Raw genomic sequence first — 449,476 nt, forward strand, 5'->3', positions numbered from 1 at the left:
CTCGCAGCCATCTCCGACGCCGATCCCACGCGCGCCGCAGCGCTCGCCGAGCGTTTCGCCGTGCCGGCGGTCTCGCTCGAGGCGCTCCTTGCCGACACGGCGATCGACGCGCTGGTGCTCGCGCTGCCGCCCTCGCTGCACGGGCCGACCGCGCGTCGCGCCTTCGCGGCCGGAAAGGATGTCCTGATCGAGAAGCCGATCGGGCTCGACGCGGTGGATGCGGCGGCCACCGCGAAGGCCGCGGCGGATGCCGGCCGTATCCTGATGGTGGGCCATGTCCTGCGCTTCCACCCCGTCTTCGAGCGTTTGGAGGCCGCGGTCGCCGAAGGCCGCATTGGCACGCTCCGGCACATCATCTCGACGCGCCTCGGCCTCGGTCGCTTCCTCGGCATGGACGCGGTGTGGGACCTCGCCCCGCACGACCTGTCGCTGGTGCTGCGGATCGCGGGCGAACATCCCGCCTCGATCGAGACGCTGCGGCGCACCGTGCTCAGCGACGAGACCGACGTCGCCGACATCGCCCTCAGCTTTCCATCGGGCGTCGGAGCGGAAATCCACGTCTCGCGTGTCTCGCCCTTCCGCGACCGTCGCTTCACGGCGATCGGAACCGAAGGCATGCTGTGCTTCGACGATCTCGCTCCCGAGGGACAGAAGCTCGCCTTCTACGGTCACCGCGTCTGGCGCAACGGCCGGGCCTTCGCCTTCCAGTCCGCCGACCCGGAATACATCGAGACCGAGCCCGGCCTGCCGCTCGACCGGGAACTGCGTCACTTCCTTGAATGCGTCACCACGCGCCAGCCGCCGCGTACCGGCGCGGACGAGGCGGTGGAGACGGTGCGCATCCTGGAAACGGCCTCGCCGCGCTCGGCCGCCTGATGCGTCAGGCGACGAGGCTCTGCGAGCCGTCGTCCGACAGCGCAGCCCGCTCGGTGCGCGCGATCACGCCGCCGCCGAGCACCTGCGCGCCCTCCCCTTCGCCGGCATAGAAGACGCAGGCCTGACCGGGCGAGACGCCGTCTTCCCCGGCCAGCAGTTCGACCACCGGCGCCCCGTCGGCGCCGCGCGAAAGCCGCGCGGGCGCTGGCGGGCGGGTCGAGCGGATGCGCACGAAGAGGTCCATGCCCCCCTCATCGCCCGCCGGCATCGGCGCCGTGCCGAGCCAGTTGACCGAGCGCAGCGTCAGCCGCCGGGTCTCGAGCGCAGAGCGGGGCCCGACGACCACGCGCGCCGCGCGCGCATCGATGCCGACGACGTAGAGCGGCTCACCCGACGCGATGCCGAGGCCGCGCCGCTGGCCGATCGTGAAATGGACGATGCCCTGGTGCCGTCCGAGCGGCCGACCGTCGATGTGCACGATCTCGCCCGGCTCGCCGGCATCCGGACGCAGGCGCGAGATCACGTCGCTGTAGCGACCATTGGCGACGAAGCAGATGTCCTGGCTGTCGGGCTTCGAGGCGACGCCGAGCCCGAAGCGCGCCGCGATCTCCCGCGTCTCGGGCTTCGTCAGGTGTCCGAGCGGAAAGCGCAGGAAATCCACCTGCTCCTGCGTCGTGCCGTAGAGGAAGTAGCTCTGGTCGCGGTCGAGATCGGCCGGCCGATAGAGGCTGCGATGATCGCCGTTCGGACGCGACAGGATGTAGTGCCCGGTGGCCAGCGCGTCGGCGCCGAGGTCGCGCGCGGTGGCCAGGAGATCGCGGAACTTGACCGTCTGGTTGCACGCGACGCAGGGAATCGGCGTCTCGCCCGCGAGATAACTCGCGGCGAAGGGATCGATCACCGCCTCGCGGAACCGCTGCTCATAGTCGAGGACGTAGTGCGGGATGCCGAGGATCTCGGAGGTCCGGCGCGCGTCGGCGATGTCCTGGCCCGCGCAGCAGGCGCCGGCGCGCTTGGGCGTCGCGCCGCCGTCGTAGAGCTGCAGGGTGATTCCGACGACGTCGTAGCCCTCCTCCTTGAGAATCGCAGCGGTGACCGACGAATCGACGCCGCCCGACATGGCGACCACGACGCGCGTCTCGGCGGGCGCCTTCGGCAGGTCGAGACTGTTCAGCATGGCAGGCAAACTCTCATGCGCCGGCCGGGCCGGCAGGTAAGCGCTTCTTTTACTCAGCCTGCCGGAACGTGCCAACCATCGGATCGCATTCGCGTTCTCGGCACCGCGAGACCACAATTCCATCTGGGTGGGCCTGAAGCTTGATTCAACCTGTTATCGAATTGCTAATAAGGGCTTAGCGGAATGTTTAGAGCCGCCGGTCTAGCTTGAACGTGGCGATTAGGTCTTTGCGTAGTGTAGAGAGTTCAATGACCGATCAGGTTAGACCAAGAGTGAAATACGTCATTGGCCCCGATGGGAGTCCGCTGACGATCGCCGACCTCCCGCCCTCCAATACGAGGCGCTGGGTGATCCGCCGCAAGGCGGAAGTGGTCGCGGCGGTGCGCGGTGGGCTCCTCAGCCTCGACGAGGCTTGCTCGCGCTACACGCTGACCGTGGAAGAATTCCTGTCGTGGCAGGCGTCGATCGACAGCCACGGCCTGGCCGGGCTGCGCACGACGCAGATCCAGGAATATCGCAAGAAGATCGATCTGCACTGATCGATCGGCACGCGAGGGAATCGAAGGGCCGGGCCGTGAGGCGCCGGCCCTTTCTCGTATCTTGGCTCCAACGCGCCGGGCGCAGGACAAAGAAAAAGGCCCGGGTGCCGCAGCGCCCGGGCCTTTCGTATGGATCGTGACCGGCGGGGATCGTCAGGCGACGGCGGTGCGCCGGTCCTCCCCGGCATCGCGCTGCTCGAGCTTCTCGGCGTTGACGAGTTCCGCCTCGGCCTCCTCGAGCGCGATGCGCGCGGCGTTCATCTGGATGCGCAGGTCGCCGGCCGAGTTCGTCAGGTTGTCGCGGCGGGTGCGCGCAGCCTTGGCGAAGGTCGGGTAAGCGAAATGGTTGAGGTCCGTGATGCCGGACTTCTTCTCCTCGCTCGCGATCTGGGCGTCGAGCTCGCCGGCCATCCGCTCGAACTCGTTCAGCATCATCTGCAGCTGGTCTGCCTGACGGCGCTTCTCGGCCACCTTGAAGCGCGCCAGCCGAACCAGGTTGTCACGTTTGGCCATGACGCCCTCATCTCCTGTGTTCCATAGGGGTTCTCGACATGAACCCCCGTTTCGCGACGCTCGTGCGGCTTCAGGCAAGCCTCGGCGGCTACACCTTAACCGTCTGTTTACGCGCGCCGTTAATCATAGCCATGGATCATTTAAGGCAGGGTAAACCGATCAGGTTCAAGTCGAAGCGAGGATGCGACGTGCTTTCCAAATGGGATCCCACACATCTTCGCCGCGATACGGACACAGATCGAAAGACTCGGTTGAACAAAGGATTCGAGCGGAAGGCATTGTTAACCATTCACTGGCACGATGGCTTTCAGCTCTAAGACGAACTCCAACCTTGTCGGTCCCCCCGCCCCGGCCGGGCTGATGCAGAGGATTTAACTGATGCGCGTTCTTTTGATTGAGGATGACAGCGCGATCGCGCAAAGCATCGAACTCATGCTGAAGTCCGAGAGCTTCAACGTCTACACGACGGATCTCGGCGAAGAGGGTGTCGATCTCGGCAAGCTCTACGACTACGACATCATCCTTCTCGACCTGAACCTGCCCGACATGTCGGGCTACGAGGTGCTGCGCACGCTGCGTCTCGCCAAGGTCAAGACGCCGATCCTGATTCTGTCGGGCATGGCGGGCATCGAGGACAAGGTGCGCGGCCTCGGCTTCGGCGCCGACGACTACATGACCAAGCCCTTCCACAAGGACGAGCTGGTCGCCCGCATCCACGCCATCGTGCGCCGCTCCAAGGGCCACGCCCAGTCGGTCATCGTGACCGGCGACCTCACCGTGAACCTCGACGCCAAGACGGTCGAGGTGAACAGCCAGCGCGTGCACCTGACAGGCAAGGAATACGCCATGCTGGAGCTGCTCTCGCTCCGCAAGGGCACGACGCTCACGAAGGAAATGTTCCTGAACCACCTCTACGGCGGCATGGACGAGCCCGAGTTGAAGATCATCGACGTCTTCATCTGCAAGCTGCGCAAGAAGCTGGCGACCGCCACCGAGGGCAAGAACTACATCGAGACCGTCTGGGGCCGCGGCTACGTCCTGCGCGAGCCGGAATCCGACACCCGCGCCGCCTGAACCAACGGCCTTCATTGACCAGAGCCCGCCCTTCCCTTCGGAACGGCGGGCTTTTTCATGCTCAGGCCGCAGCCGGCTCGGCAACCGCGACGAAGGGCGCGACCCAGTCGAGAAGCGAGGCGCGGTCGAAGGGTCGGAAGATGAAGCCGTCGGCCCCCGCCCGCTTGGCGCGTGTCATGGTGCCGAGGTTCGATTCCACCAGCGAAACGAGAATCTTGGCCTTGGCCGTCTTCGGATCGGCCCGGAGCGCGCGTACCGACGCGTCTACCGTCGTGTTGGGAAGCGAGGCCGAGACCAGCACGAGGACCGGCGCAGTCGCGCTTGGCTCGGCCAGCAGGCGGGCACCGGCGGCCATGCTCTCGGCGCCGATCGTCTTGAGATCGACGCCCGTCAGGATGCGCGCGGCGACCTTGGCGACGATGCTGGATTCGTCTATGACGAGGCAGACGGACATGCGATCGGCTCCGGCTTGCCGCCGGCGAAGACCGGCGTTCGGGACGGACCTTAGCAGCCGATCTTTTCGGACGGGTTCACGAGAACGGCCAACGGATCGTCAACGCGATCCGTCGAATGCAACCGTTTCGTCCGCGTCGGCGGGCTCGGCGGCCTCAGCGATCGGCGCCACGCGGAACACCGCTTCCTCTTCGGTCTGCTCCAAGGTGACGGCAAGCTTCGCCTCGCGCGCCAGAAGCAGCGCATAGTAGGGCTGGATGCCGTGGGCATCGATCGAATCGGGCGTCGCCTCGCCGGCCAGTAGCTCGCGGAACTTCGCCGGCACGCGCAGCGGCTTGCCGCGCGAGGTGATCGTGAAGCGCGCCACCGGCTCGAGCTGCTCGATCACCACCTCGACCTCGCGCCCGCGCGGCACAGATGCGTTGGCGACGACGAGAAGGTTGAGCACCAGCTTGGCGATGTTCTTCGGCACGTAGGCGCGCTCGCCCGACCATTGCAGGTTGGCCTTCTCGAACGCCATCCAGCCCTCGGCGACGGTCCTGGCGTCGCCCATGTCGATCTGCGCTGTCGAGGAGCCCGACGCGCCGTAGGCGATCCGCGCGAACTGGAGCTTGGACACCGCGCTCTTGGTGGAGGAGCGCACCAGCGCCATCGATTCCGGATCGTCCGGCATGTCGTCGAGAAGCTCGAGCCCGCTCTGGATCGCCCCGACCGGGGAGATGATGTCGTGGCAGAGGCGGCTGGCCAGAAGGGCCGCCAGATCCGGCGCGGACAATGCGGGCAGGTTCGTCATCGGCGTTCCGTCTTGGTTAACATTCGATGAAAATCGGACACAATCGCCCTATCACGCGGTCGCCCGTGCGGCGAGGCAAAGCCGGGCCGCCGGCACCCTTTCCGCCGCCTGTGGCATCCCGACGACACCTGCCCGTGCGGCAGCCACCGGCGTTAGGGAAGCGGAAACCATGCATCGCGCAAGCTGTGGACGAGACCTTCGTCCGGCCGCCGCCCCAGGCGCCCGGACCGTCACAGCCTTCGGAAGGATTTCCGCGATGAACCGCACGACCCGGCTGGTCCGCCGCCTCGCCCTCGCCGCCATGGCCGCCGTGGCGCTGCCGGCGTCGATCGGCCTCTCCACCCTGCCCGCGAGCGCCCAAGCGCAGAGCGGCGGCTACACGATGGAAGAGATCGTCGGCGAGGGGCACCGCTTCTTCGGCGCCACGGCCGGCGGCCTCGCCACGGTGATCGAGCGCGCCTTCCAGGAGCGAGGCCTGCCCAACGGCTACATCCTCGGCGAGGAAGGCTCCGGCGCCTTCATCGGCGGCCTGCGCTTTGGCGAAGGAACACTCTTCACCAAGAACGCCGGCGAGCACCGCATCTTCTGGCAGGGCCCGTCGATCGGCTTCGACGCCGGCGGCGACGGGGCGCGCACCATGATGCTCGTCTACAACCTGCCCTCGGTGGAAGGCGTCTACGGCCGCTTCGTCGGCATGAGCGGCAGCGCCTATCTGGTCGGCGGCGTCGGCATGACATTCCTGCAGCGCGACGCGATCACGCTGGTGCCGATCCGCACCGGCGTCGGCGCCCGCCTCGGCGTCAATGTCGGCTATCTCAAGCTGACCCCGAGCGCGACCTGGAACCCGTTCTGACCGGGAACGCCGCGCTAGGCAGGCCGGGGCGGATTGACGTATGACAGTTCGATGCGGCCGTCGTCCGGTCGCCTTTCTGGCCTATGTCGACCTACGGCATCCGCCAGGCACGAGGTCGAACGTTTCATGATCGCAACCGCGCTCGTCTTCGCGCTCGGCGCCCTGGTCGCCAGCTTCCTGGCCCTCGTCTTCGCGCCGATCCTGTGGAGCAACGCCCAGCGCCTCGCGCGGCGCGAATTCGAGGCCAATATCCCGGCGTCCGTCCGCGAAATGCGCGCCGAGATCGACGCTGCGCGCGCCAGGGCGGCCTTCGATCTCGGCCAGGAGGCGATACGGCATCGCGCCGCGCAGGAGACGGTGGTACGCGAGCGCGCCGAGGCCGGCCGCGCCATCCTCGAAAACGGCCAGCTTCTTTCGCGGCAGGCGGAACTCGACCGCGAGATCGCCACGAGCAGCGGCCGCATCCGCCATCTCGAAGACCAGATCGGCATGCTGACGCAGGAGCGCGACGCGCTTCTGGCGACGCGCCAGGATCTGCGGGCACGCCTCGAACGCCGCGAGGGCGAACTGGCCGGCCTTTCCGCCAAGCACGCAAGCCTCAGCGAGCGCTTCGACGCGCAACGGTTCCAGCTGGCGACCGCCGAAGCGCGGGTTGCCGAGCTCGCTGCCGCTCTTGCCTCGCCGCCAACGGCTGCCGCAAGCCCTCCCGCCGCGACGGCGCCCGCGCTGCGGCCGACGCTGCAGCCGCTCGCGGCAGGAAAGCCCGAGGGCGCCCCTGCCCCCCTCGCTCCGGCTCCGCCGGCGGCCACGGGCCCGACCGGAAGCAGCCGACTTCGGGCTGCGATCGCGCGCACGGGAGCCGCAAGACCCGCAGCCGCGGCGGCTGACCACGCGGAAATCCGCGAGCGCATCGGCGACATCGCCGCGCGCGTCATTCACGAGCGGATCAAGGTCGAAGGGTCCGATTCGCAGCTTGCGCGCTTCATCGCCGAGGCGCCACAGCCACAGGGCGGCGGCGAGCCGTTCCTCGCCGACCGCGTGCGCAGCCTTCAGGCTAGTGAAGCCGCCTCCGCGCCGGCACCCGGCGTCGCGGTGACGCCGGACGTGACGGTTACGACCGCGCCGGGGGCGACGGTCACGGCCGCGCCGGGAAAGCCAAATGGTGCAGGACGAGCGCGGCGGAAGTCGCGACGTTGAGGCTGTCGAGGCCGGGTGCCATCTCGATGCGCACCGGGCGGCAGCGTCTGATTACCGCATCGTCCAGCCCATCCCCTTCCGCGCCGAGAAACAGGGCGCGGGGCCGAATGTCACGGATGTCGCGCAGCGCATCCGCAGCGTTCGGCGTCAGGGCAAGACACTCGTAGCCCATCGACGACAGGCGTTCCGCGATCTCGGCCGCGCTGCCCCAGCGCACGAACGGCACGGTGAAGACGGTTCCGACCGAAACCCGGATCGCCTTGCGGTAAAGCGGGTCGCAGGCTCGCTCGTCGAGAATCACGGCGCCCGCACCGAATGCTGCGGCGTTGCGGAAGATCGCGCCCATGTTGTCGTGGTTCGACAGACCGCAGGCGACGACGATATTGCCTCGCGCCTCCAGCGTGGCTTCGAGGGCCGCCTCGACGTCCGCCTCGCCCGACGCCAGCACGGGCTCTGCGAGCGCCATAACCCCGCGATGGACGGGAAAGCCCGCGATCCGGTCGAACACCTCCCGCTCCGCCCGATAGATCGGTACATCCGCCGGCAACGCGGAAAGCCGCGCGGACAGCCCATCGAGCCTCTCACGCAGCACCAGCAGGCTGACGGGCCGGAACCGGCACGAAGCGAGGATCTGGTCGAGGACCACCGCCCCTTCGGCGATGAACTGCCCGCTGCGCGTCAGGTCGCGCTCGCGCACGTCGCGAAACGCGGCGATACGCGGGTCGGCGGGATCGCGGATGGCGATAACACTCGGCCGTTCCGGTGCCTGCCGCCCTTTATCCATCGCTATCTCCCGCGTCCCGCCCCCGACGTACGGCCGATGATGGGCCACTCACGCCAAGTCAGCGAGATGAAGCAAAACGGATTGTGAAAGAGAAGATGACTGGTACGCCCAAGGGGAATCGAACCCCTGTTTGCGCCGTGAGAGGGCGCCGTCCTAACCGCTAGACGATGGGCGCGAACCAGTGATCGGGGATATAGCCAGCCCGTTCCGGCTTGGCAAGCGCTTTCTGCGGATCACCGCGCGGTTTGCGCGGGAGGCTCGACGGCCGACAGCGGATAGCGCGCCGCGAGCGTGCCGGAGCCGAGGTCGATGAGGACGAGCGACTGCGTGCCGTCGGCGGCTTCCACGGTCAAAAGCGCATTCTCGCCGTTGAGGGCGGTCGCGACGACGCGCGCGCCCGCGCCGATCGCCACAGGCGGCAGCGTGCCGGCGGCGCGCTGCGCGCCCTCGCCGTCCTTGGTGCGATAGACAACGGCGCTCAGAACCGCGATAAGCCCGACGAACAGGACGGCGATCGAGATCGCGAGCAGGCGGACCATCTTGCGCCGCACCTTCTCGAAGGCCGGATCATTCGGCGCGCCGGCCGTTTCATTGTTTCCCGTCACGTTCTTCCCGCGCCGCTGGAGTGTCAGATGTCGATCGTTGGTACAGGGGGAGACGAAACGGACGCAAGCGCGTTCGTCGTGGGCGAGGCGGACGCCGGACGCCGGCTCGACCAGTTCCTCGCCTCGGCGCTCGGCGGCGAGTTGTCGCGCTCGCGGCTTCAGTCCCTGATCGAGGACGGGCAGGTCCGCATCGACGACGAGACCGTCACCGTCCCAAAGCGCAAGGTCGCGGCGGGCGAGACCGTGCAGCTCGACATGCCGGAGGCGGCCGCCCCGGAGCCGACCGGCGAGGACATCACGCTCGATATCCTCTACGAGGACGACCACCTCGTCGTCCTCGACAAGCCGGCGGGGCTCGTGGTGCATCCCGGCCCCGGCAACTGGACCGGCACGCTCGTCAATGCCCTCCTCTTCCATTGCGGCGACACGCTGTCGGGCATCGGCGGCGTGAAGCGTCCCGGCATCGTGCACCGGCTCGACAAGGACACGAGCGGCGTCATGGTCGTCGCCAAGTCCGACACCGCGCACCGCTCGCTGGCCAAGCAATTCGCCGCCCACGGGCAGGACGGCCGGATGGAACGCGCCTATCAGGCCGTGGTCTGGGGCGTGCCGTCGCGGCCCGTCGGCACGGTCGAGGCCGCGCTCGGCCGCTCCAACTCCGACCGCACCAAGCGGCAGGTCGTGCCGGAAGGCCGACCGGACGCGCGCCACGCCGTCACCCATTTCGAGGTGCTGGAGCGCTTCGGCACGGAGGGCGCCAACGCCTCGCTGATCGCCTGCGTCCTCGAGACGGGACGCACGCACCAGATCCGCGTCCACATGAGCCATATCGGCCACCCGCTGATCGGCGACGAGGTCTACGGCGCACACTTCCGCACGAAGGCGAAGAAACTGGGCGACGTCGGCGAGGTGGTCTCGGCGTTTCCCCGTCAGGCTCTCCACGCCTTCCGCCTCGCCTTCGAGCATCCGGTCACCGGCGAGGCGATGGAGTTCGAGACGGAACTGCCGGACGACATGCAGGAACTTCTCGAAGCGCTGGCCCGTTTGGACGCCTGACACGCCCGCGATGACGGCAGGGCGACACGGGTCCGGCGTCTCTCCCGAGTGAACGAAATGTAACCTTCGTTCGCCCTCTTCAGGTCGTGTAATCGGGGCACAGAGTCACCATATCGAAGCTCGGCGAGGTGCGCCTTCAGGGCGCCTCGCAGCCGATCGGCTCGGGCAACGAGCGATCCAGGCAGAAGGAGGGTTCCATATGGCGAGAGCCAATCTTCCCAGCATCGCGTCCGGCGAGGGCGGCCTCAGCCGCTACCTCGACGAGATCCGGCGTTTTCCGATGCTGGAGCCGAACGAAGAATACATGCTGGCCAAGCGCTACGCCGAACACGACGATCGCGGCGCGGCCCACAAGCTGGTCACCAGCCATCTGCGCCTCGTGGCGAAGATCGCGATGGGCTATCGCGGCTATGGGCTGCCGATCGGCGAGGTCGTGTCCGAGGGCAATGTCGGCCTGATGCAGGCGGTCAAGCGCTTCGACGCCGACCGCGGCTTCCGTCTGGCCACCTATGCGATGTGGTGGATCAAGGCCTCGATCCAGGAATACATCCTGCGGTCGTGGAGCCTCGTAAAGATGGGCACGACGGCCAACCAGAAGCGCCTGTTCTTCAACCTGCGCAAGATGAAGAGCCGCATCCAGGCGCTCGACGAGGGCGATCTGCGCCCCGAGCAGGTCCAGCAGATCGCGACCTCGCTCGGCGTGTCCGAGGAGGAGGTCGTCTCGATGAACCGCCGCCTGTCGGGCGACGCGTCCTTGAACGCACCGATCCGCGCGACGGAAGGCGAGTCGGGCGAGTGGCAGGACTGGCTGGTCGATCAGTCCGAGAGCCAGGAGGATATCCTGGTCGAGCAGGACGAGCTCGAACAGCGCCGCGGCATGCTGCACCGGGCGATGGACGTCCTGAACGATCGCGAGCGCCGCATTTTCGAGGCGCGGCGACTGGCCGAGGATCCGCTGACGCTGGAAGCGCTGTCGGGCGAGTTCGACATCAGCCGCGAGCGCGTGCGCCAGATCGAGGTGCGCGCCTTCGAGAAGGTGCAGAAGGCGGTGCAGGACACGGCGGAAGCCGCGCGCCGCTCGCTGCGGGTCGTCGAGGACGCCCACGCCTGACGCGGCCGACTACCAAAACATGAAAAAGGGCCGGTCTCCCGCGAGACCGGCCCTTTCCTTTGGCTCCGACCCGGCCGATGTCAGGTCCGACTGTTCCAGGCGTCGATCGCCTCGCGGAACACGCGCTCGCCGGGAATGCCCTTCTCGATCGACATCAGCGCCCGCTGACCCGACGTGTAGGCAATCGGAATGTCGATCCACTCCTGGCTGCGCAGCAGCGCGAGATTGCTCTGGATCGCCTGCGGCAGGTCGTTCAACGCGATGATGAAGAACCCGTCGGAGATCTTGCCGGCGACACCGATCAGCGGCTCGCCGCGCGCCTGCTCCGTCGGCTTTAGCGCCAACCGTTGTACGTTCTCGATCTGGCCGCCGGGGAAGTTGGCGGGCGTGTCGAAAAGGATCTCGATCACATGGCTCGCCGGCAGCGTCGTGTCGGCGTTGCGGCGGATGGTCATCGTCATCTTGAGGCTGCTATCGGGCACATCGACCACGGCCCGGATCACCGGCTCGGCCGGCCGTCCCTCGGCGGGGGGCTCGTTGTCGAGGCTCCAAACGACGTTGCCGCTTTGCTGCGTGCCCTCGCGATCGGCCGAACGCTCCTCGTAGAACACCGCACGCTGGCCGACCGGCACGGTACCGGCCGCCACCTGCGGCGTCGACGCGGGTGCCTGGGGCGCGGGCGTCGCGCTCGGCTCCGGCGTTGCGGGCGTCGTGGTTGGCGCCGTCTCCGGGGCGGGCGTCGGCGCGATCGTCGCGGCGGCGACGTTGGTCCCCTCCTCGAAGGCGTTCGGCGCGCTCGTGCCCGGTCCCTCGTCCACCTCGGTCCCGTCCGGCAGGAGGCGCTGGGTAAACTGTCGCCCGCCCGGCGCGGGGGGCGTGGTCGTCGGCGTCGCCGGGGCGACGTCGGTCACGGTGCCGCTCGGCGGCGCGGCGGTCTCGGGCGTCGTACCGGCCTCCGGAGCCGAGGCCTCGCCGCTGTCGGTGGTCTGGCCGGGCGCGGTCCCGGCGGGAACCGATGCCGTCTGCGGCGTGCCGAGGACGACGGAGCGGATATCGTCGAGATAGAGATAGCCGAGGGCACCGAGACCGACGAGCGCCAGCACGGCGACCCCGGGCCAGAGCGGCGAGCGGCCTCGGCTCGCGGCCCGGCGCGGCGCATAGCGGGGGGCACCGAGATCCGCCTCGGGAATGCCCGACAGCATCGCGCCCGGCGACGGCGCCGCCGACTGAGCGGGAACGGGGCTCGCGGGTCGAAGGGCGCCGCGCGCGGCGGAGCGCGGCTCCGGCCTGTCGCCCGTCTCGTCTTTCGCGCGTCGCTCGCGCGTCGACGGCGCGAGACGCGCGGACGATTCATCCGTGTCCGGCGCCGGTCCCACGACGCCGACCTGCGGCACCTCGTCGGCGGACGCGCGCTCCGGCATAATCGGTGCCGACGGGCGCTCGGCGCGGGGCTGCGGCGGGCGCTCGAAGGCAGGCGCCGTGCGCTCCACCGGACGCGGCTCCGCAGCCGCGGGCGAGTTGTACGCGGGGGGCGCGGGGGGCTGAGGGCGTGTCGGCGCAGAGGGAGCGGCGTCCCCGGGCCGCATGGTCGGGGTGGCGCGCGGAAACGCCGGGGTCGGCGCGCGCGGCGGAGCACGCTCCGGCTCGGGCGCCGCGTAGGACGGAGCGGGCTCGGGAGCCGGAGAGACCGGCTCAGGCTGCGGCAAAACCGGCGCTGGGGATGGGGCTGCGAACGGAGGGGCAGCGGCCGGCGCCTCGACCGGCGCCGCGGGACCCTCGAGGCTCTGGTAATGGGCTTCCGATTCGGCGATCGCGTCTTCCAGCACCCGATAGCGCTGCTCCGCGACTTCGGCCGCCAGCGGCGGATCGGCAGACTGGATCTGCCGCGTGATGGCGGCCCGCGCCTTCTCGTAGACCTTGGCCCGCAACTGCGGCGTGGCATTCGGCAAGCCGTCGATGGTCTTGCGGAGGACGGCGGTCAGATTCGCCATGAAGCGCTGCACTCACTCGAGGTCGGTACCGGGAACGGACCGAGCCTCGCGGCGATCCAGCACCCGTCCGGCCCCGCCGTGCCGGTCGATCCCGCCTGCCAGGGAATCGCGACGGGAGGGGCCGATGGAAGGAAGGCGGATCGCCTCCCCTCCCGGTTGTGGACGATCCCCGCCTTCGAGAAAGCGGGGGCCGCGCGGCGCAGCCGAAAGCTCGAACGAACCTAGAAACCTTTTATCAAGGTTTCATTAATCTTGAAACGGATCGCGGACAAGGATCGTGTCGTCACGCTCCGGAGAGGTGGACAGGAGCGTCACGGGGGCGCCCACGAGTTCCTCGATCTGGCGCACGTACTTGACCGCCTGCGCGGGAAGATCGCCCCATGACCGGGCACCGGCCGTCGTGCCCTTCCAGCCCTCGAAGCTCTCGTAGACGGGCTTCACGCGCTTCTGTGCGGCAAGGCTCGCGGGGAAGTAGTCGATCCGCTCCCCGTCCAGCTCGTAGGCCGTGCAGATGCGGATCTCGTCCATCCCGTCGAGGACGTCGAGCTTGGTCAGCGCCAGCCCGTGGATGCCGTTGATCGCGACCGCCTGTCGCACCAGCACCGCGTCGAACCAGCCGCAGCGGCGCTTGCGGCCCGTGACCGTACCGAACTCGTGGCCCTTGGTGCCGAGGAACTCGCCGACCTCGTTGTCCTGCTCGGTCGGGAACGGGCCCTCGCCGACGCGCGTCGTGTAGGCCTTGGTGATGCCGAGGACGAAACCGAGGCTGGACGGCCCGAGGCCGGAGCCCGCGGCGGCCTGGCCCGCAACGGTATTGGACGAGGTGACGAACGGATAGGTGCCGTGGTCGATGTCGAGGAGCGTGCCCTGCGCGCCCTCGAAGAGGATGCGGTCGCCCGCCTTGCGGCGCTCGTCGAGAAGACGCCAGACCCGGTCGATATAGGGCGTGATCTCGTCGGCAACCGAGGTCAGCTCCTCGAGGATCGCCGAGGCTTCGACCTCCGGCTGGCCGAGGCCACGCCGAAGCGGGTTGTGATGGGCGAGCAGGCGCTCGATGCGCTCAGGCAGCGCCTCCGGCTCGGCGAGGTCCATCACCCGAATGGCGCGACGGCCGACCTTGTCCTCGTAGGCCGGGCCGATGCCGCGGCCCGTGGTGCCGATCTTGGTGCCGGCTGCGGCCGCCTCGCGCGCGGCGTCGAGCTCGCGATGCAGCGACAGGATCAGCGAGGCGTTGTCGGCGATGCGAAGGGTGTCCGGCGAGATCGAGACGCCCTGGCCCTCGAGGCGCTTCTTCTCGGTGACGAAGTGATGCGGGTCGAACACGACCCCGTTGCCGATCACCGACAGCTTGCCCTTCCGCACCACGCCCGACGGCATGAGCGAGAGCTTGTAGGAGACGCCGGAGACGACCAGCGTGTGCCCGGCATTGTGGCCGCCCTGGAATCGCACGACGACATCGGCTCGCTCCGAGAGCCAGTCGACGATCTTGCCCTTCCCTTCGTCTCCCCACTGGGAACCGACGACGACGACGTTAGCCATGCAGTCTCCTCGAAGGCGTCCCGCCCTCACGATGCTGATCTTCGGGCGCGCGAAAGACCCGTCGGGGGTCCGCCGGCGCAAACGCGGCGGACTATAGTCAAGGCTTTGCCGCAGCGCGAGGTCGCGAGCCGCCTTTTTCACACGATCGGATCGAGAATTAAGCCATGCGAACGATTGCCTGTGACGCGGCGATCCGCGAAAGCTTCAGCATGCTGAAGCGACTCGCCCACCCCGCCGTTCTCCTCCTCCTCACCGCGTTCATCTGGGGCGCCAACGCGGTGGCGGGGAAGCTGTCCGTCGGCCACATCTCGCCGATGAGCTTGACGCTCTTGCGCTGGGTCGGAGCGCTGATCCTCCTGTTCCCCTTCGCGCGCCCGCACCTCGAGCGCGACCGGCCGACCATCCGCCGCCACTGGCTCTACTTCGTCGGCCTCGGTCTCCTCGGCTTCACCTCGTTCAACGCGCTGTTCTACGTCGCGATGGGCTACACCAGCGCGATCAACGCGATGATCATCCAGGCCGCGATGCCGCTCGTCGTCTTCGTCGGCATGTTCCTGTTCTTCCACATCCGGGTGTCGGTGCTTCAGGTCGTCGGCTTCGCGCTGACGCTGGTCGGCGTCCTCCTCGTCGCCTCGCACGGCCATCCGGAGACGATCCTCGCGCTCGACCTCAATATCGGCGACGCGATGATCCTCGCCTCGACGACGATCTTCGGCGTCTACACGATCCTTCTGTCGCGCAAGCCGCGCGTCCATTGGCTGAGCTCGATCTTTCTCCTCAGCCTCGGCGGCGCGCTCGGAGCGGTGCCGCTGCTCGCCTGGGAGGTCGCGGCGGGCCTGACCTTCGCACCGGATGCGCAAGGTCTCCTGATCCTCGCCTTCACGATCGTCTTCCCGTCGATCCTCAGCCAGGCGCTCTACATCAAGGGTGTCGAGATGATCGGCGCCAACCGGGCGAACATCTTCGTCAACACGGTGCCGGTGTTCGGCGCGATCCTCGCCGTGCTGATCCTCGCCGAACCCTTCCACGCCTATCATCTGGCAGCGCTGTCGCTGGTGCTCGGCGGCATCGCGATTGCCGAGCGCGGCAAGCGCACGGTCCAGCCCGCGGCGGAATGAGAAAGGGCAGAGCGGTTTCCCGCTCCGCCCCTTTCCGATCGCCTTCCGGTCGATCAAACGTCGAAGGTCAGCATCTTCGCCTGGCCGATCGCGTTGAGGCCGCGCAGTTCGTCGAGGAATTCCTCGCTCAGCGGCCCGTCGAGATAGATGATGGCGATCGCGCTGCCGCCCTGCTCGTCGCGGCCGAGGTGGAAGTTGGCGATGTTGATCCCGGCCTTGCCGAAGGCGGTGCCGATCTGGCCGATGACGCCCGGCACGTCCTTGTTGGCCGTGTAGAGCATGTAGCGGCCGACATCGGCCTCCATGTTGATGCCCTTGATCTGGATGAATCGCGGCTTGCCGTCCGAGAAGGTCGTGCCCGCGACCGAGCGCGTCTGCTTCTTGGTCTTCACGGTGACCATGATGTAGCCGTCGAAGACGCCGGTCTTGTCGCGGCGCACCTCGGAGACGGCGATGCCGCGCTCCTTCGCCATCAGCGGCGCCGAAACCATGTTGACCGTCTGCACCTGCGCCTTGAGAAGGCCGGCGATCGCGGCCGCCGAAAGGGCGCGCGTGTTCATCGTGCCCGGCGCGCCGTCGTAGAGGATCTCGACCGCGTCGATCGGCTCTTCCGTCAGCTGGCCCGCGAAGGAGCCGAGGATTTCGGCAAGCTTCACGTACGGGGTGAGGATCGGCGCCTCTTCGGCGGTGATCGAGGGCATGTTCAAGGCGTTGGAGACCGCGCCCTTCACGAGATAGTCGGCCATCTGCTCGGCGACCTGCAGCGCGACGTTCTCCTGCGCTTCCGTCGTCGAGGCCCCGAGATGCGGGGTGCAGACCACGTTGTCGAGGCCGAAGAGCGGGCTCTCCGTCGCCGGCTCCACCTCGAACACGTCGATGCCCGCGCCCGCCACGTGGCCGGACTTGATGGCTTCGGCGAGGTCCTTCTCGACGATCAGACCGCCGCGCGCGCAGTTGATGATGCGCACGCCCTTCTTCATCGTGGCGATCGCCTTGGCGTCGATGATGTTGCGGGTCTTGTCGGTGAGCGGCGTGTGCAGCGTGATGAAGTCGGCGCGCTTGAAGAGGTCCTCGAGCTCCACCTTCTCGATGCCGAGCTGGGCCGCGCGCTCCTCCGAGAGGAACGGGTCGAAGCCGATCACCTTCATCTTCAGGCCGACGCCGCGGCTTGCCACGATCGAGCCGATGTTGCCGCAGCCGACGACGCCGAGCACCTTGCCGGTGATCTCGACGCCCATGAAGCGGTTCTTCTCCCACTTGCCGGCCTGCGTCGAGGCGTCGGCGGCGGGCATCTGGCGGGCCACCGCGAACATCATCGCGATGGCATGCTCGGCCGTCGTGATCGAGTTGCCGAAGGGCGTGTTCATCACGATGATGCCCTTCCGCGAGGCGGCCGGGATGTCGACGTTGTCGACGCCAATGCCGGCGCGGCCGATGACGCGCAGGTTCGGCGCCGCATCGATCACCTTCTCCGTCACCTTGGTCGCGGAGCGGATGGCGAGGCCGTCATACTGGCCGATCACCTCGAGGAGCTTGTCCTTGTCCTTGCCGAGATCGGGGAGGTAATCGACCTCGACGCCCTTGTCCTTGAAGATCTGGACGGCGGTCGGGGACAGCTTGTCGGAAACGAGAACGCGCGGAGCCATCAGGCTTCTCCTGCAGCTTTCGGCATCGAACGATGCCTGGAAACGGAAAATGAATGAGGGAGCCTGCCCCTGTCGTCGGGGCAGGCTCGAGCCGTCAGGCCGCCTGCGCCAGCGTCGCCTTTTGCGCCTCGTAGGCGTAGGCGATCCAGGGCATCAGGGCCTCGAGATCGGAGGCCTCGACCGTCGCGCCGGCCCAGATGCGCAGGCCTGGAGGGGCGTCGCGATAGGCACCGATGTCGAGGGCGACGCCCTCCTTCTCCAGCTTCGACGCCACGCCCTTGGCAAAGGCGTCCTGCTCGTCCTTGGACAGGCCCGTGATTTCGGGCGCCGTGAACTGGAGGCAGACCGAGGTGTTGGAGCGGATCTCGGGCGTCTTGGCGAGGAAGCCGATCCAGTCGTTGGCCGAAACGAACCGGTCGATCACGCCGAGGTTCTTGTCGGCTCGCGCCTTCAGGGCTTCGAGACCGCCGATCGACTTCGCCCATTGGAGCGCGTCGAGATAGTCCTCGACGCAAAGCATCGACGGCGTGTTGATCGTCTCGCCCTTGAAGATGCCCTCGATCAGCTTGCCACCCGAGGTGAGGCGGAAGATCTTCGGCAGCGGCCAGGCCGGCTTGTAGGTGGTGAGACGCTCGACAGCGCGGGGGCTGAGGATCAGGACGCCGTGCGCGCCCTCGCCGCCCAGCACCTTCTGCCAGGAGAAGGTGACCACATCGAGCTTGTCGTAGGGCAGGTCCTGCGCGAAGGCGGCCGAGGTGGCGTCGCAGATCGTGAGGCCCTGGCGGGTCGCTGGGATGGCATCGCCGTTCGGCACGCGCACGCCCGAAGTCGTGCCGTTCCAGGTGAACACCACGTCGTGGTCGAAATCGATCTCGGCAAAATCCACGATCTCGCCGTAGGGCGCCTCGAGGACGCGCGCGTCGGCGAGCTTCAGCTGCTTCACCGCATCCGTCACCCAGCCGGAGCCGAAGCTTTCCCAGGCGACCATGTCGACCGGACGCGCGCCGAGCAGCGACCACATGGCCATCTCGACCGCGCCGGTGTCGGACGCCGGCACGATGCCGATGCGGTAATCGTCGGGAACGCCGAGCACGGCGCGGGTGTCGTCGATCGCCTGGGCGAGCTTGGTCTTGCCGATCTTGGCACGGTGCGACCGGCCGAGCGGCGCATCGCCTAAGCCGTCCAGCGTCCAGCCGGGACGCTTGGCACAAGGACCAGAGGAAAAGCGGGGATTGGCCGGACGAGCGGCCGGCGGTGCGATGTTCGCCATCAAAAGCTATCCTTACAGATAGAAGCGCCTCGTTGGGGAGGCGTGTCCCAAGTCTGCGGATATGCCCGTCCTCGCCGACGGTCAAGTGACAATCGGACGACGTTCACGCGAAGCTCACGCCTATCTTATGAAACGCGAGCCTTTCCGAACCGATTCCCCTCTCGTCGAAACGCGGAACGGAGAATCACCATGGCAGCAGGACGAAGCCTGGAGCGTCGGGTTCTGGACAAGGACGAACTCGATCTCGTGGCACAGACTCATCACCCGGCCATCCGCGATCTCGAACGAGGCGACCTCGACGCCCTCACCCGGCGGCTACGCGAGAGACGCGACCGTGCGCAGGCGATCGCCAATCGCCGGCGGGGCGCCGCCCGGCGAGGCCAGGGATCGCAGGAACCCGAGAACTCCGGCATGCGTCAGAAGGCCGGCGTGCTGGCCGAGGCCCTTGCCCGATTGAACAAGGAGCGCACGCGGCGCGAGCATGAAGGAGCGGCGGATGCCCTTCAGGCCAGCGCCCGCCGGGCCCTCAAGCTGAAGCGGGCCAACGCTTGGCGCAGCGCCCGCCGGCCCGGCGCCGGTCGCACGGCACGCGACGGCATGACGCTTGCGGAAAACGAGAAGGCAGGTCGGATCGGCAGCCCGATGGAAGCCGGCCGCGTGTCCCAGTTCGTGCGCGACGCGCAAGCGGCGCGCGACAACCGGGCCTGATCGAACGGCGTCCTACCAGAGCTTGAAGCGGAGACCGGCGCGGATCGTGTGCCGGTCGAAGCCCTCGTCCTTCGCCAGCAGCACAGCGCCCGATGCCGTGTCGAGACGATAGGCATCGCCGTCGTCGACATTGACGTACCGATAGCCGGTGTCGATCGAGAGGTTGTCGGTAAGGTCGTAGGAGACGCCGGCCGACACCGCATAGGCAAAGCGCCAGGAGGCATCGCCGCCATAGCCCGCGGTGGGCCCGCCGGCCGGGCAAAGCACCGTGCCGTTGCAGGTCGCCGTGCCGAAAACGTCGCCGTACTCGACGTGAACCGCGCCGAGGCCTGCGCCGATGTATGGCGTGAAGCCCGCCACTGTCCCGAGGTCGATATAGGCGTTGCCCATGAGCTCGACCGCCTCGACCTCTCCCCGCTCGCGCGAGGCGCAAGACGCGTCGAAGCCGCAGAACCAGCCGGCTCCGTTGCCGCCTGCCACGTCCTGCTTCCAGTAATCCACCGTCGCGTCGAAGCGGAGCCAGTCGCTCGCCTTGTAGCCGATGCCGCCACCGACCCCGAACCCGTCGTCGAGGCGCCAGTCGGCCATGCGGTTCGACGTCGTACCGCCCGGTCCTGCGAGAGTCTGCGTGCCACCGAACGTCGTGTCGAACGCGTAGGTCGCGTCGGCGCGAAGATAGAGGCCGGTTTCCGCGACGGGGATCGAGATCTCGGGAGCGGCGAGAATGTCGATATCGGCCGCGAATGCGGGGTTTGCGAGCGTCAGGAGGCTTGCGGCAAGGAGGTGACGGGCGACGGGCATGGCGAGGCTTCCTGCTGGGCGGACCGGCAAGCCCCTCGGCGGCACGCGCCCCGGAGCTTCCGAGCGCACCATCGCCGCCAAAGCGTTAATCCGCGGTTAACCATGCCGCTTAACCTTTGCCGAACCTTTCGCCCTGTCCCCGCCTGCCCCGAACGCGAAAAGAGCCGCCCCGGAGGGCAGCCCTTTTCGTCATGTCGATGGCGCGTTGGCTCAGAAGAAGCTGTAGCGTAGACCAGCGCGGATCGTGTGGATGTCGAAGCCGTCGTCGCGGGTCTGGACGCCCTTCGCACCATACTGCTTGTCGGCGTTGTCGAACGACCAGGCGTCGCCTTCCCAGACCTTGGTGAAGCGGTAGCCGATGTCGAGCGCGAGTTGGCTGGTCAGGTCGACGCTGGCGCCGGCCATGAGCGCGGTCGCGAAGCGCCAGTCGTCCAGACCCTCATGGGTGCCGGAATAGGGCGTGTAGCTCGGGCTGCAGGGCGGGCAGACCTCGTTCGACTTGACGTCGTCGTACTTCACGTAGGCCGTGCCGACGCCGGCGCCGAGGTAAGGGGTGACGACGCCGAAGCTCGGCAGGTCGACATAGGCGTTCGCCATGATCGTCCAGACGTCGGCTTCCGACTTGTCGTTGTAGTTGCACTCCTCGAAGGGCCCGAGGCCATGCGCCGGATCGGTGATGATCATCAGCGGGCACTTGGTCTTGCCGTTCACGTCGGAGCGGAAGTAGTCGACCGTCGCGTCCATGCGGAACGTGTCGGTGAAGCGGTAGCCGGCGCCGACGCCGAAGGTCGCGGCGTCCGACAGGCGCAGGTCGTCGTAGCGGTAGTGGTCGTCGATGCCCTCGACGCCCGGGAATATGTTATAGAAGGCCCACTTGCCTTCGGTCTTCGACTTGAAGTTGTAGCCGACGTCGCCGCGGATGTACCAGCCGCTGAACGGAACTTCCTCGATGACCGGGATCGGCTCGATGATATCGGCCGCCTGTGCGAGGGTGGGAAGAAGAGCGGCAGAGGCCAGAAGGCCAAGCGCGAGCCGTAGCATCATCATTATCTCCAGATTGAACGACAGTCGCGGCTTGGGTTCCGCAATGATCGCAAATTTAAAGATTAATGATTAATAGAGCGTTTACCGTGCCGGAACCTGACCAGCACGGAAGCATAGTCGCGCAATGACCGCCGTCAGGCGGCTTCCCGCTTCAGCGCGCCGATGATGTCGTCCACCACGTCGTTGACGAGTTGCTGGTCGTCGCCTTCGGCCATGACGCGGATCAGCGGCTCGGTGCCCGAGGGACGAATGACGAGGCGCCCGCCCTCGCCGAGGCGATCGCGACCGGCGTTGATGGCATCCTGCACCCGCTCCTTCTCGAGCGGCGCGCCACCGGCGAAGCGCACGTTCTTCAGCACCTGCGGCACCGGCGTGAACTTGCGGCAGACCTCGGATACGGTGCCGCCCGCCCCGCGCACCACCGCAAGCACCTGAAGCGCCGAGACGAGGCCGTCGCCTGTCGTGCCGAAATCCGACAGGACGATGTGGCCGGACTGCTCGCCGCCGACATTGTAGCCGTGCTCGCGCATGTGCTCGACCACGTAGCGATCGCCGACCTTGGTGCGCGCGAGCTGGATCTGCCGGTCGTTGAGGAAGCGCTCGAGCCCGAGGTTCGACATGATCGTGGCGACCACGCCGCCTGCGGCGAGCCGGCCGTCCTGCGCCCAGGCCTCGCCGATGACGGCCATGATCTGGTCGCCGTCAACGACCTCGCCGTGCTCGTCGACGATCAGCACCCGATCTGCGTCGCCGTCGAGCGCGATGCCGATGTCGGCGCGCACCTCGCGCACTTTCGCCTTCAGCGCGGCGGGGCTGGTCGATCCGCAGTTGAGGTTGATGTTGGTGCCGTTCGGATCGACGCCGATCTTCACGACCTCGGCGCCGAGTTCCCAGAGGACGTCGGGCGCCACGCGATAGGCCGCGCCGTTGGCGCAGTCGATGGCGACCCGCACGCCGTCGAGCGACAGGTCGCGCGGCAGGGTGCGCTTGGCGAACTCGACATAGCGGTCGCGGCCGCCGTCGTCGTAGCGCTTGGCGCGGCCGAGATGGGCGCCGACCGACAGGCGCGGGGTGAGATCCTCGTCGATCAGCCGATTGATCTCGCCTTCGAGCTCGTCCGACAGCTTGTACCCGTCGGGGCCGAAGAGCTTGATGCCGTTGTCCTCGAACGGGTTGTGCGAGGCGGAGATCATCACGCCGATGTCGGCGCGCATCGAGCGCGTCAGCATGGCGACGGCCGGCGTCGGCATCGGGCCGAGCATCAGGACGTCGACGCCGACCGCCGTGAAGCCGGCGCAGAGGGCCGGCTCCAGCATGTAGCCGGACAGGCGCGTGTCCTTGCCGATCACGACGCGGTGCCGGTAGTTGCCGCGCTTGAAGGCGAGACCGGCCGCCATGCCGACCTTCATCGCGATCTCGGGCGTCATCGGATGCCGGTTGGCGAGGCCGCGGATCCCGTCCGTCCCGAAATAGGATTTCGTCATGGCGTCTCGTCTCCGCTGGCAATCGGCTTGGGGCTGTAAGCGCGCAAGCATGAAGCCAAAAGTAAAAAAGAATGTCAGCAGGCAGATGAGAGCGACGCATCCGTCGTGCCAACCCCCACCTCGGAACGAAAAAGGCGGGCTTGAAAGCCCGCCTTCCCTTGATCTGAAGGAGTAGTCGTCAGGCAGTCGGCTGAGGCTCCAGCCCACCTTCCTTGTCGTCGCGCGGGCCGGACGGCTTGATCGAGCCGGCCTTGGGCACTGCCGAGCCGCGCGAGGGCGGCGTGTCGTCACCCATGTCGCGGGCGAGCGTCTTGCCGGCGAGGAGATCGCGGACCTCGTCGCCCGACAGCGTTTCGAACTCGAGAAGGCCGTTGGCGATCGTGTGGAGATCGTCGAGGTGATCGCGCAGCACCTGGCGGGCGCGATTCTCGGCGACCTCGACGATGCCGCGGACCTCGGAGTCGATCAGCTTGGCCGTCTCCTCCGACATGTTCTGCTGCTGCGACACCGAGTGGCCGAGGAAGACCTCTTCCTGGTTCTGCCGGTAGCGTAGGCGGCCGAGCTTGTCGCTCATGCCGTATTCCATGACCATCGCGCGGGCCATATTGGTGGCCTGCTGGATGTCGTTGGAGGCGCCCGTCGTCACGTTGTCGAGGCCGTAGATCAGCTCCTCGGCGGCGCGGCCGCCAAAGATCATCGCGAGACGCGCCTCCATCTCGATCTTGCGCATGCCGTAGCGGTCGCGCTCCGGCAGGTTCATGGTGACGCCGAGCGCGCGACCGCGCGGGATGATCGTCACCTTGTGCAACGGATCGTTGTGCGGAACGTAGAGGCCGACGAGGGCGTGACCGGCTTCATGATAGGCGGTCAGCTTCTTCTCTTCCTCGGTCATGGCCATCGACCGGCGCTCGGCGCCCATCATGACCTTGTCCTTGGCATCCTCGAACTCGAGCATGGTGACGAGGCGCTTGGAGCGGCGAGCCGCCATCAGCGCCGCCTCGTTGACAAGGTTGGCGAGATCGGCGCCCGAGAAGCCCGGCGTGCCGCGCGCGATGGTGCGCAGATCGACGTTAGGGGCCAGCGGCACGTTGCGCACATGGACCTTCAGGATCTTCTCTCGGCCGCCGACATCCGGGTTCGGCACCATGACCTGACGATCGAAGCGGCCGGGACGCAGGAGCGCGGGATCGAGAACGTCCGGACGGTTGGTCGCGGCGATGAGGATGATGCCCTCGTTCGCCTCGAAGCCGTCCATCTCGACGAGGAGTTGGTTCAGCGTCTGCTCGCGCTCGTCGTTGCCGCCGCCGAGGCCCGCACCGCGATGGCGACCGACGGCGTCAATCTCGTCGATGAAGATGATGCAGGGCGCGTTCTTCTTGGCCTGCTCGAACATGTCACGCACGCGGGATGCGCCGACGCCGACGAACATCTCGACGAAGTCCGAACCCGAAATGGTGAAGAAGGGCACATTGGCCTCGCCCGCGACGGCGCGCGCCGTCAGCGTCTTACCGGTGCCCGGAGGGCCGACGAGGAGCACGCCGCGCGGAATCTTGCCGCCGAGGCGTTGGAACTTCTGCGGCTCGCGCAGGAACTCGACGATCTCCTCGAGGTCCTGCTTGGCCTCGTCGACGCCGGCGACGTCCGCGAAGGTCACGCGGCCGTGCGCCTCGGTCAGGAGCTTGGCCTTCGACTTTCCAAAGCCCATCGCCTTGCCGCCGGCTCCGCCCTGCATCTGGCGCATCAGGAAGATCCAGACGCCGAGAATGAGCAGGATCGGGCCGAACGACAGCAGCATCGACCAGATCGGATTGGTGTTGTCCGACGGCGGGCTGGCGTTGATCGTGACGTTCTTGCCCTCGAGACGGGACACGAGCTGGGGGTCGCCGGGCGAATAGGTCTGGAACGGGCTCGACCCGTCCGTATAGCTGCCGGAAATCCGCTGCCCCTGGATCGTCACCGAGCGCACGCGGCCCGAATCGACGTCCGACAGGAACTGGGAATAGGGAACCTCCCGCGTGTTCGCGTTCTGCGAGCCGTTCGAAAACAGCTGGAACAGCGCGATGAGCAGAAGCGCGATGATCGCCCAGAGGGCGAAATTCCGGAAGTTCTGGTTCATTATCCGTCCTGGGATGAGGCCCCGATCCCCGATCCCCGAAGGGTGCGCGAACCTTGACACGTCATCGAAGATAGGTGGCCGCCAAATCCTTGCCAACAGCCTTCGCAGGATTTGCGGCATTTTGGGGATCGGCGGTTAATCGATCCCCCGTCCCGCCCGGCAGATCGGCGGTGATGCGCCATGCGACGCATGGTCTGGGGCGAAGCGTCGGTACATCGGGAAACCGCTCCCCGAGCCGGGGGTGAACGGCGCAAACGCCCCCGTCGCGGTCGATACCGACCGGGAGCGTGCGGGATACGGGACCTCCGAGGCCGAGACGGCCGAGCGGCTCGAGGCGCCCTGCGCCCGACTTCCCCGCACCCGAAATCGTGAACCGGCGATCGAAGAGAAGGCGGCCGCTCGCCGCGACCTCGACGCCCGGCGGACCGGTTCTGCCGTACTCGCGACGAATCGTCAGCCTCTCGCCCGCCCGCTCCACCCGGCTGCCGCCGAGCGTCGCCGCGCGTCCGCCCGAGGCCAAGGCGTCGCGCAGCCGTTCCACCGCGGCGCGCTGCGGAGGATGCGGCGCGCCACCCGCCGCCGTCAGGATGCGAGGCCAGAGTGCCTCGTCGCCGGGCGCGGGCTCGAAGACGACGGCGCCCGCGTCGTCGACGCGAAGCCGCCCCTCCCCTCCGGCCCGCCGGATCGCCGCCGTGATCGCCGCATCCTCCGCGGCACGAAGTCCTGCCGCGCGGGCGATCGCGGACCGAAGCTCGGCGACCTCCTGCGGGTCGCCGGCGAGTTCCGCGCGTATGCGGGCACGCCGATAGTGCATGTCCGCGTTCGTCGGATCCTCGACCGGCGACAGCCCCGCTCGCATCACGGCATCCATGAGCGCGCGCTTCGGCAGGTCGAGAAACGGGCGGACGAGGACGAGACCGGGCTCGAGATCGCGCCAGGCGCGCATGCCGGCCAGCGCTCCCCCGCTGGCGCCGCGCTCGCGCGCCAGACGATGGGTCTCGATCTGGTCGTCGGCGTGGTGCGCCACGAGGATCGCATCGGCGCTCACCCGGATCGCTTCGGCTCCCAGCAGGCGGTATCGCGCTTCGCGCGCCTCGCCCATCAGGTTGCCTCGCACGGCATCGCTCTGGAGCCACGCCAAGGTCCGATGCGAAAGCCCGAGATCGCGGCAGATGCCTGCCACGAACCGCGCTTCCGCCGCTGACTCTTGCCGCAGCCCGTGATCGACCGTCGCGACGCAGACCTCCAGCGGCAGCGCGGCGACGGCCAGGAGCAGCGCGAGCGAATCCGCCCCGCCGGACACTCCGAGAAGCAGGCGCCTCGCTGCGGGCCTTTCCAACGCAAAACGGCCGAGGGCGGTCTTCACCGCCTCGGCCGTCTCGTCGATCACCTGCGATAGGCCCGGATCAGGCGCAGCTGGCGGACTTCGTCTCGCTCTGCAGCTTGCGCTTCACGTTGGCGCTCATGTCGGGATAGCGCTTGCCGACCTCGGCATAGGTGACGCAGGCCGTCTCGCGGTTGTTGAGGCGGGCGAGCGACATGCCGAGCTTCAGCATCATCTCCGGCGCCTTGGCGCTCTTGGGGAATTCCTTCTGCGCGTTCAGGAAGACCTCGGCGGCGTCGCGATACTTGTTCTGCGCGTAGAGCGCCTCGCCCAGCCAGTACTGCGCGTCGGCCGCGTCCTGCGAGCTCGGATAGGCCTGCGTGTACTGGCGGAACGTGTTCTCGGCGAGCTGGTAGTCGCCTGCCAGCATGTAGTTGTAGCCGAGCGAATACATCTCGACCGGGCCGTTGGTGGCGATCGAGGCGACCTTGTTCGAGCCCGTGGTGCTCGGCGGCGGCGTCGGCTCGTTGAGGCTGGTGTCACCGTTGCCGAGAAGGGCGCCGATCTCGTCGGTCTGCGGCGCGGCGGTCGCCGGTGCCGCGCGGCTCGCATCGTTGACGCTCGGCGGCGCGGCGGAGGCCACGCGCTCGTTGCCGACCGGGTTAGGCGCGGCATCGGTGCGGCGCTCGGCCGGCTTGGCGGCGGCGCCCGAGCCCTTGCCTTCGAGGTCCTGGAAGCGGAACTCGTTGTCCTCCTGCGTCTTGCGCAGCTGCTCCTGAAGCTGAAGCACGAGGAAGGAGAGCTCCTCGACCTTGCCGGTCAGGCGCCGCATTTCCTCTTCCATCTGGGAGATGCGGACGCCGCCGTCGCCGACCTGCGCCATCAGGACAGGGGCATGCTCGCGCGCCACCACCGGCGCACGGTCACCGCCGCCGAGGCCGAACGGGAGGTCGAGTGCGGATGCGGGTCCCGCCAGCGCGGCGAGGACGAGAACGGAAACGGTTGCGAGCTTCATCTTGGCCATGCGGGACATCCCCTCGGGATCGCTGGAGGCCCCTCGCCCGCAAGCTGTTCGAAGCCAGTGGGCGACGACCTGTCGACCCGTCAGCTTGGACCGGCGGAAGGCGTCCAAAGTTTGGCCGGTGCTAGCACAGACAAGGACGCCCTCACGCAAAACGGCCCCGGAGGGCCGTTTCGAAACGCTCGATGTTGCAGAAATGCCGCAGATCAGCTGCCGGCGCCGTTCAGCACCGTGACGGCGCGGCGGTTCTGCGACCAGCAGGAGATGTCGTCGCAGACGGCCACCGGGCGCTCCTTGCCGTAGGAGATGGTGCGCATGCGATTCGGCGACACGCCCTGGCTGGCGAGGTAGTCGCGCGTGGCGGCGGCGCGGCGGGCGCCGAGCGCAAGGTTGTACTCGCGCGTGCCGCGCTCGTCGGCGTGGCCTTCGACCGTGATCGAGTAGTTGCGGTACTGGTTCAGCCACTGCGCCTGGCGGGCGAGCGTCTGCTGTGCGTCGGCGCGGATCGAGGTCGAGTCCGTGTCGAAGAAGATGCGGTCGCCGACATTGACCGTGAAGTCCTGGCTGGTGCCCGGCGCCGCCGAACCGCGACCGCCCGCGCCGCCGGCGCCACCGAGGCCGCCCGCACCGCCGAGGCCGAGGCCGGCCGCGTTGTCCGGCAGTCCGTTGTTCTTCTTGGCGCAGGCCGAAAGCGCCAGCGCCGCGACCAGCGCGAGGGCGATACGACCATGGACCCCAGTAGCGATGCGGCGCATGGCCGTCTCCTTAACTCTGTGATTTCCGTATGGGCCCGTTTACCATGATCGCGGTTAACGAGTGGTCAACAGGCGATTGAAAGCGCTGGAGAATCCTACTCCAGCGCCGGCGACCAGGCGGGGTCCGACGCGTAGTTCGGCGTCGCGACCTTCTGCTCGTTCCGGCCGGTCAGGTCGATCGAGTAGAGCTGCGGACCACCGCCCTGGTCGCGGAAGAACATGATCACGCGCCCGTTCGGGGCCCAGGTCGGCCCCTCGGCGTGGAAGGACGAGGTGAGGATGCGCTCGCCCGAGCCGTCGGGCTTCATCACGCCGATCTGGAACTGGCCGCCGGTCTGCTTGGTGAAGGCGATGAGGTCGCCGCGCGGGCTCCAGACCGGGGTGTTGTAGGTGCCCTGCCCGAACGAGATGCGCTGCTGGCCCGCGCCGTCGGCGCCCATCACATAAATCTGCGAGCGGCCGCCGCGGTCGCTCTCGAACACGACCTTCGAGCCATCGGGCGAATAGGAGGGCGAGGTGTCGATCGCGTTGGTCGAGGTCAGGCGCGTCGTCGCGCGCGAGCGCAGGTCCATCGCGTAGATGTTGGAGTTGCCGTCCTGCTGGAGGCTCATGACGACCTTCTGGCCATCCGGCGAGAAGCGGGGCGAGAAGGTCATGCCGGGGAAGTTGCCGACGACCTCGCGTTGCCCGGTCTCAAGCTGCAGGAGATAGACGCGCGGATCACCCTGCCCGAAGGACATGTAGGTGATCTCCTGGCGATTGGGCGAGAAGCGCGGCGTCAGCACGAGGTCGCCGCCCTGGCTGAGGTAGCGCACGTTGGCGCCATCCTGGTCCATGATCGCGAGCCGCTTCTTGCGGTCGGTCTTGGCGCCGCTTTCGTCGACGAAGACGACGCGCGTATCGAAGTAGCCCTTTTCGCCGGTCAAGCGCTCATAGATCGCGTCGGCGATGATGTGGGCGATGCGGCGCCAGTTGTCGGGGCTCGCATAGAACTGCTGCCCGTCAAGCTGCTGGCCGGCATAGGTGTCCCACAGGCGGAACTCGACGCGCAGTCGCCCGTCGGCCTCGGGCGTGACGCGCCCGGTCACGAGGGCCTGCGCGTTGATCACGGTCCAGTCCTGGAAGCGGGGCGTCGCGTCCGGCGTCACGTCCTTCTGGATGAAGGCGGCCGGGTTGATCGGGGCGAAGAGGCCCGAGCGCTTGAGGTCGGCGGCGACCACCTCGATCAGCTTGGCGCCCAGCGCGTCGCGCGACTGGAAGTTCGGCAGGGCGATCGGCAGCGGCTGGACGTTGCCTTGCGTCACGTCGATCTCGACCGCAGCGTGCGCACCAGATGCCAGGGCGAGGCCGGCGGTGGCGGTGGCGAGGGCAAGAGCCAGGGATCGGATGAAGCGCGTCATGTGCGGGACCTTCCCGTTTGGGCATCGGGTTCGAAGCCGTCGATCGGGACGGCGACCCGGACTTCGCATGAGAAAAGGACGAGGCGGCGGCAGCGTGCCGCCGCGGGAGACGAAACGGTCAGAACATCTGGCTCGGGTCGAAATTGACGGTGACCTGAGCCCAGGTGTCGTACTTCTCGGCCGGCAAGTTGTACGGCGCGCAGCGGCGCACGGCGCGCACCGCGGCTTCGCTCGCCACCCGCTCGGCCATCGACGAGCCGCCACCGGACAGGATCTCGGGCAAGCCCTCCAGTTCGCCCGTGGGCCCGAGCTGCATGGAGATCTTCACCCGGAAGTTGCCGGCGTCGACGCTCCCGGCGGGCGGGTTCCAGCAGCGCATGATCTGGCCCCGCAGCGCGTCCATCTCGCTCTGCGACAGCGATCCGCCGGTCTGGCGCGTCGCGCCGAGCGCCGCCTGCTGGGTCGAGCGCTTCGCGCCGCCGCCGGACGAATCCTGCTTGTTGAGGAGCGCGGCGATCTGGTCGGCGTCGAACTGCTTCTCGGTCGAGGTCTGGGTCGCCGGCTTCTTGGTGTCCTTCGGCTTTTCCTTCGACTTCGACGTCTCCTTCGCCGGTTCCTTGGCGGGCTCCTTCACCGGCTCGGCCTTCTTCGCCTCCGCGACCTTCACGGGCTCGGCGGGCTTGGGCTCGGGCGGCTTCGGCTTCACCTGCGGCAGGGGCACGTTGCGCGGCGGCGCAGGCGTCTCGGCCTCCGCCTTCGCGATCTCGGCGGCGAGCGGGTCGATCTCGGGCGCGACCTCGGCCGGCGTCGGCTCGGGCTTCTGTTCCGCGACCTCGGCCGGCGGCTCGGGCGGGGGCGTCGGCTCCGGCGGCGTGGGTTGTGGCGGCTCGGGGCGCGTCTGCGGCGTCACCGCCGGCGGCGGCGGCGGCGGGGGCGCCTCGGCGGTCGAGACGTTCTCGTGCGGCGAGGGCTTTGGCGCCGGCGGCGTCTTGAGGTCCACCTCGTTGTCGCCAACGTTCTCGGCCGGCATCGGCAGCTTCTCGGGCGTCTTCGTCGGCGTCGGCGCGGACTTTTCCGCCTCGGGCGCGCCCTGTTCGCCAAGCGTCGCCTGGCTGACGTCGGTCACCAGCGTCACGGGCAGCGTTTCGCCGCCCATGTCGAGCTTTTCCGGTGTCCCGAAATGCCAAAGCCCCCAGGTGAGGATGGCCGTGTGCAGGATCGTGGAGGTGGCAAAGGGTTTCATCGGCCGCGCGTCAGCTTCCCGCGGTTTCCTGCGTGGTCACGAGACCGATGTTCTTGAAGCCCGCCGCGGAGATGCGCGACATGACCTTCATGACCGTGCCGTAGTCGGCCGAGCCGTCGGCGCGCAGGAAGATGCGCTCCTCGTAGCCGGCCTCGGCGATCGCCTTCAGCTGTTCGACGATGGCTTCGGGCGCGACCGGCGTCTCCTGCAGGAAGATCTCGCCGCCCTTCTGGACCGAGATTGTGATCGGCTGCTTGTCGGCCGACAGCGCCTTGGCGTTGGTCTTGGGCAGTTCGAGCGGCACGCCGACCGTCATCAGCGGCGCGGCCACCATGAAGATGATGAGGAGCACGAGCATGACGTCGACCATCGGCGTCATGTTGATCTCGGCCATGGGCGCCTTGCGCGCGCGACGCCCGCGGCGCGATCCGCCCCCAGACGAAGCTCCCGTCGACATGCCCATGGAAACGACCCCTCAAGTGGATTGGAACGAGACGACCGGCGCTCAGCGCGCAGCCGAACGCTCATCGATCTGGCGCGACAGGATGGAGGAGAATTCGTCGGCGAAGGCCTCGAGCCGCGCGCCGAGCTTGCCGGCGTCGGCCGACAGCTTGTTGTAGGCAACGACCGCCGGAATGGCCGCGACGAGGCCGATCGCGGTGGCGAGCAGCGCCTCGGCGATACCGGGGGCCACGACCGCAAGGCTCGTCTGCTCGGAGGCGGCGATCGACTGGAAGGCCGTCATGATGCCGACCACGGTGCCGAAGAGGCCGACGAACGGCGCAGCCGAGCCGACGGTGGCCAGGAAGCCGAGACGGGACTCGAGCCCCTCCATCTCGCGCGCCATCGTCACGTCCATGGCCTTCTCGATGCGGGTCTGGAGGCCGATCGGCGAGCGGGCCCCCTTCTCGAAGCTCTTCTTCCACTCGCGCATGGCCGCCACGAACAGCGCGCCCATGCCGCTGGTCTTGCGGTCGGACAGCGTGTGGTAGAGCTCTTCGAGCGACTGGCCGGACCAGAAATTGTTCTCGAACTGGTTGAGCTGCCGGCGGAAGCTGGCGTAGCGCGTCCACTTGTCGAAGATGATCGCCCAGGTCCAGACGGACGCGGCGAGCAGGCCGATCATGACGAACTTGACGATGAAGCCCGCCTGCCAGAAAAGACCCAGGAGCGACATGTCGTGGGCCGGCGCGGCCAGCGCAGTCTGAGCGACCTCGTTCATTCCTTTTGCGTCCCTCGAATCCGTCGGATCGTCTTGGTGGCTCTGGAAGCGTCTCGCTTCCGGCGGACCGACCGCCCCTGCCACGACCAGAACCACGCCCGAGCCGGATCGCCGGCGCGGAACGTCGTCCATGGCGCCCTTTGACCGGTTGATTCCGGTGAAAGAATGGCATGGCGGGGGGTGAGCCCTCCGACCCCATCAAGCATCGTTAGGGTTAACAAATCGTTTGCGGACGGTATTTTACCGCGCTGCGGCAAGACGCGAGGCTCGCGCCGCGGGGCGGTTCTATGCCTCCGGCGCGCCCAGCCTCTCGGCCACCGCAGCCGGCATGCGACGCGGTCGCCCGTCCGGCGAGATCACCGCGACCTTGACCCTGGCCTCGATCAGCACTTCGTCTCCGCGCAGGATGCGCTGGTCGAGGACGACGCGCGCCCCGCCGAGCAGCGCGGTGCGCGTCTCGACCGACAGGATGTCGTCGATCCGGGCGGGGCGCAGGAACTCGATCTCCATGCGACGCACGGCGAACGCCATCGGCTCGCCGAAGGCGCCGTCCATCAACTCGCGATGGCCGATCCCGTGCAGGCGCAGGTAGTCCGTGCGGCCCCTCTCCAGAAAGTGAAGGTACCGCGCGTGGTAGACGACGCCCGAAAAGTCGGTGTCCTCGAAATAGACGCGCACGTCGAGGCGGTGTCCGCCATCCACGAGGCGGCCTGCAAGCTGATCGGTCATGCGCCCTCTTAGCGCCCGGCGCGCCCGCGTTCCAGCGCCGCCCGCGACCCGAACCGTCATCGATCCGTCATCGGACCGTCATCGCGCGGTGACGTCCGGCTGATTGGAGGGCGCGTCCGCTCATCTTCCGGAAGGTCCGCCATGCGTTCGATCCGCCTCCCCGCCGCGCTTGCGCTGCTCGCGTCCACCGCCCTGCCCGCCGCGGCGGAACCGGTCTTCAACCGGATCGCCTCCTTCCCGGTCGCGTCGAACCTTCCCGCAGGGACCGACGCCAAGGCGCCGACCTCGGCGGAGATCATCACGGCGTCCGGCGACGGCAACACCCTGGTCTATTCGGACAGCCCGCACGGCGGCATCGGCTTCATCGACATCACCGACGCCCGCGCGCCCAAGAGTGCTGGCTATGTCGCCTTCGAGGGTGGCGAGCCGACGTCAGTGGCAGCGAGCGGCGCCCATGTCTTGGCGGCGGTCAATACGTCGAAGAGCTTCACCGAACCGTCGGGCTTCCTCGCCACCGTCTCGATGGCGGACCGCACGGTCACCGCGCGCTGCGACCTTGGCGGCCAGCCGGACTCCGTCGCCGTGTCCCCGGACGGCACGCTCGCCGCGGTCGCGATTGAAAACGAGCGTGACGAGGACCGCAACGACGGCGCCCTGCCGCAGATGCCGGCGGGCTATGTCGTACTCTTACCGCTGAGGGACGGCGCGCCGGACTGCGCGGGCCTGCGCCGCGTCGAGCTGACGGGCATTCCCGCCATCGCGGGTGAGGATCCCGAGCCCGAGTTCGTATCCTTCAACGCGAACAACGAGTTGGCCGTCACGCTTCAGGAGAACAATCACATCGTCCTGATCGACGGGAAGACGGCCAAGGTCACGGGCCACTTCACCGCAGGAACCGTCGCGCTGGAGGGCGTGGACGCCGAGGACGACGGCAAGATCGCCTTCACCGACACGATCGAGGCGCGCCCGCGCGAGCCGGATGCCGTGAAGTGGCTCGGGACCGACCGTCTCGTCGTCGCCAACGAGGGCGATTGGAAAGGCGGCACGCGCGGCTTTACGATCTTCAACCGCGATGGGTCGGTCGCCTACGAGTCCGGCCCCGCGTTCGAGCGCGAGGTCGCCAAGGCCGGCCACTATCCCGACAAGCGATCCGACGCCAAGGGCGTCGAGCCGGAAGGCCTCGAGGTCGCCGAGTTCGGCGGCGAGCGCTTCATCTTCGTTCTGTCGGAGCGCGGTTCCGTGGTCGGCGTCTATCGCGACACGGGCGCCGAGCCGGAGTTCGTGCAGCTCCTGCCGTCCGGCATCTCGCCGGAGGGCGCCGTCGCCATTCCCGGCCGCAACCTCCTCGCCACCGCCAACGAGGCCGACCTCGTCGAGGACGGCGCGGCGCGCAGCCACGTGATGCTCTACGAGCGCGCCGAGGGAACGCCCGCCTATCCGCAGATGGTGTCGATCGAGCGGGACGGCGTGCCGATCGGCTGGGGTGCGCTCGGCGCGCTGGCCGCCGATGCGAACGAGCCGAAGCGCCTGTTCGCCGCGAGCGACAGCGTCTACGGCAAGGCGCCGACGATCTACACGATCGATGCCATGGCCAAGCCCGCCCGCATCACCGACGCGATGGTCGTCACGAAGAACGGTGAAGCCGCGGGCAAGCTCGACATCGAGGGCCTCGCACTCGACGGCGCCGGCGGCTTCTGGCTGGCGAGCGAGGGCAACCCGGAGAAGGAGGTGCCGCACCAGCTTCTCCATGTCGACGGCATGGGCGCAGTGGTGGAGACGGTGGCCTTCCCGGCCGAGCTTCTGGCGCACCAGACCCGCTTCGGTGCGGAGGGCATCGCCAAGGTCGGCAACAGGCTCTGGGTCGCCGTGCAGCGTCCCTGGAAGGACGACCCGAAGAACACGACCAAGCTCCTCGCCTACGATCTGGACGCGAAGACCTGGGGCGCGGTGCGGTATCCGCTGGAGGCACCGCCGACCGAGGGCGCCTGGGTCGGCCTGTCCGAGATCACGGTCTCGGGCGACGCCGCCTATCTCATCGAGCGCGACAACCTGATCGGCGGTGCCGCGCGACTGAAGCAGATCACCCGCGTCGCGCTCGACCAGCTGAAGTCGGCCCCGCTCGGCGGTGATCTGCCGACCGTCGAGAAGAGCGTGGTGCTCGACCTCCTGCCGGCCCTGAAAGCGCAGACCGCAGGTTACGTCGTCGATAAGGTCGACGGTCTTGCGATCGACAAGGACGGCACCGCCTTCGTTGTGACCGACAACGACGGTGTCGACGACTCGTCCGGCGAGACGCTGTTCTTCGAGATCGGCAAGCTGGACGAGCAGTCGGCGGCGGTTCGCAACTGACGCTCAAGCATCGGATGAAGAAAGGGGCGGCGCCGCAAGGCACCGTCCCTTTTTCGCATGCCTATTCCTCGTCGCCCTCGAACAGGCTCGACTGGATGCCCTGGTAGGTCGAGGGCACGGCGAGGCCAAGGTGCTTGAACGCGTGTTGGGTCAGGAGCCGGCCGCGCGGCGTGCGCTGGATGAACCCCTGCTGGAGAAGATAGGGCTCGACGATGTCCTCGATCGCGTCGCGCGGCTCGGACAGGGCCGCGGCGATGGTCTCGATGCCGACCGGGCCGCCGCCGAAGTTCAGCGCGATGAGGTCGAGATAGCGCCGGTCGAGCTGGTCGAGGCCGAGGCTGTCGACGTCGAGCCGCGTCAGCGCCTCGTCGGCGATGCGCCGGTCCACCGTCTCGGAACCGGCCATGGTCGCGAAGTCGCGCACGCGGCGCAGCAGGCGGCCTGCGATGCGCGGCGTGCCGCGGGCACGGCGGGCGATCTCGCGCGCGCCGTCGTCGCCCATCGGCAGGCTCATCAGCCGCGCCCCGCGCTTCACGATGTGTTCGAGCTCGGCGATCGTGTAGAAATTCAGCCGCACCGGAATGCCGAAGCGATCGCGCAACGGCGTCGTCAGGAGGCCGATGCGCGTCGTCGCGGCGACCAGCGTGAACTTCGCCAGATCGATCTTCACGGAACGCGCCGCCGGCCCCTCGCCGATGATGAGGTCGAGCTGGAAATCCTCCATGGCGGGATAAAGGATCTCCTCCACCGCTGGCGAGAGGCGATGGATCTCGTCGATGAACAGGACGTCCCGCTCTTCGAGATTGGTGAGGAGTGCCGCAAGATCCCCCGCCTTGGCGATCACCGGACCGGAGGTCGAGCGGAAGTTGACGCCGAGTTCCTTCGCCATGATCTGCGCCAGCGTCGTCTTGCCGAGACCCGGCGGGCCGACGAAGAGAACGTGATCAAGGGCTTCGCCGCGCGTCTTGGCAGCCTCGATGAAGATCTTGAGATTGGCGCGCGCCGCCGCCTGACCGACGAAGTCGTCGAGCCGCTGCGGCCGCAGCGACGCGTCGACATCCTCGCCGCGCTTCTCGGGGGTGATGAGGCGTGTGTTGCTCATGGGTCCGTTCGCTTCAGCGGCTCAGCGCCTTGAGACCGAGGCGGATCAGGGTCGTGGACGGCCCATCCTCGCCCGCCTCCTTCACCGCGACGGCAACCGCGCCGGCCGCTTGCTCGCGCGAATAGCCGAGATTGACCAGCGCCGACACGGCGTCGGCGATCGGCGCCGGCGCCACGCCCTCGCCGAGGTCGCGCTTGAGGCCGAAGCTTTCAGCCGCGGCCGCGCCCGAGAAGGCCGGCGCCTTGTCCTTCAATTCCGCGACGATGCGCGCGGCGACCTTCGGCCCGACGCCCGGCGCGCGGGCGACCATGGTGCGGTCCTGCAGCGCGATGGCGTTGGCAAGGTCGCCGGTCGAGAGCGTGCCGACGACCGCCAGCGCCACCTTCGCGCCGACGCCCTGCACGCTCTGGAGCAGGCGAAACCAGTCGCGCTCGGCCGCGGACGCGAAGCCGTAGAGCCGGATCATGTCCTCGCGCACATAGGTCTCGATGAACAGCGAGGCCGCCTCGCCTGCGCCCGGCAGGCCCGCCAGCGTGCGCGCGCCGCAGAAGGCGACGTAGCCGACGCCGTGGACGTCGAGGGTCACACAGTCCTCCTCGACCGTATCAACGGTGCCTTTCAGCTTGCCGATCAAGGATGCGTCTCCGGACAGATGATGTCGAGCTCGGGAAAGTAGTCGCGATAGCGCGAGGCGTCGCGGGTAAGAAGTCGGTGGCCGGCGACCATGGCGTGGGCGCCGATCAGGAAGTCGGGGAGCGTCCGCTCACGGCGCCCGCCCCGCGTCCGGTAGAGGCGGTGGGCCTGACCGGCGGGATAGGCGGCCTCGAAGGGCAAGGCTTCGTAGTGGAGACCGAACGGACGCAGGGCGGACAGGAGCGTCCGCTCGTCTGGATAGGGTTGCGAGATTTCCGCCCAGGACACAGCGCTAAGGCATAGAACGCCGAGATTGGATGCCTCGTCGAGTTGTCGAGACGACCATTCCTGATGTTCGGGTTGCGCGCCCGCGTTGAGGATGTCGATGAAGATGTTGGAATCAACGAGGGTCGAGATCGTCACGCGGTCCTCGGATCATCTCCATGTATTCGTCCGTCGTCATTCCGCCGAGGTCCAGCGTTCCACGGAGTGCCTCCAGCGCCTTGCGGATCTGCTCGCGCCGTCGCTGCTTCGCGTCAGCATCGTCGATCCGGACGACCTCGACGCTCGCGCCCCGATCCACGAACTCGACCTCGCTCCCCGGCCCGATCCCGAGCTTGTCGCGGATCGGTTTCGGGATCGTCACCTGTCCCTTCTCGGTCACCCGCATAGCTCGGCCTCGCCTAGTAATACCTGTTTGGTATTACCTAACGGCCATGCAGGAACAAGTCAAGAACATCAGAGGTTGGCGTAGGCCGCGCGTGCATGCGCCGACTGGCGGTGATGGGTATGGCAGATGGCGATGGCGAGCGCGTCCGCCGCGTCGTCGGTGTCGAAAGTGGCTTTGGGCATCAGCACTTTCACCATCATGTGGATCTGCGCCTTCTCGCCGTGCCCGACGCCGATCACCGCCTTCTTCACCGCGTTCGGGGCATACTCGGCGACCGGCAGCCCGGCGAGCGAGGGCACCAGCATGGCGATGCCGCGCGCCTGGCCGAGCTTCAGCGTCGCGACCGCGTCCTTGTTGACGAAGGTCTGCTCCACCGCCGCCTCGTCCGGGCCGAAGCTGCGCAGGACGTCCGTCAGGCCGTCATGGAGCTGGCGCAGCCGCGTCGCGAGGTCGAGCTTGTTGTCGGAGGTGACGGTGCCGCTCGCCACGAAGCGCAGCGAATTGCCGACCGTCTCCACCACGCCCCAGCCCGTGCGCCGAAGGCCCGGGTCGATGCCAATGATGCGAATGGTGCGCTCCTGAAGCATGCTCGTTCCACTTCCGTTCTTCTAGCGCATCGCTACGCCGGAGTGGTGAACAAAATCGAAACGGGTGGGCACGGACGGGCGGCCATATCGAACCATGAGACCACCCCGCGCAAAATGATATGGCAACATCTTTTATTGTCGTATATAACTTGGGCGATCAAAGGGAGGGGGTAGAGATGGATGAGCTGAAGCCGATGACCGGCCTGATGAACGGCCTGCTTTTCAGCGCGGTCTTCTGGCTCGCGGCCATCGACATGGTGCTCTGGCGGACCTTCTGACGAACCCATCCGCCGGGCGACCAAGGTTTCGTTCTCGCGCCCGGCATCGAAATCTTGGCCTCTCGCGCGCATCCGGTTTGCCTTCAGGGACTGAACGTTGGCCGCACGTTTCAGTGAATCGTATGGAGACGCCGGGTCCCGGCCCCCACTTTCCGGCGCATGACTTATCGCCACATCATTCGGCGCCTCGTCGTCGCAGCAACCCTCTCGCCTCTCCTGATGCCCGCTGTCCCCGCATGGGCGCAGGAGGGCGCCCCTGCCGTTCCCGGCGACGCGCGGACGCCAGCGACCGCCGCCCCCGTCGCGCGGGACGGTTTCGGTGCGGCCATCGAGCGGGCCCGTTCCTTCGCGCCGCTTGAGACGCTGCAGATCGCGCAAGACGGCGAGACGCTGGTGGACGAGGGCTTTCGCGGCAATCGCACGGACCGGGCCGCCAATATCAAGTCCGCCTCGAAATCCGTGGTCTCCGCGCTCGTTGGGATCGCGATCGACAAGGGTCTGATCCGGGGACCGGACCAACCGATCGCGGATTTCCTGCACGCGGACTTTCCGGAGAACCCCGACCCTCGCCTTACCCAAGTGACGGTCGGCCATCTCCTGTCGATGCAGGCCGGGCTGGAGCGCACGTCCGGGGGCAACTACGGCGCGTGGATCTCCTCGCGCAACTGGGTGCGCGACGCGCTCCGCCGCCCCTTCGTGACCGATCCGGGCGGCTCGATGCTCTACTCCACGGGCTCGACGCATCTCCTGTCGGCGATCCTGACGAAGGCGAGCGGCAGGACGACCCTTGCGCTCGCGCGCGACTGGCTGGGGCCCGCCGGGGTGCGCGTCACCGACTGGGAGCGCGATCCGCAGGGCATCTATCTCGGCGGCAACCAGATGGCGATGACGCCTCGCTCGCTGCTCGCCTTCGGCGAACTCTACCGTCGCGGCGGTCTCGGCCCCGACGGCACGCGCATCCTCTCCAAAGACTGGATCGCCCAGTCCTGGACGCCGCGCACGACCTCGCGCTTCCACGACGGACGCTACGGCTACGGCTGGTTCATCGACACCTTCGCCGGCCATGAAGGGCGCTACGGCTGGGGCTATGGCGGACAGATGATCTACGTCATCCCCGATCTCGCCCTCACCGTCGCCATCACCTCGGCCGAGGACCAGCCCTCCGCACGCTCGGGCTACGTGCAGGACCTGCACCGGCTGGTGTCGGAGACGATCATTCCGGCGGCGGAAGCTCGGCGGGCGACTAAGGGCAAGAGCTGACCCCGCTCAACCGAACTGCAGGTCCGCGATCGGTCGGCAGGAGCCTCGAGACATGGAAAGAGGCGCACGGATCGCCTCCGTGCGCCCCTTTCCAGATCCTGCGTTTCCGATCCCCTGTGTCAGGCGGCCGAGAGCTTGGCCATCGTCTCCTCGTCCACCTCGAAGTTGGCGTAGACGTTCTGCACGTCGTCGTCGTCCTCGAGGTTGGCGATGAGGCGCAGCACGCTCTGCGCCTTCTCCTCGTCGACCGGGGTCGTGGTCTGGGGACGCCAGATGATCTTCACGCTCTCGGCCTCGCCGAGGCTCTTCTCCAGCGCGGCGGCGACATCGTTCATGTCGCCGAAGGCGGTGATGATGCGGTGGCCGTCGTCGTCGCTCTGGACGTCGTCGGCCCCCGCCTCGATCGCGGCCTCCATCACCTTGTCGGCGTCGCCGGCCTTGGCGGAATAGACGATCTCGCCGACGCGATCCCAGAGGAACGACACCGAATTGGTCTCACCGAGCGCACCGCCCGACTTGGTGAAGTAGGAGCGCACGTTGGACGCCGTGCGGTTGCGATTGTCGGTGAGCGCCTCGACGATCACGGCGACGCCGCCGGGCCCATAGCCCTCGTAGCGCACCTCATCGTAGTTCTCGGTGTCGGCGCCCGAGCCCTTCGAGATGGCGCGCTGGATGTTGTCCTTGGGCATGGACTGCGCCTTGGCGTTGTTGATCGCCAGGCGCAGGCGCGGGTTCATGTCTGGGTCAGGCGTGCCGCTCTTCGCCGCGACCGTGATCTCGCGCGCGAGCTTGGAGAACATCTTGGAGCGCACGGCGTCCTGCCGGCCCTTGCGATGCATGATGTTCTTAAATTGGGAATGACCGGCCATCGCGGCACCTGTTCTCTTGTCTGACGGGATCGCTTTGCGGGTTCGTATAAATTCCATGCGGGCCCGCGTCCAGACGACGCGCCGCCCGGCGGATGACGCGAGTGTGACTTGGGCACGGGCCGCAACGGGCGCAGGCTCACCTTCCGATCCCGCACGAACCCACGAGGTCCACGCGATGCGACGGCTGACCCTGACCCTTCTCATCGCCCTTGGGGGCACGGCTCACGCACAGGCGCAGGAGGCACCGGTCAGCACCTGCCTTGCGATCGCCGAGCGCCTGCCGGGCGTGCGCTACGCCTCGCTCGACGCGCCCGAAGGCCCGGTGCGGCTGGCGCAGAACGGGCGGGACGAGGTGACGATCACCTACGTCCACCACGCCACCTACATGATCGAGAGCGCCGACGGCGTGCGCATCGCCACCGACTATTCCGGCTATCACGGCGGCGGAGAGCCGCCCGATGTGGTGACCATGAACAAGGCGCACTCCACCCACTACACCGACTTTCCCGACCCCGGCATCTCGACGGTGCTGCGCGGCTGGAATCCGGAGGGCGGGCCGGCGAAACACGCGGTGACGGTCGGCGACGTCCTGATCCGGAACGTGCCGACCGACATCAACCGCTACGGTACGTTCGAGGCGGACGGGAACTCGATCTTCATCGTCGAGGCGTCGGGCCTGTGCATCGGCCATCTCGGCCATCTCCACCATCAGCTGACGGAGGAGGACTACGCCGCGATCGGACGGCTCGACGTCCTCATGGTGCCGGTGGACGGGTCCTGGACGATGAGCCAGGCGGGTATGGGCGACATCGCCCAGCGGCTCCATTCCTCGGTAGTGCTGCCGATGCATCGCTTCCGCACGCCGATCGAGCGCTTCCTCGCGCAGATCCCGGACTTCGCGGTGGAGCGCCGCGAGGACGCGTCGATCACGCTCTCGGCCCGCAGCCTGCCGCGCCAGCCGACCGTGGTGCTGCTCAGCGGGGTCTGATGCTCAAGCGCGACGGCGGCGATCGCTCGTGGTCGCGCCGCCCCCGCCCGCTTCCTCCTCTTCCAGGATCGCGGCCTCGTCGTCGCGGTCGTCATCGTCGTCGTCGAGCTGCACCTGCGCAGGATTGCGCAAGACGTGCCCATGATGGCGAGCCGGCGGTTGCGGCATCGACGTGACCACGCCGATCAGCGCCATCAGGACGCCGAGGAGATGAAGTCGGATGGTCCGCACACGTTCTGGCCCCCTGCCGCACGCTTTGGATGCCGGGACTTGATCGGTCGATTGCGGCGGTTCTCCGGTCTCACCAGAAATTCGGGACGGAGCCTTCCAGCCGCGGACCGATACGCACCGTGCCGACCTTCTCGGCCAGCCCCGTGCGGTCGGAAATCTCCACCGCCAGCCCGCAGATCGTCGCCGGGCCCGAGGCCGCCTCGAAACGGCCGCGCGGCACCTTGGTGACGAAGCGGTTGATCGGCTCCTCCTTGTCCATGCCGAGCGAGGAGTCGTAGTCGCCGCACATGCCGGCGTCCGACTGGTAGGCGGTGCCCTGCGGCAGGATCTGGTGGTCAGCGGTCGGCACGTGCGTGTGGGTGCCGACGACGACCGAGGCGCGACCGTCGAGGAAATGGCCGAAGCACTGCTTCTCGCTCGTCGCCTCGGCGTGGAAATCGAAGATCACGGCATCGGCCTGCTCGCCGAGCGGGCAGGCGGCGAGAATGTCCTCCGCGGCGCGAAACGGATCGTCGAGTTCGGGATGCATGAAGACCCGACCCATGACGTTGGCGACGAGCACCCGCGCGCCGTTTCGCGCCTCGACGAGGCAGGAGCCGCGGCCGGGCGTGCCCTTCGGGTAGTTGGCGGGGCGCAGGAACCGGTCGTGGCGCGAGGCGAAAGTCAGCGCCTCGCGCTGGTCGAAGGCGTGGTTGCCGGTGGTCACGACATCGGCGCCCGCCGCCACCGTCTCCTCGAAGATGTCCTCGGTGATGCCGAAGCCGCCGGCCGCGTTCTCGCCGTTGACGACGACGAAATCGAGCCGCCAGTCCGCGACGAGGCCCGGCAGCCGGTCGCGCACCGCCACACGCCCGGTCCGTCCTACCATGTCGCCGAGGAACAGGAACCTCATGACGTCAGCGCGTCCTTGGCGGCCTTCAGCTTGGCGAGCGCCTTCGCAACCGCCGGACGCTCGTCGACGCGCCGGACCCAGGCAGCGAGCGCCGGAAACTTTTCATGCGCGTTGAGGTCTTTGAGGCCGCTGCGGGCCCAGGAGACGTTCATCACGTCGGCCACCGAGAACTCGCCCGCGAGGTACTCGACCCCGCCGAGCCGCTTGTCGAGAACGCCGAGGAGCCGGTCGGACTCCTTCTCGAAGCGGCGGATGGCGAACTCGCTGCGCTCGTCCGCATTCTTGAAGTAGTGGATCTGGCCGATCATCGGCCCGGTGCCGCCGGCCTGGAAGAACATCCAGCCAAGCGCTTCGGCCCGCGCCGCACCGGTCGGGGCGAGCAGCCGCCCGGTCTTCTCGGCAAGATGGAGGAGGATCGCGCCGGACTCGAAGACGCGCACGCTGTCGTCGGTCAGCGCGGGGATGCGACCGTTCGGGTTGATCGCAAGAAAGTCCGATTCCTTCTGTTTGCCGGTCGAGATGTCGATCAGGCGCAACGCGTAGTCGAGCCCGAGTTCCTCCAGCATGATCACCGGCTTCTCGCCGTTCGGTGTGGTCCAGGTATAGAGCTCGATCACGCGGCGAATCTCCGACAGCCAAGTTTCGAACGACGTAGCGCGGGCAGGCTCGCGTTGCGAGGGTGGTGGCAGGCAGGACGACCGGACGAATGAAGACGAGCATGAAAACGGCAGCCGCGGTCCTCGCGGCCTCGCTGTTGGCAGGATGCGCCTCGACGGGGATGACCCCGTCCTCGGTCGCCGACCTCCGGATCGACCGCGACCGGGGCCTTGCGGCGGTCAACGCGTTCCGCGCCGAGAACGGCCTGAAGCCGCTGACGGTGGACGAGCGGCTGATGGCCGCCGCCGCCGCACAGAGCGAAGCGATGGCGCGGCGCGACAAGATGGACCATGCGGTCGACGGCGCCCTGCCCGGCCGGGTCGAGCGGGTGGGCTACCGCTGGGGCACGACGGCCGAGAACATCGCCCGCGGCTACAAGGACTACGACGAGGCCATGGTCGGCTGGATCCATTCGCCCGGCCACCGGAAGAACCTCCTCAACCCCAACGTCACGCAGATCGGCTTTGCGGGCGCGCAGGTGCCGGGAAACCCCCGCCCCTATTGGGCGCAGGTCCTCGCCAGCCCGTCGAAGTATCCGGCCAAGCCTAGCGCGGAGAAGCCGTTGCGCTGGGGACCCGAACTCCGCTTTCCGTAAGGACGCGGTCGAGGAAGCGGTCGTGCGGCTCGACCGGCACCTCGGCCACCTCCTGCGCGTCGAGGGCGAGGCCGATGGTGACGAGCCCCGGCTTCACCGCGAGAAGACGGGCGATCGCCCGGTCATAGAAGCCACGCCCGTAACCGATCCGCGCGCCGCGCCGGTCGAAGGCAAGGAGCGGCACGAGAAGGATGTCGGGGGCGAGCATCCGAGCCGCCGCGCCCGGCGCGACGGTGCCGTGCCCCTGCGCGACCAGTTCGCCGTCGCGGAGAAGCTCTCGGAACTCGAGATCGCCATTCACGATCGCGGGCGCGGCGAGACGCAGCCGGCGGTCGGCGAGCGCCATCATCGCCGGGCGTGGATCGATTTCGGAACCGATGGGAAGATAGGCGCCGACGACATCGACCGTCTCGAACAAAGTGTCGCGGGCGACGTGCTCGGCCAGTGCGAAGGCCGCCTCGATCCGTGCGCCCGGCGTCAGCGCCTCGCGCCGGGCGCGGGCCATGCGGCGAAGGTCGGCCTTGGCGGCTGCGATGTCGGACATGGCTTCCTCGGTGCGAAACGCGCGAAGCTGCCCATAGCGAATGGCGGGAGGAGTGGCGAGCCACCTCGGCCGATGAGAAGATCGATCCCGGGAACCTACAGAGTAGGTGGGCGCCGTATGCCCCAGCCCACGGGCCGAGGCAGGAACAGCTCCCTTAGGGATGCGTAAGGCCCCGGGGAATAAGTTATCCCTGTCGAACCGCGCAGCCCGCCGAGACGAGATATAGCACTCCCGTCACGGCCTTTCCATGGCCGCGCGGCGCGCTTTTTCGTCAGCGGCGTCCGCTTTCGAGCTTGGCCGCGATGCGCTCGACGATCTCCGACACGCCGAGAAGATGCTCGGTGAGGCGCGCGTCGCCCGCCCGCGCGCCACCGGCGGCCTGCGCCTCGCGTTCCTGCAGCTCGGTGATCTCGGCATGGGCTGCCGCGAGCTTGCCCTTCGCCTCGTCGAGTTCGTCGGCCACCATCAGGGCGGCCATGACCATCAACCGGAGGTCGCCGATCTCGCCAAAGCTGCCGCGCAGCTGCGAGACGCGGGCGTCGAGCCCGGCGCCGAGACCGAGGAGATGCTCCTCCTCGCCCTCGGCACAGGCCATGCGGTAGGTCTTGCCGTCGATGGTGACTGCGATCTGGGGCATGGGGCTCGGCTTCTTCCTGGAGCGCGCGTCAGGCGCGTCGTTCGGCGAGGACGTCGCGGATGGATTCCATCGCGGTGACGAGGCGGCGCGAGACCTCGCGGTTGGCGGTCTCGAGACGTTGGGCCCGCGTCAGTGCGGTGTCGAGCTCGCTGGCCAGCCGCGAGCGGTCGGCGGTCATCCGCTGCACCTCCTCTTCGACCGACAGAACCACGTGATCGCGCGACATGCGCGCGTCCACCGCGTCCTCGAGCCGTTCGAGGGCCTTCTGCAGGCGAAGCGTCGCCTCGCCGAGCGGACTGGCCGCATCCATCATCCTGCCTCCTTCGAAGGAATCGCACCCGCGCCCCGATCCGCCGGGCACTTCGTTCAAGGCTGTCCTGCTTTATCGCGCCCCCGACCGATTTGAAAAGCGAAAGGCGCGCACGGATCGGCCGCGATTGACAGGCGCTCGGGACCTATGATGTGTGCGGGCCGAACGATGTAGCCTCTTCCCGCGGCCCGAATCCCGGAGGAAAGCGGTCCAGATACCGTGCCGGCATGCCCTCTGCGTCCCGCGCGCCCGCCGCGCCCGGCCTGCCGCCCGTCGTCTCCCGTTTCCCGCGCTGCGGCTGACAATGTCCTGCACCGGCCCTATGTCGGGCCGGGCGAGAAGCATTCGCCGTCCCGATCTTGCGGACGGCACTCGACGGGCCATCCCGGCCTCGCCGCCTGAGGAGAAGAATGACCATGGCAGTCCGCGTCGCCATCAACGGTTTCGGTCGCATCGGGCGCAACGTCCTGCGCGCCATCATCGAGTCCGGCCGTACCGACATCGAGGTGGTCGGCATCAACGATCTCGGCCCGGTTGAGACCAACGCCCACCTGATCCGCTACGATTCGGTCCACGGCCGCTTCCCGGGCGAGGTGAAGGTCTCGGGCGACACGATCGACGTCGGCCGCGGCCCGATCAAGGTCAGCGCCGAGCGCGACCCGAAGAACCTTCCCTGGAAGGAACTCAACGTCGACATCGCGTTCGAGTGCACCGGCATCTTCACCGATCCGGCCAAGGCCTCGGCGCATCTGGAAGCGGGCGCCAAGAAGGTGCTGATCTCCGGCCCGCTGACCAACGCGGCCGACGAGAAGACCGTCGTCTTCGGCGTGAACCACGATACCCTGAAGGCGAGCGACAAGATCGTGTCGAACGCCTCCTGCACCACCAACTGCCTCGCGCCGGTCGCCAAGGTGCTCGACGAAGCCATCGGCATCGAGACCGGCTTCATGACCACGATCCACTCCTACACGGGGGATCAGCCGACGCTCGACACGATGCACAAGGATCTCTACCGGGCGCGTGCCGCCGCCCTGTCGATGATCCCGACCTCGACGGGCGCCGCCAAGGCCCTCGGCCTCGTGCTGCCGCAGCTCAAGGGCAAGCTCGACGGCTCGTCGATCCGCGTGCCGACGCCGAACGTCTCGGTGGTGGACTTCAAGTTCACCGCCAAGCGCGCCACTTCGGTGGAGGAAGTGCAGAACGCCATCCGCGCCGCCGCCGAAGGCCCGCTGAAGGGCATCCTCGGCTACACGCTCGACCCGAACGTGTCGGTGGACTTCAACCACGATCCGCACTCCTCCATCTTCGCGATGGATCAGGTGAAGGTCCTGGGTGGCACCTTCGTGCGCATCCTGTCCTGGTACGACAACGAGTGGGGCTTCTCCAACCGCATGTCGGACACCGCGATCGCCATGCACAACGCCGGCTGATCCCAGCCGATGCCGTTCCGGCCCCTGTCCTCACGCGATGTCCGTTGGGCTCCCGCCGAGGGCGAGGGGCTGGAGCACCTCCATCTTGCGACGACGCCCACCGGCGTCGTCGCTCGCTCCTCACTGATCGGCAGTCGGGGCGACCGGCCCTACGGCGTCTTCTACGAGATCGACCTCGACGCCTCGTGGCACGTGACGCGCTTTTGCATCGAGACCGCGCACGGGCAGCGCCTTGCACTGGCGCAGGCGGCCCCCGGCCGCTGGACGGGCGAGGACGGCACGCACCGCACTGACCTCGACGGCTGCATCGACATCGACCTCGCCGGCACGCCCTTCACCAACACCCTGCCCATCCGCCGCCTCGACGGTCGGCTCGCGGCGCCGACCGAACTGCGCATGGTCTACGTCCCCTTCGACACGTTCGAGCCGCTGGTGGACGAACAGCGCTACGCCGAGCGCTCGCCTGGCCTCTACCGTTACGAGGCGGTCGATGGCGGCTTCACGGCCGAGCTGCCGGTGGACGAGGACGGGCTGGTGATTGACTATCCCACCCTTTTCCGGCGCGCCTGAGCGCGACATCCTCACCCCTTTTCCCGACGGAGCCCCAGCGATGACCCTGTTCAAGACGCTCGACGATGCCGCCCTCCAGGGCAAGCGCGTCCTGGTGCGCGTCGATCTCAACGTCCCGATGAAGGACGGCGTCGTGACCGATACGACGCGTATCGAGCGCATCCTGCCGACCATCCGCGAAATCGCCGAGAAGGGCGGCCGCGCGATCCTTCTCGCCCATTTCGGGCGTCCGAAGGGCAAGGTGGACCCGTCGCAGTCGCTCGGCCCTATCGCGCCGGTTCTCGCCGAAAAGCTCGGCCAGCCCGTCGGCTTCGCCGAGGATTGCGTCGGCCCGGTCGCCGACGGCATCGTCGCCAATATGAAGGACGGTGACGTCCTTCTCCTCGAGAACACCCGCTTCCACGACGGCGAGGAGAAGAACGACGAGACCTTCGTCTCCGGTCTGGCCGCGCTCGGCGACATCTACGTCAACGACGCCTTTTCGGCCGCGCACCGCGCCCACGCCTCGACGGAGGGCCTTGCCCACCACCTGCCGTCCTATGCCGGCCGCACCATGCAGGCCGAGCTCGAGGCTTTGGAGAAGGGTCTCGGCCAGCCCGAGAAGCCGGTGATCGCGATCGTCGGCGGCGCCAAGGTCTCGACCAAGATCGACCTCCTGCAGAACCTCGTCACCAAGGTCGATTGCCTCGTGATCGGCGGCGGCATGGCCAACACGTTCCTGGCCGCCCAGGGCAAGGACGTCGGCAAGTCGCTTTGCGAGCACGATCTCGCCGACACCGCCAAGGCGATTCTCGCGGCCGCGCAGACGAGCGGCTGCACCATCCTGCTGCCCGTCGACGCCGTGGTCGCACGCGAGTTCAAGGCGAACGCCGAGAACGAGACCGTGCCGGTCGATCGCGTGCCGTCCGACGCCATGATCCTCGACGTCGGCCCGGCCTCGGTCGGCGCGATCACCGAGTGGATCGACAAGTCGAAGACGCTGGTCTGGAACGGCCCGCTCGGCGCGTTCGAGCTGCAGCCCTTCGACAAGGCGACGATGGCCGCCGCGCGCCATGCCGCGAGCCGCACCGAGGCCGGCCAGCTCGTCTCGGTCGCCGGCGGCGGCGATACGGTCGCCGCGCTGAATCAGGCCGGCGTGTCCGAGCGGTTCTCGTATGTCTCGACGGCGGGCGGTGCCTTCCTCGAATGGATGGAAGGCAAGCCGCTGCCGGGCGTCGACGCGCTGAAGGCCTGAGGCGTCGGCGGATCGGATCGTGCGTCCCGCCCTCATCTCCTGGCTGATGTTCCCCGTCTATATCTGGCAGGGCATCGGCATCCGGCGCTCGATCGAGCGTATGTTGCCGCCGGCCGGGCCGTTCCATGGAACGGCCGGAGCGTCGGATGACGAGGCGCCGATCCGCCTTCTGGTGCTCGGCGATTCGTCGGCCGCCGGTGTCGGCGTCGACCGAGCGGAGGACGGGCTCGCCGCCCGCCTCGCCGAGCGTCTCCACGCGCTGACGGGCAAGGCCGTGCGCTGGCGCGCGATCGGCTCCAACTCCGCCGTCTCCTCCGACGTGCGCGACTACATCGTGCCGAACGTCGCCCCGGAGGGGTTCACGCACATCCTCCTGTCGATCGGCACCAACGACGTGAAGAACTTCCACACTGCGCGCCGGTTCAAGCGCGGCTTCGGGGGTCTTCTCTATGCCCTGCGCGCCCGCTGGCCGGACGCGCGCATCGTCTGGTCGCCGCCGGTGGACATGCTGCGCGTGCCCGCCCTGCCACGCGGTCTCGCCAAGGTGCTGTCGTTGCGCGAGCGCGTTCTCGCACGCCTCGGTGCACGCCTGTGCCTGGAACGCGGGGTCGTGCCCGCAACCACCCTGCCCCGCGTCGAACCGGCCGGCTTCTCTCGCGACGGCTTCCACGCCTCAGCCGACGGCGCCGCCTACACGGCGGGTCATCTTGCGCCTTATCTCCTGGGCGATCAGATGAAAGCGGCCTGAGCCGCGTCCATCTCGCCGCAAGGCTTGCGTGGAAGTCTCGCGTAGCGCAACAAATCCACACTTCAAGGGGCATCTGCCCCAATTCGGACGGAAAAGCGAAGGAAAGGCGCGCGCCGACTTCATCGCATGCGATCCGACGGCCGGTTCGCGCTCTTGGATGCCTCGCCCATGCCCGCCGCTTCCCAATCCTTCCAAGCTTATGCGCGGGCGATCGCGCTCCTTCGCCCGGAAGCCGGCCGCGTCGCCGGCATCGTCCTTGCCGGCATGGCCGTCGCGGGCATCCAGGTGGCCGAACCGGTCCTCTTCGGCCACGCCGTCAACGCGCTTCTGTCGGGCGGCGATGCGCTCCAGCTCGTGCTCCTCTGGGGCGCGGCGAGCTTCGTCTCGTTCCTGTCGGCGATGACGATCTCGCTGCTCGCCGATCGGCTCATGCACCGGCGGCGGCTGGCCGCCATGGCGACCTTCCTCGAGCATGTCCTGGCGCTGCCGGCCTCGTTCCACTCGCGCTCGCAGTCGGGCGGGCTGATGCGGGTGATGATCTCGGGCGTCGACACCCTGTTCTCGTTCTGGCTGCCTCTGTTCCGCGAGCAGATCGGCAATGTCGTGGCGCTCGCCGTGCTGCTACCGGTCGCCTTCTGGATGAACTGGCGCCTTGCTTCGCTCCTCGGCGTCCTCATCGTCGTCTACACGCTGGTGAACCTTGCTGTTGTGCGCCGCACCTCGGGCGGTCAGGCGCAGGTCGAAGGCCACTTCACCCGCGTCTCGGGCACGGTCGGCGAGCTGTTCGGCAACGTGCCGATGCTCCAGAGCTTCCTCGCCGTGCCGCGCGAGATCGGCTCCGTGCGCTCGGCGCTCGACCGGATCCTCGCCGCGCAATATCCGGTCCTCAACTGGTGGGCGGTGATGGCGGTTCTGACGCGCGGCGCCTCGTCCATCTCGATCGTCTCGATCTTCGCCTACGGTGCGTTCCTCGCCTCGCGCGGGCAGACGAGCGTCGGCGAGATCGTGTCCTTCGTCGGTTTTGCGACGCTCCTGATCGGCCGGCTCGATCAGTTGACCGGCTTCCTGATGGGCCTCTTTTCGCGCGCGCCGATGCTGGTGCAGTTCTTCGCCGTCCTTGGCGAGCGGACCGACGTGGTGGAACGTGCGGACGCGCAGCCGCTGAATGTCACCGAAGGGCGCGTGCGCTTCGAGAACGTCACCTTCCGCTACCCGCGAGGGTCCGGCGCCGTGCGCGGCCTCGACTTCGAGGCACGGCCGGGCGAGACGATCGCGATCGTCGGACCGACGGGCTCGGGCAAATCCACCGCCCTGTCGCTCCTCCAGCGCGCCTACGATCCCGAATGCGGACGCATCACCATCGACGGACAGGACATCCGCGACGTGACGCTGACCTCGCTGCGCGGGTCGATCGGCGTGGTCTTCCAGGAGGCGGGTCTCTTCAGCCGCACCATCCGCGAGAACATCGCGATCGGCCGCCCGGAAGCCACGATGGCCGAGATCGAGGAGGCCGCCCGGCTGTCCGGAGCCGTCGACTTCATCGCCCGCAAGGCGGAAGGCTTCGAGGCAATGGTCGGCGAGCGCGGGCTGGGCCTGTCCGGCGGCGAGCGCCAGCGCCTTGCGATCGCCCGCGCGCTCCTGAAGGACGCGCCGATCCTGATCCTTGACGAGGCGACCTCTGCGCTCGACACGGCGACCGAGACACGCCTCCAGGGCGCACTCGAGCGGCTGCGCAAGGGGCGCACGACCTTCGTGATCGCCCACCGCCTGTCGACCATCCGCTCGGCCGACCGCATCATCGTGCTGGATGGGGGCCACATCGCGGAGACCGGCACGTTCGACGAGCTCGTGGCGCAGGGCGGCATCTTCGCCGGGCTGGCGCGCGACGCCGGCGTCTCGTCGCTGCGCAAGCTGCCCGAGCCGCTGGCGCCGACGGCCTTTCTCGAAGCGGCCGAATAGCCTTCAGCCAGCCGGCCGGGGCGCCTTCTCCGGCAGCGGAAAGAAGGTCGTGAAACGGCGGGCGGTCTCGCGATCGCCCTCCACCGCCAGCACGCCGCCGCCTTCCAGCGCCTCGAGGCTCTGGCCGCCGTAGATCGCGGCGGCGATCACCCGCGGCTCGCCGACGAGGACGGCGTCCGCCTCGTCGATCGGGTGCGAGGCGACGTCGATCGCACCATGCTCCACAACCGCGAGCAGCGTTTCCCGCCCGATCTGGAAACCGATCCGCATCCGGCCGTCACCAGCCGGCGACGGATCGAACATCGTGCGCAACGACAGCATCAGCGACGCCGTCGAGAAGCTAGCCGTCGGATCGTGGAAGGGCGAACGCGAACCCCACCGGCCGACGACGCGGAAGATCGGCTCGGCCTCCATCCCCCAGGGGGTCAGCTCGTACACCTTCGCGCCGGATGGTGGCGGCAGTTCGCGGCGCACGACGATGCCAAGGCTCGCCAGCCATTCCAGCCGCTGCGCGAGGACGTTGGCGCTGATGCCGGGCAGGCCGGCGCGCAGGTCGCTGAACCGGCGCGGGCCCGTGATCAACTCCCGCATGACCAGAAGCGTCCAGCGCTCGCCGACGATCTCCAGGGCATGCGCGGCGGCGCAGGCGTCGCGATAGGACCACCGGTCGTCGACGCCGCCCGGCTGCGGACTTTTGGTTACTACTTCTGACTTCATGGTTGCAATTCATAACCGACGGGTCCACGCTTGTCCAATCGGTGCCGCATCCGGCGGCCCATCGGTACCAGGAGGGGTCCGTGTCGAGACTGATCTTCGTCAATCTTCCCGTTCGCGATCTCGAGCGTTCGATCTCCTTCTACGAGGCGCTCGGCCACGCGAAGAACCCTCAGTTCTCCGACGACACGGCCGCGTGCATCGTCGTCTCCGAGGCGATCCACGTGATGCTGCTGACGCATGAGAAATTCATGCAGTTCTCGCCGCGACCGATCGCCGACGCCAAGGCCGGCGCCCAGGTTCTCCTGTGCCTGTCGGCGTCGAGCCGCGAGGCTGTGGACGCCGAGGTCGGCAAGGCGGTCGAGGCCGGTGGGAAGGCCGATCCGACCCCGACACAGGAATACGGCTTCATGTACGGCCGATCCTACGAGGACCCGGACGGCCATATCTGGGAGGTGATGTGGATGGACCCGGCCGCCGTCGCGAACGGCCCGGAAGCTGCCGCGGCCTGAACGGCGCACAAAGCGAGAGGAGGAACTCATGGCCTATGTCGAAGGATTTCTGGTGCCCGTGCCGGAAGCCAACAAGCAAGCCTATCTGGAACTTGCCACCCGAGCCGCGCCGCTGTTTCGCGAATACGGCGCGCTCGAGGTCGTGGAATGCTGGGGCTCGGACCTGCCGGACGGCAAGGTGACGGACTTCCGCATGGCGGTGAAGGCGGAGGACGGCGAGAACGTCGTCTTCTCCTGGATCGTCTACCCGTCGAAGGCGGTGCGCGACGACGCCGTGCAGAAGGTCTTCACCGATCCGCGGATGCAGATGGACGAGACGGAGATGCCGTTCTCGGGCCAGCGCATGGTCTTCGGCGGTTTCGATGTGATCCTGAAGGACGCGGACTGAGGCTCAGTCGCCCTCGTCCTCGTAGCCGACGAGGTGGAGCGGGCGGGCGCGCACGCCCTTGAGGGCGCACCAGCGCACCAGCGCCTCCTCGCGGCCGTGAGTGACCCAGACCTCTTGCGGCGCGATCTCGGCGATGGTCTCGACGAGTTCGTCCCAGTCGCAGTGATCCGACAGGATCAACGGCAGTTCGACGCCGCGCTGGCGCGCTCGGCCCCGCACGCGCATCCAGCCGGATGCGAAGCACGAGACCGGATCGGGAAAGCGCCGAGCCCACTTGTCGGCGAAGGCCGATGGCGGCCCGACGATGATCGCGCCGGCGAACTCGGCCTTCGCCGCGCCCTCGGCATCCTTGCCGCGCGCGATCGTCGCAGGCCGCAACTCGCCGAGGTCGATCCCCTCCTCCTGGTAGAAGTCGCAGAGCCGCTTCAGCGCGCCGTGAATGTAGATCGGCTCGTCGTAGCCCTCTTCGCGCAGCATGCGGATGACGCGCTGCGCCTTGCCGAGCGCGTAGGCGCCGACGAGATGGGCGCGCTCGGGAAACTGCCGCGTCGAGGCGATCAGCTTGCGCATCTCGCCGCGCGATTCCGGGTGGCGGAAGACCGGCAGCGCGAAGGTCGCCTCGGTGATGAAGACATCGCAGGGAACCGGCTCGAAGGGTTCAGCGGTCGGGTCCTCGCGACGCTTGTAGTCGCCGGACGCGACGATCCGCATCCCGCCCCATTCGACAAGAATCTGGGCCGAGCCGAGTACATGGCCGGCGGGATGGAACGAGACGGTGACGCCGTTGATCTCGATCGGCCGGCCCCAGTCGGCCACCTGCCGCGTCGTGCAGAACTCCTCGCCGTAGCGCAGCGCCATGATCGCAAGGGTCCGACGCGTCGCCAGAACCTTTTCGTTGCCGGGGCGCGCGTGGTCGGCATGGCCGTGGGTGACGAGCGCCCGTTCGACCGGCTTCACCGGGTCGATGTAGAAATCGCCGGGCGGGCAGTAGAGGCCCTTGGGGGTCGGTCGGAGGAGGTCTTCGAAGCGCGCCATCGCCCGGTGAGATAGGGCTCGGCTCCCCGCGCGAAAGCCCTTGCGCAGCAGGGGCCCGCCGCCGCATATGCCGGCGATACCTCTCGGAACCCACAGCCCTTGCGCTCCAGCCTTCACCGATCCGGCGACGACCTCGCCGACCGCCGCGCCGAGTATGCCGAGGCCTATGCCAAGGCGGGGGACACGGCAGCCGCCGCCGACCTGATGGCACAGGCCGTGGAGCGCGCGCCGGACTGGCTGCTCGGGCGGGTCCGCTGGGGTGAGTTCCTGGCGGAAGCCGGCGAGACCGAAGCGGCCAGCGCGGTGTTTCGGCAGGCGCTCGCGCAGAACGAGGCCGATCCCTACGGGATCAGCCTGAAGCTCGCGCGGCTCGGGGCCGAGCCCGTGCCCGACGCGCCCTCGCCCTCCTTCGTCGCCGGGCTCTTCGACCAGTATGCGGACGGGTTCGAGGACGCGCTGGTGCGTCGGCTCGAATACCGCGTGCCCGACCTTCTTTTCGATCTCGTCGCCCGCGCCGCGCCGGGCGCGCGCTTTGCCGCGGCGCTCGACCTCGGCTGCGGCACCGGGCTGATGGGCGAGCGGCTGAAACCTCTCTGCGACCGGCTCGACGGCATCGACCTGTCCGCCGGCATGCTGGAGAAGGCGCGTCGCAAGCGGCTTTACGACACGCTTCTGGAAGGCGACATCCTCGCCGCGCCGCGCTTGGGCGACAGCAGCTACGACCTCGTCACGGCCGCCGACGTCCTCACCTATCTCGGCGACCTCCGGCCGGTCTTCGCCCACGCGGCGAGCCTTCAGGACGCAGGCGGCTGGCTGGCCTTCTCGACCGAGCGCGCCGAGGACGACGCGGGCTTCGTCTTGCGCCCGTCGCTGCGCTACGCGCATTCGGTCGACTATCTCGAGGCCGCGCTGCAGGATGCCGGCTACGCCGTCGTGAACCGGAGCGCCGAAACGCTCCGGCGCGACCGGGGCGAGGCGATCGCGGGGACCCTCATTGTCGCCCGGAAGCGCTGACATGGCACCCATGCGCAGTCAGCGCTGGTCGCCGCGCGGGGGCCGGCTACTCTCCCGGCTTCGACGCGAGCGGAGCGGGTCCATGAGCGCTGCAGAACTCTCCGAAGAGCGCATCGAGCGCGAGACCACGCGCCGCGCCCATCGCTTCGGCTCCTGGGCGTCCACCGCCACGCGCCACAGCCCTTGGGAGGATGCGCTCGGCGTCATCGCGGGCGTGACGCTGACGGCCGTCGGCATCTCGATCCTCGGCTCACTCGGCTTTCTCACCGGCGGCATGGCGGGCCTCGCCTTCGTGGTCCACTACCTCACGGGCTGGAACTTCGGCCTCGTCTTCTTCATCGCCAACCTGCCCTTCTATGCGCTGGCGATCGGCCGAATGGGCCGCGCCTTCACCATAAAGACCGCCTTCGCCGTCGCGCTCCTTTCGGTGATGACGGCCTTCAGCCCCGACGTCCTGCGTTTTGCCTATGTGGACCCGCTGCTCGGCGCCTGCCTCGGCGGGCTGATGCTCGGCTTCGGCCTCCTGGCCCTGTTCCGCCATCGCTCCTCGGCGGGCGGCATCGGCATCCTCGCCGTCTACCTGCAGGATCGGTTCGGCTGGCGCGCGGGCCTGACGCAGCTCTGCGTCGATCTCGTGGTGCTGGTCACGGCCTTTGCGGCCGTCTCGCCCGCCGCCGTCGCCTATTCGGTCCTCGGCGCGCTGGTGCTCAACTTCTTCCTCGCGATCAACCACCGCACCGACCGCTATCTCGCGGTCTGACGCCTTGGCGAAAGCCGATGGGGGCCTTACCTCCCGCAGGTGACAGCGCCGCTCTCCACACCGCCCCGCGACCTGCCCGGCTTCGACCTGCCGGAGGCGTTCCTGCGTTGGTTCGCGCAAAAGGGCTGGTCGCCGCGCCCGCACCAGCTCGATCTCCTCCAGCGCGCCGAGAACGGCGCCTCGGTGCTCCTGATCGCGCCGACGGGCGCCGGCAAGACGCTGGCGGGCTTCCTGCCGGCGCTGGTCGATCTCTCGCGGCGGCGCAAGCGCCGGCCGGGCACGCGGCCGCCCGGCATCCACACGCTCTACATCTCGCCGCTGAAGGCGCTCGCCACCGACATTCGACGCAACCTCGAAAAGCCGGTCGACGAGATCGGCCTGTCGATTTCCCTCGAGGCGCGCACCGGCGACACATCACAGGCCAAGCGCCAGCGCCAGAAGCTGAAGCCGCCTGACATCATGCTGACGACGCCCGAGCAGCTGGCGCTGCTGATCTCGGCGCCGGACGCGGACAGCTTCTTCTCCGACCTTCGCTACGTGATATTCGACGAGCTGCATTCGCTCGTCGCCTCCAAGCGCGGCCATCTCCTGGCGCTCGGCCTTGCGCGTCTCAGGCGCCTCCGCCCCGCGATCCAGACGATCGGCCTGTCCGCGACCGTCACCGACCCGGACGAGCTGCGCGAATGGCTGGTCGCGCAGGGGCCGGACGCCGCGCCGATGGCCGATCTCATCGTCGTCGACGGCGGCGCCAAGCCCGAGATCACCATCCTGAAATCGCGCGAGCGCGTGCCCTGGCAGGGGCACATGGCGCGCTACGCGATGCCGGAGATCTACGAGGCGATCAAGCAGCACCGCACGACGCTGCTCTTCGTCAACACGCGCTCCCAGGCCGAACTCCTGTTCCAGGAGCTCTGGCGCATCAACGAGGAGACGCTGCCGATCGCGCTTCACCACGGCTCGCTCGACGTGGCGCAGCGCCGCCGCGTCGAGGCGGCGATGGCGGCCAACGAGCTGCGCGCCGTGGTCGCGACCTCGACGCTCGACCTCGGCATCGACTGGGGCGACGTCGATCTCGTCGTGCATGTCGGCGCGCCGAAGGGCGCCTCCCGCCTTGCCCAGCGGATCGGCCGCGCCAACCATCGGATGGACGAGCCGTCGCGCGCCATCCTCGTGCCGGCCAACCGCTTCGAGGTGATGGAGTGCCAAGCGGCGCTCGATGCCAACTATCTCGGCGCGCAGGACTCGCCGCCGATGCGCGAGGGCTGCCTCGACGTGCTGGCGCAGCACGTCCTCGGCATGGCTTGCGCCGCGCCCTTCCGCTCCGAGGACCTCTATGCCGAGGTCGTCACCGCTTCCCCCTATCGCGATCTCGACCGCGACACGTTCGACCGCATCGTCGATTTCGTCGCGACCGGCGGCTATTCGCTCCGCGTCTACGACCGCTATGCCAAGATCCGCCTGACCGAGGACGGAACGTGGCGCGTGACGCACCCGTCCGTGGTGCAGGGCTATCGGATGAACGCCGGCACGATCATCGAGTCGGAAGCGCTCCTCGTGCGCCTCATCCGCGCCAAGACGAAGAGCGGCATGGCGCGCGGCGGGCCGGTGCTCGGCAAGATCGAGGAGAACTTCCTCGAGACGCTGGCCATCGGGGACACGTTCCTGTTCTCCGGCCAGGTGCTGAAGTTCGAAGGCATTCACGAGATGGAATGCCTCGTCACCAAGACGCGGGACGACGAGGCGAAGGTCCCCTATTACGGCGGCCAGAAGTTTCCGCTGACCACCTTCCTCGCGGCCAAGGTGCGCGAGATGCTGGCCGACCCGACGCAATGGGGCGCCCTGCCCTCCCAGGTCGGCGAGTGGCTGGCGATCCAGAAGCGCAAGTCCGCGATCCCCGGACCGAACGACCTCCTGATCGAGACCTTTCCGAACGGCAACCGCTTCTTCATGGTGGCCTATCCGTTCGAGGGCCGCCTCGCGCACCAGACGCTCGGCATGCTCCTGACGCGCCGGCTCGAGCGCGCGCGCGCCAAGCCGCTCGGCTTCGTCGCCACCGACTACGCCCTCTCGATCTGGGGACGCGCCGACATGGGCGAGATGATAGGATCGGGCAAGCTATCGCTGGAAGACCTCTTCGACGAGGACATGCTGGGCGACGACCTGGAAGCGTGGATGGCCGACAGCTGGCTCCTGAAGCGGACCTTCCGCCAGTGCGCCGTGATCGCGGGCCTCGTGATGAAGCGCCAGCCGGGACGCGAGAAGACCGGGCGGCAGATGACGGTCTCGTCGGACCTCGTCTACGACGTCCTGCGGGCGCACGAGCCCGACCATATCCTCCTGCGGGCAACCTGGGCGGACGCGGCGACCGGCCTTCTCGACGTCAAGCGCGTGTCGGACCTCCTCGCTCGTATCAAGCGCCACATCCTGCACAAGGACCTCGAGGAGATCTCGCCGCTCGCCGTGCCGATCATGCTGGAAGCCGGGCGCGAGCGCATCGAGGGCGAGGCCCGCGACGACCTCCTCGCCGAGGCGATGGAGGAGGAGCTGATCATCAAGGCGCTCGGCGAAGTGAAGGACTTCCGCTCGAACTACCTGCGCTGAGGCGACGCGCCGCCGGCCGTGCCGTCCCGGGTGAACAGCGGTGTCACCAGCATGTGCGGCACGGTGAGCGCTGCAAGGCCGATGAAGATCGAGCCGAGAGCCGGCGCCGGGCTCTGCGACAGCCAGAGGGCCAATCCCGCGAAGAAGACGGCCGCGCCAAGAAGCGTCGGCGCGCAGGCGCGCAGATACGAAGACAAGGTCGGCAGGCCGAGCCGCTGCATTCTCTCACGTGTCTCGCCGTGGCTGTGAATCAAGGCGAAGACGAGAGCGAAGCCGACCAGCGGGGAGAAGACGATCAACGCCATGGCGCCGAGCGCGATCTCCGCCGCGCCTTCGCGATCGCGATGCCGGACCCGAGAGAAAGCGGCACCGACCGCAGCAAGGAGGATCAGCGGCGCGAGCCATCCGGCGAGGCGCGCGAGGGTGATCCCGTCCTGCGGCGTCGACAGCAGTCCGAACAACTGCGCGAGCGCATCCTCGTGCAGGAGCGCCGGCAGTGTGATCGGCATCAGGCCGCGTGCGAACCGTTCCACCACGCGATTCCGCCAGGATCGGGCGTCGACGTCGTCGATCGCGAAATGCGCCGCCGACAGAAGCAGGAAGGCGGCGAGCGCGACACCCGGCGAAGCTTGCCAGAAGGCGAGCATTGCCCCGGCCGCACCGAGATAGGCCGCGAGGAACCACGCCAGACGCCCAAGTTGAGGTCGAAGCGGCTCGCCGCGCAGCGCCAGGAGATGGTCGCTCGCCCCGTGCGGCAGTCCGACGGCTAGGATCAGGACGGCCGCGAAGGCGAGAGGCGCCGAACCTCTCGCCCCGTCGGCTGCTAAGGCGAGGGCGGCAAAGCCTGCCGCAGCGACGAGACGCCCGGACACGGCCGGGCCGGCTGCGGCCCCCACCGGTCCAGATGCGACCGGCTTGTCGGCGACGAGCGTCATCCACCGTCCCCCGGTCGTCAGGCCAGACGCCGCGCCTCGCGGCGCTCCAGCTCCGGCTCGGCCGTCTTCAGCCGCTCGCCCACGAGGAAGCCGTAGCCGACCTTGGCCGCGACATCGAGAACGAGGATCGCCCAGACGCTGGCGGCCGACGAGATCGTGCCGAAGCCCTCGGGTCCGAGCGCGAACACCACCGGGTAGGCCAGCCAGACGACCGAGAGCTGCAGCGCGTTCTGGCGATAGACCTTGTCGAGGTCGCCGCCGTAGTTGGCGGAGCGCTCGCGCAGCGGGCCCCAGAGAAGGTAGTAGACGCCCGCGAACGCCGCACAGGACCACAGGAACCAGATCAGGCGGGTCGTGCCGTCGAGGCTGATGGCCGACAGAAGACCGGCGAGGATCATCAGCGCATCGAGGCCGATGATGGCGGTGAGGTAGCCGCCCTGACGCGGGTGCTCATGCAGGGCCAGCGCCACGAGGCCGGCCAGAAGGAGTGGCGTCGTGAAGATCCAGTCCACGTAGCGCGGCAGGTAGACCAGGGCACCATCGCCGCGATCCCAGACGAAATTGCCGAGATACATCGCGAGATAGGCGGTCGCAGCGATGAACGGGACGAGCGCGTGGATCTGCGTGTGATGGCGGATCGCATTGGACTTCGAGCCCGTCGCGTAGATGGCGAGGGAGCCGACCGACATCGCGACGAAGCCGATCAACAGGGCGGTGCTTTCCATGATCACGAAACCTTGAGGAGCGAAGGTTCTGTGCGAACACGGAGGCGTTACCGAAGTTCCGCCCTTACGGAAGGTTTAGTCGTCGCAGGCATTTCCGGGACCATTCGGAAGCACTGGAAGCGAAGCGACGCGGTGAATTTCCGCGTCGCCTCGTCGTCCTCAGTGGCCCGCCGGCAGCTCCAGTGCGTCGGCCCGGTTCTGGATCGTCAGCTTGTCGACGATCGTCTGCGAGGCCGCGTTGAGGCCGACGACTTCGACGGCAACGCCGGCCTTTCGGAATTTCAGGACCGCCTTGTCCAAGGCACCGACGCCGGTGAGGTCCCAGATATGGGCGCGGCTGACGTCGATCGTGACATGCGACAGCGGCTCTCGGAAATCGAAGCTTTCCAGGAAGCGCCCGGCCGAGGCGAAGAAGACCTGTCCCTCGACGACATAGGTCCGTGCGCGCCCGTCGTTCGACGCGACGCTGGTGACCGCGAAGATCTGGGCGATCTTGGACGCGAAGAAAAGGCCCGACAGGAGCACGCCCGCAAACACGCCGAGCGCGAGATTGTGGGTCCAGACCACGATCACGACCACCGTCAGCATCACGACGGAGGAGCGACGCGGATGCGTGATGAGGCTCTTCAGCGAAGCCCAGTCGAACGTGCCGATCGAGACCATGATCATGATGGCGACGAGCGCCGGCATCGGGATCACGGCGACCCAGTTGCCGAGCACGACGATCAGGAAGAGGAGCGCGACGCCGGCGAAGGCGCAGGACAGACGCCCGCGCCCGCCCGAGCGGATGTTGATGCCGGACTGGCCGATCATCGCGCAGCCCGCCATGCCGCCGAAGAAGCCGGTGACGAAGTTGGCGATGCCCTGCCCGAAGCATTCGCGATTCTTGTCCGAGCCGGTGTCGGTGAGATCGTCGACGACCTGGGCGGTCATCAGCGACTCCAGAAGCCCGACCAGTGCGATCGCCACCGAATAGGGCAGGATGATCTGCAACGTCTCGAGATTGAAGGGCACGTCGGGCAGGAAGAAGCTCGGGAAGCTCGACGGAAGCTGGCCCATGTCGCCGACCGTGCGCACGTCGATGCCGAAGGCGAGGACCACGGCCGTGATCGCGACGATCGCCACCAGCGGTGACGGGATCGCCTTGGTCACATACGGGAAGAGGTAGATGATGGCGAGCGCGGCGGCGACCAGAACGTAGGTCATGTCGGGAACGCCGATCAGCTCGGGCATCTGGGCCAGAAAGATCAGGATCGCCAATGCGTTGACGAAGCCGGTCATCACCGAGCGCGAGACGAAGCGCATGAGGTCGCCGAGCCGGAGAAACCCGGCCGCCATCTGCACGAGGCCCGCCAGCACCGTCGCGGCGAAGAGGTATTGCAGCCCGTGGTCGCGCACCAGCGTGACCATGAGGACGGCGGTCGCCGCGGTGGCGGCCGAGATCATGCCGGGCCGGCCGCCGAAGATGGCGGTCAGGACGGCGATGGAGAACGAGGCGTAGAGCCCCACCTGCGGGTCGACGCCCGCGATGATGGAGAAGGCGATCGCCTCGGGGATCAGCGCGAGCGCCACTACGAGGCCGGACAGGAGATCGCCACGGACATTGCCGAGCCATTCGGCCCGGAGGTTATCAGTCGAAAACATGAGTGGAAACAACGAGGATCTCGGCGACGTCGGAAGCCCTGAAAGGCTCGATCGCGAGGAGTCTGGACGTCGCTGGATTGGCCGAGGGATAGGCGCCCGGCATAGCCACCCGGCGCGCCGGGTCCATTGTGCGATGTCTTAATGTCTTGCACCGGCGCCGGAATCAAGTGCCGATCGTCGCACCGCCTTGCCTTCGCCGCCATTTATCGATTCCAAGAACGCTTCAGGAACATGGACGACCCGGACGCAGAACGCATGAACATGATCCATCGCCGGATGCGGCAGGGCGAAGCGCCGGGGTTCGAGACGGTGCTGAACGGCGGCGACGTCGTGTGCGACCCCTCCGGCGTCCTCTATGCGCCGGCCGAGCGGCTGATGGTCGTCTCCGACCTCCATCTCGAAAAGGGCGCGGCCTTTGCCCGGCGCGGCATGTTCCTGCCGCCCTACGACACACAGGCGACGCTCCTGCTGCTCGAGGCCGCGCTCGACCGCTACCAGCCGCACGTCGTCGTGGCGCTCGGCGATAGCTTCCACGACCGGCACGGCGCGGGCCTGATGCCAGACGAGCCGCGCACCCGCCTTAAGGCCGCGATGGCCGGCCGCGACTGGATCTGGATCGAGGGCAACCATGATCCGGAGCCGCCTGCCGGTCTTGGTGGGTTCTGCGCCGAGGAGGTCTCGATCGGGCCCTGGCATTTCCGACATGAGCCGACGCCGGGGGCACGGGCCGGCGAGGTCGCCGGCCATCTGCATCCGTCCGCGCGCGTCAGCGGCAACGGTCGCAGCGTGCGAGGGCCGTGCTTTGCGAGCGACGGCGCGCGCATGGTGATGCCGTCCTTCGGCGTGACGACGGGCGGGCTGAACGTCCTCAGCGCGCCGTTCGCCGGCCTGTTCCGGCCCGAGACGGCGCGCGCCTACGTGATCGGCGCGGCGCGGATCTATCCGATCCCCTTCGCCTCGCTGAGCCGTGGCTGAGCCTCAGTAGGCCAGCGGCTGCGCCGAGGCATAGGCGGTGATCGCCAGCGCGACGACGGCACCGACGGTGAGCACGATGCGCAGCGGCGCGAACCAAGGCGTCGTGATGCGCCCGGCGCGGATTGCCGCGACGTCCCAGACCCCCTGCACGGCGAAGGCGACCGCCAGCCCGACGAAGGACCACGGCGAGGGAAGCAGCGTGCAGACCCAGGCGAAGATCGCCGGGATGACGGACTGCGCCAGCGTCGTCGGGCTCTGGCGGCCTGGCTCGTTCAGCGCCGCGCCCCAGCGGATGCCGCCGAGGAAGGACAGGATCACCGCGCCGTAGGAGAGGACCACGAAGGGCAGATCGGGAAGTGGGATGACCTCGGACCCCGTCACGATCATCCAGGCGCCGACGAAGAAGGGCACCAAGCCGCCGAGGCCGAGAATCCAGGCCGCGCGGACCATCTGCTCGGCCCGGCTGCGCGGCAGGGCGGAGGAAGCGTCGTCGTGCATTTTCGATCAGTCCCGTTTGAAGACAAGCCGGCCGAACCAGCCGGTGAACACCGCCACCCCGACGGCGAGCAGCCCATAGAAGAAGCCGTTCGTCGCGGCGAAGCGGGATATCTGGCTCTCGACGCCCGTCTTGACCACCCAGAGATCCTCCGATCTCTCTCGCACGAAGATCCCTTCGCGAAACAGGATCGCGCGCGCGACGTGGCGACCGACCGGCAGATCGGCCGGCAGCTGGAGATTGGCGCGAAACAGGGTCGCGCTGACGAACTCGATCCCGCCCGATGTCTGGCCGTAAAGCGCCGACTGCTCGCCGAGCCGCTTCACCGCGTCGGAAAATTCCGCCTTGCGCTCGGGGCGCACGGTGCGAAGGCTTGGCGCGTCGAACTCGAGGTTCTCGACGCCGATATCGAGCTGGCGCAGCGTTACCGCCGGGGCGATGTCGCGCAGCGGCCGCGTCGAGACCAGCGAGTAGGAACTCGGCACGCCGTTGAAGCGCTCGGCCGCGCGGTTGATCCAGAGGCCGAGCGTTCGCTCCTTCTCGCGCACCACGATGTCGCGGCGCGGACCTTCCAGGATCACCACGATGTCGTAGCGCCCCTGGCGCACGAGGCGCTGATCGGCATTGTCCAGCGCGCCGAAGACGACGAGGCGCGAGCCGCCGAAGTTGGTGCCGACGGAGATGGTCTCGGTGGACAGGCCGATCTCGAACGTCTCGGCGAGGGGTGCCGGGTTGTCCTGCGCCAGCGCCGCAGCCGGCAGCAGGAGAACGAGCGCCGCGGCCATGAGGCTCCGCCGCGCCCTCACCCGCTCTCTCCGCTCGGCAGCGTGATGGAATAGGGCTCGGAGGGCGGCACGACGAGTTCGACCAGAAGCCGGCCGGCGACTGCAAGGACGAGGAGCGCGAGGAGCGCCCGCAGTTGCTCGCCGCGAAGCTTGCGGCCAGCCTCGGCGCCGAACTGCGCCCCGACCACGCCACCCAGCATCAGGAGGAAGGCAAGCACCACGTCCACCGTCTCGTTGGTGGCAGCCTGCAACACGGTGGTGGCGGCTGCCGTCACCATGATCTGGACGAGCGAGGTGCCGATCACGACGCTCGTCGGCACGCGCAGGAGATAGATCATCGCCGGCACCATGATGAAGCCGCCGCCGACGCCCATCACCGATCCAAGGAGGCCGATGATGAAGCCGAGGCCGAGCACCGGCACCAGCGAGACGTAGAGCTTCGACCGCTTGAAGCGGGTCTTGAACGGCAGGCGGTGGACCCAGCTGTGGTGGCCGGAGCGCCGCAGCACCTCGCCCGAACCGCCGCTGCGCACCCGGCGCATGGCGCGCAGGCTCTCGTTCATCATCAGGATGCCGACCGTGCCGAGCATCACGACGTAGAGCATGGAGACCGCGAGATCGAGCTGGCCGATCCGGCGCAGGAGCGTGTAGACGCCGACGCCCACCACCGATCCGACGACGCCCCCGCCGATCAGCATGGCGGCGAGCTTCAGGTCGACGGTGCCGCGCTTGTAGTGCGCGAGCGCCCCGGAGAACGACGCGGCGATCACCTGGTTGGCGCCGGTGGCGACGGCGACCGCGGGGGGGATGTTGTAGAAGATGAGGAGCGGCGTGATCAGGAAGCCGCCGCCCACCCCGAACATGCCCGACAGGAAGCCGACGGCCGCGCCCATCCCGACGATGACGAAGACGTTGACGGTGATCTCGGCGATCGGGAGATAGAATGTCACGCGCGCGGTTCCGCCAAGCCGATCCACCGGAACGGAAAAGGGGTCCGGACCTCTTGGCCCGAACCCCTCCCCCAAGTCAAACGCGAAGCGCCGGGTCTCAGGCGTCCTTGCGCTCCAGAAGCGCGCGGATCAGCGGCTCGTCGACCTTGCCGGTCGCCTCGAGGCCGGCCTTGCCCTGGAACTGGCGGATCGCCGCTTCGGTCCGGGCGCCGACCTTGCCGTCCGGCTGGCCGGGATCGTAGCCGAGCTTGATCAGGATCGCCTGGACGTTGCGGATGGCGCGGCTCATGTCGACCGAGGCCGTACGGCCGGCGGTCTCGGACCAGTCGTCCGGGATCTCGACCGTGTTGGCGGTCTCGACGCGCGGCTGCGCGCTCCAGCTGGCGATTTCGGTGTCGAGCGCCTGACGCTGCTCGGGCGACATGGTCTTGCCGACCTCCTGCATCTTGGCGGCGGCGTCCTTGTCGCCCGCCGATGCCACGATGCCGAACCAGCGGTAGGACTTGGCGAGGTCCTGCTCGACGCCGGCGCCGCGGGCAAACAGGATGCCGAGGTTGTACTGGCTGTCGCGCATGCCGTGGTCGGCGGCCTGGATGAACCACTTGGCGGCGTTCGCCGGCTCCGACTTGCCGTCGATCCCGGTGGCATAGAGCACCGCGAGGTTGTGCATGGCGCGCACATTGCCCTGCTCGGCGGCCAGGAGATACCAGTCGCGGGCCGTGGCCGCGTTGCGCTCGACCCCGTTGCCCTTCTCGTAGAGCGTGCCGAGGCTGTACTGCGCAGGCGCGAAGCCACGCGTCGCGGACTGGGCGAACCAGGCGAGCGCCGCTGCGGGATCGCTCGGCGCGTTGCGCCCTTCCATCACGCGCAGGCCGATCTCGAAAAGGGCCTTCGGGTCCTCGGCGCTGACTGCCTTGGCGAGCGCCTCGGACGCGATGCCTTGGGGCAGCGCGGGCATGGCGCCACGGGCCGCTTCGGGAAGCTGCTGGCGCACCGAGGCGAGAAGCGCGCCCGGCTCGACGGCAGCAGGCGACGCCACCGCGGTCTCGACGAGCGGCGCGGGGCTCGGCTCGGCGACCGACGTCTGCGAGGGGACATCGACCATGTCCGGACGAGCCGGCGCGGTTTCCGCGAAGCCCTGCGGGATCGCCGGGGCGGCGGGAGCCTCCGCGACGGCGGGACCGGTTTCCGTCATCGACGGCATCTCGGCAGGCATGGGCTGGCGAGCGAGGGCGGCGACATCCACCGGCTCGGACGATGCCGCGGATGTCTCGGGCACGGCGACCGGTGCGGGTGCGGCGGCAACGGTGGCGGTCTCGCCGAGACCGACAGCGGCCTCCTGCTTCGGCGACAGACGATCGATGCCGAACGGCACGGCCATCAGGGCAAGCAGCACGGCGCCGACGCCCATGAGGATCGGCTTGCGGCGGCTGGCGGCCGGCTTGCCGACCAGATCCTCGCCGCGCTCCTCACGCTCGCGCAGGGCTTCCGCCTCGGCGGCGGCGGCCATGGCTGCCTTGCGGGCGGCGGCGATGAAGTCTGCCTTCGCCATCGGCTCGGGCGCCGGCTCCTCGCCGCGCTGCTGCTGGCGGACGCGCTCGATGAGGGCGGCGATGTCCGGCGCGCCGGAGCCCGGCTCCAGCGGGCGGTTGGCCTCGCGGGAGATCAGGCTGTCGGCCGGATCAAGCTCGGGCGCTTCGAGAACCGCAGCCTTCGGCTCGTCGGCCTCCGACGACGGAGCGTCGACAAGGGACGGCTCCTCGACGATCGGGGTCGGGCGGATGCGCTCGGCAAGGCTCGGCACGGCGCTGGGGTCGGCCTTCGTGCGCGCACTCCGGCGGCCGATATGGCGCTGGAGGGCAGCGCGCAGTCCCTTGGGCTCCTCGTCCGCTGCCGCGTCGGCCGCGCTTGCGCGCTCGGCGAACACCGGGACGTCCGGCGCCGGGGCGATCTCGGCGGCCGGCGGCGTCACCGCCACCGGAGCCTCGACGATGGCCACGGGCTCGATCGTGGCGGGACGCAGCATCGGGGCCGCCGCACGCTCGACCGGGTGGCCGCGCATTTCCTGCTCGATCAGCGTCAGGCGCTCGACGATCTTGAGAAGCGTCGCATGGACCGCATCGAACACGCCGAAGGTGCGCTCGTCGCTCTCGCGGCAGAGGGCCTCGAGGTTGCGCATGTCCTGCGCGAGTTCCTGGACGAAGCCGCTCTCGCGGCGCGCGTCCTCGACCCTCATGCGCCGTACGGCCTCTTCGGCCGCCGCACGGGCCGCGGCGACGACGTTGTCGCGGTTCTCGTCGAGTTGGCGCTCGATCGCATCGAGACGCTGGCTGACGGCGCCGGCATCCTCCACCGACGCACCCGGCACGCCGGCCAGGATCTGCGTCATGCGGGTGATCTGCGTTTCCAGGGCGACGATGACCTCGGGGTCGACGACGCGCGCCGAAGCGGAGTCCTCGAGACGCTGTGCGATCGCCGTCAGGCGCTCTTCGAAGGCCGCCGTGTCGGCACCGCCGGTGCGGCGGAACAGGGTCTCGACGCGCTCGGCCAGCGTGTCGATCCGCTCGCCGAGATCGGACGTGGGCGCGGCCGCGCCGATGTCCTCGACGCGCTCGGCCAGCGCCGCGATCTGCGACGACAGCGCCTCGACGCCGCGCTGGTCGGCCAGCTTGTCGATCCGGCCGGTGAGGTCGGCGACGCGCGCCTCGATGCGCTCCACCGGCGCCATGTCGATCTGCGCGACCGCCGGGGCGGGCTGGCTGGCGAGCGCCGCAGCGATCTCGTCGAGGCGCTCCTCGAGAAGGGCGAAATGCGACAGGTCGGGCTCGCGCACCTCCTGCGTCAGGATCTCGATGCTCTGGGCAAGCGCGGCGACGCGCATTTCGAGCTGGTCGATCTGCAGGATTTCGGGCATGCGCATGAGCGCGTGCTCGATCTCGCGCATCCGCTCGCCGAGACGGCCGACGCCGGCCTCCAGCTCACCGATGTCGAGACGCTCGGCGAGCGCCTCGAAGCGGGCGTCCATCGCCTCCTGGCCGTTCTCGGCGACGATCGCGTCGAGCTTCTCGCGCAGGCCGTCAAGCTCGGTGCGTAGGACGTTGGCGACCGACTCCTCGGCCTGCACGCGGGCGGTATCGAGGTAACGGGCCTCGAACTCCTCCCAGCGCTGCTGGACCGCGAGCACCTGGTCTTCCGTGGCGAGCGAACGCAGCGAGGTGCGCAGGCGCTCCAGTTCGACCTTGAGGTTGCGCTTGGCTTCGGCGTCGAGCGACATGTGCTCGGAGATGCGCGTCTCGAACGCATCCCAGCGGCGCTTGACAGCCTCGAGCGACTCCTCGCGAGCCATCTGCCCGACCATCAGGGCGACCGCGTCGAGATCACCGCGCAGCGCCTCGAGCGACGCCTGGTCGGCGGTGCCGGCGGTCAGCTCGGTCAGCTGCTCCATGATCTCGAAGATCTCGGCGCCGATGCTCTCGGGCGCGTCGCGCTCGGAGATCATGCGCTTCAACTCGGCGAACGAAGTCTGGAGATCGCGGATGCGCTCGTCGGTGTCGGTGCCGATGCGGCTCTGGATGTCGCCGCGCAGAAGGGTCAGCTCGGCCGCCAGATCCTTGATCAGCGCAATCGAGGCATTCTGCATCTGCAGCTGCTCGACCTCGGCGGCGATGGTGCCGATGCGACGGCCGGCGGCAGCCCGGCGATGCGGCTCGTCCGCCTCTGAAGCCAGCACGCTTTCGACAGCGACATTGGAGACGGCGGCGGTGAGCGAGGGACGGCGGGCGCGGCGCGCCTCGGCCGCGACGCGCAGCTTCTCACCGGCCGATCGGGTCGCGGTGGTCTCCGCCGGCTCCTCGGCCGGCGCGGCCGCGGCCGTCTTGGTGGAAGACAGACGACTCAACCGCTGCTCCAGATCTTCCAGCGTCTTGCTGAGCGACGAGAACGACCCGTCCGACGCCGCCGGCGCATCCTCGGGACGCTGCCTCACCTTCGCTTCGTTCTGCCCCATGTCCCGCTCCTTCCGCCGCCCGCCGCCGCCTGCCTGCGGGCACGACCGCTCTGCCTGAGTTCACGACCGCGCGGCTTAACGAAGGGTTAAGCAGTGGTCCTCTGGTTAAGGATTTAAAAACCTAACCGGGAGCGAGGCTGGATTTGGACCCGTCGCGCCTTGTCGATCCGGCGCCTGCACCGATAAATATTTTTCATGCGGCAGGCTTACGAAATCATGGTCGCGATGAAGTACACTCGTGTGTTATGGGCGGGTGATGAGTGAGACATCATGAAACATCCGAAGTCGGACGATCCGAACGACGAGACAGAAGCCGGTCTGAGCATCGAAACCCTTCTGGGCTATGGCTCCGAGGGTTCAAGCGAGGTGGGGGACAGCTTCCGTATCGGCGATCTTGCCCGCGAGTTCGGAGTGTCGCTGCGTACCCTGAGGTTCTATGAGGACCGGGGACTCCTCCAGCCCGAGCGACAGGGCACGACGCGAATCTATTCGCGCCGCGACCGCATGCGCCTGCGGCTCGTGCTGACGGCCAAGCTTCTCGGCTTCTCGCTGACCGAGGCCAAGCAGATCATCGACGTCTACCACCAGCCGAACGGAGCGCGAAAGCAGCTCGAGGTGGCGCTCCAGCGCATGGCCGATCAGAAGGTCGTGCTTCAGGATCAAAGGCAGGAGATCGACCGGTCGCTCGAGGCGATGGAGGTCGCTCTCGACGTGGTCAGCGAACGACTGCAGAAGATGCTGGACGAGAAGTAGCAGCGTCGCGGCCGACCCGGATCAAGCCTTTCGTGAAGGAATGATGAAGATTTTGCACGAATTGCCGTGCAACTTCGACGGGGGACCTATGCGCCGGAAGGGGTAGCTGCTCATATCGCGATGCAGCATATACGTCTCAGGGAGCCCAAGAAAGCAGTCCCGAGAGGTTAGCATGTTGAACGTCCGCACCGAACGTACCGGGTCCTTCCCGACGCAGATCGGCGCCACCGCCCGCCGCCCGGGAGCCGACCGCGCCCGTCCGTCCAGCCGTTTCGCCCATGGCACCGCCCGCCCGATGTATCTGGAATCCGAGCCGACGATCCACATGATCTCGCGCCGCGGCTCGATGTTCGAGGCGAGCGCACCGCAGCGTCCCTGACCGGCGACGCGAGGCTCGCCTCACTCTCCCATGCGAATTTGAAAGGGCTCGGCAGATTGCCGGGCCCTTTGTCGTTCGAAGGCTCGCTGCGGCTTCCCGCCCCTCCCCGTCCGATCAGAGCGCTCCGGCGCGGTTGCGGCAGAGATGCAGCGTGACCCACTCGCCGCGCCGCAGCGTCTGCCGGTGGAACAGGCCCTGAATGCGGTAGGCTGACAGAACCGCATCGCGCTGCCGGTCGAGGATCCCCGACAGGACGATGTCACCGTCGTCGGAAAGATGCCGCGCCATCTGCGGGGCGAGTTGCATCAGCGGCCCGGCGAGGATGTTGGCGATCACCAGATCGAAGGGCGCCGAGCGCCGGAAGGCCGGCGAGCCGAAGCCGGTGGCCGTTGCCGTCTCAACGTAACGCGCGACGCCGTTGGCCCGTACGTTGTCGCGCGCGACGGCGATCGCGACCGGGTCGATGTCGGTCGCCAGCACCGGACGCCGCGCGAGCTTGGCGAAGGCGATCGCCAGCACGGCGCTGCCGGTGCCAAGATCCAGCGCGTTGCGCGGTCGGCGGCGACGCACCACGGTCTCGATCATCGTGAGGCAGCCGGCGGTGGTGCCATGGTGGCCGGTGCCGAAAGCCTGTCCCGCCTCGATCTCGATCGCCAGGTCGTTGGGCAGCACCTTGTGTCGATCGTGCGCCCCATGCACCAGGAAGCGCCCCGCGCGAACTGGCTTGAGCCCGGCCAGCACCTCGGCCATCCAGTCGATCTCCGGCAGGTCCTCGCGCTCCGGCTCGAAGTCGGCGAACGCTTCCCGGACGGCGTCGAGGTCCACAGTCTCGGCATCCTCGAAATAGACGGACACCTCGAAGATTTGGGCGGCCTCGTCGATCTCGGTCAGCGCGACGGGCGAGCCCTCCTCGCCGAACCGCTGGTCGAGCCGGTCGTAGAGCGCCTCGGCGGGCGCGCGCTCCGAGCGCGCATGGAAACGAACCTGACCCAACACGACCTCACTTCCCGAAATTGAACCGGCGGCCGGACCGCCCAACCCGTCACAGCGTGACGAGCCGCTCCAGCTTGCCCCGCGCGGTGTCGGGGTTCTCGCCGTAGGCGATGGTGCCGACGAAGCGCCCCGCCTTGTCGAGAAGGATCACGGATGCGGTGTGATCCATCGTGTAGTCGTCGCCCTGCGGCACCTTCTTGGAATAGGCGCCGTAGCCCTTCAGCATCGCCGCGACGTCCTCCGGCTTGCCAGTGACGGCGGTGATGTCCGGCGACAGGGCGCCGACATAGGTCTTCAGGATCTCCGGCGTGTCGCGCTCGGGATCGACCGTCACGAACACGATGCCGAGATCCTTGCCCTTCTCCTTCAGCGCCTTCTGATAGCCGCTCAGTTCATAGAGCGTCGTCGGGCAGACGTCGGGGCAATGGGTGAAGCCGAAGAACAGGGCGGTCGGGCGGCTGTGCAGCGCCGCCTCGGTGACCGGCGCACCGTTCTGGTCGACCAGCGAAAAGCTGGTGCCGAAGGGCGCGGCATCCGACACCTCCTGCATCTCGGCCCGGCCGAAGGCCCAGACGAGAACCAAAAGCGCCAGCACCGCCGCCACAAGGAACCACAGCGCGTAGCGCAGCACCGGCAGTCGGCGTCGGCTGGGGCCAGGGGTCGGATCGGTCATCGCATTGCTCCTTCGATGCGGTCTCGGATACAGGATTGATCCGCCGCATCCAAGGCCGCGGCAGAACACGGACCGAGGGCGGAATGAAGGACGGCGAGCCGGCGAGCGACGATCTGCGGTTCCGGCCCGACGAGCCGCGCATTCATCCGAGCGCCGAACTGAAGCAGACGCGTCTTGGCCGCCATTGCGACATCGGTCCGCGCGTCGTGCTGCGCGACGTCGCGATCGGCGACTACACCTATTTCGAGCGCGGCGGCGAAGCGACGCACGCCGTGATCGGCAAGTTCTGCTCGATCGCCGCGCACGTGCGCATCAACGCGCTGGAACACCCCGTCGAGCGCGTGACCACCCACAAGATCAGCTACCGGCCGAACGAGTATTTCCGCTGGCAGGGCGTCGACGAGCAGTTCCGCGAGCGTCGCCTCGCACGCCGCGTCGAGATCGGCCACGATGTCTGGATCGGCCACGGGGCGGTGATCCTGCCCGGCGTCTCGATCGGGACCGGGGCCGTGATCGGCGCGTCCGCGGTGGTCAGCCGAGACGTCGAACCCTACACGATCGTCGCCGGCGTTCCCGCCCGCGTGCTGCGAGCGCGCTTTTCGCCCGAGGTCGCGGCAGGCTTCCAAAGGCTCGCCTGGTGGGACTGGCCGAAGGAAAAGCTGTTCGAGGCTGTGGCCGACATGCAGACGCTGTCGCCCGAGGCTTTCCTAGATCGGTGGTACTCCACCGAAAGTTGAGCAAGGCCGACGAATTGCACTTGCCAACGCAACCCTCGGAATGACAAGGACACGGCATTACGCAACCTATGGTTGGTGTCGCGCGTGCCGAAGGACAGCAACGAGACCTATTGGGCGTCGCGGATCGACGAGGACGAACCTCAAGCTCCGCTCGTCTCGCTCGTGGTTCCCTGCTTCAACGAGGAGGAGGTGCTGCCGCTTTTCATCGAGCGCATGCAACCGATCCTTCGGGCCTTGCCAAGGCTGCGGCACGAGATCGTCTTCGTCAACGACGGCAGCACGGATGGAACGCTTGCCTTCCTGATCGGGCAGACGATGCGCGATCCGTCGATCCGCGTCGTCGACCTGTCGCGCAACTTCGGCAAGGAAGCGGCGCTGTCGGCGGGCCTGGCCGAGGCGCGCGGCGACGCAGTCGTTCCGTTCGACGCCGACCTGCAAGACCCGCCCGAAGTGATCCCGCGCCTCGTCGAGCGGTGGCGCGAGGGGTTCGAGGTGGTGATCGCGCGGCGCATCGACCGGTCCTGCGACGGTTTCCTGAAGCGCGAGACCGCGAACGCCTTCTATCGCCTCCACGGCCGGATGACCGACATCGACCTGCCGGAGAATGCCGGCGACTTCCGCCTGATGGACCGCCGCGTCGTCGACGCGCTGAACGCGATGCCGGAAAGCTGCCGCTTCATGAAGGGCCTGTTCGCCTGGGCCGGCTTCCGCACTGCCTGCGTCGATTATGTCCGGCAGCCAAGGGCGGCGGGCCGCAGCAAGTTCTCCGGCTGGAAGCTCTGGAACTTCGCGCTCGAAGGCATCACCAGCTTCTCGACCCTGCCGCTGCGGATCTGGACCTATGCCGGCTTCATCGTGGCGGCCGGCGCGCTGATCTACGCGATCGCCGTCGCCGTTCGTACGCTGGTCCTCGGCGTCGACGTGCCGGGCTACGCGTCGCTCACCGTCCTGATCCTCCTGTTCGGCGGCCTGCAGATGATCGGCATGGGCATGATCGGCGAGTATATCGGTCGCATCTACATGGAGTCGAAGCGCCGCCCCCTCTACTTCGTGCGCGCTCGCTTCGGCGGCGAGCCTTCGAGCGAGCGCTCGTGACGGCGATGGACCGGTCGCTTCAGCGCTTCTTCGCCTACGCGCTGGTCGGCGGCGCCGGCACGACCGCGCATTACGGCCTCTTCCTCGGCCTCCTGTCGCTCATGGCCCCGGTGCTTCTTGCTTCCTGCGCCGGATATGTTCTTGGGGCCGTCGTGAACTACTGGCTGAACCGCTCCGTCACCTTCGCCTCGCAGCGTCCGCATCGCGAGGCGGCCCCCCGATTCCTCGCCGTTGCGGCGTTCGGCCTCGTCCTCAACCTGTCGATCGTCACGCTGCTAGTCGGCTGGGCGCGCTGGCAGCCACTGTCCGCCCAGATCGCTGCGACCGCCTTCTGCCTCTTTGCCACCTACGCGCTCAACGCCCGCTGGTCTTTCGCGACGGCGATCGGCCAGTCCAAGACCTGAAGGCTCATCGTGTCTGCCCTCTCCGACTTACGCGTGCGCGGTCAGCGACTTGCAGCAAGCCATCCGCAAAGCGCGGCTGTCCTTCTGCTGGCCATGGCTCTTCCCATCGTCCTCGTTCTGGCGATGCTTGCGCTCACGCCGCTCGGCCACTGGCAGATGGACGAGCTTCTGATGATGAGGGCCTTTCGCGACAGGGGATTGTCTGCACTTTTCGGTCGGATCACGAGTTGGAGCCCCCGCCCGCTCTCGGAGACGCTGCTCTACGTCTATTCCTCCGTCGTCCACACGACCGGGCGGCAATTAACGGGCACGTTTCTCCTCTGCCTCTGGAACCTTCTGATCCTCGCCTGTCTCGTGCCGGCGGCGCTGGTCCGGACGAATGATCTCGTCGCACGCCGTGCGGCCCTGTTGGTTGCCTTGACGGTTCTCGCACTTTTCGTATGCGGGCACCCGGTGGCGGAAGTGTTCTATTGGTCGCAGGCGGCTGCGGCCTACATCCCGTCCATCGCCCTGATCGCGGCTCCCCTGCTGTGCCTCGTTTTGGCCGGGCATCGAACCGGTCGCCTCGATGGGCTGGTCGCAGGCTGCGTCTCGCTGGCGGCGATGGCCTCGGAGGTCGGCGCCTTCTTCGCGGTCGCCTTCGGCGCGGCAGGCCTTCTGCTTTCCGTCGGCGGACGCTGGCGCGACACGGGCGCACTTGCGGTGCGCCGGCGGGACGCGATGTTTCTCGCCCCGCTGCTTGCCGGCCTGACCATCCTGTTCATGCTGGCGAACGCGAGGTTCGGAAGCGAGGCCGAGATCTTCGACGCGACCATTGCGCGCCACCTCCTGCCCAGCATCGGATGGTCGCTGTCGACCTTCCCCGCCGACGCGCTGGCAATCGACCTCGGACCATCCACACCGCAAGGGTTCGCGCTCGGTCTCGTATCCCGCGCAGCGCTTCTCGTCCTTTGCGTCTTCGCCTTTTCACGCATCCCTGGCACCGAGCAATCTGGCCTGCGCCTCGTCGTCGCCTGCTTCGCGCTCGCGGCTTTGGCGAGCGCCCTGTTCTCGCTCTTCGCTGCCTATTACCAGTTCGGCGTGAACTGCTGCGAGCGTCACCAGACCATCCGTTCGCAACTGGTCGTCGTCGCGCTGGTCGCTGTCGGCTGGTTGCTCGCATGGTCTCCTTGGGCCGTGCCGCTTCGGCACCGGGGCGTTGCCTGGATGGCCGTCGCATCGGTCGTCGCGGTGGCGAGCAGTGCCGCCCATATGCCGGCCGCGATCGCCCATGACATTGCTCGATACGGCGAGATCCTGCAGGCGCGCGCAGCCAACTGGCAAGACGCGCTGTCGCCCGATCCCGAGATGAAACTGCGCCTGTCGCATCGCGGCGAAATCATCGGGAGTATTTACGCCCCCGCAGGCGATTTTCGTGACGAAGACGCAACGCCCCGGCCTCTACGGGCCATGATGCAATATTTCGGCAAGTCCCGGATCATCGCCGAATAAGCTGAACAGCTCTGCAGCTTTCGAAGTTGTGATCGTCCCGCGCCCTCATCGCTGGGGCGAATCCTTTCCAGCCCTCGACCCGGCCTCCTATATGAGACCGCAGGATAGACGGCAGACCGGAAGGAAACGACCCGATGGGCACCTCGGCCAAGACGCGCGGCCTCGCTCTCATGAGCGTACTGGCGCTGACCTTCTCGCTGGCGGCAGTCGACTATGCCGAGGCACGGCGCGGCGGCAGCTTCGGCAGCCGGGGCGCGCGCACCTATCAGTCCGCACCGGCCACCAACACCGCGCCTGCGACGGCTCCGGTCCAGCGTTCGATGACCTCGCCGAGCGCGGCCGCTCCGGCTGCCGGCGCGGCTGCGGCGGCGCGTCCGGGCGCGCGCTCGGGCCTGTTCGGCGGCGGCTTCGGTGGCGCGTTGATGCGCGGCCTCGTGATCGGTGGCCTGTTCGGCCTCCTGATGGGCACCGGCTTCGGCGGCCTGGCCGGCATGCTCGGCCTGCTGGTCCAAGCGCTGCTGATCGGTCTCGTGGTCTGGTTCGTGATCCGCCTGTTCCGTCGCCGCTCGGCAGGCCAGACGGCGATGGCCGGCGGGCGCCCGAACGAGATGGGCAATCGCTCGATGTATGAAGGCCTCGGCCAGCGCGCCCCGCAAGGGGGTCAGGCCGCCGGCGCGCGTGGCTATGCCGGCGCGCAGGCCGCCGCCGCGACCGGGGCTTCGGGCGTCGATCAGCTTCGCATCACTGCGGCCGACCTCGATATCTTCGAGAACCGCCTCCAGACGTTGCAGGACGCGTTCAGCCGCGAGGATTACGCCAAGCTGCGCGAGATCACGACGCCGGAGGTCGCCTCCTACCTGTCCGAGGAACTGGCGACCAACGCCTCAAAGGGCATCCGCGTCGAAGCGCGCGACGTGACGCTGCTGCAGGGCGACGTGGCGGAAAGCTGGAAGGAAGGCTCGCGCGAATACGCGACCGTCGCCATGCGATACTCAATGGTCGAGACCGTGCGCGACCGCGAAACGGGTGCGATCCGCGAAGGCGGCGGCGCACCGGTCGAGTCCACCGAAGTCTGGACTTTCCTGCGCGACTTCAAGGACGAGTGGAAGCTTTCGGCCATCCAGGAAGCCTGAGCCCTTCCAACACGTCATCGAACGGGGCCCGTCGGTTCATCGGAACCGGCGGGCTTTTGGTTTGGGTGGGCGTTCGGTCAGGCGGCGCGCATCGGCGAAGAGAGGACGGCCGCCAGCACCCGCTCGATGTCCGGCGTCAGCCCGACCACGGCGGAGAGATCGCCGAGCCGCAATGCGGCGCGGTGCTTGCAGTCGGCGTGAAAGCGCGAGGCCGGACAGGTGCAGGCAAGGCGCAGCTGTCCTCGTGCGTTCGGTATCGCTTCGATCTCGTAAGGGGTGCCGCGGCTTCCGGCGACGCGGAAGCGAAGCTGGCCAGGCGTCGTCACGCCACGTGCCGCCATGGCCCGCGCAGCGACCCCGCCCTTGCGCGGCGCCGCATCGGCCGTCACTGTGCGCGCGAGACCCATCGTGGCGGCAAGGTGTTTCACGTCCACCGCGCCAGCCTCGCGAACGCCCTCCAGCGCGATCGCCGCGCAGGCAAAGGCGTCCTCCCCCGCATCGTGGTGCCGGAACCCGATGCCGAACTTCGTCGCCAGCGCCGAGAGCTTGCGGCTCGGCTCGTCCGGCCAGAGCCGGCGCGCCATCGAGACGGTGCAGAACGAGCGGAATGCCGGCAGGCCAAGCCCGAACCGCGCGGCCGAACGCTTCAGGACGTTCATGTCGAACGAGGCGTTGTGCGCCAGCACCAGCGCGCCGTCGAAGACGTCGGAGATTTCGTCCCACACGTCAGCGAAGCTCGGCGCGTCCATCACGTCCTCCGGCCGGATGCCGTGGACGCGGATGTTGCCCCAGTCGAAGCGCATCTCCGGCGGCCGGATCAGCGTGTGGAACCGCCTCGTGATCCGGTCGCCTTCCACGAAGGCGAGGCCGATCGCGCAGGCGCTGTCGGGGCTCTGGTTGGCGGTCTCGAAATCGAGGGCGACGACGGTCATGGCATTCCGGGCGGATGGGATGCCCGGTTGAATCAGGCTTCCCCGATCAGCGCAAGCCAGTCGTCCTCGGAGATCACCTTGACGCCATGCTTCTGGGCGTCGGTCAGTTTGGAGCCGGCACCGGGTCCGGCGACCACGAGGTCGGTTTTCTTCGACACCGATCCGGACACCTTCGCCCCCAGCGCTTCCGCCCGATCCTTGGCCTCGGAGCGCGTCATCTTCTCCAGGGTGCCGGTGAAGACCACCGTCTTGCCGTTGACGGGCGAGGACGCCGGCGGCGAAGCTGCCCGCTCGTTGGTGGTCGAAACGCTGGCCTTCAGCAGCGCCCCGACCGCCTCGCGGTTGTGCAGCTCGGCGAAGAAGTGGATCAACGACAGCGTCGCGACCGTGCCGATGTCGCTGTCGCGCGTGAGCCGGAGGAACGCCTCGCCCGGACCGCCCGCCTTGGCGCGGCGAAGGGCCTCGACGAACCCGTCGCCCTCCTCGCCGTAGCGCTCGCGCAGGACCACGCGCTGGTTCGCCTTGAGACCCAGATCCGCGTCGCGCAGCGGCTTCCAGTCGGGGTCGGCGAGCTTGGCGTCGTCCACCGCCATCAGGCGTTCGAACGTCGTCCCGCCGATGGTGCGCAGCGCGCTGAGCTCGGCCCAATCCTCGCCCGGTTGCCCATCGCGCGCAGCATCGATGCCCGCGACCAGCGTGGGCACGTCGTCGAAATGCCGTGCCAGCGCCTTGGCGGAGCTTTCCCCGATCTCGGGGATGCCGAGCGCGAAGATGAAGCGGTCGAGCGACACGGTCTTGCGGGCCTCGATGGCCGACAGGAGGTTGTCGATCGCCTTCGAGGTCTCCGCCTTCTTCGCGGGCTTGGCCGGCTCGGCCTTTCCCTCGGCCTGTCGGCGAGCCTCGGACAGCGCCCGTCGCCGCGCCTCGATCGCCTCGCGCAGCGGCTCGAACTCGAGGCGGAAGATGTCGGCCGGCTGGCGCAGGAGGCCGGCGTCGAACAGCTCCTCGACGAAGGTCTCGCCCAGGCCCTCGATGTCGAAGGCGTTGCGCGAGACGAAGTGCTTCAGCCCCTCTTTGGCCTGCGCGGGACACGTCATCGCCGCCGTGCAGCGGCGCACGGAGTCCAGCCGCCCGGTGCGCGGGTTGATCTCGCGCTCGGCCTTCGAGCCACAGACCGGGCAATGGTCGGGATAGCGGAAGGGCTGTGCATCCGCTGGCCGCTTCTCGATCACGACGTCGACCACCTGCGGGATCACGTCGCCCGCGCGCTGGATCACCACCGTGTCGCCGATGCGCACGTCGCGCCCGCCGCGGATCGGCTGGCCGTCGGCATCACGCCCGGCGACGTAATCCTCGTTGTGCAGCGTGACGTTGGAGACGACGACGCCGCCGACCGTCACCGGCGTCAGCTTGGCGAGCGGGGCGAGCTTGCCGGTGCGCCCGACATTGATGACGATCTCCTCGACCGTCGTCGTCGCCTGCTCGGCCGAGAACTTGTGCGCGATGGCCCAGCGCGGCGCGCGCGAGACGAAGCCGAGCTCGCGCTGCTGGTCGAGATCGTCCACCTTGTAGACGACGCCGTCGATGTCGTAGCCGAGCCCTGCGCGCGCCGCTTCGATGCGGCGATAGTGCTCGATGAGGCCGTCCACCGTGTCGAGCCGCCGCATGAGCGGCTCGCTCTGCCCGAACTGCGGCACGGTGTTGGTCTGGAAACCCATGTCCTGCAGCGCCGCGACGACGGCGCTCTGCGTCTCGCCCGGCAGTTCGCTCGTCTCGCCCCACGCATAGGCGAAAAAGCGCAGCGGGCGCGATTTCGTGACCTTGGCGTCCTTCTGGCGCAGCGAACCGGCAGCAGCGTTGCGGGGGTTGGCGAACTGCCGTGCGGCCTTCGCCCCCTCCCCCTCGCCCGCTTCGGCGACGAGCCGGGCGTTGAGGGCGGCAAAGTCGGCATGGGTCATGTAGACCTCGCCCCGCACCTCGAAGACGTCCGGCGCAAAGCCCTTCAGCCGATCCGGAATGTCGTCCAGCGTGCGCGCGTTGGCGGTCACGTCCTCGCCCACCTGCCCGTCGCCGCGCGTTGCGGCCGAAACGAGCCGACCCATCTCGTAGCGCAGCGATAGCGACAGTCCGTCGATCTTCGGCTCGGCCGTGATGGCGAGCCTTGCGTCGTCGCCGAGCCCCAGGAACCGCCGAACGCGCCGCGCGAAATCGGCGACGTCCTCGTCGGAAAAGGCGTTGTCGAGCGAGAGCATCGGCACGGCGTGCCGGATCTTGGCGAACTTCGCCGAGGGCGCGGCGCCGACTTTTTGCGAGGGTGAGTCGCTGCGCACGAGATCGGGGAAACGCGCCTCGAGCGCCGCGTTGCGCTTGCGCAGCGCGTCGTACTCGGCGTCGGTGACGGTCGGTGCGTCGTCCTCGTAGTAGCGCCGGTCGTGCTCGGCCATCTCCAGCGCCAGCCGCTCGAGCTCGGCTGCGGCCTCGTCGGGGGTCATCGCATCGAGGGGGGGATGGTCGGACATGGGCTGGCTCGACTGAAACGGGGACGCTGAGGCGGGTACACCGATTCTGGGGCAGTCCGCGCGAAAATCCCGTATCTGCAGCCGGCTGTCAGCCGGGGTGGCCGATCAGCCGCGCGGCCGCCGCTCGGGCCTCGTCGGTCACGATATCGCCGGCAAGCATCCGCGCGATCTCCTCGCGACGGGCGGATACGTCGATCGTCGCGACACGCGTCGACAGGCGCTCGTCGCCGGGCACGGTCTCCGCCTTCGAGATCAGGAGATGCGTCGTCGCCCGCGCCGCGACCTGGGGCGCATGCGTCACCGACAGGACCTGCACGCGCGAGGCCAGGCGCGCGAGGCGCCGACCGATCGCATCCGCCACCGCGCCGCCGACGCCGGTGTCGATCTCGTCGAAGACGAGCGTGGGTGCCGAGCCGCGATCGGCGAGCACGACCTTCAGGGCGAGAAGGAAGCGCGACAGCTCGCCGCCGGAGGCGACCTTCATCATGGGACCGGCACGTGTGCCCGGGTTCGTACGCACCCAGAACTCGGCCGTGTCGATACCGGCGCCGGTGCGGGCCGAGGGGTCGGTCGCGATCTCGACGATGAAGGCGGCGCGTTCCAGCTTCATGTCTGGCAACTCGCCCATCACGGCCTCTTCCAGATGCCGCTTGGTCTCGTGCCGCTTCACCGAAAGATCGGCCGCGAGGCGGTCGAAGGTGTCGCGACGGGCGACGACGTCGGCTTCCAGATGGCCGAGCCGCTCTTCGCCGGCATCGAGCTCGGCAAGGTCGCCCACCATCTTCGCCGTCAGGTCGGCGAGATCGTCCACCGGCACGTTGTACTTGCGGCCTGCCGCGCGCAGCGCGAACAGGCGCTCCTCGCATTTCTCCAGCGCGCGCGGATCAAACTCCAGGGTGCGCAGCGCCCCCTGCAGGCTCATCTGCGCATCCGACAGTGCGTCGAGCCCGGCCTCCAGCCGCTCGATCGCCTCGTCGAGCAGGCCCGGCAGTTCGTCCTTCTTGCGATCGAGCCGCCGCAGGAGGCTGCCAAGGCCCGGGATCGGCGACGCAGGACCCGACAGTTCCTCGTGCGCGTCGTTGACGTCGGTCGCGATCTTCTCGGAGCGCATCATTCGCTGGCGCTCCTCGGCCAGCTGCTCCTCCTCGCCGGCGATCGGCGCCAGTTCGGACAGTTCCTCGACCGAAGCGCGGAGGTAGTCGGCCTCGCGAGCCGCCGCCTCGACGCGGGCGCGATGGCGGTTGAGTTCGCCTTCGGCCTTGCGCCAGTCGTCGAAGGCGCGCGCCACCGCCATCGCCTCCAGCGTGAGGCCGCCGTATTCGTCGAGGAGCAGCCGGTGCGCCTCGGGGTCGACCAGCGCGCGGTCGTCGTGCTGGCCGTGGATCTCGACCAGCGTCGCGCCCACCTCCTTCATCAGCCCGACGCTCGACGGACGGTCGTTGATGAAGACGCGCGTACGACCGTCGGCGCTCTGGACACGGCGCAGAATCAGGTCGCCGTCGTCGTCGAAGCCGTTGTCGGTGAGAAGCCGCCGTGCCGGATGGGCCGCCGGCAGGTCGAAGACGGCCGAGACCTCACCCTGTTTCGAGCCGTGGCGCACCAGCCCGCCGTCGCCGCGCCCGCCGAGCGCGAGCGACAGGGCGTCGAGCAGGATCGACTTGCCGGCGCCGGTCTCGCCGGTGAGCACCGACAGACCGTCGTTCAACGCGAGGTCGAGCCGGTCGATGAGGACGATGTCGCGGATCGAAAGGTGAACAAGCATGCGCGAGAAGGGCTAGACCGGCTGAGGAAGAATGGCAATCGGCAGCGCCGAAGATATGGATGCGAGCCGGTGAAGAGAAGGGCGGGCGACCCACGTGGCAGGCGTCGGAAACGAAGAAAGGCCGGGCAAAGCCGGCCTTTTCCTATGTCTTTCGTCCTGCGATCAGCCGCGTGCGGGCGGCGCCAGCACCGTGGCATCGGCCTGCGCCCGCGTCGCCGTCGGCGATCGGTCCGCGCCGGTGATAAGCCGTGTGGCATTCGAGAACCAGGACGTTCCGCTGCCGCTGCGGGGCTGCAGGCCGTTGCTCTGAAGGAGCGCGTAGGAGTCGCGATACCACTCCGACTCCGGGAAGTTCTGGCCGAGCACTGACGCGGAAGCCTGCGCTTCCTGGGTGAGGCCCATCGCGTAGTAGGTTTCGGTGAGGCGCGCGAGCGCTTCCTCGACGTGACGCGTGCCCGGATAGGTGTCCACGACGTTCTTGAAGCGGTTGATCGCGGCGATGTACTCGCGGCGCTCCTGATAGTACCGCCCAACCTGCATTTCCTTGCCGGCGAGCTGGTCACGCGCGATGCGCAGCTTGGTGCGGGCGTCCTCGGCATATTCGGAGTCGGGATAGCGGTCGACGACCTCCTGCATCGCCTGCACGGCGCGCGCGGTGTCGGTCTGGTCGCGCGTCACGTCCGGCATCTGGCGATAGTAGGACAGGCCGATGATGTACTGCGCGTAGGCCGCGTCCTCCGAACCCGGATAGAGCGACAGGTAGCGGCGCGCCGAGGCGACCGCCTCGTCATAGTCGCCAGTGCGGTAGCTGGCGAAGGCGCGCATCACGAGCGCCTTACGGGCGAATTCGGAATAGGGATGCTGGCGGTCGATCGCCTCGAACTTCGCAGCGGCTTCCTTCAGCCGGCCGTTCTCGAGATTGGCGAGGCCCTGGTTGTAGAGTGCGTCGGCCGGCTCGGTCTGCGAGGCGAGCGCGAGGGCGTCGATATCGGTGTCCTTCGAGGACATGCACCCCGAGAGAAGAAGGCCCGACGCGGCGACGGCCAGTGCCATCGGCACGACCGGAAAGCGGCCGGACAGCGGCATCTTGATTCCCATCGAACTGGTTCCCCCTGGCTTCCCCGGACCGGCATGAACGGACCGGGCGGGACATCTTCCTAGCCAACGTCCCGCATCGCGACAACGCTTCACGACAGGCCAAGGCGCCTTTTTTAAGACTTTCGGGATGTTTGGGACGTTTCGGCCGTCCATTCGGGCTGGGCTCGCGATGGAGCCGCCCTCACCCGGCGGCCGCCACGGGCCGCACGGGTCGAAACCGCCCCGATCAGAGAACCTGTGGACCCATCGCCGGCACGGCGATCGCCGCCATGCCCGCCTGACGCAGCGGCTCGGCGCGGCGTCCACTGCCCTCGACGAAGGCATGGGCCGAAGGATCGGCCAGAAGCGCCTGGAGCGCCATGGCGTTGAGGCGGTGGCCGCCCTTGTATGAGCGGTAGCAGCCGAGGACGCGTGCTCCGGCCAGCGCCTGATCGCCCACGGCGTCGAGCGTCTTGTGACGGACGAACTCGTCGGGGTAGCGCAGACCGGCCGGGTTGATCACCCGGTCGTCGTCGCCGATCACGACGGAGTTCTCGAGCGAGGAGCCGAGCGCGTGGCCCGACGCCCAGAGACGCTCGACGTCCTTCATGAAGCCGAAGGTGCGGGCGCGGGCGAGTTCGTCGCGGAAGAGGCTCGGGCTGAGGTCGGCGCAGAAACGCTGACGTCCGATCGCGGCGGTGGCGAAGTCGATCTCGACCTCGAACCGCGTACCTTCGTGCGGGTGGTATTCGGCAAAGCCACCGTTCAGCTCGACGCGGACGGACTTCAGGACCTTGATGAAGCGGCGCGGCGTGCGCTGGGCGACCAGCCCGGCCGCCTCGATGGCGCGCACGAACATGTCCGAGCCGCCGTCCATGATCGGGATCTCGTTGCCGTCGATCTGGACCACGACATTGTCGACGTCCATGGCGTAGAGCGCGGCCATGATGTGTTCGATCGTCGCCACATGCGCGCCACGACGATCGCCCACGATCGTCGAAAGGTCGGTGGAGGTCACATTGCCGGAGACGGCGCGGATTTCGTGAACGAGGCCGGACGCCTCGAAGACGTGGAACACGATGCCGGTGTCGGGCTCGGCCGGGTGCAGGGACAGTTCAACCAGCGTACCGCTGTGAACGCCCACGCCCTCGAAACCGATGCGCGCTCCGATCGTGTGCTGACTGACCACGTGTTACTCTTCCTTATGCCGGCCTGCCGCGCGCCAGATGATCGCGTCGGCGGCAGGAAAACTCTTCCCGGCTTCCGGAAGATCCCGCATGGGAACCCGTAGGCGAACGCGAAGTGTCTGAAACTGTCACAAAATTTAGGTCTGGGACGAATTGAGGCCAAATCACGCTTTCTTACCCGATGTTACCGGAAAGCGTCTTAAAGTTTCATTTAGCATAGCGAAATCAGGGCGTTAACGGAAACGGCCCGCCTTCTTGCGAAGGCGGGCCGCACCAAACCGCGGTGAGTTTGTGACCGTCAGTTCGACTGGCGGCGCAGGAACGCCGGGATTTCCAGCTGGTCTTCCTCGCTCGGCTGGCGAACCTGGCTCTGCGGACGGGCTGCAGAGTCGGCCGCCTGGCGGCGCGGCGCATAGGGGCTGGCCTCGGCCGGACGGCGCGGCGCGACGGGGCGGACGGGGTCGGCAAGCACCGCCTCGTCTTCCTCGCGGCGCGACAGTCCGGTCGTCAGGCGACGCAGGAGGCCCATGGGGCCGCGCTCGTCGCCCGAGACGTCCACAGCGCCGGCACGACGCTCGATCTCCGCCTGCACCACCGGCGGGAAGTCCTCGACGCGGGGCATGCGGGCCTGCGCGGGCTGCTGCACGGGCTGGCGCGGCGCCGGGGCGCGCGGGGCGACCTGGGCGATCTCGGCCTCGAGAGCGGCGGTGAAGTCGTCCTCGATGTCGGCCATCGCCGGGGCCGGCTGGTAGGCGACGGGCGCCGCGACCGGCGCCTGAGCGACCGGCGCGGGGGCCTGCACCATCGGGGCGGGCTGGGCGACCTGCACCGGAGCCGGGGCCGGCTGGAAGGCCGGGCGGGCGGCGAGCGCGGCGGCGGCGCGTGCCTCGGCGGCGTGGCCGTAGACCTCCATCGCAGCCTTGTCGATGCCGGTGGCGACGACCGACACGCGGATCACACCTTCCAGGCTCTCGTCGAAGGTCGCGCCGAGGATGATGTTGGCATCCTGGTCGACTTCCTCGCGGATGCGGGTCGCAGCCTCGTCCACCTCGAAGAGCGTGAGGTCACGCCCGCCGGTGATGGAGATGAGGAGGCCCTTGGCGCCCTTCATCGAGGTCTCGTCGAGGAGCGGATTGGCGATCGCGGCCTCGGCGGCGGCCATCGCACGGCCCTCGCCGGACGCCTCGCCGGTGCCCATCATCGCCTTGCCCATCTCGCGCATCACCGAACGCACGTCGGCGAAGTCGAGGTTGATCAGGCCTTCCTTGACCATCAGGTCGGTGATGCAGGCGACGCCCGAGTAGAGCACCTGGTCGGCCATGCCGAAGGCATCGGCGAAGGTGGTCTTGTCGTTGGCGATACGGAAGAGGTTCTGGTTCGGAATTACGATCAGCGTATCGACGTTCTTCTGCAGCTCCTCGATGCCCTGCTCGGCAATGCGCAGGCGGCGCTGCCCCTCGAAGTGGAACGGCTTGGTGACGACGCCGACCGTCAGGATGCCCTTCTCGCGCGCCGCACGGGCGACGACCGGGGCCGCGCCGGTGCCGGTGCCGCCGCCCATGCCGGCGGTGACGAAGCACATGTGCGAACCGAGGAGGTGATCGCAGATCTCGTCGAGCGACTCTTCGGCGGCCGCGCGGCCGACCTCGGGCTGCGAACCGGCGCCCAGACCCTCGGTGACGGCGACGCCCATCTGGATCACCCGCTCGGCGCGCGAGGAGCGGAGCGCCTGCGCATCGGTGTTGGCGATCACGAACTCGACGCCCTCAAGACCGGCGTTGATCATGTTGTTGACGGCGTTGCAGCCGCCGCCGCCCACACCGAACACGGTGATCCGCGGCTTCAGCTCGGTGATGTCCGGCTTCTGAAGGGTGATGCTCATCGTGGTTTCCCTTTGTGTCTGGGCCGGTTCGCCGCGCGGCCTGGGGTCTCAAGAACCAGTGCGCGGCGCGCACCGATGGGGTATTCGGATGGACGAGCTTCGCACGCGAAGCTTGTCAGAAACTCTGCCGGAGCCACGAACCGAAACGGCCGACGCGCGTGCGCGGGTCGAGCGCGAAGTCGATCATCGACTGCTCGGGCACGTGCTCCATCGCCGCGACCTGCGGGTAGATCAGCAATCCGACCGCCGTCGCGAAGGCCGGGCTCTTGTTGGAGGCCGACAGACCCGCGACGCCGACCGGGCGGCCGAGGCGCACGTTCCGGTTCAGGAGCGTGCGACCGGCTTCCGAGAGGCCCGCAAGCTGCGAGGCGCCGCCCGTCAGCACCACGCGCTTGCCGATGACGTGGCCGAGGTTCGACGCCGCCAGACGGTCGCGGATCAGCTCCAGCGTCTCCTCGACGCGCGGGCGGATGATGCGGGCGATCAGGGAGCGCGAGACCTGAACGGGCTGCTCGTGCGCCTCGTCGCCGAGCGGGGCGACCGACACCGTCTCGCCGTCGGCCATCAGGCTCGGCAGGGCATTGCCGTGCATGACCTTCAGCCGCTCGGCCTGCTCGGGCCGGATCGACAGGCCTCGCGCGAGGTCCATCGTGATGTGGTGTCCACCGAGCGCCACGGCGTCGGCATAGGCGAAGTGGCCGTTCTGGAAGATCGAGATCGTGGTCGAGCCCGCGCCCATGTCGATGCAGGCGGAGCCCATCAGCGCCTCGTCGTCGACCAACGTCGACAGGCCGCTCGCGTAAGGGGTCGCGACGAAGGCCTCGACCACGAGATGCGCGCGGTTGATCGCGGCCTCGAGGTTGCGCAGCGGGGTCTCCTCCGCCGACAGGATGTGCAGATCGGCACCGAGCTCCGTGCCCGTCATGCCGACCGGGTTCTCCAGGCTCCCCTCGCCGTCCAGCGACAGGTCGAACGGCACCCGGTGCAGCGCGACGCGCCCCTCGCGAAGCGGCAGGCGCGCGGCCTGGTTGAGAACACGCTTGAGGTCGAGCTCGCCGACCTCGCCGCTCTCGATCTCGACGCGCGCGGCGCCGCGCAGGCTCTTCTGGCGGCCCGCGCAGACCGACACGATCAGCGACTCGATGGTCAGCCCGGCCATGCGCTCGGCGGCGTCGACGCAGAAGCGGATCGACTTCTCCGCCGCCTCGAGGTCGACCACCACGCCGGACTTCACGCCGCGCGAGCGCTGGTGGCCGATGCCGATGACCTCGACCACGTGCGTGCGGCCCGGCAGGACCTCGCTTTCCGGGCGCGGCTTCAGCTTGGCGATCAGGCAGGTGACCTTGGAGGAGCCGACGTCGAGCACCGAGATGGTGCGGACGCGCTTGTCCGAAGGCTTCTTGATCCGGGGCAGTTCGTCGGTCGTCTTGGAGAAGAAGCTCATACCGGCTTTTCCTTCTGAGCCTGCTTCCAAAGCTTGTCGCGCTCTTTGAGAACCTTGTCCCAGCGCTCCTTGGCGGCGGGGGTGAGCTTGACGACCATCCGGTCGGCCAGCCGCATGTCGACGGAGACGATGTCGCGGGCGAGCAGACCCTCGTTGCGGTCGACGCGCATCACGGTCGCGGCCGCCTCGATCGGATCGAGTTCGGGCAGGCGGATCACGACGCCGTTGTCGAGGCGCAGATCCCAGCGCCGGTCGCCGACGCGCACATAGGCCTTGATTCGCTGGTCGAGCTCGGGGACAAGCGCCATCTTGTCGAGAATGTCGGCCGCCTCGCGCGCCGCGCCCGGACCCACCACGAACGGCAGGTCGGTGAATCGCGTCGTCGCATAGGGCACGATCTCGCGGCCGTCGTGGTCAACGATCCAGAGATCCTTGTCGCGCTGCCAGAGGGCGAAGGGCTTCTTCTCGACCAGCGCGATCTTCACGCGGTTCGGATATTCCTTCTCGATCGTCGCGCTCTCGATCCAGGGCATCGCCTCGATCGCCTCGCGCGCGGCGGTTACGTCAAGCGCCGGAAGCGTCTGCGCGCCGGCCATCCAGAGCGTCTGGAGGACGTCGATCTCGCTTGTCTCCGAGTAGCCCGTCACGTCCACCGTATCGATCGACAGGCCGAGCGGCTCGGCCACGGCATCGATGACGGCCGTCGTATGGCTGCCGAGAACCATGCCGTAGATCGCGGTCGAGCCGAGGAGGCCGGCGGCGATCGTGCGGAAGCGCGGCAGCGGCAGGTCGCGCGCGTTCTTGATCCAGACCACGGTCTTGCGGCCGAGGCGTTGGAGGCGCAGCACGACGGGGCTGACGCGCTGGAACATCGGGGCGTCGTTCAGCGACCGCATGAGGCGTCCCTCACCATCCACGAGAGCAGCTCGCCGAACGAGTGGCCGGCGACCTTCGCGATGTCGGGCACCAGCGAGGTCGGCGTCATGCCGGGCTGGGTGTTGACCTCGAGCCAGACCAGTTCGCCCTTCTCGCCGAAGCGGTCGTCGTAGCGGAAGTCGGAGCGCGACACGCCGCGGCACCCGACGGCGCGGTGGGCGGCGAGCGCCGCCTCCTGCACGCGCTTGGCGATGGCGGGCGGGATCTGTGCCGGGATCACATGCTGCGAGCCGCCGGGCAGATACTTCGAGTCGTAGTCGTAGAAGGCATGGCCTTCCGTCGTGATCTCGCAGACCGGCAGCGCCACGTCGCCCATGACGGCGCAGGTCAGCTCGCGACCGGGCACGAAGCGTTCGACCATGACCTCCTCGCCGAAGGTCCAATCGGCGCCGTGCAACTGCTGAGGCGGATGCTCCTGGTCGGCGCGCACGATGAGGACGCCGAAGGACGAGCCCTCCGCGATCGGCTTCACCACGTAGGGCGGCGCCATGACGTGGGACTTCGCGACCGCACGGCGGTCGAGGATCTTGTGGTCGGCCACCGGGACGCCGGCGGCCTTGGCGATCGTCTTGGCCTTCACCTTGTTCATGGCAAGCGCCGAGGCGAGGACGCCCGAATGCGTGTAGGGGATCTGCAGGAACTCGAGGATGCCCTGGATCGTCCCGTCCTCGCCGAATGGGCCGTGCAGCGCATTGAAGGCGACGTCGGGCGCGAGGTCTTTCAGCACTGCGGCCACGTCGCGGCCGACATCGACGCGCGTGACGCGGAAGCCCTCGGCTTCCAGCGCGTCGGCACAGGCCTTGCCCGACGACAGGCTCACCGGCCTTTCGGACGAGAAGCCACCGAACAGCACTGCGACATGCGAGGTCATCGACCGGGATTCCATGCATTGAAGGTCAGGAACCATTCATCGCCTGCAGATGGTTAAGCGGTGGTTAACCGAGTGCGGCGGAAGCAAGAAAATCGTAAGGCCGTTTGGAGAGGGGTCGTTAAGGGTTGCGTCCGCCATCGGACGGTCGGAAGCGGCGACAGATGCCGCAGCGATATCTTCTATGTTGCGGCGCGAAACATTCCTGTCGAAAACTCACGTCTTCTTCAGAACCCGGCGATAACGTGCGGCCATCCCCCAAGGGAAAGGCCGAATCGTGAACCGCAGAACTCTTCTGACTGGGATGGGCGCGCTTGCGCTCGCAATGCGGTTCGTTCCCGCCTCGGCCGCCGAGCCGATCCTCACGCTTCGTGGCGCGTTCGCCCGTGCGGGGGCCGACGGGACGGCGAGTTTCAGCCTTGCGGATCTCGACGCCCTGCCACAGACGACGTTCCGCACCACGACGCCGTGGCACAGCGGCCCGGTGGAATTCTCCGGCGTCTCCGTCGCCGACTTCCTCGCGGCGATGGGCGTGCCGCCGACCGAAGGCTCGATGCAGCTGATCGCCCTCAACGACTACGTCGTCGATACGAAGGCGAGCGATCTCACCTCGGGCGAAGCCCTACTTGCCACCCGCATGAACGGTCAGCCCATGGCCGTGACGGACAAGGGCCCGGTCTTCGTCGTCTTCCCCTTCGACAGCCGGACGGAACTCCAGCACCAGTCCTACTACAGCCGCGCCGTCTGGCAGCTCGCCGAGATCGACCTCGCCCCATGAGCGCAGTCGGCGGCCCGCGGCCCTTCACGTTGAGCGTCCGCAAGGTCAGCTATGGCCTGACCTGCGTCACGGCGGTGCTGGCGCTGCTCGTCGTCGTGTCGTCGATCCTCGTGGTGCGCTACCAGCGCCAGATCAGCGAGGCGTCGCAATACAACGTCACGTTCGACTACTCGCAGACCGCCGCCGAGATCCTGCGCCTCCAGGTCGCCCTCAAGGATGTGATCGGCGGCGCAGACCCGGCGCAGATCAAGCTTCGGCACGACATTCTGGTGAACCGGCTGGGGATCATCCGCGACAACGCCTTCGCCACGCGCCATCAGCTGACCGAAACCGGGGACCGCCTCGCCGAGGCGCTGCGGCAGCTCGAGCCCCTCCTCGCTGATCCGTCTGATACCGCGCGTCTCGAAATGGCCTACGACCTCCTCGGGCCCCTCACGACGCCCATCCTGCGGCTGGCCTCGCGCGCCCATGGCGAGGCGGGCGACATCGTTCTCGGCAACCAGACGACGCTGCGCCGGATCATGGCGATCGTCACCGCCGTCACGATCGTCCTCGTCCTCGTCGGCATGGTGCTGGTCGGCTTCGTGCTCCACCAGAACCGGCGGCTCGACAGCATCTCGCGCACCGATGGGCTCACGGGCCTCGCCAACCGCCTCGCCTTCGACGCCGACCTGCGCAAGGTCGACGGCAAGCCAGCCGCCGTCGTCCTCGTCGACGTCGATCATTTCAAGACCATCAACGACACGCTCGGCCATAGTGTCGGCGATGGCGTGATCGTCGAACTCGCATCGCGGCTGCGCACTGCGGGAGCCGACGCGGACACGATCGCCCGGATCGGCGGCGACGAGTTCGCCATCGTCTTCTCGGGCGAGGCGGCCGAGGCGCGGAGCCTCACCTGCGCCGACGCGGTGCTCCGCAGCATGGACGAGCCCTGCCGCGTCGCCGGCACCGAGGTGCAGGCCAATGTGACGATCGGCATCGGTGCGCAGGAGGCGAGCCAAGGCGCCGTGCTCCTGAACGACGCCGACATCGCGCTCTACGCCGCCAAGGGCGAAGGCCGTGGTCGCTATCTGCGCTTCCGGCCCGAGATGAAGCAGGCCTTCCTGCGCGAGCAGGCAATCGAGGATGCGCTGCGGCGCGCGCCCTCGGCCGGCGACTTCTCGCTCGTCTACCAGCCGATCGTCGACCTGTCCGACGACCGAACCGTCGGCTTCGAGGCGCTCCTGCGCTGGCAGCATCCTGAACTCGGGTCGATCTCGCCGACGGAGTTCATTCCGATCGCTGAGCGAAGCGGCCAGATCGAGGCGATCGGGCGCTGGGTGATCGAGGAGGCGTGCCGCGAGGCGAGCCGCTGGCCGTCCCACCTCTATGTCGCCGTCAACGTGTCCGCGCGGCAGCTTCTCGACCAGAGCTTCATCGCCCAGTCGCGCGCGGCGCTGGAGGATAACGGTCTCGCGCCTGGCCGTCTCGAGATCGAGATCACGGAAAGCACGCTGATCGTCGACGACGCGACCGTCTTGGAACTCGTGCACCAGTTGCGCGCGCTCGGCTGCCGCGTCTCGCTCGACGACTTCGGCACCGGCTACGCCTCGCTGAGCTATCTCCAGCGTTTTCCCTTCGACAAGATCAAGATCGACCAATGCTTCCTGCGCGGCGAAGGCGTCGGCGTCGGCGGGCACGCGATCATCGCCACCGTCTGCTCGCTCGCGGACGTCCTGAACCTTCGCATCGTCACCGAAGGCATCGAAACGGCGGACGAGTTGGCGACCGTTCGAAGCGCGGGCAGCCATTACGGGCAGGGCTACCACTTCGATCGGCCGCTCCGCCCGGACGACGTCCTGAAACGCATCGCGCGCGAAAGCCTCGACCGGGCTCCCTACGTCGCCGCCAACGCATCGGCCGCCTGAACGTCCGGCGTCAGTCCACCCATTTCGGGTCGGCCGTGAAGGCCACCGTCAGCCAGCGATCGCGCGGATCGCCGCCGATCGCGTGCGCGATCTCCTCGCGCACGCGGTCGAAGTCGGCGAGCGACTGGCGGGGGTGGTCGTGCGGCACCACGAAATGGAACTCCAGCGTGCGCGATCGCCCGACCTTGGCGACATAGGTGCGCACCTCGCGGAAGCCGTGACGCGCGACGATATCGGCGGCGACAGCACGAGCCTTGGCGTCGAGCTCCGGCGGGGCCACGAGGAAGATGTCCTTCAGGGCATCGAACACGGTGCGCAGCGGCACCGGAATGAGGCAGAGCGTCAGGATCGCAAGGACGGCAGGATCGACATACGGGGTCCAGCCCTCGTAGGCGCTGCCCTGCAGGAGCGCGGCGATCACGAAGGCGACGAGAAGCGCTGCCGTGATGAGCCCCGCCATCGCCCAGCCCTTCACGTCAAGAGCCAGAAGCTCGGACTCGATCTCGCGGTTCTGACGACGCCCGATCAGGAACATCGCGAGGCAGATCGCCACGATCACGGCGGCATAGGCGATCGCCCAGCCGAATTCGAGCGGCCGACCGCCGGACATCAGCGTGCCCACGGCGTTGACGAACGCGTAGAGCGACAGGAGCGACAGGAGCCCCCCGTTGAACAGGAGAACGATCGGCTCAAGATGCCAGAAGCCGAGCTGGAACCGGCCGCTCGTCTGCCGGGCGATGAGGCGCGAGACGAGAAGCGCCATGCCGGTCATCGAGGCGTCGACCACCGAGAACATGCCGTCGAAGGCGATCGACAGGGAACCCGACAGGACGCCGAACACGACGCCCGACGCCCCGACCACGAGGGTTGCGGCGATCGATCGCTTCAGGGCGGCTTGTTCTCGCGTCGCGGCTGTCATTGTCACTCTTAAATCACGGATCGGCGGATCACCGCTCCCCTATCGCTTGAACGTCCCCAACAACAGGTCGCGATGCTCTCCCGCCGGAACCTAACGCAGCGTCAGCTGTTCGGCAGCCGGGCGCGATCACGCGTTGGTGAAACGGGAAACGGCAATGATCACCTGGCTTCAGTTCGGCGACCTGCATGTCTGCGAGCAGGACGGCTGGGCAAGCCTCGACGTGTTCCGGCAGCTCGTTGGATCCGCCCGCGACCATCTCGTCGGACAGGTCGATCTGGCGGTGCTGCCGGGCGACAACGCCAACCATGCGACCGACGAGCAGTTCGAGCGGATCGCCGAAGCCGTCGCACCGCTTGGCATTCCGCTGCACGCGATCCCCGGCGATCATGATTTCGAGGCCGGCAACCTCGACGGCTTCTATCGCCATCTCGCGCGCCAACCCCTCCCCTACGCGATCACCGCCGGCGAGACGCGCGTCCTCTTTCTCGACATCGTCTCGGCAGGAAGCGGCGGCCCGGACTTCCGCCTCGGCCCGAAGCAGACCCTCTGGCTGCGCCGCGAACTCGACGCCGCCGACGCGGCAGGACACGCTGCCGTCGTCTTCATGCACGCCTATCCCGGCGACCTGCATGCCGGCACCGAGGAGGTCGCCTCGCTCCTCGCATCCGGGAACGTGCGCTTCGTCGGCACCGGCCACACGCACTACAACGAACTCCTCAACGACGGTCGCGTCGTCTACGCTGCGACGCGGTCCACCGGCGAGATCGAGGAGGCCGGCGGTCCCGGCTTCTCGATCGGGGCGCTGGATGGCGACGCGGTCAGCTGGCGCTTCAAGCCGCTCGACGCACCCTGGCCCTTCGTGCTGGTCACCTCGCCCTCCGATCTTCGGCTGATGACGGATCCGCAGTCCCGCGACCAGGTGCCGGAGGGCGAGTTCACGATCCGCGCCCGCGTGTTCGGCGCCGACATCGCGTCCGTGTCGGCGCGCCTCGGCGATCGGGAGATCACGCTGCGGCGCGAGGGCGCCGCTTGGATCGCGCCGTCAGGCCCGGTCGAGCCGGGGCTGCACCGCCTGAGCGTCACCGCGCGATCTTCGAGCGGCACCGAAGACACCGATCACGTCGCGATCCTGGTCCGCCCGCCGCGCGAGCGACCGCGTCGGGGCGATGCCTTCGCGCTCGGTCGCGACATCCATTCGGTCGGTCCGTGGCCGGGCCGCGGCATTCCTGGCGGCCAGCTCGGGCCCAACAAGAACGGGCTGAAATGGTAGGCTCGGCCTCTACGGGCTAAAGGGCCGAACCTCGGCGCCTTCGGCGAAGCGGCCGAGGCGCTTGATCTCCCATTCGAGGAGAATGCCGCTTGTGGCGTAGACGCGCTCGCGCACCGTCTCGCCGAGAAGCTCGAGATCGTGGCCGGTGGCGTCGCCGACGTTCAGCATGAAGTTGCAGTGGAGCGCCGATATCTCGGCGCCGCCGATGCGAAGGCCGCGACAGCCCGCGCGGTCGACCTCCTTCCAGGCCGAGGTGCCCGGCGGGTTCTTGAAGGTCGAGCCGCCCGTCTTCTCGCGCACCGGCTGCACGGTCTCGCGATGATGCTGCACCTCGTCCATCGCGCGGCGGATTTCGTCCCGGGGGCTCTCTGGCCCCTCGAAGATCGCTGACACGAAGATGAGGTCCTCGGGCGCGTCGGCATGGCGATAGGAGAAGCCCATCTCGGACTTCGTCAGCACATGCACCTGGCCCTGCCGGTCGAGCGCGCGCGCCTCCACGAGCCGGTCGGCCGTCTCGACCCCGTTGGCGCCGCCGTTCATGCGGATCGCGCCACCGACGGAGCCTGGAATGCCGTGCAGGAAGTGGAAGCCGCCGAGCCCCGCTTCGCGCGCCACGGCCGCCACGCGCTTGTCGCTCGCCGCCGCACCCGCCCGGATGCGTCCCTCGCCGATCGCCTCGACCTCGCCGAAGCCCTTGGCCGGCAGGCGCAGCACGACGCCGCCGATACCGCCGTCACGGATCAGGAGGTTGGAGCCGATGCCGACGACGGTCAGCGGCACCACGGCCGGCAGCGCCGCGAGGAACGCCGCGAGATCCGCCTCGTCGGCGGGCTGGAACATCAGGTCCGCCGGTCCGCCGGTGCGGAACCAGGTGATCTTGGAGAGGTCCGCATCGGCCTGCAGCTTGCCGCGCAGGCCGAGGGCGGGATCGGACAACGCAGCGAGAAGCTCGCTCAAGCCCCCCGCCCCAGCGCCTCGAGTTCCTTCGGCAGCGCGTAGGCCCAGGCCGTGATGTTGCCGGCGCCGAGGCACACGACCATGTCGCCGGCCTCCGCCACGCGATGGACGAGCGGCGCAAGTTCCGCCGGACCGTCGATCAGCCGCGCGTCGCGATGGCCGCCGAGGCGCAGGCGCTCGGCCAGCATCACGGAATCGACGCCGTCGATCGGCTCCTCGCCGGCCGAATAGACCGGCGCGAGGATCACCGTGTCGGCGTCGTTGAAGCAGGCGGCGAAATCGGCGAACAGCGACTGGAGGCGGGTGTAGCGGTGCGGCTGCACCACTGCGACGACGCGGCCGGTCGCGGCCGAGCGGGCGGCCGACAGCACGGCGCGAATCTCGACCGGGTGGTGGCCGTAGTCGTCGTAGACGTCGATGCCGAGCGCGGTTCCCGTATGGGTGAAGCGCCGCTTGACGCCGCCGAAGCTGCCGAGCCCCTTGCGGATCGCCTCCTCGCCGATGCCGATGCGATGGGCGACCGCGACGGCCGCCGTCGCGTTCGACACGTTGTGCCGGCCGGGCATCGGCAGAACGAGGTCCTTCATCGCCGTGGTCGCGCCGGTGATGCGATCGCGGATCGTCACGTCGAAGGTCGAGCGCGGCCCTTCGGCGCGCACGTTCTGGAAGCGCGCGTCGGCCTGGAGGTTCTCGCCGTACGTGATGATGCGGCGGTCCTCGATCTCGGAGACCAGCGTCTGCACCTCCGGATGGTCGAGGCACATGACGGCGAAGCCGTAGAAAGGAACGTTCTCGACGAAGGCGCGGAAGGCCGCGCGCACCTTGTCGAAGGTGCCGTAGTGGTCGAGGTGCTCGGGATCGATGTTGGTGACGACCGCGACGTCGGCGGGCAGCTTCAGGAAGGTGCCGTCGCTCTCGTCGGCCTCGACCACCATCCACTCGCCCTCGCCCATGCGGGCGTTGGTGCCGTAGGCGTTGATGATGCCGCCGTTGACGACGGTCGGATCCATGCCGCCGGCATCCAGCAGCGTCGCCACCATCGAAGTCGTCGTGGTCTTGCCGTGCGTGCCGCCGATCGCGATCGCCTGCCGGAAGCGCATGAGCTCGGCCAGCATCTCGGCGCGGCGCACGATCGGAAGCAGTCGCTCGCGCGCGGCCGACAGCTCGGGGTTCGAGCGCTTGATCGCGGTCGAGACGACCACGACCTCGGCAAGCCCGAGGTTCTCGGCGGCGTGGCCGACATGGACCGTGACGCCTTTCTCGCGTAGGCGCTGTACGTTGGCGTTCTCTGAGGCGTCGGAGCCCTGCACGGTGTAGCCGAGGTTGACCAGCACCTCGGCGATGCCGCTCATGCCGATGCCGCCGATGCCGATGAAATGCACCGGGCCGATATTGGGCGGCATCTTCATGGCCGGCTCCTCTGGTCTTTTCGTTGAACGATCAGCGCCTTGCGGCGGCGTCCGGCATAGACGCCACGAGATCGGCAAGCAACCGCGCGGCTTCGGGAATGCCCTCGCCCTTGGCGGCGGCTGCCATGACCTCGGCCTTGTCGGCGTCGTTGGCAATCATCGTGGTGAGGCCGGCAAGGCGCTCGGGCGTGAGGTCGGCCTGCTTCGAGACGATGGTCCCGTGCGCCGACTGGAGACGCGCCGCGTTGGCCGCCTGGTCGTGGTCGAGCGCGTAAGGATACGGCACGAGGATCGAGGGTCGCCCGATCACCGACAGTTCGGAGACCGTCGACGCGCCGGCGCGGCTGACCACGAGATGCGCCTTGGCGATGCGGGCCGCCATGTCCTTGAAGAAGGGCGAGACGTCGGCGGGAACGCCGATCTCGCGGTAGGCGGCAACGACCTTGGCCTCGTCCTCGGCGCGTGCCTGCTGCGTCACGCGCAGCCGGGCGCGAAGACCGGCCGGCATCAGCTTCACGGCAGCCGGCGCCGCATCGGAGAAATAGCTCGCGCCCTGGCTCCCGCCGAAGACGACGAGTTCGAACGGCTCGCCTTCGCGGCTCGGCCGATAGGGCGTCGTCGCCGCGTCGAGCACCGCCGGCCGAACCGGATTGCCGGTGATCGTGATCTTGGCCGCGACCGTAGCATCCGTGTTCGACTGCGGGATGCCGGCCGCGATCCGGCGCACCCGCGTCGACAGGAACTTGTTGGCGCGGCCCATCACGGCGTTCTGCTCGTGGATCGCGGTCGGAAGCCCGAGTTGCACCGCCGCCATCATCGGCGGAATGGTCGGATAGCCGCCGAAGCCGACGACGGCCGCCGGCCGAAGCCGCTTCATCAGCGCAATCGCGCCGCGATAGCCGGTCCAGAGCTTCAGGCCGGAGCGCATGACCGCCACGGGGTTCTTCGAGCCGAAGGTGGCGGAGGGCACGACATGGGTTTCGTCGGCCGGGAAGCTGCCGGCATAGCGTCCGGCGCGCTCGTCGGTCACGAGGTGGACCGTGTGGCCGCGTGCGTGCAGCTCGTGCGCCAGCGCCTCGGCGGGAAATAGGTGGCCGCCGGTCCCGCCGGCGCACAGGAGAATGGGTCGTGTCATCTTGATGATCTAGCGCGCGGGATAAGGCGCCTGGAAGGCAAGCGTGCGCTCCACCAGCCGATCGGTCTGCGAGACGTTCTCGGCGCGCTTGCGCGTCAGCGCCAGCACGAAGCCGGCCGAGATCGCGACCGCCATCATCGACGAGCCGCCGTAGGAGATGAACGGCAGCGTCATGCCTTTGGCGGGCATCAGGTGGAGGTTCACCGCCATGTTGATGATCGACTGGAGTCCGAACAGCATCACGAGGCCGGAGATGGCAAGCCGGTTGAAGGTGTCGCGCTGGTTGAAGGCGATCGACAGGCCGCGCACCACGACGAAGCAGAACACCGCCGAGAGCGCCATGCAGGAGACGATACCGAACTCCTCGGCAATCACCGAATAGGCGAAGTCGGTGTGGCTGTCGGGCAGCATGCGCTTGATCGTGCCCTCACCCGGCCCCTGGCCGAGCCAGCCGCCCGACAGGATCGCCTCGCGCGCCGTGTCGGTCTGGTAGGTGTCGCCCTCGCCGGTGAGGAAGCGATCGATACGCGAGGCGACGTGCGGGAAAACCGTATAGGCGCCGAGGAAGCCGACGACGCCGACGCCGCCGAGCAAAGTGATCCACACCCAGGACAGGCCGGCCATGAAGAACATGCAGCTCCAGGTGGCCGAGGTCAGGATCGTCTGGCCAAGGTCCGGCTGCGCGACCAGCAGCGCGGTGACGACGAGGAGCAGCATGATCGAGAAGAGGTTGCCCGGCACGTCGGGACGACGCGAGCGCTCCGCGAAGAGCCAGGCGCAGGTAACGACGAAGGCTGGCTTCATGAACTCCGACGGCTGGACGCTGAGCGGCCCGAAGTCCATCCAGCGCCGCGCGCCCTTCACTTCCATGCCGAAGAACAGCGCCATGACCATGACGACCAGCGAGCCCGCCAGCATGATGATCGACATGCGGCGCACGCCCCGCGGCGTCAGCAGCGAGGTCGCCAGCATGGCCGCGATCGAGGGGAACAGGAACAGCGCATGCCGCTTCACGAAGTGGAACGGCTCAAGCCCGATCTTCTCGGCCACCGGAGGGCTCGCCGCGAAGGACAGCACCATGCCGCCGATCATTAGGATCAGGAAGGCGGCGAGGAACCAGCGATCGATGGACCACCACCAGTCCGTGATCAGGCCCTTCTTGGCGCGGCTCGACATGGCTCAACCCTTCGAAGACGGTTCGGTCGCGGGCAGCGCGGCCACAAGCTGGCGGAACGTGTCGCCACGCACCTCGAAATTGCGGAACTGGTCGAAGCTGGCGCAGGCCGGCGACAGAAGGACGACCTCGTCCTCGCCCGTCCGCGCGGCGTCGCGCGCCGCATCCTCGACCGCGACCTCCAGGGTACCGGAAATTTCGTAAGGAATTCGTTCACCAAGAGCGGCGGCAAAGGACGGAGCCGCCTCGCCGATGAGATAGGCCTTGGCGACCCGAGAGAAGAGCGGCTCCAGCGAGGCGATGCCGCCCTCCTTGGGCAGCCCGCCGGCGATCCAGTGGATGCGCTCGAAGCTGCCGAGCGCGGGCGCGGCAGCGTCCGCATTGGTCGCCTTGGAGTCGTTGACGAACAGCACCCTCGCCCGCCGACCGACCTCCTCCATCCGGTGGGCGAGCCCCGGGAACGAGCGAAGGCCGTCCATGATCTCGTCGTCGGAAAGGCCGAGCGCCGTCAGTGTCGCGACCGCGGCGGCGGCGTTCTGTCCGTTGTGGCGCCCGCGCAGCGAACCGATCCCGGCGAGCGGAAAGCGCGCCCTGACCGTTCCGCCCTGCGAGACGCGCACCTCGCCGTCCGCGAAATAGACGCCGTCGTCGAGTGCCCGCTCCTTGGAGATGCGCACGACGACGTTGCCTTCGCTCTCATGCCAGGCGGCAATGCCGGCGCAGTAGTCGTCATCGACGCCGATGACGGCGGTGCCCGCTTCCTGCAGGAGGCGCGCCTTGATCGCGGCGTAGTTCTCCATCGTGCCGTGTCGGTCGAGATGGTCGGGCGTCAGATTCAGGAGGATGCCGACCGTCGGCGCAATCGAGGGCGCGAGGTCGATCTGGTAGGACGAGCATTCGACCACGTAGAAGCGGTCGGGACGGGGCGGCTCCAGCGTCAGCACCGCGACGCCGATATTGCCGCCGAGCTGCGTGTCGCGGCCCGACGCCTTGAGGCAATGCGCGATCAGGGCCGTCGTGGTCGATTTGCCGTTGGTGCCGGTGATGGCGACGAAGGGCGCGCGCGGTGTCGAGGTCTGCCGCTCGCGCACGAAGATCTCGATGTCGCCGATGACCGGCACGCCGGCGGCGTTGGCGAGATCGGCGGCCCAGTGGGGCTTGGGGTGCGTCAGCGGCACGCCGGGCGACAGGACCAGCGCCTCCACACTCCCCCAGTCGAGATCGTGCAGGTCGCCGGTCGGAATGCCCTCGGCCCGCGCCGCTTCCACGCTCTTCGGATTGTCGTCGAACGCGGTGAGGCGCGCACCGCCCGCCTGCAGCGAACGGACCGTCGCAAGACCCGATCCGCCAAGACCGAACAGGGCGACGTTGCGATCCTTGAACGTGTGGGCCGCGATCATCCCGAGCCTCAGCGCAGCTTGAGCGTGGACAGGCCGACGAAGGCCAGGAGCAGGGCGATGATCCAGAAGCGGACGACGACCTGGCTCTCGGTCCAGCCGAGCTTCTCGAAATGGTGGTGGATCGGCGCCATCAGGAAGACGCGGCGGCCGGTCATCTTGAACCAGCCGACCTGGATGATGACCGACAAGGCCTCGATCACGAAGAGGCCACCGATCACGCCGAGCACGAGCTCGTGCTTGGTCGCGACCGCGATGGCTCCGACGAGGCCGCCCAGCGCGAGCGACCCGGTGTCGCCCATGAAGATCGCGGCCGGCGGCGCATTGAACCAGAGGAAGCCGAGGCCCGCGCCGATGACCGCACCGCAGACCACGGCGAGTTCGCCGGTGCCCGCGACGTAATGGATCTGCAGGTAGTTGGCGAAGTTGGTGTTGCCCGCAAGATAGGCGATCAGGCCGAAGGCGGCCGCCGCGATCATGATCGGCATGATGGCGAGACCATCGAGCCCGTCCGTCAGGTTGACGGCGTTGCCGGCCCCGACGATCACGAAGGCGGCGAAGGCGGCATAGAACCAGCCGAGATCGATCAAGAGCGACTTGAAGAAGGGGATCGAGAGCGAGCTCGCGAAGGATCCCTGCTGCGCCAGGATCACCATGACGCCCGCGGCAAGCGCGATCAGGAACTCCAGCCCGAGGCGCGACTTGCCCGAGAAGCCCTTGTGGCTCTGCTTCGTCACCTTGAGATAATCGTCGTAGAAGCCGATCGAGCCGAAGCCGATCGTGACCAGCAGCACCATCCAGACATAGAGGTTGGTGAGCTCGGCCCAGAGCAGCGTCGCGACCAGGAAGCCGGAGAGGATCATCAGGCCGCCCATCGTGGGCGTGCCGGCCTTCTTGAAGTGCGTCTGCGGCCCGTCGGCGCGGATCGGCTGTCCCCGCCCCTGGCGCACGCGCAGGTTCGCGATGATCGCCGGCCCGAACAGGAACACCACGATGAACGAGGTGATCATCGCCCCGCCGGTGCGGAAGGTGATGTAGCGGAAGACGTTGAAGAGCTGCGCGTCGTCGGCGAGCGTGGCGAGATAGGACAGCATGGATCAGGCTCCCTGGCCGAGATCGGAAGGGGCGGACATGCCGGACGCCGCCTCGGAGGGCGGGGTGTGGATGCGGATCAGATCGTCCACGATCTTGGAAAAACCGATGCTCTTCGAGGCCTTCGCCATCACGACGTCGCCCTGGCGAAGATGCCGGACGAGGCTTTCGCGAAGCTCGTCGGGCGTCGCGAACCATTCGTGGCGCACGAGGCGCTCCAGCGCGCCGTCCAGCCCCTTCATCTCCGGTCCGCAGAGGAGCACGAGGTCGGGATGGGCGTCGAGGATCGGACCAGCCAGTTCGGCATGGAGATCGCTCGAGAACTCGCCGAGCTCCAGCATGTCGCCGAGAACGGCGATACGCCGGCCGCTCGGACCCGGCGCGCCCTGCGCCAGAAGCGCGAGCGCGGCGCGCATCGAGGCGGGGTTGGCGTTGTAGCTTTCGTCGATGAGCGTCCACTCGCCGCTGCCGCCGAGAAGCGGCAGCACGTGGCGCTCGCCGCGCCCCTTGCCGGCGCGCCAGGAACTGAGGGACTTTGCCGCCTGCTCGACGTCGGCGCCCAGAAGATCGGCCGCGCCGAGCACCGCCAGCGCGTTCTGAACGAGATGACGGCCGCCCGAGCCGAGCTGAACCTCGACCTGCGTCCCGTCGATGCGTGCGACGATGCGCGAGCCGGACGCCGAGGGCCGGAAGCCGGCCAGCCGATAATCGGCGGTCTCCTCTTCGCCGAAGGTCGTGATGCGGGTGACGCCGGCGCCTTGAGCGGCCTGAATGAGATAGGCCGTCATCGGATCGTCGGCGTTGAGGACCGCGGTGCCGCCGGGCACGACGCCTTCGAAGATCTCGGCCTTCGCCTCGGCGATGTGCTCGAGGCTCTTGAAGAAGCCGAGATGGGCCGCGGCGATCAGCGTGATGACCGCGACGTGCGGGCGCACGAGCTTCACCAGCGGCCGGATCTCGTCCGGGTGGTTCATGCCGATCTCGAACACCGCAAAGCGCGCGTCGGCGGGAAGGCGCGCCAGCGTCAGCGGCACGCCCCAGTGGTTGTTGAACGACGCGGCCGAGGCATGCACCGTGCCCTGGTCGCCGAGCACGTGGCGCAGGGCATCCTTGGTCGTAGTCTTGCCGACGCTGCCGGTGACCGCGACGATGCGGGCCGCGGAGCGGTCGCGCGCCGCCGAGCCGAGGCGCTCCAGCGACTTCAACACGTCGTCGACGACGACGATGGGCAAGCCGATCGCGCCGAGCGCCGGCAGCTTCTTCTCGGCCACCACCAGCATCGAGGCGCCGGCCGCCGCGGCCTGGCGCAGGAACGCGTGGCCGTCGAAGGCGTCGCCCTTGATGGCGAAGAACGCCTCGCCCGGCTGGAGCGTACGCGTGTCGATCGACACGCCTGCGACCGCAGCCGGCATCGCGCCGATGGGCCGCCCGCCGGTCGCTGCGGCCAGCGCCTCGCCGGTCCAGAGCGGCGCGGTCATCGGGCCGCTCCCGCGATTGCGGCGCGCACTTCCTCGTGGTCCGAGAAGGGCAGCGTGTCCGCGCCGACCGTCTGGCCGTTTTCGTGGCCCTTGCCGGCGACGATCACCGTGTCCCCTGCCCGCGCCTGCTCCACCGCATGGCGGATCGCGGCGCGGCGGTCGCCGATTTCCTCCGCCTCCGGCACCGCGGAGAGGATCTCGGCGCGGATCGTGGCCGGCACCTCGGAGCGCGGGTTGTCGTCGGTGACGATCACCACGTCGGCGAGCCGCTGGGCGATCTCGCCCATGATCGGGCGCTTGCCGCGATCGCGGTCGCCGCCGCAGCCGAACACGAGGATGACGCGGCCCGTGGTGAACGGGCGGACGGAGGACAGGACGTTCTCCAGCGCCTCGGGCTTGTGGGCGTAGTCGACGAAGACCGGCGCCCCGTCGGCCGTCGTGCCGGCAAGATCGAGGCGACCCGGCGCACCCTTCAGGTGCTCCAGCGCCGGCAGGACGTCGTCGACGTTGCGGCCCGTGGCGATCGCGAGACCCGCCGCAACGAGCGCGTTCGCCATCTGGAACTCGCCGGCAAGCGGCAGCACGATGCGGTAGAGCTTGCCCGCCGCCTCGATCTCGGCGACCTGTCGGTGGCGCTCGTGCTCCAGCCGCTTCAGCTTCAGGAAGCCGCCGTTGCTGCCGACCGTCATCACGGTGGCGCCGGCCCGCTGCGCGGCCTCGGTGGCCGCACCGGACCAGCGGTCGTCGGCATAGATCACGGCCGGCGCGCCCTTCGGCAGCAGCGTGTCGAAGAGGCGCATCTTGGCGCGGAAGTAGTCGTCCACCGTCGGGTGGTAGTCCATGTGGTCGCGGCCGAGATTGCTGAAGCCGGCAGCCCTCAGCTCGACGCCGTCGAGCCGGCGCTGGTCGAGGCCATGGCTCGACGCCTCCATCGACGCATGGGTCACACCCTCGTCGGCAAGTTCCGCCATAAGCCGGGCGAGCGCGACCGGCTCGGGCGTCGTCAGCGAGCCGTATTCGTCGCGCGTCGGCGAGACGACGCCGGTCGTGCCGATCGAGGCGGCCTTGAGGCCGCACATCGTCCAGATCTGGCGCGTGAAGGCGGCGATCGAGGTCTTGCCGCTGGTGCCGGTGACGGCCACGACATGGTCGGGCTGGCGTCCGTAGAAGCGGGCGGCCATTCGGGCGAGCGCGCGGCGTGCGTCGCCGCTGCGAAGAACGGGAACGGACGGCGAGGCTTCCACGCCGACCGGCAGGAGAACGGCCGCCGCGCCACGCGAGACCGCATCCTCGACGAAGGCCGCGCCGTCGCCCTTGGTGCCGGCGAGCGCGGCGAACAGCATGCCGGGCCGCACCTGCCGCGAGTCCGAGGTCAGGCCAGTGATGTCGACCGTTTCATCGCTAGGCCCCGTGGCGAGGTCCTCGGCCAGATCGCAAAGCTTCATTCACCATCTTCCGCATCGCATGGAAAAGCCGGCGGATGGCCCGCCGGCTTGTCCGGGTTCGTCTCGTGGGCTCGTCCTGTAGAACACGGGGCGAGCCTGTTGAAGCATTTTGACGTCAGTACGACACGAGGAGCGACTTGCCCGTTTCCCCGAAGTCCGGCTTCACGTCGAGGAAGGTGGCGGCGCGGCGCACGATGTTGCCGACCATCGGCGCGGCGTTGTAGCCGGCGGTCGCCGCGTACTTGCCCTCTTCCTTCTTGGGCTCGTCGATGATCGAGAGCACCAGATAGCGCGGCTTCTCGATCGGGAAGGCGCCGACATAGGCGTTGAAGCGCATGTCCTTGGAGTAGCGCCCGGCGACGACCTTTTCCGCCGTGCCCGTCTTGCCGCCGACGTGGTAGCCCGGCGGGTTGGCGCTCTTGCCCGAGCCCGACACGCCATTGATCTTGAAGATCTCGCGCATCTCGGCCGAGGTCTGGTCCTTGAGGACCTTCACCTTGATCTTGTCCGCCTCTTCCTTGGTGCGCGGCAGGAAGGTCGGCGGCACGTACCAGCCGTCGTTGACGATCGCGGCCGCGGCCACCGCCGTCTGGAGTGGCGTCGTTGAGACGCCGTGCCCGAAGGCGATCGTCATCGAGTTGATCTTCTTCCACTGCTTGGGCTGCGTCGGCATCGCCGTCTCGGGCAGCTCGGTCTTGATGCGCGACAGGAGACCCATGCGCGTCAGGAACTCCTTGTGCCCTTCGATGCCGACGAGATCGGCCTCGCGGGCGGAGCCGACGTTCGAGGAATACTCGAAGATCTCGGGCACCGAGAGCGGGCGGCCCTTGCCGTGGAACTCCTTGATCGTGAAGCCGGCGACGCGGAAGGGCGTCGTCGAGAACACGTCATTGTAGCGCACGAGGCCCGAATCCAGCGCCATCGCGGTCGTGAAGATCTTGAAGGTCGACCCCATCTCGAACGTGCCGGCCGAGATGCGGTTGAGGTTTTCCTTCTTCAGCGCGTCGCCCGGAAAGTTCGGGTCGTAGTCGGGCAGCGAGGCCATGGCGATGATCTCGCCTGTCTGGATGTCCATGACGAGGCCGCCGGCGGCGATCGCCTTGTACTTGGCCATGGCGGCGACGAGCTCGTCGCGCACGATGTGCTGGACGCGCAGGTCGATCGACAGCTTGACCGGCTCCAGCTTGTCGTTGCCGGCAAAACCGAGCTGCTGGAGATCACGGAAGCCCGCGTCGTCGACATACTTCTCCATGCCGGCGATGCCCTGATTGTCGACGTTGGTCACGCCGACGATGTGGGCTGCGGTCGGGCCGCCGGGGTAGAAGCGCTTCTTCTCGGTACGGAAGCCGATGCCGGGAATGCCGAGCGCCATGATCTCCTGCTGCTGGCGCGGCGTCAGCTCGCGCTTCAGCCAGGCAAAGCCCGCCTTGGACGACAGGCGTGCGTGCAGGATCTTCGGATTGAGGTCCGGCAGGACGGTGAGAAGCGACTCCGTCGCCTCGTCTGCGTCGACGATGCGGCGCGGCTCGGCAAACAGCGAGGCGGTCTTAATGTCGGTCGCCAGCACCTCACCGTTGCGGTCGAGGAGGTCGGGGCGCGTCACCGGCCCCTGCCCCGCGGCCGAGCGGTAGGTGTCGTTCGGGTCGGACTGCGTGCCGAGATAGACGAGGCGACCGCCGATCACGAGGTAGATCGCGCAGAACAGGCCCGTCGCGATGACGAAGCGCGGCTTGTTGCGCGGCGCCTCGACGCGGCGGCGGCGAAGACCCGTCGTGGACGTCGCGGGCGCGGCGGCGGCGGTCAGCCCGAGCCCGGACAGTAGCTTGCGCAGAGCTTTCATCGAATGCGGCCCTGGCTGGCGGATGCGATCTTGGAGCTGTGCGCGGCCTCCTCGGGAGCCGGAGGCACGGGCACGGCGGGAAGCTGGTTGGGCTCGACGATCTGCTGCGGCTCGACCGGCTTCAGCTGCAGCACGGCGTCGAAGTTGCGCGCCAGCGCCTCGAGGCGGAACGGCTGGTTGAGGAGGCTCCAGTCGGCTTCGAGCAGCTGCATCGTCTCGCGCTCCTGCGCGATCTTGCGGTCGAGCAGCATCACCTCGTGCTCGAGCGATTCGGCCTGATACTTCTGGCCGAAGGTCCACGTCGCGACGACGAGGACGATGGCGACGAGAAGGACGTCGAGCGTCTTCAGCATGGGTCAGGCAGCTCCGGACGGCGGCAGGTCCGCAAGGGATGGCAGGTCGACGAAGGCCGTCGCCTCTGCGTCCCGCCGGGGCGGAAGCGCGGTTCGGACGGCGGATCGCAACTTGGCCGATCGTGCGCGAGGGTTGAGAGCGATCTCCCGCTCGTCGCCGGTCACGGCCTTGTTGCGAGCCTCGAATGTGACGTCCTTATGCTGAACATCCGGTAAATGGCGCGAACCTGACGCCGCCTCCGAGCGATCGCGCAGAAAGCGCTTCACGATGCGATCCTCCAGCGAATGGAAGGTCACGACCACGAGCCGGCCGCCCGGCTTGAGGACATGCTCGGCGGCCACCAGCGCGCGCACGAGCTCGCCGAGCTCGTCGTTCACGAAGATCCGCAGGGCCTGGAAGGTGCGGGTCGCCGGGTCGATGCGGTCCTTGTGCGAGCGTCCGATCACCTTGCCGACGAGACCCGCGAGATCGAGCGTGCGCTCGAACGGGCGCTCGGCGCGGCGTGCCTCGATGGCGCGCGCGATCCGGCCCGCCTGCCGCTCCTCGCCGAGGAAGTTCAGGATGCGCGCGAGATCGCCTACCTTGAACCGATTGACGACGTCGGCGGCGCTCGGGCCGGCGCGGCTCATGCGCATGTCGAGCGGCCCGTCCTTCTGGAAGGAGAAGCCGCGCTCCGCGTCGTCGATCTGCATGGAGGACACGCCGATATCCAGCACCACGCCGTCGAACGGTGCCTCGCCGCGCTCGGCCGCGATCGCCCTGAGGTCGCCGAAGCGACCGGGGTGCAGGGACAGGCGGGAATAGCGCTCGAGAAGCGGCTTGGCGCCCGCGATCGCCGTGGGGTCCCGGTCGATGCCGAGTACGCTCGCGCCCCGGTCGAGGATCGCCACGGAATAACCGCCGGCCCCGAAGGTACCGTCGACGATCCGCTCGCCCGGCTTCGGGTCGAGCGCCTCGAGAACGGGGTCGAGAAGCACCGGAACGTGGCGGACCGGTCCGCCACCGGCCGGCACGAGGGCCGAGCCGTGGTCCGCCATCATTCCGGTGTACTCTCGAACGCGCCTCGGCCCTGGCGGCGCGCGGTCAGCCGCGCCCTCGCTTCGGCCCGATAGGCTTCGAACTGGGAAGGCTCCCAGAGTTGGAAGAAGTGGTTGCGACCGACGAAGGCGACGCGGTCCGTGATGCCCGTGTGCGAGCGGATGAAATCGGTGACCATGATCCTCCCCTCGCCATCGAACTTCAGGAACGCCCCGTCGCCATAGGCGAAGAGCGACATGTCGGCGTAGTCCTCGCCGAAGGGATCCTCGGCGGCCATGCGGGCTTCGTAGCGCTCCAGGAGATCGACGCCGCCGACGTCGATCGCCGGATGCCCGATCGCCTGGAGGGCATAGAGTTCCCGAACTCCACGCCCCGCGAGGACCTGGCGGAAGTGGGCCGGAACCGACACGCGACCCTTGGCGTCGATGTTGTTGATCGCATTGGAAAGAAACCGCTCCACCAACTGCGAACCCCACACCCCGCCCGGCACCGACCCTTCCACCACACCCGCCCCACCGAAACCGGCACAACGGGACCCATCCAAGCAACCTAGGGTTGCACGGTTGATCCGATCTCAATCGATCGAACGAGGTCTTGGTATGCTCGGAATCGGCCCTGAACGGGCCTTCGAATGTGAATTTTGGGATAACATGGGCGTACATGGGGGTCAATGGGATCAGATCGCCCAGCTCCGGCCAAGGACCCCCAGCGCGCCGGGGCGCTCGTATAAATAATCGAGCAATAACAAGTGTTTGAAAAATTGCGTACGCGCGCAACACAGCATGCCGCGTTGCAGCAAAGTCGCGCTCGAAATGTTTGCAAAAGCGGCGCTTGCCGGGTCAGGGCACGACGCTAAAGACCGTCCGCGTCGGCCGCATACGGATGCGCGCTCGCCAGCATGCCGAGGCGTCGTCGGCATCCAGCGGTTGCGGTGGGGGCTCATCCCATGAGCCGGTGGTTGAGGAGCCAGCCGGCCTGTAAGCCGGGTTCTGTGCGACGGCAAAATGCCGTGCGGCGACCATTCCTCTGGGACGCCGCTCGCGCGGCGCCTCGTGCAACCTACCCGGACGACTGGCCCGGAGCGGGCCGGCGGTTGCCCGCCGCGTCGTCCCTATTCGGTCTTGCTCCCGGTGAGGTTTACCATGCCGCGACCGTTGCCGGCCGCGCGGTGGGCTCTTACCCCACCCTTTCACCCTTACCCCGCGACCCGAAGGCAGCGAGGCGGTCTGCTCTCTGTGGCACTGTCCCTGGGGTCACCCCCGCCGGGCGTTACCCGGCACCGTTCCTCCTTGGAGCCCGGACTTTCCTCCCCCGCGGTCTTTCGACGATTGCGGCAGCGGTCGCCCGGCCGGCTGGCTGCGGGCGGTGTCGCCCGGCGGCCGGGCGCTGTCAAGCACCGACGGCCGTTCGCGGGGACCAATCAGAGCGAGGCGAGGACCGTCTTGACCTTCTGGCAATAGCGCGCCGAGGTCGGGTTCATGCGCTTGGAATAGTGCCCGGCATTGTACTTGAGGATCGTGCCGCAAAGCGTGCCGCCGCCACGCCGTTCGGCGCCCGCCAGATACTTCATGCCGTACTTGATGTTGACCGCGGGATTGTAGAGGTCGCTCGAGTCCCCCTCGAAGCCCATGTCCCGCGCGGTCGCGGGCTTGATCTGCATGAGGCCGATCTCGCCGGCCCGGCCGGTCACCTCGACCTTGTAGTTGCTCTCCACCGAGACGATCGCATGGGCGAGCTCAACGGGGATATCGTTGGCCTTCGCCTCGCGGGCGATGATGTCGGCGAACGGACGCCCGGCCAGGGTGTCGTTCGTGTCCTCGACCGGATCGGTCGGCTTCTGCTCGGAGATGGACGGTTCGGCGACGGGCGCCAGGGACGTGGATGAAGCGGTATCGGCTTGAGCGGCAGAAATCTGGGCAAGCAGAAGCGTCGCGGCGCAGGCCGCGGCAGGCAGTCGGTTCATTTTGGTTCCGTGGATTGTCGGCGCGCGTCGAACGGACGAACGGCCGGCCCCCTCAAAAGCCGCCCGGATACGCGGCGGCGATGACGAGAGAGGTTTTGCCGGAGCAATTCACCGCCAATGTGTCGCGGCGATCACGGAACATTACAAGATGAAACAATTCGAGACGGCCGTAAGCCGGCCATACATTCTCTAAAGGATGGACGGCAGGCTCGTCAGGAGGCGGTGAAGCGTCGTGATGGTCCCCATGTCGGCGATGCCGTCCACACGACTCGGCCTGAAGTGCCGTTGAAAGGCCAATGTGTTGAAACGCGTTGCCTCGTCGAAGGTTCCGCTGATGTCCTGGAAATATCCATAAGCCGCGAGCAGCCCCTGATAGGCTTCGACGGGTTGCCCGCTGTCGCCCATCGCCAGGAAGCGGCCGCCGGTCGCTTTAGCGGGCTCGGTCCAGTGGCCAACCCCCGCCGCGAAAAGTTGATCCCACGGGAAGAGTTCGCCTGGATCCTCCTTGCGTGTGGGCGCAACGTCGGAGTGTGCAAGGACACTTTGTGGCGCGATCGACCAGCGCGCGACGCAATCGCGACACAATTTGATCACCGCCGCCAGCTGCGCGGAGGGGAAGGCCCGGTAACCGTGTTCGTGGCCTGGATTGACGATCTCGATCCCAATCGAGCGCGAATTCACGTCATCTCGCCCGCGCCACCAGGAAACCCCGGCGTGCCAGGCGCGGCGGGCCTCCGGCACGAGCTGGAAGATCCGACCGTCCTCTTCCACGAGATAATGCGAGGAGACCTCCCCTTCCGCCCCCGACAGGCGGCGCAGCGCCGCCTCGCCGCTGACCATGCCGGTGTAGTGTAGGAGGAGGATCTCCGGCGTCGCGCCGTTGCGCCGGGCGTCGTGATGGGGCGAGGCGACGACCCGATCGACGAGCGTGCTGTCCGGCATCATGTCATCGCGACCCGGCCCACGAGCGACCACGCGGCGTTGATCGCCTTCATCCGCTCCGTGGCGATCGCCATAAACTCGTCCGGCACGCCGCGGGCGGCCAGCCGGTCGGGATGGTTCTCCTTCACGAGCTCGAGATAGCGCCGCCGGATCACCTCGGGCGGATCGGTCGGCCGCACGCCGAGGACGGCGAAGGCACCCTCCGGGCCGGACTGCACATGCCGCGCCTTCACGCGCTCGAATTCCGCCTCGGTCATGCCGAAGATCTCGGCGACCCGCGCGAGGAACTCCAGTTCCCGCTCGTGGATCGTGTCGTCGGCGCCGGCGATGTGGAAGAGACCGTCGAGCACGTCGCCGAGCAGCGCACAGTTGCCCGGCCCCCCGTCGCACAGGACGCGCATCTTGGCGGCGTAGATCTCGAAGCCTGCCGTGTCCCGGCGCGCCAGATCGTAGAGCCGGAAGACGTTTCCGACCTCTTCAGGTGGAATCTTGAAGATCTCCTGGAAGGCCCGGATCTCCCGCTGGGTGACGACACCGTCGGCCTTCGCCATCTTCGCCGATAGAGCGATCATCGCGACCGAGAAGGCGACGCGCCGGCGCGTCTCGCGGTCGCCGGCATAGGCGGTGCGCACGCGCTCGACGATGGCTTCGATCGCCTCCGCACCGGTGGCGGCGAGGTCACGGAAAAGTTGTGCGAGCGTCGAGAAGATGGACATGGGAGCCGGGTCCTGCCGCCGGTTGGGCGAGTCCCCGCCGTTCTATCCGATCGCGGCGGGCGGCTCAAAGGTCTTGCCGCCACCCGCCGGGCGACCATGAGAAAAGGCCCGCGCTTCGTGGCGCGGGCCCTCCCGGTTGCGCGGGTTTGTCGCGAATTACTGCGTGGTCGTGGTGCCCGTAGTGCCGGTCGCAGGCGTCGTCGCGGTGCCGGTCGCGGGCGCCATCGAGCTGCCCGTGGCGGGCGTCGTGGTCGTCGTGCCCGTGGCGGGCGTCGTCGTCGTGGTCGTTGCGGCCGGGGTCGTGGACGAGCTGTTGTTGTCCGAGCACGCGCCCAGCGCAAGCATGGAGAGGGCGCCGATGGCGAGGGTCAGGGAACGCATGGATCGTCTCCGTTGGTGAACACTGCCCTCACAACGACCGGGACCCGGATGGGTTCAATTTCATCAGTTCACGCCGCAAGACGTGATGTAACACCGCTTGCGATCACTCGGTCCCGATGGTCGGTGACAGGCTGGCGCAAGGCTTCGACGGGAAGGTCCCGGCGGGCTCCGGCCGCTTCGACGCCAACGGGAAGACGCATGCGCGCGATACAACGCCTCCTGTCGCGGGCCGCCTTCGGCTCGCGCGTCCTCGTCGTCCTCGGCGCGGCGCTCGTCATTGCTGGATGCCGGAGCGCGTCGCTCGACCCCGTCGATCTCGGCTTGACCGGCGTTTCCGGGACGCAGCCCCACCACTATCCCGTCCACGGCATCGACGTGTCGAAGTACCAAGGCAAGATCGCCTGGGACACGGTGCGCGCGGGCGGCGTCGCCTTCGCCTACATCAAGTCGACCGAGGGCGGCGACCGGGTGGACTCCGCCTTCCGCCGCAACTGGGACGCGGCGGGCGCGGCGGGCGTGCCGCGCGGCGCCTATCACTTCTTCTACTGGTGCCGGCCGGGTATCGAGCAGGCCCGCTGGTTCATCGAGAACGTGCCGCGCGATCCGGCCGCCCTCCCCCCGGTCCTCGACGTCGAATGGACGCCGGACTCGCCGACCTGCACCCGCCGTCCGCCGCGCGAGGAGATGGTTCGCGAGATGACCGCCTTCATGGACGCGCTCGAGAAGCACTACGGCGTGCGCCCGATCATCTACGCGCCGATCGACATCCACCGCGACCGCCTCGTCGGCACCTTTCCGAACCATCAGTTCTGGCTGCGCGGTGTGAAGGACCATCCGAGCGTCAACTATGCCGGCCGCGAGGACTGGCGGTTCTGGCAATGGACGGCGACCAGCACGGTGCCCGGCGTCTCCGGCGAGGTGGACCGCAACGCCTTCTCCGGCACCAAGGCCGATTGGGAGACTTGGCTGCGGGCGCATCGCCCGGCCGCCTGACTTCCTCAAACCGCCCCATTTGGCCCGTCAAAGGCGGCGAACCCGAACCGCTCAGGAGCAACCGAACCGCCATGGCCCCTTCCTTCAAATCGCTGGCGCTCGCCTCGACCCTCCTCGTCGCGGGCGTTTCGGGTGCGGCCGCGCAGGGCGCGCAGTGCGGCGGCAACTGGAACCAGTTCATGGAGGGCGTCCGGGCGGAGGCGCTGGCCAAGGGCCTGTCGCCGGCCGGCGTAGACCGGGCGCTCGCCAATGTGCGCCAGGACGAGAAGGTGCTCTCGCGCGACCGCGGCCAGGCCGTGTTCCAGCAGGAATGGAGCCGCTTCCAGGGGCGCATGGTCAACAAGGACCGGCTGGCGCGCGGACAGGCGCAGCTGAAGAAATACGCCTCGACCTTCCGCGAGGTGGAGGCCGCGACCGGCGTGCCCGGTCCGGTGATCGCGAGCTTCTGGGGTCTCGAGACCGACTTCGGCGCCGTCCTCGGCGACTTCGACACCCTGTCGGCGCTCGCCACCCTCGCGCACGACTGCCGACGGCCCGAGATCTTCCGCCCGCACCTGATCTCGGCGATCGAGCTCGTGGACAAGGGGTATCTCCGCCCCGACCAGATGCGCGGCGCCTGGGCGGGCGAACTCGGCCAGACGCAGATGCTGCCCGAGGACTACATCGCCTTCGGCACCGACCAGGACGGCAACGGCCAGATCAACCTCCTGACCGACGTGCCGGACGTCCTCATGACGACGGGCAAGTTCATCCAGTCGATGGGCTGGCAGCGCGGCCAGCCGTGGCTCGAGGCAATCCGCGTGCCGGCCGACTTCCCGTTCGACCGCGCCGCCCTCGTCAACAAGGAACCGCGCCGCGCATTCGCCGCGCTCGGCGTCACCAAGTCGGACGGCTCGCCGCTGGAGCGCGACGACGTGCCCGCCTCGATCATCCTGCCGCAGGGCAAGGGCGGGCCGGCCTTCCTCGCCTTCCCGAACTTCGACATCTACCTTCAGTGGAACAATTCGCTGACCTACTCGCTCACCGCCGCCTATTTCGGCACACGGCTGGCCGGCGAGCCCGTGGTCGACATGGGCAACCCGCAGCCCGGCCTCGACGGCGACCAGATGAAGGTACTGCAGAACAAGCTCGTCGCGCTCGGCTACGACGTCGGCAAGGTGGACGGCATCCTCGGGGCCAATACGCGCGCGGCGGTGGCAACCGAGCAGGGCAAGCGCGGCTTCGCGCCGGACGGGTGGCCGACCGCCCCGTTCCTCGCTGCCCTCAACTGACCCTCGGACGGGCGGGCCGCGTTGGCCCGCCCGCGCTGACTTAAGGCTTCACCAGCACCTTGCCGACCTTGCCGGGTGCGAGCGAGGCCTCGACCGCGCGGCCGATCTCGGCAAGCGGAACAATCTCCTCGGCCACGAGCTTCAATTCGCCCTTGGCGACGCGCGTCACCAGCTCGCCCATCAGACGCCTGCGATCGTCCGGCGACACGGCGGGGCCAACCTTGGCGCCCCAGAACCCCTTCACCGTCAGCTGCTTGAAGATCACCGCGCCGGACGGGATTTGCATCGGCTCGCCGGTCATCGAGCCGAAGCAGACGAGCGTGCCGTTCTCGCCGATCACGTCGGCAAGGTCCGCCGCCGCCCGGCCGCCGACGGATTCGACGCCGGCCTTGATCGGCGCGCCGCCGGTCAGCTCGCGCACCCGATCCTTCCAGCCCTCGCCCGACGTTGACACGGCGTTGCGGATGCCGGCGGCCTCCAGCTCCGTGACGCCCTCGTCGCGGCGCACGAGGCTGACGACGTGGATGCCGCGCGCCTCGGCGAGCTTCGCCAGCATCCGCCCGACGGCACCGTTGGCGGCGTTCTGGACGATCCAGTCGCCCGAATTGGCGCCGAGCGATTCCAGAAGCGTGATGGCGCTGAAGGGCATGGCGACCAGCTGCGCGGCCGCCTCGTCCGAAATCTCGTCCGGCACCGGCATGACGCCCGCCGCCTTGGCGATGAAGCTCTCGGCCCAGGTGCCGTGAACGCCAGCCGCGCTGACGCGTCGGCCGACCATCGCGGCATCGACGCCCTCGCCTACCGCCTCGATCGTGCCGACGGCCTCGGAGCCGCCGATCGCGGGCAACGGCGGCTTGTAGCCGTAGGTGCCGCGCACGGTCCAGAGATCGTGGTTGTGGATCGGCGAGAGAAGCGTGCGGACGCGCACCTCGCCGGGGCCGGGCTCGGGTGTCGGGCTGTCGCCCGGATGCAGGACGGCGGCGGGATCGCCGAAGGTGTCGTGAACAGCGATTTTCATGTCTCTGCTTCCATTCGCTTCCGATGGGCGAAGGCGACAGATGGATCGGCAGCGGGTGGCGCCAAGAGCGACATGGACGCGCGAAAGCGCCCGTCCCGCGTCATCGCGGTCGGGGTGCTGCGCTGTCTCGTCATGTGCCGCCGGCTGGAAGCAGGCGACAGGCCGTCATCCATCCGACTGGGGACATCATCCATGGGAGTTCAGGGCTAGGTTGGGGTCAGCGCACCCTCGGCTACCGCCAGAACAGGCAGACCGGTCGTCCATCGATCCGCTCGACCGCGAGGGGGATGCCGTAGATGTCCTGGAGCACCGACTCGCTCACGATCTCGTCCGGCGTCCCCTGCCGACAGACGCGGCCCGCGCGCATCGCGACGATGTGGTCCGAGTGCCAGGAGGCGACATTGATATCGTGGAGGACGACGACCACGGTGCGCCCGAGTTCGTCGGCTGCCCGGCGCAAGATGCGCATCATCGCCGCCGAATGGCGCATGTCGAGATTGTTGAGCGGCTCGTCGAGCAGGATGTAGTCGGTGTCCTGACACAGGACCATGGCGACGAAGGCCCGCTGCCGCTGGCCGCCGGACAACTCGTCGAGAAACCGATCCGCCAGATCGGTGAGATCGAGGTAGCCAAGCGCCCGTGCGACATGCTCCTCGTCGCCTGCGGCCGGGCGACCGCGCGAATGGGGGTAGCGCCCGAAGGCGACGAGGTCCCGTACCGTCAGGCGGGCCGTCATGTGATTGTCCTGCCGCAGCACGGCGAGCCGGCGCGCCAGAACCGGTCCTGCCGTGGTGACGACGTCCAGTCCGTCGATTGCGATGGTGCCGCCGTCGAGCCCCACGAGGCGCGCGATCATGGACAACAGGGTCGACTTGCCGGCACCGTTCGGCCCGATGATCGACGTCACGCCCCGCGCCGGAATACGCAGGCTGACGTCGTCGACGACGAGCGCCCCGCGATAACGCTTGCTGACCCCTTGGATCTCGATCAACGCGCCGCTCCCCGCAGGACGAGGGCGATGAAGACGGCGCCCCCCAGAAACTCGACGATCACCGACAGCGCGGTATCGAAGTGGAAGACGCGCTCGAGCACCGTCTGCCCGCCGACCAGCGCTATGACCCCCAGGAGGGCAGCTGCCGGCAGGACGTCGCGATGGCGCGAATGCCCGACCAGCGCATGCGCGAGGCTGGCGACGAGGAGACCGAAGAAGGTGACCGGCCCGACAAGCGCGGTGGAGACAGCGACGAGGACCGAGATGATGCCGAGGATCGCCAGGACGGTCCTCGCGTATTCGACGCCGAGATTGATCGCTTGGTCGCGGCCGAGCGCGAGGACATCGAGCACTCGGCCGAGCCGCCACAGGACCAGCGTCGCGGCGGCGGCAAGCGTGTAGGATAGGCCGAGAAGGGTCGTGTCTACCGAGCCGAAGCTTGCGAACAGCGTATCCTGCAGCACCTGGAAGGCATTGGGATCGAGCAGCCGCTGCATGAAGGTCGAGAGCGAGCGGAAGAGAATGCCGAACACGATGCCAACCAGAACGAGCAGGTGAACGCTGCGCTCCTCTCCGAGGAACAGCCAGCGAAACAGGAGCGCCGAGAAGCCGACCATGATCGCCACCTCGCCGAGAAACCGAAGATGAGGATCGACGAGAGCCAGCATGTGGATGCCGATGAAGAAGGCGATCGCGGTCTGCACGAGAACGTAGAGCGCGTCGAACCCCATGATCGCCGGGGTCAGAATGCGGTTGCGCGTCACGGTCTGGAACAGGACGGTCGAGATCGAGATGCAGTAGGCGACCAGGACCAGCGCCAACAGCCGCTGGCCGCGAAACGCGAGGACGAACCCCCAGGACCCACGCGCCCCGATCGTGAGAAAGGCGAGCGCCGACAGGAGGGCGAGCACGCCGAGGAGGATGAGCACGAGCGTTGCACGCTTCGGCCATGGGCGTCGCCGAAGGCGGGCCGCCGTCGGACTAATGCCCGCCGCACTCCCGAACTCACGCGACACGTCGCCTCGCGCGCAGAAGAAGGTGGAGGAAGATGAGGCTGCCGAGCACGCCCATGACGACGCCGATCGGGATCTCGTAGGGGTAGCGCACCAGGCGCCCGATGAGGTCGCAGACCAGAACGAGGCCCGCGCCGCCCAGCGCGACCAGTGGGACCGAGCGGCGCATGTTGTCGCCCACCGCCAGGCTGACGATGTTGGGCACGACGAGGCCCAGAAACGGGATCGCGCCGACGGATACGAGGCACACGGCCGCGATCACGGAGACGAGGACGAGGCCGAGCGTCATCGACGCCTCGTGGCTGAGCCCGAGGCCGACGGAAACGTCGCGCCCCATTCCGGCCAGAGTGAACCGATCCGCCGCCCAGTAGGCGAGGCCGGTCGCGGCGAGACCCAGCCAGAGTAGCTCGTAGCGTCCGCGAAGGACGCCCGAGAAGTCGCCGGTCGTCCAGGCGAGAAGCGACGGGAGAAGGTTGAAGCGGTAGGCAAGGAAGGTGGCGAGCGCGCCCGTGACCCCGCCCAACATGATTCCGACCAGCGGCACCAGCATCGCGTCGCGCAGCGGCACCGCGCGCAGGATACGAAGAAAGAGCGCGGTGCCGGCGAGGGCGAAGGCGGCCGAGACCAGCATCTTGCCCATGATCGAAGCGCCCGGCGCCAGGATCGTCGCGACGAGGAAACCGAGCGAGGCGGCCTCGGTGGTGCCGGTGGTCGAGGGTTCCACGAAGCGGTTCCGGACGATCATCTGCATGACAAGTCCGGCGATCGCGAGCGACGAGCCGGCAAGGAGGATGGCAAGCGTGCGCGGAATGCGGCTGACGACCAGCAGCCGCATGGCGTGATCGTCCGCGGAGCCGCCGAACAGCAGGCCCGGCGACACGCTGCCGGCACCGACGAAGAGGCTGATCGACGCGAGGAGGCTTATCGCAAGGAACGCGGGAAGAAGGACCTTCAAGCGACGCGGCTCCGGCCGGCTGCGACCCGTCAGGCCCCGCCGCGATATCCCTCGATCACCTGGTCGAGAAGCCGCATCAATCCGGTCACGCCGTGCATCGTCACATAGGCGGCGGCCGGGTCGAGATAGACGATCTGGTTCTTCCGCCAGAACGTCGTGCCATGGATGAGTTCGTTGTCGAGCGTCGCGCGCGCCGATCCTTCCTGTCCGATCCCCGCGTCGCGATCGACCACGAAGAGCCAGTCAGGGTTCTTCTCCGACAGGTACTCGGCGGAAATGGCATCCCCGCCGTGGTCGCCATCGTCGACCCCCGCGAATACGGAGGGAACGGCCAGCGCGTCGTAGATCCAGGCGACCCGCGAGCCCGGCCCGTAGACGCCGAGGCGGCCACCATTGGTGACGACCACGAGGCCGGTGCCCCTGCCGGCGGCCGCTTCGCGCGCCTCCTTCACCTTGGCATCCAGCGCAGCGGTCAGGGTGGCCGCGCGTGCCTGCCGGCCGAAGATGGCGCCGTACTGCGCGAGGCTTGCCTTCACGCCGCCGACGATGTCGGCATTGTCGACCGTCATGTCGAGCGTGGGTGCCAGTTGCTGCAGCGTCTTATAGGCGTGGCGCGAGCGGTTGGCGACGATCACGAGGTCGGGCTCCGCGGCCGCAATGCCTTCGATGTCGGGCTCCTGCAGCGAGCCGACACGAGGAGTCCCCTCCGGCACGAGGGGAGCGAGATAGGACGGCGTCGCTGAAGCGGGCACGCCCGCGGCCGGAACGCCCAGTGCATGCAGATTGTCGAAGGCGGCCCAATCGGTCACGACGACCGTCTGCGGGGACGCATCCAGTGTCATTTCCCCCTGGGCGTGCCGAACGGTGACCGGCTCCGCGAGGGCCGGCGACGCAACGCCGGCAGACGCAACCGAGACGAGCAGGACGGCAATTTGCAGGCAGATCGTCAGCACGTCGACACCCCATCCTCACGTCGGTTTCGCGGGATGGTTTCCTATACTGGAGCCGATTTGTCCAGTTTATCGACTGGAAACAGACGGCGGTTCCGAAGCGGCGTTGCGGCCGTTTCGATCGACCGCATCTCTCACCGTCTCGTGATTTGCTGTTGCAGATTTGCAATCATGACTTGATTCGTCATGTTTTAGAGTCGTTCTTCGTTGAGGCAGCGCACCCCCCCTCCCTAAACGGAGATCACAACACTCGCGTCCAACCCTGACCGATCTTCCGGAGACCTCCTCATGCGACCGCATCGCTGCGCAGCATCCCTTCGCCCGGCCCTGTTCGGCGTTTCGCTGATGGCCCTGGGCTGCGCATCGGCATCGGCGCAGGATCAGCAGCGGTCTCGCCCTGCCGGTCAGGCCGCATCGGAACCGGTCGTTCTCGACGTGGTGGTAGTGGACGGTGCGGCGGGCGCACCGCCGGCGACGGGCACGGTCGGGCAGCCGCCGGCGCCCTTTGCCGGGGGCCAGGTCGCGACCGGCGCGCGGCTGGGGGCGCTCGGCAATCGTTCCATCCTGGAGACGCCGTTCAACGTCGTCAGCTTCACCGAGCAGTTGTTCCGCAACCAGCAGGCGCGCTCGCTGTCGGACGTGGTTCTGAACGACCCGTCGGTGCGCAACGATGCGCCGGCCTTTTCCGAACGCGATGCCTTCTTCATTCGCGGCTTCTCGGTCACCAATCTCGATACGGCCTATGACGGCCTCTTCTACATCGCCAATCCGCGTCGCCAGTTCCTGGAGGGGGTCGAACGGGTCGAAATCCTGAAGGGGCCGACCGCGCTCCTTAACGGCGGCGTCGGACGCGTCGGCGGCACGATCAATCTCGTCCCGAAGCGTGCGCCGGACGAACCGCTCAACCGCCTCACGACGACCTATCTCAGCGACTCGCAGCTCTGGCCGCATTTCGATGTCGCCCGACGCTACGGCGAAACCGGCGAATGGGGCATCCGTGCCAACGGTTCCTATCGCGCCGGCGACACGCCGCTCGACCGCAACGAGAACGAAGTCGTCGTCGGCTCCCTAGGGCTCGACTACCGGGGCGAGCGACTGCGCGCCTCGCTCGACCTCAACCGTTCCGAGCAGAAGATCGACGCCCCGACGTCGCTCTTCAACGCTGCGGCGCCCGGCATTCCGATCCCGCGCGCGCCCGACGGCCGCATCAACACCGCCAACTCGTTCGAATACATCGACAGCGCCTACGAGATGGCGGCGGGACGCGTCGAGTTCGATCTCCTCGACAACACGACGGTCTACGCTGCCGGCGGCGCCAGTCGCTACCGCGAGGATTTCCTGACCTCGTCCTACCTGATCAACGACGTGGCGGGGAACGCGACGGGGACGCTCGCCATCCAGCCTCAGCAGATCGAAGGTCGCACGGGGGAAGTCGGCGTGCGCACACGCTTCGAGACCGGCGCGGTCAGCCACCAGCTCAACGTTTCCGCCTCGCAAGCCCTCAACGAGAACTATCGCGGCGGCTTTCCGCGCGTCACCCTGCCGAGCTTCCAGACCAACATCTACAATCCGAGCTTCCTGCCGGCGACCCGCATCAGCTCCTTCGACTTTCCCCTGGCGAGCGGCCGTCCGCTCTTTGCCGATCTACTCGTGACCAGCCTTGCCGTGTCCGACACCCTCTCCGTGGCGGAGGAGCGCTTCCAGCTGACGGTGGGCGGCCGCTATCAGGACATCCGCTCGCGCGGTTTCTCGACGGTCGTCGGTCCGACGCTCGGCGATCAGACTTACAACTACGAGGATTCGCGGTTCAGCCCGGCTGTCGGTGCGGTCGTCCGCCTCACCGAGAACTTCTCCGTCTACGGCAACTACATCGAGGCGCTGACCGAGGGGCCGACCGCTCCGTCGACGGCGCTGAACGCGAGCGAGGTCTTCGCGCCGGTCGTCAGCGAGCAGAAGGAGATCGGCGTCAAGTACGACTTCGGCGGCTTCGGCCTTACGACCTCGCTCTTCCAGATCGAGCAGCCGAGCGGCTTCACGGACCCGGTTTCGCGTCTCTTCTCGGTGGACGGCCTCCAGACGAACCGAGGCGCCGAGTTCACCGTCTTCGGCGAAATCATCGAGGGGGTCCGGCTGCTCGGCGGCGTGACCCTTATCGAGGCAGAACTCGAAAAAACGGCGGGTGGTCGGTTCGACGGCAACAGCGTTCCGGGCGTGCCGAAGGTCGCCATCAACCTCTACGGCGAATACGACGTCGACTGGCTCGCACCCGGACTGACCTTGACAGGCCGAATGCTGCACACCGGTGCAACGCGCTACGACCAGGCCAACACGCAGCGCGTGGACGACTGGACTCGCTTCGATGTCGGCGCGCGTTACGGCTTCGTCGGGCCCTACGACAAGCCCGTCGAGGTGAAGTTCAACATCGAGAATGTTTTCGATGAAGCCTACTGGGCCTCGTCGGCACGCGGCTTCCTCGCCGCCGGCGCGCCCCGAACCTTCCTTGTCTCCACGTCGATCGACTTCTGATCGACAAGCGGGCCAGGACTCAAAAGCACTGGCCCGCAAGCGAACTCTTCAGGGGCGGATTGCTGCGCCAGGAGAAGCGCACGCCGTCGCTCAGTGTCCCGGACTCCCGGCGACACCGGCGGACCCGACGTCGTCCCGGGACCACCTGGCGGTACGGCGTCTCCGACGGCGCTACGCGGCCGCCGCGCTCCACCCGGCCCCGCCCGCTTCCGTCAGGAGGAACGCCTCGCCGCAGGCCTTGGCAAGGGTGCGCACGCGCAGGATGTAGCTCTGGCGCTCGGTGACGGAGATGACGCCGCGAGCGTCGAGGAGATTGAAGGCGTGCGAGGCCTTGATCGCCTGGTCGTAGGCCGGCAGCACGCAGCGGTGAAGGGCGCCGGCGGCATCCGGCGCGCCGGCCTTCAGGATCGCGGCGCACTCGGCTTCCGCGTCGTCGAAATGCTGGAGCAGCATCTTCGTGTCGGCGATCTCGAAGTTGAAGCGCGAGTATTCGCGCTCGGCCTGGAGGAAGACGTCGCCGTAGGTGACCTTCTCGGCGCCCTCGCGGCCGTTGAAGTTGAGGTCGTAGACGTTGTCGACGTTCTGGACGTACATCGCCAGACGCTCGAGACCGTAGGTCAGCTCGCCCGCGACCGGCGCGCATTCGATGCCGCAGACCTGCTGGAAGTAGGTGAACTGCGAGACCTCCATCCCGTCGCACCAGCATTCCCAACCGAGACCCCAGGCGCCGAGCGTCGGCGACTCCCAGTCGTCCTCGACGAAGCGGATGTCGTGCAGCGCCATGTCGACGCCGATCGCCTTGAGGGAGCCGAGATAGAGCTCCTGCAGGTTGGGCGGGTTCGGCTTCAGGATGACCTGATACTGGTAGTAGTGCTGGAGGCGGTTCGGGTTCTCGCCGTAGCGCCCGTCCTTGGGGCGACGGGAGGGCTGGACATAGGCCGCGTTCCACGGCCGAGGCCCGAGCGCGCGCAGGGTCGTCGCCGGGTGGAAGGTGCCCGCCCCCACTTCCATGTCGTAGGGCTGGAGCACGACGCAGCCGTAGTCGGCCCAGTAGCGGTGGAGCGCGAGGATCAGCCCCTGGAAGGAGCGTTCGGGCCGCATGTGATCGGCAAGTTCGGACATGGCAGCGGACCCTGGATGTTCTCGACGCGGCGTTCTTGTGACGCGCGAGTTGCCATGCCCGCTTTGCCGGGGTCAAGCCTCGGGCGCGTGGCGCGGGGCTTCAGTCGCGCCGCAGCCGGTAGACGCCGTCGGCGCCGCGCTCCAGCGTGCCGTGCGCACCGGTGCGGTGCTCGGCCTCGGAGCGGCGGTTGCGCTCGATCACCCGCGCGGTTTCCTGCTGAAGCTGGCGATAGCCGAAATAGGCGGCGGCCCCGACGAGGCCGAAGAGGAAGATGGGCATCGGATCGACCATGATTCACACGGGCTCCAGTATTTCGGCGGTTTCGGGCGAAGGCAAGGCGCCGTCCGTTATCAGAGGCCGTAGCGCGCCCAGAGCGCACGCTCCTCGGCGGCCGTGACGGCGGCATCGACCGCAGCGTTCGCCAGCGAGGCGGCGGCGCCCCCGCCGCGACCGATGCCGAAGATCCCGCGCTTCTGCTGGACGACGGCCAGCTTCACCTTCGGCCCATAGGTTTCGCGCAGCACCGTGCGCAGGTCGCCGAGCCGGTCGACGAGGCCGAGCTCAAGGCCGCGCGTGCCCGACCAGAAGAGGCCGGAGAACAGGTCGGGGTGGTCGGCGAGACGGTCGGCGCGGCGCGAGCGCACGAGGTCGATGAAGGTCCGGTGCACGTCGAGCTGGAGGGACTTCAGGTGCTCGACGTCCTCGGGGCGCTCGGGCCGGAAGGGGTCGAGCGTCGCCTTGTTCTGGCCGGCCGTATGGACGCGGCGCTCGATGCCGAGCTTGGCGATGAGGTCGACGAAGCCGAAGCCGCCGGACACGACGCCGATCGACCCGACCACCGACGAGGGATCGGCGACGATCTCGTCGCCCGCGCAGGCGATCATGTAGCCGCCGGACGCGGCAAGGTCCTCGCAGGCGACGACGACGCGCTTGTTCTTTTCTTCCGCCAGATCCCGGATGCGCTGGAACACGAGGCGCGACTGGACCGGCGAGCCGCCCGGCGAGTTCACCGAGATCGCGACGGCGGGCGAATCCTTCCAGGAGAAGGCCCTCTCCAGCAGCGGCGCGACGGAGGCGAGGTTGATCGAGGAGCGCAGCGGCGAGCCGCCGGCCATGATCACGCCGCTCAGCCGCACCACGGGGATGACGGTCTCCGTCTTGCTGAAGCGCTTGGGGATCAGCTTGGCGATCGGGTTCGGCACGGGGCTTGGCTCTCATGAAACGTCGGACGCCCGCCATGTAGGCATCCGACCCGCCCGACGCCAATGCGGCTCACCCCATCGCGACGGTGAACCGCCCCTGCCCCAGCGCCTGCCGCGTGGATGCGTCGAGCACGACCGGCGGCAGAAGGCGCAGCGGCGCGCGCGAGCCGCGGGTCGCCGCGCACAGGATGCGCACGGCCGGGGCGTCCGCCCTGGCATGGACGGGGCGGATGGCGAGACCGCCGAGCCGGTTGCTGCAGGCGCCCGCGATCGTCGCGACCTGGTCGGGCCGGCCGATCATGTGGAAGCGCCCACCATGGCGCAGGAGCGCTGAGGCGACGGCGATCCAGCGCGTGGTGAAGGTATCGTCGGGCTCGGCCTTGGCGGCCGCGCGCGCGGCAACCGGCGAGACTCGGCCGCCCGCGGGATGGAAGGGTGGGTTGGTGAGGACGAGATCGAAGGCGCCGTCGACGAGGCTAGCCGCCTCGCGCACCGGGCGCTGGAGGAGGAGGTCGAGCTCGGCGACGCGCAGGCGACCGGCCAGCCCCGCGTTTTCCGGCAGCGCGAGGGTCTGGCGGGCGAGCTCGGCCACGGTCGGGTCGCGCTCGGCCAGCGTCACGGCGAGGACCGGCGCGCGGAACGCGGCGGCGAGCGCGACGGCGCCCGAGCCGGACCCGAGGTCTGCGGCGGCTCCCGCCTGCTCCGGCTCGACGGTGGCGGCGAGAAGCAGGGCGTCGTCGCCGGCGCGAAGGCCGCTCTTTGCGGGCTGAAGCAGGTAAAATGCGCCGCCGTAGAACGCGTCCTTGGTGACGGCCTCGGCGGCCGGAGATTCAGGCACGGTCGGACAATTCGTGAGCCAGCCCCGCATCGCTGAGAAGACGCCGCGCCTGATCGATCTCCTCGTCGTCCACGAGGAGGCGACGCGGCAGGATGCCGATCGAGCCGTCGAGGACGCTCATGTGGCTGTCGGCGAGGAGATGCCCGATCTCGGCATCGCGCAGAAGCGCCTGCACGAAGGACAGGAGGACGGGATCGTTGGAGCGCAGGAGTTCGATCATGGCCGGGTCCAGTGGCCCGAAAAGCACGCCGGACGCAAGCCGGGACGCATGCCAGGTCGCCCGATGCCGCCAGCGCGCCACTTTACGCACTTGCCGCCTCTCGCCCACCCGGCTATTGCGCGCGCAGCGATACGGAGAAGACCAGTGACCCTTGCCCGCCCCCTGGATCAGACGAGAGCGATCGCCTCGATCGACCCGATCCTCGGCCTGACGCGTGCGGACATGGATCGCGTCAACGCGCTGATCCTCTCCATGGCCGGGTCCAACGTCGAGCTCATCCCCGAAATCGCCGAGCACCTGATCTCGTCGGGCGGCAAGCGGCTGCGGCCGATCCTGACCCTCGCCTCCGCGCTCGCCTTCGGATACCGCGGCGAGAACCACGTGAAGCTCGCCGCCAGCGTCGAGTTCCTGCACACCGCGACGCTCCTCCACGACGACGTGGTGGACGAGAGCGACCTGCGGCGCGGCCGGAAGACCGCGCGCACCATCTGGGGCAACCAGGCGAGCGTGCTCGTCGGCGACTACCTCCTCGGCCAGGCCTTCAAGATGATGGTCGAGGTTGGCTCGATGCGCGCCCTGGCGATCCTCTCCAACGCCTCGGCCGTGATCGCCGAGGGCGAGGTGTGGCAGCTGTCGGCCGCCAAGCAGATGTCGACCACGGAAGCCGACTACATGGCGGTGATCGGCGCCAAGACGGCTGCCCTCTTCGCCGCCGCGGCCGAGGTCGGGCCGGTGATCGCAGGCGCGGGGGCCGACTTCGAGGCGGCGATGCGCGACTACGGCCTGCATCTCGGCCTCGCGTTCCAGCTCGTCGACGACGTCCTCGACTACGGCGGCTCGGCCGACGATCTCGGCAAGAACGTCGGCGACGACTTCCGCGAGGGCAAGATCACCCTGCCCGTCATCTTGTCGTATGCTGCGGGCAATGAGGACGAGCGCGCCTTCTGGCGCGAGGCGATGGAGAACGGGCAGAACGACGATGCGGCGCTGGCGCGCGCGCGCGACCTCTTGGCGCGGCACGGGGCGCTGGAGGCGACCAAGGCGCGGGCGCGCGAACACGGGCGCTTGGCCTCCGAGGCGCTGTCGCTCCTGCCCGCCGGGCCGCACCGTGACGCGCTCGACGCCGTGGTCGCTTTCTCGATCGAGCGAATCCGATAGTCCTCGCAGGCGGCTGGCGTCCTTCGCCGTCGCAAAATAAACATTCTGGAAGCGGACAGGGGTGGACGCACGTCCCGCTGCCGAGGCAGCAGGCGAGCATGAGTGCGGCGGCCGACGCTTTCGCGCCGGCGGGGTCGGGAAAAAGGAAGTTCGACGTGGATAGAACGCGTATCTCGCGGATCGCTTTGGCCGCTGCCCTCGCCGCCGCCGTCGTGGCCGGGCCCGCCATGGCCCAGACCACCGAACCCGCCGCGCAGGATGCGCCCGCCACCGGCACCGAGCGCGCGACCGTCAACGTCCAGTCGCTGTCGGGCGCCTATCTCGCGGCCAAGCTCGCGCGCGAGAACCGCCAGCCCGGCATCGCGGCCGACTACTACGACGAGGCGCTGCGCCTCGATCCGACCTCCGCGGTCCTCCAGCAGGAGGCGATGTTCGCCTATCTCGCGGACGGCCGCTTCAAGGACGGCGTCGACCTCGCGGCCAAGCTCGTCGACGACGACACGGTGGGCAAGGTCGCCCAGATCGCGGTCGCGCTCGATGCGCTGCACGACGGCCGCTTCGACGCGGCGATCGAGTCGCTGAAGCTGCGCGACACGAGCGATCTCGACACGCTCCTCGTCGGCCATCTCTCCGCCTGGGCCGATGTCGGCGCCGGTCGCGGCCAGGACGCCATCCGCCGCGTCGAAGCGCTTCGCGGCGCCTCGTGGTTCGAGGCGTTCAACCAGTACGAGATCGGCCTGATCGCGGGCCTGACCGGCGACGTCGATCGCGCGCGCACCGCGCTCGGGGCGCTGATCTCCGACCAGAGCACGGCCCAGACCTCGGTCGACGCCTATCTCGCGGGCGCCGAAGCCCTGGCGCGCATCGAGGCGCGCGCGGGCCGCAAGCAGCAGGCGCTCGACGCCGTGGCGCGCGGCCTCGAGCTCGCGCCCTCCTACGAGCCGCTGACGCAGCTCGAAGCCGCCATCCGCGACGGTAAGGAGATCGCCCCGCCGATCCGCGACGCGCAAGGGGGTGCCGCCGAGACGCTCTACATCCTCGGGCAGGCGATCAACCGCGGCGACGGCCAGGACGTCGCGCTTCTCTATTTTCAGTTCGCCAAGGCGGTCGCCAACACGGCCGATCCGAAGCTCCTGACCGCGCTCGCCGGCGTCGCCGACCGGTCCAAGCAGATCGACCTTGCGATCTCCTACTACGAGCAGATCCCGGAGGGCTCGCCCTACCGGCGCACCGCGGAACTGCAGATGGGCCTCGACCTCTGGCAGGCCGAGCGCAAGGACGAGGCGAAGGTCCACCTGCGCAAGGCCGTCGAGAGCTACCCGGACGATCTCCAGGCGCATCTGGCGCTGGCCGACGTGCTGGCGGCCGACAAGGACTATGCGGGCGCCGTGACGATGCTCGACAAGGCCCTGTCGCTCGCGCCCGCCGACGCGCCCAACGTCTGGAACATCTACTACCAGCGCGGCATCGCCTACGAGCGGCAGAAGCAGTGGGACAAGGCCGAACCGGACTTCCGCAAGGCGCTGGAACTCGAGCCGAACCAGCCGCAGGTCCTGAACTATCTCGGCTATTCCTGGGTCGACATGAACCGCAATCTCGACGAGGGGCTGAACATGATTCGCACCGCCGTCGAGCTGCGGCCGAACGACGGCTACATCATCGACTCGCTCGGCTGGGCCTACTACCGCCTCGGCCGCTTCGACGAGGCCGTCGAGCAGCTGGAACGCGCGGTCCTGATCATGCCCGCCGACCCGACGCTGAACGACCATCTCGGCGACGCCTACTGGCGGGTCGGGCGCACCCGCGAGGCGCGATTCCAGTGGAACCGTGCGCTGGTCGGTGACCCCGCGCCGGAGGCGGCGGAGGTCGAGAAGATCAAGAAGAAGCTCGCCGAGGGCCTGGCGCCGGTGGCCGATACCGCCACCATCGCGCCGCCGCCCGCTACGGGTGGCGGGACCGAGGCCCCCAAGGTCTCGAACTGACAGTCGCGATGGACGCCTTCGTCCACGTTCCCTGGGTCACGAACGTCACCGCGCGCGCCAAGATCAACCTGGCGCTCCATGTCGTCGGCCGACGCGCCGACGGCTACCACGAGCTGGAAAGCCTCGTCGCCTTCGCCGAGTTCGGCGACCGGCTGGAGATCGCCCCCGGCACGCGCGACGCGCTCAGCGTCGACGGGCCGCTCGGGGCGGGCGTGCCGACCGACGGCGGCAATCTCGTGATGAAGGCGCTGGCGTTGGCGCAGGAACTGGCCCCTGCCAGCGGCGTACGCCTGTCGCCGCTCGCCATCCGCCTGTCCAAGCATCTGCCGCACGCCGCGGGCATCGGTGGCGGCTCGGCGGATGCCGGCGCCCTGCTCGCCTGGTTCGGCGCGCGACATCCAGCGCTTCGGCCCTCGCTTGCCGAGCGCTGCGTCTCGCTCGGCGCCGACGTGTCGATGTGCCTGTCCGGCGAGGCGGCGGTGGTGCGCGGCATCGGCGAGCGCGCCGAGCGGCTGGCCGCCCTACCCGCGATCCCCGTCCTCCTCGTCAATCCCGGCGTGCCGGTCGCGACGCCCGCCGTCTTTGCCGGCCTCATGCGGCGCGACAATGCGCCTCTCGTGGCCCCACCAGCTAAGGGCTTCGCGGACCTCGAGACGCTGGCGCACTACCTTGCGGCCGCGCGCAACGATCTGGAGCCCCCTGCGCTCGGGCTCGCGCCGGCGATCGGCGACGCCTTGGACGCCGTAAACGCGGCTGGCGCGCGCTTCGCCCGCATGTCGGGTTCCGGCGCGACGGTGTTCGGCCTCTTCGCCTCCGATGCGGCCTGCCACGAGGCAGAACGCCGGATCGCGGCATCGCGGCCGGGCTGGTGGGTCAAGGCGACGCAACTGGCGGGACAGGGCTCATGAGCGACCGCGACTTCATTCCCCTGTCGATCGCGGTCCTCACGGTCTCGGACACACGCACGCGCGAGGACGACCGTTCGGGCGATACGCTGATCGAGCGGCTGGAGGGCGCGGGTCATCGGCTCGGCGACCGCCGGATCGTGCGCGACGACGTCGAGGCGATCCGTGAGTGCGTGCTCGGCTGGTCGCGCGATCCCGGCATCGACGTCGTGATCACCACCGGGGGCACGGGCTTTACCGGCCGCGACGTGACGCCGGAAGCGCTGGAGCCGATCTTCGACAAGCGGATGGACGGGTTCTCCATCGTCTTCCACCGGATCTCGTTCGAGAAGATCGGTGTCTCGACCATCCAGTCGCGGGCGACCGCGGGCGTCGTCAACGCGACCTTCGTCTTCGCGCTGCCGGGCTCGCCCGGCGCCTGCCGCGACGGCTGGGACGGCATCCTCGCCGCGCAGCTCGACTATCGCCACCGGCCCTGCAACTTCGTCGAGATCATGCCGCGGCTGGACGAACACCTGCGGCGCGGCGGCCTTTCGGCCTGACGCATCACGCGCCGCGCCGCATCCGGCGGGGTTTCAGCGCCCTCACGAGGCGATCGATCCGCCCGCCGCTGGCGGGGGCCGCCGCCACCAGCGCCGCGCGCGAGGCAAGGACGCCGCCGCGCGAGCGCCCGAACAGGCGATTGAAGATGCCGGGCTCGGGCTCCGGCAACCGGGCCGCGGCGACCGCAGACCGGCCGCCGGCATAGCGAACCACCCGGTCGATCCAGTTCTCCGGCAGGCGCTCGCCCGAGCGCAGGATCAGGACCCATTCGCCCTTCAGGGTCGCCGGGGCTGCCAGCACTTCGCCTGCGGATGCCAGACGGCAGCCCGCGTGATCGGCGACGCGCCGCACATCCTCCCCCATCGTATCAAGAACCACGACGTCGCGCAGGATCCCCTCCACCGCGCCCGAGACAAGCGGCGAGAGTGTCTGGGCGAATGCTGGCGCATCGTCGGCGCCATGGATCAGGACGGTGAGCATCCCCTTCCCGTTATCGCAATGCGAGATCGCCCGCCAGCGTCCGGTTTCGTTCTCTTTTGTTCTTGTATTGTTCTTATTGGATGAATAGGATCAGGGTCTCAACGGGATCGTATCCGAGGGAACCCAATCCCATGTCCGAGATCCGAAGCATCGACCGCGCCGCGATGGGCCCAGGCCGCGGCGTCGACATCGCGAACCATATGCTGAACCAGTCGGGGCTGCGGGTCGGCTTCGACCGGCGACGTGGCCGCGGCGCGGGGCTGAATCCGTCCGGTCGTTTCGAGCCCTTCGCGCGGGCCGCCTTTGACGACGGCTGGGCGACGATCGACGAGCTGCCGCCGTTCCGCACCGAGGTGCAGAACGAGGCGGCGCGCACCATCATCACGCGCAACCAGTCGCCCGACATCTCCTTCGACCGCTCGGTGAACCCCTATCGCGGCTGCGAGCACGGCTGCGTCTACTGCTTCGCGCGGCCGAGCCACGCCTATATGGGCCTGTCGCCGGGTCTCGACTTCGAATCGAAGCTCTTCGCCAAGCCGAACGCCGCGGAGCTTCTGGAAGACGAGCTGTCGAAGCCCGGCTACGAGCCGCGCTCGATCGCCATCGGCACGAACACCGACCCCTATCAGCCGATCGAGAAGACGCGCCGGATCATGCGCGAAATCCTCGAGGTGCTGGAACGGGCGAACCATCCGGTCGGCATCGTGACGAAGTCGGCTCTGGTGACACGCGACATCGACATTCTCCAGCGCATGGCGGCGAAGGGTCTCGCGCGGGTTGCCGTGTCAGTGACGACGATGGACCGCCAGCTGGCGCGCCTGATGGAGCCGCGGGCGGCCACGCCGACGAAGCGCTTCGACGCCGTGCGCCAGCTGACCGAGGCAGGCATCCCGACCATGGTGATGACGGCGCCGATCATTCCGGGCCTGACGGATTCGGAAATCGAGCGCCTTCTGGAAGCGGCCGCGGAAGCCGGCGCGAAGGAGGTCGGCTACGTGCTCCTGCGCCTGCCGCTCGAAGTGTCGCCGCTCTTCAAGGACTGGCTGCTGCGCCACTACCCCAACCGCTATCGCCACGTGATGGCGCTCCTGCGCTCGATGCGAGACGGCAAGGACTACGATCCCGAATGGGGTCAGCGTATGACCGGCAAGGGGCCCTACGCGCAGCAGATCAAGCGCCGTTTCGAACTCGCCGCCAAGCGGCTGGCGCTGAACCTCGAGCGCTCGACGCTGCGCAGCGACCTCTTCCGCGCCCCGAAGGGTGGCGGCGTGCAGCTATCACTGCTTTGACACTGAAGGGCCATCCGGTCGCTCGACCGGGCCCTGAAGATACCGGGAGGCTTGCGAGCCTTCCCATCGATCGTCCGGGGCCGCATCCGGACGACGGACGTCGGCGGTCTTCCCGTTCCGCCGCCGTCACAGACGAGCCCGGCGGTCCGCCAACCCGCCGCCGGGCTTGAGAAGGATCGGAGAATGCGCGAGATTCGCCGCACGATGACTCGCCGTTCCTCCGATCCTTCGCTCCCCACCCTGTTCGCACCCGGCCTCGTGCTGCCCCGCTCGGATGAGCCGGGACCGAACGACGCGATCGAGCGGCATCTCCTGACGCTCGGACATCAGCGGATCGCCGGCGTCGACGAGGCGGGACGCGGACCGCTGGCCGGCCCGGTGGTCGCCGCAGCGGTGATTCTGGATTTTGAGCGTCTGCCAGAGGGGCTCGACGATTCCAAGAAGCTGAAAGCTCACGAGCGCGAGCGCCTCTACGACGAAATCCTCCTCTGTGCCGAGGTCGGCGTCGGGACGGCCGGTGCTCTCGAGATCGATCGCATCAATATCCGGCAGGCGACGCTCAACGCCATGCGGCGGGCTCTGGCGGGCCTTGCGACCGCGCCGGGCCATGCGCTCGTCGACGGTCGAGACGTGCCGTCACGCCTCGCCTGCCCCGCGACGGCCGTCATCGGCGGAGACGCACGCTCGCTCTCGATCGCCGCTGCCTCGATCGTCGCCAAGGTGACGCGCGACCGGATGATGGCGACGCTTTGCGGCACCCATCCCGCCTACGGCTTCGGCCGGCATATGGGCTACGGGACGGCTGCGCATCTAGAGGCGATCGAGGCGGTCGGCCCTTGCGTCCATCACCGCCGCAGCTTCGCCCCGGTCGCGGCCCGTCTGGCGCGCGCCGACTGAGGTCGGCGTCGCGCGGATCGCTTGCTCGGTTTTCAGGCTATCGGAGTGGACTTGCCGGCGGCGCCAGCATTCGCGCAGCGCCGTGGTTCCGATACTCCCGCCCGACCGCATCCGCTATCACTCTTTAGGAGGGTGCTTCGCAACACGACGCGTGGACTGGTCGTGTAGATCCTGCGTGCGACGGCGGCCGATGCATCGAAGCCCTACTAAGCCAGCCCGGACGGTGGCTCGTTCCATCCGGGCTGCCGGTCCCCTGTCGTGTCGGCTTGCAAACCGACCGACCCCTCAAAACGCAAAAAGCCGCCCCGGGGGGCGGCTCGCTTCAATGGGTTCTGTGCGACGCTCAGTTGAGGCGGCGGCGGACTTCCTCGATGGAACGCTCGGTCATCTGGCCGTCGGTGCCGAGATTGCGCTCGGTGATGACGCGGGTCGCGGCGTCGATGGCGATGTTGACGGCGGAGGCGCGAACCTCGGCGATCGCGTCGGCTTCAGCCTGGGAGATCTTCTGCTCGGCGACCTGCGTACGGCGAGCGACGTATTCCTCGCTCTTGATGCGGGCTTCCTCGACGAGACCGGCAGCCTCGCGCTGGGCGCTGGCGACGATCTCGCGTGCCTCGGCCTCGGCCTCGCGGCGGCGGCGCTGGTAGTCGGCCAGCTGGCGCTTGGCCTCTTCCTTCAGCTCGCGGGCCTCCTCCATCTCGTTCTCGATCCGCTTGGCGCGGCTGTCGAGCGAGCGGGCCGCCATCGCCGGCGCCTTGAAGTACATCACGACGGCGAGGAAGAGGATGAGGCCGATCAGCGCCCAGAATGTTGCGTCGAATGCCATGGTTCAGCTCCTCAGGCGCGAACGGCGCGAACGGCGTTGGCAACCTCGTCGTGCGAGACGCTGGCACCGGTCAGTTCGGTCAGGATGGCCTCGGCGGCATCGGTCGCGATCGTGTCGACGTCGGCGAGCGCGCGGGCCTTGATTTCTGCGATGCGGGCCTGCGCCGCCTCGAGCTTGGCGTCGAGTTCGCCCTCGATGCGCTTGCGCTCGGTGTCGGCGCTGGAGCGGGCCGAATCGCGCGCCTCGCCGGCGATCTTCTGCGAGTTGGCGCGGGCGCTGGCGAGTTCCTGCTCGTAGGCGGCCTGGGCCTCGTCGGCATCGGCGCGCATGCGCTCGGCCGCCTCGAGGTCGGCGGCGATGCGCTCGCGGCGATTCTCGAGGACCGAGGCGATGCGCGGGATGATCGTCTTCGACAGGACGTAGTAGAAGACGCCGAAGCTGATCGCCAGCCACAGGATCTGCGAGGCGAAAAATTCGGGGTTCAGCGGCGGGAAGGTACCGCCCGCTTCGTGCGCGCCCTCAGGCACGCCGATGGCTTCAGACGTCGCAGGAGTGGGAGCGGAGGTCAACGGCGTTCCATGCCCATCAGGCGCACCCTCTGTCTGCGCGAAAGCTTCGGTGACGAACATGTCCTACTCCGATGATACGGGTCCGGCCGCCCCGTCCGGGGCGGCCGGCTGCACAATCCCAAGAACCTGAGATTAGACGAAGAGCAGCAGCAGCGCGATGAGCAGCGAGAAGATGCCCAGAGCTTCCGTGACGGCGAAGCCGAAGATCAGGCGGCCGAACTGGCCGTCGGCAGCCGACGGGTTGCGCAGTGCGCCGGTGAGGAAGCTCGAGAAGATGTTGCCGAGCGCGAGGGCCGTGCCGGCCATGCCGAAGCAAGCCAGACCAGCGCCGATGTAACGTGCAGCTTCCGCGTCCATGAGAAACTCCTTTAGTGGATCGTGCGGGGGATTGAGGCCCGCGACCGAGACGGCCGCGTGACGAGGGGAAGCGGTCAGTGGTGAACGTGGACCGCGTCGTTGAGGTACATGCAGGTCAGGACCGCGAAGACGTAGGCCTGCAGGAACGCCACGAGGAATTCGAGCGCCGTGATGCCGACGGTCATGAGCAGCGGCAGGATCGCGCCGCCCACACCCACCGCGCCGAGCGCGCCGAGCGAGGTCACGAAGCCCGCGAAGACCTTGAGCGTGATGTGGCCCGCCAGCATGTTGGCGAAGAGACGAACCGAGAGCGAAACCGGGCGCGACAGGAACGAGATGACCTCGATCAGCACCACGAAGGGCACCACGGCCGCCGGAACGCCGGAGGGAACGAAGACCTTGAACCAACCGAGGCCATGGCCCTTGATGCCAGCGACCACCACGGTGCCGATCACGAGCAGGGCCAGCGCGAAGGTGACGATCAGGTGGCTGGTGACGGTGAAGAAGTACGGGAACATCCCGAGGAGGTTCGCCACCAAGATGAACATGAAGAGCGAGAACACGAGAGGGAAGAACTTCATCCCCTTCGATCCCGCCGCGTCGCGCAGCATGCTGGCGATGAATTCGTAGGAGAGTTCCGAGACCGACTGCGAGCGGCTCGGCACCAGTCCACGGCCGCGGGTCGACCAATACAGGAAGCCCGTGGCGACCGCGACAGTCGCGACCATGAACAACGAAGAATTGGTGAACGAGAAATCGACCCCGCCGATTTCGATCGGAACCAGCCGAGAAATCTGAAACTGATGAAGGGGATCGTTCGCCAAACGCTTGGTCCTCTTATGCTCGCCCTCTCGGAGCGAGACTGCCATAGCGTCCTGAACCGCGCTTCGCAACACCCTCCGGGGCGAAATGCCTGCTCTGTCCCCGTGCGATCCACTTATCGTGAAGGGGGATCGCTCGGCGGGGTCGGCTGGCTGGCCGAACGGATCACGTTGAGGACGCCCGCGGCGAAGCCGAGGAGCAGGAAGACGATCAATCCGAAGGGCGTCGTGCCGAAAAGCTGGTCGATGCCGTAGCCGATCACCGCGCCGACGACGACGCCGGCGATGAACTCGCTGGCGATCTTCAGGCCCTGCGCCATGCCCTGCATCGAACCGGGCTTCCCGTCCATCTCCGGAAGGAGCGTCTTCTGGGTCGCCTTGAAGTGATCGAGGCGCGCCTGCAGGGCGGCGCGATCGGCAGCGCGTTCGGCGTCGGTCTTCTCGTGGTCCTGGGTCATCCGTCGCCGCCCTGCCGATGGTGGCGGGCCGCAGGCCGCCCCATCCTTCACTTCACCGTGTCCGGCTCCAGGCCGGCGCTCCCTTCCATCTATGGCAGAAGGGCGGCGGGCGACAGGGCGTCAGCGCCAGCCGCCGCCGAAGGTGCGATAGAAGACGTGGAGGCCGATCTTGTCGACCTTCTGCATGGTCTTTGCCCAGCGGGGACGGACATAGGTCGCGTGATAGTGGGTCGCCGAGCCGACCTCGGGGAGCCACGTCTTTCCGCGCGTCACCTCGTCGGCGATCCGCTTGGCGGTGCCGTAGGCGCGCTTGTTCCAGATCACGTCCTTGATGCCATCGCAGGCGAACGAGAACTGGCAGCGATTCTTCCAGTCCTGGTTCTGGTAGACGACACCGCAGATGGTCTTCGGGTAGGCCGGATTGCGCACGCGGTTGAGGATGACCTGCGCCACCGCCGCCTGACCCTTCTCGGTTTCGCCGCGCGCCTCGAAGTAGATGCCGTTGGCGAGGCAGGTCTGCTCCTTCTCGGTAAAGGACGAGGTCGGCAGGATCGAGGCGGCCCAAGCATGATCCTTCGGCGAGATCGGCGGGATGAAGTCCTGGCCCTGCGGATGGAGCACGGCATCGAAGAGGCTGGACTGACCCGGTTGGGATTCGGGTGCATAGGCTGCGAGCGTCTGCAAGGCGTCGACCTTGCCGGCGGGGATGGCGTCCGGCGCGGGCGCGTCGTGGCGGGCGGCGACCTGGACCGGATCGGGCGTCGACTTCACGCCTGCCTCCGCCCCGTTTCGTCGGAAGGCCGCGACGCGGGTCGGCCCGCCGAACGGCATGGGGCCGGCCAGCGCGGTGCGCATCTCGTCGTCGCCCATCGCAAGACCCGGACGCAGAAGATTGGTCGCGGCGAAGATGGCGCCGGCCGCGAACTTCGGCTGGACGGCGGCGAGCGGACGAGGCCCGACGCGCCCTCCCCGCTCGGCGGGAACGCGAGCCGAGCCGTCGCGCACGAAGACCGAGCCGTCGGCCGGCGGCTGGGCGAGATCGGCGTCGCCCTCGTCGAAGCCCGGATTGCCGGCGAAGGCGGAGAGCGTGAGGAGCGGGCCGGCCAGATCGTCCGGCGCTCCGACCGCCGAAAGGTCCGCGTTGGGCAGCGAAGTCGGCAGGGCGGAGAGAATCAGAAGTGCGGCACCGATCGACAGGATCGTGCGGCGAAACGCGGCGTGGCGTGCGGCGGATCTGCGGTCCGCCCTGCGGGCGCCGTGCTTCGCGTTTGTCATGACCGGCTTCCGCATGCGTTCCATCGGAAGACGATCATCGCTCATTAACCTTATCGGAGAGTTAATGAGCCGGATGGGCGGCCGGCGTCGCCCCGCCCGTCAGAACTTCTTGGCCTTGTGGGCGTAGGGGTTGTCGGACTTGCGCATCGTCATGCGGATCGGGATGCCGGTGAGCCCGAACTGCTCGCGCAGCCCGTTGACGAGGTAGCGGGTATAGGCCGTGCCCACGGCTTCGGGCCGGGACGTGTGGAGGATGAAGGTCGGCGGGCGCGTCTTGATCTGCGTCATGTACTTGATGTTGACGCGCCGCCCCGAGACCGCCGGGGGCGGGTGGTGCGAGACCATGCGCTCCAGCCACTGGTTGAGCTTGGCGGTGGAGATGCGTCGGTTCCAAGTCTCGTGGGTCTCGGTGATCGCCTTCATCAGGCGGTCGAGCCCCTCGCCCGTCGCGCCCGCGACCGTGACGGCCTTGACGCCACGCACCTGCGGCAGGAGGCGTTCGGTCTTCTCGCGCAGGTCCGCCAGCACCGCCTGGCGGTCCTCGACGAGGTCCCATTTGTTGAAGGCGAGCACGGGCGCGCGGCCCTCGCGCGCGATGAGATCGACCAGCGTTAGGTCCTGCTTCTCGAACGGGATCGTCACGTCGAAGACGATCACGACGACCTCGGCAAAGCGGATGGCGCGCAGCGCGTCGGCAACCGACAGCTTTTCCAGCTTCTCCTGCACGCGCGCCCGGCGGCGCATGCCGGCCGTATCGAACATCTTCACGCGGCGGCCGCGCCATTCCCATTCGACCGAGATCGAATCGCGGGTGATGCCGGCTTCCGGGCCCGTCAGCAAACGGTCCTCGCCGAGGAAGCGGTTGACCAGCGTCGACTTGCCGGCGTTCGGTCGGCCGACGATCGCGATGTTGAGCGGCTTCGTCGCGTCGTAGCGCTCGATCGGCTCGCCGTCCTCGTCGAACTCGATCTCGGCTTCCGGATCGGCGTCAGCCGCATCGGGGTCCTCGAAGGCTTCGATGCCGAGCGCCTCGACGATCGCGTCGCGCAGGTCGCCCATCCCCTCGCCGTGCTCGGCCGAGATGGCGCAGGGCTGGCCGAGGCCGAGCGAGAAGGCGTCGTAGTAGCCGGTATCGGAGCCGCGCGCCTCGGACTTGTTGGCGACGAGGATCACCGGCTTGCCCCGGCGGCGCAGGAGATCGCCGAACGTCTCGTCCTGCGGCGTGACGCCGGCCTTGGCATCCACCACGAAGAGCGACAGGTCGGCATCCTGGATCGCCAGTTCGGTCTGGGCGCGCATGCGCCCTTCCAGTGTGTCGGCGCCTGCCTCCTCGAGGCCGGCCGTGTCGATCACGCGGAAGTCGAGGTCGAGGAGGCGCGCCTCGCCCTCGCGCCGGTCGCGCGTGACGCCCGGCCGGTCGTCGACCAGCGCGAGCTTGCGCCCGACCAGCCGGTTGAACAGGGTGGACTTGCCGACGTTCGGCCGACCGATGATGGCGATGGTGACCATGGTTGTCCTCGTGGCTCCCGTCAGGCCGGGGGCTGGGCAGGCGTCGTCGGCGCGGGCGTCTCGGCCGGCGCGGCGGGGGCCGGCGTCGCGGGAGCGGCGGGCGCGGTCGGAGCCGCTGCGGGTGTTTCGGTGACGGGCGCGGCCGGCGCAGCCTTGGGCGCGGCCGGCGTCGAGGCGGCGATCAGCTCCTGCATCAGGCCGGCGCGGCGGCGGATGCCGTTCGGGGCGCTGAGGTCTTCCTGCAGCTGGTCGAACATCGTGCGGGCGGTCTCGATGTCGCCGGCCTTCCAGGCGGCCAGGCCGAGCGCCTCGCGCGCGGGGAAGCGCAGCGGCTCGGCGTCGCCGGTCAGCCGTTCGACGCGGGCGCGAACGTCCGCCAGCGAGCCGTGGTCGACGAGGATGTAGGCGGCGCGCACGGCAGCCATGTCGCGCAGGCCCTGCGGGGCGCCATTGGTGTTGGCCACCTCGTCGAACGCGGCGACGGCTGCCGCCGGATCGTCCGCCTCGCGCGCTTCGGCCAGCCGCATGCGGGCGAGCGCCGGATAGGCGTTGACGCCGTTCTGCGCGAGGCCGTCGAGAACGGCGTCCGCCTCCTGCGTCTTGCCCTCGGAATAAAGTGCGGTCGCCTGGAGCAGGCGGTCGCCGTCGGCGGCCGCGACGCCCGCCTGGTAACGCTGCCAGAGGACATAGCCGGCAACGCCGAGCACGATCAGGACCGAGACGATCACGGCGGCGGTGCCGTAGCGGATCCACAACGCGCGGACACGCTCCTGACGAAGCTCCTCGTTCACCTCGCGAACGAATGTGTCATTGCTCATGGACGCTCAACCTTGGCGCTGGATCGGGTGGCCGGCACGGCTGGGCCGGATAGGCCTGCGCTTTTGAACGATTTTTCCCCGCGAAGGAAGCCATGGGCATGGCGCGGACCGTTTTCCGCCATTCGCCGCGCTCAGGCGAGGCATACGACAAGGCGTCGGGTTGGCGGTGTCAGGTCGCGCCGCATACGCAAAAGAGCGCGAGGCTCAAGGCTCCGCGCTCTTTTCTCGGTCCGGCGTCGGCGGCAAGGCCGCCCGCGATCAGAACTCTTCCCAGTCGTCAGCCGAGGCTGAGGCCGCATGCGCGGCCGCAGCGCCGCCCCGTCCCTGGCTGCGCATCTGGACGACCGGGTGGGCGGCGGTGGCCGGCGCGGCGCGCGGCGCCTCGCGGCGGACCGCGCGCTGGAGCTGCGTGGCATGGCCCTGCGAGGAGAACAGCTTGAACTCGCCGATGAGACGGGCGAGCTCGTCGGTCTCGGTGGCGAGCGTCTGCGCAGCGGCGGTCGCCTGCTCGACCATCGCGGCGTTCTGCTGGGTTACCTTGTCCATCTGGTCGGCGGCGGTCTTCACTTCCTTGAGGGAGATGGCCTGCTCGCGCGTGCGCGTCGCGATCTCCGCGACCGTGCGGCTGACCTCGCCGACCTCGGCGATGATCTCGTCGAGACTGCGGCCCGACGCCGTCACGAGCTCGACGCCCGCTTCGACCTGCGCGCCCGACGCCGAGATCAGGTCCTTGATCTCCTTCGCCGCTTCCGCCGAACGCTGGGCAAGACCGCGAACCTCCTGTGCGACGACGGCGAAGCCGCGGCCGGCCTCGCCGGCACGCGCGGCTTCGACGCCGGCGTTGAGCGCGAGAAGGTTCGTCTGGAAGGCGATCTCGTCGATGACGCCGATGATGCGGCCGATCTTCTCCGACGATTCCTCGATCGCGCGCATCGCGGTGATCGCGCGTCCCACGATCTCACCGCCCTTGGCGGCATTGCGGTTGGCGCTTTCCGCCGAGGTCAGCGCGCGGCCGGCCCCTTGCGCCGTCTCGTCCACGGCGCGCGTCACCTCGGCGAGCGCGGCGACGGTCTCCTCGAGGCTGGCCGCCTGCTGCTCGGTGCGCTGCGACAGGTCGTTGGAGGCGGCGTTGATCTCGCCGAGGCCCGTGCGCAGCGAACCGATCGCGTTGACGACCGAGCCCATCGTGCCTTCGAGGCGTTCCACCGAGGTGTTGAACTGATCGCGGATCGGCTGGTAGCGTTCGGCGACCGGCTGGTCGAGGCGCACCGTCAGGTCGCCGTCCGACAGGCGCGAGAAGCCGCCCTGCACGCTGTCGACGAAGGCCTGAAGCTCGGCCTTCGAGACGCGCTCGGCCGCGGCGACGCGCTCGCGCTCGGCCGCCTGCGAGGCGCGAAGGGCCGACGCCTCGGCTTCCAGGCGAGCCTGCTCGACGGCGGCTTGGCGGAAGGTCTCCACCGTGCCGGCCATCTGGCCGATCTCGTCGCCGCGGTCGAGCGAGGGGACGGCGACGTCGCTCTGGCCCTTGGCGAGTTCGCCCATGACCTTGCGCAGACGCGCGACGGGCGTGGCGATCGTGCGGATCAGCATCCATCCCAGAAGGCATGCGGCGCCCAGCAGCAGGCCGATGGCCACGAGGATCTGGACGATCCCCTGCCCGTAGGCATTCTGCTGCACGTCGGCGAGCGAGGCCGCCTGCGTCCTCAAGGTGTCGACAGCCGCATCGATATTGGTTTCGATCGGGTCGATCAGCGCGTCGGCCTTGTCGGAGCGCATGAACGGCCCGGCCTGTGCGATCGTCGCCGGGTCCGAGGCGAGCTTCAGGGCGACCTGTGCGATCTCCTTCTGCCAGACATCCATGCCGGTCGAGGCATCACGAAGCTTCTGCTTGACGGCCGGATCGAGCGCCGTCGCATCGAGTTCGGCCGCGGTCTTCTTGAAGTTCGCGTAGTGCTTGGCGACCTTCTGGGCCATCTCGTCGGACGGCAGCAGGATATAGCCGCGCGCCGAGTTCTCCTGTCGGGTGACGAGGAAGCGCATGAGCATCGCGTCGTTGATGCTGTCCGCCACGAGGAGGCGCGACTGACGCGCGTCCTCGATCGAGGTCATGGTGCCGTAGACCACGGTGCCCATGATGGCGGACCCGACGACCATGGCAGCGAAGCTCGCCATGATCTTCTTGCCGATCGAAATGTTGGACAGCTTCATGGGGCTCGACTCGATACGAGGAAACGACACCCCGGAGCGATCCATCGATGCCGCCGTCCGGGTCAGGTTGCCCAGAAGATAAGCACGCCAATCGATAGCAAATTCTGAAGACGCCGGAGGACCAACAGCTGGATGACAGGATTCATCGTTCGGTGCGGTCCTGACACTGGCGACGCGCGCACGCGACGCGACGACGCCGCCGGTGGGAGCCGGCGGCGTCGCGTGGGTGGGGTCGTCCCGTCTTATGACGCCGGCTATTCGGCGGCCATCGCGGCGATGCCGTTCTCGAAGCGGGTCGAGGCGGCCACGGCGTCGATGTCGAGGATAAGCGCCACGCGGCCGTCGCCGAGGATCGTCGCGGCGGCGATGCCGGCGACGCGGCCGTAGTTCGCCTCAAGGCTCTTGATGACGACCTGGCGCTGGCCCTGGATGCTGTCGACGAGGAGAGCCGAGCGCTGGCCGTTCTCGGCCTCGACGAGGATCGCGACGCCCGCCATCGCGTCGGTCGCGTCGCGGCGGTAGCCGAGCTGGCGCGACACGTCGATCAGCGGCAGGAAGCTGTCGCGCACGTTGATGACGCGCTGGTCGCCGCCGAAGGGCTTCACCTCGTTCTGCTTCGGACGCAGCGTCTCGATGATCGCGGTCATCGGCACGACGAGCGTGTGCTCGCCGCACGAGACGATCATGCCGTCGAGGACCGCCAGGGTAAGCGGCAGGCTCATGGAGAAGAGCGAGCCCTTGCCGGGGCGCGAGGTGATCGACACGCGGCCGCCGAGCGCCTGGATGGAGCGCTTGACGACATCCATGCCGACGCCGCGGCCGGACAGTTCGGAGACTTCCTTCTTGGTCGAGAAGCCCGGCAGGAAGACGAGGTTGTCCAGCTCGTCGTCCGAGAGCTGCGCGTCGGCCGGCACGAGGCCCTTGGCGACGGCGATGTCGAAGACGGCCTTGCGGTTGATGCCCGCGCCGTCGTCGGAGATCTCGATCACGATGCGGCCGGAGCGATGCATCGCGGCGACGCGCACGACGCCCTCGGTCGGCTTGCCGGCCGCGATGCGGCCCTCGGGCGTTTCCAGCCCGTGGTCGATCGCGTTGCGGATCATGTGGGTGAGCGGGTCGGACAGGCGCTCGATGACGGTCTTGTCGACCTCGGTGTACTCGCCTTCCGTCACCAGCCGGACGCTCTTGCCGGTGCGCTCGGCCACCTCGCGCACGAGGCGCGGCAGCTTCTGGAACACCGACTTCACGGGCTGTGCGCGGATCGCCATGACGCTGTCCTGCATCTCGCGGGTCAGCTGCTCGAGCTCGTCGAGGCCGATCGCGATGTCGGACGCGCGGGTCAGGCCCGCCTGCATCACGCGCTGCGAGAGCATCACCTGATGGATCACGAGCTCGCCGACGAGATCGATCAGGCGATCGACGCGTTCGAGGTCGACGCGGATGGTCGGGACCGGGCCGGCGGGCGTGCCCTTGTCGGCACCCGCATCGGCGCTCGCGGCCGGCGCGGGGGCGGCGGCGGCAGGCGCGGCTACGGGCGGCGCGGACGGGGCCGGAGGCGTCAGCGCGACGACGTTGGGGCGAGCCTGCTCGAGCGTTTCCGCCTCGGCAGGCTCATCGGCGAAAGGGACGGAGGCCCCTCCCCCGATCGAGCCGAGAAGCGCAGCCATCTGGGCGTCGAGATCCTCGGCGCTGAGCTGGGGGGCCTCGTCGTCGACGCGCTCGACGGTGATGTCGCAGTCGCCCTCGACGAACTCGTAGATCTCGTGGATCGCGGACTCGCCGGCGGCGGTCGTGATCTCGAGCGTCCAGGACAGGGCAGCGCCCTCCGGCTCGAGCTCGGCAAGGTCGGGCAGTTCGTCGGAATGACAGGTGACCGAGCCGGTGCCGAGCGCCATCGTCTCGCGGATGAGACGCGCGGCGTCGTTGGCGTGCTCGTAGAGCGAGGGCTTCGGCTGGATGCGGACGCGGAAGGTCACGTCCTGACCGGCCGCCGCGAACATGTCGCTGAAGTCGACGGCGACGGGAACGAAGTCGACCTCTTCCTCGACGGGCATGGCGACCGCGACCGGCGCCTGCTGCGCGGGTGCCGCCGCATGGCCGCCGCCGCCGGCGAGAACCGAAAGTTCGGCCATCAGCGCCTGCGGACGGGCAGGGTCCACCGTTCCGCCGTCGCGGGCGGCGGTGACGAGGTCGGTCAGGACGTCGGCCGAGCGCAGGAGCACCCGGACCACGCCTTGGTCGGCCTCGAGCCGCTCGGAGCGCACGAGGTCGAGCACCGTCTCGAAGGCATGGGCGAACTGCACCAGCGCATCAAGGTTGAAGGCACCGGCGCCGCCCTTGATCGAATGCACGGCGCGGAAGACGGCATTGACCGTTTCGGAGTCCGTCTGGCCGCCTTCCATGGCGAGAAGGCCCGCCTCCAGTTCCTGGAGCTGCTCGGCGCACTCCTCGAAGAAGGTGGCGCGAATGGCGGCCATCGTGTCCATGGACGGGTCCCTTGACTGCGGCTTCGAACGGGGTGCGGCGGGCGGTTGGAACTTAAGGGGCGACGCGATTGATGGCGTCGACGAGCTTCTTCGGATCGAACGGCTTGACGATCCAGCCGGTGGCGCCGGCGGCCTTGGCGCGAGCCTTCTTCTGGGCGTCGTTCTCGGTGGTCAGCACGAGCACCGGGATCGCCCGCTTGTCGGCGTTGGCGCGCAGCTGCTCGATGAAGGTGAGGCCGTCCATGCGGGGCATGTTGACGTCGGTCACGATCACATCGGGATCGCAGCCGGCCAGAACCTCCAGGCCGTGGACGCCATCTTCTGCCTGCACCACGTCGAAGCCGGCGCCCGCGAGCGCCGCCCGCAGCATGTCGCGCATCGTCCTCGAGTCGTCTACGGTCAAGATCGTCTTCACGACCGGTTCCTTTCTGAAATCGGTATCCTAGGTTTACTGTAGTCTGCAGAAATTTCTTCTTCGTGAACAAGTCCGACGTTGACACGGTGGACTTGGGACTTCGTTTCTGCCGGGGGCTAGAAGAGGTCGAGGTCGCCCGACTGCGCCTCGGCTTCCGTCAGACCGCAGAGGCGCGTGGCGAGCGCCGAGAGGCGGATCGCCGAGAGCGGACCCTGAAGCTCGCAGTCCGGGCCGCCTGCGAAGGCCGGCGCGCTGTTGCGCACGAAGCCCTCGAGTTCAGCGATCGTCTGGCTGAGAAGATCGTGGCTCTGCGCCAGGATCATCGCTTCGGGACCGAAGGCGCTTGGCGCGATCAGCCCTTCGAGGCGCGTCGCGGCGGCGGTGAGCCGGGCCAGTTCGTCCGCGAGGCGGTCCAGAAGGAGGTGGGCGGACATCGCACTTCCGGTCATGCCGGCCAGGTCCTCAGAAGAGTTCGAGATCGCCGCCGGAGGCGGGCGCCGCGACGGGCGGGGGCGCCATGATCTTCGGCATGGCCTTGTCGCTCGGCTCCATCAGGATCTGCCTCGCACGGCCGCTGACCGGCCAGAACTCGATGCGCCGCCCCTGCGTGCCGCCGAGGCTGCCGCCGACATAGGAGATGCCCTCGAGCTCCAGGAAGCGCTTGGCGAAGCTCGCGTTCTTGGCGCCGATATCGGAAAGGCCGACCATCGTGCGCGCGCCGCCGAAGAGCTTGGCCTCGAGCGCATGCTTGCGCGCGCCCTTCTTGAGGAGACCGTTGACGAGAAGCTCCATCAGGTAGAGCCCGTAGGACTGCATGCTCGTCGACGACGACCCCATGCCGTCGCCCGGGAGGAGGAAGTGGTTCATGCCCCCGACCCCGGCGCCGGGGTCGCGGATGCAGGCGGCGATGCACGAGCCCAGAAGCGTGGTGAACACGACGTTGGGCCGGTCGTCGACCTGGGCCTCCCCCTGGATCAGGTTGATACGCAGGCGATCCGACGGTGCGGACGCGGGGGAGAGCGACGTCAAGCTCATTGCAGGGGACCGAGCACCGCTTCGAGGGTCTTGCGCAGCACGGGGACCGTGATGGGCTTGGCGAGGATGTTGTTGGCGCCGGCCGCGGCCGCCTGCTGCACCAGCGCGCGGTCGCCCTTGCCGGTGAGGATGAAGAACGGCGTCTTCTTCGTCGGCCCGTAGGAGCGCAGCGCCTTGAGGAGCTGGATACCGTCGAGCTTGGGCATGTTGAAGTCGGAGATGACGATATGGCAGGGCGTCGCCATCATCTGCTTCAGCGCCTGCTCGCCGTCCACGGCGTAGACGACCTGCGTGATGCCGAGTTGCGTCAACGCCTCGTAGATCAGGAGGCGGCTGGTCCGATGGTCGTCAACGATCATCACTTTGAGATGCTGTACGAAACTCATGGCACGCCGTTCCCTGTTCGAAAATTCCGAGATTGATCATCTCGTAGAAAACTGAAGGATTCATTCAAAGCGAAGCCTAGCTTGCTTCAGTGGAAGATCGCCTTGGCCATGCCGCCGATCGGCACGCGCTTCTCGGCGGCCCCGATCTCCCATGCGACGCGCGGCATGCCGTAGACGAGCGAGGTCGCCTCGTCCTGGGCGAGCGTGCGGAAGCCCCTCCGGCGCATGGCGAGAAGCCCGTCCGCCCCGTCGCGGCCCATGCCGGTCAGGATCGCACCCGTCACCCGGCCCTCGCAGACCTTGGCGATCGAATGGAACAGGACGTCGACGGACGGCCGGTGCCCCTGCACCGGGTCCTCGTCGCTCAGCGCCGTGATCAGCTTCGCGCCGCTGCGCCGGACGCTGAGATGGCGACCGCCGGGCGCGAGATAGACATGCCCCGGCAGGATCGGCTCGCCCGAGCGCGCTTCCACCACATGGGCCGGCGAGGCGCGGTCGAGACGGGCCGCGAACGACGCCGTGAAGGTCGCCGGCAGGTGCTGGACGATGAGGACCGGCGGCGTGTCTGCGGGAAACTGCGCGAGCAGCGCGATCAGCACCTCGACGCCGCCCGTCGACGAGCCGATGCCGATGAGGTCGGGCCAGTCGTGATGGGCGGTCTGGGGCGCCGAAATCTGCCGGTCGCGACTCCCCGCGATCTGCGTCTTGGCGCGCTTGGCCTCGTGCACCAGCGCCGGAAGCTGCGCCAGCGTATCGCGCCCGCCCATGCCGTTCGGCTTGGCGACGCATTCGAAGGCGCCGAGGCGCAGCGCCTCGATCGTCGCCGCCTGCCCCGGCTGCGTCAGGGTCGAGACCATGATCACCGGGGTCGGCCGCAGCCGCATGATCTTGTCGAGGAACTCGAGCCCGTTCATGCCCGGCATCTCGATGTCGAGCGTGACGACGTCGGGGTCGAGCGCCTTGATCGCCTGGCGCGCCTGCATCGGATCGGCCGCCTCGCCGACGATCTCGATCTGCGGGTCCGCGGCCAGCGAATGCCGGATCAGGGCGCGCATGGTGGCGGAATCGTCGACGACGAGAACTCGCGTGGTGGACATGGAACTGTGCTCGCAGCCTGAAAGCGTGAGCGGACCGACGAAACGCGTGTCAGGTCCGGCGGTACGTGGTCGTTCCCACGAGGGAGAGCTGGTCGGACGCCGATCCCGTGAGGCGCTCGGAATGGCCGATGTAGAGGACGCCGGAGGGCTCCAGGTACTTCATGAACCGGCTCCAGATCTTCTGGCGCGTCGGCTCGTCGAAATAGATCGTCACGTTGCGGCAGAAGATCGCCTGGAAGCCGTTCTTCATCGGCCATTCGCCGATGAGGTTGAGCTCCCGGAAGGATACCAGCGTGCGCATCTCCTCGCTGACCGAGTGACCGTTGCCGCTGCGCTGGAACCAGCGGCGGCGCAGCTCCATCGGCACCGGCTGGACGGCGCCATCGTCGTAGATGCCGGCGCGCCCGAAGGCGACGACGTTGGGATCGATGTCGGAGGCGAGGATGCGGATGTCGTAGTTCGCCGCGTCCGGCATCATCCCGAGGATGGTGAGCGCGATCGAATAGGGCTCATGCCCGTTGGAACAGCCGGCCGACCAGATGCGAACCCGCCCGCCCCGCTTTGCCGCTTCGAGCAGCGGCGGCAGGAGGTCGGTCCGCAAGTGGTCGAAATGGTGCATCTCGCGGAAGAAATGCGTGACGTTGGTGGTGAGCGCCGCCAGCATCGTCATGCGCTCGCCGACGCCCTCCGAGCCCGAGACGTGCTCGCAGTACTGGCGGAAGCTCTGCATGCCGAGCGCGCGCAGGCGCTTGGCGAGGCGCGAATAGACCAGCGCCATCTTGCTGTCGGGAAGCGCGATGCCGGAATCCTCGTAGAGGATCTTGGCGATGCGCAGGAAGTCCTTCTGCGTCAGCTCGAACTCGCCGGTCGGCTGGACCGTCCCGGACTGCGCGGCGGTGCCCGGCAGGAATCGCGACATGGATGGCCTCCCGAGCCCTGTTCCGCGCGCCTCAGGCCGCGAGGTTCTCTGCCGACGGCGGCAGGACGCTCTCCGGGCTGATGAGCGAGATCATGCGGCCTTCCAGCGCGATGACGCCGCGCACGAAGCTGCGGGCGATCTCGGACGCGAGGTCCGGCGTCGGCTGCAGGTTCTCGTCCACCACGGTCAGAATGTCCGACACCGCATCGACGAGGAGGCCGACGAGCTGGTTGCCGACCATGACGACGATGATGACCGAGCGGGCCGTCGGCTCCGTCGGGCCGAAGCCGAGGCGCAGCGACAGATCAACGATCGGCAGCACCGCGCCGCGCAGGTTGATGACGCCGGTCACGAAGCCCGGCGTGTGCGGCAGCGGCGTCGCCGCCGCAAAGCCGCGGATCTCGCGCACCGACGTGATGTCGACGCAGAACTCCTGGTCGGCGACGCGAAAGGCGATCAGTTCGCGTGCGCGCTCCGCCTCGTGCGACTTGCTCATGTTGGTCTGTTCCCTGGCTCGAAGATGCGTTGCGTCCGCTGGGCGGGCCGGTCGGAAGGCGGTGGCGTCAGACCTCGATGTCGCCGAAGTCCGGGGCGATGCCGCCGACCTCGTGGAGCCCGATGCCGAGAAGTTCGAGACCGCGGCTGAGAGCGTCCGAAGGGTTGACCAGGCTGAATTCCTGGCCGTCGGATTCCCAGCTGCGCGCGGCCGAGAGAAGGATGGCGGCGCACTGCGCACCGATGCGCTCGACCTGCGAGCCGTCGACGATGATCGTATCGCCGCGCAGGCGCAGAAGTTCGGCGTGGAGCGGCTTGGCCGCCCGCAGGTCGAGAACCGGCGCCAGCGTCACCTCGCCATGCGCCGCGGCCGACGGCATCGCGAACGCGTCGGCGTCGATCTCGGTAGCAAGTTCTTGCGGCATCATGGCTCTCTCACGTCCCCTGCACAGGCTGCATGCCGATCGAGGCGTTCAGGGTCGCGGGACCCGACATCCTCCCGTTCCTCAAAGTTGTATCCTGCAAAGATTGACGAACATTTGAGCCCTGCGGGTCGCCAAGTGTTTCGTGCGGCCAAGAGAAAGGGGCCGCCGCCCTTCGGCAACGACCCCTCGTCTCATGCTCAGCATGTCCCGCGCGGCGGGATCATTCCCATTCGATCGTGCCCGGCGGCTTCGAGGTGATGTCGTAGACCACGCGGTTGATGCCGCGCACCTCGTTGATGATGCGCGTCGCGGCGTTGCCGAGGAATTCCATGTCGTAGGGGTAGAAATCGGCCGTCATGCCGTCGACCGAGGTCACGGCGCGCAGCGCGCAGACGAACTCGTAGGTGCGCCCGTCACCCATCACGCCGACCGTCTGGACCGGCAGGAGCACGGCGAAAGCCTGCCAGATCGCGTCGTAGAGCCCCGCCTTGCGGATCTCGTCGAGATAGATCGCGTCGGCCTGGCGCAGGATGTCGAGCTTCTCGCGCGTCACGCCGCCGGGGCAGCGGATGGCAAGGCCCGGCCCCGGGAACGGGTGCCGGCCGACGAAGCGGTCGGGCAGGCCGAGCTCGCGGCCGAGCTCGCGCACCTCGTCCTTGAAGAGCTCGCGCAGCGGCTCCACCAGCTTCATGTTCATGCGCTCGGGGAGACCGCCCACATTGTGGTGCGACTTGATCGTCACCGACGGGCCGCCGGTAAAGGACACGCTCTCGATCACGTCGGGATAGAGCGTCCCTTGGGCCAGGAACTCGGCGCCGCCGACCTTGGCGGCCTCCGCCTCGAAGGTCTCGATGAACAGGCGCCCGATGGTCTTGCGCTTCACCTCCGGGTCCATCTCGCCTTCCAGCGCGCCGATGAAGAGGTCCTGCGCCTGCACGTGGACGAGGGGGATGTTGTAGTGGTCGCGGAACATGCCGACGACCTCTTCCGCCTCGCCCATGCGCAGGAGGCCGTGGTCGACGAAGATGCAGGTCAGCTGGTCGCCGATCGCCTCGTGGATCAGGAGAGCCGCGACCGAGGAATCGACGCCGCCCGACAGGCCGCAGATGACCTTGGCGCTGTCGACCTTGGCGCGGATCTCCTCGACCGCCTGGCTGCGGAAGGCCGCCATGGTCCAGTCGCCGGGCAGGCCCGCGATGCGGTGGACGAAGTTCGAGATCAGCTTGGCGCCGTCCGGCGTGTGAACGACCTCGGGGTGGAACTGCACGCCGTAGAAGCGACGCGCTTCGTCGGCGATGGCGGCGAACGGCGCGCCCGGCGAGGTCGCGACGATCTCGAAGCCCTTGGGCAGCGCGGTCACGCGGTCGCCGTGGCTCATCCAGACCTGATGGCGCGTACCCTCGGCCCAGATGCCGTCGAAGAGCGGGGAGCCCTTCTGCACCTCGAGGAAAGCGCGGCCGAACTCGCGGTGCAGCCCGCCTTCGATCTTGCCGCCGAGCTGCGCGCACATCGTCTGCTGGCCGTAACAAATGCCGAGCACCGGCACGCCCGCATCGAAGATGACCTGCGGCGCGCGCGGGCTGTTCTCCTCCGTGGTCGAGGCCGGCGAGCCGGACAGGATCACGGCGCGCGGCTTCAGCCGCCGGAAGCCCTCTTCCGCCGACTGGAACGGCACGATCTCGGAATAGACGCCGGCCTCGCGCACGCGACGCGCAATGAGCTGCGTCACCTGGGAGCCGAAATCGACGATGAGGATATTGTCGGGGTGCTGGGTCATGGCGGACTTCTAGTCAGGCAGCGTTGGAAATCAAGAGGCCGGGGTCTGCAACGCGTCCGCCAGCCGGTCGAGCGTGGCTGCCAGACGCTCATCGATCATCGGCAGGAGGGCGGTCCAGTCGTCGAAGCGGTGAAGTTCGGCCGCGCCGTCGGAGATGCCGCGCAGGCCGACGAGCGGGATCGCATGCCTCTGGCAGGCGCGCAGGATCGCGAACGTCTCCATGTCGACCATGTCGGCGTCGATCCCGCGATAGGCCGCGCCGCTGACGACGTCGGCGCCGGTGGAGAGACGTGCGGTCGGCACGCCGGGAATGGGCGTCTCCAACGGCATCTCCGCCGGCATGTCGAGATGCGGCGTCGCGCCCTTGGGAAAACCGAGCGCGCTGGCGTCGATGTCGCGCCAGGAGACGTGCGACGCCTGATAGATCGCGCCCTGCTCAAGCCTTGCCGATCCAGCCGAGCCGAGCGAGACCACAAGGTCCGGCAACTCGCTGCGAAGCTCGAGCGTCGCCAGCGTCGAGGCGACGGCGACGGCCGCCTCGATCGGCCCGATGCCGGTCATCAGAGGCCGGATGCGGGCGCGCAGCGCCGGGCCGTATTCGGCGGGCGCAGCCATCACGAAGAGGACGCGCCGGCCGCCGAAGGTTTCGATCCCCGCCTCTTCCGTCACCCGTTCAGCCTCCAGATCGCGGCGTTCAGCAGCGTCGCGTAGGAGACCCAGACCGCGTAGGGCACGAAGCACCAGAAGGCGACGCGGTCGCGCGTGCCGGTGCGCGCGAGAAACGTCAGGATCGCCGCGAGCATCCCGAGGATGACCACCAGCGCCGGCAGGATCGCATGGGCGCTGAAGAAGAGCGGCGACCAGAGGAAGTTCAGCGCCATCTGGACGACCCAGGCGACCAGCGCCCGCCGGTTGCCGGCCTGATAGGCGCGCCAGCCCGCGACCGCGATCAGGACGTAAAGCACCGTCCAGACCGGCCCGAAGACCCAGTTGGGCGGATTGAACCAGGGCTTGGCGAGATGGCGATACCAGTCGTCCGGCATGTTGCTCGTGCCGACGAGGAGGCCGCCGCCGAGCGAGATCGCGAGAAAGACAAGAAGGCTCACCCAGCGCATTACGAGACCCGCTCCAGAAGCGCGAAGAAGAAACCGTCGGTGCCGGAGCGCCGCGGCGTCAGCGTCAGGACCGATCCTGCGCCGATCCACTCGATGAGGTAGGCGGACGGCGCGCCCGGCAGGCGCTCCGACCAGACCGCCGCGGCATCCGCCAGCCGCCAGCCGGGCGTGCGCTCCAGAAACGCCTCGATGCGGCCCGCATTCTCCGGCCGCAGGACGGAACAGGTGATGTAGGCGAGCCGGGCGCCGGGCCGGGCGAAGCGCGCGGCGGCATCCAGCACCTTGTCCTGCTCGGCGGTCCGCTTGGCGAGCTGCGCCTCGGTGAGCCGCCATTTCGCGTCCGGCCGGCGGCGCCAGGTGCCCGCTCCCGTACAGGGCGCGTCGACCACCACGAGGTCCATCGTGCCTTCCAGCAACGAGAGATCGTCGCGCGGGGCGTGGACCGTCACCGCGTCGGCGCCGGCCCGCGCGAGACGATCCCAGATCGGCGCGAGGCGCTGACGGTCGGCATCGAAGGCGTGGATCTCCGCCTGATTGTCCGAGGCGGCAGCGAGCGCCAGCGTCTTGCCGCCCGCCCCGGCGCAATAGTCCAGAACGCGCTCGCCCGGCCGCACGCCGCACAGGAGCGCCGCGATCTGCGAGCCTTCGTCCTGGATCTCGAAGGCGCCCTGCTGGAATCCGCGCTCCACCTGGACGTTGGGATGCCGCCCCTCCCCCTCGATCGGCGGAATGCGCAGGCCGACCGGCGAGATCGGCGTCGGTTCGGCCGCAAAGGGCGCGAGTTCGGCCTCGACCTCGGCACGCGACGCCTTCAGCGTGTTGACGCGCATGTCGAGCGGCGGACGGTCTGACAGCGCCCGCGCCTCGGCGACCCAGTCAGGCCCCAGCGCGGCCTCGAGCGGTCCTGCCAGCCAGTCCGGCACGTCGGCGGCCGCCGCGGGTTCGGCGTCCTCGAGCCCCTTCCCGCGGAAGCGCTCCAGCACCTCGTCGTCGGGCAGCGGCGGCGCGAAGCGGTCGCCCTCGAGCGTTGCGCGAAGGTCGGCAACGGCCATGCCCGACGAATCGAGAAAGGCGCCGAAGACGAGCGGCGCTGTCGCCTTCGTGCCCATGCGGAATTCGAGCGAGCGGCGGCGGCGCAGGACGTCGTATACGAGGTTGCCAATCGCCGAGCGGTCGCCGGAGCCCGCGAAGCGGTGGGACAGGCCCCAGTCCTTCAGCGCGTCGGCCACCGGGCGACGGCGCGCGGCCATGTCGTCCAACACCTCGACCGCCGCCGCGATCCGCCCGCCAAGCCGCATGACACCTCGTCTCCGTTTCGAAGCGTTTGGTAGTGGCGACCGTCGGCGACGACAAGCGCAATCAACGAAGAACGGCCCGGATCTCTCTGGGCCGCTCACGAAATCGCTGCGTTGAAACGTCCGCTAATCCTTGTGCCGTCATACGTGTTTTTTGCCACCTTTGCGGCGAAGCAGAGACGGCATCGCCATCAGGAAGGCGGGTACTCCAGTCATCACGAGCACGTCCCAAACGTACACCATGAAGTACGGTGATGGCCCGGGATACCAAGTGTCGCCCACCATTTGCCCGCCGACCTTGGCTTGCAAGAAGAAGAGCAGCGGAACCGGCATCAAGAGATACGAGCCGACGACGGCGAGACACCTTCGCCACATGGGAATCGACCGCCCGAACAGGAGGACGACGAGGATCGGAACGATCACGAAACAGGAGAGGTAGATAACCTCCCATCGCCATAGTGAATCGCTCCACATCTCGCCGTCCATCAAGCGTGCTGCCGGCCGCGTCTAGTTTACCTTACTCGGCCGCTTCCGCCGAGTGGCTGGTGGTCAGGCTCGCCTGTGCGTCGTCACGCTGCTGCGCGGCGAGCGCCCGTCGGATGCCGGCGCCGTAGTCGGCATGCACCTTGTCGAAGTGGCCGAGCTGGCGGTCCACGATGAACTGCGGCACGCCCTGCATCGCGCCGGCGATCGTCTTGAACAGGCGCTCCTTGTGAGCATCGTCGAACATTTCGAACAGCGCGCGGGGCTGCGAGTAGTGATCCGCCTCGCCGCGATACTCGTAGCGGCCGACCTGGCCGGAGTAGCGGTGCGGCGGCTCCTCGACGCTCGGATCCTCGACCGGGCCGCCGAACGAGTTGGGCTCGTAGTAGGCGTCCGGGTTGGTGCGCAGGCCGAAGGGCATCGAGCCGTCGCGGTTGTAGTGGTTCACCGGCGAGCGCGGCTTGTTGACCTCCAGCGACTCGTAGTGGACGCCGATGCGGTAGCGGTGCGCGTCCGGATACGAGAACAGGCGGCCCTGCAGCATCTTGTCCGGCGAGAAGCCGATACCCGGCACCACGTTGGACGGGTTGAAGGCCGACTGCTCGATGTCGGTGAAGTAGTTGTCCGGGTTGCGGTTCAGCTCGAACTCGCCGACCTTGATCAGCGGGTACATGCCGTGTGGCCAGACCTTGGTCAGGTCGAACGCGCTCCAGCCGGTCTTCTTCTCGAAGTCCTCGGCTTCCATCTCCGGCATGACCTGCACGAAGAAGTCCCACTTCGGGAAATGACCGGCCTCGATCATGCCGTAGAGCGCTTCCTGATAGCTCTCGCGCGACTTGGCGATGACCTTCTCGGCTTCTTCGTTGGTGAAGGTCTTGTGGCCCTGCTTCGTCTTGAAGTGGAACTTCACCCAGAAGCGCTCGCCGCCGTCGTTCCAGAACGAGAACGTGTGCGAGCCGTAGCCGTTCATGCGAGACGGGTCGACCGGAATGCCGCGGTCGGACATCAGGATCGTGATCTGATGCAGCGACTCCGGGCAGAGCGACCAGAAGTCCCACATGGCGGTCGCCGAGCGCAGGTTGGTGCGCGGGTGGCGCTTCTGCGTGTGGATGAAGTCGGGGAACTTGTAGGGGTCGGCGACGAAGAACACCGGCGTGTTGTTGCCGACGACGTCCCAGTTGCCTTCCTCGGTGTAGAACTTCAGCGAGAAGCCGCGCACGTCGCGCTCGGCATCCGCCGCGCCCTGCTCGCCGGCCACCGTCGAGAAGCGCGCCAGCATCTCGGTCTTGCCGCCGACCTTGCCGAACACCTTGGCCCGGCTGTAGCGGGTGATGTCCTCGGTCACGGTCAGCGTGCCGAAGGCGCCCCAGCCCTTGGCATGGACGACGCGCTCGGGAACCCGCTCGCGGTTCTGGTGCGCCAGCTTCTCGATCAGCTGGTAGTCCTCGAGCAGCACCGGTCCATTGCGGCCGACGGTCTTGGAGTTCTGGTTCGAAGAGAGCGGAGCGCCCGCCGTCGTCGTGAGCCGCGGTCTGTCGGTCATGGAAACCTCCGTGATCTGAAGTTGGAGCCATTCCAATCCGATTCCCGCGATAGTTTCCAATCGTATTTACCCGTCCTCCCGATCAGTTTATCCGATCGCGATGTTCACGTTCCGCCAGTTCCGCTATTTCGAGGCCCTCGCCGAGACGCTGCATTTCGGGCGGGCGGCCAAGCGCCTCAACATTTCGCAGCCGGCGCTGTCCGCGCAGATCGCGCAGATGGAAGCGGACTTCGGCGCGACCCTCTTCGAGCGACGGCCGAGCGGAGTTTCGCTGACGCCGGAGGGCGATACGGTGGCGCGCCGCGTGCGGCGGATCCTCGCCGAGGTTCGCGATCTCGAGGCGCTCGCGCGGGCCGGCGACGAGCTTCTCGTCGGGCAGCTTCGGCTCGGCATCATCGCCTCGCTCGCTCCCTATCTCCTGCCGGGGCTGCTGGCCGAACTGACACGATCGTTTCCGCGCCTTGCGGTCGGCGTTCGCGAAAACGTCACGGCGCAGCTCGCCGACGAGTTGTCGCGCGGCGAGCTCGACTGCATGGTCCAAGCGCTGCCGGTGGAGCGGAAGGGGGTCGAGACGATCCGTCTTGGTGAGGAGCCGTTCCTCTTGGCGGTGCCGGAAACCGCCGCCGCGCGCATTCCCTCGCCCGTGTCGCCCGACGCGCTCGGCGGCGAGCGGCTGATCCTTTTGGAAGAGGGGCATTGCCTGCGCGACCAGGCGCTCGACGTCTGCCGCATCGCCGAGGCGCGCGATCTGGCGAGCCTCGGCGCGACCAGCCTCAACACGTTGATGCGCATGGTCGCGGGCGGGCTCGGCGTCACGCTCGCGCCGGCCTCCGCCGTGGAAGCGGAAGGGCGGGCCGGCGGCATCGCCTTCCTGCCGTTCCGGGAGCCCGCGCCCTCGCGGACCCTCGTTCTCGCCTATCGTTCGTCGTCAGGCCGCCGCTCGGACTTCGAGCGGCTGGCCGAGATCATCCGCGCCTGCCTCTTCGAGGCTCAGGCGCCGAAGCCCGGATAGTTCGGGCTCTCGCGGGTGATCGTGACGTCGTGGGCATGGCTCTCGCGAAGCCCTGCGTTGGAGATGCGCACGAAGGTCGCCTTGTCGCGGAACTCCTCGAGCGTCGCCGCGCCCGTATAGCCCATGGCGGCGCGAAGGCCGCCGGTCAGCTGGTGAAGGACCGCGCCGACGGCCCCCTTGTAAGCGACCTGCCCCTCGATGCCCTCCGGCACGAGCTTCAGCGTGTCGCGCACCTCGGCCTGGAAGTAGCGGTCGGCCGAGCCGCGGGCCATCGCCCCGACCGAACCCATGCCGCGATAGGCTTTGAAGGAGCGGCCCTGATGGAGATACACCTCGCCGGGGCTTTCCTCGGTGCCGGCGAGAAGCGAGCCGACCATCACCGCCGACGCGCCGGCCGCCAGGGCCTTCGCGAGGTCGCCGGAATACTTGATGCCGCCGTCGGCGATCACCGGCACGCCGGACTTCTCGGCCACGGCGACGGAGTCCATCACGGCCGACAGCTGCGGCACGCCGACGCCCGCCACGATGCGCGTCGTGCAGATCGAGCCCGGCCCGATGCCGACCTTGATGCCGTCGGCGCCCGCATCGATCAGCGCCTGCGCGCCGCCCGGCGTTGCCACGTTGCCGGCGATGACCTGGACCTCGTTGGACAGCTTCTTGACGCGCGTCACGGCGTCGAGGACGCGCTGCGAATGACCGTGCGCAGTGTCCACCACGATAAGGTCGATGCCCGCTTCGATCAGGCGCTCGGCGCGCTCGAACCCGTCGTCGCCGACGCTGATCGCGGCGGCCGCCAGAAGACGTCCCTGCGCGTCCTTCGCGGCGTTAGGGTTCAGCTGCGACTTCTCGATGTCCTTGACGGTGATGAGGCCGATGCAGTGGCCCTCGCCGTCCACGACGAGGAGCTTCTCGATGCGGTGCTTGTGAAGGAGGCGCTTGGCCTCGCTCTGATCGACGTTCTCACGCACGGTGACAAGGTTCTCGCGCGTCATCAGCTCGAAGATCTTCTGGCGGTCGTCGGAGGCGAAGCGCACGTCGCGGTTGGTCAGGATGCCGACGAGGCGCCCCTTCGTCTGGCCGCCGCGCCCGGCGTTCTCGACCACGGGGATGCCGGAGATGCGATGCGCCTGCATCAGGGCCCGCGCGTCGCCGAGCGTCGCGTCGGGGCCGATCGTGACCGGGTTTACGACCATGCCGGACTCGAACTTCTTGACCTGCCGCACCTCCTCGGCCTGCTCGGCCGGGGTGAGGTTGCGGTGGATCACGCCGATGCCGCCCGCCTGCGCCATCGCGATCGCGAGACGCGACTCGGTGACCGTGTCCATCGCCGCCGAAAGGATCGGGATGTTAAGATGGAGGCTGCGCGTGATGCGCGTCTTCACGTCGACCTGGCCCGGCATGACCTCGGAATGGCCGGGTTGCAGCAGCACGTCGTCGAAGGTCAGTGCGAGCGTGCCGGTCGCGGTCTCGATGATGCGGGCCATGGCCAGTCCTTAAAATGAATGCAGGCGCCCCTTGGGGGCGCCGGCGTTATGAGGATTGGCACGGGCTCGTAGCACGAGGCCCCGTCAAAGAAAAGCCGAAGCCCCCCGCGGCTCAGCCGCCCGCCAGAAGCTGGTAGGTCTCCGGCACGAAGCGGAAGGCGTCGCCGTCCTTTTCGACATAGCCGAGGCCCGGGAACGGCAGGTGGTAGCCGAGGAACGGCAGCTTCTGGTCGGCCAGCATCGCGGCGTACTGCCGGCGCGTCTGCGCGGCGGCCGTCTTGTCCTGGTCGAAGCGGACCTGCCAGTCCGGCTTCTGAAAGGAGACGACGAACTGGCTGAACGTGTCCGCCATCAGGAAAAGACGCGCGCCGGCCGACGACAGCTCGAACGCCATCATGCCCGGCGTATGGCCGAAGGCCGCGCGGGCGGTGAGGCCCGGCACGACCTGATCGCCGTCGCCCAGCAGCGTCGTCTTGTCCTTCAGCGGCACGACCATCGCCTCGACGGCCTTGGCGTTGTCGGCGCGCGAGCCGTTCTTGGCCTCGTCCGAGGTCCAGAACTCCATTTCGGTGCGGCCGATCGCATAGCGCGCGTTGGCGAAGACCGGCGCGCCGTTCTCCATCAGGCCGCCGATGTGGTCGCCGTGAAGATGGGTCAGCACCACCAGCGTGACATCGCCCGGCGACAGGCCGGCCTGTCCCATGCGCTGGGTGAGGAGGCCCATGCCGTTGGCGCGCCCGTTGGCGCCCATGCCGGTGTCGACCAGCACCAGCTCGTCGCCGAGGCGGATCACCACCGGCTGGAAGAAATTGACGAAGCGCTGCGGCGGCAGCAGGTTTTCCTGCATCAGAGCGCCGACCGCCTCCTGGCTCTGGTCCTCGCCGAAGGTCGGGAACGGCCCCTCGCCCGGCCGGATGCCGTCGAGGATCACCGTGACCTCGGCATCGCCGATCTTGAAGCGCCGCCAGCCGGGCGCCAGCGGATGGGTGTCGCTCGTGATTTCCATGGTCGATCCTTGCGCGGCGGCCGGACGGGCGCCCAGCGTTCCGGCGACGCCGCCGGCAGCGAGGAGCAGCGCGTTGCGGCGATTGACTTCGAAGACGTCGGGCATCGGATGAACCTCACGTTCGATCTTGGGGTGCGGGACAAACGTGAACATGGGTGCCAAGGCCTTCTCCACAAGGCTGGAACGGCGCCGAAGCGGCGAACCGCCGCCCTCGGCAGCTGGCCCCGTCTCTAAGTTCGCCTTATATCCCGCGCGATCCGTCCCACCTCCGACGTCCGGGGCTTCTCGTGAAGCGCATCGTTCCCCTTGTTCTCGCCGTCGCGCTGTTCATGGAGAACATTGATTCGACGGTGATCGCGACCTCGCTTGCCACGATCGCCCGCGACATCGGCACGAGCCCGATTGCGCTGAAGCTCGCGCTCACCAGCTACTACGTGGCGCTCGCGGTCTTCATTCCGATCTCGGGACGCATGGCCGACCGGTTCGGCGCCAAGCCCGTGTTCCAGACCGCGATCGGCGTCTTCCTCGCGGGCTCGCTCGCCTGCGGCTTCGCCTCGTCGCTTGAAGGCTTCGTGTTCGCGCGCTTCGTGCAGGGGATGGGCGGGGCGATGATGACGCCGGTCGGGCGCCTGCTCCTCGTGCGGGCCGTGCCGCGATCCGATCTCGTCAGCGCCATGGCCTGGTTCACGATGCCGGCCCTCGTCGGCCCGCTGATCGGCCCGCCGCTTGGCGGCTTCATCTCCACCTATGCCGACTGGCGCTGGATCTTCTTCATCAACATCCCGGTCGGCTTCGTCGGCATGGCGCTCGCGCAACGCTTCCTGCCGCGGGTCGAGCCGATGCGCGACGTCACCTTCGACTGGATCGGCTTCGCACTGTCGGGCCTTGCCTGCGCCGGCGTCGTGTTCGGCTTGTCGGTTGTGTCGCTGCCCGCCCTGCCCCCGGCGGTCGGGCTGGCGACGACCGTGATCGGCGCCGTCTTCGCCGTGCTCTACTTCCGGCATTCGCGCCGGACCGAGCACCCGGTCGTGCGGCTCGACCTTCTGCGGATCGCGACGCTGCGTGCCTCGGTGATCGGCGGCTCGCTGTTCCGGATCGGCGCCGGCGCGACGCCCTTCCTGTTTCCGCTGATGCTGCAGCTCGGCTTCGGCTACTCGGCCTTCCAGTCGGGCCTCGTCAGCGCCGTCTCGATCGGCGGCGCGATGACCACCAAAGCCTTGATCAAGCCGATCCTCAAGCGCTTCGGCTTCCGCCCGACCCTCGTTCTATCGGCGCTGGTCGGCGGCGCGCTGATCGGCGCGATCGCCTTCTACCGGCCCGTCGTTCCGATTGCCGTCCTGATCGCGCTGATGCTGGTCGGCGGCTTCTTCCGCTCGATGTTCTTCACCGGCACCAACACGATCGCCTTCGCCGACGTGCCGCAGAACCGCTCCGGGGATGCCACGTCGATGCTCGCCGCCTTCCAGCAGGTCGCCATCGCGGGCGGCGTCGCGACCGCCGGTGGCATCCTCGAGGCCGGCATCATCCTCAACGGGACGGGCCATGCGACGCTCAAAGACTTCTCGGTTGCGTTTCTGGCGGTCGGCCTCGTGACGATGCTCGCCGCGATCCCCTTCATGCGCCTGTCGCGCGAGGCCGGGGCGGAGCTTGCCGGCCGGCGGGTGCCGGCCGAATAACGCGTCAGCCAAGCGGGCCGGCCTCGCTGTCGTCCTCGACCGCCTCGGCCTGCCCGTCCGTCTCGGCGCGTCGGCCCTTGAAGCCCTTGGCCAGAAGGTAGAGCTCGACCGACCCTTCGCGCGAGGCCGGCGGCTTCACGTGATGGACCGTGCGGAAGTTCTTCTTCAGCATGGCGAGGAGCTCGCCCTCGGTGCCACCCTGGAAGGTCTTGGTCAGGAAATGGCCGCCGGGCTTCAAGGTGCGCACCGCGAAGTCCGCCGCGACCTCGCACAGGTGCATCGTGCGCAAGTGGTCGGTGCGCCGATGGCCGGTCGTCGGCGCGGCCATGTCGGACATGACGATGTCCGGGTCGCCGCCGAGCGCCTCGATCAGTCGGCCGGGCGCCGTCTCGTCGAGGAAGTCGAGCTCGAGGATCGTCGCGCCCTGGATCGGATCGACCGGCAGGTAGTCGATGCCGACGACATGCGCCTCCTCCGGCGTGTTGGCGGTGCGCTCCACCGCGATCTGGCACCAGCCGCCGGGGGCGGCCCCGAGGTCCACGATCCGCATGCCCTTCTGGAGGAGCTTGTAGCGGTCGTCGATCTCGGTGAGCTTGTAGGCCGCGCGCGAGCGGTAGCCGTCGATCTTGGATCGGCGGACATACGGGTCGTTCAGCTGACGCTGCAGCCACTCTCGCGAGGAAGCCTTGAGGCCGCGCTTCTTCTTGACCCGAACCGCCAGGCCCCGGTCGTCACCCCGTCCCGAACTCGCCATCAGACCGTCTGCCTTGCATTCGTCGGTGCCGGGCGCCGCCAGACGCCGTCGGCCACCATCATTTCCGTCAGAAGACCCTCGCGCAGTCCGCGGTCGGCGACGCGAAGGGTGCGGGCCGGCCAAACCCGGCGGATCGCCTCGAGGATCGCACAGCCCGCCAGCACGAGGTCGGCGCGCTCCGAGCCGATGCAGGGATTGGCGACGCGCTCCTCGAAGCTCCAGCCGGCGATCTTGCCGACAAGCCTGTCGATGTCGGCGGACGCCAGCCAGAGCCCGTCCACCTGGCGGCGATCATAGCGCTCCAGCTCGAGCTGCACGCCGGCCAGCGTCGTGACCGTGCCGGACGTGCCGAGAAGGTGAAACCCCTCGCCGCCCACGAGATCGCCGAGCTTCCCCGCGCCGGGGAACTTCGAGATCATCTCCTCGACCTCGCGGATCATCCGCTCGAAGACCTCGGGCGGCACGTCGCGTCCGCCATGGCGCTCGGCGAGCGTCACAACGCCGACCGGCAGCGAGGTCCAGGCGACGATGTGGTTCGACAGCCGCCGGCTGGCGCCACGCCGAAGATCGAGAAGCGCGATCTCGGTGGAGCCGCCGCCGATGTCGAAGAGCACCGCGCCCTTGGCCGAGCGGTCGACCAGCGAGCCGCAGCCGGACACGGCGAGCCGCGCCTCGGTCTCGCGCGAGACGATCTCCAGCGCGAGGCCGGTATCGCGCTGGACACGCTCGATGAACTCCGCCCCGTTGGCCGCCGAGCGGCAGGCTTCCGTCGCGATCAGCCGCGCGCCGGAAATCTCGCGCGCGGACAGCTTCTGGCTGCAGATCTCAAGCGCCGCGACCGCGCGGTCCATCGCGCCGGCCGCAAGGCTCCCCGTGCGCCCGAGCCCTTCGCCGAGCCGGACGATCCGCGAGAACGCATCGATCACCCGGAACTGCCCGGGACGCGTCGGCGTCGCGATCAGGAGGCGGCAGTTGTTGGTGCCGAGATCCAGCGCGGCATAGGCGGGCATGCGGGCAGGATCGGCGTCCACGCGGTCGGGACGGCGCTGCAGAGCGGGACGCGGCCCGTCTGGCGAGATCGCCGGTGCATGCGCAGGTGCGGCGACCGTTGGGGTCGCGCCGCCCCGCCCGCGCCCGCGGCGACGCCGACGCGACTTGGCGACGGGCGGCGCGGGCTCCGCTCCGCTTCGCGCGGCGAGCGCCCGCTCGGCCTCGGTCAGCTTGGCGCTGAGGTTCGGCGGCAAGTCATGCAGCGCGCGCGCCGCGTGGTCGACGCCCGACACCGACGGCCCCTTGCGCCGACGGCGGCGCTGACGCTTCGAGAGCTTCTGCCCGTCCTTCGGATCGTTCTCCTTGCGCGCGCCCGGCTCCGCGCGCCGGGCCGGCGGCGCAACGGCCTCCTTCTTCGGGCTGTCGCCCGCGGGCTGACCGAGAACGGCCGAAAGATCGCTGTCTAGATGCCTTGCGGGTGTTCGGCCTTGATGCTGGTCATGGATCACAAGTTGTCTCCGGAGCCGGCCACGAAGGCGCTCCAAGGCCCGAAGAGGGCCAATGTCGTTGCCCGGAGTGTAGCCGACCGGCCACAATGCACAAGGCGCAACCCTGTTCATCCCACGAAACCCGCGCACCCACCATGCTTTCGCCTCAAAGGGAGCGGGCGTCACGCCAGCTTCGCAAAGCGGTTGACGCCCGGTCGCAAATCGCCTATCTGACCGCTCACGGAACGAGGGTCACCGAGACCACCGCTTCCGCCGCGCAAGCGGCCCATGCTGGGGAATAGTTTAAGGGTAGAACAGCGGACTCTGACTCCGCTAGTCTTGGTTCGAATCCAGGTTCCCCAGCCAGCTTCCATCATTCGATAGCCTCCACCCTGCAGACTTGGGCGTTTCCTTACGCTCGCAGACCGTGGGCTCGGCACATTGGTCCTGCGGGTCTTTACGCACGTGGGGACGCGAGTTGCCGGCACAGCCGGAATTTCGCGACCGCTCTTGCCCTGCTGCCTCCCGGCGCAGAAAAGGGAGGAATGCAGAGGGATATTCCAACCGAGCCATGATCCCTTCCTCCCTCGTCCGGCGCGTCGATCTCGTTACCCTCCAGCTTTTCGTGACCGTGTGCGAGGAGGAACACCTGACGCGGGCGGCGGAGCGCGCGGGGATCGCGCCGTCCGCCCTGTCGAAACGCCTTGCTGAACTTGAAGCGACGCTCGGCACCGAACTGTTCCTGCGCCATGCCCGCGGGATGACCCCGACGGCCTCCGGCGACACGCTGCTTCATCATGCGCGCTCGATCCTGCGCTCGGTCGACAAGATGGGTGCGGAACTGGCCGACCACGCCCAGGGGCTCCTCGGGCACGTGCGGATCCTCGCCAACATTTCCTCGATCGTCGAATTCCTGCCCGACGACCTGTCGGACTTCTACCGGGCCAACGGGCGCGTGCGCATCGAACTGGAGGAGCGGACGAGCTACGCCGTGGTGAAGGGGATCGAGGAGGGTGTCGGCGACATCGGGCTCTGCGTTTCCAGCATCGACAGCCGCGATCTCACGGCCGCCCCCTACCGCCGCGATCGGCTGGTGCTGGCCGTGCGGCGTGACCACCCGCTCGCCGAGCGCGAGCGCGTCGGCTTCCTCGATACCCTCGACTACGAGCATATCGGACTTCATCAGGACAGCGCGATCTATCGCCGGTCGGCGGTGGAGGCCGCGCACGCCGCGCGCGACGTGAAGCTGCGCATCCACGTGCCGGGCTTCGACGCGGTGCTGCGCATGGTGGAAAGCGGGCTCGGCGTCGGCCTGATCCCGGACCGGGCCTTCGCGGTCGTCGCACGCGGTATGGACCTCGTCGCGATCCCGCTGACGGATCGCTGGGCGCATCGCGAGCTGAAGCTCGTCTCGCGCGATCCCGCCGGCCTACCGGAGGCGACACGCCTCCTGCGCGAGCATCTCCTCCGCCCCGAAGGTTCGCCACCCGCGAACGAGGGTTGACCGGAGACGACTGGACCCTTGGGCCTGCCTCGCCCTTCAATCGCCGCCGACGACGACTGCACGGCGGGAGGCGGGCATGGACACCTGGAATGAAGCGGCGGCGGCAGCAAGGGCTGCCGAGGGGCCTCTTGCGGGCCTTCGCATCCTCGAGCTCGGACACTTCGTGGCGGCCCCGTTCGCCACGCGCCTCCTTGCCGATCTCGGCGCCGACGTCGTGAAGATCGAGCCGCCCGGCGGCGATCCGGTGCGGCAATGGGGCGAGCAGGCCAACGGCCGGTCGCCCTGGTGGTCCATGCACGCGCGCAACAAGCGCTGCATCGCGCTCGACCTCAAGCATCCCGGCGCGCGCGCCGTGGTGCTGCGGCTGGCAAAGGGTGCCGATGCCCTCGTCGAGAACTTCCGGCCGGGCCAACTCGACAAGCTTGGACTGTCGGAAGCCGCGCTGCGCGAGGCGCGGCCCAGTCTCGTGATCTCGCGCATCTCGGGCTTCGGACAGGACGGGCCCTATCGCGACCGTGCCTCGTTCGGCGTGATCGGCGAGGCGATGGGGGGCTTGCGTTATCTTACCAATCATCCGCCGGAGGAGACCGACCTGCCGCCCTCGCGCGTCGGCATCTCGATCGGCGATTCGATTGCCGGGCTCTATGCCGCGTTCGGCGTGATGGCGGCGCTCTGGCAGCGCGATCGCTCCGGCGGCACGCCGGGACCGTTCACGCTCGACGTCGCGCTGACCGAGGCAATGCTGTCGATGATGGAGGGCACGCTGCCCGAATACGGCGTCTTCGGCACCATCCGTGAGCCGCAGGGCTCGCGCATCAAGACCGCCGCGCCGACCAACGCCTATCCGACTCGTGACGGGAAGTGGCTCCTGATCGCGGCGAACTCCGACCCGCTGTTCCGCCGCCTTGCCCGCGTGATCGGGCGACCGGAACTGGCCGACGACCCGGACTTCTCCGCCAATCCCGGCCGCCTGCGCAACGTGGCGACGCTCGACGCGATCATCGCGGACTGGTCGCGCGGTTTCGATGCGGCGGAGGCCGACCGCATTCTCACCGAAGCCGACATCCCCTCGACCCTCTGCTTCAATGCCGCCGACATCGCGGCCGACCCGCAGTATCGCGCGCGCGGCATGGTGCGGGAGCTCGACGATCCGCAGATCGGCCGCGTACTCCACGCCGGCATCGTGCCGCACGTGCCGCAAGCGCCGGGCTCGATCCGCTGGACCGGCCCCGCGATCGGCGCCCATACCGACGAGATCCTTGGCGAAGCGGGCTTCGCGGAGGCCGAAATCCGGTCGCTGCGCGAGGAAGGTGTCGTACGATGAGCCCGCTTGATCGCCGCACCGACGTCGAGATCGTCGAGGTCGCCCCGCGCGACGGCTTTCAGCCGATCGGGCCGTTCATCGAGACCGCCACCAAGATCGACTTCGTGCGCCGCCTCCATGCGGCGGGCCTGCGGCGGATCGAGATCGGCTCCTTCGTCAGCGCGTCGGCGGTGCCGCAGATGGCCGACACGCCGGCGGTGCTCCATGGGGTGCGCGGCGAGGGCACCCTCCTGCCGCAGCTCCTCGTTCCCACGGAACGGCGGGGCCATGATGCGCTGGCGGCCGGGGCGCCGATGGTGGCCTACGTCCTGTCGGTGTCGGCGGCGCACAACCGCAACAACGTACGCCGCACGCCCACGGAATCGGCCGCCGACTACGAGCGTTTCGCGTCGAGCGTGCCGGCGGGGACGCCCCTGCGCCTCAGCCTCGCCACAACGTTCGACTGCCCGTTCGACGGCCGCGTCGAGGCGGCGGATGTGATGACCCTTCTGGAACGCCTCGTTCCCGCGCGTCCCGACGCCGAGATCTGCCTGTGCGACACGACGGGCCGGGCGGTGCCCGATCAGGTGCGCCGCGTGTTCGGCGAGGCGATGGCCCGGTTTGCCGACGTGCGATATTGGGCGATGCACGGGCACGACACCTACGGGCTCGGCCTTGCCAACATCTTTGCGGCCTACGAGGAGGGCGTGCGGGTGTTCGACGCGGCGGCGGGCGGCCTTGGCGGCTGCCCCTTCGCGCCGGGCGCGACCGGCAACACCGCAAGCGAGGATGTCGCCTGGATGTTCGAGCGGATGGGCGTCTCCACCGGCATCGACATCGAGGCGCTGCGGACGGTCGCGGAAGATGCCGCGCGCCTGCCGGGCGCCCAGGCCGGCGGGCGCGTCCGAGACGCCCTTCGTTCGCGGCCGGAACTCTGCGGGTCTTGAGCGTTCGCGAATGGGAAACACCCGTTGCGGCCTAACGCATGTTACGGGGCCCCGGGCATCATCTAGTCTTGAGGACCAACGACGTCGGGGAGGACGCCGATGACAACGAACGAAGCGCCTGGCGCCGGACGGGGGCGGATGCCGTCTTCGCACCGAGGCAGGCCCTCATGCTGACGGTGGTGCAGCCGGCACAGGCCGCGCCGACGCAGGTTGCGCCCGCAGCCGAGCAGGCGATCGGCCTGTCGGGTGTCGAAATCGCCTTCCGCCTCGCCAATGGCGGCCGCTTCGAGGCCGTGGCCCCGACCGACCTCGTGGTGCGCGAGGGCGAGTTCGTCGCCGTGGTGGGCCCGACGGGCTGCGGCAAGTCCACGCTCCTGAACGCTGCGGCCGGCCTTCTCAAGCCCTCGGCCGGCAGCGTGCGCATCTTCGGCGAGGAGCTGTCCGGCCTCAACGACAAGGCCGGATACCTCTTCCAGCAGGACTCGCTGATGCCGTGGAAGACGGTGCTCGACAACGTGTCGATCCCCTTGACCATCGCCGGCACGCCGAGGCGCGAAGCCGAGGATCGCGCTCGCGAATGGCTGGCGCGCGTCGGCCTCTCGGCCTTCGGCGACCGCTACCCGCACATGCTCTCGGGCGGCCAGCGCAAGCGCGTCGGCCTGGCGCAGGTCCTCATTCGCAACCCGCGGATCCTCCTGATGGACGAGCCCTTCGGGCCGCTCGACGCGCAGACGCGCGTGATCATGGGCGGCCTCCTCCTCGACCTGTGGTCGGCAGAGCGCAAGGCGGTGATGTTCGTCACCCACGATCTCGAAGAGGCGATCGCCCTGTCCGACCGGGTGGTGATCATGTCGGCCGGTCCGCGCGCGCGCATCATCGGCGACTACGTCATCCCGATCGCACGCCCGCGCGAGATCGCCGACGTGCGCCTCGACCCGCTCTTCCACGACATTCATCGCGAGATCTGGAACGCCCTTAAGGAAGAGGTCGTGAAGGGCTATCGCCAGACCAACGGGCTGCCCGCATGACGAGGCCGGTTCTCATCCTTCTCCAGGTTTCCGTCGCGGTGGTCGTGCTGGTGATCTGGCACCTGTTCACGGCGACGAGCCTGTTCGGCAATCCGGCGAACGCGAAGTTCTTCTTCGCCACACCGATCGATGTCGGCGAGCGGATCGTCGAGTGGTTCGTCTCCGGCTCGATCTGGTACCACCTCGGCATCACGCTGGCCGAATCCATGCTGGCCTTCGCGATCGGCTCGCTCGGCGGCGTCGCGATCGGCTTCTGGTTCGCCCGCAAGCCCCTGCTCGCGATGGTCTTCGACCCCTACGTCAAGGCGGCCAACGCCCTGCCCCGCGTGGTGCTGGCGCCGATCTTCGCCTTGTGGCTGGGGCTCGGCATCTGGTCCAAGGTGGCGCTCGGCGTCACGCTCGTCTTCTTCATCGTCTTCTTCAACGTCTACCAAGGCGTGAAGGAGGTGAACCAGACGGTCCTCTCCAACGCGCGCATGCTCGGCATGACCGAACGCCAGCTCTTGCGCCACGTCTACCTGCCCTCCGCCCTCAGCTGGATGTTCTCGTCGCTGCACACGGCCGTCGGCTTTGCGGTCGTCGGAGCGGTGGTCGGCGAGTATCTCGGTTCCTCGGCGGGGCTCGGCTACCTCATCCAGCAGGCGGAGGGCGTCTTCGACGTCACCGGCGTCTTCGCCGGCATGTTCGTTCTCATGGCCTTCGTCCTGGTGATCGACGCCGTGGTCACGTTGGTCGAGGACCGCCTTCTGGTCTGGCGCCCGCAGGCGCAGGTCGCGACCGCCTAACCGAACGACCCATCGAACCACGGCCTTGGGAGGGGCCCTTTCACATGAAACGCAGAGACTTCCTCATGGCTGGCGGCAGCCTTGCCGCCCTCGCCGCCCTGTCCGCCCGCCTGCCCGCTTTCGCGCAAGGTACGGCGGCCGCGATCGAGAAGCCGTCGCTGACGCTCGGCGTCGGCGGCAAGCCGCTCCTCTACTACCTGCCCCTGACCATCGCCGAGCGACAGGGCTTCTTCGAAGAGGAGGGCCTCACCGTCGCGATCAACGACTTCGGCGGCGGGGCGAAGTCGCTCCAGGCGCTGGTCGGCGGGTCGGTCGACGTCGTGACGGGCGCCTACGAGCACACGCTGCGCATGCAGCATCGCGGCCAGGACATCCGAGCCGTCGCCGATCTAGGACGCTTCCCCGGCATCACCATCGCGGTACGCTCGGCCCTGAAGGACGAGATCAAGACGATCGCCGATCTCAAGGGCCGCGCCATGGGCGTCACGGCGCCCGGATCGTCGACGGCGCTGATGCTGCAATACGCGCTGGTGAAGGCGGGCCTGAAGCCGGACGACGTGTCGCTCGTGGGCATCGGTGGCGGCACGAGTGCCGTCGCGGCCGTCAAGCGCGGCGAGATCGCCGGCCTCTCGCACCTCGACCCCGTGACCTCGCGGCTCGAGGTGGACGGCGACATCGTGCCTCTCATCGACACCCGCACCGAGGAAGGCACGCGCGAGCTCTTCGGCGGCACCAACCCGGCCGCCACCGTCTACCTGCGTCACGACTTCGTGGAAGCCAACCCGGTGACGACGCAGCGGATCGTCAACGCGTTCCTCAAGTCGCTCGCCTGGCTGCAGACCGCAACGCCCGATCAGGTTGCGGACTCCGTGCCGGAGGACTACCTTTTCGGCGATCGCGAGTTCTACAAGACCGCCTTCGAGAAGGCGCGGCCGATGTACTCGCCCGACGGCGTCATCACCGAGGACGGCTTCCAGTCGATGCTGTCGATGCTGAAGACGTTGGAGCCGGACGAGTTCGGCAGCGCCGATCTCACCTTCGCGCAGACCTTCGATCCACGCTTCGTCGCGGCGGCCAAGGGCTGACGCCCGGGCGCTCCCCGGTTCCTCCGGGGAGCGCTCACGCAACTCAGACCCGCAGGTCCGCCGCGCCCGTGTCGATGTGGGGGGCCCAGAAGGCGACCGATTCGGCGATCTGCTCGATCACCTGCCGGTCGTTGGGCTCGCGCTCCTTGAACGACAGTTCGAGGCAGATTTCGTTGTCCGTCGCGCCCCCTTCCGCGAAGGCGGCGAGCAGCGGCTCGGGCTGGATGCGCCCGCGCGCGTTGAACTCCGCCGTGAAGGGACGGTGGCCGCCCTTGTCCATCAGGCTCTGCTTGATGTGGATGATCGGCGAGACCTCGGGCACCGCGCGCGCCCAGGCATAGGGGTCGAAGTCGTCGGGGTTCTCGCTCGTCACGTCGCCATGATCGATGTCGGCCATCATCCACATCGGCACAGCCATGTCTGCCGCCTTCAGCCGGTCCTGCAGCTTCATGCATTCGGCGATCGTCTCGCCGAACTCGCGGCCGATGCTCATCGGCTCCCAGAAGACGTAAGCGAGGCCGGCCGCCTTCGCGTGCTCGGCGACCTCCGCCCAGCAGTCCACGGCGATCCGGATCAGCTCCTCACGCCGTGCCGCATCGTCGAAGTCGCGATAGGTGAAGATCGCGAACTGCGTGCCGACCGAAGTGCCGCCGAGATCACCGGTGATGTCGGCGAAGGTCTTGAACCAGTCGACATAGTAGCGCCGCACGTCGCGGTCGGGATGGCCGAAATGGTTGAGCCGGCCGTAGGGGCCTGTCATGCCGCTCGTCACCCGCACGCCGGTGCGCTGGAGGGCGGCCTCCATCTGACGCGTCAGGCGTCGGACCACGGGCGCCGGCCACGACGGATTGATGAACTCGTGCGTCAGCTGGAGGTCGCGGATCTTCAGGTCCCGCGCGACCGCGTCGATCAGGTCGTCGGGATCGGCGAAGCGGTTCACCAGCGGGTTGGTGTTCAGCGAGAGCGTCAAGGGCATGAAACGTTCCTTCAGGCGGCGCGGCGCAGCGCGGCGCTCTCGAACCATTCGGTGAATTCGGCGCGCTCGGCCGGCGTCATGTGCAGGCCCTCCTTGGTGCGGCGCCAGAGGATATCCTGTGGCCGCTCGGCCCACTCGTGGGCGACGAGGTAGCGCACCTCGGCCTCGAAGAGGCGACGCCCGAAGCGGCGTCCGAGCCCCTCGGCCGAGGTCGCCGACCCGACGATCGCCTGCATCCGCGTACCGTAGAGGCGGCCGAAGCGGTGGATCATCTCGCGGCCCATCCACGGATAGCGCGTGCGCATCGTCTCGCAGAACTGAATGAAGTCGGCGTCCTCGATGTCGCCGCCCGGTAGGGTCGAATTGCCGGTCCAGGCCTTGCCCATCGTGGGGAAAAACTTGGCCAGCTTCTCGATCGCGTGCTCGGCGAGCTCGCGGAAGGTGGTGATCTTGCCGCCGTAGATGTTGAGCATCGGCGCGCCGCCGTCCTCGTCGAGGTCGAACGAGTAGTCGCGCGTGACCGCCGACGGGTTGCCCTTGCCGTCGTCGAAGAGCGGGCGCACGCCGGAGAACGTCTCTAAGACGTCCTCGCGCCGCAGCTTCTCCTTGAAGTAGCGGTTCACCGCGGCCAGCAGGTAGGCGATCTCGCTCTCGTCGGCCTTCACGTCCTCGGCGCGCCCCTCGTAGGCGATGTCGGTGGTGCCGATCAGCGCCTTGTCGCCCTCGTAGGGGTTGATGAAGATCACGCGCTTGTCGGTGTTCTGCACGAGATAGGCATGCTCGCCGCGCCAGAACTTCGGCACGATGATGTGGCTGCCCTTCACGAGACGTACGTTGCGCCGCGAGTTGCGGCCCGCGACGCGACCGACCATGTCGTTGACCCATGGGCCGGCGGCGTTGACGATGCAGCGGGCCCGAAGGCGGCGCGTCTCGCCGGTCGTCTCATCACGCAGCTCGACCGCCCAGACGTCGCCCTCGCGCCGGGCGCTGGTGCAGGCGGTGCGCGTCAGCACCTCGGCGCCTCGCTCGGCGGCATCCACGGCATTGAGGGTCACGAGGCGGGCGTCGTCCACCCAGCAGTCGGAATACTCGAAGCCCTTCGGGTACTTGTCGAGGATCGGCGCGCCTTCCGGGTCGCGCAGCATGTCGAGTGTGCGCGTGCCCGGCAGTTTCTTGCGACCGCCGAGATGATCGTAGAGGAAGAGGCCGAGACGCACGAGCCAGGCCGGCCGGTCCTCCGGCGAATGGGGCAGGACGAAGCGCATCGGCCAGATGATGTGGCTGGCGGAGCGAAGCAGCACCTCGCGCTCGATCAGCGCTTCGCGCACCAGACGGAACTCGTAATATTCGAGGTAGCGCAGGCCGCCGTGAACGAGCTTGCCGGAGCGCGAGGACGTGCCCTCCGCCAGATCGTCCTTCTCGCACAGGACGACGGACAGGCCGCGCCCCGCCGCATCGCGCGCGATGCCGACCCCGTTGATGCCGCCACCGACCACCAGCACGTCGACCGTCTTCGTCTCGCTCATCGCGTCAGTTCCCTGTCTCGTTGCCGGCGGCGATCGCCAGTTCGGCGGGCTCGGCACCCGCATCGAGGCGAACGTCGCGCGAGCGCAGCGCCGCCATGTGGTTCCAGACTGGCGCGAGGCCCTGCCGCGCCGTGCGGTAGCCCTCGAAGACGCCGGCATAGCGCTCGGCGAGCCGGGCATCGGGCGCCTCGGCCGGCCCGAGCAGCGGCGTCACCCAGGTCTCGATACAGGCGTCCATCGTCGGAAAGGCCTTGATCGCGACGGCGGCCATCATCGCGGCGCCCGCCGCCCCCGCCTCGTCGCGCGAGGAGGTGCGCACGCTGGCGCCCGTCGTCGCCGCCAGCACCGAGCGCAGCGCGCGCGAACGTGCAGCCCCGCCGGTGAGGCGAAGCTCGCGCGGCATGTCGCCCATCGCGGCGTAGCAGTCGCGCGCGGCCATCGCGATGCCCTCCACCACGGCCCGCACGAGGTCGGGATAGCGGTGGCCGCTCGACAGGCCGATGAAGCCGGCGCGGGCGTCCGGGTCGATGAAGGGGCCGCGCTCGCCGGCCGAGATGTAGGGGTGGTAGAGGATCGCGCCCGGCTCGGAACGGGCGAGCCAGCCCTCGATCCGGCCGACGAGATCGGTTTTGGAAGGGCGCTCGCCGAACTCGGCGACGAGATCGGCGGCGGTTCCGAGCACCCAGTCGATGTTGAGGGTCGCGGCCATGTTGGTCTGGACCTGCGTGACCACGCCCGGGATCGGCAGCGCGATGACGTAGCCCGTCCCTTCCGCGTTCAGGAACACGTCGTCCGAGCGGACCGCGCGCATGTGGACGCCGGTGGAGCCGACCGTCGAGCAGGCGACGCCGGGCTCGCGGGCGTAGACGCCGGCCCCGAGTGCCGTCATCACCATGTCGACATAGCCGAGCGAGACCGGTGTGCCTTCTAGAAGACCCGTCGCCTCGGCTGCCTCGCGCGTCAGCGGATGCGTCGTCATGGTGCCGTCGAGGATCGGCGGCAGGAGATGGCGGCGGCGGGAGAGGCCGAGCGCCTCGATCACCGTGTCGTCGTAGGCGCGGCTGCGGAAGTCGCCGAAAGTGAAGCTCGCCTCAGACGGATCGGTCGCGCGCACGCCGGTAAGGCAGAGGTGCAGCCAGTCTTTGCAATGGAACGCGACCTCGGCCTGCCCGATCAGGTCGGGATGGACGGTTGCCATATGGGCAAGCTGCGCGCCCTGCTGGCAGGTGTTGAGGCCGGTGCCGGTGCGCTCGAAGCGGGTGCGCTCGAGCGGACCGTCCCAGAGGCGCCGCACGGTCGAGGCCGACCGGGCATCGAGCCAGAGCCAGGCGTCGCCGACGGGCCGGTTGCCGGCGCCGACAAGCCACGTTCCGTCGCCTTGGCCCGTGACCGAGACGGCCGCGGTGCAGCGCGCGAGGCCGTCCACGACCTGCCCGAGCTCGCGCAGCGCCTTGGCGCAGTCCGCCCAGGTCCGCTCCATCGACTGGACGGCGGACCCGTCCGGCTCCTCGCGATAGGTGTTGACCACCGCCGCGGTGCCGAGCTGCCGGCCGGCGAGATCGAAGGCCACGGCCTTGATCACCGACGTGCCGGCATCGATGCCGATCAGGACGTCCGCGCCCTCAGCCATCGAGACCGCTCCTGTCGTTCGCTTCCGCCATCGCTTGTCTCCTCATCCGGCGACCCTTTCCCCCTGGTCGCGCATCAGCGCCCGCGCGGTGCGCTCGTCTGTGATCAATCCCGTCAGGACGCCGCTGCGCAGGACCGCGCGGATCGCCGCGACCTTGCCCGGTCCGCCCGCGATCGCCACCGCCCGCCGGCCGCGAATGTCGTCGAGCGCCGGCGAGACGGTGCGCCCCGACAGCGGCGTCTCGACCGGCGCGCCGTCCTCGTCGAGAAAGTGGCCCAGCATCTCGCCGACGCCACCGCTTCGGCGAACCTCGTCGATCTCGTCGGGCAGGATCATGCCGGAGCCGACGAGCTGCGCGTCGAGCTGCGCCGTACCGATGCCCATCAACATCAGGTCGGCGTGGCAGGCGAGCCGGAAGATCTCGCCGACCCCGCGCTGCGACAGGAGGACATCGAGGTCGGCGGGAGAATTGGCGACGAAAGGGATCGGCATGACATAGGCGAGCGCGCCGGTGCGCTCGGCCAGCCGATGGATGACGTCGTGCGGGTTGGCCGCGAAGTTGCGCGTGAGGCCGCCCATCAGCGAAACGAAGCGCATGGCGCCGGATCCCGTCGGCGTCATCGCCGTCACGGCGGCGGCGAGCGTGCGGCCGAAGCCGATGCCGAGCACGCCGCCCTCGGCCGATTCGATCTCGCGCTCCAGAAAGCTCGCCCCGGCGCCGCCAAGCGCGCGCAGCGGCATGCCGTCCTCCTCGTGGAGATCCGGCACGACCTCGCAATGCGCAAGGTCGAACGCGTCGCGAATCGCATCCTCCAGCGCCACGCACTCGGCGACGCCGCCGACCACCGACACCTTCACCGCACCGTTCTGATAGGCCCAGGCGATCAGCCGGTGCGCCTTGGTGGACGACACGCCGAGCTTCTGCGCCACCTCGCCCTGTGTCATTCCGGCTGCGTAATGAAGCCATGCCGCACGGATCGCAAGGCTTTCGTCGGAGTCGCGCTTGGTCGACGTGCGCACCGGCCCTCCCAGGCTCCCCATCTGCACTGCAAAATTTTGCAATGTGAGAAAACTATTGCATTCGTTCGCCGAGTGTCAATAATTTCCCCCATGCCAAGGGTCACCGAAGGGTCGGCCCGGCTTCCGGAGATGGAGACCCGGAGGCGACACGGCGACGGGAGGGTTCACGCATGCGACTGGGGACAAGGTGCCCGCATCGGCTGCCGATCAACGATCGGTCCTTGCCCTTGCGCGCCCCCGTTTCGCATGTGTCACACCCCGCTGCGCCGTCCGAGACAAGGAGCGTTCGATGACCCTGCAGGCTGAACGGGCGCCGCGTCGCCCGACCCGATCGCGCGGCGTCGTGATCGGCACGGTGGTGGCGCTCGTGGTGGTCGCAGCCATGGCCTATGACACACGCATCGTGACTATCGGCGGGGAGCACGACGTCCAGGCCGAGGTGTTCTCGCCCGCGACCTTCGGTGCCAAGGCCTTTCCCGAGATCCGCTCCAGCGTCGAGTCGCGGGCGGTCGATGCCGCGCAGCTCGCCGCCGAGCTCGGCGCGGACAAGGCCGCGGCGACGCAGAAATACGGCATATCCGGCGGAACAGGCCCGGTCTTCCCGGTGAAGTTCACGGGCACCGTCGGCGAGGGCAAGTCCGGTCTCTACAAGATCGCGGTCGCCGGCATGCCGCCTGAGACCACGGTGCGCGTCCAGACCGGCCCGGCGATCAACGGCACCGACCTTCGCGACGCGACGGGCACGATCGCCTTCGGCCAGTTCAAGAACCAGATCGAGTACCAGAACGCCGGCGCGGCCATCAACGACCAGATGAAGAAGGACGTGCTGGCGGGGATCGACAACGCGGCCCTCACCGGCAAGACGGTGACGATCACCGGCGTGTTCCGCCTCATCAATCCAAAGAACTGGCTGGTGACGCCGGTCGCCATGAGCGTCCAATGAGCCTGGCCGGGTCCCGCGACGACGTGGTGCTTTCGGCGCGCAACGTCGCCAAGTCCTACGGCAACGTCCACGCGCTGAAGGGCGTCAACTTCGATGTCCACAAGGGCAAGGTGACGACGCTGTTCGGGGAGAACGGCGCCGGCAAGTCGACGCTGATGAAGATCCTGTCAGGCGTCGTGAAGCCGACCTCGGGCGAGATCGTGCTGGAAGGCGAGCCCGTCACCTTCTCCTCGTCGACCGACGCGCGCGATCGCGGCGGCATCTCGATCATCCACCAGGAACTGTCGCTCGCGCCCAACCTTTCGGTGCGCGACAACATCTTCATGGGCCGCGAGATCGTCGGCCCCGCGGGGGGCGTCGATTTCGCGGAAGAAGAGCGCATCACGCGCCTCCTGATGGAGGAACTCGAGGAGGACATCGATCCCCTCACCCCGGTCGAGGACCTGCGCCTCGGGCAGCAGCAGATCGTCGAGATCGCGCGCGCCCTGTCGGTGAAATCGCGCATCCTCATCATGGACGAGCCGACCTCGGCGCTGAGCGCGACCGAGGTCGAGGTCCTGTTCAAGGTCATCGGCGACCTGAAGAGCCGCGGGGTCTCGATCGTCTACATCTCGCACCATCTCGAGGAAGCGCTGGAGATCACCGACCACGCGGTGGTGCTGCGCGACGGCACGATGACGGCCTATGCGCCGCGCTCCGACATCGACCTCGAATGGATCGTCCGCAACATGGTGGGCGACAACTACGACCTCGGTTCGCCCCCGTCCGGCTACGCGTTCGGCAAGGTCGCGCTCAGCATCGAGGGCCTCAGCGTCCCCGACGCCGCCCGGCCCGACCGCTCGGTGGTCGACAATGTCTCGCTGGAGGTGCGGGCCGGTGAGATCGTCTGCATCTACGGCCTGATGGGTGCGGGTCGCACCGAGATGATGGAGACCGTCGCCGGCCGCCTGCGCCCGAGCGGCGGGCGCGTCCTTCTGGAAGGCGACGACCTGTCCGGGCTCTCGATCGCCCAGCGCATCGCGCGCGGCCTCGTGCTCGTGCCGGAAGACCGCCAGCGCGACGGCCTCGTCCAGACGATGAGCGTCGGCGAAAACCTGTCGCTCGCCTCGATCGGCTCCTTCACGCGGGGTCTCTTCACCTCGAAGCGGCGAGAGCGCGAGATCGTTTCGGAGGCGATCCGGGGCGTCCACATCAAGACCGACGGCGGCGGTGCCCCGATCGGCTCGCTGTCCGGCGGAAACCAGCAGAAGGTCGTCATCGGCAAGATGCTGGCGACCGACCCGACCGTCGTCCTCCTAGACGAACCGAGCCGCGGCATCGACATCGGCGCCAAGTCCGAGGTCTTCAAGCTCCTCGCCGAGGGCGCGCGCAAGGGCCTCGCCGTCGTCTACTCGACGTCCGAGGTCGGCGAATGCCTCGCCGTCGCCCACCGCATCATCGTCATGCACCGCGGCCGGATCTCGGCCGAGTTCGGCGCCGATGCCACCAAGGAAGAGATCATGGCCGCCTCCGGCGAAGCCGTGACGCACTGAACCGGAGCCCCGTCATGAGCACCACCTCCACACTCAAGGCGTCCGGCAGCGGGTTCGATCTCGGCCGCGTGCTTCTGGAAGGGCGCGCCTTCTTCGCGCTGATCGCCATCATCGCGATCTTCTCGTCGCTCTCGCCCTACTACTTCTCGACCGCCAACTTCCTGACGATGGCCTCGCACGTCGCCATCTTCGGTCTCCTGGCGATCGGCATGCTCCTCGTCATCCTCACCGGCGGCATCGACCTGTCGGTCGGCTCGACGCTGGGCCTGTGCGGCGTCATCGCCGGCGCGCTGATGCAGGGCGTGACGCTCGAGCCGCTCGGGGTCATCCTCTACCCGCCGGTCTGGGTGGTCGTGATCCTCACCTGCGTCGTCGGCGCGCTGGTCGGCCTGACGAACGGCATCCTGATCGCCTTCTTCAAGGTGCCGGCCTTCGTGGCGACGCTCGGCCTTCTCTATGTCGCGCGCGGCATCGCGCTCCTGATGACCAACGGCCTCACCTACAACAATCTCGGCGGCCGCCCCGAACTCGGCAACACGGGCTTCGACTGGCTCGGCTTCAACCGCGTCCTCAACGTGCCGATCGGGGTCCTGATCCTTGCCGCCGTCGCGATCCTCGCCAGCGTCCTTCTCAACCGCACGGCCTTCGGCCGCTGGGTCTACTCGACCGGCGGCAACCAGCGCGCGGCCGAGCTTTCCGGCGTGCCGGTGAAGCGGGTGACGATCCTCGTCTACGTCCTGTCGGGCATCTGCGCGGCGATCGCGGGCCTCGTCCTGTCCTCGCAGCTGACCTCCGCCGGCCCGACCGCCGGCACGACCTACGAGCTGACGGCGATCGCGGCCGTCGTGATCGGCGGCGCGGCGCTGACCGGCGGGCGCGGCAACATCCGCGGCACCATGCTCGGCGCCTTCGTGATCGGCTTCCTCGCCGACGGCCTCGTGATCATCGGCGTGTCCGCCTACTGGCAGACCGTCTTCACCGGCGCGGTCATCGTGCTCGCCGTCCTCCTCAACTCGATCCAGTACGGCCGTCGCGGCCCCAAGCCCGCGAAGAAGGCCGACACCTCTTCGCCATCGAAGGCATGACGCCTCCACGACGGCAAGCCTCGCCGGGAACCGGCATATACCAGGGAGTGAGACCAACCATGCGCATGACCCGGACGCTTCTGGCGGCAACCGCCGCCGCTGTGATGACGATCTTCTCCGCGCCCGCCTTCGCCGATGGCGCGATCTCGATCATCGTCAACGACCCGTCGAACCCCTACTGGTTCACGGAAGGCGAGGTCGCCAAGGCCGAGGCCGAGAAGCTCGGCTACACGGCCACCGTGGCCGCCCACAAGGGCGACACCAACGCCGAGTCGCGCCTGATCGACACGGCCATCACCAGCCAGGTCAAGGCGATCATCCTCGACCCCGCCAACGCCGACGGCTCGGTCGGCGCGGTGAAGAAGGCGGTCGATGCCGGCATTCCGGTGATCCTCGTCAACGCCGAGATCAACCAGGAAGGCCTCGCCAAGGCGCAGCTCGTCTCGAACAACGCGCAAGGCGCGGCGCTCGGCGCCCAGGCCTGGGTCGAGGCGGTCGGCGACAGCGGCAAGTATGTCGAGCTCTTCGGCGCGCCGTCCGACAACAACGCCCAGACCCGCTCGAACGGCTTCGAGACGGTGCTGACGCAGTATCCCGACCTCGTGAAGGCCGGCCAGGAAGTCGCCAACTGGGACCGCACCCAGGGCTACAACAAGATGCAGTCGCTCCTGCAGGCGAACCCGGACATCATCGGCGTGATCTCCGGCAACGACGAGATGGCGCTCGGCGCCGTCGCGGCGCTGAAGGAAGCCGGCAAGCTCGCGAACATCAAGGTCGGCGGCTTCGATGGCTCGCCGGACGCGGTGGCCGCGGTCAAGGCCGGCGAGCTCCAGTACACCGTGCTGCAGCCGGTGGCCGTGTTCTCGGCGGAAGCCGTCAAGCAGGCCGACAGCTTCATCAAGACCGGCAAGACCGGCGTCGACCAGGAGAAGCAGCTCTTCGACTGCATCCTGATCAACAAGGACAACGCCGACAAGATGACGGCGCCGTTCACGCTGGCTCCGTAACAGGCGGATCGCATCGAGGGACGCGGCTCGCCCGACGCCCCTCCCCACCGATCGAGGCAGCCGCCATGCGGCTGCCTCTTTCGTTTGGAGCCCTCAGGAGACGAAGCGGCGCATCGTCTCCCGGTTGGTGCGGACGGCGCGGGCGGGATCGCTTGCCGCCTCCTCCGACTCCTCCTCCAGCACCAGCCAGCCGTTGAAGCCCGGCGCCTTCGCAGCTTCCGCGATCACGGCAGGCACGTCGCAGGCACCCCGCCCGAGCATCGCCCAGGTGCCCGTGGCATCGACGTCCTTCAGGTGCAGGTAGCGGATGCGCGCGGCGTGGGTTCGCAGCGTGTCGAGCATGTCCATGCCGCCGCGCAGGATGTGGCCGGTATCGGGCACCCAGCCGACGGACGCAGGATCAAGAAGCTTAAACAGCGCGTCGTAATCGGCGCGGTCGAAGAGCAGCGTGTCGTGGTGCGAACTCGGGTGGACCGCCACCTCGATGCCCGCAACGCGGCCGATCTCGGCGGCCCGGTTGTAGACCTCGGCGGCGATGCGGAACTTCTCGTCGCGTGGCCCGGTCGACATGACGGTCGCCGACCCCATCGACAGGACGGCGCCGGGAAAGCGCGCGGCGAAATCGGCCCAGCGTCGCGCCGCTTCGAGGTCGCGTTCCACCTCGTCGATCTCGGTGAAGCCGCTCGCCGAACTGAAGGTGAAGGCGACGAGGGCGAGCCCCCGTGCGTCCAGCGCCCTCGCGAAGGCCTCGGGCTGGCTGCCGTAGGCGCCGATCATCGTGTCGGTGATCTCGATCCCGCCGTAGCCGCCGGCTGCGATCGCATCGAGGAGGTCATCGGGTCTGCCGTTGAAACCCTCGCCCAGCATTTCCCAGGTGAAGGTCTGACACCCGATCCTGACGTCCGCCATCGCCGTATCCTCTCCGCTTGCCGCCAGACTCCCGCGCGGCATCGGCCCGACTTCTGCCGGCCGTGGCGGCAGGGTCAAGCCGGAAGACGCTGAGGCTGCTGCCGAAAACGCGTGGGCGAGAACCAGTCTTACGCCTGTACGGCCTTGAAGCGCGCGGGGCGGCCCTATCCTCACAGACTCGCCGCCACCCAAGATGAGGACAAAGGCTCATGGAGATCGTCAGGAACGGATCGTCGCCTTCCGGCCGGGGACCGGCGGAGTGGTTCAGCGGGACGGTGCGCGTCGATCCGCTGTTCTCGCCTAACGAGGCCCGGCGCGCAGCGGCCGCCACGGTCACCTTCGAGCCCGGCGCACGCACGGCCTGGCATACCCACCCCCTCGGGCAGACGCTGATCGTCACGGCGGGTGTCGGCCTCGTCCAGCGCGAGGGCGGCCCGATCGAGGAGATCCGGCCGGGCGACGTCGTCTGGTTCGAGCCGGGCGAGAAGCATTGGCACGGGGCCTCGCCGACCAATGCCATGACCCACATCGCCATTCAGGAACAGAAGGACGGCAAGGTCGTCGACTGGATGGAGCACGTCACGGACGCCGCGTACCAATCGGGCTGACGCGCCGGCTCAAGGCCAGCGCACGAGGGCCTCGTGGCCTTGGGACGTCAGCGCGTAGACGCCGTGGCCGGTGCGCTCGAACCAGCCGTAGACGTTCCGCCGCAGCATCGCCGCGGCCGCCGGCACGGCAGCGGCGAGATCGCGCGGGCGCTGCGGTCCGGTCGCCAGCGCGCGGGCGAGCACCAGCGCCTGCTGGCGATAGGCCGTCATGACCGGGGCGCGCGAGCCCCCGCCGGCGACAGGGTCGCCCTGCCGCCGCTTGTGCTCGCTGACGAGGCGCGAGCGCCGCTTCGGGTCGCGACGCGGCATCGGCGCGTCCGGGCTGAGAAGGACGTGCACCACATCGTCGCTGCCGACGCCAAGGAGCCCGAAGCCGAGCCGGCGGCATAGGTTTCGGAAGCGCGCGTCCGCCTCCCGCCCCTTGCCGCGCAGCGACAGGCGCGCCGCGAGCCAGACCTCGTCGCAGGCCGCGGCCCGGTCGACGGCCTGCAGCACGAGTTCGAGATTGAATGTCTGCTTCAGTTCGCAGACCACGACGATCTGGGGCTCCCCCTCCCGCAGCCCCAGGAGGTCGCACCCGCCGACCTCCCCCTTCACCGAGAAGCCGAGCGTTTCGAGAAACGCCTTCACCGGCGCATAGAGCGCGGTCTCGGGCCGAGCGCCGGTCGCGTCGGTCGATGGTTCGGAAGCCATGGTCATCGCGTCAGGAACACCGGCAGCCTTTCGCCGGTCTTTCGCGCCAGCGCATGCAAGGCGTTTGCGAGCCCGTTCGCCCATGCGAAAAGGGCGGACCGGATGAAGCGAAGGTCGAGGATCGAATGGCGTCGGAACGGAACAAGGGCGTCGGTCGGTTCGATCTCACGGGCCGCGTCGTGCTGGTGACGGGCGCGAGCCGCGGAATCGGCGCTGCGCTGGCGACGGCTCTCGCCGAGTCGGGCGCCTCGCTGGTGGTCGGCGCACGCAAGGTCGAGAATCTCCAAACAACGGCGGAAGCCGTTTCGCAAGCCGGATCGCCCGTCCTCACCGTTCCGCTCGACGTCACGCACGTCGCGTCCATCGAGGCGGCGGTCGATGCGGCCACGCAGCGTTTCGGTCGGCTCGACGGGCTCGTCAACAACGCCGGGGTCGAAGACGTCCGTCCGAGCTTCGACGTGGACGAGACGCTGTGGGACCGCATCCTCGACACCAACCTGAAAGGTGCGTTCTTCGCGGCGCAGGCGGCGGGACGCGCGATGCGCATGAACGGCTCGGGCAGCATCGTCAACATCGCCTCCTTGACCTCGATGGTCGGCGTGCCGACCGCGATCCCCTACGGCTCCTCGAAATCCGGGCTTCTCGGCATGACGCGGGCGCTGGCCGCGGAATGGGCGCCAGTCGGCATCCGCGTCAACGCGATCGCGCCCGGCTACTTCCGCACCGCCATGACCGACGTCTTCTACGAGAACGAGGACTGGCGCGAGCGCATGCTCGGGCGCATCCCGATGAACCGGTTCGGGGATCTCGACGATCTGGCGGGCGCCGCGCTGTTCCTGGCGAGCGACGCGTCCCGCTACATGACCGGGCAGTGCATCGCGATCGACGGCGGCTTCCTCGCTTCCATCTGAAACCGCTGGAAGAACAGGCGTCTGCCGCAAGTTTGGGCTTGCGCCGAGCTTGCAGCTGGATCAAGCACACGTCATGCGTTGTGACGAATCCGCCCCGATTTCCCTGGCCGCTGCCGCACTCGCGGGATGGCGCGCATGAGCCTGGCGCGACCAGCCTCCGTTCTCGGCACACCCGCCGTTTCGGTGCGCGACGTCTCGATGGTCTTCTCCGGACAGGCGGCGGTGGCGGATGCCTCGTTCGACCTTGCCGGCGGCCGGTTCCTGACGATCCTCGGGCCCTCCGGCTCGGGCAAGACCACGCTCCTGCGCATGATCGCGGGCTTCCAGAAGCCGACCCGCGGCGAGATCGCGATCAACGGCCGCCCGGTGTCGGCCGAGCCCGCGCACAAGCGGCGGATCGGCATGGTGTTCCAGAAGCTCGCCCTGTTCCCGCACATGACGGCAGCCGAGAACGTCGCCTTCCCGCTCAAGATGCGGCGCTTCGATGCGCGCGAGATTCCTGCCCGCGTCGAACGCTACCTCGATCTCGTGCACCTCGGTGCCTACGGGGACCGACGCATCCATGAGCTGTCCGGCGGTCAGCAGCAGCGCGTGGCGATCGCCCGTGCGCTGGTCTTCGAACCGGAGCTTCTTCTTCTCGACGAGCCGCTCGCCGCGCTCGACCGCAAGCTGCGCGAGGAGATGCAGCTGGAGTTCCGCCGCATCCAGCGCGAACTCGGCATCACGACGATCAACGTGACGCACGACCAGCGCGAGGCGCTCGTCGTATCGGACGAGATCATCGTGATGGACGCGGGCCGGATCCAGCAGATGGCCGAGCCGATCGCCGCCTATCGCGAGCCCGCCAACGCCTTCGTCGCGAGCTTCATCGGCGTCACCAACCGGCTGGAGGGCAAAGTCGCGGGATCGCAGGGCGAGGTGGTGACGCTCGAGACGCCGCTCGGCGCCATCAGCGGCCGCTGGTCGGCACCGGCCGGACGCGCGCCCCGCGTGGGCGAAGCCGCGGCCGGCATGCTGCGCGCCGAACAGATCCGCGTCGAAGGCACGGGCGCGAGCGGCCCGGCGCTCGACACCCATCTCACCGCCGAGATTGCGGACGTGATCTTCGAGGGCGAGCGCGTCGTCTACGAGGCGCGCCCCGCCGGCGCTCTCGGCGTGACCTTGCGCGCCTTCGACCACGATCCGGTCGGCCACGCCGTCCAGCCCGTCGGCGCCCACGTGCGGCTCGGCTGGAATACCCGCGACCTCATCGTCTTTCCGCAAGCCTGAACGCCGCCCCATTCGCGAAAGGAGCCATCGCCATGACCGACAAGCCCTTCCTCAGTGATCTCAACCGCCGCCGCTTCCTGCAGGGCGCGGCCGCCGTGGGCTCGATCGGCGCGGCCTCGGCGCTCGGCCTTCGCGCGGCCGTCGCGCAGGAGCCGGAAAAGCCGGCCGAGATCATCGTGCGCGCCTGGGGCGGGTCCTGGGTCGAGGCGCTGAAGGCGGGCGTCTCCGACCCGTTCACGAAGGCGACCGGCATCGCGGTCCGCCACGACCTCACCGAGGACAACGAGATCCAGCCGAAGGTCTGGGCGGCCGTGGCGCAGAAGCGCGTGCCGCCGATCCACATCAACTGGGACACGACCACCAACGCCACCAAGTCGGCGCTGCGCGGCGTCACCGAAGACCTCTCGGACCTGCCCAACCTCAAGGGCGTCACCGAGCTTGCCAAGCCCGTCGGCCTCGACGGCTATCCGATCGTCGACACCTACGGCTATGTCTACGTCCTCGCCTACCGCCCGGCCGCCTTCCCGGACGGTCCGCCGACCTCGTGGAAGGCGATGCTCGACCCGAAGTTCAAGGGCCGCATCGCCCTCTACAACGACGGCATCGGCTTCCACTTCCCGGCGCAGGTCGCCGGGGGCGGCAAGCTCGAGGACATTCCGGCCAACATGCAGCCGGCCTGGGACTTCATCGCCAAGGTGAAGGAGCAGCAGCCGCTGCTCGGCGAGGACCCGGACTTCACGACCTGGTTCCAGAACGGCGAGATCGACCTCGCCTGCACCATCTCGACCAACGCGCGCGAGGCCAAGAAGAACGGCATCGACGTCGCCTGGGTGGTGCCGGAGGAAGGCGCCAAGTTCGACACGGACGGACTGTGGATCCCAAAGGGTCTGCCCGAGAACGAGCTGTATTGGGCCAAGAAGTACATCGACATGGCGATCGGCAAGGACAGCCAGCAGGTCTGGCTTGACGGCCTCGGCCTGCCGGGCGTCGTGCCGGGCCTCACGCCGCCGGCCGATCTCGCGGGCGATCCGTCCTATCCGACGACGCCCGAAGACTTCCAGAACCTCATCCGCATCTCGTCCAAGGTGCAGGTGGAGAACGAGGCCGAATGGTTCGGCAAGTTCAAGGCCATCATGCAGGGCTGACGCCATCGGGCTTCGGAGGCGGATCGCATCCGTTCCCGAAGCTGCCCTTTCGCAACACCGCATCGCCAGACCCCGACGCCCATGCCGCTCCGCCCCTCACGCTCCGCCTATCCCCTCCGTTGGCGCGTCTTCGACGCGGCCGAGGCGGCGGCGCACGCCGTCTGGCCCGCGCGGGTGGGCAAGGCGATCCCCTGGTTGATGCTGGCGCCCGCGATCCTTCTCGTCGGGCTCCTCGCGATCAGCCTCTTCGACATTCTCGACGCCAGCCTTCGCACGCTCGACACGGCGACCTTCCTGCCGTCCGAGGAGCGCACGCTCGCCAACTACGCCCGCGCCTTTTCCGAGCCGGTCTTCCTCAATGTCGCGCTGCGCAGCCTCGGCGGCGCGCTGATCGTGACGCTCGCGACTCTCGTTCTCGCCTTTCCCTACGCCTACGCGATGGTGCGCACCCGCTCGGCCGCCCGGCGCAAGGCGCTGCTGATCGCGCTGTTCCTGCCGTTCTTCATCGGGCAGGTGGTGCGCGCCTACGGCTGGCTGATCCTCCTCGGCAACCAGGGGCTCGCCAACGAGATCTTCGCGCTGTTCGGGCTCGGTCCCTATCGCCTCCTCTTCAACTACTGGGCGGTCCTCTTCGGCCTCGTCCAGTACATGCTGCCCTTCGCCGTCCTGATGCTGGCGCCCGCCCTCTCGGCGATCCCCGAGGAGGTCGAGGCCGCCGCCGGCTCGCTCGGGGCCAACTGGGGGCGGACCCTCCTCCATGTGGTGTTTCCGATGGCGACGCCCGGCTTCGTCGGCGCCGGGCTCGTGGTGCTGACCCTGACGCTGACCGACTTCGCGATTCCCGCGATCCTCGGCGGCGGGGGGCAGGACTTCATCGCCAATGCGATCTACGACCAGTTCTTCCGCACCTCCGACCAGGGCATGGGCGCCGCGCTGACGCTGCTTCTCGTCGTCGTCGGCTCGACGCTCGTCGGCGCCGTCTTCGCGCTCTTCGGGGCGGGCACGCTGGCGCTGCGGGGGCGCGCGCCATGACCGAGGCGCGCTCCAAGCGCTGGGTGATCGGCGCCCTCGTCGCCCTCTCGCTCGTCATCCTTTCGGCCCCGACGCTTGTGGTGCTGGGCGCCTCGTTCACCGCCGGCAACATCATCGCCTTCCCGCCCGACGGGCTGTCGCTGAAATGGTACGCCAAGGTCGCGGGCGCGGCGGACTTGCGCCAGGCGTTCTGGCGATCGCTTCAGGTGGCGTTGATCTGCACCGCGATCGCGATTCCGGTCGGCACGCTGGCAGGCCTCGCGCTCGCCAAGTACCGCGTGCGCTTCGCCAATCTTCTTCAGGTCTATCTTCTCCTGCCCTTTACGATCCCGCTGATCGGCTCGGGCATCGGGCTGATGCTCCTGTTCGGCGAGGGGGGCGTCCTCGGCTCGCTCTGGCCGGTCGGCGTCGCGGCCTGCGTCATCAACCTGCCCTTCATGATCTGGGCGGTGAGCGCGAGCGCCGGCGCGCTCGATCCCGATCTCGAGCTCGCCGCCTCGATGTGCGGTGCGCCGCCGCTCCAGACGTTCCTCCTCGTCACCGTTCCGGCGGTCGCGCCCGGCATCATCACCGGCTCGCTCCTGATGTTCATCCTAGCGCTGAACGAGTTCCTCGTCAGCCTCCTTCTCGTCGACGCGCGCACGGTGACGCTGCCCGTCCAGATCTACAATTCGATCCGCTCCATCATCACGCCTGATCTCGCCGCCATCTCGGTGGTCTTCATCGCCTGCGCGGCGCTCGCGATCCTCGCGCTCGACCGCCTCGTCGGCCTCGACATCTTCCTGAAATCGAAGTGACGCTTCCCATGTCCTCGCCCCCCTGCTCCTTCCACGACCTCGCCACGCTCGACGACACCGCGCGCGCCCGGCTCCTGCGGCGCTCCGAGACCGACCTCTCGTCCTTCGTCGAGACGGTCCGCCCGATCATCGAGGCGGTGAAATCGGAAGGCGACGCCGCGCTCCTGCGCTTGGCGCGCGATCTCGACGGCGCGAACGTCGCGTGCGGCGCGCTGCAGACGAGCGAGGCCGAGTTCGACGCGGCGTTCAAGGCCGTGGAGCCGGAGGTGATCGACGCCATCCGCTTCGGCATCGACAACATCCGCCGCTTCCACGAGGAGCAGAAGCCCGAACCCATGTGGTTCAAAGAGATGCGTCCGGGGGCGTTTGCCGGCGACCGCTGGACGCCGATCCAGTCCGCCGCGCTCTACGTGCCGCGCGGCAAGGGCGCGTTTCCCTCCGTCACGATGATGACCAGCGTGCCGGCCGTGGTGGCGGGCGTGCCCGATCTCTGCATCCTCACCCCGCCGACGGCGGACGGCTCGGTGGATGCCGCGACGCTCGTCGCCGCGCGGTTGGCGGGCGTCGAGACGGTCTATAAGGTCGGCGGCGCGCAGGCCGTCGCGGCGGCCGCCTACGGTACCGAGACGATCCGACCCAAGATCAAGATCGTCGGCCCCGGCTCGCCCTTCGTCGTGGCGGCCAAAAGCCTCCTGTCGGGCGTCCTCGACACCGGCCTTCCCGCCGGCCCGTCCGAGGCGATGATCTTCGCCGACGAGACGGTGGACGGCGCGCTCGCGGCGCTGGACCTCCTGATCGAGGCCGAGCACGGACCGGATAGCTCGGCCTATCTCGTCACCCACGACCGGCGCGTGGCGGAAGAGGCGATGGCCGCCCTGCCCGGCCACTGGGCGCGCATGAGCGAGCAGCGCACCGCCTTCTCGCGCACCGTGCTCACCGGCCCTTACGGCGGCATCGTGCTGACGCCCTCGCTGGAGGACAGCTACCGCTTCGTCAACGACTACGCGCCCGAGCATCTGGAGCTTCTCTCCACCGAGCCCTTCCGCCATCTCGGCCGGATCACGGAAGCCGCCGAGATCCTGATGGGTCCGCATACGCCGGTGACGCTCGGCAATTTCGTGCTCGGCCCCAACGCCGTTCTGCCGACGAGCCGCTGGGCGCGCACCTACGGGCCGCTGTCGGTGACCGACTTCCTCAAACGCTCGTCGATCGGCTACGTCACCTCGACCGGCTATCCTGAACTCGCGCTGCATGCCCGCCGCCTCGCGCGCTACGAGGGCTTCTCCTCGCACGAGAACGCGGTGTCGGAGATGCGCGACGCCATCCTGTCGAAGACGCGATGATCGCGCGCTTCGTCAATGTCGAGGACGCCCGCCGCATCGCCCGGCGGCGTCTTCCGAAGATCTTCTTCGACTATATCGACGGCGGCTCCTCCGCCGAGGCGACGCTGGCGTCGAGCACGGGCGACTTCGCCGATCTCCGGCTGGAGCAGCGGGTGCTCGCCGGCCTCGGCGCGCGAGATCTATCGAGCGAGTTCCTGGGGCAGCGGAACCGCCTTCCCTTCATGCTGGGTCCCGTCGGCTTTCTCGGCCTGTTTGCCGGGTACGGCGAGATCCTCGCGGCCAAGGCCGCCCATGCGGCCGGCATTCCCACCTGCCTGTCCAATTTCTCGATCGCTTCGCTCGACGACCTTCGTCGCGTCGGCTGCGACGGGCCGCTGCAGGTCCAGCTTTATGTCCTTAAGGACCGCGGGCTGGCGGAAGAGTTCGTCGCGGCCGCTGAGCGGGCCGGCGTCGAGACGCTGCACCTCACCGTCGACACGGCGGTGACCGGCATTCGCGAGCGCGACGCGCGCAACGGCTTCCGGGCCGCCACGCGCATCACGCCGCGCATGGGCTTCGGCATGGCGCTCCGCCCGGCCTGGGCGTTCGACATGCTGCGAACCGGCAAGCCCGGCGTCGGCGCGGTGCGCGGCCGCGCGGAATTCGGCGTCAACATCCTGGCGCAGGCCGCCACCCTCTCGCGCCTCATCGACCCCGCCCTGTCGTGGGACGACGTCGACTGGCTGCGCGGGCGCTGGCGTGGACGCCTGTCGATCAAGGGCATCCTTCATCCCGCCGACGCGCGACGGGCGAAGGCGGCGGGTGCCGATGCGATCGTGGCGTCGAACCACGGCGGGCGACAGCTCGACGGCGCCCGCTCGACGATCAGCGCCCTGCCCAGCATCGTGGACGCGGCCGATGGCCTGGAGGTTCTTCTCGACGGCGGCGTCCGGCGCGGGACCGACATCGTCAAGGCGATCGCGCTCGGCGCATCGGGCGTCCTCCTCGGCCGCGCCTATGTCTGGGGCGTCGCCGCGGGCGGCGAGGCGGGCGCGGCCCGCGTCATCCAGCTCCTCTCCGTCGAGATCGACGTCACCCTCGGCCTGATGGGCCTGTCGTCGATCGACGAGCTGAAGGCGCTCGGGCGCGACGCCCTCGTGCCGCCGTCCGAGGTCGCCGCGTCAGCGCGCGTGGTCCAGCCGGTCGGCCTCTGATTCGGTGCGCGGGCGCATCGCGTCCGACGGCTCCATGACGATCCGCCGGCCGCGGCCGGGCGTCGCGCGGCACACGCCATCCGCGACGACCACCTCGCCCCGCGACAGGACGGTCTCCGGCCAACCCGTCACGCTGGTGCCGGCGAACGGATTGTAGCCGGTGTTGTCGTGGAGGTCGTCGGCTCCGAACGTGACGCGGCGTTCCGGATCCCAGATCGCGATGTCGGCATCGGCGCCGACCGCGATCCGCCCCTTGGCGGGAAGGCCGAAGATCGCCGCCGGCGCGGTCGCCGTCAGTTCCACGAACTTCTCCGCGCCGAGCCGCCCGCGGCTGACCATCGCGTCGAACATCAGCGGCAGGCGCACCTCGAGGCCCGGAAGCCCGTTGGCGATGCGGTTGAAGGGGGCGTCCGCGCCGTTGGCGAACTTGCCGGTCTCGTCCAGCCGATAGGGCGCATGGTCGGAGGAGACGACCCGAAGGGTGCCGTCACTCAAGCCCTCCCAGAGCGCGTCCTGATCGTCGGTGCGGCGCTGCGGCGGGCTGCACATCAGGCCGGCGACGTCGCGTCCCGGCGCATCGAGCTGGTCGACCGTCATGAAGAGGTAATGCGGGCAGGTCTCGGCGACGACCGGAACGCCGCGCGCCTGCCCCGCGCGCACGATCTCGACACCCTCGCGTGTCGAGACGTGGAACAGCATGATCGGCTGGCCGGTGAACTCGGCGAAGACGCACATGCGCGACAGCGCCTCGATCTCCGCCGCGCGCGGATGCGACAGCGGGTGGAAGCGGGGCTCGGTCCGCCCACTCCCGATCAGGCGGCGCGACATCCAGCGGATCAGCCCGTCGTTCTCGGCGTGGAAACAGACCAGCGCCCCGCCGCCGCGGGCCGTCCACAGGACGTCGAGAATATCCTCGTCGCCAAGACGCACCTTGTCGTAGGTGGTGAAGATCTTGATCGACCGATGCCCCTCACTGATGAGTTCCGGCAGGTCGCGAGCGAGATTGTCCCCCGAAACATCCGACACGATCATGTGGAAGGCATGGTCGATCATCGCCCCGTGCGCCGCCAGCGCCGCGTAGTCGTCCACGACCTGGCGGAGCCGCTTGCCAGGGTGCTGGGCGGCGAAGGACACGATGCTCGTGGTGCCGCCATGGAGCGCCGAGCGGGTCGCCGTCTCGAACGTGTCGGCGTTCATCAACCCGGCGCCGGAAATCTGCTCGACATGGCAATGGGTATCAACGCCGCCCGGCATCACGAGGCGCCCACGCGCGTCGATGCGGTGCGTCGCTTCGCCAAGACCCTGCCCGACCGCGACGATGCGCCCGCCGGCGATGCCGACATCCGCCTCGCGCGAGCCCTCGCTCGTCACCACGCGTCCGCCTTCGATCAGAACGTCCAGCACTTCGCCCTCCTGTCGCAGTCCGCCGCCTTGCCAAGGGATACTCAATGTATACACTTGGCCGCAACAGGAAATCGGACGATGACGGCGAACGCGGGTTCATGGCATATGCGGGCGCAACGGCGCGAGGCGAAGGAACGGTCATGAGCCTCAAACCCACGACGGCGCAGACGCTCGGCCAGTCGGTGCACGACCGCCTGAAGGCGATGATCCTCGCCGGCGAACTACCGGCCGGCACGCCGCTTCAGGAAAAGCTCTTCGCCGAGCGTCTCGGCGTCTCGCGGACGCCGGTGCGCGAGGCGGTCGCCAAGCTGACGAGCGAAGGGCTCGTCACACGTAACGGTGGCGGAGTGCCGACCGTCAGCCGGATCTCGGTCACGGAGATTATGGAAATTCTCCATGTCCGTCGGCTGCTCGAAGGCGAAACGGCGCGTCAGGCGGCCAGCGTCAACGCCTCGCCGGAGCCGTTTCTGGCCCTGCGCAGGCGGCTGACGCAGTATCTGGAGGGAGAACGCCCGAGCGTTGCCGAATACGCCCAGTTCGACGAGGACTTCCATACGCTCGTCGCGCGCACGGCGGGTTCGACGCTCCTGACGGATCTCGTGAAGGGGCTGAAGCTGAAGACGCGCATCTTCGACAACGGCTCGATCCCCGAACGATTCGTGCCGGGCTGCCACGAGCACATCGAAATCGTCGACGCGATCCTCGCCCGCGATCCGCCCCGCGCCGAGGCCGCCATGCTGCGCCACATCGACAACGCACGCAACGCCATCCTCGGACATCTCTCGCGCCTGTTCTGAAACTCGTGGTTATGCTGCAAGGCAGCACGGAATCCTCTTGCCATTTTTTGTGTATACCGCTTGGATGGCGTCAGCATACGAAAGGGGACGACATGATCGCAGAGACCGCCGCGCGCCCGGACGGGCCGATCCTCGGCATTACGTTCCTCTACTACCGCGACCTCGATCGCGCCGTGCGCTTCTATGAGACCGTGCTCGGCTTCACGCTCGCGATCGATCAGGGCTGGTCGAAGATCTACCGCATCACCGGCGCCTCGCATGTCGGCCTCGTCGACGAGACGCGCGGTATGCATCGCGCGAGCGACCCGAAGCCCGTCCAGCTCTGCATCCGCGTGCCCGACGTCGACGCCTGGCACCGCTTCGTGCAGGCGCACGGCGTCGCCAATCTCACCGAGCCGCGCGACAGCGCGGCGCTGAAGATCCGCGCCTTCGTCTTCGACGATCCCGAGGGCTACCAGATCGAGGTCCAGTCCGCGCTGGACTGACCTCCGCAACCGACGTCACGGCGAAGGCCGGCAACCGCATTCCTGGAGGAGGACAAGATGACACTGCACCGTTCGATCCGATGCCTGCTGGCGACGGCGGCCCTCGCCGCCACCCTGCCGCTCGGCCCCCTCGCCTTCGCCACCGCGGCCGAGGCCAAGGAGGTGACGATCGGCCTGACGTCGGATCCGACGATCCTCGACCCGCAGGCGGGCGAGGAACTGTCGAGCAACATCATGTTCTATCACCTCTACGACCCGCTCGTCCGGCGCGACAAGGACCTGAAGTTCGGACCGGGCCTGGCCGAAAGCTGGTCGCAGAAGGACGACAGGACCTGGGTCTTCAAGCTGCGCGACGGGGTGAAATTCCATAACGGCGAGACGCTGAAGGCGTCCGACGTCGTGTTCACGATCGACCGCCTCAAGGCGTCGGTCATGTCCAACCTCTCCGCCAACATCGCGAGCGCCAAGGCGGTCGACGACCGCACGGTCGAGATCGCGACGCCCGGCCCCTATGCCGCCCTGCCGAACGACCTCGCCGCGATCCTGATCCTCAACGAGGCCTATACGAAGAAGGTCGGCGACGCCGAACTCGGCCTGAAGCCGATGGGCACAGGTCCCTATCGCCTGAAGGAGTGGGCCAAGGAAGATCGGCTGACGCTGGAGGCCTTCCCCGACTACTATGGCGGCAAGGCGAAGATCGACACCGTGGTGTTCCGCCCGATCACCAACCCAGCGACGCGCACGGCCGCGCTCCTGACCGGCGAACTCGACGTGGTGCAGGATCTCGCCGTACGCGACATCGACCGCGTCAAGGCGGAGAGCGGCGTGACGGTCGAGACGCGCCCGAGCCTTCTCAACATCCTCCTCGCCCTCGACGTGCGCGAGGCCTCGCCCACCATCTCCGGCAAGAACCCGATGACCGACCGGCGCGTGCGCGAGGCGATGGCCCGCGCGATCGACGTCGCCGCGATCGACCGCGTCATCATGAACGGGCTGGCGACGCCGTCCGCGCAGTTCGTGCCGGAATCCCATCTCGGCTATGTCGAGGGTGCCGACTTCCGGCAGATGTATCCGTTCGACCTCGAGCGCGCGAAGGCGCTGATGGCGGAAGCCGGCGTGCCCGACGGCTTCGCCGTGACGCTCGACGCCACCAACAATCGCTACGTCAACGACGCGCAGGTCGCGCAGGCGCTGACCTCGATGCTCGGCAAGATCGGCATTCAGCTGAAGCTCAACCTGATGCCGAAGTCGAACTTCTGGGGCTACATCCGCGTGCCCTCGCCCAATTCCAGCATGATCATGTCGGGCTGGGACGTGCCGTCGGGCGACGCCGGCTCGATGTACAACTCGCTCTACTACAGCCGCGACAAGAAGCCGGGCTACGGCGAGGTGAACCGGACGAGCTACTCGAACCCCGAGGTCGACGCCCTCCTCGACAAGGCGGACTCGACGGCCAACGTCGAGGAGCGCGACGCGCACCTGCAGGAGGCCACCAAGCTTCTTCTGGCCGATATCCCGATGATCCCGATCCACTACGAGCAGGACATCTACGCCTCGCGCGACACCGTCACCTTCGAGCCGCGCGTCGACAAGTTCATCTGGGCCTACGAGATGGACGTCGCCGAGTAGGAAATACCGACGGGCGGGGGCGCGGTCGCGCCCTCGTCTTCTCGGACGAAAGGCATCCCCTCCATGTTCGCATTCACGGTCAGACGGCTGATCCAGACGCTCGTCGTGCTCTGGGCGGTGTCGGTCATCGTCTTCCTGATGACGACCTTCACCGGCGATCCCGTCTTCATGGTCGTCCCGATCGACGCGACGCAGGCCGAGATCGAGCAGGCCCGCCGCATCCTCGGCCTCGACCAGACGCTGCTCGTCCAGTACGGCATCTTCCTGAAGGGGCTGCTTCAGGGCGACCTCGGCCTGTCCTACGTGTTCCGCCAGCCGGCCTTCTCGCTGATCCTGGAGCGCCTGCCGGCGACGATGGAGATCGTGCTGGTCGCCATGGCTATCGCGACCGTGGTGGCGATCCCGCTCGGCGTCTATGCCGGGGCCAATCCCGGCAAGCCGCTGTCGCGGCTCATCATGTCGGGGTCGCTGCTGGGCGTCTCGCTGCCCGGTTTTTGGGTCGGCATGATGCTGATCTGGGTGCTGGCGGTGGAATACCGGATCTTCCCCTCGTCGGGCCGCGGGGCGGTCGGCACGATCTTCGGCATCGAAACCTCGCTCGCCACGTGGTCGGGATGGCAGCACATCGTCCTGCCCGCCGTGACCCTCTCGGTCGGCACGCTCGCCATCCTCCTGCGCATCACGCGCGCCGGAATGATGGAGGTGACGCGGCAGGACTACATGAAGTTCGCGCGCGCCAAGGGCGCCTCGCGGGCCCAGGTTCTCTACGGCCACGGCCTGCGCAACGCGCTGATCCCGGTGGTGACGATCTTCGGCCTGCAGCTCGGCGACCTCATCGCGTTCGCCACGATCACCGAGACCATCTTCGCCTGGCCCGGCATGGGCAAGCTCCTCATCGACAGCATCTACCGCGCCGACCGCCCCGTGATCGTCGTCTACCTGATGCTCGTCGCGCTGATCTTCGTGGTGATCAACTTCGTGATCGACATTCTCTACACGGTCATCGACCCCCGGATCACGGTGCGCTGAGATGGCGACGGGTCTTCTCTCCTCGCAGCTCGCCTACAACTGGCGGCGCAACACCTCCGCCATTCTCGGGTCGGCGATCATCATCGCCTGCGCCATCGTCGTCGTGTTCGGCCCTTCGCTCGTGGCTCAGAACCCCTACGACGTGATGCAGCTCGACCTGATGGACAGCTACCTGCCGCCCGCCTGGATGGACGGCGGCAATCCGAAATATCTTCTCGGCACCGACGGACAGGGGCGCGACGTTCTTGCCGCCGTCGTCTACGGCACGCGCATCTCGGCGCTGATCGGCCTCGCCGCCACGCTGATGTCCTGCGTGATCGGGACCTTCCTCGGGCTGATGGCGGGCTATTTCGGCGGCTGGATCGATGCCGTCATCATGCGCGTCGCCGACATCCAGCTGTCCTTCCCCTCGATGCTGATCGCGCTGTTCCTGATGTCGGCCTTCGGCAACGGCATCGACAAGATCCTGATCTCGCTGACCGCGGTCGGCTGGGTGGTCTACGCCCGCACGGTACGCGGCTCGACGCTCGGCGAGCGCAACCGCGAATACGTGCAGGCGGCGCGCGTCGCGGGCCTTCGCACCGGGCCGATCATCCGCCGCCACATCCTGCCCAACGTCCTGACGCCGCTGATCGTGGTGGCCACCGTGCAGGTCGGCACTTTCATCCTGATCGAGGCGTCCTTGAGCTTCCTCGGCGTCGGCGTGCCGGTGACGCAGCCTTCGCTCGGCCTCCTCATCAAGAACGGCTTCGACGTCCTGTTCTCCGGCCTCTGGTGGACCTCGCTGTTCCCGGGCCTGATGATCATGGCGATGGTGTTCGGCATCAACCTCGTCGGCGACTTCCTGCGCGACGAACTCAATCCCCGGCTGAAATAGGGCTGGTCATGCACTCCCCACCCCAGCCTCTCCTGTCGGTGCGTGACCTGCGTACCTGGTTCCACACGTTCGCCGGCACTGTGAAGGCGGTGAACGGGGTCAGCTTCGACCTCGCCGCCGGCGAGATCATGGGTCTCGTCGGAGAGTCGGGCGGCGGCAAGTCCGTCGTCGGCTTTTCGCTGCTCGGCCTGATCGATCCGCCGGGACGGATCGAGGGCGGCGAGATCCTGTTTGGCGGCGAAGACCTCGCCAAGGCGTCGGAGAAGCGCCTGCGGGAGGTCCGCGGGCGCGAGATCGCGATGATCTTCCAGGACCCGATGACCTCGCTCAACCCGGTCCAGACGATCGGCCGGCAGATGGACGAGATGCTGCGCCTTCACACCGATCTCGACAAGACGGCGCGCCGCGCCCGCTGCATCGAGATGCTGGAGGCCAACGGCATCTCGCGCGCCGCCGAGCGGCTGGACAGCTACCCCCACCAGTTCTCCGGCGGCATGCGCCAGCGCGTCGTCATCGCCATCGCGCTCCTCGCCAAGCCGCGCCTCATCATCGCCGACGAGCCGACCACCGCTCTCGACGTGACCATCCAGGCGCAGATCCTCCGCCTCATGCGCCGGGAAATCCGCGACCAGGGCGCCTCGCTGATCCTCGTCACACACGACCTCGCGGTGGTCGCCGAAATGGTCGACAAGGTGACGGTGCTCTATTGCGGCCGGGTGGTCGAGACCGGTCCGGTCCGCCAGATCCTCGAAGCACCCGCCCACCCTTATACCCGCGGGCTGATCGACTCGATCCCCGATCCCGACCATCGACAGCCGCGATTGCGCCAGATCCCCGGCACCGTGCCCGACGTGCGCCACCTGCCGAAAGGCTGCGCCTTCCGCGCCCGCTGCCCGCGCGCGCAGGCGCTGTGCGCGAGCGTCGAGCCTGAGCTGACACCGCAGCCCGGCGGGGGCCTTGCGGCCTGTCATTTTCCCCTGTCGGCCGGAGGCACGGCATGACGACGATGCTCGACGTCTCCAGCCTGCGCCAGGAGTTCAGCCTCAATCCCGGCCTCCTCGAGCGCATCAGCCTGAAGGGCGGGCGGGTCCGGCTGGAGGACCGGGTCGTCAAGGCCGTCAACGGCGTCAGCTTCCAGATCGCCAAGGGCGAGGTGCTGGCGCTCGTCGGGGAGTCCGGCTGCGGAAAATCGACGCTCGCCAAGGCGGTGGCGCGCATCTACGAGCCGACGGCGGGCGCGATCCGGCTCGACGGCCAGGACATCGCCGCCCTGCCCCAATCGGCGCTGCTGCCGCACCGCTCCAAGATGCAGATGATCTTTCAGGATCCTTTCGCCTCGCTCAATCCGCGGCAGAAGGTGCGCGACATCGTGGCCGAACCGCTGCGCGCCCAAGGTTCGCTGCCGCCACGCGAGGTCACCGAGCGCGTCGCGACGCTCCTGTCCAAGGTCGGGCTCAACGCCGAGCACGCCGGGCGCTACCCGCATCAGTTCTCTGGCGGTCAGCGCCAGCGGATCGGCATCGCGCGGGCGCTCTCGGTCAATCCCGGCCTCATCATTGCCGACGAGCCGGTGTCGGCCCTCGACGTCTCGGTTCAGGCGCAGATCCTCAACCTGATGATGGATCTGCGCGACGAGTTCGCGCTCGCCTACCTCTTCATCAGCCACGATCTCTCCGTGGTGCACCACATCGCCGACCGGATCGGCGTCATGTATCTTGGCTTCCTCGTCGAGTTGGCCCCGCGCGATACGCTGTTCCACAGCCCCCGTCACCCCTACACGCGCGCCCTCCTCTCGGCGGCGCCGAGCATCGATCCGACGCGCGCGAAGGCGGAAATCCCGCTGACGGGCGAAGTGCCGAGCGCCCTGTCCCTTCCCGAGGGCTGCTGCTTCCGCACCCGGTGCCCGCTCGCCTTCGACCGCTGCAGAACCGAGCGCCCCGCCATGCGCGAGGTCGGCGGCCAGTCCGTCGCCTGCCACCTGACCGACGAGCCACAGAGGGACCAAGCATGACGCCGCCCGTCACCATCCTCCAGCGGCGGGCCGATCTCGTCGATCCGCACGACTGCACCGACGCCGCGGACGACCTGTCGATCCTCTCGGCGATCTGCGAGACGCTGGTCCGGCGCGGCGACGACGGCTTCAAACCGGGCTTGGCCGAGCGCTGGTCTGTCGAGCCGGATGCCCGCCGCTGGCGCTTCCGGATCCGCGACGGCGCATCGTTCCACGACGGCAGCCGCTGCGATGCGCAGGCCGTCGCGCAGTCGCTCCAACGGATGGCGCGCGAGGACAAGGGCTACACGCTCGGCGCCCCGGCCGTCTGGCGTCAGTATCTCGGGAATGCGGCCATCACGGGCGACGGGCTCGACCTCTCGATCGATCTCGCCGAGCCGATGGCCGATCTGCTCGACGTCCTCGTCCAGGGCTTTATCGCCTCGCCGGACTGCCTTCCGAAAATGGATGCGGGCGATATCGCAGCCATTGTCGGGACCGGACCCTACCGGGTCGAGGCGGTGTCCAACGGGTCGGTGCGGCTGCGACCGGTGGCAGGTGCGGGTCTGCCGCCGCTCGTGTTTCAGGCGATGCCGGATGCGAGGGCTCGTGCCGCGGCGCTTCGCGAGGGCAAGGCCGACGTCGCGACCAATCTCCCCTACGCCGCCGATCTCGGGACCGAGACGACGCGGGTGGAGACGCTTAATCCCGTTGCGATCATCTTCCTGATGAACGCCGCTCGCGGCCCCCTGCGGGACGCCCGCCTTCGCCGCGCCTTGTCACTCGCACTCGACCGCGACGCGCTGGTACGCGACGTGATGGACGCCGGCGCGACGCCGCTCCAAGGCTTCATCAGTCCCGTCCATTTCGGGGCCGGACACGAAGCGGCACCCGCGCGCGATCCGGCGGCCGCACGGGCGCTCCTCGAGGACGCCGGCCATCCCGACGGGCTGCGGCTCACCGTCTCCTGCCCGACTCGCCTGCCGGACGAGGCGGTCCGGCTGACAGCGGCGCTGGGGCGACAACTGGCTGCGATCGGCGTCGCGCTCGACGTGACCTATCACGAGGACCGCGAAGCCTACGCGCATCAGGTGCGGCGCAAGGAGATCGGCGATCTCGCCGTGTTCGATTCGAGCCCGCTCTCGACCTACCGTGTCCTTGTCGAGAAGCTCGACGCCCGCGTCGAAGGGTCCTGGTGGGAGGGCTACCACAACGCGGAGGTCGAAGACCTGATCGACCGGGGACGCCGCTCGACGGACGACGCGGCGCGCGCGGCGATCTATCGACTGGCCTATCGCGTCCTCCAAGACGATCCCGCCTGGCTGACGCTCTACAACCCGATCCGCGTCACCGGCCTTCGGGGCCATCATCCCGGCTTCGCCCTGCCGAAGGACGCGGTGCTCGACGTCATGCGCCTGCGGCAGGTGGCCCATGGCTGATCTCGTCGTCTCCCGCGCATACGTCATCACGATGGACGGCACACGCCGCGTCATTCCCGACGGCGCCGTGGCCATCGCGGCCGGACGCATCGTCGCCGTCGGGTCCCGCGCCGAAATCGAGGCCACCCATCCCGGCGCCCCGTCGCTCGACGCCGCCGGCAAGGTGATGATGCCGAGCCTCATCGACGTCCACGCCCATGCCGGGCATGGCCTGATCAAGACCATGGGCATGGAGGACGGCGACCACTGGGAGCGGATCTGCGGCGAGGTCTACACGCAGGCCTCGCCGCCGGAATTCTGGTACGCGGAGGCGCGGCTCGCCGCGATGGAGCGGCTGCGCTTCGGCGTCACCTGCGGCGTCTCCCTGCTCGGCGGCGGCGACACGATCATGCGGACGGACGATCCCGCCTACGGCGCGGCCCATTGCGAGGGCGCCAAGGACATCGGCACGCGCTCGGTGGTGGCCGTCGGCCCGACCCGCGCGCCGCATCCCCGAACCTACGCCACCCGCGATGCGCAAGACCGGGCCGCGCCCTACCCCGTCTCCTTCGAGCGGCAGATGGAGACCTGCCGGACCCTGATCCGGGACTGGCACGGACGCGGGACGGTGAACCTCGCACTTCTCTATCCCGTCCTGCGAGACGAGCACGAGACGACGATGCCGGCCGCCGACTATGCGGAGGCCGTGCGACAGGCGAAGATCGTGCGGGCGGCCTCGCGCGAGCACGGCGTCCTCTTCACGCAGGACGGGCACTGGCGCGGCTCGATCCGCCGTGCGGCCGCGCTCGGCCTCCTCGGTCCCGATGCGCTTCTCTCGCACTGCATCGACATCGACCGGGACGAGATCGCACTGTGCGCCGAGACCGCAACGCGGATCGCCCACAATCCGAGCGCCATCGCCTCGATCCTCGGCCGCTGCCCGGCGATCGAGCTGATGGAGGCCGGGACGGTCGTCGCGATCGGCTCGGACGCGACGGCGCCCGACCGCTCCGCCGACATGTTCCGCCACATCCAACAGGCCATGCACTACCATCGCCGGCACTTTTGCGACCCGTCCGTGCTGCCGCCGGGCAAGGCGCTCGAAATGGTGACGATCGACGCCGCGGAGGCGCTCGGGATGGCCGACACGATCGGCTCGCTCGAGGTCGGCAAGGCGGCGGATCTCATCCTGATCGACATGCAGCGCCCGCACCTCTACCCCGTCAACATGGAGCCCTTCCGCGTCGCCTACTTCGCCAACGGCAACGACGTCGACACCGTGCTGGTCGGCGGCGAGATCCTGCTGCGCGACGGCCGGCCGGTGCGGACCGACATGGCCGGCGTCCTGGCCGACGCGCAACGCGAGGCCGAGCGCATGATCGCGCGGATCGGCGCCGAGGACATGCTGGGCCTGCCGGACGGCTTCTGGGGCCGGGCGCGCTATCCCGAAACGCGAGCGGAGGGCGATCGCCCGTGACCATCTTCGTCGTCAACCCGAACTCCAGCGACGTGGTGACGGCCGGCATCGACCGGGCGATGGAGCCGCTGCGAGCCTTTAGCCCCGCGCCGATCGCCGCGATCCAGCTCGACGAGGGGCCGAAAGGCATCGAGACCCAAGCCCATGTCGACAGCGTCGTCGGCCCGCTCCTGAAGCGCGCGGCGGCTTTGGAGAACGAAGCCTCCGCCTTCGTCGTCGCCTGCTTCTCAGATCCCGGCTTAGCCGCGCTGCGTGAGCAGAGCCGTCGTCCGGTGCTTGGCATCGCCGAAAGCGCGATCCTTACCGCGATGTCGGTCGGCCAGCGGTTCGGCGTCCTGTCGATCCTACAGCGATCGGTGCCCCGACACATGCGCATGTTCGGCGCGATGGGCGTCATGGACCGGCTCGCCGCCGACCTGCCCCTCGAACTCGGCGTCGCGGACCTTGCCGACGAGGCGCGGACCTTCGGGCGTCTTCAGGAGGTCGGGCGAACCTTGAGAAACGCGCACGGCGCCGACGTCCTGATCCTCGGCTGCGCCGGGATGACCCGCTTTCGTGCCGCGTTGGAAGACGCGCTCGGGCGACCCGTCATCGAACCCTGCGAGGCCGCGGCCGCCATGGCCATCGGCCGCGTGGCGCTGGCCCGCGCCCAACAGAACCAAGGAGACAACCGGTGATGCGACTGAACGAGAGCGCAAAGGGCGTCTACGTCATTGCCGTGACGCCGTTCCAGAGCGACGGGGCGCTGGACCTCGAGAGCACCGATCGTATGGTGGACTTCTACCTCGATTGCGGCGCCACGGGCCTCACCGTGCTCGGCATGATGGGCGAGGCGCAGAAGCTGACGATCGAGGAATCGCAAACGATCGTCCGGCGCATCCTCGCCCGCGTCGCCGGCCGCGTGCCGGTGGTGGTCGGCGTGTCGGCGGCGGGCTTCGCGCAGATGGCGGCCTTGACGACGATGGTGATGGACGACGGGGCAGCCGGCGTGATGATCGCCCCGCCGGGCGCCCTGCGCACCGACGACCAGATCGTGACCTACTACCATCAGGCCGCCGAGTTCATCGGCGACGTGCCGTTCGTGCTGCAGGACTTCCCCCTCGTCACCAACGTGCAGATGTCGGTGCCGGTGATCCGCCGGATCGTTCGCGACCTGCCGACCTGCGTTTGCCTCAAGCACGAGGATTGGCCGGGGCTCGACAAGATCACGGCGCTGCGGGCCGAGGGCTCGCTCGACCGGCGCATCTCGATCCTGTGCGGCAACGGCGGCATGTTCCTGCCCGAGGAGATGGGGCGCGGGGCGGATGGCGCAATGACGGGTTTCGCCTATCCCGAAATGATGGTCGACGTCGTCCGTCACAGGCAAGCCGGCGAGATCGAGCGTGCGCACGACCTCTTCGACGCCTATCTGCCGCTCGCTCGCTTCGAGCAGCAGCCGGGCGTCGGGCTGGCGGTGCGCAAATACGTGATGGCGCGCCGCGGCATCATCGCGAATGCCGCGCTGCGCCGGCCCGGCGGCACCCTCACACCGCAGACGGTGGCCGACATCGAGCGGCTCATCGCGCGGCAGGACAAGCGACTGAAGGAACTGAACTGATGGATCTCGGAATCAACGGCCGCCGCGCGCTGGTCATGGGCGCGAGCCGGGGCCTCGGCCGTGCGATCGCCGAAGGGCTGCTCGACGAAGGCGTCGCGGTCACCGCGGTCGCCCGCGATGCGGCGGCGATCGAGGCCTGGGGTGGTGGCAGGACGGGCCTGACGGCCGTCTCGGCGGACCTTTCGGACATCGCGGCGATCGACGCGCTCGCCGAGCGGCTGCTGGCCGAGGGTGGCGTCGATATCCTCGTCAACAATTCCGGTGGTCCTCCGCCCGGCCCCGCGGCGGGCATGGCGCGCGGCGACTGGCTCCGCCAGTTCGAAACGATGGCCGCCAACCTCTTTCACCTGACAGGGCGACTGCTGCCGCCGATGCGCGAGCGCGGCTTCGGCCGCATCGTCACGGTCGCCTCGTCGGGCGTCGAACAGCCGATCCCGAACCTTGCCCTGTCCAACGGCATCCGCGCCGCCGTCCTCGGCTGGTCGAAGACGCTGGCGGCCGAGGTGGCGGGCGACGGCGTGACCGTCAATGTGGTGCTGCCGGGCCGGATCGAGACGACGCGGCTCGCCGAACTCGACGCGGCCAACGCCGCCCGCTCCGGATCGAGCGTCGAGGCCGTCCAGAAGGCCTCGATCGCCGCGATCCCCGCCGGGCGCTACGGCCGCCCCGAGGAGTTCGCGGCGGCCGTGGTCTTCCTCGCCTCGAACCAGGCGTCCTACATCACGGGCACCAAGCTGCGTGTCGACGGCGGGGCGACGCGCGCCGTCTGAGGCGGTCTTCAGACCTTGGGCAGGGCGCGGGCGCGGTAGCGTCCGTCGCCCTTGGCTCCGGTCAGCTCGCCATCCTGCACCATGACCTTGCCGCCGAGGACGACCGTCGTCGGCCAGCCCTGGATCTCGATCCCCTCGTAGGGACTGTAGTCGGCCCCGTCGTGGAGATCGGCGTGGCGGATGGTGCGCCGGGCCTCGGGGTCCCAGATCGCGATGTCGGCATCCATGCCGACCGCGATGCGCCCCTTTCGCTCGAGGCCGTAGACCTTGGCATGGTTGGTAGCGGTCAGCGCCACGAAGCGCGAAAGGTCGATCCGCCCCTTCATCACCCCTTCCGAGAAGAGGATCGGCAGGCGCGTCTCGACGCCCGGAATGCCGTTCGGGATGTGCCGGAAGCTCGTCTTGCCCTTCGGGTTCAGCTTGCCGGCGGGGTCGTCGTAGCGGAACGGGCAGTGGTCGGATGAGAAAAGGTCGAAGACGCCTGTCTCCAGCCCGCGCCAGCAATCCTCCTGGCTGGCCGCGTCGCGCGGCGGCGGCGAGCAGACGAATTTCGCGCCCTCCCAGTCCATGCCCTCGAGATCGTCGGCGGTGAGCATGAGATATTGCGGGCAGGTCTCGCCGATCACCTTGCGCCCGCGCGCGCGCGCCGCGCGGATTTCGTCGATCGCCGGGCCGTTGGAGACGTGGACGATGACCACCGGCACGTCGACCACCTCGGCGAGCGACAGGGCGCGGTGCGTCGCCTCGCGCTCCACCACGATCGGCCGCGTCGTGGCGTGCGCGCGCGGCGCGACGTCGCCCTCCGCCTCGTGCCGCCCGATGAGGTAGCGGATCGCGTCCTCGTTCTCGCAGTGGACCATGACGAGCGCCCCGGTGCGCCGGGCGACGTCCAACGTATCCAGGATCTCGGCATCGTTCAGCCGCAGCCCCTCATAGGTCATGAAGACCTTGAACGAGGTGTAGCCGTCGGCGACCAGCGCCGGCAGTTCCTGGCCGAGGATCGACGCGGTCGGGTCCGAGATGATCATGTGGAAGGAGTGGTCGGTGTAGCAGTTGCCCTCTGCCAGCGCGTGGTAGGCCGTCAGCGCCTCGCGCAGCGACTGGCCCTTCTCCTGCAGGCAGAAGGGCAGAACCGTCGTGTTGCCGCCGAACAGCGCCGAGCGCGTGCCGCTCTCGAAGTCGTCGGCCATGACGATCCCCTCGCCCGACGGCTGCGAGAGGTGGACATGGCTGTCAATGCCGCCCGGCAGCACGAAGCGGCCGCGCGCGTCGATCTCCTCTGCTCCGGCCGGCAGCGTCTCGCCGATCTGAACGATCCGCCCGTCGCGGATGCCGACGTCGGCGAGGAAGGTGTCGGAGGCGGTTGCAACGGTGCCCCCCCTGATCACGAGGTCGAAGGCGGCGCTCAAAGGGCCGGCTCCAGCGCCGCGATCAGGCGATCGACCTCGTCCAGCGTGTTGTAGTGGATCATTGAGACGCGAACGACGCCGTCGGTCTTCGTCAGGCCGTGCTCCTCGACGATGCGCTTGGCGTAAAAGTCGCCGTACCGGATGCCGATCCTGGCCTTGTCCACCGCTTCCACAATCTCGCGCGAGCTTTGCTCACCTGCCGTGAAGGAGACGGTCGAAACGCGGTCGGCGATCTCCGACGAGGTCCGGCCGATGATGCGCACCGAGTTGCGGCTGCAGAGAAAGTCCATCAGGCGTTCGGTCACCACCCGTTCCTGCTCGGCGATCGCGGCAAAGCCCGCCTCGATCGCGCCGCGCCCCTCGCCGGCTCCGGCGCGCCGCCCGAGTTCCTCGACATAGTCGACGGCGCCGATCGAGCCCCAGGCGCACTCGTAGTTGATGTTGCCGGGCTCCAGCTTGTGGGGCACGCGGCTCTTGTCGAAGAAGTAGTGGTAGATGTTGTCGAGCGCGAGCAGCTTCTCGCGCTTGCCGAACATCACCGCGTGGTGCGGTCCGAACACCTTGTAGACGCTGAAGATATAGTAGTCGGCGTCGAGCGCCTTCACGTCGATCGCGCGGTGCGGCGCGTAGGCGACGGCATCGACGCAGAGCTCGGCGCCGCCGGCATGCGCAATGTCGGCGATCTCGCGGATCGGGTTGATCGTGCCGAGGATGTTCGAGGCGTGGGTGACGCAGACGAGCTTGGTGCGCTCGTTCATCAGCCCCTTGAGGTCCTCGAGGTCGAGCTCGTAGGTCTCCGGATTGCAACGCCACCAGCGGATCTTGATGCCGCGCGCCTCATGTTTCAGCCAGGGGCCGATATTGGCCTCGTGGTCGGTGTTGGTGAGGATGATCTCGTCGCCGGGCTCGAGGCGGCCCGTCATCGCCTCCGACAAGAAGCGGATCAGGATCGTAGTCGAGGCCCCTTCGACGATCTCGCCCGGATCGCAGTTCATGAAGCGCGCGAAGGCTTCGCGCGACTGCGAGACGCGCGCCGTCGAGATCCGGCTCGGCTCGTAGCTCGCGCCGGTCTGGACGTTGGTCGTCAGGAGGTAGTCGGACACGCGCTCGGCGACGGTGCGCAGCACCTGGCTGCCGCCGGCGTTGTCCATGAAGGTCCACTCGCCCTTGAGCGCCGGAAACTGGGCGCGGACGAAATCGAGATCGAGGGTCATGCTGCCTGGCCTTGCTGGCGCGTCCACCCCGCGCCTGTCTGGTGGAATCAGTGGTTGAGCACCGCGTCGAGGAAGGCGCGGGCGCGTTCGTTGCGGGTCGAGGAGAAGAACACGTCGGGCGTCGAGACCTCCCGGATCTCGCCGTCCTCCATGAAGACGATGCGGTCGGCGACCTGCCGCGCGAAGCCCATCTCGTGGGTCACGAGAACGAGCGTGACGCCGGAATGGGCAAGACCCTTGATGACGTCGAGCACCTCGCCGACCATCTCGGGGTCGAGCGCCGAGGTCGGCTCGTCGAAGAGTAGGATGCGGGGCTCCATGGCGAGCGCGCGCGCGATACCGACGCGCTGCTGCTGGCCGCCGGAGAGCTGTGTCGGGAACTTCTCGGCCTGCGCGCCGATGCCGACGCGGGTCAAAAGCGTCCTCGCCTTGGCGCGGCTCTCGTCCCAGCTCAGCTTCTTCACCCGCACCGGGCCGAGCGCCACGTTGTCGAGCACCGAAAGGTTCGGGAAGAGGTTGAAGGCCTGGAACACCATGCCGGTCTGCTGGCGGACCTTCAGGAGGTTGCGCCCCCGCTCGACGCGCACGCCGCCGACGAACACGTCGCCCGCGTCGTATTCCTCAAGATGATTGATGCAGCGGATCAGCGTCGACTTGCCCGACCCCGAGGGCCCAAGGAGCACCACGACCTCGCCGGCTGCGACATCGAGGTCGACGCCCTTCAAGGCGGTGAAATGGCCGTAGCGCTTCTGGACGCCGCGCATGCGGATGATCGGCTCGGCGGACGGTGTCGGGGCCATGTCAGCGGGCCTCCCGGCTGGAATAGCGGGTCTCGAAGCGGGCGACGAGGCGCACCAGCGGCAGAAGCAGAACGAGATAGAGAAGCGCCGCGCCGATCAGCGGCGTCGGGTTGGCCGCCAGCGCCTGCGCCTGCGTCGCCTGCTTCAGAAGGTCCGGCAGCGCGACCACCGAGGCGAGCGCCGTGTCCTTCATGACGTTGATGGAATTGTTGGTGAGCGGCGGGATCACGATCCGCACGGCCTGCGGCAGGATGACGTCGCGCATCACGTCGAAGGCGTTGAGACCGATCGACTGGGCCGCCTCGAACTGGCCGCGCGGGATCGCCTCGATGCCGGCGCGGTAGATCTCGGCCGTGTAGGCCGCCGAGACCGTCGTCAGCGCGAGGCATGCGGAGGCGAAAGGCGACAGGCGGATGCCGATGAAGGGAAAGGCGTAATAGACGATCACCAGCCACACGAGGACGGGCAGCGCCCGGAACACGTCGATATAGGCGATGGACAGCCAGCGGAGCGGGCGCGGGGCATAGAGGCGCACCAGCGCCAGCGCGAGGCCCCCGACGAGGCCGAGAATGATCGAGAGGCCGCCGAGGAGGATCGTGCGCCAGAGCCCCTGGAGGAGTTGGGGCATCGAGCGCCAGAGGACGTCGACGTTAAAGAAGGTTGTGACGATGTCCATGCCGAGCCCTGCGACGGGGTGGGATGGATGCGGCGCCGGTCGCGCCGCATCCGCAGATCAGTCGGAGGGGCGCGTCAGAGCTTGGGCGCTTCGAGGACCTTGGCCGTCGAGGTCGACGCGTCGGGCTTGGAGCCGAACCACTTCTCGTGGATCTTGGCAAGGAAGCCGTCGTTCTTCATCTCGGTGATCGCCTTGGTGGCCTCGGCGACGAGCGGCGAATCCTTGGCGAACATGACCGAATACTGCTCGCCGGTCGGGATGCGCTCGACGACGGCGTATTGCGGCTTGTCCTTGATGTAGTAGGCGACGGCGGGAATGTCGGAGATGTAGCCGTCGATGCGGCCGGCTGCGAGGTCGAGCATGGCGGGCGCGAGGCCTTCGAAGCGGCGGATCTCGGAGAGGCCGAGGTCCTTCTCGTGCTGCGTGGCGTAGATGTCGCCGGTGGAACCCGTGTCGACGCCGACGACCTTGCCCTTCAGGCCCGACAGGCCGGCAATCCCGGAGTCCTTCAGGACCGAGAGCGACTGGTCGCTGTCGTAGTAGGGCTGTGCGAAGGAGACCATTTCCAGTCGCTTCTTGGTGATGGTGATCGAGGAGATCGCGGCATCGATGCGGCCCGACTGCACGGCGGAGAACAGGCCGTTGAAGGGAATGTTCTCGAAGGTCACGTCGTCGTAGCCCATGCGCTTCGCAGCTTCGCGCACCAGATCGACCTCGAAGCCGACGGTCTCGGACTTCTCGTCCTGAAACTCCCAGGGGACGTTGCCGATGTTGGCGCCGACGGTCAGCGACTTGGCGCTGGCGGGCGCGGCGAAGGCCAGGAGGGCGGCTGCCAGGGCGGCCAGTTTGAAGCGGGTCATGTCGGCTCCTTCGAGACTGGATCAGGGTTGGGGCGTCGGCGCATGGACGCATCGCCGGGCCTTGCGCAAAATTTGTTCAGCGCCCCGCATTGCACTCCATTGGTCAATGGTATGGACTGCATGGAGTTTTGAAAAGAGGAAAAAACGGGATGGATGCGAAATTGCATACAGGTTCTTCGGCAGGGGCTCAGGGCGACGCCGACATGGTGCGCGAGTACCTGGAAGCCTCCATGGTCCCGGATCCGGACCGGGCGGCCACCTTCACGGCGCCGGGCTGCGTCATCACCTTCACTGGCGGACGCGTCTTCGATCACCCGAGCGGGCCGACCGCCGTCAACGCCGGGCGCTATAAGTGGGTGAAGAAGCGGATGGAGCGGTTCGACGTGGCACCGGGCCCGGACGCGACCGTCGTCTATTCGATCGGCAAGCTCTACGGGGAATGGCCCGACGGCACGCCCTTCGACGACAATCGTTACGTCGATCGCTTCGAGGTCGTCGATGGACGGATCACGCGAATGGACGTCTGGAACGACAGCGCCGAGTGGATCCTCGACCCCTCGCTCCGGCGCTGAACGGCTCAGCCGTCAGCGGACTGCTTGCGGCGGCGTCGTGGCGCGGTCGGCTCGAGCTGCGCGTAAGGGGCCAGAATATCCATGAGATCGCCGCGCGCTTCCGGCGCCTTGAGGAGCGCGCGCTGCGCCACCTGGTCGAGGTGGTGCGCCATCAATTCGCCTGCCCTCGCCTCGTTGCCGCTCTCCAGCGCCTTCAGCACCTCGCGATGCTCGGACACAGCGCACTCCGATGAATGCGGGCGGCCGAAGGTCGCGAGCGACAGGCAGGAGCGGTAGGCGGTCTCGCGCACGTAGCGCGATAGGGTCGGCCGCCCCGTCATCTCGGCGAGGCGCACGTGGAACTCGGTGGCCAGCCGCAGCGACGCCGCCTCCGAGCCGCCCTTCGCGCCCTCCTCGGCATCGACATGCGCGGAAAGCTCGGCGATCTGCCGCTGCGTCAGCCGTCCGGCGAGGCGGCGAACCACCAGCCGCTCCAGCTCAATGCGGATGTCGAACTCGTCGCGCGCGTCCTCGAAGGACGGCGTCGCCACCACCGCGATCCGGTTGCGCCGCAACTCCACGAGCCCTTCGGAGGCGAGTTGTCCAAGCGCATGACGCGCCAGCGTGCGGCTGACCCCGAAGCGCTCGCCGAGCTGGTCTTCCGGGAGCTTGTCGCCGGGCGCCAGAGCCCGCTCCAGGATCGCGCGCCGGATGGCGCGACAGATCACCGATGCGCGGTCGCTCGCCGCCCCGTCGTCACTCGCCGGCAATTCCCCTGTCACGCAGCGCTCTCTTTCAAAGTTCCTGGCATCGACCTACCACCGCGCACCGATGCGGAGAAGATCGGCCGCGCCTCAACAGGCGGTGATCCCTCACCTCAACTGCATGCAGGATGATGCATCGACTGCATGCGCATGCGCAAGCCCGTCAGCCGCGCAGCAGGCGGTGAAGCTGCGTTGCCAGCTGGCTTTGGTTGTAGGGCTTGCCGAGGCGCGGCAGATCGAGGCGCTCGTCGGCCGGCATTTCGGCGTTGCCGGTCGCAAGGAGGATCGGCAGGCGGGGGTAGCTGCCGCGTGCGGCCCGGGCAAGCTCGGCCCCGTTCATGCGAGGCATAGCATAGTCGGTGATCATCAGGTCGAAGGGCCCGTCCTGCGCCAGGATCTCCAGCGCTTCGGCGCCGGAGGCGGCTTCCAGCACGTCGTGGCCGAGGTCGCGCAGCATGTCGACCGTGCTCATGGAAACGAGCATGTCGTCGTCGACCACCAGAATACGGGCGGGCGGCAACTCGCCGGGCTCGACGATGATCGGCTCCGCCACGGCAACGACGATGGGCGCCGCGTCCCTGCTCGCTCTGGGCAGCCAGAGTTCGGCGCGCGTGCCCTCCCCCACGACGCTCGACAGTCGCAGCGTTCCCTGCAGCTGGCTTGCCAGTCCGTGGATCATCGACAGACCGAGCCCCGTGCCCTTGCCGACGCCCTTGGTGGAGAAGAACGGCTCGGTCGCCTTCTTCAGCGTCTCGTCGTCCATGCCCTGGCCCGTGTCGGTCATCACCACGCGAACGTAGTCGCCCGGCACCAGATCGCCGTCGCCTGCCGCATGATCAATTTCGAGCATGAGCTGTCCGCCGTTCGGCATGGCGTCGCGTGCGTTGACAGCAAGGTTCAGGATCGCGAGTTCCATCTGGTTGGCGTCGACAAGGGCGATCGGCGCTTCCGCCGGATGCGAGATGGCGAGCTCGATGCCGCTACCGATCGACTGCTCGAGAAGATCGACCATCCCGTTGACGATCTCAGACAGGTCGCGCGGCTCCACCGACAGGTCCTGGCGGCGCGCAAAGGCGAGAAGGCGCTGCGTCAGGGCGGTCCCACGCTGCGCGCCGAGGACGGCACCATCGATCAGCCGGGCGGTACGCGGATCGGCGGGCAGGTGCTTGCGCAGAAGCTCGAGGTTGCCGAGGATTGCCATCAGAAGGTTGTTGAAGTCGTGGGCGACGCCACCGGTCAGCTGGCCGATCGCCTCCAGCTTCTGGCTCTGGCGCAGCGCGCTCTGCGCCTCGACCAGTTCCGCCTCCCGCCGCAGGCGGTCGGTCACGTCGGCGACGAACTGGTAGCAACCGATGAGCGCTCCTTCGGCGTCGTGGAGCGGACGGAAGGTGACCTCGTAGTAGGGCCGTGCTCGTTCCGGATCGCCGAATTCCTCGATGAAGGTCACGGGCTCGCCGCCGAGGCCCCGCGCCCATCCCGCGCGCACCTCGGCCTGCTGTTCCGGACGGTCGGCCAGATGGGCGAGAATGTTATCGCCCGCCTTCGGCCGGATGCCGAACACGCGCTCGAACTCGTCGGCATTGGCGGCGTTGATCGCGAGGATGTTGTAGTCGAGATCAACCGCCATCACCATGACGTCGGTATGCTCGACGATGGCACCCAGAAGATTGCGCTCGGCCGTTCGCTCGGCGACCCGCTCTTCGAGATTTGCGTTCAGCTCGCGCAAGCCCTCTTCGGCGAGCCGTCGGTCGTGGATGTCGACCGATGCGCCGAACCAGCGTGTGACCTCGCCGGTATGTCGGTCGCGGTACGAGTGCGCGCGGTCGAGGAACCACCGATACTCGCCCGCAGCGGACAGGATCCGATGCTCGGAGAAGTGGGCTTCGTCGTTGTCACGCGCCTTCCGGAAGGCCGCCACGACATGCGGCGCGTCGTCGGAATGGATGAAGGCACCGGCGATCTCGCCCGGCGACATCGAGCGAAAGCCCGCGCCGGTGTATTCTGAGAATTGCCGACTGAGGAACTCCATCTGCCCGTTCGCATCCGCGATCCAGATGATCTGCGGAACCGTGTCCACCATTAGGCGGAACTCGGCTTCGCTGTCCTTCAGCACCGTCTCGGCCGCGTCCCGCTGCCGCTCGGCGAGGACACGATCCGTCACGTCCGTCACGACGCAGAGGATACCGGCTGGTGCCTCGTCCTCGCCCGCGACCGGCGAACAGCCGAGGTCCACGAAGACCTGCCGTACCGCACCGCCGCGGCGGAACGTCAGTTCGCGCGCGTGACCGGTCAGCGCCTTGCCGCCGAGCACACCCGCCATCGTTTCGGCGTCGAGCCCGAGCGCGTCGAGCCCGGCATCGCGGACACTCGCGCCGAGAAGATCAGGATGCCGATCCCCGACGAGGATGGAGAAGGCATCGTTGTAGAGGCACAGACCCTCAGGTCCCCAGAGGAGGACCATCGGAACGGGCGAGCGCAGCACGATGGACAGCGAGGTCCGAAGGGCCGGGGTCCATGCCTCGGCGTCGGCCAGTGCCGTGGCCCGCCAGTCGTGCGAAGCGATCAGGGTTCCGCAAGCGCCGCCGGTCTCGGCGAGCTTCTGCAGAGAGGCCTTTTCGACGGCAGCAGGCAAAATCGATCCTCGTCCCGGCACAGAATCGCCTGGGCCTTTCGCTTCCTGTCTAAGACCTGCCGGCCGATCCGTCATGATCAACCTGCATCAGTCACCTGCAAGAGTGCGCAGAAACAGCCCTTCAATGACCAGAAAAGGAGCTTTAATGCTCTCTGCGAACCCATCTGATGTTCGTTGCCGGCGCCAACCGGAGCCTCCGAACCGTTCGCCCCTGCGGCCAAGATCGCTCCAACTGCATCAGCCGGCCTGATGCGGTCGCCTCTAGCGTGGCAACGGCCCGAGTCTACCTGAGGGCCGCGGTCACCGCACGGTGCGCTGATCGTGAGCGACCGGAACGACGCCCGCCCAAGGGCCGAGCGTCCGGCGCCCGGCCGCCCGAAAGCGGATGCCCAGGAGATCGAGGCCCATGACATCCATTCCCTCCCCCGAGCGCAAGCAAGCGGTTTACGCCGGAGCCCAGGCGGCACGGGACGGCATGCATCGAAGCGAGAACCCGCATCCGGTCGAAAGCGAGACCTGGAGCAACTGGATGGACGGCTTCGATCATCAGACCGCTTGGCTCCTGAACGGCCGTGGCACCTACGATCCGTTCGCGGCCGACGCATCCTCGCCGCACGAGACTTCGCACCCCTTCGATTGACGGCGCCTGCGCGCCATCGGGCCCTTGCCCAAGAGGCCCTGTCGCACAACCTTTTCCTGTCGATGCAAAGGCCGACGCGACCCGGCTTCCTGCCCCCCGAGATGGAACCCTTCATGAGTCCCCGCTCCAGCGGACAACGTATCGAACGCCAGCAGCTCCAGCAGATCATCGCCGGCCTGACCGAGGGCGTGATCCTGATCGATCCCGATCAGACGATCGCCTGGGCAAACACCGCAGCCCTGTCGATGCACGGAGCGCGTGAACTGGCCGATCTCGGACGGACCGTGGACGAATATCGCGAGCGGTTCCAGCTGCGCTACCGCAACCATCACGCCCTCGACGACGGCACCTATCCGGCGGACCGCGTGGTCGCGGGCGAACTGTTCACCGACGTCATGGTCGAGGTCGCGCGCCACGGCGAGACGGAGCCCGAATGGGTCCACCGCGTGCGCAGCCTCGTCCTCAACGACGCGAACGGCGACCCGGACTGCCTCGTCCTCATCGTCACCGACGCAACGGACGAGATGCAGGCGATCGAGCGCTTCGAGCGCGCCTTCAACGCCAACCCCGCCCCCGCCCTAATCTGCCGCATCAGCGATCTCCGGTTCATCCGCGTGAACCAGGGCTTCCTCGACATGACGGGCTATACGCGCCAGGCCATTATCGGCCGGTCGGTCTACGACCTCGACGTGATGTCGGGCGCGGATCGGCGCGAACTCGGCAAGGCACGCCTGTCGGAATGGGCGACGGTGCCGCAGATGGAAGCGTCGCTGCCGTTGCCGGAAGGCGAGACCAAGCTCGTCATCGTCGCCGGACAGCCGATCGAGATCGGCGACGAGCGGTGCATGCTGTTCACCTTCGCCGATCTCGAGCCGCGCCGGAAGGCGGAGTCGGCTCTGCGCAACAGCGAGGAGAAGTTCGCCAAGACCTTCCGCCTCGCCCCGGTGCCGATGAAGGTCTCGACGCTCGACGGCTTCCGCATCGTCGACGTCAACGAGGCCTTTCTGAAGGAGACGGGCTGGGCGATCGAGGAGGTCGTCGGGCGCAGCGCGGCCGAGATCGAGCTGTGGGACACGGCGACGACGCGCCGCCGCATGGAGAGCGAGCTCGTCGAGACCGGCGGCTTCCGCGGCTACGAGGCGAAGCTGAAGAAGAAGGACGGCTCGACCGCCGACTGCCTCGTCTCGGCGGAGACGATCCGCATCGGCGGCGAAACCTGCGTCCTCGACGTGTTCCAGGATATCACCGCACGCAAGACATCCGAGCTCGAACTCGTGCGGGCGATCGAGGAGGCGCTCGCCGACACCTCCTGGCTCAGCCGGAGCGTGATGGAGAAGCTCGCCGACATGCGCTCGCCGCAGCGGGAGGGCGCCCGGAAACCAAGCGGCGCGGACCTGACCGAAAAGGAGCGGCAGGTGCTTGGGCTGATCTCGCAGGGGCTCGACGACGGCGAGATTGCCAAGCTGCTCTTCCTGTCGCGCAATACGGTTCGCAACCATGTCCAGCGCATCTATGCCAAGACCGGCGTTCACCGCCGGGGCGAGGCGATCGTCTGGGCCCGCGAGCGCGGGATCGTCGGATCCCAGCCGCCGGCCAAGCGTCCCAAGAAGACCTGATCGTCAAAGATCGTTTCGCACGCCAGAAAGTTAGATTCGCATCAGCTGCACTAGTGCAGATGCGACTTATTTGGGTGGCTAATCCTCTAGCTTCGACGGGGAATGAACGCGGCATCAGTCAGGCATCGGCCTGCCGGCGAAACCAACGCCCCACACTGCCCGAAGGCAGGTCAAAGACAGGATGGCATTCATGTTCAGGAAGCTCGCCGCCGAAGCTTTCGGCACCTTCTGGCTCGTTTTCGGAGGGTGCGGAAGCGCCGTTCTTGCCGCAAGCTTCCCGGAGCTCGGCATCGGCTTTACCGGCGTCGCGCTGGCGTTTGGCCTGACGGTTCTCACGATGGCCTACACCGTCGGCGGCATCTGCGGTGGTCATTTCAACCCGGCCGTTTCGCTGGGCCTTGCGGTGTCCGGCCGCTTCTCCTGGAACCAGCTCGGCCCCTACTGGCTGGCGCAGGTACTTGGCGGCATCCTCGGCGCTATCGTCCTCTATGCGATCGCGACCGGCAAGGCCGACTTCACTGCCGGTGGCTTCGCGTCCAACGGCTATGGCGTGAAGTCGCCGGGCGGCTACGGCCTCGGGTCGGCCTTCCTGATCGAGTTCGTCCTCACCGCCTTCTTCCTCATCATCATCCTCGGATCGACGGCGACCGCCGCGTCCGGCAGCTTCGCGCCGATCGCGATCGGCCTTGGCCTGACGCTGATCCACCTCATCTCGATCCCGGTCACCAACACGTCTGTGAACCCGGCTCGTTCGCTCGCCGTCGCCTTCTTCGCCGATACCGGCACGCTCGGTCAGGTCTGGCTGTTCTGGATCGCACCGCTGGCCGGCGCCGTGGCCGGTGCCCTGATCTGGCGCCATATCCTGTCGCCGGGCGAGTCGACGCGCGGCATCGGCGCGGACGACCAGCGCGCGCCCTGATGCGGGTCACGTAACCGGGAAAGCACTGATGAAGACGGCTATCGGGGTCGCCTGCATCAGCCGACCTGATGCCCGTGACACTTGGGGGCGTCGGGTCTTCCCTCCATGTTGAAACCACGGGCGGCGTCGCAGGGCGATGCCGCCCCCAGCCCGAAGCAGAGGAGTGCGGGATGGAAGAGAAGAACGATCAGGCGGCCAAGAAGGAAGCCCTCGGCTCCGTCAAGGAAGCGCTCGGCAAGGTGATCGGAAACGAACGGGTCGAGGCCGAGGGAGCCGCCGAAAAGGCGGTCGGGAAGGCGGAAGGCCGCAAGAAGGACGCCCCGCCGCGCAAGGGCGAAGCGTCCCGCCGGTCGTGATCCGCCCCCAACCGATGCCCGCCGCAAGCCGTATCCCGCGGAAGGCGTGCCCCCTCCCATGGGCGGACCCATCATGCTGAAGCTCTTCCGCAAGGAGGGTGACATCGTCACCCTCTGCGCCGTTCCGGAAGCCTCCGACCTTCCGGATTTCCTCTCGGGCGACGGATGGGTCTTTGCCGGCCAGAGCGCCGACATCGCGGAGAAGCTGGCCGAGCCCGACCGGGCGACCTATCGCGCGGTGCTGTCGGAGACCGGCTTCTACCTCTTCTCGCCCGCACAGACCGCCGACGCGGAGGACGACAGCCATATCGACCTCGAACCGCTCGTGAAGGAGCGGGCCTATTTCCTGTGGGAAGAGGCCGGCTGCCCATTGGGACGCGAGCACGAGTTCTGGGCCGCCGCCTCGCGCGAGATCGAAGCCGACGTCCGGGCGCGGTTCGAGCGCCGCCACGCCGGGCGGCACATCGCTCGCTGAAACCTTAGCGCTTTGCTTCAGACGCCGACGGCCGCGCGGATGCGTTCGCGCGTCAGCGGCAGGTCATGGATCCGGGTGCCGATGGCGCGGGCGATCCCGTTGGCGAGCGCCGCGCCGCCGGGCCCCTGGCTGCATTCGCCGGCCCCGAGGAACGGATCGCCCGGACGCGGGATGACTTCGACGTCGATCGAGGCGGGCAGCGCGTCGAAACGCAGGATCGGATAGGTCGACCAGTCCACCGAGGTCACGCGGGTCCGGTCGAAGGTTGCGGCCTCGTAGAGCGTCCAGCTCGCCGACTGCACGATGCCGCCCTGCACCTGGTTGGCGATTCCGTCCGGGTTGACGATCTCGCCGGCATCCACCGCCGTCGAGGCGCGCACCATGCGCACGCGTCCGGTGTCGGGCTCGACCATCACCTCCATCGCCACCGCGCAGTAAGCCGCAAGGTTCTTGTAGCGCGCGAAGGCAAAGCCGTAGCCGTGATGTGCGGGAGGCGTCTCACCGGCCTTCCAGCCGAACATCGCGGCGGTTCGCTCGATCACCGCGCGAGCCCTCTCGTCCTGCATGTGGCGCAGGCGATACTCGACCGGGTCCGCGCCCGCATTCAGCGCCAGCTCGTCCATCGCGTTCTCGATGGAGAAGACGTTCATGTAGGCGCCGAGGCCGCGCAGCGCCGAGACCCGGAGCGGCATTTCCTCGATGAAGTGCCAGACGACGTCGCGGTTGGGAAAGGCGTAGAGCGGGTTGGAGTTGCGGTCGCCGTTGCCCTCCGGCGTGATGCGGACGGTCGGGATCGTCGGTGCGAACGGGCGGTCGAGATACTGCGCGGGCAGAAGGGCTCCGGCCCCGCCGGGCCGCGAGTTGTGGGTGTTGCTCCAGACCTCGTAGGTCCAGTCCTGGATCGTGCCCGACGCATCCGTGCCGGCGCGAACGCGCGTGACCATGCCCGGCGAGAACGGCTCCCAGGCATGCTCCTGCTCGCGCATCCACTGGAGGCGCACCGGACGGCCCGGCAGGGCCTGCGCGAGAAGCGCGGCATCGGCCGCCGCGTCGTCCGCGCCGTTGTGGCCGTAGCAGCCCGACCCTTCGACATGGATGCAGCGCACCGCCTCGACGCCGACGCCCAGCATCTCGGAGATCGCCTCCTGATCGGGATAGACGCCCTGGGTGTGCGTCCAGACCGTCGTCACGCCGTCCTGGAGGACGGCCAGCGCGCAGGACGGGCCGATCGAGGCGTGCAGCTGGTAGGGCCGCGTGAAGCGCGCCTCGAACGGCGTGAGGCCCGGCGCGCCCGTCTGCCCTTCCTCGGCGACCTGCCCATCGGTGACGGGTCGGGACAGGAGGTAGTCGGGGAGCTGCGACGCGTCGGGCAGGTCCTCGCGCTCCTCCCAACGGGCGAGCGTCGAGAGCGTCCACATCGCCTTGATCGCATGCCATTCGCGCTCGGCGAGGACGCCGAGGAACGAGCCGTTGCGCACGACCTTGAGGACGCCCGGCATCGCCTCGACCGGCGCGCTGTCGACGGAGACGAGGCGCGCGCGCGGGCTCGGCGGGCGCACGACGCGCCCGTGCACCATGCCGTCGGGTCGCATGTCCTGCACATAGGCGGGCGCGCCGGTGACCTTGCCGGGAATGTCGATCCGCGCTCGCGGACGGCCCATCTCGCGAAACTCGACTGTGGGCTTCAGCACCGCGTCCGGACCGGCGCGGCCCCTGACGAGGTCGCCGGACACGAGCTCGCCATAGGAGACGCGGCGTCCGTCCGCGGCGATCACCGCACCCGCCTCGGCGCGCACGGCGTCGGGCGCCACGCCCCAGCGCCGGGCCGCCTCGCCCTTCAGGATCTCGCGCACCTGCGCGCTGACATGCCGGATCGCCCGACCGCTGTCCTGCACGGAATGGCTGCCGGCGGTGAACCCCTCGTTCGGGCTCTCGCTCGTGTCCGGCCCGACCAGCGCGAGGCTCTCGAACGGCATCTCGAGCTCTTCCGCCGCGATCTGGAGGAGCGCGGTACGGATCCCCTGCCCGAGTTCGGCCTTGCCGGTGAAGACGGTGGCGCGCCCGTCGGCGTCGATCCGCAACCAGGATTCAAGGTTCGGATTGGTCTTGAGGCTGCCCGGCAGGTCCGGCGCCGCCTCCTCCACCTCTTGGAAGTTCTGCGTCTCGCTGCCCGGCGACGTCGTCCCTTGCGCGAAGGCGCCGCGCATCGAGAAGGCCAGCACCAGAGAGCCGGTGCCGAGAAGCACGCTGCGGCGGGTCAGCGCGTGGGGATCGTGACGGGTCATCAGCCGGCCCTCGCGCCGGTGGTTCCGACGCCTGCGGTGCGCATGCTCTCCGCCGCCCTCCGGATCGCGGCGAGGATGCGCATATGCGTGCCGCAGCGGCAGAGGTTCGGCTCCATGTGGGCGCGGATCGCCTCGTCGGAGGCCTCCGGGTCGCGCTCCAGAAGCGCCTGCGCCCGCATCATCATGCCGGGAATGCAGTAGCCGCACTGTGCGGCCTGCTCGGCGATGAAGGCCGCCTGCATCGGCCCCGGCGCCTCGATCGTTCCGAGGCCCTCGACCGTCGTCACCGACTTGCCTTCCATCACGACCAAGGGAGTGACGCAGGACAGGACCGCCTCGCCCCCCACCATCACCGTACAGGCGCCGCATTGGCCAAGGCCGCAGCCGTATTTCGCCCCGTGCAGCCCGAGTTCGTCGCGCAGGACGTAGAGCAACGGCGTGTCGGGATCGGCCTCGATCTGGTGCTGCGTGCCGTTCACGGTGAGGCTTACCATGTGGGCTCTCGCTTGGAAGGATTGGCTGGTGCGGCGGAGCCGGTGTCGAGCGAGCGCTGGCCGTTCTCGGCCCCGCGCGCCCGCGCCTCGGCGATGAGGTCGGCCGGGTCGTCCCACGGCGGCTTGTCGCTGTACGTGCGGCGCATGTAGGCGAGGAGATCGGCGATCTGGCCATCGTCGAGCGCGCCGGCATAACCCGGCATGATCGGGCCGCGCTCGCCCTCCGGCGCCGGGATGCCGTTGAGGACCACGTTGATCGGATTGGCGGGCGTCGGACCGGAGATCGCGGTGGAATGATCGAGGCGCAGCCCGCCGTAGGGCAGCGGGCGCCCGGCATCGTGGCAGGTCGAGCAGGCGGCGGCATAGATCGCGGCGCCCCGGTCAGCCGAATCGTGCGCGACCGGCACGGTCTGGCTGCCGGCCGAGGGAACCACGGCGCCCGGCGGATGGATCGTCGCCTCGGCCGTCAGCGTCTCGGCGCGCTGCCGCCGCTCCGGTGAAGGCTCCCCCATCAGCGAGACGATGTAGGTCGCGATGGCGCGGGACTCGGCCTCGGGCAGCGTGCCGAGATTGGCGTTCACCGGCGCCATCGGCCCGCGCGCGATGCCGTGCCGGGCTTCCCAGCCCTGGTGCAGGTAGTGGGTCAGGCTGTCGACGTCCCACGGGATCGGTGCCGGCGAGGCCGCGTTCAGGGCATAGGCCGTCCAGCCTTCGGATTCGCCGCCGGCCAGATGGTCGTCGCCTCGCTTCTCGGCGCCGAGGAGGTTGCGCGGCGAATGGCAGGCGCTGCAGTGGCCGAGACCCTCGGCGAGATAGGCGCCACGGTTCCACACGTCGTCCTTCGCCGGATCGGCTTCGAACGTGCCCTCGCGAAAGAACAGGAGCTTCCAGCCGGCCAGCACCAGGCGCACGTTGAGCGGAAACGGGAGTTCGTTCGGCGGCGGCTCGGCGACCACCGGCTCGCGCGTCATCAGGTAGGCATAGAGCGCGCGGTTGTCGGCGTCCGAGACCAGCGTGAAATGGTCGTAGGGAAAGGCGGGATAGAGGTGTCGCCCCTCCCGGTCGACGCCCTCGCGCATCGAGCGCGTGAACGCCGCCTCGCTCCAGCGGCCAATCCCGGTCTCGGAGTCCGGGGTGATGTTGGTCGCATAGATCGTGCCGAAGGGCGTCGGCAGCGGCAGTCCGCCCGCGAAGGGCTTGCCGCCCGGCGCGGTGTGGCAGACCACGCAGTTTCCAACCGCCGCAAGGTCCGCGCCCTGTTTCACGAGCGCGGGCTCGAAGCGCTTCGAGGCGGCACGCTCGACGGGAGCGATCTCGCTCTCCCAGGCATAGGCCGTAAAGCCGGCCGCGCCGAAAACGACGATTGCAAGGAGGCCGAGGCCGGCGTGGCGCAGTTTCATCGGCCGCTCGTTTCATGGCGCCGCCAGATTGGAAGCGCTACAAACGATCAGCTAGCGGGATGCCATCCCCCTCCAAGGCTTCGCGGCGACAGACTGCGTATGCGGCCATTCAATAGAAGGCGAGGAACGCCCCGTACGGGCGCCCTGCGCCGGTGCCGGTCATCATTGTGCGACGAGATGTCCCTCGCCGACGTCCGTCAGGACGAGCCGCGCCGGCGGATCGCCCACGCGGCGCACCGCGCTCGGAATGTCGCCGACGAGGCGCGGGAAACCCGCTCGGCGACGGGCGGGATCGGGGACCGGCACGGCCTCGATCAGCCGCCGCGTGTAGGCGTGGCGCGGATCGCCGAACACCTGACGCGCCGTGCCCGTTTCCACGATCTGGCCGAGATACATCACGGCCACCCGGTCGGAGATGTTCTCGACGACGGCCATGTCATGGCTGATGAAGAGATAGGCGATGCCGAACTCGGCCTGCAGTTCCTTCAGGAGTTCGAGCACGCGCCTCTGCACCGACACGTCGAGCGCCGACACGCTCTCGTCGGCGATGATGAGCTTGGGTCGCAGCGCGAGCGCGCGGGCGATGCAGATTCGCTGGCGCTGGCCGCCGGAGAACTGGTGGGGGTAGCGGCGCATCGCGTCCGGCTGGAGGCCGACGCGCTCGAACAGCGCAGCGACCCGCTCCTCGCGTTCGCGCGCCGATCCGATGCCGTGGACCGCGAGGGGCTCGGCCACGAGGTCGCCGGCCCGCCAGCGCGGGTCGAGCGAGGCGAACGGGTCCTGGAAGATCATTTGCACGTCGCGGCGCAGCGCCTTGCGCTCCGACGTCGACAGGTCCTGCCCCGACCGGCCGCCGACCGACAAGTGCCCCTCGTAGGGCACGAGCCCGGCGATCGCCTTGGCAGTGGTGGACTTGCCGCAGCCGCTCTCGCCGACGAGGCTAAGCGTCGCGCCGGCCGGTACGTCGAACGAGACGCCGGCGACCGCGTGGACCTCGGCGACCGTGCGGCCGAAAAGCCCCCCCTTCAAGGGGAAGCGCACCCGAAGGTCCCGGATCTCGGCGACCGGGGCCGGTGTCGCGGCGGTCTCGCGCCTGCTTCCGTCGCCCATGCGCGGCACGGCGGCGAGCAGCGCGCGGGTGTAATCCTCCTTCGGCGCCGCAAAGAGCGGGACGACCGCCCCCGCCTCGACCTCGCGCCCCGCGCGCATGACGACGACCCGGTCTGCCATCTCCGCGACGACGCCCATGTCGTGCGTGATCAGGATCAGCGCGGTGCCGCGAGTCGCCTGGATCTCCTTCAGGAGGCCCAGAACCTGCGCCTGGATCGTCACGTCGAGCGCCGTGGTGGGCTCGTCGGCGATCAGGACGTCGGGCTCGAGCGCGAGCGCCATCGCGATCATCACGCGCTGGCGCATGCCGCCGGACAATTCGTGCGGATACTGCCCCATCCGCCGCTCGGCCTCGGGGATGCGCACCGCCTGCAGCGCGTCGAGCGCAAGCCGCCTCGCTTCCGCTGCCGACACGTCGCGATGCGCGTCGATCGCCTCTACCAGTTGGCGACCGACGGTCAGCACCGGGTTCAGCGAGGTCATCGGCTCCTGGAAGATCATCGCGATCCGGTCGCCGCGCACCCGCCGCATCCGGCTCTCGGACGCCTCGGTCAGGTCCTCCTCGCCAAGACGGATCGAGCCGGCGGCGACCACCGGCCCCGGCTGCGGCAGAAGGCCCATGATCGCGAGCGAGGTCAGCGACTTGCCCGAACCGGACTCGCCCGCGATGCAGAGCGTTTCGCCGCGGGCGAGGTCGAAGGACAGGCCCTCGACCAGCGTCCGGGCGCGCGCGCCCTCCCCGACCGAGATCGTGAGGTCTCGGACCGAGAGCACCGGGGCGGTGGCCGCGGCCATCGCCTCGCGCGGCAGGACCCTGCCCATCATCACTCGAACACGACCCGCGGGAAGTAGAACGAGACGACCCAGTTCGGCATGTCGACGATCTCGGAGATGCGAAGGTCGCCGCAGGTCGAGACGAGCATGTAGGCGTCGACCGGGTTGAGGTTGTAGCGCTGCGCCAGAAGCTCCACCATGTCGGCGACCGCCTGCCGCGCGCCGGTCATCAGGTCCGGACCGACGCCCGTCGTCACCTCGTAGCCCTTGGCGTCGAGATGGCGCGTGACGGGGCCCGGCGTCGTGAACCGGGGCATGGCGAGATTGGCGCCCTTTACGAGATCGAGCGTCAGCACCGCGTTCATCGGGCTTTCGATCGCCGTGCCGCACACCTCGCCGTCCCCTTGCGCGGCGTGCGTGTCGCCGACCGAGAACAGGGCGCCTGCGACTTCGACCGGGAGGTAGAGCGTGGTGCCGGCCGAGAGGTCCCGGATGTCGAGATTGCCGCCGACGCGGCGCGGGGGTACCACCGAATGGTGTCCCGGCTCGGCCAGCGCATTGCCGATCGTGCCGGCGAAGGGCTTCAGCGGCACGCGCCCGTGCCGGCCGAAGGCGGCGGGCTCGAGCGAGTTCGGGTCATATGTCCAGATCGTCAGCGCGGCTTCGGTGAACTGGTCCGCGAGAAGTCCGAAGCCGGGAATGTTGGCGGTCCAGCCGAAGCCGGACGGCTTGAAACCCTCGATCGTCACCTTCAGCGCGTCGCCCGGCTCTGCGCCCTCGACGAAGATCGGACCCGAGACCGGGTTGATCTTGGAGAAGTCGAGAGCGGTGACGCTCTCGACGGTGGAGTCCGGCGTCAGCTGGCCGGCCGATGAATCCCGGCACTCGAACTCGATGGTCGCACCCGGCGCCACGCGCAGCGCCGGTTCGAACGAGTTGTCCCAGCCGAAATGATGCTGCCGGCCGTGGATCGTGTAGTCGCAAGCCTTGCACATCTCACTTGGTCTCGACGTAGCGGTAGTTCATCGGGGTGTTGACCGGATCGATGTAGAGGGCGTCGTCGCCGCCCATCCGGGCCGAGCGCATCGTGTAGCGCTTCTCGTTGAAGACCGGCACCCAGGGCGCATCGGCCATCACCTTCCGGTAGACCTCGCCCCAGGCGGCCGCCCGCTCGGCGGCCTTCGCCGGGTCGACCATCGCGTCGGCGGCGGCGGCCTCCGTGTCCAGCGCCTCGTTGCAGTACTTCGCCCAGTTCCAGCCGCCCTCGGCCGCGCCGGAGCAGCCGAGGATCGGGCCGTAGAAGTTCGACGGGTCCGGGAAGTCGGCGATCCAGGCCATGCCGCCCGACCAGATCATCGGTGCGCCCTCCGCCGAGCCGCCTGCGGCGATGACGTTGGCCTGCGCAAGGCTCTGCAGCGAGGCCTTGATGCCGATGGCCGCGAGATCCTGCTGGATCGCCTGCGCGATGCGCGGCTGCGGATCAACGTTGGCGACGAAGAGCTCGGTCTCGAAACCGCCCTCGTGGCCGGCCTCGGCCAGGAGCTTCTTGGCGGCCTCGACGTCGTACTTGTAGCCCTCGAAGTTCTGGATGTAGCCCGGCATCGTCGGCGGCAGCGGCTGGTTGGCAGGCGTCGCGCGGCCGTTGATGATCTGGACGATGCGGTCCTTGTTGATCGCCATGTTGACGGCCTGGCGAACCTTCAGGTTGTCGAAGGGCGCGGCCTTGGTGTTCATCGTGATGTAGCCGGTGTGGAGCTGCACGCCCTCGACCACCTGCGCGGCCTCGGCCGGGTTGCCCATGACCTCGCGGAACTTGGCCGGCGGGATGCCGTCGCCCGGCACGTCGACCTCGCCGTTCTGCACGCGCAGCAGCGAGACCACCGGCTCCTGGCCGATCTCGAAGGTGATGCCGCCGAGCTTGGGCGCGCCTTCACGGTAGTAGTCCGGGTTCTTCTCGAGGACCAGACGCTGGCCGAGCGTCCATTCGGCGAGCTTGAAGGCGCCGGTGCCGACCGGGTTGCGCCCGAAGTCGGCGCCCGACTTCTCGACCTCCTCCTTCGGCACGATGAAGGAGAAGTTCAGCGCCATGACCGACAGGAAGGTCGCGTCGGGGCGCGACAGCGTCACCTGCACCGTCTTCGGATCGAGGATCTTCACGCCCGACAGTTCGGTGGCCGTGCCGCCCTGCATCGCCTCGAAGCCCTCGATCGAGCCGAGGAAGCTGGCGCCCGGCGACTGGGTGGCCGGGTTCACCGTGCGCTCGAACGAGTATTTCACGTCCTCCGCCGTCATCGCGCGGCCGTTGTGGAATTTCACGCCGTCGCGCAGCTTGAAGGTGAAGACCTTGCCGTCCGGCGAGATCTCGTAGGACTCGGCCAGCCCCGGCCGCAGCTTGGCGGTGCCCGGCTCGTAGTCCATCAGCCCGTCGAAGATCGCCTTGATCATCGAGAAGTTCTGCCAGTCGTAGCCGATCGCGGGATCGAGCGTCGCGATGTCGTCCTTGTAGGTGACGGTGATCGTGTCGCCCTCCTGCGCATGCGCCACCATCGGCGCGGACAGGACGGCGGCGGAGATGGCGAGCGCTGCGGCGCCGCGCTTGAGACGAGCGAGCATGGGCGGGCTTCCTTTCACTGGAGCTTGATGCGGGGATCGACGAAGGGGGCGACGAGATCGGCCACGAGGTTCCCCATCACGATGGCGAGGGCGGACACGAGCGTGACGCCCATGATGATCGGCAGGTCGACGCGCTGGATCGCCTGCCAGGCAAGTTGGCCGATGCCGGGCCAGCCGAAGACGCTCTCCACCACCACGATGCCGCTCATGAAGAGGCCGATGTCGATGCCGATCATCGCGATGATCGGCAGGATGGCGTTGGGCAGCGCGTGGCGCAGGAGAATGGTCCATCGCTTCAGGCCCTTGGCGCGGGCAGTGCGCATGTAGTCTTGGCGCAGGACGTCCACCATCGAGGAGCGCATCATCCGCGCGTACCAGCCGGCACCGAGGATGCCGAGCGTCAGCGCCGGCAGCACGAGGTGGGAGAAGGTGCCGTAGCCGCCGATGGGAAACCAGCCGAGCTTGACGGCGAAGACGTAGAGGAGAAGCAGCCCGACCACGAACTGCGGTGCGGAGACGGTGACGAAGGACGTCACCATCAGCGCGTGGTCGCTCGCCCGTCCGCGCCGCACGGCAGCCAGGATGCCCATCGTCAGGCCGAGCACGAGTTCGCAGACGATCGCGGCCAGCATCAGGAGGAGGCTGGCCGGAAGCCGCGCCCAGATGAGGTCCGCCACCTCCGAGCGCTGGAGGTAGGAGCGCCCGAGGTCGCCCTGCACGAGATGGCCGAGATAGCGCGCGTACTGGACGAAGAACGGCTGGTCGAGCCCGAGCTGGCTGCGGATGTTGGCGACCTGCGCGGCGGTCGCCGTGCGGCCGGCGATCTGCCGCGCCGGGTCGGCCGGCAGGAGATAGAGAAGCACGAAGGTGATGAGGCTGACGCCGATCAGGATGAGGACGGCCTGCACGAGCCGCCGCGCGAGGTAGACCGCCATCAGCCGCGCCCCTCTTCGGTCGGGTCGAGCGCGTCGCGCAGCGCGTCGCCGACGAGGTTGAAGGCGAGCGCGAGCAGGAGGATCGCCGCGCCGGGAAAGAAGACCAGCCAGGGGGCCGCCTGGAAGTAGGTCTGGTTCTCGAAGATGATGTTGCCCCACGAAGCATCCGGCGGCTGCACGCCGACGCCGAGGAAGGACAGCGTCGCCTCGAGGAGAACCGTCGTCGAGATGCCGAGCGTGCCGTAGACGATGACCGTCGAGGTGAGATGTGGCAGGACGTGCCGGAACAGGATGCGCGAGGAGCTGGCGCCGAGCGTCACCTCGGCTTGGATGAACTCGCGCTCGGCGAGCGAGCGCGTCTCCGAATAGACGACGCGCGCCACCTGCACCCAGTTCACCAGCGCGATGACGAGGGCGACGATCCAGAGGCTCGGCCGCAGCACGGCGGCGAGGCAGATTGCCAGAAGCAAGGCCGGAAAGGCCATCATCAGGTCGGTGAAGCGCATCAGCACGGAGCCGACGACCCCGCGATAGTAGCCGGCGACGACGCCCACCAGCGTCCCGATGACGAGCGCCGCCCCATTGGCGACGATGCCGATGACGAGCGAATTGCGGGCGCCGTAGAGAAGGCGGGAGAAGAGGTCGCGGCCGAGAAGATCGGTGCCGAGCCAGTAGGTCACGGAGGGCGGCAGCGGCGAGCCTTCGAGCGACAGGCCGTCGAAGAACTGTTCGTTCGGGTCGAACGGGGCGATCAGCGGCGCGAAGATCGCGGCCAGCACGACCACGGCGATGACGACGAGACCGAGAACGCCGAGCTTGCGCGACAGGAGGCGCTTCAGGACGCCCTCGCCGCCGACCGGCGCGGCAGGAGGGACCGCCGACGTGTCAGGCGAGACGAGGACGCTCATCCGAGGCCTCCGTGGTCTTGAGTTCGACGATGCGGCGGGCGGCGCCCTCGAGGCTGACCTGCCAGCTCATGGCGAGCGCTCGGAGCTGCGCATAGGCCTGTTCCTCGCCGATGCCGGCTCCGGATAGAGCGACGACGGCGCGCACGACGGTCTGGCGTTCGCCGATGCGACGGCGGAGCGAGGCGATCTCCTCGCCGAGCCGCCGCCGCTCGTCGAAGGCGCGCCGCGCGATCAGGAGCGCCGAATAGACGCCGGCATTGCCGACAGGCTTCACGATCTGCGCGTCCGCCTGGAGCGACAGCGCCCATTCGATGCGCCCCGGCGCTTCCGAGCCGATCAAGGCGACGAGCGGCATCGGCGCCTCGCCGGCTTTCCACGGAAACTGCTCGTCGAAGCCGTGGTCGACGTCGAAGAACAGGAAGTCCGCGCCGGCGGCGGTCGCGGGAAGATCGGGCCAAGCCTGCTCGACCTCGAGGCCGATCGCACCGAGCTGGCGGATCAGGACCTCGACGGCGGCGTGCTCGCGGTGGAGGACGACGGCCCTGGCGCCGCCGAGATTGGGGATGCGCGCGCGCCGGGTCATTTCACCAGCCTCAGCGAGGGCCGAAAGGTAGCCGTCGGATCGTAGTGCGACAGGTAGGGATCGGGCTCGACCCGCCCGCGGCTTTCCTCCAGCACCTCGAAGCGGCTTCCGCGAACGCGCGCGATGCGCACGGGCAGCGCCGCATGCTGCGTCAGCGGATCGACGCGGATGGGCCCGAGCGCCGTCTCGCGGATGCCCGCACCCATCGCACGGCGGACCGCCGACGGCTCGTCCGTCCCCGCCGCCTCGATCGCATCGGCGAGCACCGTGACCGCGGCGTGCGCCGCCGCCTCGAACGAGGAGCCCGGTCCCGGCGCGCCGTCGTGGACGAAGGGAAGCGAGGAGAGGTGCCCGTCACCGAAGGGGGCGATGGAGGGGAGTTCCGCCTCGGTCAGGTTGCAGGAGACGATCGGCCGGCGTTCCGGCCGGAAGCGCTCGTCCTCGCGCCCGAGCGCCGCATAGGCCTCGTAGAAGGCATAGGAAGACGGGCCGATTAGGTTGTTGAGGATGAAGTCCGGCGCGGTCGTCCGGATCTCGGCGACGAGCCGGCCGACATCCGTGTCGCCGAGCGCGAGGTAGCGCTCGCCCCTCACCTCGCCGCCGGCATCTGCCACGAGATCGCGGGCGATGCGGTTCATCTCCCATCCCCAGATGTAGTTCGAGCCGACGAGGAAGGCGTCGCGCCCGTATCGCGCGGCGACGTGCGCCACGAGCGGCACGAGGTGCTGGTTGGGCGCGGCGTTCAGGTAGACGACGTGCTCGTTCGCCTCGAACCCCTCGTAAGGAGCCGGATACCACAGAAGTCCGCCGTGCTTCTCGAGCACCGGGATCACGTCCTTCCGGCTCCAGGAGGTGATGCAGCCGACGACGTGGCGCACGCCATCAGTGACGACGAGATCGGCGCAGAGCGGCGCATAGGCTTCGATCCGGCCGGCCGGATCGCGCTCGGCGATACGGAAGCGGATGCGCCGCGCGGGATCGGCGTTGACGGCTTCGATCGCCCCCATCGCGCCCTCGCGGCACGCCTCGCCGAGCCGGTCGTAGCTGCCGGAGCGGGAGAACAGGACGCCGATGTCGATGGGTTGCTTCAAGTCGCAGTTCCCGAAACGAAAAAGCCCCGCAAGCGCGCCGCGATGCCGGGAGGGCGTCGCGTCGGACCGACGGGGCTCGAATGCCGTCCGGCAGACAAGGCCGGTATGTCGGGCGATCCTGCGACAGGATCACAGCGGCGTCAACCACTTTGATGAGAAGAAGGGCTTGCCTAGTTTGTAGGCATATCGATGGGCGATCGTCGCACGGCGGATGCCGCCGGGAGGATGGGTGAGCGTGCCACGGCGCCTTTCGCCATACAACTCGGCTCTCGTAAGCCCGGCGCCCTGATCCACGCCCGTCGCGATCGCAAGGCTTGACCGCCCCTTCCCCGGTTTGCTCTACGAAGAGCCATCATGGGACCTCATCTCGATCTCGTCGCCAGCGACACGCGCGTGCCGGCCAAGGTGGATTTCGTCGTCGTCGGCGGCGGCATCATCGGAGCGGCGGCCGCGCTTCATCTCGTCGAAGCGGGCCATTCCGTCGTCCTCTGCGAAAAGGGACAGGTGGCCGGCGAGCAGTCCAGCCGCAACTGGGGCTGGTGCCGCCAGGCCGGGCGCGACGAGCGCGAGGTGCCGCTGATCGTCGAGAGCCTGCGCCTATGGCGCGGGATGGCCGAGACGGTGGGCGCCGATGTCGGCTTCCGCCAGCACGGCACGCTCTTCGTCGCCGAGACCGCCGAAGAGGAAGCCTCGTTCGAGGCCTGGGCACGGATGGCCCGGCCGCAGGGCGTCGACGCCGAGATCCTGACGGGCGCGCGCCTGCGTGAGGTGACGCGCGATGCGCCGCTGCGCCAGCGCCTCGGCCTTTTCGTCGCGAGCGACGGGCGCGCCGAACCCCAGTTCGCCGTCCCGGCGATCGTGCGCGCCGCCAGGGCCAAGGGCCTGACCGTCCTCGCGCCCTGCGCGGTCAACGGCGTCGAGCGGTCGGCGGGGCGGGTCGACGCCGTTCTCACCGAGCATGGGCGGATCGCGTGCTCCGGAATTCTCGTGGCGGCCGGCGCCTGGTCCAGCGCCTTTTGCCGAAGCCTTGGCCTCCGCCTGCCGCAACTGAAGGTCCTCGGCTCCGTGTTCCGCACGTCGGCGGTCGAGGGTGGTCCCGAGGCCTCGATCTGGATCGACAAGATCGGCGTCCGCAAGCGCCTCGACGGCGGCTACACGATCGCCGACAGCTCGACCTACGACGCGCCGCTGACGCCCGACAGCCTCCGCTTCCTTCGCGAGTTCGCACCGATGCTGCGCCAGCAGGGCCGCGGCATCCGCCCGCACATCGCGCTGCAGTCCTTCCGCGAGACGCTGGCGCCCCGATCCTACACCGGCGCGCGGATGCTCGACCCCCGGCCCCGCGCCGGCGACGGAGAGGCCCTTCTGCGAAAGGCCGCCGGCTTCTTCCCGGCGCTCGGCGGCGCCCGGATCCTCCAGCGCTGGGCCGGCTATATCGACGTCACCCCCGACGCGATCCCCTATATCGACCGGATCGAGACCGATCCCGACGTCGTGGTGGCGACCGGCTTCTCCGGCCACGGCTTCGGCATCGGGCCGGGCGCGGGACGCCTCGCCGCCGAGGTGCTGACCGGCCGCCCGACCATGGTCGGGACCGAGGATTACGCGATCCCCCGCTTCTCCGACCTCAGCCGCATCAAGCTCGGCACCGCGGTCTGAGGCGACGCCGCGTCAGGTGCCCGCCGCGCCGTCCGAGGTCAGCCGTTCGAGATTGTCGATGAGGCGCCGGAGGAGCGCGAGAAACTCAGCGGTCTCGGCCTCGGAGAAGCCCGCCAACGCCTCGCGGTTACCTTGGAACAGCGCTTCGCAAGCGGTGGGAAGCGAAGCCTTCGCAGCGTCGCTGACGTGGATCACGTTGCTGCGGCCGTCGGACGGGTCGGCCGAGCGCCGGATCTGCCCGTCGCGCTCCATTCGCGCCAGCATCTGCGCCATGGATGGCTGCTCGGTGCGGACGAGACGCGCGAGATCGCGCTGCGTGCGCGCTCGCCCGGTCTCCAACGCGACCAGCACGGGAAGATGACCGACCCCGAAGCCCAATGGCTTCAGCCGCGCTTCGCTGAGACGAGCGAAGGCTCGCGCCGCAACGCTCACGAGATGTCCGGGCGTCGCGAGGACATCAGGCTTTTCTAACGACATCTGCATAGGCTCCTATCTTATTTGATAGGATCCTATATAGTTGGCGCATGGACGGCAACGACCTGTCCCCACATGACCCGTCCGCCCTTGCCTGGAGAGTGCCCCATGAACTCGAGCCATGAACTCGTCCGCCGTCTCTATGCGTGCTTCAACAGCCGCGATGTCGACAGCGTCCTCGCGATGTTGACACCCGACATCGCCTGGGCGAACGGCATGGATGGCGGTCATGTCGAGGGGTACGACGGCATCCGGGACTATTGGCGCCGGCAGTGGTCGGTGGTCGATCCGCATGTCGAGCCGATGCGGATCGAGGATTTCGGCGCGGACGCCGTCCTCGTCGAGGTCCGCCAGACCATCCGCGATCTCGACGGGCGACCGGTGGTGGCGAGCGGTCTCAAGGACAAGACCGTCGGCCACGTCTTCCGCTTCCGGGACGGGAAGATCTGCCGGTTCGAGATTCGCGAGACCCCATAGGACGCGGCTGCCCGCCGCGCCGCATCCGTTCTCGTCAGAAGCGATACTTCAAGCCGACCTCGCCGACGTGGCTGGTGTCGATGTCCGAGCTCGTGCCGATCGAATAGCGACCGGTGAGCGACAGGCGGTCGGTGAGGCCCGCATCGACGCCGACGCCCGCCACGAAGCCGCGCGCCGCCAGATCGTCGAGCGCACTGGAGCGTGCGCGGGTGATGCCGCCGGCGATCGCCGCCGAGACGCGCGCGTCGTCTTCTGTGAGGATGTCCTCGTAGCCAATGCGGCCGGTCAGGGCGAGCGGTCGGCCGCCGAGATCGGTGACATAGCCGAGGTGCAGGTTCGCCGAGCCGAGCAGCGCGTTGCGCTGCGTGTCGCCATAGACGATCTCGGCCGCGGCGCCGCTCTCGGCATAGCCGTCGGCATCTGCGTAGAGGTAGTCGAGCCCGAGCGCCGGCGTGATCGTGAAGGCGCCGGCCTGGAAGCCGTAGCCGGCCTCGAGGCCGACATTGGCCGACACGCCGTTGGTGTCGGTGCCGCGATTGACAACGGTCGAAACGAGGGTCCGCCGGTCGAGGTCCTCGTAGTCGTGATGCGCGACGCCGCCCGAGAGGGTCACATAGGCCGGGCCGAACAGCGCCGTGGCGTAGAGGTCGGCGGCGAAGGACAGCGTGTCGTAGGTGAGGCGCGCGTCGTCCACCTCGCCGGCGGCCGCCGACAGCGCACCGCCGATCAGGACCCGGTCGGTCAGGCGGTGGTCGTAGCCGATGCGGACCGAGCCGTTGTCGAAGCGGTAGTCGCGCGCCCCGTCGCGCTCGAAGCGGCTGCCGCCGAGCGAGACGTAGAGATCGGAGAAGGGCACGGCGATCGCCGCGTCCGAGCCGGTGGCCGGCAGCGGCAGGCGCAGCGCGGCGACGCGGGCCCGGTCGCGCACCGCCTCGTTCGCCGTCATGCGGTCGAGCAGCGCGGTCTCCGTCAGCGAGCCGACCGCCGCGGCGGTGGTTCCGACCGACAGGTAGTCCTCGACGAGCTGCGAGAACAGGCGGTGGACGCTGGTCGTCGGGTGGATGCCGTCCCAGTAGAGATAGGTGTTCTGGACGCTGACGGGGGCCGCCGCGCAGGCGGGCGTCGACAGGCAGGCGTCGCGCGTGTTGAGGATGCCGAAGCGTGCCGGATCGCTCGCGACCAGCGCCCCGAGACGCTGGACGTCGACGAGAACGACGTCGGTGTTGGGCAGCGCCGCCGCGACCTGCGTCACGCCGGCCCGCAGCGCGGTGTTGAAGGCGTTGGTGGCGAGCGTTCCGGCGACCGAACCCTGGAGGGTCGCCGAGAAGGCCGGCGTCGCGCCGATGTCGGGCAGGTTGAGGACGGCGACGGTGGGCGCGCCGAGACGGCCGAGGCGGGCGAGCGAGGCGGCGACGTCGCCGGCCGACGCCACGGCCTCGGCACCGACCAGCGCGGCGGTCGCGCCGGGCGTGTTGATCTCCTGGATGATGTTGTTGGCGCCGCCGTAGAGGGTGACGACGTCGCTCGCGCCGAAGCGCCGGTCCTGCAGCTCGAACGCGTCGATCTGCGCGGGGATACCGGGCGGCAGCAGGCCGTCCAGGCGGTCGGTACGGGCGTTGCCGAACGCATAGTTCTGCGACAGTTCGGGATTGATGCGCACGCCCGCGAGGGTCGCCGCGCCCGCCTGCTGCATCGGACCACCGTTGAGGTATTCGGTGAAGACCGGCCCGTTCGAGAAGCGGCCGGCGAAGTAGGGCGGCGATGCCGGCCGGCCGGTGAGGAGGTAGAGGTTGCCGTTGTCGGACAGGGAGTCGCCGAAGCTGATAACGGGTCCGGCGACCTGCGCCAGCGCGGGCAGCGCCGTGCCGGCGACGAGAAGCGCGGTGGTGGCGGCCAGAACGGCCCGGCAATCGATACGGCTCATGCGAAACGTCCCCCTCCGGCAAGCCCCCGCAGCCGGTCCGACGGAAGCATGCAAGACGGCGCGGCGCGGCGACAGCGGATTGTGGACGCGCGCCGAAGCGCAAGGCCGGATTGTGGCGGTGCTGTGGCCGAGCCGCCGCAGGCTTTCCCTGCTGCGGCAGCCCGTCTTCGCTCAGCGACGGCGCAGCACCATGCCGCCATGGTGCAGCGTATCGGCATCGACGAAATCGCCATCCGCCGTGAAGCCGGTGTCGTCCCAGTACTCGATATGGGTGCCGGACACCTCGTATCGGCCGCGATAGGCGCTCTCGCGCGTGCCGCGCGCTTCGTCATAGCGACCGTTCGGGAGAAGCTCGTGGCGCACGTGGCCATCGTCGGTGACCCAAAGGCCGACATAGGGATGGTTCTGGTCCGGCATGACAGCCTCCTCGGCTTGGGACGGAAGGACGGACGCGGCCGCAAGGGTGGCGCCCGCAAGGACGAGCCGGCGCATCAGTGCGCCGAGCGAAGGGGACGCACGACCACCTCGCTGACGTCGACGTCCTCCGGCTGTTCCAGCGCAAAGCGCACGGCGCGACCGATCGCGTCCGGCTTCAGGGCGACCGAGCGAAAGGTCTCCATCAGCGTCGCCGCGTCGCGGTCGGTGATGGTCGAGGCCAGTTCGCTTTCCACGACGCCCGGATGGATGCAGGTCACGCGGATGTCCTGCCGCTCCTGCCGCAGCCCGTCCGAGATGGCGCGGACCGCGAACTTCGTCGCGCAGTAGACGGCGGCGGTCGGCGACACGGCGAGCGCGCCGATCGAGGCGATATTGACGACGTGGCCGGAGCCGCGCGCCGTCATCTCCGGTAGCACGGCCGCAATGCCGTAGAGGACGCCCTTCACGTTGACGTCGATCATCCAGTCCCACTCGTCCACCTTCAGCGCGGCGAGCGGCGACAGCGGCATGACGCCGGCATTGTTGACGATCGCGTCGACCCGTCCGAACGCGGCGCGTCCGGCTTCGGCAAAGGCCGCGACGTCGGCGCGGTCGGTGACGTCGAGGCGGCGGGTCGCCACACGGGCGCCGTTGCGCCGGAGCTCCTCAGCGAGCGCGTCCAACCGGTCCGTGCGGCGGGCTCCGAGCATGAGCGTGGCGCCGGCGCCAGCGAGTTCGCGGGCGATGCCCTCGCCGATGCCGGACGAGGCGCCGGTGATGAGAACGACCTTTTCGAGAGCCATGAGGGCCTCCTTTGCGTGGTTTGCGTTCATCCCGCTCCGGCAATTTCGTCGACCGGGGCGGTTGCCGATGAGATAGACCCGCTCCATTGTCGCCAGAAGCCACCTTCCACTGCACGCCGAGGTAAGCCACGCTAACCAATGCACGACGACCTGAACGCCCTGTCCGTCTTCGCCGTCATCTCCGAGGAGGCGAGCCTACGTGCCGCCGCCGATCGTCTCGGCGTCACCCGCTCCGCGGTCAGCCAGTCGCTGCGGCGTCTCGAGGCCGATCTCGGCGTGTCGCTGGTCCGCCGCACGACGCGCAGCATGAGCCTGACCGAGGAAGGCGAGCGGCTGCGAGGCGAGATCGCCCCGGCCATCGCCGACATGCGGGCAGCGCTGGACGGGGTTCGGGCCCATCGCTCCGCCGTGCGCGGACAGTTGCGGCTGGCCGTGTCCTCGATCGCCGAGAGCGTCCTATCCGGCCCGCTGCTGGCAGGCTTCTGCGATGCCTGCCCCGACGTGCAGCTCGACGTCCTCGTCACCGACGAGGAGTTCGACATCGTGGCGCAGGGCTTCGACGCCGGTGTGCGGCTTGGCGAGGTGATCGAGCAGGACATGATCGCCGTGCCGGTGTCGGGCGACCAGCGCCAGGTCGCAGTGGCCGCGCCTGTCTATCTCGAACGGGCTGGCACGCCCCTGCACCCGCGCGAGTTGGCTGCCCACCGCTGCATCGGATGGCGTCCGGCACCACGCGCCGTGCCCTATCGCTGGGAATTTGCCGAAGACGGACGCGACTTCACGGTCTCGGTCGAACCGGAAGTCACCACCAACGACATGCGCCTGATGGTGCAGCTGGCCCGCGCGGGAGCCGGCATCAGCTTTGGCATGGAGGACACGTTCCACGAGGATCTCGAACGCGGAACCCTCGTGTCGGTGCTGGACGCCTTCTGCCCGCCCTTCCCCGGTTTCTTCCTCTACTATCCCAGCCGCCGCGACATGCCGATGCGCCTGCGCGCCTTCGTGGACCATGTCTTGCGATACCGCCGCGAACGGGCCTGACGAGATGCCCGCAGTCCCCCTTCGGCATCTTTTATACTCATCGGTAAAATACTCCGTTGACATCGAGGAGGGGAGCGCCTAGCTCTTTCCATACCGATCGGTAATCAACATCGGGACGGTGGCACCAAGATCGCCCACCCGATGTCCGAGACCGGACCCGATGCCGACGCACGTTCGTGCTGCGGCAGGGATGGGCGCGCGCTCTCCGCATGCGGCCTCCCGTTCCCAACCTTCCGACCGCTTGTTTCGCGCGCCCCCGGCGTCGCGGCAGCGATCTCTTGCGACCTGTTTTCCGGAGACCAACCCATGTCCCGCATTCTTTTCTCCGCCACCGCCGCCCTCCTGCTCTCTGCCGGCTTCGCCTCCGCCGCGGACCTCGTTCCGGGCTCCGATCTCGGCGTGCGCCAGGCGCAGGCTGCCGCCGACCACTCGGTGGTGACCGGGACTGTGAAGAGCCGCGATCGTTCCGAGACCTCCTACGGCTACCAGTCCGGCCGCACCGTGCGCTCGGAGTCCTTCGTGCCGGCCGAACGGCCTGAGGTGCGCGAGAACGCCCGCAGCCAGTCCTTTGCCCGGGGCGGCGCGATCGTTCCCGGCTCCGACAGCTTCTGAGAAAGCGGCCTGCCGTCAGCGCCCCCGCGCGCCGGCGGGCCTCCCGCCTTTCCCATCCGTCCGCCCCCCGCATCGATCGAGGAAGACCCCATGTCCAAACTCCATTCCGTCCTGAACGGCGTCGCCGCGGTCATGGCAAGTTCCGTCGCGGCGGCCTTTGCCGTCACATTCCTTGGGCTCGGCGTGATCAGCCATGAGCCCCGGCCAGCGGCCGGCGCCGAAACGAGCGAAGCCGCGCCCCCAGCGGCCGTGCCGGCATCGGTCGCCCGGGTCGAGCGGCGTCCGGTCGAGCTCTGGTCGCGCCATTCGGGCCGGCTCGAGGCGGTCGAGCGGGTCGAGATCCGCTCGCGCGTCGCCGGTGCGGTCCTCGCGACGCATTTCGAGGAGGGTGCGCTGGTGGAAAAGGGTGCGCTTCTCGTCACCATCGATCCCGAGCCCTATCGCGCCGCGGTGGAGCGGTCCCGCTCCGACCTGCAGGCTGCGCAGGCGCGCCTCGCGTTTGCCGAAGGCGAACGCGATCGCGGCGCACAGCTTCAGGGGAACCGCACCATCGCAGGCTCCGAATACGAGCGCCGTGTCCAGGCCGCCGCCGAGGCGCAGGCCCAGCTCTCGGCTGCCGCCGCCACTCTGCGCAGCGCCGAGCTCGATCTCTCCTATACCGAGATCCGGGCCCCGGTGTCCGGGCGTATCGGGCGGCTCCTCGTGACGAGCGGCAACCTCGTCTCGGCCGGGGCCGCCTCGCCGGTCCTGGCGCGGATGGTGTCGGTCGATCCCGTCTACGCCACGATCGACGCCGACGAGGGCAGCACGCAGCGCCTGCTGCAGTCCGCCGGCGGCATGGACGGCATCGAGCGCATTCCGGCTCGCCTCGATCTCCAGAACGGTGGCAGCGTCGAAGGCCATGTCCGCTTCGTCGATCCGACCGTCGACCCCGCCAACGGCACCGTCGCCATCCGCGTCGCCTTTCCGAACGCCGAGGGAACGCTGATGCCGGGCCAGTTCGCCAAGGTCCGTCTTGGTGAACCCAAGGCGGAACCGGCCCTTCTCGTGTCCGAGCGGGCGGTCGGCACCGATCAGGACAAGCGCTATGTGCTGGTGGTCGACGAGACCGATACGGTGCAGTACCGCGAAGTGCATCTTGGCGCGGCGTCCGGCGACATGCGTGTCGTCGAAAGCGGCCTCGCCGCCGATGAGCGCGTCGTCGTCAACGGCCTGCAGCGTCTGCGCCCCGGCGCCAAGGTCGCCCCCCAGATGGTCTCGATGGAGACCGGCCGCAGCCTCGACCGACAGGCCAGCGCGGACGCCCCCGCCACGCGCTGAGCCGAGGCCCCCGGCGGAGTCCCTCCCGCTCCGCCGGGGCCGCCCCTCGTCCTTCCCCTTCGAAAGCGTCAGCCCGTGAACATTTCCCGGTTCTTCGTGGACCGTCCCGTCTTTGCGGGCGTCCTGTCCGTCATGATCTTCCTTGGCGGCCTCCTGTCCATCTTCGCGCTGCCGATCTCGGAATATCCCGAGGTCGTGCCGCCCTCCGTCGTCGTGCGCGCCGCCTATCCCGGTGCCAACCCGGCCGTGATCGCCGAGACCGTGGCGACGCCGCTCGAGGAGCAGATCAACGGCGTCGAGGACATGCTCTACATGTCGAGCCAGGCGACGACGGACGGCACGCTGCAGCTGACCGTCACCTTCCGCATCGGCACCGATCCCGACCAGGCGCAACAGCTCGTCCAGAACCGCGTCGCGCAGGCCGAGCCGCGCCTGCCCGAAGAGGTCCGCCGCCTCGGCGTGTCGGTGGTGAAGTCCTCGCCCGACCTGATGCTGGTCGTTCACCTCACCTCGCCCAACGGGCGCTACGACCTCACCTATCTTCGCAACTACGCGCTTCTCAACGTGCGCGACCGCCTCGCGCGCATCGACGGCATGGGCCAGGTCCAGCTCTTCGGCTCGGGCGACTATTCCATGCGCATCTGGCTCGACCCCGAGAAGACCGCCGCCCGCGGCCTCTCGGCAAACGACGTCGTGACCGCGATCCGCGAGCAGAACGTGCAGGCCGCGGCCGGCGTCATCGGCGCCTCGCCGAGCGTCGCCGGCGTCGAGTTCCAGCTATCTGTCAACGCGCAGGGGCGCCTGCGGGACGTCGAGGAATTCGCCGACATCATCGTTCGCACCGATCCCGAGACGGGCGCGATCACGCGCATCCGCGACATCGGCCGCGTCGAGCTCGGCGCCTCGGAATACGCTCTGCGCTCGCTCCTTTCCAACGAGCCGGCGGTCGCCGTCCCCGTCTTCCAGGCGCCCGGCTCCAACGCCATCGCGATCGCCGACGAGGTGCGCCGCACAATGGCCGAGATCAAGCAGACGATGCCGAACGGCGTCGACTACGAGATCGTCTACGACACCACCCAGTTCGTGCGCGCCTCGATCGACGCCGTGGTCCACACCCTTCTCGAAGCCGTGGTGCTGGTCGTGATCGTCGTCGTGGTCTTCCTCCAGACCTGGCGCGCCTCGATCATCCCGCTTCTGGCCGTGCCCGTCTCGATCGTCGGCACCTTCGCGGTTATGCATCTCCTCGGCTTCTCTATCAACGCGCTGTCGCTCTTCGGCCTCGTCCTGGCGATCGGCATCGTGGTGGACGACGCGATCGTGGTCGTCGAGAACGTCGAGCGCAACATCGAGAACGGCCTCTCCCCGCGCGAGGCGACCTATCAGGCGATGCGCGAGGTGTCGGGGCCGATCGTCGCGATCGCGCTGGTGCTCGTCGCCGTGTTCGTGCCGCTCGCCTTCATCTCGGGGCTTACCGGCCAGTTCTACCGGCAGTTCGCGCTGACGCTGGCGATCTCGACCGTCATCTCGGCCTTCAACTCGCTCACCCTGTCGCCGGCGCTCGCCGCCCTCCTCCTGCGGGGCCACGATGCGCCGAAGGATCGTCTGACGCGCATCCTCGACGGCGCGCTCGGCTGGTTCTTCCGCGGCTTCAACCGCTTCTTCGGCGCCTCGTCTCGCCGCTACGGCAACGGGCTGGGACGCCTGATCACCCACAAGGGGATGATGCTCGGCGTCTACATCGTGCTCGTCGCACTGACGGTCGTGCTGTTCCAGAAGGTGCCCGGCGGCTTCGTGCCGGCGCAGGACAAGCAGTACCTCGTCGGCTTCGCGCAGCTGCCCGACGGCGCCTCGCTCGACCGCACCGACGCCGTGGCGAAGCGCATGGGCGAGATCGCCCTGAAGACGCCCGGCGTCGAATCGACGATCGCCTTCCCGGGCCTCTCGATCAACGGCTTCACCAACTCGTCGAACGCCGCGGTCGTCTTCCTGACGCTCGCCCCGTTCGAGGACCGCAAGACGCCGGAGCTTTCGGCCGGCGCCATCGCGCAGTCGCTGAACGGCCAGTTCGCCGGGATCGAGGAGGCCTTCACCGCGATCTTCCCGCCGCCGCCCGTCCAGGGCCTCGGCACCATCGGCGGCTTCAAGCTGCAGATCGAGGACCGCTCCGGCCAGGGCTACAAGGCGCTGGACGACGTGGTGAAGGGCTTCCTCGCGAAGGCCTATCAGGCGCCCGAATTGACCGGCATGTTCACCGGCTACGGCATCGACGTGCCCCAGCTCTTCGCCGACGTCGACCGCGCGCGGGCCCGGCAGCTGAACGTGCCGATCACCGAAATCTTCAACACGCTGCAGATCTATCTCGGCTCGCTCTACGTCAACGACTTCAACGAGTTCGGCCGTACCTACTCGGTGCGCGTCCAGGCCGACGCGCCCTATCGCGCAAGGGCCGAGGATATCGGCCGCCTCAAGGTCCGCTCGACCACGGGCGAGATGATCCCGCTGTCGGCGCTCTTGTCGGTCGACACGGTGGCCGGCCCGGAACGGGCGCTGCGCTACAACGGCTTCCTCGCCGCCGACGTCAACGGCAACGCCGCGCCCGGCTTCTCGTCGGGACAGGCGCAGGCCGCGGTGGAGCGGATCGCCGCCGAGACGCTACCACCGGGCTTCGCCTTCGAGTGGACCGAGCTGACCTATCAGGAGATCATCGCGGGCAATTCCGGCATCGTGATCTTCCCGCTGGCGCTGCTCCTCGTCTTCCTCGTGCTCGCCGCGCAGTACGAGAGCCTGACGCTGCCGATCGCGATCCTCCTGATCGTGCCGGCCGGCCTGTTCTCGGCGCTGGCGGGCATCTGGCTGACGGCGGGCGACAACAACATCTTCACCCAGATCGGCCTGATCGTGCTGGTCGGCCTGTCGGCGAAGAACGCCATCCTGATCGTCGAGTTCGCCCGCGAACTGGAAGCCGAAGGGCGCACTCCGCGCGAGGCGGCGATCGAGGCGGCGCGGCTGCGCCTGCGGCCGATCCTGATGACCTCGCTCGCCTTCATCATGGGCGTCCTGCCGCTCGTCCTGTCGACCGGCGCCGGTGCGGAGATGCGCTCGGCGATGGGCGTCGCGGTCTTCTCCGGCATGCTCGGCGTCACCGTGTTCGGCCTGTTCCTGACGCCCCTGTTCTACGTCCTTGTGCGTCGAGGCGCCGCCAAGCGGACGGCGGCGGACCGGGAGCCGCACGCCGCCCTCCCTCACGCCTCGTAAGGCGCGAGAGCCCGAGCGCTCGCCCGTCAGCCCACGCGGGCGAAGAAGGCGAGCGCCTCGCGGATGCTGCCGGGGATCGACCCCATGTGGTCGCCCGGCACGACGCGGTGTTCGGCCGTCTGCCCGGCGGCTCTGGCGCGCGCGACGGTCAGGTCGATCGCGCCGCTCGACCGCGTCTCGCCGTCGCCGTGCGACATGAGGACGGGACATCGGAAGCCGGAGGCGAAGCACACGGCCGAGCGCATCTCGACCTCGCGCGGGTCGGCGATGTCGAACGGCACCTCGTCGGCGAAACGCCGGAAGAAGATGCGCGTGTCGGGCGACGGCGAGAGGGCGGCCGCCGCGCGAAAATCGCCGGCGAGCGCGCCGAGAAGCGTCAGCGTGCCGCCGATGCTGTGGCCACTGATGTAGACGCGCTCCGGATCGACATCGGGGCGCGCCCGCAGAACGGTCGCAGCGGCGAGCACGTCGTCGGTCTCGTCATAGAAGGCCGAGAAGTCGCCGGGCTGGCCGTTCTCGCCGCGCATGGTCGGCATCAGCGCGTGAAAGCCCGCGGCGATGTAGGGCGCTGCGAGGTCCTGCCAGTGGCCGTGCCAGATCGCGTTGCCGCCGTGGAGAACGAGGACGGCCGGCTTGCGCGCCGAAGCGTCGCTCGGCGGGCTCGCCCAGGCGACGAGCTCGCGCGGGCCCGATGGGTAGCGGAGCGCCACCGCGCCGTCCGGGGCCGTCAGCGGATCGCCCTCGTCGGGTGCGGGTCCGCGCCGAAGGAGCCTGGTCCGGAAGCCGGCGCGGGCCGCCCGGTAGTCGCTGCCGAGAAGCGGCGGGTCGGAGAGAGGCTCCGGCGTCGCGGCGCGGGCGGACGCGAGGCCGAGGGGCGCAAGGGCAAGCGCGGCGAGCAGAGAACGACGATCGAGAACCATGGGTGCACTCCCGAGATCGGAGCGAAGCCTACGCCCGATCGGAGCAGCTGTGTAGCCGTCCGGCCCCGCGGTCAATCGGCGCGCAGGAGGCCCGAGCAGAGCTGCCGGAAGGCGTCGACGGCCTTGCCGAGGACCGCGCGCGGATCTTCCGCAGCTGCGATCCAGAGCGCCGCGTTGAGGGCCGCGCCGTTGATCAGCCGCGCCGCAGCCTCCGGGTCGACGGGCTTCACGACACGCGCGGCGATCAGGTCCTCCAAGGTGCGGATCGTCGTTCGCAGGCAGCTGTCCTGCGAGGGCCAGCGCGAGGGATCGCCGAGCACGGCGGGCCCGTCGAGAAGCACGATCCGCTGGACCTCGGGCTCCAGCGCCAGCTCGATATAGGCGATGCCCTCGGCGAGCAGCGCCTCGAAACCGCCGCCGGCCGCGGCCGCGTCGCGCTTCGCCCGCTCCGCCATCTCGCCGTCGATCTGATCGACCACGGCCTGCAGCAGGCCCTTCTTGTCGCCGAAGTTGTGATAGAGCGCGCCGCGCGTCAGGCCGGCCTGCGCGGTGAGTTCGTCCATCGACGCTGCCGCATAGCCCTTCTCGGCAAAGGCCGCGCGCGCAGCCGCGATCAGCCTGGCGCGCGTCGCCTCCATCTGTTCCGCCCGTCGACCCGCTGCCGCCATCGCGAATGTTCTCCTCCCGCGAGCGCTTGACATACGTCGCGTATGTATGCGACCAATTCACATACGCCGCGTATATCAAATGCGCGGGAGGAAGTGAAGCGCGCGTGACAACGCCTCCACGCCCACCCCTTCCTATCCATTCAGGAACCGACCCATGCTTCAGCGTCAGGCCATCATTCCCGCCAACCGTCACGCCCTCTACGACGCGCACCGCTATTCCGCGGCCATCCGCTCGGGCGACCTCCTGTTCGTGTCGGGTCAGGTCGGCAGCCGCGACGACGGCTCGCCCGAGCCTGATTTCGAGGCGCAGGTGCGGCGAGCCTTCGCCAACCTCGCCAACGTCCTCGCCGCCGCCGGCTGCACTTTCGACGATGTGATCGACGTGACCACCTTCCACACCGACCCGGAAGCCCAGTTCGAGACGATCATGAAGGTGCGCGACGGCGTGATCGGCGCCGCGCCCTATCCGAACTGGACGGCGGTCGGCGTCACCTGGCTGGCGGGCTTCGACTTCGAGATCAAGGTGATCGCACGCGTGCCGGCGAGCGCCTGACAAAGGCCGCCTTGCGGCAAACGCGATCGCAAGGGTTGCGCGCCGGGTCGCAGCCTCGCTAGACCCGGCCCGCAAACGCCAGCCTGCTTCGGCACGAGACCGGAAGGACCCATTCCATGAGCGAGACCGCCGAGGACGCCAAGACCGGGTTTGCAGCGTGGCGCGCCCGGCGGCTTGCCGATCTCGCCCGACCCGACGGGTGGCTCAACATCGTCGGCCGCTATCCGCTGGAGAACGGGCGGTTCCGCATCGGCAGCGGACAGGACAACGACATCGTGCTGCCGACCGGCCCCACCGAGGTCGGCACGCTCACGCAGGACGAGACCGGCGTGCGCTTTCAGCCGGCCGGCGGCGGCGCGGAGCAGCGCCTTGCCCTGTCGAAGTCGGCGCCGCCACGCTTTTCGAGCGGCAACCTCCTGCTCGAAGTCACGACGCTGAACGGCGAGAACGCGCTGCGCGTGCGCGACACGACGCCGCTCGAGGGCGAACGCCTGCCGAAACTGACCGCCTTCTCCTACGATCCGACCTGGCGGATCATCGCCCGCTGGGAGCGGCTGGACACGCCCCACTCGGTCGAGATCGACACTAGCCGAAGCATACGCACTGAGGTGGAGGCGACGCACCGCGCCGTTTTTGAACGGGAAGGCCAGCAATACGAGTTGCTGGCCACCCACGGCACGCCGGAGCGGCCGCAGTTCGTGTTCCGGGACGCGACGGCAAAAACCGGCGAGACCTATCCCGCCGCGCGTTTTCTCTTCGGTGAGGACATCGCGGACGAGACCATCGTTCTCGACTTCAACCACGCCGTCAGCCCGCCCTGCGCCTTCACCGACTTCGCGGTCTGCCCCCTGCCCCCGCCCGGCAACGTGCTGCCGATCCGCGTCGAGGCCGGGGAGCATGCGCCGCCAGCGCATTGAGGGTTGACGGACCGAGCGGACGCGACGGGAGACGACCGATGAAGATCACCTTCTACGCCCATGCCAGCTTTCGCCTGGAGGCGGACGGCCTTGCGGTCGTCACCGACCCTTATACGCCCGGCCCCGGCCAGAGCGGGTTCGACCCGATCGACGAGCCGGCCGATATCGTCCTGATGAGTTCGGCGACCGACCGTTTCCATTCCGATCCGAGCCATGTCCTTGGCGAAGCGGTGGTGGTCAATACGCTGGAACTGCCGAGCGAGGGCACGGTGGTGAAGGGGCTCGCCGTCCGCGCCTTCCCGGCCTACGAGAGCCTGACCTTCGACTTCCGGGCGGCGTCCAACCGCGACCCCGACGCCAATGCGCTCTACCTCTTCGAGCTCGGCGGAATCCGCGTTCTCCACATGGGGGACGTCGGCAACCCGATCGCCGACGACCAGCTCGACGCCCTCGCCGGTCAGGTCGATCTCCTGCTCGCGCTGACCGGCGAGCATGCGACGATCGCGCTCGACGATCTCGATCGCGCGATCGAGCGGATCCGCCCCGGCGCGATCATCCCGATGCACTACTACAGCGCGCGTGGCGTGCTCGCGATCGAACCGGTCGAACGCTTCCTCGACCGGTTCCCTACTGGACGCGTCCACCGTGTCGGAGCGAGCAGCATGAAGCTGACACGCGACATGCTGCGGCCGGAGGCGCCCCCGGTCTTCGTTCTGGAACAGTCGCGCTGAGGAGCATTCCCACGGCGCGGACCGCCCGGGTACGCCGCGCTACCAGCCCATGGTTCCCGGCTCGCCCTTGAACGGCCCGGCGACCTTCGAGGTGATCCAGCCGCCGTAGAAGCCGCCCGGCTGCGGCGAGACCGTCTCGCCGTCGACGAGGCAACGATCGAACGGCCGGGCGTAGAAGGCGACGTGGTCGCGCAGGATCTCGAAGGCCGGCGTCGGCGCCGCGTAGCTCCAGCCGACCGAGGTTAGCACCTCCCCGTCGACGACCACGTCCCAGTAGGTCGCGGCGCCCTTCCATTCGCAGATGGACCGACCGACGCCGCGCCGCAGGATGCCGGGCGCGATGTCCTCGACCGGGATGTAGTAGGTCGGCGGGTGGCTGGTCTCGAGTGTGCGCACGGTGCGGCGGCTGTCGGCGATGCGGCGGCCCTTGTGCTCGATGACGACATGGGCGCTGCACCGTTCCGCGATCGCGGGTCGCGGATAGTCCCAGACGCTTTCCTGACCGTCGCGGACCGGGTCGGGTGTCGGTCTCATGATCTCTCCCATCGCAAGGCCAGTCGCTGGAGGCGCGGGCGCACCCGAAGGAAGCCCCGATACAGCACCTCCAGCACGGCCAGCGCGGGTCGGCTGCGAAACAGGAGGCCGAGCGGACGCAAGGCGGGGATGGCGCGCCACATGGCGGCGAAGGCCGCCGCTCCGCTGAGGATGCGCCCGTCTTCGCGCGCATGGAAACGGGCGAGAAGCTCGGCCCGGTCGATCGGACAGTCAGCCCCCTCGCCGGCCGCGGCGTCCTCGAAGCGGATCGCACCGCGCCGGTCAAGACGCCGCATCAGCGCGATCTCGCGTCGGCAAAGGGGGCACGAGCCATCGTGCCAGACCGTCAGTTCGCTCATGGCACCCCGCAGGTGTCGAGGACGTCGGGGATCGCCGAGCGCAGCCGGGAGTAGCCACGCGTCGCGCGCGGCCAGGCCACTTCGTCCCACGGCCGGCGGACGCGCAGGCAGTCCGACGGCAGCGCGGCGGCGCTCGGTCCGCCGGGCGCCCACGGCGTGACGACCGGCAGGTCCGCGGCCCAGCCGTCTTCCAACGCGACCACCGGGCATCCGAAACGGGCCGCAGCGCGCTTGAGGCCGTCGTCCAGCGCCTCTCGGTCGGCCGCCTTCACCCGGTCGGCCGCGCCCTCGGCATGAACGAGGAGCCCCGCGACCCGTCCGACCCCGTCGAGCGGAAGCGTTTCGACGGTGAGGTCGTCGAGATGAAGAAGCAGCGCGACCTCGCCGCCAGGCGCCTTGTCGGCCGCCGGCAAGGGCACCTCGGCGGGCGTGCGATCCTCTTCGAGCGACGCCGGGTTCTCGTCGAGACCCTTGGGGTCGAAGCGCCCATCCGTATAGCGGCGGATGTTCTCGGCCCGCGCGACATAATGCTTGCCGCGCGTGTGGAGCCCGGCGACCCAGCGCCAGGATAGGGTGTTGCTGGCCGGATCGCCGTCGAGGAGATGGCGCATGAAGAAGTCCGCCCCGAGCGCCCAGGGCAGGCGAAGCGTGAAGATCCAGATCGAAGCGAACCACATGCGCGTATGGTTGTGCAGCCAGTTCGTCTCGACGAGTTCGCGCGCCCAGGCGTCGAAGCAGTTGATGCCCGTACGCCCGTCCGTCGCCGCCGCATAGGCGCGCCGTAGACCGGGCTCGGCATAGAGCCGATCGTGGCCGGCGCGCGCGAGCGCCAGGCAATCGCTCCAGATGCCGGGATGCGTTTCGAGATAACCCTTGAAGTAGGTCCGCCAGAACACCTCGGACACGAACTTCTCTGCACCCCGCTCGCCGAGCTTGGCACGGGCCGCCGCCACGACCTCCCGCTCGTCCAGCAGCCGCCGGCGGAGGAAGGGCGACAGGGTCGAGGTCGTCGGCCGGGCGTCGGGACCGCGGTCGGTGTTGCGCATCGCGACGTAGTCTGCCGCATCCTCGCGCAGGAACGCAGCGAGGCGTTCGAGGCCAGCCTTGCGGGTGAGAGAAGTCCGTTCCGTCATGCCGCCGCTAGATGGCAAAGCATCCGGCATCGTCCATGCGACCGATGCGCCGACGCTGCCCGCCTTCTCATGTCCAGTAGAGGACGCGCATGGCCGGGAGCCTGGCGGCGATCTCGGTCTCGAAGAAGCGCCGCAACGCCGCCATCGTCGACGCGTCGTAGACCTGCTTGACGGCGCCGAACCGCGTCCGCTTCTCGCGACGTTGCGCCCCGGTCATGTCGAGGTCGGACCCCGGATACCAGCTTTCCAGAACCGCCTTCGACCCCGGCGTATAGCGATGGGTGATGAGTTCCACGGTCGGGTCGGCCGAGGTGGGAAGCTCGCCGAGCACGGCGGCGATGTCCGCGATCAGGCCGCCATAGGCGTCCTCCCAGCCGTCCGCGGCGATGATCGGGGCGATGGTCAGCCCGATCGGGTAGCCGGCCTCCGCCATGCGCCGCAGCGCCTGCAGGCGCTCCGCGACGCGGCTGGTCCCGCCCTCGAACCGCGCGAAGGCATCGGGGTTCAGCGAGGCGCGCATGCGCGTGCGCCCGCGATGATCGAGATCGAGCAGCGGATCGACGGATGCGAACTTGGTGGTGAAGCGCAGCTGCACCGGCGCGTCCCAGCGACCGAACCACGAGATCAGGGCGGAGAGCGACCCCGTGACTGGCTCGATGCCCAAGGGATCGGTGTAGCAGGAGGCTTCGAACGTCGTCCCCTCGTCGGCGCGCTCGGCGCTGCGGGACGTCACGACGCCCTGCCCGAGATAGGACGGCAGCGCGCCGGTGATCTCGTCGAGATTGGCGTAGACGCGGGTGATGGGCGGTCCCTTCAGCGAGCCCGCCAGGTAGCAGTAGCTGCAATGGGCCGGGCAGCCCTCCGCCAGATCGACCCGCCAGTCGGCGCTCGGCGCGATGGGCTGGAGGCGGAGCTTCGAAGGCGGCGCGACCACGACCGCGAGCGTCGACTTGGCGCGCGCATAGGCTTTTCGCGGGTCCTCGCCGCGCACGAGCGGAAGCCGGTCGGAGCGCAGGCGCTCTACGACAAGCCCGAGCGCCTCCGCCCGCTCCGCGATCGAGCGACCGTGGGGGTACGCTTGCGCGGAGGCCGTGACGAGGACGCGCTTCGGACGCCAGATCGGTGTGGAGCGAAGGGCGGGGCGCGGGTCGTGAAGCATGTCCGGTAACGCAGGACGGCCCGGCGCGTTCACCCCGCCCGCCGCGGCAGATCGCGCTTTGCCGACGCGCCCGGTCCGAAGGTTCGAGGTTCGACCCACACCGGTCTTGCGCCGGATCGCCGGGCGGCTCAAGGAATGGGGCGGGAGAGGGAACGGCCGGGACCCATGCCGTGGCGTGGCCGGAGCGTGCGGGGGAGGTTCATGGACGATCAAGGGCGGATCGGTGCCCCGACGCTACGCGATGTCGCGCGGCGCGCGGCGGTGAGCCTTGCCACGGCCGATCGGGTCGTGAACCGGCGGCCGGGCGTGCGCGCAGCGACGATCGAGCGCGTCGAGGCGGCGGTGCGCGAACTCGGCTTCGAGCGCCATGCGGGCGCGGCCGCCCTCGCCCGCCGCTCAGGCTTCCACGTCACCGCCATCCTGCCGCGCTTTGCCAATCCGTTCGTCGCCGGACTTGCGGAGGAACTCGCCGAGGCCTGCCGCGCCGAGGGACAGCGCCGCCTGACGCTCGCGCTCGACGAGGTCGACCGATTCTCGCCGGCGATCCTTGTGGATGCGCTCGCCAGGGCTGCGCGCGGGAGCGACGCCGTGATCACGATGGGGCTCGACGATCCGCGCGTCGCCGAAGCCATCGACGCAGCCGTCGCCGATGGGGTGCCGGTGGTCACCTTGGTGTCGGACGTGCCGGGGTCGAAGCGCCACCGCTATGTCGGCATCGACAACCGCGCGGCGGGCCGGGTCGCGGCGACGATCATCGGGCGGTTCGCGGCCGATCCGGCGGGACAGGTGCTGGTGGTCCTCGGCTCGCAAAACCTTCGCGACCATCGCGACCGGCTGGAAGGCTTCCGCGCGGCGCTCGGTGAGAGCTTTCCCGGGATGAGCGTCGCAGCCGTCCTCGAAGGCGCCGACGACATCGACCGGACGCGCGCGGTCGTCCACGACGCGCTCGCGGCGGGGGCAAGGCCCTGTGCGGTCTACAACGCGGGCGCCGGCTCGTCGGGCGTCGCCGCGGCGATCCGGGAGGCGGGACTCGCGCCCGTGGTGATCGGCCACGAACTGACGTCGGAAACGCGGCCGCTTCTCGAGGAGGGCATCCTCGACGCGCTGATCGCGCAGGATCCCGGCCACGAGGCGCGCTCGGCCGTCCGCTGCCTGATGGCGGCCCTGACGGGGACCGTGCTCAACGAGAGCCAGGAGCGCATTCGCATCGAGGTGATCTTCCCCGACAACCTCCCCTGACCCCGGTTGCCACGTCACCCGTGTTGCGATACCCAGATCGAGGAGATTTGAGGTACGTAGCTCAAAGCGACGGGAACGGCAGCGCGGCGCGCAGGCCGAATGCGGGATGACGGCGCGGGCGTCGCCGGATGGAGGTCCGGGCCTTGACGCTTCGCCGTCGCTCGCATCCGGGTTGCCGGGCGGCGCCCTGCCCGGCTTGCCGTCGGCGCCGGACCTCGAGACGACAGGACTTTGTGCCGGGGGAGGACGGGTCGAGGGACCCGGCATCGGCACGCAGACGGGAGACACACGATGAACCGCAGAACCATGCTTCTGGCCGCCACCATGCTCGGGCTCGGCCTTTCAACGCTCGGCGCGTCGGCGCAGGACAAGGGCACGGTCGGCGTCCTGATGCCGACGAAATCCTCGCAGCGCTGGATCCAGGACGGCGACAACATCGTCAAGCAGCTGCAGGAGCGCGGCTACAAGACCGACCTGCAGTATGCCGAGGACGACATCCCGACGCAGATCAGCCAGCTCGAGAACATGGTGGCCGCCGGCGTCCAGTCGCTGGTGATCGCCTCGATCGACGGCACGACGCTGACGGACGTGCTGCAGCAGGCGCACGACAAGGGCATCAAGGTCATCGCCTACGACCGACTGATCCGCAACTCGCCGAACGTCGACTACTACACGACCTTCGACAACTTCAAAGTCGGCGTCCTGCAGGCGACCTCGATCGCCGACAAGCTCGACCTGAAGGGCGGCAAGGGTCCCTATGCCATCGAGCTCTTCGGCGGCTCGCCGGACGACAACAACGCGTTCTTCTTCTACAACGGCGCGATGAGCGTGCTGCAGCCCTATATCGACAGCGGCAAGCTGGTCGTGACGTCGGGCGAGATGGGCATGGACAAGATCGGCACGCTGCGCTGGGATCCGGCGGTCGCCCAGGCCCGGATGGAGAACCTCCTGTCGTCCTACTACGGCAGCAAGCAGATCGACGCCGTCCTGTCGCCCAACGACAGCCTCGCGATCGGCATCATCTCGGCGCTCACTGCCAACGGCTACGGCGGCAGCGGCAAGCCGATGCCGGTGATCTCCGGTCAGGACGCCGACCTTCCGTCGGTGAAGGCGATCCTGGCGGGCGAGCAGTATTCGACCGTCTTCAAGGACACCCGCGATCTCGCCAAGGTCACCGTCGACATGATCGACGCCATCGGCCAAGGCAAGGAGCCGGTCGTCAACGACACCAAGACCTACGAGAACGGGGTGAAGGTGGTGCCCGCCAACCTTCTGACGCCGGTGCTCGTGACCAAGGACGACATCCAGAAGACGATCGTCGAGAGCGGCTACTACACGGCCGACCAGCTGAAGTAAGCCGCACGCACGGAGCAAGCGGACGCCCGTCGATCCTGTCGGCGGGCGTCCTTGCGACCGCCCCCTTTTTTCGGGGCCCTGCGAGCGATTGGCCGCACGGCGCGGGGCGCGACTTTGGCCGAGGCGTCCCCATCTCACCTGCGACGACGGAACCGACGATCCGGCGTGGCCGCAGCGATCGTTCGCCGCGCGGCACACCGGCTTGGTCGGGCAGTGCAGGATGAGGAAGCGATGAGCGGGTGGGACAACGGTTCGAAGGGCCGGTCGGTGCCGAGCGGTCGCCTGTCGCGGCTCGGACAGTTCGGGCGGCTGGCGGGCGGGATCGCCGGCGGCATGCTCGCCGAGGGAGCCCGGCGCCTTGCGGACGGCCAGCGTCCGAGGGTCGGCGACATGCTGCTGACGCCCGGCAATCTCGTGCGCGTCGCCGACCGCCTGTCGCACCTGCGCGGCGCGGCCATGAAGCTCGGCCAGATGATCTCGCTGGATGCCGGCGACACGCTGCCACCGGAGCTTTCCGAGATTATGGCGCGGTTGCGCGCCGAGGCCGACCCGATGCCGCGCGTCCAGCTCGAGCGGGTGCTGACGGCCGAGTGGGGCCGCGAGTGGCGCATTCGCTTCGAGCGCTTCGACGACCGTCCGATCGCAGCCGCCTCGATCGGACAGGTCCATCGCGCCCGGACGCTCGACGGCCGCGAGCTGGCGATCAAGGTCCAGTATCCTGGCGTGCGCGGCAGCATCGATGCGGATGTCGACAACGTCGCGACGCTCCTGCGCGTCTCCGGCCTCCTGCCGCCGCAACTCGACATCACGGCCCTTCTCGCCGAGGCGAAGGCGCAGTTGCACGAGGAAACGGACTACCGCCGGGAGGGCGCCGAGATGGAGGCCTACGGCCGCCTTCTCCAAGGCAACGACGCCTTCGTCGTGCCGACCGTCGCCGCCGACTTCACGACCGACAACGTGCTGGCAATGTCGTTCATCGAGGGCGTCCCGATCGAGACGACCGCGGGACGCTCGCAGGAGGAGCGCGATCGGATCGCCGCCCGCCTCATCGGCCTGACGCTCGACGAACTCTTCCGCTTCGGGCGGATGCAGACCGATCCGAACTTCGCCAATTTCCGCTACCAGCCGGCGACCGCCCGGATCGTGCTTCTCGACTTCGGTGCCGTGCGCGCCGTCACGGCCGAGACGTCCGAGGCCTACCGCCGGCTTCTGGCTGCCGGCCTTTCGGAAGATCGCGAGGCGGTGAAGCGCGCCGCGGTCGAGGCCGGCTTCCTCGGCGAGGCGGCGGTGCGGCGCCATGGAGATCTCGTCGACCGGATCATCGACCTGATCGTGACGGAAGCGTCGCGCGGGGGGCCATTCGACTTCGCGGACCGACGCCTCGTCCCGATCATCCGCGAGCACGCGACCGCGATGGCGAGCGACCGGGCGACCTGGCACATCCCGCCGACCGACACGCTTTTCGTCCAGCGCAAGGTCAGCGGCATGGCGCTGCTGGCGGCTCGCCTCCAGGCCAAAGTCGATGTCCGCTCGATGGTGCCGGCCTATCTTTGACCGGCCGGCAGGCCTGCCCTAGAGCGCCGCCTCGCGCTTGCGCTGCCACTGCGATGGCAGCGCCCACCAGGGCACCCATGGCTGGTCATGGTGCTCGTGGTGGTAGCCGAAATGGAAGCAGGACAGGAGCGAGGCGAGGTAGCCGAACTCGTTGGAGCGCGCATTGTGGCCATCCACGAAGCCGCTTTCCTCGTGGCGGTGCGGGCGGAACGTCCCGAAGTAGAAGAGCTGGATCGACGAAAGGAGCGAGGGCATCCCGTAAAACAGGACGACGTTGGCGACCGATGCCCCGAAGACGACGATGTAGAGCGTCACGACGGTGCTGACGAAGAGGATCGACCGCCGGCCGAAGTAGCGCATGAAGAAGGTGCGGAACCAAGGCCAGAAGCGGTCGGGCTCATCCGCGAAGAAGTCGGGATCGTCGATCGTGCCCGGCGCGTCGTGGTGGGCCATGTGGGCGGCGCGGATGCGCGCCCAGGCGAAGCCCGCATAGATCGTCAGGATGAACGTGCCGATCGCCGCGTTCAGCCGCGGCCATCCGGGCACGAGCGAGCCGTGCATCGCATCATGCGCCACGATGAAGAGGCCGACGGTCAGCCAGCACTGGACGGCCACGAGCAGCGGGACGAACGGCGCGGTCGTCCAATTCAGTTCGAGAAAGAACACCGCCCCGAAATGGATCGTCAGCCAGGACACGAGGATCGCGGCCGCCAGGGTGAGTCCGATCGCGGCCTGGAACGGGCGAAGCGTCGGGCGCGCGGACGCGGCCGGCGCGCGCCGGGCGATCGTGTTCATCTCGGTCAGGGCGGTGTATTCGTGCATCACGCTCAACCTACCTCGATCGCCCCGCCCGAACAGCACCATGCGGCACTATGCCGGTCGATTGCGGCTGTTTGCCGATCTTGCGACATCGGTCCCCTGCGTCCTGCCACCGGTTGGCGCGGGAGGGAAGTCGGCTCGTTGCCGCGCGGGGATCGACGATCACGAAGCGGAGAGGCGCAACCGCAAATCCGCGCCGGACCCGCGTCGCCTCCTGTGGCGATAGGGCGCGATCGGGAAATGCTTGGCAGCGGCGCGGTCCCTTGCCATACCCTAGCCCCGTTCGGCATCGAAACACGTGTGGAACCCATTCAGCGAAGCGGCCATGACCCTCGACTTCCTCCTCTACGCCCTGATCGTTCTGGTGACCGTGGTCGCGATGGAGGGGTTCGCCTGGGGCGCCCACAAATACGTCATGCACGGGCGCAGCGGCTGGGGCTGGCACAAGTCGCATCACGAGGAGACCGAAGGACTATTCGAGAAGAATGACCTCTACGCGGTCGTCTTCAGCGTCTTCGCCGTCGCCCTGTTCTTCGTCGGCCATTACCTTTCGCCGATCCTCCTCGCCATCGGCTGGGGGATCACGATCTACGGTCTTCTCTACTTCGTCGCCCATGACGGGCTGGTGCATCAGCGCTGGCCCTTCCACTACGTGCCGCATCGCGGCTACGCCAAGCGCCTCGTACAGGCGCACCGGCTGCACCACGCTGTGGAAGGACGCGACCACTGCGTCTCGTTCGGCTTCCTCTACGCGCCGCCGATCGACAAGCTGAAGGCGGAACTGCGCCGCTCGGGCGTGCTCGACCGCGAACGCATCGAGCGCTCGGTCGTCGCGCAAGGCGCGGCGCACGCCCCCGTCCGCGACTGAGCGTGACGGGAGCGGCGGTCGGTCGGCTTGACGCCTCTAGAGGGCCGTGAAAGACCGTTCGCTCTCGACCCGACCGTCATACGCCCTGGAGGCTTCATGCAGGACTTCGCGAGCGCCGGACCGGGCGACGATCTGGCGGCGCTGATCGACCATACGATCCTGAAGCCCGAGGCGTCCCGCGCGGACGTCGCGCGGCACTGCGACGAGGCGGTGGCGAACGGGTTCGCGTCGGTGTGCGTCAACGGTGTGCACGTCGCCTTCGTCGCCGAGCGACTGTGTGGCACGCCAGTGAAGACCTGCGCCGTACTCGGGTTCCCGCTCGGCGCGGGCGGCGCCGGGGCCAAGGCGGCGGAAGCCGCCTGGCTGGTCGGCGAGGGCGCCGAGGAACTCGACATGGTGCTGGATATCGGAGCCCTACGCGAGGGGGATCTCGACCGGGTGCGCGCCGACATCGCAGCGGTGCGCGAGGCCTCCAAGGGCCGCGTCCTGAAGGTGATCCTGGAGACGTGCCTGCTGAACGAAGCGCAGATCACGGCGGCATGCCGGATCGCGGCCGAAGCCGGCGCGGACTTCGTGAAGACCTCCACCGGCTTTTCGACCGGGGGCGCAAGCGTCGAGGTGGTGGAGCTCATGCGCCGCACGGTCGGCCCGGACGTCGGCGTCAAGGCATCGGGCGGCATCCGTACCGCAGAGACCGCGCGGGCGATGGTCGCAGCCGGTGCGAACCGCATTGGCGCAAGCGCCAGCGTCGCGATCGTCGGGGCGGCGAAAGAGAGCGCTTCGGGCGGCTACTGAAGCGCCATGTCGAAGGCCCACCCCGATGATGAGGTGAGTCGTCTTGTCGGCCGAAGCTCCTGGCTCACCACCCCGGGGCCCGAACGGGACCCGCTCCCGATCAGAACGAGTAGGCGAGGCCGATGCGGCCGATGAAGCCGTCGTTGTCGAAGCCGTAGGAGATTCGCTGTCCCGGGAAGGCGACCGGATCGGACGCGTAGACGGTCGTGTTCTCGAGATCGTAGTACAGGCCCTCGGCCCGCACGCTGATCGACTGCGTCAGCTTGTGCTCGATGCCGCCGCCCACGACATAGCCGTAGAGCGTGTCGCTGGTGCTCCAGTCCGGCGAGTTGTAGCCGAATTCCGGGATCGCGAGGGCGAAGCGGTTCTTCACGTCGCCGATGGCAAGGCCGCCCGTCGCGTAGACGAGGGTCTGGTCGAACGCCATGCCGAGGCGCGCGCGCACCGTGCCAAGCGCCTCGACCTCGGTCTCGTAGGACGTGATCGTCTGGACGCCGTTGAACTGCGGGTCGGGATTGGGGTCGCGAAGGTTCAGCCCGGCGCGGGGGTTGAGGTCGAGCCAGGAGATGTCCGCCTCGACACCGGCGACGAACTGGCCGAACTGATGATTGTAGCCGACGCTGACGCCGCCGAGGAAGCTGGTGTCGCTGTCGTCGATCGCCTGCGGGAAGAGGCCGTTGCTGACGTCGAGCCGGATCAGCGATCCATCATAGGCGCCGAGATCCGCCTGGCCGTCGGAATAGGCCGCCCCCAGGAACCCGCCGACGGTGAAGCCGGTGAAGTTGATCGGCGCCTCCACAGGAACCGCGACCACGGGCTCGGCCATCGTCAGGTCCGCGGCGGCCGCAGGGCCAGCCATCAGCAGCGAGGCGAGTGCAAGTCTGGTCGTCAGGGTCATGGTCGGTCCCACCGCGTGGATACGTCACTTCACGAACAGGTTTATCGGTCGGATTTGAAGGAATGGTTAACACTGCTGCACGATGGACTCTGCCTCATTAACGCGCAGGCAAGTCGGCATCCGAGAAAGTGAGGCCATCCAAGGGTGCCCGGGATCGAGGCGCCCTCCCCGTTCAGCGGATGCGCCATGCCAAGCCGAGCGTTTTCAGACGCCTATTTCCGCCTGCTCCAGCGCTTCATCCCGCCCGAGATCGCGCAGCATCGCGAAGCGGCCAACTGCGCGCGGATGTTCCTGATCAGCCATACGGTGGGGCCGATCCTCGGCAATTCCGTCCCCCTGGCGCTCTACCTCCTCGATCCGACGCCGGGCTGGGACCTTCTGGCACTGGGCGCGGCGATCAACGCGTTCTGGATTTTCCCCTTCCTCCTCAAGGCGGGGATCTCCTACACACGCCTTGTCTCGGCGTCGGTGCTGAACCTCAATTTCAGCATCCTCCTCAGCCTCTACTATAACGGCGGCGTTTCCTCGCCGACGACGCCCTGGATCCTGATCATCCCGATCCTGTCGCTGTTCTATATCGGCGGCGACCCGAAGGTGCGCATGCGCCTGCTTCTGATTTCGGCCGGCTGCTTCGCGGTCTTCTTCGCGCTCTATCTCATCGGACAGCCGCCCCGCAACGACCTGCCGGAATACGCCCAGCATGGTCTGGGCATCGTCTCGACGCTGGCCGCGCTCTGCTATGTCGCGATGATGGCGATCTATTACGGTCGCATCTTCGATGCGAGCCGCGAGCTGGAGGCGGAAGTCCGCCGCCGGCGCGGTGTATCGGAGGAGCTGCGCGGCGCGGTCATTGCGATCGAGGCGGCGACTGCGGCCCGCTCGGAATTCCTCGCCCGCATGAGCCACGAACTGCGCACGCCCCTCAACGCGGTGATCGGCTACGGCCAGATCCTCAAGGAGGACGCGATCGAGGAGCGCGACGCGATGATGGAGAAGGACGTCGACAAGATCCTCGACGCCGGTCAGTACCTCCTGCGTCTCATCAACATGATCCTCGACCTGTCGAAGATCGAGGCCGGCCGCATGAGCTTCGACAGCCGCCCCCTGGCGATCGAGGCCGTGCTCGCCGCAGTCGCCCAGCGCCATGGCGAGCGCGCCCGCGAGATGGCGACGCGCCTTTCGGTCTCCTGCGCCACCGACCTCGGCCCCCTCGTCGGCGACGAGCAGCGCGTCACGCAGATCCTGGACGCCGTGATCGAGAACGCCGTGACCCACACGAGAGGCGGCACGGTGACGGTGGAAGCGAGGCCGGCGACCGATGCCGCCATGTTCCAGATCGCCGTGCGGGACACCGGGGCCGGCATTCCGCCCGCCGTCCTTTCGACCCTGTTCGAGACCTTCAGCGTCGACCGCGACGCGGCGGAGGGCAGATACGGCGGCACCGGCCTCAACCTCACGCTGGTTCATCGCCTTTGCAAGGCCATGGGCGGCAGCATCGAGGCGACGAGCACCGTGGGCGAAGGCAGCATGTTCACGATCACGCTGCCGCGCGGCCAGACCCATGCGGCAGGCTCGACCACCCGTCCGCAGCGCGAACTGGCCCTTGCGGCCTGAGACGGGACGCCACCGGCGATGTCCGACGTTAACCATTCTTCATCCAATATCTCCTACAGAATAGACGAATCGGCCAGGTGGTGGCGACGCGCCCTGTCGAATCGTCGACTTCCCTTTCCTTCGCAGGATCGCGCCGAGGCCAACGCCATGACGAGGCACTTCCTCTCCCTTCTCCTTCTCCCGGCGCTCTGGCTCGCGCCCGAGGCCCGCGCGGCCGATGTGGCCGGCGCTCCTATCGAGGAGCCGGTCGCTGCCGACACAGGCGTTCCCGATCCGTCGCGCTTCTTCGTGCGCGCCGGTGTTGCCAGCATCATGCCGAGCGAAGGCGCAACCATGCGGGTTGGCGGCGCTGTCGTGCCCGGTGCGACGATCGCGATCGACGACCACGTCACGGGCCTGGTAGAACTCGGCTACCGTCTCAACCCGAACCTCTCCCTCGCCTTCACCGGCGGGTTTCCTCCCGACATCGATATCGACGGCGCGGGCACGGCCGCCCCCTTTGGGCGCGTCGGCGGGATCGTCTATGGCCCCACGGCTTTGACGTTCCAGTACCAGGTGCGCGAATGGGGCTGGTTCCAGCCCTATGTCGGCTTCGGCCCGATGTTCATGTTCGTGTTCGACAACAAGGACGGGGCGATCAACGAGCTCGACGTCGATCCGGCCATCGGGATCGCCGCGCAGGTCGGCGTCGACATGATGGTCAACGACCGGTTCGGCATCTTCCTCGATGCCAAGAAGGCGCGGCTGCGCACGTCGGCCCGCGGAACGCTCGGCGGCGCGCCGATCGAGGCGGACGTCAAGCTCGACCCGCTTGTTCTCTCGGGCGGCATCACCTTCCGCTTCTGACGCCCTTCCCCCAAGAACCTGGATTCTCATGGACCGCTCGCCTCGAAGGAGGCGGGCGGTCTGTTCGTTTCGAGCGATGGCATCCGGCATGTCGCACCGCTGGAAACCGTCGTCGAACGGATCACTTCGCCTGCCTTACTTACCGACCAGACGTTTGCCCGCAGTTTACCATTTCACGCTTTGGTATCCAATACTTGCAAGCTCCCACCTCTTCACTGATCTTTATTGTTCATCCGATAAGGTCGCCCACAAACAACCAATAAGACAATTCAATAGGGGTGTGGACGATGGCGAGCGACAAGGCGCTGACGGGCAGCATGCGGGACTTCCGGGTCATGGAAGACACCGATCTCCTGCAACGGTGCGAACGGTTCTATGACTGGCAGGACGAGCGGCGGCGTCACGGCGTGTGGCCCTTCTCGCGCGCCACGGAGACCGGCCCGGCCTCGAGCTGCGGCGTTCGCGACGACACCGGCAACCTGATGGAAGGCGTGAACTTCGCCTCGCAGGACTACCTCGGTCTTTGCGCCCATCCGGCGGTGCGCGCGAGTGCCCATGCGGCAATCGACGAGATCGGCGTCCATTCCGCCGGCTCGCCCGCTCTCGTCGGCAACACCGCGAGCTCCATCGTCCTCGAGCGCGCGCTCGCCGACTTCCTCAAGATGGACGAGGTCGTCCTCTATCCGACCGGCTGGGCGGCCGGCTTCGGCGTGATCAAGGGGCTCGTGCGTTCGCACGACTACATCGTGATGGATGCGCTCGCCCATGCGTGCCTCCAGACCGGCGCGCAGGCCGCCACCCGCAACGTCGTCCTCTTCCGTCACCTCGACAACGAGCACTGCCGCGAGCGCCTGCGCACGATCCGGGCCCGCGATCCCAAGGCCGGGATCATGATCGTCACCGAGAGCCTGTTCTCGATGGACAGCGACACGCCCGACATCGCCGGCCTGCAGGCTCTGGCGAACGAGTTCGGCGCCACGCTGATGGTCGACGTGGCCCATGACCTCGGATGTCTCGGCGCCGACGGCACCGGTCACATCGGCATGCAGGACATGCTCGGCAAGGTCGACCTCGTGATGGGGTCCTTCTCGAAGACCTTCGCCTCGAACGGCGGTTTCGTCGCCTCGCGCAAGCGTGCGGTGAAGGAGTATCTGCGCTTCTATAGCCCCTCCTGCACCTTCTCGAACGCGCTTTCGCCGGTGCAGGTCGCCATCATCGGACAGGCCCTGTCGATCGTGCGCTCCAATGAGGGCGCGGCGCTTCGCAATCGTCTGCTGGGCAACGTCCTGTCGCTGCGCCGGCAGATTGAGGAGCGGGGCATGGGCGTCTACGGCGATCCGTCGGCGATCGTGTCGGTCAAGACCGGCGACGAGAAGCTCGCGCGCATGACCGCCAAGATCCTGCCGACGCTCGGCCTCGTGTCGAACCTCGTGGAATTCCCGGCCGTCGGCAAGGGGCTTGCCCGTTTCCGCCTGCAGGTGATGGCGACGCATTCCGCCGCCGAGGTGGAACTGGCCGCCCGGCACATGGAGGCCGGCATGCAGGCGGCTCGTGCCGCGCTCGCACACGGCCAGGGACAGCGCTTCGCGATCGCCTCCTGAGGGGCGATCGGCACGCCGAGACGAACGCGGGATCGGGAGGGGACGCCTTGAACGCCTGGATCGAAAGTCTTCTGGCCTGGTTCGCGCCGGGCTCGGCCGGCCGCAGCCGGTCCGAGAACGAGATGATCCGCGTGTTCGTCTTCACGCACCTGTTCGGCCCCATCATCGCGCAGCCGATGGGGCTGTTCCTGTTCTTCACCTCGCCGAGCGTCGACGCGCCGCTCGTGATCATGATCGCGGCGATCTGCTCGTTCTGGACGCTGCCGTTTCTCCTGCGCGCCACGGGCGACATCAAGCTCGCCTCGTTCCTGTCCTTCCAGCTGCTCGCCACGACGGCGCTGTTCGGAACCTTCTTCTACGGGGGGTTCAGCTCACCCTTCCTGCCCTGGCTGATCGTCGCCCTCTTGCTCGGCCTGTTCTACCATGGCGACCGCCAGCGCCTAATCCTGATGGTCTTCGCGCTGGACATCGCGGTCTTCCTTGGAGCGGCTGGATACTGGGGCCTCGTTCCCATCGTGCCGACGGCGGCGCTACGCATCCTCGGATGGCTCTCGATCGCCGCGGCCACCGTCTACATGGGCTGGATGGCGATCTACTACGCCAGCGTCACGGCGCTGCGCGACGAGATGGAAACCGAGGCCGAGCGCTACCGCCTGACCGTGGTGGACCTCGAAAAGGCCCGCAGCGCCGCCGAGCGCAGCAGCCAGGCGCGCCGCCGCTTCTTCTCGAAGATGAGCCACGAGCTTCGCACACCGCTCAACGCCATCATCGGCTTTTCCGAGATCCTGCTGGAAGAGTGCGACATGGACGCGCCGTCGGCCGACACGAAGGCGTCCGACATCCGCAAGATCAACATGGCCGGTCGCCATCTCCTGTCGCTGGTCTCCGACGTCCTCAACCTCGACGGCGAGGCGGCCAACCAGCAGCCCGTGAAGCCCTCGCAGTTCACGCTGCGCGAACTGTGCGACGACGTGGTGGCCAACACGCAGCCCATGGTCGAGAAGAACGGCAACCGTCTCGTCCTGATCTGCCCCAACCCGGCGGCCGACGTGACCACCGACCGGACGGTCGTCCGACAGATGCTCCTCAATCTCCTCAGCAACGCGGCGAAGTTCACCGCGAACGGCACCGTCCAGCTGTCCGTCACCCTCAATGCCGGTGCCGAGAACACACTGACGCTCGCCGTCACCGACACGGGCATCGGCATGCGCAAGGAGGCGCTGTCGCGGATCTTCGCCGACTACGAGCAGGCCGAACTTTCCACCAGCAGCCGATACGGCGGAACGGGGCTCGGCCTCTCCCTCACCAAGCGCCAGGCGATCCTGCTCGGCGGCGACATTTCCGTCACCAGCAAGCATGGCGAAGGGTCCTGCTTCACCATCCGGCTTCCGGCCCATCTCGAGGCCGAGCCGAAATATGCCGATCCGGACACGCCGATTTCTCTGCCGCAGACAGCCGTCGCCGAGATGGCCGCATGAACCGCCCCTTCGTTCCGACCAACCTTCGAGATCCGATCATGTCGTCCCAGACGATTTCCCATTCCGGCGAAGTGTCCTTACCGGTTGCGTCGGCGGCTCCCCGCGTCCTCGTGGTCGACGACGTCCAGGACAATCGCGAAATCCTCACCCGGCGCCTCGTGCGGCGTGGCTTCGAGGTCGTGGAGGCGAGCGGTGGCCTTCCGGCGCTCGAGGCCGTGGAGGCGGAGCGCTTCGACCTCGTCCTTCTCGACATCATGATGCCGGACATGTCGGGCCACGAGGTGCTGCGCCGGATCCGGCAGACGCGATCCCAGGCCGAGCTTCCCATCGTGATGGTGAGCGCGAAGTCCGAGAGCGCGGATGTCGTGGCCTGCCTCGAGGACGGCGCGAACGACTACGTCACCAAGCCGGTGGACTTCGCGATCGCCTTTGCCCGCATCCAGACCCAGATCTCGCGCAAGCAGTCGTTCGACGCCGCGCGCGCCGAGCAGGCGGTGCTGGAGATGCGCGTCGAGGAGCAGCGCGACAGCCTCAACGTCAGCGAGGATCGCCTTCGCTTCCTCGCCTATCACGACGCCCTGACGCAGCTTCCCAACCGCGTCGCCCTGCGCGAGCGCCTCAGCGCCGCGCTGGTTCGCAGCGCGACGGTTTCGGCCGTCCTTCTCTTCATCGACCTCGATCACTTCAAGGCGGTGAACGACGAACGCGGCCACGAGGTCGGCGACATCGTCCTTGCGGGCGTGGCCGAGCGATTGTCCACTTCGCTGCGTGCCCCGTCCTTCGCCGCGCGCCTCGGAGGCGACGAGTTCGCTCTGGTGCTCGAGGGCGAGGACGCCGCCGAGGCTGAGCCGGTCGCCGACGCCATCGTGGCGCGGCTGTGCGAGCCGTTCGATCTCGGCGGCCCGTCCTGCCAGATCGGGGCGTCCTGCGGCCTCGTCCGCCTGTCGCCCGCGTTCGCCGACGTCGACGAAGCCCTGAACGCTGCCGATACCGCGATGTACGCGGCCAAGGCCGACGGCAAGGGAAAGGTGAAGGTGTTCTATCCGGCGATGCTGGAAGAACGCCGGACCCGCCGCATCCTCGAGATGGACCTGCGCCATGCGGTTCAGGACGGCTGCCTCGAACTCAACTTCCAGCCGCTGTTCGACGCCCAGACCGCCAGGCTCAAGTCCTTCGAGGCTCTGGTTCGCTGGCATCACCCGACGCAGGGGACCATCGCTCCTGACCAATTCATCCCGCTGGCCGAGGAAACCGGGCTGATCGTGGCGCTCGGCGACTGGGTCCTTCGTGAAGCGTGCGCGGAGGCCGCCCAATGGCCTGCCGATATCGGCATCGCCGTGAACGTCTCGGCGCTCCAGGTCGGGCACGGCGAGATGCTGCCGGTCCTCGTCAACACGCTGGCGGCGACGGGGCTCGATCCGAGCCGCCTCGAGCTCGAGATCACCGAGAGCTCGCTCCTCGCCCTCAAGCCGGAGACGGTCGGTTTCCTGCGCTCCGTGCAGGAACTGGGGGTGCGCGTGTCGATCGACGACTTCGGCACGGGCTACTCGTCGATGAGTTCGCTGCAGAACTTCCGGTTCGACAAGATCAAGATCGACCGGAGCTTCGTGCAGGCGATCAACGGCGACGCCAAGAGCGTGGCGATCATCAAGTCGATCCTCGAGCTGTCGTCGAAGATCGGCGTGACGACCACGGCCGAAGGCGTCGAGACCTCGGCCCAGCTCGACTACATCACCGCCAACGGCTGCACCGAAGCGCAGGGGTTCCTGTTCGCCAAGCCGATGAGCAAGGAAGCCGCGCGCGAGTTCATCCGCCAGAACGCCTGACGAGGGCTCAACGACGGCGAAGGCTCAAGGCGCTGGCAAGGTCCGACGCGGGCGGCGGACTGGATGTCAGGTCGAGATCGGCCAGAAGCGTCTCGACATGGCGCTTCATCAGCCCGGACGCGTCGTCGCCGGCCCCGCGCACCAGGGCGTCGAGAAGCGCGAGATGGGCGGCGTTGTCGCAAAGCGTCGCCGTCTGCCGCCAGTAGAGCGCGATCACCAGCGAGGAGCGGGACAGGAGCCCATCCACGATCGCGGCGAGGACGCCGTGGCCGGATAGCGCGGCGATCCTGCGATGGAAGTCGGCGGAGTGGTAGACGGCCTCGCGCGGGTTGTCGGCGTGCAGCGCGTCATGCTCGGCGTCGATCGCGGCGCGCAGCCTCGCGACGTCGTCCGGCCCCATGCGCTCGGCCGCAAGGGCGGCGAGCGGCGGCTCGATCACGGCCCGCGCCTCGAAGATCTCGCGCGCCTCGCGCGGTGTCGGATGGGCGATGCGGGCGCCCTTGTTGCGCTGGAGGATGACGACACCGTCCCGTGCCAGCGCCTGCAGGGCGGCCCGCACCACCGTGCGACTGACGCCATAGATTTCGGCGATCTCCTCCTCGACCAGCTTGGCGCCCGGCCCGAGGCGGTGACGCGCGATCGCATGCATGATGCCGTCGCAGATCGGCTCCCATGAGGCCGTGACGTCGCCGGGGGAAGCGGGATCGGGGGGCACGCGTCGTCTCCGTTCTGGGCGGCCGTCGGCTGCCGACGTCTTTCATGCAGGAACCGTGCCACGCCGACCGAGTGACGATCAGCGGATCGGATACACAAATTGTATACGCTTTAGGCAGGAAGCGAGAGGCGGCGCTTCGTCCATGGGCATCGGGCGCCGCCCATGGATGCGTTGCCTTCCATCTCCGCTGCCGAAGCCGCGCGTTTCCGGCCAGCCTCGATGTGGCACGCTTCCTGCATTCGTCTCCTGCGAGAGAAGCGGAGACGGACGCATGGCCCCTGGAGACCTCGAACTCGTCAAACTGACCAAGCGCTACGGCGCGACGACGGCGGTGGACGCGATCGACCTGCGCGTGCCGGCCGGCACCTATTGCTGCTTCCTTGGACCCTCGGGCTGTGGCAAGTCCTCGACCATGCGCATGATCGCCGGCCACGAAAGCGCATCGGGCGGCGACATCATCTTGGGCGCCAACAACGTCACCGATCTGCCGCCAGCCCGGCGCGGCACCGCGATGATGTTCCAGTCCTACGCGCTGTTTCCGCACCACACCGTTCTCGACAACGTCGCCTTCTCCCTGAAGATGAAGGGCGCCTCGAAGGACGAGCGATACCGCAAGGCGCGCGCCGTCATGGAGCTCGTCGACCTCGCGCGCTTCGAGACGCGCATGCCCGCGCAGCTTTCCGGCGGCCAGCAGCAGCGCGTCGCGCTCGCGAGAGCCCTTGTCACCGATCCCGGCATCCTCCTCCTCGACGAGCCGCTGTCGGCGCTCGACCCGTTCCTGCGACTTCGCGTCCGCACCGAGCTGAAGCGCCTGCAGCGCGAACTCGGCATTTCCTTCCTTCATGTCACGCACGGGCAGGACGAGGCGATGGCGCTCGCCGATCTCGTCGTCATCATGCGTGACGGCCGCATCGAGCAGGCGGGCAGCCCCCAGGACGTCTTCCACCGCCCGGCCACCGGCTTTGTCGCCCGCTTCATGGGCGGCCATAACGTCCTGCAGCTCGACGGCCGGCCCGTCTCCGTGCGCGCCGACCGGGTGCGCATCGGCGAAGGCAGCACCGACGCGCGCTCCGTCTCCGGCGAGGTGCGCGGTGTCGAATACGGCGGTGCCACCGTCACCGTCGTCGTCCATGCCGGCGACGCCGGCGAGATTACCGCCGTGATCCCCGAAGAGCAGTTCAACGCGACCCCGGCCGAGCTCGGGCAGACGCGTGCCGTCCATTGGTCGCGCGGCGACGAGTTCGCCCTCGAAGCCGCCTGATCCTTCCGCCCTCCTCCAGCCCCGACCCAAGGAGACCACCTCATGAGCGACACCCCCAAGACCAGCGGGCTCGACCGCCGCGCCTTCCTGAAGTCCGGTGCGGTCTTCGCCGCCGGCGCGGTCGTGACCACCAAGGTCACCGGCTTTCCCTTCGTGTCCGGCGCGCGGGCGCAGGAGGCCAAGACGCTGCGCTATCTCGGCACGGCGGTGAACCAGTCGACCGAGATCGCCGCCAAGGTGAAGGAGGATCTCGGCATCACGATCGAGTACGTGCCTGTCACGACCGACGAGGTGACGAAGCGCATCATCACCCAGCCCAACACGTTCGACATCGTCGACACCGAATACTTCTCGCTGAAGAAGTTCGTGCCGACCGGCAACCTGATGGGCATGGACGCCAAGCGCATCAAGGAATTCGACAACATCACGACGGTGTTCACCAAAGGCGAGATCGACGGCAAGAAGATCGGCGACCAGGGCACCGCGCCGTGGAAGGTGCTCTATCTCGAGGCCAACAAGTCCAAGGCCTTCTCGGCGACGCCGACGGAGTGGATCTCGCTGATCCCGACCACCTACAACGCCGATACGCTCGGCATCCGGCCCGACCTCATCAAGCGCCCGATCGAGAGCTGGGCGGAACTCCTGAACCCCGAGTTCAAGGGTCGCGCCTCGATCCTCAACATCCCCTCGATCGGCATCATGGACGCCGCCATGGCGATCGAGGCGTCGGGCAAGTACAAGTATCCCGACAAGGGCAACATGACCCGCGACGAGATCGACCTGACGATCGACGCGCTGATCGAGGCCAAGCAGGGCGGCCAGTTCCGCGCCCTGTGGTCGGACTTCAACGAGAGCGTCAACCTCATGGCCTCCGGCGAGACCGTGATCCAGTCCATGTGGTCGCCCGCCGTCACCGCCGTGCGCGCCAAGGGCATCGACTGCCGCTTCCAGCCGCTGAAGGAGGGCTACCGCGCCTGGGCCTCGGGCTTCGCCCTGCCCGCGACGCTCGAGGGCCCGAAGCTCGACGCCGCCTACGAGTTCGTCAATTGGTTCCTGTCCGGCTGGGCCGGCGCCTTCCTCAACCGCCAGGGCTACTATTCCGGCGTCCTGTCGACTGCCAAGTCCGCCATGCAGCCCTACGAATGGGCCTACTGGATGGAGGGCAAGCCGGCCGAGAAGGACATTCTCTCCCCGCAGGGCCAGGTCATCGCCAAGACCGGCGACGTGCGCGACGGCGGCTCCTTCAACGAGCGCATGGGCGCCGTCGCCTGCTGGAACGCAGTGATGGACGAGGACGCCTACATGGTCCGCAAATGGAACGAGTTCGTCGCGGCATAAGGCGCGGCGGTTGTCGCACGGGACATGATGTCCCCTGGCCCCTCCTCATTTGATGAGGTGTCCGAAGATCGAGAGGGCCAGCGGCCCTCCCGATCTTCGGAAAGGTCCCAAACGAAAAGAAGGGTTCGGGAACTCCTTCCCGAGCGGGGCTCGGGGCGGCAGCCCCGCCACATCCACGCGGCCCCACGCTGCAACGTTCCCACCCACGGAGGCCGCATGGCTGCGTCCGAACGCACGGGGCTCGCGCCCTATCTCCAGGCGGCGCCGCTGGCGCTGGTGTTCCTCTTGTTTCTGGTGGTGCCGCTCGCCTTCATCGTGATGGTGAGCTTCTGGACCTACGACAACTACCAGATCCAGCCGGCCTTCACGCTGCAGAACTATGCCGACGTCTTCGACCGCTGCATCACGCGGCTACCGGCGCTGTGCACGACGTTCCGCACCTATCTGTCGACGCTCGGCTTCGCGCTCAGGGTCTGGGTGCTGACGCTCGGGATCGGGTTCACGATCGCCTACTTCCTCGCCTTCGAGGTGCGATCGAAGACGGTCCAGTCGATGCTGTTCCTCCTCTGCACGATCCCGTTCTGGACCTCCAACGTGATCCGCATGATCTCGTGGATTCCGCTTCTCGGCCGCGAAGGGCTGGTGAACCGGACGCTGATGAGCCTCGGGGCGATCGACCAGCCGATCGACTGGCTCCTGTATTCCAGCTTCTCGGTGACGCTGACCTTCGTGCACCTGTTCACGTTCTTCATGGTCGTGCCGATCTACAACTCCATGCTGCGCATCGACCGCTCGCTGATCGAGGCGGCACGGGATGCCGGTGCCTCCGGCTGGCAGATCCTGTGGAACGTGATCGTGCCGCTGTCGAAGACCGGCATCGCCATCGGCTCGATCTTCGTCCTCACCATCGTCATGGGCGACTTCGTGACCGTCGGCCTGATGGGCGGCCAGCAGATCGCCTCGGTCGGCAAGACGATCCAGACGGAGATCAGCTACCTCCAGTTCCCGATCGCCGCCGCCAACGCCGTCGTGCTGCTCGCCACCGTCCTCCTCATCGTCTTCGCGCTCCTGCGTGTCGTCGACATCCGCAAGGAACTATAGAGTGCCGGAAAAACGCTCCCGCGCCTTCTGGCCGCTCGCGATCTTCTTCTCGCTCTTCGTCCTGTTCCTCTACGGGCCGACGCTGACCGTCCTCGTCCTCTCCTTCCAGGGGCCGCAGGGCGGGTTGACGTTCCCGATGAACGGGTTCTCGACCCACTGGTTCGGCGTGCTGTGGCAGGGGCTCGGCGTCGTCGACGTCTGGGCCGCGTTCGGACGCTCGTTCCGGCTGGGCCTCGTGGTGACCGTCCTGACGGTCGTCATCTCGGTGCTGGCGGGCCTCGCCTTCCGGCGGCGGTTCCGAGGCTCGACGCTCCTGTTCTACACGGCGATCGCAAGCCTCATCCTGCCGTCGATCGCGGTCTCGCTCGGCATCGCGCTGGAGTTTCGCATCTTCGACGACGTCGTGAAGGCCTACGGCCTCGGCGGCGATGGCTACCAGTCGGCGATGGGCCTCTTCACCTCGGCGCTCGGCGCGCACCTCACCTGGACCCTGCCGTTCGGCATGCTCGTGATGTTCGCCGTCTTCAACCGCTTCGACCCGGCCTACGAGGAGGCCGCTCGCGATCTCGGCGCAACGCCGTGGCAGACCTTCCGCCATGTCGTGTTGCCGATCATCGCGCCCTATCTCGTCGGCGTTGCGCTCTTCGGCTTCACCCTGTCGTGGGACGAGATCGCCCGTACCTCCCAGGCAATCGGCGGCCCGAATACGCTGCCACTGGAACTCCAAGGCCTGACGACGACGGTCACCACCCCGGCGATCTACGCGCTCGGCACGCTGACGACGGCAGTGTCCTTCCTCGTCATTGCCCTCACGCTCGGCACCGGCTTGTTCCTTCGTGCGCGTCGCATGCGCGGCGCCTCCGACGCCGGCAAGGGTACGCTCTGAAAGCCGCCATGCGCATCCTTTTCATCAATCCCAACGCCACCGTCTCGATGACGCACAAGATCGAGGCGGCGGCCCGGGCCGCGGCCTCGCCCGGCACGTTCATCCTCTCCGCCACCAACCATGCCGGTCCGGCGTCGATCCAGGGACCGGCTGATGGCGAGGCGGCCGAGCCCGGCCTCCTCGCGCTGATCGCGGAGCGGGACGCGGACGCCGATGCCTTCGTGATCGCCTGCTTCGACGACACGGGATTGGAGACGGCGAGAACGCTCACGGGCAAGCCGGTCATCGGGATCGGCGAGGCCGCCATGCGGGCCGCCGCCGACGGGGATCGCGCGTTCAGCGTGGTGACGACGCTGTCGGTCTCGATTCCGGTGATCGAGGAGAACGTGCGGGCCTATGGGCTCGGCAGCCTCTGCCGGCGGGTGCGCGCCTCCGAGGTGCCGGTGCTGGCTCTGGAAGAGCCCGGCAGCGCCGCACGCGAGACGGTGGCGGCCGAGATCGCGGCGGCGCTCGGCGAGGACCAGCCCGGTGCCGTCGTCCTCGGCTGCGCCGGCATGGCCGATCTCGCCGAGACGTTCGCCGCCCGGTTCGGCGTGCCCGTGTTCGACGGTGTGGTCTGCGCGGTCAAGGCGCTGGAAGCGCAGTCGCGAGATGCCTGACCTTGGTCCGGAGCCCTCCGGCTGCTGCTGAAGGATGGGTCAGGCGGCGGTTGCGGAGAAGCGGCTCCGACGGCGGGCGCGCGGATCGACGAAGACATCCTCGGAACCCGTTGCCAACGCAGTAACCATGGGTTGCCGCGGTTTTCGGCATCTCCCTCTCGAATTTGTCCATTTGGTCAGTTTTCCCGGCCGCCCTCGGACACCCGGCTATCGCCTCTCCTTACAAGCCATTGCAATCAATTATGAAAATGTCTCTGGCACGCGTCTTGCTGTGCATTCGGTGCGGTGCTGATGCCGCATTGCTGGAGCAAGAGGACGGATGGAAATCGGTGTCTTCATCCCGATCGGGAACAACGGCTGGCTGATCTCGGAAAACGCGCCGCAATACAAGCCGAGCTTCGCCCTGAACAAGGCGGTCGTGCAGAGCGCGGAACGGCATGGCTTCGACTTCGCGCTGTCGATGATCAAGCTGCGCGGCTTCGGCGGCAAGACCGAGTTCTGGGACCACAATCTCGAAAGCTTCACGCTGATGGCGGGCCTTGCCGCCGTCACCACGCGCATCCGCCTCTTCGCGACCGCCGCGACGCTGGTGATGCCGCCCGCGATCGTCGCCCGCATGGCGTCGACCATCGACTCGATCTCGAACGGTCGCTTCGGGCTGAATCTCGTGACCGGCTGGCAGCGGCCGGAATATTCGCAGATGGGTCTCTGGCCCGGCGACGAGTACTTCGCCCGTCGCTACGACTATCTCGCGGAATACGCCACCATCCTGCGCGAGCTCTGGGAGACCGGCCGGTCGGACCTCAAGGGCGAGTTCTTCCTGATGGACGACTGCCGCCTGTCGCCGCAGCCCCAGACGCCGGTGAAGATCATCTGCGCCGGCTCGTCCAACGCCGGCATGGCCTTCTCGGCCCGCCACGTGGACTACAATTTCTGCTTCGGCGTCGGCGTCAACACGCCGAAGGCCTTCGCCGGCAACACCGCCCGGCTGAAGGCGGCGACCGACGAGACGGGCCGCGACGTCTCGACCTTCGTCCTGTTCATGATCATCGCCGACGAGACCGACGAGGCGGCCCGCGCCAAGTGGGAGCACTACAAGGCGGGCGCCGACGCGGAGGCGATCGCCTGGCTGGGCGTCCAGGGCGCGGCCGACACGAAGTCGGGCGCCGACACCAATGTCCGGCAGATGGCCGATCCGGTCTCGGCCGTAAACATCAACATGGGAACGCTCGTCGGCTCCTACGAGACGGTGGCGCGGCTCCTCGACGAGGTCGCGACCGTACCGGGCACCGGCGGCGTGCTCCTCACCTTCGACGACTTCGTGGAAGGCGTGGAGGCCTTCGGCACCCGCATCCAGCCGCAGATGACGTCCCGCCGGCACGTCGCCTTCCAGCGTGAGGCCGCCGAATGAGCGCGCTTCCCGCTGCCGGACACGTGCCCCGGCCGCAGACGCGCGAGAGCGTCACCCTGCCCGCCCGCCCGGAGCCGCTGTCGCTGAAGCTCCACGAGACCGCCGTCGTGGTGGTCGACATGCAGAACGCCTATGCGACGCCCGGCGGCTACGTGGACCTCGCCGGCTTCGACATCTCGGGTGCCGCCGGCACGATCGGAGCGATCGGCAAGGCCCTCTCGGCGGCGCGCGACGCCGGGGTCCTCGTGGTCTACCTCCAGAACGGCTGGGACAAGGACTACCAGGACGCCGGCGGGCCCGGCTCGCCCAACTGGCACAAGTCGAACGCCCTGAAGACCATGCGCCGCCGCCCGGAACTTGCCGGAACGCTGCTGGCCAAGGGAACCTGGGACTACGCGATCGTCGATGCGCTGCAGCCGCGCCCAGGCGACCTCCTGGTGCCGAAGACCCGCTACAGCGGCTTCTTCAATTCGACCCTCGACAGCACGCTACGCGCGCGTGGCATCCGCAACCTCGTCTTCGTCGGCATCGCCACCAATGTCTGCGTCGAGAGCACGCTGCGCGACGCCTTCCACCTCGAATATTTCGCGGTGATGCTGGAGGACGCGACGCACCAGCTCGGTCCCGCCTTCATTCAGGAGGCGGCGGCCTACAACGTCGAGACCTTCTTCGGCTGGATCTCGACGGTCGCCGACTTTTGCGGCGCCGTCTCGCAGGCCGCCTCCTCCCCCTCGATCTGATCCAGGAGCCGTCATGCCGAAATCCATCGTCGTCCCCGCGGGCACGTCGAAGCCGATCGCCCCGTTCTCGCCCGGAACGCTCGCCGACGGGATCCTCTATGTCTCGGGAACGCTCCCCTTCGACGCCAACAACGACGTCGTGCATGTCGGCGACGCCGGGGCCCAGACGCGCCACGTCCTCGAAACCATCAAGTCCGTCATCACAACGGCCGGCGGCACAATGGAGGACGTGACCATGAACCACATCTTCATCACCGACTGGGCGAACTACGCCGCGGTCAACGCGGTCTATGCCGAGTATTTTCCGGGCGACAAGCCGGCGCGCTACTGCATCCTCTGCGGCCTCGTGAAGCCCGACGCGCTGGTGGAGATCGCCACCGTCGCGCATATCGGCCGCCCATGACGCTGCATCACGACGTCTTTGGGCGCACCGACGGCGGCGCGCCGACGCTCATCCTTTCGTCCGGTCTCGGGGGCTCCGGCGGCTACTGGGCCCCGCAGATCGAGGCGCTGGCGCCGCATTTTCGCGTCGTCACCTACGATCATCGTGGCACGAACCGCAGCGGTGGTGCGGGGCAGGACACGATCGCCGCCATGGCCGACGACGTCCTCGAGATCGCCGAGGCGATCGGCGCCGAGCACTTCCACTTCATGGGTCACGCGCTGGGCGGCCTGATCGGCCTCGATCTCGCCCTGCGGCCTGTCTCGCCGACCCGGAGCCTCGTCCTTGTCAACGCCTGGGGTCGCGCTGATCCCCATTCCGGCCGTTGCTTCGATACGCGGATCACGCTTCTGGAAAAGGCAGGGGTCGAGGCCTTCGTCAACGCCCAGCCGCTGTTCCTCTACCCCGCCGCCTGGATGGCCGAGAACGCCGCGCGTCTTGAAGCCGAAGTCGCGCACGGGATCGCCCATTTCCAGGGACGCGAGACCGTCCTGTCCCGCATCAAGGCCTTGCGCGCCTTCGACATGGAAGCCCGGCTCGGCGAGGTCGCGGTGCCGACGCTGGTGGTGGCCGCAAAGGACGATCTCCTCGTGCCCTATACGCGCTCCGTAAATCTCGCGGAACGGATCGGAGGGGCGCGGCTCGCCCTGGCGGACCACGGCGCCCATGCGGTCAACATCACCGAGGCCGCCTGGTTCGATGCGGCCGTCGTCTCGTTCTTTGCGTCGCTGGAAGGGACACGATCGCCATGAGTGCCGCCGCAGCATCGCCTGTTCTCCCGAACGACGCCGAACCTGTCGACCGCTCCGCATTCCGCGACGCGATGGCACGGCTCGGGGCGGCCGTGACCATTGTGACGACCGACGGGCCCGGCGGGCGCACCGGCTTCGCGGCGACCGCGGTTTGCAGTGTCACCGACGACCCGCCGACGCTTCTCGTCTGCATCAACCGGGCGTCCTCCGCCTATCAGCCGGTGCGGCGGAACAGCCGGGTCTGCGTCAACGTCCTCGGCGACGAGCAGGCGGAGGTCAGCCGCTTATTCGGCGGCCGGACGCCGGCCGACGAGCGCTTTGCTGCCGCATCGTGGCGTTCGAACGCTTCCGGCACGCCCGAACTTGAGGGCGCTTTGGTCTCGATCGGCTGCGAGATCGAGACGGTCACGGAGGCGGGAACGCATGATGTCCTCTTCTGCCGCGTCGTCTCGATCCGCTCACGCGAGGACGGCGGCGCGCTCATTTATTTCGATCGGACCTATCACCGCCTGTGATCTCGGCCGGATTGGCTGAAGGCTTTCGCAGGTGAGGCGCTCCCTCTCAGCGAGGCCGTACGCCGTCGAGGATGATCGCGAGGACGGACTGGGTGACCGACGAGCGGAAATCGGGGCTCTCCGCCTTGGGACCGAGGATGGCGCGGATCTGAGCGTCGAAGTCGGCGTAGTGCTGCGTCGTCGCCCAGATCGCGAAGATCAGGTGGACGGGATCGACCGGAGCCAGCCGCCCTTGCGCGATCCACGCCCGGATGACGGCCGTCTTCTTCGACACGAGATCGCGCAGCGTCGTCTCGAGGCTGGGCATCATGACCGGCGCGCCGGCGAGGATTTCGTTGGCGAAGAGCCGGGAGGCTTCCGGCCGCTCGGCCGACAGCGCGAGCTTCGCCGTGATGTAGCGGCGAAGCTCCTCCGCCGGATCACCCTCGACCGTCAGTTCCTCCAGCGGCTGCAGCCATTCGGCCAGCGTGCGCTCGAGGACGGCCTCGTAGAGATCCTGCTTGCGGCGGTAGTAGTAGAGAAGGTTCGCCTTGGACATGCCGGCGCGGGCTGCGATCTCGTCCACCGTCGATCCGCGCAGACCGTGGCGGGAGAAGATGTCCAGCGCGGCGTCGAGGATCAGGGCACGCGTCATCGTCTGGATGCGGGTCGCCGGCACTGCGGGCGCAGGAACCGGTCGATCTGACTCCTTCTCGGCCATCCCCTTCCCCCGACGATTGCGACCCACGCTCCCCGAAACGTCCGTCCCAGTCGTAGAGCGCGTGGCGCCGAAAAGCCAACGGGCGGGCTGTGGATTGTCCCGCGCCTGCCGCAGAAAACGCGAAAGGCGGGCCATGCGCCCGCCTTCTGCATCTTTTCCTAAGCCCGTCGCTCGGCGAAGCGCGTCAGTGCGCCATCATCTCGCTGACGATCTGCGTCGGCGTCAGCGTCGATGGATAATAGGTCGGCCAGTTCGTGACCTCCTCGAGTAGAGCGGCGCGATCGTTGCCCCAGTAGAGGTGATAGTGGTCGGCCTTCGCCGGTGCGATCCCATGGTCGCTGAACTGGATGAACTGCGGGGCATCGGCGTCGCCGTCCGTCTTCCGGAAGATGAAGCGGACGCCGCGGTTGCCCTTCTTGTAGGTCAGGGTCTCACGGCCGTCGGACGCGTATGTCCCCTTCAGCGGCCTGCCGTCCCTATAGAAGGTCACGACATCGCCCTCGATCGTGATCCGTTCGACGTCCGTCCGGTAGCCGGTTTCGTACTCGGCCTTGTACCCAGCCGCATCCATCGGGCCCTTCTCCGCCTTGTGCTGCCAGACGGGATCGAGCGTGCCGTCCTGGAGGTACGGGTAGACCGACTGCCAGTCGCCGGCATAGTCCGACAGCGGCCGGTCCTGGATCTGGCTGTCCTCGAAGTAGCCGGCATAGATCTTCGGGTCGCCGTGGGAATGGCCGTGGCCCGCATGGTCGTGGCCGTCGCCCTCGTGGACGACCCCGCTGCCGCCGACGACGGCGATATTGTAGGGTACCCCCTCGACGGAAACCGTACCAGCCTCTTCCAGCGTGTCCTTGGCGATGCGGCGGACCAGCCCAGCCTTCGGGTCGCTCATGACGACCTCGTCGCCGGCCATCGCGAGTCGGGGACGCGGATCGTTCCAGTGGCCGTCCATCGAGTAGGGCTCGGTGACCCGGGCACTTTGCGCGATCTTGCCATCGAGGACATCGATCCGGTGCAGGGTGCCGTCCTCGGTCAGGACATAGCCGAAGCGGGCGTTGGCAGGGTCGAGCGCGAAGTCGATCCGCCGGAACGGAAGTTCGATATGCTGGATATGCGGCTCGCCCGCAGGATCGACCACGACGAGGCCCTTGGCGCCAAAGTTGCCCAGGAAGACCTGCAGGCTCTTCGAGCCGAGCAGCGTTCCCGTGCTCTCGCCGGCCGGAAGATCGGCGGGGTAAGGCAGCATCCGGAACTCGGGGTCCTCCTTCCCGGCGGTGACCGTCAGGATGCCTTCCTCACATCCCGTCGCGAGATAGGCGCCGGAGAAGGCCTCGCCGTGGATCCCGGTGCAGGGCTGCACCTCGCCGACGGGCATCCCGTCCGCTTCGACCTGCCGAAGGCCGAGGCGCTTGGGAGCAGCACTGCCCTCGACGGATGCGTCGGACGCGACCGTCGTCACCCAGGCCTTTCCGATCGGCGCGGCATAGCCGTGGTGAGCAAGTCCCTGCGCAAGCCGGGTCGCCTCCAACCTGCCCTCTCCGAGCGCATGCGCGTCGAGAACCTCGGCATAGCCCCCTCGATCGAAGTTGATGACGACCTTGCCGCCGTGGTCGATCAGGTGGAACGGGCGGGGTCCGGTGAGCGCCTCGCGCACGGCGGCCGGCTCGGCGATCGATATGTCCGAGTGGTCGCCATGGGAGTGAAGGGAAATGCCGCTGCGGATGATGTCGACCCTGTCGTCTTCGGACTGGACGACAACGACCGCCGAGCCGTTGTCGACGCCGTAGAGTCTAGCTTGACCGGTCGTCTCGAACGACCAGCGCTTGGCTGGATCGCCAAGGTCGAAGGCCGTGACCTTGGGAGCGTCGTGGTCGCCCACGAACACGCGGTAAAGCGTCGTCGCCTCACGTTCCCGTGCGGCGTCTTCCGCCATGGCGCCCGACCACGGAACCAGTATGAGGCCTGTGGCGCAGGCAAGTTGGCGCAGCATCATCGTCTCCATGCAGCGAGGCTTGGAATTGCCTCAGTTTGTAATGTTATTATGTAACACTCTAGTGCTGCGCAAGGGGGGGCTCGCCTATGGGCAATTTCTCGACGCGGCGCACTCCGCTCTTGCGCTGCGGCAAACGGGATGGTTTGAGGCAGCACCCTCCCCCGCCGACGTGGAATTTTTCGCATGATCCGCCTCGAGAGCATCGGCAAGCAGAACGGCAAGCAGATCATCTTCATTGAGGCGTCGGCCGCGCTCCAGCGCGGCGAGAAGATCGGTCTCGTCGGCCCGAACGGTGCGGGCAAGACGACCCTGTTCCGCATGATCACGGGTTCGGAACTGCCCGACGAAGGCCAGGTCTCGGTCGATCGCGGCGTGACGATCGGCTATTTCAGCCAGGACGTCGGCGACATGGCGGGCCGCAGCGCGGTGGTCGAGGTAATGGACGGCGTCGGTCCTGTCAGCGCTCTGGCTGCCGAGATGGCCGAACTCGAAGCCGCCATGGCAGACCCCGACCGTGCCGACGAGATGGACGAGATCATCGCCCGCTACGGCGAGGTGCAGGGCAGCTACGACGAACTCGACGGTTATGCCCTCGACGGCCGCGCCCGCGAGGTGCTCGACGGTCTCGGCTTCACCCAGTCGATGATGGACGGGGATGTCGCCAAGCTCTCGGGCGGCTGGAAGATGCGCGTCGCGCTCGCCAAGATCCTCCTCATGCGCCCCGACATCATGCTCCTCGACGAGCCGTCGAACCATCTCGACATCGAGAGCCTGATCTGGCTCGAAGGCTTCCTCAAGGGGTTCGACGGCGCCGTCCTGATGACCTCGCACGACCGCGAGTTCATGAACCGCATCGTCAACAAGATCATCGAGATCGACGGCGGCGCGCTGACCTCCTATTCCGGCGACTACGAGTTCTATCGCCAGCAGCGCGCCATCGCCGAGGTGCAGCAGCAGGCGCAGTTCGAGCGCCAGCAGGCGATGCTGGCGAAGGAGATCGCCTTCATCGAGCGCTTCAAGGCGCGCGCCAGCCATGCCGCGCAGGTGCAGAGCCGGGTGAAGAAGCTCGACAAGATCGACCGCGTCGAGCCCCCGAAGCGCCAGCAGACGGTGCGCTTCGAATTCCTGCCGGCGCCGCGCTCGGGCGAGGATGTCGCGACGGTCAAGGCAGTCTCCAAGCGCTATGGCACGCGCACGATCTACGACGCGCTCGACTTCCAGGTGCGCCGGCGCGAGCGCTGGTGCGTCATGGGCGTGAACGGCGCGGGCAAGTCGACGCTGCTCAAGCTGATCGCCGGCACGTCGGAACCGGACTCCGGCACGGTGACCCGGGGTCCGAGCGTCAAGATGGGCTATTTCGCCCAGCATTCGATGGAAGTGCTCGACGGCGAGCGCACGGTGCTCCAGTCCCTGGAGGACAGTTTCCCGCAGGCGGGCCAGGCTCCCCTGCGCGCGCTCGCCGGCTGCTTCGGCTTTTCCGGCGACGAGGTCGAGAAGAAGTGCCGGGTTCTGTCGGGCGGCGAGAAGGCGCGTCTCGTGATGGCGCGCATGCTGTTCGACCCGCCGAACTTCCTCGTCCTCGACGAGCCGACCAACCATCTCGACATCGCCACCAAGCAGATGCTGGTCGAGGCGCTCTCCCGCTTCGAGGGCGCGATGCTCTTCGTCAGCCACGACCGCCACTTCCTGGCGGCGCTGTCGAACCGCGTGCTGGAGCTGACGCCGGAAGGCCCGCATCTCTACGGCGGCGGCTACAGCGAATATGTCGAGCGCACAGGCCAGGAAGCGCCGGGGCTTCGCAACTAGCTCGCACGGCACTCCGCCGGGCGGCGGGAATGGCAGGCCCGTCGCGAGCCGTGGCTCGGCTTTCAGGGGTCCGCGCGCATCATCTCGGCGGCCTTCTCCGCGATCATCGCGGCCGGGGCGTGGGTGTTGCCGGAAACGATCGTCGGCATGATCGAGCAATCCGCGACCCGCAGGCCGTCGAGGCCGCGCAGCCGCAGTTGTGGGTCGACCACGGCATCAACGTCGACGCCCATGCGTGCGGTGCCGACGGGATGGAAGATCGTCGTGGCGATGTCGCCGGCCGCTTCCGCCAGTTCCGCGTCGCTCTGCAGGTGGGCGCCCGGCTTGAACTCTTCCGGCCGGTAGCGTTCGAGACGCCTCGTCGCCATCAGCCGGCGTGCGGCCCGGATCGAAGCGGCGGCGACCTCCCGGTCGCCCTCGGTCGACAGGTAGTTCGGCTGGATCGCGGGCGCGGCGAAGGGATCGGCGCTTGCGATCCGGACATGACCGCGAGATTCCGGACGCAGGTTGCAGACCGAGACCGTGATCGCGGGGAAGGAATGCAGCGGCTCTCCGAAGCGGTCGAGCGACAGTGGCTGGACGTGGAACTCGATATTGGCGGTCTCGAACCGCGGATCCGATTTCATGAAGATGCCGAGCTGGCTCGGCGCCATCGCCATCGGCCCCGAGCGCTTCAGCGCATATTGCAGGCCGATCTGCGCCTTACCGAGGAGCGTCGCCTGCCATTCGTTCAAGGTTCGCGCTCCCTCGATGCGGAAGGCGGTGCGGATCTGGAGATGGTCCTGCAGGTTGGCGCCGACGCCCGGCCGGTCGAGCACGACGTCGATACCGTATCGCCGGAGAAGGTCGCCCGGACCGATGCCGGACAGTTGCAGAAGCTGCGGCGTGCCGATCGCGCCGGCGGACAAGACGACGTCGCCGTGCGCCGTGGCGGGCCGGCCGTCGAGACGCAAGTCGAGGCCGACCGCTCGCCCGTTCTCGATGCGGATGCGCTCGGCCTGGGCCTTGGTCAGGATGCGCAGGTTCCTGCGATGCCGGATCGGTCCGAGAAAGGCCCGCACGGCGTTGAAGCGCAGGCCGGACTTCTGCGTCACCTCGAAATAGGACGAGCCGAGATTGTCACCGGCGTTGAAGTCGTCGATCTGCGGCACGCCGAGCTCCTCGGCAGCCTCCCGGATCGCGTCGAGGATCGGCCAGGACAGGCGCTGCTTCTCGACCCGCAACTCGCCGCTCTGGCCGTGGAATGGCCCGTCCTGCTCGTGGTGGTTCTCGGAGCGGCGAAACAGCGGCAGGACGTCGTCCCACCCCCAGCCGACATTGCCGAGCTGGCGCCAGCCGTCGTAGTCGGCCGCCTGCCCGCGCATGTAGATCATGCCGTTGATCGAGGAGCAGCCGCCCATGACCTTGCCGCGGGGATAGGCGAGCCTGCGCCCGTTCAGCCCGGACTCGGCTTCGGTCGAGTAGCCCCAGTCGGTCCGCGGGTTGCCCATGCAGTAGAGGTAGCCGACCGGAATGTGGATCCAGTGGTATCGATCGGAGCCGCCGGCTTCGAGCAGGAGCACCGTGTTCTTCGGATCGGCGCTCAGCCGGTTGGCAAGGACGCAACCGGCCGAGCCCGCGCCGACGACGATATGGCTGTAGCGGCCGAGATCGAGGCGGCCACCGTCGGAAACTCTCCTCATCGTCGTCAAACTGGCGTCGCCTCCCGCCTTGCGTCGCACCGTCGCGGCGGGCGAGCGCCCATGAAACGAGCCCGACGCCCATGCGGCCCGCAACGCGGCTTCGCGCCCCGCATAGATCCGCCCCATCGATCGCGATGGCTCTCCCGGCGGTTCCGAAATGCAGGATGCACGAGCCGGGGCCACCGCGTCGAGCCCCATCGCGCAATCCTGAGTGACCCGTCTCGGACAGCAGGGAGGCGCTGAGCGGAAAACCTTAGAGTGCCCGGACCACAGGCGGCTCGTCGATCGCCAAATCGACGCCGCCGATCAGCGACAGCGCCGTCTCCAAGAGAACGGTTGCGCCCGCGAGCACGTGACGGGGCTCCACATATTCCGCTTCGTTGTGGCTGATCCCGTCTCGGCACGGGCAGAAGATCATCGCGACGGGCGCGCACCGCGCGAGGTAGAGCGCATCATGGAATGCGCCGGAGACGATCCGGCGGGATCGGAGGCTGGCGCGCCGAGCGCTCGCCTCGACCCGCTCCAGCATCGGTTCGGGAAAGGCGGTCGGCGGCATATCGACGAGGCGGCGGATCGAGAGCTGGCAGCCGCCCTCCTTGGCGACGTCCCGCAGCACGTCTTCGATCCGTCCGGCGAGTGAGGCGAGGACGGCCGCATCGGGGTGGCGCAGGTCGATCGTGAAGCGCACGCGCTCGGGAACCGCGTTGACCGAGCCGGGCTCGGACGCGATGCGGCCGATGGTGAAGCGCGCCTCGGGATCCGACGGCATGATGGTTCGATAGAACGCCGCCATGGCGGCGGCCGCCGTGCGCATCGGGTCGCGGCGGAACTCGAGAGGGGTCGTCCCCGCATGAGCCGCCTGCCCCTCGATCTCGACATCCAGCCAGAGCGTCCCCTGAATGCCGGTGACGACGCCGACGGGAATGTCCTCGCGCTCGAGGACCGGCCCCTGCTCGATATGGAGTTCGAGATAGGCGGCGATCGGAAACCCGAGCGGGACGATCGGCACCGGAAGGGCTGCGACTGTCGCCGCAAGTTCGTCACCGAGGCGTGCGCCGTCGGGCGAGCGCGCATCGCGCCATGCCGCCGGAAGCGAGCCGCCGGCAAAGGCCTGCGACCCCATGGCGCCCGGCGCGAAACGGCTGCCCTCCTCGTTGGTCCAGACGACGACCTCCTGCGCCCGTTCGCACACGACGCTCGCGTCCTCCAGCGCCTCCAGCACTTCGAAAGCGGCCAGAACGCCGAGAGCCCCGTCGAAGCGCCCGCCAGTCGGCTGCGTATCGAGATGGCTGCCGAGGAGCAGCGGTGACAAGGCGGTATCGGTGCCGTCGCGGCGCAGGAAGAGGTTGGCCGCTTCATCCTGCCGGACATGGAAGCCGCGCGCCCCGGCAAGCTCGGTCAGGAGGGCGCGGGCCTGCCGGTCGCCTTCGGTAAGGGCCTGGCGGTTGACCCCGCCCCTTGCCGTCGCGCCGATCGCCGCGAAACGATCGAGACGCTCCAGAAGACGCTCGGACCGGATCGCGGGTCGCCCGATCATCGACCGAGCCTGGCCGTGAACGCCTTCACGCGGCCCGGATCGACTTGGTTCCACCAGACGCCGTCGTATTTCAGCGAGCTCGCGACGATCACCCCGTCGGCGACCGAGAGGATGTCGCCGACGTTCTCGGGCGTCACGCCGCTGCCGACCAGCGTCGGCAGGTTCGCCGCCTCCTTGATCATCCGGATGTAGGACAGCTCCGCCACATGTCCGGTGCGCTGGCCGGTTGCGATCACGACGTCGGCGTCGAAGAAGACGAGGTCCTTGACCTGCTCCTCGACCGGCCGGTCGGCGACGATGGCATGCGCGCCGTGCTTCACATGCGCGTCGGCGAAGATGCGGATGCCCTTCGCCCGAAGCTGCGCGCGGTAGCGCATGGCGCGCGCCGCCTCGCCTTCCACGAAGCCCTCGTTGGCGACATAGGCATTGGCCCACTGGTTGACGCGCACGAAGGCGGCACCGGCGGCGCTGGCGATGGCGAGCGCGGGGATCGCGGCATTGGCGAGGACGTTGATGCCGATCGGGCGGCCGAGTTCGCGCCGGATGCGGTCGGCGACCACCGACATGTGCGCGGCGGTCTCGGGGCCGATCGCATCGGGCTTGGAAAAGGGTACGTCGCCATGGTTCTCGACGATCACCCCGTTGCAGCCGCCCTCCAGATAGGCGCGCGCGTCGTCGAGCCCGCGCTGGTAGATCGTCTCGACCGCCTCGCCGTCATGGCGCGGGCTTCCGGGCAGCGGTGCGAGGTGCACGACGCCGATAATGGCGCGGCGGCTGCCGAAGATGTCCTGGAGCGCATCGCCGGATGCCTGTCCGATGGGCTTGGATGGGGTGCTCATGCGCTATCTCTCGTATGCCATGCGTGAAACTCGTCGCGGCTGGGGCCGCAGCCGAAGGTGCCGGTCCGCGTGACGGCCACCGCCGCCGCCCGGGCCGCGAGGTGAAGGGCCGGCTCGAACGCGTCGCCGAGCGACAGCCGGGCGGCCAGCGTGCCGCAGAAGACGTCGCCCGCCCCGCTCGTGTCGAGGGCCTCGGCGGGCGCGGCCGGATGGAATCGGGGTGCCGCGGCGGGGTCCTGCACTGCGACATACCCGTCGGCGCCGAGCGTGACCACCGCCGCGCCGCCGCCCATGCGGGCGAGACGTTCCGCGATCAGGCCGGGCTCGCGCTCGCCGGTCAGCGCCTCGCCCTCGACGCGGTTGACCACGGTGACGGCCGGTGCGCCGGGAAGGCCGTCGGCGCGCTCATCGAGCGGACTGGCGTTCAGCACCGTCAGGAGGCCGAGCGCGCGCCCCGCCTCGAGCGCGGCGCGCGTCGCAGCCGGGGTGAGGTTGCCCTGCAGGACGAGCGCGTCGCCCGGCCGTGCCGCGGCCAGCCAGCCGCTCGCCGCTGGGTCGAAGGCCCGCGCGCAGGCGACGGCGCTCACGATCTGGTTCTCGCCCGTCTCGTCCACCATGATGGCGGAGCGGTCGGTCGGCAGCGGCAGGGCGGTGAGGCCATGATCCGAGAGACCGGCCTCCATGAGCCCCCGGCGGACGAGCGCCGCCTCGCCGTCCGAGCCGACGGCCGACCAGAGCATGACATCGGCGCCCGCGCGCCACGCCGCGAGCGCCTGGTTGGCGCCCTTGCCGCCGAGCGCGACGCTGCAATCGATCGCATTCAGCGTCTCGCCGGGCCCCGGAAAGCGGGCGAGACGGAATGTCGTGTCGAGACAGGCGTTGCCGACGACATGGACGGGCATCCGGCCGGGCTCCCTTACTTCGCGGTCGCCCAGTCGAGCATGGCGGAGAACAGCTTGGCATAGCCGTCCCAACGGATGAACTCGCCCGGCAGCCAGTGCGGGCCGACGTCCGAGGTCCAGACCACCGAGCGGCCTTGCCCATACGTGCCGGTGACGAGGAGCGGCTGCGAGCCGTAGTCGGCCGAGACCGTTGCCAGCACCTCGGCGCCGGGTTTCAATTCCACCTCATTGTAGCCGAGGAGCACCGGCCATTCGGTGCCGAGACCGTTCAGGATCGGATGCGAGGCCTCGCCGGTGACCACGGGCGAGAAGCCCTCGGGCACCTCGACGCGGTCGTCGAAGCGCAGGCACGTGACGGGCAGGACGTCCTCGACCGGCGTGCGGGCGTAGCGCGCGCCGCCGTTGATGCCCTGGAAGGAATAGTAGCCGCCGAACATCAAGAGCGCGCCGCCCCCATCGACGTAGTCGCGCAGGAGCTTCAGGCGGTTCGGCGTCGTCTTGGAGTGGATCCAGGTGTCGGGATGCAGCAGCAGCGTGTTGGCGCCGATGTCGGAGAGGATCACCGCATCGTACTCGCGCAGGGCCTCCATAGTCTGCGGGAAGTCCTTCTGCGCCGCATGGGCGGGCATGAAGGTGATGTCGTAGGCGCTGTCCTTCAGCGCGGCCAGAAGCTCGTCGGCGCCCTGGTGGTAGGTCACGGTCGGGAACTGATCGAAGCCCTTGATGTGGGTCGCGGTCGACACCCAGCTTTCGCCGGCGAGGAGCACCTTCTTGCGGGTCATATCGAATTTCCTTGAGCGAAGGGAAAAGGATCAGGCGGCCGCGAAGACGGCGCGCGGATTGTCGGTCATGATGGCGTCGATCACCGCCTCGGGCACGCCGTGGCGCTTCAGGCGCGGCACGAAATGGCGCAGCACGTGGGCGTAGCCGAAGCCGCCGTAGCGGGTGAGCATCATCTTCAGGAAGACGTCCTGGCTGAGGAGGACGCGGTCGGCGAAACCTTCGTCGACGAGGGTTCGGATCGCGCGCGCGTTCTCCTCGTCGGAGGGGCACTGCGCGTCCTGGTCGGCATAGTAGTAGTCCATGCCGATCATGTCGTATTCCAGAAACGCGCCACGCCGCGCCAAGCTCGTCTGGTAGGCGATGTCGTCGTGGCTCGGATTCATGTGGCAAAGGACGGTGTGCCGGAGGTCCGCGCCCTCGCCTTCCACGACGTCGAGCACCTCGTGCGCCAGGCGCTCCCAACCCGGCAGATGGATCGAGAGCGGCACGCCGGTACGCGCCGAGGCCCGCGCCGCGCCCCGAAGCGACTTGCGCTCCTCGGGCGTGAAGTCCTTGGACACGCCGACCTCGCCGATGATGCCGGCCATGATCTCGGGCCGGTCCTCGGTGCCGCCGACGTCGCGCACGATCAGTTCGGCGACCTCGTCGACGTCCATGCCCTTCAGCCAGTCGGGATGGCTGAACTCGAGATAGAAGCCCGAGCCCATCACGATCTTCAGTCCGCTCATGCGCTGGATGCGCCGAAGCCCTTCCGGGTCCCGCCCGATGCCGAAGTTCGTCGGGTCCACCACCGTGTGGCCGCCGAGCGCCTGGAACATCTTCAGTTCCGACAGCGCGAGGTCGCCGTCGTCGAGCGAAACGTTGTCGCGGTTCATGTAGGGGTTCATGCGCAGCTCGCCGATGATCTCGATGCGCACGGGACCTTCGTGTCGCACCGGATCGGGTGGGTGGCACGGACAGCGCCAGGACTTGGCGCCGTCGAGGAAGACGTGCTCGTGCATCAGCGTGACGCCCATGTCGGCCACGGGGGACGGTCCGTCCACCGTCATCACATGGCCGGAGCGCACGCCGATGCCCGATGGCACCCCGCGCCGGCCTGCCGGATCCCGGAAGTCGAGCGCCATCGGATCAGCGCCCGCGCGAGGCGCCGCGGAACAGGCGGAAGTTCAGCCAGATCGCGACGAGGATGATGCAGCCGGTGATGATCGGCGTCAGGAACGGCGACATGTGGGCGAGGATCAGGCCGTTGGCGATGACGGCGACCGTCAGCGCGCCGAGCACGGTGCCGACCATCGTTCCACGTCCGCCGAAGAGCGATGTGCCGCCGAGCACCACGGCCGCGATGACGTCGAGCTCGAACCCCTGGCCGGAGTTCGACGAGCCGGAGCCGAGCCGCCCGGCGAGGACGACGCCGGCGAGCGCGGCTGCCGTCGACGAGAGCATGTAGACGCTGAGGAGCGTGCGCCGGACGTCGACGCCCGCGCGCCGCACCGCCTCCTTGTTGGCGCCGATGCCCGTCACGTAGCGGCCGAAGCGCGTGCCGTTGAAGGCGAGATAGGCCGCCAGCAGCACGGCGAGCGCGATCCAGGCCGGGATGGGCACGCCGAGGAACCAGCCGCGGCCGAGCGTCACGAACATGCTGTCGGGCTCGATCGGGATCGAGTAGCCGCCCGTGATCAGGAGCGCGACGCCACGGATCACCGAGAGGCCGGCGAGCGTCACGATGAAGGCGGGAATTCCCTCGTAGGCGATGAAGAAGCCCTGCAGCGCGCCGATCAGGGCGCCGAGCGCCAGCATGGCGAGGATCGTCAGCGGCCAGGGCAGGCCCCACTGGAGGAGCGCGGCCGAGAGGGCGCAGACGAGCGCCAGGACGGAGCCGACCGAGAGGTCGATGCCGCCCGTCGTGATGACGAAGGTCATCGAGGCCGCGACGATCAGGAGCGGCGCGGACTGGCGGACGATGTTCAGGAGATTGGGCGCCGACAGGAAGGCGCCGGTCGTCAGGCTGAACAGGAGGCAGACCAGGATGAAGAAGATCGCGATCGAGCCCACCGCGCCGTTGGCGATGAAGCGGTCGCGAAGGGTGGCCTTGCGCACGCGCGGGGGTGCCGCCGCATGGAGATGGGCGCTGCCGCCCGCGATCCCGGAACTCATGCCCGTGCTCCTTGCCCGTCTTCGCCGCGCGCCGAGCGCGCCTGGAACTTGCGGCCGACGATGAGGTTCACGACCTCTTCGATATTGGTGTCCGCGATCCGCCGCTCGGCGACGTTGCGGCCCTCGTACATGACCTGGATGCGGTCGCAGACGAGGAAGAGATCCTGCAGACGGTGGGTGATCAGGATCACCGAGACGCCGCGCGCCGAGACGGTGCGGATGAGCTCGAGCACCGCCTCGACCTCGGCGACGGCGAGTGCGGCCGTCGGCTCGTCCATGATGAGGACCTTCGGCTCGAACGACGCGGCGCGGCCGATGGCGATCGACTGGCGCTGCCCGCCCGACAGGTTCTCGACCATGAGGCGCGTGTCGGCGATGACGATGCCGAGCGTCTCAAGCATGGCCCTCGCCTCGTCGTGCATCCGCCGCTTGTCGAGGAGGTTGAGGCCCGCCAGCCGCCGCCGCGGCTCGCGGCCGAGGAAGATGTTGCCGGCGACATCGACCGTGTCGCAGAGCGAGAGGTCCTGGTAGACCATTTCGACCCTTGCGGCGCGGGCGTCCGCCGGCGAGGCGAAGGCGACCGCCTGCCCGTCGATCTCGATCGTGCCGCTGTCGGGCACGACCGCGCCGGACAGGACCTTGGAGAGGGTCGACTTGCCGGCCCCGTTGTCGCCGACAAGTCCGAGCACCTCGCCCGGCGCCAGATGCAGCGACACGTCGCTGAGCGTCTGGATCGGACCGTAGCGCTTGGAGATGCCGGTCATCCGGACACGGTCGGGGGTGGCTGGCATGACGCCGCTCCGTCTGGAGGAACACGGGAAGCGGACGGGCCGGAGCCCGTCCATCGGGCCGCTTGTGCGGGGGCGCCTTACTTGAACATGCCCCGGAACTGGTCGACGTTCGCCTTGGTCACGATCGTCACCGGGATGTTGATGATCGGCTCGACGCTCTCGCCCTTCTTCAGCTTGGCCAGCGCCTCGACGGCGGCCTTGCCTTCGCCGGCGGGGTCCTGCTGGACGACGGCGGCGACCCAGCCCTCGTCGATGCCCTTGACGGCCTGCGCGGTGAGGTCCCAGCCGAAGACCTTCACGTCGCTCTGGCGGCCCTGGCTCTCGACCGCCGAGACCGAGCCGATCAGCGCCGGCTCGCCGGTCGCGTAGAGCGTCGTCATCGTGGGATTGGCGGTCATCAGGTTCTCGGCGGCGCCGAGCGCCACGTCCTGGACGTTCTGGCCGTCGACCGTGTCGAGGAACTCGACCTTGGCGCCGCTGTCGCCGACCGCCTTCTTGAAGCCGTCGAGGCGCTGATTCTGGATGAAGGAGTTCAGCGCGCCGACGACGCCGACCGTCGCCTCGCCCTTCATCTGCGACTTGACGTAGTCGGCGTAGAACTTGCCGATCTCCTCGCCCGCCTTCATGTTGTCGACGCCGACGAAGGCGACGTTGTCGCCGTTCGGGATCTGCGCATCGATCGCGATCACGGGAATGCCGGCCTTCTTGGCCTCGGAAATGGCGGGCTTCACGCCGTTCACGTCGATGGCGATCAGGATGATGCCGTCGACCTTCTGCGTGATGTAGTTCTCGATCGCCGTGTTCTGCGCGGCCGGCACGTTGTTGGCGTCGAAGATCACGAGTTCGACGCCGGCGGCCTTGGCCGCGGCCTTCGCGCCGTCGTTGATCTGGTTGAAGAACAGGGCCTGCTGGTTGATCGTCACCAGGGCGTAGGTGTCGGCGAGCGCCGCCGAGGCGTTGTTGGCCAGAACCGTCAGGGCGACGGCGGTGCCGGCGAGGAAATGGGAAAGGCGCATTTTCCGATTCTCCATGATCGAGGGCCCAATCCAGGGGGGCCATGCCATCGTCGGCAGCGGGAGAATTCAAGAGACTTGAACGCTTGTCAACAGAATTGCGCAGCCCTTCGCCAATCTTGGAATGTGCATTCGTTTTGTGCAGCGCCGCATCGGATTTGCGCGCCGCAAACGTCAGGCGGATCAGGACGTCGCCCAATGCCCGTTGGACGGAAGCCTCTATCGTGCTCAGAACGTCGGCGGTGTGTTGACCCAGAAGATGCTCGCGCGCTTCGTCCCGTTGTTGCGGTAGTGATGGGGTCGCTCGGATTGGAAGGCGAAGGAATCGCCCTCGCGGAGGTGAAACGAGCGATCGTCGACGATCAGCTCGACCTCGCCCGACACCACATACCCGACCTCTTCGCCCGCGTGCCGGATCGGACCGGCGCTCGCGCCGCCGACGTCGATATGGTGGATGTTGCACTGGAGGAGATGGCCCGCCGAGTAGGGTATGACGCGCTCCAGCGTGATCCCGTCCCCCTGGCGGAGCGGGTCGAGCGTGATGAGCGGTCGTCGGCCGGCGCGGAAGACGATGCCCTCCTCACCATCCACCTCTTCGAACATGCGGCCTATATTGGTTCCGAGCGCCTCGACCAGGCGGTGCAGCATCGGCAGCGAGGGGGACGCCTTGCCGTTCTCGATCTTGGACAGAAGGCTCTCCGAGCAGCCCGCGGATACGGCGAGACCCTTCAGGGTCATCCCCTTGGTCTGCCGTGCGAGCTTCAATCGGACACCGAGCATGCTCGACAGCGCGACGCTGCCGGGTTGAGGATCGGACACCGGAGGGACTGACTTGGGTTCCGAACTCACCAGCGCGCCTCGCTTCGATCCATGCAGCGACAAAAGAGCCGAACCCGTACCGTTTTTCAAGTCTGTTGAATGACCTGCAAGTCGGGGCTTCTCATTGCTACTGATGGATCATGCCGTTTGCCGTGTGCCGACCGAGCCCGCCGGTGCGGTCCGCTTTCCGGTCTGGATCAGCACCACACCCGTGAGGATCAGCGCGAGCGCAAGGAGTTCGATACCGGTGATGCGCTCGCCGATCAGGGCGCCGATCGCAACGGCGACGACGGGCGCGATGTAGGTCGCACCGGCCGCACGGACGGGGCCGAGCGTGCCGATGATGAAGTAATAGATGAGGAACGCCCCGCCTGTCCCGACGATGCCGAGCCCGACGACGGCAGCCAGCAGCGCGAGCGGGTTCGAGACGATCGCGCCGATGCCGTGAAAATCGGTGAGGGCCGCGATCGTCACCACCGCCAGCCCGGTCTGCCACGTGGCGAGCGTCAGGGGCTTGAGGTTCAGCTGCGTGAGGAAGCGTCGGGCGTAGACGAAGGAGCAGCCGACGCTCGAGGTTCCGGCGAGCATCCACAGGACGCCGGCCAGCGGAATGTCCGCGGACGCGTTCCATGGCTGGGCGCTGAGCACGATGCCGACGAAGCCGAGCGCGACGCCGGCCGCCATCTGCCCGGTCGGGCGATCCTCGCGCAGGAAAAGCGCGGCGCCGAGGAACGTGAAGATCGGGATGGAGCCGCTGAGGAGGCCCGCGACGCTCGTCGGCAGGAGGGCCGTGCCGGCGACGAAGCCGTAGTAGTAGAACGTCGTCGCCATCACCGACATGACGGCGAAATGCGGCAAGTGCCGCAGCTGGGCCCGCGTTATCGCGCCCGTTCTCCACGCCATCAGGCCAAGCGGCAGGAAGCCGAAGAGGACGCGCAGGAATACGGTCTGGGCAGGCGAGATGAGCCCTGTCGCCATCTTCATGGAGATGAAGTTCGTGCCCCAGATGAAGCCGAGGGTGACGAGCGCGGCATAGGCGCGGGCCATGGCAATCCCACCTTTTCGAACGGAGAATCGACCGGCATCGACGCGAGGCGCCGCAACCGGTTGTGACGGAGCCGAAAGACGCTCGCCACCCGATGCCTATCGCATCGATGGGGGAACCGGACTAAGGAGAAGTCCTGTCTCGATGCAGTAGGAAATCTACTGGATGAAGTCCTCGTCCCATCGTCTTCCGCCGCTCAATGCCCTTCGCGCCTTCGAGGCGTCGGCGCGACACCTGAACTTCCGGCTCGCCGCCGAGGAGCTTGGGGTGACGCAGGCCGCCGTGGCCCAGCACGTGCGCGGGCTGGAGGCCGATCTCGGCATCCGACTGTTCGAACGGCTGCCGCGCTCCCTCGCGCTGACGGCACCGGGGCGCAGCTATGCGGCGCAGCTGCGCCGGGCGTTCGAGGTGATGAACGAGGCGACAGCGGCGCTACGCCCGGAGCCCGAGCGCCTGACGATCAGCGTGACGCCGACCTTCGCGTCGAAATGGCTCCTGCCGCGACTTCCCGCTTTCGCAGAGGCGCATCCCGGGATCGAGCTGCGCATCCTCGCGACGGAAAGCCTGTCGAATTTCCAGAGCGACGGCGTCGACATCGCCGTTCGCCAGAGCCGCACCGGGTTCGGGCCCGGCCTCGTCGCCGACCTTCTGTTCGAGCAGGAGGTGGTGGCCGTGTGCAGTCCCGCGATGCTGGACGACGGGTCACGTGAAATCCGTGCGTCGAGCCTCGACCGCCTGACCTTCCTCAGCGATGCGCACGACCTCTGGCCGGAGTTCACGGAGCGCGTCCTCGGGCAGGCCTTTCCGGCATCGGCCCGGCAGATGCGGTTCAGCCAGACGTCGCTCGCGATCGATGCCGCGGCCGCCGGTCAGGGTATCGCCGTCGCCAGCCGCTTCCTGGTGACGAGCGACATCGAGGCCGGGCGCCTGGTTCAGGCGTTCCCCGACACGATGGACGGTGTGCTGAACGCCTACGTCGTCACGCTGCGCAGGTCCCGTCGCCCCGTACCCACCGCGGCCGTGCGGGAGTGGCTCCTCGACGCGCGCCGACCATGAATGTGCTCCTCACCGTCTGACCGGCCGGCCGAGGTCGGCAGGTTCCAACCTTGAACTTCGTTCCGAGGCGACGCCTTCCGCCCTTCGCTCCGAAAGGTCGTCCGCTATATCGCTCGAGGCATCGATCGCGGAGGCGCGATTGTCGATCCATCCGGAGCGGCGCGACGGCTGCGGGCAGGCAGTCCGGCGGTGCCCCCCGTGCCCTGTCGAGGACCAGAGCGATCGAGACCTTCATCGCCCAATACGGCCTGCCCGCCATCTTCCTCGGAGCGGGGCTCGAGGGCGAAACCGTCGCCATCCTCGCCGGCGTCATCGCGCATTCGGGAACGCTCGGGTTCTGGCCGGTCGTCCTCGCGGTGGCGCTTGGATCCTTCGTCGCCGATCAGGTCTGGTTCGCCTGCGGCCGCCATTTCCGCAGCTCCCGCTTCGTGCGACGCGTCAGCGCCCGCCCCTTCTTCGCCAAAGCGCTGAAGGCTTTCGAGGAGCGGCCTGTCCTCTTTACCTTCGGCTTTCGCTTCGTCTACGGGTTCCGGACGGTCAGTCCGATCGCGATCGGCACGACCCGGCTTTCGACATCGCGCTTCGTCCTGATCAACGCCGCCGCGGCGGCGACATGGGCGCTCGTCTTCGTATCCGCGGGATACTGGTTCGGGCATGCCATCGAAGCGGCCTTCGGCGCGCTGCGCGCGAACCACCGTCTCCTCCTCGGAGCAGCCGGGGCACTCCTCCTGGTCGGCGCCCTTGCCTTCTGGACGCGACGCAGGTGGATGCCGGAAGGGCTGACCTCCCCTCCGCCGGTCGGCGCGGATCGCGTCAACCCGGACGCATGAAACCCCTCGCGGGTGCGACCCTTGCGCGCTACGAGAAGGGCTTGGAATGCCCCAGCGAGCGCGCCCGATGATCAACCCCTCTCCCCTCGCCCCAACCCCGTGCCGCCGCGCCCCGATCGAAGGGAACCGCCGGTGATCCCCTGGGAAGCGCTCGGCACCGCAGCCATCCCGAACGGCGGCGAACTGCGCCTCATGCGGCGCGGCATGGAATATTCCATCATGATCGGCGGGACGGAGTTGATGAACAGCCGCCTCAGCGGATCGGAGGAAGCGCTGGCGACGATCGCGGCCGAGCGGATCGGCGCGCGGCCGGCCGCGCGCATCCTGATCGGCGGTCTTGGCATGGGGTTCACGCTGCGCGCCGCCCTGGCGAGCCTTGCGCCGGATGCGGCCGTGACGGTCGCCGAGCTGGTGCCGGGCGTCGTCGCGTGGGCAAAAGGACCGATGGCCGAGGTCTTCGGCACCTCGCTGTCCGACCCGCGCGTGACCGTGCTCGTGGAGGACGTGGCCGAGACGATCGGCCGCGCGAGCAACGCCTTTGATGCCATCCTGCTCGATGTCGACAACGGACCCGGCGGCCTGACGCGAAACAGCAACGATCGCCTTTACGGACCGGCGGGCCTCGGCGCGTCTCGCCGGGCACTGACGCCGGGCGGCGTCCTCGGCATCTGGTCGCAAGGAGCAGACCCGGCCTTCACCGCTCGGCTCGGGCGCTCCGGTTTTGAGGTGGAGGAGATGCGCGTCAAGGCCGGACGCGGGCGCGGAACGAAGCACGTGCTCTGGTTCGCCGCGAAGCCGGATCGTTAGGCACCGAGGTCGGCGACGCGGCGCGCGTCGCTCAGTCGATAGGCTCGCCCGCATGTCCCGAAGCATCGGCCTCGCGGAATGCACGCAAGTGCCGCTTCATGTCCGCGACCCGTTCCTTGTGGCTGGGGGCGCGCGTCAACGCGACGCTCGTCGACAGGATGTCGATGACGACCAGTGCGGCGATCCGAGACGTGGTCGGCGTGAAGGCATTGGTGTTGTCGTGGGTGCGCACGACGAGGGCGACATCGCAACACTCGACGAGTGGCGAGACCGCTCCGACCAGCCCGATGATCTTCGCGCCGGCCGCGCGGGCGGTCTCGGCCACGCGCAGGATCGCCTGCGTCCGCCCGGTGTTCGAGATCACGAAGGCCACGTCGTCCGGCCCCATCATGGAAGCGGCGATGAACTGCTGGTGCGGATCGACCTGCGCGCCGCAGGGTACGCCGAACAGCGGAAACTTCTGCTGTGCGTCGCGCGCGACGATGCCGGAGGCGCCGAGGCCGAAGAACTCGATCGATCGCGCGCGGCCGAGCAGCCTGACGCTCTCGTTGAGGGCAGCCCGGTCGAGATGGGTGCGCGCCCAGTCGAGGCTGGTCATCGTATAGTCGAAGATCTTCTCCGCCACCGCCTCCGGCGGATCGCTGTCGAGCAGCACCGAATGCGTCGCGGGCACGCCGAGCGCCAGCGCCTGCGCCAGCCTCAGCTTGAAGTCCGAGAAGCCGTCGCAGCCGACCGCGGCGGAAAAGCGCACCACGGTCGGTTGGCTCACCGAGGCCAGGGCTGAAAGCTCCGCGATCGTCGCGCCGAGGACCGAGCGCGGATCGGACAGGACGGCGTCGGCGACCTTGCGCTCCGACTTGCGCAGATCGGGACGCGCGGCGCGCACGACCTCGATGATGTTGGCGGCCGACACCTCCCGCGTCTCCATGCGATCCTCGCGCTGCATCGCCATCCCACCTGCCGCACCCGATCGCCGGCGCCCGAAAGCCGCCCTCCCGGCGAACAGTCTCGCCCCGCCTTAGGCCTTCGCCGCTCGGATCGCGATATCGGAGATGGCGTCGAAGCCCGCGCCCGACGTCGGGATCGGCGTCTTGAACACTTCGGCGATCACCTGCGTCCAGCCGTGGAGAAAATAGGTCCATCCGTCCTCGACGCGCAGGGCGCGCTCGGCCGCCTGCCGCCGCGCCTGCTCGAGGAAGACGAGGTCGCCGCGATAGTTGAGGTCCCAGGCGATCGCCTCTTGGGGGAAGAGCGCCCGGTCGGTGAGCGGCGAGCCCGGCACGTCCTTGCCAAGACCCGTGGCGTTGACGACGAACGAGCCCGGTTTTAGGCGTCGCAAGATCTCGTCGTTGGTGGTCGACGTGTCGACCAGCACGTACTCGACCGGCATCGCGGGCGCCATCTGCCGGTGAACCGCGCGGATCTCGTCGAGGCGATGGGCACTGCGGTCGGAGACCACGACGCGTGAGGGCACGTCCCGGCCCCGGTCGGCGCGCATCAGGTGCCATGTCATGGCGATCGTGGAGCCCCCTGCCCCCATCGCGAAGAACTCCGCCCCCGTGCGGGCGAAATGGCCGGGCTCGAGAAAGCCGTCGATGGCGAGCCCCGACGAGATCGGATCCTTGACATGGCAGACGAGCTTGCCGTCCCGCTTCGAGATGCAGCTCGTCTCGCCCATCAGGCTCGCATGCGGATCGACGACGTCGAAGAGGTCCCGCGCGGCCTGGAACAGGTCGATCTTGTGCGTCGTGACCAGCGCGCCGAGCGAAAGCGGATCGTCGCGGATGAACTCGACGGCGTCCCGGTAGGCGGATGCCTCGGCATGCGGGGGGAAATCGATGCCCCGGATCGCCGCGTCGCGAAGGCCGAGATGCGCGGCCCAGGCCGGAAACACCTTCATGATCGAGCTCTGGCCCGTCGTGACGCCGATGAAGTGGAGCGTGGGCTGGGTCGCGGGTGCGTAGGTCATGCCGCGGCCCCCATCAGGGCCTGGACGTCTGCCCGCGTCCGCGGTCGATACGCCGCGTTCTCCGCGAGGCGCCAGCCGTGGCCTTCGCCACGCAGCACCCGGTGGCGCATTCCGCCGGATCGCTCGATGATGCCGTAGTCCTGTCCGGCATCTGCGGGATAGGCGAACATCATCACGAATTCCCCCTCGCCCGTATTGATCGAGCGGTGGATCCAGAACGGCGGGACGTAGCAGATCGTCTGGGGTCCGATCTCGACGATGCGCGTCTCGCCCTCCGGCGACTCCAGTTGCATCAGTCCTTGGCCCGCCTGGCCGTAGTAGATTTCGGGACGGTCGGCCTTTGCGTGGATGTGGCCGCGGGTCAGGAAGAATTCCTCGCCGACCAACCCGGGGGACATCCGGGTCAGGCCGAAGATCATGTCGCCGGCCGCGGCGGACGGGCGGAAGTCTGCCACGTCGTAGACCACGGCATCGCCGGTGCGCGTCACGAGGTCATGATGGGCGTCGGCGTCGAGATACAGGCCCGCTAGGTCGCTCAGCCGCTTCCGGTAACGTCCGCTCGCCCCGCCCATCGTCCCGGCAGCGAGGTCGACCTGACAGCTTGCGGGCTCGATCAGCATGGATACGGCTCCTCCTTGTCGGCATCATATGACGTGTAATTTTGCTACATAGACGATGATCAAGGGCATGCGCAACGGGGCAAGACTACAGGCGACGAAGGGTTCCGTAGCCCCTTTGGGCCAACGGGTGGCGGTTGACCGTCCAGTTTTCAGTACCTAAGCTACATTTCTTGGAGGCCGACCATGCACATCAACCTCGCCGCAGCTGTCGCAGGAATGCCTGGCGACGTCTCATGCCTCCGTGCTTCCGGTCGATCCCGCATGACGCGCCGAGACTGAGGCACGCTCATGCGCAGCGACGATCTCATCCTTGCCATCGACGTCGGAACCGGCAGCGTCCGGGCCGCGCTGGTCGACGCCTCGGGTCGCATCGTCTCGATCGTCGCGCGCGAACATGACCAGATCGTGCCGCAGTTCGGCTGGTCGGAGCAGCGGCCCGCCGACTGGTGGGAGGGTGTCGTCACGGCCGTCCGCGGCGTTCTCTCCGCCGTCCCGGACGCCGCCGGTCGCATTGAGGCGATCTGCGCCTGCGGCCAGATGCATGGCACCGTCCTCGTCGATGCCGACGGACAACCGACGCGCGACACCGTCCCCCTGTGGAACGACAAGCGCACGGCCGGTCTCGTCGGCGCATTCGAGGAGGCCAACGCGGCGCAGACCTATCTTGCCCGCACCGGCAACCCGCCGACGCCCGCCTGGCCCGCCTTCAAGCTGCAATGGATCCGGGATGCCGATCCCGACGCCTACCGGCGCGCCGCTGCCGTGATCATGCCGAAGGATTACGTCAACCTCCGCCTGACCGGCGAGATCGCGATGGATCGGACGGAAGCGGCCTGCTCCTTCCTGATGGACCCACGCACCGGCGACTGGTCGCCCGAAATGGTGGATCGGCTCAGCCTCGACCTCCAGAAGCTCGTGCCGATACGCGGGGCGATGGGGGTGCTGGGGCGCGTCACACGCCAAGCCGCCATGCAGACGGGACTGCGCGAGGGGACGCCGGTGCTGGTCGGCGGCGGCGACTATCCCGTGGCCCTCGCCGGATCCGGCGTCCTCGCGCCGGGGCTGGGCTCCGAGATGATCGGCACCTCCTGCATCGTCACGACGATTGCCGACCGGCCGATCCTCGCCCCCGAAATCTCGAATGTCGGGACGGTGGACGGCGCGTGGGGCGCGTTCATGCTGCTGGAAAGCGGCGGCGACGCGATGCGCTGGGCGCGCCGTGCACTGCACGAAGGCACAGTCTCCTACGAGACCATCGTCGAGCGAGCGGCGGAAGCGCCACCCGGTTCCGATCGGCTGTTCTTCGTCCCGTACCTCACCGGCGAGCGCTTCGGCCGCCATCGCAACGCCCGTGCGCAGTTCTTCGGGCTCGCCGCCGGCCACGGCCTCACGCACCTCCACCGCGCCGTCCTCGAGGGCGTCGCCTTCGCGGTCAAGCGGCACATCGACGTCATGGAGGCGAACGGCGGGCCGCGCGTGGAACGGCTCGTCGCCTCCGGAGGCGGCGCGCGCACCGACCTGTGGCTGCGGATCAAGGCCAGCTGCTACGGCATCCCGATCCTCGTGCCGCAGGAAGCCGAATGCGGGATCGTCGGTTGCGCCGCCATGGCCGCAACGGCGATGGGTCGGTTTCCCAGCCTCACCAATGCGGCCGCAGCCTACGTTTCCTTCGAGCGCGAGGTGAGCCCCGAGCCGCGCTGGGCGGAGACCTACCAGCGCATGCAGCCGGTGTTCGAACGCCTCTACCATCATTCGCAGGCGCTCTACGACGACCTCGACGCGCTCCCCTGATGGCAAGCGCCGCGAGATGGGTCGCAATGCCCCGCCGGCCTGACGGGCGTCAGGCTCGACGACGCGCGTCGCTCGGGAAGGAAGGGCTTGCGCCAAGCCGTTGATCCGTCGGCGCGATCGCCTCACGGAAGCGCGCGAGCGGCATCGGCTTGCCGAAGAGATAGCCCTGCCCCTCGCTCATGCGATCGCGGAGATAATCCGCCTGCGCCTGCGTCTCGATGCCCTCCGCGATGACGTCGAGATCGCATCCGCGTGCCATTCGAACGACGGCGTCGACGATGCCCTGATCCTTCCCGTCGATCGTGATGTCGCGCACGAAGGACCGGTCGATCTTCAGGCGCGTGATGTCGAGCTGCTTCAGGAAGGTCAACGAAGCGTAGCCCGTTCCGAAATCGTCGAAGGCAATGCCGACATTCATGCGGCGCAGACGCGCAAGGTGATTGGCGATCGTGCGCTCGTTGCGCAGGACCGTGTTCTCGGTGATCTCGAGCTCCAGCGCCTCGGCGGGCAGCCCGCTCGCCCGCAGCGCCTCCTCGACGCGCTCCACGAGATCGGGTGCGCGAAGCTGCGCGGCGAAGAGGTTCACCCCGATGCGGAAGTCGCCATGCCCGGCCCGCCGGATCGCCACCGCATCCTGGCAGGCCTTCGACAGGATCCAGTCGCCGACGGGCAGCGTCAGCGGACCCGCCTCGAGCACCGGAAGGAAGGATGCGGGCGACAGGACGCCGAGATAGGCGTGGTTCCAGCGGATCAGTGCCTCGGCACCGACGACACGATCGTCGGCGAGGCGGACCTGCGGCTGGTAGTAGAGTTCGAAATTGCGCTCCTCCCAAGCCTCGCGCAGATCCTCGGCGACGCTGAGGCGGTCCTTGGCGGCCTTTCGAAGCTCGGGCGTGAAGAGGCGGAGCCGCGCGCGGCCGTTGGCCTTCGCGTCGAACAGCGCAAGATCCGCGGCAAGCATGAGTTCGTCCGCCGACATGGCCTGCAACTGGGAAGGCATCAGCCCGCCGCTGGCGGACAGGTGCACGATCTCGTCACCGAGGGCGATCGGAAGCTCGGTCGCCTCGATCAGCCGTTCGCCGAGCCGCGAGACCTCGATCGGATCGGCGGTTCCCCGCACGACCACGGCGAACTCGTCGCCGCCAAGACGGGCGACGAGGTGATCGGCACCGACGACCTCGCGCATGCGCCGCGCCACGACCCGCAGAACCTCGTCGCCGCCCGCATGCCCGAAGGCGTCGTTCACGTCCTTGAAGCCGTCGAGATCGAACAGCATAAGGCTGAAGGGGGTGCGCGCCTTGCCATGCTCCTCGATGCAGGTCGCGATGGCCTCCTGGAACCGGGCCCGGTTCGACAGGCCCGTCAGGGTATCGGTGTAGGCGAGCGTTCGAATGCGCTCCTCGGCAGACAGGCGCTCGCTCTGGTCACGAAAGGCGATGACCGTCTGGAGGCTGCCGGCAAGGCGCACGTCGCTGCGCAGGACGCGCACCGGCACGAACGGCCCGAGGCGCGTGGCCAGCCTGGCGTCGATCTCCTCGCGCTCCGGCAGGGCGGCGAGGTCGAGGCCCGGCAGCAGCTGGGACAACTCGCGCCCTGCAAGGTCGTCGCGCGACAGGCCGGTCAGGCGCGCCAGGCTGTCGTTCGCGGTGACGATCCGGCTTCCTTCGCAGATCGCAAGCCCCTCCAGCCCGAGATTGGCCAGTTCACCGAGACGCCGCCGCTCGTAGCGCAGCTTCGCCTTGGCCGCGATCGTGAGCCGGAGGCCGATGACCGCGATGACAACCAGCCCCGACGACATCGTGGCGACGAGCGGCGCGAGAAGTTCGGGCGGCACCGTCCAGGCCGGAAGCTGCACGCGCGGATCGAACTCCAGCGTCATCGCGACCATGCCGCCGATGTGCAGGATACCGATGGCCAGAACGAGCAGCGGGGCGCCGGTCAGGTTGATCCACCGTGTCCGCTCGACGGAGGCCAGCGTCGCGAGACCGAAGAGCGGGAGGCTGGCGAGGATCGTGGTCCAGACGATCGCCAGGTCCCAGTGGACGTGGCCGCGCACCACATAGGCGGCCTGCCCGACATAATGCAGCACGGCAACGCCGAGGCCGATCACCACGCCGCCGACGAACCGCCTCCAGCGCTCGCGCCGTCCGAGCGTCAGCATCAGGCCGGCACCGATCCCGACGATCGCCAGGAGAAGCGAGAGCGCCGTCGTGACGGGCTCGAAACCCGCTTCCATTCCCGGTCGGAAGGCGAGCAGGGCGACCATATGGGTGGCCCAGGCGGTGCAACCGGCGGTGACCAGCGACAGGATCGCCCATTGCCGCCGGGCCGCGCCGTCGCGTCGACCGGCATGCCGCGCGACGGAAAACGAGCCGTAGACGCCGATGAGGCACACCAGGGCCGCCAGCGTCAGCAGCTTTGGATCGTTCAGGACACCGAGGCAGGTCAGCAGGACGTTCATCGCTCCTCCTGCCTTGAGCGGTAGAGGCGGGACGTTAATGGCCGTGCATCACCGGCCCGTGAAATCCGATGTTTTGCCAATGGAACCGCTGCGGTTTCAGTAGCTGACCACCAGACGATCCCGGCCCGGTCTGTGCCAGCGGTCGTGCCGCAAGTCTTCGCAGAAAGGGTTTGCTGCGCGGACTTCTATCCATCGAGTGTAATGCCAGGCGTCACACGCGAGCAAACTTCAACCTGGGGTTGATAACGACATCAACCTGCAACGTTTATTACCTGGGAACTGACGACCTACCAGGCCGTATAGCCGCCGTCCGCCAAAACGATGGAGCCCGTCAGGAGGCTGGCCGCATCGGAGGCGAGAAAGAGCACGGTGGCGGCGATCTCGTCCGTCCGGCCCATGCGGCCCATGGGCGTACCGCCGATCCAGTGCTTCATCATCTCCGGGTCGTCGTAGACGAAGCTGGTCAGCGCGGTCTCGATATAGGTCGGCGCCACCGCGTTGACCCGCACGCCCCGGCCGCCCCACTCGGCGGCAAGCGACTTGGTCAGGTGATGCACCGCCGCCTTGGATGCATTGTACTGGGCCTGCTCCTGCGGCCGGTTGACGACGAAGCCCGACATCGAGCCGACATTGACGATGGCGCCCTGCCCGCGCTCCAGCATGGATTTGCCGAAGGCACGGCAGCACCAGAAGACACCGTTGAGGTTGACGTCGAGAACCTTCAGCCACACCGCGTCGGACATGGTTTCCGCCGGCTCGTTGCTGATCGCGATGCCGGCATTGTTGACGAGGACGTCGAGTCGGCCGTGCCGGGCGAGAACGTCGTCGCGCAGGGCGTCGACCGCTTGGGGCGACGTCACGTCGAGCCGGACACCCTCCGCGCTGCGGCCGTCGGCCCTCAGACGCTCGGCCGCCTCCTCGGCCTTCTCGACCGCAAGATCGGCGAGGATGACGTGGGCGCCGGCCTCGGTCAGGGCTTCGGCCGTCGAGAAGCCGATCCCCTGTGCAGCACCCGTGACGAGGGCGATGCGGCCGTCGAGGCGGAAGCGTTCAAGATACATGGTGGTCTCCCAATTGGACCCGAGGCGTCAGGACAGGATGTCGTGCGGCGGCTCGCCGCGAGGGCGCAGGCGCCCTACTCCGCCGCCATCGCGCATCAGCACAGGCTCGACGCGGATGAAACGTGAGATCGGCACAAGCGGACCAAGAGCTCGCATGTCTGGACCCGACGCGGAATGGAAGGCGACCCGGCACGAGCAAACGGTCCCTGAGGCCAGGATGCCATGCACCGCAGTTCGGCTTGGCACTCTTCGCGTTTTCTGAGAGCATCGAAAGCATGAACGTAGCAAAACTATTCCGAGTCAGCCTTCGATAGCGGCGCGCGGGTCGACGAGCAAGCGCGCGCCGAAAGCCGGATCAAGTCGTCACGCGTTGTTTTGCGCAGCATTCGCTCGAGGTGTTTGGCAACTGGCAGTTCGCTCCTGATCAGGGAAGTCCTGATTTCCCGCTTGCGGTATCTAGTATTGCTATATTAGATCGGATCGAAGGTGGCCGGCTGCGGCGTGGGCCGCCGGACACGGTGCCAGGACGTCCCATGCTTGCAGCCTACGATTCCCAGCTCTTCATTGCCGGCCAGTGGCAGCGCGGCTCCGGCCGCGCGCTTCCCGTCGAGAACCCGGCGACCGGCGAGGTCATCGGCCACATCGCGGCGGCGACCGCGGGAGAAGTGGACGCCGCCGTCGCCGCCGCCCGCAAGGCGTTTCGCCCTTGGGCGCGCCTCGCCCCCAAGGAGCGCTCCGCCGCGCTCCACCGCCTCGGTGACGCGATCTCGGCCCGAGCCGATGCCATGGCGCGCATCATGACGAGCGAACAGGGCAAGCCGCTCAACGAGGCGCGCGGCGAGATCCTGAAGCTCGCGGAGGCCTGCCATTTCTATGCCGAGGAAGCCGAGCGCGTGCATGGCGAGATCGTGCCGGGAGCGACCACCGACCATGAGAGCATGGTGGTGCGCGAGCCGGTCGGCGTCGTCGGCGCGATCACGCCCTGGAACTATCCGGCCGAGCTGATCGGCTGGAAGCTCTGCGGTGCGCTGGCCGCGGGCTGCACCATCGTCATCAAGCCGGCGGAACTGACGCCCTTCACGGCGCTCGCGATCGCCGAAGCCTGCATGGAGGCGAAGATCCCCGCTGGCGTCGTCAATATCGTTACCGGCAAGGGGTCCGAGGTCGGTCAGGCGCTGGTCGAGCATCGCGACATCGACAAGATCGCCTTCACGGGCTCCAGCGCGGTCGGTCTTCACATTCAGCGCACGACGCCGATCGTGCGCCGCATGTCGCTGGAGCTCGGCGGCAACTGCCCGCTGATCGTCGCCCCGTCGGCCGACCTCGACGCCGCGGCCAAGGGCGCGGCGCGTCGCGGGTTCCGCAACATGGGCCAGATCTGCATCGCGGTGAACCGCATCTACGTCGCGCGCCCGCATTACGAGAGCTTCCTCGACAGGCTGAAGGGCGCGGTCGAGAGGCTCACCATCGCCAACGGATTGGAGCGGCCCGATGCCGATCTCGGCGCCATGGCCTCGGCTGAGCCGCTGGAGAAGACCAAGGTGCACCTCGCCGACGCCCTGGACAAGGGCGCGCGGCTCGTCGCGGGCGGCTCGGCGCCGGAGGGCGAAGCCTTCGCGCGCGGGCACTTCTTCCGCCCGACCGTCGTCGCCGACTGCACGCACGAGATGAAGGTGATGACGGAGGAGACCTTCGGCCCGCTGGTCGGCGTCGCGCCCTTCGACACGCTGGACGAGGCGGCGGACCTTGCCAACGACACGCCCTATGGGCTCGCCTCCTATGTCTACGCCCGCGACCTGAACGAGGTGCGCGCCCTGTCACAAAGGCTCGACTACGGCAACGTGGCGGTCAACAACGTCGACGCCGGCGTGATGAACGCGCCATACGGCGGGCGCAAGCAGAGCGGCGTCGGCTACGAGCACGGCCGCGAGGGGATGCTCGAATACCTGAACTTCAAGCACATCCGCATCCGCTACGACGAGGCGCGGTGATCCCATGACCGAGTGCCTTCTCGGGATCGACATCGGCACCTCCGGCTGCAAGGCGCTTCTCGCCGGGCTGGACGGAACGGTGCTCGCGAGCCGGACCGAAACCTATCCCCTGTCCCAGCCGCGCCCCGGCTGGAGCGAGCAGGATCCGGCGGACTGGGTGGACGCGACGCGCCGCGCGGTCGGCGCGCTGCGGGCCGAACGTCCCGATCTCGTCGTGAAGGCGATCGGCCTGTCCGGCCAGATGCATGGCCTGACGCCGCTCGACGCGGCCCATCGCGTGTTGCGCCCCGCGATCCTCTGGAACGATCAGCGCAACGGGCCGGAATGCGCCGAGGCGACGGAGCGCGCCGGCGGCGAGGAGGCCCTCCTTGCGCTTACCAACAACCGGATGCTGGTCGGCTATACCGGCGGCAAGATCCTCTGGATGCGTCGACACGAGCCCGAGCTCTTCGCCCGCCTCGCCCACGTCCTGAACCCCAAGGACTATCTGCGCCTCGTCCTCACCGGCGAGCGCGCGAGCGAGGTGTCGGATGCCTCCGGCACCGGCCTTTTCGACACGCGCGCGCGACGCTGGTCGGACGAGCTGCTGCGCCGGCTCGACCTTTCGCCGGACCTGCTGCCGCCGGTCCATGAATCCTCCGAGATCACGGGCCACCTCAGCGCATCCGGCGCAGCGCTCCTCGGCCTTCCCGAAGGCGTGCCGGTCGTCGGCGGCGGCGGCGACGCGGTGATCCAGACGCTCGGCTCGGGCGTCATCGCACCGGGCGAGATCCAGACCACGATCGGCACCGCCGGGATCGTCGCCTGCGCGCTCGATCGCCCGAGCGACAATCCGGGCGGACGGCTCCAGGTCTTCTGCAACGTCGATCCCGCCAAGTGGCACTGCATGGGCGTCTCGCTCAACGCGGGCGGTGCCATGAGCTGGTTCCGCGGCCTTGCGGCCGACTTCGCGGGCGGCGACGCTCCATCCTTCGACGCGCTGGTGGCGCGGGCGGAGGCAAGCCCGGCCGGGGCGCGCGGCCTTCTGTTCCTGCCCTACCTCTTCGGCGAGCGCTGCCCGCATCCCGATCCCGCCGCGCGCGGCGCCTTCGTCGGGCTGACCGCCCGCCACGGCGCGGCCGACCTGACGCGCGCGGTGATGGAGGGGGTCGCCCACGGACTACGCGACATCTTCGCCGTCATGGAAGAGGCCGGCATCGCACCCGGCATCGTGAAGGCGTCGGGCGGCGGCGCGCGCTCGCGCCTCTGGCGGCAAATGCAGGCCGACCTTTTCGGCTGCGACGTCGTCACCACCGAGGGCGCGGCCGAGGGCGGAGCCTACGGGGCCGCGCTTCTCGCCGGCGTCGGCATCGGCGTCTGGCCGGATGCCGCGACCGCTGCCACCGTCTGTCGCCCGGTGACGCACGAGACGCCGGATCCGGAAGCCGGTGCCGTCCTCGAGGCGGCCAACCGCATCTATCGCACCCTTCACTCCGCCCTCGCGCAGGCCTCGGCCGATCTCGGCCACCCGCGGCTGGACCCATGACATTCTTCGGGAGTGCCCTGCCGATGTCCGCATCGCCCAACACCGCCGATGTCCTGATCTTCGATCTCGACGGCACGCTGATCGACAGCGCCCACGACATCGCGGCGGCGGTGAACGAATACCTCGAGTCCAAGGGTTGGCCGGAACAGGATCCGGCCTTCGTCGAGGGCTTCATCGGCAATGGTCCGCGCCGGCTGTTGCTCGACCTCCTGCGAGCGGTCGGCCTGCCGCACGACGACGCGACGGTCGACGAGGCCGTGCCCACCTATATCGCCAACTACGAGCGCAGCCCGGCGCGTCACACACGCTTCTACGCGCATGTGGAGGAGGACCTGCACCGCCTCCGCGAAGCCGGATTCCGGCTGGGGCTGTGCACCAACAAGCCGCACGCGCTGACGTTGAAGGTCCTCGATCTCCTCGGCATCGCCCCGCTCTTCGAGGCCGTGGTCGGCGCCGACGCCGCGCCGGCCTGCAAGCCCGACCCCGCGCATCTCCTGGCGGTCTGCGAGCGCATGGGCGTGCCGCCCGAGAGCGTCGCCTATGTCGGCGACACGGCCGTCGATCAGGCGACGGCGGCGGCAGCCGGGATTTCCTTTCACGTCGTGCCTTGGGGCGGCGGATCGCTGCTGCAGGTCGACGAGGCCTTCCGGCTCGACCGGCTGGCCGACCTGATGGCGCTGAAGCCCGCTGCCGCGCGCCGGACCGCCTGACGCCGATGACCACGAGCCTTCTCCAGCGCATTCTGTCGGAGCGCGAGGCCATGGGCGCGGCGGAGCGGCGCGTCGCCGACGTGGTGGCCACCGATCCCGGCGCGGTGATCCACATGAGCATGGCCTCGCTCTCGCAGAAGTCGGGCGTCAGCGATCCGACGATCATGCGCTTCTGCCGACGCTTCGGCTTCGAGGGCTACGGCGACTTCAAGCTCTTCCTGGCGCAGAGCCTCGTCCCGTCCGCGCCCTTCGCCTACGAGCAGATCATTCCGGGGGACTCCATCGCCAACATCGTGCGCAAGACCGCGCGCAACTCGCTGAACGCCATCCAGCGCGCGCTGGAGGACCTTGAGCCGCCGCAACTGGAAGAGGCCGCAAGGCGCCTTCAGGCCGCGACCTGGATCGGCATCTATGCCTCCGGCATCTCGGAGATCACGGCACTCGACGCCGAGCACAAGTTCCAGCGCCTCGGGATCCGCTGCGAGGCGCTGATCGGGCGCAAGAAGCAGTGGCTGCACGCCGAGACCTCGCGGCCCGGCGAGGTCGCGCTGATCTTCTCGCAGTCCGGCCACACCAAGCAGATGGTCGATATCGCGACGGCGGCGCGCGCGGGCGGCGCACAGGTCGTCTCCGTCACAGCAGCGGACAGCCCGCTCTCGGCCGTCACCGACGCGCTCGTCGCCGTCGTGCCCTACGACCGGACCGAGCTTCTGACGCCGCTCGCCTCGCGGCTCAATCACCATCTCGTCGTCAACATGCTCGTCACCTCGATCGCGATGATCGGTGGCAGCGAGTTCCCGGACCAGTTGCCGGCGCTCGATTCTTGGCAGACCGAAAAGATCTGACGGCGGACACCCCCTTTCCGCGCCGCGGCAGAAGGCCGGCGAGCGCAAACAGCTGACGCGCATGGAGGATCTACGATGAGTGCACAGGACGAAGCGAAGCGGGTGGCCGGGCGCCGCGTCATCGAGGAATTCGTGCGGGACGGGATGAAGCTCGGACTGGGCTCCGGCACCACGTCGCACTTCTTCGTCCGCGAACTCGGCAAGCACGTCGCCGACGGGATGCGCCTCACCTGCACCACGACCTCGCGCGCCACCAATCAGGTGGCGCAGGAATCCGGCATCAAGCTGACCGATCCCAACGAGATCGGCGAGCTCGACCTGACGATCGACGGGCCGGACGAGATCGATCGCCAGTTCAACATGATCAAGGGCGGCGGCGCCTGCCTTCTCTGGGAGAAGATCATCGCCCACGCTTCGAAGCGGATGATCACGATCTGCGACGAGACCAAGATCGTTGATCGCCTCGGCAGCTTCCCGCTGCCGGTCGAAGTCGTCCAGTTCGCCTGGAAGCAGACGCAGCGCATGGTGGAGGCGACGCTCGGCCACCACGGCATCGGGAACGCGGTGATCGAGCGACGCATGCGCGACGGCCAGCCCGTCGTCACCGACAGCGGAAACTTCATCCTGGATTGCCGGTGCGGCCCCGTGCTCGACGAGCCGGCGCCTCTCGAGATCGCCCTGAACCGCATCCCCGGCGTCGTCGAGAACGGCCTCTTCACGCGCGAGTCGTCCGGGATGGTGATCGGCAAGTTCGACGGCACGTCCGACGTGCATCTGCGCAAGATCTAGTAAAGCAAGATTTTCGGTCGCCCTCAGCGATCTTATGCCTTGCTGGAGGGATCGACCCCGCCAGCCGACGAACCGCCCTTCGTGGCATGCGTTTTGGGATTTCCACCCTCAACCACGGGACTGCTTGACGGCTCGCCGAAACGGCTAGTAATACTACATTCATCGCTCTGGGAGGAGAGAAGAGCCCATGCCACAGATCAATCGACGCCATCTCTTGCAGGCCGGCGCGGCGCTCGGCGCCACGGCCCTCGTCGGCGGCCGGGCCACCTTCGCGCAGGAAGGGCTCTTCGTGCCCTACAGCAACAAGAGCCTCGACTACTATTTCTTCGTGATCCAGGAAGAGGCGGTGAAGCGGGCGGTCGAGGCCCAGAAGTGGCGCTTCCAGGCGACCAACGCGAGCTTCGACAACACGCGCCAGCTCGAGCAGTGGCAGAGCCTGATGCTCAGCCAGCCGAGCGCCATCGTCTCCGATCCGATCGACAGCCAGGCCATCGTCAGCGCCATCCGCCGCTACAACGGGCGCAAGATCCCCGTCGCCATCATCGACACGCCGGCCGACGGCGGCGATGTCGCGATCACCGTCTCCTTCGACAACAAGCTCGGCGGCGTCATGGCGGCGCAGGAAATCATCAAGCGCCTGACCGAAAAGCACGGCAGCCCGAAGGGCACGGTGCTGAACTGCTTCGGCGCGCTGCAGAGCGTCGCCTGGCGCCAGCGCAAGGAGGGCATGGACGAGGAGTTCGCCAAGTATCCCGACATCAAGTACCTCGCCCGCCCGACCGAGGGCGCGCTGGACCAGATGCTGGCGGTCACCCTCTCGACCCTGTCCGAATTTCCCGATCTCGACGCGGTCCATGCGCCGAGCGACTCGCCCTCGCGCGGCATCGTCACCGCCCTTCAGCAGCGCGATCGCTGGAAGAAGGTCGGCGAGGAAGGCCACGTGATCTTCGTCAACATCGATGGCGAGCCCATCGCGCTGAAGTGGATCCAGGACGGCTACATGGACGCCTGCGTCTCGCAGGACCCGATCGCCTACGGCGAGATCGCGGTCGAGATGCTGCAGAAGCATGCCATTCCCGGCGAGGCGGTGCCGCTCGGCGCCTACGAGAACGCCAAGTACTTCTGGGAGAAGGGCGAGATCGTGAACGGAGCGACGGGCCCGACGCTTATCATCCCGCCCTTCGTGATCGACGGCTCCAACGCCGACGACAAGCGCCACTGGGGCGCGATCGCCGAGAAGGACTGGGGCATCCCCTACTCCTGATCTGAGTCATGTGCGATCGCGGCGCGGGGACCAGGACGTCCCCGCGCCGCCGCCAGTTTCCGGCGGAGGACACGATGACGACCCTTCTTCAGCCTCGGCCCGAGACGCACGCGCCCGCCGAGGTCGTGCTGCGCACCGATCGTCTGGAAAAGCGCTACGGCGGCGTCCTGGCGCTCGACGGTGTGTCGATCGAGATCCGGCGCGGCACGATCCATGGACTGCTCGGCGAGAACGGCGCGGGCAAGTCGACGCTCGTCGGCCTGATCTCCGGCCAGCGCCAGCCGACCTCCGGCACGATCTATCTCGACGGGGCGCCCGTCGACCATGCCGACGTGAAGGCCATGGAGAGGGCCGGCGTCTTCCTGGTGACCCAGGAGCCGATGATCGTCGACCACATGAGCGCGGCCGAGAACCTGATGCTCGGCATCTGGCCGAGCCGTCGCTTCGGCTTCGTCGCTTGGAAGCGCCTGCGGGAGGACGCAGCGCGCATGCTGGACGGGTCCGGCATCGACCCCGCCGCCGCCGCCGGCAAGCTCGACGCGGTCGCCCGCCGCAAGCTCAACATCCTGCGGGCCATGTTCAGCGGCGGCAAGGTCATCATCCTCGACGAGCCCACCGCTGCGCTCAACGTCGACGACCGCGCCCAGCTCTTCGACTTCATGCGCAAGCTGAAGAGCGAAGGCGTGACCTTTGTCTTCATTTCGCACTACAACGACGAGATCCTCGAGATCTGCGACGCATGTTCGGTGTTGCGGGACGGCCGGCTGGCCGGCGGGACGCAGGACGTGCGCTCGCTCACCTCCGAGGCGCTGTCCGAGCTCGTGCTCGGCCGCGGGCTCGCCCTGTTCCAGCGCCAGCGCCGCAGCTTTCCGGAGGCAAGTCCCGCGCTTCGCCTGCGCGACATCCGTGCCGCCGCACTCGACGTTCCCGCACTCGATATCCGGCCGGGCGAGATCCTCGGCTTCACCGGCCTGCCGGGCGCGGGCGCCAAGGAACTGGCCCGCGCGATCTTCGGCCTCCTTCCCGTGCGGTCCGGCACGATCGCCTTTTCCGGCAAGACCGACGCCCCGCAGCCGTTGCCGCGCGATCCGCGCGACGCCTTCGACCGGGGCATCGCCTTCCTGTCGGACGACCGTCGCCGCGACGGCTCGGTCGGCGGCATGTCGATCGCCGCCAACCTGTCGCTCTCTTCGCTGCAGAGCGTCTCCAGCGGCGGCTTCTTCCGGCGTGGCGCCGAAGGCGCTCTGTCGGACCGCTATTTCGCGGCCATGGGCATCAAGGCTGCCGGCCCCCATGCCGCGGTCGACACCTTGAGCGGCGGCAACCAGCAGAAGGTCTGCCTCGGCCGCGTGCTCGCCACGCAGCCCCGCCTCCTGATCCTCGACGAGCCGACGCGCGGCATCGACGTCGGCGTCAAGCAGGACGTCCTGCGCATCATCGACGCGCTGACCCGGGACGGCGTGTCCGTGATCGTCGTCTCCACCGACACCGACGAGATGGTGCGCATCGCCGACCGGGTCTGCCTCTTCGAGAAGGGGCGGATCACCCGCGAACTCGTCGGCTCCGCCATCACGACCGAACGGCTGCGCGGCCTTGCCGAAGGCTGACAGCGCCCGCCCCATGCCACAGGACACGCCCATGAAGCCCGCAGCCGCCAGCCTTCCCGCCTCGCAGGGCGCCGCCGCGACGCCGCAGTCGACCGCACCGGCGCGGCTGGCCGGGCGTTCCGTCACTGGCTGGATCCTGCACAACGTCGTGTGGATCTGGCTGATCGCGCTCGTCGTCCTGTTCGGGGTATTCAACCCCTACTTCTTCACCCTGTTCAACCTGCAGAACATCATGGTGCAGGCGACCGTGCTCGGCATGATCGGCCTTGCGGTCTCCCTGCCGCTCCTCGTCGCCGAGATCGACCTCTCGTTGCCGGCCAATCTCGGCTTCTCGTCCGCCATCGGCGCGCTGGCCTATTCCAACCTCGAACTGCCCTGGTTCGTGGCCATGCTCGCCGGCGTCGGCGTCGCGACCTTCATCGGCTTCTTCAACGGCCTGTGCATCACCAAGCTGCGCATGGTCTCGCTGATCGAGACGCTGGCGATGATGATCATTCTCGAAGGCTCGCTCCTGGCGCTGACGCAGGGGCGCACGATCACCAACATGTCGGACGGCTATATTTGGATCGGACAGGCGACGGTCGGCGGCTGGCCGGTCATGCCGGCGATCTTCGTCGTCGCGCTGGTCGCCATGTCCGTCCTTCTCAACCGCACGATCCTCGGCCGCAGCATCTACGCGGTCGGGGGCAACGCGGTGGCGTCCAACTCGGCCGGCATCCGCGTCGACCGCATCAAGATCGCGACCTATACGATCGCCGGCTTCCTCGCCGGCGTCGCGGGCTTCCTGCTGGCGTCCTGGCAGATGGCGATCACCTCCAACCAGGGATCGAGCTACCTTCTCTACGCCATCGCCGCACCGATCATCGGCGGCGTCAGCGTCTTCGGCGGACGCGGCAACGTCGTCGGGGTGCTGGGCGGCGTGCTGCTCCTCACCGTGATCCAGGTGGGCCTGGCCATCGTCAATGTGCCCTCCTTCTATGTCGGCATGATCGGCGGCTTCATGATCTTCATCGCCGTGGCGATCGACGCCTTGCGGGTGCGCTACTTCAACTGATGGGGCGACGAAATCGCCCCTCCACGTTCGGCGGAGAGCCCGAGGAGGAATGACGCGAAGGCGACCGGCCGAAGACGTCCGGTCGAGGCGGAACACTTTTTCGTGCGCTTCGTTTGATCGGGACACGTTGTGCACTGACCGTGCAGTCCGGATTCCGCGCCATGCTTGATGAATCCCGCCTTCCATGGGCCAAAGGCGATGCCGACGGCTCCATCGCGATCAATCCGGACGGGCGTGCGGGCGAGCGCGAGCAGCACCCGACGGAAAGCCGCGAGCCTGACAAGCGCGAGGCCAAGTCCAAGCCATCGGACGAACAATCCGAGAAGGAGCGCGCGGACGCAGAGGGCGAAGAGAAGGTCGGCGAGACGACCAAGCGCCCCTCGATCCTGCGCCGCCATCCCTTCATCGTCCTTCTCGTGCTTGTGGCGATCGTCGCGGCAGCGGTCGGCGGCTACGTCTATTGGCAGACGGCGATCTACCCGTACGAATCCACCGACGACGCCTTCATCGATTCCCGTCAGTTCGCGATTTCGCCGCAGGTCGCAGGCTATGTCGCGGAGGTGCCGGTATCCGACAACCAGCATGTCGAGGCGGGCGCTGTCATCCTGCGCATCGATCCGCGCGACTATCAGGCCGCCGTCGACGAGGCCGACGCCCGCATCGCGGCCGCGCAGGCCGCGATCAGCGGCGCGGACGCGCAGATCGCAGCCCAGCAGGCCCAGGTCGTCGAGGCGCAGGCCGCCGTCGCGCAGAACGAGGCGAGCGTCCAGTTCGCGCAGGAAGAGGCCGCTCGCGCGCAGCAGCTCGTCCGCTCCGGCGCCGGCACGGTGCAGAACGCGCAGCAGCAGACCTCGAATTTGCGTCAGGCCCAGGCCGAGCTGAACCGCTCGCGCGCGGCGGTCACCGCCGCGGAAAAGCAGGTCGGCTCGCTTCAGGCGCAGCGCGCCACCTCGGTCGCCGACCTGCGCGAGGCCAACGCCCAGGCCGCCCAGGCCCGCCTCAACCTGTCCTACGTCACCGTCACCGCCGCCCAGCCGGGCCGCGTCGTCAAGCTCACCGGTGCGGTCGGCCAGTATGTCCAGACCGGGCAGAGCGTCGCCATGTTCGTGCCCGACGACATCTGGGTGACCGCCAACTTCAAGGAAACGCAGATCACCGACATGCGGCCGGGTCAGCCCGTCGACATCCGGATCGACGCCTATCCGGACCACAAGATCAGCGGCCATGTCGATTCCATCCAGCCCGGCTCGGGCACCGCCTTCTCGCTGCTGCCGGCCGAGAACGCGACCGGCAACTACGTGAAGGTCGTGCAGCGCGTGCCGGTGAAGATCATGGCCGACGGCTGGCCGCAGGACGTCTCGATCGGCCCGGGCATGTCGGTCGTGCCGACCGTCACCGTGCACCCGACGAAGGACTGAGCCCCATGCCCGCCGCGACCGCCGCCCCCGCCAAGACGGCGGGTGCCGGCAATCCATGGGTGATCGCGATCGTCGTATCGATCGCGACCTTCATGGAGGTGCTGGACACCACGATCGCCAACGTGGCGCTGCGCTACATCTCAGGCGGCCTCGGCGTCTCCTCGGACGAGGCCTCGTGGGTGGTGACGACCTATCTCGTCTCCAACGCCATCACGCTGACGGCCTCCTCGTTCATCGCCAAGCGCTACGGGCGCAAACGGTTCTATCTCGCCTGCCTTGCCGTCTTCACGATCTCCTCGGTCCTGTGCGGTCTCGCCTGGAACATCGAGTCCCTCCTGTTCTTCCGCATCCTGCAAGGGTTTGCCGGCGGCGGCATGGTGCCGATCTCGCAGTCGATCCTCGCGGACTCCTTTCCGCCGGAGAATCGCGGGCAGGCCTTCGCGCTGTTCGGCGTCGCCGTCGTCGTCGCACCTGTCGTCGGGCCGACGCTCGGCGGCTGGCTTTCGGACAACGTCTCCTGGCATTGGTGCTTCCTGATCAACGGTCCGGTCGGCGTCCTCGCCTTCGCGCTGGTCTGGTTCCTCGTCACCGAGTCAGACGAGGCGCGGCAGGAGCGCGAGGCGATCCGGAAAAAGGGCATCCGCTTCGACCTCGTCGGCTTCCTCGCCGTCGCGACCTTCCTCGGCGCTTTGGAACTGGTGCTCGACCGCGGCCAGACGGAAGACTGGTTCGGCTCGAACTTCATCATCATCTCGGCGACCGTCTGCGTCCTCGCCTTCCTGTTCATGATCCCCTGGGAGCTCCGCCACGAGAACCCGGTGGTGGATCTGCGCATGATCGCCAGCCGGCAGTTCGGCTCGTGCTTCCTCGTGATGATGGCGACCGGCGCGATCCTGATCGCGACGACCCAGTTCGTGCCCGAACTCCTGCAGAGCTTCTACGGCTACACGGCGACCTGGGCTGGCCTTGCCCTGTCGCCGGGCGGCATCGTCACCATGACCATGATGTTCGTGGTCGGCCGGGTGACCGCGGTCGTGCAGCCGAAATATTTGATCGCGCTCGGAGCCGCGATCGTGGCCGCGGCGATGTGGGACCTCACGCGGCTCTCGCCGGACGTCAATTTCGGCTACTTCGTCTGGTCGCGCATCTTCGTCGGCCTCGGCCTACCGCTGATCTTCATCCCCATCACCACGGCCTCCTACGACGGCATCCCGAAGAACAAGACCGATCAGGCCTCGGCCCTCATCAACGTCGCGCGCAACGTGGGCGGCTCGATCGGCGTGTCGATCGCGCAGAACACGCTGGCCTTCCGCGAGCAGTTCCACCAGAGCCGCCTCGTCGAGCACATCACGCCATCGAGCCCCGCCTATCACCAGACGATGGAGGCGACGGTCGCGATGCTTCGCGCGCGCGGCCTGTCGGCCTCGGAGGCCGAACAGGGCGCCATCGCGCTGATCGGGCAGACGCTGCAGCACCAGGTCGGCTATCTCGCCTATATCGACGTCTTCCACGTCCTGATGCTGATCTCCCTCTGCGCCGTGCCGCTGGCCCTGATCCTGCGCAACGTGAAGGGAGGCGGAGGCGCGCCCGCAGGCGCGCACTGAGCCGGGGAACACTCCGCCTACGGCCCGATCTTGACGCGTTCCGCGGCGGCTGGACCGGATCGTGCTTCCGGCTTTTCGCCAGTTCCTGGCCATTCCCAGGGCACCCGTGGAAGCGGCCTTCGAGGGGCGAAGCCAAGGCTGTGCTCTGAAAGCGAGGCCCCTCCTTACGCCCTCAACCCGCGTCGAGAAGCCCGTCCAGCTGGCGGACGTGTTCCGCCGACAGCTGCAACGATGCCGCCGCGACATTTGCATGGAGATGGGCACGGCGCGATGTGCCGGGGATGACGAGAATGTTGGGGCTGCGCTGGAGAAGCCAGGCCAGGGCGACCGCCTGGGATGTCTCGCCGATCGAGGCGGCGACCGCCGTCAGACGATCCGTCTGAAGCGGCGTGAAACCGCCGAGCGGGAAGTAGGGGACATAGGCGATCCCGTCCGCGGCCAGTGCGTCGATCATCGCATCGTCGGTGCGGTGGACGAGGTTGTATTGGTTCTGCACGCAGACGATCGGCGCGATCTCGCGGGCGATGGCAAGCTGCCGCTCGTCCACCGTGCTGATGCCGATATGCTCCAGCAACCCCTCCTCCTGCATCCGACGCATGGCCTCCATCGGAGCGGCCACGTCGTCTCCGGGGGCGCCCATGCGCAGATTGACGACCGCCATCCGGTCCAGACCGAGGTTGCGCAGGTTGTCCTCGACCGAGCGCCGAAGGAAGTCGGCGTCACGCTGGAGGATCCACCCGCCCGTCTCGTCACGATAGGCGCCGACCTTGGTGACGATCGCCAGATCGGCGTCGTAGGGATGCAGCGCTTCGCGGATGAGGCGGTTGGTGACGTGCGGCCCGTAGAAGTCGCTGGTATCGATGTGGTCGATGCCGAGCCGGCGCGCTTCCTGAAGGACGGCCCTCGCTTCTTCGGGATCGCGCGGCTCACCGAAGACATGCGGTCCGGCAAGCTGCATGGCGCCGTAGCCCATGCGGTTCACCGAGATCGACGTGCCGGGAAAGGTGAAGCGGCCGGCGGCTGCTGCATTCGGTCGGGTCGTGGCATCGGACATGACAGGTCTCCTTGCTGATGAGCGCAAGGTGCCTGTTCGGCGAGGGTTTGATAATCGACGTCCGGGCGAATAGCCTGTTCGCCATGCCGATCAGTGAACGCTCCGCCTCCTTCGACGATCTCCATGTGTTTCTCGCCGTCGTCGAGGCTGCGGGCTTCCGCGTCGCGGCACGACGCCTTGGCCTGTCGCCGTCCACGGTCAGCGAGACCATTTCGCGGCTCGAGGCCCAGGTCGGCGTCCCGCTCCTGACGCGAACCACGCGCAGCGTGGTGCCGACCGAGGCGGGCTCGGCCTTCGCGGCGCGGCTGGCGCCGCTCTTCGGCGAGACCCTTGCGGCCATGCGGGACGTCGCCAGTTCGAAGGATGCCGTGCGCGGCCGGCTGAGACTCAACGTTCCGGGCGCCGTGATGCGGGATATCCTGCCTCCGCTGATCGACCGGTTCCTGGAGCGCCATCCGGAAGTTCAAGTGGAAATCGTGGTGGAGGACCGATTGGTCGACATCACGGCCGCCGGCTGCGATGCCGGCATCCGCTACGGGGAACACCTCGAACAGGATATGATCGCCGTACCGATCGGGCCCCGGCAACAGGAAAGCGGCCTTGCGGCTGCCCCCTCCTACCTCGCGCGGCATCCCGTCCCGAAGCATCCGCGAGACCTGCTCGACCACGCCTGCCTGCGCATCCGCTTCGCCGGAGCGGCGTTGAACGCATGGGAGTTCGAGAGGGGCGACGAGACCATCCGCGTCGACCCGCCCACGCGGATCATCCTCGGCACGGCCGGCGTCGAGGCCCTCATCCACCATGCGCTGACGGGCCAGGGCGTCCTCTATTCGTTCCGCAACTGGCTCGACCCGCATCTTGCGTCCGGGGCGCTTGTGCCCCTTCTCCGCGACTGGTGGCCGCGCTACGACGGTCCTCGCCTCTACTTCTCAAGCCGCTTCATGCCCGCGCCCCTCCGGGCGTTCGTGGACGTGGTCCACGAACAGTCCGCCGCGCCACCGGCATCGGCAGACATTCGAGGACGGCCTCCTGCTACGGGAAAATGACCTGGCCGTCAGATCCGTCTGTCACCCGGGAACGGCAGAACGCTCCGAAGTCTATTGTCTCGACCCTCGTCGACCTCGTCAGGCTTCCGGCCTGTTCATTCGCCGGACCTCTTCGAACACCGCGTCGGCAAGGACCGACGGAACTCCCCAGTAGTCGTAGACCCCACCGCGCGCTGCGTTGTGGCCGCAGACGACGAAGACGCCGGTGCCGAAGCGTGCCTTGAGATGACTCGCCAACCAGCCGACGAAGCCACTGTTGTCCTGGCCCTCGGGGAAATGGAAGCTGAACAGGCCGAACGTCTCGCGGTCGGCATCGTGCGCCGGGACGAGCTGGCTCCAGCCGTCCTCGTCCCGGATCAAGGCAAGAGCCTCGGGCGATGCGGCCGTTGGAAACTCCGCGAGCGCGAACTCGCGGAAGCACCAACGCCCGTCCACGATATCGAGCGTCGCGTCGGCGATCACGCGTCGAAGGCGAGTCTCGATCTGTTCTGCGGTCTCGACGGAAATATCGACCATCCGGTTTTCTTTCAGTATCGCAAGTGGCCCGTTGCAGGCCGTTGCCGCGGTTTCGCCCGAGCACGATGATCCCATCGACGCATCAGGCCGCAAGGGACAGGCGCCCCCTTCAGGACGACCGCTCGGCCATGAAGTCGGTGCTGCGCGTCACCTCCTCCCAGGCATCCGTTTCCGCTCGCATCGCGTCCAGCTTCTGGCGCAACTGGTCCAGCGCGTCGCCGCCGATCAGGAGATGGACCGGAGGCCGCTCCGCCTCGACCGCCCGGATGATCGCTCGCGCGCCGCGCACGGGGTCGCCGACCTGCTTGCCATGTCCGGCCTGCGTGCCGGCGCGGGCCCGACCGGCGGTCTCGGCATAATCGTCGATGACCCGGGCTGCCTGTCTGATCGAGTCGGGCCCGCGGAAGCCGGTCCGGAAGGCGCCTGGCGCCACGACCGTCACCGCGATGCCAAGCGGCGACAACTCCTTGGCGAGCGTCTCGGACATGGCCTCCACGCCGAACTTGACCATGTGGTAGTAGCCCACACCTGGATAGGTGACGATCCCGCCGATCGAGCTGATGTTGACGATGTGGCCCTTCCGGCGGGCCCGCATCCCGGGCAGGACTGCCTTGATGACGTCGATCGCCCCGAACAGGTTGGTCTCGAAGAGAGCGCGGACGTCCTCGTCCGCTCCCTCCTCGATGGCGCCGAGATATCCGTATCCCGCGTTGTTCACGAGGACATCGATCCGTCCGAAACGCGCCGTCGCCTCCTCGACCGCCGATGCGACCTGCCGCCCGTCGACGACGTCGAGAGCGACGGCCGTTGCCCGGTCGCCGGCTTCGGCCACGATGTCGGCCACATCGGCTGGCCGCCGGGCCGCAAGCACCACCTTGTAACCGGCAGCGAGCACCTCACGCGCAAGGGCACGGCCCAGGCCGCGGGATGCGCCGGTGATCATCCAGACCGCATCGGGATTCAACATGATGGATCTCCATCCGTTCGTTTCGATGCCAACGAACTAGCGATCAGAACGCCGTTCGATTAGACGGTCCGGATCGCAAGGGTCGTTGAACGAGATCGAACGATGCCAGCTTACAGTCTCAACGATCTCGCGGCCTTCGCGACCGTCGCCGGTCAAGGGAGCTACACCCGCGCCGCCGCAGCGCTCGGCACCTCGAAATCCAACCTCAGCCATACGATCCGCCGACTGGAGACGGCCTTGGGGTATCGTCTGCTCCAGCGCACGAGCCGCAGCGTCGCACCGACGGAAGCCGGCGAGGCCCTGCTGGCGACGCTTGCACCGGCGCTCGAGACGATCAGCGCCGTGCTGGACGATCTCGACCGCAACCACGACCAAGTGACGGGAACGCTACGGATCACCGCGACCCGGCAGGCGTACGAGGCCGTGATCCAGCCGATGCTCGCGGATTTCCTGTCCGATCACCCCCGGGCGGTGGTCGAGGTCCTGGTCGACTATGCCTACCGCGATATCGTCGCCGATCGCCTCGATGCCGGCATTCGGCTCGGGGAGAAGCTGGAGCAGGACATGGTCGCGCTGCGGGTCGGTCCCGACCTTCGAATGGCGGTCGTGGCGGCGCCTTCCTACCTGACGGCCAAGCGTGCCCCCGTGCGGCATCCGCACGACCTCCTGGCGCACCGCTGCATCAACTATCGCATGGTCCGGGCGGGAACGATCTATGCCTGGGAGTTCGAACAGGCCGGACGGGCCCTCGATGTGCAGGTGCCGGGGCCACTCATCTTCAACGATCCCGAGTTGATGCTTGCGGCCGCCCTCGACGGCCTGGGGGTCGGATACCTCCTCGACCATGAGGTCGCCCCCCATGTGGAGGCCGGTCGCCTGGTTCGGCTGCTTGCCGACTGGACCCCGCCCTTTCCGGGATTCCACCTTTACTACCCGTCCCGACGACAGATGCGGCCGATCCTGCGTGCCTTCATCGACCGATTGAGACAGGGCCGTCAGGACGGGTCCGCCCCTTCCGGCTGATCGTGGCGACATGCTTTCCGGCGGCCGGACGCGCGAAGTGGTAACGCGATGAATGCGGTTTGCGACGAGCCTTCGGGACGTTGAATGCTCAACTCTCCGCATCCCGATGCGTGGAGGCTCGCATGCCCAAGACTGAATCCAACTCCGTTGCCCTCGGCACGAAGGCGCCGGACTTCTCCTTGCCCAGCCTGGGCGGGCGCGAGATCGCCCTGTCCGACTTCGCCGAAAAGGGGGCGCGGTGATCGCGATCAACTCCACGACGCCCGCCGTCGGCGCGTATCGCTAGGTCGCAGTGAAGTTCCTCCGTGAAAAAGGAGGACCTTCAACGCCGCGCTCGGCCGCCGGCGCTGGGTCCTTGCTTCGTTTCACCTCCATCCCCGGGCCCGGATCGGAAAAGGGGACCGCTCCGTGGTGGTGAACGAAGCCACGACGGACCGCCGTTCGGAATTCATCCTGGACGTCGGCGCTACCCTCATCGCTCTCTCGGCTTCCCCCGTTCGTCCCGACCGCGACTGTGGCGCGGACACCCCGGATACCGTTCGTTACATTTCGTCACGTCGCTGACGCCCTTCGGCCTCAGGCGGGCTCTACCCCTTGGCTCGAACAACGGGAACCCGAGGGACATGAACCAGACGAAGACAAGGCCGCTGCCCTCGCGGGGCGAAGTCGCCTTCCGCTTCCTCGCCTGTACAGGCATCGCGCTCGCTCTCTACTACACGCCGGAGCTGAAGTGGTCGCCGGACGCGGCAACGGTCCAAGCCGACGCCACACTCACGCCCCCCGTGCCGGAACCCTCGCTCGAGGCCTGTGCCGGTCGCGACAACCGCGATCTCCTGATCGATGCGGCGATGCGGGCGAACTGAGCGATGGGCGTCGTCGGCAGCTTCCTCCGTCGCCTTCTCGTTCAGGCCCTCGTCTCCGGCACGGTCATGGCGGGCCTCCAGATCGCCGTACGCTTGGGCCCGGAAATGTTCGGGCCGTCGGCGCCGACAGCCGCGATCCAAGAACCGACGGGCATCAACGCGCCCGCCGCCACGCCCACGCCGGCGCCCCTTTTCGTGCAGGACCGGACCCATGCCAACGTGAAGGCCGAACGCTTCCCTGTCTGGCAGGAGCGCGAGGCGCGGGTGGCGACGATCCTGTCGCGACAACCCGCTTCCAGAAAATCGGAGGCGGGACCCGGCGACGTCATGCTGTTCGATCGCTGCCGGCCGGACTGCGAGTCCCGCGATCCCCTGCTGGCATCCAACCGGCGACCCATGACGACACCTGCACCGGCAGTAGCACCAGAGGTGCTGGACGACGTCACGGTGTCGTCCGCTCCAGACGCAGTGGCATTCGAGGCCGCTCCGAGCGAAGGCATCGTCGCCACGGCGGCGCGCGGCGGCCTCTCCATCGCCCGACGCCTCGTCGGCGCTGCCGGCAGCGTCGTCGGCCGGTAAGGTCGGTCAACCGATCGCCGGAAGTTGGATTTCCTGCCGCAAACCGCCACGCGCCCGGTTGGCGAGCGCGATCCGCCCCCCTTGCCGCTCGATGATCTCGCGGGCGATGGCAAGCCCCAGCCCCGCACCACCGGCCGTCTTCTGCCGAGCTTGGTCGACGCTGAAGAAGGGCTCAAAGACGCGCGTCATCAGATGCGCGGGAATGCCCGGACCGTCGTCCTCGATCACGATCACGACGGCCTCCGCCTCCATTTCCACGTTGACCCGCGCGCCGCCCCCGTGCCGGGCGGCGTTTTCCACGAGGTTGCGCAGGGCCCGCTTGAGGGCCAGCGGCTGCGCCTCGACACTGGCGTCGATCGGACCGGCCACCGACGCCTGCAAGCCGATATCCGCCAGTTCCCCGGCGATCGCCTCGAGCATGGCGTCCAAACCGACACGCTCGAATGAGGACGGGTCCGTCTCCTCCCGGACGAGGCGGATGGCGCTGTCGGCGATCGCGTCGAGTTCGGCGAGGTCGCGCAGCCAGACCGCGCGGTCCGCCTCCGGCAGGAACTCGGCTCGCAGGCGAAGCCGCGTCATCGGCGTGCGCAGGTCGTGGCCCGCCGCCGCGATGAAGCGCATCCGCCCTTCGTACGCGGCGGACAATCGAGCCGACAGGGCGTTGAACGAGCGGGCGATCGACCGCTCTTCCGGCGTCCCGCGCTCCGGGATCGATGCCAGCGTGCCATCGGCGCGCACGCTCGCGATGATGCGCTCCATCAGGCGAACCGGCCGCAGGATGCGCGCGGCGATCGGCACCGCGATCGCCATCGCGCCGAGGATTACGAGAAGGCCGTAGCTCGCGAGCGGCCGGACCGGCGACGGCGGTCCGCTCGGCAGGGTCATACGCGCCCATTCCGTGTCGGTGACGAGAAAGGCCACCTGCCGCGTCCGCTCGCCCGTCGTTTCCGCAACCACGGGCAGCGCGCTCCCGATCGAGCGAAGGGCGTCCGCAATCTCCCGTGTGGTGTCGTCATCGCGCGAGGCAGAGGATGGCGGCGGCGAGAGCTGGAGTCCTGCGCTCCGGGCCCGCTCCGGCGAGCCGTCGACGAGCCGGGCGACGGCGCTCATGGCTTCCGCTATGCTCCGGGCGCGCATACCGTCGTCGGGACCGTCGATGACGAGGGCCGTCACGCCGGCCGCCAGGACCACGACCGCGACGATGGCCGCGACGAGAAGACCGATCAGGCGCGTGCGCAGCGACATCAGCGGTCCCGCATCTCCCGGACCACGCGCGCGGAGAACTGGTAGCCGCCGTTGCGCACGGTCTTGAACAGTTTGAAGACGCCGTTGTCGCCGAACTTGCGACGAAGGCGGCTCATCGCGACGTCCACCGTGCGATCGAGCGGGTCGGGCGACGCACGCCCGTAGAGATGTTCGGAGACGATATCGCGCGACAGGAGCCGACCGGGGCGGTCGAGGAAGATGCGCAGGAGGTCGAACTCCGACCCGGTCAGCGGGACGTCCCGTCCCTCGGGATCGAGGACGGACCGCGAGACGGGGTCGGCGACATAACCCTCGAAGCGATAGCGCACGTCCGGTGAGCCTTGGGCGGCGGGCGAAGTCTCCGAGCCGTCGTCCCCGGCCAACCGGCCCTGCCGCCGCAGGACGGCCCGGATGCGGGCGACGAGCTCGCGCGGGTTGAACGGCTTGCCGAGGTAGTCGTCGGCACCGAGCTCGAGGCCGATGATGCGGTCGACGTCTTCCTTCAGGGCCGTCAGCAGGATCACGGGTAGCGACGGCCTGTCGCTGCGCAGGCGACGGCAGACGTCGAGGCCCGATCCGTCGGGCATCATTACGTCGAGCACGACGAGATCGATCCCGCCGGCGCCCACGACGCGCTCGCACTCGGAGGCGCCGGACGCGAGCCGGACGTCGAACCCCTGACCTTCGAGATAGCGCCCTAGAAGCTCGCGAATTTCCGCGTCGTCATCGACCACAAGGATGTTCATGCAACCATCCGCATTGCCTTGGAAGGGCGGGCCCGGCCGGAAGAGTATGCTGCCCATGCCGCAAACGTCACTTCCATGCGCGCAGGATCAGACCGGATTGTGGACATCCGACGATGGCTTCACCGCATCATCGTGGCAGGCGGATCGCAGCTTCCAGCCCCTGTCCGCCGCTGCGCAGCAGGACGTCGCCACCATGCTGCCTCGCGATCGCCCGCGCGATCGACAGGCCGAGGCCGACGCCGCCCGTCTCGGTATTGCGGGACTCCTCGAGGCGCACGAAGGGCGCGAAGACGTCCTCCAGACGATCGGCCGGAATGCCCGGTCCCCGATCGCGAACGCGGATCTCCACGCCGTCCGCCGCCGAAGTCAGCGAGACGTTCGCCTCTCTGCCGTAACGCACCGCGTTCTCGATGAGGTTGCGCAGGGCCCGGCGCAGGCTGTCGGGCCGGCAGCGGCAGGTGATGCGGCCCCCCTCCTCGAACCGTACGTCGTTGCCGACCTCGGCAAGGTCTTCGCAGAGGCTTTCGACGAGGGTCCCGAGATCCACCGTTCGGGTGGGCTCCGTCTCGCTCTCCTGCCGGGCGAGGGCCAGGATCGCTTCGGTCATCGCGCGCATCTCGTCGATCGTGGCGAACATGCGCGCCTGCAGCTCTTCGTCCTCGACGAACTCCGCCCGCAGGCGAAGCGTCGTCAGCGGCGTTCGCAGGTCATGGCCAATCGCACCGAGCATCCGCGTCCGGTCCTGCACGAACCGGTGGAGACGTTCCTGCATCCGGTTGAAAGCCTCCGCCGTGTGGCGGATGTCGTCCGGTCCCGTTTCCGGAAGCGGTTCCAGTACCTCGCCGCGCCCCAGTGTCTCGGCTGCTTGCGTGAGGCGGGCGAGCGGCTCGGCGATGCGCCGGATCACGACGATCGCGACAAGGGCGACGAGCCCTGCCGTCAGCGCGAAGGTCATCGGGAACGGTGTCGAGAGGATCGAACCCGTGAAGTGGTTGTAGTAGGCGGCATTGAAGGTCGTCCCGTTACCGAGCGGTACGGAGAAGCCGACGCCGAGATCGTCGGAGAAGGCGAGCGCGCGTGCGCCGGTCGGCAGGTCGGCCGGCCAGTTGGCGGGCGGCGACTGCTCGCCCGCGACCTCGGCGGAGGCGAGAGCGGACGCGGCCTCGCCGGGCTCGCGGCCTTCGGCCAGGGCGACGCCCTCGGAGGCCTCGAGGAGGCGGGCCAGGGGCGTCGCGAACTGGGCGCGCATCTCACCGAGCCAGACCGGGGAGCCGGGCTCCGTGGCCGGCGCGATCCAGAAGCGGGTGCCGTCGGTCGCGCTGGCGCGTGCGATGCGCTCGCGCACATCGGCCGGAAGCGAGGCGACGAGGCGGGCCAGCGACTGGGTCCGGTTGGTGAACTCGGCGCGGTCGCCTGCCTCCAGCACCTGCTTGCGCTCCTGCCAGACGAACAGGAACGACACCGCCTGCGACAGGAGCAGCGCGCCGAGAAGCGCGGCGACGAGCTGTCCCGACAGCGTCTTGTGCCACCACGACATCATGCGGGCACCACTTCGGCGGCCAGCCGATAGCCGCCGCCCCAATGCGTCTGGATCAGAGACGGGTTCTTCGGGTCCGCCTCCACCTTCTTGCGCAGGCGGCTCACCTGATTGTCGATCGAGCGATCGAAGACATCGCCTTCGCGGCCGGTCGTCAGGTCGAGCAACTGGTCGCGCGTCATCACCAGTCCGGGATGCTCCACGAAGACCTTGAGCAGGCGGAATTCGGCAGTCGAAAGCGACACGGTCACCCCGTCCGCCCCCTGCAGCTCGCGACGTCCGAGATCGAGCAGCCAGTCGGCAAAGCGCACCCGCTGGTTCAACGGCAGCTCGCGGTGGGGCGGCACGGCGTTGACGCGCCGGAGCACGGCCTTGATGCGCGCCAGGAGTTCGCGCGCGGAAAACGGCTTCGTCAGGTAGTCGTCCGCGCCGAGTTCCAGCCCGACGATGCGGTCGGTCTCGTCGGCGACGGCCGTGAGGAAGATGATCGGCACGCTGTTGGTGGCGCGCAGTTCGCGGCACACCGTCAGCCCGTCCTCGTCCGGCATCATGATATCGAGGACGATGAGGTCGAAGCGCTCGATCAGGAGCAGGCGGCGGAGCGCGCGCCCGCCATCCGCCACGCTGACGCGGAAACCCTGCTGGACGAGGTACTTGCGGACAAGATCCCGGATCTCGCGATGGTCGTCGACCACGCAGATGTGGGGAACGGCGGACATGGCGGCTCGGCTTCCTTCGCGAATGGTGCCCTCCGGCTCTACACCGGCGACGCCGGACGGTGGCGGAAAGTTTGTATCCGAATGTACCGGAGCGGCGTGCCGGGGCCCTCTCGATACAATTTGCGACAAAGCGCCAAGGGGATGACACACCTCGCCGTGCCGCAGCGCGGTATCACCGATGTCAAACTGGCGGGGCCTTGTCCTCGCGCCTCGGATAGGTCCCGATGCTTCCTCCACACCGTACACCCTTTCGCCGTGCCGCGGCGCTGCTGATCGGCCTTGCCGCCCTCTCGTCGCTGGCGGCGTGCAATCAACCGGAGGCCGCCGCTCCGTCCCGGGCGTCCGCTCCGCCGCCGGAGGTCGGCTTCGTCACGCTCCGACCTCAGCCGGTGACGCTTCAGAGCGACATGGCCGGCCGCGTCGTCGCCTTCCGCACCGCCGAGATCCGCCCGCAGGTCGGCGGGATCGTGGTGGAGCGCGTGTTCGAACCGGGGAGCGCGGTGAAGGCGGGCGACATCCTGTTCCGTCTCGACCGGAAGCCCTTCGAGGCCCAGCTTGCGGCGGCCGAGGCGACGTTGACGAAGGCGCAGGCCGCGCTGCCGAGCGTCCAGGCCAAGGCCGAGCGCTACGCCAACCTGTCGGCCTCGACCGTGATCAGCCAGCAGGACAAGGAGGATGCACAGTCGCTGTTCCTGCAAACGGAGGCGGACATCGCCGTCGCGCAGGCCGCCGTCGAGACGGCCCGCATCAACCTCGGCTATGCGGAGATCCGCGCCCCGATCGACGGCGTGATCGGCACCACGGACATCGACGCCGGCACCCTTCTCACCGCAGGACAGGCCGAGGCGCTCGCGACGATCCGACAACTCGACCCGGTTTATGTCGACCTCACCGAATCCTCCGGAAACCTCATCCGCAACCGGGCCGCCCTCGAGACGGGCGCGTTCCGCTCGGCCTTCGGCGACACAGCCTCACCGCCGAAGATTTCGCTGAGCCTGCCCGACGGCACGCCCTACGCCGCGACCGGAACGCTGGAAGCGCGAGAACGCTTCGTCTCCGAGACGACCAGCAGCTTCACCATCCGCGCGCGCTTCGCGAACCCGCAGGCCTTTCTCCTCCCCGGCCAGTACGTGCGCGCCACGCTCGAGATCGGCTTCGATGACCAGGGCTTTCTGGTGCCGCAGCGCGCCGTCTCGCGCAACAACAAGGGCGAGGCGACGGCGAGTTTCCTGAAGCCCGACAACTCGGTGGAAAGCCGCGTGATCCAGACATCCACCGATCTCGGCGGCAACTGGGTGGTGACGGGAGGCGTCTCGGACGGCGACCGCCTTGTCGTGGATGGTTTCCAGAAGATGCAGCCCGGCAAGCCTGTGACCCCGGTCGAGGTGGCGCTGGACGAGAACGGCGTCGCGCGCCCGGTCGGCGCCGGTGCGACGCAAGGCGCCGATCAGGTCGCCGCTCGCGGTGACGCGGCGACGAAGGCGCAGGACTGAAGCGATGGCCCAGTTCTTCATCCGCCGCCCCGTCTTCGCCTGGGTCATCGCCATCGCCATCATGCTCGGCGGCCTTCTCGGCCTGTCCCAGCTTTCCATCTCGCGCTATCCCGACATCGCCCCGCCCAACGTGCGCATCTCGGCGACCTATCCCGGCGCGAGCGCGCAGACGCTCGAGAACTCGGTCACCAAGATCATCGAGCAGAACATGACGGGGCTCGATGGGCTCCTCTACATGGCGTCGAACTCGACCTCGGCGGGATCGGCCTCCATCACCCTCACCTTCCAGAACGGGACCGACCCGGACATCGCGCAGGTCCAGACGCAGAACAAGCTTGCCCAGGTCACCTCTCAGCTTCCCGAAGCCGTGCAGCGGCAGGGGCTGACGGTCTCGAAGTCCTCGTCCGGCATCCTGATGGTGGCCGCCCTCACGTCGGCCAACCCGCGCTACAGTTCGATCGACCTTGCCGACCTCGTGTCGACCAACCTCGAGGACGCGATCCGCCGCGTGCCGGGCGTCGGCGACCTGAACCTCTTCGGCTCGGGTTATGCCATGCGCGTCTGGCTGGACCCCGCCAAGCTCGCCCAGTTTCAGCTGACGCCGGGCGACGTGACGTCCGCCATCGGCGCGCAGAACAGCCAGGTCTCCGTCGGCCAGCTGGGCGCCACGCCCTCCGCGCCCGGCGCGCAGATGAACTTCACCATCACCTCGCAGAGCCAGCTCCAGACGCCGGACCAGTTCCGCTCGATCATCCTGAAGACCGCAACGGACGGCTCGCTGGTGACGATCGGCGATGTGGCCCGTGTCGAGATCGGCGCGGAAAGCTACAACACCAGTGCCCGCTACAACGGTCAGCCAGCCGCCGGTTTCGGCGTGAACCTTGCCGCCGGCGCCAACGCGATCGATACGGCGGAAGGCGTCGTGGCCGCGATGGAGCGGCTGAAGGGCTCGCTGCCTTCGGACGTCGAGATCGTCTATCCCAACGACACGACGCCCTTCGTGAAGCTGTCGATCGAGAAGGTCGTCCATACATTGATCGAGGCGGTCGTCCTTGTCTTCGTCGTCATGCTCCTGTTCCTCCAGAACTGGCGCGCGACGCTGATCCCGACCATCGCCGTGCCCGTCGTCCTCCTGGGCACCCTCGGCGTCCTCGCGCTGGCCGGCTATTCCATCAACACGCTGACGATGTTCGCCATGGTCCTCGCCATCGGCCTCCTCGTCGACGATGCGATCGTCGTCGTGGAGAACGTCGAGCGCGTCATGGAGGAGGAAGGCCTCGGCCCCCGCGAGGCGACCGAGAAGTCGATGCGCGAGATCACGGGAGCGCTCGTCGGCATCGCGCTGGTCCTGTCGGCCGTCTTCCTGCCCATGGCCTTCTTCGGCGGCTCCGTCGGCATCATCTACCAGCAGTTCTCGATCACCATCGTCACGGCGATGCTCCTGTCGGTGGTGGTGGCCGTGGTGCTGACGCCCGCGCTTTGCGCGACGCTCTTGAAGCCGGCGCACGGGGCGAGCAAGAACTGGTTCTTCCGTGGTTTCAACCGCGGCTTCGGCGCGCTGACGAACGGCTACGAACGTGCGACCGGCGGTCTCCTTGCCCGTCCCCTTCGCGTGCTTTTCGTGTTTCTTCTGATCTGCGGCGGCACGGCGTATCTCTTCAACCGCCTACCCTCGTCGTTCCTGCCGCCGGAGGACCAAGGCGTCCTGATGACGCAGATCGAGCTGCCCGTGGGCGCGACACGGGCGCGCACGATCGAGGTGCTGAGCCAGGTCGAGCAGTACTATCTCACGCAGGAGGCGACCAACGTCGAAGGGGTGTTCGCCACCCAGGGCTTCTCCTTCGGTGGCCAGGGGCAGAACCTTGCGATGGCCTTCGTCCGGCTGAAGCCCTTCGACGAGCGGACGGCCGATGGACAGGATTCCGCGTCGATCGCAGGTCGGGCGATGCGCGCCTTCGCCAAGATCCGGGACGCGCGCGTCGTGGCGCTGTCGCCGCCGGCCCTTCCCGGCCTCGGGCAGTCCGGCGGCTTCGAGCTCTATCTTCAGGACTCGGGCGGCCAGGGGCCGAGCGCGCTGGCCGACGCCGGGCAACGCCTCCTGCAGGCGGCAGGCTCCGACCCGATCCTGACGGGCGTTCGCCGCAACGGAACGCCGACGCAGCCACAGCTGGATGTCGAGATCGACCACCAGATGGCGGGCGCGCTCGGCATCGACGTCGCGGCCGTCAACGACGTCCTGTCGAAGGCCTGGGCTGGCGCCTACGTCAACGACTTCGACAACAACGGTCGCATCAAGCCGGTCTATGTCCAGGCCGATGCGCCCTTCCGCATGCTGCCGAGCGACCTGAACCGTTGGTACGCGCGCAACGACACGGGCGAGATGGTGCCCTTCTCCGCCTTCACGCAGGTCGGCTGGGACCAGGGCCCGGCGCGGCTGGAGCGCTTCAACGGCCTCAGCGCCGTGAACATCCAAGGCCAGGCCGCAAGCGGCACGTCCTCGGGCGAGGCCATGGCGCGAATGGAACAGCTCGTCGCCGATCTCGGACCCGGCTGGACGGTGGACTGGAGCGGCCTGTCCTACCAGGAGCGGCTTTCGGGCTCGCAGGCGCCGCTCCTTTACGCGCTGTCCGTCCTCGTCGTCTTCCTGTGCCTTGCTGCACTCTACGAGAGCTGGACCGTGCCCTTCTCGGTGATCCTCGCCGTTCCGATCGGCGTCTTCGGTGCGCTGGTCGCGGCGAGCATGAGCGGCCTGTCGAACGACATTTATTTCAAGGTCGGCCTGCTGACGACGATCGGCCTGGCCGCCAAGAACGCCATCTTGATCGTCGAGTTCGCGCGCGACCTTCATGCGGCCGGCAAGCAGCTGGTGGAGGCGACGCTGGAGGCGGCGCGTCTGCGCCTGCGCCCGATCCTGATGACGTCGTTCGCCTTCATCCTCGGCGTCCTGCCGCTCGCCATCTCGACGGGCGCGGGTGCGGGCGCCCAGCGGGCGATCGGCATCGGCGTCATGGGCGGCATGATCGCCGCGACCGCGCTCGGCATCTTCTTCGTGCCGCTGTTCTTCGCCGCCGTGATGCGCGTCAGCGCGGGGCTGTCGCGACGCCCTGCGGCACCTCTCCTTGCGCCCGAACCCGCCGAATGATCGTCGGTGGGAACTGGCGTCCGCACCCTACAGCGCGCCCCAGCCTCGCCCGCCGGGAGCGCCACCAAGTGTCGGGACCTTGACCGGACCGCGAAGTTCGCCGTCGGTGGCATGATGGACGCAACCCTCCCGGCCGGAGAGCAGGCCACGGCATCGGACAGGCGATGGCGGAACGTCGAAGTCTCGCTACGCCGTTGGCGGAAGCCACCTGTCCTTCCCCGCGTCTCACCCTCATCACGGCGAGGTCGTTGCGGCGGCGATACCGGGCGAACCGACCGGCTTCGCGACGCGGCCCCACGAGGATGGACGGCCTCGGCGTCGGGTTCGACATGGCCGTTCCTAACCATCCGCTCTTTCGTCGGAGGCCGTTCCGACACGACATCCGGTCGGCATTCAGCTCGTGGACACATCGGCACAGGTGGTCGTACGTTCCGCGGTTTCTCCGCCGGTATCGAGCGCTGGAGTCACGGCGACACATCCACTTGCCCGGCTTGACGACGATCCCTTCGGGCTCGTGCGTGTTCGATCCTGGCCGAGTGCTCGCCAGAGGCTGGGAAGCTCGGTCCGAGGGTGGGCCACTTCCGAGGCGACAGCCAAGCGGAACGTCCGATCCGGCTTGGGGCCCATCTTGAATGCGGTCTGTGAGACTGGACGGAGCCCGACGATATAAGAGGCCACCAACCCCAATGAACCTTCTGGGCTCAAGGCAACCGCAGAAGGGAGGGGGAGCCGTCCGCGAAGCCCTTTCCAATGGCGCTACACACCCCTTGGTTCTGTCCAAGTCGCGGAAACAAACCTACAGGTCACCGCAACCACCTGTGAAGCAAGTATTCCTTTCTATTTTAAAGGACTAACACTGCAGGTTATTTTCGATCGTCTCTGTCCTGCAAGCTTGCGCTTGTGACCATGCGTCAATGGAGAGAGACATAAAACGGTATCAGACACGTCTGGCTGCCACGCTCTCCGGTTGTGCAGCATTCATCAGCGCAGCGCCGTCCGCACAGGCCCAGTTCGGTGGAGGTCTTGCCGGCGGACTTGGCGGATCGATCGGAGGCAACGGCGGTATCGGCGCCGGCCTCGGGGGGTCCCTTGGCGGCGGCAGCGGGCTCGGGGTCGGCGTCGGCGCCTCGATCGGCGGCGATCGCGGGATCGGGGCCGGCGCCGGAGCTTCCATCGGCGGCAGCCGGGGCACCAATGTCGGCACGGGAGCGTCGCTGGGCGGCGGGCAAGGCGTAAACGCCGGCGCGGGGGCATCCGTCGGAGGATCGAAAGGTGTCGGGGCTGGCGTCGGGGCGTCGATCGGCGGCGCGTCCGGCGTCGGGGCCGGGGCCGGCGCCTCGGTCGGTGGATCGAAGGGCATCGGGGCTGGTGCCGGCGCATCCGTTGGCGGGAGCCGCGGCATAGGAGCCGGGATCGGGGCCTCGGTCGGAGGACGTGATGGCATCAATGCCGGGGTGGGTGCCAATGTGGGCGGCAGTCGTGGGATCGGTGCCGGTGTCGGTGCATCCGTGGGCGGCAGCAACGGCATCGGTGCCGGGGTCGGCGTATCGGTCGGTGGCAATCGCCCGAGCCAGCCCGGACGCGGCTACACCGTCGCCAGTCGACCAGAGGGCGGCAGGCCAGGCTCGATCGGCCGGCCCGCGTCGCCGGAAGGCATCGGTCAGTCCGGTCCGTTGACGTCGGCTCCTCCGACCGCCCCGCGGCCGCCCGGAAGCGCCATTCCTCTTACCGGCAACATGAACCGGCGCACGCTTTCCGCGGTTCAAGGCTTCAACGACATGTCGTCGAGCGATCGGCGCAGGCTCCAGAAGCAATGCCGTTCGATCCTGAACGACCCCAACGGCAACGAATGGGATCTCGTGCAGCTCTGCAAGCTCCTGCGGTCCTGAGGGTCTCTAGTGGGTGCCGTCCGAACGTCGGGCGGCACCTGTTCCCCTTCGGTCCTTCACCCGTCGTTTCGCGATACCCCTCCCGCATGGAGAATACGCATGCCGTCGTTTTCCCCTGCCCCTCGCGCCACCCGCCCCTTTTCGGACCTCAACTCCCGCCTCAAGCGGGGCCGCATCTGCGAGATGCTGCAGCAACGCAGCTTCCGCGCCGCCTATCAACCGATCTTCGCGATGGCGGATGACAGGCTGATCGGCGTCGAGGCGCTGACACGGGTCCAGGTTCGTCCGTATCGCTCCCCCGATGCGTGATTCCGCGATGCCTATGAAGTGGGGCTCGGCCCCGATCTCGAAATCGAGACGCTGACGACCGCTCTCGGGGGCCTGGACCTCTTCCCGAACCATATGTTTCTCGCCCTCAACGTCTCGCCCGACATCCTTCTCGATCAACGCTTCTCCCCTCTTCTGGAGGGCGTCGATGCCAGGCGCCTCGTGCTGGAATTGACCGAACATACGGCGGTCGACGACTACCGGCCGCTGATGACAGCGCTTCGTCCGCTGCGGGATCGGGGCGCCCGACTGGCGATCGACGACGTGGGGGCCGGATACGCCAACATGCAGCATATCCTGAGCCTGCGGCCCGACATCCTGAAGATCGATGCCAGCCTGACGAACAACATTCATGTCTGCCCGAGCCGGGCGGCACTTCTCGCAGGGCTCGTGCAGTTCGCCCGCACGTTCGACACCAGGATCGTCGCCGAAGGGATCGAGGTCGCGCCGCAGCTGGATCGCCTGCGTGAGCTCGCCGTCGACTATGGGCAGGGGTACCTTCTCGGCCGACCGCTGCTGCTCAAACGGGCTCGGTGAAGCCCGCAACGGGAGCGGTCGCGTGCCCCAGCGCTTCGCCGGAGCCGACAGACGGCACGCTCGGAACGCCCTTTCGTTTGAGCGGTCAGACGCCGCCGAAGAACCGGGTGAAGAACAGCACCAGCAACCCGGCGACGCCGATACCGATGACCACATACAAAGCTGCCATGATCCCCGTGGCCGACTTCCTCGAACTCATCGCTCGACTCTCCTGGTTTCGTTGATCGCTGCGGATGTCGTGATGATGGGGTCGCTACGGGTGGAAGCCTATCCAACGACCATGCATCATCGCGATCCGTTGCACCCCGCTCGTTCAAGACCCCATACGCCAAATCGGACACCCATGCCGTGCGACACGTTAGCCGCGACCGATTGCGGGGGAGACCCGCGGGATGTCCGGATCCAACAAGGGAAAACCGCCGCTGTGGGAGCGACTGCGACCACCGGTTCTGGTCACAACCCGATCGCCTGAGGTGAGGATGCCGACACCTGCCAGCCGCCATTGCCGACCATCCGCCTCGTCCGAAAGTTCACAATGTCGGCAGGGGATCCTTCAGCCTGCGTTGCATCCCTCGTTTCCGGAACTGCCGCCGAAGCTCGGCGCCTGATCTGAAAACGCTCAGTGAGCGCCATCGGCCTCCTCAACCATGAGGTCCGTCGAGACCCGATTTCGATGACGGGCACCGAAGGAAAAGGAAGGTCCGCCTGAAAGACGCGTGATCGCCGTCCTCTTTTAGATTTCGATCGACTTCTATCAGCCTAGATATGGCTCCCGAAGATCGCTCATCGGAGCTCGACCATGTCTGTACATCATGCCCCCTCCCGCCGCGTCGTCGTCACCGGCATGGAGATCGTCTCGCCTTTGGGCGTCGGGATCGAGCCCGTCTGGAGCCGCCTCGTCGAGGGTCGTTCCAGCATCTGCCGGCTTCCCGACGATCTGGTGCCGGACGTCGCCGCGAAGGTCGGGGGCGTGGTTCCCACGCGCGAGGAGGACCCGGAAGCCGGGTTCGACATCGACGGGGTCGTGTCCGTCAAGGACCAGCGCAAGCTCGGTCGCTTCATCGCCTTCGCTCTTGCGGCCAGCGACGAAGCCCTCGCGCAGGCGGGCTTCTCCCCATCGACCGAGGCGGAGCGTGAGCGCGCGGCGACCGTGATCGCCACCGGGATCGGCGGTTTCCCCGAGATCGCCGGCGCCGTTCGCACGACCGACGAGCGCGGAACGAAGCGGCTTTCCCCGTTCGTCATCCCCTCGTTCCTTGCCAATCTCGCGTCGGGTTGGGTTTCGATCCGCTACGGGCTGAAGGGGCCGCCGGGATCGCCGGTCACGGCCTGCGCGGCAGGCGTTCAGGCGATCGGCGATGCCGCACGGATGATCCGGGCGGGAGAGGTCGATGTCGCGGTCTGCGGCGGCGCCGAGGCGTTCATCGACCGGGTGAGTCTTGGAGGGTTCGCGGCGGCTCGGGCCCTTTCGACAGCGCACTATGAGGATCCGGCGCTTGCCTCGCGGCCGTTCGATGCCGCCCGCGACGGCTTCGTGATGGGGGAAGGCGCCGGGATCCTGGTGATCGAGGCGCTCGACCACGCCATCGCCCCGGTGCGGTGCCGATCGCGGAACTCGTCGGCTACGGCACGAGTGCCGGCGCGTACCACCTCACGGCGGAGCCGAAGGACGGCAGCGGCGCCCGGCGTGCGATGGCGACGGCGCTCCGTCAGGCCGGTCTTGATCCGACGGGGATCGACCACATCAACGCACATGCGACGTCGACCCCCGTGGGCGACCAGGGAGAGCTCGCCGCCATCCGCGCGCTCTTCGGCGAGGCCCGACCGATCATCACGTCCACGAAGTCGGCGACAGGTCATCTTCTGGGCGCGGCCGGCGGGATCGAGGCCGTGTTCTCGGTCCTCGCCTTGCGCGACGGCATCGTTCCCCCGACCCTCAATCTCGTCGACCCCGATCCCTTGGCGTCGGGCATGGACATCGTCGCGGGCACCGCACGCCGTTCATCGCTCCGAACGGTTCTCTCGAACGGGTTCGGCTTCGGCGGCGTGAACGCGAGCCTCGTGTTCCAGCGGATGGAATGATCCATCGACGCGGCGGGCTGCCGGGCGCGGCCTTCGCCCGGCGGCAAAAGCGACGCGACTAGGACGATCGCCAGTCCGCCCGGACCGTGACTGCCGCCATCGCAAGTCCGTAGACGACGATCCCGGCGGCGATGGCCGCGAACACGATCGAGGGGGTACCGCCCATGCGCAGGACCAGAAACGCGCCACCGAGGGCGATCGCGGTGCGCAGAACCGTAACCGCCAAAGGCCCGGCCAGGCGTCCGGCCCCCTGCCCGGCGAAGTAGAGGCCCATCCCGAGGCCGAAGAAGCCGAAAGTCGGCCCGACGATCGCGAGATAGTGCGATCCGGTCGCGATCATCTCGGGATCCGATCCGAAGAGGCCGAGCCACTGCGACGGGAACGCGGCGCCGAGAAGCCCGACGATTTCCGCCGCCGCGAAGGCCATCGCCGCGCCCGTAAAGGCGATCCGCTTGGCCCGCTCGATCTGGCCCGCCCCGACATTCGTGCCGACGAGAGGCACGAGCGGCGCGCCGAAGCCGAAGGTGAGCGGGATGAGGAGGTATTCGAGGCGCGCCGCCGTCCCGTAGCCCGCCAGCGCTCCCTCGCCAGCCAGGCGTCCGACGATCGACGTGATGACGATGAAGATGACGTTGGTCTGGATCGCCGTCAGCGATGACAGGGCGCCGACCCGGAGGATGTCGGCGAACAGCCGCCACTCCAGCCGGCCGGCTCGAAGGGAGAGGAGGCTGCGTCCCGAGAGGATGTGCCAGGCGAGATAGGCGCAGCCTACGGCGTTGAAGACGACGATGGCGAGGCCGCCGCCCGCAACGCCCATCGCCGGCACCGGGCCGTAGCCATAGATGAGCAGCGGCGAAAGCGGCACGATCAGGAGGACACCGAGCCCCGCGATCGCGGCCGGCACGCGCATGTCGCCGGTCCCTCGAAGCGCGCTCGCCAGGGCGTTCATCACCCACAGGAGGACGTTGCCGGCGAAGATGATGTTGGAATAGGTGACCGCCGCGTCCAGCGCGCCGTCCCGCGCGCCCAGCATCGCATAGAACGGGCGCCCGAAGGCGAGCGCCAGGATCGAGAAGGCCAGCCCGATGCCGCCGAGGAGCACCGTCCCGTGAAAGAGGACGCGATCGGCGTCGGTGCGCCGTCCGCCCCCGAGTGCACGCGCGACCGCCGAGGAGATGCCGCCCCCCATCGACCCGATCGAGAGCATCTGCATCAGCATGAAGACCGGGAAGACGAGCGCCATGCCGGCCAAGGCATCGGGCCCGAGCTGCCCGACCCAATAGGTCTCCACAAGGCCCGTCGACGCCTGGAGCAGCATCACGGCAAGGTTCGGCCAGGCGAGCTGGAGGATCAGCGGCACGACGGGATCCGACAGAAGCGAACGCGTGCGCCCATCGATCTGCGGTGGTGCCGGCGAAGCGTGCCCGGCTGAAACGGCGGCATCGGTCATGCGGCATTCCTCGCTGCGCGGCGAAACGGGAGGGTGGAGAAGCAATCGAAGCGCCGGCAGGCCGTGCTCCCTGAAGGAGTCAGCCGACGGCGGCCCCGTCCGTCGGCCGGGGGTTGTCGAGGACGAGGCACGTCTCGGTGCCGTGAGCGATCAGGCGTCCCTCGGCGTCGTAGAGACGTCCCTCGCCAGTCGCCATGCGTCGGCCCGAGAAGAGCGCCGACGCCTCGCACCGCACATCCACCTCGCCCGGCAGCAGCGCCCGGACGTAGTTGATGGAAAGGGAGGTTGTAGCTCTGCCCGGCCTTGAGGGTCGAATGGACGGCGCAGGCCATCGCGGTATCGAGGATCGTCGCGATCCAGCCACCATGAACCGTTCCCAACGGGTTCAGGAACGCCGCCTTCGGCCGTCCTGCAAAGACGATCCGCCCCGCCGAGACGCTGACCGGCGTGATTTCCATCGTCGCCCCGAAGGGCGGCAGGGGCAGCCGCCCGTCCAGCATCCGTTCGAGGACTTCGAGCCCGGACAGCGCCGCGATCTCGCCTCGCGGCAAGGGAGCGGGCTCCTTCGAGCAGTCGTTGCCGGCATCGTGTTGATGGTCTGTCATGGCTACTCCCCTCCTTCGACCCGAGGTCATCGATCCGGTCCTGCCGTCACTCCGCCGGCACCGGGCTCGATCCGTCCGGGTGATCGTCCCGCAACGCGGTCGGCGCTGCCGTTCCTTCCTTCGTCTTCGGCGCCCTGATGCGGAACCAGGTCGCGTACAGGGCGGGCAGGAAGAGGAGGATGAGGACCGTGCCGCCGGCGGTGCCGCCGATCAGCGTGTAGGCCATCGAGCCCCAGAAGACCGAGTGCGTCAGCGGGATGAAGGCGAGCACGGCGGCGAGCGCCGTCAGGATCACGGGACGCGTGCGCTGGACGGTCGCCTCGATGACCGCGTGGTAGTCGTCGAGCCCTTCCGCCTTGTTCTCGCGGATCTGCTCGATCAGGATCAGCGTGTTGCGCATCAGGATGCCGGCGAGGCCGATCATGCCGAGGATGGCGTTGAAGCCGAACGGCTGGTCGAAGGCGAGGAGGATCGGCACGGCGCCGACGAGGCCGAGCGGCGCCGTCAGGACGGTCATGAAGGTCGCCGAGAACGAGCGCACCTGGAACATGATCACGATCAGCGTCAGGACGATCATGATCGGGAAGACCTTGGCGAGCGCCGCGTTGGCCTTCAGCGACTCGTCGATATTGCCGCCCATCTCGATGCGGTAGCCGTCGGGAAGCGAGGCGATCAGCGGCTGGAGCGCGGCGAGCACGGCGGTCGAGACCTCCGGCGGCTGCGCCGTTTCGGCGATGTCGGACCGGACCGTGATCGTGGGCGTGCGGTCGCGGCGCTTGATGATCGGGTCCTCCATGCGGATCTCGGTGCGCCCGATCTGGTCGAGCGGGATGAGCCGGCCGTCGCGGCTCGTCAGCGAGAAGTCCTTGAGGCGCGTCGGGTCGAGACGCTCCTCGCCGGCGCTCCTGGCCACGATGTCGACGGTGCGGATGTTCTCGCGCACCTGCGTCACCGTGATCCCGGAGAGCAGGAACTGGAGCTGCTGGGCGGCTTCGGTCGGCGACAGGCCGATGAGCTTCAGGCGGTCCTGATCGAGCACGAAGCGAAGGGTCGGCGAGCGGCTGCCCCAGTCGCGGTTGGCCTGGCGCACGCCCGCGACGCCGCGCATGACCGACAGAGCCTCGCTCGAGATGCGCACGAGTTCGCCCGCGTCCGGTCCCATGACGCGGAACTCGACGGGGAACGGCGTGTAGGGACCGAAGACGAGCTGCGTCACACGGACATAGGCCTCGGGCGCCAGCCCCTCGGCGATCGCCTCGCGCATGCGGTGCTTCAGCACCTCGCGCGTCTCGGCATCCTTCGTCAGGACGACCATCTTGGCGAAGGACGGGTCGGGCATCTCCGGCGACATGGCGAGGAAGAAGCGCGGCGCACCCTGACCGATGTAGCTCGACACGAGCTCGGCCTCGGGCTGCTTGTCCAGCCAGGCCTCGAGCTTCGCGACGGTCCGGGTGGTGGCCTCGATGCTGGAGCCCTCGGGCAGGCGCACCTCGATCAGCACCTCCGGGCGATCGGAGGATGGGAAGAACTGCTGCTCCACCCCGCCCATGCCGACCACCGCGGCGCCGAAGGCGAGGACGACGAAGGCGCAGGTCAGGAACTTGTGGCGCACGGCCGCGGTGATGACGGCGCGCAGGCGCCGGTAGTTCGGCGTGTCGTAGATCGCGTGCACGCCGCCGGGCACGGGCTTGATCTCGGGCAGGAGCTTGACGCCGAGATAGGGGGTGAAGGTGACCGCCACGACCCAGGAGGCGATCAGCGAGAAGCCGACGATCCAGAAGATGTTGCCGGCATACTCGCCCGCGGTCGACTGGGCGAAGCCGACGGGCATCAGGCCGATCACGGTGACGAGCGTCCCCGACAGCATCGGCGCGGCGGTATGGCTCCAGGCGACCGCGGCGGCCGACACGCGGTCCATGCCCTCCTCCATCTTCACCACCATGATCTCGATGGCGATGATGGCGTCGTCGACGAGGAGGCCGAGCGACAGGATGAGGGCGCCGAGCGTGATACGGTCGAAGAACCGCCCGGTGTCGAGCATGATCAGGAAGACGACCGCCAGCGTCAGCGGCACGGCGAGCGCCACGATGATGCCGGCGCGCCAACCGAGCGCGATCAGGCTGACCAGGAGCACGACCCCGAGCGCCATGACGAACTTGACCATGAACTCGTTGATCGAGCCGGAGATGTTGACGGCCTGATCGGTGACCTTGGTGAGGCTCAGCCCAAGCGGCAGGCGGGCGCCGATCTCGGCGGTCTTGGCCTCCAGCGCCTTGCCGAGGTCGAGCCCGTTCCAGGCATCCTGCATGACGACGCCAAGCATCAGCGCGGGCTCGCCTTCGGTGCGGATCCGGAAGGTCGCGGGATCCTCGTAGCCGCGGCGGACCTCGGCGATGTCGGACAGGCGCAGCGTCCGCCCCGCCGCCACGATCGGCGTGTCGGCGATCTTCTGGACATCGTCGTACGCCCCGTCGAGACGCAGGAACACCTGTGGGCCCGCGGTGTCGATCGAGCCGGCCGGGGCGACGGTGTTCTGGCGCTGGAGCGCCAGGAACACGTCCTGCGCCGAGATGCCGAGGGTCGCGAGCTTGGCATAGGAGAACTCGACGAAGATGCGCTGCGGGCGCTCGCCGATGATGTTGACCTTCTTCACGCCCGGAACGTCGAGAATCTTTTGGCGCATCGCTTCCGCCTCGCGCACCAGGACACGCATCGGCATGCCCCTGGCCTTCAGCGCGTAGAGGCCGAACGTGACGTCGGAGAACTCGTCGTTGACGAAGGGGCCGAAGGCGCCGCTCGGCAGGTTGCGCGCCTCGTCGCCCAGCTTCTTGCGGGCCTGATAGAACTCCTCCTGCACGGCGGCGGGCGGCGTGTCGTCCTTGAGGGTCAGCGTCAGGAACGCGACGCCCGGCCGGGCGATGGTCTCGACGCGATCGTAGTAGCGCAGCTCCTGGAGGCGTTTCTCCAGCGGATCGGCAACGAGATCCTGCATCTCCTGCGCGGTCGCGCCCGGCCAGGCGACCGTCGTGATCAACGTCTTGACCGTGAAGGCCGGATCCTCGGCACGGCCGAGATTGAGAAAGGCGAAGGCGCCGGCAAGGGCCGTGATGATGATGAGGAAGAGCGTCACCGACCGGTGACGCACGGCAAGGGCGGAGAGGTTGAGGCTCATGGCTCAGAACCCCTTGGCGGCGAGGAGCCGGATGGCGGCGCCTTCGTGGAGAAGATGGGCGCCGAGCGCCGCGACGGGTGTTCCGGGCTCGAGCCCGGAGACGGTCGCGGTCTCCTCGCCGAGCTCGAGGATCGTGACGGGCCGCAGGTTCACCTTCGACGTTGCGCGGTCCACGACCCAGACGCCCGTCGTCCCGTTCTCGTCGAGGATCGCGCCGATCGGCACCTCGGCGGAACGCGCGGCGACCGGATCCTTGATCCAGACCGTGACCGTCGAACCAATCGGGGCGGCGGCGGCGTCGCCCCCGAGAACGAAGCGTGCCTCATAGGTTCGCGTCTGCACGTCGGCCGCGCTCGAGAGCTGGCGCAGGACCGCCGGCCAGCGCCGGTCGCCGAGCCCGTAGATAGTGGCCTCGGCGGCGGCGCCGATCCTGGGACGCACGGTCTCCGGCAGGGAGACGGTCGCCTCGCGCTGCCCGTCATGGGCAAGACGCACCACCGCCTGGCCTGCCGAGACGACCTGACCGGGTTCGCCAAGGGTCTCGACGACCGAGCCGTCCGCGTCCGCGACGAGCACCGCGTAATCGGCCTCGTTGCGCGCGACATCGGCCTCGGCCTCGGCGGCCGAGAGCTGCCCCTCCGCCGTGTCCAGTGTCGCCTTCGCCTGCTCGTATCGCTGGCGGGGCGCTTGTCCGAGCCGCAGGAGCGTGGCGTAGCGGGCCTCGTCCGCCCGTGCCTGAACCGCCAGCGCCCGCGCGGCGTCGACCGCCTTCAGCTTGGCCGTCAGCGCCGAGCGAAGGTCGCGGTCGTCGACCCGCATCAACGGCTGGCCCGCCTTCACTTCCTCGCCCGCATCCACGAGGCGTTCGACGATCTTGCCGGGCACGCGGAAGCCGAGATTGCTCTGGATCCGGGCCGAGACCGATCCGGTGAAGGCGCGCTCGGACGCCCCGATCCGCTTCGCGTCGACGGTCGCGACCATCGGGGGCTCGGATCTCGCGTCGACCACAGCGGGTTTTGTCGCCTCTTCCGTCGAGGCCAGCGACGGATAGATGGTGACGGCGGCCCCCGCGGCAGCCAGCGCGGCGGATCCCAGAACGATCAAGGAAACGAGTCTCATGAGACCACCTCGTTGACGGGACGCTGCCCGAGGCCTTTATAGATTGCGTACAACTTCTATATGCCGTATAGCTTTCGAACGCAATCTATAAATGGAGAGCTCATGCGCGTTTCCCGCACCCAGGCCGAGGCGAACCGCGAGCGGGTCATCGACGTCGCCAGCCGCCTGTTCCGCCGTCACGGCTTCGACGGCATCGGCTTGAAGGATCTGATGGCAGCGGCCGGCCTGACGCAGGGCGCCTTCTACAAGCAGTTCGCATCGAAGGAGGATCTGGCCGCCCAAGCCACCGTCCGCGGGTATGCGGGCATCCGCGAGCGCTGGCGGCAGTTCGCGTCGCAGGACCCCAGGCGCCCGCTCGCGTCGCTCGTGCGATCCTACCTCTCTCCCGAGCACCGCGACGAACAGGCGGAAGGCTGCGTGATGGCGGCGCTCGGCGCGGATGCCGCGCGCGCGGGACCTGCCGTGCGCGCCGCCATGCAGGACGGGCTGGTCGCCCATATCGACTTCCTGGAGGCCTGCCTGCCGGAGGACGAGCCGGATCGGCGCGAGCGCGCGATGGCGACGGCCGCGTCGATGATCGGCGCGATCGTCCTCGCCCGCAGCGTCAACGACGAGACCCTGTCGAAGGAGATTCTCGATGCCTCGATCCGGGACATCCTAGAACGCCACGGGGGCGCTCCCGATCGGCACACCGAGTGACCCTCCAAACCACCCGGCGCGCCGACCGGGCGCCCAACTCCTCCAGGACAGACGGCCGAACCAGCCCCAACGACAGACGATGAACAGCGCCCCCGACAGAACATCCACGGCCGCTCGGACGGTCTATGCCTCCATGCGCAAGCGCGCCCTCGTCACGGGAGCGTCGAGTGGGCTCGGATTGGAGTTCGCCGATCTCCTGGCCGCGCAGGGTGTCGATCTCGTGCTCGCCGCAAGGCGTCGGGAGCCGATGGAGGAGTTGGCCGCCGATCTGCGTGCGAGGTACGGCGTCGACGTGGTCGTCCTGCCGATCGACCTCGCCGCCCCGGGAGCCGCGGTGCGCCTCAAGGAGACGCTGGACGCTTCCTCGACGCACATCGACATTCTCGTCAACAACGCCGGTTACGGCCTGCACGGCGAGTTCCTGGACACGCCGGTCGAGCGCACCGCCGACATGATCCAGCTCAACGTCACGGCACTGACCGAACTCAGCTACGTCTTCGGTCAGGACATGGCAGCTCGCGGATCGGGAAAGATCCTCCTCGTCGCGAGCCTTCTGGCGTACCAGCCCGTACCCGGCTTTGCCGCCTACGCCGCGACGAAGTCCTACGTGTTGTCCTTCGGGGAAGCGCTCCACGACGAGCTGCGCGAGCGGGGCGTCGTCGTCACCACGCTGTGCCCGGGACACACGGAAACCGGCTTCGACGCGGCGGCCGATGCACCCGTCTCGCCGATGCTGCGTCGGATGACGATGAAGCCGCGGCCCGTCGCCGAGGCCGGGCTCGATGCCCTATCGCGAGGCAAGGCATCGGTGATCGCCGGGTTCATGAACAAGCTCGTAGCCTTCTCCAACCGCCTGACCCCACGCGCCAGCCAACGCGCGTCCATGAGGAAAGTCCTCGGACCCTGACGGTCGACATGTTTCGTCGACGCCTTCCGCACCGTGGTGACGCCGCAGCCAAGCGAGGCGATGAGGCCGGACTTGGCAGTGCGGAGCCAGGGATCAAGATCGGCTTCAGCCTTGCGCTGGACGATGGACCGGAAGCGGTCGATCAGGGTTCGCACTTCGCCGAGCGATCACGTGCATTCCTCGATCGCGGAGATCGTGAGGGTCCCGGCTCCGGTCCGGTGGATGCGCTTCGTCGTCATCAGGCGGGCGATAGTACGGGCGGACGGTGGTCTGCGAAGCACGGCGCACGTCATGCGTTGCGACCGGCGCCGGCGCGTCACCTCGTCTCGAACGACGCGCTCTGAACCACCAGAGCCGGAGGCTCGAAGGCGCCGCCTGGGTTCTGCGCCGTCGCGGCAGGCCGGCTCCCGCTGCGCGTCGAGAAACACCAAGGGCGAATCGAAAGAGCCGTGGCGGGTGCGGAACAGGTCCGTGCGCTGGTCCCGTACGAACCGGCGGATGACCTTGCGGCTGCGACCCGTTCGGCGGACGATCTTCCTGATCGACGCCCCGTTGGCCGTCACCTGCGTAACGATGGCGTTCGCTTCCTCGCAGCGAAGGTGACCTTCGAACTGAAGGCGCTCGGCGCATGTCGGGGCTGAGGGTCTACCGGGCCCGCCGCCGATCGCACTCGTGCCGAGACGGTGACGGTCAGGACGCCATCGATGAGCTTCTCATGGTCGACGGCCCATCCGGCGGAACGATAGATGAGAGCGAAAGGCGACATGGCATGGCGGCGCTCCTCGAAGGACACCGCCATTTCCGCCGACAAACGCCGCCGAAAATCAGTTAGACCCAAACTCGCACGCCGAATGACCGACAGGGTTTGCGATCATCGGCCAGCAGGAATTTCGGCCGGATGGACTGTCGGGATCAACCGCTCGTCATGGCAGGGCATCGTGGTAGTTTCTGTACCACCGGACAAAGCTCGACAGGCCGTCTCGAAGATCGGTCGATGGAACGAAACCGACAGCCTCACGTAGGCGGGTCGTATCGGCGAAGGTGACCGTCATTTCCCCGGGTTGGCGTTGCCGGTGGGTGATGGCGGCTTTTCTGCCGAGAAGCGTCTCGAGGGTCGCGACGAAATCGCCCAACGCGACCGGATGCGTGTTCCCGATGTTGTAGATGCGGTGCCCGGCACTTGCGGCGGTCTGCGCGTCACCAGCGCTCCGATTGACCAGGCGCGTCACGGCCTCCACGGCGTCATCGATATAGGTGAAATCGCGTCGCATGACGTCAGCGTCGTAGAGCGTGATCGGCCGCCCCGCCAAAATCTCGCGGGTGAAACTGTAATACGCCATGTCGGGGCGCCCCCATGGGCCATACAGCGTGAAGAAGCGCAGGCCCGTACAGGCGATGCTCTCCAGCGCCGAGAAGGCTTCCGCCATGAGTTCGTTCGAACGCTTTGTGGCCGCGTAGAACGAGGCCGGTCGATCGGCACGGTCGTCCTCGCGGAACGGGATCGACGAATCGGCTCCATAGACCGAGCTCGATGAAGCATAGACGATGTGGCGGGGACGGACGTAGCGGCAGGCGTCCAGCATCGACACGAAGCCGTCGAGGTTGGGCCGCGCGTAGGCCCACAGGTCGCCGCTCGGATTGCGAACGCCCGCCCGAGCCGCGAGGTGAACGACGGCATCGGGGCGAAACGTCTCCATGATCCCGAGAAGGCGCGCCCCATCGGCGACGTCCGCCTCCTTGAATCGAAACGCCTCGTGGTCGGACACCCGCTTCAGCCGGGCACGTTTCAGACTGGGATCGTAGTAGGGATCGAGATTGTCGATGCCCAGAACGTCCATCCCCTCCCGCAGGAGACGAAGCGACAGGTGGTGCCCGACGAAGCCGGCAGCTCCAGTGATCAGAACGCGTTGAATGCGGAGCCCCCAGTCTGTCGCCCGGCAACCGGGATCCCGAACATCCGCCCTGTGCGGTTGTCCCGTGCCCCCGGCTTCGATCGACGGACGTACTCCCAACAGGCTCGCGAGAAAAGCGCCGGCTGCAACCGACACGTCGCTCCCTGCCGCCCCGCCGCGACCGCGTGGGGCTGAGAGAGCCTGATGATGCCGCGCCGCGTGATCAGGCGGAATTACGATTTTCCCAATCGCGCGGTGCTGTCGTATAACGGGGCCCCGCAGACCATCGGTCTCGCGTCGGAGGCCTGGAAATCTTTGATGTCGATCTCACCCCTCAGGGCGCACCAACCCGCATCCAGCAGCGGGCCCCGGATCCTGATCTACAGTCACGATACGTTCGGTCTCGGACACATCCGTCGCTGCCGCGCCATTGCGAATCGGCTGGCGACAAGTTTTCACGACCCCTCGATCGTCATCATCTCCGGTTCGCCCGTGATCGGCAGCTTCGAGTTCGGGGATGGTATCGACTATGTTCGGGTGCCCGGCGTGGTGAAGCTGCCGGACGGCACCTATTCCACATCCAGCCTCTCGCTGGATCTGGAGGAGACGGTGCGGATCCGGGAGGCCATCATCATGGCGACGGCTCGCGGACTGCGGCCCGACATCCTGATCGTCGACAAGGAGCCGACCGGGTTTCGCGACGAACTCGTCCAGACGCTGCAATTCCTGAAGGAGGCTGGCACCCGCATCGTCCTGGGTCTGCGCGATGTTCTCGACGAGCCTGCCGTGATCGTGCCGGAGTGGCAGAGGAAAGGGGCGCTCGCGGCGCTGGAACGCTTCTATGACGAGATCTGGGTCTACGGATTGCCGCAGATCCATGCGCCGCTGGAGGCGTTCGATCTCTCGCCCGCCGCAGTCAGGCGCATCGTCTATACCGGCTATATCCCACGCGAACTGCCGCCGAGACCCCAGCCCGCACGCTACCCGAAGCTGACGCGCGAACCGTTCGTTCTCGTGACGACGGGCGGAGGCGGCGACGGCGAGGAACTGATCGACTGGGTGATTTCGGCCTACGAGGCCGATCCGTCGATCCCGTTGGGAACGCTGGTCGTCTTCGGCCCCTTCATCCCCCGAGCGCGCCGCATGGCGTTCATCGAACGGATCGCCGGCCTGCCTCGGATGGACGCCATCACCTTCGACACCAAGATCGAGCATCTGATGCATCGTTCCGAGGGCGTGATCGCGATGGGTGGCTACAACACCTTCTGCGAGATCCTGTCCTTCGACAAGCGCGCATTGATCGTCCCCCGCCGCACGCCACGGCTGGAACAGACGATCCGCGCCGAGCGAGCAGCGGAACTCGGCCTCGTGTCCATGCTGGACGGCGCCATGCTGGAGCCCGGTGCGCGCCGCGATCCCGCCATGATGGGTCTGGCGATCCGCGCACTCGCGGAGCAGCCGCTACCGTCGAAGAGTTTTCCGAAGGGGCTCCTGGATGGACTGGATCGGATCGAGGCCGCCACGCATGCTCTGATGACGCAGACGCGCATCGCCGCGCCGCGCGACGCGGTGTTTGCCTGACGATGCTGGTTCGAACGCCGCCCGGCCGGAGACCGGAACAAGGCCTGCGCCTTCCCGTCGTGGTGAAAGGGTATCCTCGCCTTTCCGAGACCTTCATCGCGCAGGAGCTCCTGGCTCTCGAGGACGCGGGCTTCCTGATCGAGATCTGGTCGCTTCGACGCCCGACCGACGGCGCGCAGCACGAGTTGCACCAAAGGATCCGCGCGCCGGTCCACTATCTTCCCGAATATCTCTACCAAGCGCCGAAGCGCGTGCTGGCGGGACTGGCCCATGCACGTCGGCTGACGGGATGGCGTCCATTCCTTCGCGCCGCCTGGCAGGATCTGAAGCGCGATCCGACACCCAATCGCATGCGCCGCCTGGGACAGGCGATGGTACTGGCGCGAGAGCTCGATCCGGCTCTCGCTCATCTCTACGTCCATTTCCTCCACACACCCGGCTCCGTCGCGCGCTATGCTGCGCTGCTGCGCGGGGGAAGCTGGAGCTTCTCGGCCCATGCCAAGGACATCTGGACGACGCCGGAATGGGAACGGCGCGAGAAGATCGAAGCCAGCCGCTGGGGCGTGACGTGCACGAGACAGGGTTTCGACGAGCTCGTCCGGCTATCGCCGCCGCACGACCGCGGCCGCGTTCGCCTTGCCTATCATGGCCTCGACCTGTCTCGCTTCCCCCCGCCACCTGAGACCCGCTCGCCTCGCGACGGCGGTTCGGCGGTCGATCCCATCCGCATCGTCACCGTGGGGCGCATGGTGGCCAAGAAAGGATTTTCCGACCTCCTCGATGCGCTTGCGGCCCTGCCGAACGAGCTGCATTGGCGGCTCGTCCACATCGGCTCGGGCGAACTGAAGGACGCGTTGAAGACCCAGGCGGCGCGTCTCGGGCTCGACGACCGCATCGAATGGAAGGGCTCGCAGCCGCAGGATGCCGTCGTCTCGGCCTTGCGCGCGTCGGACCTGTTCGTGCTGCCGTGCCGCGAGGGGGACGGCGGCGACCGGGACGGGCTGCCGAACGTCCTGATGGAAGCCGCATCCCAGAAGCTCGCGATCGTCTCGACGGACTTCGCCAGCGTGCCGGAGTTCGTCACCGACGGACGAAACGGCCGCCTCGTCCCACCGGCGGACCCCGATGCCCTGTCGAAGGTCGTCGCCGATCTGATCGGCGATCCCGGCATGCGGCAGGCGCTGGGCGCGGCAGCCTACAGGGTTCTCGTCGAGCAGTTCACGCTCGAAGGCGGGATCGCGACGCTGGAGCAGCTTCTCCGAGAAAGCCTGGCGGAGCGCGAGCCTACGCCTTGACGACCCGGGAAAGGTCGAGCTGCCGCTTGGCGAAGACATTGCGCGTGTCGACGCCCAGCCGCATGTGTGCCGCAACCAGCGCATAATCGACGTCGTCGTGGTCCGTCGCGACCAGAACGGCGTCGAAGTCCGCGATCGCCTGCGCGGTCAGCGCGATGGAGCGGCGTCCCGCAAGCTCGCGATGCTCGCGCGTCGGACCGATCTCGGGAACATGCGGGTCGTGATAGCTGGTGTGCGCGCCCCGGTCCTCCAGCAGCTCGATGAGCCGGAACGAGGCGCTCTCGCGCGTGTCCTCGACGTTGCGCTTGTAGGCCACGCCGAGCACGAGAATCCGGGAGCCGTTCAGACCTCGCCCGAACCGGCGGTCGAGCGCTTCCGCCAGACGGTCCACGACATGGCGCGGCATCGCGGTGTTGATCTCACCGGCAAGTTCGATGAAGCGCGTCGGAACCTCGAACTCGCGCGCCTTCCACGCGAGATAGAAGGGATCGATCGGGATGCAGTGGCCGCCGAGGCCCGGGCCCGGCTGGAACGGCATGAAGCCGAAGGGCTTGGTCGATGCCGCGGCGATGACGTCCCAGACATCGATCCCCATCGCGTCGTAGACGACCTTCAATTCGTTGACGAGAGCGATGTTGACCGAACGGAAGATGTTCTCGGTCAGCTTGACCGCTTCCGCGACGGCGGGGCTCGACACGGGCACGGTCGAGGTCATCGCCGCCGCATAGAGCGCGTCGGCGAGCCGCAACGCGTGTGACCCGTCGCCGCCGACGATCTTGGGAATGTCCCGCGTGCCGAAATCGCGATTGCCGGGGTCTTCACGCTCCGGCGAGAAGGCGAGGAAGAACCCGTCGCCCGAGCGTGCGCCCGCCTCCTCGAGGATGGGCTTCACGATCTCCTCCGTGGTGCCCGGCCATGTCGTGGACTCGAGGACGACGAGCTGGCCGGGTCGAAGGGTGCGGGCGATCTGGCGGCTGGCGCGCTCGACGAAGGAAAGGTCCGGCTCGCGCTGACGCGTCAGCGGGGTGGGCACGCAGATCAGGATGGCGTCCGCTTCGCCGAGCCGCTCGAAATCCGCGCTCGCCTCGAAGCGATCCTCGGCTAGGGCCGCCCGGATCGCGTCCGCCGGGATGTGTCGGATGCCGCTTTCGCCACGGTTGAGAAGCGCGACACGGCGTTCGTCGATGTCGAAGCCGAGCACCGGAAAGCCCGCGCGACATAAAGTCAGCGCGAGCGGCAGCCCGACATAGCCGAGCCCGATGATCGCAACGCGTGCCTTGCGGTCGGCGATCAATCGCGCGAGCTTCGATGCCACTGGGTTCTCGGCTTCGGTCAAACGGCAGCCTCCTCGTTGTCTGGCGTCGTCGCCATGAGCGCGTCCGTGTCCATCCACACCGCGCCGGGATGGACCGCCAGCCGTTGAAGAAGGCGTTCGACGAAATGCCAGATTCGCCGGTCGTGCGCGAGGTGATGGGTGAGGATGCCGATCGGCTCGTCGCGGTCGAGATCACGGACGAGCTTTTCCAGAATGTCCGCTTCGTCCGCGAGGCCGCGGCCATGTCGCCAGGCGATGGGGTCGCAATGCGTGTTGACCACCGCGAGCCCATTCCTTCCGGCGGCCTTGCGCGGTCCGAATGTCGAGAGACCGCGATAACCGCTCGCCCGGAGATGCGGGACGAGCTCGTCGTCGATACGGTTCCAAGGCGGTGCCAGGATCGGCCGCACGCGCGGCCCGAACAGCGCTCGCAGGCTGCCGAGCCCTTCCCGGAGCCCCTCCAGAATTTCGCCGGCCGGCCGGTATCCGAGTTCGCAGCTCTTCCGGCCCGGCGGCGCATTGTTGGCATGCCGGATGCCGTGAACGATCACCGCAAGATGGTCGGGTTCCCGGCTTAACCGGGTCGCCAACCGGTCGCTCGCAAGGCGTGGGCTGACGGCGAGCGCCAGCGGCAGGTTCAGCCGGGCTCGCACCTCCAGCAGACGATCCAGCGCGTCGCACGGCTCGGCCGCGTCGTCGTCGCGCCACCAGAGCCGCGCCGGGCGCCCCTCTCGTGCAAGCGCGTCGAGGCGCTCGTCCAGTGCGCCCCAGGCGGCCGCGTTGCGCCGCGCCCGCGTGCCGGCGTCCTCGATCGCGGCCACGCTGCCCTCGACGCCACGCGTGACGATGTGGGGCGCCGTGTCGAGCGACAGGGTTCGCGCCTCCTCGACGGCCTTCAGGAGTGTCGTGGGCGAGAGTTCGCTGGCCGGAAGCAGCACGGCGAGACCGGACGCCGCCAGTCTTGTCGCGCGCAGGCTCTGCTCGCGCTCGCCCCCGTCCTCGAACGGCACCAGCACCGCGGGAGTACGGGCGGCGGCGATGTCGAGTGCTGTGTTGTAACCGCTCTGGCTGATGGAAACGGCGGAGCGCGCGAGAAACTCGCGAAAGTCGCGACGCGCCCGTTCCACCACGAGCCGGGGATGGGCACCCGCCGCAAGCGCTTCGAACGCCGCATCGGGCACGCCGTGGCCGACGAGGACCCGCCAGATCGCATCTCGGGCATCGAGACGCGATGCAGCAACAGCCACCTCGAACAGGGGAAGCCCGGCAACCCCGCCGCCGCCGGATACGACGACGTCCCGTGTGCGCGGCTGCGTCCGCTCGACCGGAGCGCCCTCGGCGACATAGCCCGTATAGATCAGGCGGGCGCGCAGCCTGTCGCCGACAGGCCAGGACGCCTCGAGCGGAACCGCCGCCGGATCGCCGTGCACGAGCACGCCATCATAGCGCTCGGCGACGATCGTCTCCGCCTGATCGACCTTTTCGGGGCGCGAGGGCGGATTGAGGATGTCTCGCACCGAGGCAAGGAGGACCGGTCGATCGGGGCGCGCCCAGACCGCCTCGACCAGCGCCTCGAACTCGCCGCGCAGCGAGCGCCGGCCAAACGGATAGGTTTCCGTGACGACGACATCGGGCCGCGTGCGATGGAAGGTGTCGAGCAGCGCCTCGCGGCGGGCCGCCATCCCCGTCTCGTCGAGAACCGCGCCGTCATCGGTCCAGAGCATGCGGAAGTCGGCATTTCGGCAATGAACCGGAAGAAGCTGGACGACGTCGAGGCCTTGCATGTCGAGATGGGGGACCGGCCGTCCGCCGGCGGCAAGGCAGACGTCATGGCCGGCGTCCGCCAGCCCCCGGCCGAGCAATGTCGCGCGCGCGAGATGCCCGATCCCGAGAAGATGGGTGACGACGATCAGAATGCGCACGACGCCGGCCTTTCCCGCAGAAGCGGATGCAGGGTCGATGCGAGGCGCTGGACCGCCGCCGCGAAACTGTGCCGGCCGGCGGCATGCGCGCGGGCTCCCTCCCCCAGCCGGCGCAGATACGCGCGGTCGCGCCCGAGTTGCATGAGGCGGTCCGCAAGGCCCACCACGTCGCCGGCATCGGCGAGAAGACCGGAAACGCCGTCCTCCACCACCTCGCCCACTCCGCCATAACGCATGGCCACCGCCGGGCGACCATGGGCGGCCGCCTCGAGGTAGGACATGCCGAACGCCTCGTTGAACCCCGGCCAGACCAGCGCATCGGCGCGACGGTAGGCGGTCGCGAGTTGGCTCGGATCACCGGCGAGGCCACGGAAGCGGACACGCCTGGCGATCGGTGCGAAGGCGGCCTCGACCGCGTCTCGCGCCTCGCCATCGCCGTGGATGTCCAGCGACCAGTCGATCTCGACGAGCGCCAATGCCTGCGCGAGGAGCCGGTAGGATTGCAGCTTGTCGGGCGCGCGCATCATTGCGGCCGCCACCAGTCGCAGAGGTCCCGCCTCCGGTATGGGCGCGATGTTCTCGTCCGTCACGTCGGCCACGAAGGGAGGCAGGTGGATGAGCCCGGCTTCGCTGCCGCGGAGCGTCGCCAATCCGGTGAGGTCCCGCCGGTTCAGGACGAGATGGAGGTCGGCCGCTCTCGACGCTCTCGCCGCCGCCTCGTGAAAGGAAGCGAAGGGTCCATCCCGCCGCTTCTCGGCGTGCGAGGCTTCCGCCAGCACGTACGGGATGCCGAGCGAGCGGGAGACGACCGGCCCGAGGAGGTCGGGCGCCTTGTAGTAGCTGTGATAGGTGAACCAGAGGCTCGGGCGTTGCCCTGGCGGCAGACCTCCCATGGTCGCGGCCAGTCGCCGGGCCTCCAGGCACGCCTGTTCGAGGAGCGCCGGCTGCCGGCTGCCGTCACGCGAGAACGCGCGGAACGAGCTCGCCAGTTGCGGTGCGAAGCCGGCCTGCCGTACGGCCGAGAACAGCAGGCGAGCGAGGGTTCTGTCCCCCGAGGGAACAGGGTCGTCCGGCGACTTCAGGGGAGCGTAGAAGAGCAGCGGTGGGCGGGCCGACATCTGGTCGATTGGCATGGCCCGTTCGCCGAGACAGTTGAGCCCCAGCCCTAGCGCACGCGGCATGCCTCCTGCAAGCGGGCGGCGCCTTGCAGAAGGCCGGCAGGGCCGTCCGCGCTGCCGCCTTGACGGGCGGGAGGCTTGCTGCGCTCCTAGCGCGGAAACCTACATGCCCGTCCGAAGCCGGTATCGCATCCCATGGCAACCTCCCTGTATCGGTACATCTGGCGCCATACGCGACGCGAACAGATCTGGATGCTGGTGGTGGTCGTCGTCTCCGTCATCCCGTTCTTCCTGTCGCTGAACCTTCCGAAGCTCATCATCAATGGGCCGATCCAGGGCGAAGGGTTCGAGGGCGCGGGCGCGACGGTCGACTACTTCCGGCTCACCATTCCCCTGCCCGGCTTTCTCGGTGGCAGCGACCACCTCGTGCTTCTCGACGGCACGCCGTTCGAGCGCATGGAGGCCCTTTTCGTCCTGTCCTCCCTGTTCCTCCTGTTCGTCGTCGTGAACGGGGCGTTCAAGTTCTATCTGAACACCTACAAGGGGCGCCTGGGCGAGCGGATGCTGCGGCGCATGCGCTACGAGATGGTGGACCGGGTCCTGCGCTTTCCCATCCGCCAGTTCCGCCGCATCCGACCGGCGGAAGTCGCCTCCATGATCAAGGACGAACTGGAGCCGATCGGCGGCTTCATCGGCGACGCCTTCGTCCAGCCGCTCTATCTTTCGAGCCAGATCCTGACGGCGATGATCTTCATCTTCCTTCAGAGCTGGACGCTGGGCGCCGTCGCCTTCGCCGTGACCGCCTTCCAGGCGATACTGATCCCCCGCATGCGCCGTCGGCTTCTGATCCTCGGTCGGGAGCGGCAGCTGACGGCCCGGCGCCTCGCAGGCTCGGTCGGCGAGATCATCGAAAGCATGCCGACGATCCGCACCAACGACACGTCGAACATCGTGCGCGCACGAATCTCGGAGCAGCTCGGCCGCATCTTCCTGATCCGGTTCGACATCTACCAATGGAAGTTCTTCGTCAAATTCCTGAACAACTTCCTGTCGCAGGCGACGCCGTTCATCTTCTACATGTTCGGCGGCTATTTCGCGATCCGTGGCCAGATCGACATCGGGGAACTCGTCGCGGTGATCGCCGCCTATCGCGAACTGCCGGCCCCCCTCAAGGATCTCATCGACTGGGACCTGATGCGCCTCGACGTGGACGTCAAATACGATCAGGTCGCCCAGCAGTTCGATATCGACGGCCTCCTCGACCCGGCGACGCAGGCCCCGATCGCTGCAAGTTCCGAACGGCTGGATGGGGGATTCCAGCTGATCGAGGCGACGATCCGCGACGACACGGGCGCAGCGCTGGTCAGTGGGGTCTCGCTCGACTTGCCGCTCCACCAGCGGCTGGCCGCGGTCGGCCCTCTCGGCGATGGCGCCGAGGTCGTCGCCGAAGCGCTGGCGGGCCTCGCGCCGCTCGCCTCCGGCCTGATCAACTTGTCGGGTCGGCCGCTCGGAGCGTGGCCGGAATCCGTCACCGGTCGGCGCCTCGCCTATGCCGAGCCGGCATCCTACTACCCGCGCTCCAACCTGCGCGAAGCCCTGCTCTATCCGCTGATGCATCACCCGCTGCACGACGCCCGGCCGGCGACGACCCGCTCCGAGTCGCGCATGCGAACGGAAGCGCTGCAGTCGGGCAACAGTCTCCTCGACCCCAACGACGACTGGATCGATCGGTCCGCGCTGTCGCCGGAGCCCGACGAGGAGATTGCCCGCATCGAGCAGATCCTGGTCGCCGTGGAACTGAGACGGGACCTGACCCGGTTCGGCCTCTCCAGTCGCGTCCCCGAATGGCTGACGGCGAAGGCAGGCCCTAGGATCGTCTTGGCGCGCAAGCATCTGGCCGCGCGGCTGCGCGAGGAGAAGCTCGACTCCATGGTCGAGCGGTTCGATCCCGGCGCCTTCCTCGACCATGCGACGCTGATGGAGAACCTCGTCTTCGGGGCCGCGCGTCAGGACGAGATCGCAGCCACCCGGCTCCTGATACGATCCGATGCTCGCCGCGTCCTGGAACGTCTCGGCCTCGACAGGACGCTGGTCGAGATGGGCCTCAAGATCGCGATGACGCTGGTCGAACTCTTCGGCGAGATCGGCGCCGACGACCCGATGCTGCGGCGCATGGACATCATCAGCCCGGATGAGATCGACTTCTACCGGCAGATCGTCGTCCGGCTGGGATCGAGCGGCCGCACCGCGGAATCCGACGAGGATCGCGGCGCGCTGATCCGGCTGGCCCTGTCTTACGTGGAGCCGCGGTATCGCCTCGGCCTCGTGGACGATACCCTGCGCGCGCGCGTCATCGAGGCACGGACGCTGTTTCACGAGACCGCGTCGCAGATGGTGCGCGAAGGCGTCGAATTTCATGAGCCCGATCGGTTCAATCCCGCCGCAACGCTCAAGGACAACATCGTCTTCGGCCGTGTGGCGAACGCCACTCCCAAGACCAGCGCCCGCATCGACGAATTGCTCGACGCATCGATCGACGCCTACGACCTCGGTCCCGTCGTGCTCCGGACGGCGCTGGAATACGACCTGGGAGCCGGTGCCAAGAGACTGAGTCTCGGGCAGCAGCAGAAGGTGACGCTGGCCCGCGCCATGTTGAAGGCGCCCGACTATCTTGTCGCCAACCGATGCCTGTCCGCTCTCGACGCCGACACGCAGGCGCGTATCCTGAGGTCGGTTCTTCAGCTCGCGCGGGACGCGGGCCGCCCGTTCGGAATGTACTGGGTTCCGAGCGCGCCGATCGAGACCGAACTTTTCGACCGTATCGTGCGTTTCGAGCGTGGACAGTTGACGAGCGACAGTCTTGCCGACCGAAGCGAGCTTGTCCTATCGTCCTCTCCCGGGCCGCAATGACTTCGAGCACGTGCGAAGGAAGCAGCGATCATGAGTCTTCTTGCGGACGAAGTCGAAGTCCTTCGGCGCACGCCCCTGTTCCAGGGGATCGAGCTCAGTCGACTGAAACTCGTGGCCTTCACGTCGCAGGTGATGCGGTTCTCGGATGGGGACGCACTGTTCCACCAGGGCGATACTGGCGACAGCGCCTATCTCATCCTCGCCGGCGAGGCCATGGTCGTGGCCGATTCGCCGATAGGCGAGATCGAACTGGCACGATTGGGGCCGCACGAGGTGGTGGGGGAGATCGGTATCCTGTGCGACATTCCCAGGACCGCGACGGTGCGCGCCGTCGGCGATCTCGCCACATTGCGCATGGGCAAGGAGTGCCTGTCCGACATGCTGGATGCATTCCCTTCCATGGCGCGCGTGATGCTGCGCGAGATGGCGATGCGCCTCAACCGGACATCGGCGGAACTCGTATCGGCCCGCGCGGCGGCCGCGCTTCCCACGTGACGTCTTGAGCATCATGCAGGCGGGAATGCGCCTCACCGTGTGGGGCGCACGCGGAACCGTTCCCATCGCTCCGGAAGATCCGTCGCGCTACGGCGCGCGGACCTGCTGCGTGTCGATCGAGGCGCAAGGGCGAGTTCTGATCTTCGACGCCGGAACCGGGATCGTGGATCTCGGCAACCGGCTCATGGCGTCCGGCGAGCGCGAGATCGACCTGTTCCTCGGCCATGCCCACTACGACCACGTGATCGGCTTTCCCTACTTCCTCCCCTTCTACAATCCAGCCTGCCGGGTTCGCATCCATGCCGGCCACATGCAGGACGGGCGGAACTGCCGGGCGCTCCTGGAGGATTTCCTGCGTGCCCCGTTCCATCCCGTGGGCCTCGAAAAGTTCAAGGCGGACATCGAGTACGTGACGTTCCGGCCAACGGACATGCTGCAGCCTTCGGCCGGCATCCGCATCACGACCCATGAACTCACCCATCCCAACGGCGCCGTCGCCTACCGTGTGGAGAGCGACGGGCGCTCGGTGGTCTATGCGACCGATCACGAGCATCGACCCGGCATGCGCGACGTCGCCCTCGAGACGTTCATCGCCGGGGCGGACGTCCTGATCTTCGACACGACCTTCACCGACGAGGAACTGCCTCGATACGTCGGCTACGGCCACTCGACCTACGAGGAAGGCGTGCGCCTCGCCCTGGCCGCCGGGGTTCGGCGCCTCGTGCTGTTCCATCATTCCCACAAGCGGCCGGACGACGACCTCGCCCGGATCGAACGCGAGATGCAGACCCTGTTGCCGGGCGCCGTCGCCGGACGGCCGGGCCTGGAAATCGATCTGCCGGCGCTGCCTCGCGCGCCGGAGATCTAAGGTCCGCCCATGGTGCTCAAGACGTCCAAGATACTCGAGATCGGCGACTGGCTCATCCAGCAGGCGCTGGCGGAAAAGCCGCTCGAACCCATGCTGGAAGGACTGGCCAACAAGCTCAACCATGTCGGCGTGCCGATCGACCGGTGCCGCATGACCTGGTCGACACTCCATCCGCTCTTCGAGGCCGAAACGGTGCTGTGGACGTCGGGGCGCGGCATCGAGACGAAACGCTTCGTCCATCAGGAGGAGGAGTCGCAGGAGTATCTGCGCAGTCCGATCAAATACATGCTGGATCACGATCTGGATTTCCTGCGGGGCCGGCTCGATGTGACGGGGGCGCTTGCGTTCGATCTCTTCGAGGAGTTGCGCGCGGACGGCTTCACGGACCTCATCAATCTGCGCACCAACATGTTCATGGGGCGCTCCGTCCTGCCGCTGCGCGCGGACGACCTCGGCCTCTATGTGACCTGGGCGACCCGCGCCCCCGGCGGCTTCCACGACACGGTGGTCGAAACCCTGAAGCAGCTGCAGCGCTACATGTCGCTGGTCTGCAAGCTCGGGATCTACCCCCGGCTGATCACGAGCGTCGCCGATACGTATCTCGGCCCGACCATCGCCCGAGAGGTCCTCGGCGGCCGCATCCGCCTGGGAAGCGGCAGTCAGGTGCGGGCGCTCGTCTGGCTGTCCGATCTGCGCAATTCCACGGGGCTTGCGGAAGACCTCAGCGAAGACTGCTACCTGACCCTTCTCAACGATTACTTCGACTGTACAGGACGAGCGGCGATGGAGGCGGGCGGCGAGATCCTCGCCTTCATCGGCGACGCGGTCCTCGCCATCTTTCCGATCCAGGACGGCAAGCTGACGCAGGATGCCGCCATCAGGAAGGGCATCGCGGCCGCCCGCACGGCGCGCGGGGCCCGCCGGACCGTCAATGCCAGGCGCCGCGAGGCAGGCGACGTGGAATTCGACTTCGGCGTGGCGATGTGTGTCGGGGAGGTCCGGCTCGGCAATATCGGCATCCGCCAGCGGCTTTCCTTCTCCGTGATCGGCCCGTCCGTCAACGAGGCCGAACGGATCGAGAAGGAGACCAAGCGTCTGGGCGTGCCGGTGCTGGCGACGAGCGAAGTGGTCGATGTCGCGGCGGCGCACTGGCGGCGGGTCGGCTCCTTCACCCTGAGGGGGACGCATCACGAAACGGAGCTGTTCGGCCTCCTGGCCGACGACACGCGATCCTGGGCCTAGCCGCTCCCGGAGCGATCTTCGGGCACAACCCCGGTCACTCGGACAGGGGATCGAGCGCGTCCCGCAACCCGTCTCCCAGAAAGGAGAAGGCCAGGACGGTCGCCATGACCGGAACCATGGGGAGGAGCAGCCAGGGGTAGAGCACCACCGCCTCGATGTTCTGGGCTTCCGTGAGAAGGACGCCCCAGCTCGTGATCGGCGCGCGCAGGCCGAGATTCAGGAAACTAAGAGCCGTCTCGGCCAGGATCATCGAGGGGATCGCGAGCGCGGCCGACACCACGATATGGCTCATGAAGTTCGGCAGGAGGTGCCGCGCGATGATGCGCGCCGGACCCGCGCCCATCATCTCGGCCGCCGCAACGAAGTCCTCCTCGCGCAGGGAGAGGAGCTTGGAGCGCACGGCGCGCGCCAACCCCGGCCATTCGAGGCAGGCAAGGATCGCCGTGATCGCGAAGTAGACGAGGAGCGGACTCATCGTCACGGGGAGCGCGGCGGACAGGGCGAGCCAGATCGGCAGGTGCGGCAGGGAGCGCAGGATCTCCGTCGTTCGTCCCAGCCAGAAATCGGCCCGACCGCCGAGATAGCCCGCGAGACCGCCAAAGAGCAGCCCGAGCGCAAGGGTCAGCGTCACGCCCAGCAGCCCGATCGTGAGCGAGATCCGGGCCCCGTGGACGAGGCGCGAGGCCATGTCGCGCCCGAGCCGATCGGAACCGAGGAGAAAAGCCGTCCCGCCCTCCGGCGCGCAGTAGAGGTGCCGGTCCGCGTCCCAGATGCCCCAGAAGCGGTAGGGCTCGCCGCGGCAGAAGAAGCGGAGCGGCTGGGGCTTGGTTCGATCCTGCGTATAGTGGCGCTGCAGCGTATCCATGTCGAGTTCTCCCTTCATCGCGTAGACGAAGGGGCCGAGAAGCCGGCCGTCATGGAAGAGATGGACCGGCTGTGGGGGCATGAAGATGTGGCGCGTGTCGCGCGTCGCCACACCGGTCGGCGCGATGAATTCGGCGGTCGCAGCCACGAGATAGGAGACCACGAGAAACGCGAGCGAGACGACGGCAAGGCGACGGCTGCGCAGGCGCCACCAGAACAGACGGCGGCTCGAAGCGCGCGCATAGTCCGCGCGAACGCTCGTATGCTCGCCTGTCTCGCGCTCGGCATCGAACGGGCGGGTGCTGACCCAGTGAGGAACCGGTTCGCTCAATGGCCGCGTCGCCCGGTTAGGCGCAGGCGCGGATCGATCAACGCCAGCGCGACGTCGGAGACGAGCATACCCGTGACGGTGAGAATCGACAGGAACATCAGGAAGGACCCCGCCAGGTACATGTCCTGACTGCGAAGCGAGGACAGGAGCATCGGTCCCGTGGTCGGCAGCGACATGATCACGGAGATGATCACCGAGCCGGACACGATCTGCGGCAGGAGATCGCCGATATCGGAGACGAAGGGGTTGAGCGCCGAACGCAGCGCGTACTTTCGCAGGACGAACCCGTCGGACAGCCCACGGGCCGTGGCCGCGACCACGTAGGGACGGCGCAGCTCGTCGAGGAGGTTGGCCCGCAGGCGCTGGATCATCGCGGCCGTTCCGGACAATCCGATCACCACGACCGGAACCACCAAGTGGGCCAGAACGGACACGACCTTCCCGGTCGACCACGGCTGACCGAGGTAGGCGGGATCCATCATGCCGCCGATTGAAACGCCGAAGATCGCGTTGGCGACGTAGAGCAGGATCAGCGCGAGCAGGAAGTTCGGTGTGGCAAGCCCGACATAGCCAGTGAGCGTGAGCGAGCGATCCGCAAAACCATGCTTCCGCCGGGCGATGAAGAGGCCGAGCGGAAAGGACACGAGATACACGAAGAGGACGGTTACGAAGTTGAGGACGAGCGTCAGGAAGACCCGGTCGCCGATCACTTCGGAAACGGGCGCGGCATATTCGAAGGAGTAGCCGAAGTCGCCTTGGACGAAGCCGCTGATCCAGTGCAGGTACTGCACGGGCAAAGGCTGGTCGAGCCCGTACTGTTCGCGCAGGAACGCGACCTTTTCCTCCGCCTGCGCTTCCCCCTCGGCCCGCAGTTCCGCGATCGAGTTGGTGAGATAGTCGCCCGGCGGAAGCTGGATGATGGTGAAGATCAGGATGCTGGAGACAAGGAGCGTCGACACCATCGTGCCGAGGCGGAACAGGAGATAGCGCAGCATTACGGTCGAACCGGTGCCGCAGCGGCGGACGTCGTTTCGTCGGCGAGGAAGAACGTATCGGGACGGTAGGAGCCGAGATAGGCGCCGGGTTCGAAGTTCCAGCGCCCCGTCTGCGGCAGGTTCTGCAATCGCCGCGTGGCGACGATGATCTGGTCGACGTCGGCGACGATGCCGATGCGCGGCAGTTCGTCCGCGTCGACCCGCAGCATCTCGTCCCAGATCCGGCGCTTCTCGGCGTCGTCGAGCGTCCGGCGCCAGGCCTCGTTGCGGTCGAGCTGCTCCCTGGCGAAGGCGAGCGTCGGCTGGACACCGAGCTTGCCGCCGCTCTCGTGGTTCAGTCCCCAGGTCGGCCAAGACGCCTGGGACGAGTCGGTGGGCGCCAGAGCGGCTGGACTGTCCTCGGCCCGAGCCGCACCGTTCTCCAGGCCGCTTCCGACCGTCACGAGCGGCGAACCGGCCGCAAGGCGTGAGGCCAGCGTGTCCCGCTCCACCGCCTTGAACAGCATGCGAACGCCGATACGGCGCCAGTCCTCGGCGACGAGCTGGAGGACGTCCGTCTGCTCGCCGTCCTCGCCGGCGAACTCCACCACGAGATCGAGGGCTCGCCCGTTCGGCATGAGACGCGTTCCCGAACCGTCACGGGCCTGAAGTCCCAGCCCGTCGAGCAGACGGTTCGCCTCGTCCGGGTCGAAACGGGCCCAGCGCGTGGCGAGCGCCTCGGTGAACAAGGGCGATGCCGGCAGGACGGTGTCGCCGGCAGGACGCGCCAGCCCGTAGTAGATCGCCTGCGCGATGTCCTCGCGGTTGATCGCAAGGGACAGGGCACGGCGGAAGTCGCTCGCCTGCAGCAGCGTCCGCCAGTCGGCATCGCTGGTGTTGAGGTTGGGGAAGAGCACCATCCGCGAGCCTCGCCCGCTCGGCCAGCGCAGGACCTCGTAGTTCGAGCGCCCCTCGGCCGCCTTCAGAAAGGCATAGTTCGCGATCGTGAGCGCCGTGCTCTGGAGATCGGTCTGCCCCGACGAGGTCATGGCAGGGATCAGCCCTGCGCTGGCGATCTCCATCGCGACCTCGTCGATGTAGGGCAACTGGCGCCCTTCTGCGTCCACCCGGTGAAAATAGGGGTTGCGGCGGAACAGGAAGCGGTCGGCGGGCGGCCGGGTCACCAGAACCCAGGGCTGCAGCGATGGCAGATCGGGGTCGGTATTCTTGTAGGACTGGTCATGCTTGAAGTGCAGCGCCTGCCAGTTGCGCTGGCCCTCCGCCTCGATGCGGCGCTGAAGTTCCGCAGCGCCCGCATAGCGCTTGTGGAACTGGCGGAGGTAGTGGGCCGGCCGAAAGATCTCGAGTGGCAACGATGCGGCCAGCGCGGGCATGAAGTCGGGATTGGCCTCCGCCCATTCGTAGCGGATCGTCCAGGCGTCGAGAAAGGTGACCGTCGGTCCGGCGCCATGCACCAGTAGTTGGCGCGGGAGGCCGCTCTTGCCGAGTTGCGGATCGTTGGCGACGTCCTCCCAGTAGTAACGGAAGTCCTCCGAGGTGAACGGTTCGCCGTCCGACCACCGATGGCCGCGCCGGAGGTGGAAGGTGAAGATCCGGCCTTCCACGACATCCACGCTCAGCGCGACGTCGGGCACGATGCGTCCGTCGGGCGTATAGCCGACGAGGCGCGCATAGCCGAAGACCACCATGCGTCGCGTGTCGCGAGCTTGCGGCTCGATCGTGCGCAGGGTGCCGCCGTAGCGTCCCGTCTGGCGCCCCATCGCGGCGAGGTCGGTGCGGAGCGGGTCCTGCGGCAGACGTTCGCGCATCGGGGGAATGTCCCCGCGTGCGACCTCATCCGACAGGATCGGAGGTTCGCCGTCCGCAGGCGCGGCCGCGACGATCGACCAGGACCCCATGACGACGAGCGTCGGCAGCAGGAGGCGAAGGAGGCTCGGACCGATCCGCACGCGAAGACCCATATGTGAGCGCACGTCCAGGCCGTGCGCATGAGGGCGAGGCTCGCATGGGGCCGAAGGGCCCGCAAGCCGCCTCGCGCTCACCGGGCGATCTCGTTGCGGCCATCCTCATAGGCCTGGACGAAATGATCGTGGCTCAGCGCGATGAGTCCGGGCTCGTCCTCGCCGTCACGCGCGGTGAACGGCCAGCCCCATCCCGACATCCCCTTCGCCACGCCGCCTTCGAAGGCGGAGAAATCGATGGGCTGCGCCGGATCTGGCTCCGGAATGGAGGCGATGAGGCGGCGCGTATAGGGATGCACGGGACGCGAGAACAGAGCATCGCGAGAGGCGACCTCGAGGATGCGACCGCCCGACATGACCGCGATGCGGTCCGCCAGATAGTTCACGACGGCGAGGTTGTGCGACACGAAAAGGTAGGTCAGACCGAGTTCGCGCTGCAGGTCGCGCAGGAGGTTGAGGATCTGCGCCTGGACCGACACGTCGAGAGCCGAGACCGGTTCGTCGAAGAGGATGAGTTCGGGCTCGAGCGCCAGCGCGCGGGCGATGCCGACCCGTTGACGCTGACCGCCGGACAGGCCGTGCGGAAAGCGCTGGAGATGCGAATCCGGCAGACCGACGATCGCCAGCAACTCGCGGGCCCGCTCGCGCCGCGACGCCCGCGTGCCGATCCCGTGAATCTCGAGCGGCTCGGTGAGGATCGCCTCGATGCTCATCCGGGGGTCGAGCGCGAGATAGGGGTTCTGGAAGACGTATTGGACCCGGCGCCGCCACCCCTTCAGCGTGTCGCCTCGAAGGTCGAAGACGTCCTGCATGCGTCCGTCCGGCATGCGCATCTCCACCCGCCCCGTGTCCGGCCGTTCGGCCCGAGCGAGGATGCGCGACAGTGTGGTCTTGCCCGAGCCGCTCTCGCCGACGAGGCCGAGACATTCGTGGCGGCGGATCGTCAGGTCGACGTCGCGCAGCGCATGGATCGGCGCGCCGCCACCGAAGCTACGGGAGCGGAACGTACGCGAAAGGCCGGTGGCCTCCACCAGGACATCGCCCTGCCCCTGTTCGCGCCGCCGGCCGAACTTTGCCAGCGCGTCCGCAGTCCGGATTTCCCGTAGCGGCTTCAGGCGCTCCTTGCGCGAGCGCGAAAGACGCGGCACCGAGCGCAGCAGCGCCTTGAGGTAGGGATGGCGCGGATCGGCGAAGAGGTCGGGGACGGAGCCCGATTCCATGGCGGCACCATGGTGCATCACGACCATCTCGTCGGCCATCGAGGCGACGACCCCGAGATCGTGGGAAATCAGAAGGAGAGCCGTTCCATGATCGTCCCGAATCCTCGCAAGGAGGCGCAGGATCTCGGCCTGGACCGTCACGTCGAGCGCGGTCGTCGGCTCGTCCGCGATGATCATGGCGGGCCGGCAGACGATCGCCAGCGCGATCATGGCGCGCTGGCAGAGGCCTCCCGAAAGCTGAAAACTGTAGGCCGCCGACGCCCGCTCCGGATCCGGGAAACCGACGTCGCGAAGGGCCTCCAGCATCGCCGCGCGCGCGCCGCGCTTGTCGAGTTCGGGACGATGACGGCGGAGGACGTCGAGGATCTGTTCGCCAATCGTGTGCAGGGGCGACAGCGCGGCGGCGGGCTCCTGGAACACCATCGAGATCCGGTCGCCCCGGATGTCGCGGTATCGCGGGTCGCTGCGCGAGAGAGCCGCCAGGTCGATCGACCCATCCGTCTTGGGATCCCGGAACAGGATGCGACCGGACAGGCGAAACGCCGTTCGGGGGAGGAGGCCGAGGATCGTGTGTGCGGTGACGGACTTGCCGGAGCCCGACTCTCCGATCAGCGCGAGCGTTCGTCCCGCACGGACATCGAACGAAAGGTCGTCGACGGCACGGATCCGCCCCTCCAGCGTCCGAAACTCGATCGAAAGGTTCTCGACGGCCAGCAGCGGGGACATGAAACCACGAACAGCGAACGGATCGTCCGGAGCGAGTGCCCCGGCCGCTTCACCATGGCAGATGGCCGGTCGATCAGGGAAGCTTTAAGTCGAGGAGAAGCGTCTCGTTATAGAGTAGATCCACGTCGCGCGCCTCGATCTCTCCGACCGGGCGGAACCATCGCGGCAGCGGGATCGCCTCGAGTGGCACGCCCGATCCGGCCGACAGGAACCGACTGTCGATCGCAAGCACGCCCTCCTCGACCAGAAGGTCGGCCAGATCCTGCGCATGGTAGGCGAGGAGCTCGGCGTGGCTCGCATGGAGGAGGTCGTGGTGCAGGACATCCGCGCCCTTGCGCTTGCGCTGCAGAAGGACAAGGGCCGGCCTCCCCGCCCCTTCCACGACCGCGCTGAACAGGCCAAGCCCTTCGTGGTCGGCGAGGCGGCGGCGCGCATCCTCGTCGAGTGCAGCCACGTCGTCGGTCAACCGAAGAGCGCCGTGGGAGCGCAGACGCCTCGGCGGGAAGAGCGCGCGCTGATCGTCGAGGATCGAAAACCCCAGCGCCCGGATGCGCCGGCCTGTCGCACGGCGCGCCGTGAGCGTCACATAGGTCGTGTCGGCGCGCTGCATCCCGGCGCCGAGAAGCTCCTGTCCGAGCCCCGAACCGCGATAGGAACGCTCGAGATACCACGCACCGAGATCGCAGAAGCGCCGGGTTCCGAAGCGCGTCCGCCGGTCGCTGTAGATCGTCGCCATGAAGCCGACGATGCGCCCGTCATGCTCCACCAGCCACCCGTGCTCCAGCCCCTCCGGTCGCCATGGGTCGTCGAGGATGCGGCGCCAGCGTGTGGGCTCGATCCGTTCGTTCATGAACCGATGCAGGAACGTCGCCACCAGGTCGATGTCGCCCGGGCCTGCCGGACGAACGAAGGGCTCACTCATGTGCCGCGCCTCCAACGAAAACGGATCTGGCCGAAACCGGCACCGCCCAGCGCGCCAACAGGGGCACGAGACGCTCGAGAAATCGCCAGGTCTCCTCGTCATGATCGAGATGATGGGTGAGGAGGCAGAACGCGGCGCCTGCTTCGGGCCCGTTCTCGTCCAGCCACTCGTGCAAGTCGGAAAGGAGCCGCGCTTCGCCGGCAAAGCGCGCCCCGCCCTTCCAGCGCAGGACGTCGAGGTGGGCGTTCGCCACCGTCATCCCGGATCGCCGCCCCTCGACCTCGCAACCGAAGACGCTCAGGCCTACATAGCCCATGGCTGGAAGCGCACGCGCGATCCGGTCCTCGATACGGTTCCAGGGCGGCACCATGACCGGCAGGAAGCGGTTGGCGAACACCTCAGCCAGCCGCCTTTGCCCGCACCCGAGATCGGCGAGGATTTCCTCGCTCTCCCGCCGCCCACCGCACTCGACAGCACGTTCTCCCTCGCGTGCCTCGTTGCCGTGGCGATAGCCGTGCTGGAGAATGGTGACCGGGGAGGACACCGCATCGAACATTCGCGGCAGCCCTTCATCCAACGATGCCGGGATCGTCGCCAGCGCGACCGGAAAGCGGCTCGCCTCGGCAAGGGCGAGCAACCGGGCGATCCGAGGGCTCCATCGAGTCGCGTCGTCATCTCGCCACCACGCGCGCAACGACGATCCGGCCTCCTGCCGTTCCGCAAGGCGACGCTCCAGAAGCAGCCACGGATCTCGGTCGTTTTCGGAAGGAGCCTGCATGCGTTGGCGATCGATATCTTTCAGGAACCTGCCCATCGGGCGGCACGAAGGTGCGTCAGCGCGAAGGCCGGCACCTGGAACCCGCGCACCTCGCCACAAACCATCGCCGCAGGTCAACCGATCCGGAGGCCGTCAGGGATCAGACCTGCGGCGAGATTCGTCTGACGCCAAGCGAAGGCTCGGCGCGGTGCGCTTCAGCCTGATTTCGCATAGGGAACTGACCCTGCCGCTGTCGGTCCGGATCAAAGCGCCGAACAGTCTGCACCTCAGGCAACCGGTCCACGACGGACGAGGGTCGCGGATCGTTGCGACGACCTCAGGATGATAACGCATCCCGTTTGGAAACATCTCTTAAGCTGCATTTGCGGCGCGATCGCCGGACGCCGCATCGGTGCGGCGAGACGTGAGGTTTGGATCATTCGCCGACGGGAGCCCCGGGAGCGGTGTTCGGAAAACAATGGGGATCTTCGTCTTGCCAAGCGAGAGGCATTCACGCCGAATTCTTCGACGCGTCGTTCTCCTACAGCCCGGACGCAACGGGAAATGATGCCATGAGAGAACGTGGCCGCAGGACCGATTGGTTGTCTGTGCCGAGCGGTTGGAACGGCTCATCCGCCTCCGGTTGGGCACTCCGAAAAGCTGCACTTCCGAATACGACCCGTTTCAGACGTGCGACTTGGCCCATGCCCTGACCGAGAGCAGACCTCTTGTGATGCCTCGTTGTTATCCAAGAGGCAGATCGATGGTGCAGCGCACGCCGTCCGGCAGAAGAACGTAGGTCGTCATGGCATCAAGCTGGTAAGGGAGCGCCTGCTCGATCAGGGTTCGACCGTATCCGCTTCCTTGCGCAGCGGCCGCCTCTTCCGGCATGTCGATGACGCCCGTCTCGCTCCATTCCACATGGAGGCGGTCCGCGTTGGCTCCGCCAGGCCGAACGAGCCAGGTCACGGTCAGTCGCCCTTCGCCGCCGGACAGCGCGCCGTATTTCACGGCGTTCGTGGTGAGTTCGTGAGGGGCCAGGGCAAAGGTCTGCACCGTTGCGGACGGGAAGCGGACGCCTTCCGGCCCGTGCAGGACCACACGGCTGGTCTCGGCATCGATCGGAATCCCCCGTGCCTCCAGCTCCGTCTTGAGAAGACTGTCGAAGGTCACGCGCTGACCGTGACGTGACCCCCTGAATTTCAGCCACGGATGGCTAGAGTCCGCCCAACGATAGGGGACGGACGGATGAAGAAGTCACGGTTCACGGAAGAGCAGATCATTGCGATCCTGCGGGAACAGGAGGCGGGCGTTGCAACGGCTGAGGTCTGCCGAAGACACGGCGTCAGCTCGGCCACGTTCTACAAGTGGAAGGCCAAGTACGGCGGCCTCGACGTGTCGGAGGTGCGACGGCTGAAGGGGCTGGAGGACGAGAACGGCCGCCTGAAGCGGATGCTGGCAGATGCCATGCTCGACAACGCCGCGCTGAAGGATCTTCTGGGAAAAAAGTGGTGACGCCCGCCGCCAGACGGGAGGCCGTGGCGCCCTTGCTGCGACCTTCCAGATGAGCGAGCGGCGGGCGTGCCGGGTGATCGGGGCGGACCGGGCGAGTGTTCGATACGAGGGGACGCGACCTGATGATGGGTTGCTCCGAGCACGGCTGAAGGAGTTGGCGGGCGAGCGCCGTCGGTTTGGCTACAGGCGGTTGCACGTCCTGCTGAAGCGGGAGGGCCATGCCGTCAACCGCAAGCGCATCCAGCGGCTTTATCGCGAGGAGAAGCTGACCGTTCGCCGTCGCGGCGGGCGCAAACGGGCCATGGGAACACGGCGACCGATCGAGACGCCCATGGCCGCCAACCAGCGCTGGAGCCTGGACTTTCTGTCCGACCAGCTCACAGACGGTCGCCGCTTCCGGATCCTGGCCGTGGTCGACGACTGCACTCGCGAATGTCTGGTGCTGGTCGCCGACACGTCGCTGTCGGGTCTGCGGGTTGCGCGTGAGCTCGACGCCATCGTGCGTCGTCGCGGGCGCCCGACGACCATCGTCAGCGACAACGGCACGGAGTTCACCTCCAACGCGATCCTGACATGGGCGAACGAGACCTGCGTTGGCTGGCATTACATTGCGCCCGGCAAGCCGCAGCCAAACGGCTTCATCGAGAGCTTCAACGGACGGCTGCGCGACGAGCTTCTGAACGAGACGTTGTTCCGATCCCTGCCGCATGTCCGCGCTGTGCTGGAAGCCTGGCGGCGGGACTACAACGAGGAACGACCGCACTCCAGGCTCGGCTGGATGACGCCTCGGGACTTTGCCCGCACCATTACCAAAACCACCGGCCGAAACGCTGCGCTCAACAACAGCTCCGCGCTTCGGCCTCTTGCAACCGCCATCGACGATGGCTCAGATCACGACAGGACTCTCGCTCCCGCTGGATGAAAAACGGGGGTCACGTCACCAGCTATCAAGTTACCGGAACCTTCTCGGAAGAGATAGGTCCGACGGCTCTGGTTCTAAAAGGCTCGGCGCCACGGCGGGCGAAGTCAGGTTGTGGAATTGTCACGTATGACAATCGGGCGCCGAACTCTCAGTTGAGGTTTACCTTTCTCGTCAGTCCGTGAGAGAATCCATCTGGACGACACGCCTTGCGGATCATCACATCTCGTACGAGGTCGCTATATCTCGTACGAAAGACGCGGGTATCTTGTACGGCTGATGGTGGCCACCAGCGAGAGAAAGTCGTGCATGTATCCTCCTGAGCAGTTGTCCAATGCCTGAAGGAGGTTCTTGGGCTTCGGGAGGGCGGAACTCAAAACGCAGAGAAGACTGAAAGCCGAAGGCCCAGGCGCGCTACGATCCGTCTGGGCCTTTCGATTCAGGGACCGCTTCACCGCGGTGGTCCTGACCCGGACTTTGGCCCAGGCGTCATGAGAGCTCTTGGGCTCTTCTGAGTTGATCCGCGAACTCGGCCGGGGTTAAGTTGCCCAAGCTCGTGTGCGGACGGTGGTGGTTGTAGTCCTCCCGCCAGGCCTAGATCCGGGACCGGGCGTCAGCCATGGACAGGAACCAGGAGGCGAGACCGCGCGAGCATGGCCTACGCAAGGTGTTCGCACGCGGCGATATTTGGTGAAGACGGGCGCGCACTGGCGCTGATTGCCTCAGAATCGCCGCCCTGGCTCGACGTGGTACTCTCCGATCGACGCGGGTGACCATCTGACGTCAGGCCTGCAGACGGGCTTGCTTCAGCTATCACGCGACGGTTGGCGAATCCGTGTTGCCGTTCCTCCTGTCAGCGATGGAGTGACGAGGAATTCTCTCGATCCCTCTCATGAGCGTTGCAACCTCGAACTCACCGTATGCCCCACCCTCGGTCCGCGGTGCATGGCCCTGCACGGCGTCCAGCACGTCCGTCGGCACGCCGACCCCTCGGCCTATGGTCTTGAACCGATGACGTCAGCCGTGAAACGGATCGACACGGGGGTCGACGACCTTCGTCGAAGCCCGAACCCAGCGAGCCAGTCTCTCGCCGAGCTTCTTGTAGGGCGGGGTCACGGCCGATCCCTCGCCCTCGGTCTTCGGATCGTAGAAAATCGGGCCCGTCTTCGTACGCCGTGCGAACGTGAGGAACCCCTGTTCGATCAGATGCGGATGGATCGGCACGTCACGATACTGGCCCGTCTTGACGGAACCGGCCTCGGGCGTGATCCGGATGCACGCAATGCCCGACACGTCGATGACGTCCTCGCGGCGTAGCTGCGTCAGCTCGTTGACGCGCGCACCGGTGTAGGCGCACAGCCACGGTATCCAGCGACGAGCGGCAGCATGCTTTGGTCCGAGCTTGTTGGACGGGGGCTCTAGCGTGGCTTCCAGGATGGCTTTCGCCTCCTCGTCGGTCAGCCCCTTGTTGCGCAGCTTCGTCGCCTTCGGGACCTTGATGCGGAAGCCGGATGCCGGGTTTTCGCTCAGGCGACGCTCTCCGACCAGCCATGACATCAGAGCCTTCAGGGCAGCGAGATGAACGTCACGGATCATCCGTTTTGACAGCCCGCTGGCTCGCAGCGCCGCGATCCAGTCCGCCACGTCGGCAGTCGAAATCATGCGCAGGTCGTCGTGAGCCAGGTGCCGTTTGAGATTGCCCATGGACAGTCCCCAGCGTTTCCGGGTCGATGTGGCAAGTTTTGACGCCTTGACGTAGTCGTCGAACGTCTCGACGATCGCCATCTTCGCAGCGTTCGGTCGGACGACCTTCGGTTCCATCGGTCGTACTTCCTGCGGCGGTGGATATCGAAGGGCCGCCGGATCGGGCGAGAAGTCGCCCGCGAACTGCATATGCAGAGCCTTCGCGATCCCTTCGTCAACGGCTCGCGCTATGCCGTGCTCGAAGAGTTGCACGTAGTCCGGGTGAATCCGCAGACCTTTATCGTCGAGATACGCATCGATCTGTTTCTTGAAGAAGCGAAGAAAGTCCTCACGAGCCGCGTCGTCGTCGTAGCTTTTTGACCCAGCGGCTCGCCCAGCCATTCAAATGGATATGCCCGAAGAACGCGATCCTTCCCTCCTCGCCGGCAGTGATGAAGGATCGATAGAAATCGCCCGCCATCGCTGCCATCTGTATGGGAGTCGGGCGCATCAGACCGGAACGTAGATTAGCCCATCTAGACTCCAGACGGGCTAGGGCCTCCGCGTGCAACCGTCGTGCTTCGACAGGGTCCTTGGTGCCAAGTGAACGCTTTTCCATAGAGCGCTTCACAAGCGGCATGACGTCCGAGGGGACGCGTTTGCGGAGGTAATAGACCCCCGTATCGGGATGCTTCCAGGGCCGGGCCATCTGCAGGACCATACGTGTACCACCTTTGTGTACCACAACGGCGATTGCGAAAGTCCTACTGGAGAAGGGATCCCAGCAACTATGCTACTTTAAGGCATCAAATGGCGGAGAGGGAGTCCGCTGAACTGACGACCTTCCACGTATCTGGGTGTATCTGAAATCCCCACAAATCAGGGACCTAGGCTCTCTGGTCGTATCCGCCCGGTTCCGGTAGTGTCCTGCTATCCCAACTTTGAAGTGGGGAAAGAAGTGGGGAAGGCATGCCGCGAGGCGGGAACAAGCTCACGGATACCGCTGCGAAATCGAACGCCCTTAAAGCCGGCCGACACTCGGACGGTGGCGGTCTTTACCTGAACGTTTCAGCCTCTGGTTCGAAGTCCTGGCTGTTCATGTGGGTGGTGGTCGGGAAGCGTCGCGAGATGGGGCTTGGCGCTTATCCCACGATCGGTCTGGCGAAGGCGCGCAAGCTTGCCAGCGAATGCCGTGACGCCGTAGCCGAGGGACGCGATCCCATCGCCGAGAGGAAAGCCGAGGCACCGAGCGAACCGACGTTTGGGGAGTGCGCGGACGACTTGATTTCATCCATGAGAGGCTCTTGGCGCAATGCCAAGCACCGGGAGCAATGGGTGATGACCCTAAGCCGGAAACGCGACGAGGACGGCGCCCTAGTCCGCGACGGGTACTGCCTGAAGCTGATCGACCGGAAGGTCACCGCGATCGGCACGGACGACGTGCTGGCGGCCCTAAAGCCGATCTGGGTAACGAAGGCTGAGACCGCCTCGCGGCTTCGCGGTCGGATCGAGCGCGTCCTCGACTACGCGAAGGCCAAGGGCTGGCGCACAGGCGAGAACCCGGCCATGTGGCGCGGCCATCTCGCCAACATCCTGCCGGCCCGCCAGAAGCTCCAGCGTGGTCATCACGCGGCCATGCCATACGACCAGGTGCCATCGTTTCTGGAACAAGTGAAGGGCGCCGAGGCAATGGCTGCTCGATGCCTAGAGTTCACGATCCTGACGGCCGCTCGATCTGGCGAGGCCTTGAGCGCCACATGGAGCGAGATCGACCTTGATAAGGCGCTGTGGACGATCCCGGCCGCACGCATGAAGGCCGGCCGTGACCACCGCGTCCCCCTGCCCGCCCGCGCTGTCGAGATCCTGCGCGACTTGAAACACGCCCGCCTGAACGAGTTCGTGTTTCCCGGCCAGAAGAAGGATAGCCCCCTCTCATCCCATGCCGTCATCATGTTGATGCGGCGGCTCAAGGTGGATGTGACAGTCCACGGCTTCCGGTCCGCGTTCCGCGATTGGGCTGGCGAGGAAACCAGCTTCCCGCGCGAGGTCGCGGAACAAGCCCTCGCCCACACGGTCGGGGATGCAACGGAACGGGCGTATCGCCGCGGCGACGCGCTGGAGAAGCGCAGGAAGCTGATGGAGGCGTGGGCGTCGTATCTGACGCCTACGGCCAATGGCGCGGTGAAGCTTCGCGCCTAATGCATCCTCCTCGCGGCGTTTCGTGAGACACCCTGGAACACCAGGGACGTTCATGGATTGACAAGGTGCGTAGATTACACACCTATAGGCGGCATACACACGGTCTCCGAACTCCAGTCCTTCCGTAAGCATGCTATCCAGGCCGGAATGTCGGAAGACGACATTGCGGACTTCATCGATCACATCGCGCAGAACCCGGAGGACGGGGACGTGATCGAGGGGACAGGTGGATGCCGGAAGGTTCGCTTCGCGATCCGTGGCAACGGAAAAGGTAAGAGCGGGGGCGTTCGGACGATCACATTCTACACGGGGGAGGACTTGCCGGTCTTTCTCATTACGGTCTTCGGGAAGAGCCAGGAGGTGAACCTGACGAAGGTCGAACGAAACGGATTGAAGACGCTGACGGATGCGATTGTGGACGCCTATGCACGGCGCGTCCAGCCGCTTGCCGCAGGTGGAGAACGAGCATGAGCAAGAAGGTATTCGACCAGATCGCGGAGGGCTTGCAGGAGGCGTTGGCCGTTGCTCGCGGCGAGGCCGAGCCCTACAAGCTTCATGTGCCGGCAGAGATCGACGTGAAGGCGATCCGTGGGAAAACGGGGCTGTCTCAAAAAGACTTTGCCTCGACGTTCGGCTTTGGCTTCGATCAGCTCAAGCAGTGGGAACAGGGCCGTTCGCGCCCGGTCCAGGCGATGCGCGCCTATCTCTTGCTCATCAACTCGCGCCCTGTCGAGATGGTGAACGCTCTGCGCGCGCTCCAGAACGAGATTGCGGCCGTGCCCCCGCGCAAAGTTGCCTGCCGCTGAGGTTGGAAGAATATGCACTCAATCCCGAGAGCTACCGATTTGAACTTCGAAACGAAAGCGGAGACGCTTCGCGGTATCGTCACCAAGTCAACGAAGAGGTTTATAGCGGGCTGCAAAAAGGATGGTGAGGTTGCCGTTATCGTTGCTGATGATGGCACGCGCTCGTTCAACCTCTATCGCATAGGGGTCGCCGGGCCGGAAACCATCCTGCTCGTGGGCGAGACGGACGAGGGGCGGCATATCGAGGCCATTCTTCACCATTCCGCCGTGCGGATATCCATGATTGCCGTGCCGCAGAATGACGAACGGGCACAACGTCGAGCAATTGGATTTACGGCTGATCATCGAGAGCCTGACGGCCTAACCGATATCGGCTGAAAGTGTAGCATCGAACTCGTGAGCGAAGTTGGCCGTAAGCCTTACGCCTTACCGTCATCAGAACGTGGATGTCGCCCCGTCTGCTTCGGCCGGCGGGGCTTTTCTATAGGGGGCCGGCATTCTTCTCGCTTCTACGATCCGCAGGAGATGGCTTGCCAGCATAACCATCTCGATTGCTTCTGCCGGATCGTCCAATGGCACGTTCCGGTGCGAATGAGGGTTCTTGTACGAACCGATTGCGCCCGCGAAGAGGTTTGCCAACGCCTCGCGCTCTGCAATCTCCACGTCCATGTCCGTGAGAAGTCCGGTGTCCTTATGGAAGGCTTCGCGCACCAGAGTGACGCCCACAGCCTTATCCGGCGCGCCGATCGCGGCTCTCACTGCGATTTCGACTGCCCGCATGGCCTCGAAGACTGCCGTTGGGAAGCTGCCGCGAATGAACGCCTGCCAGACCGTCTCGCGGATGGACGGGTGCAGAAGCGCTTTCGGGAAATGCTGTGCCGCACGGAAGTCGGAGAAGCCGTCCTCAGCCGCGATCTGCCGGCCGCGCCGGCTGATGACAACGGCATCGCGGTTCATGCCGGGATTGTCCACAAGGAGGCACTGCGTCCGCAAATAACAGAAGGCTTCTATGAGCGCTTGGCGAGCGCCACGCTCTTTCCCTTGATAGCCGACCGGATCTCCATTCATCACGCTCGGCTCGGCGCATAGGTTCGCCCAAAAGAACTCTCCGTGCTGCGTGCGGTTCAGCACGGCCAACACGTGCCCGGCCAGCTCTTCGGGCTCCATCGAAAGCAGCACCGCAGGATCGGGGAACTTGGAATAAATCTCTCGCATAGCGGCTCCTGAGGGAATGGCCTCGCTTACCAAAAGAGGACGCACCGCGCGCTCAAGGCGCGGACCAGCTCTGAGCGAGCGCTGATGTTCATCTTCTGTCGTCGGAGGTGCCAGATGATCGAAGTGAATATCCTAGAGCAGCGGATCGACGGGAGCACGACCGGCAGAGGTTGTTGGCTGTTGCTCTACCCGCCCCGCATCGGCGAGGCGATCCAGATCCCCAACGTATCGCCCAGCACGAACTTCTATGAAGTGATCGCGGTTGAGCATTTCGCGGTTGCGCCTGAGGAAAGGCGTACACCGTCCTCCCGGCAGAGCGCGACGGTCACGATCACCGTCCGCTATTCCTACGATTGGGACGACCTAGAGGCCTCCGACTACTAGTCCGCTGACCGGCGCAGCCTGACCCCCGGCCCACCAGCCGCCTCGGCGCCATCGTCGAGGAAGATCACGCCCGCGGCCTCCAACGCCTTCCTTACGGCGGACACGTTGTCGGCGGAGCTGCGACCCGGCCCCAGCTTCTCCATACGTTTGATCGTCGGAAGCGAAAGGTTCGAAGCCTCTGCCAACTGGGTCTGCGACCATTCGAGCAACCCTCGAGCTGCCCGCATCTGGCTTGCATCGATCATCGGAACCCCATGCGTTAAACTTTTTGTATGATACACGATCCAAAAGGGTTTACAAAAGGGATCGTTCGTTATACTTAATGGATCACAAACGAGCCGCGAGCAAGAGGTTCAACGTGATCAACCGCTCCACCTTCATGAAATCCGTCTGGGTCCACTTCCGCCGCGTCGCCAACCCGCGCCAGGCGTTCTGCCGCAAGCTCTTCGCCCAGGTGCTCGCCTTCATGTGGAAGTCCGAGCGCATCCGCATCCAGGCCGATCGCGAGACCGCCGCGCGCCGCGCCCAGCCGGTCGCCTTCATCGTCCAGACGCCGGCCCGTCCGCTGTCCCCGACGGAAGCCCGCATCGACAGCCTGAAGTACCTGTCCGCCCGCTACAACATCAGCCTCATGGAGCGCGAGATCCGCGCCGAGTACAGCTGCGCCTGAGACTGCCCGAGGTTCTTTGGATCTTTCCGAAAAACCCCCTGACCTGACCCCTCACAATTTGGAGCCTATCCCATGTCGAACCGCACGGTTCAGGCTGCCGCCGAAGGCATGCCCAGACGCGACCTTGGCGACCTCGAGAACGCCATCTCCAACGCGCGCATGTCGGCCAAGCTGGCCGATTACGTGACCGCTCGCGCCACCGGCGCGGACAACGCTTGCGGCGATCCCAGCGCCATCGTCCGCACCACGGCATGGGAGCGCGACCTTGTGCTGTTCGCTACCTCACAGGCGAGCATCGCAGCCGACGCGGCCATGGCGGCATTCGACGCCTTCGTGGAGGCTGGACGATGAACCGCCGTCAGATCCTCTCCACGACGGGCGCGGTTGCGTCCCTCGGCCTGTGCGCTGGCATTGTCGCCGGGGTTCCCGGCTGCACCCCGGCGCCGGCGGCCGAGCCGGTCAGTCCCGGCCTCGCGTTCGCGATCGACCAGCACCGCAAGGTGCTCGCCGACTTCACGACATCCTGCCTCCTGTTCTCGGCATGCGAGGAAGCCGCCGGGAAGCTGGAAACGCCGCAGACTATAGCCGCGATGGATGCCGCGGACGAGGCGGCGCAAATCGACGGCGAGCGCGAGACAACGGCGCGCCTGCGGCTCATGTCGGAGCCGGTGCTCTCGTTGGCCGACGTGCGGGCGAAGGCCGACTATCTCACCGAGCAAGCGCGGGTGTTCGACTTCCCCGACGAGGTGGCGGCCCTTGTGGTCAGCCTTGGGGCGCGGTCGGCGCAGGCTGCCGGCCCGGCTCTGCTGTCCGACCCGATGGCGGACATCGCCACCGCCTACACCGTCGCGAACGAGACCTTGAACGCGTCCGACATCGACGACGCGGATGCAGTCGAAGCCTTCAGCGTGGCGCATATCGATCCGCTGCGGGATCGCCTGCTGTCGAGCGCGCCGACCCCGACGACGATGGCCGGGGCGCTCGCTGCGGCCCGACTGGCGGAGCGGAGCATCGGCCAAGGGGACTGGCACCTCGCCGAGCCGCTGATCGTCACCTTGCGCCAGTTCCTCGAAGGGAGGGCCTGACCATGGCCGCGATCCACCGCGAACTCGACATGCCCCTCCATAACGTCGCCGCCTTGCTCGACCTCGCGAGCTGGCTGGTGATCGGCAACATGACCCGCGAGAAGGCTGAGGACGGCGCCGAGACCTACCGCCTCCCGGTTGCCGAGGGCGACCAGCTCGCCGCGCTTCTCCTCGCCGCCCGGGACTACGCCACGCGCGCGCTGGCGGCGCACGACGGGGAGGCTTTGTGATGGCGAACTACCTCGACGCGCACCCCGCCGATAGGCCGATGCTGGACTGGCACCGCGCGGACCCGTTCGGGCTCGTTCCGATCGTCAGGAAGGGCGAGTTCGCGGCGTTGGTGAACCCCCGGTCGCTTGCCCGCTACACGCCGCCTGTGCCGATCTCGGCCGAGGACTACGTCGTCGGGCTGGAGGTGCTGGGGTTCCGGTTCGCCGTCGACCAGCGCCCCGGCGGGCCGGCCGGCATCCTGACCATCTTTCCCGCGGACGGGTTGCCCCCGAACTGGCGCGCCATGTCCATCACCATCATGAGCGCGTTCGACGCGCAGGAGCGACACGACGAGCTGGCCGCCTTCCTGCTGGCGCGCGACGGGGTGCCATCGTGACGGGCTCGCTGTTCATCCTGCGCATGGGGATCGGCCCGGGACGCGACCCGGCGCACATCCCCGACCGCCGAGCCCTGCGCCGCGAGATCGAGCGGCAGATAGAGACCCTGCTCGCCGTCCTCGACGACATGGACGGCGACACCGACACCGAAGACGGCGGCGACGCCGAACCCTCCCTCGGCTGGTCGACCACCATGGCGATCGGCAGCGCGGACGACCGCGAGGACGACGGACGGGACACCCATTTGCCCAGCACCATGAGGCACCCATGAACATGCACGTTCACCCGGCGCACGTCGCCAGCCTTGCCCTGATCCTGCGGGAGGTAGCGGTTTCTCCTGCGGCCCTGGCAGAACCTGAAGCTCCGCCGGCCATCGTCCTGCTGTGTGCCGCGATCGGCCGCACCGCCGCCGACGTCGCCGCCCTTCTGTTCGTCCAGCCTGTACCCATCGCGATCCGCGATCTGTTCGAAGGCGAGATCCGGCAGGCGGTCGCCGCCGAGCTGCTGACCCGCCCGGAACTCGGTGAACGTGAGCGCATGCACCTCGAGGACATTGCGTGGATCGCATTCGATAGGCGCATGGAGCGGCATGAACGGCATCGTGCGCTCGCTGGGGTGGCGTGAGCATGGCAAACGCTCTGTTCATCGCCGCCTTCGCGCGTGATACGGCTTCCGAAAATTCGGGGCCAGCAGCTCGCCACAGCCGCAACACCACACCCGCCGTCCGTGAACGTTTGTGGAACAGGGTATCGCCTCGGGTTCCTCTTCCGCCCTATACTCGGCATGCGGGGATAGGCCGGCCAGCCGACAAGCCGAACGCACCATCGGTTTCCCCGCTCCAGTTTGGTGCATCGCCGGGTGCCGCGATGACGACGAACGACGACATTTCGACGGGTATCGGAAGCCTGCTGGATCTTCGCCGCAAAAGAAATCCAGGGCAGTCACAAGCGGCCCAATTGCTGAGGATTATCGAGTTCGCCCGGAAACGAGGTCTGCCAACCGAAGGCCCTGACTGGCTGTCTGTGGCACTGCTCGCAGCCGCGTTGGATCATCCAGAAATTAAGATAGGACGGCCTCGTGGACGGCCGAAGGTAAAGGGTACGCTGTCCGCTCTGCTGCGAGATCAGCGGACACCATCTGAGAAAAAAGCCGATGCGCTGTTGCGGCAGATCGAGACCCAGCGTGCCATCATGTCGAAGGCAGGGATTTCGGCCCCGAAAGATGTGGATGTCATTCGCGGACTGATCGCCTTACGGACACATCCCGATCATCCGAACTTCAAAAAAGAGGTTGCCATCATGCAAAGTGACCTCTCGCGAGCGCGCAAGCGGGGAGCAGGCGGGCGGAAACTTGCAAATAAATCGGCATGATTAACGGCCAACTCCGAACATCTTCAACAGCTTAGGCTGATGCCATAGCTTCCTTGTGTCACCAGCACACAAGGAAAACCAGCAGTGTCCCACACCCTTTCTCGTCCGTCTCAGGATCGCGGCGCATTGAGCGTAGACGAATTCTGCGCCTGGGCCGGTATCAGCCGCTCTCGCTTCTACCGCGAAGTGAACGACGGTCGCATCGTCATCCGCAAAATTGGTCGCAAGTCCGTCGTGACGACGCCTGACGCGCAAGCGTGGCTCGCCGCGCTTCCCGTCGCCAATCTTCGCGAGGCCGCGTAAGAGCCATGACCCTCAACGAAGAAACCCGCCGCACGGGCAAGTGCGGGCGGGCTTCGGAATGTGTTCTGTGGCGGAACGCTTCTGAAGTAGCCGCAAACGACCTCATTTTCAACCAGGCAGCCCGGATCGCGCGACGCTTTGTCGTGAGCGACGCCCTGGCGCGCACCATCGCCGAGCATGCCTTCAGCAATGGAGGCTCGGCATGAGCCGCTATCAGATCCGCGCTCGCGTACTTCCTGACGGCATTCCCATGACGCTGGTCGGGCGCACCGCATGGTGCCTCGAACAGTTGGTGGCGGCTGGCGTCAAGGGCTGCACGCCGATCGACCGGCCAGCGCCCCGCTGGTCGGATTACATCCACAAGCTGCGCGGAAAAGGGCTTGTCGTCGAGACGATCGACGAGCGGCATGGTGGGACGTTCTCAGGCGAACACGGACGCTACGTCCTGCGCTCCGAGGTGGAGATCCTGCGCGACGACGACGAGCGGAGCGCGGCATGAACGCGGCGCCCGATCACTCCGACGCCATCGCGAGCGCCGCCTTCGCCCTCTACGCCGAAGCCTCGACCCGCTTCCAGCGGACGCACCGGCCCGCCGATGCGCTCGCCGCACTCCGCGCCTATCGCCGGTTCGTCGAGGCCTTTCTGACGCCTGCCGAACAGGCGGGCTTGAAGGCGGCCGGCGTGCCCGCTCTCGGGAGGCGCGCATGAGCGTCGATCCGAACGGCCAGGGCTTCATCCCCGAACTGGAGCAGTCCCTTCTTGGGGCTCTCCTTCTCGGCCAAGGGCTCGCCCGCGTGCGCCCGATCGTGCGCGCCGAGCACTTCGTCGAGCCGATCCACCAGGACATCTTCGGCGCCATTTGTGATGCCCACGAGCGTTCCGGCTCGCACGGCGTGCCGCTCGTCGCCAAGCTGATCCCCGAGCGCGTCCACATGGCGCTCAAGCTGCGCACCGACATGAACGTGCTTGGCTATCTCTCTCGGATGGCGGCGGACACGGTTCATGGCGGTTCGCTGATCGAAAAGGCAGCGAAGGCCGTCGTCGAGCAGTGGGCGCGGCTACGGCTGGCGGGCGAGCTGGAGCAGGCGGCCGTCGCTGCGCGCGATCCCGCCGCCGACCCGTCCATCCTCGGCCGGCAAATCGGCTCCGCCGTGGAGGGCGTTCTAGCCGACGTGCGTGGCTCGGGCGTTCGTCGCTCGCGCTTCTCCATCGGCCAGGCGGCGGAAGCGGCCATTGCGTCGGCGCGGGTGGCCAAGGAGCAGGGGCACGGCCTCACTGGCCTGTCATGGGGCCTGACGGACGTGAACCGGCTCACCGGCGGTATGCAGCGCAAGGATCTGATCCTGGTGGGCGCTCGCCCCTCCATGGGCAAGACCTCGCTCATGATCTCGTCTGCGCTCGCCACCGCCCGCGCCGGACACGGCATCGGCATCCTGTCCATGGAGATGGACGCGGAGAAGCTGACGGCCCGCGCTCTGTCGGACCTGTCGTTCAACGGGCACGTCCAAGTACCCTATGCCAGCATCATCCGCGGCCAGCTCAACGACGGCGAGTTCGTCGCGGTCGAAGAGATGGGGCGCCGCCTCGAGCAGTTGCCTATCGCGATCGACGAGGCGTCGGGCACGACCTTCGACATCCGCGTGAAGATCGAGACCATGATGGAGCTGTTCGAGCGCGCCGGCTGGCCGCGTCTCGAATGCCTGATGGTGGATCACCTGGGGTTCGTCCAGCCGTCCGCCCATTACCGCGGCAACCGGAACAACGAGGTCGGCGAGATCACACGGGCGCTGAAGGGCTACGCCAAGGAATACGGTCTCGCCATCGTGCTTCTGTCGCAGCTCTCCCGCCAGCTCACTCAGCGCGACGACAAGCGCCCTCAGCTCTCCGACCTTCGCGACAGCGGCAACATCGAGCAGGACGCCGATGTCGTCGTGTTCCTGCACCGCGAGGCCTACTACCTCGACCGGGAACGGGCGACCGGCGACCGAGAGACCGAGCGCGTCGAGAAGCTGGCGGCGTGCCAGCATCAGCTCGAATTCATCATCGCCAAGCAGCGCAACGGCCCCGTCACGACAGTGGACCTGTTCTGCGACATGGCATTTTCGGCCGTCAGAAACGGCGATCGGAGGGCGTTTTGAGCCGCCAACCCTGGATGAAATTCTTCCCCGCCGACTGGCAGTCTGACGTGCTGCTGCGGTCCTGTTCCATAGCCGCGCGCGGCCTTTGGATCGAGCTTCTATGCATCATGCAGAAAGCCGATCCAGTCGGCCATTTGCTGGTCAACGGGAAGGCTCCGGCGCCGTCGCTGCTGGCGGTCCTGTGCGGCACTTCCGAGAAGGAAATTAGGCGCTTGCTCAACGAGCTGCGAGAGGCCGGCGTGTTTGATGAGGTGGAGGGCGTCATCGTTAGCCGCCGCATGGTTCGAGACGTTGAGAAGGCCGAGAGGGATAAGGCCAACGGCAAGCGCGGCGGCAACCCTGCGGTTAAGGCAGGGGTTAACCCCCCGGTTAAGCCTCCGGTTGAGAGGGGGGATAAAGCCCATATTCCAGAAGCCAGAAGCCAGAAGAATACTCTTGGTGCATCCGCACCGATCGAGCCGGCTGCGCCGGACCCGTTCGAGGTTTTCTGGAGCCTCTATCCGAAGCGCGATGGCTCAAATCCGAAGAAGCCCGCGAAGGAGAAGTTCGAGAAGCTGGTGAAGGCTGGCGCCGATCCCGAACAGATCACCGCCGCGGCCATCCGCCTCGCGGCCAAGCATCCGAAGCCGACGCCCTACGTGCCTCAGGCTCTCAAATGGCTTGGTCAGGAGCGGTTCAACGACGACGACGATACCGGCGCAACGATCCACACTCTGGTCGGCGACGAGCAGTGGACCAAGCGCCTCTCTTATGCTCGCCGTGAGCGTCAGTGGGCCAGGATCGAATGGGGTCCCATGCCTGGCGACCAAGGGTGTCGCGTTCCGAGGCACCTCCTCCAGCCCGAGGATGGCCAAGGATGGGCAGCACAGCGGGAGGCCGCATGATGGGCCGTCCTCTTGCGGTGCTCATGCGTCACGATGAGACGTGCGGCGTGAAGTTTGCGGTCGATTACAGCGGCAAGAGCGAGAGCACTATCCGGCGCCTTTGCCGGGAGCACGGGTTGTATCGACAGACAACACCGGCCGCACCTTGGGAGATCTCGCGGCCCGGGCTGGAAATGGCGTTGCACGGCGATGTCGTAGCGATCGAGCTTCTAAGGGCCGGCCGTCGGTCAAGTCCGGAGGTGAGGCGTTATCTCGACTACCTTGGCCTTCCCGAGTGACCAGACGTGACCAGACATGCCCAATCCACGGGCGGCGCCGACCATGCTCTGTCGAAAGCATGGTCATCTCTTCGCCCCGGAGCTTCCAGTGAGCCTCAATGCCCCTCTCGTGCGCCTTCGTGTTCTCCCTGCCCTGCTCCCAACCAACGGCATCAACGCGGATCTCCGCATCAGTCCGGACGGGGAGTTCGTTCAGAAGTCGATCGGCCCCGACGCCTGGGAGAACCTAATCGGGCTTGCCGAGTTGAGGGGGCCGACCGGACCGGGCATCGAGCTTCGCTCCAACGGCAGCTATATCCAGTGGAAGCGTGAAGGCGCGGACGATACGGCTTGGCGAGACCTGTTCGTCATTCCCAGCCCAGGCGGTGGACCAGGCGAGAGCGATACGCCTGCGCAGATCCTTGCGAAGCTGCGGACAGTGGACGGCGCCGGTTCGGGTCTCGATGCCGACCTCCTCGACGGACAGTCGAGCGCCTTCTTTCAGAATGCCGGCAACCTCAACGCCGGCACTGTCCCGGCGGGTCGACTGCCAATCGGCGTGAGCGGCCAAGCTGGTATCGTCCGATTGACGGACAGCCTTGCTGCCCTTGGGGCTGCGGACGGCTGGGCGACGACCCCCAAGGCGCTGAAGGCCGTATCTGATGGTGTCGCAGCCAAGCAGGACAAGGTGACGAAGCTTGCTGGGACCGGCATCACTGACGTTTACACGAAAGACGAGACGAACGCTGTCATCCAGGACGCCGTAGCCAGTGGCGGCGGCGGGTCAGGCGGTGGTTCGGACAGCGCGATCCAGATCCTCGACAAGCTCAAGACCGTGGACGGTGGCGGCTCCGGGCTTGATGCCGACTTGCTCGATGGGCAGTCCGGCGAATTCTTCCTGGCCGCCGAAAACCTGACGGGCACCCTCTCCCGCGATCATCTGCCCGCCATCGAGAAGGACCCGGCGGTGTTCGGCAAGACCGACACCCTCACGGATGCGAAGCTGTTCGCGCGCGCCAATCAGTCGGCCGACATGCACGCTCAGAAGCTCGTGCAGACGGCGAGCCCGTTCAACGCGAACTATGAAGGCGGGAACATCTCGGCCTTCCACGTCCGCCACGTGGCCGAGGGCACCAACAAGAATGGCCCCCGCGGCGCCGGGCTTGGCGCATCGGTGTCGATGTTCAAAGAGGGGTTCGGAACCGGGCAGGCCAAAGGCGGCGAGATCGATGGCGTCTACATCGTCGTTCGTCAGGACAGCCCGCGCGACAACTCGCAAGGCATCAACGACCCGAACCGCGGCGATGCTTGCGGCATTCTGATCGACGCTGCGGTCTATGAACAGGTCGGTTTCGTTGGCGGCATCGAGGGCGCGACGACGGTCCTCTCGAACGTGAACGGCGCGTCCACGCGGCGCCTCGTCTACCAGCTCGGCTGCACCGACACGACGACCACCTCGTCCATCGGCCTGTTCACGAGCGCCGCGCTTGGCTCCCACTCGGCGGGGCTGCTCATCTATGGCGCGGAAGGCTCGGGCGGATCGTTCGACAACTACATTCAGTGCCGGACGGATACGGTCGGGATCTTCAATGTCGATCGCGGGGGCACCGTGTCGATGGGGCGGCGGCTGAACAACGGCCAGATGATCGACCTCGCCGTCCACATGGCCGTGCAATCGGATTTCTCGCTGGCATGGCTGAACGCCAACAAGTCCGCTGCGCTGCTCAATCTCGACCAAAACGGCAATCTCTCAGCGCGGGGCGGGCTGGCTGGCTCGGCGATCAACTCCAGCACCAACATTCAGGCCCAAGGCAACATCATCGCCGGCGGCAAAGTGTCAGCGACGCTCCTTCGCCTGACGCCTGGGACCGCCGGCTCCCAGAGTTCGGAGCTTGTCGCGGGGACGTTTTCAGTCGGGCAGAGCGGCCGCCCACGCTTCTGCCTGGCGAACGGGCAGGCCCCCGTCTTCCTCGCAACCACCACGGCTTGAGGCTGAAATATGCGCATCGATTTCTCCGCCCCCCTGCATCACGTCAACGGCACGCCCTTGGCGCTCGAGATCAACGAGGACGGCACGGTCAAAACGCCAGCAACTCTCGGAGGCGTCGCTATGGCGGCAGTGATGGCGCCGAAGGTCGTTGATGGTCAGGCCCAGCCTGCATCCGGCCAGGAGGCTCTCCGCGCTCTCAGCCTGTCGCTGCGCATCTTTGAGGCCCAAGGCCCGCTCGATATCACGCCGGAGGATGCCGTCTATCTGCGCGAGAGGATCGCCGAGCACTGGACGCTGCCGATCGTCGTGGGGCGCGCTTGGAAGATGTTGGAAGCGTGATTTTCCAGCCACACTTGTTGCGTGTGGAACGAGATATGAAGGGAGGCATACGAGCACCTATCGGGTCGTCATGCCACATCTTGCATCGCTCACGTCGCTCCGGTTCTTCGCCGCTTTGTCGATCGCCCTCTTCCACTTTCAGGGGATCGGGTTTGGTGCCCCATACGAGCCGCTGGCTTTGGGCGTTTCATTCTTCTTCGTCCTGTCAGGTTTCGTCTTGACGTACGCCTACGGCGGACGAGGCGACGTGAAGATGCGGTCGTTCTTCGTGAACCGGCTCGCTCGGATCTGGCCGGTGCATCTGGTGACGGCAGGGCTGGCGCTGTGGATGTTCAGCCCCGGCATGGTCTTCGATGTAAATTGGTATCCATACGTCCTGACCAACTTGTTCATGCTGCATGCTTGGGTCCCGCAAGCTGGATACGTGTTTTCCCTCAACGCGGTCACATGGAGCATCTCCGCGGAGATGGCGTTCTATGCGGCGTTTCCGCTCGTGCTCGTAGCCAAGCGGCCGGTCGTGGCGTTCGCGGTCATTCTTGCAGCAACAATGGCAGCCGTTTGCCTGCCAAACCTCGCCGTCCGACAGGTCTTGACTGATGCGTGGGCATTCTCTCCCCAAGCCCTCATCCAGCAGCATCCCGTCATTCGGTTTGCGGAGTTCGCAGCGGGCGTCATGCTTGGCCGTGCTTGGCTGTCTGGGTTCCGACTTCGCCTGTCGCCGCAGATCATGACGCTCGCAGAGATTTGCGCTATCGCCCTGGTCGTCCTCTATGCTGTCACGGTGCTGCCGCTCCGAGCCGTCGTACCGCCGGCGGGTCAGCAATTCGCGCTCTGGTACAGCCAGTCCGGCGGCTTCGTTTGGTTCGTCGCCCTGATCTTCGTGTTCGCTCATCAGAAGGGGGCAATCTCTCGATCCTTGGCCCATCCGGTTATGATCCGGCTTGGTGAAGCGAGTTTCTCCTTCTACATGGTCCACCTACTCGTGATGATGTGGGCGCAGCGGAATGGGTGGGTGGAAAGCATGGGGTTTGGGAAGGCGGGAAGCGCCATTGCCATCCTGAGTTTTGCTGGAGCATTCGTTCTTTGGCGCGGCATCGAAGTGCCTATGCAACGGATCATCGTCGGGCGGTCGAAGCGCCGCCGCGTCGCCATAGCGGTTTAGCCCGAGCGTGCGCGCCACACTGCAATATTTGGGTCTTCTGGTCGTGATCGCCCTTCTCGCGTTCGGTGTCTGGCACGGCTTCCCAATCTACAAGAATGGACCACCTCCTCCGATGATCGGTCGTGAGATCAAGGTGTTCTCGACACCGTAGGACGTCGGCGCCCCCACGGCGCCCATTCCCAAGTCATCCACCCAGCCCGGCCACCGCGCCGGGCTTTTTCATGCCGGGAACTCGCGATGCCCGATCTCCCCTATGCCGGCTCCTCCATCCCACAGTGATGGCGACCAGACGTGACCAGACGTGCCTAATCCGATCCGGCCTCGCCGTATGCTCTCATGGGGCATCCTTGGAGGTTCAATCACATGGCTTCTGCCCGTCTTTTGCTGAATGGCGCGAACGTTGATCGCAGGTTCCGCGACGAACTCTTCGACGCAGCCAACCGCGCCGGTATCACGCCGAACGAATTCGCGATCATGGCCGCGGCCGAGAAGCTCGCCCGGATGGGTCGCTCGTTTCCGGGCGTCTTCCGGAACGGTGACGTTGCAATGCCCGCGTCCCGGTCAGAGGCTGCTTGATATGGGGGCGATCACGGAGCAAAACTCAGCACGCGCAAGTCTCCCAGCTGGCTTCGTCCTCGATCCGACGCCTGTCGCGACGCAGACGGTGCGCGCGCCGGCGACCGCGCTGCCGGAAGGCTTTGTCCTCGACCAGCCTGCCGCGGCGACCCGTTCGGGCTACAACCCCGATGGCGCGCTTGGCGGGCTGCGGACGGCGGCCGGCGGCTTCATCGAAGGCGTGCCGATCATCGGGCCGTATCTGCGCGACGGTGCGGAGCGGGCGGGTGCCGGCATCACGGCGGCAATCACCGACAAGACCTATGACGAGGCGCTCGCTGAAGCCCGCGCCTTGAGCGCTGCGGAGAAGCAGGCAAACCCCTGGGTCGACACCGGCGCGCAGATCGCGGGCGGTATCGCAGGCACGGCGCCGCTTGTCGCGGCAGCACCGGCGGCATTCGGCATGGGTTCGGCATCAGTTCCGGTTCGGGCAGTTGCAGGCGGGGTTAGTGGCGGCGCACTAGGAGGCATCGACGGTTCAGTTCGAGGAGGCGTTGAGGCAGCGGCTTTTGGTGGTGGCGCAGGCCTCTTCTTAGGAGCAGCTGGCCCCCTCGTCGGAAACGCCTTGAGGAACGGGGTTTCGACCGTCCGGACCGCGCGCGCGAACGGCGCGGCTGCGCGTGCGGTGGGGACAACCCGAGAAGCCGTCGATGTGGTCTCGCGCGGCTTGGCGGCGGACGGGGCTCAAGAAGGCATCAACGATGCGATTACGGCGGCTGGACCTCGAGCCATGCTCGCGGACGCAGGCCCGGCGACGCGCTCGATCCTCGACACCGCCATCGCGCGGGCTGGCCCCGGCACCGGGGATGCGGCCGAGCGGATCAACCAGCGCGCCGCGGGGGCCGCGAAGGACGTCAACGAGGCGCTCGACGCCGGGCTCGGCCCGTCCCAGGGCAACTTCAGCGCCATTCGCGATATTCGAGACGCCTCGCAGCCGGCGCGCGCGGCGACCTACGATGCCGCCTATGCGACGCCGATCGATTATTCGGCACCGCAGGCTCGCGGGCTCGAGACCCTTCTTCGCCGCGTCCCAGCGTCGGTCGTGCAGAAGGCCAACAACCTGATGCGGATCGAGGGCGTCGAGAGCCAACAGATCCTCGCCAACATCGCCGACGATGGCACGATGACGTTCACGCGCATGCCGGACGTCCGCCAGATCGACTACATCACGCGGGCGCTGAACGACGTCTCGCGGGCTGGCGACGGCGCTGGCGCGCTGGGCGGCAACACGGCAGAGGGCCGCGCCTATGGCAACCTCTCGCGGTCGATCCGCACGACGACGCGCTCGCTGGTGCCGGAATACGGCGTTGCCCTCGATACGGCTGCCGAGCCGATCGCCGCGCGTCAGGCGCGGGAGTTCGGGGCGACCCTTCTTCGCCCGTCGACGGCTCGCGATGAGGCCGAGGCGTTCGTCTCAGGGCTTTCCGACGCCGAGCTTCGCAATGTCCGCGCGGGCGTGCGCCAGCAGATCGGCGAGGTGCTCGCCAACGTGAAGCGCACCGTGACGGATGAGAACGTGGACGCGCGCCAGGGCATCCTCGCAATCAAGGAACTGTCGAGCGACGCGGCGCGCGAGAAGCTCCGCATGATCGTTGGCGCCGATGAGGCCGAGCGGATGCTGAGCGCGCTCGACCGCGCGGCTCAGTCGTTCGATCTCCGCGGGTCGGTCGCGACCAACTCGCGCACCTACGGTCGTCAGGCGGCAGAGCGCGCCGTGCAGCAGTCAAACGCTCCCGGCGTCATCGACAACGCGGTCGGGTTGAGCCCCGTGCGCTCGGCGCAGACGTTCATGCAGGGCGTGTTCGGTGTCAGCCCTGCCGATCGTCTCGCGCGTGAGGACCGCACGTGGTCGGCCCTGTCGGATCTCCTGACGATGCCTCTGGGCGATGCGCAGAGCGCGCGTCTCAGCGCCCTAGCGAACGCAGCCCGGCAAATCCCTAGGATCGAGGGTCAGGCCAATCGGATTGGTGTTCAGTCGAGCCGCGGTCTTGCTGCGCTCGCGCCTCAAGGCGGTAGGCTGCAAGAACTATCAGAACGAAAGCGATGACGCAGATGGCGACAAACGTAGCGGATCCGTACTGCCCATGGACCCAACGCAGAAGCCATCCCAGAGCGCCGAGCACGACCGCCGTTAAGACGGCAATCAGAAACTGATCGGTGGGCTTCAGGTTCGATTGGCTCATCCTCTCATCTTGCCCGACCGCATGACGATCGGCAATCGAAGGAGACGCTTGGTCATGATCCGCTTCGTGCAGGGGCCAACAGATTGCCTTTCCGCGACATAGCCGCCGACGCTTATCGCGAGTTGAAAACAATCAAGAGGAAATCAAGTGTCGCAGCACGGCGGACCCCGACCTGGGGCGGGACGGAAGAAGGGCAGCGTTGGCGTTCGATCGGTCGAGACCATCGCGGCATCGCTTCCGAATGGCGTATCGCCGGTGGAATACATGCTGGGCGTGCTCCATGATCCGGCTTCTGACGAGAAGTCCAAAGCATGGGCCGCAGAGAAGGCGGCGCCGTTCGTCCATCCCAAGCCCGCGCCAGCCCAGCGGCTTGTGAAGATCGAGCTTCCATCCACCGATACCGCGGAGGGCGTCTCAGCCGCGCTGGGCAAGCTTATTCAGGCCGTCGCCACGGGGGATCTCGCGCCAGGCGAAGCGCAGGGCATTGCCGCGTTGATCGAGATGCAGCGTAAGGCAATCGAGACGACCGACATTCTCGATCGGCTGGAGGCGTTGGAGGCGATGAATGGTCGGCAGTAGCTCACTGATGCGCCGGCTGCGCGCCATCGAAGCGCGACGTGACCGGAGCGGCAAACAGGTGTCGGTTGCGACCCTGACGGATGGCGATCTGTACCGGATCTTGAACGTTCGTAACCCGGTGACCGGCGGCATTCGCACGGACCTGACCGATGATGAGTTGGCGGCCATTGTGGTAGGATGTGCTGTATGACCGCGGCGCTAGTGAAACGCCTCCTGAAGCTTGAGCAGGCCTTCCGGGCAAACGCGCCTGATCCGATCGAGGCTATGACCGATGAGGAACTGGACGCTGCGATCGAAGAGCTCATGGCCTCGCTGGATGCCTTCGTCGAAGCGAACCCAAATGATCCAGCTGCACCGGACTGGAAGCGGAGACGGGAACGCATCGACGCTGCCGAGGAAAAAACGAAAAGAGGATGACGTAGAATGGCGACGCTACTCTCGATCCGCTTGGGAAAACTCGAACGCGCAGCGAGCCTGAACCGGCTCGTTCGCTACGATGTCAGCAACTCCCCTGCCGGAACCGCTGGTTCAGATCGCGAGATGAGCGAGGGAGAATGGATCAGCGCGTTCAAACCGGCTGACGCATGAGCGGCATGGACGTATGTCCGGACCACGAGGCGTTGGTCTGGTACCTTTGGCGCACGGGACAGTGCGACCGCCTGCCCTGGTATCAAGGCTTCGTCCGCGACGAATAAGATCCCCTGCAGAAGAGCTAGTGACGCTCGATGCGGTTTTGCACATTGAGCCATCTGCGCCATCGAATGGAACAGATGCCGCGCTGATAGCTTGGCCCCTAAAGAGGAGCCGCCGACATGACGCGAATGCGGAAAAGGAAGGCGGCCACTAGGACCGTTCGCTATGCGCTGTTAGGCGCCAGCGTTGGCTTCTTGGTCGTGCTGGGTTTCATCTTCATCAGCGATGCAAACCGTAATCCAACGGCGCTTGAGGCCGAGCGCATTCGTGACGGTAACGAGCGCGTGCAGGCGATCACACCGAACCAAGTGCCTGCAGCACCAGCTCAGCAATGACACACCATCCGAAACTCAACCCGAAACAGGACCTGTAACGATGCAATCGAAAAAGTCGGCCACAGGGATCATGGGCGCCCTGTACGTGGTGATCGGCATCGGCATAGCCGTGCTGCTGGTCCTGTTTTTCGTGGGCTTCTTTGGCGGCGTCTGAGGGGCGGGATCAGTTCAGCGACCTGACCGCCTGCTTGGCATTTTCTCAGACGCCTAGGCGCCGGTTGTCCACGCTCCTATAAGCGCAGGCATGATCTTCATTGACGAGAACAGCCCAAGGCCGGGCTTCCGACTAGAGAAGTCCTGATGTCCCCTTCAGATGTAGGCTCCACTGATATCGAAACGCTGGACCGTCAGGTCGCCGAGCACGCTGCAAGGCATCGGCACCATCCGACCGTCCGCGTCCTCGGATGGGTTAGCGAGGTCGCCGACCAGCCGCAGCTAGCGGCCGTCTGCGGATTTACAGCGCTCATCGGGGTCGTCCGAGGCAACCGGCGACTTGCTACGACCGGTCTTCTGATGCTGGCGGCCCACGGTCTGGCAACGCTCACCAAGGGCGCCATCAAGCGACGGATCAATCGCACCCGGCCGCGTGTCGCTATGGAGGAGGGGCGGTACGAGATGGGTCTAGGAGAAAGCCAGGATGGGGACGACCAGTCTTTTCCATCCGGGCATACGGCAAGCTCTGTGGCGGTCGCTGGGATTGCAGCGATGCGCCATCCTGGTGCCGCGCTGCCCGCGTGCGCTCTCGCAGTAGCGGTGTCAGCGATCCAAGTGCCGCGCGGTAAGCATTACCCCGGCGACTTAATAGCAGGCTTGGCAATCGGATTGGTCGCTTCCAGCGCTGTGCTGACAGTGAGCAAACTGCTGGGCGGTTCAGGCGACCACGGCTGCCGAGAGATGGAAGGCTAAGGAAGGAGAACCGTACGGCTCGTGACAGTCGGCTCGAATGCCTCGGCTTCAAGTCTTACATTCTGACAGAACCCATATGAGCGCTGGAGCCTGAAGCATGACCACGAACGTGGAGGCTTTCCCCACCGATCGCCACGCTGGCCGGGTTGCTCGGGCCGCCGACATCATGGACCGCCTAACCAAGCGCGCGGATGCTGCGTTCAATCGTCGGGTGCTGCTGCCTTTGGCTGCGGATCTAGCAACGGCCGGTGTTTCCCAAGCGGACATCGCGCGTGAGGTTCAGACATTCGAGCAGGCCGTAGTGGACGAGATATTCCGTCGCGTGACGGTGGAGCACGAACAGCCGGAAGGTGGTGCGGCTTAGATGGCGCCACGCCGACACTGCTGTCGCAGCTGACACCACGTCGCTTGAGGCTGTTCAGGCAATATGATCCGCGAGTGAGGTCTTGAATGGGCCGCATTTGGCATCCATCTTACCCTCGTGCAGCGCATCCCCGTAAGCGGTTGAAGCGCAGACCCCTCCGAATTTCGTCCGACCACGGATGTACTGGCGAGGCGAGAGACAGAGGACGCACAGCTCGAGAGAGACGCGGAGCCGTTGGGTGAAATCCCCAGCGGCTTTTTCGTGTTTGCGACCCTCGGAACGACCCGTATCGGCAACGCCACATCAAGGACCATACGGCGGATCGTAATCTCAAGGTATAATATGCATAACTTTTTAGCTACGCCGGCAGAGCCTACAGAAAACCAGTTACGGTGACGCTGGGTTCTTGGATGCAAAAAATCGTTCGCAGTCTGATCAAATCAATTTCAACGTCCATTCGTTTAAAAGACCCCTTACAGATTACTTGCAGCGCGTAAGTTCGCCGTGGGTGCGCGTGGACAGAAGGTGCCCGCGCCGACATGGGCCGCGCGTTCGCTAACGACCGCTTCGGCCATGTCACTGGGAGGACCACGATATGGCGAACATCGACGGAACTGCGCAGGACGATCTGCTGCCGGATACGGCTGGTGATGATCTCATCGATGCGATGGCAGGCAACGATACGATCACTGTGTCCGGCGGTGTCGATACCGTTGACGGCGGTGATGATACCGACAGGCTGATCGTCGACTATTCGGCATTTGACGATGATTTTCGGAGCCTCGGTGGAGGTTTCGGAACGAACCCCAGCATCGCTTCAACCGACGGCTCCCCAAGCGTTTCCTATACTGGCATTGAAAGCCTCGATATCCGCACCGGGGCCGGCAACGACACGCTGTCCGGCAGCTCAGGCAGCGATGCCATCTCCTCTGGGGACGGCAACGACGTCATCGACAGCGTGGATAGGCCAGAGAGCCTTTTCGGCGCCAGTATCGCGCCTGTGTCCGACACGGTCGATGCCGGGGATGGCGATGACAATGTCACGGGCGGACGCCTCGACATCCTCGATGGCGGAGCCGGCAACGATTTCCTCCAGATCAATTTCAACTTCGATGGACAGAACCTGAACCCGGCGGGTGTCAATCTCACCCTGGACGCCAATGGCACCGGAACCGCATCGGACGGCACCAGCATTACGGGCTTCGAGTTTGTGAGCCTTACCCTCACCAACGAGATCGATGCGGTTGATACTGGTGACGTCCGCGCAACGCTGGATGGTCAAGGCGGTAATGACATCCTCACGACGGGTGCTGGCGACGACCAGATTTTCGGCGGTGCCGGCGATGACCTCATCAGCTCGGGCGACGGCAACGACAACCTGAGTGGTGGAACCGGCAACGATACGATCGACGGTGGGGCGGGCGACGACAGCCTTTCCCTGGATCCTGCCAGTGAAGGCCTCGACCTCGTCAACCTCGGGGATGGCAACGACACCGTCAACTTCACGGGGTCCAATCCCACGCAGATCCGCGTAACCTTCACGAGCGCGGACGTCGGCAACGGCAATGCGCTTGATGGCAACAACGCTACCAATGAAGACGGTGGCTTGGCCGTACGGCTGCAGAGCGAGGATGCCAACGGAAACCTTGTCGGTGATGTCAGCCGCTTCGACGACGAAGGCATCACCTTCCTCGAAGGCACACAAGGTTATACGTTCGACGTCCGTGACCTGCCTTCCGGCGCTGCACGAGGCGATCAGTTCAAGGGCGTGGTTTTGGGTACGTCCGGAGCTGACAGCCTGTCGTTCTTCCCCCCATTCCGCGAAGCTCAGGCCTTCTACTACAATGCTGGCCTCGGCAACGACACGATCACGGCTGGGTCTGGCAATGACTTCCTCGTCGGTGGCGGCGGGGCTGATCTTCTGACAGGGTCCGGTGGTAACGACACGATTTTCGGTGGCGCGGATACCGATCAGGTCGTGTTCTCCGGAAACCGGTCGGACTACCGAGCTGATCAGCTCTCCAACGGTGATATCCAGATCATCGATCTGCGCAGCGGCAGCCCCGATGGTGTCGATCTCATTCGAGACGTCGAAGGATTTACCTTCGCCACGGGATCCTTCACCACGGCCTCGCTGCTGGCCAGCAACCCGACTGGTCCGGTGACACCTCCGCCTTCGACGGTCCCCACAACGGGCCCGGACGTCCTGACCGGCACAACGGGCCCTGACACGATCGAAGGGGGTCTCGGCGGCGACACTCTCCTCGGCGGCATGGGAGATGACAATGTGAACGGCAATCAGGGCGACGACCTCGTCCGTGGCGGCATGGGCAACGATCTGGTCCGCGGCGGCATGGGCAACGACAGTGTCCTGGGCGACCTCGGTGATGATACGGCCTTTGGCGACCTCGGCAGCGACCAGGTCGAAGGCGGAGCGGGCAACGACACGCTGTTCGGCGGTCAGGGCGTCGTTTCCGACCATTCCGATGGAGGCGACAGCGTCGCTGGTGGCGAAGGCAATGATGTCATCGCCGGCAACGCTGGCAACGATCTCGTCAACGGCAATCAAGGCAACGATGTCGTCAACGGGAACCAAGGCGACGATACGGTCAATGGCGGCCAAGGCGATGACACCGTTTACGGTGGTCAGGGCAACGACATTGTCTTTGGTGATCGGGGCAATGACTTCGTATTCGGTGATTTCGGAGACGACACTCTGAGCGGTGGAGAGGGTAGTGACACCTTCGTCTTCGGTCGCGGTCAAGGCGCCGACGTCATCACTGATTTCGATCAGGCCGGAGGAGATCGTCTCAACTTGCAGGGTCAGGCGTTCACTATCGCTTCAGCATCAGACGGAAGCGCCACGCTGGTCCTAGAAGGTGGTGGCACGATTGTTCTGCAGGGGGTCGCGCCTGCGGATTTGGGAACTGTCTTCCTCGTCTGAAACGGTGTGACAGCTTAATCTGAATAGCCCGCCTGCATGTCAGGCGGGCTTTCTATTGTCGTAGTACCTGTGCACGATGCGTCTGCCCCAAGGGGGCATGGGTCTGGTAACTTCGGCGCACCGGGCAACTCGAGCGCTTGTCATGGTACCATGCTTCGTCCGCGACGATTGCCCCACGCTCCATCCCCGACGGTTGCGCTACCCGTCCATCAATGCCCCTGCCGCGCGCATTCGGCCAGCACCATGTCGATTTCGGCCGGGTCTGCCGTCAACTCGCTGTCTAGCCCAGCTTCCAGCCGCTGATCTGCTTGGCGATACTTTTCACACTGTCCTGTTCGCGCAAGTTCGGCCGCGCTATCAGGCGTGAACCATCGATAGGCGTAGACGGCAACCGCCGCTAGCAACACAATGGATAGCACGATCTTCAGGACGCGGCTGGACATGGAAAAACCTCGTAGGAGCAGAGGTCGGCAGGAACACCCGCAGGCTTTCCCCACGCTGACGCTAAGAGCTTGACCAGCCGTCCTACTCTATCACGCGGTCTCGTGTTTGCGGGTTGCCGCCAACGTAGGGAGGTGTCGTATCTCCGACGACCTCTTCCGCGGTTACGACAAATCGCTTCAGTTCGCTGGGTCCGAAGGTCAGGGTCAGCGGCACATCCGCTGCGTCGCGACCGCGTGCCACCAGAACCCGACCGATGCGCGGGCTATTGTTTCGCGGATCGAACATATGCCATCGCCCGCCGAGAAAGACCTCGATCCAAGCGGCAAAATCCTGCGGTGCATGCGGCGGCGGCAGTCCAATATCACTGACATAGCCAGTACAGTAGCGGGCAGGAATGTTCAGGCATCGGCAGAACGCCAAAGCGAGGTGGGCAAAATCTCGGCAAACACCGCGCCTTTCGTTGAAGGCCTCCCAGGCTGTTCGCGTGCTGCGGGAATACTCGTAGCCGAACGTCAGGTGCCCGTTGACGAAGTCAACGATGGCCTGCACGCGCGCCCAGCCGAGCGGCTCATGGCCGAACAGCTTCCAGGCCGTTTCCGACAGGAGATCGGTTTCGCAATAACGGCTTCCCAAGAGGAACTGGAGTGTTTCGGCTGGAAGCTCATGCACCATGGTCTGGCTAGCTGATAGCTCCGCCTGTTCGCTGTCCCAATGACCACTATCGCGGATGATCGTTCTCGTGCGCAGAGACACGGTGCCGGCCGGTGCGAGGAAGCGACTGCACCAGTTCCCGAACTCGTCTCGATACCCTTGCACTGCTACAGACGGCGAGACTACCAAAGCATCCGGCGCCTCCAGATCTGAAACGCGCGAAGCATGAACTGCCAGAAGCGCGACGACAGGCGTCGGCTGCGGGAACTCGAATGTCAGTTCACTGCCGATGAGGATGCGCAATGTCTGTACTCCTGTCTTCTGGTGATTGGGATCATCAAGACGCGGGGGGGAGGAGTACGGAGCCGCGTTGAAGAGCGGCGAGCGGGCTCTCTTCACTAAGCTCAATCGCTGATAGCAGCCGCTTCCTGGCATCGGTCGCGCGGGTGATATCCGACCGCGTCAGAACGTTCCACTCTGTCCGACCCGCATCGGTGTGAATGGCAGCTCTGAACACCTCCATGTTCTCGAACCATCGATCACATTCACGCAGCATCTCCTTAAGACGCTCGAATGGCATCGCTGCCAGAACATCCTCGGTTGGGTAGATCACTGCGATGGGGAGATGACTTCGATCGGGCACGATAGAACTCCGTTCGAAGACTGAGTTACGCAACTACGAAAAGACTGAAGCACGCTGGAACCATTGGGTTCCCGACGCTGCATGCAGCGGTGGGCTCAAGGTGACGGATGTAGACGAGCATACCATCAGGGAAGGGTATTCAGCAAAGATCGGATCTTTCGCATTCGAACGAAACAGGCTCTGGCTTGTTAACCCAGACGCGTGGTTGGGCTTTCGTCGCTCCATCAGGGCGAGGACAGGACCAATCCATGCAGTTTTCACACGACGTAACCCTGATCTGGGGTGAAGAAAATGTGCGGCCATCAAGTGACTTATGGGCCGCAAACGGTGCTGAACGGTGGGCCTCTCTCGGAGAGGCCATTCGGTTCGCGACAGCTCTGCAAGCCGATCGGGCGAGTATGGGGCTTCATCCATGGATTTGGACGCCTTCCGGACACGTCTACTCACCCGAGACAATCACCGTGATGTCTCAGGCAGCGGATGCCAACCGGCTGCGGGCGCGTGCGAATGCACCAATCGTCGGGCTCAAGCAGCGGTCACAGTCTGTTGCGCAAGTCCGGATCTCGCTGTACCCGAGAGGTTGAAAGGCCGCTGAAGCTCTGTGGCGGCATTGAAGTTGGTCTGTCGCTATCACTCTCGCATCGCGTTCACGATGAAAGCAGGAGCGCGGTAGCGACGTATTTAGCCGTCAGGCGTCTATGTTTTAGCAATGACCCCAGCCCATGGTCAGTCGCGGAGAGGGCATCGGCTACCGACAATGGTAGGACGCCGTGCTCTTGCTCCTGCCCTATGATGGGAAAATGATTGATGATGGACGGTAGAGACGTCTACCTCGCCCGCTTGCAAGCCTGTCTTGCCGAGGCGGCGGCCGCGACACTGCCGCAGGTGAAAGAGCGCCATCTGGCGGCAGCTCGATCTTGGCAGGTGCTTCTGGATCATGCCTTGGAACTGAAGCAGCCCAATCGCCTAGCTGGCGGTCCTGAGGATCACGACGAGCGAGAAATCGCATGAGCGACGACAACCCCTGGCGCACGTTCCTGGCCCGTAGAGCGCATGGCATCCGCAGCGTTCACGTCCCGACCATCATCACGGACGAGCAGTGGCGGGAAGGCTGGGAGCGCGCCATCGACCATCTTGACTGGGAGATGCGTCGGCTGAAGGGCGGCCCGCCCAAGGACCCATCGGCCTAACCCGAGCGTGCAAGCGACGAGAGGGCGAATGACGACACTGATCCTTACTCGACAGCAAGCCGCTGATCTTCTCGGCATCAGCGTCTCGACGTTCGATAAGTGGGTGCGGAAAGGCGCGGCGCCTGCGGCCCTACCAGGGACGCGGCGCTGGAGCCGAGCGGCACTGGAGCACGCGATGGGCGGCGAGGACACAAGGGCGAAGGCTGACGACCCCGAAAGTGTGTACGAAGCTTGGAAGCTTGAGGAGATACGGCGCGGCCGCCGCTTCTAGCTTGGCCCGAACACGGCAATTTTCTAACTGCCGCCTAAGTGAACGAGTTCCACGTCAAGTTTGTCCACCAATATCCAACCGGATCGGAAATTTTCCATCGAATATAACCTTTGTAGCTTCGTTTAGATCCTCACACGCCTTCGAAGCATCCTCAGCATATTCGTAGCAATTCCGAAGCAAATCCTTGAGCAAGTTGTCCATTTCGATGGATCGTACTTCTGTCTTTGGCTGCAATTCGACCGGGACCTCCGTCACAAATCTCTCATGCCGCTTGTCGTAACGGGTATGATCTTCAAGTAGCACTTGCATCTCTGTGCGTCGGCTGCTGTAAGCGTCAAACCCGGCCTCCAGCGCTGCGACGCGAGTAGCAAGCATCATCAGTCTTTGGATGAGGTCTCCTTGCTTATGCTTCAGTAGGAATACGAAATCGCTCGCTTCGAAGTTCACCGACGGCCGCGTGGCTGGCGTTGTCGGCTGCACATAGGTCCAAAGCTTATTCACAGGCATGGCATTCGGATCTGCGCGAGCGATACCGTTGACCACATGGCCACGTATCGTCTCGATACTGTTCGCTAGGCTACTGGCTTTGAGGATCACTCTCAGAGCCGCGTTCCGCTCTAGATCTACTCGTGCCGCTTCATCCCTTGATCGTCCCTCAGCGGCAGCCTGACGAGCCGTGACAAAGGATGCCACAGCGCCGATGACTGCGCCGAGAAGCGCCCCGCCGAAACCGGAAATCAAAGTCGCCCAGTCGGTTGTAGAAAGCAGCGCTGCCGCGCCAGCCGGAGGCGCCTTCAGCCTCATCGCGTCGACGATCCAGTCGAGATGCTGAAATAGGTCTATCAGTATCAAATCGCCCATGCTGTAACGTGCGGTCTGCAGGCCGCTACAGGCAAGGTTCTACCCTCAGCCTCCCCCGAACTTGGCTTTACGTCAGTCCGCCTTGACAAGCCATGCAGCGCGTAGTGGTTCCGTCGGAATGTCATGGTCCGCATTTCAGGTTTGCGGTCAAAGAGGAATGTTGCGGCAGGGTCGGAGTGCTGGCTCACTCGTACCTTGCGGGATCGTGTCGGCCGTCAGGTGGACGAGGACCGTACCGTCCGGCCGGACCTCAACGGCACATGCGCCGGCCTGTTTCGCGGCCCGGATCGTCCGCGCAATGTCGGCTTGGGTGACGACTGCCGCACGCCTACCCATCACTGCCCCGGCATGTTCTTTGCCCACCATTCGTCGACGGTTTCCCGTCGCTCCCCAAGAGGCTCGGTTCTGTGGACGAGAACGATCCTGCCATCGGGGTGGATCTCCGTTCGATGGATCTCCAATTCCGCAGCCTTGGCCGCCTTCACAGCCCGAACATAATCAGCCTGCCGAAACCTCATGCCCTGCCCTGCCTCGTCCGTGTAGGCCATCATGCCTGCCGAGCGCTGCGGGGGACAGGGGCGAGAATGGGGAGTGTCAAAAGTACGGACGCTTGCCCTTGGCGCGGTCCTTCTGCTCTCCGGGCTCCACTTCCGCTGCAAGCGGGATGAAGCGCACGGCGTCGCCTTCGATCCGGATCTCCATCTGGACCCCCAGCGCGGCCGCGGCCTTCAAAACCGCAGTGACTTGGCGTTGTGTGACGACCAGTGGCTTCGCCCCCATCAGTTCCTCGCCCTGTTGGCCTTCCGAGAGCATCATGCCCGGCGGGCGCGGTCGACAACAGGGGGGGGGGGGGCGGGATGGCGAAGTTGAAGGCGAAGCGCGGGCGGCCACCATTGCGGCCGCCGGAAGCGATCTACATCGTCGAGGTCAAGGGGTGGGAATGGCGCTACTGGATCGACAGGGCTCGCCACGACTTCGAAGTGACGCCCGTCGTGGAGTACCGCAGCATCATCATCCACGGCACCGTGCGCGGTCCGAAGCTTGGGAAGGTGACGAAGGCGGAGGTCCACATCGACCCGGGCTGGAAGCTCGAGGAGCTGACGCAGCCGAAGGAAGGGGCGGACGTCCTGATCGGCTCGATCTGGATGACGCAGGGTGTCTTCCAGGTGAGCCAGAAGGTCACGGACGGCGCGGCTGCGGCAATCCTACAGATGCTGATTGCGGACAAGATCCGGTTCGCCCGTGTGACGGCGACCCCGCTCCACTACCGGACGGGGATGGTCAGGGGGCTGTCCTTGCAGATGGACCTAACCGAAGAAGAGGATGTCGAACCGTAGCAGTCAGCGCCGTTACGGCATTTACCTACAAGCTAGCGAAAGGGCGAAGTGGGGAACGAAGTGGGGAAGCTCCCACCTACTTGCCAGAAACCACAGGCAAATGAACCACTTAAGTAAATTGAATGGCGGAGAGGGAGGGATTTGAACCCCCGATACCCTTGCGAGTATGCCGCATTTCGAGTGCGGTGCATTCAACCACTCTGCCACCTCTCCGTCCGAGGTCGATCTTGCGATCGATGAAGCATACGCTGTCGAGCGTGGTCGGCGCCCTGCAGCGCGAGGGCTCTCTAGCAAAGGAACGGGGCGTTTCACAAGAGGCAATCGACGCGGGTTGTGACACTTTGAAAACAGGCCGCGCCAGCCGCCCGATCCCTTGACCTTTGCAGCCGGTGGCGCTAGGCAACGCGCGTCGTGACCTGCGTCCGGCCGTGCCTCGTTCGCGGCGGATCATGCCACGGCATCGTTCGAAAGAAACACAAGAAGACGGCCCGTGGCGCTTCCAGCGTGCGAGAGCCGATCCCGAAAAGGCCAAGACATGTTCGCAGTGATCAAGACCGGCGGCAAGCAGTACCGCGTTGCCGCCAACGACCAGTTCGAAATCGAGCGCCTGCCCGGCGAGGCCGGCGACAGCGTTTCCTTCACCGAAGTCCTGATGGTCGGCTCGACGATCGGCGCGCCCTTCGTGGCCGGCGCCACCGTCGTCGGCGAGATCGTCGAGCAGACGCGCGGCCCGAAGGTCATCTCCTTCAAGAAGCGTCGTCGCCAGAACTCCAAGCGCAGCCGCGGCCACCGCCAAGACCTGACGCTGATCCGGATCGCCGAGATCCTGACCGACGGCAAGGCGCCCTCCGAGAAGGCTGCGAAGCCGGTCGCCGACACGACGTCCGACGCCGCGCCGAAGAAGGCCGCCAAGGCCAAGCCGGCCGCCGAGACCACGACGGACGAGGCCGCGCCCGCCAAGAAGCCGCGCGCGACCAAGAAGAAGGCCGAGGGCGAAGAGGCCTGAGACACAGAACCCGCGGGAGCCTCGAGGCGTCCGTCACGTTCTGGACGAGACCATCATTCAAGCGTCCGTGCGGTGCCGCAAGGTCCCGGACGCAGACATCAGGAGACTGAAACATGGCACACAAAAAGGCAGGCGGTTCTTCCCGCAACGGTCGCGACTCCGAGTCCAAGCGCCTTGGCGTCAAGAAGTTCGGCGGCGAGCAGGTCATCGCCGGCAACATCCTCGTGCGTCAGCGCGGCACGCGTTGGCACCCGGGCGTGAACGTCGGCATCGGCCGCGACCACACCCTCTTCGCCGTCGCCGAGGGCACCGTCACCTTCCAGAAGAAGGCGCAGGGCCGAACCTACGTGTCCGTGATGCCGAAGGCAGAAGCCGCCGAGTGATCCGGTTGCTTCAAGGCGCCGGCGTCCCAACGACCCGGCCCTTGAAGACGCAACCGTCGGACAAGGGATGAGAACCGGGGAGATGGGCCGCCATCTCCCCGTTTTTGCATTCCCGGAGGGGTCCGATGAGTTGCGAAGAATCCAGTCTCGAAACCGACGACGACGAATGTCGGCTGACGACGCGCCGCCTGGTGCTGCGGATCGCCCGGACCGGCGATGCCGCGGACATCGCCCGCTTCGCCGACGATCTCGAGATCGCGCAGATGACCTCGCGGATTCCCCATCCCTATCGCCTCGACGACGCGCATGCGTTCCTGGCGCGGGCGGAGGATGAACTCATCGTGGCGATCACGGCGCGCGACAACGACGCCTTTCTCGGCCTCTGCAGCCTTGCGGCGGCGGGCACGCCGGAAACCGCGGAACTCGGCTACTGGATCGGTCGCCCGCACTGGGGCCGGGGCTTTGCGACCGAGGCGGCGCAGGCGGCGATCGACTACGGATTTGCGGTTCTCGAACTCGCCGCGATCGAGGTTCGCTGCCGCGTGATCAATAACGGCTCGCGCCGTGTGATCCAGAAGTGCGGCTTCGGCTATGTCGGCACCGGCCTGTCAACCTCGCTGGCGGCGGGGCGGGTCGCGAGCGAAACCTATCGGATGGATCGGCGGACATGGCAGTCGCTCAAAAGCTGGATCACGCCCCGATGAGGCGCAGAGCCCTTCGCGGAGCGGCGCTCGCGGTCTCGCTCGCCCTCCTCGCGCTGCCGGCACGGGCGGCCGACGATTTCTCGCTACGCTCGTTCTTTGCCGGACACAGCGTCAGCGGCGGCGAGATCCGCACGCTCGGCCTCTTTCGGGAGCGCTTCACGGCGCGTTTCGAGGGCAAGGCGAAGGGCGACGCGCTGGACCTCGACGAGCGATTCCGCTTCGAAGACGGCGCGCGGCTCCAGCGCTGGCATCTCGTCGAGCGCGGTAGACGGGTCACCGGCACGGTCGAGACCGAAGACGGCTGGGGCGTGCTGCAGGGCCCCTTCCCCGTGTCGGGAACGAGTGGTCCGGGCGGGGCCGTCCTCGCCTATCGCGGCATTGCGCCGGGCGGCGGTCGCTGGATGTTCGACTTCCGGCATCAGATCACGCCGCGGCCCGACGGGACGGCGGGAAACCGGGTGCGTATCTCGCGCTTCGGCCTGCCACTGGCGGGGGCCCGCGTCACCTTCACCAAGTCGGAGGCGGCGCTGGCGCCCCATCTCGCACAGCCGTGAGGCTGCGGGTTCGAGTTTCAAGATGGCGCCCGGCGCGCTACACCAAGCCGCAGGATTCGACGGTGCGGCCGAAAGGATATGACGGGACAGGACGATGAAGTTTCTCGACAAGGTCAAGGTCTATGTGCGCTCGGGCGACGGGGGCGCCGGCGCGGTGTCCTTCCGCCGCGAGAAGTTCATCGAGTTCGGCGGCCCGGACGGCGGTGACGGCGGGCGCGGCGGCGACGTCTTCATCGAGGCGGTATCCGGTCTCAATACGCTGATCGACTACCGCTACCAGCAGCACTACCGCGCCAAGACCGGCATGCACGGGATGGGCCGCAACCGCACTGGCGGCAAGGGCGCCGACGTGACGCTCAAGGTCCCCGTCGGCACGCAGGTCTTCGCCGAGGACGAGGAGACGTTGCTCGCCGACCTCACGGAGATCGGCCAGGTGTTCCGGGTCGCCGCGGGCGGCAACGGGGGCTTTGGCAACTGGCAGTTCAAGTCCTCGATCAACCGCGCGCCCTACCGCGCCAATCCGGGCCTTGAGGGCGAGGAGTTGACGATCTGGCTTCAGCTCAAGCTGATCGCCGACGCCGGCGTCGTCGGGCTGCCGAATGCCGGCAAGTCGACCTTCCTCGCCAGCGTCACCGCGGCGCGGCCCAAGATCGCGGACTACCCGTTCACCACGCTGCACCCCAATCTCGGCGTCGCGACCGTGGACGGCCATGAGTTCGTGATCGCCGACATTCCGGGCCTCATCGAGGGTGCCCACGAGGGCGTCGGGATCGGCGACCGCTTCCTCGGCCATGTCGAGCGCACGCGCGTGCTGCTGCACCTCGTCTCGGCCGTCGAGGAGGACGTCGCCCATGCCTACGCGACCGTTCGGCGCGAGTTGGAGCTTTACGACGAAGGGCTGATCGAGAAGCCCGAGATCGTCGCGCTCAGCCAGGCCGACACGGTGGACGACGAGACGCGACGCGACAAGCTGGATGCCCTGGCGAAGGCGAGCGGCACCAAGCCGCTGGTGCTGTCGGCCGTGACGCGCCACGGCCTGCCGGACGTCCTGCGCCGTCTGCGCCGCGAGATCGACGGCCTGTCCGACGATGCCGCCGACCAGGAAGCCGAAGACGCCAAGCGCTTCGGCGGCACCCTGGCCGAGGAGGACTGGCGTCGATGAGCGACGGGCTCGGCGCGTTCCGGCGCATCGTCGTCAAGATCGGTTCGGCGCTTCTCGTCGACCCGGACACCGGGTTGCGCGGCGACTGGCTGCGGTCGCTGACGACCGACGTCGCGAAGCTTCACGGTGAGGGGCGCGAGGTGCTTCTCGTGTCGTCGGGTGCGATCGCGCTCGGTCGCTCGATCCTGAAGCTGTCGCGCGGGCCCCTGAAGCTCGAGGAAAGCCAGGCTGCGGCGGCCGTCGGGCAGATCGCGCTGTCGCGCGCCTACAGCGAGGCTCTCGGAGCGCACGGCATCGAGGCGGGCCAGATCCTCCTGACGCTCGGCGACACGGAGGAGCGGCGGCGTTATCTCAACGCGCGCGCCACGGTCGGCACGCTGATCGGCTTTGGCGCCGTGCCGGTGATCAACGAGAACGACACGGTGGCGACCACCGAGATCCGCTACGGCGACAACGACCGTCTGGCGGCGCGTGTCGCGGCGATGATGTCGGCCGATCTTCTGGTGCTCCTGTCCGACATCGACGGTCTCTATACCGCGCCGCCCGCGCAGGACCCGAATGCTGCCCACATTCCTCTCGTCGAGGCCATCACGCCGCAGATCGAGGCGATGGCGGGCGGAGCCGCCTCGCAGTTCTCGCGCGGCGGCATGAAGACCAAGATCGACGCCGGCAAGATCGCGACCGGTGCGGGCGCGGCGATGATCATCACCTCTGGCCAGCGGCTGCATCCGCTCGACGCCGTGCGCCGCGGCGAGCGCTCGACGCTGTTCCTCGCCGCCGCCGATCCCGTGCGCTCGCGCAAGCGCTGGATCGCGGGTCATCTCAATGCCTCCGGCCGCCTGCATGTCGATGCCGGCGCGGTGCAGGCGCTGCACGCCGGCAAAAGCCTGCTGCCGGCGGGCGTTCGGCGTGTCGACGGCGACTTCCGGCGCGGCGACACGATCCTCGTGCTCGACGAGGCGGGAACCGAGGTTGCGCGCGGGCTGGTGGCCTATGATGCCGCGGAAGCCCGCCTCGTCGCCGGCCTCCGGTCGGCCGACATCGAGGAGCGGCTCGGACAGGGCGTTCGGGCGGCGATGATTCATCGCGACGACCTCGTGGTCGCCCGCAACTGGCAGGACGAAGGGGGATTGCGCGATGCTGGATAAGGTTTCCGATCTTCAGAGCGTCATGGCCGACATGGGCGCCCGCGCGAAGGCCGCTTCGCGCGTCCTGGCGCAGGCGTCGGGCGAAACGAAGGACGCGGCGCTGCGCGCCATGGCCGATGCCGTGACGGCCGCTACGCCGGAAATCCTTGCCGCCAATCGCGCCGACCTCGAGCGCGCGCGTCAGTCGGGCATGGCCGCCTCCTTCGTCGATCGCCTGACGCTCGACGAAGGCCGCATCGCGGGCATCGCCGCCGCGCTCCGAGACATCGCCGACCTGCCCGATCCGGTCGGCGCGGTGACCGAGGAATGGACGCGGCCGAACGGGCTGACGATCCGGCGCGTGCGCACGCCGATCGGCACCATCGGCGTGATCTACGAGAGCCGGCCGAACGTGACGGCCGATGCCGGCGCGCTGTGCCTGAAGTCGGGCAACGCCGTGATCCTGCGCGGCGGCTCGGACTCGGCCCTCTCCTCCCGCGCGATCCATGCCGCGCTCGCAAGCGGCCTCGAGGCCGCCGGCCTGCCGGCCGACGCCATCCAGATCGTGCCCGTATCCGACCGTGCGGCGGTCGGCGAGATGCTGGCCGGGCTGAACGGCGCGATCGACGTGATCGTGCCGCGCGGTGGCCGGTCGCTGGTCGAGCGCGTGCAGCGCGATGCGCGCGTGCCGGTCTTCGCCCACCTCGAGGGCCTCTGCCATGTTTATGTCGACCGGGCAGCGAACCTCGCCATGGCGGTCGCGGTGACGTTGAACTCCAAGATGCGCCGGACCGGCATCTGCGGCTCGGCCGAGACGCTTCTCGTCGACGAAGCGGTGGCGGGGACGCATCTCGTCCCGATTCTCGACGCATTGAAGAGCGCCGGCTGCGAGATCCGCGGCAGCGAGGCCGTTCGCCACCTTTATCCCGGCCTCGTCCCGGCGAGCGAGGAAGACTTCCGCACCGAGTATCTCGACGCGATCATCTCGGTCGAGATCGTCCGGGGCGTCGAGGGTGCGATCGATCACATCGCGCGCTTCTCGTCGGGCCATACCGAGGCGATCATCACCGAGGACGCGGCGGCGGTGGAGCGCTTCTTCAACGCGGTCGATTCGGCGATCCTCCTCCACAACGCCTCGACCCAGTTTGCCGACGGCGGCGAGTTCGGGTTCGGCGGCGAGATCGGCATCGCGACCGGCAAGATGCATGCGCGCGGACCGGTCGGGGTCGAGCAGCTGACGAGCTTCAACTACCGCGTATCCGGCACGGGCCAGCTTCGTCCTTGACCCCGCCATCGCAGCCGAGCCTCAGCGCCGACGACCTGAAGATGCCCCCCGCCCCGACCGGGCTGCGGGTGGGCCTCTTCGGCGGCTCCTTCGACCCGCCGCACGAGGGGCATCTCCTCGTTGCCGAAACGGCGCTGCGCCGGCTGCGGCTCGACCGGCTGTGGTGGATCGTCAGCCCCGGCAACCCGCTGAAGGCCGGCCGCCCCCCTGCCCCGCTCGAAGCCCGGATAAAGCTCTGCCGCGAGCTTGCCGACGACCGCCGGATCGTGGTCACTGCCTTCGAGGCATCCCACCACATCCGATACACCGCCGACCTCGTCGATCTCGTGCTGACGCATCGCCCGACCGCGCGCTTCGTCTGGGTGATGGGGGCGGACAATCTTGCGACCTTCCACCACTGGCAGTCTTGGCGCGACATCGCGAACCGACTGCCGATCGCGGTGGTCGACCGCCCCGGCGCGACGCTCGCCCCGCTGTCCTCGCCCGCCGCGCGCTTCCTCGCCTCGGAGCGCCTGCCCGAAGCCGACGCACGGCTCCTGCCCGGCCTGTCGCCGCCCGCCTGGACTTTTCTGCACGGGCGGCGGTCCACCCTGTCCTCGACCCGTCTACGAGAGGCGCGCGCCCGCTCGTCTTGAAAGGGTCACCGATCCTTGCCACTTTACTTGCAAGGCGGACGTATAGCCTCCGCCGCAACACTCAGAAGGAAGAGTTAGCTGACCTCCGCTGCCGAACTACACGCCGACGTCGAGACCTTGGCCCCCGCGACACAGACCCCGGCGCCCGAGCGTCCCGTGATCGACCTCGTGACCGCCAGCCTCGACGATTCCAAGGCCGAGGAAGTGGTGGCGATCGACCTTCGCCGGAAGTCCGCGCTGGCCGACCACATGGTCATCGCGTCCGGGCGTTCGCATCGCCACGTCTCGGCCGTCGCCGACCACCTGATCCGCGACCTCAAGGAGGCCGGGTACGGCAACGCGCGGGTGGAGGGTCTGCAGAACGGCGACTGGGTGCTGATCGATGCGGGCGACATCATCGTCCACATCTTCCGCCCCGAAGTCCGCTCCTTTTACAACATCGAGAAGATGTGGAGCGTTGCGGAGACCAGCGAGACGCAGGCCCGTTGAAGCTCTGGATCGTGGCGGTGGGCCGGATGAAGTCCGGCCCCGAGCAGGATCTGGCTGCCCGCTACATCGATCGCCTGCGCAAGGGCGGATCGCCGCTCGGCCTCGAATGGGGCGGCGTCGTGGAACTGGCCGAAGCGCGCCAGAGCACTGTTGCCGAGCGCAAGCGCGACGAGGCGTCCCGCATCGAGGCGGCGCTTCCCACCAACGCGACCTTTCTCGTGCTCGACGAGACCGGACGCACGCCGAACTCCACCGAATTTGCCAACGAGATCGCGCGCCTTCGCGACGAAGGCGTGCGCGACCTCGCCTTCGTGATCGGCGGGCCGGACGGCCTTCAGCCCGAGCTTCGCGCGCGTGCTGCCAGGGCGATCGCCTTCGGGCGCCTCACCCTGCCGCACCAGATCGTGCGCATCCTCCTGGCCGAGCAACTCTATCGTGCCTCGACGATCCTGTCGGGCCACCCCTATCACCGGGCCTGACGCGGCGCGCCGCGATGCAGGGGCGCCACAGTGTCGCAAAATCAACGACTTGAGTTTTTTCGTCCCTGTTCCCGCCACCATCGGCGTCATGCTGGTCGCCGGGTGCCGGACCGGCTCACCATGGTTGATGAAATCTTAAGCTCGCGCCGATAGTCTGACGGCCTGGGGCAGGACGGCAGGCGGGGTTTTCGGGTTGCGTGAGCGGGGAGCGAAGATACGGCGCAAGGGCGAAGCCGTCGCGGCGGCGCTGGCCGTGACGCTCGCCTCCACGGGCGCCGTCTTCGGCGCGTCGGGCGATCCGTCCGCGACGACGCAGAGCGCTGCCTTCGGCCCGTCCGCGATCGACGCGCGCCAGGCGGATACCAAGGCCGAACTCGAGCGCATCACGGCCGAGTTACAGCGCTCCAAGGAACTGACCGTCCGCCTCGACGCCGAAATGGCGGCGCTCGCCGCCGACCGCGACCGGATCCGCGAGGCGACGATCGCCGCGGCGGCCGAGCAGAAGCGGATCTCCACCGAGATCACCGCCTCGGAAGACCGGCTCGCCGAACTCCTCGGGCAGGAGAAGGGCGTCAAGGCGTCGCTGCGCGAACGTCGCGGGGTTCTCGCCGAAGTGCTGGCCGCCCTCGAGCGGATGGGCCGGGCGCCCCCGCCGGCACTCCTCGTCAAGCCGGGCGACGCGCTAGGCTCGGTGCGCAGCGCGATCCTCCTCGGCGCCGTGGTGCCCGAGATGCGCGTCGAGACCGAACGGCTCGTCGCCGATCTGACGCGCCTCTCGACCATCCGCCAGGCGCTGGAGGGCGAGCGGGATCGCCTCGATAAGGCTAGGAACGAGGGCGAGGAGGAGGCCGCGCGCCTCGACCGCCTGTTCAAGGAAAAGGAGAAGCTGGAGGCCGAGGGGCGCGGCCGTATCGGCGAGGAGAACCGCCGGGCCGCCGAACTCGCCTCCGAGGCGACGACGCTTCAGGACCTGATCGCCTCACTCGAGACCGAGGCCGAGCGCAGCCGGCACGAGGAAGCGCAGCGCCAGAGGATGGCCGCTGAGGCCGAGACCGAGCGCCAGCGTGCGGCGGAGGAAGCCGCGAAGGCCGCGCCGAGCGGCACCGAGGGCCGAATGCCGCAGGCGCCGGATGCCGCCGAGCCCTCCGCCGGCTACGACATCGCCGCACTGCGCGAGGAAATGACGAAACTGGAGCCGACCGCCCCATTTTCGACATTGAAGAAGAGCCTCGTTCCCCCCGTATCCGGCGCGCTGGTGCGGAGTTTCGGCGAGAAGGACGACCTCGGGCGTCCCTCCTCGGGCATCCTCCTGTCAGCGCGGGCCGGCGATCTGGTGACGGCGCCGGCGGAGGGCCATATCCTTTATGCGGGACCGTTCCGCTCCTACGGGCAACTCTTGATCCTGAACGCGGGCGGTGGCTATCATATCGTGTTGGCCGGCATGAGCCGGATCGACGTTGCGGTCGGACAGTTCGTCCTGGCGGGAGAGCCCCTGGCGGCGATGGGGGCGCTCCGGATTGCAAGCGCGGCGGAAGCGGACGTGTCGAATGCCGAACCCTCGCTTTACGTGGAATTTCGCAAGGACGGGAAACCGGTCGATCCGAACCCTTGGTGGGCGGATGGATCATCTGGAAGGACGAGGAATGATACGTAAGCTCTCCATTCTCTTCGCGGGAGCGCTTCTGGGTGCCACCGCGATGACCGCCTTCGTCGGCCCGCACGCGGGCGTCGCGAATGCCGCAGGTTCGGACACCTACCGCCAGCTCGCCATCTTCGGCGATGTCTTCGAGCGCGTTCGTGCCCAGTATGTCGACGTGCCGGACGACCAGAAGCTGATCGAGACCGCGATCAACGGCATGCTGACCTCGCTCGATCCGCATTCGAGCTACATGAACGCCAAGGAAACGGCGGACATGCGCACCGAGACGCGCGGCGAGTTCGGCGGCCTCGGCATCGAGGTCACGATGGAGAACGAGCTCGTCAAGGTCATCTCGCCCTTCGACGGCACCCCGGCCGACAAGGCGGGCGTGCTGGCCGGCGACATGATCGCCGAGATCAACGGCGAGCAGGTCCGCGGCCTGTCGCTGGCCGAAGCCGTCGAGAAGATGAAGGGCGAGATCGGCTCCTCCGTCGACCTCACCATCCTGCGCGAGGGTGCGGCCCAGCCGGTCCGCCTCAAGATCGAGCGCGCCGAGATCAAGGTCCCGTCCGTGCGCCACACGGTCGAGAACGACGTCGGCTACATCAAGCTCCTGCGCTTCAACGAGCAGACCACCTCCGGCATGGAAGAGGCGATCGCCGACATCAAGTCGAAGATCCCGGCCGACAAGTTGAAGGGCTACGTCCTCGACCTGCGCCGCAACCCGGGCGGCCTGCTCGACGAGGCGGTCAGCGTCTCCGACGCGTTCCTGCAGAGCGGCGAGATCGTCTCGACGCGCGGCCGCAACGCCGAGGAAACCCGCCGCTACAACGCGCGTTCGGGCGACGACATCGACGGCAAGCCGCTGGTCGTGCTCGTGAACGGCGGTTCGGCCTCGGCCTCCGAGATCGTCGCCGGTGCGCTGCAGGACCAGAAGCGCGGCACGATCGTCGGCTCGCGGTCCTTCGGCAAGGGCTCCGTGCAGACCATCATTCCGCTGGGTGCGAACGGCGCCCTGCGCCTGACGACCGCGCTCTACTACACGCCGTCCGGCTCCTCGATCCAGGGACGCGGCATCCGCCCCGACATCGAGGTCGAGCAGCCGCTGCCGGAAGAGATCAAGGCGCAGATGGGCCTCAAGGCCGACGAAGACCTGAAGATGGGCGAAGCCTCGCTTCGCGGCCACATCAAGGGTGCCGAGGAGAACGAGGAGGGCTCCGGCTCGCTCGACTACGTGCCGCCTGAGGCCAAGGACGACCTGCAGCTGCAGTACGCCTACGACCTCCTGCGCGGCGTGAAGACCAACGCGGCCTTCCCGCCGAAGCAGGACACCGCGTCGGCCGCCAACTGAGCGGACGAACGACCGACATATCGAAGGGCTTCGGCGGCGACGCCGGGGCCCTTTCTCGTTCGCGAGCGGCAAAGCTCCGATCCAGTCTTGCGTCCTATGAAGGACGTATGCGCGACGAGCTCTACAGTCCCCTCGGCCAGACCCTGGCACCCGCAGCCCGCCCCCTGAGCCGCTCGCTCGGGCGATGGCTCGGCGCGGCCTGCGCGGCGGCCCTGGTCGCGGGTGGCTCCGCCTTCACCGCCCTCAATCAGCCGGCCTTCGCGCCGCCCGCCCCGCCCTCGCCCGTCAAGGTCGCCGAACAGGTCGCCGAGCGCCGTCCGGAGCCCGCCGAGCGCCAGCCGAACGTGCTCCGCATGGAACAGGGCGGCGGCTTCACGATCTCGGATGCGGAAGGCGAGCGCCCGCTCGTCGACGACGCCAACCCGATGACGGGCTCGATCCGCGTTCTCGAGCCCGGCTCGCTGCGCCAGCCCGCCGCTTTCTCGCACATGCCGGAGCAGGCGCTGCTCGAAGCCACCGACTTCGGCCCTCTCCCGGTTCGGGGCACCGACGGACGTCGGCCGCTCGACGTCTATGCCGGTGCCTGGTCGGGCACCGGCGGCACCCGGATCGCCATCGTGGTCGGCGGTCTCGGCGTCAGCCAGAGCGGGTCCATGCGTGCCGTCGAGGAACTGCCGGCCGGCGTCACGCTGGCCTTCGCGGCCGAGGGCAACAGCCTCGATCGCTGGATGCAAGCGGGGCGGCGGAACGGCCACGAGATTCTGCTGCAGGCGCCGATGGAGCCTTTCGGCTATCCCGACGTCTCGGCCGGCCCCCATACGCTGAAAGTCGCGGACGCTGCGGCCGGTCGCCTTGACGACCTCCACTGGTCGATGGGCCGGATCACCAATTATGTCGGTGTCATGAACTACATGGGCGCGCGCCTCAATGCCGATCCCGCGGCCCTCCAGCCGTTCCTCGGCGAGCTCTCCAAGCGCGGCCTTCTCTACCTCGACGACGGCACGTCCCTGCGCTCGGAAGCGCGCGACGTCGCCATGGCCAACGGCACGTCCTTCGCCTCCGCCGATCTCGTCATCGACACCGAGCGCGAGCCGGCGTCGATCGAGAAGCAGCTCGACGTCCTCGAGCGGATCGCCCGCGCGAAGGGAACCGCGATCGGCACGGCCAGCGCCTTCGATGCCTCGATCGACGGTATCAAGCGCTGGGCCGCGGCCGCCGCCGAGCGTGGGATCGAAATCGTGCCGGTCTCGGCCCTCGCCTTCGATCCAGAAGCGCGCGGCTGACAGGTCACCTATTCGGCAACGGCGTTTCTTCGCTTTGGCGAATGCGTTAGCATTTGCGAAAGATTTCCGGAGCGCGCATGCCCCCTTCCCCCGATTCGCTGCCCTACCGCCCCTGTGTCGGCATCATGGTCCTGAACGACGATGGGAAGGTCTTCGTCGGGCGGCGCATCGCCGAGCCGCAGGGCGAGATGGACGGCGCGTCGCAGCTTTGGCAGATGCCGCAAGGGGGCATCGACGAGGGGGAAGACCCGCTGGTGGCCGCCAAGCGCGAACTCTACGAGGAGACCGGCATCCGCTCGGTGTCGCTTCTCGGCACGACCGACGGCTGGGTGCGCTACGAGTTGCCACCCCATCTCCTCGGAGTCGCCCTGAAGGGTCGCTTCCGCGGGCAGATGCAGAAGTGGTTCGCCTTCCGCTTCGAAGGCGACGAGAGCGAGATCCAGATCGATCCGCCGCCAGGGGACCACGACGCGGAATTCAGCGAGTGGGCCTGGAAGTCGCTCGATGAGGTGCTGGACCTCGTCGTTCCGTTCAAGCGTGGTGTCTACGAGGAAGTCGTCCGAGCCTTCCGTCACCTGGAGGCCGGCCGATGATGGCCGATGGCGTCCGCGATATCGTCCTGCGCGAGATGGCGCCCGACGAACTGATCCTTGTCGAGACGATCCACGCGACGGCGTTCGGACGCGACGAAGAGGCGCGCCTCCCCCACGCCATCATCTCGGCCGGCCACGACGTCATCTCGGTGGTGGCTGTCGATGGCGACTACTTCGTCGGCCATGCGCTCTTCACGGCGCTGGAAGGGGCCGAGAAAGCCCTGGCGCTCGGCCCCGTCGCCATCGTTCCCGACCGGCAGGGCGAAGGCATCGGAGCGCGGCTGGTGCGCCATGGCCTCGATCTGGCACGGCAGCGCGGCTGGCGTTCGGTCTTCGTCCTAGGCGACCCCGCCTTCTATGGCCGCCTCGGCTTCCGCGCCAACCTCGCCAAGGGCGCCATCGTCCCCTGGGCCGGACCGAATTTTCAGGCTCTCGAACTGGTGCCGGGAGCGCTCGCAAGCTGGGCCGGGATGCTGGTTTATCCCGATGCCTTCGGCGCCAACGACGAACAGGACTGACGCGCATCTCAAGGAGAAAGGCCCGGCCGCTTCCGCGACCGGGCCTTTCAGAAACTAGGGGCTTCGAACGGCTGGCGGACTAAAGCCCGAGCGCTTCCTTGGCGTTCCGCAGGTCCGCAAGGCGACGCTCGGCGCGCGAGCGCACGGTGGCGTCCGTCGCATCGGCGACGTCCTCTTCCGTGTTGCGGATCTGCTGGTCGAGCTCGGCGGCGTCGATCTCCTCGACCGGCATCGCGTGCTCGGCGAGCAGCGTGAACCCTTCCGGGTTAATGTCGGCAAAGCCGCCCTGCACGAAGATCCGGCGCTCGCCGCCGTTCGCGAGCGTCGCCTGGACGACGCCCGGCTTCAGCGTCGTCATGAAGGGCGCGTGGCCCGGCATCGCCGTGAAGTAGCCCTCGCTGCCCGGAGCGACCACGGCCGACACCTGTTCGGACAGGAGCAGACGCTCCGGAGACACCAGTTCGAACTTGAAGCTCTCAGCCACGATCCGCCTGCCTTGCTTGGCTCCCGATGTGGAGCTCGGCCTGAAGCGCGGTGTCGAAATGTCGAACCGCGATCTCGAATTTGTCGCGGCAGCCGGGATTGCAGAACCCGACCACCCGTTCGCGATAGAGGGTCAACGCGTCGCCCAAGATCGGCTGTCCCGACCAGGGGCAAGTCGTGTTGACCGCGTCCTCGATCCTCAGGGTCTCGGACGCGACCATCGTCGTCAGGCCTGCGCGGCCATCTTCTGGGCCTTCTCGATCGCCATGTCGATCGAGCCGACCATGTAGAAGGCGGCTTCTGGCAGATGGTCGTACTCGCCCTCGACGAGGCCCTTGAACGAGCGGATCGTGTCCTCCAGCGGAACGAGCTGGCCCGGCGAACCGGTGAACACTTCGGCGACGAAGAACGGCTGCGAGAGGAAGCGCTCGACCTTCCGGGCGCGGGCGACCGTCAGCTTGTCCTCTTCGGACAGCTCGTCCATGCCCAGAATGGCGATGATGTCCTGCAGCGACTTGTACTTCTGGAGGATCTGCTGGACGCGATTGGCGACCTCATAGTGCTCCTCGCCGACGATCAGCGGCGACAGCATGCGCGAGGTGGAGTCCAGCGGATCCACGGCCGGGTAGATGCCCTTTTCCGAAATCGCGCGGTTGAGAACCGTACGCGCGTCGAGGTGCGCGAACGAGGTCGCCGGGGCCGGATCGGTCAGATCGTCGGCGGGCACGTAGATCGCCTGCACCGAGGTGATCGAACCCTTGTTCGTGGTCGTGATGCGCTCCTGCATCGCGCCCATGTCGGTCGCGAGCGTCGGCTGATAGCCCACCGCCGACGGGATACGGCCGAGAAGCGCCGACACCTCGGCGCCCGCCTGCGTGAAGCGGAAGATGTTGTCGACGAAGAACAGAACGTCCTGACCCTGGTCGCGGAAGTTCTCGGCAATGGTGAGGCCGGTCAGCGCGACGCGGGCGCGCGCGCCCGGCGGCTCGTTCATCTGGCCGTAGACGAGGGCGGCCTTCGAGCCGGCGGTCGAGCCGCCGTTCTCGTGCGGGTCCTTGTTCACGCCGGACTCGATCATCTCGTGATAGAGATCGTTGCCCTCGCGGGTGCGCTCGCCGACGCCGGCGAACACGGAGTAACCGCCGTGCGCCTTCGCGACGTTGTTGATCAGCTCCTGGATCAGCACCGTCTTGCCGACGCCCGCACCGCCGAACAGACCCACCTTGCCGCCGCGCGCGTAAGGCGCGAGGAGGTCGATCACCTTGATGCCGGTGACGAGGATCTGGCTCTCGGGGTTCTGGTCGACATAGGGAGGCGCCGGCTGGTGGATGCCGCGCTTAGCCTCGTACTGGATCGGGCCGACTTCGTCGATCGGCTCGCCGATGACGTTCATGATGCGGCCGAGCGTGCCGTCGCCGACCGGAACCTGGATCGGGGTGCCGGTGTCGGTCACCGGCTGGCCGCGCACGAGGCCCTCGGTGAGGTCCATCGCGATGGTGCGCACGGTGTTCTCGCCGAGGTGCTGGGCGACCTCGAGAACAAGCCGGTTGCCGTTGTTGTCGGTTTCCAGCGCGTTGAGGATCTCGGGCAGGTGGTCGTCGAACTGCACGTCGACGACGGCGCCGATGACCTGCGAGACCCGGCCGCGTCGGCCGTTCATATCCAGTGTGTCAGCCATGCGAGTGTCCTCTCGAAAGTGTCCGGCGCGTCCGGCGGCCCCGCCCCTCCGCGCCCATCATGTCGTTTCCTGGCGCGCCGCCCGTCGCGGCGCTGCCGGCAAGTCCTTAGAGCGCTTCGGCGCCCGCGATGATCTCGATCAGTTCCGTCGTGATCTGCGCCTGGCGCTGACGGTTGTAGGAGATCGAGAGCTTGTTGATCATGTCGCCGGCGTTGCGGGTGGCGTTGTCCATCGCGCTCATCCGGGCACCCTGCTCCGAAGCGCCGTTCTCAAGCAGCGCGCGGAAGAGCTGGACCTTGATGTTGCGCGGGATGAGATCGGCGAGGATCTCCTCCGGTCCCGGCTCGTACTCGTAGAGCGCGGTGGCGCCGCCGGCCCGCGTCGTCGCCTCTTCGGCCTTCGGCACCTCGGCGGGGATGATCCGCTGGGCCGTCGGAACCTGCGTGATGACGTTGACGAAGGCGGAGTAGAAGATCGTGGCGACGTCGAACTCGCCGGCCTCGAAGAGCTCCATCACCTTGTCGGCGACGGTTTCCGCAGCCGAGAAGCCGATGGTTCGGGCACCGCCGTGGTCGAGGCGGGCGACAATCCGATCGCCGAAGTCGCGGCGCATCAGGTCGGTGCCCTTCTTGCCGACCGAGATGATCTTGACCGTCTTCCCGGCGGCCTCGAGCCGACGGATGTGCTCACGCACGAGACGCACGATCTGCGAGTTGAAACCGCCGCACAGGCCGCGGTCGGAGGTGAAGACGACGAGCAGGTGCACGTCGTCCTTGCCGGTGCCGACCATCAGAGGCAGGCCCTCGCCGTCCTCCATGGCGCCCGCGATGTTGGCCAGGACCGATGCCATGCGCTCGGAATAGGGGCGAGCCGCCTCGGCCGCATCCTGGGCGCGGCGGAGCTTGGCCGCCGCGACCATCTGCATGGCCTTGGTGATCTTCTGCGTCGCCTTGACCGAGGCGATGCGGTTTCGCAGATCCTTGAGCGAAGCCATCTGTCGGGTCAGTCTCCTGGGCGGCCGGAGCCGTTAGTGCGAGCGGCGTTGCGGCTCAGGCGAAGGACTTCGAGTAGTGCTCGAGGACCGACTTGAGCTTGGCGCGCGTATCGTCCGACAGCGCCTTCTCGGTCGCGATCGTGTCGAGCACCGACTTGTGCTCGGTGCGCAGCGAGGTGAGGAGACCCTCCTCGAAGCGACCGACGTCGGAGACCTTGAGCTTGTCGAGGTAGCCCTGCGTTCCCGCGAAGATTACCGCGACCTGCTCTTCCGTCTTCAGCGGCGAGAACTGCGGCTGCTTAAGGAGCTCGGTCAGGCGGGCGCCGCGGTTGAGGAGGCGCTGCGTCGAGGCGTCGAGGTCCGAGCCGAACTGAGCGAAGGCCGCCATCTCGCGGTACTGCGCGAGCTCGCCCTTGATCGAGCCGGCGACCTGCTTCATCGCCTTGACCTGGGCGGCCGAGCCGACGCGCGACACCGACAGACCGACGTTCACGGCCGGGCGGATACCCTGGTAGAACAGGTTGGTCTCGAGGAAGATCTGGCCGTCGGTGATCGAGATCACGTTGGTCGGGATGTAGGCCGACACGTCGTTGGCCTGCGTCTCGATGACGGGGAGCGCGGTCAGCGAGCCCGAGCCCATCTCGTCGTTGAGCTTGGCGGCGCGCTCCAGAAGACGCGAGTGCAGGTAGAACACGTCGCCCGGATACGCCTCGCGGCCCGGCGGACGGCGCAGCAGCAGCGACATCTGGCGGTAGGACACGGCCTGCTTGGACAGGTCGTCATAGGCGATCACGGCGTGCATGCCGTTGTCGCGGAAGTACTCGCCCATGGCGCAGCCGGCGAACGGCGCGATGTACTGGAGCGGAGCCGGATCGGAGGCAGTCGCCGCGACGACGATCGAGTAGGCCATTGCGCCGCGCTCTTCGAGCGTGCGGACGAACTGGGCGACGGTCGAGCGCTTCTGGCCGATCGCCACGTAGATGCAGTAGAGCTTGTCCTTCTCGTTGCCCGCGTCGTGCGCCGGCTTCTGGTTGAGGAAGGTGTCAAGCAGGATGGCGGTCTTGCCGGTCTGGCGATCGCCGATGACCAGCTCGCGCTGGCCGCGGCCGACCGGGATCAGCGCGTCGATGGCCTTGAGGCCGGTCGACATCGGCTCGTGCACCGACTTGCGCGGAATGATGCCGGGCGCCTTGACGTCGACGCGGCGACGCTCGGTGGACTCGATCGGGCCCTTGCCGTCGATCGGATTGCCGAGGCCGTCGACCACGCGGCCGAGAAGACCCTTGCCGACCGGGACGTCCACGATCGCGCCGGTGCGGCGGACGGTGTCGCCCTCCTTGATGTCGCGGTCGGAGCCGAAGATCACGATACCGACATTGTCGGACTCGAGGTTCAGCGCCATGCCGCGCACGCCGCCGGGGAACTCGACCATTTCGCCGGCCTGGCACTGGTCGAGGCCGTAGACGCGGGCGATGCCGTCACCGACGGAGAGAACCGTACCGACCTCGGAGACTTCCGCCTCGTTGCCGAAGTTCTTGATCTGGTTCTTGAGGATTGCGGAAATTTCCGCGGCCCGGATGTCCATCAGCCGACCTCTTTCAGCGCAAGCTTAAGGGATGAGAGTTTTGTGCGAAGCGAGGTGTCGATCTGGCGCGAACCGATGCGGACCACGAGGCCGCCGAGGATCGCAGGGTCGACGCTCTCGCGCATGGTGACCGTCTTCGACGTGTAGCGGCCGAGCGCGTCGCGCAGTTCGCGCCGCTGCTCGTCGCTCAAGGGATGGGCGCTGACGACTTCCGCGTCGACCTCGCCACGGTGTTCGGCCGCCATGGCGCGGAAGCCGCGCACGATCGACGGCAGGGCGAAGAGACGACGGTTGGCCGCCACGACCTTCAGGAAGTTGCCGACGAGCGGGCTCGGACGCGTCTCCGCGACCACAGCGGAGATCGCGCGAAGCTGATCGTCCGACGTGAAGGCCGGGCTCTCGACGAGACGCCGGAAGTCGGCGTTCTCATCGACGAGCTGCTGATACTGCAGAAGCTCGGACTCCGTCGCGTCGATCGAACCGTCGTCGCGAGCAAGCTCGAAGAGGGACTGGGCGTAGCGTTCGGCGACCCCGGAAACCGGAGAGGAGGATTGTGCCACGGACGATCGCTTCTCTTCTTATCTGGGTTCCCGCGTCCGCCCGGTCGCGTCGCGAAGGCTCGTGGGAACTGTTCAAAAAAAGGTCGCGAGTGCCGGGAACCTGCCCCCGGGCTGACCGCGATGAGGGGTCGTCTAGCACAGGGTTTCCCGCTCCACAACAGAGCGAAGGGGCCGAAAACGCGGCTTCACAGCATGGTTTACAGGGCGCGGCCTCAGGCCGGCACCAACCCGAAAACCGGGGCGAGACACGCGCCTGCGACGATCAGGTTGACGAGGAGCCAGAGCCAGTTGCCGAAGGTCGAGGCATCGTCGGAGAGGATTGAGACGAGGCGGCCGAATGCCACGAACAGCCACCCTGCCCCGAGCGCCATCTGCGTGAAGGGCTGGTCGTAGAAGAATAGCGTCGCCAGCCCAACGCCGAGCGGAAACCCGGCGAGCGAGCCCCGGATCTCGGACAGGCCGACACGCCGCTCGCCGATCGGCTGGAGCTTGGCCATGCGCAGGAACGTGCCCGGCGCGAACAGCGCATAGAGGCCGTAGAGGATGCTGAAGCAGGCGGCCGCAAACGGCAGCGCGTCGACCGTGGTGGTGGGAAGCGTGATCGGCATCGTAGCTCGCGGCGGAAGAGTTCGGTTGGCGCGTGGGCTTAGCGGAAATCGGGCCGAGCGGCAAAGCCGGACGGACCTCAGCCGGTGCAGTTCCCTTCGACCGCGATCTCCCGCCGCCCGTCGCCGCGAATCAGCGTCATCGTGCCGGCGAGGTCCACGGTCTCCGCCGAGCGGCCCGTTTCGCGCACCGTCAGGTTGACGTTGACGCGCGGCTCGCCGGCCGAGCGCCAGACGGTGACGTTGGCCTGCGCGGCGTCGGCGCCCGAGCGCACCTTCTCCAGTTCGCGCAGGACGCCGTCGACCATGACGTAGCCGCGCTCGACGGGGGTCTCCGCCTTGGTCTCTCGCATCACGAGGAAGGCAAAGCGCCAGGTCTGAGGGTCGTCGAAGCGGAAGGCCGCGCGACCCTCAGGCGTGAAGTAGGTGCAGCGCGACGGCGCGGGATACCAGAAGATCGTGTCCTGCGCGGCCGGCGGCCCGGCGGTGGGTGCGGGGCCGGAACTCATATCCTGCGCGATGGCGGGCGCGCAGGAGAGACCGAGAAGAGCCGTCGACACCAGCCGCTTAAACCTCATGCCGTCCCTCTTCCCTGCCGCCCGCATTCGCTCATGCATTGACAGGATCGCGCCGCCGACAGCAAGGGCTGCGGGGCCTCAGAGGAAGCTTTGCGGATCGATGTCGATCTGGACGTGGACCGAGCCGCGCGGTTTCGGCGCGGCCGCGATCATTGCGCGAAGGAACGCCTGGAGCGGCGCGCGCCGGCCGCCCTGCGCCAGGAGCCGGAAGCGGTGCCGCCCGCGCACCAGCCCGAGCGGCGCCTCGGCGGGACCGAGCACTTCGAGCCCCATGTCCTGTGGTGCGGCGCGGGCGAGTTCGCGCCCGTGCTCCTCCGCCTCGCGACGCGTGTCGGCCGAGACGATCAGCGCGGCGAGCCGGCCGAAGGGCGGCAGCCCCGCGCGCTCGCGCTCATGGGCCTCTCGGTCGTAGAAGCGGTCGGGATCGGCCGCGACCAGCGCCTGCATCACCGGATGCTCCGGACTCCAGGTCTGGATCATGCCGCGGCTCGGAAGCCCCGAGCGCCCCGCCCGGCCCGTCACCTGGTGGAGGAGCTGGAAGGTGCGCTCGGCCGCGCGCGGGTCGCCGTTGGCAAGGCCAAGGTCGGCATCCACCGCGCCGACCAGCGTCATCAGCGGAAAGTGATGGCCCTTGGCAACGAGTTGCGTGCCGATCACGATGTCGGCCTCGCCGTCCGCCACGGCGTCGAGCTCGCGCCGCAGCCGCCGCGCGCCGCCCGGCAGATCGGACGACAGGAGGATCGTGCGGGCGTCCGGGAAGGTCTCCAGCATCTCCTCGGCGATGCGCTCGACGCCGGGCCCGCAGGCGACGAGATGGTCGAGCGTGCCGCAGGACGGGCAGCTTTCCGGGCGGTGCTGCGCGTGGCCGCAGTGGTGGCATTGCAGGGTGCCGCGCAGGCGATGGTCGACCAGCCAGGCGGAACACTGCAAGCACTGGAAGCGATGGCCGCAGGCACGGCAGAGCGTCAGCGGCGCGTAGCCGCGGCGGTTGAGGAAGAGAAGCGCCTGCTCGCCGCGCTTCACCGTTTCTTCGATCGCGGTCAGGAGCACCGGCGACAGGAAGCGGCCGCGCGCCGGCGGGTGGCGTCGCAGGTCGACCAGCGAGAGATCCGGCAGCGCGGCGTCGGCGAAGCGGCGGCCGAGCGGCACGTGGGCGTAGCGACCGGTGCGCGCGTTGACGCGGCTTTCGAGCGAAGGCGTGGCGGAGGCGAGGATCACCGGGCAGCCCCCCTCCCGTCCCCGCACCACGGCCATGTCGCGGGCGTGGTAGAAGGTCCGGTCCTCCTGCTTGTAGGCGGGGTCATGCTCCTCGTCGACGATGACGAGGCCGAGGTCGGGAAAGGGCAGGAAGAGCGCGGACCGCGCCCCGGCGACGACCCTGACGCGGCCCTCGGCCACCTGCCGCCACACCTTCTCGCGCATGCGCGGCGGCACATCGGAATGCCACTGCGCCGGCTCGGCGCCGAAGCGCTGATGAAAGCGGTCGATGAAGCTCTGGGTCAGCGCGATCTCGGGCAGGAGGATCAGCACCTGACGCCCCTTGTCGAGGGCGCGCGCCACCGCCTCGAAATAGACCTCGGTCTTGCCCGATCCGGTGACGCCTTCGAGCAGCGAGACCGAGAAGCCGCCCGCCTCCACGGGCGCGATCAGTCGGTCGGAGGCCTCGCGCTGATCGGGCGTCAGTTCGGCGCGGCCGTGCGCGGTGTCGGGCGCGGGGACGGCCGGATGCGGCGGCAGGGACACAGGCTCGAGCGCGCCGACCTTGACGAGGCCGTCGACGACGGAAACGGCGACGCCGGAGGCGTTCGCCAAGCCCGAACGCGTCCATTCGGGCGATTGCGCCAGCGTATCGAGGACGCGCTGGCGCGTCGGCGTCATGCGCGGCGGCAGGACACCGGTCGCGCGCAAGCCGTCCACGTGCGGCTCCGGATCGAAGGCGACCGGCGCCCGCAGCACCATGCGCGCCACGAGGCCGGGCGGCGAAATCGTGTAGTCGGCGACCCAGTCGATGAAGCGCCGCATCGTGGCGTCGAGCGGAGGGCAGTCGAAGACATGGGTGATCGCCCGCAGCTTCCGGGCGTCCACCGGATCGGTCGGCTGGTCCCAGACGACGCCCGCCACCTGCCGCGGCCCGAGCGGCACCTGCACGATCGAGCCGGGCTCGACCGACATCCCCTCCGGCACACGGTAGGAATAGGGACGCTCCGCCGGCAGGGGCACCAGCACCGGCACGACCTTCGGTCCGCCGGGAAGCGCGTCCGGCGCGAACAGGAGGTCGGTGAACGGGGCGGGGGAGTGATCCAAGCGGGTGCCGTTGCGGAAACCAGGAAAAATCGGCGCTCGCAATCGGGCGCCGTGCCCCCCATATCGTTCTTCACGCGGTGCGATGAAAGGGTCTTGGGCGGGGCCGGGGGCGGCTGATTCCCGCTTGCTTCCGATACCGGGTCCTATACACCACCACACATCAGGATCGACGGCGGCGCCGTCGGCCCCATGGGAGGGGCTGGCCGTCCGCCGGTGAACGAAGGACGAATTTCATGAAATTTTTCGTCGATACGGCCGATATTGCCGAGATCAGGGAACTGCAGGGCGCCGGCCTGATCGACGGCGTGACCACCAACCCATCGCTGGTCCTGAAGGCCAACCGGCCGCTCAAGGAACTTCTCAAGGAGATCTGCGAAGTCACCGACGGCCCGGTCTCGGGCGAAGTCGCCTCGACCGATTTCGACGGAATGATGCGCGAGGGCAAGATCATCGCCGCGATCGCGCCCAACATCGTCGTCAAGCTGCCGCTGACGCTGGACGGCCTCAAGGCCTGCAAGCGCTTCACCGAAGACGGCATCAAGACCAACGTGACGCTCTGCTTCTCGGCCAACCAGGCGCTGCTCGCGGCCAAAGCCGGCGCGACCTACATCTCACCTTTCGTCGGCCGTCTCGACGACATGAACATCGACGGCATGGAGCTGATCTCCGACATCCGTCGCATCTACGACAACTACGGCATCGAGACAGAGATCCTCGCCGCCTCGATCCGCACGCCGAACCACGTGCGCGAGGCTGCCCTGATCGGCGCTGACGTCGCGACCGTGCCGCCGGCGACCCTCAAGGCGCTGGTCAAGCATCCGCTGACGGACAACGGCCTCAAGGCCTTCATCGCCGACTGGGCGAAGACCGGCCAGACGATCGAGTAAGCTCCGCCCAACGCGGACCAACAAAAAAGGGCGGCTCGCGAGAGCCGCCCTTTTTCGTGCGCGCCGTCCGGGGAGGAGGACGTCCGGCGCGCGGGGGATCGATCAGGCGTGCTGGAAGTGGCTTTCCAGGAAGTAGAGCGACTTGTCGATGCCGCGGCCGACCTCGGTGAAGAGATCGGCGGTCAGGTCGTCGCCCGCCTCGTCCGACTCCTTCACGGCGTCCTTCAAGGCGCCGCCCCACTTGGCGTAGCTGTCGGCCAGGCGCTTGATGTGGCCCATCAGGTCGACGAGATCGAGCGGATACGGGTCGAGAACGGTCGCCTCGGCCGAGGCCTGCACCGTGCCGCGGGCCTGGCCGCCGAGGGCCGTCAGACGCTCGGCGATCGTGTCGACATACTCCTCGGCTTCCTCGTGGAGCTTGTCGAACAGGAGGTGGGTTCCGTAGAAGTTGTGACCCTTGACGTTCCAGTGGGCCTGCTTGGCCTGGTAGCTGAGGTCGATGGCCGAGGCCAGATGCACCTGCAGGAGCTCGATCATCGAGCGGCGCAGATTCTCGTTCAAGGTGTTCTTGGTCGGATGGATCGGGGTCTTGCCCTGCTTGGCCATCGAAGTCTCCTGAGCCCGCATACAAAGCCGGCACGCAAACGCACGCCGGTCGCGTCTGGGCAGTTACGCGCGGGGGACGGATTCGGTTCCCCCACGCGGCACACCGCCTCAGTCGAGCTTGGCCGTCAGTTCGGCCTGCGCCTTGGCGCCCCAGACGGCCTTCACCGCGGCATCGCGTCCGCAGCCGATCCGGTAGCGCTTGTAATGACCGGGATTCTTCCGGGCGTAGTCCTGATGGTAGTCCTCGGCGGGGTAGAACTCGGCCGCTGGCAGCACCGCCGTCGCGACCTTCTGTCCCAGCTCCTTCTGAACCGCCGCCTTGCTGGCTTCGGCCGTCTTCATCTGCCCGTCGCCGATCGCGAAGACGGCGGTGCGGTAGGAATCGCCACGGTCGCAGAACTGGCCGCCCGCGTCGGTCGGGTCGATCGAATGCCAGTAGGCTTGGAGCAGCTGGTCGTAGGTGATCTTCGCCGGGTCGTAGGTGACCTTCACCGCCTCGTAGTGACCCGTCGTCTCGGTGACGACGTCCTGATAGGTCGGGTTCTTCAGATGGCCGCCGGTGTAGCCCGACATGGTCTTCGTCACGCCGGGAACCCGGTCGAGATCGGTTTCCATCGACCAGAAGCAACCGCCGGCAAGGATCGCCTCGTCGGCCTGCGCGGCGATCGGGGTGAGGACAGCAAAAAGGCCGAGCGCGAGAACGCCCGGCCGCAGGAAGGATGAACGCGTCATCGATGGGTCTCCGCGGGGGTTCGGCACCTTCAACTACGGCGCGCCGAACCCGGCGGATGCAAGGCGTGCCGATTAAACCCGGCGCTCGACCATCATCTTCTTGATCTCGGCGATCGCCTTGGCGGGGTTCAGGCCCTTCGGGCAGGCCTGCGTGCAGTTCATGATCGTGTGGCAGCGGTAGAGGCGGAACGGATCCTCGAGGTTGTCGAGGCGCTCGCCGGTCGCCTCGTCGCGCGAGTCGATCAGCCAGCGATAGGCTTGGAGCAGAACCGCTGGGCCGAGATAGCGGTCGCCGTTCCACCAGTAGCTCGGGCACGAGGTCTGGCAGCAGAAGCACAGGATGCACTCGTAGAGCCCGTCGAGCTTCTCACGGTCCTCGTGGCTCTGGCGCCACTCCTTCTCGGGCTCCGGCGTTTCGGTCTTCAGCCAGGGCTCGATCGAGCGCAGCTGCGCGTAAGGCACGGTGAGGTCGGGCACGAGGTCCTTGACCACCGGCATGTGCGGCAGCGGATAGACCTTCACCGCGCCCTTCACCTCGTCCATGCCCTTGGTGCAGGCGAGCGTGTTGGAGCCGTCGATGTTCATCGCGCAGGAGCCGCAGATACCTTCGCGACAGGAGCGGCGCAGCGTGAGAGTCGAATCGACCTTGTTCTTGATCCAGAGGAGCGCGTCGAGCACCATCGGGCCGCAGTCGTCGGTGTCGACGTAGAACGTGTCGACGCGCGGGTTCTGGCCGTCGTCCGGCGACCAGCGATAGACGCCGAACTCGCGCACGTTCTTGGCGCCGGCGGGCTTCGGCCAGACCTTGCCCTTCTGGACGGTGGAGTTCTTGGGGAGCGTGAGTTCGACCATGGCCGGGTCCTGGACAGGGGATGCGCGTCTTTAGAATGGGGCTAAACACGAATGCGCGGGCAGCGCAACACGCCACGGTGTCGCCCCCGCGGTTAAACCGTTTGTATGTCGGCGCCGGTCTGCACCGGCCCCACGGCATTCCCGTTCACGGCTGGACGATCACCGGGAACGGGCCGAAGCGCGTCGGCTTGCCGACCTCCTCGGCGACTTCGGCCAGCACCGCCGCATGCGTCCCCGCCGCGACGAGGCCTGCAGCCTCCGCATGGGCGCTGGCCGCCTCCAGCGTCCGGCCAAGGGTCGTCGGAACGCCGGCCGCCTCGATGCGCTTCAGCTCGCGCTCCACCTCGGTCGACACGTCTCCCTCCGGGCGCACATCATGGATATGAACGGCGAGGACGCGTCCGGGATGGCGCTCCACGGCGGACGCATAGACCGTCGCGTCCTTCTGGCCGCTGTCGCCGATCAGCACGAACTTGAGGTCGGGATAATCGGCCATCAGTTCGTCGATCGCGCCGTCCTTGTGGCTGCGGTGGCGCCGCAACAGCCAGCCGAGCGCGTCGTCGGACAGGGAGCGCAGGAGCATCGGACCAGCCGGGATGTTCTTCTGCGCCATGAAGCGCTCGAAGATATCCGACAGGTTCCAGGGACTGGACGAGACGTAGAAGACCGGGTTGGTCTCGGGTCCCGCCGCGCCGTCGCAAAGGGCGCGGTAGAACTCCGAGACACCGGGGAAGGCCGCGCGGGCTTCGGGCGAATTGGCCGTGACGATCCGCCAGTGGCGCAGCATCTTGAAGGCGCCGGTGTGAATGATCGTATCGTCGATGTCCGAAATGACGCCGAAGCGCGCGGCGGGCGAGACGACGCGCGCCCTGCCCTCGGCATCCACCGGCGCAAAATCGTAGCCCTTCGCCGTTTCGAGATGGAAGCGGACCGGCGTCCAGGGCGCGGCATCCTCGCCGAGATGAGCCGTCTCGATATTCAGCCGGACATAGCCCTCCCGGTCGCTGAGGAGGACGCCGGAGCCCGCCGGCCCCTCGTATCGCACCCGAGCCGTCCCGATCTCGTCGGTCTCGTAGCGCTTGAAGGTCAGCCAGAGATTGCGCAGCGTGGAATTGGAATGGGGGGCGTCGAAGACGCCTTCGTCCTCCAGGACGCGCCCGAGGATCTGCAGCCGCCCGCGTGCGACGCGTCCGGGGTAGACGACCAGCGTCGGCCGATCCGTCAGTCCGACTGCACGCTTGACCCTGAAGCGCAGGACCCGGCTGCGGCGAAGAATGTGCCGGCCCAGCCCGCGCAACATGTCCGATTTCATACCACCCGCGATAGCAAAGCGCGCGGGCGGCGGGAAGCGGCGGCGCGTCGGCGGATGATTTGGGCAGCTATTTGTTTTCGTCGAGCAGTCTTCTGATCGCCTCTGAGTTTCCGAGCATGGCGGCATCACGGTCGGGCTGAGCCCAACTGACGAAATCGGACATGATCCGGCCGGTCGATATCTCGAACGCGTCGACGAGGTACCCACCTCTCGCGAGAACGAGAATGCGTTCATTGCCGCTGAGGAGCAAATGCGGGTTGGAAAGATAAGACCCGTCTTCGGAGTAGTTCATCTCGATCCCTATCCCGAACCGGGTCAAGAAAAGGGAATAAGCGCACGGCGCCCGCCAAATTTCGAAGACGATATCGATGGTTGCAGGACTTACGCCCAAAACGAAGCATCCAACTTCTCGACCGCAGACGGGGTCGGGAAAATTCGCTGCGAACAATTGTCCGGATAGAACGGTAAGGATGACAAGCGGGGCGTTCAACGCAGGTCCGAGCATAAACCGCCAGCGCCGATGTTTGAGCGTCATCAGCAGCGAGAGGCCCATCGCGACCGCGATCGATATGAATCCCGCATGGAAGAGCAGGAACTCGCTCGAAATGCGCCCCTTCCAACTCGGCGGAGGGTGGGCCGTAAAACTATTGAACGCCGCCACGAGCGCCGCACCGATCAGCGCCCAACCGACCAGATACAGAATTGGGCGCCACTTGGTAGCGGCGCCCAATCGATCGTTCAGCCACATGCCGTAGCCGGAAACTCGATCCCTCACGGACCTTTAGTACACGCGCTTCTTCGGCTGGATGTACTCGATCTCGTTCGACATCGTGTAGGTGTGGACCGGCCGGTCCTCCAGCGTCACGGTCTTGGCGACCGTGTCGCAGAAGCTCAGCGTGTGTTTCATCCAGTTGACGTCGTCACGATCGGGGAAGTCCTCGCGGGCGTGGGCGCCGCGCGATTCCTGGCGGGCGCGTGCCGAGTCCATGGTCACGACGGCTTGGGCGATCAGGTTGTCGTATTCGAGCGTCTCGATGAGGTCTGTGTTCCAGATCAGCGAGCGGTCGGTGACGCGAACGTCGTCGGACGCCTTCCAGACCTGATGGATCTTCTCGTGGCCTTCCTCGAGGATCTCGCCCGTGCGGAACACGGCGCAGTTCGACTGCATCGTGCGCTGCATGGTGTCGCGTAGCTCGGCGGTCGACGTCGAGCCCTTGGCATAGCGGAAGCGGTCGAGGCGGGCGAGCGAGTTGTCACCGGCGTTGGCCGGAAGCGGGGCGTGGCCCTCGCCGGCCGAAACCGTCTCGGCGCACCGCAGACCCGCGGCGCGGCCGAACACCACGAGGTCGATCAGCGAATTCGAGCCGAGGCGGTTCGCCCCGTGCACCGACACGCAGGCCGCCTCGCCGACCGCCATCAGGCCCGGCACCACCGAGTCCGGGTTGCCGTCGCGCTTGGTCAGGACCTCGCCGTGATAGTTCGTCGGGATGCCGCCCATGTTGTAGTGGACGGTCGGCAGGACCGGGATCGGCTCCTTGGTCACGTCGACGCCCGCGAAGATGCGGGCCGACTCGGAGATGCCCGGCAGGCGCTCGTGCAGGATCTTCGGATCGAGATGGTCGAGGTGCAGGAAGATGTGGTCCTTGTTCTTGCCGACGCCCCGGCCGTCGCGGATCTCCATGGTCATGGAGCGCGAGACGACGTCGCGGGAGGCGAGATCCTTCGCGGACGGCGCGTAGCGCTCCATGAAGCGCTCCCCTTCCGAGTTGGTGAGGTAGCCGCCCTCGCCGCGCGCGCCTTCCGTGATCAGGCAGCCCGCGCCGTAGATGCCGGTCGGGTGGAATTGCACGAACTCCATGTCCTGCAGCGGCAGGCCGGCGCGCAGCACCATCGCGTTGCCGTCGCCGGTGCAGGTGTGGGCGGAGGTGGCCGAGAAGTAGGCGCGGCCGTAGCCGCCGGTCGCCAGGATCACCTTCTTGGAGCGGAAGCGATGGATCGATCCGTCGTCCATGTTGATGGCGACGACGCCGCGGCAGGCGCCCTCCTCATCCATGATGAGGTCGATCGCGAAGTACTCGATGAAGAACTCGGACGAGTAACGAAGCGACTGCCCGTAGAGCGTGTGCAGGATCGCATGGCCGGTGCGGTCGGCAGCGGCGCAGGTGCGCTGCGCCGGCGGGCCGTTGCCGAAGTCGGTGGTCATGCCGCCGAAGGGGCGCTGGTAGATCTTGCCGTCGGTGGTGCGCGAGAAGGGCACGCCGAAGTGCTCGAGTTCGTACACGGCCTTGGGGGCCTCGCGCACAAGATACTCGATGGCGTCCTGGTCGCCCAGCCAGTCCGACCCCTTCACGGTGTCGTACATGTGCCAGCGCCAGTTGTCCTCGCCCATGTTGCCGAGCGAGGCGGCCACGCCGCCTTGCGCCGCCACGGTGTGCGAGCGGGTCGGGAAGACCTTGGTGATGCAGGCGGTCTTCAGGCCGGCCTGGGCCGCGCCGAGCGTGGCGCGGAGGCCCGCGCCGCCAGCGCCGACGACCACGACGTCGAACGTATGGTCGATGAAGGTGTAGGCCTTGCCGTTCTGGGCCGGCGCGCTGCGATGGGGCTGGGCAGTCGCCATGGTGTTCAGGCTCCGAAGCTCATCTTGACGATCGCGAAAAGGCTCGCCGAGGCGACGAGGACGGCGAAGAAGGTGTTCAGGATGACGAGGGCCACCTTCGCGCCGCCGTGGACGTAGTCCTCGATGATGGTCTGCATGCCGAGACGCATGTGGACACACACGGAGATCACGACAAGACCCATCACCAGCCCGACCAGCGGGTTGGCGAAGGCCGCGCGCACGCCTTCATAGGGTTCGTCGTGCAGCGCGATCAGGAGCACGACGAAGAACGAGATCAGGAAGAGGTTGGCGACGGCGGTGAGCCGCTGCATCCAGAAGTGCCCGGTGCCCTCGCCGGCGGCGCCGTAACCCCGGACCCGCTTCAGGGGAGTTCTCATGTCCATGACGGAACCTTCCTTCAGAGGATGACGACGACCAGCCACAGGAGGACGGTCCCGACGAGCGAGGCGACCAGCGTGGCGATGGCGAGCTTGGTGGATTCTTCGCGGCCGAGGCCGGCGCCCGTATCCCAGATCAAGTGGCGGATCCCGCCGGCCATGTGGTGGAGCAGCGCCCAGCTGTAGCCGAAGAGGATCAGCCGGCCGATGATCGAGCCGAAGAAGGCGGACGCATAGGAGAAGGCGTCCGGCCCGCTGGCGGCGGCGATCAGCCACCAGACGACGAGCGCCGTGCCGACATAAAGCGCGCCGCCGGTGATGCGGTGCAGGATCGACATGGCCATGGTCGGACGGAACCGATAGACCGTGAGATGCGGCGACAGCGGCCGGGCGGATTTGATGTCGGACAAGGATCACTCCGTAGGCGATCGCGGCTGGCATGGGACGCCGGGCGTGGCGCCCAAACGCGGCTGGATTGCTTCTAAAGAACCTGTGCGGCTGCGAAATCAAGCCGCGATCGATCGCATTCGCGCCCAAACCGATTGAATGTCGCTTGCGTCGCAGGCGAACGGTGTCGGCCGGCCGTCAGCGATCGAGGAAGCGCAGGACGTAGCTCGACCAGTCGGCGGGCTCGGCTACCTTCTCGTAGAGATGGCGACCCGATCCGCCGTGGCGCGGCGCGTGGAGCACGAGGCGCGACCAGCCGCGCGAATCGGCTTCTTCCGCGAGGAGATCGACCATCGCCTTGGCGATGCCCTTGCGGCGGTGACGCTGGTCGACGAACACGTGGTCGGCGAGCCCCGAGCGCATGCCCGTCCAGAGATCCGGCAGGTCGTAGAACTGGAGAAAACCGACGAGTTCGCCGTCGAGCCGGGCGCCCAGCATCTCGCCTGTGCGATCCTGCAGGAGCTGCTCGGCGTAGAACGTGTCGGGCGCGCCCGGCGCGCCCCGGAACATGGCCTGGTTGTAGGCGGCCAGAAGCGGCGCGAGCTCGCGCGCATCCTTCAGACGCAGGAGGCCGATCTCGATATCGGGAACGCTTTCGCTCTGGCTCATGCCGCTGGTGTGCGGCGGAAGCGCGCGAGCGTCAAGTCGCGGCGGGCGGATCGTTGGCCGGATCCACGACGCTCGGATTGCGCCGGGCTGCCGCTGCGGCTAGTGGTTTTGCATTGGGGTGCAACATTACGGCGTCAAGTCATGGCGTCGGCGACGTTGCGTCATGGGGGGTGGGAGGACAACAGATGCGGGCCGACATCCTCGCTTGGTCCGTGCCGGTCCTCTTCTGCGCCTTCGCGCTCTGCTTCCTCCTTCTGTCGCGCCTCCATGCCAGCCTCCGATGGTGGAGCGCGGGCTTCTTCGTCGCCTCGCTCGGCTTCGCCCTCACCATCCTACCGACGGCGCCGGGCAGCGTCGCCAAGCCGACATTCGAGGACACGCTGTTCCTGATCGCGCTCGCGATCGCCAACGCCGCCTTCGCCGCACGCGCCGGGCGCCGCCCGCGCTGGGCATGGCTCGCCCTCGTCGTCGGAGCCGGAAGCGCCGGTGCGGCGGTGAGTCTCGCCTTTCTGGGGGGCTCGGTGCTGCACGAGGTGTTCTCGGTGCAGACGGCCTGCGCTGCCCTGATGCTCTTGTCCGCGATCGAGATGCGGCACGATCCGGGTACGCTGCGGCCGCTCCTCGTCGGCCTCTGCGGCACGATCACGGTGAGCCTCGGCCTGCAGAACGTCCTTCTTCTCTACGCCTCGCCCGAGGATCTCGGCGTGTCGAACTGGCGCGAGTCGCCCTGGGGCTTCGTGTTCCAGCTGAACGGCGCGGCGACCGGCATCCTTCTGGCGCTGAGCGTGATCCTGACCACGGTGTTCGACGTCATCGGGCGCCTGCGCGAAGAGTCGACCGCCGACGCCCTGACCGGGGCGCTGAACCGGCGTGGCCTCGAGCAGGGCGTCGAGGCCATGCGCCGACGCACGCTGCCCGGTAGGCGCCTCACCCTCGTCCTCAGCGATCTCGACCATTTCAAGCAGATCAACGACCGCTACGGTCACGAGGCGGGCGACGCCGTCCTGTGCGGCTATGCGGCGCTCTGCAGCGGCCTTGCGGGCGCGGACGGGCTGGTGGCGCGCATCGGCGGCGAGGAGTTCGCGATCGTGGTCGCCGGCGGCGACCGCGCGTCGGCGCTGGAACTTGCCGAGACTGTGCGCACCTCGGCGCGGCAGATCCGCTGGCCGGCGCCGCTCACCGACCTGACGGTGACGGCGAGCTCCGGCGTGGTGGCGATCAACCCGCAGGAAACGCTGTTCGACGCGATCGACCGGGCCGACCGCCTTCTCTACAGCGCGAAGGCGGACGGGCGCGACAAGGTGGTGATCGACATCCGCGAGGCGGTGCCGGAGCCGGCGCCGAAGCGTCGGCGACCGGCCGGCCCTGCCCTCGCGGGCTAGAACCTCCGCCCAGTCCAGCCTAGGCCGTCCGGGCGCTTGGAGAGGTCTACCGCCACTCGCGAATGTCGACGAACCGTCCCGCGATCGCGGCGGCGGCCGCCATCGCCGGCGAGACGAGGTGCGTGCGGCCCTTGAAGCCCTGCCGACCCTCGAAGTTGCGGTTCGAGGTCGAGGCGCAGCGCTCGTAAGGCTTGAGGCGGTCCTCGTTCATCCCGAGGCACATCGAGCAGCCCGGCTCGCGCCAGTCAAAGCCCGCCGCCTTGAAGATGGCGTCGAGACCCTCGGCCTCGGCCTGCAGCTTCACCAGTCCCGAGCCCGGCACGATCATCGCCGAGACGGTCTCGGCCACCTTGCGGCCCTCCACGACCTTGGCGACGGCGCGCAGGTCCTCGATGCGCCCGTTGGTGCACGATCCGATGAAGACGCGATCGACGGTGAGATCCGTCATCGGCGTGCCCGGCGTCAGGCCCATGTAGTCGAGCGCCCGCTTCTTGGTCTCGCGCTTGCTCTCGTCGGCGATCGCGTCCGGGTCCGGCACCGTGCCCGTGACGGAGACGACGTCCTCCGGCGAGGAGCCCCAGGAGACGATCGGCGGCAGGTTGCCCGCATCCAGACGCACCACCTTGTCGAAATGGGCGCCCTCGTCCGTGTGCAGCGTGCGCCAGTAGGCGACGGCCTGCTCGAAGGCCGCGCCCTTCGGCGCTCGCGGCTTGTCCTTGATATAGGCGAAGGTCGTCTCGTCCGGCGCGATCAGGCCGGCGCGCGCGCCGCCCTCGATCGTCATGTTGCAGATCGTCATGCGCCCTTCCATCGAGAGGGCGCGGATCGCCTCGCCGGCGAACTCGATGACGTAGCCGGTGCCGCCTGCCGTGCCGATCTCGCCGATGATGGCGAGAATGATGTCCTTGGCGGTGACGCCCGGCGGCAGCTGCCCGTCCACCTGGACGAGCATGTTCTTCGCCTTCTGCTGGATCAGCGTCTGGGTGGCCAGCACGTGCTCGACCTCCGAAGTGCCGATGCCGTGGGCGAGCGCGCCGAAGGCGCCGTGGGTCGAGGTGTGGCTGTCGCCGCAGACGATCGTCATGCCCGGCAGGGTGAAGCCCTGCTCCGGCCCGATGATGTGGACGATGCCCTGGCGCTCGTCGACCTCGTTGAAATACTCGACGCCGAACTCGGCCGCGTTCTTCGCCAGCGTCTCGACCTGGATGCGGCTTTCCTCGTTGTGGATGCCGCCGCGCCGGTCGTAGGTCGGCACGTTGTGGTCGACGACGGCGAGCGTGCGCGCGGGATGGCGGACCCGGCGTCCGGCGGCGCGCAAGCCCTCGAAGGCCTGCGGGCTCGTCACCTCGTGGACAAGGTGGCGGTCGATGTAGAGAAGGCTTTCACCCCCCTCGCCGGTCGAGACGACGTGGTCGTCCCAGATCTTGTCGTAGAGGGTGCGGGGCTTGGAATGTTCGCTCATCGGCTTTTCACGTTTTCGATAGGGCCGGACGGCCATCGGGCCGCCGTGCCGGACATCACGGAACGTCTGGGTGCATTGGGGCCGCGCTGTCGCGGCGGCTCAGGCCGCTAGGTGGACGGCCGAGATCTGCCGATAGAAGAAGCGGCCGGGCATGCGTGCGCGATCCTCCACCGGGGAGAACCCCAGCGTGGTCGGCAGGCGGCCGTTGTGTCTCACGCTTCTTCGCATCGTTCCAAAATACGCCCGCGCGCGCGGCCGCGCAATGGCCCGCCGTGCGTCGCCGCTCATCGTCTCAGGGGTTGGTCGTGGCGACCGCATCCTCGACGCTCCGGCGCTCGGCGGCGGCCGCCTCGGTGACGCTCGGCACCGGGCCGGGCGTGCGGCGGGCATAGCGTTGGGCGAGCGCGGCGCAGGCGAAGAGCTGGATCTGGTGGAACAGCATGAGCGGCAGGACGACCAGCGCCATCGCATGGCCCGCGAACAGGATGCCCGCCATCGGAATGCCGGTCGCCATGCTCTTCTTCGATCCGCAGAAGACGATCGCGATCTCGTCCTCGCGCGAGAACCGCAGCTTGCGGGCGAGAAGCGTCGTCACCGACAGGACGAAGGCGAGGGTCGCGATGTCGAGGAGGACGACGATCACGAGGTCCCGCCAGTCGAGACTTGTCCAGACGCCCGCGACGACACCTTCCGAGAAGGCGGCGTAGACGACGAGGAGGATCGAGCCGCGGTCCACCACTGTCGTCACCGGCTTGTGGCGGGCGAGCCAGGCGCCGATCAGCGGCCGCACGATCTGCCCGGCGACGAAGGGCGCGAGGATCTGGAGCGCGATCTTCTCGATCGCATCGAACGAGATCGCCCCGCCCGAACCGCTCGCGAGCAGCAGCACGAGGAGCGGCGTCACGACGACGCCGAGCATGTTGGACACCGACGCGCTGGTGAGTGCCGCCGGGACGTTGCCGCCCGCGATCGAGGTGAATGCGATCGAGGATTGCACGGTGGACGGCAGGAGCGTCAGGTAGAGGAGGCCGAGCGCGAGTTCTGCCGGCAGGATCTGGCCGGCCATCGGGTAGACGAGGAGCCCGACCAGCGGAAAGAGCGCGAAGGTCGACAGGAACACGAGGCCCTGCAGTCGCCAGTGCAGGAGACCCGCCCACACGGCCTGCGGCGACAGGCGCGCGCCGTAGAGGAAGAACAGGAGCGCGATCGCCCCGTAGGTGATCCAGTCGAACGCTTCGGCCACTTGGCCCCGCGCCGGCAGGACGGCGGCAAGCGCGACGGTCGCGATCAGAAGAAGCAGGAAACGATCAATCGGAATGGCGCGAAGACGGGAGCGAAGGCTCATGTCCGGCCTCCTTCAGGCTTGTGTGGCAGGGCAATCGGCCGAGCGCCGCGCCCCATGGGAGACGTTCAGGCGGAGCGGGTGGCTCCGATCGAGAAGCTGATCGGCATGCGCGGCAGACCCGGCGGCAGGGCGTAGAGATCCTCGCCGACCTCCACCATCTCGGGAAAGGCGCGCCAGGCGATCCGCTCGTGCTCGCGCAGGAAGTCGACCCGCATCCCGGCCGCGATCAACGCGTTCACGATGTCGCCGATCGGATGGAGCCATTCGTAGTTGCGCGTATGGCGGAGCGGCCGTTCGTCGCCGGTGTAGGTCTGCGCCGTGTCGAAGACCAGCGGACGCTCTCGCGGCGTGCGGAAGTCGTAGGTCAGTTCGGCTCGCCCACCCGGCCATTCGCACTGGTTGAGCAACGGGTGCCCCTCGAGAAGGTAGAGACGCCCGCCCGGGCGCAGCACCTCGGCCACGACCCTTGCCCAGCCTGCGATGTCCGGCAGCCAGTTGATGGCGCCCCAGGTGACGAAGACGAGGTCGTAGCGCGCGCCGAGCGCCTGCGGGGCGTCGTAAAGCGAGGCTTCCACGAAACGGGCGTCCGTCCCCGCTTCCAGCGCGAAGGCTCGGGCGGCCGCCACGGCATCGGGCGAGAAGTCGAGGCCGGTTACCGACCGCGCGCCGAGGTGTTTCAGCGACAGCGTGTCGAGGCCGATGTGGCACTGGAGATGGACGACGTCGAGCTTGGCGACGTCGCCGATCTCTTCCGCCTCGATGTCGTGCAGCGACGAGCCGCCGGCCAGCACCTTGGCGATCCTGTAGGATCCCGTCGTGTCGGTGGCATGGAGCCGCGCCCGCTCGTTCCAGTTGGCGAGGTTGGCGGCCGCGTGCTCGTCCATCTATCCAGTCTCCACCAGAAACGCGAAAGGGCGGCACGAGGCCGCCCTTTGCCAGTCTCGAAAGCGACGAAGCGCCGAAGCTTACTCGGCGGCTTCCTTGGCAGCCGTCTTGGCGGCTTCCTTGGCGGCGCGCTCGTTGGCAGCCACCGAACGGGCGTCGTCGTTGAGCTTGCGGGCGCGCACGTTGGTCGCCTCGACGATACGGGCCGACTTACCGCGACGATCACGCAGGTAGTAGAGCTTGGCGCGACGGACGCGACCGCGGCGGACCACCTCGACCGACTCGAGAGCCGGCGAGTACATCGGGAACACGCGCTCGACGCCTTCGCCGTAGGAGATCTTGCGAACCGTGAAGTTCTCCTGGATGCCGGCGCCCGAGCGGGCGATGCAGACGCCCTCGTAAGCCTGCACGCGGGTACGGGTGCCTTCCGTCACGCGGACATTGACGCGCAGCGTGTCGCCCGGCGAGAAGGTCGGAAGCGTGCGGATGGCGGCGATGCGGGCGGCCTCTTGGGCCTCCAGTTCGGCGATGATGTTCATGGTCTGCCTCGGTTCGTTTCATGCCGGATCGAGCCGGTCATGGCCGTGAAACACGGTCAAGTTATTCTGAGGAAAGCGTGGCGCTCTTACACGCGTGGGCGCTGCTTGTCGAGGGGCGGCGGCTTTCGTGCGTCGCAGCCCTTGCACGCGGGCGCGGTTCGCCTAAGGGAACGGGTCTGCACGCCGCGCAAGGCCCCCTCATGACGCTTCTCTACGCCCTGTCGCTTTTTCTTTCGGGCTTTCTGGCCGGCGCGATCAATGCGGTCGCCGGCGGCGGCACGTTCCTGACCTTCGGCGCGATGACGCTCGGCGGCATCTCGCCGATCTCGGCGAACGCCACCTCGTCGATCGTGCAGTTCCCGGGCTACGTCACCTCGACGCTCGCCTACTGGAGCGACATCCGGCGGATGTGGCGCGGCGCGCTGATGCTGGCGCTCGCCTCGGTGCTGGGTTCGGGCGTCGGCGCGCTCATCCTCCTGTCGCTCGACAATCCGCAGTTCCAGTCGATGGTGCCCTGGCTCCTGCTCGCCGCGACCGCCCTCTTCGCCGCCGGCCCCTGGCTGAAGCCGAAGGCCCGCCACGCGGAGGAGGCCGGACGCGGCAAGGGGCTCGCCGGGCCGGTGGTTCAGTTCCTGACCGCGATCTACGGCGGCTTCTTCGGCGCCGGCATGGGCATCATGATGCTGGCGACGCTCGGCCTCACGCAGGGCGGCGACTATCACAAGCTCAACGCCCTGAAGAACATGCTCGCCACCGTGATCGCGGTGGTCGCCATCGTGGTCTTCGTATCGGGCGGCGTCGTCGCCTGGCCCGAGGCCATAGTGATGATCCCGGGCGTCGCGCTCGGCGGATATGCCGGGGTCTGGACCGCCAAGCGCGTGCCCCAGCCCTATGTGCGCGCGGTGGTGATCGCCGTCGGTCTCGGTCTTGCCGTCTACTATTTCTGGCGCAACGCGGCTGGGTAGCAATGCCGCACGGTTCTTGCCATATAGGCCGCGAACCCTAGCCCTCGACGCGACCTGCGACCATGACGCATCCGATCCCCTTTGCCCGCATGAACGGGCTCGGCAACGAGATCCTCGTCGCGGACCTGCGCGGCACCGCAATGCGCATCGAGCCCGAGGCCGCGCGCGCGCTCGCCGGGCGGGACGAGACGCATTTCGACCAGATCATGGCGATCCACGACCCGGCGACGTCCGGAACCTTCGCCTTCGTGCGGATCATCAATGCCGACGGCACGGAAGCGGGCGCCTGCGGCAACGGCACGCGCTGCGTGGTGCAGGCCCTCGCCGCCGAGACGGGCGTGCGCGACTTCGTGTTCGAGACGCGGTCGGGGTTTCTCGAAGCCTTCGAGCGCGAGGACGGCCTTCTGACCGTCGACATGGGGCTCCCCCGCTTCGGCTGGCGCGACATCCCGCTCGCGGAAGAGTTCGCCGACACCCGCGCGATCGAGCTTCAGATCGGCCCGATCGACGCGCCGATCCTCCATTCGCCCTCCGTCGCCTCGATGGGCAATCCGCACGCGATCTTCTGGGTCGCAGACGACGTCTGGTCCTATGCGCTCGACCGCTTCGGCCCGATTCTCGAGAACCACCCCCTTTTCCCCGACCGCGCCAATATCTCGATCGCCCGCGTGACCTCGCGCGAGGCGATGGAGATCCGCACCTGGGAGCGCGGCGCGGGGCTGACCAAGGCCTGCGGATCGGCCGCCTGCGCGGCGGCGGTGTCGGCCGCGCGCACCGGGCGGACCGGGCGGACCGTCGCCGTCACGGTGCCGGCCGGCGGCGAGCTCCTGATCGAATGGCGCGGCGACGACCATGTCCTGATGACCGGTCCCGCCGAATGGGAATGGTCGGGCACGCTCGACCCCGCGACCGGTGCCTTTGCCCGCGACGAAGCCCCCGCGGAGGCCCGCGCGTGAGCGGCGTCGAGGTCATCTCCTTCGGCTGTCGCCTCAACACCTACGAGGCGGAGGTGATGAAGCGCGAGGCCGGCGAGGCCGGGCTCGGGTCCGACGGGCGCAAGGCGATCCTCGTCAACACCTGCGCGGTCACGGCCGAGGCTGTGCGCCAGGCGCGTCAGGCCGTGCGGCGCGCGCGCCGCGACAATCCGGACGCGCGCATCGTCGTCACCGGCTGCGCCGCGCAGACCGAAAGCGCCCGCTTCGCCGACATGACGGAAGTCGATGCCGTGATCGGCAACGAGGAGAAGCTGTCGGCGGCCAGCTACCGAGCCCTCCCCGACTTCGGCGTGGCGGCCGCTGAGAAAATCCGCGTCAACGACATCATGAGCGTGCGGGAGACCGCCGGGCACATGGTGGATGCGATCGAGGGCCGGGCCCGTGCGATCGTGCAGGTGCAGAACGGCTGCGACCATCGCTGCACCTTCTGCATCATCCCTTACGGCCGGGGCAATTCGCGCTCCGTGCCGATGGGCGCGGCGGTGACGCAGGTGAAGCGGCTGGTCGACAACGGCTACGCGGAGGTCGTCCTGTCGGGCGTCGACATGACGAGCTGGGGCGCCGACCTGCCGGGCGCCCCGCGCCTCGGGACCCTCGTCCAGTCCATCCTGCGCCACGTGCCGGACCTCCGGCGCCTGCGCCTCTCGTCGATCGACAGCGTCGAGGCCGACGAGGCTCTGGTCGAGGCGATCGGCGGCGACCGCCGCGTAATGCCGCATCTCCACCTGTCGCTGCAGGCCGGCGACGACATGATCCTGAAGCGGATGAAGCGCCGCCACCTGCGCGACGACTCCATCCGCTTCTGCGCCGAGCTGCGGCAAAAGCGCCCCGACATCGTCTTCGGCGCCGATATCATCGCCGGCTTTCCCACCGAGACCGAGGCGATGTTCGAGAACTCGCTGCGGCTCGTCGCCGATTGCGGGCTGACGCATCTCCACGTCTTTCCCTTCAGCCCGCGCGAGGGAACGCCGGCCGCGCGCATGCCGCAGCTGCCCAAACCCGTGGTCAAGGAGCGCGCCGCCCGCCTGCGAGCGCTCGGCGATGCGGCCTACCGCGCCCACCTCGGGCGCGCCGTCGGGCAGCGTCGTGCCGTCCTCGTGGAGCGCGATGGTCTCGGCCGGACCGAGGACTTCACGCTGGCCGAGATCGACACCGGCCTCCCCGGCGAGATCGTCGACGCTATCATTCATGGCGAAACGGGCGAACGCCTACTCGCCACCTCCCTCCCGGCCGCGCGCGCCGCAGCCTGACCAGACCGATCGGATCGCATCGCATGGCCGAGCAACGAGGCTTCTTCCGCCGCATCTTCTCCTTCGGGGCGAAGGAGGAGGAGCGCATCCCGGAATCGGGCGGCTTGCCGCGCGCGCAGGACACGACGGCCGCACGTCCCGATTCCACCGTGCCGGAAATCCACCAGCCGGCGATGGCCTCGGCGGACGTCGATTCGGAAGCGGGCGCGGCGGCCGACGAGCCGGCCGGCGGCGGCATCACCCCGCTCCAACCGAAGGACCCCGACGGCTCGGCCGTCCCGGCTGAAAAAAAAACTCTGAACTAGAGGCCGAGCCGGCACCGACGCCGGCTCCCGTCGCGCTCGCGCCGGTCGAGGCCGTCCCGGCACAAGACTCGCCGAGCGACGACACGGCCTTTCTTGACGAACCGCTGACGCCGGAGAAGGAGGCCAAGGGCGACTTCTCCTGGCTCGACGCGCCGGTGGACGAGCCGGCCGACGAGCGCGGGGTCGAGCCCGACAGCGCGCTGCCGCCCGCGGAAGCCGCGCTGGTCGCGAATGACGGCGGCATCGACGCGGCCGCCGTCCACGACGCGCCGGTCGACGCGGCGCTGGTCGATGGCGAGCGCGAGCCCGACCATGACGAGTTCGCCTGGCTCGACGCCCCGCTCCCGCCGGAGCCGGAGAGTGCCCGTGCGCCGATCCCCGGCCGCGTCGGCACCGAGGGGGAAGGCTGGAGCCTTCGCGAGGCGCGCGCCGACGCGGTTCTCGCGGCCGAGCCGAGAAAGCCCTTCTTCCAGCGACTGCGCGAGGGTCTCGCGCGCTCCTCCAACCAGCTGTCCGGCCAGATCACGGCGCTCTTCACCAAGCGGCGCCTCGACGAGGAGACGCTGCAGGAGTTCGAGGACGTCCTGATCCAGGCCGATCTCGGCGTCGAGACCGCGATGCGCATCACCGACCGCCTGTCGGACGGGCGCTTCGGCAAGGAAATCTCGGGCGACGCCGTGCGCGCCATCCTCGCCGACGAGGTGGAGAAGGCGCTGGATCCGGTAGCAAGGCCCCTTGAACTCGACCTCTCGGTCAAGCCGCACGTAATCCTCGTCGTCGGCGTCAACGGCACCGGCAAGACCACGACCATCGGCAAGCTGACGGCCAAGCTGGTGCGCGGCGGCCTGAAGGTCACGCTCGCCGCGGGCGACACGTTCCGTGCCGCCGCCGTCGAGCAGCTGAAGATCTGGGGCGAGCGCACCAATTCCACCGTGGTCGCCAAGGCGATCGGCGCGGATGCGGCGGGCCTCGCCTTCGAGGCCTACGACGAGGCCGTGCGCAACGATTCCGACGTCCTGATCATCGACACGGCCGGCCGCCTTCAGAACAAGGCGGAGCTGATGGACGAACTCGCCAAGATCGTGCGCGTCCTCCAGAAGCGCGAGCCGGACGCGCCGCACACCGTGCTGCAGACGCTGGACGCGACCACTGGCCAGAACGCGCTCAATCAGGTCGAGATCTTCCGCAATGTGGCGGGCGTCAACGGCCTCGTGATGACCAAGCTCGACGGCACGGCGCGCGGCGGCATCCTCGTGGCGATTGCCGCCAAGCACAAGCTGCCGGTGTTCTTCGTCGGCGTCGGCGAGGGCATCGACGACCTCGAGCCCTTCAAGGCACGCGACTTCGCCGAAGCCATCGCGGGCCGCGCCGGCACCGCCTGAAATCAGCCGCGATGGCGCGGGACACCGCTCCATCCGGGAAAGGAACGATCCCATGTCCGACGAGATCATCGAGAAGCCGCCCAACGCGCCGGGCCGCAAGGAGGTCAACCCGCTCCTGAAGTTCGCGCTGGAGCTCGGGCCGCTGGTCGTCTTCTTCTTCGCCAATTCGCGCGGCGAAGCGATCGCCCGGGCAGTGCCGGCGCTCGGAAACCTCGGCGGCCCGCTCTTTGTCGCGACCGCGCTCTTCATGATGGCGACCGTGGTGGCGCTCGCCGTCTCCTACGCGCTGACCCGCTCGCTACCGATCATGCCGATCGTCTCCGGGCTCGTGGTCGTCGTCTTCGGCACGCTGACGCTCTGGCTGCAGGACGAGGTCTTCATCAAGATGAAGCCGACGATCGTGAACGGCTTGTTCGCGGCCGTTCTTCTCGGCGGACTCGCATTCGGCAAGCCGCTGCTGGGCTACGTCTTCGACCAGGCCTTCAAGCTCGACGACGAGGGCTGGCGCAAGCTGACGCTGCGCTGGGGCCTGTTCTTCGTGTTCCTCGCCATCCTCAACGAGGTGGTCTGGCGCATGTTCTCGACCGACTTCTGGGTGGCCTTCAAGGTCTGGGGCACGATGCCGATCACGGTCGCCTTCATGCTGCTCCAGTTCCCGCTCCTGAAGCGCCATTCGCTGGAGCCGCTCTTCGACAAGAAAGCGTGACCGCCAAGGCCGGCATCGCGACCGGCCCGCGCTTGCAGCGGCCAATGGCCATCCCACATCGGTTCCAGACAAGGAAACCCGAGGAGTGGACGAATGGTCAACGCGCAGAAGCTTCTGGATCAGTTCCTGGGAACCGGCCGCGCCTACAGTGCCGATCCCCGCTATCGCCAACCGGGCCAGGGCGGCGGCTCCATCCAGGACACGCTGGTCAGGACGCTCGGCGGCGCCCTCGGCGGCACCGGCGCGCGCTCAGGCGGCGGCATCGGCGACCTGATCGGCGGCGTCCTGTCCGGCTCGCGCGGCGGTTCCGGCGGCATGGGCGGCGGCCTCGCGGGCAAGGCGATCGGCGGCGCGCTCGCGGGCGGCCTCGCCTCGAAGATCCTCGGCGGCAAGCACGGCCGGGGCGTCGGCGGCTCGGCGCTCAAGCTCGGCGGCCTCGCACTCGTCGCGGGCCTCGGCTACAAGGCGTGGCAGAACTATCAGGCGCAGCAGCAGGCGGCCGGCAGCGGCGCCGCCGCCCATGCCGGCGCGGCGCGCCTGCCCCATGGCGAAATCCCGCACGCTGCCGGCACGCGCTTCCATCCGTCAGAAGACACGGAGGCCGAGCGCCGCGCACGCCTGCTTCTTTCGGCGATGATCGCGGCCGCCAAGGCCGACGGCTACATCGACCGCGCCGAGGAGGAGGCGATCTTCGGCCGGATCGACGATGTCGATCTCGACCCCGAGGAGAAGGGTCTCCTGATGGACGAGATGCGCCGGCCGCTGTCGATCGACCAGATCGCCGCCGAGGTACGCGACCGCGAGACCGCGATCGAGGTCTATACCGCCTCGGTGCTGGCGATCGACGCCGACCATCCGGCCGAGCGCGCCTATCTCGACTATCTCGCCGCCCGCCTCGACCTCGCGCCCGATCTCGTCGCCGAGATCCGCCGGGCGGCCGACGAAGTGCAGGCTTGACGAAACGGGGCGGCGGACGCCAAGCCTGCCGCCCATGTTCGCCCTCCATCGATCCGAAGAGGTCTCGCAGGAGATCCGCAAGAGCCGCTTTCGGGCGCGCGCCGCGCCGATCGAGACGGAAGCGGACGCCCGGCGGCTTCTCGCCGAATGGAGCGATCAGCAGGCCAACCACAATTGCTGGGCCTGGCGCATCGGTGCGGTCTATCGTTTCAGCGACGACGGGGAGCCTGGCGGCACTGCCGGCAAGCCGATCCTCCAAGCGATCGACGGGCGCGAACTCGACCGGGTGCTGGTGGTCGTCACGCGCTGGTTCGGCGGCGTCCTGCTCGGGGCCGGCGGGCTGATCCGCGCCTATGGCGGCACCGCCGCCGCCTGTCTGCGCGCGGCCGAGATCGTGCCGCTGGTTCCCACCGTCGTGCTCGAGATCGAGTGCCAGTTCTGCGATCTCGCCCTCGTCCAGTCGCGCATCGCTGCGCGCGAGGGCGCGGCGGTCGAGGACCAGGCGTTCACCGACACCGGCGCACGGCTGCGGATCCGCCTTCCCGCGGACGTCGCGGATACGCTCCTGCGAACGCTGAGCGACCTGACGAGCGGCCGGCTGGTCGTGCGCCGGGAGGAGCCGGCCTAGAAGTCGCCGACCGGAAGCGGGCGACCGTCCGGCATGCGGTCGCCGGCCGCGCCCTCCGGATTGCCGAAGGGAACGGGCGGCGCGCCGCCTTCCGCCGCGCGCTCGTGGTTCAGCGCCCAGTGCACCGAGGGAAACGCAAGGTCAGCCCACGGAATCTCGTCCCAGGCGAAGAACCGCAGTTCCAGCGTCTCGACACCGGCCGCCACCGCCGGGTCGGAGAGCTCGGCGCGAAAGATCAGCTGCACCTGGCTGATCCGCGGCACCGAATAGATCGCGAGCAGCCGCTCGATGGCGATGCTCGCGCCCGCCTCCTCGCGCGCCTCGCGCATCGCGCCCGCCTCCGGCGTCTCGTTCAGCTCCATGTAGCCGGCGGGAATCGTCCAGTAGCCGCGCCGCGGCTCGATCGCGCGCCGGCAGAGGAGGATGCGCCCCTCCGAGCGCACCACCGACCCCACCACGATCTTGGGGTTCTCGTAGGCGACGAAGCCGCAATGGTCGCAGACCTTGCGCGGCATGGCGTCCCCTTCGGGCACGCGAACGGAAAAGGCGGGATCGGGCGTCATCAGCGCTGACATATGGCGCGCGCCGGCATCGGCGACGGGTCCGCTGGCAGCGACGGTCGCTTTGCGCTAGACCCGATCCGAAGCCGGCCTTACCGCTTCGAGGACAGGTGCCATGACGACCGTCGCCCGCTCCCCCTGGATCGCCCTCCTCTGCGGAGCGGTAATCGTCACCATCGCCATGGGCCTGCGGCAGAGCTACGGCCTGCTCCTGCGGCCCGTGGAGCTCGAGATCGGCGTCGGGCGCGAGGCGTTCGGTCTGGCCATCGCGCTGCAGAACCTCCTTCTCGGCCTCGCCCAGCCCTTTGTCGGCGCGATCGCCGATCGCCACGGCGCGGGCCGCGTCGCAGCCGCGGGCGGCCTCGTCTACGCAGTGAGCCTCGTCCTCGCCTCACAGGTCTCGGGCGCCTTCGGCCTGCAGATGACGCTCGGCACCCTCCTCGGCCTTGCGATGACCGGCGTCACCTTCGTCGTGGTGCTCGGCGCCGTCGGGCGCTTCGTGCCGGCCGAAAAGCGCGGGCTCGCCTTCGGCATCGTGACCGCCGGCGGCTCCGTCGGCCAGTTCCTGCTCGTGCCCGCCATGCAGATGGCGATCGCCGGGCTCGGCTGGCGCGGTGCGCTTCTGGCCGGCGCAGCGCTGGCGGCGCTGATGGTGGTGCTGGCGGCAGGGATTGCCGGCCGGCCTGCGACGGCGCCCTCCGCCGCCTCGCTGCCGCCGCAGCGGCTCGGCGAAGCCCTGCGGCAGGCCGGCGGCCACGGCGGCTACTGGCTCCTTAACGTCGGCTTCTTCGTCTGTGGCTTCCATGTCGCCTTCATCGCGACGCACCTGCCGGCCTTTCTCGTCGATCAGGGCCTCGATCCGAGCGTCGGCGCACGGGCGCTGGCGCTGGTCGGCCTGTTCAACATCTTCGGCTCCTACGTCTTCGGCCTCTCGGCCGACCGCTTGCGCAAGAAGAACGTTCTCGCCGCGATCTACTTCGGGCGGGCGGTGGTCATCATCGGCTTCCTCGCCGTTCCCTTCACGCCGCTCTCGGCCACGGTCTTCGCCTGCGCCATGGGCTTCCTGTGGCTCGGCACGGTGCCGCTGACGAGCGGGCTCGTCGGCCAGATTTTCGGCGTCCGCTACCTGTCGACGCTGTTCGGCATCGTCTTCATGAGCCACCAGATCGGCGCGTTCTTCGGAGCCTGGGCAGCGGGCCTGCTGTTCGAGCGCACGGGCAGCTACGATCTCGCCTGGACGGTCTCGATCGCGCTGGCCGTGATCGCCGGACTGGCGAACCTGCCGATCCGCGACGCGCCGATCCGCTCGAACGCCGTGGCCGCCGCATGAGCCGCGCCGTGGAATGGATGGCCTTCGCCCTCCTCGCGGGCCTGTCGGCGATCGGCTATGCGCTGTGGCACGCCGAAGGGCTCGGCCTCTGGACCGGGATGGCCTTCGGCTTCTGTCTTTGAACCGCTTCCGCCGGGGTCGGATGGTCGGCCCGGGGGGGGGGAATCAAAGCGAAGTCGCCCCGCCGCGCGGCAGGCGTCCGCCGGACGATGGCAACCGTTCGAGCCGGTCGGACAGCGCTCCTAACCTTTGGCCGGTGCGATCTTCGCCAGGGCCGGCAGGAGCCCACCCTCGACGCTTTGCGGCGTCAGCGGTCCCGTCTGCTTCCAGAGGATCGTGCCGTCCGGCCCGACCAGGAACGTCTCCGGCACGCCATAGACGCCCCAGTCGATCGTCGAGCGCCCGGCCTCGTCGGTGCCGAGCGCGTCGAACGGGTTGCCGAGATCGCGCAGGAAGGCGAGCGCGTTTTCCGGCTTGTCCTTGTAGTTGATGGCGACGACCTCGAAGCGCGGGTCCTGCGACAGCGCCATCAGCGCCGGATGCTCCTGCCGGCAGGGCACGCACCACGACGCAAAGACGTTGACCAACCGAACGCGGCCGTCGCCCGGCACGAGATCGAGCCCTGGCACCGGGGCGCCGGAGGCGGTGGTGAGGCCATCCAACGGCGGGAGGCGGGTCTCGGGCGCTGGCTTGCCGATCAGGGCTGAGGGCAGCACCTGCGGGTCGTGCCCCGACAGGAGTTGGTACAGGAAGACGCCCGCGAGCCCCGCGAAGAGGACGACCGGCAGCATCACGAGAAGCGGGCGACGGTGGGGGCGCTTGGCTGTCTCGCTCATCGCGCCCGCCCCCGGCCGGATGCGGCGTCGAGCTCGGCAAGTCGCCGGCGCACGGAGCGCGCGTCGAGATAGACCCAGAGCCCGAGACCCCCGAGCGCGACGGCGGCCATCCCGTAGGCGGCCGCGACGAAGGCGAAGTAGCTGCCGGCCATCGCGGTCACGCGCTCCCGAGCGCCCGGCGGCGCTGAAGGCTGAAGAGGCGACGGCGACGGATTTCGGTTCGCATGGCGGTAAGGTGGAGGGCGAAGAACAGGAAGGAGAAGCCGATCGCCGAGAGAAGGAGCGGCCAGAGATAGGCAGCGTCCATCGTCGGCCCGTCCATGCGCAGGACGCTGGCAGGCTGGTGGAGGGTGTTCCACCAGTCCACCGAGAACTTGATGATGGGAATGATCACGAAGCCGACCAGCACGAAGACGGAGGCCATGCGCCCCGCGCGCTGCGGCTCCTCGAAGGCCCGCGTCAGCGCGATCAGGCCGAGATACATCAGGAACAGGACGAAGACCGAGGTCAGGCGGGCGTCCCACACCCACCACGTCCCCCACATCGGGCGGCCCCAGACCGAGCCGGTGAAGAGGCAGAGGAAGGTGAACACCGCACCGATCGGGGCGGCGGCGCGGATCGAGACCTCCGCGATCGGATGGCGCCAGACGAGGAGCCCGAGCGCCGAGACGCTCATCACCGTCCACACCATCATCGACAGCCAGGCAAAGGGCACGTGGACGAAGAGGATCCGCACCGTGGTCCCCTGCTGGTAGTCCTCGGGAGCGGTCAGGCCCATGCCGAGGCCGACCGCGAGACATGCCAGCGCGATCGCGTAGAGCCATGGCTGCAGGCGCCCGGACAATTCCAGGAACCGGGTCGGGTTCGCCAGGACAGCGAAGCGGGAAGGACGGGCGGCGAGGTCGCTCATGGGTTCCAAGCTTTAGTGCGTGTCCGGCGCGTCCGCAAACGTCAGGTTCCCTTCGCCGGACGGCCTCCGATCCACTGGGCCATGCCGATCGAGGCCGGCATCACCGGCTCGAAACCGTATTTCGCATAGAGGTGGCGGGCGTCGCCGTCGGCGATCAGGCTGACATAGGCGCTTTTCGGGGCGTTTTCGTGGAGCCAGTCCATCAGCGCCGCGAAGATGCGCTTGCCGAGGCCGCGCCCCTGATGCTCGGGCTCCACCGCCATGTCGACGATCTGGTAGTGGCAGCCGCCGTCGCCGATCACGCGGCCCATGGCGACCGTGCGCCCTTCGCTGAGGATGACGACGGCGAACAGCGTTCCCTTCAAGCCCCGTTCGGCGGCTTCTTGCGTCTTGGTGCTCAGTCCCGCGACCTCGCGCAGGCGCCGGAAGTCGGCGACGGACGGGGTTTGCGCAAGAAGCTCGTAGGTCATCGGATGGCGGCTCAGTCGGAGGACAGCTTGAGCGCCGCAGCCGCCGCCAGCGGCCCGAGGACCCCGTAGAGCAGCGTCAGCGCGCAGAGGATCAGGAAGGGCGAGCGGAAGGGCGCGGGGTCGTTGACCGCGCCGTAGGTCGCGGCCACCCCGAAAATCAGGACGGGCACGGCGAGCGGCAGCACCAGCACCGAAACGAGGACGCCGCCGCGCGGGAGTGAGGCTGCGACCCCAGCCCCGACCGCGCCGATCAGGACGAGCGCCGGCGTGCCGGCCAGAAGCGTCGCGGCGGTGGCAAGGAGCGCGCGCGGCTCCAGCGCCAGGAACAGGCCGAGGAGCGGGCTCGCCAGCACCAGCGGCAGGCAGGCGGCGACCCAGAGCGCGGCGCATTTCGACAGGACGGCGAGCGGCGGCGCGACGGGTCCGGTGAGGATCAGGTCGAGGCCGCCGTCGTCGCGGTCGGCCTGGAACAGGCGGTCGAGGGTGAGGAGCGTCGACAGGAGCGCTCCGATCCACAGGATCGCCGGCCCGATCCGCGACAGGAGCGCCAGGTCCGGCCCGACGCCGAAGGGGATGGTCGCGACCACCGCGAGGAAGAACACGACGCCGACGAGGCCTCCGCCCGAGCCGGACAGTTGCAGCGCGAGATCGCGAAGGAACAGCGCGCGCATCAGCCGATCTCGTCCCAGCCGCCGGCCTCGGGCACGAAGCGCTCGGCCGGCGACACGGGCTCCAGCGCCAGCGTGCGCGACGGCCCGAGATCGAGCGGCTGGTGCGTCGCCGCGACGACGATGCCCCCGCTCGCCAGCCGATCCCGGCACAGCGACGCGATACGGTCCTGCGAGGCGCTGTCGAGCGCGGTGGTCGGCTCGTCGAGGAGCCAGAGCGGCCGGTCGCTGACGAGGAGCCGGGCGAGGGCCGCACGCCGCTGCTGGCCGGCCGACAGCGCGCCGACCGCGAGCGCGCCGGCCCCTTCCAGCCCGACGGCGGCAAGAGCCTCGTTCGGACTGAACGCCGGCCGGCCGAGGAACGCGCGCCAGAACGCGAGCTCCGCCCCGACCGTGCGCCCCGGCTTCATGGCGTTGCGGTGGCCGAGATAGTGGCTCGCCTCGATCGGTCGGCGTGCCGCCTCCCCGTCGCCCGCGACCGCGCCCTCGATCGCGATTGCACCGGCAAGCGGTGCAAGGAGCCCGGCGAACGTGCGCAGGAGCGTCGACTTGCCCGCCCCGTTCGGCCCGGTCACGACCAGCGCCTCGCCCGCACGCAGGCGTAGGTCGAGCGGCGGCGTCAGGGCGCGCCGCCCGCGCCCGACGACGAGGCCGGAAAGGGTCAGTTGCATCACGGGCGGCACGGCCTCTTCGGCAAGGCCCGCACCGTCGGCGGGCGGGCGATTCCAGAGCCCCGTTTCTGACGGCGCGCCCCCGCGAAGGCAAGCCGGATCGGCCGGGGATGGCGCGAGGATGGAATTCGCTAACCCAAAGCCGAAGCCCGCGCGATTTGCCCCCTTTATAGCCATTACAATCTTCCCTATAAGGGCGGCCAACCACTCCAGCGACCGGCGTGGAGTCATCAGCGCCGATCTCCGTGCCCCGCTTCTCCAGGCGGGTACTGAGGCGGACGGGCGGAAATGGTCGTACCCGCATTCTCCATCGTGCCCGGCCCGGGGTGCGGCGGTCGTTCGCCTTTCGGACATTCTTTGGTTCGAGAAGGAACGAGAGTTCTATGTCCCACCCCGATAGCTTCAAAAGCCGCAAGACGCTCGACGTCGGCGGCAAGACCTATGTCTACTTCGACCTCAAGGAGGCTGAGCGGAACGGTCTGCAAGGCGCCTCGCGCCTGCCCTACTCGCTGAAGGTCATCCTCGAGAACCTCCTGCGCAACGAGGACGATCGCACGGTCAAGGCCGACGACATCCGCGCCATGGTCAAGTGGCTCGACGACAAGGGCTCGGCCGGCCACGAGATCGCCTACCGCCCGGCGCGCGTCCTGATGCAGGACTTCACCGGCGTTCCCGCCGTGGTCGACCTCGCGGCCATGCGCGACGCCACCGAGACGCTCGGCGCCGACCCCAACAAGATCAACCCGCTGGTGCCGGTCGACCTTGTGATCGACCACTCGGTGATGGTCGACTACTTCGGCCAGCCCGACTCGTTCGCCAAGAACGTCGACGTCGAGTACGACCGCAACGGCGAGCGCTACACGTTCCTGCGCTGGGGCTCGGGCGCCTTCCAGAACTTCCGCGTCGTGCCTCCTGGCACCGGCATCTGCCATCAGGTCAATCTCGAGTACCTCGCCCAGACCGTCTGGACGAAGGACGAGAACGGCGAGACGATCGCCTATCCCGACACGCTGGTCGGCACCGACAGCCACACGACGATGGTCAACGGTCTGGCCGTTCTCGGCTGGGGTGTCGGCGGCATCGAGGCCGAGGCCGCCATGCTCGGCCAGCCGATCTCCATGCTGATCCCGGAGGTCATCGGCTTCCGCCTCGACGGCAAGCTGCCCGAGGGCACCACGGCGACCGACCTCGTGCTGACCGTCACCGAGATGCTGCGCAAGAAGGGCGTGGTGGGCAAGTTCGTCGAGTTCTTCGGCCCGGGCCTTGCCAACCTCACGCTGGAAGACCAGGCGACCATCGCCAACATGGCGCCGGAATACGGCGCGACCTGCGGCTTCTTCCCGATCGACAAGGACACGGTCGCCTATCTCGAGGCGACGGGCCGCGACAAGCAGCGCATCGCCCTCGTCGAAGCCTATGCCAAGGCGCAAGGCATGTGGTTCGACGCCTCGGCCGAAGAGCCCGTCTTCACCGACACCCTGTCGCTCGACCTCGGCTCCGTCGTCCCCTCGCTCGCCGGCCCGAAGCGTCCGCAGGACCGTGTCGCGCTGACCGAGGCCTCGTCGAAGTTCCGCACGGCGCTCACCGAGCTCCAGGGCGGCCGCAAGAAGAGCGAACTGCCGTCCTCGGTCGGTGACTCGCGCTTCATGGACGAGGGCGCTGTGCCCCCGGCCCAGACGCCTGACACGGTCCGTCATCCGGTGGAGGGCGCGACCCACGGCATCTCCGACGGCGACGTCGTGATCGCCGCGATCACGTCGTGCACCAACACCTCGAACCCGAACGTGCTGGTGGCCGCCGGCCTCGTCGCCCGCAAGGCGGCCGCCCTCGGGCTGAAGCCCAAGCCTTGGGTCAAGACCTCGCTCGCGCCGGGATCCCAGGTCGTCACCGAGTATCTCGAGAAGGCCGACCTCCAGAAGGACCTCGACGCGCTCGGCTTCAACCTCGTCGGCTACGGCTGCACGACCTGCATCGGCAATTCCGGCCCGCTCGCCGAGCCGATCTCCGAGGCGATCAACAAGAACGACCTCGTGGCCGTGTCGGTGCTCTCGGGCAACCGCAACTTCGAAGGCCGCGTGAACCCCGACGTGCGGGCGAACTACCTCGCCTCGCCGCCGCTCGTCGTCGCCTACGCGATCGCCGGCTCGATGTTCGTCGACATCACCAAGGATCCGCTAGGGCAGGATCAGAACGGCAACGACGTCTTCCTCAAGGACATCTGGCCGACCACGCAGGAGGTCTCCGAGATCGTCCGCAAGACGGTGACGCGCGACCTCTTCGAGAGCCGCTACTCGGACGTCTTCAAAGGCGACCCGAACTGGCAGAAGATCGCGGTCTCGGGCGGTCTCACCTACGACTGGGACGACCGCTCGACCTACGTCCAGAACCCGCCCTACTTCGAGGGCATGTCGATGACGCCGGAAGCCGTCACCAACATCAAGAACGCCCGCGTCCTCGCCCTCTTCCTCGATTCGATCACGACCGACCACATCTCGCCGGCCGGCTCGATCAAGAAGAACGGCCCGGCGGGCGAGTACCTCGTCTCGCATCAGGTGCGCCCGGTGGACTTCAACTCCTACGGCGCACGTCGCGGCAACCACGAAGTCATGATGCGCGGCACCTTCGCCAACATCCGCATCAAGAACCAGATGGTGCCGGGCATCGAGGGCGGCATCACCAAGCACTTCCCCTCCGGCGAGCAGCTGCCGATCTACGACGCGGCGATGAAGTATCAGCAGGACGAGGTTCCGCTGGTGATCTTCGCCGGCAAGGAATACGGCACCGGCTCCTCGCGCGACTGGGCGGCCAAGGGCACCGTGCTTCTGGGCGTGCGCGCCGTGATCGCGCAGAGCTTCGAGCGCATCCACCGCTCGAACCTCGTCGGCATGGGCGTCGTGCCCTTCGTCTTCCAGGAGGGCACGAGCTGGCAGTCGCTCGGCCTCACCGGCGACGAGACGGTGACGATCGAGGGCCTGACCGAGGTTCGCCCGCGCCAGACCATGAACGCCACCATCACCCGCGCCAACGGCGAGGTGCTGACCGTTCCGCTGCTCTGCCGCATCGATACGCTGGACGAGCTCGAGTACTTCAAGAACGGCGGCATCCTGCACTACGTGCTGCGCCAGCTCGCCGCCTGATCCGAACGGCCTTCCGGCCCTAGCGATCTTCGACGCCGCTGCCCGAAAGGGCGGCGGCGTCTTCGCATCAACCAGAGGTTCACCCCCAATTGAACGCGCCGCGATCGATCGGCGCTTCTGTCCGGCCCCGGTCCGGTCCATCTAGGTGCGATGGAAGCGTGACGGAGCTCGGACCATGGCATTCCGCCGATCGCCCGCCCTCGGGGTAGCCTGTCTCGCAGCACTCGGCGTGTCGGCTGTCGGCCCGGCATCGGCGCAGGAGCGCAGCGCCTCCAGCCGCGATGTCCGCGGCGTCCTCGAACTCTTCACCAGCCAGAACTGCGGCGATTGCCCGCCCGTCGGCGCCGCTGCCGCGCGCCTCGGAGCCGCGCCCGACCTCGTCGTCCTCGCCTACCATGTCGACTACTGGGACTATGCCGGACCGAAGGACCAACTGGCCGACCGGCGCAACACCGATCGCCAGAAGTCCTACGCCAAGCGCCTGAAGCTCGGCGCGCTCGTGACGCCCCAGGTCGTCGTCAACGGCCAGAAGGCGGTCGACGGCGGCGACGAGGCGGCACTCGCCAAGGCGCTGAAGGACGCGCCCTTCGGCTGCGCCAAGCTCGGCGGCGAGGTCGTTATGCGCACGCAGGGCGACACCTTGCGCATCGAGGCGCGCGCGCCCGGGGCCGATCCGGCGCGGCCCGCGCCGATCCTCGTTCTCGTTACCTATGCCGAGCGCGTCGAGACGACGATGCCGGACGAGGGCAACGGCGGCACACGGCGTGTCGACCACCATCCGGTGCGCGACTGGCGCGTGCTCGGCTCAGTGGATCGCGACGCGATCGAGGTCGAGATGCCGCTCGGCCTCCTGACCGAAAACGACGGCGAGCGGACGGGGCTGGCCGCCCTCCTCCAGGCCGTCGGCGCCGACAACAAGCCGGGTCCGATCATCGCCGCGGCCGCGCTCGAGTTCTGACGGGCGCCGCTGTCGTTGCAACCGGCTGGGCCGGACTCCATTTCCATGACAGGATGATGTCGCAGGCTCGTGCAGTGTCGACGGGCCTGACGACACCGCCGGCCCGTTTCGGCGGCCCGGACATGGGGAATGGACGATTTGACCGATTCGCAGCCGCAGCCTTCCGCCACCCTGATCGATCTCGCGACGGTCCGGTCCTCGCCCGCGCCGGAGATCGTGTCCTTCGACCGACACGAACTCGGCCAGATCCTCCGGGTCTACGGGCGCATGGTGGCGGCGGGCGAGTGGCGGGACTACGCGATCGACACCCTGAAGGACCGCGCCGTGTTCTCGATCTTCCGCCGCGCGTCCGAGATGCCCCTGTTCCGGATCGAAAAGAACCCGAAGCTCGCACGCCGCCAAGGCGCCTTCAGCGTCACCGCCGCCAGCGGTCTCGTGATGAAGCGCGGCCACGAACTGGATCTGGTCCTGCGCGTCTTCGACAAGAGCCTCAAGTTGATCGAGGAGTGAGCCTTGACCCCGCAGCTTTGCGGGGCACCTCCCTTTGCCATCCTGTCGAGTGCACGCCCGCCGTCGAAGACGACGGGCGTTGCGCTCACGTCAGCGTGCCGGGATAGACCGTCTCGTCCGGCAGCGTGTCCTTGCCGCCGTTCAGCGCGAACTGCATGAAGACGGTGTCGATCCAGCGGCCGAACTTGAAGCCCGACCCCTCGAAGATGCCGATATGGGTGAAGCCGAGCTTGGCGTGCACCTTGATCGAGGGCTGGTTGTCGGCGCCGCCGATCACCGCGATCATCTGTCGAAAGCCCTTGTCCTGGCAGGCGTCGAGCAGGCGACGCAGCAGTGCCGTGCCGACGCCCCGCCCCTTGGCCTCCGGCGCAAGGTAGATCGAGTCCTCGACCGTCCAGCGATAGGCCGGCCGGGCGCGGAACGGGCCGGCATAGGCGTAGCCGATCACCGTGCCGTCCTGGTCGCAGGCGACGAAGTACGGATAGTCCTGGCGCAGCGTGTTGGCCATCCGCGTGGCCATCTCGGTCTCGTCCGGCGGCACGAGTTCGTAGGTCGCGGTACCGTGGAGCACGGCCTCCTCGTAGATGCGGGTAATGGCTGGAATATCGGACGGGGCGGCGTTGCGGATCGTGGAGGCGCTCATGATGTCTGCATTCGAGGATTCGGTGGCCGTCACTCTAGGCGCGCCGCCCCCGCCTCTCAACGCGAAGACCGGAATGGCCCACGAAAAAGGGCGGCCTCGAGGGCCGCCCTTCCATCTGTCCGACCTCGGCCGGGATCGCTCAGTCGCGATTGCCGAAGAGCTGCAGCATGAACATGAACATGTTGATAAAGTTCAGGTACAGCGACAGCGCGCCCATGATCGCCTTGCGGCCGGCCACCAGCGTGTCGTCACCCTCCCAGTACATCTCCTTGATGCGCTGCGTGTCGTAGGCCGTGAGGCCGGCGAACACGAGGACGCCGATCACCGAGATCGCGAAGCCCAGCGCCGAGGACTGCAGGAAGATGTTGACGAGCATCGCGATGACGATGCCGAAGACGCCCATGATCAGGAACGAGCCCATCGCCGACATGTCACGCTTCGTCGTGTAGCCGAAGAGCGAGAGCGCGCCGAACGAGGCGGCCGTGATGAAGAACACCTGGACGATCGATTCCTGCGTGTAGACGAGGAAGATCGTCGACAGCGACAGGCCGACCATCGCGGCATAGGCCCAGAAGGTCGTCTGCGCGGCCGAGACGCTCATCTTGTGGACGCGGAACGACAGGAAGAACACCATCGCCAGCGGCGCCAGCATCAGCACCCACTTCAGCGGCGAGACGAACACCGTCACGCCGAGCTGGGTCAGCATGGTCCCGTTGATCTCAGCGGCCGCCAGCGAGGGGTCGGTCGTGGTCGCCAGCGAGAACAGGCCGTAGGCCGCCGCGCCGGTGATGACGAGACCGATCGCCATCAGGTTGTAGACCTTGAGCATGTAGGCCCGCAGGCCCTGGTCGATCGAGGCGTCGACCCGGCTGCCAGCAGCCGGAACGCTCCTTACGCCCTGGTTCCATTTTTCAGCCATCAACGTCGTCCTTTCGCGTATCGTCCCGTCGGGTGTCGTTCGGCCCGCGATCGGGCCGAGGCGCCGCTGGCGGGACTCGCAGCTGCCTTTGCCGTGGAATATGCGAAGGTGCTCCCCCGTTCACAAGGCCGTCGCTGAGCCCGCAGACTGCCGTAACGCGGCTTTGGCGATTAAATTTCCGTTATTTGGCGGGCGTTAACCGCGTTTTGCAGATCACAGCTCCCTGAGAACCGGCGCAGCCTTCTGGCCGAGGATGCGCCAGGTGCCTGCCAGCCCGAAGCCGACGGTGAGGACCAGCGCGGCCACCAGCGTCATCAGCGCGAGCCCGCCGTCGAAGGCGAAGGGCAGGCGCATGATGCGCGCGACGACGTACCACGCGGCGAGCGCCCCGGCGCCGACGGCGAACAGCGCGGTCGCCGCCCCCAGCGACATGTATTCCGTCACGTAGGCGCGGATCAGCGTCGCGCGCGTCGCGCCAAGCGTCTTCAGCACCACCGCGTCGTGGACGCGCGCCCGGTTGCCGGCCGCGAGCGCCCCCGAAAGGACCAGCACCGAGGCGACGAGCGCCACGGCCGCCGCCGCGCGGATCGCGAGCGCCAGTTGCGCGACGAGCGCGTTCACGGCGTCCAGCGCATCCTTGACGCGCACCGTCGTCACCGCCGGAAAAGTGTTGGAGATACCCGACAGGACCGCGCGTTCGGCGTCGGCAGTGTCGTTCGCCATGTCGAGCGTCGCGAGCCAAGCATGGGGGGCGCCTGCGAAGGTGTTGGGCGAGAAGACCATCACGAAGTTGATCGCGAGCGACTCCCACTGCACCTCGCGCAGGTTCGCGATGCGGGCGGTGATGTCGCGGCCGAGCACATTGACGGTGATCGTGTCGCCGAGCTTCAGGCCGAGTTCGCCCGCCTCCTCGGCGGCGAACGACACGAGCGGCTCGCCGGCATAGTCGGCCGGCCACCACTCTCCCGCCGTCAGCCGTGCGCCGTCGGGCAGTGTCGCGTCGTAGGTGATGCCGCGGTCGCCGCGCAGCACCCAGGCGCCTTCCGGCGGCACCTCGATCTTCGACACGTCCTCGCCGCGTAGCTGCGTGATGCGCCCGCGCAGCATCGGCACGTCGGTCAGGGTCGAGCCCGGCGCGAGTTCGGCGATCCTGGCGCGGAACGGCTCGACCTCGGCGGACTGGATGTCGACGAAGAAGAAGTTCGGCGCGCGCGCCGCGAGGGTGCCGCCGATCCCGCTTCGAAGATTGCGGTCGATCGAGGCGAGCGTGACGAGGAGCGTCAGCCCAAGGCCAAGCGAGAGGACCACCGAGGCCGTCAGCGCGCCGGGACGATGGATGTTGCCGATCGCCAGCCGCAGCGGGGTGGAGCGCACGCGCGGCAGGCGCGCTGCGCCCCAGCGGATCGCCATCGCCACGAGGCGCAGGATCACGAACGCGACGCCCGTCGCCACGAGGAACACGCCGGCCACGCGCTTGTCGCTCGACATGACGAGCGCCAGCGCGGCGATCGCGGCGGCAAGGCTCAGTGCCGCGCCGGCATAGGCCCAGCGCATGCGAAGGCTTCCCGGCCCGTCGTTGGCGCGAAAGAGCGCCGTCGCCGCGATGTCGCGCGTACGCCCAAGCGGCAGGATCGCGAAGGCGAGCGCGGTGAGGTAGCCGAACAGCGCACCAAGCAGCAGCGCGCCGGGATAGACCGAGGCCTCGGCGGCGATCGGGATATGGGCTTCGAGGAAGCGCGCGGCGAAGAACGGCGCCGTCGCCCCGAGGAGCAGCCCGAGCACGATGCCGACCGTCGAGAGGATCAGGATCTGGACGAGGTAGATCGTGACCACGAAGCGGCCGCTCGCGCCGAGACTCTTGAAGGTCGCGATCACGGTGCGCTTGGAATCGAGATAGGCGGCGACCGCG

Annotated in this window: 435 protein-coding genes, 3 tRNA genes, 2 other RNA genes, 5 pseudogenes and 1 other annotated feature (2 of these 446 running past the window's edge); of the genes and pseudogenes, 211 read left to right on the top strand and 234 right to left on the bottom strand. The window is 67.8% G+C overall.

Annotated elements, in window-relative coordinates:
- Positions 1-876, top strand: partial view of a Gfo/Idh/MocA family protein gene (locus tag ACLNGM_RS18440; RefSeq protein WP_416356056.1) — the 3' portion only. It extends 78 nt beyond the left edge of the window; the window shows 876 of its 954 coding nt (coding positions 79-954); the start codon falls outside the window, past its left edge; the stop codon is at positions 874-876.
- 4 nt (positions 877-880) lie between these two features.
- On the opposite strand, the gene mnmA is transcribed toward ACLNGM_RS18440, so the two are convergent.
- Complete coding sequence (gene mnmA / locus ACLNGM_RS18445; protein ID WP_416356057.1) at positions 881-2,053, bottom strand: tRNA 2-thiouridine(34) synthase MnmA; 1,173 nt, start codon at positions 2,051-2,053, stop codon at positions 881-883.
- A gap of 248 nt (positions 2,054-2,301) precedes the next feature.
- On the opposite strand from mnmA, the gene ACLNGM_RS18450 reads away from it, so the two are divergent.
- Positions 2,302-2,592, top strand: a complete 291-nt coding sequence (locus tag ACLNGM_RS18450; RefSeq protein WP_090958305.1) for a DUF1153 domain-containing protein — start codon at positions 2,302-2,304, stop codon at positions 2,590-2,592.
- Between the two features lie 153 nt (positions 2,593-2,745).
- Here the strand turns inward: ACLNGM_RS18450 and ACLNGM_RS18455 are convergent, their stop codons facing one another.
- On the bottom strand, positions 2,746-3,105 hold the full coding sequence (locus ACLNGM_RS18455; protein ID WP_090958307.1) for a flagellar export protein FliJ: 360 nt from the start codon (positions 3,103-3,105) through the stop codon (positions 2,746-2,748).
- A gap of 378 nt (positions 3,106-3,483) precedes the next feature.
- Between ACLNGM_RS18455 and ctrA the strand changes: the two genes are divergently transcribed.
- On the top strand, positions 3,484-4,179 hold the full coding sequence (gene ctrA, locus ACLNGM_RS18460; RefSeq protein WP_055888342.1) for a response regulator transcription factor CtrA: 696 nt from the start codon (positions 3,484-3,486) through the stop codon (positions 4,177-4,179).
- A gap of 61 nt (positions 4,180-4,240) precedes the next feature.
- Here the strand turns inward: ctrA and ACLNGM_RS18465 are convergent, their stop codons facing one another.
- Together ACLNGM_RS18465 and chpT are read right to left on the bottom strand one after the other, a co-directional pair.
- Positions 4,241-4,633, bottom strand: a complete 393-nt coding sequence (locus ACLNGM_RS18465) for a response regulator (protein WP_416356058.1) — start codon at positions 4,631-4,633, stop codon at positions 4,241-4,243.
- A gap of 99 nt (positions 4,634-4,732) precedes the next feature.
- The gene (chpT, locus tag ACLNGM_RS18470) at positions 4,733-5,425 is read right to left on the bottom strand and encodes a histidine phosphotransferase ChpT (protein WP_416356059.1); all 693 of its coding nucleotides are present in this window, start codon (positions 5,423-5,425) and stop codon (positions 4,733-4,735) included.
- A gap of 256 nt (positions 5,426-5,681) precedes the next feature.
- On the opposite strand from chpT, the gene ACLNGM_RS18475 reads away from it, so the two are divergent.
- Together ACLNGM_RS18475 and ACLNGM_RS18480 are read left to right on the top strand one after the other, a co-directional pair.
- Positions 5,682-6,278, top strand: a complete 597-nt coding sequence (locus tag ACLNGM_RS18475) for a DUF1134 domain-containing protein (protein WP_090958313.1) — start codon at positions 5,682-5,684, stop codon at positions 6,276-6,278.
- 126 nt (positions 6,279-6,404) lie between these two features.
- Positions 6,405-7,475 carry a hypothetical protein gene (locus tag ACLNGM_RS18480; RefSeq protein ID WP_416356060.1) on the top strand — a complete coding sequence of 357 codons (1,071 nt, stop codon included), beginning with the start codon at positions 6,405-6,407 and terminating at the stop codon, positions 7,473-7,475.
- Here ACLNGM_RS18480 and ACLNGM_RS18485 read toward each other — a convergent pair.
- From ACLNGM_RS18485 to ACLNGM_RS18495, 3 genes are all read right to left on the bottom strand, one after another.
- Positions 7,414-8,259 carry a TrmH family RNA methyltransferase gene (locus ACLNGM_RS18485; protein WP_416356061.1) on the bottom strand — a complete coding sequence of 282 codons (846 nt, stop codon included), beginning with the start codon at positions 8,257-8,259 and terminating at the stop codon, positions 7,414-7,416. The two genes, ACLNGM_RS18480 and ACLNGM_RS18485, sit on opposite strands and share 62 nt — an antisense overlap.
- A 100-nt stretch (positions 8,260-8,359) precedes the next feature.
- Positions 8,360-8,434: transfer RNA gene (locus tag ACLNGM_RS18490), tRNA-Glu, on the bottom strand.
- 58 nt (positions 8,435-8,492) lie between these two features.
- Positions 8,493-8,864 (bottom strand): fimbrial protein, encoded by a 372-nt coding sequence (locus ACLNGM_RS18495; RefSeq protein WP_416356062.1) that lies wholly within the window; start codon positions 8,862-8,864, stop codon positions 8,493-8,495.
- Between the two features lie 27 nt (positions 8,865-8,891).
- On the opposite strand from ACLNGM_RS18495, the gene ACLNGM_RS18500 reads away from it, so the two are divergent.
- Positions 8,892-9,920 carry an RluA family pseudouridine synthase gene (locus tag ACLNGM_RS18500; RefSeq protein WP_416356063.1) on the top strand — a complete coding sequence of 343 codons (1,029 nt, stop codon included), beginning with the start codon at positions 8,892-8,894 and terminating at the stop codon, positions 9,918-9,920.
- A 199-nt stretch (positions 9,921-10,119) separates the two neighbouring features.
- A complete protein-coding gene (gene rpoH, locus ACLNGM_RS18505) occupies positions 10,120-11,031 on the top strand; it encodes an RNA polymerase sigma factor RpoH (RefSeq protein ID WP_416356064.1) in 912 nt (303 codons plus the stop codon).
- A gap of 80 nt (positions 11,032-11,111) precedes the next feature.
- On the opposite strand, the gene ACLNGM_RS18510 is transcribed toward rpoH, so the two are convergent.
- Together ACLNGM_RS18510 and ACLNGM_RS18515 are read right to left on the bottom strand one after the other, a co-directional pair.
- Complete coding sequence (locus ACLNGM_RS18510) at positions 11,112-13,022, bottom strand: hypothetical protein (RefSeq protein WP_416356065.1); 1,911 nt, start codon at positions 13,020-13,022, stop codon at positions 11,112-11,114.
- A gap of 246 nt (positions 13,023-13,268) precedes the next feature.
- Positions 13,269-14,561 carry an adenylosuccinate synthase gene (locus ACLNGM_RS18515; protein WP_416356066.1) on the bottom strand — a complete coding sequence of 431 codons (1,293 nt, stop codon included), beginning with the start codon at positions 14,559-14,561 and terminating at the stop codon, positions 13,269-13,271.
- 209 nt (positions 14,562-14,770) lie between these two features.
- Here ACLNGM_RS18515 and ACLNGM_RS18520 point away from each other — a divergent pair, with 209 nt between their 5' ends.
- Complete coding sequence (locus ACLNGM_RS18520) at positions 14,771-15,679, top strand: DMT family transporter (RefSeq protein ID WP_416356067.1); 909 nt, start codon at positions 14,771-14,773, stop codon at positions 15,677-15,679.
- A 53-nt stretch (positions 15,680-15,732) separates the two neighbouring features.
- Here the strand turns inward: ACLNGM_RS18520 and serA are convergent, their stop codons facing one another.
- Both serA and ACLNGM_RS18530 read right to left on the bottom strand, forming a co-directional pair.
- Positions 15,733-17,325, bottom strand: coding sequence for a phosphoglycerate dehydrogenase (gene serA, locus ACLNGM_RS18525; RefSeq protein ID WP_416356068.1), 1,593 nt, complete (start codon positions 17,323-17,325; stop codon positions 15,733-15,735).
- A gap of 94 nt (positions 17,326-17,419) precedes the next feature.
- Complete coding sequence (locus tag ACLNGM_RS18530; RefSeq protein WP_416356069.1) at positions 17,420-18,595, bottom strand: phosphoserine transaminase; 1,176 nt, start codon at positions 18,593-18,595, stop codon at positions 17,420-17,422.
- Positions 18,596-18,784: 189 nt separating this feature from the next.
- On the opposite strand from ACLNGM_RS18530, the gene ACLNGM_RS18535 reads away from it, so the two are divergent.
- A complete protein-coding gene (locus ACLNGM_RS18535; RefSeq protein WP_416356070.1) occupies positions 18,785-19,303 on the top strand; it encodes a hypothetical protein in 519 nt (172 codons plus the stop codon).
- A 12-nt stretch (positions 19,304-19,315) separates the two neighbouring features.
- Here the strand turns inward: ACLNGM_RS18535 and ACLNGM_RS18540 are convergent, their stop codons facing one another.
- The 12 genes from ACLNGM_RS18540 to ybgC form a co-directional block, all read right to left on the bottom strand.
- Positions 19,316-20,104, bottom strand: a complete 789-nt coding sequence (locus tag ACLNGM_RS18540; protein ID WP_416356071.1) for an outer membrane protein — start codon at positions 20,102-20,104, stop codon at positions 19,316-19,318.
- Positions 20,105-20,314: 210 nt separating this feature from the next.
- Positions 20,315-21,148 (bottom strand): outer membrane protein, encoded by an 834-nt coding sequence (locus ACLNGM_RS18545; RefSeq protein WP_416356072.1) that lies wholly within the window; start codon positions 21,146-21,148, stop codon positions 20,315-20,317.
- A gap of 134 nt (positions 21,149-21,282) precedes the next feature.
- Complete coding sequence (glmM, locus tag ACLNGM_RS18550) at positions 21,283-22,632, bottom strand: phosphoglucosamine mutase (protein ID WP_090958337.1); 1,350 nt, start codon at positions 22,630-22,632, stop codon at positions 21,283-21,285.
- 178 nt (positions 22,633-22,810) lie between these two features.
- Positions 22,811-24,748, bottom strand: a complete 1,938-nt coding sequence (ftsH, locus tag ACLNGM_RS18555; protein ID WP_090958339.1) for an ATP-dependent zinc metalloprotease FtsH — start codon at positions 24,746-24,748, stop codon at positions 22,811-22,813.
- A gap of 61 nt (positions 24,749-24,809) precedes the next feature.
- Positions 24,810-26,138 (bottom strand): tRNA lysidine(34) synthetase TilS, encoded by a 1,329-nt coding sequence (tilS, locus tag ACLNGM_RS18560; RefSeq protein WP_416356073.1) that lies wholly within the window; start codon positions 26,136-26,138, stop codon positions 24,810-24,812.
- Positions 26,139-26,154: 16 nt separating this feature from the next.
- The gene (gene ybgF, locus ACLNGM_RS18565; protein ID WP_244545823.1) at positions 26,155-27,096 is read right to left on the bottom strand and encodes a tol-pal system protein YbgF; all 942 of its coding nucleotides are present in this window, start codon (positions 27,094-27,096) and stop codon (positions 26,155-26,157) included.
- A 203-nt stretch (positions 27,097-27,299) separates the two neighbouring features.
- A complete protein-coding gene (pal, locus tag ACLNGM_RS18570) occupies positions 27,300-27,848 on the bottom strand; it encodes a peptidoglycan-associated lipoprotein Pal (protein ID WP_090958343.1) in 549 nt (182 codons plus the stop codon).
- 95 nt (positions 27,849-27,943) lie between these two features.
- The gene (gene tolB, locus ACLNGM_RS18575; RefSeq protein ID WP_416356074.1) at positions 27,944-29,248 is read right to left on the bottom strand and encodes a Tol-Pal system beta propeller repeat protein TolB; all 1,305 of its coding nucleotides are present in this window, start codon (positions 29,246-29,248) and stop codon (positions 27,944-27,946) included.
- Positions 29,249-29,366: 118 nt separating this feature from the next.
- Positions 29,367-30,491, bottom strand: a complete 1,125-nt coding sequence (locus ACLNGM_RS18580) for a cell envelope integrity protein TolA (protein WP_416356075.1) — start codon at positions 30,489-30,491, stop codon at positions 29,367-29,369.
- A gap of 10 nt (positions 30,492-30,501) precedes the next feature.
- Positions 30,502-30,954, bottom strand: a complete 453-nt coding sequence (tolR, locus tag ACLNGM_RS18585; RefSeq protein ID WP_090958349.1) for a protein TolR — start codon at positions 30,952-30,954, stop codon at positions 30,502-30,504.
- A 42-nt stretch (positions 30,955-30,996) separates the two neighbouring features.
- Entirely contained in the window at positions 30,997-31,713 is a 717-nt protein-coding gene (tolQ, locus tag ACLNGM_RS18590; protein WP_090959100.1) for a protein TolQ, read from the bottom strand.
- A gap of 285 nt (positions 31,714-31,998) precedes the next feature.
- Complete coding sequence (ybgC, locus tag ACLNGM_RS18595) at positions 31,999-32,442, bottom strand: tol-pal system-associated acyl-CoA thioesterase (protein ID WP_090958351.1); 444 nt, start codon at positions 32,440-32,442, stop codon at positions 31,999-32,001.
- Positions 32,443-32,583: 141 nt separating this feature from the next.
- On the opposite strand from ybgC, the gene ACLNGM_RS18600 reads away from it, so the two are divergent.
- Positions 32,584-34,791 carry an esterase-like activity of phytase family protein gene (locus tag ACLNGM_RS18600; RefSeq protein WP_416356076.1) on the top strand — a complete coding sequence of 736 codons (2,208 nt, stop codon included), beginning with the start codon at positions 32,584-32,586 and terminating at the stop codon, positions 34,789-34,791.
- Between the two features lie 61 nt (positions 34,792-34,852).
- Here the strand turns inward: ACLNGM_RS18600 and ruvB are convergent, their stop codons facing one another.
- The 5 genes from ruvB to ruvC form a co-directional block, all read right to left on the bottom strand.
- Entirely contained in the window at positions 34,853-35,893 is a 1,041-nt protein-coding gene (ruvB, locus tag ACLNGM_RS18605) for a Holliday junction branch migration DNA helicase RuvB (protein ID WP_416356077.1), read from the bottom strand.
- A gap of 13 nt (positions 35,894-35,906) precedes the next feature.
- On the bottom strand, positions 35,907-36,527 hold the full coding sequence (ruvA, locus tag ACLNGM_RS18610; protein WP_090958357.1) for a Holliday junction branch migration protein RuvA: 621 nt from the start codon (positions 36,525-36,527) through the stop codon (positions 35,907-35,909).
- Complete coding sequence (locus tag ACLNGM_RS18615) at positions 36,524-36,949, bottom strand: type II toxin-antitoxin system VapC family toxin (protein ID WP_416356078.1); 426 nt, start codon at positions 36,947-36,949, stop codon at positions 36,524-36,526. Before ACLNGM_RS18615 ends, ruvA begins: the two co-directional genes overlap by 4 nt.
- A complete protein-coding gene (locus tag ACLNGM_RS18620) occupies positions 36,927-37,196 on the bottom strand; it encodes an AbrB/MazE/SpoVT family DNA-binding domain-containing protein (RefSeq protein ID WP_416356079.1) in 270 nt (89 codons plus the stop codon). The genes ACLNGM_RS18615 and ACLNGM_RS18620 overlap by 23 nt, the downstream gene beginning before the upstream one ends.
- 68 nt (positions 37,197-37,264) lie before the next feature.
- Positions 37,265-37,783, bottom strand: a complete 519-nt coding sequence (gene ruvC, locus ACLNGM_RS18625) for a crossover junction endodeoxyribonuclease RuvC (protein ID WP_416356080.1) — start codon at positions 37,781-37,783, stop codon at positions 37,265-37,267.
- A 497-nt stretch (positions 37,784-38,280) separates the two neighbouring features.
- Between ruvC and ACLNGM_RS18630 the strand changes: the two genes are divergently transcribed.
- Positions 38,281-39,321: a serine hydrolase domain-containing protein gene (locus ACLNGM_RS18630; protein ID WP_416356081.1), complete on the top strand. Its 1,041-nt coding sequence runs from the start codon at positions 38,281-38,283 to the stop codon at positions 39,319-39,321.
- A 119-nt stretch (positions 39,322-39,440) separates the two neighbouring features.
- Here the strand turns inward: ACLNGM_RS18630 and ACLNGM_RS18635 are convergent, their stop codons facing one another.
- The gene (locus tag ACLNGM_RS18635) at positions 39,441-40,190 is read right to left on the bottom strand and encodes a YebC/PmpR family DNA-binding transcriptional regulator (RefSeq protein WP_090958364.1); all 750 of its coding nucleotides are present in this window, start codon (positions 40,188-40,190) and stop codon (positions 39,441-39,443) included.
- 175 nt (positions 40,191-40,365) lie between these two features.
- Between ACLNGM_RS18635 and ACLNGM_RS18640 the strand changes: the two genes are divergently transcribed.
- A complete protein-coding gene (locus ACLNGM_RS18640; RefSeq protein ID WP_416356082.1) occupies positions 40,366-41,178 on the top strand; it encodes an MBL fold metallo-hydrolase in 813 nt (270 codons plus the stop codon).
- Between the two features lie 3 nt (positions 41,179-41,181).
- Here ACLNGM_RS18640 and ACLNGM_RS18645 read toward each other — a convergent pair whose 3' ends face one another.
- From ACLNGM_RS18645 to ACLNGM_RS18655, 3 genes are all read right to left on the bottom strand, one after another.
- Positions 41,182-41,373, bottom strand: coding sequence for a hypothetical protein (locus tag ACLNGM_RS18645; RefSeq protein ID WP_416356083.1), 192 nt, complete (start codon positions 41,371-41,373; stop codon positions 41,182-41,184).
- 106 nt (positions 41,374-41,479) lie between these two features.
- The gene (locus ACLNGM_RS18650) at positions 41,480-42,301 is read right to left on the bottom strand and encodes a TIGR00282 family metallophosphoesterase (protein WP_416356084.1); all 822 of its coding nucleotides are present in this window, start codon (positions 42,299-42,301) and stop codon (positions 41,480-41,482) included.
- Entirely contained in the window at positions 42,298-42,918 is a 621-nt protein-coding gene (locus ACLNGM_RS18655; protein WP_416356085.1) for a glutathione S-transferase family protein, read from the bottom strand. Before ACLNGM_RS18655 ends, ACLNGM_RS18650 begins: the two co-directional genes overlap by 4 nt.
- A 101-nt stretch (positions 42,919-43,019) precedes the next feature.
- On the opposite strand from ACLNGM_RS18655, the gene ACLNGM_RS18660 reads away from it, so the two are divergent.
- Positions 43,020-43,553, top strand: coding sequence for a CAP domain-containing protein (locus ACLNGM_RS18660; RefSeq protein WP_416356086.1), 534 nt, complete (start codon positions 43,020-43,022; stop codon positions 43,551-43,553).
- Here ACLNGM_RS18660 and ACLNGM_RS18665 read toward each other — a convergent pair.
- The 4 genes from ACLNGM_RS18665 to ACLNGM_RS18680 all read right to left on the bottom strand — a co-directional run bounded on the left by ACLNGM_RS18665 (position 43,504) and on the right by ACLNGM_RS18680 (position 45,044).
- Positions 43,504-44,097, bottom strand: coding sequence for a 5-formyltetrahydrofolate cyclo-ligase (locus ACLNGM_RS18665; protein ID WP_416356087.1), 594 nt, complete (start codon positions 44,095-44,097; stop codon positions 43,504-43,506). The genes ACLNGM_RS18660 and ACLNGM_RS18665 overlap by 50 nt on opposite strands.
- A gap of 53 nt (positions 44,098-44,150) precedes the next feature.
- Positions 44,151-44,309, bottom strand: a non-coding RNA gene (gene ssrS, locus ACLNGM_RS18670) — 6S RNA.
- A gap of 59 nt (positions 44,310-44,368) precedes the next feature.
- Positions 44,369-44,734, bottom strand: coding sequence for a cell division protein ZapA (locus ACLNGM_RS18675; RefSeq protein ID WP_416356088.1), 366 nt, complete (start codon positions 44,732-44,734; stop codon positions 44,369-44,371).
- A 28-nt stretch (positions 44,735-44,762) separates the two neighbouring features.
- Positions 44,763-45,044, bottom strand: a complete 282-nt coding sequence (locus tag ACLNGM_RS18680; RefSeq protein ID WP_294643189.1) for a DUF4164 domain-containing protein — start codon at positions 45,042-45,044, stop codon at positions 44,763-44,765.
- A 416-nt stretch (positions 45,045-45,460) separates the two neighbouring features.
- Between ACLNGM_RS18680 and gap the strand changes: the two genes are divergently transcribed.
- The 5 genes from gap to ACLNGM_RS18705 all read left to right on the top strand — a co-directional run bounded on the left by gap (position 45,461) and on the right by ACLNGM_RS18705 (position 50,985).
- Complete coding sequence (gene gap, locus ACLNGM_RS18685; protein ID WP_090958380.1) at positions 45,461-46,474, top strand: type I glyceraldehyde-3-phosphate dehydrogenase; 1,014 nt, start codon at positions 45,461-45,463, stop codon at positions 46,472-46,474.
- A 9-nt stretch (positions 46,475-46,483) separates the two neighbouring features.
- Positions 46,484-47,044 (top strand): putative glycolipid-binding domain-containing protein, encoded by a 561-nt coding sequence (locus tag ACLNGM_RS18690; protein WP_416356089.1) that lies wholly within the window; start codon positions 46,484-46,486, stop codon positions 47,042-47,044.
- A 40-nt stretch (positions 47,045-47,084) separates the two neighbouring features.
- On the top strand, positions 47,085-48,278 hold the full coding sequence (locus ACLNGM_RS18695; protein WP_416356090.1) for a phosphoglycerate kinase: 1,194 nt from the start codon (positions 47,085-47,087) through the stop codon (positions 48,276-48,278).
- A 46-nt stretch (positions 48,279-48,324) separates the two neighbouring features.
- On the top strand, positions 48,325-49,026 hold the full coding sequence (locus ACLNGM_RS18700; RefSeq protein WP_416358487.1) for an SGNH/GDSL hydrolase family protein: 702 nt from the start codon (positions 48,325-48,327) through the stop codon (positions 49,024-49,026).
- Between the two features lie 168 nt (positions 49,027-49,194).
- Positions 49,195-50,985 carry a glucan ABC transporter ATP-binding protein/ permease gene (locus tag ACLNGM_RS18705; protein ID WP_416356091.1) on the top strand — a complete coding sequence of 597 codons (1,791 nt, stop codon included), beginning with the start codon at positions 49,195-49,197 and terminating at the stop codon, positions 50,983-50,985.
- Positions 50,986-50,988: 3 nt separating this feature from the next.
- On the opposite strand, the gene ACLNGM_RS18710 is transcribed toward ACLNGM_RS18705, so the two are convergent.
- Positions 50,989-51,702 carry a winged helix-turn-helix transcriptional regulator gene (locus ACLNGM_RS18710; RefSeq protein ID WP_416356092.1) on the bottom strand — a complete coding sequence of 238 codons (714 nt, stop codon included), beginning with the start codon at positions 51,700-51,702 and terminating at the stop codon, positions 50,989-50,991.
- 80 nt (positions 51,703-51,782) lie between these two features.
- Between ACLNGM_RS18710 and ACLNGM_RS18715 the strand changes: the two genes are divergently transcribed.
- The gene (locus tag ACLNGM_RS18715; protein WP_416356093.1) at positions 51,783-52,211 is read left to right on the top strand and encodes a VOC family protein; all 429 of its coding nucleotides are present in this window, start codon (positions 51,783-51,785) and stop codon (positions 52,209-52,211) included.
- A gap of 28 nt (positions 52,212-52,239) precedes the next feature.
- Entirely contained in the window at positions 52,240-52,599 is a 360-nt protein-coding gene (locus ACLNGM_RS18720; protein WP_416356094.1) for a DUF1428 domain-containing protein, read from the top strand.
- A 3-nt stretch (positions 52,600-52,602) separates the two neighbouring features.
- On the opposite strand, the gene ACLNGM_RS18725 is transcribed toward ACLNGM_RS18720, so the two are convergent.
- Complete coding sequence (locus ACLNGM_RS18725; protein ID WP_416356095.1) at positions 52,603-53,634, bottom strand: ligase-associated DNA damage response exonuclease; 1,032 nt, start codon at positions 53,632-53,634, stop codon at positions 52,603-52,605.
- 99 nt (positions 53,635-53,733) lie between these two features.
- Here ACLNGM_RS18725 and ACLNGM_RS18730 point away from each other — a divergent pair, with 99 nt between their 5' ends.
- The 3 genes from ACLNGM_RS18730 (at position 53,734) to ACLNGM_RS18740 (ending at position 58,009) form a co-directional block, all read left to right on the top strand.
- Positions 53,734-54,648 carry a class I SAM-dependent DNA methyltransferase gene (locus ACLNGM_RS18730; protein WP_416356096.1) on the top strand — a complete coding sequence of 305 codons (915 nt, stop codon included), beginning with the start codon at positions 53,734-53,736 and terminating at the stop codon, positions 54,646-54,648.
- An 82-nt stretch (positions 54,649-54,730) separates the two neighbouring features.
- Entirely contained in the window at positions 54,731-55,408 is a 678-nt protein-coding gene (locus ACLNGM_RS18735; RefSeq protein ID WP_416356097.1) for a YitT family protein, read from the top strand.
- Between the two features lie 39 nt (positions 55,409-55,447).
- Positions 55,448-58,009 carry a ligase-associated DNA damage response DEXH box helicase gene (locus tag ACLNGM_RS18740; RefSeq protein ID WP_416356098.1) on the top strand — a complete coding sequence of 854 codons (2,562 nt, stop codon included), beginning with the start codon at positions 55,448-55,450 and terminating at the stop codon, positions 58,007-58,009.
- On the opposite strand, the gene ACLNGM_RS18745 is transcribed toward ACLNGM_RS18740, so the two are convergent.
- The 3 genes from ACLNGM_RS18745 to ACLNGM_RS18755 all read right to left on the bottom strand — a co-directional run bounded on the left by ACLNGM_RS18745 (position 57,997) and on the right by ACLNGM_RS18755 (position 61,313).
- Positions 57,997-58,944 (bottom strand): Brp/Blh family beta-carotene 15,15'-dioxygenase, encoded by a 948-nt coding sequence (locus ACLNGM_RS18745; protein ID WP_416356099.1) that lies wholly within the window; start codon positions 58,942-58,944, stop codon positions 57,997-57,999. The two genes, ACLNGM_RS18740 and ACLNGM_RS18745, sit on opposite strands and share 13 nt — an antisense overlap.
- 17 nt (positions 58,945-58,961) lie before the next feature.
- Positions 58,962-59,669: a bacteriorhodopsin gene (locus ACLNGM_RS18750; RefSeq protein WP_416356100.1), complete on the bottom strand. Its 708-nt coding sequence runs from the start codon at positions 59,667-59,669 to the stop codon at positions 58,962-58,964.
- 159 nt (positions 59,670-59,828) lie between these two features.
- Positions 59,829-61,313, bottom strand: a complete 1,485-nt coding sequence (locus tag ACLNGM_RS18755; RefSeq protein ID WP_416356101.1) for a SulP family inorganic anion transporter — start codon at positions 61,311-61,313, stop codon at positions 59,829-59,831.
- Between the two features lie 75 nt (positions 61,314-61,388).
- Positions 61,389-61,441 (bottom strand) — a sequence feature (sul1 is cis-regulatory element that is thought to sense ions involved in sulfur or methionine metabolism; They are found in Alphaproteobacteria).
- A 127-nt stretch (positions 61,442-61,568) separates the two neighbouring features.
- Between ACLNGM_RS18755 and pdeM the strand changes: the two genes are divergently transcribed.
- Positions 61,569-62,288: a ligase-associated DNA damage response endonuclease PdeM gene (pdeM, locus tag ACLNGM_RS18760; protein WP_416356102.1), complete on the top strand. Its 720-nt coding sequence runs from the start codon at positions 61,569-61,571 to the stop codon at positions 62,286-62,288.
- Positions 62,289-62,291: 3 nt separating this feature from the next.
- On the opposite strand, the gene ACLNGM_RS18765 is transcribed toward pdeM, so the two are convergent.
- The 4 genes from ACLNGM_RS18765 to ACLNGM_RS18780 form a co-directional block, all read right to left on the bottom strand.
- The gene (locus tag ACLNGM_RS18765) at positions 62,292-62,786 is read right to left on the bottom strand and encodes a DUF3429 domain-containing protein (protein WP_416356103.1); all 495 of its coding nucleotides are present in this window, start codon (positions 62,784-62,786) and stop codon (positions 62,292-62,294) included.
- Between the two features lie 6 nt (positions 62,787-62,792).
- On the bottom strand, positions 62,793-63,569 hold the full coding sequence (locus tag ACLNGM_RS18770; protein WP_416356104.1) for a TIGR02186 family protein: 777 nt from the start codon (positions 63,567-63,569) through the stop codon (positions 62,793-62,795).
- A gap of 17 nt (positions 63,570-63,586) precedes the next feature.
- Positions 63,587-64,519, bottom strand: coding sequence for a sulfite exporter TauE/SafE family protein (locus ACLNGM_RS18775; RefSeq protein WP_416356105.1), 933 nt, complete (start codon positions 64,517-64,519; stop codon positions 63,587-63,589).
- 97 nt (positions 64,520-64,616) lie between these two features.
- On the bottom strand, positions 64,617-68,525 hold the full coding sequence (locus ACLNGM_RS18780) for a peptidoglycan-binding protein (RefSeq protein ID WP_416356106.1): 3,909 nt from the start codon (positions 68,523-68,525) through the stop codon (positions 64,617-64,619).
- Positions 68,526-68,795: 270 nt separating this feature from the next.
- Here ACLNGM_RS18780 and ACLNGM_RS18785 point away from each other — a divergent pair, with 270 nt between their 5' ends.
- Entirely contained in the window at positions 68,796-69,278 is a 483-nt protein-coding gene (locus ACLNGM_RS18785) for a MerR family transcriptional regulator (protein ID WP_416356107.1), read from the top strand.
- Between the two features lie 172 nt (positions 69,279-69,450).
- On the top strand, positions 69,451-69,657 hold the full coding sequence (locus ACLNGM_RS18790; RefSeq protein WP_055888443.1) for a hypothetical protein: 207 nt from the start codon (positions 69,451-69,453) through the stop codon (positions 69,655-69,657).
- Between the two features lie 114 nt (positions 69,658-69,771).
- Here ACLNGM_RS18790 and ACLNGM_RS18795 read toward each other — a convergent pair whose 3' ends face one another.
- Positions 69,772-70,650, bottom strand: coding sequence for a 50S ribosomal protein L11 methyltransferase (locus ACLNGM_RS18795; protein WP_416356108.1), 879 nt, complete (start codon positions 70,648-70,650; stop codon positions 69,772-69,774).
- 49 nt (positions 70,651-70,699) lie between these two features.
- Positions 70,700-71,323, bottom strand: coding sequence for an SCO family protein (locus tag ACLNGM_RS18800; protein ID WP_416356109.1), 624 nt, complete (start codon positions 71,321-71,323; stop codon positions 70,700-70,702).
- Positions 71,324-71,406: 83 nt separating this feature from the next.
- Between ACLNGM_RS18800 and ACLNGM_RS18805 the strand changes: the two genes are divergently transcribed.
- From ACLNGM_RS18805 to ACLNGM_RS18825, 5 genes are all read left to right on the top strand, one after another.
- A complete protein-coding gene (locus ACLNGM_RS18805; RefSeq protein ID WP_416358488.1) occupies positions 71,407-72,060 on the top strand; it encodes an antibiotic acetyltransferase in 654 nt (217 codons plus the stop codon).
- An 84-nt stretch (positions 72,061-72,144) separates the two neighbouring features.
- Positions 72,145-73,155 (top strand): glycosyltransferase family 2 protein, encoded by a 1,011-nt coding sequence (locus tag ACLNGM_RS18810; protein WP_416356110.1) that lies wholly within the window; start codon positions 72,145-72,147, stop codon positions 73,153-73,155.
- Positions 73,156-73,160: 5 nt separating this feature from the next.
- Complete coding sequence (locus ACLNGM_RS18815; protein ID WP_416358489.1) at positions 73,161-73,559, top strand: GtrA family protein; 399 nt, start codon at positions 73,161-73,163, stop codon at positions 73,557-73,559.
- 93 nt (positions 73,560-73,652) lie between these two features.
- On the top strand, positions 73,653-75,050 hold the full coding sequence (locus ACLNGM_RS18820; RefSeq protein WP_416356111.1) for a hypothetical protein: 1,398 nt from the start codon (positions 73,653-73,655) through the stop codon (positions 75,048-75,050).
- Positions 75,051-75,184: 134 nt separating this feature from the next.
- Positions 75,185-76,183: a Tim44 domain-containing protein gene (locus ACLNGM_RS18825; RefSeq protein ID WP_416356112.1), complete on the top strand. Its 999-nt coding sequence runs from the start codon at positions 75,185-75,187 to the stop codon at positions 76,181-76,183.
- 77 nt (positions 76,184-76,260) lie between these two features.
- Here ACLNGM_RS18825 and ACLNGM_RS18830 read toward each other — a convergent pair whose 3' ends face one another.
- From ACLNGM_RS18830 to ACLNGM_RS18870, 9 genes are all read right to left on the bottom strand, one after another.
- Complete coding sequence (locus tag ACLNGM_RS18830; RefSeq protein ID WP_416356113.1) at positions 76,261-77,115, bottom strand: 3'-5' exonuclease; 855 nt, start codon at positions 77,113-77,115, stop codon at positions 76,261-76,263.
- Positions 77,116-77,147: 32 nt separating this feature from the next.
- Entirely contained in the window at positions 77,148-79,634 is a 2,487-nt protein-coding gene (ligA, locus tag ACLNGM_RS18835; RefSeq protein WP_416356114.1) for an NAD-dependent DNA ligase LigA, read from the bottom strand.
- A gap of 88 nt (positions 79,635-79,722) precedes the next feature.
- The gene (gene recN / locus ACLNGM_RS18840; RefSeq protein WP_294642392.1) at positions 79,723-81,396 is read right to left on the bottom strand and encodes a DNA repair protein RecN; all 1,674 of its coding nucleotides are present in this window, start codon (positions 81,394-81,396) and stop codon (positions 79,723-79,725) included.
- 162 nt (positions 81,397-81,558) lie between these two features.
- A complete protein-coding gene (locus ACLNGM_RS18845; RefSeq protein WP_090958436.1) occupies positions 81,559-82,494 on the bottom strand; it encodes an outer membrane protein assembly factor BamD in 936 nt (311 codons plus the stop codon).
- A 226-nt stretch (positions 82,495-82,720) separates the two neighbouring features.
- The gene (gene lpxC, locus ACLNGM_RS18850) at positions 82,721-83,662 is read right to left on the bottom strand and encodes a UDP-3-O-acyl-N-acetylglucosamine deacetylase (protein WP_416356115.1); all 942 of its coding nucleotides are present in this window, start codon (positions 83,660-83,662) and stop codon (positions 82,721-82,723) included.
- 296 nt (positions 83,663-83,958) lie between these two features.
- The gene (gene ftsZ, locus ACLNGM_RS18855) at positions 83,959-85,542 is read right to left on the bottom strand and encodes a cell division protein FtsZ (protein ID WP_416356116.1); all 1,584 of its coding nucleotides are present in this window, start codon (positions 85,540-85,542) and stop codon (positions 83,959-83,961) included.
- A 115-nt stretch (positions 85,543-85,657) separates the two neighbouring features.
- Positions 85,658-86,986: a cell division protein FtsA gene (gene ftsA, locus ACLNGM_RS18860; RefSeq protein ID WP_416356117.1), complete on the bottom strand. Its 1,329-nt coding sequence runs from the start codon at positions 86,984-86,986 to the stop codon at positions 85,658-85,660.
- Positions 86,983-87,882, bottom strand: coding sequence for a cell division protein FtsQ/DivIB (locus tag ACLNGM_RS18865; protein ID WP_416356118.1), 900 nt, complete (start codon positions 87,880-87,882; stop codon positions 86,983-86,985). Before ACLNGM_RS18865 ends, ftsA begins: the two co-directional genes overlap by 4 nt.
- Positions 87,870-88,793 (bottom strand): D-alanine--D-alanine ligase, encoded by a 924-nt coding sequence (locus ACLNGM_RS18870; RefSeq protein WP_090959122.1) that lies wholly within the window; start codon positions 88,791-88,793, stop codon positions 87,870-87,872. The genes ACLNGM_RS18865 and ACLNGM_RS18870 overlap by 13 nt, the downstream gene beginning before the upstream one ends.
- Before the next feature lie 274 nt (positions 88,794-89,067).
- Here ACLNGM_RS18870 and ACLNGM_RS18875 point away from each other — a divergent pair, with 274 nt between their 5' ends.
- Both ACLNGM_RS18875 and ACLNGM_RS18880 read left to right on the top strand, forming a co-directional pair.
- On the top strand, positions 89,068-89,568 hold the full coding sequence (locus tag ACLNGM_RS18875; RefSeq protein ID WP_416356119.1) for a molybdopterin-dependent oxidoreductase: 501 nt from the start codon (positions 89,068-89,070) through the stop codon (positions 89,566-89,568).
- Positions 89,565-91,475: a putative bifunctional diguanylate cyclase/phosphodiesterase gene (locus ACLNGM_RS18880; protein WP_416356120.1), complete on the top strand. Its 1,911-nt coding sequence runs from the start codon at positions 89,565-89,567 to the stop codon at positions 91,473-91,475. The genes ACLNGM_RS18875 and ACLNGM_RS18880 overlap by 4 nt, the downstream gene beginning before the upstream one ends.
- 10 nt (positions 91,476-91,485) lie before the next feature.
- Here the strand turns inward: ACLNGM_RS18880 and ACLNGM_RS18885 are convergent, their stop codons facing one another.
- Positions 91,486-92,394, bottom strand: a complete 909-nt coding sequence (locus ACLNGM_RS18885) for a cation diffusion facilitator family transporter (RefSeq protein WP_416356121.1) — start codon at positions 92,392-92,394, stop codon at positions 91,486-91,488.
- 154 nt (positions 92,395-92,548) lie between these two features.
- Here ACLNGM_RS18885 and ACLNGM_RS18890 point away from each other — a divergent pair, with 154 nt between their 5' ends.
- Entirely contained in the window at positions 92,549-93,664 is a 1,116-nt protein-coding gene (locus tag ACLNGM_RS18890) for a metallophosphoesterase family protein (RefSeq protein WP_416356122.1), read from the top strand.
- 9 nt (positions 93,665-93,673) lie between these two features.
- Here ACLNGM_RS18890 and murB read toward each other — a convergent pair whose 3' ends face one another.
- From murB to ACLNGM_RS18975, 17 genes are all read right to left on the bottom strand, one after another.
- Positions 93,674-94,621, bottom strand: a complete 948-nt coding sequence (gene murB, locus ACLNGM_RS18895) for a UDP-N-acetylmuramate dehydrogenase (RefSeq protein ID WP_416356123.1) — start codon at positions 94,619-94,621, stop codon at positions 93,674-93,676.
- A complete protein-coding gene (murC, locus tag ACLNGM_RS18900; RefSeq protein WP_090958464.1) occupies positions 94,618-96,030 on the bottom strand; it encodes a UDP-N-acetylmuramate--L-alanine ligase in 1,413 nt (470 codons plus the stop codon). Before murC ends, murB begins: the two co-directional genes overlap by 4 nt.
- A gap of 31 nt (positions 96,031-96,061) precedes the next feature.
- On the bottom strand, positions 96,062-97,165 hold the full coding sequence (murG, locus tag ACLNGM_RS18905) for an undecaprenyldiphospho-muramoylpentapeptide beta-N-acetylglucosaminyltransferase (protein ID WP_416356124.1): 1,104 nt from the start codon (positions 97,163-97,165) through the stop codon (positions 96,062-96,064).
- Positions 97,166-97,174: 9 nt separating this feature from the next.
- Positions 97,175-98,341: a putative lipid II flippase FtsW gene (gene ftsW / locus ACLNGM_RS18910; protein WP_090958468.1), complete on the bottom strand. Its 1,167-nt coding sequence runs from the start codon at positions 98,339-98,341 to the stop codon at positions 97,175-97,177.
- 3 nt (positions 98,342-98,344) lie between these two features.
- Positions 98,345-99,739: a UDP-N-acetylmuramoyl-L-alanine--D-glutamate ligase gene (gene murD / locus ACLNGM_RS18915; protein ID WP_416356125.1), complete on the bottom strand. Its 1,395-nt coding sequence runs from the start codon at positions 99,737-99,739 to the stop codon at positions 98,345-98,347.
- An 8-nt stretch (positions 99,740-99,747) separates the two neighbouring features.
- Positions 99,748-100,830, bottom strand: coding sequence for a phospho-N-acetylmuramoyl-pentapeptide-transferase (gene mraY, locus ACLNGM_RS18920; protein ID WP_090958471.1), 1,083 nt, complete (start codon positions 100,828-100,830; stop codon positions 99,748-99,750).
- 3 nt (positions 100,831-100,833) lie between these two features.
- Positions 100,834-102,306: a UDP-N-acetylmuramoylalanyl-D-glutamyl-2,6-diaminopimelate--D-alanyl-D-alanine ligase gene (locus ACLNGM_RS18925; protein ID WP_416356126.1), complete on the bottom strand. Its 1,473-nt coding sequence runs from the start codon at positions 102,304-102,306 to the stop codon at positions 100,834-100,836.
- A complete protein-coding gene (locus tag ACLNGM_RS18930; protein WP_416356127.1) occupies positions 102,303-103,751 on the bottom strand; it encodes a UDP-N-acetylmuramoyl-L-alanyl-D-glutamate--2,6-diaminopimelate ligase in 1,449 nt (482 codons plus the stop codon). The genes ACLNGM_RS18925 and ACLNGM_RS18930 overlap by 4 nt, the downstream gene beginning before the upstream one ends.
- A 115-nt stretch (positions 103,752-103,866) precedes the next feature.
- Entirely contained in the window at positions 103,867-105,591 is a 1,725-nt protein-coding gene (locus ACLNGM_RS18935) for a peptidoglycan D,D-transpeptidase FtsI family protein (RefSeq protein ID WP_090958480.1), read from the bottom strand.
- Positions 105,588-105,944 carry a cell division protein FtsL gene (gene ftsL / locus ACLNGM_RS18940; protein WP_090958483.1) on the bottom strand — a complete coding sequence of 119 codons (357 nt, stop codon included), beginning with the start codon at positions 105,942-105,944 and terminating at the stop codon, positions 105,588-105,590. Before ftsL ends, ACLNGM_RS18935 begins: the two co-directional genes overlap by 4 nt.
- A gap of 3 nt (positions 105,945-105,947) precedes the next feature.
- The gene (gene rsmH, locus ACLNGM_RS18945) at positions 105,948-106,985 is read right to left on the bottom strand and encodes a 16S rRNA (cytosine(1402)-N(4))-methyltransferase RsmH (RefSeq protein ID WP_416356128.1); all 1,038 of its coding nucleotides are present in this window, start codon (positions 106,983-106,985) and stop codon (positions 105,948-105,950) included.
- Positions 106,982-107,443 (bottom strand): division/cell wall cluster transcriptional repressor MraZ, encoded by a 462-nt coding sequence (gene mraZ, locus ACLNGM_RS18950; protein WP_090959125.1) that lies wholly within the window; start codon positions 107,441-107,443, stop codon positions 106,982-106,984. Before mraZ ends, rsmH begins: the two co-directional genes overlap by 4 nt.
- A 502-nt stretch (positions 107,444-107,945) precedes the next feature.
- Positions 107,946-108,339, bottom strand: an RNA gene (gene rnpB / locus ACLNGM_RS18955) — RNase P RNA component class A.
- A gap of 64 nt (positions 108,340-108,403) precedes the next feature.
- The gene (locus tag ACLNGM_RS18960) at positions 108,404-108,946 is read right to left on the bottom strand and encodes a lytic transglycosylase domain-containing protein (RefSeq protein ID WP_090958489.1); all 543 of its coding nucleotides are present in this window, start codon (positions 108,944-108,946) and stop codon (positions 108,404-108,406) included.
- Positions 108,947-109,135: 189 nt separating this feature from the next.
- Positions 109,136-109,891, bottom strand: coding sequence for an N-acetylmuramoyl-L-alanine amidase (locus tag ACLNGM_RS18965; protein ID WP_416356129.1), 756 nt, complete (start codon positions 109,889-109,891; stop codon positions 109,136-109,138).
- Positions 109,888-110,604, bottom strand: coding sequence for a J domain-containing protein (locus ACLNGM_RS18970; protein WP_090958497.1), 717 nt, complete (start codon positions 110,602-110,604; stop codon positions 109,888-109,890). Before ACLNGM_RS18970 ends, ACLNGM_RS18965 begins: the two co-directional genes overlap by 4 nt.
- 156 nt (positions 110,605-110,760) lie before the next feature.
- Positions 110,761-110,985 (bottom strand): hypothetical protein, encoded by a 225-nt coding sequence (locus ACLNGM_RS18975; RefSeq protein ID WP_416356130.1) that lies wholly within the window; start codon positions 110,983-110,985, stop codon positions 110,761-110,763.
- Positions 110,986-111,183: 198 nt separating this feature from the next.
- Here ACLNGM_RS18975 and ACLNGM_RS18980 point away from each other — a divergent pair, with 198 nt between their 5' ends.
- Together ACLNGM_RS18980 and ACLNGM_RS18985 are read left to right on the top strand one after the other, a co-directional pair.
- On the top strand, positions 111,184-111,978 hold the full coding sequence (locus tag ACLNGM_RS18980; RefSeq protein WP_416356131.1) for a GH25 family lysozyme: 795 nt from the start codon (positions 111,184-111,186) through the stop codon (positions 111,976-111,978).
- Between the two features lie 71 nt (positions 111,979-112,049).
- Complete coding sequence (locus ACLNGM_RS18985; protein ID WP_416356132.1) at positions 112,050-113,249, top strand: lytic murein transglycosylase; 1,200 nt, start codon at positions 112,050-112,052, stop codon at positions 113,247-113,249.
- Between the two features lie 40 nt (positions 113,250-113,289).
- Here the strand turns inward: ACLNGM_RS18985 and ACLNGM_RS18990 are convergent, their stop codons facing one another.
- The 5 genes from ACLNGM_RS18990 to ACLNGM_RS19010 form a co-directional block, all read right to left on the bottom strand.
- On the bottom strand, positions 113,290-114,267 hold the full coding sequence (locus ACLNGM_RS18990; RefSeq protein WP_416356133.1) for a zinc-binding dehydrogenase: 978 nt from the start codon (positions 114,265-114,267) through the stop codon (positions 113,290-113,292).
- Positions 114,268-114,499: 232 nt separating this feature from the next.
- Positions 114,500-115,258: an ABC transporter ATP-binding protein gene (locus ACLNGM_RS18995; RefSeq protein WP_416356134.1), complete on the bottom strand. Its 759-nt coding sequence runs from the start codon at positions 115,256-115,258 to the stop codon at positions 114,500-114,502.
- Positions 115,255-116,244, bottom strand: a complete 990-nt coding sequence (locus ACLNGM_RS19000) for an iron chelate uptake ABC transporter family permease subunit (protein WP_416358490.1) — start codon at positions 116,242-116,244, stop codon at positions 115,255-115,257. The genes ACLNGM_RS18995 and ACLNGM_RS19000 overlap by 4 nt, the downstream gene beginning before the upstream one ends.
- A gap of 19 nt (positions 116,245-116,263) precedes the next feature.
- Positions 116,264-117,226, bottom strand: coding sequence for an ABC transporter permease (locus tag ACLNGM_RS19005; RefSeq protein WP_416356135.1), 963 nt, complete (start codon positions 117,224-117,226; stop codon positions 116,264-116,266).
- Positions 117,227-117,255: 29 nt separating this feature from the next.
- Complete coding sequence (locus ACLNGM_RS19010) at positions 117,256-118,179, bottom strand: siderophore ABC transporter substrate-binding protein (protein ID WP_416356136.1); 924 nt, start codon at positions 118,177-118,179, stop codon at positions 117,256-117,258.
- Between the two features lie 342 nt (positions 118,180-118,521).
- Between ACLNGM_RS19010 and ACLNGM_RS19015 the strand changes: the two genes are divergently transcribed.
- A complete protein-coding gene (locus ACLNGM_RS19015; RefSeq protein ID WP_416358491.1) occupies positions 118,522-120,702 on the top strand; it encodes a TonB-dependent receptor in 2,181 nt (726 codons plus the stop codon).
- Positions 120,703-120,873: 171 nt separating this feature from the next.
- Here ACLNGM_RS19015 and ACLNGM_RS19020 read toward each other — a convergent pair whose 3' ends face one another.
- The 5 genes from ACLNGM_RS19020 to ACLNGM_RS19040 all read right to left on the bottom strand — a co-directional run bounded on the left by ACLNGM_RS19020 (position 120,874) and on the right by ACLNGM_RS19040 (position 124,085).
- A complete protein-coding gene (locus ACLNGM_RS19020) occupies positions 120,874-121,824 on the bottom strand; it encodes a glycine--tRNA ligase subunit alpha (RefSeq protein ID WP_090958521.1) in 951 nt (316 codons plus the stop codon).
- A 100-nt stretch (positions 121,825-121,924) separates the two neighbouring features.
- A complete protein-coding gene (locus ACLNGM_RS19025; protein WP_090958523.1) occupies positions 121,925-122,116 on the bottom strand; it encodes a hypothetical protein in 192 nt (63 codons plus the stop codon).
- Between the two features lie 59 nt (positions 122,117-122,175).
- Positions 122,176-123,027 (bottom strand): S49 family peptidase, encoded by an 852-nt coding sequence (locus ACLNGM_RS19030; RefSeq protein ID WP_416356137.1) that lies wholly within the window; start codon positions 123,025-123,027, stop codon positions 122,176-122,178.
- 70 nt (positions 123,028-123,097) lie between these two features.
- On the bottom strand, positions 123,098-123,865 hold the full coding sequence (locus tag ACLNGM_RS19035; protein ID WP_416356138.1) for a tRNA1(Val) (adenine(37)-N6)-methyltransferase: 768 nt from the start codon (positions 123,863-123,865) through the stop codon (positions 123,098-123,100).
- On the bottom strand, positions 123,858-124,085 hold the full coding sequence (locus ACLNGM_RS19040) for a DUF2007 domain-containing protein (protein ID WP_055888530.1): 228 nt from the start codon (positions 124,083-124,085) through the stop codon (positions 123,858-123,860). The genes ACLNGM_RS19035 and ACLNGM_RS19040 overlap by 8 nt, the downstream gene beginning before the upstream one ends.
- Before the next feature lie 222 nt (positions 124,086-124,307).
- On the opposite strand from ACLNGM_RS19040, the gene ACLNGM_RS19045 reads away from it, so the two are divergent.
- The 4 genes from ACLNGM_RS19045 to moaB all read left to right on the top strand — a co-directional run bounded on the left by ACLNGM_RS19045 (position 124,308) and on the right by moaB (position 128,672).
- Entirely contained in the window at positions 124,308-125,243 is a 936-nt protein-coding gene (locus ACLNGM_RS19045; RefSeq protein ID WP_416358492.1) for a polyprenyl synthetase family protein, read from the top strand.
- Between the two features lie 155 nt (positions 125,244-125,398).
- A complete protein-coding gene (locus tag ACLNGM_RS19050) occupies positions 125,399-127,225 on the top strand; it encodes a tetratricopeptide repeat protein (RefSeq protein WP_416356139.1) in 1,827 nt (608 codons plus the stop codon).
- Between the two features lie 8 nt (positions 127,226-127,233).
- Complete coding sequence (locus ACLNGM_RS19055; RefSeq protein WP_416356140.1) at positions 127,234-128,133, top strand: 4-(cytidine 5'-diphospho)-2-C-methyl-D-erythritol kinase; 900 nt, start codon at positions 127,234-127,236, stop codon at positions 128,131-128,133.
- Positions 128,130-128,672: a molybdenum cofactor biosynthesis protein B gene (moaB, locus tag ACLNGM_RS19060; RefSeq protein WP_416356141.1), complete on the top strand. Its 543-nt coding sequence runs from the start codon at positions 128,130-128,132 to the stop codon at positions 128,670-128,672. Before ACLNGM_RS19055 ends, moaB begins: the two co-directional genes overlap by 4 nt.
- Positions 128,673-128,676: 4 nt before the next feature.
- Here the strand turns inward: moaB and ACLNGM_RS19065 are convergent, their stop codons facing one another.
- Complete coding sequence (locus ACLNGM_RS19065; RefSeq protein WP_416356142.1) at positions 128,677-129,153, bottom strand: hypothetical protein; 477 nt, start codon at positions 129,151-129,153, stop codon at positions 128,677-128,679.
- Positions 129,154-129,284: 131 nt separating this feature from the next.
- Here ACLNGM_RS19065 and ACLNGM_RS19070 point away from each other — a divergent pair, with 131 nt between their 5' ends.
- Together ACLNGM_RS19070 and ACLNGM_RS19075 are read left to right on the top strand one after the other, a co-directional pair.
- Positions 129,285-130,442 carry a PA0069 family radical SAM protein gene (locus ACLNGM_RS19070; RefSeq protein ID WP_416356143.1) on the top strand — a complete coding sequence of 386 codons (1,158 nt, stop codon included), beginning with the start codon at positions 129,285-129,287 and terminating at the stop codon, positions 130,440-130,442.
- 183 nt (positions 130,443-130,625) lie between these two features.
- On the top strand, positions 130,626-131,339 hold the full coding sequence (locus ACLNGM_RS19075) for a ribonuclease HII (protein WP_416356144.1): 714 nt from the start codon (positions 130,626-130,628) through the stop codon (positions 131,337-131,339).
- Between the two features lie 343 nt (positions 131,340-131,682).
- Here ACLNGM_RS19075 and ACLNGM_RS19080 read toward each other — a convergent pair whose 3' ends face one another.
- From ACLNGM_RS19080 to ACLNGM_RS19195, 24 genes are all read right to left on the bottom strand, one after another.
- Entirely contained in the window at positions 131,683-132,165 is a 483-nt protein-coding gene (locus ACLNGM_RS19080; protein WP_090958547.1) for a F0F1 ATP synthase subunit B, read from the bottom strand.
- A gap of 11 nt (positions 132,166-132,176) precedes the next feature.
- On the bottom strand, positions 132,177-132,794 hold the full coding sequence (locus tag ACLNGM_RS19085; RefSeq protein ID WP_416356145.1) for a F0F1 ATP synthase subunit B: 618 nt from the start codon (positions 132,792-132,794) through the stop codon (positions 132,177-132,179).
- A 72-nt stretch (positions 132,795-132,866) separates the two neighbouring features.
- Positions 132,867-133,091 (bottom strand): F0F1 ATP synthase subunit C, encoded by a 225-nt coding sequence (locus ACLNGM_RS19090; RefSeq protein ID WP_055888550.1) that lies wholly within the window; start codon positions 133,089-133,091, stop codon positions 132,867-132,869.
- A gap of 74 nt (positions 133,092-133,165) precedes the next feature.
- The gene (locus ACLNGM_RS19095) at positions 133,166-133,915 is read right to left on the bottom strand and encodes a F0F1 ATP synthase subunit A (RefSeq protein WP_090958554.1); all 750 of its coding nucleotides are present in this window, start codon (positions 133,913-133,915) and stop codon (positions 133,166-133,168) included.
- Between the two features lie 113 nt (positions 133,916-134,028).
- Positions 134,029-134,370, bottom strand: a complete 342-nt coding sequence (locus tag ACLNGM_RS19100; RefSeq protein ID WP_416356146.1) for an AtpZ/AtpI family protein — start codon at positions 134,368-134,370, stop codon at positions 134,029-134,031.
- A 120-nt stretch (positions 134,371-134,490) separates the two neighbouring features.
- Entirely contained in the window at positions 134,491-135,645 is a 1,155-nt protein-coding gene (locus ACLNGM_RS19105) for a cell wall hydrolase (protein ID WP_416356147.1), read from the bottom strand.
- Between the two features lie 99 nt (positions 135,646-135,744).
- Complete coding sequence (der, locus tag ACLNGM_RS19110) at positions 135,745-137,154, bottom strand: ribosome biogenesis GTPase Der (RefSeq protein WP_416356148.1); 1,410 nt, start codon at positions 137,152-137,154, stop codon at positions 135,745-135,747.
- A gap of 20 nt (positions 137,155-137,174) precedes the next feature.
- On the bottom strand, positions 137,175-137,972 hold the full coding sequence (locus ACLNGM_RS19115; RefSeq protein WP_416356149.1) for a tetratricopeptide repeat protein: 798 nt from the start codon (positions 137,970-137,972) through the stop codon (positions 137,175-137,177).
- 258 nt (positions 137,973-138,230) lie between these two features.
- Positions 138,231-140,180: a methyl-accepting chemotaxis protein gene (locus ACLNGM_RS19120; RefSeq protein WP_416356150.1), complete on the bottom strand. Its 1,950-nt coding sequence runs from the start codon at positions 140,178-140,180 to the stop codon at positions 138,231-138,233.
- 254 nt (positions 140,181-140,434) lie between these two features.
- The gene (locus ACLNGM_RS19125) at positions 140,435-142,666 is read right to left on the bottom strand and encodes a chemotaxis protein CheA (protein WP_416356151.1); all 2,232 of its coding nucleotides are present in this window, start codon (positions 142,664-142,666) and stop codon (positions 140,435-140,437) included.
- Positions 142,667-142,718: 52 nt separating this feature from the next.
- Positions 142,719-143,045: a response regulator gene (locus tag ACLNGM_RS19130; protein ID WP_055889099.1), complete on the bottom strand. Its 327-nt coding sequence runs from the start codon at positions 143,043-143,045 to the stop codon at positions 142,719-142,721.
- Positions 143,046-143,197: 152 nt separating this feature from the next.
- A complete protein-coding gene (locus ACLNGM_RS19135) occupies positions 143,198-143,515 on the bottom strand; it encodes a hypothetical protein (protein ID WP_416356152.1) in 318 nt (105 codons plus the stop codon).
- A 28-nt stretch (positions 143,516-143,543) separates the two neighbouring features.
- Positions 143,544-144,116, bottom strand: a complete 573-nt coding sequence (locus ACLNGM_RS19140; protein WP_090958570.1) for a chemotaxis protein CheD — start codon at positions 144,114-144,116, stop codon at positions 143,544-143,546.
- The gene (locus ACLNGM_RS19145) at positions 144,113-144,502 is read right to left on the bottom strand and encodes a response regulator (RefSeq protein ID WP_055888569.1); all 390 of its coding nucleotides are present in this window, start codon (positions 144,500-144,502) and stop codon (positions 144,113-144,115) included. Before ACLNGM_RS19145 ends, ACLNGM_RS19140 begins: the two co-directional genes overlap by 4 nt.
- Positions 144,503-144,588: 86 nt before the next feature.
- On the bottom strand, positions 144,589-145,599 hold the full coding sequence (locus tag ACLNGM_RS19150; RefSeq protein ID WP_090958573.1) for a protein-glutamate methylesterase/protein-glutamine glutaminase: 1,011 nt from the start codon (positions 145,597-145,599) through the stop codon (positions 144,589-144,591).
- Between the two features lie 49 nt (positions 145,600-145,648).
- Positions 145,649-146,518, bottom strand: coding sequence for a CheR family methyltransferase (locus ACLNGM_RS19155; protein ID WP_416356153.1), 870 nt, complete (start codon positions 146,516-146,518; stop codon positions 145,649-145,651).
- Between the two features lie 31 nt (positions 146,519-146,549).
- Positions 146,550-147,014, bottom strand: a complete 465-nt coding sequence (locus ACLNGM_RS19160; protein WP_055888575.1) for a chemotaxis protein CheW — start codon at positions 147,012-147,014, stop codon at positions 146,550-146,552.
- Positions 147,015-147,081: 67 nt separating this feature from the next.
- On the bottom strand, positions 147,082-147,441 hold the full coding sequence (locus ACLNGM_RS19165; RefSeq protein WP_416356154.1) for an STAS domain-containing protein: 360 nt from the start codon (positions 147,439-147,441) through the stop codon (positions 147,082-147,084).
- Between the two features lie 217 nt (positions 147,442-147,658).
- Positions 147,659-149,215 (bottom strand): glutamine-hydrolyzing GMP synthase, encoded by a 1,557-nt coding sequence (gene guaA / locus ACLNGM_RS19170; RefSeq protein ID WP_416356155.1) that lies wholly within the window; start codon positions 149,213-149,215, stop codon positions 147,659-147,661.
- 30 nt (positions 149,216-149,245) lie between these two features.
- On the bottom strand, positions 149,246-149,830 hold the full coding sequence (locus tag ACLNGM_RS19175) for a 5'-methylthioadenosine/S-adenosylhomocysteine nucleosidase (protein ID WP_416358493.1): 585 nt from the start codon (positions 149,828-149,830) through the stop codon (positions 149,246-149,248).
- A 50-nt stretch (positions 149,831-149,880) separates the two neighbouring features.
- Positions 149,881-150,330: a TspO/MBR family protein gene (locus tag ACLNGM_RS19180; protein WP_416356156.1), complete on the bottom strand. Its 450-nt coding sequence runs from the start codon at positions 150,328-150,330 to the stop codon at positions 149,881-149,883.
- Positions 150,330-151,628, bottom strand: a complete 1,299-nt coding sequence (locus tag ACLNGM_RS19185; protein WP_416356157.1) for an RsmB/NOP family class I SAM-dependent RNA methyltransferase — start codon at positions 151,626-151,628, stop codon at positions 150,330-150,332. Before ACLNGM_RS19185 ends, ACLNGM_RS19180 begins: the two co-directional genes overlap by 1 nt.
- Before the next feature lie 138 nt (positions 151,629-151,766).
- The gene (locus ACLNGM_RS19190; protein WP_416356158.1) at positions 151,767-152,111 is read right to left on the bottom strand and encodes a hypothetical protein; all 345 of its coding nucleotides are present in this window, start codon (positions 152,109-152,111) and stop codon (positions 151,767-151,769) included.
- A 31-nt stretch (positions 152,112-152,142) separates the two neighbouring features.
- Positions 152,143-153,651, bottom strand: coding sequence for a catalase (locus ACLNGM_RS19195; protein WP_416356159.1), 1,509 nt, complete (start codon positions 153,649-153,651; stop codon positions 152,143-152,145).
- Positions 153,652-153,751: 100 nt separating this feature from the next.
- Here ACLNGM_RS19195 and ACLNGM_RS19200 point away from each other — a divergent pair, with 100 nt between their 5' ends.
- Positions 153,752-154,663, top strand: a complete 912-nt coding sequence (locus tag ACLNGM_RS19200; RefSeq protein WP_416356160.1) for a LysR substrate-binding domain-containing protein — start codon at positions 153,752-153,754, stop codon at positions 154,661-154,663.
- Here the strand turns inward: ACLNGM_RS19200 and guaB are convergent.
- Entirely contained in the window at positions 154,642-156,147 is a 1,506-nt protein-coding gene (guaB, locus tag ACLNGM_RS19205) for an IMP dehydrogenase (protein WP_090958591.1), read from the bottom strand. The genes ACLNGM_RS19200 and guaB overlap by 22 nt on opposite strands.
- A gap of 112 nt (positions 156,148-156,259) precedes the next feature.
- Entirely contained in the window at positions 156,260-157,258 is a 999-nt protein-coding gene (locus tag ACLNGM_RS19210) for an MBL fold metallo-hydrolase (RefSeq protein ID WP_416356161.1), read from the bottom strand.
- A 182-nt stretch (positions 157,259-157,440) separates the two neighbouring features.
- On the opposite strand from ACLNGM_RS19210, the gene ACLNGM_RS19215 reads away from it, so the two are divergent.
- Positions 157,441-158,829 (top strand): MFS transporter, encoded by a 1,389-nt coding sequence (locus ACLNGM_RS19215; RefSeq protein ID WP_416356162.1) that lies wholly within the window; start codon positions 157,441-157,443, stop codon positions 158,827-158,829.
- 4 nt (positions 158,830-158,833) lie between these two features.
- On the opposite strand, the gene ACLNGM_RS19220 is transcribed toward ACLNGM_RS19215, so the two are convergent.
- Positions 158,834-159,583 carry an RlmE family RNA methyltransferase gene (locus ACLNGM_RS19220; protein WP_416356163.1) on the bottom strand — a complete coding sequence of 250 codons (750 nt, stop codon included), beginning with the start codon at positions 159,581-159,583 and terminating at the stop codon, positions 158,834-158,836.
- Positions 159,583-160,836: a Ppx/GppA phosphatase family protein gene (locus tag ACLNGM_RS19225; protein WP_416358494.1), complete on the bottom strand. Its 1,254-nt coding sequence runs from the start codon at positions 160,834-160,836 to the stop codon at positions 159,583-159,585. Before ACLNGM_RS19225 ends, ACLNGM_RS19220 begins: the two co-directional genes overlap by 1 nt.
- 517 nt (positions 160,837-161,353) lie before the next feature.
- Between ACLNGM_RS19225 and ACLNGM_RS19230 the strand changes: the two genes are divergently transcribed.
- The 7 genes from ACLNGM_RS19230 to ACLNGM_RS19260 all read left to right on the top strand — a co-directional run bounded on the left by ACLNGM_RS19230 (position 161,354) and on the right by ACLNGM_RS19260 (position 167,713).
- A tRNA-Gln gene (locus ACLNGM_RS19230) sits at positions 161,354-161,427 on the top strand.
- Positions 161,428-161,632: 205 nt separating this feature from the next.
- Positions 161,633-162,565, top strand: coding sequence for a LysR family transcriptional regulator (locus ACLNGM_RS19235; protein ID WP_416356164.1), 933 nt, complete (start codon positions 161,633-161,635; stop codon positions 162,563-162,565).
- Positions 162,566-162,641: 76 nt separating this feature from the next.
- Complete coding sequence (locus ACLNGM_RS19240; protein WP_416356165.1) at positions 162,642-163,889, top strand: CaiB/BaiF CoA transferase family protein; 1,248 nt, start codon at positions 162,642-162,644, stop codon at positions 163,887-163,889.
- The gene (locus ACLNGM_RS19245; protein WP_416356166.1) at positions 163,886-164,815 is read left to right on the top strand and encodes a hydroxymethylglutaryl-CoA lyase; all 930 of its coding nucleotides are present in this window, start codon (positions 163,886-163,888) and stop codon (positions 164,813-164,815) included. The genes ACLNGM_RS19240 and ACLNGM_RS19245 overlap by 4 nt, the downstream gene beginning before the upstream one ends.
- Positions 164,816-164,982: 167 nt before the next feature.
- Complete coding sequence (locus ACLNGM_RS19250) at positions 164,983-165,843, top strand: ABC transporter ATP-binding protein (protein ID WP_090959157.1); 861 nt, start codon at positions 164,983-164,985, stop codon at positions 165,841-165,843.
- The gene (locus ACLNGM_RS19255) at positions 165,840-166,628 is read left to right on the top strand and encodes an ABC transporter permease (protein ID WP_061935186.1); all 789 of its coding nucleotides are present in this window, start codon (positions 165,840-165,842) and stop codon (positions 166,626-166,628) included. Before ACLNGM_RS19250 ends, ACLNGM_RS19255 begins: the two co-directional genes overlap by 4 nt.
- A gap of 44 nt (positions 166,629-166,672) precedes the next feature.
- Positions 166,673-167,713, top strand: coding sequence for an ABC transporter substrate-binding protein (locus tag ACLNGM_RS19260; RefSeq protein ID WP_090958663.1), 1,041 nt, complete (start codon positions 166,673-166,675; stop codon positions 167,711-167,713).
- 43 nt (positions 167,714-167,756) lie between these two features.
- On the opposite strand, the gene ACLNGM_RS19265 is transcribed toward ACLNGM_RS19260, so the two are convergent.
- The 4 genes from ACLNGM_RS19265 to ACLNGM_RS19280 are packed head-to-tail and all read right to left on the bottom strand — an operon-like array spanning position 167,757 to position 172,886.
- Positions 167,757-168,689 (bottom strand): sugar phosphate isomerase/epimerase family protein, encoded by a 933-nt coding sequence (locus ACLNGM_RS19265; protein WP_416356167.1) that lies wholly within the window; start codon positions 168,687-168,689, stop codon positions 167,757-167,759.
- 11 nt (positions 168,690-168,700) lie between these two features.
- Positions 168,701-170,215, bottom strand: a complete 1,515-nt coding sequence (locus tag ACLNGM_RS19270) for a glycerol-3-phosphate dehydrogenase (RefSeq protein ID WP_416356168.1) — start codon at positions 170,213-170,215, stop codon at positions 168,701-168,703.
- Between the two features lie 4 nt (positions 170,216-170,219).
- Positions 170,220-171,845: an FGGY-family carbohydrate kinase gene (locus tag ACLNGM_RS19275; RefSeq protein WP_416356169.1), complete on the bottom strand. Its 1,626-nt coding sequence runs from the start codon at positions 171,843-171,845 to the stop codon at positions 170,220-170,222.
- 42 nt (positions 171,846-171,887) lie between these two features.
- Positions 171,888-172,886, bottom strand: coding sequence for a sugar-binding transcriptional regulator (locus ACLNGM_RS19280; RefSeq protein WP_416356170.1), 999 nt, complete (start codon positions 172,884-172,886; stop codon positions 171,888-171,890).
- Positions 172,887-173,154: 268 nt separating this feature from the next.
- Here ACLNGM_RS19280 and ACLNGM_RS19285 point away from each other — a divergent pair, with 268 nt between their 5' ends.
- From ACLNGM_RS19285 to ACLNGM_RS19300, 4 genes are all read left to right on the top strand, one after another.
- A complete protein-coding gene (locus ACLNGM_RS19285) occupies positions 173,155-173,808 on the top strand; it encodes a DUF2291 family protein (RefSeq protein WP_416356171.1) in 654 nt (217 codons plus the stop codon).
- Positions 173,805-175,340: a sugar ABC transporter ATP-binding protein gene (locus ACLNGM_RS19290; RefSeq protein ID WP_416356172.1), complete on the top strand. Its 1,536-nt coding sequence runs from the start codon at positions 173,805-173,807 to the stop codon at positions 175,338-175,340. The genes ACLNGM_RS19285 and ACLNGM_RS19290 overlap by 4 nt, the downstream gene beginning before the upstream one ends.
- Before the next feature lie 14 nt (positions 175,341-175,354).
- Entirely contained in the window at positions 175,355-176,425 is a 1,071-nt protein-coding gene (locus tag ACLNGM_RS19295) for an ABC transporter permease (RefSeq protein ID WP_416356173.1), read from the top strand.
- A 104-nt stretch (positions 176,426-176,529) separates the two neighbouring features.
- Positions 176,530-177,432 carry a D-ribose ABC transporter substrate-binding protein gene (locus ACLNGM_RS19300; RefSeq protein WP_416358495.1) on the top strand — a complete coding sequence of 301 codons (903 nt, stop codon included), beginning with the start codon at positions 176,530-176,532 and terminating at the stop codon, positions 177,430-177,432.
- 93 nt (positions 177,433-177,525) lie between these two features.
- Here the strand turns inward: ACLNGM_RS19300 and ACLNGM_RS19305 are convergent, their stop codons facing one another.
- On the bottom strand, positions 177,526-178,341 hold the full coding sequence (locus ACLNGM_RS19305) for a sugar phosphate isomerase/epimerase family protein (protein WP_416356174.1): 816 nt from the start codon (positions 178,339-178,341) through the stop codon (positions 177,526-177,528).
- 209 nt (positions 178,342-178,550) lie between these two features.
- Between ACLNGM_RS19305 and ACLNGM_RS19310 the strand changes: the two genes are divergently transcribed.
- Positions 178,551-178,949: a cupin domain-containing protein gene (locus ACLNGM_RS19310; protein ID WP_416356175.1), complete on the top strand. Its 399-nt coding sequence runs from the start codon at positions 178,551-178,553 to the stop codon at positions 178,947-178,949.
- 9 nt (positions 178,950-178,958) lie between these two features.
- On the opposite strand, the gene ACLNGM_RS19315 is transcribed toward ACLNGM_RS19310, so the two are convergent.
- Positions 178,959-179,642 (bottom strand): DUF2161 domain-containing phosphodiesterase, encoded by a 684-nt coding sequence (locus ACLNGM_RS19315; RefSeq protein WP_416356176.1) that lies wholly within the window; start codon positions 179,640-179,642, stop codon positions 178,959-178,961.
- 125 nt (positions 179,643-179,767) lie between these two features.
- On the opposite strand from ACLNGM_RS19315, the gene ACLNGM_RS19320 reads away from it, so the two are divergent.
- The 7 genes from ACLNGM_RS19320 (at position 179,768) to ACLNGM_RS19350 (ending at position 187,332) form a co-directional block, all read left to right on the top strand.
- Positions 179,768-180,553, top strand: coding sequence for an SDR family NAD(P)-dependent oxidoreductase (locus ACLNGM_RS19320; protein WP_416356177.1), 786 nt, complete (start codon positions 179,768-179,770; stop codon positions 180,551-180,553).
- Between the two features lie 135 nt (positions 180,554-180,688).
- A complete protein-coding gene (locus ACLNGM_RS19325; protein WP_416356178.1) occupies positions 180,689-181,822 on the top strand; it encodes an ABC transporter ATP-binding protein in 1,134 nt (377 codons plus the stop codon).
- A gap of 32 nt (positions 181,823-181,854) precedes the next feature.
- The gene (locus ACLNGM_RS19330) at positions 181,855-182,967 is read left to right on the top strand and encodes an ABC transporter substrate-binding protein (RefSeq protein ID WP_416356179.1); all 1,113 of its coding nucleotides are present in this window, start codon (positions 181,855-181,857) and stop codon (positions 182,965-182,967) included.
- Between the two features lie 81 nt (positions 182,968-183,048).
- A complete protein-coding gene (locus ACLNGM_RS19335) occupies positions 183,049-183,999 on the top strand; it encodes an ABC transporter permease (protein ID WP_416356180.1) in 951 nt (316 codons plus the stop codon).
- Positions 183,996-184,796 carry an ABC transporter permease gene (locus tag ACLNGM_RS19340; protein WP_416356181.1) on the top strand — a complete coding sequence of 267 codons (801 nt, stop codon included), beginning with the start codon at positions 183,996-183,998 and terminating at the stop codon, positions 184,794-184,796. Before ACLNGM_RS19335 ends, ACLNGM_RS19340 begins: the two co-directional genes overlap by 4 nt.
- Positions 184,797-184,804: 8 nt before the next feature.
- Positions 184,805-186,139, top strand: a complete 1,335-nt coding sequence (hisD, locus tag ACLNGM_RS19345) for a histidinol dehydrogenase (protein WP_416356182.1) — start codon at positions 184,805-184,807, stop codon at positions 186,137-186,139.
- Positions 186,136-187,332: an alpha-hydroxy acid oxidase gene (locus ACLNGM_RS19350; RefSeq protein WP_416356183.1), complete on the top strand. Its 1,197-nt coding sequence runs from the start codon at positions 186,136-186,138 to the stop codon at positions 187,330-187,332. Before hisD ends, ACLNGM_RS19350 begins: the two co-directional genes overlap by 4 nt.
- Here the strand turns inward: ACLNGM_RS19350 and hydA (ACLNGM_RS19355) are convergent.
- On the bottom strand, positions 187,300-188,736 hold the full coding sequence (hydA, locus tag ACLNGM_RS19355; RefSeq protein WP_416356184.1) for a dihydropyrimidinase: 1,437 nt from the start codon (positions 188,734-188,736) through the stop codon (positions 187,300-187,302). The genes ACLNGM_RS19350 and hydA (ACLNGM_RS19355) overlap by 33 nt on opposite strands.
- Positions 188,737-188,876: 140 nt before the next feature.
- On the opposite strand from hydA (ACLNGM_RS19355), the gene ACLNGM_RS19360 reads away from it, so the two are divergent.
- The 12 genes from ACLNGM_RS19360 to ACLNGM_RS19415 all read left to right on the top strand — a co-directional run bounded on the left by ACLNGM_RS19360 (position 188,877) and on the right by ACLNGM_RS19415 (position 200,805).
- On the top strand, positions 188,877-189,533 hold the full coding sequence (locus ACLNGM_RS19360) for a GntR family transcriptional regulator (protein WP_416356185.1): 657 nt from the start codon (positions 188,877-188,879) through the stop codon (positions 189,531-189,533).
- Between the two features lie 92 nt (positions 189,534-189,625).
- Positions 189,626-190,018: a VOC family protein gene (locus tag ACLNGM_RS19365; protein WP_416356186.1), complete on the top strand. Its 393-nt coding sequence runs from the start codon at positions 189,626-189,628 to the stop codon at positions 190,016-190,018.
- 57 nt (positions 190,019-190,075) lie between these two features.
- Positions 190,076-191,647 (top strand): ABC transporter substrate-binding protein, encoded by a 1,572-nt coding sequence (locus ACLNGM_RS19370; RefSeq protein WP_416356187.1) that lies wholly within the window; start codon positions 190,076-190,078, stop codon positions 191,645-191,647.
- Between the two features lie 63 nt (positions 191,648-191,710).
- Positions 191,711-192,676 (top strand): ABC transporter permease, encoded by a 966-nt coding sequence (locus tag ACLNGM_RS19375; RefSeq protein ID WP_416356188.1) that lies wholly within the window; start codon positions 191,711-191,713, stop codon positions 192,674-192,676.
- 1 nt (position 192,677) lies between these two features.
- Positions 192,678-193,553, top strand: coding sequence for an ABC transporter permease (locus tag ACLNGM_RS19380; protein ID WP_416356189.1), 876 nt, complete (start codon positions 192,678-192,680; stop codon positions 193,551-193,553).
- A gap of 8 nt (positions 193,554-193,561) precedes the next feature.
- Positions 193,562-194,554, top strand: a complete 993-nt coding sequence (locus ACLNGM_RS19385) for an ABC transporter ATP-binding protein (RefSeq protein ID WP_416356190.1) — start codon at positions 193,562-193,564, stop codon at positions 194,552-194,554.
- Positions 194,551-195,564: an ABC transporter ATP-binding protein gene (locus ACLNGM_RS19390; protein ID WP_416356191.1), complete on the top strand. Its 1,014-nt coding sequence runs from the start codon at positions 194,551-194,553 to the stop codon at positions 195,562-195,564. Before ACLNGM_RS19385 ends, ACLNGM_RS19390 begins: the two co-directional genes overlap by 4 nt.
- Complete coding sequence (locus tag ACLNGM_RS19395) at positions 195,561-196,982, top strand: ABC transporter substrate-binding protein (protein ID WP_416356192.1); 1,422 nt, start codon at positions 195,561-195,563, stop codon at positions 196,980-196,982. The genes ACLNGM_RS19390 and ACLNGM_RS19395 overlap by 4 nt, the downstream gene beginning before the upstream one ends.
- The gene (locus ACLNGM_RS19400; RefSeq protein WP_416356193.1) at positions 196,975-198,438 is read left to right on the top strand and encodes an amidohydrolase family protein; all 1,464 of its coding nucleotides are present in this window, start codon (positions 196,975-196,977) and stop codon (positions 198,436-198,438) included. The genes ACLNGM_RS19395 and ACLNGM_RS19400 overlap by 8 nt, the downstream gene beginning before the upstream one ends.
- The gene (locus ACLNGM_RS19405) at positions 198,435-199,115 is read left to right on the top strand and encodes an aspartate/glutamate racemase family protein (protein ID WP_416356194.1); all 681 of its coding nucleotides are present in this window, start codon (positions 198,435-198,437) and stop codon (positions 199,113-199,115) included. The genes ACLNGM_RS19400 and ACLNGM_RS19405 overlap by 4 nt, the downstream gene beginning before the upstream one ends.
- A complete protein-coding gene (locus ACLNGM_RS19410) occupies positions 199,112-200,035 on the top strand; it encodes a dihydrodipicolinate synthase family protein (RefSeq protein ID WP_416356195.1) in 924 nt (307 codons plus the stop codon). Before ACLNGM_RS19405 ends, ACLNGM_RS19410 begins: the two co-directional genes overlap by 4 nt.
- Positions 200,035-200,805, top strand: a complete 771-nt coding sequence (locus tag ACLNGM_RS19415) for an SDR family oxidoreductase (RefSeq protein WP_416356196.1) — start codon at positions 200,035-200,037, stop codon at positions 200,803-200,805. The genes ACLNGM_RS19410 and ACLNGM_RS19415 overlap by 1 nt, the downstream gene beginning before the upstream one ends.
- A gap of 8 nt (positions 200,806-200,813) precedes the next feature.
- Here the strand turns inward: ACLNGM_RS19415 and hydA (ACLNGM_RS19420) are convergent, their stop codons facing one another.
- The 5 genes from hydA (ACLNGM_RS19420) to ACLNGM_RS19440 form a co-directional block, all read right to left on the bottom strand.
- Positions 200,814-202,214 (bottom strand): dihydropyrimidinase, encoded by a 1,401-nt coding sequence (hydA, locus tag ACLNGM_RS19420; RefSeq protein WP_416356197.1) that lies wholly within the window; start codon positions 202,212-202,214, stop codon positions 200,814-200,816.
- The gene (locus ACLNGM_RS19425) at positions 202,211-203,428 is read right to left on the bottom strand and encodes a cysteine desulfurase-like protein (RefSeq protein WP_416356198.1); all 1,218 of its coding nucleotides are present in this window, start codon (positions 203,426-203,428) and stop codon (positions 202,211-202,213) included. Before ACLNGM_RS19425 ends, hydA (ACLNGM_RS19420) begins: the two co-directional genes overlap by 4 nt.
- A gap of 47 nt (positions 203,429-203,475) precedes the next feature.
- On the bottom strand, positions 203,476-204,228 hold the full coding sequence (locus ACLNGM_RS19430; RefSeq protein WP_416356199.1) for an amino acid ABC transporter ATP-binding protein: 753 nt from the start codon (positions 204,226-204,228) through the stop codon (positions 203,476-203,478).
- A 1-nt stretch (position 204,229) separates the two neighbouring features.
- Positions 204,230-204,904, bottom strand: coding sequence for an amino acid ABC transporter permease (locus ACLNGM_RS19435; RefSeq protein ID WP_090958751.1), 675 nt, complete (start codon positions 204,902-204,904; stop codon positions 204,230-204,232).
- A 74-nt stretch (positions 204,905-204,978) separates the two neighbouring features.
- Positions 204,979-205,764, bottom strand: coding sequence for a transporter substrate-binding domain-containing protein (locus ACLNGM_RS19440; protein WP_416356200.1), 786 nt, complete (start codon positions 205,762-205,764; stop codon positions 204,979-204,981).
- A gap of 203 nt (positions 205,765-205,967) precedes the next feature.
- On the opposite strand from ACLNGM_RS19440, the gene ACLNGM_RS19445 reads away from it, so the two are divergent.
- Complete coding sequence (locus ACLNGM_RS19445; protein WP_416358496.1) at positions 205,968-206,336, top strand: nuclear transport factor 2 family protein; 369 nt, start codon at positions 205,968-205,970, stop codon at positions 206,334-206,336.
- Between the two features lie 5 nt (positions 206,337-206,341).
- Here the strand turns inward: ACLNGM_RS19445 and ACLNGM_RS19450 are convergent, their stop codons facing one another.
- Together ACLNGM_RS19450 and ACLNGM_RS19455 are read right to left on the bottom strand one after the other, a co-directional pair.
- On the bottom strand, positions 206,342-207,097 hold the full coding sequence (locus ACLNGM_RS19450) for a GntR family transcriptional regulator (RefSeq protein WP_416356201.1): 756 nt from the start codon (positions 207,095-207,097) through the stop codon (positions 206,342-206,344).
- A 145-nt stretch (positions 207,098-207,242) separates the two neighbouring features.
- Complete coding sequence (locus ACLNGM_RS19455; RefSeq protein WP_416358497.1) at positions 207,243-209,786, bottom strand: PAS domain S-box protein; 2,544 nt, start codon at positions 209,784-209,786, stop codon at positions 207,243-207,245.
- Between the two features lie 331 nt (positions 209,787-210,117).
- Between ACLNGM_RS19455 and ACLNGM_RS19460 the strand changes: the two genes are divergently transcribed.
- The 5 genes from ACLNGM_RS19460 (at position 210,118) to ACLNGM_RS19480 (ending at position 213,717) form a co-directional block, all read left to right on the top strand.
- A complete protein-coding gene (locus ACLNGM_RS19460; protein ID WP_416356202.1) occupies positions 210,118-210,351 on the top strand; it encodes a hypothetical protein in 234 nt (77 codons plus the stop codon).
- A gap of 113 nt (positions 210,352-210,464) precedes the next feature.
- Positions 210,465-211,967 carry a PAS domain S-box protein gene (locus tag ACLNGM_RS19465; RefSeq protein WP_416356203.1) on the top strand — a complete coding sequence of 501 codons (1,503 nt, stop codon included), beginning with the start codon at positions 210,465-210,467 and terminating at the stop codon, positions 211,965-211,967.
- A gap of 190 nt (positions 211,968-212,157) precedes the next feature.
- The gene (gene aqpZ, locus ACLNGM_RS19470; RefSeq protein ID WP_416356204.1) at positions 212,158-212,886 is read left to right on the top strand and encodes an aquaporin Z; all 729 of its coding nucleotides are present in this window, start codon (positions 212,158-212,160) and stop codon (positions 212,884-212,886) included.
- 170 nt (positions 212,887-213,056) lie between these two features.
- Complete coding sequence (locus tag ACLNGM_RS19475; RefSeq protein WP_416356205.1) at positions 213,057-213,242, top strand: CsbD family protein; 186 nt, start codon at positions 213,057-213,059, stop codon at positions 213,240-213,242.
- A gap of 58 nt (positions 213,243-213,300) precedes the next feature.
- Entirely contained in the window at positions 213,301-213,717 is a 417-nt protein-coding gene (locus tag ACLNGM_RS19480) for a DUF2934 domain-containing protein (RefSeq protein ID WP_416356206.1), read from the top strand.
- Positions 213,718-213,734: 17 nt separating this feature from the next.
- Here the strand turns inward: ACLNGM_RS19480 and ACLNGM_RS19485 are convergent, their stop codons facing one another.
- The 10 genes from ACLNGM_RS19485 to ACLNGM_RS19530 all read right to left on the bottom strand — a co-directional run bounded on the left by ACLNGM_RS19485 (position 213,735) and on the right by ACLNGM_RS19530 (position 225,910).
- Positions 213,735-216,002, bottom strand: a complete 2,268-nt coding sequence (locus tag ACLNGM_RS19485; RefSeq protein WP_416356207.1) for a molybdopterin cofactor-binding domain-containing protein — start codon at positions 216,000-216,002, stop codon at positions 213,735-213,737.
- Complete coding sequence (locus tag ACLNGM_RS19490) at positions 216,002-216,496, bottom strand: (2Fe-2S)-binding protein (RefSeq protein ID WP_090958773.1); 495 nt, start codon at positions 216,494-216,496, stop codon at positions 216,002-216,004. The genes ACLNGM_RS19485 and ACLNGM_RS19490 overlap by 1 nt, the downstream gene beginning before the upstream one ends.
- Positions 216,490-217,896, bottom strand: a complete 1,407-nt coding sequence (locus ACLNGM_RS19495; RefSeq protein ID WP_416356208.1) for a c-type cytochrome — start codon at positions 217,894-217,896, stop codon at positions 216,490-216,492. The genes ACLNGM_RS19490 and ACLNGM_RS19495 overlap by 7 nt, the downstream gene beginning before the upstream one ends.
- Positions 217,897-218,058: 162 nt before the next feature.
- Positions 218,059-219,831 carry an ABC transporter ATP-binding protein gene (locus ACLNGM_RS19500; protein ID WP_416356209.1) on the bottom strand — a complete coding sequence of 591 codons (1,773 nt, stop codon included), beginning with the start codon at positions 219,829-219,831 and terminating at the stop codon, positions 218,059-218,061.
- Positions 219,831-220,775, bottom strand: a complete 945-nt coding sequence (locus ACLNGM_RS19505; protein ID WP_416356210.1) for an acetamidase/formamidase family protein — start codon at positions 220,773-220,775, stop codon at positions 219,831-219,833. Before ACLNGM_RS19505 ends, ACLNGM_RS19500 begins: the two co-directional genes overlap by 1 nt.
- A gap of 1 nt (position 220,776) precedes the next feature.
- A complete protein-coding gene (locus ACLNGM_RS19510) occupies positions 220,777-222,393 on the bottom strand; it encodes an ABC transporter substrate-binding protein (protein ID WP_416356211.1) in 1,617 nt (538 codons plus the stop codon).
- A 14-nt stretch (positions 222,394-222,407) separates the two neighbouring features.
- Entirely contained in the window at positions 222,408-223,328 is a 921-nt protein-coding gene (locus tag ACLNGM_RS19515; protein ID WP_416356212.1) for an ABC transporter permease, read from the bottom strand.
- Positions 223,328-224,236, bottom strand: coding sequence for an ABC transporter permease (locus tag ACLNGM_RS19520; RefSeq protein WP_416356213.1), 909 nt, complete (start codon positions 224,234-224,236; stop codon positions 223,328-223,330). Before ACLNGM_RS19520 ends, ACLNGM_RS19515 begins: the two co-directional genes overlap by 1 nt.
- A complete protein-coding gene (locus tag ACLNGM_RS19525) occupies positions 224,214-224,819 on the bottom strand; it encodes an ANTAR domain-containing response regulator (protein ID WP_416356214.1) in 606 nt (201 codons plus the stop codon). Before ACLNGM_RS19525 ends, ACLNGM_RS19520 begins: the two co-directional genes overlap by 23 nt.
- Positions 224,816-225,910 (bottom strand): transporter substrate-binding protein, encoded by a 1,095-nt coding sequence (locus tag ACLNGM_RS19530; RefSeq protein WP_416356215.1) that lies wholly within the window; start codon positions 225,908-225,910, stop codon positions 224,816-224,818. The genes ACLNGM_RS19525 and ACLNGM_RS19530 overlap by 4 nt, the downstream gene beginning before the upstream one ends.
- 354 nt (positions 225,911-226,264) lie before the next feature.
- Between ACLNGM_RS19530 and ACLNGM_RS19535 the strand changes: the two genes are divergently transcribed.
- Positions 226,265-227,569, top strand: coding sequence for an NAD(P)/FAD-dependent oxidoreductase (locus tag ACLNGM_RS19535; protein ID WP_416356216.1), 1,305 nt, complete (start codon positions 226,265-226,267; stop codon positions 227,567-227,569).
- A gap of 12 nt (positions 227,570-227,581) precedes the next feature.
- On the opposite strand, the gene ACLNGM_RS19540 is transcribed toward ACLNGM_RS19535, so the two are convergent.
- Positions 227,582-228,046: a MarR family winged helix-turn-helix transcriptional regulator gene (locus ACLNGM_RS19540; protein WP_416356217.1), complete on the bottom strand. Its 465-nt coding sequence runs from the start codon at positions 228,044-228,046 to the stop codon at positions 227,582-227,584.
- A 105-nt stretch (positions 228,047-228,151) separates the two neighbouring features.
- Here ACLNGM_RS19540 and ACLNGM_RS19545 point away from each other — a divergent pair, with 105 nt between their 5' ends.
- The gene (locus tag ACLNGM_RS19545; protein ID WP_416356218.1) at positions 228,152-228,520 is read left to right on the top strand and encodes a nuclear transport factor 2 family protein; all 369 of its coding nucleotides are present in this window, start codon (positions 228,152-228,154) and stop codon (positions 228,518-228,520) included.
- A 34-nt stretch (positions 228,521-228,554) separates the two neighbouring features.
- Here the strand turns inward: ACLNGM_RS19545 and ACLNGM_RS19550 are convergent, their stop codons facing one another.
- The 3 genes from ACLNGM_RS19550 to ACLNGM_RS19560 all read right to left on the bottom strand — a co-directional run bounded on the left by ACLNGM_RS19550 (position 228,555) and on the right by ACLNGM_RS19560 (position 231,664).
- Positions 228,555-230,444, bottom strand: coding sequence for an autotransporter domain-containing protein (locus tag ACLNGM_RS19550; RefSeq protein ID WP_416356219.1), 1,890 nt, complete (start codon positions 230,442-230,444; stop codon positions 228,555-228,557).
- 171 nt (positions 230,445-230,615) lie between these two features.
- Positions 230,616-230,936, bottom strand: a complete 321-nt coding sequence (locus ACLNGM_RS19555) for an Atu4866 domain-containing protein (protein WP_090958804.1) — start codon at positions 230,934-230,936, stop codon at positions 230,616-230,618.
- A complete protein-coding gene (locus tag ACLNGM_RS19560) occupies positions 230,936-231,664 on the bottom strand; it encodes an SDR family oxidoreductase (protein ID WP_416356220.1) in 729 nt (242 codons plus the stop codon). Before ACLNGM_RS19560 ends, ACLNGM_RS19555 begins: the two co-directional genes overlap by 1 nt.
- A gap of 138 nt (positions 231,665-231,802) precedes the next feature.
- Here ACLNGM_RS19560 and ACLNGM_RS19565 point away from each other — a divergent pair, with 138 nt between their 5' ends.
- The 4 genes from ACLNGM_RS19565 (at position 231,803) to ACLNGM_RS19580 (ending at position 237,892) form a co-directional block, all read left to right on the top strand.
- Positions 231,803-232,705 (top strand): LysR family transcriptional regulator, encoded by a 903-nt coding sequence (locus tag ACLNGM_RS19565; protein ID WP_416356221.1) that lies wholly within the window; start codon positions 231,803-231,805, stop codon positions 232,703-232,705.
- A 306-nt stretch (positions 232,706-233,011) separates the two neighbouring features.
- Positions 233,012-233,317: a hypothetical protein gene (locus tag ACLNGM_RS19570; protein ID WP_090958810.1), complete on the top strand. Its 306-nt coding sequence runs from the start codon at positions 233,012-233,014 to the stop codon at positions 233,315-233,317.
- A gap of 90 nt (positions 233,318-233,407) precedes the next feature.
- Positions 233,408-234,637: an efflux RND transporter periplasmic adaptor subunit gene (locus tag ACLNGM_RS19575; RefSeq protein WP_416356222.1), complete on the top strand. Its 1,230-nt coding sequence runs from the start codon at positions 233,408-233,410 to the stop codon at positions 234,635-234,637.
- A 75-nt stretch (positions 234,638-234,712) separates the two neighbouring features.
- Positions 234,713-237,892 carry an efflux RND transporter permease subunit gene (locus ACLNGM_RS19580; RefSeq protein ID WP_416356223.1) on the top strand — a complete coding sequence of 1,060 codons (3,180 nt, stop codon included), beginning with the start codon at positions 234,713-234,715 and terminating at the stop codon, positions 237,890-237,892.
- 26 nt (positions 237,893-237,918) lie between these two features.
- Here the strand turns inward: ACLNGM_RS19580 and ACLNGM_RS19585 are convergent, their stop codons facing one another.
- Positions 237,919-238,812, bottom strand: a complete 894-nt coding sequence (locus ACLNGM_RS19585; protein ID WP_416356224.1) for an alpha/beta hydrolase family protein — start codon at positions 238,810-238,812, stop codon at positions 237,919-237,921.
- Between the two features lie 71 nt (positions 238,813-238,883).
- Positions 238,884-239,480 carry a TetR/AcrR family transcriptional regulator gene (locus ACLNGM_RS19590; protein ID WP_416356225.1) on the bottom strand — a complete coding sequence of 199 codons (597 nt, stop codon included), beginning with the start codon at positions 239,478-239,480 and terminating at the stop codon, positions 238,884-238,886.
- A 154-nt stretch (positions 239,481-239,634) separates the two neighbouring features.
- Between ACLNGM_RS19590 and ACLNGM_RS19595 the strand changes: the two genes are divergently transcribed.
- The 3 genes from ACLNGM_RS19595 to ACLNGM_RS19605 all read left to right on the top strand — a co-directional run bounded on the left by ACLNGM_RS19595 (position 239,635) and on the right by ACLNGM_RS19605 (position 241,681).
- Positions 239,635-240,033 carry a RidA family protein gene (locus tag ACLNGM_RS19595; RefSeq protein ID WP_416356226.1) on the top strand — a complete coding sequence of 133 codons (399 nt, stop codon included), beginning with the start codon at positions 239,635-239,637 and terminating at the stop codon, positions 240,031-240,033.
- Between the two features lie 116 nt (positions 240,034-240,149).
- Positions 240,150-240,950, top strand: coding sequence for a DUF1684 domain-containing protein (locus ACLNGM_RS19600; RefSeq protein ID WP_416356227.1), 801 nt, complete (start codon positions 240,150-240,152; stop codon positions 240,948-240,950).
- 38 nt (positions 240,951-240,988) lie between these two features.
- Positions 240,989-241,681: an MBL fold metallo-hydrolase gene (locus ACLNGM_RS19605; RefSeq protein WP_416356228.1), complete on the top strand. Its 693-nt coding sequence runs from the start codon at positions 240,989-240,991 to the stop codon at positions 241,679-241,681.
- Positions 241,682-241,720: 39 nt separating this feature from the next.
- Here ACLNGM_RS19605 and ACLNGM_RS19610 read toward each other — a convergent pair whose 3' ends face one another.
- The 4 genes from ACLNGM_RS19610 to ACLNGM_RS19625 all read right to left on the bottom strand — a co-directional run bounded on the left by ACLNGM_RS19610 (position 241,721) and on the right by ACLNGM_RS19625 (position 244,866).
- Entirely contained in the window at positions 241,721-242,215 is a 495-nt protein-coding gene (locus ACLNGM_RS19610) for a DUF427 domain-containing protein (protein ID WP_416356229.1), read from the bottom strand.
- Entirely contained in the window at positions 242,212-242,574 is a 363-nt protein-coding gene (locus ACLNGM_RS19615) for a thiol-disulfide oxidoreductase DCC family protein (protein ID WP_416356230.1), read from the bottom strand. The genes ACLNGM_RS19610 and ACLNGM_RS19615 overlap by 4 nt, the downstream gene beginning before the upstream one ends.
- Entirely contained in the window at positions 242,571-243,707 is a 1,137-nt protein-coding gene (locus ACLNGM_RS19620; protein ID WP_416356231.1) for an FAD-binding domain-containing protein, read from the bottom strand. Before ACLNGM_RS19620 ends, ACLNGM_RS19615 begins: the two co-directional genes overlap by 4 nt.
- Positions 243,708-243,774: 67 nt before the next feature.
- Positions 243,775-244,866 carry a radical SAM protein gene (locus ACLNGM_RS19625; RefSeq protein ID WP_416356232.1) on the bottom strand — a complete coding sequence of 364 codons (1,092 nt, stop codon included), beginning with the start codon at positions 244,864-244,866 and terminating at the stop codon, positions 243,775-243,777.
- A gap of 201 nt (positions 244,867-245,067) precedes the next feature.
- Here ACLNGM_RS19625 and ACLNGM_RS19630 point away from each other — a divergent pair, with 201 nt between their 5' ends.
- From ACLNGM_RS19630 to ACLNGM_RS19640, 3 genes are all read left to right on the top strand, one after another.
- Positions 245,068-246,105: a LacI family DNA-binding transcriptional regulator gene (locus ACLNGM_RS19630; RefSeq protein WP_416356233.1), complete on the top strand. Its 1,038-nt coding sequence runs from the start codon at positions 245,068-245,070 to the stop codon at positions 246,103-246,105.
- Between the two features lie 306 nt (positions 246,106-246,411).
- Positions 246,412-247,461, top strand: coding sequence for a multiple monosaccharide ABC transporter substrate-binding protein (gene chvE, locus ACLNGM_RS19635; RefSeq protein ID WP_416358498.1), 1,050 nt, complete (start codon positions 246,412-246,414; stop codon positions 247,459-247,461).
- Positions 247,462-247,692: 231 nt separating this feature from the next.
- Complete coding sequence (locus tag ACLNGM_RS19640) at positions 247,693-249,015, top strand: ABC1 kinase family protein (protein ID WP_416356234.1); 1,323 nt, start codon at positions 247,693-247,695, stop codon at positions 249,013-249,015.
- An 18-nt stretch (positions 249,016-249,033) separates the two neighbouring features.
- Here ACLNGM_RS19640 and ACLNGM_RS19645 read toward each other — a convergent pair whose 3' ends face one another.
- On the bottom strand, positions 249,034-249,837 hold the full coding sequence (locus tag ACLNGM_RS19645; RefSeq protein WP_416356235.1) for a fatty acid desaturase: 804 nt from the start codon (positions 249,835-249,837) through the stop codon (positions 249,034-249,036).
- A 322-nt stretch (positions 249,838-250,159) separates the two neighbouring features.
- Between ACLNGM_RS19645 and ACLNGM_RS19650 the strand changes: the two genes are divergently transcribed.
- A complete protein-coding gene (locus tag ACLNGM_RS19650; protein WP_090958852.1) occupies positions 250,160-250,702 on the top strand; it encodes a sterol desaturase family protein in 543 nt (180 codons plus the stop codon).
- A 96-nt stretch (positions 250,703-250,798) separates the two neighbouring features.
- Positions 250,799-251,497, top strand: a complete 699-nt coding sequence (gene deoC / locus ACLNGM_RS19655) for a deoxyribose-phosphate aldolase (protein ID WP_416356236.1) — start codon at positions 250,799-250,801, stop codon at positions 251,495-251,497.
- 100 nt (positions 251,498-251,597) lie between these two features.
- On the opposite strand, the gene ACLNGM_RS19660 is transcribed toward deoC, so the two are convergent.
- Positions 251,598-252,395: an outer membrane protein gene (locus ACLNGM_RS19660; RefSeq protein WP_416356237.1), complete on the bottom strand. Its 798-nt coding sequence runs from the start codon at positions 252,393-252,395 to the stop codon at positions 251,598-251,600.
- A gap of 186 nt (positions 252,396-252,581) precedes the next feature.
- Between ACLNGM_RS19660 and ACLNGM_RS19665 the strand changes: the two genes are divergently transcribed.
- The 5 genes from ACLNGM_RS19665 to ACLNGM_RS19685 all read left to right on the top strand — a co-directional run bounded on the left by ACLNGM_RS19665 (position 252,582) and on the right by ACLNGM_RS19685 (position 259,760).
- Positions 252,582-254,009 (top strand): sensor histidine kinase, encoded by a 1,428-nt coding sequence (locus ACLNGM_RS19665; RefSeq protein WP_416356238.1) that lies wholly within the window; start codon positions 252,582-252,584, stop codon positions 254,007-254,009.
- Between the two features lie 147 nt (positions 254,010-254,156).
- A complete protein-coding gene (locus ACLNGM_RS19670; protein WP_416356239.1) occupies positions 254,157-254,855 on the top strand; it encodes an OmpW/AlkL family protein in 699 nt (232 codons plus the stop codon).
- Positions 254,856-255,142: 287 nt separating this feature from the next.
- Positions 255,143-256,456: an aminotransferase class I/II-fold pyridoxal phosphate-dependent enzyme gene (locus tag ACLNGM_RS19675; RefSeq protein WP_416356240.1), complete on the top strand. Its 1,314-nt coding sequence runs from the start codon at positions 255,143-255,145 to the stop codon at positions 256,454-256,456.
- A gap of 47 nt (positions 256,457-256,503) precedes the next feature.
- Positions 256,504-257,934, top strand: a complete 1,431-nt coding sequence (locus ACLNGM_RS19680; protein WP_416356241.1) for a sensor histidine kinase — start codon at positions 256,504-256,506, stop codon at positions 257,932-257,934.
- Complete coding sequence (locus tag ACLNGM_RS19685) at positions 257,931-259,760, top strand: putative bifunctional diguanylate cyclase/phosphodiesterase (RefSeq protein WP_416356242.1); 1,830 nt, start codon at positions 257,931-257,933, stop codon at positions 259,758-259,760. The genes ACLNGM_RS19680 and ACLNGM_RS19685 overlap by 4 nt, the downstream gene beginning before the upstream one ends.
- Before the next feature lie 7 nt (positions 259,761-259,767).
- Here the strand turns inward: ACLNGM_RS19685 and ACLNGM_RS19690 are convergent, their stop codons facing one another.
- The gene (locus ACLNGM_RS19690; protein ID WP_416356243.1) at positions 259,768-260,475 is read right to left on the bottom strand and encodes a GntR family transcriptional regulator; all 708 of its coding nucleotides are present in this window, start codon (positions 260,473-260,475) and stop codon (positions 259,768-259,770) included.
- Positions 260,476-260,746: 271 nt separating this feature from the next.
- On the opposite strand from ACLNGM_RS19690, the gene ACLNGM_RS19695 reads away from it, so the two are divergent.
- From ACLNGM_RS19695 to ACLNGM_RS19740, 10 genes are all read left to right on the top strand, one after another.
- Positions 260,747-261,736 carry an ABC transporter ATP-binding protein gene (locus tag ACLNGM_RS19695; protein ID WP_416356244.1) on the top strand — a complete coding sequence of 330 codons (990 nt, stop codon included), beginning with the start codon at positions 260,747-260,749 and terminating at the stop codon, positions 261,734-261,736.
- A gap of 42 nt (positions 261,737-261,778) precedes the next feature.
- Positions 261,779-263,074: an ABC transporter substrate-binding protein gene (locus tag ACLNGM_RS19700; protein ID WP_416356245.1), complete on the top strand. Its 1,296-nt coding sequence runs from the start codon at positions 261,779-261,781 to the stop codon at positions 263,072-263,074.
- Positions 263,075-263,290: 216 nt separating this feature from the next.
- On the top strand, positions 263,291-264,175 hold the full coding sequence (locus ACLNGM_RS19705) for an ABC transporter permease (RefSeq protein ID WP_055888314.1): 885 nt from the start codon (positions 263,291-263,293) through the stop codon (positions 264,173-264,175).
- A 1-nt stretch (position 264,176) separates the two neighbouring features.
- Positions 264,177-265,061 carry an ABC transporter permease gene (locus ACLNGM_RS19710; RefSeq protein ID WP_416356246.1) on the top strand — a complete coding sequence of 295 codons (885 nt, stop codon included), beginning with the start codon at positions 264,177-264,179 and terminating at the stop codon, positions 265,059-265,061.
- Between the two features lie 8 nt (positions 265,062-265,069).
- Positions 265,070-265,720, top strand: a complete 651-nt coding sequence (locus ACLNGM_RS19715) for an aspartate/glutamate racemase family protein (RefSeq protein WP_416356247.1) — start codon at positions 265,070-265,072, stop codon at positions 265,718-265,720.
- Between the two features lie 319 nt (positions 265,721-266,039).
- The gene (rutA, locus tag ACLNGM_RS19720; RefSeq protein ID WP_416356248.1) at positions 266,040-267,131 is read left to right on the top strand and encodes a pyrimidine utilization protein A; all 1,092 of its coding nucleotides are present in this window, start codon (positions 266,040-266,042) and stop codon (positions 267,129-267,131) included.
- The gene (rutB, locus tag ACLNGM_RS19725; RefSeq protein ID WP_416356249.1) at positions 267,128-267,871 is read left to right on the top strand and encodes a pyrimidine utilization protein B; all 744 of its coding nucleotides are present in this window, start codon (positions 267,128-267,130) and stop codon (positions 267,869-267,871) included. Before rutA ends, rutB begins: the two co-directional genes overlap by 4 nt.
- Before the next feature lie 13 nt (positions 267,872-267,884).
- The gene (gene rutC, locus ACLNGM_RS19730; RefSeq protein WP_416356250.1) at positions 267,885-268,274 is read left to right on the top strand and encodes a pyrimidine utilization protein C; all 390 of its coding nucleotides are present in this window, start codon (positions 267,885-267,887) and stop codon (positions 268,272-268,274) included.
- On the top strand, positions 268,271-269,065 hold the full coding sequence (rutD, locus tag ACLNGM_RS19735; RefSeq protein ID WP_416356251.1) for a pyrimidine utilization protein D: 795 nt from the start codon (positions 268,271-268,273) through the stop codon (positions 269,063-269,065). Before rutC ends, rutD begins: the two co-directional genes overlap by 4 nt.
- The gene (locus tag ACLNGM_RS19740; RefSeq protein WP_416356252.1) at positions 269,062-269,580 is read left to right on the top strand and encodes a flavin reductase; all 519 of its coding nucleotides are present in this window, start codon (positions 269,062-269,064) and stop codon (positions 269,578-269,580) included. The genes rutD and ACLNGM_RS19740 overlap by 4 nt, the downstream gene beginning before the upstream one ends.
- A gap of 46 nt (positions 269,581-269,626) precedes the next feature.
- On the opposite strand, the gene ACLNGM_RS19745 is transcribed toward ACLNGM_RS19740, so the two are convergent.
- Positions 269,627-270,280: a TetR family transcriptional regulator C-terminal domain-containing protein gene (locus tag ACLNGM_RS19745; protein ID WP_416356253.1), complete on the bottom strand. Its 654-nt coding sequence runs from the start codon at positions 270,278-270,280 to the stop codon at positions 269,627-269,629.
- A 184-nt stretch (positions 270,281-270,464) separates the two neighbouring features.
- Positions 270,465-271,139, bottom strand: coding sequence for a ZinT family metal-binding protein (locus ACLNGM_RS19750; protein ID WP_416358499.1), 675 nt, complete (start codon positions 271,137-271,139; stop codon positions 270,465-270,467).
- 1,317 nt (positions 271,140-272,456) lie between these two features.
- Between ACLNGM_RS19750 and ACLNGM_RS19755 the strand changes: the two genes are divergently transcribed.
- Positions 272,457-274,079 (top strand): ABC-F family ATP-binding cassette domain-containing protein, encoded by a 1,623-nt coding sequence (locus ACLNGM_RS19755; protein ID WP_416356254.1) that lies wholly within the window; start codon positions 272,457-272,459, stop codon positions 274,077-274,079.
- A 62-nt stretch (positions 274,080-274,141) separates the two neighbouring features.
- On the opposite strand, the gene ACLNGM_RS19760 is transcribed toward ACLNGM_RS19755, so the two are convergent.
- The 11 genes from ACLNGM_RS19760 to ACLNGM_RS19810 all read right to left on the bottom strand — a co-directional run bounded on the left by ACLNGM_RS19760 (position 274,142) and on the right by ACLNGM_RS19810 (position 285,646).
- Positions 274,142-275,761, bottom strand: coding sequence for a GMC family oxidoreductase (locus ACLNGM_RS19760; protein WP_416358500.1), 1,620 nt, complete (start codon positions 275,759-275,761; stop codon positions 274,142-274,144).
- Positions 275,762-276,014: 253 nt separating this feature from the next.
- The gene (locus ACLNGM_RS19765) at positions 276,015-277,298 is read right to left on the bottom strand and encodes a Zn-dependent hydrolase (RefSeq protein WP_416356255.1); all 1,284 of its coding nucleotides are present in this window, start codon (positions 277,296-277,298) and stop codon (positions 276,015-276,017) included.
- Positions 277,295-278,137, bottom strand: coding sequence for a BtpA/SgcQ family protein (locus ACLNGM_RS19770; protein WP_416356256.1), 843 nt, complete (start codon positions 278,135-278,137; stop codon positions 277,295-277,297). Before ACLNGM_RS19770 ends, ACLNGM_RS19765 begins: the two co-directional genes overlap by 4 nt.
- Complete coding sequence (locus ACLNGM_RS19775) at positions 278,134-279,039, bottom strand: PfkB family carbohydrate kinase (RefSeq protein ID WP_416356257.1); 906 nt, start codon at positions 279,037-279,039, stop codon at positions 278,134-278,136. The genes ACLNGM_RS19770 and ACLNGM_RS19775 overlap by 4 nt, the downstream gene beginning before the upstream one ends.
- A 14-nt stretch (positions 279,040-279,053) precedes the next feature.
- Positions 279,054-279,821: a glutamine amidotransferase gene (locus ACLNGM_RS19780; protein WP_090958908.1), complete on the bottom strand. Its 768-nt coding sequence runs from the start codon at positions 279,819-279,821 to the stop codon at positions 279,054-279,056.
- Positions 279,822-279,851: 30 nt separating this feature from the next.
- Complete coding sequence (locus ACLNGM_RS19785; RefSeq protein WP_416356258.1) at positions 279,852-280,946, bottom strand: phosphotriesterase; 1,095 nt, start codon at positions 280,944-280,946, stop codon at positions 279,852-279,854.
- A gap of 4 nt (positions 280,947-280,950) precedes the next feature.
- Positions 280,951-281,976, bottom strand: a complete 1,026-nt coding sequence (locus tag ACLNGM_RS19790; protein WP_416356259.1) for an ABC transporter permease — start codon at positions 281,974-281,976, stop codon at positions 280,951-280,953.
- Positions 281,973-282,767: an ATP-binding cassette domain-containing protein gene (locus ACLNGM_RS19795; protein ID WP_090958914.1), complete on the bottom strand. Its 795-nt coding sequence runs from the start codon at positions 282,765-282,767 to the stop codon at positions 281,973-281,975. The genes ACLNGM_RS19790 and ACLNGM_RS19795 overlap by 4 nt, the downstream gene beginning before the upstream one ends.
- A gap of 77 nt (positions 282,768-282,844) precedes the next feature.
- Positions 282,845-283,783: a substrate-binding domain-containing protein gene (locus ACLNGM_RS19800; RefSeq protein ID WP_416356260.1), complete on the bottom strand. Its 939-nt coding sequence runs from the start codon at positions 283,781-283,783 to the stop codon at positions 282,845-282,847.
- Between the two features lie 225 nt (positions 283,784-284,008).
- Entirely contained in the window at positions 284,009-284,560 is a 552-nt protein-coding gene (locus tag ACLNGM_RS19805) for a cupin domain-containing protein (RefSeq protein ID WP_244545844.1), read from the bottom strand.
- Positions 284,561-284,737: 177 nt separating this feature from the next.
- A complete protein-coding gene (locus ACLNGM_RS19810; RefSeq protein ID WP_416356261.1) occupies positions 284,738-285,646 on the bottom strand; it encodes a DMT family transporter in 909 nt (302 codons plus the stop codon).
- Between the two features lie 163 nt (positions 285,647-285,809).
- On the opposite strand from ACLNGM_RS19810, the gene ACLNGM_RS19815 reads away from it, so the two are divergent.
- From ACLNGM_RS19815 to ACLNGM_RS19825, 3 genes are all read left to right on the top strand, one after another.
- On the top strand, positions 285,810-286,700 hold the full coding sequence (locus ACLNGM_RS19815; protein WP_416356262.1) for a LysR substrate-binding domain-containing protein: 891 nt from the start codon (positions 285,810-285,812) through the stop codon (positions 286,698-286,700).
- A gap of 50 nt (positions 286,701-286,750) precedes the next feature.
- Positions 286,751-287,530 carry a DedA family protein gene (locus ACLNGM_RS19820; protein ID WP_416356263.1) on the top strand — a complete coding sequence of 260 codons (780 nt, stop codon included), beginning with the start codon at positions 286,751-286,753 and terminating at the stop codon, positions 287,528-287,530.
- A 132-nt stretch (positions 287,531-287,662) separates the two neighbouring features.
- Complete coding sequence (locus ACLNGM_RS19825) at positions 287,663-288,337, top strand: spermidine synthase (protein ID WP_416356264.1); 675 nt, start codon at positions 287,663-287,665, stop codon at positions 288,335-288,337.
- A gap of 31 nt (positions 288,338-288,368) precedes the next feature.
- On the opposite strand, the gene ACLNGM_RS19830 is transcribed toward ACLNGM_RS19825, so the two are convergent.
- The 3 genes from ACLNGM_RS19830 to ACLNGM_RS19840 all read right to left on the bottom strand — a co-directional run bounded on the left by ACLNGM_RS19830 (position 288,369) and on the right by ACLNGM_RS19840 (position 290,926).
- A complete protein-coding gene (locus ACLNGM_RS19830; protein WP_416356265.1) occupies positions 288,369-289,283 on the bottom strand; it encodes a MurR/RpiR family transcriptional regulator in 915 nt (304 codons plus the stop codon).
- 72 nt (positions 289,284-289,355) lie between these two features.
- Complete coding sequence (locus ACLNGM_RS19835) at positions 289,356-290,306, bottom strand: shikimate dehydrogenase family protein (RefSeq protein ID WP_416356266.1); 951 nt, start codon at positions 290,304-290,306, stop codon at positions 289,356-289,358.
- Positions 290,303-290,926 carry a glucose-6-phosphate isomerase gene (locus ACLNGM_RS19840; RefSeq protein WP_416356267.1) on the bottom strand — a complete coding sequence of 208 codons (624 nt, stop codon included), beginning with the start codon at positions 290,924-290,926 and terminating at the stop codon, positions 290,303-290,305. Before ACLNGM_RS19840 ends, ACLNGM_RS19835 begins: the two co-directional genes overlap by 4 nt.
- Positions 290,927-291,214: 288 nt before the next feature.
- Between ACLNGM_RS19840 and ACLNGM_RS19845 the strand changes: the two genes are divergently transcribed.
- Positions 291,215-292,717, top strand: a complete 1,503-nt coding sequence (locus ACLNGM_RS19845; RefSeq protein ID WP_416356268.1) for a xylulokinase — start codon at positions 291,215-291,217, stop codon at positions 292,715-292,717.
- Between the two features lie 49 nt (positions 292,718-292,766).
- Here ACLNGM_RS19845 and ACLNGM_RS19850 read toward each other — a convergent pair whose 3' ends face one another.
- Together ACLNGM_RS19850 and ACLNGM_RS19855 are read right to left on the bottom strand one after the other, a co-directional pair.
- Positions 292,767-295,178 carry an EAL domain-containing protein gene (locus tag ACLNGM_RS19850; RefSeq protein ID WP_416356269.1) on the bottom strand — a complete coding sequence of 804 codons (2,412 nt, stop codon included), beginning with the start codon at positions 295,176-295,178 and terminating at the stop codon, positions 292,767-292,769.
- A gap of 287 nt (positions 295,179-295,465) precedes the next feature.
- Entirely contained in the window at positions 295,466-296,239 is a 774-nt protein-coding gene (locus tag ACLNGM_RS19855) for an SDR family NAD(P)-dependent oxidoreductase (protein ID WP_416356270.1), read from the bottom strand.
- 533 nt (positions 296,240-296,772) lie between these two features.
- Between ACLNGM_RS19855 and ACLNGM_RS19860 the strand changes: the two genes are divergently transcribed.
- The 10 genes from ACLNGM_RS19860 to ACLNGM_RS19905 all read left to right on the top strand — a co-directional run bounded on the left by ACLNGM_RS19860 (position 296,773) and on the right by ACLNGM_RS19905 (position 309,046).
- Positions 296,773-298,230 carry an aldehyde dehydrogenase family protein gene (locus ACLNGM_RS19860; RefSeq protein WP_416356271.1) on the top strand — a complete coding sequence of 486 codons (1,458 nt, stop codon included), beginning with the start codon at positions 296,773-296,775 and terminating at the stop codon, positions 298,228-298,230.
- A gap of 4 nt (positions 298,231-298,234) precedes the next feature.
- Complete coding sequence (xylB, locus tag ACLNGM_RS19865; RefSeq protein WP_416356272.1) at positions 298,235-299,755, top strand: xylulokinase; 1,521 nt, start codon at positions 298,235-298,237, stop codon at positions 299,753-299,755.
- Between the two features lie 23 nt (positions 299,756-299,778).
- Positions 299,779-300,465, top strand: coding sequence for an HAD family hydrolase (locus ACLNGM_RS19870; protein ID WP_416356273.1), 687 nt, complete (start codon positions 299,779-299,781; stop codon positions 300,463-300,465).
- A gap of 5 nt (positions 300,466-300,470) precedes the next feature.
- Complete coding sequence (locus ACLNGM_RS19875) at positions 300,471-301,310, top strand: MurR/RpiR family transcriptional regulator (protein WP_416356274.1); 840 nt, start codon at positions 300,471-300,473, stop codon at positions 301,308-301,310.
- Between the two features lie 75 nt (positions 301,311-301,385).
- The gene (gene rpiA / locus ACLNGM_RS19880) at positions 301,386-302,099 is read left to right on the top strand and encodes a ribose 5-phosphate isomerase A (protein WP_090958954.1); all 714 of its coding nucleotides are present in this window, start codon (positions 301,386-301,388) and stop codon (positions 302,097-302,099) included.
- A gap of 187 nt (positions 302,100-302,286) precedes the next feature.
- Positions 302,287-303,363, top strand: a complete 1,077-nt coding sequence (locus ACLNGM_RS19885; RefSeq protein ID WP_416356275.1) for a sugar ABC transporter substrate-binding protein — start codon at positions 302,287-302,289, stop codon at positions 303,361-303,363.
- A gap of 74 nt (positions 303,364-303,437) precedes the next feature.
- Positions 303,438-304,970, top strand: coding sequence for a sugar ABC transporter ATP-binding protein (locus ACLNGM_RS19890; RefSeq protein ID WP_416356276.1), 1,533 nt, complete (start codon positions 303,438-303,440; stop codon positions 304,968-304,970).
- Between the two features lie 31 nt (positions 304,971-305,001).
- Positions 305,002-306,024, top strand: a complete 1,023-nt coding sequence (locus ACLNGM_RS19895) for an ABC transporter permease (RefSeq protein ID WP_416356277.1) — start codon at positions 305,002-305,004, stop codon at positions 306,022-306,024.
- A 161-nt stretch (positions 306,025-306,185) separates the two neighbouring features.
- Positions 306,186-307,442: an HlyD family secretion protein gene (locus tag ACLNGM_RS19900; RefSeq protein ID WP_416356278.1), complete on the top strand. Its 1,257-nt coding sequence runs from the start codon at positions 306,186-306,188 to the stop codon at positions 307,440-307,442.
- Positions 307,443-307,447: 5 nt separating this feature from the next.
- A complete protein-coding gene (locus ACLNGM_RS19905) occupies positions 307,448-309,046 on the top strand; it encodes a DHA2 family efflux MFS transporter permease subunit (RefSeq protein ID WP_416356279.1) in 1,599 nt (532 codons plus the stop codon).
- Positions 309,047-309,218: 172 nt separating this feature from the next.
- Here ACLNGM_RS19905 and ACLNGM_RS19910 read toward each other — a convergent pair whose 3' ends face one another.
- Positions 309,219-310,100, bottom strand: coding sequence for an oxidoreductase (locus ACLNGM_RS19910; protein WP_416356280.1), 882 nt, complete (start codon positions 310,098-310,100; stop codon positions 309,219-309,221).
- Between the two features lie 83 nt (positions 310,101-310,183).
- Here ACLNGM_RS19910 and ACLNGM_RS19915 point away from each other — a divergent pair, with 83 nt between their 5' ends.
- Entirely contained in the window at positions 310,184-311,146 is a 963-nt protein-coding gene (locus tag ACLNGM_RS19915; protein ID WP_416356281.1) for a LysR family transcriptional regulator, read from the top strand.
- Between the two features lie 78 nt (positions 311,147-311,224).
- Here ACLNGM_RS19915 and ACLNGM_RS19920 read toward each other — a convergent pair whose 3' ends face one another.
- Positions 311,225-311,662, bottom strand: coding sequence for a DUF6196 family protein (locus ACLNGM_RS19920; protein ID WP_416356282.1), 438 nt, complete (start codon positions 311,660-311,662; stop codon positions 311,225-311,227).
- Between the two features lie 109 nt (positions 311,663-311,771).
- Positions 311,772-312,629 (bottom strand): oxidoreductase, encoded by an 858-nt coding sequence (locus tag ACLNGM_RS19925; RefSeq protein WP_090958974.1) that lies wholly within the window; start codon positions 312,627-312,629, stop codon positions 311,772-311,774.
- A 102-nt stretch (positions 312,630-312,731) separates the two neighbouring features.
- Here ACLNGM_RS19925 and ACLNGM_RS19930 point away from each other — a divergent pair, with 102 nt between their 5' ends.
- The 3 genes from ACLNGM_RS19930 (at position 312,732) to ACLNGM_RS19940 (ending at position 315,094) form a co-directional block, all read left to right on the top strand.
- Positions 312,732-313,652: a LysR family transcriptional regulator gene (locus ACLNGM_RS19930; protein ID WP_416356283.1), complete on the top strand. Its 921-nt coding sequence runs from the start codon at positions 312,732-312,734 to the stop codon at positions 313,650-313,652.
- Positions 313,653-314,275: 623 nt separating this feature from the next.
- Positions 314,276-314,515 (top strand): hypothetical protein, encoded by a 240-nt coding sequence (locus ACLNGM_RS19935; protein WP_416356284.1) that lies wholly within the window; start codon positions 314,276-314,278, stop codon positions 314,513-314,515.
- A 3-nt stretch (positions 314,516-314,518) separates the two neighbouring features.
- Entirely contained in the window at positions 314,519-315,094 is a 576-nt protein-coding gene (locus ACLNGM_RS19940) for a hypothetical protein (RefSeq protein WP_416356285.1), read from the top strand.
- 6 nt (positions 315,095-315,100) lie between these two features.
- Here the strand turns inward: ACLNGM_RS19940 and ACLNGM_RS19945 are convergent, their stop codons facing one another.
- The 4 genes from ACLNGM_RS19945 to ACLNGM_RS19960 all read right to left on the bottom strand — a co-directional run bounded on the left by ACLNGM_RS19945 (position 315,101) and on the right by ACLNGM_RS19960 (position 319,341).
- Positions 315,101-316,339, bottom strand: a complete 1,239-nt coding sequence (locus ACLNGM_RS19945) for an ATP-binding protein (protein WP_416356286.1) — start codon at positions 316,337-316,339, stop codon at positions 315,101-315,103.
- Positions 316,339-317,085 carry a response regulator transcription factor gene (locus ACLNGM_RS19950; RefSeq protein ID WP_416356287.1) on the bottom strand — a complete coding sequence of 249 codons (747 nt, stop codon included), beginning with the start codon at positions 317,083-317,085 and terminating at the stop codon, positions 316,339-316,341. Before ACLNGM_RS19950 ends, ACLNGM_RS19945 begins: the two co-directional genes overlap by 1 nt.
- A 127-nt stretch (positions 317,086-317,212) precedes the next feature.
- On the bottom strand, positions 317,213-318,625 hold the full coding sequence (locus ACLNGM_RS19955) for an ATP-binding protein (RefSeq protein WP_416356288.1): 1,413 nt from the start codon (positions 318,623-318,625) through the stop codon (positions 317,213-317,215).
- Complete coding sequence (locus tag ACLNGM_RS19960) at positions 318,622-319,341, bottom strand: response regulator (RefSeq protein WP_416356289.1); 720 nt, start codon at positions 319,339-319,341, stop codon at positions 318,622-318,624. The genes ACLNGM_RS19955 and ACLNGM_RS19960 overlap by 4 nt, the downstream gene beginning before the upstream one ends.
- A gap of 224 nt (positions 319,342-319,565) precedes the next feature.
- Between ACLNGM_RS19960 and ACLNGM_RS19965 the strand changes: the two genes are divergently transcribed.
- The 6 genes and pseudogenes from ACLNGM_RS19965 to fabF all read left to right on the top strand — a co-directional run bounded on the left by ACLNGM_RS19965 (position 319,566) and on the right by fabF (position 328,811).
- Entirely contained in the window at positions 319,566-320,834 is a 1,269-nt protein-coding gene (locus ACLNGM_RS19965; protein WP_090958993.1) for an efflux RND transporter periplasmic adaptor subunit, read from the top strand.
- A gap of 4 nt (positions 320,835-320,838) precedes the next feature.
- A complete protein-coding gene (locus ACLNGM_RS19970) occupies positions 320,839-323,976 on the top strand; it encodes an efflux RND transporter permease subunit (RefSeq protein ID WP_416356290.1) in 3,138 nt (1,045 codons plus the stop codon).
- Positions 323,977-324,890: 914 nt separating this feature from the next.
- Entirely contained in the window at positions 324,891-325,865 is a 975-nt protein-coding gene (locus tag ACLNGM_RS19975) for a hypothetical protein (protein WP_416356291.1), read from the top strand.
- 99 nt (positions 325,866-325,964) lie between these two features.
- On the top strand, positions 325,965-326,174 hold the full coding sequence (locus tag ACLNGM_RS19980; protein ID WP_416356292.1) for a hypothetical protein: 210 nt from the start codon (positions 325,965-325,967) through the stop codon (positions 326,172-326,174).
- An 18-nt stretch (positions 326,175-326,192) separates the two neighbouring features.
- Positions 326,193-326,729 carry an EAL domain-containing protein gene (locus ACLNGM_RS19985; protein WP_416356293.1) on the top strand — a complete coding sequence of 179 codons (537 nt, stop codon included), beginning with the start codon at positions 326,193-326,195 and terminating at the stop codon, positions 326,727-326,729.
- Positions 326,730-327,528: 799 nt separating this feature from the next.
- Positions 327,529-328,811 (top strand): annotated as a pseudogene (gene fabF, locus ACLNGM_RS19990) (beta-ketoacyl-ACP synthase II).
- A 58-nt stretch (positions 328,812-328,869) separates the two neighbouring features.
- Here fabF and ACLNGM_RS19995 read toward each other — a convergent pair.
- The 5 genes and pseudogenes from ACLNGM_RS19995 to ACLNGM_RS20015 all read right to left on the bottom strand — a co-directional run bounded on the left by ACLNGM_RS19995 (position 328,870) and on the right by ACLNGM_RS20015 (position 335,157).
- On the bottom strand, positions 328,870-330,261 hold the full coding sequence (locus ACLNGM_RS19995) for an MATE family efflux transporter (RefSeq protein ID WP_416356294.1): 1,392 nt from the start codon (positions 330,259-330,261) through the stop codon (positions 328,870-328,872).
- Positions 330,262-330,469: 208 nt separating this feature from the next.
- Positions 330,470-330,628: pseudogene (locus ACLNGM_RS20000) on the bottom strand (hypothetical protein); the annotation flags it as partial.
- A pseudogene (locus tag ACLNGM_RS20005) lies at positions 330,597-330,896 on the bottom strand (PaaI family thioesterase); the annotation flags it as partial. The pseudogenes ACLNGM_RS20000 and ACLNGM_RS20005, both read right to left, overlap by 32 nt.
- Positions 330,897-330,912: 16 nt before the next feature.
- Positions 330,913-334,038 carry an efflux RND transporter permease subunit gene (locus ACLNGM_RS20010; RefSeq protein WP_416356295.1) on the bottom strand — a complete coding sequence of 1,042 codons (3,126 nt, stop codon included), beginning with the start codon at positions 334,036-334,038 and terminating at the stop codon, positions 330,913-330,915.
- Positions 334,039-334,041: 3 nt separating this feature from the next.
- Positions 334,042-335,157: an efflux RND transporter periplasmic adaptor subunit gene (locus ACLNGM_RS20015; protein WP_416356296.1), complete on the bottom strand. Its 1,116-nt coding sequence runs from the start codon at positions 335,155-335,157 to the stop codon at positions 334,042-334,044.
- A gap of 102 nt (positions 335,158-335,259) precedes the next feature.
- On the opposite strand from ACLNGM_RS20015, the gene ACLNGM_RS20020 reads away from it, so the two are divergent.
- Positions 335,260-335,856, top strand: coding sequence for a TetR/AcrR family transcriptional regulator (locus tag ACLNGM_RS20020; RefSeq protein WP_416356297.1), 597 nt, complete (start codon positions 335,260-335,262; stop codon positions 335,854-335,856).
- A 133-nt stretch (positions 335,857-335,989) separates the two neighbouring features.
- A complete protein-coding gene (locus ACLNGM_RS20025; RefSeq protein WP_416356298.1) occupies positions 335,990-336,763 on the top strand; it encodes an SDR family NAD(P)-dependent oxidoreductase in 774 nt (257 codons plus the stop codon).
- A gap of 923 nt (positions 336,764-337,686) precedes the next feature.
- On the opposite strand, the gene ACLNGM_RS20030 is transcribed toward ACLNGM_RS20025, so the two are convergent.
- Positions 337,687-338,676, bottom strand: a complete 990-nt coding sequence (locus tag ACLNGM_RS20030; protein ID WP_416358501.1) for an NAD-dependent epimerase/dehydratase family protein — start codon at positions 338,674-338,676, stop codon at positions 337,687-337,689.
- Positions 338,677-338,973: 297 nt separating this feature from the next.
- Between ACLNGM_RS20030 and ACLNGM_RS20035 the strand changes: the two genes are divergently transcribed.
- On the top strand, positions 338,974-340,236 hold the full coding sequence (locus ACLNGM_RS20035; RefSeq protein WP_416356299.1) for a glycosyltransferase family protein: 1,263 nt from the start codon (positions 338,974-338,976) through the stop codon (positions 340,234-340,236).
- A gap of 2 nt (positions 340,237-340,238) precedes the next feature.
- Entirely contained in the window at positions 340,239-341,531 is a 1,293-nt protein-coding gene (locus ACLNGM_RS20040; RefSeq protein ID WP_416356300.1) for a glycosyltransferase family 4 protein, read from the top strand.
- On the opposite strand, the gene ACLNGM_RS20045 is transcribed toward ACLNGM_RS20040, so the two are convergent.
- The 3 genes from ACLNGM_RS20045 to ACLNGM_RS20055 are packed head-to-tail and all read right to left on the bottom strand — an operon-like array spanning position 341,521 to position 345,901.
- Positions 341,521-342,867 carry a nucleotide sugar dehydrogenase gene (locus ACLNGM_RS20045; protein WP_416356301.1) on the bottom strand — a complete coding sequence of 449 codons (1,347 nt, stop codon included), beginning with the start codon at positions 342,865-342,867 and terminating at the stop codon, positions 341,521-341,523. The two genes, ACLNGM_RS20040 and ACLNGM_RS20045, sit on opposite strands and share 11 nt — an antisense overlap.
- Positions 342,864-344,768, bottom strand: a complete 1,905-nt coding sequence (locus ACLNGM_RS20050; protein ID WP_416356302.1) for a glycosyltransferase — start codon at positions 344,766-344,768, stop codon at positions 342,864-342,866. Before ACLNGM_RS20050 ends, ACLNGM_RS20045 begins: the two co-directional genes overlap by 4 nt.
- Positions 344,756-345,901 carry a glycosyltransferase family 4 protein gene (locus ACLNGM_RS20055; RefSeq protein WP_416356303.1) on the bottom strand — a complete coding sequence of 382 codons (1,146 nt, stop codon included), beginning with the start codon at positions 345,899-345,901 and terminating at the stop codon, positions 344,756-344,758. The genes ACLNGM_RS20050 and ACLNGM_RS20055 overlap by 13 nt, the downstream gene beginning before the upstream one ends.
- A 180-nt stretch (positions 345,902-346,081) precedes the next feature.
- On the opposite strand from ACLNGM_RS20055, the gene ACLNGM_RS20060 reads away from it, so the two are divergent.
- Genes ACLNGM_RS20060 through ACLNGM_RS20075 form a run of 4 tightly spaced genes read left to right on the top strand, consistent with a single transcriptional unit; the run spans position 346,082 to position 351,401 of the window.
- The gene (locus tag ACLNGM_RS20060) at positions 346,082-348,796 is read left to right on the top strand and encodes an ABC transporter transmembrane domain-containing protein (RefSeq protein WP_416356304.1); all 2,715 of its coding nucleotides are present in this window, start codon (positions 346,082-346,084) and stop codon (positions 348,794-348,796) included.
- 30 nt (positions 348,797-348,826) lie between these two features.
- The gene (locus ACLNGM_RS20065) at positions 348,827-349,291 is read left to right on the top strand and encodes a cyclic nucleotide-binding domain-containing protein (RefSeq protein WP_416356305.1); all 465 of its coding nucleotides are present in this window, start codon (positions 348,827-348,829) and stop codon (positions 349,289-349,291) included.
- A 13-nt stretch (positions 349,292-349,304) separates the two neighbouring features.
- Complete coding sequence (locus ACLNGM_RS20070) at positions 349,305-350,159, top strand: MBL fold metallo-hydrolase (RefSeq protein ID WP_416358502.1); 855 nt, start codon at positions 349,305-349,307, stop codon at positions 350,157-350,159.
- Positions 350,160-350,168: 9 nt separating this feature from the next.
- Positions 350,169-351,401 carry an adenylate/guanylate cyclase domain-containing protein gene (locus ACLNGM_RS20075; protein WP_416356306.1) on the top strand — a complete coding sequence of 411 codons (1,233 nt, stop codon included), beginning with the start codon at positions 350,169-350,171 and terminating at the stop codon, positions 351,399-351,401.
- Positions 351,402-351,435: 34 nt separating this feature from the next.
- On the opposite strand, the gene ACLNGM_RS20080 is transcribed toward ACLNGM_RS20075, so the two are convergent.
- From ACLNGM_RS20080 to ACLNGM_RS20110, 7 genes are all read right to left on the bottom strand, one after another.
- Complete coding sequence (locus ACLNGM_RS20080; RefSeq protein WP_416356307.1) at positions 351,436-352,596, bottom strand: ABC transporter permease; 1,161 nt, start codon at positions 352,594-352,596, stop codon at positions 351,436-351,438.
- Complete coding sequence (locus ACLNGM_RS20085; RefSeq protein WP_416356308.1) at positions 352,593-353,591, bottom strand: ABC transporter permease; 999 nt, start codon at positions 353,589-353,591, stop codon at positions 352,593-352,595. Before ACLNGM_RS20085 ends, ACLNGM_RS20080 begins: the two co-directional genes overlap by 4 nt.
- Positions 353,591-355,552 (bottom strand): ABC transporter substrate-binding protein, encoded by a 1,962-nt coding sequence (locus ACLNGM_RS20090; RefSeq protein ID WP_416356309.1) that lies wholly within the window; start codon positions 355,550-355,552, stop codon positions 353,591-353,593. Before ACLNGM_RS20090 ends, ACLNGM_RS20085 begins: the two co-directional genes overlap by 1 nt.
- A gap of 77 nt (positions 355,553-355,629) precedes the next feature.
- Positions 355,630-357,498 (bottom strand): dipeptide ABC transporter ATP-binding protein, encoded by a 1,869-nt coding sequence (locus tag ACLNGM_RS20095; protein ID WP_416356310.1) that lies wholly within the window; start codon positions 357,496-357,498, stop codon positions 355,630-355,632.
- Between the two features lie 73 nt (positions 357,499-357,571).
- Positions 357,572-358,420, bottom strand: coding sequence for a GNAT family N-acetyltransferase (locus ACLNGM_RS20100; RefSeq protein WP_416356311.1), 849 nt, complete (start codon positions 358,418-358,420; stop codon positions 357,572-357,574).
- Complete coding sequence (locus tag ACLNGM_RS20105; protein ID WP_416356312.1) at positions 358,413-359,057, bottom strand: hypothetical protein; 645 nt, start codon at positions 359,055-359,057, stop codon at positions 358,413-358,415. Before ACLNGM_RS20105 ends, ACLNGM_RS20100 begins: the two co-directional genes overlap by 8 nt.
- An 864-nt stretch (positions 359,058-359,921) precedes the next feature.
- Positions 359,922-360,350, bottom strand: a complete 429-nt coding sequence (locus tag ACLNGM_RS20110; RefSeq protein WP_416356313.1) for a hypothetical protein — start codon at positions 360,348-360,350, stop codon at positions 359,922-359,924.
- Positions 360,351-360,425: 75 nt separating this feature from the next.
- Between ACLNGM_RS20110 and ACLNGM_RS20115 the strand changes: the two are divergent.
- Positions 360,426-361,614, top strand: a pseudogene (locus tag ACLNGM_RS20115) (IS3 family transposase).
- A 519-nt stretch (positions 361,615-362,133) separates the two neighbouring features.
- Here ACLNGM_RS20115 and ACLNGM_RS20120 read toward each other — a convergent pair.
- The 3 genes and pseudogenes from ACLNGM_RS20120 to ACLNGM_RS20130 all read right to left on the bottom strand — a co-directional run.
- A pseudogene (locus tag ACLNGM_RS20120) lies at positions 362,134-362,205 on the bottom strand (integrase core domain-containing protein); the annotation flags it as partial.
- Between the two features lie 423 nt (positions 362,206-362,628).
- Positions 362,629-363,696: a site-specific integrase gene (locus tag ACLNGM_RS20125; RefSeq protein ID WP_416356314.1), complete on the bottom strand. Its 1,068-nt coding sequence runs from the start codon at positions 363,694-363,696 to the stop codon at positions 362,629-362,631.
- Positions 363,644-364,015: a DUF6538 domain-containing protein gene (locus ACLNGM_RS20130; protein WP_416356315.1), complete on the bottom strand. Its 372-nt coding sequence runs from the start codon at positions 364,013-364,015 to the stop codon at positions 363,644-363,646. Before ACLNGM_RS20130 ends, ACLNGM_RS20125 begins: the two co-directional genes overlap by 53 nt.
- A gap of 248 nt (positions 364,016-364,263) precedes the next feature.
- On the opposite strand from ACLNGM_RS20130, the gene ACLNGM_RS20135 reads away from it, so the two are divergent.
- The 4 genes from ACLNGM_RS20135 (at position 364,264) to ACLNGM_RS20150 (ending at position 366,677) form a co-directional block, all read left to right on the top strand.
- Entirely contained in the window at positions 364,264-365,493 is a 1,230-nt protein-coding gene (locus ACLNGM_RS20135; protein ID WP_416356316.1) for a tyrosine-type recombinase/integrase, read from the top strand.
- Positions 365,494-365,640: 147 nt separating this feature from the next.
- The gene (locus tag ACLNGM_RS20140; protein WP_416356317.1) at positions 365,641-365,964 is read left to right on the top strand and encodes a type II toxin-antitoxin system RelE/ParE family toxin; all 324 of its coding nucleotides are present in this window, start codon (positions 365,641-365,643) and stop codon (positions 365,962-365,964) included.
- Entirely contained in the window at positions 365,961-366,299 is a 339-nt protein-coding gene (locus ACLNGM_RS20145) for a helix-turn-helix domain-containing protein (protein ID WP_416356318.1), read from the top strand. Before ACLNGM_RS20140 ends, ACLNGM_RS20145 begins: the two co-directional genes overlap by 4 nt.
- A 39-nt stretch (positions 366,300-366,338) precedes the next feature.
- Complete coding sequence (locus ACLNGM_RS20150; protein WP_416356319.1) at positions 366,339-366,677, top strand: hypothetical protein; 339 nt, start codon at positions 366,339-366,341, stop codon at positions 366,675-366,677.
- A gap of 57 nt (positions 366,678-366,734) precedes the next feature.
- On the opposite strand, the gene ACLNGM_RS20155 is transcribed toward ACLNGM_RS20150, so the two are convergent.
- Complete coding sequence (locus tag ACLNGM_RS20155; RefSeq protein ID WP_416356320.1) at positions 366,735-367,514, bottom strand: TIGR02391 family protein; 780 nt, start codon at positions 367,512-367,514, stop codon at positions 366,735-366,737.
- Positions 367,515-367,628: 114 nt separating this feature from the next.
- Here ACLNGM_RS20155 and ACLNGM_RS20160 point away from each other — a divergent pair, with 114 nt between their 5' ends.
- Positions 367,629-367,898 carry a hypothetical protein gene (locus ACLNGM_RS20160; RefSeq protein WP_416356321.1) on the top strand — a complete coding sequence of 90 codons (270 nt, stop codon included), beginning with the start codon at positions 367,629-367,631 and terminating at the stop codon, positions 367,896-367,898.
- On the opposite strand, the gene ACLNGM_RS20165 is transcribed toward ACLNGM_RS20160, so the two are convergent.
- The gene (locus tag ACLNGM_RS20165; protein ID WP_416356322.1) at positions 367,895-368,143 is read right to left on the bottom strand and encodes a helix-turn-helix domain-containing protein; all 249 of its coding nucleotides are present in this window, start codon (positions 368,141-368,143) and stop codon (positions 367,895-367,897) included. The genes ACLNGM_RS20160 and ACLNGM_RS20165 overlap by 4 nt on opposite strands.
- Positions 368,144-368,256: 113 nt before the next feature.
- Between ACLNGM_RS20165 and ACLNGM_RS20170 the strand changes: the two genes are divergently transcribed.
- From ACLNGM_RS20170 to ACLNGM_RS20300, 27 genes are all read left to right on the top strand, one after another.
- Entirely contained in the window at positions 368,257-368,568 is a 312-nt protein-coding gene (locus tag ACLNGM_RS20170) for a hypothetical protein (RefSeq protein WP_416356323.1), read from the top strand.
- Between the two features lie 72 nt (positions 368,569-368,640).
- A complete protein-coding gene (locus ACLNGM_RS20175) occupies positions 368,641-368,919 on the top strand; it encodes a hypothetical protein (protein WP_416356324.1) in 279 nt (92 codons plus the stop codon).
- The gene (locus tag ACLNGM_RS20180; protein ID WP_416356325.1) at positions 368,916-369,653 is read left to right on the top strand and encodes a hypothetical protein; all 738 of its coding nucleotides are present in this window, start codon (positions 368,916-368,918) and stop codon (positions 369,651-369,653) included. Before ACLNGM_RS20175 ends, ACLNGM_RS20180 begins: the two co-directional genes overlap by 4 nt.
- Before the next feature lie 2 nt (positions 369,654-369,655).
- On the top strand, positions 369,656-369,883 hold the full coding sequence (locus ACLNGM_RS20185; RefSeq protein ID WP_416356326.1) for a hypothetical protein: 228 nt from the start codon (positions 369,656-369,658) through the stop codon (positions 369,881-369,883).
- Positions 369,883-370,260, top strand: coding sequence for a hypothetical protein (locus ACLNGM_RS20190; RefSeq protein ID WP_416356327.1), 378 nt, complete (start codon positions 369,883-369,885; stop codon positions 370,258-370,260). Before ACLNGM_RS20185 ends, ACLNGM_RS20190 begins: the two co-directional genes overlap by 1 nt.
- On the top strand, positions 370,257-370,532 hold the full coding sequence (locus ACLNGM_RS20195; protein WP_416356328.1) for a hypothetical protein: 276 nt from the start codon (positions 370,257-370,259) through the stop codon (positions 370,530-370,532). Before ACLNGM_RS20190 ends, ACLNGM_RS20195 begins: the two co-directional genes overlap by 4 nt.
- Entirely contained in the window at positions 370,529-370,885 is a 357-nt protein-coding gene (locus ACLNGM_RS20200; protein ID WP_416356329.1) for a hypothetical protein, read from the top strand. The genes ACLNGM_RS20195 and ACLNGM_RS20200 overlap by 4 nt, the downstream gene beginning before the upstream one ends.
- Positions 370,886-371,127: 242 nt before the next feature.
- Entirely contained in the window at positions 371,128-371,631 is a 504-nt protein-coding gene (locus ACLNGM_RS20205; protein WP_416356330.1) for a hypothetical protein, read from the top strand.
- A gap of 84 nt (positions 371,632-371,715) precedes the next feature.
- Complete coding sequence (locus ACLNGM_RS20210) at positions 371,716-371,934, top strand: DNA-binding protein (RefSeq protein ID WP_416356331.1); 219 nt, start codon at positions 371,716-371,718, stop codon at positions 371,932-371,934.
- A 5-nt stretch (positions 371,935-371,939) separates the two neighbouring features.
- A complete protein-coding gene (locus ACLNGM_RS20215) occupies positions 371,940-372,140 on the top strand; it encodes a hypothetical protein (RefSeq protein WP_416356332.1) in 201 nt (66 codons plus the stop codon).
- Entirely contained in the window at positions 372,137-372,433 is a 297-nt protein-coding gene (locus tag ACLNGM_RS20220; RefSeq protein WP_416356333.1) for a hypothetical protein, read from the top strand. Before ACLNGM_RS20215 ends, ACLNGM_RS20220 begins: the two co-directional genes overlap by 4 nt.
- Positions 372,430-372,642: a hypothetical protein gene (locus tag ACLNGM_RS20225; protein WP_416356334.1), complete on the top strand. Its 213-nt coding sequence runs from the start codon at positions 372,430-372,432 to the stop codon at positions 372,640-372,642. Before ACLNGM_RS20220 ends, ACLNGM_RS20225 begins: the two co-directional genes overlap by 4 nt.
- A complete protein-coding gene (locus ACLNGM_RS20230) occupies positions 372,639-374,072 on the top strand; it encodes a replicative DNA helicase (RefSeq protein WP_416356335.1) in 1,434 nt (477 codons plus the stop codon). Before ACLNGM_RS20225 ends, ACLNGM_RS20230 begins: the two co-directional genes overlap by 4 nt.
- A gap of 14 nt (positions 374,073-374,086) precedes the next feature.
- Positions 374,087-374,956 (top strand): hypothetical protein, encoded by an 870-nt coding sequence (locus ACLNGM_RS20235; RefSeq protein WP_416356336.1) that lies wholly within the window; start codon positions 374,087-374,089, stop codon positions 374,954-374,956.
- Positions 374,953-375,234 carry a hypothetical protein gene (locus ACLNGM_RS20240; RefSeq protein ID WP_416356337.1) on the top strand — a complete coding sequence of 94 codons (282 nt, stop codon included), beginning with the start codon at positions 374,953-374,955 and terminating at the stop codon, positions 375,232-375,234. The genes ACLNGM_RS20235 and ACLNGM_RS20240 overlap by 4 nt, the downstream gene beginning before the upstream one ends.
- 418 nt (positions 375,235-375,652) lie before the next feature.
- Entirely contained in the window at positions 375,653-377,203 is a 1,551-nt protein-coding gene (locus ACLNGM_RS20245; protein ID WP_416356338.1) for a hypothetical protein, read from the top strand.
- A gap of 9 nt (positions 377,204-377,212) precedes the next feature.
- Complete coding sequence (locus ACLNGM_RS20250) at positions 377,213-377,542, top strand: hypothetical protein (protein ID WP_416356339.1); 330 nt, start codon at positions 377,213-377,215, stop codon at positions 377,540-377,542.
- A 70-nt stretch (positions 377,543-377,612) separates the two neighbouring features.
- Entirely contained in the window at positions 377,613-378,704 is a 1,092-nt protein-coding gene (locus tag ACLNGM_RS20255) for an acyltransferase family protein (protein WP_416356340.1), read from the top strand.
- 577 nt (positions 378,705-379,281) lie between these two features.
- On the top strand, positions 379,282-381,366 hold the full coding sequence (locus ACLNGM_RS20260; protein WP_416356341.1) for a hypothetical protein: 2,085 nt from the start codon (positions 379,282-379,284) through the stop codon (positions 381,364-381,366).
- 400 nt (positions 381,367-381,766) lie between these two features.
- Positions 381,767-382,081 (top strand): hypothetical protein, encoded by a 315-nt coding sequence (locus ACLNGM_RS20265; RefSeq protein ID WP_416356342.1) that lies wholly within the window; start codon positions 381,767-381,769, stop codon positions 382,079-382,081.
- On the top strand, positions 382,068-382,271 hold the full coding sequence (locus ACLNGM_RS20270; protein WP_416356343.1) for a hypothetical protein: 204 nt from the start codon (positions 382,068-382,070) through the stop codon (positions 382,269-382,271). The genes ACLNGM_RS20265 and ACLNGM_RS20270 overlap by 14 nt, the downstream gene beginning before the upstream one ends.
- The gene (locus tag ACLNGM_RS20275) at positions 382,268-382,498 is read left to right on the top strand and encodes a hypothetical protein (RefSeq protein ID WP_416356344.1); all 231 of its coding nucleotides are present in this window, start codon (positions 382,268-382,270) and stop codon (positions 382,496-382,498) included. The genes ACLNGM_RS20270 and ACLNGM_RS20275 overlap by 4 nt, the downstream gene beginning before the upstream one ends.
- A 6-nt stretch (positions 382,499-382,504) precedes the next feature.
- Positions 382,505-382,669, top strand: coding sequence for a hypothetical protein (locus ACLNGM_RS20280; RefSeq protein ID WP_416356345.1), 165 nt, complete (start codon positions 382,505-382,507; stop codon positions 382,667-382,669).
- A 224-nt stretch (positions 382,670-382,893) separates the two neighbouring features.
- Positions 382,894-383,109 carry a hypothetical protein gene (locus ACLNGM_RS20285; RefSeq protein WP_416356346.1) on the top strand — a complete coding sequence of 72 codons (216 nt, stop codon included), beginning with the start codon at positions 382,894-382,896 and terminating at the stop codon, positions 383,107-383,109.
- Positions 383,110-383,622: 513 nt separating this feature from the next.
- Positions 383,623-384,015, top strand: coding sequence for a phosphatase PAP2 family protein (locus ACLNGM_RS20290; protein ID WP_416356347.1), 393 nt, complete (start codon positions 383,623-383,625; stop codon positions 384,013-384,015).
- Between the two features lie 97 nt (positions 384,016-384,112).
- Positions 384,113-384,379 (top strand): DUF6074 family protein, encoded by a 267-nt coding sequence (locus ACLNGM_RS20295; RefSeq protein WP_416356348.1) that lies wholly within the window; start codon positions 384,113-384,115, stop codon positions 384,377-384,379.
- Between the two features lie 595 nt (positions 384,380-384,974).
- Positions 384,975-387,323, top strand: a complete 2,349-nt coding sequence (locus ACLNGM_RS20300; protein WP_416356349.1) for a calcium-binding protein — start codon at positions 384,975-384,977, stop codon at positions 387,321-387,323.
- A gap of 209 nt (positions 387,324-387,532) precedes the next feature.
- Here the strand turns inward: ACLNGM_RS20300 and ACLNGM_RS20305 are convergent, their stop codons facing one another.
- The gene (locus ACLNGM_RS20305) at positions 387,533-387,766 is read right to left on the bottom strand and encodes a hypothetical protein (RefSeq protein WP_416356350.1); all 234 of its coding nucleotides are present in this window, start codon (positions 387,764-387,766) and stop codon (positions 387,533-387,535) included.
- Positions 387,767-387,848: 82 nt separating this feature from the next.
- Positions 387,849-388,721 (bottom strand): transglutaminase-like domain-containing protein, encoded by an 873-nt coding sequence (locus ACLNGM_RS20310; RefSeq protein WP_416356351.1) that lies wholly within the window; start codon positions 388,719-388,721, stop codon positions 387,849-387,851.
- Between the two features lie 1,147 nt (positions 388,722-389,868).
- Between ACLNGM_RS20310 and ACLNGM_RS20315 the strand changes: the two genes are divergently transcribed.
- From ACLNGM_RS20315 to ACLNGM_RS20325, 3 genes are read left to right on the top strand one after another with little or no spacing between them, the layout of a single operon-like run.
- Complete coding sequence (locus ACLNGM_RS20315; RefSeq protein WP_416356352.1) at positions 389,869-390,072, top strand: hypothetical protein; 204 nt, start codon at positions 389,869-389,871, stop codon at positions 390,070-390,072.
- Positions 390,069-390,251 (top strand): hypothetical protein, encoded by a 183-nt coding sequence (locus ACLNGM_RS20320; RefSeq protein WP_416356353.1) that lies wholly within the window; start codon positions 390,069-390,071, stop codon positions 390,249-390,251. The genes ACLNGM_RS20315 and ACLNGM_RS20320 overlap by 4 nt, the downstream gene beginning before the upstream one ends.
- 28 nt (positions 390,252-390,279) lie before the next feature.
- Entirely contained in the window at positions 390,280-390,522 is a 243-nt protein-coding gene (locus ACLNGM_RS20325; RefSeq protein ID WP_416356354.1) for a helix-turn-helix transcriptional regulator, read from the top strand.
- Positions 390,523-390,576: 54 nt separating this feature from the next.
- On the opposite strand, the gene ACLNGM_RS20330 is transcribed toward ACLNGM_RS20325, so the two are convergent.
- The 3 genes from ACLNGM_RS20330 to ACLNGM_RS20340 all read right to left on the bottom strand — a co-directional run bounded on the left by ACLNGM_RS20330 (position 390,577) and on the right by ACLNGM_RS20340 (position 392,199).
- Positions 390,577-391,383 carry a hypothetical protein gene (locus ACLNGM_RS20330; RefSeq protein ID WP_416356355.1) on the bottom strand — a complete coding sequence of 269 codons (807 nt, stop codon included), beginning with the start codon at positions 391,381-391,383 and terminating at the stop codon, positions 390,577-390,579.
- A 335-nt stretch (positions 391,384-391,718) separates the two neighbouring features.
- Entirely contained in the window at positions 391,719-391,934 is a 216-nt protein-coding gene (locus tag ACLNGM_RS20335; protein WP_416356356.1) for a hypothetical protein, read from the bottom strand.
- Positions 391,935-391,977: 43 nt separating this feature from the next.
- Complete coding sequence (locus ACLNGM_RS20340) at positions 391,978-392,199, bottom strand: hypothetical protein (protein WP_416356357.1); 222 nt, start codon at positions 392,197-392,199, stop codon at positions 391,978-391,980.
- Between the two features lie 41 nt (positions 392,200-392,240).
- Here ACLNGM_RS20340 and ACLNGM_RS20345 point away from each other — a divergent pair, with 41 nt between their 5' ends.
- Positions 392,241-392,720, top strand: a complete 480-nt coding sequence (locus ACLNGM_RS20345) for a hypothetical protein (RefSeq protein ID WP_416356358.1) — start codon at positions 392,241-392,243, stop codon at positions 392,718-392,720.
- 123 nt (positions 392,721-392,843) lie between these two features.
- Here the strand turns inward: ACLNGM_RS20345 and ACLNGM_RS20350 are convergent.
- Positions 392,844-392,933: transfer RNA gene (locus tag ACLNGM_RS20350), tRNA-Ser, on the bottom strand.
- A 322-nt stretch (positions 392,934-393,255) separates the two neighbouring features.
- Here ACLNGM_RS20350 and rplU point away from each other — a divergent pair.
- The 15 genes from rplU (at position 393,256) to ACLNGM_RS20425 (ending at position 405,928) form a co-directional block, all read left to right on the top strand.
- Positions 393,256-393,726 (top strand): 50S ribosomal protein L21, encoded by a 471-nt coding sequence (rplU, locus tag ACLNGM_RS20355; protein ID WP_090961421.1) that lies wholly within the window; start codon positions 393,256-393,258, stop codon positions 393,724-393,726.
- A gap of 113 nt (positions 393,727-393,839) precedes the next feature.
- On the top strand, positions 393,840-394,109 hold the full coding sequence (gene rpmA, locus ACLNGM_RS20360; protein ID WP_055892932.1) for a 50S ribosomal protein L27: 270 nt from the start codon (positions 393,840-393,842) through the stop codon (positions 394,107-394,109).
- A gap of 125 nt (positions 394,110-394,234) precedes the next feature.
- On the top strand, positions 394,235-394,813 hold the full coding sequence (locus tag ACLNGM_RS20365; protein ID WP_416356359.1) for a GNAT family N-acetyltransferase: 579 nt from the start codon (positions 394,235-394,237) through the stop codon (positions 394,811-394,813).
- Complete coding sequence (locus ACLNGM_RS20370; RefSeq protein ID WP_416356360.1) at positions 394,810-395,367, top strand: DUF3833 family protein; 558 nt, start codon at positions 394,810-394,812, stop codon at positions 395,365-395,367. The genes ACLNGM_RS20365 and ACLNGM_RS20370 overlap by 4 nt, the downstream gene beginning before the upstream one ends.
- Positions 395,368-395,461: 94 nt before the next feature.
- Positions 395,462-396,529 carry a GTPase ObgE gene (gene obgE, locus ACLNGM_RS20375; RefSeq protein WP_090961429.1) on the top strand — a complete coding sequence of 356 codons (1,068 nt, stop codon included), beginning with the start codon at positions 395,462-395,464 and terminating at the stop codon, positions 396,527-396,529.
- The gene (proB, locus tag ACLNGM_RS20380; RefSeq protein WP_090961432.1) at positions 396,526-397,677 is read left to right on the top strand and encodes a glutamate 5-kinase; all 1,152 of its coding nucleotides are present in this window, start codon (positions 396,526-396,528) and stop codon (positions 397,675-397,677) included. The genes obgE and proB overlap by 4 nt, the downstream gene beginning before the upstream one ends.
- Complete coding sequence (locus ACLNGM_RS20385) at positions 397,667-398,941, top strand: glutamate-5-semialdehyde dehydrogenase (RefSeq protein ID WP_416356361.1); 1,275 nt, start codon at positions 397,667-397,669, stop codon at positions 398,939-398,941. The genes proB and ACLNGM_RS20385 overlap by 11 nt, the downstream gene beginning before the upstream one ends.
- Complete coding sequence (locus ACLNGM_RS20390) at positions 398,914-399,576, top strand: nicotinate-nucleotide adenylyltransferase (RefSeq protein WP_416358503.1); 663 nt, start codon at positions 398,914-398,916, stop codon at positions 399,574-399,576. Before ACLNGM_RS20385 ends, ACLNGM_RS20390 begins: the two co-directional genes overlap by 28 nt.
- A 117-nt stretch (positions 399,577-399,693) precedes the next feature.
- The gene (rsfS, locus tag ACLNGM_RS20395; RefSeq protein WP_294645044.1) at positions 399,694-400,065 is read left to right on the top strand and encodes a ribosome silencing factor; all 372 of its coding nucleotides are present in this window, start codon (positions 399,694-399,696) and stop codon (positions 400,063-400,065) included.
- On the top strand, positions 400,062-400,544 hold the full coding sequence (gene rlmH, locus ACLNGM_RS20400) for a 23S rRNA (pseudouridine(1915)-N(3))-methyltransferase RlmH (RefSeq protein WP_416356362.1): 483 nt from the start codon (positions 400,062-400,064) through the stop codon (positions 400,542-400,544). Before rsfS ends, rlmH begins: the two co-directional genes overlap by 4 nt.
- 193 nt (positions 400,545-400,737) lie before the next feature.
- Positions 400,738-402,198, top strand: coding sequence for a murein hydrolase activator EnvC family protein (locus ACLNGM_RS20405; RefSeq protein ID WP_416356363.1), 1,461 nt, complete (start codon positions 400,738-400,740; stop codon positions 402,196-402,198).
- Positions 402,188-403,534, top strand: coding sequence for a S41 family peptidase (locus ACLNGM_RS20410; protein WP_294645034.1), 1,347 nt, complete (start codon positions 402,188-402,190; stop codon positions 403,532-403,534). Before ACLNGM_RS20405 ends, ACLNGM_RS20410 begins: the two co-directional genes overlap by 11 nt.
- Before the next feature lie 107 nt (positions 403,535-403,641).
- Positions 403,642-404,817 carry a divergent polysaccharide deacetylase family protein gene (locus ACLNGM_RS20415; protein WP_416356364.1) on the top strand — a complete coding sequence of 392 codons (1,176 nt, stop codon included), beginning with the start codon at positions 403,642-403,644 and terminating at the stop codon, positions 404,815-404,817.
- 77 nt (positions 404,818-404,894) lie between these two features.
- Entirely contained in the window at positions 404,895-405,410 is a 516-nt protein-coding gene (locus ACLNGM_RS20420) for an RNA pyrophosphohydrolase (protein WP_416356365.1), read from the top strand.
- Positions 405,407-405,928, top strand: coding sequence for a GNAT family N-acetyltransferase (locus ACLNGM_RS20425; RefSeq protein ID WP_416356366.1), 522 nt, complete (start codon positions 405,407-405,409; stop codon positions 405,926-405,928). Before ACLNGM_RS20420 ends, ACLNGM_RS20425 begins: the two co-directional genes overlap by 4 nt.
- A 79-nt stretch (positions 405,929-406,007) precedes the next feature.
- Here the strand turns inward: ACLNGM_RS20425 and ACLNGM_RS20430 are convergent, their stop codons facing one another.
- The 9 genes from ACLNGM_RS20430 to ACLNGM_RS20470 all read right to left on the bottom strand — a co-directional run bounded on the left by ACLNGM_RS20430 (position 406,008) and on the right by ACLNGM_RS20470 (position 414,682).
- Positions 406,008-406,412, bottom strand: a complete 405-nt coding sequence (locus ACLNGM_RS20430) for a F0F1 ATP synthase subunit epsilon (protein WP_090961460.1) — start codon at positions 406,410-406,412, stop codon at positions 406,008-406,010.
- Complete coding sequence (locus ACLNGM_RS20435; RefSeq protein ID WP_416356367.1) at positions 406,405-406,632, bottom strand: glutathione S-transferase; 228 nt, start codon at positions 406,630-406,632, stop codon at positions 406,405-406,407. The genes ACLNGM_RS20430 and ACLNGM_RS20435 overlap by 8 nt, the downstream gene beginning before the upstream one ends.
- 5 nt (positions 406,633-406,637) lie before the next feature.
- A complete protein-coding gene (atpD, locus tag ACLNGM_RS20440; protein WP_416356368.1) occupies positions 406,638-408,089 on the bottom strand; it encodes a F0F1 ATP synthase subunit beta in 1,452 nt (483 codons plus the stop codon).
- Positions 408,090-408,195: 106 nt separating this feature from the next.
- Positions 408,196-409,083, bottom strand: coding sequence for a F0F1 ATP synthase subunit gamma (locus tag ACLNGM_RS20445; protein WP_416356369.1), 888 nt, complete (start codon positions 409,081-409,083; stop codon positions 408,196-408,198).
- A gap of 55 nt (positions 409,084-409,138) precedes the next feature.
- Positions 409,139-410,668, bottom strand: coding sequence for a F0F1 ATP synthase subunit alpha (atpA, locus tag ACLNGM_RS20450; RefSeq protein WP_055892880.1), 1,530 nt, complete (start codon positions 410,666-410,668; stop codon positions 409,139-409,141).
- On the bottom strand, positions 410,668-411,228 hold the full coding sequence (locus ACLNGM_RS20455) for a F0F1 ATP synthase subunit delta (RefSeq protein ID WP_416356370.1): 561 nt from the start codon (positions 411,226-411,228) through the stop codon (positions 410,668-410,670). The genes atpA and ACLNGM_RS20455 overlap by 1 nt, the downstream gene beginning before the upstream one ends.
- Positions 411,229-411,440: 212 nt before the next feature.
- Positions 411,441-411,836, bottom strand: a complete 396-nt coding sequence (locus ACLNGM_RS20460) for a DUF4345 family protein (RefSeq protein ID WP_416356371.1) — start codon at positions 411,834-411,836, stop codon at positions 411,441-411,443.
- Between the two features lie 77 nt (positions 411,837-411,913).
- Positions 411,914-412,411 (bottom strand): hypothetical protein, encoded by a 498-nt coding sequence (locus ACLNGM_RS20465; protein ID WP_416356372.1) that lies wholly within the window; start codon positions 412,409-412,411, stop codon positions 411,914-411,916.
- Between the two features lie 78 nt (positions 412,412-412,489).
- Positions 412,490-414,682 (bottom strand): primosomal protein N', encoded by a 2,193-nt coding sequence (locus ACLNGM_RS20470; RefSeq protein WP_416358504.1) that lies wholly within the window; start codon positions 414,680-414,682, stop codon positions 412,490-412,492.
- Positions 414,683-414,948: 266 nt separating this feature from the next.
- Here ACLNGM_RS20470 and fsa point away from each other — a divergent pair, with 266 nt between their 5' ends.
- A complete protein-coding gene (gene fsa / locus ACLNGM_RS20475; protein ID WP_416356373.1) occupies positions 414,949-415,602 on the top strand; it encodes a fructose-6-phosphate aldolase in 654 nt (217 codons plus the stop codon).
- A 102-nt stretch (positions 415,603-415,704) separates the two neighbouring features.
- On the opposite strand, the gene dps is transcribed toward fsa, so the two are convergent.
- The 9 genes from dps to ACLNGM_RS20520 form a co-directional block, all read right to left on the bottom strand.
- Complete coding sequence (gene dps / locus ACLNGM_RS20480) at positions 415,705-416,208, bottom strand: DNA starvation/stationary phase protection protein Dps (protein WP_090961483.1); 504 nt, start codon at positions 416,206-416,208, stop codon at positions 415,705-415,707.
- A gap of 108 nt (positions 416,209-416,316) precedes the next feature.
- Positions 416,317-416,940, bottom strand: coding sequence for a peptide-methionine (S)-S-oxide reductase MsrA (msrA, locus tag ACLNGM_RS20485; RefSeq protein WP_416356374.1), 624 nt, complete (start codon positions 416,938-416,940; stop codon positions 416,317-416,319).
- 72 nt (positions 416,941-417,012) lie between these two features.
- Positions 417,013-417,792, bottom strand: a complete 780-nt coding sequence (locus ACLNGM_RS20490; protein ID WP_416356375.1) for a succinate dehydrogenase iron-sulfur subunit — start codon at positions 417,790-417,792, stop codon at positions 417,013-417,015.
- Between the two features lie 145 nt (positions 417,793-417,937).
- A complete protein-coding gene (locus tag ACLNGM_RS20495; RefSeq protein WP_416356376.1) occupies positions 417,938-419,092 on the bottom strand; it encodes an App1 family protein in 1,155 nt (384 codons plus the stop codon).
- Positions 419,093-419,171: 79 nt separating this feature from the next.
- Positions 419,172-419,852 carry a hypothetical protein gene (locus ACLNGM_RS20500; protein ID WP_416356377.1) on the bottom strand — a complete coding sequence of 227 codons (681 nt, stop codon included), beginning with the start codon at positions 419,850-419,852 and terminating at the stop codon, positions 419,172-419,174.
- Positions 419,853-419,885: 33 nt separating this feature from the next.
- Positions 419,886-421,721: a succinate dehydrogenase flavoprotein subunit gene (gene sdhA / locus ACLNGM_RS20505; RefSeq protein WP_416356378.1), complete on the bottom strand. Its 1,836-nt coding sequence runs from the start codon at positions 421,719-421,721 to the stop codon at positions 419,886-419,888.
- A gap of 5 nt (positions 421,722-421,726) precedes the next feature.
- Complete coding sequence (gene sdhD, locus ACLNGM_RS20510; RefSeq protein WP_416356379.1) at positions 421,727-422,104, bottom strand: succinate dehydrogenase, hydrophobic membrane anchor protein; 378 nt, start codon at positions 422,102-422,104, stop codon at positions 421,727-421,729.
- Between the two features lie 14 nt (positions 422,105-422,118).
- On the bottom strand, positions 422,119-422,508 hold the full coding sequence (sdhC, locus tag ACLNGM_RS20515) for a succinate dehydrogenase, cytochrome b556 subunit (RefSeq protein WP_416356380.1): 390 nt from the start codon (positions 422,506-422,508) through the stop codon (positions 422,119-422,121).
- Between the two features lie 175 nt (positions 422,509-422,683).
- Positions 422,684-423,154 (bottom strand): GNAT family N-acetyltransferase, encoded by a 471-nt coding sequence (locus ACLNGM_RS20520; protein ID WP_090961501.1) that lies wholly within the window; start codon positions 423,152-423,154, stop codon positions 422,684-422,686.
- Positions 423,155-423,339: 185 nt separating this feature from the next.
- Between ACLNGM_RS20520 and ACLNGM_RS20525 the strand changes: the two genes are divergently transcribed.
- Positions 423,340-424,536, top strand: coding sequence for a diguanylate cyclase (locus ACLNGM_RS20525; protein WP_416356381.1), 1,197 nt, complete (start codon positions 423,340-423,342; stop codon positions 424,534-424,536).
- A gap of 46 nt (positions 424,537-424,582) precedes the next feature.
- On the opposite strand, the gene leuC is transcribed toward ACLNGM_RS20525, so the two are convergent.
- The 4 genes from leuC to rplS form a co-directional block, all read right to left on the bottom strand.
- Positions 424,583-425,998 carry a 3-isopropylmalate dehydratase large subunit gene (gene leuC / locus ACLNGM_RS20530; RefSeq protein WP_416356382.1) on the bottom strand — a complete coding sequence of 472 codons (1,416 nt, stop codon included), beginning with the start codon at positions 425,996-425,998 and terminating at the stop codon, positions 424,583-424,585.
- A 292-nt stretch (positions 425,999-426,290) separates the two neighbouring features.
- Positions 426,291-427,343 carry a bile acid:sodium symporter family protein gene (locus ACLNGM_RS20535; protein ID WP_416356383.1) on the bottom strand — a complete coding sequence of 351 codons (1,053 nt, stop codon included), beginning with the start codon at positions 427,341-427,343 and terminating at the stop codon, positions 426,291-426,293.
- A gap of 65 nt (positions 427,344-427,408) precedes the next feature.
- Positions 427,409-428,227 carry a class I SAM-dependent methyltransferase gene (locus ACLNGM_RS20540; protein ID WP_416356384.1) on the bottom strand — a complete coding sequence of 273 codons (819 nt, stop codon included), beginning with the start codon at positions 428,225-428,227 and terminating at the stop codon, positions 427,409-427,411.
- 81 nt (positions 428,228-428,308) lie between these two features.
- Complete coding sequence (gene rplS / locus ACLNGM_RS20545; protein ID WP_090961515.1) at positions 428,309-428,767, bottom strand: 50S ribosomal protein L19; 459 nt, start codon at positions 428,765-428,767, stop codon at positions 428,309-428,311.
- A gap of 200 nt (positions 428,768-428,967) precedes the next feature.
- Between rplS and ACLNGM_RS20550 the strand changes: the two genes are divergently transcribed.
- The 8 genes from ACLNGM_RS20550 (at position 428,968) to ACLNGM_RS20585 (ending at position 435,955) form a co-directional block, all read left to right on the top strand.
- Entirely contained in the window at positions 428,968-429,732 is a 765-nt protein-coding gene (locus tag ACLNGM_RS20550) for a sulfite exporter TauE/SafE family protein (RefSeq protein WP_090961518.1), read from the top strand.
- Positions 429,733-429,794: 62 nt separating this feature from the next.
- A complete protein-coding gene (gene dapF / locus ACLNGM_RS20555; RefSeq protein WP_416356385.1) occupies positions 429,795-430,688 on the top strand; it encodes a diaminopimelate epimerase in 894 nt (297 codons plus the stop codon).
- 56 nt (positions 430,689-430,744) lie between these two features.
- Positions 430,745-431,977 (top strand): tRNA (N(6)-L-threonylcarbamoyladenosine(37)-C(2))-methylthiotransferase MtaB, encoded by a 1,233-nt coding sequence (gene mtaB / locus ACLNGM_RS20560; protein WP_416358505.1) that lies wholly within the window; start codon positions 430,745-430,747, stop codon positions 431,975-431,977.
- A gap of 23 nt (positions 431,978-432,000) precedes the next feature.
- The gene (locus ACLNGM_RS20565) at positions 432,001-432,282 is read left to right on the top strand and encodes a hypothetical protein (RefSeq protein ID WP_090961525.1); all 282 of its coding nucleotides are present in this window, start codon (positions 432,001-432,003) and stop codon (positions 432,280-432,282) included.
- Between the two features lie 104 nt (positions 432,283-432,386).
- Positions 432,387-433,664: a signal recognition particle-docking protein FtsY gene (gene ftsY / locus ACLNGM_RS20570; protein WP_416358506.1), complete on the top strand. Its 1,278-nt coding sequence runs from the start codon at positions 432,387-432,389 to the stop codon at positions 433,662-433,664.
- A 52-nt stretch (positions 433,665-433,716) separates the two neighbouring features.
- Positions 433,717-434,370 carry a septation protein A gene (locus tag ACLNGM_RS20575; protein ID WP_090961526.1) on the top strand — a complete coding sequence of 218 codons (654 nt, stop codon included), beginning with the start codon at positions 433,717-433,719 and terminating at the stop codon, positions 434,368-434,370.
- 93 nt (positions 434,371-434,463) lie between these two features.
- Positions 434,464-435,327, top strand: a complete 864-nt coding sequence (locus tag ACLNGM_RS20580) for a tellurite resistance TerB family protein (protein ID WP_416356386.1) — start codon at positions 434,464-434,466, stop codon at positions 435,325-435,327.
- A 34-nt stretch (positions 435,328-435,361) separates the two neighbouring features.
- Positions 435,362-435,955: an IMPACT family protein gene (locus ACLNGM_RS20585; RefSeq protein ID WP_416356387.1), complete on the top strand. Its 594-nt coding sequence runs from the start codon at positions 435,362-435,364 to the stop codon at positions 435,953-435,955.
- Here the strand turns inward: ACLNGM_RS20585 and ACLNGM_RS20590 are convergent.
- The gene (locus tag ACLNGM_RS20590) at positions 435,952-436,530 is read right to left on the bottom strand and encodes an NUDIX domain-containing protein (RefSeq protein WP_416356388.1); all 579 of its coding nucleotides are present in this window, start codon (positions 436,528-436,530) and stop codon (positions 435,952-435,954) included. The two genes, ACLNGM_RS20585 and ACLNGM_RS20590, sit on opposite strands and share 4 nt — an antisense overlap.
- A 100-nt stretch (positions 436,531-436,630) precedes the next feature.
- Here ACLNGM_RS20590 and ACLNGM_RS20595 point away from each other — a divergent pair, with 100 nt between their 5' ends.
- Together ACLNGM_RS20595 and ACLNGM_RS20600 are read left to right on the top strand one after the other, a co-directional pair.
- A complete protein-coding gene (locus ACLNGM_RS20595; RefSeq protein ID WP_416356389.1) occupies positions 436,631-437,845 on the top strand; it encodes an MFS transporter in 1,215 nt (404 codons plus the stop codon).
- Positions 437,842-437,967: a hypothetical protein gene (locus ACLNGM_RS20600; protein WP_416356390.1), complete on the top strand. Its 126-nt coding sequence runs from the start codon at positions 437,842-437,844 to the stop codon at positions 437,965-437,967. The genes ACLNGM_RS20595 and ACLNGM_RS20600 overlap by 4 nt, the downstream gene beginning before the upstream one ends.
- Positions 437,968-438,087: 120 nt before the next feature.
- Here the strand turns inward: ACLNGM_RS20600 and ACLNGM_RS20605 are convergent, their stop codons facing one another.
- The 6 genes from ACLNGM_RS20605 to ccmA are packed head-to-tail and all read right to left on the bottom strand — an operon-like array spanning position 438,088 to position 441,400.
- Positions 438,088-438,681, bottom strand: a complete 594-nt coding sequence (locus tag ACLNGM_RS20605) for a DsbE family thiol:disulfide interchange protein (protein ID WP_416356391.1) — start codon at positions 438,679-438,681, stop codon at positions 438,088-438,090.
- Entirely contained in the window at positions 438,678-438,833 is a 156-nt protein-coding gene (gene ccmD, locus ACLNGM_RS20610) for a heme exporter protein CcmD (protein WP_416358507.1), read from the bottom strand. Before ccmD ends, ACLNGM_RS20605 begins: the two co-directional genes overlap by 4 nt.
- A gap of 5 nt (positions 438,834-438,838) precedes the next feature.
- Positions 438,839-439,591: a heme ABC transporter permease gene (locus tag ACLNGM_RS20615; RefSeq protein WP_416356392.1), complete on the bottom strand. Its 753-nt coding sequence runs from the start codon at positions 439,589-439,591 to the stop codon at positions 438,839-438,841.
- A gap of 41 nt (positions 439,592-439,632) precedes the next feature.
- Positions 439,633-440,061: a GNAT family N-acetyltransferase gene (locus tag ACLNGM_RS20620; RefSeq protein WP_416356393.1), complete on the bottom strand. Its 429-nt coding sequence runs from the start codon at positions 440,059-440,061 to the stop codon at positions 439,633-439,635.
- 11 nt (positions 440,062-440,072) lie between these two features.
- Positions 440,073-440,732, bottom strand: a complete 660-nt coding sequence (ccmB, locus tag ACLNGM_RS20625; protein WP_416356394.1) for a heme exporter protein CcmB — start codon at positions 440,730-440,732, stop codon at positions 440,073-440,075.
- Positions 440,732-441,400 carry a heme ABC exporter ATP-binding protein CcmA gene (gene ccmA, locus ACLNGM_RS20630; RefSeq protein WP_416358508.1) on the bottom strand — a complete coding sequence of 223 codons (669 nt, stop codon included), beginning with the start codon at positions 441,398-441,400 and terminating at the stop codon, positions 440,732-440,734. The genes ccmB and ccmA overlap by 1 nt, the downstream gene beginning before the upstream one ends.
- Positions 441,401-441,783: 383 nt before the next feature.
- On the opposite strand from ccmA, the gene acnA reads away from it, so the two are divergent.
- The 3 genes from acnA (at position 441,784) to ACLNGM_RS20645 (ending at position 446,005) form a co-directional block, all read left to right on the top strand.
- Positions 441,784-444,537 carry an aconitate hydratase AcnA gene (gene acnA, locus ACLNGM_RS20635; RefSeq protein WP_416356395.1) on the top strand — a complete coding sequence of 918 codons (2,754 nt, stop codon included), beginning with the start codon at positions 441,784-441,786 and terminating at the stop codon, positions 444,535-444,537.
- 175 nt (positions 444,538-444,712) lie between these two features.
- On the top strand, positions 444,713-445,495 hold the full coding sequence (locus ACLNGM_RS20640) for a DUF1223 domain-containing protein (protein ID WP_090961557.1): 783 nt from the start codon (positions 444,713-444,715) through the stop codon (positions 445,493-445,495).
- A 129-nt stretch (positions 445,496-445,624) separates the two neighbouring features.
- Positions 445,625-446,005: a DUF2794 domain-containing protein gene (locus ACLNGM_RS20645; protein WP_090961559.1), complete on the top strand. Its 381-nt coding sequence runs from the start codon at positions 445,625-445,627 to the stop codon at positions 446,003-446,005.
- Positions 446,006-446,090: 85 nt separating this feature from the next.
- Here ACLNGM_RS20645 and ACLNGM_RS20650 read toward each other — a convergent pair whose 3' ends face one another.
- From ACLNGM_RS20650 to ACLNGM_RS20660, 3 genes are all read right to left on the bottom strand, one after another.
- Positions 446,091-446,648 carry a GNAT family N-acetyltransferase gene (locus ACLNGM_RS20650; RefSeq protein ID WP_416356396.1) on the bottom strand — a complete coding sequence of 186 codons (558 nt, stop codon included), beginning with the start codon at positions 446,646-446,648 and terminating at the stop codon, positions 446,091-446,093.
- 139 nt (positions 446,649-446,787) lie between these two features.
- On the bottom strand, positions 446,788-447,567 hold the full coding sequence (locus ACLNGM_RS20655) for a Bax inhibitor-1/YccA family protein (RefSeq protein WP_416356397.1): 780 nt from the start codon (positions 447,565-447,567) through the stop codon (positions 446,788-446,790).
- 213 nt (positions 447,568-447,780) lie between these two features.
- Positions 447,781-449,476 carry the 3' portion of an ABC transporter permease gene (locus ACLNGM_RS20660; RefSeq protein WP_416356398.1) on the bottom strand. Its footprint extends 869 nt past the window's final position, so the window shows 1,696 of its 2,565 coding nt (coding positions 870-2,565); the start codon falls outside the window, past its right edge; it ends in the stop codon at positions 447,781-447,783.

The organism is Aureimonas phyllosphaerae (assembly GCF_047943035.1).
Lineage (GTDB): Bacteria > Pseudomonadota > Alphaproteobacteria > Rhizobiales > Rhizobiaceae > Aureimonas > Aureimonas phyllosphaerae.

Coding starts and splice junctions, on each gene's coding strand:
- ACLNGM_RS19960 (WP_416356289.1), bottom strand. CDS start 319,341: ATGTCCGCCGTTCCCCACATCTGCGTGGTCGACGACCATCGCGAGATC.
- ACLNGM_RS19270 (WP_416356168.1), bottom strand. CDS start 170,215: ATGAGCGAGACGAAGACGGTCGACGTGCTGGTGGTCGGTGGCGGCATC.
- ACLNGM_RS20100 (WP_416356311.1), bottom strand. CDS start 358,420: ATGAGTGAGCCCTTCGTTCGTCCGGCAGGCCCGGGCGACATCGACCTG.
- ACLNGM_RS19130 (WP_055889099.1), bottom strand. CDS start 143,045: ATGCGCGACATGCTGCGGGCGGCGCTCGCGGGCGCCGGCTTCGACGTG.
- ACLNGM_RS19605 (WP_416356228.1), top strand. CDS start 240,989: ATGAAGATCACCTTCTACGCCCATGCCAGCTTTCGCCTGGAGGCGGAC.
- ACLNGM_RS19255 (WP_061935186.1), top strand. CDS start 165,840: ATGACGAGGCCGGTTCTCATCCTTCTCCAGGTTTCCGTCGCGGTGGTC.
- obgE (WP_090961429.1), top strand. CDS start 395,462: ATGAAGTTTCTCGACAAGGTCAAGGTCTATGTGCGCTCGGGCGACGGG.
- ACLNGM_RS19070 (WP_416356143.1), top strand. CDS start 129,285: ATGTCCGAGATCCGAAGCATCGACCGCGCCGCGATGGGCCCAGGCCGC.
- ACLNGM_RS18935 (WP_090958480.1), bottom strand. CDS start 105,591: ATGAAAGCTCTGCGCAAGCTACTGTCCGGGCTCGGGCTGACCGCCGCC.
- gap (WP_090958380.1), top strand. CDS start 45,461: ATGGCAGTCCGCGTCGCCATCAACGGTTTCGGTCGCATCGGGCGCAAC.
- rutA (WP_416356248.1), top strand. CDS start 266,040: ATGGAAATCGGTGTCTTCATCCCGATCGGGAACAACGGCTGGCTGATC.
- ACLNGM_RS19505 (WP_416356210.1), bottom strand. CDS start 220,775: ATGTGCAAGGCTTGCGACTACACGATCCACGGCCGGCAGCATCATTTC.
- ACLNGM_RS19595 (WP_416356226.1), top strand. CDS start 239,635: ATGCTTCAGCGTCAGGCCATCATTCCCGCCAACCGTCACGCCCTCTAC.
- ACLNGM_RS20240 (WP_416356337.1), top strand. CDS start 374,953: ATGATGGGCCGTCCTCTTGCGGTGCTCATGCGTCACGATGAGACGTGC.
- ACLNGM_RS20460 (WP_416356371.1), bottom strand. CDS start 411,836: ATGCCGATCACGCTTCCCACCACCACGGTCGACGCGCTGCCGTTTGCG.
- ACLNGM_RS18825 (WP_416356112.1), top strand. CDS start 75,185: ATGGGCACCTCGGCCAAGACGCGCGGCCTCGCTCTCATGAGCGTACTG.
- ACLNGM_RS20330 (WP_416356355.1), bottom strand. CDS start 391,383: ATGGGCGATTTGATACTGATAGACCTATTTCAGCATCTCGACTGGATC.
- ACLNGM_RS20410 (WP_294645034.1), top strand. CDS start 402,188: ATGATACGTAAGCTCTCCATTCTCTTCGCGGGAGCGCTTCTGGGTGCC.
- murC (WP_090958464.1), bottom strand. CDS start 96,030: ATGAAGATGCCGCCCAATATCGGCCCGGTGCATTTCATCGGCATCGGC.
- ACLNGM_RS20040 (WP_416356300.1), top strand. CDS start 340,239: ATGCTGGTTCGAACGCCGCCCGGCCGGAGACCGGAACAAGGCCTGCGC.
- ACLNGM_RS20075 (WP_416356306.1), top strand. CDS start 350,169: ATGGTGCTCAAGACGTCCAAGATACTCGAGATCGGCGACTGGCTCATC.
- ACLNGM_RS18765 (WP_416356103.1), bottom strand. CDS start 62,786: ATGCACGACGACGCTTCCTCCGCCCTGCCGCGCAGCCGGGCCGAGCAG.
- ACLNGM_RS20315 (WP_416356352.1), top strand. CDS start 389,869: ATGATGGACGGTAGAGACGTCTACCTCGCCCGCTTGCAAGCCTGTCTT.
- rutD (WP_416356251.1), top strand. CDS start 268,271: ATGACGCTGCATCACGACGTCTTTGGGCGCACCGACGGCGGCGCGCCG.
- ftsZ (WP_416356116.1), bottom strand. CDS start 85,542: ATGAGCATCACCCTTCAGAAGCCGGACATCACCGAGCTGAAGCCGCGG.
- ACLNGM_RS19995 (WP_416356294.1), bottom strand. CDS start 330,261: ATGACCGATGCCGCCGTTTCAGCCGGGCACGCTTCGCCGGCACCACCG.
- ACLNGM_RS18960 (WP_090958489.1), bottom strand. CDS start 108,946: ATGAACCGACTGCCTGCCGCGGCCTGCGCCGCGACGCTTCTGCTTGCC.
- ACLNGM_RS19075 (WP_416356144.1), top strand. CDS start 130,626: ATGCGCGAGATTCGCCGCACGATGACTCGCCGTTCCTCCGATCCTTCG.
- chpT (WP_416356059.1), bottom strand. CDS start 5,425: ATGACGAACCTGCCCGCATTGTCCGCGCCGGATCTGGCGGCCCTTCTG.
- ACLNGM_RS18885 (WP_416356121.1), bottom strand. CDS start 92,394: ATGACAGCCGCGACGCGAGAACAAGCCGCCCTGAAGCGATCGATCGCC.
- ACLNGM_RS20095 (WP_416356310.1), bottom strand. CDS start 357,498: ATGTCCCCGCTGCTGGCCGTCGAGAACCTTTCGATCGAGTTTCGGACG.
- ACLNGM_RS19740 (WP_416356252.1), top strand. CDS start 269,062: ATGAGTGCCGCCGCAGCATCGCCTGTTCTCCCGAACGACGCCGAACCT.
- ACLNGM_RS19785 (WP_416356258.1), bottom strand. CDS start 280,946: ATGGCGCTCGACTTCCGGGATCCGGCAGGCCGGCGCGGGGTGCCATCG.
- ACLNGM_RS18985 (WP_416356132.1), top strand. CDS start 112,050: ATGGCCCCTTCCTTCAAATCGCTGGCGCTCGCCTCGACCCTCCTCGTC.
- proB (WP_090961432.1), top strand. CDS start 396,526: ATGAGCGACGGGCTCGGCGCGTTCCGGCGCATCGTCGTCAAGATCGGT.
- guaB (WP_090958591.1), bottom strand. CDS start 156,147: ATGGCCCGCATCATCGAGACCGCGACCGGCACGCTCGCACTGACCTTC.
- ACLNGM_RS19650 (WP_090958852.1), top strand. CDS start 250,160: ATGACCCTCGACTTCCTCCTCTACGCCCTGATCGTTCTGGTGACCGTG.
- ACLNGM_RS20520 (WP_090961501.1), bottom strand. CDS start 423,154: ATGAGCCAGAGCGAAAGCGTTCCCGATATCGAGATCGGCCTCCTGCGT.
- ACLNGM_RS18965 (WP_416356129.1), bottom strand. CDS start 109,891: ATGATGCCGGACAGCACGCTCGTCGATCGGGTCGTCGCCTCGCCCCAT.
- ACLNGM_RS19965 (WP_090958993.1), top strand. CDS start 319,566: ATGCTTCCTCCACACCGTACACCCTTTCGCCGTGCCGCGGCGCTGCTG.
- der (WP_416356148.1), bottom strand. CDS start 137,154: ATGGTCACCATCGCCATCATCGGTCGGCCGAACGTCGGCAAGTCCACC.
- ACLNGM_RS18820 (WP_416356111.1), top strand. CDS start 73,653: ATGGCTCTTCCCATCGTCCTCGTTCTGGCGATGCTTGCGCTCACGCCG.
- ACLNGM_RS20655 (WP_416356397.1), bottom strand. CDS start 447,567: ATGGCTGAAAAATGGAACCAGGGCGTAAGGAGCGTTCCGGCTGCTGGC.
- ACLNGM_RS19125 (WP_416356151.1), bottom strand. CDS start 142,666: ATGGACACGATGGCCGCCATTCGCGCCACCTTCTTCGAGGAGTGCGCC.
- ACLNGM_RS19935 (WP_416356284.1), top strand. CDS start 314,276: ATGAACCAGACGAAGACAAGGCCGCTGCCCTCGCGGGGCGAAGTCGCC.
- ACLNGM_RS19370 (WP_416356187.1), top strand. CDS start 190,076: ATGACACTGCACCGTTCGATCCGATGCCTGCTGGCGACGGCGGCCCTC.
- ACLNGM_RS19705 (WP_055888314.1), top strand. CDS start 263,291: ATGGCTGCGTCCGAACGCACGGGGCTCGCGCCCTATCTCCAGGCGGCG.
- ACLNGM_RS20145 (WP_416356318.1), top strand. CDS start 365,961: ATGAGCAAGAAGGTATTCGACCAGATCGCGGAGGGCTTGCAGGAGGCG.
- ACLNGM_RS19900 (WP_416356278.1), top strand. CDS start 306,186: ATGCTTGATGAATCCCGCCTTCCATGGGCCAAAGGCGATGCCGACGGC.
- ruvB (WP_416356077.1), bottom strand. CDS start 35,893: ATGAGCAACACACGCCTCATCACCCCCGAGAAGCGCGGCGAGGATGTC.
- ACLNGM_RS20070 (WP_416358502.1), top strand. CDS start 349,305: ATGCAGGCGGGAATGCGCCTCACCGTGTGGGGCGCACGCGGAACCGTT.
- ACLNGM_RS20600 (WP_416356390.1), top strand. CDS start 437,842: ATGAGCCGCGCCGTGGAATGGATGGCCTTCGCCCTCCTCGCGGGCCTG.
- ACLNGM_RS20650 (WP_416356396.1), bottom strand. CDS start 446,648: ATGAGCGCCTCCACGATCCGCAACGCCGCCCCGTCCGATATTCCAGCC.
- ACLNGM_RS20580 (WP_416356386.1), top strand. CDS start 434,464: ATGGTCAACGCGCAGAAGCTTCTGGATCAGTTCCTGGGAACCGGCCGC.
- ACLNGM_RS20445 (WP_416356369.1), bottom strand. CDS start 409,083: ATGGCTTCGCTCAAGGATCTGCGAAACCGCATCGCCTCGGTCAAGGCG.
- ACLNGM_RS20425 (WP_416356366.1), top strand. CDS start 405,407: ATGATGGCCGATGGCGTCCGCGATATCGTCCTGCGCGAGATGGCGCCC.
- ACLNGM_RS19970 (WP_416356290.1), top strand. CDS start 320,839: ATGGCCCAGTTCTTCATCCGCCGCCCCGTCTTCGCCTGGGTCATCGCC.
- ftsL (WP_090958483.1), bottom strand. CDS start 105,944: ATGCTGAAGACGCTCGACGTCCTTCTCGTCGCCATCGTCCTCGTCGTC.
- ACLNGM_RS19790 (WP_416356259.1), bottom strand. CDS start 281,976: ATGAGTTCCGGGATCGCGGGCGGCAGCGCCCATCTCCATGCGGCGGCA.
- ACLNGM_RS20230 (WP_416356335.1), top strand. CDS start 372,639: ATGAGCGTCGATCCGAACGGCCAGGGCTTCATCCCCGAACTGGAGCAG.
- ACLNGM_RS19210 (WP_416356161.1), bottom strand. CDS start 157,258: ATGCCCGACGTCTTCGAAGTCAATCGCCGCAACGCGCTGCTCCTCGCT.
- rpmA (WP_055892932.1), top strand. CDS start 393,840: ATGGCACACAAAAAGGCAGGCGGTTCTTCCCGCAACGGTCGCGACTCC.
- pal (WP_090958343.1), bottom strand. CDS start 27,848: ATGCGCCGCATCGCTACTGGGGTCCATGGTCGTATCGCCCTCGCGCTG.
- ACLNGM_RS20540 (WP_416356384.1), bottom strand. CDS start 428,227: ATGGACGAGCACGCGGCCGCCAACCTCGCCAACTGGAACGAGCGGGCG.
- ACLNGM_RS20250 (WP_416356339.1), top strand. CDS start 377,213: ATGCGCATCGATTTCTCCGCCCCCCTGCATCACGTCAACGGCACGCCC.
- ACLNGM_RS19390 (WP_416356191.1), top strand. CDS start 194,551: ATGACGACGATGCTCGACGTCTCCAGCCTGCGCCAGGAGTTCAGCCTC.
- xylB (WP_416356272.1), top strand. CDS start 298,235: ATGACCGAGTGCCTTCTCGGGATCGACATCGGCACCTCCGGCTGCAAG.
- ACLNGM_RS19115 (WP_416356149.1), bottom strand. CDS start 137,972: ATGAGCAATGACACATTCGTTCGCGAGGTGAACGAGGAGCTTCGTCAG.
- ACLNGM_RS20535 (WP_416356383.1), bottom strand. CDS start 427,343: ATGAGCCTTCGCTCCCGTCTTCGCGCCATTCCGATTGATCGTTTCCTG.
- ACLNGM_RS19695 (WP_416356244.1), top strand. CDS start 260,747: ATGGCCCCTGGAGACCTCGAACTCGTCAAACTGACCAAGCGCTACGGC.
- ACLNGM_RS20220 (WP_416356333.1), top strand. CDS start 372,137: ATGAGCCGCTATCAGATCCGCGCTCGCGTACTTCCTGACGGCATTCCC.
- ACLNGM_RS20525 (WP_416356381.1), top strand. CDS start 423,340: ATGCGGGCCGACATCCTCGCTTGGTCCGTGCCGGTCCTCTTCTGCGCC.
- ACLNGM_RS20085 (WP_416356308.1), bottom strand. CDS start 353,591: ATGCTGCGCTATCTCCTGTTCCGCCTCGGCACGATGGTGTCGACGCTC.
- ACLNGM_RS18830 (WP_416356113.1), bottom strand. CDS start 77,115: ATGACCGTCGTCGCCCTCGATTTCGAGACCGCCAACCAGAGCCCCGAC.
- ACLNGM_RS20140 (WP_416356317.1), top strand. CDS start 365,641: ATGTCGGAAGACGACATTGCGGACTTCATCGATCACATCGCGCAGAAC.
- ACLNGM_RS19435 (WP_090958751.1), bottom strand. CDS start 204,904: ATGGACATCGTCACAACCTTCTTTAACGTCGACGTCCTCTGGCGCTCG.
- ACLNGM_RS19500 (WP_416356209.1), bottom strand. CDS start 219,831: ATGATGGGCAGGGTCCTGCCGCGCGAGGCGATGGCCGCGGCCACCGCC.
- ACLNGM_RS19890 (WP_416356276.1), top strand. CDS start 303,438: ATGACGACCCTTCTTCAGCCTCGGCCCGAGACGCACGCGCCCGCCGAG.
- ACLNGM_RS19490 (WP_090958773.1), bottom strand. CDS start 216,496: ATGGTAAGCCTCACCGTGAACGGCACGCAGCACCAGATCGAGGCCGAT.
- ACLNGM_RS18680 (WP_294643189.1), bottom strand. CDS start 45,044: ATGGATGCGGCCAGTCCGCTCGGCGAGGCGACGCTTCGCCTGCAGAAG.
- ACLNGM_RS19425 (WP_416356198.1), bottom strand. CDS start 203,428: ATGACCCTCGATCTCGATTTCGTCCGCGCCCAGTTTCCGGCGCTCAAG.
- ACLNGM_RS19280 (WP_416356170.1), bottom strand. CDS start 172,886: ATGGGGAGCCTGGGAGGGCCGGTGCGCACGTCGACCAAGCGCGACTCC.
- ACLNGM_RS19535 (WP_416356216.1), top strand. CDS start 226,265: ATGGGACCTCATCTCGATCTCGTCGCCAGCGACACGCGCGTGCCGGCC.
- ACLNGM_RS19440 (WP_416356200.1), bottom strand. CDS start 205,764: ATGACCCGCTTCAAACTGGCCGCCCTGGCAGCCGCCCTCCTGGCCTTC.
- ACLNGM_RS19160 (WP_055888575.1), bottom strand. CDS start 147,014: ATGAGCAAGTCGCACGAGGCGGAGCGCGCACGCGAACTGATCGCCTTT.
- ACLNGM_RS19780 (WP_090958908.1), bottom strand. CDS start 279,821: ATGACCCGCAAGAAGGTGCTCCTCGCCGGCGAAAGCTGGGTGTCGACC.
- ACLNGM_RS18865 (WP_416356118.1), bottom strand. CDS start 87,882: ATGCGGTCGCTGAACGACGCCCCGATGTTCCAGCGCGTCAGCCCCGTC.
- msrA (WP_416356374.1), bottom strand. CDS start 416,940: ATGACGCGTTCATCCTTCCTGCGGCCGGGCGTTCTCGCGCTCGGCCTT.
- ACLNGM_RS19945 (WP_416356286.1), bottom strand. CDS start 316,339: ATGTCGCTGCGCACGCGCCTGATCGGTCTTCTCGTCGCGGCCATCGTC.
- ACLNGM_RS20465 (WP_416356372.1), bottom strand. CDS start 412,411: ATGAGGTTTAAGCGGCTGGTGTCGACGGCTCTTCTCGGTCTCTCCTGC.
- ACLNGM_RS19185 (WP_416356157.1), bottom strand. CDS start 151,628: ATGCGGCTTGGCGGGCGGATCGCGGCGGCGGTCGAGGTGTTGGACGAC.
- ACLNGM_RS19870 (WP_416356273.1), top strand. CDS start 299,779: ATGTCCGCATCGCCCAACACCGCCGATGTCCTGATCTTCGATCTCGAC.
- ACLNGM_RS20365 (WP_416356359.1), top strand. CDS start 394,235: ATGAGTTGCGAAGAATCCAGTCTCGAAACCGACGACGACGAATGTCGG.
- ACLNGM_RS18970 (WP_090958497.1), bottom strand. CDS start 110,604: ATGTCCATCTTCTCGACGCTCGCACAACTTTTCCGTGACCTCGCCGCC.
- ACLNGM_RS20135 (WP_416356316.1), top strand. CDS start 364,264: ATGCCGCGAGGCGGGAACAAGCTCACGGATACCGCTGCGAAATCGAAC.
- ACLNGM_RS19770 (WP_416356256.1), bottom strand. CDS start 278,137: ATGAGCACCCCATCCAAGCCCATCGGACAGGCATCCGGCGATGCGCTC.
- ACLNGM_RS20345 (WP_416356358.1), top strand. CDS start 392,241: ATGGCGAAGTTGAAGGCGAAGCGCGGGCGGCCACCATTGCGGCCGCCG.
- ACLNGM_RS19660 (WP_416356237.1), bottom strand. CDS start 252,395: ATGACCCTGACGACCAGACTTGCACTCGCCTCGCTGCTGATGGCTGGC.
- ACLNGM_RS20205 (WP_416356330.1), top strand. CDS start 371,128: ATGACGACGAACGACGACATTTCGACGGGTATCGGAAGCCTGCTGGAT.
- ACLNGM_RS20300 (WP_416356349.1), top strand. CDS start 384,975: ATGGCGAACATCGACGGAACTGCGCAGGACGATCTGCTGCCGGATACG.
- guaA (WP_416356155.1), bottom strand. CDS start 149,215: ATGACCCAGCACCCCGACAATATCCTCATCGTCGATTTCGGCTCCCAG.
- ACLNGM_RS18645 (WP_416356083.1), bottom strand. CDS start 41,373: ATGGCGCTGATCGGCGTGGTCACGTCGATGCCGCAACCGCCGGCTCGC.
- ACLNGM_RS20645 (WP_090961559.1), top strand. CDS start 445,625: ATGGACGATTTGACCGATTCGCAGCCGCAGCCTTCCGCCACCCTGATC.
- ACLNGM_RS20615 (WP_416356392.1), bottom strand. CDS start 439,591: ATGAGCGACCTCGCCGCCCGTCCTTCCCGCTTCGCTGTCCTGGCGAAC.
- ACLNGM_RS20160 (WP_416356321.1), top strand. CDS start 367,629: ATGATCGAAGTGAATATCCTAGAGCAGCGGATCGACGGGAGCACGACC.
- ACLNGM_RS19120 (WP_416356150.1), bottom strand. CDS start 140,180: ATGAAGCTGTCCAACATTTCGATCGGCAAGAAGATCATGGCGAGCTTC.
- ftsW (WP_090958468.1), bottom strand. CDS start 98,341: ATGTCGAGCCGCGCCAAGAAGGGCCTGATCACGGACTGGTGGTGGTCC.
- ACLNGM_RS19830 (WP_416356265.1), bottom strand. CDS start 289,283: ATGCAGCGCGAGGATCGCATGGAGACGCGGGAGGTGTCGGCCGCCAAC.
- ACLNGM_RS18870 (WP_090959122.1), bottom strand. CDS start 88,793: ATGACCTCGCATGTCGCAGTGCTGTTCGGTGGCTTCTCGTCCGAAAGG.
- ACLNGM_RS19670 (WP_416356239.1), top strand. CDS start 254,157: ATGACGAGGCACTTCCTCTCCCTTCTCCTTCTCCCGGCGCTCTGGCTC.
- ACLNGM_RS19600 (WP_416356227.1), top strand. CDS start 240,150: ATGAGCGAGACCGCCGAGGACGCCAAGACCGGGTTTGCAGCGTGGCGC.
- rsmH (WP_416356128.1), bottom strand. CDS start 106,985: ATGATGGCGGACCACGGCTCGGCCCTCGTGCCGGCCGGTGGCGGACCG.
- ACLNGM_RS19475 (WP_416356205.1), top strand. CDS start 213,057: ATGGAAGAGAAGAACGATCAGGCGGCCAAGAAGGAAGCCCTCGGCTCC.
- ACLNGM_RS18465 (WP_416356058.1), bottom strand. CDS start 4,633: ATGTCCGTCTGCCTCGTCATAGACGAATCCAGCATCGTCGCCAAGGTC.
- rutC (WP_416356250.1), top strand. CDS start 267,885: ATGCCGAAATCCATCGTCGTCCCCGCGGGCACGTCGAAGCCGATCGCC.
- ACLNGM_RS19860 (WP_416356271.1), top strand. CDS start 296,773: ATGCTTGCAGCCTACGATTCCCAGCTCTTCATTGCCGGCCAGTGGCAG.
- ACLNGM_RS19235 (WP_416356164.1), top strand. CDS start 161,633: ATGATCCCTTCCTCCCTCGTCCGGCGCGTCGATCTCGTTACCCTCCAG.
- ACLNGM_RS20165 (WP_416356322.1), bottom strand. CDS start 368,143: ATGATCGATGCAAGCCAGATGCGGGCAGCTCGAGGGTTGCTCGAATGG.
- ACLNGM_RS20020 (WP_416356297.1), top strand. CDS start 335,260: ATGCGCGTTTCCCGCACCCAGGCCGAGGCGAACCGCGAGCGGGTCATC.
- ACLNGM_RS19300 (WP_416358495.1), top strand. CDS start 176,530: ATGACGATCTTCTCCGCGCCCGCCTTCGCCGATGGCGCGATCTCGATC.
- ACLNGM_RS19385 (WP_416356190.1), top strand. CDS start 193,562: ATGCACTCCCCACCCCAGCCTCTCCTGTCGGTGCGTGACCTGCGTACC.
- ACLNGM_RS20235 (WP_416356336.1), top strand. CDS start 374,087: ATGAAATTCTTCCCCGCCGACTGGCAGTCTGACGTGCTGCTGCGGTCC.
- ACLNGM_RS18890 (WP_416356122.1), top strand. CDS start 92,549: ATGATCACCTGGCTTCAGTTCGGCGACCTGCATGTCTGCGAGCAGGAC.
- ACLNGM_RS20270 (WP_416356343.1), top strand. CDS start 382,068: ATGGTCGGCAGTAGCTCACTGATGCGCCGGCTGCGCGCCATCGAAGCG.
- ACLNGM_RS18485 (WP_416356061.1), bottom strand. CDS start 8,259: ATGGATAAAGGGCGGCAGGCACCGGAACGGCCGAGTGTTATCGCCATC.
- ACLNGM_RS19335 (WP_416356180.1), top strand. CDS start 183,049: ATGCCGCTCCGCCCCTCACGCTCCGCCTATCCCCTCCGTTGGCGCGTC.
- ACLNGM_RS20060 (WP_416356304.1), top strand. CDS start 346,082: ATGGCAACCTCCCTGTATCGGTACATCTGGCGCCATACGCGACGCGAA.
- ACLNGM_RS20125 (WP_416356314.1), bottom strand. CDS start 363,696: ATGGCTGGGCGAGCCGCTGGGTCAAAAAGCTACGACGACGACGCGGCT.
- ACLNGM_RS20260 (WP_416356341.1), top strand. CDS start 379,282: ATGGGGGCGATCACGGAGCAAAACTCAGCACGCGCAAGTCTCCCAGCT.
- ACLNGM_RS19625 (WP_416356232.1), bottom strand. CDS start 244,866: ATGCTTCACGACCCGCGCCCCGCCCTTCGCTCCACACCGATCTGGCGT.
- ACLNGM_RS18510 (WP_416356065.1), bottom strand. CDS start 13,022: ATGGCGAATCTGACCGCCGTCCTCCGCAAGACCATCGACGGCTTGCCG.
- rplS (WP_090961515.1), bottom strand. CDS start 428,767: ATGAACATCATCGCCGAACTGGAGGCCCAAGAGGCCGCCCGCATCGCC.
- ACLNGM_RS19465 (WP_416356203.1), top strand. CDS start 210,465: ATGAGTCCCCGCTCCAGCGGACAACGTATCGAACGCCAGCAGCTCCAG.
- ACLNGM_RS20335 (WP_416356356.1), bottom strand. CDS start 391,934: ATGATGGCCTACACGGACGAGGCAGGGCAGGGCATGAGGTTTCGGCAG.
- ACLNGM_RS19250 (WP_090959157.1), top strand. CDS start 164,983: ATGCTGACGGTGGTGCAGCCGGCACAGGCCGCGCCGACGCAGGTTGCG.
- rpoH (WP_416356064.1), top strand. CDS start 10,120: ATGGCGAGAGCCAATCTTCCCAGCATCGCGTCCGGCGAGGGCGGCCTC.
- ACLNGM_RS18745 (WP_416356099.1), bottom strand. CDS start 58,944: ATGACGCTCGTCGCCGACAAGCCGGTCGCATCTGGACCGGTGGGGGCC.
- ACLNGM_RS19700 (WP_416356245.1), top strand. CDS start 261,779: ATGAGCGACACCCCCAAGACCAGCGGGCTCGACCGCCGCGCCTTCCTG.
- mraY (WP_090958471.1), bottom strand. CDS start 100,830: ATGCTGTCCTATCTCGCCACGCTCGCCGACGACGCGCAGCTCTTCAAC.
- ACLNGM_RS19840 (WP_416356267.1), bottom strand. CDS start 290,926: ATGCTGATCGAGCCCGCAAGCTGTCAGGTCGACCTCGCTGCCGGGACG.
- ACLNGM_RS18725 (WP_416356095.1), bottom strand. CDS start 53,634: ATGGCGCGCTTCGAAGACCTCCTCCGACCGACCCCCAAGGGCCTCTAC.
- ACLNGM_RS19100 (WP_416356146.1), bottom strand. CDS start 134,370: ATGACCCAGGACCACGAGAAGACCGACGCCGAACGCGCTGCCGATCGC.
- ACLNGM_RS19810 (WP_416356261.1), bottom strand. CDS start 285,646: ATGGCCCGCGCCTATGCCGCGCTCGTCACCCTCGGCTTCATCTGGGGC.
- ACLNGM_RS20500 (WP_416356377.1), bottom strand. CDS start 419,852: ATGTGGCTGAACGATCGATTGGGCGCCGCTACCAAGTGGCGCCCAATT.
- ACLNGM_RS19585 (WP_416356224.1), bottom strand. CDS start 238,812: ATGGTTCTCGATCGTCGTTCTCTGCTCGCCGCGCTTGCCCTTGCGCCC.
- ACLNGM_RS19885 (WP_416356275.1), top strand. CDS start 302,287: ATGCCACAGATCAATCGACGCCATCTCTTGCAGGCCGGCGCGGCGCTC.
- ACLNGM_RS18930 (WP_416356127.1), bottom strand. CDS start 103,751: ATGAAGCTTTGCGATCTGGCCGAGGACCTCGCCACGGGGCCTAGCGAT.
- ACLNGM_RS18690 (WP_416356089.1), top strand. CDS start 46,484: ATGCCGTTCCGGCCCCTGTCCTCACGCGATGTCCGTTGGGCTCCCGCC.
- ACLNGM_RS19220 (WP_416356163.1), bottom strand. CDS start 159,583: ATGGCGAGTTCGGGACGGGGTGACGACCGGGGCCTGGCGGTTCGGGTC.
- ACLNGM_RS19765 (WP_416356255.1), bottom strand. CDS start 277,298: ATGATCGGGCGACCCGCGATCCGGTCCGAGCGTCTTCTGGAGCGTCTC.
- ccmA (WP_416358508.1), bottom strand. CDS start 441,400: ATGCAACTGACCCTTTCCGGCCTCGTCGTCGGGCGCGGGCGGCGCGCC.
- ACLNGM_RS19295 (WP_416356173.1), top strand. CDS start 175,355: ATGAGCACCACCTCCACACTCAAGGCGTCCGGCAGCGGGTTCGATCTC.
- tolB (WP_416356074.1), bottom strand. CDS start 29,248: ATGACGCGCTTCATCCGATCCCTGGCTCTTGCCCTCGCCACCGCCACC.
- ACLNGM_RS18755 (WP_416356101.1), bottom strand. CDS start 61,313: ATGTTTTCGACTGATAACCTCCGGGCCGAATGGCTCGGCAATGTCCGT.
- ACLNGM_RS20420 (WP_416356365.1), top strand. CDS start 404,895: ATGCCCCCTTCCCCCGATTCGCTGCCCTACCGCCCCTGTGTCGGCATC.
- ACLNGM_RS19910 (WP_416356280.1), bottom strand. CDS start 310,100: ATGTCCGATGCCACGACCCGACCGAATGCAGCAGCCGCCGGCCGCTTC.
- ACLNGM_RS18800 (WP_416356109.1), bottom strand. CDS start 71,323: ATGACCGATCCGACCCCTGGCCCCAGCCGACGCCGACTGCCGGTGCTG.
- ACLNGM_RS19285 (WP_416356171.1), top strand. CDS start 173,155: ATGACCCTGCAGGCTGAACGGGCGCCGCGTCGCCCGACCCGATCGCGC.
- ACLNGM_RS19905 (WP_416356279.1), top strand. CDS start 307,448: ATGCCCGCCGCGACCGCCGCCCCCGCCAAGACGGCGGGTGCCGGCAAT.
- ACLNGM_RS19940 (WP_416356285.1), top strand. CDS start 314,519: ATGGGCGTCGTCGGCAGCTTCCTCCGTCGCCTTCTCGTTCAGGCCCTC.
- atpD (WP_416356368.1), bottom strand. CDS start 408,089: ATGGCTGACACACTGGATATGAACGGCCGACGCGGCCGGGTCTCGCAG.
- ACLNGM_RS20620 (WP_416356393.1), bottom strand. CDS start 440,061: ATGACCTACGAGCTTCTTGCGCAAACCCCGTCCGTCGCCGACTTCCGG.
- dapF (WP_416356385.1), top strand. CDS start 429,795: ATGACGCATCCGATCCCCTTTGCCCGCATGAACGGGCTCGGCAACGAG.
- ACLNGM_RS19920 (WP_416356282.1), bottom strand. CDS start 311,662: ATGGTCGATATTTCCGTCGAGACCGCAGAACAGATCGAGACTCGCCTT.
- aqpZ (WP_416356204.1), top strand. CDS start 212,158: ATGTTCAGGAAGCTCGCCGCCGAAGCTTTCGGCACCTTCTGGCTCGTT.
- ACLNGM_RS19835 (WP_416356266.1), bottom strand. CDS start 290,306: ATGACCTACGCACCCGCGACCCAGCCCACGCTCCACTTCATCGGCGTC.
- ACLNGM_RS19380 (WP_416356189.1), top strand. CDS start 192,678: ATGGCGACGGGTCTTCTCTCCTCGCAGCTCGCCTACAACTGGCGGCGC.
- ACLNGM_RS19640 (WP_416356234.1), top strand. CDS start 247,693: ATGAGCGGGTGGGACAACGGTTCGAAGGGCCGGTCGGTGCCGAGCGGT.
- ACLNGM_RS20090 (WP_416356309.1), bottom strand. CDS start 355,552: ATGGGTCTTCGCGTGCGGATCGGTCCGAGCCTCCTTCGCCTCCTGCTG.
- ACLNGM_RS20215 (WP_416356332.1), top strand. CDS start 371,940: ATGACCCTCAACGAAGAAACCCGCCGCACGGGCAAGTGCGGGCGGGCT.
- ACLNGM_RS18635 (WP_090958364.1), bottom strand. CDS start 40,190: ATGGCCGGTCATTCCCAATTTAAGAACATCATGCATCGCAAGGGCCGG.
- glmM (WP_090958337.1), bottom strand. CDS start 22,632: ATGACGAAATCCTATTTCGGGACGGACGGGATCCGCGGCCTCGCCAAC.
- ACLNGM_RS19315 (WP_416356176.1), bottom strand. CDS start 179,642: ATGGCTTCCGAACCATCGACCGACGCGACCGGCGCTCGGCCCGAGACC.
- hisD (WP_416356182.1), top strand. CDS start 184,805: ATGTCCTCGCCCCCCTGCTCCTTCCACGACCTCGCCACGCTCGACGAC.
- ACLNGM_RS18735 (WP_416356097.1), top strand. CDS start 54,731: ATGAGCGCTGCAGAACTCTCCGAAGAGCGCATCGAGCGCGAGACCACG.
- ACLNGM_RS19975 (WP_416356291.1), top strand. CDS start 324,891: ATGGAGAGAGACATAAAACGGTATCAGACACGTCTGGCTGCCACGCTC.
- ACLNGM_RS18450 (WP_090958305.1), top strand. CDS start 2,302: ATGACCGATCAGGTTAGACCAAGAGTGAAATACGTCATTGGCCCCGAT.
- ybgF (WP_244545823.1), bottom strand. CDS start 27,096: ATGGCCAAGATGAAGCTCGCAACCGTTTCCGTTCTCGTCCTCGCCGCG.
- ACLNGM_RS18480 (WP_416356060.1), top strand. CDS start 6,405: ATGATCGCAACCGCGCTCGTCTTCGCGCTCGGCGCCCTGGTCGCCAGC.
- ACLNGM_RS19550 (WP_416356219.1), bottom strand. CDS start 230,444: ATGAGCCGTATCGATTGCCGGGCCGTTCTGGCCGCCACCACCGCGCTT.
- ACLNGM_RS18880 (WP_416356120.1), top strand. CDS start 89,565: ATGAGCGCAGTCGGCGGCCCGCGGCCCTTCACGTTGAGCGTCCGCAAG.
- ACLNGM_RS19855 (WP_416356270.1), bottom strand. CDS start 296,239: ATGTATCTTGAACGCTTCCGCCTCGACGGCCGCATCGCCCTCGTCACG.
- ACLNGM_RS20590 (WP_416356388.1), bottom strand. CDS start 436,530: ATGTCAGCGCTGATGACGCCCGATCCCGCCTTTTCCGTTCGCGTGCCC.
- ACLNGM_RS20025 (WP_416356298.1), top strand. CDS start 335,990: ATGCGCAAGCGCGCCCTCGTCACGGGAGCGTCGAGTGGGCTCGGATTG.
- ACLNGM_RS19575 (WP_416356222.1), top strand. CDS start 233,408: ATGTCCAAACTCCATTCCGTCCTGAACGGCGTCGCCGCGGTCATGGCA.
- ACLNGM_RS20265 (WP_416356342.1), top strand. CDS start 381,767: ATGCTGGGCGTGCTCCATGATCCGGCTTCTGACGAGAAGTCCAAAGCA.
- ACLNGM_RS19850 (WP_416356269.1), bottom strand. CDS start 295,178: ATGAACGTCCTGCTGACCTGCCTCGGTGTCCTGAACGATCCAAAGCTG.
- leuC (WP_416356382.1), bottom strand. CDS start 425,998: ATGAGCGAACATTCCAAGCCCCGCACCCTCTACGACAAGATCTGGGAC.
- ACLNGM_RS19875 (WP_416356274.1), top strand. CDS start 300,471: ATGACCACGAGCCTTCTCCAGCGCATTCTGTCGGAGCGCGAGGCCATG.
- ACLNGM_RS20130 (WP_416356315.1), bottom strand. CDS start 364,015: ATGGTCCTGCAGATGGCCCGGCCCTGGAAGCATCCCGATACGGGGGTC.
- ACLNGM_RS20180 (WP_416356325.1), top strand. CDS start 368,916: ATGAACCGCCGTCAGATCCTCTCCACGACGGGCGCGGTTGCGTCCCTC.
- ligA (WP_416356114.1), bottom strand. CDS start 79,634: ATGTCCGACCATCCCCCCCTCGATGCGATGACCCCCGACGAGGCCGCA.
- ACLNGM_RS19350 (WP_416356183.1), top strand. CDS start 186,136: ATGATCGCGCGCTTCGTCAATGTCGAGGACGCCCGCCGCATCGCCCGG.
- ACLNGM_RS18675 (WP_416356088.1), bottom strand. CDS start 44,734: ATGCCCCAGATCGCAGTCACCATCGACGGCAAGACCTACCGCATGGCC.
- ACLNGM_RS19775 (WP_416356257.1), bottom strand. CDS start 279,039: ATGCCCGTCCATGTCGTCGGCAACGCCTGTCTCGACACGACATTCCGT.
- ACLNGM_RS20385 (WP_416356361.1), top strand. CDS start 397,667: ATGCTGGATAAGGTTTCCGATCTTCAGAGCGTCATGGCCGACATGGGC.
- ACLNGM_RS20640 (WP_090961557.1), top strand. CDS start 444,713: ATGGCATTCCGCCGATCGCCCGCCCTCGGGGTAGCCTGTCTCGCAGCA.
- ACLNGM_RS19310 (WP_416356175.1), top strand. CDS start 178,551: ATGGAGATCGTCAGGAACGGATCGTCGCCTTCCGGCCGGGGACCGGCG.
- ACLNGM_RS18640 (WP_416356082.1), top strand. CDS start 40,366: ATGCGACGGCTGACCCTGACCCTTCTCATCGCCCTTGGGGGCACGGCT.
- ACLNGM_RS20340 (WP_416356357.1), bottom strand. CDS start 392,199: ATGATGCTCTCGGAAGGCCAACAGGGCGAGGAACTGATGGGGGCGAAG.
- ACLNGM_RS18545 (WP_416356072.1), bottom strand. CDS start 21,148: ATGATGCTACGGCTCGCGCTTGGCCTTCTGGCCTCTGCCGCTCTTCTT.
- ACLNGM_RS20065 (WP_416356305.1), top strand. CDS start 348,827: ATGAGTCTTCTTGCGGACGAAGTCGAAGTCCTTCGGCGCACGCCCCTG.
- ACLNGM_RS19240 (WP_416356165.1), top strand. CDS start 162,642: ATGGACACCTGGAATGAAGCGGCGGCGGCAGCAAGGGCTGCCGAGGGG.
- ACLNGM_RS18805 (WP_416358488.1), top strand. CDS start 71,407: ATGAAGGACGGCGAGCCGGCGAGCGACGATCTGCGGTTCCGGCCCGAC.
- ACLNGM_RS20200 (WP_416356329.1), top strand. CDS start 370,529: ATGAACATGCACGTTCACCCGGCGCACGTCGCCAGCCTTGCCCTGATC.
- acnA (WP_416356395.1), top strand. CDS start 441,784: ATGTCCCACCCCGATAGCTTCAAAAGCCGCAAGACGCTCGACGTCGGC.
- ACLNGM_RS18695 (WP_416356090.1), top strand. CDS start 47,085: ATGACCCTGTTCAAGACGCTCGACGATGCCGCCCTCCAGGGCAAGCGC.
- ACLNGM_RS19445 (WP_416358496.1), top strand. CDS start 205,968: ATGGTGCGCGAGTACCTGGAAGCCTCCATGGTCCCGGATCCGGACCGG.
- ACLNGM_RS18975 (WP_416356130.1), bottom strand. CDS start 110,985: ATGCGTTCCCTGACCCTCGCCATCGGCGCCCTCTCCATGCTTGCGCTG.
- ACLNGM_RS19815 (WP_416356262.1), top strand. CDS start 285,810: ATGAAGTCCTCGTCCCATCGTCTTCCGCCGCTCAATGCCCTTCGCGCC.
- ACLNGM_RS20015 (WP_416356296.1), bottom strand. CDS start 335,157: ATGAGACTCGTTTCCTTGATCGTTCTGGGATCCGCCGCGCTGGCTGCC.
- ACLNGM_RS19480 (WP_416356206.1), top strand. CDS start 213,301: ATGGGCGGACCCATCATGCTGAAGCTCTTCCGCAAGGAGGGTGACATC.
- ACLNGM_RS20325 (WP_416356354.1), top strand. CDS start 390,280: ATGACGACACTGATCCTTACTCGACAGCAAGCCGCTGATCTTCTCGGC.
- ACLNGM_RS20190 (WP_416356327.1), top strand. CDS start 369,883: ATGGCGAACTACCTCGACGCGCACCCCGCCGATAGGCCGATGCTGGAC.
- ACLNGM_RS19795 (WP_090958914.1), bottom strand. CDS start 282,767: ATGCCAGCCACCCCCGACCGTGTCCGGATGACCGGCATCTCCAAGCGC.
- ACLNGM_RS20605 (WP_416356391.1), bottom strand. CDS start 438,681: ATGAGCGAGACAGCCAAGCGCCCCCACCGTCGCCCGCTTCTCGTGATG.
- ACLNGM_RS20320 (WP_416356353.1), top strand. CDS start 390,069: ATGAGCGACGACAACCCCTGGCGCACGTTCCTGGCCCGTAGAGCGCAT.
- dps (WP_090961483.1), bottom strand. CDS start 416,208: ATGGCCAAGCAGGGCAAGACCCCGATCCATCCGACCAAGAACACCTTG.
- ACLNGM_RS19190 (WP_416356158.1), bottom strand. CDS start 152,111: ATGGACGGCGAGATGTGGAGCGATTCACTATGGCGATGGGAGGTTATC.
- ACLNGM_RS19495 (WP_416356208.1), bottom strand. CDS start 217,896: ATGAAACTGCGCCACGCCGGCCTCGGCCTCCTTGCAATCGTCGTTTTC.
- ACLNGM_RS19265 (WP_416356167.1), bottom strand. CDS start 168,689: ATGCCCTTGACGCTCTCGCTGAACACCAACCCGCTGGTGAACCGCTTC.
- ACLNGM_RS19290 (WP_416356172.1), top strand. CDS start 173,805: ATGAGCCTGGCCGGGTCCCGCGACGACGTGGTGCTTTCGGCGCGCAAC.
- ACLNGM_RS19570 (WP_090958810.1), top strand. CDS start 233,012: ATGTCCCGCATTCTTTTCTCCGCCACCGCCGCCCTCCTGCTCTCTGCC.
- ACLNGM_RS19615 (WP_416356230.1), bottom strand. CDS start 242,574: ATGAGCGAACTGACGGTCTGGCACGATGGCTCGTGCCCCCTTTGCCGA.
- ACLNGM_RS18705 (WP_416356091.1), top strand. CDS start 49,195: ATGCCCGCCGCTTCCCAATCCTTCCAAGCTTATGCGCGGGCGATCGCG.
- ACLNGM_RS19395 (WP_416356192.1), top strand. CDS start 195,561: ATGACGCCGCCCGTCACCATCCTCCAGCGGCGGGCCGATCTCGTCGAT.
- ACLNGM_RS19375 (WP_416356188.1), top strand. CDS start 191,711: ATGTTCGCATTCACGGTCAGACGGCTGATCCAGACGCTCGTCGTGCTC.
- ACLNGM_RS19200 (WP_416356160.1), top strand. CDS start 153,752: ATGTTCACGTTCCGCCAGTTCCGCTATTTCGAGGCCCTCGCCGAGACG.
- ACLNGM_RS18660 (WP_416356086.1), top strand. CDS start 43,020: ATGAAAACGGCAGCCGCGGTCCTCGCGGCCTCGCTGTTGGCAGGATGC.
- ACLNGM_RS19555 (WP_090958804.1), bottom strand. CDS start 230,936: ATGCGCCGGCTCGTCCTTGCGGGCGCCACCCTTGCGGCCGCGTCCGTC.
- ACLNGM_RS19195 (WP_416356159.1), bottom strand. CDS start 153,651: ATGACCGACAGACCGCGGCTCACGACGACGGCGGGCGCTCCGCTCTCT.
- ACLNGM_RS19045 (WP_416358492.1), top strand. CDS start 124,308: ATGGATCGCGTCAACGCGCTGATCCTCTCCATGGCCGGGTCCAACGTC.
- ACLNGM_RS19015 (WP_416358491.1), top strand. CDS start 118,522: ATGGCCCTGGGCTGCGCATCGGCATCGGCGCAGGATCAGCAGCGGTCT.
- ACLNGM_RS19415 (WP_416356196.1), top strand. CDS start 200,035: ATGGATCTCGGAATCAACGGCCGCCGCGCGCTGGTCATGGGCGCGAGC.
- ACLNGM_RS20035 (WP_416356299.1), top strand. CDS start 338,974: ATGTCGATCTCACCCCTCAGGGCGCACCAACCCGCATCCAGCAGCGGG.
- ACLNGM_RS18980 (WP_416356131.1), top strand. CDS start 111,184: ATGCGCGCGATACAACGCCTCCTGTCGCGGGCCGCCTTCGGCTCGCGC.
- ACLNGM_RS20255 (WP_416356340.1), top strand. CDS start 377,613: ATGCCACATCTTGCATCGCTCACGTCGCTCCGGTTCTTCGCCGCTTTG.
- ACLNGM_RS19560 (WP_416356220.1), bottom strand. CDS start 231,664: ATGGCTCTCGAAAAGGTCGTTCTCATCACCGGCGCCTCGTCCGGCATC.
- ACLNGM_RS18790 (WP_055888443.1), top strand. CDS start 69,451: ATGTTGAACGTCCGCACCGAACGTACCGGGTCCTTCCCGACGCAGATC.
- ACLNGM_RS19805 (WP_244545844.1), bottom strand. CDS start 284,560: ATGCTCGGTGTCCGATTGAAGCTCGCACGGCAGACCAAGGGGATGACC.
- ACLNGM_RS20550 (WP_090961518.1), top strand. CDS start 428,968: ATGACGCTTCTCTACGCCCTGTCGCTTTTTCTTTCGGGCTTTCTGGCC.
- ACLNGM_RS19590 (WP_416356225.1), bottom strand. CDS start 239,480: ATGGCGGCAGCGGGTCGACGGGCGGAACAGATGGAGGCGACGCGCGCC.
- mnmA (WP_416356057.1), bottom strand. CDS start 2,053: ATGCTGAACAGTCTCGACCTGCCGAAGGCGCCCGCCGAGACGCGCGTC.
- tolR (WP_090958349.1), bottom strand. CDS start 30,954: ATGGGCATGTCGACGGGAGCTTCGTCTGGGGGCGGATCGCGCCGCGGG.
- ACLNGM_RS19930 (WP_416356283.1), top strand. CDS start 312,732: ATGCCAGCTTACAGTCTCAACGATCTCGCGGCCTTCGCGACCGTCGCC.
- rutB (WP_416356249.1), top strand. CDS start 267,128: ATGAGCGCGCTTCCCGCTGCCGGACACGTGCCCCGGCCGCAGACGCGC.
- recN (WP_294642392.1), bottom strand. CDS start 81,396: ATGCTTGTTCACCTTTCGATCCGCGACATCGTCCTCATCGACCGGCTC.
- ACLNGM_RS19020 (WP_090958521.1), bottom strand. CDS start 121,824: ATGTCCGAACTTGCCGATCACATGCGGCCCGAACGCTCCTTCCAGGGG.
- ACLNGM_RS19675 (WP_416356240.1), top strand. CDS start 255,143: ATGGCGAGCGACAAGGCGCTGACGGGCAGCATGCGGGACTTCCGGGTC.
- ACLNGM_RS20285 (WP_416356346.1), top strand. CDS start 382,894: ATGACGCGAATGCGGAAAAGGAAGGCGGCCACTAGGACCGTTCGCTAT.
- ACLNGM_RS19715 (WP_416356247.1), top strand. CDS start 265,070: ATGCGCATCCTTTTCATCAATCCCAACGCCACCGTCTCGATGACGCAC.
- ACLNGM_RS20585 (WP_416356387.1), top strand. CDS start 435,362: ATGTTCGCCCTCCATCGATCCGAAGAGGTCTCGCAGGAGATCCGCAAG.
- mtaB (WP_416358505.1), top strand. CDS start 430,745: ATGAAGCGCGAGGCCGGCGAGGCCGGGCTCGGGTCCGACGGGCGCAAG.
- ACLNGM_RS19245 (WP_416356166.1), top strand. CDS start 163,886: ATGAGCCCGCTTGATCGCCGCACCGACGTCGAGATCGTCGAGGTCGCC.
- ACLNGM_RS19800 (WP_416356260.1), bottom strand. CDS start 283,783: ATGCGCCTTTCCCATTTCCTCGCCGGCACCGCCGTCGCCCTGACGGTT.
- ACLNGM_RS19065 (WP_416356142.1), bottom strand. CDS start 129,153: ATGCTCACCGTCCTGATCCATGGCGCCGACGATGCGCCAGCATTCGCC.
- ACLNGM_RS19540 (WP_416356217.1), bottom strand. CDS start 228,046: ATGTCGTTAGAAAAGCCTGATGTCCTCGCGACGCCCGGACATCTCGTG.
- sdhD (WP_416356379.1), bottom strand. CDS start 422,104: ATGGACATGAGAACTCCCCTGAAGCGGGTCCGGGGTTACGGCGCCGCC.
- ACLNGM_RS18540 (WP_416356071.1), bottom strand. CDS start 20,104: ATGCCCGTCGCCCGTCACCTCCTTGCCGCAAGCCTCCTGACGCTCGCA.
- ACLNGM_RS20595 (WP_416356389.1), top strand. CDS start 436,631: ATGACGACCGTCGCCCGCTCCCCCTGGATCGCCCTCCTCTGCGGAGCG.
- rplU (WP_090961421.1), top strand. CDS start 393,256: ATGTTCGCAGTGATCAAGACCGGCGGCAAGCAGTACCGCGTTGCCGCC.
- ACLNGM_RS19175 (WP_416358493.1), bottom strand. CDS start 149,830: ATGGCTGCGCCCGCCGAATACGGCCCGGCGCTGCGCGCCCGCATCCGG.
- moaB (WP_416356141.1), top strand. CDS start 128,130: ATGAGCGACCGCGACTTCATTCCCCTGTCGATCGCGGTCCTCACGGTC.
- ACLNGM_RS19845 (WP_416356268.1), top strand. CDS start 291,215: ATGCGCAGCGACGATCTCATCCTTGCCATCGACGTCGGAACCGGCAGC.
- ACLNGM_RS18845 (WP_090958436.1), bottom strand. CDS start 82,494: ATGGGAATCAAGATGCCGCTGTCCGGCCGCTTTCCGGTCGTGCCGATG.
- ACLNGM_RS20575 (WP_090961526.1), top strand. CDS start 433,717: ATGTCCGACGAGATCATCGAGAAGCCGCCCAACGCGCCGGGCCGCAAG.
- murD (WP_416356125.1), bottom strand. CDS start 99,739: ATGATCGCGGCCCACACGTTCAAGGATCGCAACGTCGCCCTGTTCGGT.
- ACLNGM_RS19760 (WP_416358500.1), bottom strand. CDS start 275,761: ATGAGGAGAGTTTCCGACGGTGGCCGCCTCGATCTCGGCCGCTACAGC.
- ACLNGM_RS20565 (WP_090961525.1), top strand. CDS start 432,001: ATGGCCGAGCAACGAGGCTTCTTCCGCCGCATCTTCTCCTTCGGGGCG.
- ACLNGM_RS18475 (WP_090958313.1), top strand. CDS start 5,682: ATGAACCGCACGACCCGGCTGGTCCGCCGCCTCGCCCTCGCCGCCATG.
- ACLNGM_RS19645 (WP_416356235.1), bottom strand. CDS start 249,837: ATGCACGAATACACCGCCCTGACCGAGATGAACACGATCGCCCGGCGC.
- ACLNGM_RS19090 (WP_055888550.1), bottom strand. CDS start 133,091: ATGGACGCGGAAGCTGCACGTTACATCGGCGCTGGTCTGGCTTGCTTC.
- ACLNGM_RS20275 (WP_416356344.1), top strand. CDS start 382,268: ATGACCGCGGCGCTAGTGAAACGCCTCCTGAAGCTTGAGCAGGCCTTC.
- ACLNGM_RS19105 (WP_416356147.1), bottom strand. CDS start 135,645: ATGACAAACGCGAAGCACGGCGCCCGCAGGGCGGACCGCAGATCCGCC.
- ACLNGM_RS19260 (WP_090958663.1), top strand. CDS start 166,673: ATGAAACGCAGAGACTTCCTCATGGCTGGCGGCAGCCTTGCCGCCCTC.
- ACLNGM_RS19895 (WP_416356277.1), top strand. CDS start 305,002: ATGAAGCCCGCAGCCGCCAGCCTTCCCGCCTCGCAGGGCGCCGCCGCG.
- sdhA (WP_416356378.1), bottom strand. CDS start 421,721: ATGGCGACTGCCCAGCCCCATCGCAGCGCGCCGGCCCAGAACGGCAAG.
- ACLNGM_RS19135 (WP_416356152.1), bottom strand. CDS start 143,515: ATGTCCGCCCACCTCCTTCTGGACCGCCTCGCGGACGAACTGGCCCGG.
- ACLNGM_RS19340 (WP_416356181.1), top strand. CDS start 183,996: ATGACCGAGGCGCGCTCCAAGCGCTGGGTGATCGGCGCCCTCGTCGCC.
- ACLNGM_RS20010 (WP_416356295.1), bottom strand. CDS start 334,038: ATGAGCCTCAACCTCTCCGCCCTTGCCGTGCGTCACCGGTCGGTGACG.
- ACLNGM_RS18620 (WP_416356079.1), bottom strand. CDS start 37,196: ATGCGGGTGACCGAGAAGGGACAGGTGACGATCCCGAAACCGATCCGC.
- ACLNGM_RS18630 (WP_416356081.1), top strand. CDS start 38,281: ATGCCCGCTGTCCCCGCATGGGCGCAGGAGGGCGCCCCTGCCGTTCCC.
- ybgC (WP_090958351.1), bottom strand. CDS start 32,442: ATGACCGATCAGCTTGCAGGCCGCCTCGTGGATGGCGGACACCGCCTC.
- ACLNGM_RS19510 (WP_416356211.1), bottom strand. CDS start 222,393: ATGCTCGCTCGTCTCAAGCGCGGCGCCGCAGCGCTCGCCATCTCCGCC.
- ACLNGM_RS18815 (WP_416358489.1), top strand. CDS start 73,161: ATGGACCGGTCGCTTCAGCGCTTCTTCGCCTACGCGCTGGTCGGCGGC.
- ACLNGM_RS19140 (WP_090958570.1), bottom strand. CDS start 144,116: ATGAGCTTGACGTCGCTCTCCCCCGCGTCCGCACCGTCGGATCGCCTG.
- ACLNGM_RS19955 (WP_416356288.1), bottom strand. CDS start 318,625: ATGATGTCGTGGTGGCACAAGACGCTGTCGGGACAGCTCGTCGCCGCG.
- ACLNGM_RS18580 (WP_416356075.1), bottom strand. CDS start 30,491: ATGAAACCCTTTGCCACCTCCACGATCCTGCACACGGCCATCCTCACC.
- ACLNGM_RS18665 (WP_416356087.1), bottom strand. CDS start 44,097: ATGTCCGACATCGCAGCCGCCAAGGCCGACCTTCGCCGCATGGCCCGC.
- ACLNGM_RS20370 (WP_416356360.1), top strand. CDS start 394,810: ATGAGGCGCAGAGCCCTTCGCGGAGCGGCGCTCGCGGTCTCGCTCGCC.
- ACLNGM_RS18500 (WP_416356063.1), top strand. CDS start 8,892: ATGTCGATCGTTGGTACAGGGGGAGACGAAACGGACGCAAGCGCGTTC.
- ACLNGM_RS19620 (WP_416356231.1), bottom strand. CDS start 243,707: ATGACGGAACGGACTTCTCTCACCCGCAAGGCTGGCCTCGAACGCCTC.
- ACLNGM_RS19305 (WP_416356174.1), bottom strand. CDS start 178,341: ATGGCGGACGTCAGGATCGGGTGTCAGACCTTCACCTGGGAAATGCTG.
- ccmB (WP_416356394.1), bottom strand. CDS start 440,732: ATGCGCGCGCTGTTCCTTCGCGATCTCGCGCTGCAACTGTCCGGCTCG.
- ACLNGM_RS19520 (WP_416356213.1), bottom strand. CDS start 224,236: ATGAGCGTCCTCGTCTCGCCTGACACGTCGGCGGTCCCTCCTGCCGCG.
- serA (WP_416356068.1), bottom strand. CDS start 17,325: ATGGCTCCGCGCGTTCTCGTTTCCGACAAGCTGTCCCCGACCGCCGTC.
- pdeM (WP_416356102.1), top strand. CDS start 61,569: ATGAACATGATCCATCGCCGGATGCGGCAGGGCGAAGCGCCGGGGTTC.
- ACLNGM_RS19365 (WP_416356186.1), top strand. CDS start 189,626: ATGATCGCAGAGACCGCCGCGCGCCCGGACGGGCCGATCCTCGGCATT.
- ACLNGM_RS19145 (WP_055888569.1), bottom strand. CDS start 144,502: ATGAGTTTCGTACAGCATCTCAAAGTGATGATCGTTGACGACCATCGG.
- chvE (WP_416358498.1), top strand. CDS start 246,412: ATGCTTCTGGCCGCCACCATGCTCGGGCTCGGCCTTTCAACGCTCGGC.
- ACLNGM_RS19925 (WP_090958974.1), bottom strand. CDS start 312,629: ATGTTGAATCCCGATGCGGTCTGGATGATCACCGGCGCATCCCGCGGC.
- fsa (WP_416356373.1), top strand. CDS start 414,949: ATGAAATTTTTCGTCGATACGGCCGATATTGCCGAGATCAGGGAACTG.
- ACLNGM_RS19915 (WP_416356281.1), top strand. CDS start 310,184: ATGCCGATCAGTGAACGCTCCGCCTCCTTCGACGATCTCCATGTGTTT.
- ACLNGM_RS19080 (WP_090958547.1), bottom strand. CDS start 132,165: ATGGCATTCGACGCAACATTCTGGGCGCTGATCGGCCTCATCCTCTTC.
- ACLNGM_RS19755 (WP_416356254.1), top strand. CDS start 272,457: ATGATCCGCCTCGAGAGCATCGGCAAGCAGAACGGCAAGCAGATCATC.
- ACLNGM_RS20415 (WP_416356364.1), top strand. CDS start 403,642: ATGCGCGACGAGCTCTACAGTCCCCTCGGCCAGACCCTGGCACCCGCA.
- ACLNGM_RS19360 (WP_416356185.1), top strand. CDS start 188,877: ATGAGCCTCAAACCCACGACGGCGCAGACGCTCGGCCAGTCGGTGCAC.
- ACLNGM_RS19325 (WP_416356178.1), top strand. CDS start 180,689: ATGAGCCTGGCGCGACCAGCCTCCGTTCTCGGCACACCCGCCGTTTCG.
- murG (WP_416356124.1), bottom strand. CDS start 97,165: ATGACACGACCCATTCTCCTGTGCGCCGGCGGGACCGGCGGCCACCTA.
- ACLNGM_RS18750 (WP_416356100.1), bottom strand. CDS start 59,669: ATGGAAAGCACCGCCCTGTTGATCGGCTTCGTCGCGATGTCGGTCGGC.
- ACLNGM_RS19040 (WP_055888530.1), bottom strand. CDS start 124,085: ATGATCGAACTCCTGCGCTCCAACGATCCCGTCCTCCTGTCCTTCGTG.
- ACLNGM_RS19155 (WP_416356153.1), bottom strand. CDS start 146,518: ATGTCGCGATTCCTGCCGGGCACCGCCGCGCAGTCCGGGACGGTCCAG.
- ACLNGM_RS18770 (WP_416356104.1), bottom strand. CDS start 63,569: ATGGCCGCGGCGCTCGTTCTCCTGCTGCCGGCTGCGGCGCTGGCGCAG.
- ACLNGM_RS19085 (WP_416356145.1), bottom strand. CDS start 132,794: ATGTTCGTCACCGAAGCTTTCGCGCAGACAGAGGGTGCGCCTGATGGG.
- ACLNGM_RS18535 (WP_416356070.1), top strand. CDS start 18,785: ATGGCAGCAGGACGAAGCCTGGAGCGTCGGGTTCTGGACAAGGACGAA.
- ACLNGM_RS19610 (WP_416356229.1), bottom strand. CDS start 242,215: ATGAGACCGACACCCGACCCGGTCCGCGACGGTCAGGAAAGCGTCTGG.
- ACLNGM_RS19630 (WP_416356233.1), top strand. CDS start 245,068: ATGGACGATCAAGGGCGGATCGGTGCCCCGACGCTACGCGATGTCGCG.
- ACLNGM_RS20290 (WP_416356347.1), top strand. CDS start 383,623: ATGCTGGCGGCCCACGGTCTGGCAACGCTCACCAAGGGCGCCATCAAG.
- ACLNGM_RS19400 (WP_416356193.1), top strand. CDS start 196,975: ATGGCTGATCTCGTCGTCTCCCGCGCATACGTCATCACGATGGACGGC.
- atpA (WP_055892880.1), bottom strand. CDS start 410,668: ATGGACATCCGGGCCGCGGAAATTTCCGCAATCCTCAAGAACCAGATC.
- ruvC (WP_416356080.1), bottom strand. CDS start 37,783: ATGCTTCAGGAGCGCACCATTCGCATCATTGGCATCGACCCGGGCCTT.
- ACLNGM_RS20225 (WP_416356334.1), top strand. CDS start 372,430: ATGAACGCGGCGCCCGATCACTCCGACGCCATCGCGAGCGCCGCCTTC.
- ACLNGM_RS19430 (WP_416356199.1), bottom strand. CDS start 204,228: ATGGCCCCGACACCGTCCGCCGAGCCGATCATCCGCATGCGCGGCGTC.
- ACLNGM_RS19180 (WP_416356156.1), bottom strand. CDS start 150,330: ATGCGCTGGGTGAGCCTTCTTGTCTTTCTCGCGATCTCGCTCGGCGGC.
- rpiA (WP_090958954.1), top strand. CDS start 301,386: ATGAGTGCACAGGACGAAGCGAAGCGGGTGGCCGGGCGCCGCGTCATC.
- ACLNGM_RS20175 (WP_416356324.1), top strand. CDS start 368,641: ATGTCGAACCGCACGGTTCAGGCTGCCGCCGAAGGCATGCCCAGACGC.
- ACLNGM_RS18600 (WP_416356076.1), top strand. CDS start 32,584: ATGCGTTCGATCCGCCTCCCCGCCGCGCTTGCGCTGCTCGCGTCCACC.
- ccmD (WP_416358507.1), bottom strand. CDS start 438,833: ATGGCCGGCAGCTACTTCGCCTTCGTCGCGGCCGCCTACGGGATGGCC.
- ACLNGM_RS19565 (WP_416356221.1), top strand. CDS start 231,803: ATGCACGACGACCTGAACGCCCTGTCCGTCTTCGCCGTCATCTCCGAG.
- ACLNGM_RS19745 (WP_416356253.1), bottom strand. CDS start 270,280: ATGGCCGAGAAGGAGTCAGATCGACCGGTTCCTGCGCCCGCAGTGCCG.
- ACLNGM_RS19525 (WP_416356214.1), bottom strand. CDS start 224,819: ATGACCCGGCGCGCGCGCATCCCCAATCTCGGCGGCGCCAGGGCCGTC.
- ACLNGM_RS19545 (WP_416356218.1), top strand. CDS start 228,152: ATGAACTCGAGCCATGAACTCGTCCGCCGTCTCTATGCGTGCTTCAAC.
- ACLNGM_RS18925 (WP_416356126.1), bottom strand. CDS start 102,306: ATGACCGCGCCGCTCTGGACCGGCGAGGCGCTGGCCGCAGCGACCGGC.
- ACLNGM_RS20435 (WP_416356367.1), bottom strand. CDS start 406,632: ATGGTCGCGTCCGAGACCCTGAGGATCGAGGACGCGGTCAACACGACT.
- ctrA (WP_055888342.1), top strand. CDS start 3,484: ATGCGCGTTCTTTTGATTGAGGATGACAGCGCGATCGCGCAAAGCATC.
- ACLNGM_RS19950 (WP_416356287.1), bottom strand. CDS start 317,085: ATGAACATCCTTGTGGTCGATGACGACGCGGAAATTCGCGAGCTTCTA.
- ACLNGM_RS19055 (WP_416356140.1), top strand. CDS start 127,234: ATGGACGCCTTCGTCCACGTTCCCTGGGTCACGAACGTCACCGCGCGC.
- ACLNGM_RS18990 (WP_416356133.1), bottom strand. CDS start 114,267: ATGAAAATCGCTGTTCACGACACCTTCGGCGATCCCGCCGCCGTCCTG.
- ACLNGM_RS18455 (WP_090958307.1), bottom strand. CDS start 3,105: ATGGCCAAACGTGACAACCTGGTTCGGCTGGCGCGCTTCAAGGTGGCC.
- ACLNGM_RS18710 (WP_416356092.1), bottom strand. CDS start 51,702: ATGAAGTCAGAAGTAGTAACCAAAAGTCCGCAGCCGGGCGGCGTCGAC.
- ACLNGM_RS18650 (WP_416356084.1), bottom strand. CDS start 42,301: ATGAGGTTCCTGTTCCTCGGCGACATGGTAGGACGGACCGGGCGTGTG.
- ACLNGM_RS18520 (WP_416356067.1), top strand. CDS start 14,771: ATGCTGAAGCGACTCGCCCACCCCGCCGTTCTCCTCCTCCTCACCGCG.
- ACLNGM_RS20280 (WP_416356345.1), top strand. CDS start 382,505: ATGGCGACGCTACTCTCGATCCGCTTGGGAAAACTCGAACGCGCAGCG.
- deoC (WP_416356236.1), top strand. CDS start 250,799: ATGCAGGACTTCGCGAGCGCCGGACCGGGCGACGATCTGGCGGCGCTG.
- ACLNGM_RS19460 (WP_416356202.1), top strand. CDS start 210,118: ATGACATCCATTCCCTCCCCCGAGCGCAAGCAAGCGGTTTACGCCGGA.
- ACLNGM_RS18785 (WP_416356107.1), top strand. CDS start 68,796: ATGAAACATCCGAAGTCGGACGATCCGAACGACGAGACAGAAGCCGGT.
- ACLNGM_RS18780 (WP_416356106.1), bottom strand. CDS start 68,525: ATGGGGCAGAACGAAGCGAAGGTGAGGCAGCGTCCCGAGGATGCGCCG.
- ACLNGM_RS19515 (WP_416356212.1), bottom strand. CDS start 223,328: ATGGCGGTCTACCTCGCGCGGCGGCTCGTGCAGGCCGTCCTCATCCTG.
- ACLNGM_RS20055 (WP_416356303.1), bottom strand. CDS start 345,901: ATGCCAATCGACCAGATGTCGGCCCGCCCACCGCTGCTCTTCTACGCT.
- ACLNGM_RS20295 (WP_416356348.1), top strand. CDS start 384,113: ATGACCACGAACGTGGAGGCTTTCCCCACCGATCGCCACGCTGGCCGG.
- ACLNGM_RS19025 (WP_090958523.1), bottom strand. CDS start 122,116: ATGGTCGATCCGATGCCCATCTTCCTCTTCGGCCTCGTCGGGGCCGCC.
- ACLNGM_RS19150 (WP_090958573.1), bottom strand. CDS start 145,599: ATGTCCACCACGCGAGTTCTCGTCGTCGACGATTCCGCCACCATGCGC.
- ACLNGM_RS20495 (WP_416356376.1), bottom strand. CDS start 419,092: ATGTTGCGCGGGCTGGGCCGGCACATTCTTCGCCGCAGCCGGGTCCTG.
- ACLNGM_RS19320 (WP_416356177.1), top strand. CDS start 179,768: ATGGCGTCGGAACGGAACAAGGGCGTCGGTCGGTTCGATCTCACGGGC.
- ACLNGM_RS19455 (WP_416358497.1), bottom strand. CDS start 209,786: ATGACGGATCGGCCGGCAGGTCTTAGACAGGAAGCGAAAGGCCCAGGC.
- ACLNGM_RS20490 (WP_416356375.1), bottom strand. CDS start 417,792: ATGGTCGAACTCACGCTCCCCAAGAACTCCACCGTCCAGAAGGGCAAG.
- ACLNGM_RS18720 (WP_416356094.1), top strand. CDS start 52,240: ATGGCCTATGTCGAAGGATTTCTGGTGCCCGTGCCGGAAGCCAACAAG.
- ACLNGM_RS20155 (WP_416356320.1), bottom strand. CDS start 367,514: ATGCGAGAGATTTATTCCAAGTTCCCCGATCCTGCGGTGCTGCTTTCG.
- ACLNGM_RS18515 (WP_416356066.1), bottom strand. CDS start 14,561: ATGGCTAACGTCGTCGTCGTCGGTTCCCAGTGGGGAGACGAAGGGAAG.
- ACLNGM_RS19330 (WP_416356179.1), top strand. CDS start 181,855: ATGACCGACAAGCCCTTCCTCAGTGATCTCAACCGCCGCCGCTTCCTG.
- ACLNGM_RS18700 (WP_416358487.1), top strand. CDS start 48,325: ATGTTCCCCGTCTATATCTGGCAGGGCATCGGCATCCGGCGCTCGATC.
- ACLNGM_RS19485 (WP_416356207.1), bottom strand. CDS start 216,002: ATGACCCGTCACGATCCCCACGCGCTGACCCGCCGCAGCGTGCTTCTC.
- ACLNGM_RS19685 (WP_416356242.1), top strand. CDS start 257,931: ATGAACCGCCCCTTCGTTCCGACCAACCTTCGAGATCCGATCATGTCG.
- ACLNGM_RS20185 (WP_416356326.1), top strand. CDS start 369,656: ATGGCCGCGATCCACCGCGAACTCGACATGCCCCTCCATAACGTCGCC.
- tolQ (WP_090959100.1), bottom strand. CDS start 31,713: ATGAACGAGGTCGCTCAGACTGCGCTGGCCGCGCCGGCCCACGACATG.
- ACLNGM_RS18530 (WP_416356069.1), bottom strand. CDS start 18,595: ATGGCGAACATCGCACCGCCGGCCGCTCGTCCGGCCAATCCCCGCTTT.
- ACLNGM_RS20305 (WP_416356350.1), bottom strand. CDS start 387,766: ATGTCCAGCCGCGTCCTGAAGATCGTGCTATCCATTGTGTTGCTAGCG.
- ftsA (WP_416356117.1), bottom strand. CDS start 86,986: ATGAGCTTCTTCTCCAAGACGACCGACGAACTGCCCCGGATCAAGAAG.
- ftsH (WP_090958339.1), bottom strand. CDS start 24,748: ATGAACCAGAACTTCCGGAATTTCGCCCTCTGGGCGATCATCGCGCTT.
- ACLNGM_RS19275 (WP_416356169.1), bottom strand. CDS start 171,845: ATGGCTGAGGGCGCGGACGTCCTGATCGGCATCGATGCCGGCACGTCG.
- ACLNGM_RS19980 (WP_416356292.1), top strand. CDS start 325,965: ATGCCGTCGTTTTCCCCTGCCCCTCGCGCCACCCGCCCCTTTTCGGAC.
- ACLNGM_RS19165 (WP_416356154.1), bottom strand. CDS start 147,441: ATGATGCCGCAAGAACTTGCTACCGAGATCGACGCCGACGCGTTCGCG.
- ACLNGM_RS19665 (WP_416356238.1), top strand. CDS start 252,582: ATGCCAAGCCGAGCGTTTTCAGACGCCTATTTCCGCCTGCTCCAGCGC.